The organism is Pseudodesulfovibrio sediminis (assembly GCF_020886695.1).
Lineage (GTDB): Bacteria > Desulfobacterota > Desulfovibrionia > Desulfovibrionales > Desulfovibrionaceae > Pseudodesulfovibrio > Pseudodesulfovibrio sediminis.
On sequence record NZ_AP024485.1, the window covers coordinates 653,378 to 1,114,750 of the forward strand.

Genomic DNA, 461,373 nt, shown 5'->3' on the forward strand with positions numbered 1-461,373 from the left:
ACATAGATGAGTGAAACAGCCTTTGAATGCCGCATGTGCGGGCATTGTTGTCACGGTAAAGGTGGGATTGTCATGACCGACAAAGACCAGAAACGCCTTGCTGAAACGCTTGGCATTACCGTTGCCGAGTTGATTGAAAAATACACAGAGGAACGTGGCGATAAACTACACCTCACTGTCGGCGAAGACCTGTACTGCATCTTCTTCAAAGACGGATGCAGCGTGCATCCGGGCCGTCCCGATATTTGCAGGGCATGGCCCTATTTCCGAGGCAACCTCATTGACGAAATGAGCTGGGAGATGATTCAGGAATACTGTCCCGGTGTGAACCCCAAGGCCGGGCACAAGGAATTCGTACGTCAGGGACGTGAGTATTTGCACAAGGAAGACCTTTTGCGCTATGATCCTGAAACTTCGCCAAATGCATTGATTTCAGAAGAATAAGAATACCAAGGCGCACCGAATGAATCTTCAGGAATGTCTCAAAACACTCGACCTCAAATCAGGAGCATCCCTGGATGAGGTCAAATCGGCATTCCGCAAGCTCGCCTTCAAATACCACCCGGACCTGAATTCCAGCCCGATCGCTGCCGTCAAATTCCGGGAAATCAATGAAGCCTATGTCACGGCAAAGGGATTGCTACCAAATGGAGCGCCCACATCCGAAAGATCAAAACCCCAGAACGAAGGACCGACTGCCAGCAAAGAGCAAGGCGCCAAAGCCTATGCCAGCCAGCAAAAGAAGTCCGCCCCGGGCAAGCCGCGACACACCAGATCGACCCGCGCCAAAAATCAGAAGTATTATTATAAGGAAGAAGAAGTTCTCAAGACTATTCTTGGCGACCCTTTTGCCAAAAAAGTCTTTGAAGACATATACAGCCAGATTCGAAAGGAAAAGCCTGATTACAAAGGGCCATTGGAGTTAAAAAAACGAAAACTCCAGCTTCACTGGGGCGAACGGACGCTCAACCTCGACTTCTCCAAAGGCCTAAGAGAATGGCTAAAGAGTCAGATGGACTATGAACAAACCGTTCATTTCCCAGCGAAACACCTTCTTCCCGGTCGAAAAATTCGGATTACTGTTGATCAGAAATTCACGAAAAAACCACGCACGATTGAAGTCACCCTGCCCCACGACTTCGTAGTAGGACGCCCGATTCGACTCAAAGGCCTCGGCAGAAAACTGGGTCCCATAGCTGGCGATCTCCTCCTCCGCATACTGAGCAAGTAACCTTCCTGCACGTTTTTTTCTCCCCTCCAGACTCCATTTTGCCAATTCCGGCAATTCAAAGATAAATTAAACATTATTAGCAAGATCAAAAAACCCTTGTTTTCCTCCGTTTTATTTACTAGTCGCTGTATAATAACGAGTACACAGTGGAGGGAACAATGCTCGCCATATTTGACTACAAAGCGGGAAACCAGACCAGCGTTCGCAGAGCGCTGACGCACTTGGGCATTCCCAATGAGATTACAAACGACCCGGAGATCCTGAACTCGGCTTCAGGTATCATATTCCCTGGAGTCGGAGCCGCAGGTCAGGCCATGGAAGAACTCCATTCCGGTGGCCTCGATGAAGTCATCAAGGGACTCATCTGGCAGAAAAAACCGGTACTTGGAATCTGTGTCGGTTGTCAGATCCTGCTTGATTACTCAGAGGAAAATGACACCAAGGCATTGGAAGTCATCCCGGGAGAATGCCGCCTGTTCAACCCCTCATGGATGGATTACGAAGACAACACGATTCGTGTCCCGCATATGGGCTGGAACCAGGTCGAAATGGTGAAAGAGTGTGAACTCTTTACCGGCATCGATCCTGATGCAGATTTTTATTTCGTACATAGTTACTTCCCGCATCCAGACAAGGAATTTATCATTGGCACGACCCGATACGGCATAGATTTCTGTTCCGTACATGGACGCCAGGGATTGTGGGCTGTCCAGTTTCACCCGGAAAAATCCGGTCGACCAGGCCTCCAGATGCTGAAAAACTTCTACAACTACTGCGAGGAGGCCGCCAATGCTGAGTAAGCGAGTCATCCCCTGCCTTGACGTCCGTAACGGTCGCCTGACCAAGGGCATCAAATTTGAAGGCAACGTGGACATTGGCGATCCTGTTGAAACAGCCAAGAAATACTACGAAGAAGGTGCCGATGAAATCGTTTTCTACGATATCACCGCTTCCCATGAAGCCCGAGGCATTTTTCTGGACGTGGTTGAAAAGGTCGCATCACAGATATTCATCCCCTTCTCTGTAGGAGGCGGCATCAACTCTGTTGATGACATGCGCGATGTACTCGTTGCCGGCGCGGAAAAAGTGTCTGTCAACTCCGGTGCGGTCAAGAACCCGGACATCATCAGCGAAGGGGCCGCTCGATTCGGCTCCCAATGCGTTGTACTCGGAATGGACGTCAAACGCGTTGATGTTTCAGAAGAAATTCCCTCCGGATTTGAAATCGTCATTCACGGCGGCCGCAAATACATGGGATTAGATGCTCTGGAATGGGCCAAAACCGGTGAAGCGCTTGGAGCCGGAGAAATCTGCCTCAACTCAATTGACGCGGATGGCGTCAAACAGGGATATGATCTGGAACTTACCCGCCTGATAGCCGAATCCGTAACCATACCGGTCATCGCATCCGGCGGAGCAGGCAATCCCCAGCACATGGTTGACGCTGTTACCGAGGGCAAAGCCACGGCCGCGCTTATCGCTTCCATTGTTCACTATGGAGAATACACCATCCCGGAACTCAAAGAATACATGGCCAAGAAAGGAGTGCAGACCCGCTCGGTCTGGTAATCACTTATACGACCAAGAAAAAAGCCGCCTTCCAAATGGAAGGCGGCTTTTTTCTTGGTATATACAATCAGATTTATTCGGCAGTGAAGGTACCGCTTTTCCCACCTGATTTGAAAACAAGACGACAGGAATCAATAACGATATCCTTCTGAACCGCCTTACACATATCATAAATGGTGGCAGCGGCAGTCTGGACACCTATCAGGGCCTCCATTTCCACGCCAGTCTTGTAGGTGGTGCGTACTTCGCATTCGATTTCAATGGTTGCCGTCTCTTCATGCACGGTAAACCGAATGTCGACATAACTTATCGGGAGAGGATGACACATGGGAATAAGATCGGCAGTCCTCTTGGCGGCCTGTATGCCGGCGATCTTGGCAGTCGTCAGCACATCGCCCTTGGGCAACGCGTTCTCCATGAGAAGCGCAAGAGTCGCAGGAGAAACCCGGACCAAACACCGCACAATGGCCGTGCGTTGGGAATCATTTTTGGCCGAGACATCCACCATGCGGGCGTTGCCATCATTATCCATATGAGAAAAACCGTTAGCCATGTCTATTCTCCCATCACCTTGTCTTTGGCTTTCTTGAAGAAATCTTTTGCCTTGTTGGTCAACTTGCCGGATTCAACCTCTTCAATCTCGGCAAACTCCCTCAGGAGCGCTTCCTGTCTTGAAGTCACGCGAGTCGGCGTCTTGACCTTGACCTCAATCAGGAGGTCGCCCTTATGGGTGGACCCAAGATGCGGCAGGCCCAATTCGCGAAGTCGAAAGACCTCGCCACTTTGCGTGCCGCTGGGAATATCCAGATTGACAGGCTCATCCAGAGTCGGCACTTCAAGGCGATGTCCGAGAGTGGCCTGGACCATGGAAATTTCACGACTGATGATCAGATTCTGACCATGCCGCTCAAAGATATCATCAGGCGCCACATGAATGACAACATACAGATCGCCTGGAGGCCCGCCGTTGATACCGGCTTCACCTTCGCCACGAAGACGCAGGCGGGAATTATTGTCCACACCGGCAGGAATACGAACGGACAAGTCCTTGTCCTTGATGACCGTACCGCGTCCAAGGCACTCGTCACAGGGGTCACTGATGATCTGCCCCGCACCATGACACCTGGGACACGGTACAGAGATACGGAAAAACCCCTGAGACTGCTGCATGGTTCCTGCGCCGCCGCACTGGGGGCAGGTTTCCTTGGATGACCCGGGGGCCGCCCCACTGCCATCACAGGACTCACAGGTCGTCTCAACCGGAATCTCAATATTGACCTCAGCGCCCTTGGCCGCCTCGCGGAAAGAGATTTCAAGGTTGTATCGAAGGTCAGAACCAGCCCGGGGACGGTTGGCCCCGCGTCCGGCACTGGAAAAACCAAAAACCTCACCAAAGATATCACTGAAAGCGCCGAAAATATCCTCGTTACTCGAAAAACCGGAAAAACCGTTGCCGTTCATGCCTTCATGGCCAAATCGATCATAGGTCTGCCGTTTCTCGTCATTACCGAGAATCTCATACGCCTCAGCGGCTTCCTTGAACTTTGATTCAGCTTCAGGGTCATCCTGATTGCGGTCGGGATGGAACTTGAAAGCCAACTTTCGATAAGCCGTCTTGATCTCACCCTGAGAGGCGCTCTTAGCGACGCCCAGGACTTCATAGTAATCGCGTTTGGACATGTGAATTATACTTAGGCTTTTTCAGGTGTGTCGTTCTCGAGATTGACTCCGGGGATAGGACCATCGGGGACAACTTTGCCTGCGGCAATTTCACGCAGAGAGTTGACGATTTCCTTGTTGTTGGACTCAACCAGAGGCTCGTATCCTTCGCGATACTGCTTCACGCGTTTGATGCCCATCTGGGTAATAAGAAAACGGTTACTCACTTGTGCCAGACAATCTTCTACAGTAATTCGTGCCATGGTATTCTCCTTCTTCTCATGGAAGCAAAGTTCTATTTATTGCCGTTACCTGTTGGAAACATGCCTTGCAGGTCTCTCAACAAACGGCTGGAAACAGGATAATACATCCCGTCACCGCTTTTCATCCAGCACTGCCCCGTGGGCAGATTCGGATCAACGTAAAAGTTCATCGCCTGTATCAATTTCCCGTCACTGTCCAAAAGCTGACATCGCATCACCTTAACGGCCGTATCGGACAGGTTGTTGAGAGGCAGAGCCTCAAATGTTAAATTAGTAAATCTCCAGAGTGACATGTCAATGCCGGGAATGTTCTTTTCTCCCCCGCGAACACGCCATCCTTCATCTTTTCTTACAATGATATAACGATGTTCTCCGTGATCGACAACAAAACTGGCTACTGAACCGATATCGAAATCAACCACAGTTCTGTTTTGTACATCAAACGCGCTCCGTACCAATTGGCTGACCGATTCGACATCAAGTAAGAACGGAATGGGCAGCCAGGATGATTTCCCCATATACATACTGGGGTCATCTTCTATAGTAAAGAACTCGACGACATCCGGCTCTTTCCTGCCTCTGCTCAACACCTTGATGGTCAAAGCCGAAATACTCTTTTCAACCGCAACCGGAGCCAGGATCATCTTGCTCGCACGAAGCAGGGCCAAGGTATGGATATACAGCTCTATCTCAGAGCCGGCTGCGTCCTTCCCCTTCAGGTAGCCAGGCAGACTGAAAATATATTTCTCACCCTGCTTCCGAACCAGCCAGCTCGATCCGAACGATTGGACAAGCTGTACTTGGGACACATCCTTCTCAACAAAATTAAACACCCTGGCATCAAAAAAATATGGCGCCGAAAAGGCAAACTGCCCAAGTACTGCCGGATCGAATTCATAGACAAAAGTCGGGTTTTCCGAATTCCATCCAAAAACCCTGCCCCCTACTCCCCGAGCAAAACGAATGGTCAGCGGCAGTTTGGTTTCATCAACAAACTGCAGGATGATCTTGAACTCAGCCTCATCCAGACCATATTTCGCCCCTTTTCCCGAAACGTAATCTCCAAAGACACGCAGGGGGGTCAACACCGACAGCCGGGAAAAATAATTGTCAATCTTCCCGCGCATGCCACGGGTTTTAACATTCCATGAGAGACCGGAAGCCAAAACCTCCCATCGCCTCTCGCCTTTTACTCTTTGTAATGTGTATGATCCATCCACGCCTTGCGCATGCATGGATGCGACACCATCAAGCGATCTTGAGAGCCACTCTGACACATCACTATTACGAGCCTCCCGTGAAACATACCAGTAGACGCCAACTGCCGAAGCGACAACCAGCAACAAGAGTATGATATACAGAGTCCGTTTCAATTCAGGTGCTCCCCAATATGGAAACCTGTGGTCAACACCGGCCATTCTGACCCGGCAAGAAAGCTTGTTAAAATGCCCTATGGCCTCTTGCAAGTCAAGAAAGAATACACTATCTGCCTGATCTGGTCTTGCATTTCATTTCAAAAAAAATGACGGGAGAAAACGAAATGGCCTCATGGGGCAAACTTACTTTTGCGCAAAAAAAATGCGTGTCCGCCACAGGCAAACTCATGCAGCAAACCGAAATGGTCTCCCCCGGTTCCCGTATCGGGATGGCCATATCCGGCGGCGTTGACAGTTTTCTCATGCTCAAGGTGCTCACCATCCGCCAGGCCATCATGCCCTTTCCTGTCGAATTAATGGTGTTGCATATCAATCCGGGCTTTGACGCGACTTCGCACGCACCGTTGGTTGACTGGTGCGCCGAAAACGGCCTCTCCGCCCACATAGAGCTCACGGATTTCGGCCCCCGCGCCCACACCGAGGAAAACCGCAAGAACTCCCCTTGTTTCTACTGCGCCATGCAACGGCGCAAACGACTCTTCGAACTATGCCGAGACTATGACCTGACGCACTTGGCATTCGGCCATAACGCCGACGACAACGTCGTGACGTTTTTCATGAATATCTTCCAAAACGGCCGCGTTGCGGGCCTTGGTGTCAATGAACCATTTTTTGACGGCAAACTTCAGGTCATCCGCCCGACCATGCTGTTGGATAAAAAAACCGTCATAACAGCATCGAAACAATGGGAATTGCCCATCTGGAAAAACATATGCCCTTCGAATGGAGAGACAAAACGCGATGAAATTCATGATTGGTTGAAGAGCATGTGGAAAAATGATAAACGTATAAAAAACAACGTGTTCAATGCAATAACTCGCCAACAGGTTGACTTGACAAGAAAAAAAGTCTAGACTAATAACACTCAAAGTTGCAGATTGTTTTCTGTATAATTTTTAATAACCAACTGGAAAGGCAATGCTTTTCAGAAATTATCATATAGTCGTATTCAAAGACAAACAGGGAACTTGCAAAAAATTCCAACTGAAAGGTTGGTTTATTGTTGCGCTTTTCTTCCTTACAGTCTCTATGGCCGCCGGCAATGTTGTTCTCTGGAAAAAATATGCGCAGCATGCCCGAGTCGAGCAAGGCCTTTCGATCGCAGAAAAGACTGTCCAGGAACAAAAAACCCAGCTTCTCTCCCTTTCCCAAAAAATTACCGCAATTCAAAAGAACCTCGGTCGTATTCGGGACTTTGATTCCAAACTCCGTGTCATGATCAATCTCGATCAGGACGGCAGTCAGGCATCGGCCCCCAAGGGTGGATCTACCAACGAGAATTTCTCAAAGGACTACCTCCCCTTGTATCGCCAGGAACTTCTGGCTCGCAAAATGCACGAGTTTCTTCGTCAGTTGAATATGGAAGCCCGGCTTGAGGAAGTACGTCAGCAGGAGATCATGCATACCCTGCGGAACAACAAAAGCATCCTTGAAGCCACCCCTTCCATCTGGCCTACTTCCGGTTGGGTAACATCTGGCTTCGCCTGGAGAACGTCTCCCTTCACCGGCAAAAGAGAATTCCACAAAGGCATTGATATTTCCGCACCGCGCGGCACGCCGATCTACGCTCCGGCCCGAGGCACTGTGACCTTTTCCGGTCGTGATGGTTCATACGGCTTATCCATCAGACTCAAACACAATGCCAGCCTGGCTACCCGTTTTGCGCATCTGCACCGCATTGCCATCAAATCCGGCCAGGTGGTCACCAGAGGCGAACTCATCGGTTATGTCGGCAATACTGGGCGAAGCACTGGCCCGCACCTTCATTACGAAGTTCGCTTGAATGGCGTTCCGGTCAACCCCAAACGGTATATACTTAACTAGCGGACCTGGTTACATGACTTTTTCAGGCCCTTTTGGAATGTGGAATTCCAAAAGGGCCTGTTTTTTGAGAGAAAGACGTAGAGAGTTGATTGGTTCAAGTTTTGCAACGAGATTTTAATGGACTTTTTTGGATTCAACCCGAGTAACATACTCAGCTTTTTTCTCACACTGTTCAGAATCAGTGTGGTCCTCTTCCTGATGCCTTTTTTCGGAGGAAAATCCATCCCGAATCTGGTCAAAGGCGCAGTCATGCTCGTGCTCTCAATGGCTCTTTGGCCAAAGCTCTCCTTTCCCGGTTCAATGATGCCGGTAGGGTGGGACATAGTCATCATGTTCATCGGCGAACTTCTGCTCGGCCTCATCCTTGGCATGCTCATCAACTTTCTGTTTGCTGCGGTACAACTTGGTGGCCAGATTGTCGGCTTCCAGATGGGCTTTTCCATGGTCAACGTTGTTGATCCTATCACCGGCACAAGCAACGCCGTCACGGCTCACTTCCTCTACATGTGCACCATGCTGACCTTTCTTGTTTTGAATGGGCATCTCTTTCTCATCAACGCCATGGCCATGAGTTTTGACTACATCCCTCCCGGAGGTCTTCTCCTGAGTCAAAATCTCGTTACCAATCTCCTTGATTTTTCCAATATCATGTTTGTACTGGCCATCAAGATTGCCGCTCCGATCATGGCTGCCCTCTTCCTGGTCGACCTTGCATTGGCCTTGATCTCCAGAGCAGCACCGCAAATGCATGTCCTGGTTCTCGGATTTCCAATCAAAATCACTGTTGGATTTTTCTTTCTCGGATTTATTTTTACCATCATGTCACAGTACGTCGGCGACTTTCTCACCACGTGGAACCATATGAATGAAAACATCCTGAAACTCGGTTCTCCCCTGAACTTCTAAGGTACCCTCATGATAGGCCAGGAAGATCCAAGTAAAACCGAAAAAGCCACTGGAAAACGACGCGATAAACAGCGAAATGATGGCAATGTCGCCAAGGGAGAAGAAATCTCCAAGGTGATGGTCCTGCTTGCGGGTGTCGTCTCACTCCGCATTTTCATCGGCTATTATTACGAACAGTTTTACGAAATCTATCATTGGACCTTCTCAGAAGCCATCAATCTGCAAGTTGACAAGAACATGGCCTATACCCTGTTTGTCTGGGGTTTGAAAAAAATGGCTATCCTGACGGTGCCTTTCATGTTGGTGATCGCCTTTGTAGCCTGGCTCACCGGTCGATTGCAGGTCGGCCCACTGTGGACGACAAAACCCCTCAAACCCAAATTCGACAAACTCACAAACATCATGGGCGGCTTGAAGAAGCTCATGCTCAGTCCGGATACCCTCATCAAGCTGGCAAAAAGCCTCCTTCAGGCATTGGCCGTGGGTATCGCGCCCTACATCGTCATCAAACAGGAAATGCCCAACCTGCTCCCCCTATTTCACGCCAATGTCCATGGCATCATCGCATTTCTTCTCTCTAGCGGATACAGAATGGCCTGTTATGCACTCGTGCCCATGATCATCATAGCCATCGTCGATCTGGTGTACCAACGCTGGAATTATGAAGAGCAGATCAAAATGACCAAGGACGAGGTCAAAGACGAGCGCAAGCAGGCCGAGGGTGACCCCAAGGTCAAACAGAAACAACGTGCAAAAATGATGGAAATGATGGCGTCCAGAATGTTTCAGGATATCCCCAAAGCTGATGTCGTCATCACCAACCCCACTCATTTTGCCATAGCCCTTCAATATGACGCCATGGTCGCACCAGCTCCACGAGTTCTTGCAAAAGGCGTTAACCGTCTCGCAGAACGAATCAAGGAAGTTGCACGAGAACACTCCATTCCCATTGAACAGAACGCCCCCTTGGCACAGGCTTTGTATAAACAAGTCGAGATCGGGGATACTATCCCGGAGGAACTGTTTCAAGCAGTGGCAGCGATTCTGGCAAAGCTGGAAAAATTCAAGAGTCGCTAGGGGTTTACGCAAAACTCAGCCCACCTCCAGGTCCCTATGAAAAACCGACCAAGAGGTGTCAAAAACATGGCTCAGTCTTCAAACAAATCACTGGTCCCTCAGATAGACTACTCCAAGTTTGCCAAATCCGGCGATATTCTTCTTGCCAGTGGTGTTGTGACGATTCTCTTTGTCATGCTCATTCCGCTGCCGACACCCTTCATCGATTTTATGCTTACAGTCTCCATTTCTTTGGGACTCGTCATTCTGGTCACGGCCATGTTCATGACCTCTCCTCTTGAGTTTTCCATCTTTCCCTCCCTTCTGCTGGTCACCACTCTGCTCCGCTTGGCGCTCAACGTAGCGACTACGCGAGCCATTCTCCTGCATGGAGATGAAGGTTCGTCAGCGGCGGGATCAGTCATTGAGAGTTTCGGTGAATTCGTTGTCGGCGGTAACTATGTCATCGGCATCGTCATCTTCATGATTCTGTTTATCTTGAACAAAACCGTTATCGTCTCAGGTACAACCCGTATCGCTGAGGTCGCCGCCCGCTTCACCCTTGATGCCATGCCCGGTAAGCAGATGGCTGTTGAAGCCGACCTCAATGCAGGCCTCATCGATGAAAAGGAAGCCAATGAAAAACGTGAATACATGCGCCGTGAAGCCGACTTCTATGGAGCCATGGACGGTGCAGGCAAGTTCGTATCCGGTGATGTCAAAGCCGGCCTCATGATCACCGGCATCAACCTGATCGGCGGGTTCCTGATCGGTATCATTCAAAAAGACATGCAATGGATGGATGCCGCTCAGACATACACCCTGCTGACCATTGGTGATGGTCTGGTCGCGACTATCCCCTCGCTGATCATCTCGACCTCTGCCGGTATCATCGTTTCCCGCGCAGCAGCCGAGGCCAAGATGGGCGAAGAATTCATCGGCCAGCTTTCTTTCCACCACCGCGCTCTGAAACTGGTATCCGTCATCCTTGTAATCTTCGGTATCGTGCCGGGAATGCCGACAATCCCCTTCCTGACACTGGCAGTTATCGTCTTCGGAGTGGGATACTTCTCTGCCAAACAACAGGAAGAACTCGGCCTGCATGAAGAAGAACACGAACAAAAAGATGTTGGTACCCTTGATACCCCGGAAGAGGTACAGGCCCTGCTCCCGCTTGATCAACTGGAACTGGAAGTCGGATACGGACTCATTCCTCTCGTGGACGAAGAACAAAGCGGAAACCTGCTTTCACGCATTCGCTCCATCCGTCGGCAGTTTGCTCTGGACATGGGCGTTGTGGTCCCATCACTGCACCTGCGCGACAACCTTCAATTGAAGCCCGGCGAATACCGTGTGCTTATCAAGGGCAACCCTGTTGCCAGTGCGGAACTGCTGATCGACCATTATCTGGCCATGGACCCCGGCGATGCCAAACACCGTATCCAAGGCGTCGAAACCGTGGAACCTGCGTTCAATCTGCCTGCTGTCTGGATCCCGGAAGCACAGAAGGAAGAAGCCATGCTTGCAGGCTATACCGTTGTCGATCCGTCTACGGTTATTGCCACCCACCTCACGGAAGTCTTCAGACACAACCTGCACGAATTCCTTGGCCGCCAGGAAACCCAGGAGCTGCTGGACAACCTGTCCAAGCGTGCCCCCAAGGCTGTGGAAAGCCTTGTCCCGGCAGTGCTCTCCATCGGCGGTGTCCAGAAAGTGCTCCAGGCTCTGGTGGAAGAAAACGTCTCCATCCGCGACCTGCTCACCATCGTGGAAACACTGGCCGATTACGGCGGGGCCACTCAGGACCCGGTCCAACTCACGGAATATGTCCGTGCCAAAATGGGCAGAACCATCGTCAAGCCCTATACCGGAGAAGAAGGCGTACTGCCTATTATCACCATGAGTCCCCAGATAGACGAGATACTTGGAAACGCCATGCGCCCTGCCGAACAAGGTGGCTACCTGGCCTTGGAACCGGGAGTGGCACAACGCCTTATCCAGGCTATCAACAAATCCACTGAGGACGCCATGGTGGCGGACGGACAACCCATACTTTTGGTGGCTCCCCAGCTTAGAGCTCAACTCGCACGACTGTTGACCCGATTCATCCCGACCCTGCCGGTCATTTCTCAAGCCGAAATTCCAGCAGATGTCAAAATTCAGTCAGCAGCAACTGTCGAAATTTAGGAACTGATTATGAGAATGAAGACGTTCAGGGCCGCAACCTCCACAGCGGCATTTGCAAAGGTCAAGGCGGAACTTGGTAATGACGCCGTGATCCTGTCAAACAAGACCATCACCGAGGACGGATGCAAAGGCTGCGAAATAGTAGCCGCAGTGGACAACCAGCCGGTTATGTCCGCACCGCCGAACACGAAGGAAAACGTGGTCGACGCCGCGCTCAAGGAGAGCGTTGGGTGGCAGCGTGAGTGGAGCCAGATCAAGGGACAGATCATGCAGCTCATGAAGCCGCAAATGGATATGGATCGCCTCTCGCCCAAGCAGAAAATCGCTCTGGAGTATCTGGAACGAGAAGATGTGGACGAAAAAGTGCTGACAAAGATTTATTGTGACCTGCGAGAAGATCCGAAAGGGTCCATAATGACCACACTGGATCCCATGGTCAAAGCAACGCCGTTCACTCCCCGGAACTGGCCAAACACCTTTCATGCCTTTGCAGGGCCCGGCGGCGCAGGCAAGACCTCCACGCTGGTACGTCTGGCTCTCAAAATTAAAAAGGAAAGCCCCAGAACGCGTATCTGTCTGGCCACGGCCGATGGCGGGCGAGGCAAGGGGCGCCTTGTCCTCAAGCACTACGCAGAGCTTTCCGGCCTGGCTTTCAGGGAAATTATCACCCGGGACGATGTCGCTTTACTGCAACAGGAAGCTTCGCAGTTTGATATGATCCTCATTGACCTTCCCGGCCTTTCCGGCAAGACCAACCTCACAGAGTGGACGCAGCTCTACGGGTTGCAAAACCTCCCCGAGCTTTCCATACACCTTGTCCTCAACCCGTATTATAGCACCGCTCAATTCGAGCGTTTTGTCGAGAAATATAAAAGTGAACAACTTGCAAGCGTTATCTGGACGAAACTCGACGAAACCTGTACATTCGGTTTACTATTGAACATGGCGTTCGCCAGCGGGCTGCCGATTTCCGCCCTTTCGTACGGTACCGGTTTGAAAAACAGCATTGCCACGGCCGCAGAGGATTCCATTTGGCGTCTTTTGTTCATGCGCACACTACCTAATGGCGACATTCAACCTTAAGGAGCAAGGCACACGCCATGAGTTCGAATTTACCTATGGTTCTCTCGGTAACCTCCGGCAAGGGCGGTGTTGGCAAGACCAACATGTCAGTCAACCTTGCGTACTCTCTCAGTGCCGCGGGCAAAAATGTCATCCTGCTCGACGCCGACCTCGGGTTGGCCAATGTGGACGTCATTCTTGGAGTGGCCCCGAAGCTCAATCTTTTCCATCTCTTCCATGAGAACATGACCATAGACAAGATCCTGTATGAAACGCCGTACGGATTCCGTATCCTGCCCGCCTCTTCAGGCGTCAGCGACATGGTCAGTCTTGACACAGGCCAGAAACTCGACCTTCTGGATGCCATGGATACTCTGGACGACAAAATCGACTACTTCATCGTGGATACGGGCGCAGGCATCAACGACAATGTCCTCTACTTCAATCTTGCCGTGCAGGAACGTCTCCTTGTCATCACTCCCGAACCCACGTCCCTGACAGACGCATATGCCCTCATCAAGGTACTCAAGCTACACCACGGCGTAGAACGCTTCCGTGTACTGGTGAACATGGTCAAGGACAAGAAGACAGCCAAAGACGTCTACATCAAACTCCTGAATGCCTGTGACCATTTTCTGGATGGCATTTCACTTGATCTTGTGGGCTTTATCCCCTTTGATCCCAACGTCCGCAACGCGGTGATTGCTCAAACACCGTTTTGTCATAAATTTCCCAAGACTCCGGCCAGTGTGGCCGTGCGTCAAACGGCTCAGATAATAAACACCTGGCAGGCGACAAACAATACCGATGGCAATATTAAGTTCTTCTGGAAAAAACTCCTCTTCCAAGAACGATCCGTGGCTTGATCTGGAAAAGGGCGTCAAAAAATGGGACGAGTTCTCACCCAGAGACAGGGAGAACATCGTCCGCTTCTACGCGCCCAAAATTCGGATTCTCGCTCTCAGACTCAAGGCAAAACTGCCGCAAAGTGTTGAACTCAACGAGCTCATCAGTGCAGGTAGTCTTGGTCTGCTTGACGCCTTGAGTAAGTTCAATCCGGAATTGCGCATCAAGTTTGACACGTACTCGGAAAACCGCATCAAGGGAGCCATGCTAGACGAGTTGCGCCGCATGGACTGGTTTTCGAGAGGGCTCAGGCAAAAAGTCAAAGTGCTCGAAGACGCCATGCGTCAAATTGAGCATGAAACAGGTCGTCCGGCCACTGCGGAGCAGCTGCAGCACCACACAGGCATGACCGAAAAAGAGGTGCAGAATGGACTTGAAGCACTTCATAATCAAGTGTGTCTGAGTCTTGATAGTTTTCAGGAAAATTTAATAGGTCAAAAAAACATGACTGATGATGAACCATTTCAGTCTGCGGCCTTTCAGGAGATTGTTGACAAAGTAGCCAATCTCATTGAAGAATTGACGCCAAGAGAAAAATTGGTCATATCTTTATATTATGGCGAGGAATTGAACATGAAGGAAACTGCCGAGGTTATGGACATAACCGAAGGTCGGGTTTCCCAACTGCATTCTCAAGCATTGATTAAATTGAGAAAAACGTTCCGAGACCGATATGAGAACGAATAGAACACAGAGAAGGAGATTTTAATGAGTTACGATAAAAACATGCGCGTTCTGGTTGTAGATGATTTCTCCACCATGCGTAAAATTATCAAGAATATTCTTCGTCAGATTGGCTTTACCAATATCGTTGAAGCCGATGATGGTTCCACCGCCTGGGAAGTCCTGAACAAAGACAACATCGACTTCATTGTCTCCGACTGGAACATGCCGACCATGTCCGGTATCGAGCTGCTCCGCAAGGTTCGCGGAAGCGAAGAATACGCAGATATTCCTTTCCTGATGGTTACCGCTGAAGCACAGCAGGAGAACATCATTGAAGCTGTCCAGGCCAAAGTGTCCAATTATATCGTCAAGCCGTTCACTCCCGAAACACTGGGCCAGAAGATCGACAAAATCTTCGCCTAACCGCCCACCAAAAGCCGGTAGGCGATAACAATGGTTTTGCTTGTCCCGGACGACGCAGAAGATGCAACCGAAAAGGCTGGATCCGAACAGCCCAAGGCCCAACTTGACGATTCAGAAGCAAGCAAAGCCACGCAAAAGGTCGATCTCGACCTTGACGATGCGCCATTTCTTGAGGACGAGGACGAAGAAGAAGAGATAGCCGAAGTAGAGGAGGAAACTCCTCTTCTAACGGAAAAAGAAGAGGACTCTAAACCAGGACTGGCCTCCCTCTTCAAGAACAAGCTCTTTCTTGGTAGCCTTGGGATCATTGTCCTCCTCCTCTTTGTCATCGTATTTTTGATTTTCGATGAACCTGAACCGCCACCTCCTCCGCCTATCCCTGTTGAAGAGACTGTAGCCGAAGAAGAAGCTCCTCCACTTGTGGAGGAGACACCGGAAATAATTATTCGGCTCGATCCGTTTCTCATCGAAAAGAAAGACAAACAGGGCAAAATTCGTTTTCTTGAAGTCCGTGTCCTCGTCTCAACAGAAGACGATGGGCTGTCCAGACAATTCAAACAGGAAACATACACGGTTCGTAATGCGCTGTTCTACTACCTCAAGAATAAGGATTTACAGTTTTTATCCGATAAAGAGAATAGTGAGAAACTCAAGAAGGAATTACTGGGAATCATAAACCAATATATGGGTTTTGGTCAGTTCGATACACTGATGTTCGAACAATATCTTGTGAGGTAAGCCATGAGTACGACTCCGCTGGATCTGCCGATCCTCATCGCGCAACTGCCGTATGTGCAGAAGATCGCCCATGCGGAAAAGGCCAAACCTGAAATCCAACGACAATTATTCAACCCCCTGCTCCGGGAAAACATTGAAAAACAGCAGGGCAAGGTCCAACAGGTCGAAAAAAAGACAGCAACGGACCCCATTCAACGCGATGGACACAGCGCAGAACAGCAACAGGCGTCTTCGGAAAGAAAGAAGAAAGAAACAGAGGATGAAGCTTCTTCTGATACAGGCTCTTCGAATCCCTCGCCCTGGGCTGGCAACATCGTCAACGTCAAGATTTAACCCAAAGCGCCCCCCAGAGGAACACTGAATGTCCAACCTCCTTATCATCCTCTTTACTGTCAGCGAAGTCGTCCTGCTCATCATCGTCATTCTTTTCTTTCTGCGTCTGCGGAAATCGGAAACGCTCCTGTCCGGTCTTCAGGCAAACCACGATGATTTTATCAAACGATTGCAGTTCAACACGCAACTGGAAAGTGAGCTCGTCGCTACTTTTGAACAGCGGCAACAGGAATTGGTTGCCCTGAACACTGAATTGGAGAAAAAGGAAGCCCATCTGCAAAAGCTGGTCGATCTCGCAAATGAATACTGTAAGTCGCCTCAATTCATGAGAGAAATTATCATAAAAGGCCACCGTGCAGGCAAGTCGCCAGTGCAATTGGCCAAATCCACAGGATTGAGCCTTGAAGAGATCGAACTCATAATCGATCAAGCTTAACGGAGCGTATTTCCATGCGTGTTAGCGGTTCTGGCAGCGGAGGAAATTCCTTTTTCGGAGGAAAGAATCGGTCTGATTCATTTCGCCAAAAGCATCGATGCGGCCAAAAAGTCAAAGGCATATTACTCAAGAATCTGTCGGATAACATGGCCTGGGTTGAAATCAACGGCGACAAGCTACTCGCCCAATTGGAAGTCTATCACCCCAGGGGAAGCAGGCTGACCTTTATCATCAAACAACTTGTCCCTGATATCATTCTCAAGGAACTGACCTTGGGCCAGACAACGGGATCAACGCCGCTCAATCTTGCCAGTGCATTTGATACTGCCCGTACTCTTTTTGAAAACGCTCTCAGACAAGAACTTCAATCAGCCAAAGCGGTTAGCCCACGTCTCTCTCAAGTCGATTTTTTCAAGCTCATTGCCAGCAACGCTCAACTCTGCGCATGTTATCTCGACGCGACAGGCTGCGCGCGCGCACTCTCAACTCCGCTAGAACAAAAAGGAAAGGGGCGAATTCTCTATCAACCGTGGTATGCTCCTTACAGCCGCCGCCAAGTCACGTTTGTCCACCAAAACAACGAGAAGTCGGCACTGAATACCAGTATCGTTGAGTTCGATCACACCCAGCTGGGCTTGGTCAGAGTGGAATTCATGTACGGAAACGGAAAGGTTGCTTACAAAATAAAAATGCAGCATCCTAAACACAGTACTGCCCTCTTACGATATCTTGCCGCACAAACCCACCTTGAATTGACGGACCAACCAGACAATCTGGGCATAATGAAACTGCCCAATTTCAGTCATGGTGGCATCATCACTGAAATGGTGTTCAAGGCATAAAAAAAGGCCCGCCAAATGGCGGGCCTTTTTTTATATATCGTAGAGAATTTCTATTAAGCTACTGCGGTGACAGGCTGTTCACCCTCGGACCCAAAGACTTCCTCACCAACTACGGGCTGAGGCAAGGTCTTTTCTTCGAGATACATCTCTCTATTCTCATCAAGATGACGCAGGAACTCATTATTCAAGGCATGCCCAGAAGCAAAGACCTCAAAATGGCCATGCAACGGAGAACCGAGAATCGCCATATCACCCACGAAATCGAGCAACTTGTGACGAACGAATTCATCCTTGAAACGCAACCCTTCAGCATTGAGAACGCCGTATTCATCCAGAACAACAGCATTATCCAATGAGCCTCCGAGGGCCAGGCCATTGGCATGCAGGTAATCAACTTCCTTGAGGAAGCCGAATGTGCGGGCCTTGGCAATGTCCCTGGCAAATGTCTCAGGCGTCACTTCCAGCGTCATTTGCTGACGACCAATGAGGGGATGCGCAAAATCGATAGTATAATCAATGCACAAACCATCAAACGGCTTTGCCTTGATATACTTGCCATCCTTTTCAAACTCAACGACCTTCTTTATGGCGATAACCTTGCGAGCCTTGTTCAGCTTGCGCACACCGGCCTGCTTGAGAAGGTAGACAAACGATGCGGCGGAACCGTCCATGATGGGCAGCTCACGACCGGATACTTCTATATGAATATTATCGATTCCCATGCCACTCACTGCGGCCAGGAGATGTTCTACAGTGGCAACGGCCTCGTGACCGTCCCCCAGCACCGTGGCCAGGCTGGTCGCAACGACCAGAGAGGGGGCAGGGGTCATGAAGATGGAACCGGTACCATTACGAAGGGAGAACAGGATTCCGGTATCCTCAGCGGCCGGACGAAGAACCAACTCCACCTGCTTACCGCTGTGTAGTCCGATTCCTGTGCAACGCACTGATTTATGTATAGTAGTCTGAGACATATTTCCTCCGATTGATATCTTAACATAGCAAGAACGGTGCCATTAGATACTTTTCGGATAACCACTTAAATTTATTTGTTTTTTACGACAAGACTTTGTCTAGAAAAATGTGGTTTTTTCGCAACTATTTGTATTTTTACAACAACATGAGGAACCGTGTGTTGCATTTATGAGATTAGACTTTTTGTGCAAAAACCACACGATCAAGGCCCGCAAGATCGGGAATGACCTTAACATCCTCGAATTGCGGGAAGTGCTGGGAGATGATTTTTTTTACGGCGTCACCCTGTTTATAGCCAATCTCCATGAAAAAATGCCCTCCTGGCCTCAGAGCATGAACGACCTCGGGTAACATTTGACGCACATGGTCAAGTCCTTCTGGACCACTCACCAATGCTCCAGTCGGCTCAAAAGCGGTGACCTCATGGCTTGCTTCTTCAAACTCGACTTGAGAGACGTAAGGCGGATTGGAAACGATGAAGTCGAAAGACTCTCCGGTAAACAAACGCTTCGTGAAATCCCCTTCCATACATTCAACCCGATCCTCAACACCGTGCATGCGCGCATTCTCTGAAGCAATTTTCAGAGCGTCCTGACAAATATCTACAGCAACGCAGCTGGCCTGGGGAAACAAATGAGAAATGGTGACAGCCAAAATACCGGACCCGGTACCGAGGTCAGCGAAATGCAGATCCTTATCTTTCGAGTGAAGCTGTTCAACTTCTTCAATAATGTGCTCGGTTTCCGGACGAGGAATCAAAACACCGGGGCCAACTTGAAAATCGAGCCCATAGAATTCCTTTTCTCCTAGAATATACGCAATCGGCTCCCCTGCCTCACGTCGCTTGAGAAGCAACTCTATCTCAGCCCTTTCGGTATCGGAAAACACCCTGTTCCGATCCACGACAAGGGCAAGTCGAGAACAGCCAAGGACATGGGCGGCCAGCAGCTCGGCACTTAAACGAGGCGAGTCAACACCGGCAAGACGAGCTTCGGATTCAACAAGATAATTCTGGACAGTAAAAGACATGCATGCCCCTCTGGGGGATTAATCGGCTTGGTGTTTCAGAGCTTCTGACTGAAAATGATTGATCAAGGCTTCCGTCAACTCGGTCAGGTCACCTTCCATGATCTGCGGCAACTTATGCAGCGTCAAATTGATACGATGATCAGACACACGCCCCTGGGGATAGTTGTATGTGCGAATACGTTCGGAGCGGTCGCCAGACCCGACCTGGCTGCGGCGGGTGGCATCTTCCTCGGCTTTGGCCTTCTCCTGCTCATGCTGAAGCAAGCGAGAGCGCAACACCTTCATGGCCTTGGCTTTGTTCTTGTGCTGGGATTTTTCATCCTGGCAGATAACAACAAGGCCGGTCGGATCATGCGTAATGCGGATGGCAGAGTCAGTCGTATTGACAGACTGACCGCCAGGGCCGGAAGCACGGAAAACATCGACACGAATATCTTCGTTACGGATATGGACATCCACTTCTTCGGCTTCAGCCATGATGGCGACAGTAACCGCAGACGTATGGATGCGTCCCTGGGACTCCGTGGCCGGCACACGCTGTACGCGGTGAGTACCGGATTCATATTTGAGGATACTGTAGACCTTGTCCCCGGAGATGGAAGCAATGACTTCCTTGAGTCCACCGGACCCCGTGGTATTGGAGCTGATCTCCTCAACGGTCCACTTGTTCACCTCTGCATAGCGGGTGTACATGCGATAAAGGTCTGCGGCAAAAAGAGCGGCTTCATCGCCACCGGTACCTGCACGGATTTCAAGAAGAATATTCTTATCATCCATCGGGTCTTTCGGCAGCAACAGGACTTTCAGTTTTTCTTCAAGCGCCGGCAACTGCGGTTCGAGTTCCGCAAGCTCGGCTTTGGCCATCTCCTGGATATCAGGATCGGAGTCATTCAACATCTCCTTGTTGTCCTGAATCTCCTGCGCGACCTGCTTATAGTTGTTCATGGCCGAAACCACGACCCCAAGATCGGCATGCGCCTTGGATACTTTCTTGTACCGTTCCTGGTCATTGAAAATATCGGGCTGGGCAAGCTCCTGTTCCAATTCCTTAAATTTTACTTCAATTTCTGCGAGCTTGCCGAACATATTAGCACTCCTCTGGGTTCACAGCGCACTTCAAAGCAGCAATGGCCACTTCAAGCTGGCTGTCGTCAGGTTCCTTGGTGGTCAGCATCTGCATCATCAACCCGGGCCAGCACATAAGCTTGCACAGGGAATTCTTGCTGTATTTGCCGGCGAATTTGATCATCTCATAGGCCACACAACTGACTGGCACCATAAGGATGAGTTTCATACCGACAATATAAAGATGCTTAACAATGAAATTTTCCGGTGTGAAGAACGTCAGGAGATACGGGACAAGCACGGCATACAGAAGAATGGAAACAACCAGCACGAACAACAAAAAAGCTGTACCGCAACGAGGATGCAAACGACTATAAAAACGCGTGGAATCGGGAGAAAGCTCCCTGCCCTCTTCCCAGGTCCAGATCACCTTGTGCTCTGCACCATGGTACTGAAAAACGCGACGGATATCCGGTATATATGAAATGGCCAGAATGTAGGACACGAAAACGAACATCTTGATGGCACCGTCCCAGGCATGGAAGCTCAATGAATCCACATCGCCGGCCCAGCCAAGATATTCCATACCCACAGACAGAAAATGCGGAAGGACAACGAACAATCCAAGAGCGGCTCCCAATGCCAAGACCATAGTCAGCAGCAAATGCCAGGAAGTCAGTTCGCCTCCATCTTCATCTCCGTCATCAGCGGCCTGCATTGCGGAAAAATTGAGCGCCTTGATTCCATTGACCATGGTCTCCATAAGAACGGGGAAACCGCGAAGGAAGGGTTTCTTGAGCAAGGGATGACGAACCATAGTGAACCAGGGCCGTATCTCGGTGACTATTTCACCATCAGGCTTTCGAATGGCTATGGCCAGTTTATCCTTGGCGCGCATCATAACACCTTCGATCACAGCCTGACCACCCACTGCCTGAGGCGCAGCCATCGTCAAAAGTCCTCGCAGATTCAAGAAGTTACCCTCCAGTGAAAGGATGAAGTATCATATCTGAGGCACGCGCTAACAAGGAGTGCCGCCAAGGAACAGAATTAAGGATTCCCCGGAGTTTGTAAAGGGTGCCACACAATAGAATATGCCTCCGAAGGGTAGAACCCAATCGAAGGCATATGCTCACGGCTTGACGCCGAAAAAAAGTAGCTACTTCTTGGCCAGGCTATTGAGATCTCCGTATTTTTTACGGAAGCGATCAATACGACCAGCGGTATCAACGAAACGCTGCTTGCCGGTGTAGAAGGGGTGGCAGTTGGAACAGATTTCAACTTCCAGCTCTTCACCCTTGGTGGTCAGAAGCTCGGACTCGTAGCCGCAATGGCAACGGATTTTTGCCTTGAAGGTCTTGGGATGAATATCGTTTTTCATGACTTTCTCCTGTCATTTTTTTGCGTGGAACTCGGTCTTATACGCACTGCATATAGGCTTGGCAAGTAAAAAATTCGAGTATTTCCATATGTGTTCGCCAGCTCACCACATCCACACATGCATTGCAATAAGAAAAGGCGGAAGCCGAAGCTTCCGCCCTTTTTTTAACAAGCTCTGTCGCGAACTAAACGCAACCGGTGGGCTTGGGCAGGCCAGCCATTTTACAGGCGCCTTTACCAGGTCCGGACGGGAACAGTTCGTAGATCTGCTTCAGCTTGAAGCCGGTGACTTTGGACAGAATACGGACCATCGGTGCGATGCCGTTCTTCTTGTAGTAGTCCTGCAGAAAGTCGATGACTTTCTGGTGATCTTCAGAAATGTCTTTGATGCCTTCAGAATCTTTGACGTAGTCAACCCAAAGCGGTGTCCAGTCTTCAAATTTCTGCAGGAAACCGTCTTCGTCAACCTCAAAAGAAGAGCCTTGAAATTCAACAACAGCCATTGTATCCTCCTAGTGGATGTTTTTCATGCTGTGGCTTCGAAAACTTCGAAGCAACCATATCCGTTTAAACAGCGATCCGCTGCTTAGATGCCAAAAAAAGAAACGGTCTAAAACCGTGGAGGGACATTACGTCCAGACCCCCGCCTTTGTCAAGCAGAAGGCGTATTTCGAATGAATAAATCTTGCAACTTTATATTATATATAACCAATTAAGATTCCATCAATTCTTCATAGTGCTTCTGGGCATAGTCCAGGCTGGGGTCCATATCCAATGCGGCTCGCAAATAGTCAAGCGCCTGTTCACGGTTGCCCATGAACTTGTGGCACAGCCCAAGATTGGCAAGATCATGCGGTGACCCACTATCGATATCAAGCGATGCGAGGAAATCTTCTGCGGCTTCCGCATACCTCTCGCCCTTGAAATGAGCCACTCCACGCAGATTATAAAACTCTTTGCACTCCTGATCAAGCGCAATGGCTCTGCCCAGTGGATCCAACGTATTTTCCCAATCCTCCACCTGTGAAAGCGCATATGCCTGATAAAAAGCTGACAACGCCCGTTCAGCGTTAGCCGGTTGTAACGGCTCGGCCTCTTCGAACTGACTTGCAGCATACAGGGGGTCTCCCATACGCAATGCAAGGAGTCCTCGGAAGAACGGCAGGAAATATCCACCGGGGTAGACTTCCTCCAACACATCGAGTCCTTCCAGCGCCTCATCAAAATCAGCGTCCTCTGCAAGCATCCGACCGACGAACAACCCGATAGACCTGTGTGCCGTCCGTTCACGGAAATCAAAACCGGGAACAAAATTATAGTTAGTGGTCACCATCAAATCCGGATGTCGGGTATCAACAGCGTACAGCGTATCACCCAAAGCCTTGAGACCGTTTGCCAGGGCCATCAATTCCTTTAGAATATTATCACTTTCTATAGTCGGCAGAGAATCCAATGAAACGACGTCCCCTTCCTTGAGCCATTTCGCCTGCTCCAACTCCAGGAATTTAGGCAGGCCGGAAGCCTCATATACCCTACTCGTTTCGAAATCGCCTGCGAGCTGGGCCACTTCTGTGATCGCCCGGATCGCAGCCTTTTCCGGTGTAGCGGCAGTACCGGCCGTAAAGACTATTTCACTCAGCACAGGAAAGGTTTTCGGATCCCAGGCAATGGCCGCAATTGTCGGCACCGGATAACCGAGAGTAAAATCCTTGAGAATGAGCTTGATGTTATTGCGCTCAAACTTCTCCACCAACTTTTGCAGCACAGGGCTATCCGAACTCGTCGGATCAATGGTTGGCGTCACTTGCCGGGTTCTGTCCACAACGGCGCACACGTGGCGTTCAACCAGCTCGCATGCCCCCTGAGAAATGGACTCCTCAAACGTGTTTCCTGCTGACGATCCATTGAACTCGTTGAGTTTCTTGAACCAATCAAGGGGAACGAACTCTTCTTCGCCGGTTGCGACATTCAGAGCAGGATGAAAACGCCACTGGATGAGATCCATGAGCCGGACAGCTTTTTTCTCGGAAATATCTTCTTCGACCGAGCGAATGACCTGACGTATATCCATGGTCCGGCCAGGCCATTGTGCCTGCGCATCGGTCCAGGTCATTTCAGTAAAGTTGGATTCATCACCCCAAAAGCTGAAATAGGAATAGCGCTCCACCAATTCCATGAGCGCAGAGGCTTCGGCCTGCTCCGGAGAAGCCCCCTTCCCCATCTGCTTTCTGGTTGGCATGATAGACCGAGCTTCAGGACCGCATTCGCTGACAAAGACGGGTATGCCCAGTCTGCCTGTGTCCACTCGATCAGTCTTTGCCAATACACCGGCACACTTCTCGGCCAGCAGACCCTTGACCCGCGTCACGGTTTCCACCGGGCTGCATGCCTTATCCTGATCAGTGGTAAATTGTTTCGGACAGTCTTTGAGTTCTATCACGACTGTTTCCTTTTCAGACGGAACAGATTGACGACATTCTCTTCACCAGTCTTCTCGTCTTTATAATTGGCAGCCGATTTCATCATCATGAATTTCTCACTGGCACGATCAAAAAATTTCCGGCCCTGACGCTTCTGATCCATGGCCAAAAGAATTTCGGCAGATGAGGTTTCGGCCAGATTCTCATCCATGAAATCTGCAACAGGTTCATATGCCGATTCTTCGTACAGGACTTCACAGCCGATAATGTAATCGAAACGACAATCCATCGAATCACAAGTAAAATCGGCTCGATGCAGAGCCACCTTGTCTTCCAGGCCGTTTTTCAACACATTTATTTTGCTGAACAGCAGAGCAAACGGCTCGATGTCACTCACGGCCACATCATAGCCAAGACTGGCCATGACCATCCCGTTAACCGCACAACCGGCCCCCACTTCAAGAATGGACGCTCCTTTGGCAAAAGGGAATCGGGTCAGGGTATATCCAAGAACGAGGCAGGAAGGCCAGACCTTGGCCCACAATGGCAACGTAATCTGCTTGCCCGATCTGCTCTTATCCATGAGTTTATCCAAATATTTCTGCATATGCTTGATCTGAAGCACTTCCAGAGACACGTCACCAACCGTGACCGTCTCAAAATCCACTTCACCGAACTCACGAACAGCTATGTCAATGAGCGCACCAATAGGCTGGTTCAGATCATGAACTGTATCCGCCACAATTCCCTCCGGTTATACACGCCCCGAACAGGGCTACTGATCTACGTTATTGATGGTTTCAAGCACCCAAAATGCATTGGGTACGGTATCGTCTCGGGAGAACTCCCAGACAGCACGAAGATGCTCCTGCTGTTGGCCTTCATCGCCAATTCGAAGCTGGGCATCATAAAAAACAGAGGCCATTGTACGACCTGTTTCCGACTTCATTTCCATGAGCCGTGCCGTGAGCAGCATCACTTCCGTGCGACCACGTACAGTCTGCGCCATGGCCTGGGCATAGATTTCATCAGAAATGAAGTCCCTGATAGACTTGAAATCATGCGCATCGGCAGCCTGCTGATAATGAGAAAAAAAGACTTTGGCCCCTTCCAGAAACTCGGCTTCGTCAAACCCGTCAACCTGATTCGAGACTGTCGGGGAAACAGGATCGGTCTGGACGGTGGGCTTGCTCTCCGGGTTCGAGCTGAGAAGCTCCCACGTCCTGCGGGCCGCCTCATCCTTGTCCGTGGGCCTGCCGGCAGGCTGCTGCGGCTCGTCCGGCTGATCGGTGTCATCCGATGGAGTCTGATCAGGTCGATTCCACTTGTTTGGCTTTGCCCCTCCTCCACCGGAACGACGGCGGAAGGATCGGACCAGAAAATAGGCAATGCAGCCGAGCAGGAGCACATTAAGGATGCTGCCGCTACGTGATCCCGTCGCTTCCTGAGCAAAAGCCGGAACAGCTGAAGTCAGGACAAACAACGAAACGACGAATGACACCTTGTGTTCGATCACGCGGCGCAAAATCATAAAAATGTATCTATGCATGTGTATATCGTAATGTAGAAACGCCTGGCAGGCAATCTATTCTATGAGCGCCAAATCGCGCAAAATGGCGTAGAGGCTGTCCACTTCGATGGGTTTAGGCAGATAGGCAGCGGCTCCGCCCTTGTAATACGCCTTTACCACGGTCTTGGGATCGTTCAATGCCGTAATCATGATGACCTTGGCCTCGTCAGAAGTCGAAATCCCCTTCTCCTGCTCGATAACCCTGATATCTTTCAATGCCTGATGACCATCCTTGTTCGGCATCATGATGTCCATGCAGACGAGGTCGTATGGTTTTCCTTCTTCAATTGCTTTGGTGAAGGACTCGACACATTCAACACCATCCACTGCGGCATCGCACTCTCCAAAGTCGGAAAGCAGCGCCAGAAGCAGTTTACGACTGGTGAATTCGTCTTCAACAATAAGTATGCGCATGATTTCTCCAAATCAGGTTCAAGCCCGCTACTACACCATCGATTGACGATGTACAATGGCTAACTTCCATGCCAACCGTCTAAAACAGTTTATAAATTATAGGCAATTATATTTCATAAATTCGTCCTAATGGCTTGCCACCCGGTCAATTGGGACGTAGGAAAGTGCCGTTGGCCCGTATGGGGCCGTAAGGAGACACTCATATGGAATTCTTGGATATATATCATTTCAGCACTCAAATGTTTGACTTTCTCAACAGCCCGGAATGGCGCGCCTGGCCATTCAATTCTGGGTACGGAGAGAAAATCCTGCCAGCCATCGCCCGACTTGTTTTTGTCTCGGCGATCATGGGAGTCATACTGCTTTTTCTTCGTCTGCTATTCGGTCCGGGAGGCCCGTTACGCGATAAGGAAATGGATGAAGAGGCTCGAATTGAAACAGAACAGGAGCGCGCAGAGGTTGAAGAGCTCTTTGCCAAGGGTGAAATTTCCGAACTCGATTACAAAGCCAGAATGAAGCACCTGAAGGACTGATCATGCACCTGGATCGCCATATTCAGACATTTACCGATTTCTCTACTGCTTATCTATCTGGTAATGCGGACAAAGATTACCATATCCAGCTCAAGATCGATCACACCATGCGGGTCCTCGACAACGCCAAGGCAATTATCAAAGGAGAGGGCCTCAACGGACGATCGGCACGCCTCTCGCTCCTGTCAGCCCTCTACCACGACATCGGCCGATTCCCGCAATTCAAACAATACGACACATTCAGAGACGCACACTCCGTCAACCACGGCAGGCTTGGTGTCCTGACACTGCGCACCATCCCCATTCCCGACTCCCTTGATTCAGCGGATCTCCGCATCCTCAAGGCTGCCGTAGGACTCCACAACGTCAAAGAGATCAATCCCAATTGCCCCGCCTTCTTGAAAAACGTGGTCAACGTGGTTCGCGACAGCGACAAACTCGACATCTATGACGTAGTGCTGGACCACCTGAGTATAACAACTGATCCCAAAAGGATCGTCATCCACAGTCTGGAAGAACACCCCACCAAGTATTCAGACACTGTTTTCAAGGCTGTTTTTGAAGGGCAGACCTGCGATTACTCGAACCTCTACTACAGCAATGATTTCATCCTTCTTCTCGTGGGCTGGCTGTTCAAACTCGCCTTTCCCACCACAATCAGCCTGCTCTCCGAGCGAGGATGCATAGATCGAATCTTTGCCCTACTCCCGAAAGATAAACGGATTCAATCACTTGAGCAAAAGGCACACACCTTTATTCGTTATAATATTTAGCGAACCACTTGATATACTTAATTTGAACCCGTAGTTTGATTTATAAGGGAGACACGATCAAACATGCCGGCACAGAGAAAAAACAGCAAAGCATTCGGGATATACAACAACATCCTCATCCTGACGAACATTGAGGTACACGCCAAACGCGACCTTGCCACAATCAAGTCCTTTGGTCCTAAACACGTTCAGATCTTCACCTCCGGAGCGGCGGCAATAGATTATATTGCCGACAACCAGGTGGACCTCATCTTCTGTGACTCTTCCCTGTCCGACATGAGCGGCATCAAGTTTGCCCAGATCATCAACATCAACATGAGCGGAAGGCCCATGCCCATCATCATGGTCACTCTGGAAAACAGAAAAGACCATGTGCTGGACTCCATTGCCGCCGGCTGTATAGGGTATATTCTTCGCCCATACTCGCTTGATACCTTCGAGAAATATCTCATCCTTGCCGACCAGCTGAACAGTTACCCCGAGATCGAGGAAATGGAACTCAGGGAAGCACAGGATATGGTTGAGCGCGGCGACTTCGATGACGCCATCGAAGCCTTTGAAGAGCTCATCTCCTATCAGGACGAAGCCCAGAAGTACTACGATATGGGCTGTCAGTTCATGGCTACGGGGAAATATGGCAAGGCCATTGTATCCTTCAAGAAAGCCGTCAAGATCAACGACCTCTTTGCCGAGGCGTACAAAGGTCTGGCCGAGGCTTACAAAGGTCGCGGCGACATGGAATCCTTCAAGAATTTTCTCAAGAAAGCAGCCAGCGTACACGCCCAGTTTGACCGGCTTGAAGAAACAAAGAATCTGTTTATCGAGATTCTCAAATACGAGTCAGATACGCCCAATCCGTTCAACACCCTGGGTGTCAATCTGCGTAAACAGGGAGACTACCCTGGTGCCATCCATGCCTACCGACAAGCGCTTGAACTGACTCCACAGGATGAGAATATCTATTTCAATATGGCCAAGGCTCTCTACTTCATGGGTAAAGTTGATGAAGCGTCAATCGAGGTGGTGGCTGCTCTGGAAATGAATCCCGGATTCCTGGAGGCCAGCAAACTCTACCAGCGTATTCACGGCAAGCCGTGGAAACCATCCAAGTCGGCCAAACCCAAGCCGCAGCAGGAAGGCACCAAGCAGTCCGCCAAGGATATTGGTCCATAGTGCATTCTGGGAGAACATGTGCATAGCGAAGCGACTATACGACTCGGCTCTTTCGCCCTCATGCTCGTTGTCATGGGCGTGACTGAAACCGTATGGCCTCGACGCCAACTGACAACGTCAAAACCCCGCCGATGGGTATCCAATCTCTCCATTTCCATTCTGTCCACGATCATCGCTCGACTTGCCCTCCCCCTCGTCCCAACGGGATTTGCACTCTACTGCACCCAACACGGTTACGGACTCTTCAACCTCTCATCCATCCCCCCTGTCGTGGCCATCATCACCAGCGTGATCTTCCTGGATATGGTCATTTACTGGCAACATGTCATTTTTCACAGGATTCCGCTCCTCTGGCGCGTACACCGCATGCACCATATCGACCTGGATATTGATGCCTCAACTGGCATCCGCTTTCATCCTATCGAAATATGCCTGTCGTTATGTCTCAAACTGGGGACCATCTTCATACTCGGTCCACCAATGCTGGCCGTTCTGATTTTTGAAGTGCTGCTCAATGGGTGCGCCCTCTTCAACCATGCCAATGTACGCATTCCCATTACAATCGATGCTGCCATGCGGCTCCTGATGGTCACACCGGACATGCACCGAGTACACCACTCCACCGACATGCGCGAAGCAAATATGAACTTCGGATTCAATTTCCCGTGGTGGGACCGCATATTCGGCACATACAAGGCGCAACCAGACAAGGGACACAACGGCATGACGATCGGGCTCAACATTTTTCGCACCCCCAGGTACGGGTCAATACTCAACCTGCTGCGCATTCCCTTCCTGTAGCACCCTTTACATTTGTTTCCGGGTGCTTATTTTTTGGTTTCCGACTCAACCATCTCTTCTCATGGAGGCACCCTATGCCCGATACCCTTTACGATGTAGCCATTCTCGGTTCCGGCCCCGGCGGTCTTCAAGCCGCCATCCACGCATCCCGCAAGAAAGCCAAAGTCCTCATGCTGGGTCGAATAGACAACAGCTCCCTCTTCTGGGCTCATGTCGAAAACTACTGCTGCCAAATAATGATCTCCGGGGAGGAAATCCTCAAGACTGGTCGCATGCAGGCCGAAAGTTTCGGCGCTGAATTCAGAGACGAAGACGTGTTGGCCATCGAACCTGACGGCAAACTTTTTTCAATCAAGCTCGAATCCGGTGACATGATCAAGGCCAAGGCCATCATTCTGGCGACAGGTTCCAGTCGCAACAAGCTCAAGGTGCCCGGCGAAAAAGACCTGCTTGGCAAGGGCGTGAGCTACTGTGTGGACTGTGATGCCGGCTTTTACCGCAACGAAGTCGTTGCCGTGGCAGGGTGCCGCAGTGCCGCAGCAGGCGGGGCCGTGGCATTGACCAATTTCGCTTCCGAAGTACACCTCTACTGCAAAGAACTGGACATCGCAAAAGGGTTGCGCGAACAGCTCGACACCACTGGCGTGATCGTACGTGAAGGCATTCAGATCACTGAAATAAAGGGGAAAAACGCCGTGGAATCCGTCTTGTTAGATGACGGTTCGACACAGTCTGTTGCCGGTGTATTCATTGAACTGGGAGCCAAGGGTGTCCTGGAGCTGACGGCCATGCTCGGGGTGCAGTTGGATGAAAACATGAAGTATATTGAAGCGGACAAGAAGCAACAAACGAACGTCACAGGCGTGTATGCGGCGGGCGACATCTGCGGTCCTCCGCTGCAAATGGCCAAAGCTGTGGGTGAAGGATGCGTGGCAGGCATTGAAGCCGCGACCTACGCAAAAAAACTTGAACTGGATTAAACGACTAATGAGTTACGAAACAGCACACCTGTGCTTCAACGAAACCGGATATGCGCTTGCGTGTATCCGGTTCGTCGTTGTTAAACCTAACTACGGCAAATCGCTCTCCATTCCTCAGGAAGGCCTTGACGACCGCACACCCCACGGAAAACGCCTCGCTTTCTTTATCAAAGGGATGAAACGTCAATTTGACTACTCTGCCGGGATCTTCGGGAAATTCAATCAAATCATCTCCGAACAAATGCATACGGGCGCAACTGGCTGACATATCTTCCACCACCCCCTGCACGACATGGCCTTCTCCTTCGATACTGGCTGGGAAACGACACACGCATCTCGGCTCGCTCCGTTCCTCAGCGTCAAAAACAGATTCCGGCCCAGCCAGCTCCAGTATGACACCCGATGAATGAATCGTATTCAAGATTTCTGAGGCGAACCCGAGCAACTGACCGTCATAGGCATAGCGAATCAGGGCTGGGGTATGTATCCCTATCCTCTCGACCGCCAACGGGGGCAGGGAAACGTATACCAACAGACGGCCATCCGACTTCACATCAGCAACAACACCAAGAAATCTGTCTTCAAAAGTAGACAGTTCCAACAGTATTTTATCGCCTGTCACCAAATCCATTAATATATCTCCTTGCTCTCCAAACAATTTCATAGCCTTCACGTCTATTATTATATACATTTCTCGGATGTTTAAGACAATGGGATTTATTTCCTGGATCGGCTGTCTGCTGGTCCTCGGCTATCAGGCAGGATCATGGGTTCTTTTCAAGGCCTGGCCTTCCATAACACTGCTTGATCTTCTGCAAATAGTGTTCGGGATCGACCTGCTGTCACTCATTCAACACTTTTCTTTGGAAGTAGCCTTTAAAGCTGCATATGTTTGCTTTACTACTGAACTCGTACTCTTCCTTTGGTGGCTGGGCGTGGTCATGTTTGCTCTCATGATAGCAACCCAGATTCTTTTCAAAAAATAAACTCTATCTGCCCCCCTGACAGCCACCCGTCAGTACCCAACTCAATATACGGTGGATTAACCGGCTGTTTTCAGATAAAAGTATTCATTACGCCATAAATTCAGAGGTAGATTCATTGCAAAAACGGTTTCTCTCCATCACCATTGTATCTGCGATTCTCTTTATCGTGGCCCTTGGCGGATATCTGATCCCCATCCATGCTGACGAGCCGCCCATGCGCATTTTGCTCAAGAACAAAGGCGGTAAAGTTATCCTGAATCATCAGGAGCATATCAACATTGTGGATGGGAAATGCGCCTCCTGCCATCACACCACCGGTGACGCCCAGAATCCTCCTGCCTGCAGCGGATGTCATGCGGCCCAATTCAATGCGGCTTTCGTCCTTGACCACCAGAAGACCATTGATAAAGCACACTGTGCTTCCTGCCACCACGCAAAAGCATCTATCGACAATTTTTCACACGATGACCATGCAGCCGAATATACAGACAACGAGTGCCAGACCTGCCACCATGATGAATCCATTGAGCCGGAACCGCAGGCGTGTGCCAATTGTCACTCAGACGGAAGCGATAACAAATTGAACCTGAGAGACGCGACGCACACACGCTGTGCAGATTCGGGGTGCCACGATGACTTCTACATAGGCGGCATCAACGGATGCGCCAACTGTCACACCCGTGAGACTGCCTCGGCTCCTGACGCCAGGCAGCAGGCTTGCTCCACTTGCCACACTGTCCCGGTGGAGGAACTATTGCCCACAACCATGATCGCCTTCCACGGCAAATGCATGGGATGTCACGAGCGTGAAGAAGTCGGACCGTTCGGAGAACAGGCCTGCTACCAATGTCACATGCAATAGGAAACGACAGAATATGACCATATCCAATTTCAGTCTGCATACCGGCGAAACCGGCCCCCTGATTCAGGCGTCAACACCAGACAGACTTCGCGTTCCCATATACGGCATGACTCCAATCCTGGCGGAAGGCGATCAAGTGCTTGCCGGGACCAGGATCGCCCTGTCCAACAACGAAGACAGGGGTGACATGCACGCCCCTTTGGCTGGAACCATCAAGGCAGTCTATCATGACTATATGCATATTGAGGTCACGGGCGAAGAACGGACAGAACCTCTCGTCCCCTGTTCCGAGTCCGGCAACGCCCTGCGAAAATGGCTCCGCGACATGGGCATCAACGTCGCACGCCTGAACCGGACACGAACACTCATCATCAATGGAGTCCCCCCTGAACCGGGAATATCCATATATGAACCACTTCTTCGCGATTATCGAAAAGTTCTTGAGATCGGGCTGGATACGATTCAACGCATAGTCGAACCAATAAGAATCTTCATGGTGGTTGCCGAAGGCAATCAGACCAACGCCTTTGCCAACTGTACGGTCAAGCATGTTGCACCGATATATCCAAAGGGTTTGGACCCTCTGGTCATCAAAACCGTCACCGGCCAAGAAGTCCTTCCCGGCATGCTGCCGAAAAATGGCACTATCCTGTCAGTAAAAGAGTTGTATTTCATTGGCCGTGTCATGGAATCAGGACGGCCTGTATCCGAAACGGTCATGACCCTTGGAACACAGAACCATCTGGTCAGGATCGGCACTCCAGTGGGATGGCTGACAAAGGAACTGGGAGTAAAGGTGCAGCCTGGTGACCGACTCGTTCTGGGAGGTGCCATGCGCGGGATGACTGCTGTCAATCTTGAACAAGGGGTGGACAAGCAAACCAACGGGCTTACGCTCTTCCGAAAGGAAGAAGGGCTCGAAACAACAGACAATTTCTGTCTTGGATGCGGCGAATGTGAACGGCATTGTCCTTCACGCCTCATGCCGGGGATGATCAGCCGGTGTGCCGAATTCAAACAATTCAAACGCGCCGAGCGCTTCCATATTCATTCATGCATCGAGTGCGGCCTCTGTGGCTATTGGTGCACGGCCCAACGCCCGCTCCTGCAGTATATCCGACTGGCAAAATACGAGCTGGCCCTACTGGCAGGGGCAGAACTACCGCCGGATGTACCGATCAATGAGCGTGACAAAAAAGGAGATGCACCATGTTAAGGCCTCTCCAGCCCTTACTGACCGTTGCTGTCCCACCTCATGTTCACTGTGGCCGGTCAATCAAACGATACATGCTTGAGACACTCATAGCCTTGTTGCCCGCCGTGGTCATGGCCGTCATCGTCTTCAAACTGGACGGCTTGCGCGTCATGGCCCTGTCCTGTTCAATTGCCGTTGCCACTGAAGCCGCCTGCAACAGACTCATGAACCGCGAACAAACCGTGGACGACTGGAGCGCACTCCTCACAGGATTGATCATTGCCTTCCTGCTCCCCGCATCCGCTCCATGGTGGCTGGTAACCATCGGCGCAGTCACCTCCATAAGTCTGGGCAAGATGATCTTCGGTGGTCTTGGCGGCAACCCGTTGTCCGCGCCACTGGTCGGCTGGGCAATCTGTCACATCTCCTGGCCCGCATTCATGGATACCAATGCTTCCATGATGATGTCCGGCCTTCCCGCGCCCTTACAACAAATCAAGTCCTTCGGTCTGGAATCCATTCAGCACCTTGACCCCATGTCCCTGCTCCTGGGCCAACAACTTGGCGGTCTGGGAGAGGTACACGTTCTCGCCCTGCTCGCCGGCGGCATATTCCTGCTCATACGGCACCATATCCGTTGGGAAATCCCTTTTGGATTCATAGCAGGACTGCTGGGAACAGCCACGATCTACTGGCTTATTGACCCTACTGCATACGCTCAACCTCTTTTCCATCTCATGGCTGGAGGAGCCGTGTTCGGAGCCTTCTTCCTGGCGACGGATGCAGCCTCTTCACCGGTAGGCCTCGTGCCCTCCCTGCTTTTTGGGTTGATAGGGGGCGCCATGGTCATCATCATCCGCGTATACGGCATCTACCCGGACGGTGTGCCCTTTGCCATTTTGCTAGCCAACCTGTTCACACCGCTCCTGGACCGCATCCGGCCCAAACCATTCGGTGGTCCATACTCGTTTTTTGACGAGGACACGGAGGAAGCGGCATGAGAGAAATGATCAAAATGATTCTGGTCCTGTCGCTCATCTGCGGCCTGTCCGGACTGACCCTGGCCACGGTCCGGGAAGCCACCAGCAAACGTATTGAAGAGCAGGTTCTTACCTACGTCCAAGGCCCGGCTCTTGATCAAATATTCAGCGACTACGAAAACAATCCCGTCAATGACCGCAAGGTCTTCGAGCTCCCCGAAGGGGCTGTCACTGTCTTTCCGTTCATGAAGGGAGGCAAACTCGAAGGCGTGGCCTTTGAAACCTTCGGCGTCGGCTATGGCGGCAAGGTCGGCATCATGGTCGGCTTCACGCTTGACGGGACCACCCTCCAGGGGATCGGCATCACCACCATGAAGGAAACCCCCGGCCTCGGAGCGCGCGCAACCGAGCCCGTCTTCCGAGACCAGTTCAAGGGGCTCGCCACCGACTCGATCGCTCTGGATAAACAGGGCGGCACCATCGCGGCCATATCCGGTGCGACCATTACCTCGACCGCAACGGTGACAGCCGTCAATGAAGCCATACAGATTTTCGATAGAATCAAGGACAAACTCCCCAACGCATGGGGTCCCTAGGATACCGTCATGAGCACATTGTGGAAAGAACTCTCAAAAGGTCTCTGGCAGGACCTGCCGCCGTTCAAACTGGTTCTCGGCCTGTGTCCGGTACTGGCTGTCACCAAAACAGCGTATAACGGTTTCGGCATGGGGTTGGCCGTCATTTTTGTCCTGGCCCTGTCCAACCTGTTGGTGTCCCTTCTGCGGAAGGTCATCCCGGCCAAGGTGCGCATCGCCTGCTTCATCGTGGTCGCTGCCTCTCTGGTGGTCTGCGTTGAACTACTCATGCAGGCCTATGCCTATCCGCTCTACCAGCAGCTCGGCATCTTCGTCCCGCTCATTGTGGTCAACTGCATCATCCTGGGCCGCGCCGAAGCCTTCGCCTCCAAGAACCCGATTCTTCTGGCCGTGGCCGATGGACTTGGCATGGGCATAGGCTACACTCTTTCCCTGACGTTTCTCGGCTCCATTCGTGAACTTTTCGGATACGGGACATGGTTCGGCATGCAGGTCATGGGCGACTGGTATGAGCCTTTCACCTTCATGGTGGAAGCACCCGGCGCTTTCGTCTGCCTGGGTGTCGTGTTGGCAGGCATGAATCTTCTGACCAACTGGCAGCGCAAATCAAAAGGACTGGAAGCGGTTGAAGGCCCTGTTCACGACTGCAAAACCTGCGGCATGTGCGCAACCAAACCGGGAGCATAATCATGAAGCGCATTTTCGTCATAGCATTCTTCATTCTCTCACTCCTTCTGATCTGGAGTCCGGCCAGAGCCGAGCCGCCCACCAAAGAAAGTATGATGGACATGATTGAACTTTCCGGTGCTCTGGAAATGATGCAACCGATGCTTGAACAACTGAGAGCAAGAGCCCAGACACAAATTAAACATCAAAACCCCAACATGCCTGAAAAAGCGCTCACCATCATAAATGAGGAGATGCAGGCAGGCGTCAAGATCATGGTCATGGAAATACTGGCCAAAATGGCGGACTACTATTCCAAGCACTTAACGCAAAATGAGGTCGATGAAATCATCACGATTTACAAGTCTCCGGCCTGGAAAAAATATGTCGCTGTCGGAAAACAATATTTGGCTGATGAATACGTTACACTCCTTCAGGTCGAGATACCCCGCATGACCAAGGAACTCCTCATGCGCGTATTTACCCGTCTGGAAAACAAAGGCCTGCTCAAGAACAACGAAAAGGGGGCATAATGGACTACTTCGTACTCATCATCGCCGCCATCTTTGTCAACAACATCGTATTGGCGCAGTATCTTGGCAACTGCCCATTCATCGGCACATCCAAAGAGTCCAGTGTCGCCATAGGCATGGGCCTGGCCGTTGTCTTCGTGGCCACAATGGCGGCATGCATCACCTGGTGTGTACAACAATTCATGCTGGCCCCCAATGATTTGGACTACCTTCAGACCATAGCCTTTATTCTGGTTATTGCCGCATTGGTCCAATTCGTGGAAATGTTCCTGAAAAAAGTCATCCCTCCGCTCTACAAATCTCTGGGCATCTTTCTACCGTTGATCACCACGAACTGTGCGGTTCTCGGTATCGCCATCATCTGCCAGCGAGAAGAATTTTCCTTCATCGAAACACTCGTCTTTTCCATGGCATCCGGTTTCGGTTTCATGCTCGCCCTTGTGGTACTGGCAAGTATACGAGAACGTCTAGATCTTGCACGAGTTCCCGTGTCCATGAAAGGCACCCCGCTCGGACTGATCATGGCCGGATTGATGTCCCTCGCATTCTTCGCATTCAAAGGCATGGCCTCCTAGGAGTATATGGATATGATCACAGCTTCCGTACTCGTCCTGTTCGGCATTGGCCTGACCGCAGCTGTTATCCTGGCTGTGGCTTCCAAGGTGCTCTATGTCTACGAAGATCCACGCATCGCCCAGGTGGAAAGCGTGCTCGCCGGAGCCAACTGCGGAGGCTGCGGCTTCCCCGGTTGCGCAGGAGCCGCCCAGGGCGTTGTCGATGGCAAGGCCGGAGCCACAGTCTGCGTTATCGGAGGGGATGAAGTCGCCAAGAATGTCGCTGCCATCATGGGCCTCGATTTCTCTTCCGTGGAGAAAAAAATCGCCTTTGTAGACTGCACCGGTGGCACCCGCGCTGAAGAAATCTATGAATATCAAGGCGTCAAGGATTGCCGCGCCCAACACATGCTGTACAGCGGCTCCAAGATGTGCCCTGAGGGATGTCTCGGATACGGCACCTGCGTGACAGCCTGTCAGTTTGGCGCCATTGCCATGGGGCCAGACGGTTACCCCGTAGTCGACCCGGAACTCTGCACCGCATGCGGTGGATGTGAACAGGTCTGTCCACGCGGCGTCATCACCATCTGGGGCATGACCGCACGGATCAAACATCTCAACGAGAACACGGACTGCCTGGCCCCGTGTCGGCAGCGCTGCCCCGGACAGATCAATATTCCCCGCTATATTGAACAGGTTTCACGCGGTGACTTCGCCGGTGCACTGGAAACCATTCGTGAACGCATTCCCATGCCCCTGTCCATCGGACGAGTCTGCCCTCACCCCTGTGAAGGCGTCTGCCGCCGCGGTCATGTCGACGAATCTGTCGGTATCAACATGATCAAACGGTTTGTAGCCGACTGGGAAATGAACTCCGGTCAACGTCTGCCCATCTCCTGCGCCCCGGAAAATGGCCGAAGAGTTGCCGTGGTCGGTGGTGGTCCGGCCGGACTTTCCTGCGCCTTCTTCCTGCGCAGACTGGGATACAGTCCGACCATCTTCGAGTCCATGCCCAAGCTCGGCGGCCAGCTCAGATACGGCATCCCTGAATACAGGTTGCCCAAGTCGGTACTCGACTGGGAGATCGAGGGCATCCTCGGACTGGGGGTTGATGTCGTCACGGAACAACTTTTCGGCAAAGACTTCACACTCGACTCTCTGGCAGAAGACGGCTTCGAGGCAGTCTTCCTCGGCATCGGAGCATGGATGAACATGACCCTCAGGATCGAAGGCGAAGATTCCATCGGCGTGGAAACCGGCACGGAATTCCTGACAAAGGTCGGTCTCGGAGTCGATACCGGCATAGGCAAAAGGGTCGTGGTCATCGGTGGAGGCAACACGGCCATTGATACGGCCCGCTCCAGCGTCAGACTCGGCGCACACGTCACCATGATGTACCGGCGCACCAGAGACGAGATGCCGGCGCACATAGAGGAAATAGAAGGAGCGGAAGAGGAAAGTGTCAAGTACCTGTATCTCGCCGCCCCCAACCGTATCATCGCGGATGAGTCCGGCCATGTAACACACGTCGAATACATCCAGATGCAACTGGGCGAACCCGATGACTCCGGCCGTCGCCGCCCTGTTCCCATTGAAGGTTCGGAATCGCTCATAGAGTGCGATACGGTCTATACTTCCATAGGCCAAAAACCCGAACTCTCATGTCTATATGATGAAAACGGCGCATGTACACTGGAAGAGACTCGATGGCGCACCCTGGGTGCCGACCCGGAGACCCTGCAAACAGCCATTCCCAATGTGTTCACAGGCGGCGACATGCACACCGGGCCGGCGCTGGTAATCACTGCGCTGGGTGAAGGTCGAAAAGCAGCCAGATCAATAGATCAATATCTGACTGAAGGCGTGCCCCATGTCTCCTCAAACATACAGCGCGAACTGATTCCGTACACCATGTTTACTGACGTCCCGGATGTCGGCTACAGGAAACGCTCCGCTCTACCACATCAAATAGAATGTGATGAACGGATGTGCACATTCAAGGAAATTGAAGGCCCGTTGAGCCTGGAAGAAGTCAAACATGAAACATGCAGATGCCTTCGTTGCGGCCTGACCTGCTATAATAGAGATATGGTGGAAGGGCAGGAATGTCAGGCAGAGGATTGTATCAAAAATCCCTAAAAAAGGGTTGCAAACTGAAAGTCTTGCATATATATTTTTGCTCCCTTGTGACAAAACTCGTACAAGGAACTGAAATGGGCGATTAACTCAGCTGGTCAGAGTGCCATCTTCACACGGTGGAAGTCGGCAGTTCAAATCTGCCATCGCCCACCATCGAAATTACAAAGAATACCAGGCATCCCAAATTTTTATAGGGCCTGGTATTCTTCTTTTTTACTCTTCATAGGCAACACGGAATTCACCTATTTTATGCCCTTTTTCACCCTGTTTTAATAAATTTGGCACACGAATTGGTACATGCAACCCGTGATAAAAAAAGAGTCATAGCTATCAAGCTACAATTTTTTATAATTTATGGTGCCGGGCGGGTGTTGTAAATAAAAATCGACGAACTGAAGGACTGTACGGAGCCAGTGGGGTATCCACCTACAAAGAACAGAACAGCCTGTTTATTCGAGCACAACTTTAATACGAACAAATCCATTCATCGCACGGAGCTTGTCCACGAATTCCTGTCCGCTCATATTATTTACCGAGTTGATATGTTGCTTGTTTTCGTGCAGGAAAGCGGCCAAAATTTCAGCGTCCACATCCAGCCCTCTTTCGAGCAGAGCACGTCCTGTCTCCACAGCCAGCGTGCTGAAAATTTTCATTGAAATGGTAATAGGAATGTCCGCGCCGTCCGCTTGGGCGTCATGGACCGAAATATCGCTACGGAACGATTTGAACGGATTGTCACGCCCCATTACAATACCAACAAGGCCGGGCATGGCGCTCCCCAAGGCCATCCTGTCCCCTTCTTTCAGAAACACGGAATCAATATCATCTACAGGGCTATTATTCAAAAATATGGTCCGAACACTTTCTTCGATGAATCCCTCTTCATATTGCAACACATGCAAAAAAAAATTTCGAACAGACATACCGGAATATCCTTGCAGTGCAAAGCCTTTCTGCAATACGTAGTACCAGGCAGATAATGCGTCCTTGTTCATGTGAATTGTCATACATTCGACTTTATTCATTTTTTTCTCCATACAGCTGTTTTAAAGGCTATCGGAACATTCGATTATTATGCCCGACTGAACATAATGTATTGTTTTTTTTGACAAAATTAATTTTATGGGTGTATAGAGAAGGTGTTTGACAGTTTCTTAACAGCGCGTCAAGGACACGCGCAGAAAACAACACTCACATAAGGATTTACCATGGCCCAGATTCTCAGAATCAATTGTCGTACCAAAGAGTACAGTTTCGAAGATGTCGGTCCCTACGTCAACCTTGGCGGTCGCGCGCTGACTTCTCGTCTCATCAACAAGGAAGTTCCGGCAGATTGTCACCCCCTTTCCGCCGAGAACAAACTGGTCTTCGCCACTGGTTTGCTGGGTGGTTCCACCGCTGCAAACTCCGGTCGAGTGTCTGTCGGCACAAAATCCCCGTTGACCGGCGGCATCAAGGAGTCCAACTCCGGTGGTCTGTTTGCTCACAAAATGCCCAAGATGGGTCTCATCGCCATCGTGCTTGAGGACAAACCCGCCGAAGACGCACCTTTTTCCACTCTGTTCATCACTGATGGTAAGGTTGAATTCCGCGATGCTTCTGACATCGTCGGACTGAACACCTACCCTGGTCACGACAAACTTCTGGCCGAATACGGCAACAAGCTGTGTGCCGCCATGATCGGACCCGCTGGTGAAACTGTCCGCAAGACTGCTACCATTCAGTTCACCGATCCTTACAAACGCCCTGCCCGCTCTGCCGGACGCGGTGGCACCGGTGCTGTCATGGGTTCCAAGAAGATCAAAGCCATCGTGCTTGATCCCGAATTTGCCAACAAGGTTTCCGCAGCAGACAACGACGCTTTCAAAGCCGCTCGCTCCACTTGGGTTGAAATCCTCAAGGGTCACCCCGTCACCGCTGAAGGTCTGCCTGCGTTCGGTACTTCCGTTCTGGTTAACGTCATCAACGAAGCCGGCGCAATGCCCACCAAGAACTTCCGTCTTGGCCAGTGCGACCACGCTGCTGATATCTCCGGTGAGAAAATCGCCGAACTCATTGAAGCTCGCGGTGGTAAGACCACTGAAGGTTGTCACGCCGGTTGCATCATCCAGTGCTCGCAGCAGTACAACGACGCTGACGGAAACTACGTCAGCTCCGGTTTCGAGTACGAAACCGTGTGGGCATTCGGTGCAAACGCATTGATTAAAGACATGGATGACATCGCTGCTCTGGACCGTCTGTGTGACGAAAAAGGCATGGATACCATTGAAATAGGTAACACCGTTGCCATTGCCATGGACGGCGGCATCATCCCCTGGGGTGATGGCAAAGCCGCTATTGAACTGCTTGAAAAAGTCGGCACCGGAGATCCCATGGGTATGATCATGGGTAACGGCGTAACCTTCGCTGGTGGCGCATTCGGCGTAGATCGCCTCCCGGTTGTCAAGAACCAGTCCATGCCTGCTTATGACCCCCGTGCGGTCAAGGGTGTCGGCGTTACTTACGCAACCACCGCCATGGGCGCTGACCACACCGCAGGCTACGGCGTAACCGCCAACGTCTTGGGTGTCGGCGGAACCGTCGATGGTCACAAGAAGGAAGGCAACATCGAGTTGTCCAAGAACCTTCAGGTTGCCACCGCTGCAATCGACTCCATGGGCTTCTGCCTGTTCGTTGCTTTCGCTGTCCTCGACTCCGAGAACGGCGTTCAGACCATGGCCGACCTGGTACAGTCCTACACCGGCAATGCCTTCTCCGTCGATGATCTGGTCGCCCTGGGCGCCGGAGCCATGAAAGACGAGCAGGAGTTCAACGAGCGTGCAGGTTTCACCAAGATGGATGACAAACTGCCCCGCTTCTTCGAAACCGACCTGCTGCCTCCTCATGACGTGGTATGGGACTTCGACGAAGACGAACTGCAGGGTGCCAAGGTTTAATTCCAGGCTTCCCGACAATTATAAGAGGCCGGGGACATGTTCCCGGCCTCTTTTTATTGACCTGTTACCGCCAAAGGATTAGGTTACCCCCTATGGGTATTGAAATTAAATGCTTTGCAACACTGACTAAGTATCTTCCTGAAAACAAGGATGATTACCCCATTGAAGAGGGGGAAACCATCAAGTCACTTGTTCAGAAGCTCGACATTCCTGAAAAGGATGTCACATTGATTTTCATCAACTCTCTGCGTTCCGAGATCGACAGTGAAATCGTTGACGGTGATCGTGTCGGCCTGTTTCCCCCGGTTGGTGGTGGCTAAAGAATGCCCTTGATTTCTGAAGCATTACTCAAATGCGCCAGACCTGTTTCTTTTCCCTGGGGGGAAGACGGATTAGCCGTATCTGATCAAGATATCGCTGCCATTGCCGCGGACTTTTCCATTCCAGGGCACAGCGTAGAAGCACAGGCACTCAAAAACGGAATCTATCCGGACCGCTACTCGCGGAATATGACCTCCATATCACCGAAGGATCAAATTCAGCTCCTTGAGTCAAAAGTGGCGCTCGTTGGCCTCGGCGGACTGGGCGGCACACTCCTTGAGGTGCTCCTCAGACTCGGAGTCGGCACTATTTATGCCGCTGATGGGGACACTTTTGAAGCGAGCAATCTTAACAGACAAATGCTGTCTACTCCCGCCAATCTGAATGTTCACAAGGCTGACGCCGCTCTTGAACGTGCGTCCCTTATCAACCCTTCCGTGACACTCAAAGCGCACAACGAATTTCTGGATCAAAGCACGCTTCCTGACTTTCTGGATGAATGCGATATCGCCATTGACGCACTGGGCGGTCTTAAAACTCGCCTTCATCTTCAACAGGCAGCAGCGTACGCGAAGATACCCCTTGTGACCGGAGCACTGGCCGGTTGGACCGGGTATGTTGGCGTTGTTCAGCCCGGCAATATCGGGCCGGCCGACATAATGGGACATGACAATGCGGCAGAAGAGGAACTCGGCTGCCCCTGTCCTGCTGTTACAGTTATCGCTTCACTCATGGCGACAGAGATAGTCAAAGTACTGACCCAAAATAGCAATACACTAGAGGGGAAAATGCTTCTTGTGGACCTTGCATCGTCGACATTCGAAACGATTGTTTTATAACAAAAGATAGTCCAACACACCACTTGCATTATGTTTTGATTGACTTAATAGTGATTTTTTTGCATATATTGTTCGAACTTCACATCACTCTTTCCGACCTCATCAACCGGAAATCAAGGCATGTAAATTATGACTAAAAATCAAGAAGCAGTCCTCAGACTACGTGTATGGATTGATCAGGAAGAAAAAACCTACATTGGCATCGGCAGCACCCTTCTGCTCCAACACATTGAAGAACTTGGCTCTTTGAGAAAAGCAGCTGAAGCCCTGGGCATGTCTTATCGACGTGCATGGGGTAAACTGAAAAGTGCTGAAGAGCGAATTGGGCGCCCTCTTGTGGAAAAAACCAAAGGAAAAGGACAACGATTTCATTTGTCCCCCTTTGGAAAAGAACTTATGGATAAATTTCTACACTTCTATCTAGATGTAGAAGATTATGCTACAAAGCGTGCATCGGAACTATTGGAAATGGATGTTAAAAAATCCGGCGAATTCTATAGAAACGATACACATTAACCCCGTGAGGTCGAACTTCAAGCACTCGACATACTCACACACCCTTTCGGAGGAACTATGAAACGACTGATCACCCTTTCCATCGCACTGCTCGTCGTCCTGAGCATGGTCTTGCCCGCTTCAGCCGGCAAAACACTCATGATGGCGACCACTACAAGCACTGCCAACACCGGCCTGCTGGATGAACTGATTGTCCCCCAATACATGAAAGACACTGGTGTCGAAATCAAGTTCCTTGCCGTTGGGACAGGTAAAGCCCTGAAAATGGCTGAGAATTGCGACGTCGATGTCGTTCTCGTCCATGCTCCTGGCGCTGAAAAGGCATACATGGACAAAGGCGTTCTCATTGACCGCGTTGAGCTCATGTACAACGACTTCGTCATCATCGGCCCCGAATCTGATCCTGCAGGTGTCAAAGGCATGAACGTTGCCGAAGCCCTGAAGGTCATCGCTGAGAAACAGGCTGTTTTCGCAAGCCGTGGCGACAACTCCGGCACCAACAAAAAGGAACTCTCCCTGTGGAAGGCCGCGGGCATGGCTGTCCCTGAAAAGGCCGCATGGTACATTCAGACCGGTCAGGGAATGCTCCCGACCATCAACATTGCCAACGAAAAAAACGGCTACACCATGACTGACCGTGGTACCTACATCAAATACGCTGATACCAATGGTGGCAATCCGCCCCTGAAGGTTCTGGTCGAAGGTGACAAGGTCCTCTTCAACCAGTACAGCGCTCTGGCAGTAAACACCAAGCTCTGCAAAGATGCCCAGTACGACCTGGCCAAGCAGTACATCTCCTGGATGGCATCTCCCGCTACCCAGAAGGCTATCGGCGACTTCAAGCTTCTCGGTAAAAAGCTCTTCATTCCCAACGCAAAATAAGCTGTTCTTGTTGACCTTCCGGGGGAAAGAGAAGATACTCTTCCCCCGGAATTAAAAGGACAACTATGGATTATTTACTACAAGGTTTTTTTCAAGGACTCGTACTACTTTTTACGGGAGATCCTGAAACGTATTCTGCTATCTGGGCAACAGTAGCAGCGTCATCACTTTCCATGACGGCATCCCTTGTGATCGGCATTCCTCTCGGATTTCTGCTCGGCTACAACAAATTCCCCGGCAAAAAGATCATCCGTACCATTGTGGACACTCTCTTGTCCTTCCCTACTGTGGTCATCGGTCTGCTGGTTTACGCATTTCTCACCCGACATGGGCCACTGGGCGGCACAGGCCTTCTTTTTTCCATCTCCGGCGTGGCCATCGGTCAGACCCTGCTCGGACTGCCCATCATCATTGCCATGACAGCCGCAGCGGTCGAAGCGCTGGACAAACGTCTGCCCATGACATTGATCACACTCGGGGCCAACCCTCGACAAATGATGTGGGCCAGTGTTCTCGAAGCCCGTTATTCCATCATGCTCGCTGCCATGGCCGCATATGGACGCATCGTGTCCGAAGTAGGCATTTCCATGCTGGTAGGCGGCAATTTCAAATGGCACACTCGCACCATTACCACAGCGATTGCCCTCGAAACGAGCAAAGGGGAATTTACTATGGGCATCGCCCTCGGCATCACCCTTCTGGCTGTTGCCCTGACCGTAAATATACTTGCCACCGGCCTGAAAAAGAAGGCCGTTCAATGACCACGCCTCTCATCAGCCTCAAAAATATCCGTCAACGCTACGCAAAGCGAACTGTTCTTTCCATCGATAGTCTGGAGATCATACAAGGACAGATCACTGGTCTTGCCGGTCCAAACGGTTCAGGAAAAACCACCCTTCTCCGCTTGCTCGCTTTTCTGGAGCAACCAGTAGAAGGCACCATCACCTTTCTGGGCAAGCCAACATCTATCAAACCGAACCATATTCATCGACAGGTGACGCTCCTTGTTCAGGAGCCATACCTGCTCAAACGGTCCGTCTTTGCAAATGTTGCCTACGGCTTGAAAGTCCGAGGCAAAAACGACATTCCGGCAAAAGTTTTCCGGGCGCTGGAAATCGTGGGCCTTGATCCCGAAGCCTTCAGCAAGCGGCTCTGGTATGAATTGTCCGGTGGTGAGGCACAACGTGTCGCCCTTGCCGCAAGACTGGTCCTCAAGCCCAAGCTGCTACTTCTGGATGAACCAACCGCCAGTCTGGATATCCAAAGCGCTGAACTGGTCAAGCAGGCTGCCTTGTGCGCCCGGGAAGAATATGGTGCTGCCCTTGTCATCGTCAGCCATGACAAGTCGTGGCTCACCTCAGTCAGTGATCACATCATCACCATGGAAAACGGCTCCATCGTCAGCACCGACTAATCTACGGAGAAACACTATGAAGGCAGTATCCATTGTCGGACCCAAGAACTCCGGCAAAACAACCCTTGGTCTCAAGCTCGCACAACATTTCAAGGATTCCGGCCTGACCGTTGCGGCCGCCAAATTCAGTCATCACGGTTTCGACTGGCAGGACACCGACACGACCGAATATGCCAAGACCTGCGATGTCGTGGCCGGGCTAGGACCGTCCGAAACATTTGTCCACTGGACACACAGTCGTTTTCTGCCCGATATCCTGCCGCTACTGACCGCAGACGTTCTCATCGTCGAAGGCGGCAAATCCCTGGGCTATCTGCCCCGTATCCTCTGCCTGCGCGGCGATCTGGAGGACGGCACGGACTGGCTCCAGCCCGACCTCGCCATTGCATCCTACGGAGACAAGTCGGTCGATGGAGTCCCGGTCCAAAATTCCATTGAGGAACTGGCGGCAACCGTACTGGAAAAGGGATTCTTCCTCCCCGGCATGGATTGCGAGACCTGTGGTCGTCCCGACTGCAAGACACTGGCAGCCGAAATCGTCGCCGGGAAGACAAGCACCAAAGCCTGTCTGGCCATGCATAACTCCATAGAGGTGGACATCAACGGAGCACCGCTTGGTATGAAGACGTTCGTGGAAGACATCATCTCGGCTTCCATCCGAGAGATGCTCCGCACGCTGAAGGGATACTCTCCCGGCAAGGCGACCATCAAGCTGGACGTATAACAGCCATGCGCATTGTTCTCTTTGAACCGGAAATTCCACCTAATACAGGCAACATCGCCAGATTATGCGCGGCAACGAAAACCCCGCTTCATCTCATCGAGCCTCTGGGTTTCTCCATATCCGACAAACACCTGAAACGAGCAGGGTTGGATTACTGGCCGCATGTGGACGTCTCCGTCCATCCCGATTTCGATGATTTTCTCATAACAGTGAATCCCAGCCGTCTGGTCATGGCCAGTTCCAAGGTTGAGACCGCATATCACAACTTCGAGTTTCAGCCCGACGATGCCATTGTCATGGGACCGGAGACGCGCGGGCTGACCACAGCTTTCATGGGAGACCACCCTCAGGTGCGCATTCCCATATGGGGAGAAGTCCGCAGTCTGAACCTATCTACCGCCACGGGAATACTGCTGTTTGAAGCCCTGCGTCAGACCGGGGGCATTGTGGAAGAATAATTCCGCATCTTGAAATTTTCCGCCCACGCCTGTAGACTCCTCCATACTCGAAAAAAAATCCTTTCACCATAGGGCTGACATACTACCATGAAACTTCTTGTTACCGGCGGCTGCGGCTTTATCGGCACCAACTTCATCCGTCTCATGCTCGCCAAGCATCCGGATTGGTCCATAGTCAACCTGGACAAGCTCACCTACGCTGGCAACCGCCTCAACCTCATGGATCTGGAAGAAAGTGAAGACCGGTACGAATTCGTACAGGGTGATATCTGTGAGCGCGAGAAGGTCATGGAAATACTGTCCGGCAAATCCATTGATGCCGTGGTCAACTTTGCCGCAGAGTCGCATGTGGATCGCTCCATCAACGACCCTTCGCCCTTTGTGATCACCAACGTTGGCGGCGCGCAGAACCTCATGGAATGCGCACGACAGGCAAAGATTGAACGCTTCGTTCATGTCTCCACCGATGAAGTATATGGCACACTTGGCGCAACAGGAAAATTCACCGAATCCACGCCCATGGCGCCCAATTCGCCCTACTCTGCAAGCAAGGCCGGAGCAGACATGATGGCCCGTGCCTATTTTGAGACCTACGGATTTCCCATCCTGGTCACCCGCTGCTCCAACAACTATGGTCCCTACCAGTTCCCGGAAAAACTCATCCCCCTCCTGTTTCTCAATGCCAAAGCGGATAAACAATTGCCCGTTTACGGTGACGGCATGAATGTCCGGGACTGGATTTATGTGGACGATCACTGTCTTGGTGTGGAACTGACTCTGACCAAAGGACGCGAAGGCCAGGCGTATAACTTTGGCGGCAATGCAGAAGAGCCGAATATCACTGTGGTCAAAACCCTGCTATCCCTCTTGGGCAAGCCGGAATCATTGATCACCTACGTTACCGATCGCCCCGGGCACGACAAACGGTATGCCATGGATTATTCTCTGGCCGCAGCCGAGCTGGGGTTCGCGCCAACACTGAATTTTGCGGACGGGCTCAAGAAAACCCTGGATTGGTACGAAGCCAATACCACCTGGCTTGAACAAGTTCAAAGCGGCGAATACCGTACATTCATGGACACATGGTACGAGGAGCGCGATTGATGAATATCGAAGGACAGACAGTCGTCATTCTTGGGGGCAAAACCGGCCTGCTAGGTCAAGCCCTGGTAAAGGCGTTCGCAGATGCCGGCGCACACCCGGTCCCTCTGTCCAGTGCGGACTGCGATATTCTTGATCCATTGGCAGTAGAAATACGACTCGACAAGGAAGATGCAGATATTCTGGTCAACGCGGCCGCCTACACTCAGGTGGATCTGGCCGAAGATGAGGAAGACAAAGCCTTCGCACTCAACGCTACAGCCCCGCCCCTGCTGGCTTCGCTGGCAGCGCGTCGAGCCATCCCTTTTATCCACTACAGCACGGATTTCGTGTTTAATGGGGAAAAACACACACCCTACACCGAATACGACGAAACCAGCGCATTTTCCGCGTATGGTATCAGCAAGGCGGACGGCGAACGCGGCTTGCTCAAGCTCGGCTATGACCGCACACTGATTGTTCGCATATCCTGGCTCTTCGGCCCCGGTCGAATCAATTTTGTGGAGAAAATCCTGTCTCTTTGTGATGATCGAAATCGCCTGACAGTGGTCAACGACCAGATAGGCTCCCCTTCATATGCACCAGACATCGCAATGAATACGGTCAAACTCATTGAGAAGGATGCGACCGGGATCTATCATCTTGCCAACACGGGAGAAACCTCCTGGCATGGTCTCGCCAACACGGCGGTAAGTCTTGCCGGAAAGGACTGCATCGTTGCCCCGGTTCCCACCAGCGAGTATCCCACCAAAGCAGTACGCCCGGCGTATTCCGTCCTTGATCTCTCGAAGTTCATACGAAAAACAGGCGTGACTCCCCGCACCTGGGAAGAGGCTCTCAAGGAATATGTGCTGATAGAACTCGGGTTGCAGCAGAAAAAATAGCTGATGCTCCACCCTTAAAGCATCAAATCACGAACTCTGGCATTGGCGTCGTTCAGACGCTCGGACAAGAGATTGATCAACAACCGGTTGATGGCCGTAACCAGCACCGGTGCACGCGCCTCAATGGCATCCAACTTGTCCAGAGTCATACGATACAACACGCATTTCTCGGCGGCACGAACGGTAGCTGAACGGGACGCCAACGTGTAGATACCCATTTCACCAAACACCGCACCAGGCCCGACTTTCTTGAGCCGCAGAATCTTGCCGCCCTCGACCTCTAGTTCAACATCGAGACGACCGGACTCAACAAAAAACATGGAGTTCGAGTCGTCACCCTGTCTGAAAACCGCTTCGCCGGTGTCCACCACTTCTCGTTTCAAGACCTTCATGAGGGCGGGAATATATTTGGGTTCAGGAAAAACAGGAGCCAGCAGTTCAGGCAATGTCTGCTTCTTCATCTCCAACATGCCTTCAGCATCAAGGACTCGATTTTCACACCACTCCAACGCATAATCCAGGTTGAAGAAAACCTTGAAGATTCCGTCTCCCTCTCCGACTTCACCGATCTCGCTGAGATGATCTTCGAGCTCAAGAGGCGCACTGGTGATGACGAGATCAAACCCGTACTCCGCAACCAGGTTGCGCAGTTTCTCAAAGCCGATCGCAGCCGCCGAAGCAATGCCGGTCACCAGCTTGAAATCGAGAACCAGATACTCCACGGGCAACTGATTCTTGTCGTCCAAACGTACACGAACGATCTTGAGCAAATGCTCCATGGAGCCGAGGAAAAGAAAACCCTGAAGGCGAAGGATATGGATATGATCGCCGAATTCCTTCAACGTCCGCTTCTGCGCCGAGGCACGGTCCACATTGCTGGTATGGTTGGCCCCGGAGAGTACATTACGGACAGCTCCCCCATGGCTGGCACGGGCCACAGAAACCATGAGCGCCAGGGCCACACCGAAACCGACGCCCTCAAGCAGGCCAAATCCCAGTGTCACAAGAAAGGTCATGCGGAGCATCCAGATTTCCGAACGACGGGTAAAGGCCGTGTTGGTTCGGAATATCCAGGAACGAATGATATCAAGCCCGGCGTAGATCAACAGTCCTTCGGGCACGAACCGGGGGATCAAAGGCAAGACCGCATCCGCATAAAATAACCCCGTGCCGCAAACGACACCGGTTATGATACCGGCAAGAGGGCCACGACCACCGGAAGCATAGCTCCCCAAGCTCCTGCCATGCGACAGGGCAACAGGCATGCCGCCGCACACACCGGAAAAAATATTGGTCAAACCAAGTGCACGGTACTCGACATTGAGATCGGTCTCACGACCACGAACGATCTCCAACCTCGTGGTGCGGAACATGACGGTCAGCACTGTCAACGCAGCGAGCGCCCCCATGTACAGGCCATTGGATTTGATAACACCCCACTGGATATTGTCCAAAGACACCCAGCCGGTTGAAAAGACTGCGAATGGATGCACCATGGCAGAACCGTCGACAAACGGTACCGGGGCTGCCAAAGCCCGCAGGGCGTCACTCCCTCCCCATATCCCGGCAGCATATCCTGCACAGGAAGCAACCAGAATAATGGCCAACATATAGAGCGAATTACGCACACGCCACATTGCAACAAAGAGAACCAGACCGAATACGAGACTCGGACCAATGGCTAGAATGGACGATTTGTCAGTAAAATGTCCTACAAATGAAGCCATCAGGGTATAACTGTTGCTCCAATCCAGGCCTATCTGATCAATCCAGTCAAAGGCGCCAAAAAGGACAAAAACGCCGACGCCACCGATAACGCCGCCAATAATTTGTAAAGGGATATAGCGAACGTATTCGCCGACTTTGAATTTGCCCAAAAGAAGAAGACACAGCCCCACGAAAAGAGCTGACAGTACTATGGCCGCCAAAACAGTCGGCAGGATGTACTCGAAGGTGTATTCTTCCACCATGCTGCGATGGATGCTGCCGACAAGCAGAAAAAGGACCGCTGTCAAAACGGTTTCAGGGGCAACCTGTGCAAAGGGAATCCGCGACTGAAAGGAAAAAGCGATGGAACCGACTACGACTCCAACCAGGGCCATGCCCAGGATATACGGCAGCAACTCGGCTGTTCCGGCTTGAGACGACGTGAGCAGCGACAAGGAGTATACAAAAAAGAGACCGAGAACGCCGGACACAATCCCGGCATACACATTGAGAGAAACCGATCCTTTGAAAAGACGCCATGTATCAGGGTCTTCTTCCTCAATGACCTCAGACTCTTCGGCGCCATCAAATTCGGCATCCCAGACCTGCGGAACGCTTTCGCCAGCCAGATCGCTGACATCAATTTCGCTCTCATCAACCTCTGGGAGCGTATCGACACTACTTATGGGGGCGCCGCAATTCGGACACTCTCCAACAGTTCCGGGCTCCAGCACATGTCCACACTCGCTACACAGGATATCCTCGGGACCGGTGAAGGCGACCGTCACATCCTCGTGGTCAAGATCGATGGATTGAATGGGCTCGCCTTCACCGCTGGACTCGGACAAAGGTACGCCCTCTTCTGCAATTTCGTCTTCTTCGAAATCAACGTCAAAGAGCGGCTCCTCTTCCTCGATAGCAGCAATAATTGTCACCCCATGGCCACAATCCGGACATTTGGCCCGCTTCCCCAACAGCTTATCAGGGACATCTCGTTCATACTCGCAAGAACCGCATTTGAAAATCGCCACAAACCACCACCAAAGTGATAAATATGCAAATGTGAACCTGACGGTAATACGGCCAGGATATTGTTTCAGACTTTTAAGTACATACGCCATACAACGAACGCACGCAAGCTACCGCGTATTTTTAGACTTGGAATTTTTTTATTTTTTTCCCACTCGAAGGTGTAAAGTTATTCACTTGTGTGACGATGAGATTGGTACGAGTGACGTGAATTGTGCACACGGATCGTGCCAATCAGCTCAACATGAAGAAACCCACGGAAGGGAAAGGCACATGCAGACACACACTGTGTCCATAATCGTTTCCGACTTGGAAACCCACCCCGGCCTGCCACGTATGTTGCAGTCCGTATCCAGACAGTCCATTGGACTGGAGGATATGGAGATTGTCATCATAGGCAATGGCAGCCACCCCTCTTCCGCACTCTCCACCTGGAAGGCCATTACCGGAATTGACGCAGTACGCCTGTTTACCGCAGATCAGAATGCCAATGTTGCAGTAGCTCGCAATGCGGCGGCTGAAACAACCGAAAGCGATCTGCTCCTTTTCCTGCGCCCGGACTATCGGCTGGACCCAAAGTACATGACAACCGCCTTTGCCGTCTTTGAAGACCACCCGAATACGGACTTGATGTACGCAGACTATATTCGGCTGGCCCCGAGAAATGACCGCAACGCCCGCCCCGGCATGATACAGCTCCCCTCATACAGGGATGAGCTGCTCCAGACACGCGGATTTCTCGGCCCGGCAGTCATCATGACCCACACGGCGTGGGAATCCACTCAGGGGTTCAGGGAACACTCCATGTATCAGGATTGGGATATGTGGGTACAGGCAGCCCTTGCCGGAAATGAATTTTATCATGTGAGCTACCCGCTGGCCTCATGTGAACACCGCAAGGTCAGTTTTCGGGAGCGTGCAGAAGACGGACGCAGCAAGGCTATGATCGTCATCAACAACCAGGGCTTCTTCCATATGCACACCGTGCGCTGGGCGTTGGCCTATCTTCGCGGAGAATCCTGGTCCGAAGCCTTCGGCTTCATGACCATCCCCGGCCCAATGGATGTGACCCGCATGCTGCATGACCACGCCATGAAGACCATGGGAACAGACATCATGGCCAAGAAGGCCATACACCAGTTCGACCAGACGGCTATCAACTCCGCATTCTAAAATAAAAGGGCCGCCCAACATGGACGGCCCTCTTCATTTCATAGTCAGAAGGCTTACAGCTCAATTCCGTACTCAATCAAATCCTGTTTGAGAAGCGCACGAATCCGTTTGGCAACAGGACCAGGCTTTACGTCATGGATCGGCTTGCCGTTATATCGAACCACTGAAATGGCATCGCCGGTCGTGCCGACAATGATAACTTCACGGGCCAGGAGTATCTCCTCCTCGCGTATCCCACGGAAGATGATCGAGATTTCGTTCTTGATCAGATCAATGGCTCGAAGCAGCGTTGTCCCCGGCAAGGCATTGGTGAATTCAGGAATGATCAACTTACCGGCTTCATTGACGATACAAACATTTTCCGTGGCCCCTTCGGCCAGGAATTCATGGTCGTCAAAACAAAACGGATAGTCATATCCTTTCTCTGCTGCCTCGCGTTTCATGAGCACATTGGGCAGATAGTCAATGGACTTGATCGACGCCAGATAGGCCTGCTTGGCCGGAATCGAGGTCTTGAAAGCGGTGACGCCTTTCTCGTACACGGATTCAGGCTTGGCGTGCATATCATATGTAACAATATACAACGAAGACTGTGGACATTCCTCAGTACCAAGACCAAACCCACCCGGACCACGACCGATCATCAGCCGAAGCATGCCTGTTTTCTGCCCACCAGCTCGGCAGACTTGAAGGCTCAATTCGCGAATCTCTTCCCACGAACACGGTGGCGTAAGAAAAATGGCCGCACAGGAACGCTGGATACGCTCAAGATGCTGATCGAATTGATACAGCCTGCCATCCACAAACTTCATGACATCAAAGACGCCATCGCCACGGTGCACCAGGTGGTCATCCCACGGCATGAGCATGACATTCGGATCTGTGCAGATCATGCCCACACTGTGATCGTAAAAGGCATGGACTTTCTCCATGCCCGGACGGTCTGCGGCCAGCAGGGCTTCCAGGTATCCCTTGGAATCGGTAATGTTAACCACGGGATATCCTTTTAGGGTACGCGAACCAGGTCGCGCTCAATCAATGTCTCTGCAATCTGTACGGTGTTCAGGGCAGCACCCTTGCGAATGTTGTCGGACACGATCCACATGTTGATACCATTCTCGATGGTCTCGTCCTCGCGGATACGACCAACATAGGTAGCGTCTTCCCCTGCACCGTTGATGGCCATGGGATACGCGCCCTTCTCCGGATAGTCCTCGACAATAACACCGGGGAACTTGGCCAGCAGGGAGCGAACATCGTCAGCGGAAAGTTTTTCTTCAGTCTCGATATTCACGGATTCGGAGTGACCATAGAAGACAGGCACACGAACACAGGTGGCGGTAACCTTGATGGTCGGATCACCCATGATCTTGACGGTCTCATTGACCATCTTCATCTCTTCCTTGGTGTATCCGTTGTCCATGAACACATCAATCTGCGGCAGGCAGTTGAAGGCAATCTGATGCGGATAGACATCAGCGACAACAGGCTGGCCGGACATGAGACGACGGACCTGATTTTCCAGCTCCTCGATGGCTTTCTGGCCAGTGCCGGAGACAGCCTGATATGTAGAAACAACCACACGCTTGATCCGGGCCTCGTCATGAATGGGCTTGAGGGCAACCATCATCTGGATGGTGGAACAGTTGGGGTTGGCGATGATGCCTTTGTGCCAGTCGAGATCCTGCGGATTCACTTCAGGCACTACCAGCGGGCAGTCGTCGTTCATACGCCATGCAGACGAGTTGTCGACAACCACACATCCGGCCTTGGCTGCAATGGGAGCAAATTTCTCGGAAGTCGCACCGCCAGCGGAAAAAAGGGCGAGATCAACGCCATCAAAGGAATCTTCAGTCAGCTCTACAACAGTCAGTTCCTGATCCTTGAACGGCACTTTCTTGCCTGCGCTACGATGAGAAGCCATGGGAATGATTTCACTGTAGGGAAAATCTCTCTGCTCCAGCACCTTCAACATTTCACGACCAACAGCACCGGTTGCGCCGCACACAGCCACTACGGGATTCTTACTCATGATACAAACCTCAAACTATATCTTTAAATTCTGTCCAATTTCGAGAACTGCCTTGGCACGATTGAGCGTGTACAGATGCACACCAGGGGCGCCGCCATCTATGAGCTGCTGCGATTGTTTGGTAGCGAAGTCGATGCCGAGCTCATAGACTGCATCGTCGCCGCCCTCCTCATGCGCCTTTTCCAAAGCACTCAGGAATTTGCCCGGAATGGCTGCGCCACACAGGCCGAGAATGAACTTGGCGGATTTGAGACTCATGATGGGCAGAATGCCAGGTATAACAGGCACATCAGACCCCATTTCCTTCAACCGCTCAACATAATCAAAATACAGCCTGTTATCAAAAAAGAGCTGTGTAACCAGGAACTGCGCCCCTTTCTGCACCTTCAAATGAACCATTTCCAGATCGGACTTGATGGAGGGAGATTCGAAATGGGGCTCTGGATACGCTGCTCCTCCCACACACAACTCTGGATAATGTTTACCGATATACTCAATTACATCGGTGGCGTGTTTGAATTCCTGCGAGTTGAAATCAAAATTTTCGACACCGCGAGGCGGGTCCCCGCGCAAGGCCAGAACATTTTTGATGTTCCCTTCACGCAAACTGTTCAAAAAGCCATCCAGCTTTTCTGCCGTCGCCCCCACACTGGTCAAATGGGTGATGGGCTCAATGCCGTGGTCCCGTTTCATACGGACGGCAATTTCCAGAGTATTGTCCTGGGTTCCGCCGCCGGCGCCATATGTAACGGACGCGAATAGAGGATCAAGAACCTTGACCTCCTCGACGACATCGAAAAAACCAGGCCAAGCCTCTTTTTCTTTTGGAGGGAAAAACTCAAGGGAAATAAAAGGAGATTTTCTCTCAATCAGATCGCAAACACGCAATGCAGTACTCCTTCGACAAATAAAAAAAGGTCACCCCTCACAAGGGGAAGAGGAGATATATACTCATTATTAAAGCAATCTTCAATGAAGAAGTGAGCGGATGCCCCGAAAGGACGGAAGAAATCTATATGTGCAACGCTTCCACAATGGCAATATCGGCAGGCAGGAACTCAAGTGTGGGGGGAGTCTTCGGGTCAACCCACGCGGTCCGTTGGTTCTCCAAGCTCTTCAATTCACCGGAATACTTGTGGATATGAAAAAAATGCAATCGAACATGATACTTGTCATATTCATGTTCAAGCTCACGCCAGAAGGTATATTCTGTGGGAGTAATATCCAGCTCTTCCTGGAATTCCCGCACCAATGCGGCTTCGCGAGGTTCGTTCGGCTCAATCTTGCCCCCAGGAAACTCCCACCAGCCAGCCATGGGGAAGCCTTCGGGACGCTGTGCAGCCAGGTACAGTCCATCCTGCCACACGATGCCTGCCACAACATTGATAGTCGCCTTCATCAGACTCCCTCCTGCCCTGCCGAAGCTTCTTCGATCTTCGATTCAAGCTCCGCCATCTGCTCCATAAGCGTGTCAGCCCAATCAGACGCCTCCTTGTAAGCCGTATTCAGCTTCAAGGCTTCTTCCGGTTTCTCATATGTTGCGGGATCGTTCATTTTTTCTTCAAGAACAGCCTGTTCTTCAAGTACTTTCTCAAGGTCGATCTCAAGCTTGTCATATTTCTTTTTGAGCGGCTTGAGTACACGATACAACCGGTTTCGTTCCTCGGCCTGGCGTCGCTTGTCGTCCTTGCTAAGCTTCCGTTTTTCTTTGACATCCTCTGACGAACAGGCTGCCTGTCCGGTACGGCACGCTTCTTCCTGTTTACTTTTGGCGTAATACTCCTCAAACCCACCCAGATACGGGGTAATCCCGGTATCATCGAGCGCCCAGATTTCTTCGGCCACCTCACCCAGCAAGTATCTGTCATGGGCGACAAACAACAGCGTACCGTCATAATCCTTGAGCGCCCGTATAAGCCCCTCACGAGTTTCAATGTCCAGATGGTTGGTGGGTTCGTCAAGAATGAGAAAGTTGGCCCGAGCCAAAAAGAGTGTAGCCAACAAAAGACGGCTCTTTTCGCCACCGGACAATCCTTTGACCTTGCGTTCAAAATAGGATTCACCAAGCAAAAAGAGACCGAGCACGCTCATGACCTGTTCTTCGGTCAGATTGGAATCGGAAAGACGACGGATTTCACCGATAACGGAATTATCCAGATTCAAAATTTCATGTTGGTGCTGACTGAAATAGCCGAGTTGCGTACCGGAACCGACTTTGACATGCCCTGCCGTGGGTTCCAAAGTGCCGGTAATCAATTTGAGCAATGTGGATTTACCAGCACCATTGGGGGCAACAACAGCCACTTTCTTGCCACGAAAAAGCTGAAAGTTCAGTGCTGGCCAAACGGACTTCTCACCATCATATTGAAACTCAAGGTCCACGGCCGATGCAGGAACCTTGTCACCTCTTTTGGGAGCAGGCAGTTTGAAGCTCAGGCTTTTCCCTCTATGCGATGCGGCCTGGGCTTCCTTGATCTGATTGAGTTCCTGTTCAAGTTTCTCGACTTTCTTGAGCTTGCTCTGAGCCTGCGCCGCCTTGCGCGCCTTTACCCTGAACTTGTTGATATATTTGTATTCGTTGTCAATTCTAGCAGACAATTTGTCTGCCTCTTTCTGGCGTTGACCACGATTCTCTTCATCCCAGATCAAAAATTCATCAAATGATCCCCTGCGCAAAATCGGTTTTCCGGCTCCGAGGAACAGAACATGCGTTCCCACGCGATTCAAAAAGATACGATCATGCACAACAAAGGCCAGAGTTCCACGAAAGTTGAGCAGGTACTCCTCCAGCCACTCTACCGCCTCAAGATCAAGGTGGTTGGTCGGTTCATCAAGCAGCAGGATATCAGCTCCCTGCAAAAGGACACGCCCGAGTTTGGCCCGTTCACGCCAGCCACCGGAAAGCTCACCTATCTGCTTGAAAAGATCGTCATCGCTGAAGCCGAGACCTGTCAAGATGGCCCGCGCCTTGTGGTCGGGGTTATAGCCGTAGAGCTCTTCGAACTCAGCCTGTCGATGGGACAGTTTCTCGATACGTGCGTTGTCATCCGCAGCCACGGCCTTTTCCCACTCCTCCCAGAACTCATTCCATGACGGCAGTGCGGACAACACCCATGACAAGAGCTGTTCATCCAACACCGTACCGGTCATTTCCTGTGCCACATACCCGATACGAGCGCCCTTGGAGAGTGTCATCTGCCCTTCGTCCGGCTCGATCTCTCCAGCCAATACTTTGAGCAGGGTACTTTTGCCGCATCCATTGGGTCCTGTGAGAGCAAGGCGCATACCCGGCGTCACTTCAAAAGCAACGTCGGCAAAAACAGCTTCTCCGCCGTAGGATTTTCCGAGACTCTGAACTGTGATTCTTGACATGGGTGTAGGGAATACAATCGGCAGTGCGTCTTGGCAACTGTTTTGACCGTTCACAAAGTTCAGGGTAGAGTCTCACCATGCAATCCTGGTTTGTTTACCTTCTTCGCTGCGCCGACAATACGCTCTATTGCGGCATCACAACCGACATGAACCGCCGCCTTCAACAACACAATGCCGGAACTGCCTCGAAATATACCCGAGCCAGACTTCCGGTAACCGTTGCCGCACATATTCCGGTCAAAGACAAGAGCACCGCACTCAAGCTGGAAATCAAGGTCAAAAAGCAGACCAGCATAAAAAAAATCGCCTATCTGACATCATTCACCCCTGTGTCCGACCCTGTGTAAAAGCCGGTGTCAGACCGCAGCCTACTTGCCAAACATACCGTATAAGGCTAATTTGTGACAATTGACGAAGTGTCAGCCCCATACTCTATAACCCGCTCAATTATGCTTGATTCAAACACGTTATATCTCCTTCTGGCCATGGCCGGTTTTGTCTGCATAGCAATTGTTATGGTGCACCATCACAACTGTTCTGACCTTATCAGGAGAAAGAAAAACGAAGTGAACAGTGTCGCGACACAACTCAAGTACAAAACTGAAGCGCTGGAAAGGGAATGCATCGACATTCAAATACAAATCGACGCAATTGATGATGAAATCAACGCACTGAAACCACAGATGTAATCATGATAGTCACTCTGATTATCCTCTTCATATTTCTCATTATATTTTTCTTACTGTTTCGCATGATTTCCGTGAACAAGACGACAAATCTGAACACCCTTTCTCAAGAGCATCAGAAAGTACAATCCAAATACGAGTTCATGGTCAAACATAAAAAAGAACTGATAAAAGAACTTGCTGAAAAAGAAAAGGCACTGACCAGCCTTCGCAACAACAGAGAAGGACTCAAAACCATCTCGGCGGATGACCTGGACTTAAACGAAGCGGATGAAAATGAAAAAGTAAGTCGTTACCTTATCTCGCAAGGCAAGATAACCATGGAGCAAAATGAAAAGGTGCTCAAAAAAATGGACGTGCTCAAACTCGACTATTTGGGTGTCTGCCTCGCACTGGGGCTGATTGACATCAAAACCGGCAAGCAGGCAATCAAGGCCAACAAGGTTCACTCACGATCAAAATAACAGACCGATATACCGACGCAAAAAAAGGCCGCATCTGCTTGATGCGGCCTTTTTCATGTAAACTGAATAAGGAACTCTACAGATTTCCGAGCACAGCATCCCCCATGGCGACACAGCCGATAACCTTGCCGCCTTCCTGAGCGATATCGCCGGTGCGGTAGCCCTGCTCCAGCGTCTTTGCCACGGCTTTCTCGATGCAGTCTGCGGCATCAGCCATATCAAAGGAGTGGCGCAGCATCATGGCGATGGAAAGGATCGTGGCCAACGGGTTGGCTTTATCCTGACCGGCAATGTCCGGTGCAGAGCCGTGGATGGGCTCGAACAGGCCGGGATTGGAATCGCCAACAGAAGCTGAAGGCAACATGCCGATGGACCCGGTGATGGCGGCGGCTTCATCAGAAAGGATGTCGCCAAACAGGTTTCCGGTAACCACGACATCAAACTGTGAAGGATCACGCACGAGCTGCATGGCCGCGTTATCCACGTACATGTGCTCCAGCTCCACATCCGGGTAATTCTTGTGTTCGTCGATGACGATCTCACGCCAGACACGGGAGACATCCAGCACGTTGGCCTTGTCCACGGAACAGACACGACCGGAACGCTTGCGGGCTGCCTCAAAGGCGATCCTGGCAATGCGACGGATTTCATGCTCGTAATAGGTCATGGTGTTGTAGCCGAAACGCTCGCCATCCTTCTCGCCGTCAAAACGGGGTTCACCGAAATAGATACCGCCGGTCAACTCACGGACAACCATGACGTCCAGCCCTCTGGCCACGATATCAGGGCGAAGGAAACAGGCATCTGCCAGCTCCTTGAACAACACTGCGGGGCGCAGGTTGGCAAAAAGGCCTAGCTCCTTGCGGATGCCGAGCAGCCCTTTCTCGGGGCGAATGGAAGGATCAATGGTATCCCACTTGGGGCCACCGACTGCGCCCAGCAACACGGCATCGGCATCCTTGCACTTGGCAACGGTCTCTGCAGGAAGAGGCACGCCTTCCGCGTCAATAGCACAGCCGCCGATCAGGGCTTCGGTGGTCTCGAAAGTACAATCGAACTTCTCACCAATGGCTTCCAATACACGCAGCCCCTGGGCTACGATCTCCTTGCCTATGCCGTCACCCGGCAATACACAAATTTTCATCTCTCTCTCCGGTTATATTCACTCGTTAGGCCAATTTAGTCTTGGCGTATTCAACTAATCCACCCACATTCAGGATTTCCTGCATGAAGGGAGGCACGGCTGCGGCCTGAACGGTCACACCTGTGGTCATATTCTTGATAACACCTGTAGTGGTGTCCACTTCGATTTCGTCAGTATCACTGAACTTGTCAATATCATCGCCTATTTCCAGCAACACAAGGCCCATGTTGAAGCCGTTGCGATAGAAAATGCGGGCAAAACTATGAGCCAGCACGACCGGAATTCCCGCACCCAGAATGGAAATGGGAGCGTGTTCACGGGAGGAGCCGCAACCGAAGTTCACGCCGCCGACCATGACGTCGTTCTCTTTCACGCGGCTGACCCATCCGGCTTCAAGCCCTTCCATACAGTTCTCGCCGAGCACCTTGGAATCGGTTGTGACCAGAAAACGGGCGGGGATGATGGCATCAGTATCGATATGGTCGCCCACTTTGTGAGCTGTTCCTTGAACTTTCATAATAATACCCTCCTAGATCTTGGCGGGGTTGATGATCTCACCGGCAATGGCGCTGGCAGCGGCCACGGCGGGATTGGACAGGAAAACCTCTGCATCAAGAGACCCCATGCGGCCCTTGAAATTGCGGTTGGTGGTCGCGATACAACGCTCGCCACCTGCCAGGATACCCATATGGCCGCCCAAACAGGGACCACAGGTCGGAGGACCGACAATACAGCCGGAGTCCATGAAGACTTCCATGAGCCCTTCGCTCATGCACGCCTTCCAGATAGCGGGCGTGGCAGGCAGGATGATGCAGCGCACCTTGGGATCGACCTTGCGGCCTTTCAGGATGGCTGCGGCCTCGCGCATGTCCTCGATACGGCCATTGGTACAGGAACCGATGACGGCCTGATGAATCTGCAAACCAGCGGTGTCGTCCACGGCCTTGACGTTGTCGGGCAGATGCGGACAGGCAACCTGCGGGGCCATGTCGGTGACATCGATATTCAGGACACGCTCGTACTCGGCATCAGCATCGGGTACCATGGCCTCACCACCGGCAAAACCGGCATTGGCAGCGTAGTCCAGAGTTTTCTGATCCACCGGGAACAAGCCGACCTTGCCGCCAGCCTCAATGGCCATGTTGGCAATGGTCATACGCCCTTCAATGGACATGTTGTCCACGACTTCACCGGAGTATTCCAGCGCCTTGTAAAGAGCACCGGAAACACCAAGCTGACCGATCTGGTTCAGCACAAAATCCTTTGCACCGACATACTGCTGCGGCGTACCGGTCAGGTTCACCTTGATGGTGGGCGGAACCTTGAACCAGGTTTCGCCCAGAGCCATGGCAGCACCGATATCGGTGGAACCCATGCCGGTAGCGAAAGCGCCCAGACCGCCATAGGTGCAGGTGTGGGAGTCTGCGCCCACAACGATGTCGCCAGGGCCAACAATGCCCTTCTCAGGCAGCAAGGCGTGCTCTACACCGACTTCGCCACATTCATAGTAATGGGTCACGCCCATTTTTTCGGCAAACTCACGCACGACTTTCACCTGCTCGGCGGAGTCGATATCCTTGTTGGGCGTAAAGTGATCACAGACAAGAGAAATCTTGTCCTGATCGAATACTTTTTTCGCACCCATGGCAGTAAAGGATTTGATCGCCAAGGGAGCCGTAATGTCATTGGCCAGGACCATGTCTACCTTGCACTGGACAATCTGCCCTGCACCGGAGACTTCCTGGTCCGTATGTTTCTGCAATATTTTTTCAGCTAAAGTCTGACCCATTTTCTATTTCTCCTCTTTGGCTTTTTCCAAACGGTTCAGGGCGTTTACCATGGCAAGCGCACTTGCCTTGACCACATCGCCATCATTGGCGCGGCCAACGGCTTTAACATTATCATGTTCTATACGGACAGCGACGCTGGCCAAGGCATCAGAGCCTTCGGTGACAGCGTTGACTGAATACACTTCAAGTTTGGGAGATATGCCCACCAATGAATAAATGGACTGAAAGGCGGCGTCAATGGAACCCTCACCAAATTTGCTGGTGCGCTTCACTTCCGCCTCACCTTCGGCACCGAATTCCATAACTGTTGCAGCATGGGGCGGCACATCGCCGGTTCCGGAAAAGACCGACATGTCCACCAAACGGAAACGATCGAGACGACGATACACATTCTCCAGAATCAAGGCTTCGACATCCTCGTCAAAGACCTGCTCCTTCTTGTCGGCCAAATCCTTGACCGCCTTGAAAAGAATCTGGATCTGCTCTTCATCCAGGGAGTATCCCAACTCCTCGGCTTTCTTCTTGACCGCGTGGGACCCGGAATGCTTGCCGATGACAATGTCATTGGACGTGCGACCTATGGAATCAGGGGTCATGATCTCATACGTCAGGCGGTTCTTGATGACTCCATCCTGATGAATGCCGGATTCATGGGCAAAGGCATTGGCACCCACAATGGCCTTGTTGGGCGGAATGGGCATGCCGATGATCTGGGAAAGACGACGGCAGGACGGGAAAATCTGTTCCGTCACGATACCGGTCTCAACATTATACAATTCCTTGCGGGTATTGAGCGCCATGACCAGATCTTCCAGGGCGGCATTACCTGCGCGTTCACCAATGCCGAGCACGGTGCACTCGACCTGACGAGCACCGGCCCTGACAGCGGCAAGCGTGTTGGCAACGGCTGAACCAAGGTCGTTATGGCAATGGACGGAGATGATGGCATCATCAATATTCTTCACGTTGTCCATAAGGTATTTGATGATGTCATAATACTCGAAAGGCTGTGTATATCCCACGGTATCCGGGATATTGACCACCTTGGCACCGGCCTCGATGGCAACTTCCGTCACCTTGACCAGGAAATCCCAATCGGAACGGGAAGCGTCTTCGGCAGAAAACTCCACGTTGTCGGTATACTGCTTGGCATGACGTACGGCCTTGTCGATCATGACAATGACTTCGTCCGCCGTTTTACCCAGCTTGTGCTTCATGTGAATTTCACTGGTAGCCAGAAAGGTATGAATACGAGGATTCTTTGCTTCCTTGACCGCCTCCCAGCAACGGTCGATATCGCCGACAACGGCGCGGCACAATCCTGCTACCTGAACGCTGTCCACAGCCTTGGCAATTGCCTGGACCGCTTCGAAGTCGCCCTGACTGGCAATGGGAAAACCCGCCTCGATAATATCGACGCCCAGTGTTTCAAGCTGCCGAGCCATGCGGATTTTTTCATCCAGGTTCATGGTTGCGCCAGGGGATTGTTCGCCATCACGCAAGGTCGTATCAAAGACATATACTCTATCTGCCATGGTATCCTCCAAGTAGTTCCTCCCTCACGGGGAGTTTGTTCATAAATGTTTGTGAATATGTATGCAACTGCCAAACACGCATGTCCAAAAAACGGAGCGTGGCAGTTGAAGGTCAGTACAGCGTACTAATATGGGATGAGTGAGAGCTAGCCTAGCTCTTCCTTGGAGCAGTCCCGTAGTAGTCGCTTGTTGCGGCGGGATAGCAGGAATAGGGTGTAGAGTGGGCCGGAAATGAGATAGCCCAGGAAGATCAGGAAACCGAGAACCTTGGGGCGGGATGCCACAAGAGAAAAGAGCAGAATCGCGGTCACCATCCAACTGAAGGGATGGGCCTTGAATGCACTGATTTCCTTGAAAGAGTAAAACCGTATGGTGCTGACCATGAAGAAGGACAACATATATACGAGCACCAATGCACCAACCGAAACAACGGAGTGCATATACTCCTGCGGAACGAATTCGCTGAAGAGGACCAAGGTGGCCATGGTGCAGGCTGCCGCAGGGATGGGCAAACCGACAAAGTGTTTCTTGTCACTGGTGGATGCCTGGACATTGAAACGGGCCAAACGGAGCGCGCCGCAGGCCATAAAGAGGAAGGCGGCCATGAGACCGAGCCTGCCGAAGTCGTTGAGAATCCACAAATACGACATGACAGCCGGGACAACGCCAAATGCGACCAGATCGGCCAGCGAGTCGAGTTGAACGCCAAATTCACTTGTCGTTCCGGTCATACGGGCTACTTTACCATCCAGACCATCGAACACACAGCTTGCGAGAATGCACAGGGCGCAGGAGGAGTAATCCCCCTGGATGGCCCAGGTCAGACCCAAAAAGCCGATGAACAAGCTGGTCGTGGTCAGCAGGTTCGGCAAAAGATAGACGCTTTTATGTCGCGGCAATTTCTTTTCGTTAGCCATGATAAGTAGTTACGTAAGAGTCCCTCAGTTTATGCCTTGCGTTTAACCGCCAAAGCTGTTTCGCCAGCAATGACCTTCTGGCCGACGCTGACAATGGGAGCATATCCATCAGGCATGTAAAGGTCAACTCTGGAACCAAACTTAATCAAACCGAACCGTTCGCCGCGCTTGAGTTTATCTGCGGGCTCTGCCCAGCAGACGATACGACGAGCAATGAGACCGGCAATCTGGACCATGGTAAAGCGTTGGTTGCCCTTGCCTGTAACCACAACGACGTTGCGCTCATTGTCCTCTGACGCCTTGTCAAAAGAAGCGTTGACAAACTTGCCGGGGATATAGCGAATAGTCTCGATCTTGCCGGATACGGGCATGCGATTCACATGCACATTAAAAACATTCATGAAAATGGCGATGACCTGACGCTCTTCTCCGGAAACCGGGTCCTTCTCACGAGCGATTTTGATAACCTTGCCGTCAGCAGGCGAGCTTACTGCCTCGGCATCTTCGGGGCCGACACGTTCAGGATCACGGAAAAAATGGCCGATAAAACACGTCAGCCCAAGGCCGATAAGCATTACGGGCCACCAGCCCATGATGGCAAAAAGCAGTGTGGTAAACGCAGATATGATAATATAGGGCAGCCCTTCCAGGGCGACGCCAGCAGACGGTTTCAACATGACGGCACATGCTCCTTTTGTCGTTTTTTCAGGTCTCTACCTTCAAGGCAGGCAAACCGCAAGTTTGTTTTTACAATATAAACGACCCAACGTATACCCGGCGCATGACATGGTTCTTCCTCTCCCTGGCCGCGGCCTTTTGCATGGCCTCCAACTCCGCGTGGTTAAAACGTTTTTTTTCCGATGTTTCACCATGGGAAATGTCTGTGATTCCTTTTTTCTATGCCATGCCTCTGTGCGGAGTCACCCTCTTTTTCATTGATATTCCTGAAATTAAGCCGGAATTCTATACTGCACTGATATGGGTGCTCCCTGTAACAGCGATAGGCTTCATACTCCATTTCCGAGCCATTCACATCTCGCCGCTTTCGTTGACGCTGCCCTTTCTGAGCTTCACTCCGGTCTTTGTTCTTTTCACGGGAGACCTGATTCTGCATGAATCACTCAGCGCTGCCGGTATCAGCGGCATGCTGCTTGTGGTCGTTGGCGGATATGTACTCAATCTGGACTCGACCCGATATGGATGGTTCGGTCCCATCAAGGCAATATTCAAGGAACCAGGGTCAGCTATCATGCTGCTGGTTTCCGCTCTCTACGGACTCTCCTCCGTAGGCGGCAAGGTCATGGTCATCAACTCCTCAGCCATGTTTGCCGCCATGTTCCTGTTCGGACTGTATGGCACCATCCTGCCCTTGATCCTTGTGGCCGTGGGCAAAGTGCAGTTCAAAAACATCATCCGCAAACCGTTGCTCGGCATGGGGTCTGGAATCATTGTATTCATTGAAATTGTCAGCCACAACCTGGCCATCTCAATGGTCGCGGCCGCCTACATGATTACTATCAAGCGGATGGCTGGCATTTTTTCGGTCATATACGGATGGGTACTCTTTCACGAACGCGGTATTCGCTACCGCCTTATGGGGACGGCCATCATGACTGTCGGCGCCGCCCTCATAGCGCTGTACGGATAAAAAAAACCCGGCAAAACCGGGCTTCAAACGTTGTATCCATTTCGATCTCACGTGAGATACTGATAAAAATCCCCACCCAGCTTGTGTATGGGAATCAATTTCCCCTCCAGAATAAGCCCCTGCGGAGTAAACTTTTCATGCATGAACTCCGCCGGAGGCTGAAATCCATTTTCCTTGGCCAGAATGACCGAGGAATTGATAGCCGCACTGTGCGCGATCAATCCTTCCGGGAAATATGCAGCGGTCAGGATATTACTCTCCACCGCTCGATTAAACATTTCATACTTGATGAAACAGTTCTCTGCCGTCAGAGAGCGTTGGATACCCGCCAGGACCTCGTTGGCGACATAACTGATAGGACGCCCCCGGAGCATGCCGTAGGCCCCCTCACGGTTCGGATCAGCCAACATGACGCTACCTGCCCCAAGGGAATGCACCAGGTCATGTGTACGCTCCCCGGATACGGGATCGGTCTGGTAGCCCAATGTCTGAATGTCGGTAAACCCGTTCCGTCTGGCCTGGATCTGCAATGCGAGAAGCATGAGCCCTGTCCCAGCGCCGATATCCACACCGACGTAGGGTCCGCCGCCGCAAATCGGGGCGTCGTGCTGCCCGATGACGCCCCGCATGATATGCGCGGCTCTTGACGCATCCGCCAAAACACGCAGCACGGAAGACCACTGCCGCAACCGGTTCATGATCTCAATGTCGTCACTCGGCTCATTCATGGACTGATGACGGGAAAACTGCTCATAGAGAGCGACAATCTCGCTGTAGGAGACCGGCTCGTTGTGGGCACCTTCATACACATAGGCATAGAAATATTTCACCGCCACATTGAGTAGCCGCGTATCGGATACCGCCTCGCCCGGATCGCATAAACGAGCAACATCTGCTGCCAGACTGTCCGTGGTATAAAACCCGGGCGCTATGCTCGGACTAACGGATTCAATGGCCGCGGTGAAGTTGCGCGCCTGCATCCCCACAGAAGCCAGTGCTGACCCTGTCGCCCCCATGAGGTCCTGATAGCCATCTTTGTGTCGGGTATGATTCTCTGTTTTATTCATAATTGGTTTGACGGGTTCAGAGTTGGGAAATTGTTGCCGTCGGGATCTCATGTGCAGGGACCATACCGGAGGGATCAAAAAGTCGATAAAAAAATCCACATTTTTGAAAAAAGCAAAAATATCGGGGGACAAAAGAAAAAGCCGGTCTCGAAAGACCGGCTGTACATTCTGGAGCGGGAAACGAGATTTGAACTCGCGACTTCAACCTTGGCAAGGTTGCACTCTACCACTGAGTTATTCCCGCTTGGGGAAAGCCGGCCCAGTTAAGGGCCGGCTGGTATGTCTGGAGCGGGAAACGAGATTTGAACTCGCGACTTCAACCTTGGCAAGGTTGCACTCTACCACTGAGTTATTCCCGCTAAATGGAGGCGACATCCGGATTTGAACCGGAGAATGGAGGTTTTGCAGACCTCTGCCTTACCACTTGGCTATGTCGCCACTTTGGAGCGGGAAACGAGATTTGAACTCGCGACTTCAACCTTGGCAAGGTTGCACTCTACCACTGAGTTATTCCCGCTCTGAAAAGCGAACAACTGTTTACCCAGAGGGCTCTGAGGTGTCAAGAGACTTTTTTCTTTTTTTTGGCTTTTCTGTCTGTCGAGAACTATTTGATTTTTTTCGACTAATGGAAAGACTTTACTTTTAGTCCCTTTTGAGTATACCAACGCGCTTTAATTCGTTAAAATTAGGATTAAGTTCCTAACTCCTCAACCGAAAGTACAAACTCATAGTAGGAGGTACATGATGGAATCAAAAGACCTTCAATACTTCAAGGAAACCTTGGACGGCTTGTTGAATGATATCCTCAAGAAGAGTGAGGAAACCATTGAAGACATGACGGAATCCGGCGTATCCTATGCGGATCCATCTGACCGAGCCACGGCCGAGTCCGATCGAGCCTTCACATTGCGTCTGCGTGATCGCGAACGCAAACTGATCAAGAAAATCCAAAAGGCCGTTGATCGCATCGAAGACGGAGAATTCGGCATCTGCCAGGAATGTGGTGATGATATTTCCATCCCCCGCCTGAAAGCCAGACCCATGACCACGCTTTGCATAAACTGCAAAAGCAAGCAGGAGGAAGACGAGGCAGTTCGCGGCGACTAGCCGTATGCTCGTCTTTACCAATTTGGCATGGAAGCCAATTTCTTTCGTTTCCTATGTGCTGAGCTGGGCAACATCCTGATCGGTCGGAGAATCGATAAGGTCTTTGGACCTGCCCCGGGAATCTGGGTTCTGAAAATCCAGAACACCGGCGAACAACTTTATCTGCTCTACAGACCCGCCAAATCGGCGGGTCTTTTGTTTACCTCCACCGTCAAACCGACCAATCCACAGACTGCATCAGCCATGACCATGTGGTTTCGCAAGCGCTTGAATGGACGACGTATTCTCGCCGCACATGTGGACTGGCCGACTCTGCGCCTGGCACTGAAGCTCACCCCCAGAGATGAGGACAAAGCTGGAAACTTTCTGGTCATCGACTGCCGCTCCGACATGCGTCTTGTCGATGAACTGGAGCCGGAATTCGGTGTGCAGCCGGAATGGCCCGCACTGGAAGACGCCATGGATGACCCCGATATCTGGCGTCAGTATCCGCATATTTCTCCCCCACTACGCAAAGCCCTGCAACGCCTCTCGGAAGCGGAAGCGCACTCCCTGTATTTTGCGGTGGCGACCGGTTCGGCCTGCACGTTTTATCTGCCCAAGATGAAAAACGGATGGGCACCTCCACAGGTCTGGTCATGCCATGAGATGGAAGAGACCTGTCCGTCAGCGCTGGAAGCGGCCAATATCCATGGAGAACGCACACTCTTCCCCCTCATGGAGATGGAAGAAGACAAACCGCAGAAAACCCTTCTCAAACGGGCCAGAAAGAAAATCAATCGCAACCTTGCCCGGTTGGATGAAGAAGAAGCCCGGCTCAAGTCTCTCCAGGCCGAACAGATCAAGGCGGAGGCATTGCAGGCGGAACTGTATCGTTTCAAGGACGCCAGAGAGCTTGAGAAAATAGAAGTCACCCACCCTGTCCATGGTCCCATGGTGGTCCCTCTCAACCCATTTCTCTCCCCCACAGAGAACATGGAAAAGTATTTCAAAATAGCAGCCAAGGCGCAACGGGGCTTTCCTCATATCAAACGCAGACGAAAAGAACTCCTCAGCCAGCTGAACCAACTGGAAGAGGGGACCTATGAAGTGCACCCGGCCATGGCGCAGTCTGCCGCGCCCACACAGGATGGCGCTCCGGCCCTTCCCAAACGCTACAGAGGGCTTGCGGTCTCCCTGTTCCGGTCAAGCGACGGGTTCACGATCATTCGCGGCAAGAACAAGAAAGCCAACCACGACATGTTGAGCAAGGCGTCCAGCCCGTTTGACTACTGGTTTCATGTGGATGACGGCCCCAGTTCACACGTTATCCTGAAGCGCGACCATCCCAATCAGACGGTCCCGGAAACCACCCTCATGGAGGCCGCAGCGCTGTGCGGCCTGAAAAGCTATCGCAAGGACGACGGCAGAGCAGACATAATGTACGCGCTGGTCAAGGACATCCGCAAGGTGAAGGGATTTGCCGTGGGACAAGTCGCTGTGGACAAGAAGCTGGGGACCTTACGGGTGGATCTGGATCCGTCACTGGAAGCAACGCTCTCCAAAGATGCTGCATGAGCTAGTGGAGCCACTGCGTTTCCTCTACAAAAACAAAGAGGCATGTCAGCCATGCCTCTTATTCCAAACCCAATCGCTCTCTCCCCAGATCAGACGATTCGGCTGAGATTTGTCGTACCAAGCATGTTCAACGCAAGCTCTTTTTCCGTGTCCATACGACTTGCGACAGCCCGCTGCACCCGTGCCGTGGATGAACTGAATTGCCCTTTTCTACTGTCGTACACGCCCTCAATAACCGAGGTGTTGAAATCGCCTTCCGACACGCTCTTTGCAAAACGATCGATTACACGTCCAACAATCTTAGCCGCGCCTGTCGGGCCGTGCTGGACCGAGGTGGACCAGAGCACTTCCTGTAACGCAGGCGGCGCATTGTTGAAATCAAGTCCGGTCTGCTGAAGAATCATGTTTCGAGCCGGTTCATATGTCTCCCCGGCAATAAAATCGTGCTGCATTTTCTCGAATTCGGCGGGATTCTCGGCAGCGAGGGCCTTCCATGCATTGGGCATGGCGCCTTGCGTAGACCCTGTGTTGCTTGCACCGGCAGAACGCAGACGTTCACCCCACTCAGGGGCCTTCTCATCGAGGAAGGTAAGGAATCGATCCATGGTACCGGGCTTGGAAGCAATCTGATACTTGCCATAGGACGTACCGCCAACGCGATCATACCCGACAGCCGCCACTCCTGCGTCACCGGATTCAAACTGCGCAGACAGATCTCCCGGCACATAAGGGGTGACCGCTGGAGACGCCTGTGCGGTCTCCTGTCCGCCAGATGCAGCCCTGCTACTCCGAGGGAAGCTCTGACGCTCCAGGCCGCCTTCAGTGCGCATAAGACGACTGATGGTGGCCAGCGCCTCGACCATACGGCTGTCATTGATCATGGATATGTCAAATGAATCAGAGGAACTCCCCTCCCCATATTCATCTGACCCTTCTCTGAAAAGTGATTGCGCCATGTTCATCTGAGCGTCAAACGCAGCCATCAACTGCTTGTTGCGCTCCGTATCCTGCGAAGAGTCAGTGGAACCGACTCCAGCTTGTACGGTTTTCAGAATGTCATTATCGCCAATGTTTCCAACAGACATGCAGTACTCCTGCGTCAAAGTTTTGGCCTCTGGAGAGGCCTCCGTACAGGAGGAAGCAAAGGGTGTGCCTATCGCGGCAACATGATATTTTTTCAGTAAAAAATCAGAGGATCAACTCAGGGTGTCAAAATACTCGGCACTTTTCATGTATTCCACCAGCCGTCTGTGGCCTGCGGGAAATGCATACTCTTCCAGGACCTCGGGGAGAACAAATCCGCCCTCCACAGCTTCATTGAACACCGGCTCCCTGTACGCCTGATCAAGCCGACACAGATAGCAATGCATGGTCACCCGGTACTTGGTGTACGTATAGGTGACAGTGGTAATCTTTTTTTCAGGCATGATGGAAAGTTCGACTTCTTCCATATATTCACGGGCCACAGCCTGTTGCGGCGTCTCGCCGGCTTCAATGCTCCCGCCCGGAAACTCCCATAGGCCGGGCCAGACATCATCGGGCTTGCGCTTCTGAATGAGAATTTTCCCATCGTGTACGAGAACGCCTGTGACCATGTTGATACGAATGGTTTTTTGGGGTGCCGGAAGAACGGGCCGCTGATGGACCGTATTCGCCATATACGCTTTGCAGTGCCCCTGAACGGGACACCGATCACACTTGGGTCGTTTGGAACAGATCAACGCTCCAAGCTCCATGATCGCCTGATTGAAATCTCCGGCCCTGTCAGGCGGAATCAGAGAACACACAACCTTTTCGACACGTCCTTTCCCGCTTTTGCCACGGACAGGCTCCTCCATATCAAGCACCCGGGAAAACACGCGCAGGACATTGGCGTCCACGGCTGGTTCAGGCAATCCATAGGCTATGCTCGAAATGGCTCCTGCAGTATATTCACCAACTCCGGGCAACGACTGAATAGTCTTGAATTCGGCAGGGAATACCCCACCATACTCCTGAATCACAGTTTCGGCTGCCTTGAGCATGTTTCGGGCACGGGAATAATACCCGAGTCCCTCCCACATCTTGAGCACATCCTCTTCTCGGGCGCGCGCCAAAGTGGAAATATCGGGAAACCGCTCCATCCATCGGGAATAATATCCGACGACGCGGTCCATCTGGGTCTGCTGAGCCATGATCTCGGAGACCCAGACAGCATATGGTTCGGGATTCTGACGCCAGGGCAGATCCCGACCATTGGCGTCATACCAGTCAAGCAAATCGTGAGTAAATGTAATTTCGTCCATGACGACTTCCGGGTTACCCCCCCTTGGCCTGGTTTGCAACAGCTTCAGCAGCCTTGGCCGCCGCTTCCTGATCGCCAAGATAGTAGTGGTCAATGGCGTTGAGGTCATCATCAAGCTCGTAAACCAGTGGAACTCCAGTGGGAATATTCAATGAAGTGATCGAGTCGTCATCCATTTTATCAAGGTACTTGACCAGCCCTCGCAAGGAATTTCCATGGGCGACAATCAGCACACGCTGCCCGCTCTGCACCTGGGGCGCGATTGTCTCGAACCAATAAGGCATGGTCCGATCAATGGTGATCTTTAGACTTTCAGCCCTCGGCAAATCCGTCTCTGAGAGCGTTGCATACCGCGGATCATTCCCCGGATACCGCTCGTCATCCATATCGAGTTCTGGCGGTGGCGTATCAAAACTGCGACGCCAGATGAAAACCTGCTCATCGCCATATTTCTGCGCGGTTTCAGCCTTGTTCAGCCCCTGAAGCGCACCATAATGACGTTCGTTGAGTCGCCAAGTGTTGCGCACCGGCAGCCACATGATATCCATCTCGTCCTGCACCAACCATAAGGTACGAATGGCCCGTTTCAACAGTGACGTGTGGGCGACATCAAAAGCAAACCCGCCATCCTTGAGAAGTTTGGCACCGGCTTTTGCTTCTTCGATACCCTGCTCGGTCAGATCCACATCCGTCCAACCGGTAAACCGGTTTGTCAGGTTCCATTCACTCTGCCCATGTCGGATCAATACAATTTTATGCACGAGACCTCCGTTCGAATCGGTTGTTCAGACTCGGAGCATACGCAAAGGAAAGACTTTTGGAAAGATGATGAGAAGAAAATCAGTATCGTTTCGGAGCGACCTGTCGTATCTCTTCATCCAATTGATCGAAGAGTTCTCGTTTTCGTTTGTCGAAAGAAAACGCACTTTTTACGGCGGAAAAAGCCACGGCAACAATGCTTATGATGATCACCAGCCCCTTGCAGATTTCCCAACGCTGACTTTCATCATTGATGAGATCAATAATGTAACTCCCCTGCACATCACGGGTAAAATAAATAAGCGAGGGCAATCCCACAAGCAGCAGCCCGAGGCCAATGAGTTCCAGCCAGATGAAATTGCGGCCCAACATAAGAATAAACAGGGTCGAATCCCGCACAATCCGCAAAGTGACAAGACGCCTTTGCAGGGAATCAATATGATCTTCAATTTCTTCGATAAAACGCAGTGATTTCCTGAAATTATCCGCTTCATTCAACCGCTGTGTCTTTATCCAGTTTATCTTCTCCACACAGAAGTTGAATTCCTTGTTGAACTCCAGCAACAACTTCGGAAACGGGAACCATGCGGCTTCCCTCTGCACCTGACGAACTCGATCCGAAAGATATTCCAGATTGGAATTGATACGCTTGATCCCGCGCTTGACCTCGTTATTCAGCGTTGCCTGGAACCTGTCACCCCCCCGAAGCAATTGATAATAGGCAACGAAATTACTGGTCGTGCCCAGTTGTCTCAGCCGATCGAGGTCTTCGTTTGCCGTCTCGAAATAACTATGATTCTCATCGAAGCGCTTGGTTATGTCCTCGGAAAGCTGATCGACCTTGACGCGCATGGCTTCAACGGCTTCTTCCGCCTGCGCCCAGTGCTCCCACAAGGCGTTCATGAGTTGCACCCGGCCCCGGTCAAGTTCCGGATCAATGAGAATCCGATTGAAAACATGCGGATCACGGCTGATGAGATTGGAAAAAAGATCCATGGCCTGACCGGAAAAGCCCATTTTCACCATGCAGACAGCCTGGCGATACACTGGTTCCTGCCACGATGCGTCCAAGGTATTCGCATGCTTGTAAGCGTTGATGGCATCCTTGAGGTTGCCTTCGATCTCCATCAAGCGGGCCTGAAGGTAGGCAAATATCGCCTGTTGAAGCGGGGTATAGCTCGTACGCTCTGCTTCCTGCCATTGGAAAAGAGCCTGATTGAAATCTTTCCTCTCCAGATAGTAGAATCCCCACAGCGAATGCGGCTGGTAACTTCTGGGATATTGCTGCTGCGCTTCCTTAATCAAGCCTTCAGCCTTTTCCAGGTTGCCACTCTCTATGGCTTTCAAGGCATCCCAAACATACTCCCCCTCTTCCGGGGCAAGCTGCTTCGCCGCATCGATCCACTCCTTGCTCCGACTCCTCCAGACAACTTTCATGGTCCTGAGTTGAGAGGGGGCATTGATCTCGAAAACAGCCTTGGTCATGACCGACTTGAGGTCGTTCTTGTCTTTCATCAATTCAAGAATGGCGCGGGAAAAATTATCGTCGTTCACATCCACGTCAATTTCCGCAAACCCATCCGAAAAATCATTGATGTTCGTCCCGGCGAGAGCGTTCCATATCTGCGGCTGGGGCATATCGAGCTTCTTTGTCGGACAATCCTTTGATTCATGGTTCTTCAAACCACAATAGAAGCACTCCTCGCCTTCCGCCTTCATAAGCGCATTGGGCAGAGCGACCTGCATTGTCCCATACCCAAAGCCCTCTTCGCCTTCCTTGAGGGCAAGGGTACACCAGGAATCCAGGGACATCTGATCCGTTCCATACCGGGCTTCATTCACACGAAACCACTCGGAAAGGAGAAAGCCATCCATAAAACGAACGTGGGGAAAATCAGGGGTCATCCTGTTCCAGTCCAGACCGACCTTTTTCGGCAGGTCAGTCGAAAACTGCAGGTTGTCCTGTGGAGCGGCAGCCATGACAATAGGCCAGTATTTCTTTTCCTCGTCTTCCTTGGACTGTTTGATCAGCGTCATTATTTCGGTGCAAAACGACAACAACAAACGGAAGTTATCCAGAGGGAAGAAAATGGCCCCTTCCTTGATATCCGAAATATATTTGAGCCCGAGTTTCTGTAACAGAAGCAGTATTTCGCCCGAAAAATCCCGCCACCCCAGAATGGCCTCCTTATCAGCCATCCGACCGAGCGGCTTGATAATGAAATACCATTTTCGCAGGGTCTCGTAGTCAAGCCCCTGATCAACGTTCAGGCGCAACCATTCCACGTTGGCAAGACCGTCGATACCCCCGATTTTCTCACTACTCAGGCCGGGAACCGACTGGATGTTCTCTTTCAACTTTGGATGAATGACAACTTCCAACTCATCAGGAGCGACCACATTCTGACGATCAAGTTCCACAGAAAGGGAAACGGAATATTCCAGATCATATCCCACAAGAAATGTGAGCGGCATGATCTGAAAGATGACCGACATGGGATTGAGCCTGCCCCAAACCTGAAGACGGGCCATGGCCCGGAAGACTTCAACGGTATTGCAGAACCACAAGGCCTGGTCTGTATCTTTGGCAACACATAACGCTCCATATTCCTGAAGCGTTTTCTCAACGGAATTATGAAGCGTCCCTTTCCAGGCCACCCATATACCATACCCCGAAGCAACCAGTTTCGACTGGCTGATCTCGGGGAGTCCATCTATGAGTTTGCCAATTGAAGGCACTCGTCAACCTCACATAGGTTCGAGTCATTATCAGGAAAAATCAGACAACTGCGCCACAGGCAGCCCGATTGCTTCTAACTCAATGTATTCAAGGGAACTTCTTTCCCTTCGCTCACCATGCAAAACAGGTTCCAAACCCGTTGCGCCTCATCACTTTTCCCTCTTTTTTCGCACCCTTGCATATAAATCTCAACCTTATTCTTCAACTCTGCCAGGGCCAGAGCAGACTGGGCTGCGTCAAGTTTCCGACTTTGCAGGATTTTTATCAATGCCCGTATACGATGCAGATCAGCGCACGGCACACATATAGACAATTGGTCCGGCCGCCCACCGTACTTGATAGTCAATTTCTCCCGCACCAATCCCACCGGATACTCCAGACATGCGCGCAACCACATATCATAATCCTCACAGGACGGCATGTTCTCATCAAAAGGACCTATGCTCTCCCATGCATTGCGCGTGAACATGGTACAGGACGGGCTGATGAGGCACATCTCCAGGGAGGCTTCAAAGAACCACCCTTCAGGTTTGGCATATTTGGCGGGTTGATTGACTCGTTTTCCGCCCCGGACCCATATCTCCTCGGTCTGACAGATCTGGTAGTCATGCTCACGCATATACTCCAGTTGTGTGGACAGTTTGTTCGGCATCCATTCGTCATCCGAATCAAGCAAGGCTATAACCTCGCCCTGACAGATACCGATACCCGTATTCCGGGCCCCGGAGACACCCTGGTTTTCCTGATGGATGTATCGAATACGAGGATCATCATATGCCCCCAAAACATCCGTGGTATTATCCGTGGATCCATCATCTATGATTATGCATTCCCATTTTTCATAGGTCTGGGCAAAAACCGCATCAAGCGCGGTTCCAATAAAATCAGCCCTGTTGTATGTGGGGAGTATGATGGATACGAGTCTGTTTTCCATGTGTGTAAGACCTTGCGTTCATCGCCTTGAACTGTCATGTTTGTCCAACAGGCGAAATATATGAAAATATTCCAAGTTATCAATGTCCGCTGGTTCAATGCGACTGCGTGGTACGCAATCACTTTGAGCCGTCTTCTAGCTGAGGCCGGCCACGAAGTCACGGTTTTGACCCAGGCTGGTACTGCGCCGGAAAAAGCTGCGCAGGAAGCAGGTCTCCGGACGGTTTCGGTCGATCTGAACACCACCAATCCGATCCGCTTCGCCAGTGCGACAAAGCATATCATACTACTCCTCAGGACGCACCGTCCTGACATTGTCAATTGTCACCGGGGTGAAGGGTTCTTTCTGTGGGGCGTACTCAAACTTTTCGGTTTCAACTTCCAACTCGTCAGGACTCGGGGAGACCAACGCCCGCCCCGTAGCGACGCCATCAACCGCTGGCTGCATGCCGGTGTAGCCGATGCCGTGGTAGTCACGAACCGCCGTATGGCAGACTATTTTCTGGAAAAAATGCGTACACCAGGCCATGGGCTCTGGCTCATTCACGGTGGCGTAGACACTGCCCGTTTCCATTTTGACCAGGCTGGCAGAAACCGGGTACGCAACGAATTCGGCTATGCTTCCGACGACATCGTTGTCGGTCTTCTTGGCCGTTTCGACCGTGTCAAAGGGCACGAGGAAACCATCAAGGCCGTGGCTTCCCTGCACAAAAAAGGCATGGAGAACATCCGTCTCTTTCTCATCGGCTTTGACACCGCTATGACCAGCTCGCAGATCGAAACGTTGATCGATGACGCCGGAATCAAGGACATCACCCGAATAAGCGGCAAACGCGACGATGTGAATGCGTGTATCAGCGCAGTTGATATCGGGGTGGTAGCCTCTCTATGGTCCGAGGCCATTGCCCGTTCAGCTCTGGAAATAATGGCCGTAGACCGCCCTCTGGTCTCCACCGACGTCGGCGTCATGCCCGACCTGGTCTGCCCGTCCGCAATGGTCGGCCCCGGAGATGTGAAAGCACTGGCAGACGCCATTGAGAGCATCGTCAACAGTGATGAACTGCGCAGCGAAATTCTGGAAGCTCAAAAACGGACCATGTCTCAACTGACCCTGGAGGAATTCCTCAAACGGTCACTGAATCTCTATCACAGTCTCATTGACGACAAGTAATCAGCCGCCAAACAATTCTTTTGTTTTCCTGATCTTGTCTGCCACGGAAAGAATGGTCATGGCATAGCTTTCCGAATGGTTGTAGCGATAGATGACCTTGAGCTGATCGGCTTCGGAGAGATCATTTTTCCACCCATGACTGGCCACGAAATTGGCCATGGAATGAAGCGCGTCCTGCGTATTGGACAGATCGACCTTGCCGTCCCCCGTACCATCCCTGCCATAATGTTCGGCACTGGTCGGCATGAATTGGCACTGCCCTATGGCTCCATAGATGGAGCTGGGAATGGAAAGCGGGTCCTTGTCAATGGCCAGTGCATACTTGATAAGCGCCTTGAGTTCCGCATATCCCCAGTCCCCCTTTTGCTCGGTTCGCCTGATCAACCACTTCCGCGTTTCGTCAGAAATATCCTTTCGCTTGATGGAGGACTCAATGAGCGAAAAATCCTTGGCCAGAGCCATGCTTGACAGAATGGTGAAGGCATTCTCCTCGCCGACATTCCTGCCAAGTCGGGTCTCAACCAGTAATATGGCCGTTAGCAACTCACCAGGAACACCGTATTTCTGTTCAATGACAACAAAATCGGCACGGTACTCCATATAAAACGAGTACGCTCCGGCAATGAGAATGGGGTTGAGATACCGACTGAGAACCTCAGGCTCGGCACTGGGACTCGACGTGGCCGCAGACAGCTTGGTATTGAGCAAAACGTCCATCTTTCGGGCCATCACTTCCGGGGAAAACGTCAAATCAGGATTGGAAAAAAGAGCGGTGACATAGTGCTCGTCCAAACCATCTTCGACCAGTCTGTTCACCAGAGGCTGCCATATCCAGGCATCGGCAGAAGCAGACCTTTCAGCTCCACATATAAAAAAGACGGCCAACGTGATGACGATGGCCGCGCTTTGTATACGACGAATTAGGGTACGATCAAATTCTATCCATGGGGACAAAACCCATTTCCTCCTCGAAGTCATCGTCCATATGGGACGCAAACTTCTTGAGATCATAGATGGCACCGCAAGAAGGACATCGTAGCGTGACCTCCTGACACCCTCGATGGGCAGTCAGATCAAGGCCACACTTCTCACATTCCATTCCCTGGGCTTGCCAGGAACGCTGTCGCTTGGAAAACATGCCCTACTTGGCCTCCTCCAAACCGAGGTTCTTCTCGCCCATGGCTACATAGAGAGCAGAAATGGCCGTTCCATAGTCAGCCAGGGCCAAGGAAAGCTGTGCTGCACTGGATGTCAGCCTTTCCTGCGCATTCAACACATCGGTGTTGGTTCCGACCTGTGCCTGATAGCGAGCCACGGCCATGCGGTATGCTTCTTCGGCAGCGGTCACAGACTTCTGGGCCACGGTGATACGATCAGCCGCTTCCTGAATATTCAAGAGAGAGCGCTTGACCTCGAACCCGGCATTGAGGCGGGTCTCTTCAAGTTGCGCCTCGACCTGCTTGACGGTCTCTTCGTACTTCTTGGCATCATAGTAATCCGCGCCCCACTGGAACATGGTCATGGATGCGTTTACACCGGCGCTCCAGTATTCAGAATATCTGTGCGAGTAATCGCCACCGCCGTCAATGCCCGGATCAGTACCGCGCTTGGTATAGCTCCAATCAGCATCAACCTGCGGATAAAAACTACTTTCCGCGATGGTGGCGTCCTTCTTGGCAATCTCCACGCTCTTGGCACCAATGACCAAATCAGGACGATTGACATACGCACGCGTCAGGCATTCGCGCAGACTCAAATTAAACGGAATATGTTCCAGTTTACCAACGTACTCCACATTGTTTTCCAACGGGATGTTCAACAACGTATTCAACTGCGCCTCTTGGGTAGAAACCGTGTTCTTGGCAGTGAGAAGCCCCTGCTGAGCAGTTGCAAGGTCAACCTCGGCATCCAGAACTTCGGCCTTGGGACGCAGTCCGACTTCATAAAAAGCGCTGATAACCTTGAGCTGAGACTCAAGTCGAGCGACAGAGTCCTCTGCACTCTTCACGTCCATGCGGGCCTTGAGCAGCGACATGAAGTTGGTCTGGACGCTTTCGATGAGATTGAGCTCAACGTTGGTCAGCGAAGCCATGGTAGACTCTTCGGTCAATTTTGCTTTCTGCCAGCTGGCGAGCAGATTGAATCCATGAAAAACCGGCTGCGTGACGTTCAAACTGGCCAACCAGTCATCATTTTTATGGCTCGTTGTCAGCTTACGATTATTATAAGTGTAACCATAAGAACCGCCCAATGCCGGACCGAAATCGCCCAGGGCTGCGCGGGCACCATGTCCGGCACCAGTCAGTTGGGCACGAATGGCCGTCATGCTGGGGTTGAGATCCAAAGCCCTTTGCACGCAACGGGCCAGATCAAACTGACCGGCAATGCCAGGCGAATCAGCTTCGCTATTCATGGCCGGATCAGCGTCCTGGGCATAGGCAAAACTTGACAAGACAAGCAACGCGACAAGGTTCAAGACTAACAATGTAAAGCGTTTACAGCTCATAGAAAATTCCTGATTAAGACATTCTAGGTTCAGTTGCACTAGCAACGATTAAGCATACTTTATATCAAGTCTAACAAAGAGTAGCAACCCCAAAAGACTACTTATTTGTGTAAAGACGCGCAGTCAGACGGATCCCCCTGCAGCTTCTCCATGGTGTGCCGAAGAGTCGGCAGCAATGGAGCGAGACACTCGGCAACAGCCTTTGGACTACCAGGCATATTCACGATGACGGCCTGTCCCAATGTACCGGCCACAGCGCGAGAAATAGCACCATGCGGCGTTTTTTCCAAACTGGCCGCAGTCATTGCCCGCTCGTACCCGGGGAGTCTTTTTTCAATGACGGCCAAGGTCGCCTCCGGCGTAATGTCACGTGGTGCGACACCGGTGCCGCCAGTTGTGAGGATGAGATCAAATCCCTGATTCAACGCCAGATCAACCATCAACCCTTTCAGTTGGGAAACTTCATCGGGAATGACGAACCCCTGCACATGATTCAACGGCAGTTTTTCACCGACCAGTTTTCCGACGAGCGGCCCGGATTCATCCTGACGTTTACCTGCGGCGCCCTTGTCGCTCAAGGTAATCCAGGCCACGGCCCAACCTTCCCGAAGCATGGCACACACGAACTCTCCTGCTTCGGCGTCCTGCTTTGCTTCCAGCAGCACCGATCGAGTAGAACGCGCCTCGCCACCACCAGGCAGCCATCCGATAGAACGGACTGCGAACTCGCATCCCTCCCCCTTCAAGGTCGTCCCCGCCCGCAAAGATGGAAGGAGGGACGATGTCGTCGCTCCCTTGCAGGGAAGATCTGGTCCATCCTGGTAAAGATACAGCCTCTCACCGGCTACAACCGGCGATGTCAGCGTGAGGGTCAGTGTGTCAGTCGTCATATCTTCTCCAATGGATTACGCAAGTAGAACAGACAGGATTCCAGCCACGAACACGCCTCCGAAGATGCCGGGGCCGCCAATGGAAACAACAGGAGCTCCAACAGCATTGCGGATGCGCTTAGTCATGAGGGGAATGATGTTACCACCCAGAATGGCTCCCATGGTGCCAGCCACATACGCCGCCACTGGCCGGACTGGTTCGGGCACGAAAAAATAAACACAAAGAAAAGTGATGATGGCAGGCATGACCAATGGAATGCGCAGCCCGGTGAACGGATCTGCCTTGGCCGTGGCATAACACCCCCCGGCCACCATGATCAGGACAAAACCAATCCAGAGGTAGACCCCTTCTGTCTGGTAAACCATGTGCTGACGGATCAGAAAGGTGATGCTCAACAGCAATGGTAACACGAATCCGCCAACATTGACGGCAAAGACCTGCTTCTTCAGTTCATTGGCAGGCTCCTCTTCGATCTGCACGGGGCGCCCTGCTTCATCCATGGTGTACTGCACTTTACGGGGACGGGGGATGACCACCAGCCGTTCACTGGTATGGAATGGGATGTTTACCATCCTGCCCACCAAAATGGCTATGAGCATCAATACCCCCTGAGCCGAGGTCAACCCCAGCTTGGAAAAAGCCTCGGCAACCATGGACACCGGAAGAAATATGAACAGAAAAAAGAGCGCGATCAAGAGCAGCAGGGCCGGCAAAAGACCGGCTGAAAATTGAAAGTAGGGATTTGTCATATTCACCTGTATTTCCGGCTCATCAAATGCCGGTTGCTTTTTCTTTTATCACAGTCTTATACTGCGTCAAAACCATGCAGTTGGGATGTATCCTAACTTGAAATCGAAGTAAATCACAGTACCCATGAGGCTCCCATGAAAGGCATAATACTCGCGGGTGGTTCCGGAACACGGCTCCACCCTTTGACCCGAGTGGTCAGCAAGCAGCTCCTGCCCGTGTACGACAAACCCATGATCTACTATCCGCTGTCAACACTCATGCTGGCTGGCATCCGCGATATCCTTATCATTTCCACTCCGCACGACCTGCCCAATTTCAAAAAACTCCTCGGCGATGGCTCCCAGCTCGGTCTGAATCTGACCTACCGGGAACAACCCGAACCCGAAGGGCTGGCACAGGCCTTCATCATCGGCGAAGATTTCATCGGTGACGACAATGTCTGCCTGGTCCTTGGCGACAACATCTACTACGGCCACAGCCTCGGTTCAATCCTCAAGCAGGCAGGGTCTCTCGAAAAAGGCGGCATCGTCTTCGCGTATCTGGTCAAAGACCCTGAACGCTACGGCGTTGTCGAGTTCGATGAAAACTACCGCGCGCTTTCCATTGAGGAAAAACCGGCAAAACCCAAGTCAAAATATGCCGTTACCGGACTGTATTTCTATGACAACGATGTCATAGAAATGGCTAAAAGTCTCAAACCATCCACCCGGGGAGAACTGGAGATCACCGACATCAACAAACTCTACCTCGAACGCGGTGACCTGGAAGTCCAGACACTGGGTCGCGGATACGCATGGCTCGACATGGGTACACATGAATCCCTGCACGGTGCGTCGAGCTTTGTCCAGGCTGTGCAAGATCGACAGGGGTATGTCATATCCAGTCCCGAAGAAATTGCCTATCGCATGGGCTTTATCGATCGAAAACAGCTCAAGAAGCTGGCCTGTGAAATGATCAACAATAATTACGGTCAGTACCTCCTTGAGGTCGTCCTTGAAGACCCTGAAGGCTCCTGCGCGACACTGTAATACCAGCGACGCCGCCCAGCCATTCACGCAAAAGCGGATGGAACACAAAGTTCCATCCGCTTTTGCGTTTCCAGGTACGCAGCAAAAACGAACCGGCCAATGCCAACAAAGAAAAGCCAAACGCCTACGCAAAGAAAAAACCGCTCCCCTGATCAAGGGAAACGGTTCAACTTCACGTTAACAAGCGTGACAGCCGTCACGTCAGATGTCTTAGTGATGATCCTCGCTCATGGCTTCTTTCACACGGATAACTCCGATGGTCAGAATCCAGGCAAGGTAAATGAAAATCAGAGAAACACCGACAAAGCCGGGGCCCGAGCTATGAGACATTCCAGAAAGCAGTTCACCAATCATACTATCCTCCTCCATCAACCCATTTTTTTTGCGTAAAAAGATGTATCTTCTTGCCTTGCAAAATGGATTATTGTCAACCCCAATCATGAAATATCACAGGATGTTTGCCCCTACATACGCTACACGTCTTGTCAGAATCCAATCTTTTCCTTAGTATTGGCACTGGTTTTTAACGGAAAACAGTGAACAATGGTGAAACATGGGACTCCTGGACTCAATCATACAGCTTTTTGCCAAATCCAAGCCTGCAGCCAATACCAAGGCTGGCAAAAAGGGAACAGCCAAAAAAGCCAGACAGAAAGACCTGTATATCGACAAGGAAGTCTGTCTGGAGGACAAAGCCACCTGCCGCAAAAATGCCAAGAAGGTCAAAGCCGATCCAATTGATGAGGCAGCTCTGGGATTCAGCATTTCCCTCAAGGGCGATGATGCTCAAACAAAAAAACGCTCCAGCATCAGAATTTCGGTCAAGGGGCTGGAGGTGTTTGTCCACAGACTCAAGAAGAGCTACCCTGTCACCAATATCAGTGCCTCAGGCCTTGGGTTCAAATTCGAGAAACCGCGTATAAAAAGCGGTGTAAAAATCAAGCTGGACATCGTTTTGGACGGCAAAAAGGAGGCTGTCGACGTTCCCTGCAAAGTTCACCGCCATGAAAAAGGAAATGTGGGCTGCCGTTTTCTCGAACTGCAACGCGCGCAGGAGGACGCCGTCTGCAAGCTTGTGCTTCTGGGCCAGAAACAGCAGGCCGCCAGAAGAGCGGCCCAAAAAGACAAAGACCTCAAACCGCAGAGCTAATTTTTTTTCTTCAACTCCTCAATGAATGCTTCCAGATCATTGGGCTCCCCTTGAACATGATCTTCGGGATAGAGCAAGGCGCTCATGAAAAAGACGCTCCCGATACGCAGGGCAGTGCTCGCGCTCATTGAAAACTGCTCCAGCTTCTGGGTGATTTCGTCGCCCAAACTCCCTTCGATCTTATCTGTCAGCTTCCAGGCCTTTTCGCCAAGGGCTGCCAGAATTTCGGCTTTTTCTTCCATCTTTATTTGAAATGCGACCTGCCCTTCGGTCTCCACGACAACCTCGGCCTCGGCCTCTATTCGCTTGACTTCTGCGCTTGTTTTTCCAAGAAATTCTATGAGTTCAAGCAATGTTTCATGTGCCATGACATTCTCCTATTTGATGGAATGTACCGCGTGTTGCCCATGAAAACAAGCAACCTGTTGCACTCTTGAGCACTCATGCATAAAGTAAATCGCTGGACAAGAAGTCCGTTAGATTTTACCTCAGTGTCCTGTCCGATTAATCGTCAATTCCTTTAGGAGCTACAGTTGAGTATTCTCTCCGCCAGCCTTGGGCTGACACGCTATCGCATAATTGAAGAAGTCCCCAAGGAACTGCTGCAACAGGTACCTGAAAAGTTGCATAAATTTTGTATGGTCGACATCGACGCCACCGCCGAGGAGCGCTCCTTCGGCTGGACCAACTTCGATGACATGCTGGATATGAACTGGACCCAGTCACCGCCCGAAAAAGGTGAGTTCTTCGCCTTCAAGCTCAGGCTCGACACCCGGCGCATTGCCCCGGCCGTGCTCAAGAAGCACTACACAGTCGCCCTGAACAAAGAGCTCGCTCAGAACAAGGAACAAGGCAAGGAATACGTGTCCCGCGATCGCAAACGCGAACTCAAGGAACAAGTGACCCTCAGGCTCCGCGCCCGTTCCCTGCCCATTCCCGCCGTATTCGACGTGATCTGGAACCCGTCAGAAAATCGTGTGTATCTGGACACGACCAATGCCAAGGTGCGCGCCCTGTTCGAAGACCACTTCGCCCTGACCTTCGACCTGCACCTGGAACCGCTGACTCCCTTCTTCATGGCCATGGATGTCCTTGGCGAAGAAGCTGCCCCCAGACTCGAAAACCTTGATCCCACCATCTTCGTGTAAGGAGCAGTCATGGATCTTTCACTCGTAGAACGCGAAAACACCATCCTTGGCCAGGATTTCCTCACATGGCTCTGGTACAAGACCGATAATGAGAACATTCTCTTTCAATTGAAAGACAAGCGCACTTTCACCCTGCACATGGAACAGAAACTCTCTGTTCAGGGAGGAGAAGGCGAAACCAAGTCCACGGCCACGGTGTCCAGTCCTGCCGGGGAATTGTCCGAGGCCAAGACAGGGCTTTCCCATGGAAAGAAAGTCCACAAGGCGCAACTGCTTTTCTCCATGGATCAGGACGACTGGCTTATCACGCTCAGCGCCGCTGACTTCAGCCTGTCAGGTCTCAAGACGCCGAAGATCAACACCAAGGATGACGAAGGCGACGACCCGGACGCCAAGTTTCTGGAGAAGATTTTTCTCATCGAACGCTGCCTGGAGATGCTCGACATCGTGTTCGGCCACTTCCTCGAACTCCGCATGAGCAAAGCCTGGGCCGAGGAATCCGCCAGCGTCAAACTCTGGATCAACGGATAGGTAAACATGGCTGCCGTACGCATCGCCTGTTTCGGAGACAGCCTCACGGAGGGATACGGACTTTCATCCGACGAAGCCCTGCCTGCGGTACTTGAACAGATGTTGCGCGATGACGGCGAGGATGCCAGGTGCCTCAACTTTGGCTGTTCGGGAGACACCTTTGCTGAAGGCCTGGCCCGTATTCAAACGGTTGTCGAGGCACACCCTGACGCGGTGATTCTGGAGTTCGGCACCAATGATTTCTTCACTGAAGAAAAAGTGGACCGGATCATGGAGGAGTTCGACCAGATGGTGAAAATCCTGCTGGCCAAAAACCTGCCCATCCTGCTGGTGGGCACGGCGGCCGTCCCGGAAATACCGAAGCAGTACAAGGCCAGGTTTGATCCGATATTCCGGCAAATCGCCGACAGATACGCCCTGCCGCTTTTCCCGAACATACTGGGTTGTTATATGGACGATCCGTCCCTGACACTGCTTGACGGACTGCACCCCAATGAACAGGGCGTTCGGACTGTTGCATCCGCCCTGCTCCCCCAGGTCAAAGACCTGATCAACGCTTTGAGGACATAATGCGCTACAAATTACAGATGATGGATACAGACTTCGGTGTCGGCATGTTCGCCGCTCTGCCGGACGTGAACCTGAGCTTCAACGAGATGATCGACCATCTCCGCAAGCACCCCTATGACGACTATATGCACGAATTCGTCCTTCAGGGATTCAAGGATTTTCGCACCCGCAAACTCCAGAAGCTCATCAAGGAAGTCATGAAGGACAAGGGCACATCCGACCCGGTTCTTACAGCCGTCATGTATGAAGCATGCATCTGCCACAAGCGCCAGAATCAGCTCCTGCACCTGTTCGACGGGCTCGATCCCATGACGCTGGTGGACTCCACTCCGACCATCCATATCCGTTCCCACAACATGGAGGACCAACCCGCGCATACCAAATGGATCGACCTGTTCGGCAAGAATATCTTCACTCTCGCCCCCCTTCCCCCACCTGAAGAAGGACCGGAGCCGATTTTCAGCGACACGGATTTGGCAATATCGGAACCGATCACTGCCGCCCACGCACTGGAGGCGCTCAAGGGACAGCTTCCTCCGCCGCTGCCACGCCGCCCGCTCAAAGAGACCACGGACTATGCACTTGATGTGTTGAACAAGGCCGACGCTTTTCTCGGGCCTGCCATGGAGCATAAGGCCTCTCTTTCGCCCATTGCCCGCCTGCGCCACTGGATGGTCAAAATCAGATGCAAGAACGGTTCTTTCAACAATGCGCTTGAAGGCATCCAGACATGTTATGGCCGGGGTCTGATCAAGGAGCGCGCCGATGCATCCTATTCCATGGAAATGGCTGAACGGTTCTCGTCCTATGCCAACGTGGGCACCAAGGGCATTCTCAAATACACACGGGAATACCCACTGATTTTCGCAGCATACGACGAGTTGGAACAAGCCGCAGTGAACCCCGCCGACATCCGACTCGAAGTCCCTTACGCAGGCCAGAAACTGCACTGGATGGAAGCACACACTCCGGACGGCAACGGCGGCATCAAGCCGATTCTCATGCCTGTCCAATTCGTCTTTCTCTTCTGCAATCTGGATGAACAATCCCTGTTCAGCGCACTCGGTTCCACCGGCCTCGCCTCCGGCAACACGCTGGCCGAAGCCAAGGTCGCGGCCCTCACTGAGGTCATCGAGAGAGACTCCGACGCCACCACGCTGTTCGATCCCGAGCGCTGCTTCAAAATCGAAACAGATGATCCCGAGATCAGCAAGCTGCTGGCCGGATACAAGGAAGACGGCATTGACGTCTGGTTCATGGACGTCACCACCGAGCTGGGCATCCCCTGCTACAAGTCCGTGGTGCTCGGCAAACATGGAGACGTAAACAAAGGCGGCGGTTGCGATCTGAGCGGCTCCTCGGCACTGGTCTCGGCCATGACGGAAACCGCCTACCCCTACCCCGGCCCCAAGAGCGGCCCGGCACCGGAAGGACTCCCCACCTGCAAACTCGAAGACCTGCCCGATTACTCGACCGGCAGCGCGGAAGGCGATCTGATGGTGCTGGAAAAAACGCTGATGGATAACGGGTACACGCCCAATTATGTTGACCTGACTCGCAAAGACCTGAACATCCCGGTAACTCGGGCAATAGTCCCCGGACTGGAGCTGATCTCCGATTTCGACCAATACTCCCGCGTCAGCCCTCGCCTCTTCAAAAACTATCTGGAGATGTTCAAGTAGCCAAAACAATTGACTCCTCGCCAAATTGCAGGATATTGAAAGCACCTCAAGCCTGGGTGGTGGAATTGGTAGACACCAGGGACTTAAAATCCCTTGGTCGCAAGGCCGTGCGGGTTCAAATCCCGCCCCAGGTACCAAGCATTAAAAGCAGTTAGGCCGGACTTCCGGCCTAACTGCTTTTTAGTTGGTCTAACCAGACCAGTTTGCAATCTGCTTGGGGTTCCTTCAGGTATGAAAAACCACCTTGCTGACTTCAGCCCGGAAACCGATTATGAGCGGAGAATTTCACGCATTCTGCTGAATTCCTCGGTAGTGATCTCACCGTTCGCATACTTGCGCTTCAGGATTTCGAGGGAATCTTCTCTGTCGCGCGTGCCATCTGGGCGGGAGAGTCTCTGGATAAGCTTGTAGGCCAGAAAAATCAGCAACCCGAAGATAAACAGATTGAAAAGAAAGCCGAATCCGCCCATGCCGCCTCCCGGGCCGAAGCCGGTCATGAATCCCCAATTGCAATTGAACATGGAGCCTCCAAGTGTGACAAAATTGCGGGAGAGAGAAAACTCCCTCCCGCGAATTCATTGCGTGGACCGTTTACCTGACCGGACAATTGTAGCCGTTACCGTAACCAGAGCCCATCATGCCGCCGCGCATCATTCCGGGTCCCATGCCTCGCCCCATACCGCGACCCATGCCGCGCCCCATGAAGCCTTGAGCCTTCAGCCCCAGAGCCTCTGCCTTGTCATTGATTGCGGCTTTGTTCTTGTCGATGTTTTCAGTCAAAGCGCGTACCCGCTTGGCATCCGGATTCTGACCGGCCATGATAGCCGCGACTTCTGCCCTGTCGGCGTTGACAGTGGCACGCAGGTCAGCGGTTGAATCCAGGAATTCCTGGTAAGCCTTATCATCAACCTGGCTTGAGTATCCCCTGACGCAACCGTTACCATTCCAGCCGTGCATTCCCCAAGCCATTGCGTTGGTGGAAACAAAAGCGAGAGCCGCAACTACTGCAAGAGCCATAAAAATCTTCTTCATGATGAAAACCTCCTGATGGTTTCTTTCGTGTTTGTACCCAGTATAAGGCAAGGGGCGTGCCAAAAAGAATTTCTGGCAATTAACACGTTGATATTAAAGTTTATTTTTAAATAATTGCCTAATCCTCCTTCTTTTGACACTTGCCAACACGGGGCTAAGTGGTTAATTTTTAATCAGTTGAAAATAATGAATCGTCTAAAAAATGATCACACCGACAAGGTGAAAAGACATGCAATTGAAAAACAGCTTTCTGCACAGTTCGGCATCCGTCTGGATGGTCATGGGAATGGCCGCCATCATGACCTTGTTGGTCGTGGCGCTCGCCGTGTTCAATTACAACCGCGAAGTGCGCGACATGGAAAAGGTTCTCGGCGAAAAAGGCACGGCACTCATCCGGTCCTTCGAGGCCGGGGCCAAGGTCGGCATGATGGGCGACTTGGGTTCAGAAGATCGACTTCAGGCGTTGATCGATGCCACTGCCGAACTTCCGGATATTCTCTATATAGTCCTTACTGACAACGACGGTATGATCCTCGCGCACAGCGACTCCACTCAAATAGGCAGCGTCTACCTCGACACAGACCGCATCAAAACGCTTGCCCCGGAAAGACAGGCGCGTTGGATGATCGAAAATGAAGACGGCGAAGCAGCTTCGTTCGTTGTGTACAAGGAATTCGTCTCCCTAGGGCCCCGCGGCTACGGAGTGATGCGCGGCATGATGGGTCGTCATATGAGGGGAATGCGGGGACACAACAGCACCCACACCCCGGGATGGGGCAGGATGCGGGGCACAACCTCCGGTGAGACCATTGAAAAACCGCTGATCTTCATCGGGCTTGATGTTGCTCCCTTTGTTGAAGCGCGCCAAACCGACATGAGGGTGCTGATACTGACCTCTGGAGTTCTTCTGCTTGTAGGTCTCGGCGGTATGGTCTCGCTCTTCTGGTTGCAGGCCTACCGAAGATCTCGACAGCAATTGAAGGATTCCCAGGCCTTTTCCGCTGAAATTGTTGCCAACCTCCCCATCGGACTGGTGGTGACCCGTTCCGACAATGCCATCACCCATATAAACGCTGACGCCTCTACCCTGCTCGGGATACAGGCGGAAGACGCCCTGAACCGCCCGGTGGACAAGGTGCTCCCCCCTGCTGTTATCGAACTGGCCTCAGGCCCCAACAGGGAAAACACTCCCGTGACCAGGGAGCTGCTGGTCCGGACTGAAAAAACGGAATTTCCGGCCAATGTCGGCGTGGCACCTGTACTTGCCGACAAAGGTGCCCCCCTCGGCACGATCTTCATCCTGAGCGACCTGACCGAAATCCACCGACTCCAGGCAGACGTGAAACAGCGAGAGAAAATGGCGGCCATCGGCAATCTGGCGGCAGGCATCGCCCACGAAGTCCGCAACCCGCTCAGCAGTATCAAGGGATATGCGACCTACTTTGCCGGACTCTTTGACGAAGGCAGTGAGAATCGCAAGGCCGCAACCGTGATGATCACCGAAACTGAACGCCTCAATCGAGTCATATCCGAACTTCTTGATTTCTCTCGGCCCTCTGATTTCAAATTCCGTGAGACGGATATGACAATGGTGATGGACACTGTGTCTCGGCTGTTACAGCAGGACGTGACAAGTCGGGGAATCGATCTCACCATTGAGGTCGAACCAGAGCTGCCCATGGCGAAACTGGATGCTGATCGCATGATCCAGGCACTACTCAACGCCGGCATCAACGGTGTTCAAGCCATGGACTCCGACGACAGATTATCATTGCGCGCGTATCGTTCCGACACCGGACTGAACATTGAAATTGCAGACACGGGACAGGGCATCCCCGAAGAGGATCTGTCCACCATCTTCGACCCGTATTTCACTACCAAAAGCCAGGGAACCGGCCTCGGACTGGCTGTGGTCCGCAAGATTGTCGAAGGACACGGCGGAAACGTCGAAGTCGAAAGCATCACTGGCAAGGGAACAACGTTCACCATTTCACTGCCGCAAGCATTTCAGGAAAACAAATGAAAACCACAATACTGATCGTCGACGACGACAAAGGCCATCTCTCCATGCTGACAACCGTCCTCCGGGGATGGGGGTATGAGACCGCTTCCGCCACGGACGGTTCTGAAGCAATTTCCGCAGTGAGGGAGCACCCCTACGACGCTGTTCTCATGGATGTTCGCATGGCGAATGTCAGCGGCATCGAAGCCCTGGAAGAGATCAAGATGTTCAATCCAGCTATTCCGGTGCTGATCATGACGGCATACTCCTCGGTAGATGCTGCCGTCGAAGCCATGAAACTCGGGGCCTACGACTACCTGACCAAGCCACTCAACTTCGACGAACTCAAGCTCACTCTGGAGCGCGCCCTTGAGTACAAGAGGCTCTCCGAAGAAAACCGCAACCTCAAGGCAGCCGTTTCTTCCGGTGAATCCCTCGCAGGCATCATAGGGACCAGCCCCGCCATGCGGGAGGTCACCGAAATGGTCAAGGTCGTCGCTCCCACCGAAGCCACGGTCCTGATTACCGGGGAATCCGGCACCGGCAAGGAACTCATAGCACGGGCCATTCACGGCAACAGCGACCGGCAGATGAAACAGCTGGTGACCATAAACTGTGCGGCGCTTTCTGAAACGCTCCTGGAATCCGAACTGTTCGGACATGAGAAGGGAGCCTTTACAGGCGCGGACAAACGACGCGATGGCCGGATCATGCAGGCAGACAAAGGAACGATCTTTCTCGACGAGATCGGTGAAATATCCATGTCCATGCAGGCCAAACTGCTCCGGGCCGTGCAGGAACGTGAAATACAGCGGGTGGGGAGCGATACGGTACAATCCGTTGACGTACGCATCCTCGCTGCGACCAACAAGGATCTCAAGGCCGAAGTTGAAGCGGGCCATTTTCGTGAAGACCTCTACTACCGCCTTCACGTCATGGTTGTGAAACTGCCCGCCCTCCGGGAGCGTCAGGACGATGTCCCATTGCTGGCCAGTGCCTTTCTTGAGCGCTTCGCAAAGAAGAACAGGAAAGACGTCAAGGGCTTTACGCCACTGGCCATGGACATGCTCATTCGCTACTCCTGGCCGGGCAATGTCCGCGAATTGGAAAACACCATCGAACGTGCCGTCATCCTGTCCATGGGCGAATACGTCACGGAAAAGGAACTGCCCGCATCGCTGATAGACAGCTATGATTCAGAAAGCGCGTGCGATGCCGACACAGAACAGCTCGGCAGCCAGCCGCTTGAGGATGTCCAAAAATCAGCCATTCTGGCAACCCTCGAAAAGACTGGATGGAACAAGAGCGAAGCGGCCAAGATACTCGACATCACCCGAACTACCCTCAACAACAAATTGAAGAAATACGGGATGTAAAATTATCCCGGAGAAAGACGCGAACCAGGTATGATTCAACACCTAACCATGGCCAACCCTGAGCATATTCACGGCCCTCAATGCCAAGAAGCTACCGCTGGACAGTACCACAGCCCTGACAAATAACTGTTGTCACCATACTCCCATGGAAGTAAAAAGGGCGTGAGGAATCGTAATTATGAGAAAAATGCTTGTCATTACTCGGGATGGGAGTCGGTCTGAAGATGTCAGCAACCTGCTGGATCAGGACGATGACATCCTGACTGTCACGACGCTGGAATCCTCGAATCCCAGCGAAGACCGGGAAGTGGATACGATTTTCGTCGATGTCGAATCTCTCCTTGGAAAAGGTCAATCCGTCCCCAAGGCGCTCAAAAAGCTCTGGAAGCATTATCCTTCGGCATCCATTGTTGTCATGGCCGACGAGGAACAGACCACGGTTGCAGTTAATGCGGTCAAGGCCGGCGCATTCGACTATCTCATTCACCCCATAGGCAGGGAAGAACTGGGCCTGGTCATGGCCAAAGTGCGTGAATCCGATGTCCTTCAATCTGAACTCGATTTTCTGCGGGGGCAGTTCTGGGACGAAAACTCACTGGACTTCATCGACACGCAAAGTCAGGCAATGCGCGATGTATTTGTCAAAATACGACAGGTGGCCGAGACCCGGACCACGACACTGCTCACCGGCGAGACCGGCACAGGCAAAAGTCTGATCGCAAAACTCCTTCACAGCCACAGCAACCGCAAAGACATGCCCTTCATCAGTGTCCACTGCGGCGCCATCCCTGACGGGCTGGTGGAGAGTGAACTCTTCGGTCATGAAAAAGGCGCATTCACCGGCGCCGTCCGCCGCAGGTTGGGGAAATTTGAACTGGCCCACGGCGGTACCATCTTTCTTGATGAAATCGGTACTGTCAGCCAGTCGGTGCAGGTCAAACTCCTCAATGTCATTCAGGAACGGATTATCCAGCGTGTCGGCGGCGAAAACGATATCGCCGTTGATGTCCGCATTATCGCCGCAACCAATGAAGACATGAAAGCCCTGTGCGACGAGGGCAAATTCAGACGGGATCTCTACTACAGGCTCAATGTCTTTCCTATCTGCATTCCTCCGTTGCGAGACAGGATTGAAGACATCCCCCGAATATCAGAAAGTTTCATCAAGCAGTTCAATGGACTGCTGAATACGGAAATCAAAGGCATACACCCCGAAGTACTCGACGCATTTCAGGACTATGAATGGCCGGGCAACGTGCGAGAACTGGAAAACATCATCGAACGGGCCTGTATTCTGGAATCCGGGGAAATACTCCGGCCAGACAGCTTTCCGCCCGACCTTCTCGACCCCCAGGGCGAGACCCTTACCTCCCCGGTAAAAACCAGCCTGCCGCTCAAACAAGCACGACAAATGACTATCGACAGATTCGAAAAACAATATCTGACCAGCCTGCTGGAACAATGCAATGGCGTTATCAAGGATTCGGCGGAACGAGCCGGGATCACATCGCGCCAACTCAACAAGCTCATGAACCGACACGGTCTGTGCAGAAAGGACTTTCGCCTCAAAAAATAGGAACGCACAACTCCTATTCACACCGCCAACAAGAACTAGCTGTTCTTATATGCTTTTATCCCTCAGATATTAATCACTTATTATACTCATCAACGCCTTCATTTCGCTTTTACAGAACTGCAACACCAGTTTTCCTCCCCTTTGGAGCGGGAATAACCGGAACTCACAGTTCTGACCCGAGCAACACGCCAAGCGTTTTTTTTCTTTAAATTACATATGGTTAATACAATGGCACATTCTCTGCTTTACTCTCACAGATTCTTTATGAGGCAGTGAAAAGCATGAAGCAACAATCAGAGAACATATCGTCACGCACGGAGACTATCAGGGGGGTCGTTGTCCCCGAGGATTGGGATAACCAGTTTCAGGTGAAAACCATACTCATTGCCTGCACAGGCGAACGGGAAATCCGGGTTGAGAATCTGGAGCGATTTCCGGCCCTGCTCTCCATGTCCCAACAGGAAGCGATTATCACCGGAACCATCCATAAATGCGGTTCGGTTGAATCTATTGTTGTCGAACATGTAACCGGACTTTGACCAAGAGCAGACACCACATGCATGTATCTTTCAGGATATTCGTCATAGCGGCTTTGCTGCTCTGCCTGGGTGCTTCGGTGGTTTATGCCGAGGAGCAGCCGCCCAACCCTGTCGAAGTCAAGGGATTGATTGTCACCACCAGAGAGGGGTTGACCATCAATGACGGCACTCGGGATTACCTCCTGCTGGGGGTGGACGATATCGGAATTGAAGGCCGAATTTGTATCATCTTCGGCAACCTGATGGAAACGGATAAACCGACAATAGACGTATATGAGGTTCATCTCGTATCCGACGATTTTCCAAAGGAAGACGATATAGGACTACGTAAGGAGTGGCATACCCTTACTCGGACAACGCAATTCCATCCTGAGCATGCTCGCCTGGCGTCCCCCTGCGATCAGGCAAGCTGGAATTACGTTTTCTTAACCTCCGAAAAGGGGAGGAACGATGTGATGCCTTTGAGCCGGTAGCACATCGTTCCATTCATCAACGACCTAAGAATGAGTGACAGGTACGTCATGGAATCAGCTGTATTGGAAAATGAAGTTATTGAAGGCGAAGTCTGCGAAGTTCGCATATCCGCAATGATCACCCCGGATGAAATCGACAGCCTTCTGGACATGGCAGGGACAACCGGCCTGCTCGGTTCCGATGAGCTGATCGCAGCCGAAGACATGGCCTGGGGCTGTGCCTATCAAGGCGAAGAGGCCGCATGCCGCTTCATTCAGGCGAGAATCAACACGCCCGACGGAGAAAAGCCCATCGGCTTTCTCTGTTTTGCAGAACTCCCGAACTGGGAGCGGAATTTTGAACTGTTCTGCATAGTCGTTGCACCGGATTACCAGCGGCTAGGCATAGGCTCTGCACTCATTGCGGAAATGGAGCGCATTGCCATGGAATGGGGAGGCAAACGCATTTTCCTTGAAACCGGAGAAGGCCGCCAATTTGAAAAGTCCCGGCTTTTCTATGAAGCAAACGGCTTTGCAGTGGAGTCTCATTTCTACAAACAGTTCATCCCCAAGGATGACGGCGTCATTTATTGTCGCACGCTTGAACCGGCTGAAGACAGTCAGAGTTACCAATAAAGGAGGATGAGATCATGGCCGTGGATGTATATGAAGACACTATTTTCGGACAGGTTATCCCTCTCGATTGGGATGATGAAGCTGTTACCGGACTCGCCCTGCTTGTGGACGGCGAAGAAGAATTCATTGTTGAACCCGACGAGATGGGCGAAGGGTTGCTCGAACTCATCGACCGGTGGGTGACAATCGAAGGGGTCATCCACGAATCAGACAGCGAGATCCGCATTCGCGTTCGCAATTATACGATGGATGACGAAATTGATTATGATCTGGATGACAACTGGTAGCCCCTGTGCTCACCGTCACGGCATATCCATATTCATGTGAGGGCATGAAATAAATGATACATCCCAATACTGAAATTCGCTTTGTTAATCCGACAATCGGCTTCGGCGTATTTGCCACCGCAGACATCCCCATGGGAACCATCGTTTATGTAAAGGATCAACTGGAAATTGAATTAACCGAAACAGCGTTCAATGAGCTGGATGAATACCATCAGGCCATCGCAGAGAAGTATTCATACACGGATGAAAAGGGAACACGCATCCTCAGTTGGGACAATGCCAAATACATGAACCACAGATGTGACTGCAATACCATCAGCACAGGTTACGGCTTCGAGATTGCCATTCGCCCCATTTGGAAAGGCCAAGAAGTGTGCGATGACTACGGCCTGTTTAATCTGGAAGAAGTCATCCCTATTGCCTGTGGCTGCACCGGATGCAGGGAATCCCTGCGGCCCGATGATCTGGATAACTATCACTCTGTCTGGGATGAAAAGATCATTCCCGCTCTCGATAATATAACCAACGTTCATCAACCGCTCATGAAGTATATGGATTCCAAATCCAAGAAGGACCTCAGGGCTTACCTGTGCGGCGAAGAGCCTTACAGATCAGTGCTGGCCTTGAAATACAGCAGGGACCTCCAAACAGGACTGCGCTGCACAACAAAAAGAACGACAGCCCCCCATCCAGGGTATAATGGGTAAGATTCCAAAACGATCGATGAAGACCATCGGGTGGCGGGAATACATCTCGTTACCCGATTTCTTTTTGCGCTCAGGCAATTGATGAACAAAGCCGGGACGCCCTTATCTCTGCCAGCACTCAACAACCGCACATAAACCGCAACCACCAAAACCTACGGAGCCTTTGACAAAAAATGAAATGCCCTGTTGTAACCATGATGAATATCAGCAAATCCTTTAATAATGAAATTGCCTTGAAGGATTTCACGCTCTCTGTTGAAGACGGGGAGTTCCTTACCCTACTCGGGCCATCCGGGTGTGGCAAAACAACTGTTCTACGCCTGATAGGTGGCTTTGAAGAATGCGACAACGGTGAAATCCACATTGACGGGCATCCTTCTATCGGTGTTCCTCCTGAAAATCGCGCAGTAAACACGGTCTTTCAAAGCTACACGCTTTTTCCACACATGGATGTATACGACAATATCGCGTTCGGTCTGCGCATTGCCGGAAAATCAAACACAGAGGTCGCTGACGCGGTTGAACAAGCACTTGAACTGGTGCGGATGCAGAACGCCAGACACAAGATGCCGAAGGAGCTCTCCGGCGGTCAGCAACAACGGATTGCCATTGCCCGCGCCATAGTCAACAAGCCCCGCGTCTTGTTACTCGACGAGCCGCTCTCAGCGCTGGACTACCGCCTGCGCAAACAAATGCAGAAGGAATTGAAGGAACTCCAGCGTACGCTGGGCATAACCTTTATTCTGGTCACCCATGATCAGGAAGAGGCATTCACCATGTCGGACCGCGTGGTGGTCATGGACCACGGCCGCATTGCACAGGTCGGCACCCCTCGGGCCATCTATGAAGAGCCTGCAAATCTTTATGTTGCTGGTTTCGTAGGGGAAATCAACATCCTCGACGGCGTTATCATAGGACGCAAGGAGTCCAACTACATAGCCGAGGTCGAGGGCGTGTCCGTGCTTGTCAAATCCACGCATAAATTCAACGATGGAGCCTCCATCCACCTGCTGTTGCGTCCCGAAGACTTTCGTGTGGAGGTCATGCGGGACCTGGAAGAATCACCGGTTTTGGCAGAAAAATTTGCCAAAGCCCTTCTCAAGGGCACCGTGGAGCGCACCTACTATAAGGGCGCGACCTATGATGTCGACATCACTCTGGATGACGGCAAACGTATATTGGTCACGGAATTCTTTGATGAAGACAGCGAATCCCTCTACTTCAACAAGGGAGACAAGGTCGCGGTCGGTTGGTTCGAAGGGTGGGAGGTTGTACTGCCACATGAAGGATAACCGCTTGTTCAAACGCTTTGTCATCGGAGGGACCGTCGGATGGATCATGCTGTTCGGCATTATCCCGACCCTCATGCTCACGGGCGCCAGCTTTCTTCAACGCGATCCTTCCGAGCTGATCAGGCCGGTCTTCAGCCTGGAAAGTTACGTTCGGCTTTTCGCTCCCGCCCTTGGCTCCATGATCTTCAAATCCCTTTTGATGGCGGCCATGGCCACTGTCTTGTGCCTGTTCATCGGCTATCCGTTTGCCTACATCGTTGCCCGCGCACAAAAACAGCGCGCCCGGTGGATGCTCCTGCTGGTCATGATCCCGTTCTGGACCAACACCCTTATCCGCACCTATGCCCTGATTGCCGTACTGAAAGCTGACGGCTTCCTGAATACGACACTCATGTTTTTCGGACTGATCAAGGCTCCCCTGGAAATCATGTACACGCAGACGGCCGTCTTTCTCGGACTCATATACACCCTGCTGCCGTTCATGATCCTTCCCCTGTACGCGGCCATAGAGAAACTCGACAACAGGATGCTGGAAGCCTCGCGCGATCTTGGGGCGAGCAGGAGCAAAACCTTCAGAAAAATCACCATTCCGCTGACCATGCCCGGCATTGTCTCCGGCTGCATGCTTGTGTTCCTGCCAGCACTCGGCATGTTCTACATCCCGGACATTCTAGGCGGAGCGCGGACCATGCTGCTGGGCAACTATATCCGCGATCAATTCCTAACATCACGGGATATCCCCATGGGCGCTGCCGCCAGCATTGCCATGACCATGATCATGGGACTCATGCTTGTCATCTACTACAGAAGCGTCCGTCATGCGGGAAGGAAGGTCAGACAATGAGACAGCTCATCAAGACGACTTACGCAGGCCTGGTTTACCTGTTCCTCTATCTGCCGCTCGTGGTCATGGCGGTCTACTCGTTCAACGCCTCGAAATACTCCCTGTCATGGAAAGGCTTCACCCTCAAATGGTACGGCAAACTCCTGACGAATACGACACTGATTGATGCTGCGATCCGGTCACTGACCATTGCCGTAATCTCGGCGACCATCGCCTGCATACTCGGCACGCTGGTGGCTTTCATGCTCCACCAGTATCGATTTCAGGGACGCAGAGCCATCTTTGGAAGTCTCTTCATCATGATGATGTCGCCGGACATCGTCATAGGCATTTCATTGCTGGTCCTCTTCCTCGCCACAGGCCTCACTCTGGGCTTCTGGACGCTGTTGATGGGGCACGTCACGCTCTGCGTGCCGTTCGTTGCCGCCACGGTGTATTCACGCTTCAAAGGATTTGACACGCACGTTATCGAAGCGGCCAAAGATCTGGGTGCAAGCGAATATCAGGTCTTTCATCAAATTGTTCTCCCCATGGCCATGCCGGGCCTCATCGCCGGCTGGCTGCTCAGTTTCACCCTGTCTCTTGATGATGTCATCATCAGTTTCTTCACGACAGGCCCGACCTATGAAGTCCTGCCTCTGCGAATCTATTCCATGGTTCGCCTTGGCATCAAACCCGACGTCAACGCGCTCAGCGTGGTCATGATCGTCATAACTGTAGCTGCCGTGCTCCTGTCTCGGCGATTGATAAAGGACAAGAAATGAAAAAAACACTCCTTGCCATAGCCCTGGTCATACTACTCGCTACTCCGGCCCTAGCCGGGAGTGGAGAACTATTCCTCTACATCTGGTCCGAATACATCCCGGACGAAGTGGTAGAGAACTTTACCAGGGAGACCGGCATCAAGGTCCACCTCTCCACATACGACAGCAATGAAGCCATGTACGCCAAGATCAAACTGGCCGGAAAGGGGTATGACCTGATCGTCCCCTCCTCCGACTACGTCGGCCTCATGAAAAACGAGAACCTGTTGTTGCCCCTGGACAAGGCAAAGCTCTCCAACTTTGCGAACCTTGCTCCCCAATTCATTAATCAACCCTTTGATCCCGAAAACACTTACTCATTGCCGTACATGTGGGGCTCCACATCCATCGCAGTGAACACAGGCACGCTCGGCACGACCGCCGTCAACAACATCGCAGACCTTTGGAAACCGGAAATGGACGGTAGACTCCTGCTCCCCAATGACCCGCGTGAAGCCTTTTCCCTGGCCCTTAAACTACTGGGGTACTCTCTCAATGAAACTGATCCCGCGCATCTTGAAGAGGCCTATCTGAAACTGAAGGAATTGATGCCGCGGGTACGCGTCTTTGATTCGGACTCCCCCAAACAGGCATTGCTGTCCGGTGAAGTTTCGGTCGGTGTGGTCTGGAACGGTGAAGCATACATTGCCAACGAGGAAAACCCCGACATCCAGTATGTATACCCACCCGAAGGCTTCAGCCTGTGGATGGACTCCCTGTGCATCCCCAAGGGGGCCCACAACATCGAAGAAGCACACACCTTCCTGAATTATCTGCTTCGCCCGGATGTGGCAGCCATCATCAGCTCAGAGATGGGGTACTCCACGCCCAACGCCAAGGCCCTGGAGCTGATCCCCGAGGACGTACGCGCAAACCCGATTGTCTACCCTGCTGACGCAGACATACAACGCGGAGAATTCCAGAACTATCTGGGTGATGCCACGAAGCTATACGATGAGTATTGGGTCAAACTGAAGACTGACAACTAAAGAGCGTTGATGCGCAGTACCGTTCTCAGACATCATAGACAACAAGGCCCACAGTGATACTCACTGTGGGCCTCTTTTCATGCGAAAGATGAAGCAAATTGCACTTTAATCCGACACCTTAGAAAGTTGGAAACGATCTACTCGTCATTTGCCTTGCAGCGAGGATACTTGAACAAAAACTCGGCAGCCTTTTCCATTTCAGCCCGACACTGCGGACGCATGGCTTCCAGACGTTGCTTGTTCAAGGATTCTCTGGCCTCTCGCTGTTGCTGTTTTTTTTCCATGACAGCACGCCTACCCAGCGTCTTGTTCCAGAGACTACGCAATTCTCGTTTAACTCGATACACAAGAGTCTTGCGCCCCTTCTGCTGCCGATAATGCAAGCCGTTGATCATGAAGGCCATACGGGCGTAGGTCTCGGCTTCTTCAACAGACAGAGCTTCGTATTTCAACAGGAGCTTGGCAGCTTGTTTGACAAACAACTCAAATGTTTCCCGGTACATTTCCTTGGTTGCAAAATCCCAATGAGTAAACCCATCTTTTCTCCTGCGTTTACGTGCAACAGCTACTGAAGGTACATCTTCATGCAGGGCAAAGAAAATGGGTAACCGTTTCAGCTTTCCCACCATTGGAGTCATAAAGTAAATCATGGACTCCAGATTGAGAGTCCTCGGCTCGTTGAGAATCTCCAGCGGAATACTCGTATACACTTCCTTCCAGGCATCAGTACGCCACACGCCCCAATACAGGCGGTGCTGGCTCGAGAAAAATTTCAACAGACGATTTGAAGGGGATTGCGAACCATAGTCCGGCGCAGTACTGCTCTCGATCTTGAAATAATAGCTGTCGCCGGAATAATACATGGACGACTGATACCCTTGAACAACACAGTACTCCGGATTTTCCTCCAGGAAAGCGACGCTCTCCTTGATGGCGGCAACCGGTATGAGCGTATCATCGGCACACATGACCATATACGGTGTTTTCAAATGCGTAACGCCGGGTTCCACCATGGACTGGGCAAAAGGCAGTCCGGTCTGGCAATAGACCAAGTTGGGATACGCCTCGATTTCAGGGAAAGGCTCTTCTGAATCATCGGTTACCAGAACCTGAAAGCCGGAATCAGCGTAGTAATCCAAAACGCGCTTCAAAAAGGCATGACGATTAAATGTCGGCACATAAATAGTAACTTTATCTTCGTACATATCTATTTCATCCATTCGAGCAATTGCCCCAGAGAATAGCTTTCAGGAGTCCCTATATCAATAAATTCACAGTCGCACTGAAAGGCGTTCAGGGAACCACTCTCCTTTTCAAGGACATCGGTCTCAAGAGAGGCCTGCTGTCCGGGAGACAGTGCGGAGAGAGCCTTGCGAGGAAAATAATACACACCGGCATTAATCCAGCCCGGCCCGCTCTGTCCTTTTTCACAAAACCGCCGGACAAGGCCGTTCTCGATCTGTAACGAGCCGTAGCGGGAAATATCAGGCACTTTCACAGCCAGCAACGTCGGCTCATCCGGGCTTTCCATCGCCCTGTCCACAAAAGGCCTGAGCGATGTATTGACAATGCTGTCACCGTTCATGACCAGCACCGGCCCCGCCGGAATCTGCTCAAGGGCATACCGAACAGCCCCGCCCGTGCCGAGAGGCTCTTCCTCCCGACAATACTCGATCGCCAAGCCTTCACACTCGCTGCCAAGGACATCAATGACCATATCGGCACCATAACCGATGCTGATACACGCCGAGGTAAACCCGGCCTGTGCAAGCTGACCGAGTAAATAGGTAATGAATGGCCTGCCCTGTACCTCGACCAGCACCTTGGGGGTCTGCCCCGTGACGGACCGAAGCCGGGTCCCGAGACCACCCGCCAGGATCAGCGCAGTAGGCCAATTATCGGGTATAGAACGTGACATGGGAGCCAAGATTCTCAAATTCGAACGGTACGCTGAGCAGTTCGCCCATGGCCTCGATGACTTTGACCTGATCCTCGGGCCGTACATACAGCATGAGGAATCCGCCGCCGCCTGCTCCGCACAATTTTCCGCCAAGAGCGCCGTTTGCCCGTGCCACGGCATACATGTCGTCCACAGTGGAGTTGGTGACTTTCGAACCAAGGCCACGCTTGAGCATCCAGGACTCATGCATGAGGCGGCCGAAATCATCCAGCCCGGACAGTTTGTCCACAGGGCAATCTGTCAGAATACGTGCGGCCTCATAGGCCATTTCACGCATAGTGGTTAGGCTCGGTTTATTCTTTTTGGCATTGTCTATCTGCTCACCAGCTATATTGGAAGCGAACCGGGAAATGCCCGTATAAAAGAGCAACAGATTGTTCTGTAAACAGGTCACGACCTGCTTATGCAAGGGCAGAATCTCCACCCAATATTCTCTCTGGGCATCGAATTCCACCAGATTGAGTCCACCGAATGCTGCCGCCACCTGATCCTGAGAACCGACGTTCTCGCCGATCATGTTCTGCTCCACATGAATCGCGGCTGAAGCAAGCTCCCGCTTGGAGCAGATCCTGCCGGAAAGCGCATTCAGAGCGTTCAACAACCCGACGGTAAATGCTGACGAAGAACCCACGCCGGACATGGCCGGGATGTCGCCACTATGATTGACTTCCAACCCCTGCTCGACATTGGCATACCGGAAGCATTCCCGTACGGAAGGATGGATGATTTCATCAATGGTATTGGGAAATTCCATTTTTGAATACCGAACGCAATGCTTATGCCCAAAAAACGGAGGGAGATGTCTGCACGTAATGTAACAATACTTATTGATGGTAGTGTTTAGAACGGTTCCGCCATGCTCATGATAATGAATGGGATAGTCTGTACCGCCACCAAAAAAAGAAATCCTATACGGAGTCCTGGTTACAACCATTGCCATGGATTTAGCTCCCCTCCGGCCAGTGACCGAGTTCATCGCGCATGGACAGCATCGGATTCTTGATAGGCCACCAAATGTTCAATTCGGGATCGTCAAAACGATAGGTAAACTGCCCTTTGGGGTTGTAGTAGGTATTCTGCTTGTAATGAAACATAGCGCGGTCGCTCAAAATAAGGTGGCCGTTGCCGTGCTTGGGCGGAATCAAAATCTGCTTGCGATTAGCCTCGGACAAGGTAAAAGACTGCCACTGACCGAAATTTGCAGAGTCGCGGTCACAGTTCGCCACCACGAGATAAAACTCGCCCATGAGGCAGGACACCAGCTTCCACGTTTCTGCATCACCATGAATGCCGCGAATGACGTTTTTCCGGGAAACGGAAATGTCATCCTGAATGAATTCGACAGTAATACCGTGCTCGGCATATAATTCCTTGTTGAAGGTCTCGACGTAGACACCGCGATGATCTTCAAAGGCGAAGGGAGTGATCTCCAATACGCCGTCCATTTTGGTTTTGTTCACCTTCAGTGACATTATGACTCCTTAAACATGATAGACGGTCAAATTATTGGGGCGACCACACGATAGTGGAAAGGGACTCGTTGAACAGGTTGCCAAAGCGTACCCGATCTGCCCTCTCTATGACAATACGGCCTTCATCCTCAAGCCTGCGCAGGGCAGTGAGAAAGGGGCCAAGATAGTTTCGTTTGTTGTGATACTGCAAACCAAGGTTGTCGAGCAAGTCATCCTCGTCATAGAACTCCTTGATCGGTTCAGCATGAACACACCGGGCAAACTTCTTTTCCAGAAGGAACTCCAGAAACGACTCGAAATCATCTCCCACCTGCTCCAGAGCGGTCAGGGTGAACATGACACTGTTTTCCGGCACATCGAGAGAATAATCCGGCTCAAAGAAATTGAACCGATGCCCGGTCAGGTTGATGGAATCCTGCTCCCCAAGCTTGTTGACGAGATCCACGGAGCTCTGTGCCCAATCAAGACCGAACAGCTGCTTGCCGGGACGCAATTCATTAAATCGCGTTAAATTCCAACCTGTTCCGCAGCCGAACTCAAAGACCGTGTCAAAATCAGACAAATACCGGGTCATGAACCATGTCCGATGCAGCTCGCATATATTATAAATCAGCTCCGGTGCAACAGACGCGACCAAGTCACCGTCCAGTCTGAAGACCGTCCGATTCTCCACGCGCGAAAAATAGCCCGGCGTCAGATTCTTGATATCCTGTTCCTCAGAGAATTTGGCGAGATTTTCACCCCAACCTTTCTCCCAATCCTGGGCTCGATGGCTACCGGAAGCGACCATCTCCCGTTTCAATCCTTTGAGAATGGAAACAATGGCTTCATCTCTCTCGGTCCCGGAAAGAGTCACGTAGTCAAAACAATGGGATTCGAGAACATCGTTGCACAATTCGGCTACAAGGCCCTCGTCATCAGCAAAGATACGAGCAGCAACTTCAGTAGTCAGCGTTTTATATGCCATTTCTTGACCTATCATCAGCTATAAATGCAACATCATTATTATCTTTGAGTCGATCGATAAACTTTTTAGTCAATAGGTAGTCATTGCCTGCATCTTGTTGAAACTGCTGCACAAAGGTTTGCGCTTCATCAATCATCCATTGCTTCCGGCCTGCGGCTAGTTCAACCACGCACTCTCTCAGCACTGCAACCTGAGGCCCACTGAACATCTGTGCCAATTCGATAGCAAAATCGTAATAATGATACAGGCAAGCAGCCACAAATAGGGCACTCAGCGATCGTTCAGACGGCTTATACTGTGGCCCGGTCTCTACCAAGGGATCCTTGAAGTAAAGGCCATCCACGAAGAGGAGACGCTCATTAGTCTCATGTGTTTTCCGATCAAGCTTCCGGTTGGAAATATAATGTGGCCACATGCCATACATCCTGAAACCCTTACTCTCAAGCAGAGCATTAATGTCAAACCAACCGTTTTGACCATCATACATGCCAGCCACAATCATTTCGCAAAAGACACAGACGGATTGAGATAAAGCTTCATCGGATGCCTTGAGAATGGAATAATCCACGCCCTGACAATCAATCTTGATTATATCTGGGGTAAAACCTTCTGCCTTTTCCAAGCAGCCATCAAGCGTAGCAGCCTCCATATTAATGGAATCGATGATCTCAAAGCCCGGTAGATTATAGCGATCGCAAAACCGCTTATTGGGAGTCAGCAGAGAACTATTCACACCGCTCTTGGTTACATTCAGCACCTTAGGGCCGTAGGAATCAGCCAGAATTGACTGGAATCCGATCATACGGGCAAAGCCTGCCTTTTCGCCAAGAGCGGTTATGTTTTTGAATTCAAGAGGATCCGGCTCGAAAAACATGACGTCGGTCAGCCCAGCCATAGCGTGAATTTCCTGAGGAAAGCCCCCTGCGGCACCGACATCAACAAAACCGAGGTGCGCCCCCTGAAGAAGAGCATGACACTCAGTTTCCGTAAAACGTGTTTCGAGAAGAGAACCCATCACCTATTAACGCTCCTCGTAAGCATTGTGTACGCCACAGGTGTTGACGCCCTGTGTCTTGAACCATTCCACGGTCTCTTTCACGCCATCTTCCAAAGAGGTCTTGGCAAAGATACCATAAGATTCCGCACGGGTAGTATCCATACAACGAAGCATATCCCCAGCGGGCTTATCGACATCCCATTTCAGTTCAAGGTCCGGGTTGACGCACTCCACAACGATCTCGACAAGATCCTTGATAGAACGAGCATTACCACTACCGAGATTGATAGGCTCTGCGGGATTCTTTTCAGCAACCTGAATCATCCCATCAGCTACATCACGGGCCAGAATAAAATCACGCTTGGGGGAACCGTCGCCCCAGACCATAAGCTCTCCGTCGGACTCTGTAGCCCGGCGAATGAGGGAGGGGACAACCATGGCATGCTCGCCATAAAAACAATCCCAGGGGCCATATACGTTGGTCGGACGGACAACGGTTAATTTTTCCCAGTCGTATTCCTTGCGATATCCTTCCATCTGCAACTCACCCATGCGCTTTGCCCAACCGCCGTACCAGTCATTGGGAGAGGGAAACCCTTCCCACACATCGTCCTCCTTGAGGACCTGGGCCGGAGGATACACACCAACGGAGCTTGTGAAAAGCATGCCTTCCACATCGCATTTACGGGCAGCTTCCATAAGGTTGATCTGAAGCAGCATATTGGTCACGAAATGACTGGCTGGCTTGTTCTTGGCAGTGGCCGGTGAAGCCTTGACACCAAGCAGGTTGAAGACCTGATCCATGCCCTTGCAGGCCTTGATGCAGTTGTCCTCACTAGTCATATCCACCTTCATGAATTCAGCCCCCTCGGGGCAACGGGACGAGTCATCCATGGAAGCAACACGAACTTCAGCACCCTGCTCCTGAAGCAATTGCACCAGGGGAATACCGATCATCCCAGTACCACCAGCGACCAAAACTTTCTTATTTTTAAAATATGTAGACATTATTTATCTCCCTGATTCTTATACCAATTAACGGTATCCGCCAGTCCTTCTTCAAGACTGATGGTAGGTTTGAAGCCAAGTTCCTCAAAGGCCTTAGTCGTATCGGCCATGCGGAAAGGCAAAGCAGTAGGTTTGGTTTCATCATATTCAACGGTAGCGTCTTCACGACCAGCAGCCTTAAGAATACCTTCGACGACCTCGCCGACTGTGGTTTCCTTGCCATAGGCAATATTCACTGGATCAGCACCCGGCAACTTCTCCATAGCGAGAAGACAACCACGTACAAAGTCCTTCACATGAAGAAAGTCGCGGACAACATCGGACTTACCCCAGACCACGTAAGGTTCTTCACCGGCAACAGCTCGGTTGATCAGCGCCGGAATGACGTGACAAGTCTTAGGGTTGAAATTATCACGAGGGCCATAAATGGCAACAGGGCGAATGATGGTCACATCCGTATCTGAATCACGCTGCATAAACTCACCAGCACGCTCCATGTAACGACGCATCCAGCCGTAGCCCAAATAGCCAGGATAGACATCTCCGGTCCAGAACTCTTCTTCCTTAACAGGATGATCCAACGCGGGATACCCGGTACTGCTTCCGAAAATCAGCACACGGCCGACTTTCTGCGCCCAGGCAGCATGCAAAGTCTTCAAGAACAGGGACATTCCCTTACTGATACCATGCATTAATTTCTCAGGTCCCATACCTGCAGCGCCGACAGGTCCGGCACAATGCAGTAAATAGTCTGCCCCTTCGCACACACGCATAGCATCTTCTTCATTCTCCAGATCGCAGGGAATGGTTTCAACTCTATCAGGTGCGATGCTCATAGGGCGTTCATGAACCGGAACAACGACTTTTGCGCCCAGCTCCAAAAGAGCCTCTACGAAATAGCCCCCAACAAATCCTGTGCCGCCAGTGACGACGACACGTTTATCTTTATAAAAATCTGACATTATTTCTCCTATCGAGTTAGGAAATTATTATTACGAACCTGCTTGCGCCAAAAGTCTAGAAGGTCCTGCATTGTCTGCTCAAAAGAAATAGTCGGTTCCCAACCTGTATGCTCACGGAACTTGGTAGTATCGGGCACCTGCAGATCGGCATCCAGGGCACGCAAGCGCGCCTGCTCGGTCTCAACCGTAATGGAGTCGCCACAGCTGGAAATGGAGACCAGATGCTTGAGCATGTCCCCTACGGAACAGGAAAAGGTCCCGCCGATATTGTAGTACTCACCAGGGACAGGATTCTTGGTCACCAACAGGAAATAGGCACGCACGGCGTCACGGACATCGGACCATGTGCGCAAGGAATCGAGATTGCCGGTTTTGACCACGGGCGGAATCATCTCGGCTTCGATCATGGCGATCTGCTTGGCAAAAGTGGACTCGGCAAACACATCGCCCCGTCGAGGCCCGGTGTGCGTAAACATGCGCGTAGTCATGACGGTCATATTATGGGCTTCGGCAAAATACCGGCCTACAAGGTCGGTACCGGCCTTGGAAATGGCATATGGCGAAGCCGGATGAAATTTACATTCCTCATTAATGGGTAAAAACTCTTTGGGAACACGCCCAAACACCTCGGAAGAAGCGCAGACATGGATGACCGGTTCGCACTCCTTGCACATCCGAACGGCTTCCAACAGGCGATGTGTGCCGAGAATATTGGTATCATACGTTTGAATGGGCGAATCAAAACTGGTTTTTGGATAGCTCTGAGCCGCCAGATGAAAGACATAATCGGGACGGACTTCATCAATCACATGGATAAGCGAGATGGCGTCGCACAAATCACCGTCATGGAAAAACACGCGATCCTTTCTATTCACACGATCCAAAAGATGGTTGACGTTATCCAGCGGACTACGCCAACGACACATTCCGTGAACGTCCCAATCCGTGTTTTCGAGCAGATAATCGGTCAAATGTGAACCGACCATGCCGGTAATACCAGTGATAAGTGCTTTCTTTGTCATACTTTATGCTGAGTCTTTTCGCCCTTGGAGGGAGTACGTTACTGATTGAAATACCCGTACGATATGGGCTGATTTTGCTGGAACTTAATACCGAGTAGAGATATTAATGTCAATGTATTTTATATAGCATAATATTCTTTAAAATCAATAGGTTAAGCATGAAACGACGCCCCTGAAACGGCTTCGATTAATTCACTATTTTATATACGAGTAAATGAATTGCACTCCTGATAAGCGGATGATAAAGGAATTCAGGCTTGTCAGCGGGTGGATATCCGCCCTCTGATATAATCGAACCATCGGATCGACAACAATGATTCGCCCTTTTTTTCTCAGGAGTCTTAGCTCATATGAAACTGCTCGTTGCAGGCGCAACAGGTGTCGCCGGTTCCGCATTCATGTCTCTCGTCCACGAGGCCATGCCAGACACTGTTGTCAGGGGAACATACCTGACAAATCCCCCCGAGGCTACCGGTCCGAACACGGAATACGTCAAGGCCGATCTCACCGATCGCGAAGGCTGTCTGATGGCGGCCCGGGGATGCGATGCCGCAGTCCTGCTGGCAGCGGTAACCGGTGGCGCCAAATCAACCATGGACGCGCCTTACAGACAGACCACCAACAACCTTGTGATGGATGCTCTCCTGCTGCAGGCTCTCTACGAACAAGGCGTGAAAAAGGTCATCTACGTGTCCACGGCCACCATCTATCAGGAATTCGATGGAGCCATCCATGAAGATGACCTTGATTTGAACCTCGACCCTCATGGCACCTATTTCGGCGTCGGATGGGCCAAGCGGTCTGCGGAAAAGCTCTGCCAGTTCTGGCGGGACGTCATGGGCATGGACATCAAGGTACTCCGCGCGGCCAATATTTACGGCCCACGCGCCGCCTTTGATCCGGATCGATCCAATTTCATCCCGGCCCTCATCCGAAAGGCCGTCGACAAGATGGACCCTTTCGAGGTATGGGGGTCCCCGCATGTGACGCGCGACGTCATCTACGCATCCGATTTTGCACGGGGCGTCCTGGCAGTCCTGAACGCGAAAACGGACGAACAGACTTTCAACATTGCCAGCGGTGAAACTGTCACCGTGGGCGAGGTTGTTGATTTTGCATTGAAAGCGGCCGGTCACAAACCGGGCGAAGTCAAATATATCGGCGATGCCCCGCAGACCATCCAGCACAGACGGCTTGATATCTCCAGAATTCAAGCAGAAACAGGATGGAAACCGTGCGTAACACCGGAGGAAGGCATCAGAAAAACCTCCGAGTGGTGGAACGCAAACAAGAAAACGTGGAAAAAATGAAAACAGAAAAACACGACGCTATCGTCCTTTCCAGCGACTCGGAAAAAGGTGCCCAGGGCCAGTTCACCGATCTGCTCAAGAACACACCTCTGCCTGATGATGAGCTGCTCGCCAACCTCGGCATCTACATGACATCCAAAAACATGTCCCGCATGCTGTTCTTTTACGAATTGTACAAGAGGCTGGTGGACACCCACGGTGTGATCATGGAATTCGGCGTACGTTGGGGCCAGACCATGTCCATGCTTTCCGCCCTGCGCGGTATTTTCGAGCCCTTCAACCGCCACCGCCGCATCATCGGTTTCGACACCTTTGACGGCTTTGTGGGTATGGATGAAAAAGATGGCGCCAACTGCAAATGCGTTGACGGCTCCTTTGGCGTTGCCGATTCCTACGAAACGTATCTGGATAAGGTACTGCACCTTCAGGAAGAGCTGAACCCCATCAATCACCTCAAGAAGTATGAACTCGTCAAGGGCGATGCCCGTGAGACCATTCCCGCATACTTCGACGAGCACCCCGAAGCACTGGTCTCCATGGCTATCTTCGATTTCGATATCTACAGCCCCACCAAGGCCGCACTGGAAGCAGTCATCCCCAGACTGTTCAAAGGCAGCATTCTTGTCTTTGACGAACTCTGCGACGACATCTTCCCGGGCGAGACCGTGGCTCTGATGGAAACCCTGGGCGTCAATGGCCTGCGTATCAAACGCATGCCCATGACCGCCAGAATCTCATATGCGGTGGTAGAATGAGTATCTACACAGACATCAGGAAAGACATCCTGAACATTGCTTTTGATAGCGGACACGGTCACATCCCCACATGTTTTTCCATCGTGGAGCTGATTCAGACCGTTTATGAAACCATGAAGAATGATCCCACCAATCCCGAGTGGGATGAACGGGACATATTCATATTGAGCAAGGGCCACGCCGCCCTGGTCCATTATGTGGTCCTGGCCCGTCGTGGCTACTTCGAGATGGAACCCGTGTGCGGCTTTGGCGGCTGCGAATCCACCTTCGGTTGCCACGGCGACCGCAACAAGACCCCCGGCGTCGAAGTGTCCACAGGTTCCCTGGGACACGGCATCGGCGTTGCTGTTGGCATAGCCATGGCCTTCAAGATTCAGAAGAGTGATCGCAAAGTCTACGTAATCGTGGGTGACGGCGAGTCCAACGAGGGCTCCGTATGGGAAGCACTCATGGTCGCCGCCGACCAGAACCTGACCAATCTGACAGTTATATATGATAACAACAATTCCCACGCCCGCGGATTGCAGATCACGAATCCAGGTGAAAAATTGTCTGCATTCGGCATGAATGTCATCGAGATCGACGGCCATGATACGGCTGCCATCAAGAATGCGCTCCTGGCCGACACGGACAAGCCCAAGGCCATCCTGGCAAACACCATCAAGGGAAAAGGGATCTCGGAAATGAGCGATAATCACTACCCGTGGCACCGCCGTTCCCCGAGTAAGGAAGAACTGGATCGCTTCATGGAGGAACTCGATGCGTAGTCAATTCAGAGACACCATCATGGACCTGGCCACAACGGACTCGTCCATCGCACTACTGTTCGGCGACGTGAGCGTCTACCTGTTCAGGGAATTCCAGGAACTCTACCCGGACCGTTTCTACAATGTCGGTATTTGTGAGAATACCATCATCAGCATGGCTGCCGGCATGGCATCCCAAGGCTTGACGCCTTTCGCGCATACCATCGCCCCATTCATAACAGAGCGGTGCCTTGAGCAGATCAAACTTGATCTGGCCTACAACAAATTCCCGGCCAATATCGTCACATGCGGAGCCAGCTTCGACTATGCCTGGGACGGCGCCACGCACCACTGCCTGACAGACCTCGCCATTCTGCGTCTGCTGCCCGGCATGGAAGTGGTCCAGCCCGGCTCACGGGCAGAACTCGATATTCTGCTCAGAGAGAGCTACAACAGCGGCAACCCCACATACTACCGTCTGTCAGATCGTCCCCACGAGGTGGAGACCGACGTGGCGTTCGGCAAGGGGTGTGTTGTCCGCGACTCCGGCGCAAAGACAACCGTTGTCACTGCTGGCCCCATCCTCGGAAACGTGGTCGAGGCCTGCAAGAACCTGTCGGTCAATATCCTCTACTTCCCGACCATCAAGCCCTTTGATTATGAATTGCTTGATAAATACAAAGACACCGAAATCATCGTTGTTCATGATGCATATGGACTGCACGAAGCGGTGAATGTCATGCCCGGTCTCAACACACGTTACCATGGTCTCAAAGATGCTTTCTGCGCCTGTTATGGCACCTTGGAAGATATCCGCGAGACTCTCGACCTCGGCGTGGAATCCATGCGTGCAGTCATTGCCAAGACTGTAAACAACTAAATAATTATATATTAAAAGGGCTTCAGGTATTTACCTGGAGCCCTTTTCTTGCAAACGAAGCGTTATCGCCTGAGAACAAGATGTCGGGTAATCGGTACGATCGCAGAACTATTTGTCTGCAACAACCTTTACTATACCGCCTCAACATCTTATTTGATGGACTTAAACCAATTGAATCAGCCCCACGGCTCTTTCCGAGGAGTTACTTTGGCTCGCCAAGTTACACTGCATAAATTCAGCAACTGGTATCTGTTAAAACGGAGCATCGGGTATTTTTCCAATTATAAGACACGAGTTGTACTGGCTATTCTAGCCATGCTCTCGTATGCCCCGATTCCGCCGGCTCTGGCATGGTTGAGCAAGTATATCATGGACGACGTCCTCATTGCCAAGGACACCTGGATGCTCAAACTGTGCATTGCAGGATTTGCCACACTCATAATGCTCAAATGCCTGCTGCTGCTGTCGCAAGTTTATGTACTCAATGCCACAGGCATACTTGTCCTGAGAGATCTACGTCATGACCTCTTCAAAAAGATCATCAGGCTGCCCATGCCGTATTTTGCCGACAGTGAAGTCGGCATGCTCATGAGTCGTATCATTTCCGATGTCATGGCCGTTCGCGTCTGCCTCCCAAGTTCAATCATGTTTGTCCGGCAGGTGTTCACCTTGTTCCTTTTGATCGGATCGGCGATCTATCTTGATCCCTATCTGGCTTTTTGGAGCCTGCTTGTCATGCCCGCAGCCATTTATCCTTTTGTCTACTTCGGACAAAAAATCAGGAAATATGGCCGAAAGATGCAGGCCGAAATTTCCGGAATCAACGTTGTATTGGAAGAAGATTTCTCCGGCATCAAAGTCATCAAGGCCTTTGCCAACGAAGTATTGGAAGACTTGCGCTTCAACAAGGAAAACAACAGCTACACACGTCTCCTCATACGAAGGACACTGTATAGTGAAGGTTCTTCACGGGTTATGGATGTCATTGCCGCCGTCGCTGGCGGAACAGTCATGTGGGTCGGCGGTAACCGCGTCATTGACGGAAGCATGTCTCCCGGCGATCTCACGGCTTTCTTCCTGTGTCTGCTCCAACTGTATGATCCGATTAAAAAACTCAACGCCGCCAACCAGCAGATTCAAAGCGGGCTGGCCGGAGCAGAGCGAGTCTTTGACATTCTCGACTCTCCCAACATCAATGTTGAAGAAGAAGGGACGACCGAGTTTGATGGTAAACTGAACGAACTGACATTCAATGATATTCACTTTACCTACCCCAACTGCACAGCCCCGGCCTTGGACGGCGTCTCTCTTTCCATCAAAACGGGCCAGCGAGTAGCTATTGTCGGCCCCAGTGGGTCCGGTAAAACAACATTGGTCAACCTCATTCCCCGGTTCTATGACATTGACGGTGGTTCCATCCAAATCAATGGGACTGACCTGAAGGACTACACCCTGGACAGCCTCCGTTTGAACCTCGGAATCGTCTCGCAGGACACCTTCCTCTTCAATGTCTCCATCGCCGACAACATTGCCTATTCACATGATGAGTACGACATGAATGCGGTCATGCGTGCTGCCGAAGCAGCCTATGCCCACAAGTTTATAGTCGATATGCCAGAAGGCTACGACACCGTCGTGGGAGAAGGCGGGGTCAAGATCTCGGGTGGCCAGAAGCAACGCCTGACCATTGCTCGCGCCATCATGAAGAACCCTACCCTGCTGATTCTGGACGAGGCCACCAGCGCGCTTGACACCGAGTCCGAACGGGTGGTGCAGAAGGCGCTCGACAATCTCATGGTAGGCCGTACCTCCATTGTCATCGCCCACCGTCTCTCGACAATCCTGTCGGCCGACCTTATCGTGGTCATGGAAAAAGGGAAAATAATTGCCAAGGGCAAGCACGAAGAGCTACTTGATTCATGTCCTTCCTACGAACGGTTGTACCAAATGCAGTTCGACAATCTCTGCGCGCCAGAAATACATGGATAACGAATGAAGCGAATCCTTGTCACCCTTCTGACTATTCTTCTCACAGCCACATCGGCCTTTGCGGATGTGGTTATTACTGTGAGCAAGGAATACTATGAAGTCGACGGCACGGATATCCATACTATTGTTTCCAATCTCAAGGAAAAATCCCCCCTCAAAGGGACGGGACGGACCTATACGGCAGAAACACGGACCAAAATTGAATACAAGTATCGGATAGAAAGAAAAGACAACATATGCAGGGTCCAAAGAATGACCATCTATCTGCATCTGACCTATTTTTATCCCAAGCTGAAACACAGCGTGGATTATAAAACACGAAACTGGTGGAAAACCATGTTCGGCAAATTGGAGAACCATGAACTGATTCATGGCGATATCTCCACGCGAAATGTGCATGAAATCGATGAGGCATTACGCGGGCTCAAGGCCAGGGATTGCAACGAACTCAAAGCCAAGGTGAAGGCCATATCCCAGCAGCATGTTGATAGGATGCGAAGACAACAGGTTGCCTACGACAAACTGACAGATCATGGCCTCAGGCAGGAATTGTACACAGGCCCACAACCAAGATATCAATAATAAAAAGGGCGGTGAGAATATTCTCACCGCCCTTTTTATTACATTTTTACAAGTCCTTATTCCATGGGTGCGGGATTTTTCATATCCCAGATACCACATGGACAGGAGTTTGCGCAGAACCCGCAGGCTATGCATTTGTCAGGATCAACGACACGTTCATAGCCACCATCAGGCAGCTCGTTGCGGCTGATAGCCGACTGAGGACAGACAGTGTCGCAGATGTAGCAGTCCCGGCACGAACCGCAGCTCGAACACTCGGCACCGCACTGATTCATGTCGCTGAACTCGATGACGCGAGGGTCAAAGTACTCCAGAGTCATGCGGGTATAGTCGATCATGTCACAGGTATCGGTCTGAGGACGACGATTATTGAAGAGGTCATCAATAACCTCAGCAGCACGACGACCATGACCAATGGCGTGCGTCAACAAACCGGGACGAACGATGTCACCGATGGCAAACACTCTGGAATCCGTGGTCTGATAGTCATCGTTGACGACAACGTGACCGCGATCCAGCGCAATAGTATCAGGCAGGAAATCAATATCAGGTTGATCGCCGATGGACATGATGACCGTATCAGCTTCCAGCAGTTCACCACTTTGCAGCATGACGCCATCCTCGGTGACTTCCTTGGTAAAGCAAGGCCACTTGAACCGGGCACCAACGGCCTCGGCCTCCTTGCGCTCCTTACCAAAGGATGCAGGCTCCTGAATATCAATGAGGGTGATATCCTCGGCACCAACTGAGGCGGCAACAGTTGCCACGTCACAACCGACGTTACCGGCACCGATGATGACGACCTTTTTGCCGGACTTCAGTTCACCCTTTTTGGCTCCCTTCAGGAACGTCAGCGCCGGAATGATACGTTCGTGACCAGGCACCGGGATCATGCGCGGCTTTTGCGCACCGATAGCCAGGACAACGTAATCGTATTCATCCCTGAGTTCCTCGAACTCCTTGGTTTTCAGCTCCTGTTGCAAATGAACATGGGGCAGAACCTTGGCAGCACGATCAATCTCGGCCTTGACGACTTCCTTGGGAACACGGGTGTTGGGGATAGCGGAAGCGATCTTGCCGCCCAGCGTTTCGGCCATGTCGTAAACGACGGCCTCGTGCCCTTTCATGCGAATCTGCCATGCGATAGAGATACCGCCAGGGCCACCGCCGATAACAGCTACACGCTTGCCCGAAAGCTCCGGCAATTCCGGAGCAGCGGACTTGTACCCTTCACGGCCAAGCTTGGTGATATCAACTGCGGCCATGCCCTGCTGAGTGCTGCGGGTACAGCCTTCCATGCACAGGTTGGGACAGAGGTAACCGCAGACCGTGGCCGGGAACGGCGTATACGCCAAGGCCAGATCAACAGCTTCGTCCACCAAACCGTCACGGACCAACTGCCAGCGTTTCTGCACCGGGATACCCGTGGGACAGCTGGACTGACAGGGAGCCATGTATTTCCTGTTTTCCCACACAGGCACTTTACGACGCAGATCGCCGTGTACCACCAGGGGAATGGGGGAACGGTCAAGATCGGTCAAATCACCGATCATACCGCCACGTCCCAACTCCGCATCCCAGACATTCGCCCGGAAATCAGTAATGGAACGGCGGACCTTGCCCTTCTTTTCAAAGGGGGTCTTGGCCCGAATGAGCTGCCACTCCTCACGCTTCGTAAGACGTTTGAGAAGGCGAACTCGTTTGATTTTCTTAAGATAACTTTCAAGATTCTCGGTCAGCCATGCCCAGGTTTCATCATCGATCGGCTCCAACGTGGAGTCGGCCTGGGAAAAACCGTCGATAGGACCGCGCACAAAGATGCGTCCGCCAACCATACCCACACAGGGGCGGTAGCCAAGAACGTTCTTCGGGTTCTGGGCTTCGTGTCCACAGACCACGGCAGTACCACCCGCCATGAACTCGGCGAAATAGTCACCCACCGATCCGAGCACCCAAAGTTCAGGCGGATCAAAACGGGGGTTGGTCTTGGTCATGGTCATACAGCGGGAACCTGTGTTGCCCGCGACAAAGACCTTGCCCTGCGCCATGGCGTTACAGGCACCGTTGGAGGCGTTGCCATGAACGATGATCTCTGCGCCGGCATTCAACCAGCCGACATCGTCAGAGATGCTGCCCATAACTTCAATTGTCGTTCCGGGAAATCCCTTGGAACCGATACGCTGTCCCGGCGATCCGGTGATGGTGACATGGATGGGTTCCTCTTTGGAAATCCACAATCTGCCACCGATACCATGCTGCCCCATGGCGTCCACTTCTATTTTGCGAACACCTTCCCGAACAGCACGTTGAATCCGCTCTTCGAGGATACGCGATTCAATGCGCACACCGTCGTCGTGACCGTCTATGCGTTGTACTCTCTTTGCCATTATATACTCCGTATACCTAAGCTTCGTTTGTTAAATCACGTACTTGATGTCGAGGCGATCGGCAGCGTCCTTGTCGCTGATACCGAGACCGTCAGACATACCAATGGGGAGAGACGTGGAACGTCCCAGCGGTGCGAACACCTTCCTCAATTCCGTGTCGAAGCTCAGGTAGAAGTCCACCACACGCTCGGCAACCTTTTCCGGGTCGAGACGGCGATACACTCTGGGGTCCTGAGAAGTAATGCCCTTGGGGCAGACGCCAATATTGCAGACGTTGCAACGATCCTTTTCACTGCCCAGACAACCGGCACCGGCCTGCATGACATACTTGCCTATCTGCACCATGCTCGCTCCGAGCATCATAAGCGCAGCGGCGTTGGCAGCCAGGTTGCCGTTCTTGCCGATACCACCGCCTGCAACAAGCGGAATCTCATTCTGCGCACCAGCAACACAGAGAGCCTTGTAACAATCGCGTAGATTGGAGGCTATGGGATGACCCATGTGATTCATGGACACATTATATGCAGCACCAGTACCACCGTCCTCACCGTCAATGGCAAGACCGGCTGCATAGGGATTGCGAACCAGATTGTTGAGCACCGCCAGAGATGTTGAAGATGCAGAGATCTTCGGATAGACCGGCACACGGAATCCCCAGGCCATGGACATGGACTGGATCATCTTGGCCACGGATTCTTCAATGGAATACTGTGTCTGGTGTGTAGGAGGACTAGGCAGGCTCACGCCTTTTGGTACACCGCGAATGGCCGCAATAAGCTTATTGACCTTGTACCACATGAGCAGACCGCCATCGCCGGGCTTGGCGCCCTGACCGTATTTAATCTCGATGGCGCAGGGATCTTCCTTCATTTCAGGAATGGCGTGGATGATTTCATCCCAACCGAAATAACCCGAAGCAATCTGCAAAATGACATATTTAAGGAAACGGGAACGCAACAGACGCGGAGGACAACCGCCCTCACCCGTACAGATACGCACCGGCATATTCATCTCTTCATTGAGATATGCAACCCCCATCTGGAGTCCTTCCCACATATTCGGAGAAAGTGCGCCAAAGGACATACCGCCGATAACCAGAGGATAAATCTCCCGAACCGGCGGTTTCCAGCCGTTCTCCTGAAAACATTTGATTTCATTTTCCGGAGAAAGCACACGACCGAGCAGGGTCCGCATCTCAAACTCGTGACGACCGGCATCCAGTGCAGGGTCGGTGAGCATGGAAATACGAATAAACTTGAGCTGATCCAACAAGGATTCGCTGCTGTTCCGTCGACCACCGCGAGTGCGGGACTGGCCACCACGGTTGTTCTGGAACTGCAACGTCGTGGAATCGGACTGACGCTGCGGTTCGATGGCATTGTTCGGACACACCATGTTGCACATGGAGCAGCCGATACAGGCATACGCAGGGTCTGTACGCTGAGTGATACCGTAATACGTGGAAAACTCGTTGACCGGTTTCGCACTGAGTCCCATGGACGTCTTGATTTCGCGCTTGCGGAAGACGCCGAGTTCAATGGCATTTACCGGACATACCGAAGTACATCGCCCACACTTGGTGCAGGCATTTATATCCCACTTGATCTGCCAGGGCAGATCCTTGCGGCTTAACGTTGAAGGGCTAATGGGTCTTTCTGAGAGCATTGGAGAACCTCCCGGCAGTCCGGTCCGACGATCGCCGTATCGAGATGCATAGGTTGAAAATCTTTACTTCTGTCACGATCCGGAATGGCAGCGTTGAGTCCGCAGATCTCCGAAGAGAATGCGTACATGCCGATTTCCGGGTTGCCACCGACCACACCGGGCCGTAACTTCTTGCGATCCTGAGCCATGAACATGGAACCGTCTTCAAGACAGCCAATGATACAGTTGGGACCGTCAATAATGAGCTTGCGGCAGGAACGTTTCAGATTCAGCAGCATCTCTCTATCCTGATGATCAGCCATCTCATCATCATTCATTGGAGTGATGATGTGCTTGTAGGCAGAAATGTCGAGGCCGAGCTTCTTCGTAGTATAATGGGCAATATGCGTGAAAACTTCGGAGTCGGATTGATACCCTTCGTATCCGGTGACGCCGCGAGACTGCAAATATTCCTTAATGGGAATAAACGCCGTGTTTTCACCATTGGTCATGGTGCCGACACCTTCAATAAAGAAGGGATGACAGGCGTACAGGTTGATGGCGTAGTTGGTGTTCTGCCTGCCCTGGGCCAAAATATGACGGGCATACAACTCTTCACGGCCAAGTTGCAGGTATTCACCAATAGCGAGAGGATCGCCGACTTCCTTGATCATGATGGTATCAGGCCAGAAGGAAAAAACCATTATCTGCCCGGATTCTTCGCCTTCTTTACGCAGGTCAAGGCGCATCTGAACGAGCCGTTGGTCAACCACAGCCTTGGGCAGATCATCCCACTCTTTTGGAATCTTGTAGGCAATGGATGCATACGTCCCGCGAACAGGCGTACCAACCGGCGGTTCGACCTCCGGCTTGAACATGGCAGAATAAATGGAACGGAAACCCTTGTCCGCCATATACTCGAAAACTCGTGCAAGTCCCGGTTCGGTAAAGATACCGGACAAAATGGGATAATCCTTGAATTCTTCCCAGGGGCCACCAAGACCACTCAGGTACAATCCCACGCCAGAGCCGTCGTGTCCCTCTTTCATCACATTGAGGGCATCGATGGCGAGCATGGGCGACACTGGGTCACGGCTTGTCAGTGCAAATAAACGACACATGGTCTCTCGTCACTCCACTGTTAATGTTATGCTCGGGGAAATATCGATTTTGAAAAAACAGGTGCCGGAAAAGCGATTCAACTCGAAATCTCCTCCCGGGTTCAGAGTCATTTGACACTTTTGCAACCAAAATCGTTAAATTTACGCCTGAAAAACGAAACTAACTTACCCTTGGCCCGGAAAGGGACACTAAACCAAAAGCAAAAAGCACGCAAGTCGCGATTTAATCAAATTTTTAACAAGAATGTGAAGGTAATTTTAAAAAAGCGGGTGCAAAATGGAAGAGAACCGGAAGTAAATGACTAATTAAGCCAAATCTGAGTTTACATTTACGGCACTCATATTCCACAAAAAGGTAGATTGATCAATTTTGGAAGATGTCGGTCCGGATGGCATCGCGGGCGGCGGCGGCCAGAAAATCGGCTGGAGAAGCCCCTTGATCACGGCAATATTTCTCTATTCGTTCAAGGAGATGAGCGTGCATGACAACCTCGAACTCCTCGAAGTCTGTTCCATCACCTTTCAATTTGATATTAATGGCTTTTTTGCCTTGATTCTCCGGCATCGCCAGCAGGCTTTTCTTGACTTTCGGAGTCGGCAATTCCTGCCCTTCTGCCACCATTTCCTCGACGAACATCGCCAACGCTTCGTGCGCCATATCTACAGCCTCATCCAGATCGACACCAAAGGTGACACACGCCGGAAAATCCGGAAATTCGACCATATATCCGTGCTTTTCCTGAACGAACAAAGCAACGTACTGCATATTTACTCCTTACCAACTACTTCAACTGAGACACGGTCGTCTCAAGTGCTTTTTTACTCACGAGCATGAAAACTTCGGAATCTTCCTGAAGATGACCGGCCAAAGTCTCCGCCTGGACGCCTGTTCCGCAAAACAAATCCATCCGCGTTCCCTGTATGGCTCCCCCCGTGTCCTGTGCCAGAACAAGAGACAGGAACGGGTCTGTTTCACCCGTTTCATAATTCATGAGAGCCGTCTTGAGCACTGACACACTGCCAAGCGGAATCATGCTCCTGTCCACGGCAACACTGACGCGGGGAATGAGAATTGAACCGATGGAACCATACGGACCGTCATCGGCCAACTTGAAGAAGACATAACTGGGGTTTTCGAAAAGCAGTTCCCGCGCAATATCCGGATTCGCCTCAAGGAAGGTGCGAATCCGCTGCATGGACATCTCTTCTTTAGGTATATAGCCCCGCTCGATGAGCAACTTGCCCAAGGAGACATAGCGATGGCCGTTCTTGCCGGCATATAATATATGTTTATAAGTGCCGTCCTGCAGGTCCAACCGGCCTGACCCCTGAATCTGCAAAAAGAACACATCTACCGGATCCTTTGCCCAGGCGATTTCCTTGCCCTTTCCTTCCAGCACTCTGCTGCCGTCAATAGCCCGTCGGTCATAATACGGTTCAATACCGTCCTTCCCTTCCTTATACACCAGGGTCTGCCCTTTCCAGCGAGGATGAAAGGCGCCAAGGTTTACCTGCTTCAAATCGTCGGGTTTTTCGTACAACGGATACTTGAACCCTTCATCAGGCGAGAGGGACGCTTCCAGCCACGGCTCATAGTATCCGGTCAACAATGTCCCGGGCGACACCTTGAGCCATTGGAAACGTTCGGCGACAAGCCGGGGATTTGCCTGCAACTCGCCCAGCATGCCGAGCAATTCTTCAACGGACTGCGTCACCTGTCCCCAGGTCAAGGCAAGACCGGGCTTACTGACACAGACAGCATCCTGAGGTCGGGTACGGAGATACCGGAGATTCTTCTCCAATCCCGGCGCCAGATCAGTCCATGACCCCAATCCCTGCAAACGCGTGGAAAGCGACCTGGCCAATGATTCGGCATCACCTTCATCCAGCGCGACAAAACCGGGCTTGTCATCAACGGGAAGCGGCTTGACCGGTTCCGGTCCACACCCTTGGAGAGAAAAAAAGACAATACACAGCAACAAAAAACAGAAATAACGAACCATTATTAACAAGCCTCATCAATATCATCAAAATCTTCAAGGTCTGCCGCATACTCTTCAATATAAATTTGCAGCATGACCATGACAAAACTCAGAATGAGCGGTCCATAAAAAACGCCCAACATGCCAAAGGTGTAAATGCCACCCAGAATTGCCAGGAAAATATAGAAGGTGGAAACGCGTGACGCCTCGCGCATGAAAATCGGGCGAAGCAACGTATCAATGCCGACCACGAAGAGGCCGCACCAGAGAGCCAGGAAAATAGCCATCTTCCAATCGCCGATCAAAACAAGGTAAATCACCGACGGCACCCAGACCAACCCAGTACCCACAACAGGCACCAGCGACGCCAGAGCCATCATGGCGCCCCAGAAAAAAGCGGGGATACCGACCACGGCCAACCCAATGCCACCGGCAAATCCCTGAAGAACGGCCACCAGCAGGCACCCCATGAGCACACCTCGGGCAACACGCTTGAGGGAATCAATGATGTAATCTTCCTGTCGGGCCCGCAAAGGCGAAAGGTGCTTAAGGTACGCGACCATTTTCGCACCATCGCGTAAAAAATAGAAAACAATGAAAACCATGAGCAGAAAGTGGAGAATCAGCTTTGCGCCGTTACGGACGACTTCAGAACCAAATGTCAGCATGGCCTGGGCAAACGTCTTGGAATACTGGACAATATTATTCTGAATATCGACCTCGTCAATGCGCAGGAACGGCAACTGTTCATGAAGAATGGCGATATATTTGTCCATCTGGTCTACGCTAATATACCCCTTGTACACGCCCTGCGTAACCCAGGCATTCACCGACACAAGAGACTCTACGCCCTGGCCTATGAGGGCCATGATCAGGAACGTCATGGGTATGAGCAGTGCAAAGACAATAATTCCCACTGTCATGAGGGAAGCCCATGTCCGCCGCCCTTTGCATACCTTCAGCGCCCATGTGAATACGGGCGTGAAAAGAACGGCCAACACAGTGGAAATAATCAGTGTGTGGATAAACGGCTCAACGATGGAAAAGCCCAGATACAGGGAAAAGAACAACAGCAGAATGAGAAACACCTTGTAGATTCCACCGTTTAGAATGGGTGTCGTTTCCTTGTTCTCGCTCATACGGTCAAATGCTCCCGGTGGTCTGTGAATGTGTACTAATCCTTCTGCAATGTTGATTGTATTATAGCGGCGATGGTGTCTATGTCCACCGGTTTTGACACATAGTCATCCATACCCACATGTATACAGCGTTGCTCATCACCCCACATGGCCCGGGCAGTCAGAGCCACGATAGGCACATCTGGATCAAGACATCCCGTTTCCGGTTTACGAATAAGGCGAGTCGCTTCAATACCGTTCATCTGCGGCATCTCCACATCCATGAGCACGATATCAAACCGCTTTTGTTTCAATGCATCCACGGCCTGCACACCATCTTCGGCCAGCACGACTTCGCATCCCATTTTTTCCAGCAATCGAACAATATACCGTTGATTGACAAGATCATCTTCCGCCACCAGCACATGCGCCCCCTTGAGCGGCGACTCGTTGCCCAGCACCTCAGATGATGGGGCCTGATCTTCGTACCGGCTGCGCTCAAAGGGCGCCGTAACGGAAAAGGTGCTTCCCTTGCCGACCTCGCTCGAACACTGAATGGCCCCGCCGAGAACGGTAATCAAGCGGCTGACTATAGCCAACCCGAGGCCCAGACCGCCAGTTGTATGGAGAAGAGGATCCTCGGCAAGGTTGAATGATTCGAAAATCTCGTCCAATTTCTCCTGCGGGATACCGATGCCGCTATCCTTGACAATGATCTGCACCATGACTTCATTTTCGCCAACCGAACCATTGCCGTCGACGGGCGAGATATCCACCATGACCTGCCCCGAAGGCGTGAACTTCACGGCATTGTTAATCAGATTGCCCAACAACTGCCGTAGCTTGGCCGAATCGCCACGAAGCCAGCCGGGAATCTCCGGCGCAATGGAATATTCCAGGGACAATCCCTTGGCCTTCGAAGCGCGGGAGAATTGCGACAACAGGCCGGAAACCATATCCTCCAGACGAAAATCCGTTTTTCTAAGATCAAGCGAACTGGATTCGAGCTTGGAATAGTCGATGATCTGATTGAGCACTGTCAAAAGCGCCATGGACGATTCCTTGATGAGTTGAACGTTCTCCCGATAGGGATCGCCCAGATCGGACATGAGCAAAAGCTCCGTCATGCCGAGCACACCGTTCATGGGGGTCCTGAGTTCATGGCTCACCGTGGCCAGGAAGGAAGTCTTGGCCCGACTGGCCGCTTCTGCCGCCCGCTTGGCTTTTTTCAACTCCCGTTCCATCTGATGCTTGTAAAGGCCGACCCCAATGGCTGATTTCAACTCATTGTGATCTACCGGCTTGACCAGATAGCCGAATGGACCGGAGACCTTGGCCCAGTGCAGACTTTCGTCGTCGATGGCGACAGTCACAAAAATGATGGGAATATCGAACCGACGAGAAATCTCGTTGGCAGCCTCGACACCATCCATGTCACCTTCGAGTTGAATGTCCATCAAAACAATATCCGGGCTCAATGAGTCCGCAAGCTCTATGGCCCCCTGCCCTGTGGTGGCATACCCGGCCACAGAGTACCCCACCCTCTCCAGGGCAAGTTGAATATCCAACCGGGCCACGCCATCATCTTCAACCAACAATATCCGCTCAATCGGCATAAAGCCTCTCTCAATCCTTTTCAGATTCAACCCAAGTGCAGCAAATCCACTTCCATGAGTATCACAACTCTCACACAACGCAATACTACATAATAGTATAAATCTACTCGTTTGAGGCTCTTTGAATCCACTAATTGTGGAAAACCTCCTTCCCCACCATAACCTCAGTAAACATTTGTTTGAAACGAGAAATTCACGAGCAAATGCCAAGAAATGAAAAAATCATGGACTTGCTCACAAGTTAATCAGAATCATTGGAAAACTTTCTTGAATTTTTAGGACAATAACGCTACTAAAGAATGTCGCTCTGTGAACGTCTTATTCACAGGACACAGATGTATAAGGACCCACCCCCAAAGACCGCCATTTACCCGGATGGCAGACATGGGAGCAGGACATACCAACAAACCAAGTTTCACTGGAGGAAAGGATGAAACGTCTTATCGCTCTCGCGGCTGTTCTCAGCACCCTGATTTTTCTTTTTGCATGCAGCCAGCAGCCCACGAATAAGGCTGAAGCTCCCAAGGAAGACATCAATGTCCGTCTTGAGCTGCAGAAAATGTCTACGCTTGAAAAAATTGTTCAGAGAGGGACTCTGCGCGTAGGTCTCGAAGCCGGCTACATGCCCTTCGAGATGACTGACAAGAAAGGCAACGTCGTTGGCTTCGACATCGACATGGTCACCGAAATGGCCAAAGCCATGGGCGTGAAGCTCGAAATCGTCAACACTGCCTGGGATGGCATCATTCCCGGCCTGCTGTCCGACAAATATGACCTCATCGCCTCCGGCATGACCGTCAATCAGGAGCGCAACCTGAAGGTCAACTTCGCCATTCCGTACATCGTTGTTGGTCAGACTGCACTGATCTCCAAAGAGTACGCTGACGAAATCACCTCCTGGAAGCAGCTCAACGATGCAAAATACGTCATTACTTCCAAGCTGGGCACCACTGGTGAACAGGCCGCCAAGCGCCTCTTCCCCAAAGCGCAGTACAAGTCCTTCGAGATGGAAGACCAGGCCATGCTGGAAACGCTGAACGGCAAGGCTGCAGCCACCGTTTACGACCTGCCCATGACCTCCATCTTCTATGCTCAGCGTGGCAAGGATGCCGGCATGAAACTGCTGAAAGATCCTTTCACCTACGAGCCTCTGGGTTGGGCCATCAACAAGGGTGACCCTGACTTCCTGAACTGGTTGAACAACTTCCTCACCCAGATCAAGAACGACGGCCGCTATGACCGCATCTACGACAAATGGTTCGGCTCCGACGCTTGGTACGCCGAAATCCAGTAAATTACGCATCTACTAACCGGGGGCCGCACTTAGCGGCCCCCGGTCTTTTCTCGCACTTCAATTCACAGAGCATTTGAATGACTGATACGGCTAAAGTTGCAATCCCCAAGGGATTCAACAAAGACTTGTTTTATAAAGTTCTTTTTGTTGTTCTGCTGGTTGGCACCTGCTTCAGTTTCTATTGGGCCACCACACAGACCAACTATATTTGGCGCTGGAACAGAATCCCTAAATATTTCTACTATGTTGAAACCGTTGAGGTCAAAGCTGAAGTAGAAGGCAAAGTGACTTCCATCACCCAGAAAGGTGCTGACTCTGTCGTTATTGTCAAAGGCGACGGGGAATCGGAATATTACACCATGCCCACTGCCGGCATCATAGTTTCAGAGGGTTCCGCCATATATATGGGAGATACGCTCGGCACCTACCAAGAAAAACAAATAGGTATGCTGCTCGAAGGTATTCTGATCACCATTGAAGTCAGTTTGATAGCCATTATACTGGGTATCTTGCTGGGATTATTCACTGGGCTTGCCAGAATATCGACCAACCCGTGCCTCAAGTGGACGGCCATCACCTATATTGAACTGATTCGAGGCACCCCGCTCCTCGTCCAGATCATGATCTGGTACTTCGTACTGGGCACGATCATCAACAGCATGCTGAACAAGATGGGGTTATTCCAGATACCCGAGCTCTGGTTCGGCATCGCCTCCCTGGCCATCTTTGCCGGTGCCTATGTGGCTGAAATCGTCCGCGCCGGCATCCAGTCCATCCACAAAGGGCAGATGGAGGCAGCAAGGTCACTTGGCATGACCAAAATCACGGCCATGTCCAAGATCATCCTGCCTCAGGCCTTCAAACGCATCCTGCCCCCATTGGCCGGACAGTTTATCAGCCTGATCAAGGACTCGTCCCTGCTCGGCGTCATTGCCATCCGCGAGTTGACCAAAGCAACACGTGAAGCAGTCACCACCAGCCTGATGCCATACGAACTCTGGTTCATGTGCGCACTTCTCTACCTGGTGCTGACATTCACTCTGTCCATGTTCGTCCAGTATCTCGAAAAACGGACAGCGGAGGCGTAAGACATGATCGACGTAAAAAACGTATACAAAACCTTCTATGTTCCCCACGAGATCCAGGCCCTGCACGATGTGTCCTATCACATCAACCCGGGCGACGTGGTGGTCGTTATCGGCCCGTCCGGTTCCGGCAAATCCACGTTCCTCAGGTGTCTCAACAGGTTGGAGCACGCGGACGCCGGTCATATCATGATCGACGGCGTGGATCTCCTCGACAAGAAGACCAATATCAACAAAGTCCGTATGGAAGTGGGTATGGTCTTTCAGTCCTTCAACCTCTTCCCGCACCTCACCGTGCTGGAAAACGTCACAGTGGGCCAGACCTCGGTCCGCAAACGTGGCAAAAAGGAATCCGTGGAGACCGCCATGACCCTGCTGAACAAGGTCGGCATCCACGCCAAGGCGGACAACTACCCTGCCCAGCTCTCGGGCGGACAGATGCAGCGTGTGGCCATTGCCCGCGCCCTGGCCATGAACCCCAAGGTCATGCTCTTTGACGAGCCGACCTCAGCGCTTGACCCGGAAATGGTCGGTGAGGTTCTCGACGTCATGAAAACGCTGGCCAAGGAAGGCATGACCATGGTGGTCGTCACCCACGAAATGGGCTTTGCCCGCGAAGTGGCCGACCATGTCGTCTTCATGGATGAAGGCAAGATTGTTGAAATAGGTACTCCCGAGCACTTCTTCACCAACCCGGAACACGAACGCACCAAGCTGTTCCTGAGCCAGATTCTGTAAGCTGCTCCCAAAAGTAAGAAAAAAGAGAAAAGGGTTGCGTTGCGAACGCAACCCTTTTCTCTTGCTCTGATTGCAAAGCACACTGAAAGAGCATACTGCAATACTCAACCAAAACACATAAACCGATCAAGATGTAGGAACACAATGTCCCAACCTCACTATCGCATTAATCTCAGATGGGTCAGACTCTTCACCTGGCCACTGCTTCTGCCCTTTGCCCTGCTTCTGGCTCTCTTCAATCTCCTTTCGCCGGTCCCCTTCAAGATATATACATTACGGGTCGATCGCATAGGTCATATGGGTGGCAACACTGAGCTTTTTTGCAGCTTGCGTGATCTTGGAGAGCTTCCCAAAGAATTTCGGTTTTTTGTTCACAGGGACAGGCCCTGCAACCCGGCGCTGCTTGAAATGTGGGGCCGCACCCTTCCGATCAAACAGATATTCCTCCCGCTCTTCGACATCTGCCATAAGCTTGGCGGACTCGGCGTTATCAGCCGTGACATTGAAAAAATGGGAACGCTTGATCTCAGAAATCTCATGAGCAAGACGAAGCAACACCTGCACTTCTCGGATACGGAACTAGCAGAAGCGCAACAACAGGCCGCAGCTCTCGGTTTGCAGAAAGATCGTCCATTCATACCGGTTCTTGGACGCGACTATCAATACCTGCTGGAACACAACCCCCACGAAGACAACACGCACTACGAATTTCGCAACACGGACATCAATACGTATATCCCGGCGCTTGAACATCTGGCTGAACGCTTTACAGTTGTCAGAGCCGGAAACATCGCCCAAACCCGGGTGGACAGCCAGAACAGACACATCATTGACTACCCCTTCACAGGCAAAGTCACCCCTCTCATGGACATATACCTGGCAGGCCAGTGTCACTTCTACATCACCTGCGGCACTGGTCCAGACACCCTTGCAGCCCAGTGTTTCAGAAGACCGACGCTGTGGGTCAACCTGATCCCCCCTTCCATGCTGACCAACTGGGGCAAGCACAATCTTTCCATCATCAAGCACTATTGGTCTGTTCCCGAAAACCGCTACCTCACCTTGTCCGAAATACTGGGCAATGACGTTCTGGCTATGTACAACGCGCATGAGATGATGGATCTCGGGGTCAAGGTCATCGACAATTCCCCTCAGGAAATCATGGATGCCGTGAAAGAGATGGAACAGCGGTTGGATGGCACTTGGCAGACGATAGACGAAGACGAAGCCCGGCAGACTCGATTCTGGGAGATATTCAAAGCCAAATACCCCGATCGCGACTATGTCGCCCATGTGGGCACACAATTTCTCCGAGACAATCCGCACTGGCTCGAATAACCGAAACGCCAGTGACACGTCGACGCAAAAGGCACGCATCGTTGACCGACATCGCGACGGCCGCTTGCTAAAACATATAAAAAAGACCCTGTCGGCCTCAGCCGACAGGGTCTTTTACTACTCAATCTTGTTTTATAAAAAACAAACTCTCTTAAATAAAACTCAAATGCATGGGTGGCTCGCCAGTGGGATCAGTAAGCTCATTACCCTGTTCTTTGATGCCGTACAGGTACTCATTCACCTTGTGCTGCAAGCAGAGCGAGCCACACATGGTCTTTGCGTCGAACTTATCTGAACTGATCAGGTCCATGACCTCCCAATACCTGTCGGATTGCCACATCTCCTTGAAAGGAGTCTCGGCGATATTGCCGATGTGAAACTTCTTGTACTTGGAGTTGAACAGCATGCCGCAGGGGGCGACAAGGCCTGAACCGGAGAACTGAATAATGAACGGGGGACCATAGCAACGACTGTAACAGCGAGTGCCACCGCTCATGATCTTGGACCATTTGGCCCTGACCATATAGGTGTCAGTGCTGAGCGCCTCAGCTTCCTTGAGCAAATCCGTCAGCTCTTCGTACTTGTCATACTGCACGCCCAAAGTATGATCTTCATCGTCTGAACAATGCTTGATAACCAGATAGTCCACGCCCAGGTCCAAACCAAGCTGACTCAGCGGCATGATCTGATCCTTGAACTCAGGCATAAGGACCATTTGCGTACCAATGGTCACATCAAGATTCTTTTCCTTCTTGATCTCCACGGCCTTGCGCATGGTCTCGCACACCTTGTGGAAACACTTTTCGGCACACCCGTGAATTTCTGCATACCGCTTCGGTTCGCCTGCAGAAATATTAAACCGCAAATACGTCAACCGAGGAAGAATGTCCTCCAACCTGTCATCCTGCAACAAATATCCATTAGTACCCAGAGCCATGCTCAAACCATTCTCATGACCGTGGATAATGGCATCATAAAGATGCGGGCTACAGGTGGACTCGCCATCGCTGACAAAGCTGACGCCCTTCACACCGATCTCGGCACAATCGTCGAGAAAACGGAAGATGACATCCTTTGTCATGTGCTGCTCATCATTCGCCTGCAACTGACCATAGCAATACGTGCATCTGTAGCTGCATTTGCGGGTCAACGCACAGTCGATGGTGATGGGAGCGATGCGTTCGCCGCGCTGCCACGCCTCAACACGATCCTTGTACCAGGCCAGTTTGTGGCCATCCAAAACGATCCGGTCGTTTTCACTCATTCTTTATTGTCCTTCGATTCTATGAAAGAGCAGCTTCAACAGCTGCGATTATATCGTCAACACCGGGATAATAGGCTTCTTCGAGCACCGGACTGTTAGGAGTCGGCAGATCCGGGAAAGACACTCTGTGCACAGGAGCCTGCAACAATGCAGGATCGGACTCTGCCAAGCGACAGACAATCTCCGCACCATATCCACCTGTCTTACAGGAAACATCGCAAATAACCAATCGACCGGTTTTTGATACGGACTCCATGATGGTCTTCATATCCAACGGAGCAATGGTTCGTGGGTCAACGACTTCGACCTCAATGCCTTTCTCCGCCAGAGTATCAGCGGCCTGAATGGCCTGTTGCACAGTTTGAGAGACAGCAACGATTGTGACATCGCTCCCTTTGCGTCGAACAATGGCTTCCCCCAGTGGCACAGCGTACATTTCTTCAGGTACCGGTCCCACACTGTCGTAGAGCCATCTATGCTCGAAAATAAGTACAGGATTGGGGTCCTGCATTGCGGACAGGAACAGTCCTTTGGCATCATATGGCGTTGAAGGCAACGCTATTTTCAAACCGGGAGTGGACAGAAACATGCTGTGGGTGCCCTGAGAATGCTGCGCAGCAGAGCCCCATCCACGACCGATAATCGAACGGACCACCAACGGAATGGAGGTCTGCCCACCGGACATGTAATGCCATTTGGCGGCATGGTTGGTGAGCTGATCCATACTCATGGGCAGAAAATCGGCACGCATATGAACAAGTACCGGCTTCATGCCAACTCCCGCAGCGGCAGAAACCACTCCGGTCAATCCGTTTTCAGCGATAGGCATATCCATAACCCGGTCGCCGAATGCCTCCTTGAGACCTTTGGTAGAACCAAAAACCCCACCGACATCATCAATGCCTTCACCAATGAGAAATACTTCAGGATCACTATCCAGCGCCTGTCTCTGCGCTTCATTGAGCGCCTCGACATAACTCAGACAGCGATGGCCGTCCTGCTCAAAACGAAGGGAATCATCCTTGCTGATACAAACTGCTGTCCAGGGCATCAGCATCCCCCTTTTCTATAGAGAAGTTCATACATTTGCTCCGTGGGAGGAAATTCGCTTTTGCGCGCCTCTTCCAGAGCGGCATCCAACATGGCATCCGTTTTTTGAACGAGTGCATCAAAGTCGGACGCAGACACGCCGTCCTCTTTCAATTTGGCAAGGTACCGTTTGAGCGGACATTCCTTCTTCCACTGCTCCAGCTCTTCGCGATCCCGCGCCCCTGTTTTCCAATCCTCTCCAGGACCGACATGTCCCTTCCAGCGATACGTCTTGGCCTCAATAAAAACAGGTCCGCCCCCCTGACGCAATTGCTTAACGGCCTTGTCTGCTGCCTCGTAAACGGCTTCGACATCATTGCCGTCTACACAATAGGACGTGATGCCATATCCCTTTGCCCGTTCGGACACATCGGGATTAGGCTGACGATTGAACAGCGGCGAAACCGTGGCATAGCCGTTATTCTCACAGACAAAAAGTACAGGCAGTTTCTTGAGCGCGGCAAAGTTCAGGCTTTCGTGAAACGTCCCCTCTTCGCTTGCACCGTCACCAAAAAAGACAACGGAAATACGATCATCACCACGAAGGCTGGACGCCAGGGCCGTGCCCACACCGTGAGGAATTCCACCGCCGACAATGGCTGAAGTTCCGATAATGCCGAGGTCGGGGAATGCCGGGTGCATGGATCCGCCCATCCCTTTGCAGCATCCGTCTACGCGGCCATAAAATTCGGCGTACAAGGCCTGCGGGTCAGCCCCTTTGGCAAGGCAGTGCGCATGGCTGCGATGGGTGGTTACCAAATAGTCTTCCTTACGCAAATGCGCACAGACACCAGTGGCAATGGCTTCCTGTCCAATGTACAGATGTACCGGGGTCTTCATGTCCTGACGGCCATAAACCTCGACAATTTTTTCCTCGAAACAGCGCAACAGGACCATGGTTTCCAGAAGGTCCCGGCGTGGAATTTCAGCAGTATTCACAGGTGCACCTAAATAAAATTGACGTGAGCCGGAGGATTGGCAAGTCCCCACAGGTACCGGTTGATTTCATCCATGCGGCAGTTAATCCGACACACGCTGGGGTCAAAGGATTCCAGGAACCACTTCATAGCCTTGGCGCGCTTTTCCCCTTCCCAGATTTCCTGAAAAGTCTGTTCATGGATATTGCCGTATTTGAAGCGGTCATCTTCAAGAAACATCGAACATCCCCAGATATTGCCCCCGGCATCCATGTACGACCAGAAAGGCAGACCGAGACAGCGCTCGTAAGGGCGATCTTTTTCCTGCCATTTCTTGATGGTATTGACGCGCAGGATGGGTTGGAAAGACTCTGTCCGCACAGCGTCCAGCTCCTCAGCCAAACCATCCACGTTGGTGTATTCCACGTCCTGATATTCGTCAGTATTGGATTTCGGATGCTGGGAGTACGGCTTGACGACCAGATAATCGAGACCGATATCACGGGCCATTTCGGCAAGACCGACGACTTCATCACGGGTCTCGGGCAGAAGAAGAATCTGCATACCAAGCGTGCAACTGTAGCCGTTCTTCTTGCGAATGGCCACGGCAGCCTCAAGGTTGCTCAGGACACGGCCAAAATGGGATGCCTTGGTACGATGCACCGCGGCATAGCTCTCGGGAGTTCCCGCATTGCAGCTCACCTTGATCCACGATGTCACATCGAGAATCTGCTCGCTGATCTTGGGAGTCATAAGCGTCGCGTTGGTGGTAAACGCCTGATCAAGGCCCACGCTTTTGGCATGCCGGGTGATCTCGACCATATCCTTGTGCAGAAACGGTTCTCCCTCTCCGGCGTACATGACACTCTTGAGGCCAAGCCCGGCCATCTCACCCAGCCGCGCCTTGAGAATCACGGTGTCCAGGTAGCGCTTCTGGTACTCCATGAAGTCCAGAGCACAGAATGTACACCGATGGTTACAGGTCCCGGAAGGACTGATTTCCATGTAGATGGGATAGGTATTCTCTCCCTTCAACCAGCGGGAAACACACTCGGGATGATAATGCAGTTTATGGCTGTCTATACCGTATGAATCGGCCATGTCTCAAATCCTATTGTAATATATATCAAACGTAAAATTAGTATCAGTTCAATACGGGGCGTAGCTACTCCATCACCCCAGGTAGTCCTTGTCCGGATGCGTCATTTTCAGCAAAGGAGCGGCATGAAATCCGACTTCTTTCAAAAAAGGTCTGTTGAACCGCAGAAAGTCCCAGCGGGCAGAGTTACCCGTCTTGGCTATCGCCACGTTCCAAATCAGTTTCTTTCTACTCATGACAAACCTTTTCCCTTCACATATGGATCAAATGACATCGAAACGTCATCGCAAGTCGTTGGTAATTATTCTTCATTTTAGGAAGCAAGATGTACTCTTGAAGGTGGGCATAACGGCACATCCCGCCCCGCGTTGCATCAATCACAAAAGAGATCAATGAGATGATGCAACACCACCCCATGCCCGGACTCTGCCATACCATAACTCTCGGCGGGCAGATAGAAATTAAGATCGCCCAGTCCGCGCATGGCGTTATCAGGCGACATGGCAGTCACAGTCACGGCGCGACCAGCCAGCTCCTGCGCTTTCCTGACGGCTGCCACGGCATTGGGGGAGTTGCCAGAAGAGCTGATGGCGATAAGCAATTCATCGGCGATCATCCGTTGACCCAACGGATAGGCGAATGTCTGTTCATACCCAAAATCGTTTCCGGTTGCCGTGATCAGGGAGCAATCGGTGAAGACTTCGGTCGGGACCTCGGCGTTCTTCGCCAGGTCGGTGGAAAAATGACTGGCCATGGAAGCGCTTGCTCCATTGCCCACGAAATAGACACGGCGCCGATCCTGCCGACATGCTTCAATCCACTTCACAAGCAGAGCATATCCGGCATCAGCATCAATGACAGCCCCTGATTTATCAGTAACAACCATGCCGGAAAGAACAGTCGACAACACCTGCAAGGACGAATTCCAACTCATATATGCGCCACCTGGGTTGTGTTCAATGCGGTCCACAGTTGAGGTACGGTCTCAGCATGTGGTGCCCGTACATAGAAACTTTCACCACCATCGTCAACGGTGCGCACCAGCATGGTTTTCCATGGCCGGAAATAGTAGTCCGAACACCCTTTGGGAGCCTCGGCGGAGATATCGTCCGGCAAATCCTTGAGATCACAGACTAGCGTACTGAATCGACGGATTTCCCGCCCTTCCTGTAGCGCCACATTACGGACCATGGCCAGCGCCTTGAGATACACCTCCGGCGCCATGATGGCACTGCCATAATTCATGACAACACCGTTCTCGATATTCTCAAGAATCTTCGTGTAGTAAAGAAAATCAGTATAGGACGCCTTGCCCCAGGCCGCGCCATCACAATTGGGATGCTCATGGACAATATCGGAACCGATGCCCACATGGACGGTATACGGGATGCCGAGTCTGTATGCCGCTGCAAACAGGCTGATGTCCCGGTGAGGGAACGCTCCTTCATGGATGGCTCTGCCCACGGCTTCGCCAACCCCCATGCCTTCCTGTGCGGCCTGACTGACGATCTCATTCAACTGACCGGTCTCTTGCCACAATCCGAACTGCCCTTCGCGAATATACAGGGCCACACTTTCGGTCGTTTCACCGATCAGAGCCAGCTCGTAATCATGAATGGAGCACGCCCCGTTACCTGCCAGGCAGGAAATGTAGCCTTTTTCCATCATATCGATGATAAAGCGCTGAACCCCGGAACGAATGACATGGGCACCCATCATGAGAATGACGGACGCCCCTGATTTCTTGGCATCCACAATCCTCTGCGCGACCTTTTGCAAACTCGGATGCACAGCCAGGGCTGGCTGCAAATCCTTGATTACAGACAGATTGAGATCGTGTTGACGCTGACTGAGGGGCAGCACCTTGAGTCGGGATGTATCGAATTTTTCAGGCATAATCTTATTTGAGCAAAGAAGTGACAAATTTCATGATGGCCTGCTTGGTGACAGACTTCTTGTTGCCCACAATCCCCACGGCGATGGCGCCGGCGATATTGCCAAGAAACGCCACGATTTCAGGCGAAACATTTCCAAGACTGGCCACAAGCGAAGCAACGGAAAAGAAGGCGTCACCCGAACCGATTTTATCAACGACCTTGTTGGCAAAGGCCGGGACAAGCACGCCTGTGCCATCGCTGTTCAGGACATAGGACCCCTTCTTGCCGCGAGTAACAGCAATCATGGAAGCGCCCAGACGAGATCGAACACTTTCAGTCAACGGGATCACGCCGGTACTCTTGTCACGGGTATCCAACCGGAGTTCCGGTTCGGCCAGGCTGATGAAATCACACCTGCCATACCCTGAGATCGTGTGAAAGCCTCTGTTGCCCGCATTGGCCTGCGTATTCACCGCCAGAAAATTCGATTGGGTCAAAGCCTCACGGCACTCGGCGCTGATGGCTCCATGGCCGAAGTCGGCCGCCACAACCAGATCGCACTCCTTGGCGGTCTGCATTACCGCTCCACGCAGATCCGTGTCGGTTTCCAGGTCCAGGCCCGAGTCATCCATATGATATATCTCGAACAGCTTGGTCATGGTGTACCCTTCGATATATCTCCGCTTGCGCAGAGTCGGGGCGTCTTTCTGATAGGCAAAATGCGGCGTCACATTGTCATTGAGATTCTCCCGGACAAAATCCTCCTGCGTATCCTGCTCACCCAGCACGGTGAACATATGCACCTCGCTCACCAGATTGGCCAAATGATTGGCAATGGCCAGCACGCCACCGGCGAACAGGTCTCCACCTGTGTGGTTGAAGGCCATGACAGGCTCTTTGGAAGAAGCGCCCAGCGGGGTGCAATACTGATAATCATCCAGAATGGTATCACCGATGACGGCCACTTTCAGAGAAGAGACCTTCTCCAGCACGGCCTCTACATCAGTGACGGAATACCGAGAGCGGAACATCTCAAGATATTCCTGCACATCATCAGTGAAGGAAGACATGAAACGGTTGATGAGATTGGTCGAGCTGAACACGATATCCTGCGTCAGCTTCAACTCCGCCCCGATTTCAGCGCATACGTCTGCTTCCAACTGCAACTTGCCTGTGGGGTCGGATTCGATACTCTTGAAGTCAGACCCTTTTACATAAACGTCCGGCCTGACAGCTCTGAGCAATTCTTCGGCAGTGGGCCACTCGTTGATCGCCACATAGTCCACTCCATCCTGCGAGGCGACACCTTCTGCGCGCAACACTTCACCGAATGCAGGCCGATTAGGCCCCTTGTCCACAAACCTATCCGGGGAGACCGTGACAATAAGCACATCACCCCAACTGGCTGCTTGGCGAAAATACCGGATATGTCCAATATGAAGCAGGTCGAAAACCCCGTGACAATGCACGACTTTCTTCCCTTCTGACTGTAACGTGGAAACAATCTCAGCGAGCTCTGAAATTGATTTGATCTTGTTTTCAATAGGCATAGGAAATCTCTATATCCTCACGGGTAGCTCGTCAACCATCACCCGATGAATTTGACGCTACTCTGCTACTATATTCTGTTGTGCCCCCGAAATCTTCGGTGACACTAAAAAAATCAAAGAATCTGATTTGGTACACTCTTCTTTTTGAGGCAATAACCGATAACCACTCCCAAAATCAGCAACGGTGCCGCCTGTTCACTGTACCGGGGGAGACCATGGGTAACCATGGCGTTAAAGCCGAACAGACCGAGAGGCGTCGCCAACAGTGTCGCCACAATCCATTGTTTGCCTACAAGCGCCTTGTACACGGCCAACATAAAGAGAAAGTAAACACCGATGTAAAAAAGGCTGAATGTCGGATTCATCATCCCCCGAAACGCGATGGGGATAGCTGTAAGCAGATGCCGAACGGGATGCGCTTTCATGGTCTCCAAAGCCCCCTGCATCAGCCGGGTATTCGTCTCGACAGGATTGAACACCTGCGACAGATCGTGCCGCTTTTTGATCATTTCCTGATACGCGCTACCCGGCTCCTGACGAAGCAATGTCACATAGTGTTTCTTGTCCACAAACTTCAATAGCCCCTTCTTCAGAACCGGAGAACGGGACCAATAGGCAAACGAGGAAAAATACGCACTCCACGGCATGAGATCATACTGCGCCCTGACCTCCAGCACAGCCCCGCCGCCAAGCGAAAGGAACTGACGGCCGAAGATCCGTTCGTTGCGCAGCTCCCACGGATGGAAAATCGCCACCCAGATCGCAGCCATCAGGACCACGCCAACGAGCATCTTGAGCACTTTCTCTCTCACAAGCACGACACACAGCAACACCGACGGAATAGTCACGCATCCGACCAATTTCCACTGGGGAAAGGTCAAGGTCATATACCCGAGCACCACGCCGCTGACCAACAGATGAAGCACGCTTTTCCGTTTCAACCCGAGATAGAGAAACAGGGTGAATAGTGTCATCAGAAATGCGCCAAAGACCTCGGCATACAGTCTGTTGACGTATCGCCCCAGAAATGAATGCATTCCCACAAACCAGAGCGAGAGATAGGCAGGTACCCGCCTCCCCGTTATATCCAGTATGAGCCACCCCACCATGAGCGCGGTAAACAGAAGCAGGCCTGCCTGTATGTATTTGAGATACACAAGGGCATGGGGTTCTTTTGAAACACCGGGCTCATAGTTAAAGACACATTCAAAATCATTTTTGTACAGGTCAGGAATCAACCGGATTCCCGCAGCAAGAAATGCGGGATATCCCGGGGCACGCCGTCCTGTCGGCTCAAACTCCTCCCGGATGGGACTACTGGAAACAACGCCGTTATGCACCAGATGATAGGCACTCCGAAGGTACCCGAGTTCATCTCCACCGCCCACCCCTCTGTGGTCAAGTTTGAACCCGTAGAACACGCACATGAAAATCAGAAAAAAGGCCACACAATACAGCGGCCTTGCTTCAATGATATGCCCTACCGAAGTCAGAAATCCACCGACACGATTACCGTACTTCATTATTGATCGGCGTCCGTATCGCTTGAGTTGGCTGCAAGGTCACCCTGTTTGCGTTGAATGAATTGGATTTGTTCAAGCAGTTTCCGGTTGGACCCGATCAGGTCGGCCACAAATGCGATGAGTCCGGTCTGCAGCCCCATGCCGAGCAGTACTCCGGATAGGATCACCGACTGAATGTGCCCATTCCCATCACCTGTAATGAAATAATACAGAAACCGGAGACCGATGAGCAGGCCGAGACTGAATATTATAGCTGCCATTGACATGAAAAACTGGAAGGGCTTGTAGATGGCAAAAATACGGACAATGGTGAAGATGGAGCGCTGGATATAGGCGGGAATGGAACTCACCAGCCTGGACGGACGCAAATCTTCATTGACCCGAACGGGAACCGAGGTGATGGCCATGTTCTTCTGCCCCGCCTGGATAATGGTCTCCAGCGTGTAGGTATAGCTGTTGAACACGTTCATGCGCATGGCGGCATCACGGCTTATGGCCCTGAACCCGCTGGGGGCATCGGGGATATCCGTATTGCTGGCGCAACGCACCACCCAGCTGCCAAGTTTTTGCAGCATCTTCTTGATCGGCGAAAAGTGCTCAATATCCGAAATAGGTCTGGCTCCGATTACATAATCGGCCTTTTTCTCGACAACGGGCTTGGTAATGATGGAGATATCATCGGCACAGTACTGGTTGTCTGCGTCAGTATTGACAATCACATCTGCCCCCAAGGCAATGCAAGCATTCAAACCGGTCAGAAAACCATGCGCCAATCCTCTATTGTGCAAATGGGAAACAACATGATCAACACCATTGGCTCTGGCGATCTCCACGGTGTTGTCAGTTGAGCCGTCGTCAATGATCAGCCACTCGACTGAATCAAATCCCTCCACTTCTCGCGGGAGAGCCTTCAGGGTGATGTCTATGGTTTCCGCCTCGTTGAGGCATGGTATCTGTATGATCAATTTCATGAAGAACTCGGTGTTGAATGTTGTTGGTTCCTTTCACGAACCCAAGGCAAAAAGGACGTGCCGAAAAACAGGACGTCACCTGCGGTTGTCATTATCCTGAAAAGCAAGGCTACAGCAAGCGCGTCACTCCTTTTCATAGTCAGGCCGAGCATGGCAATGATGATCGCCTCGCGCACACCGGCTCCGGCCGGCGCTCCGGGCGTGATCAGACCAAGGAACCAACTGACCGCATAGACGGCGACAACGGAAAACAGGCTCATGCCCGTGTCCAGCCCCGCCCCCAGAGAGATGAGATACAACAGGGAGCCCGTAACGAGAAAAAACAGTAAATCAAGCAGGCTGACCAGACCAAGCCCCGTGTAAAGCTGTCTGAAAGACTTGTCGATCAACGCTTCCACATTCCGCTTCCGTGCGAAGACCATGACCACAACAGGGACAGCGAGCAACAACAGGATACTGGCGACAAAATACACCCATGCAGGAATGGGCGTGGCTATGGGCAACTCCATCCAGAGACAGATCAGTGCGGCCACACAGACCAGGCAGACGACCTCCAGTACCGAGGATCCGGCAATGGCCACATGAGACAGCCCTTTGCTCTTGCCGACGACCTGACGTCCAACAACATGCCCGACGTTACCGGGCAGATACTTGGCTATGGAAGTCCTGGCGTAGATTCCATATGTGGATTTGAAAGAAGCGGCACCACCAAATACCCGTCTCAGCAGGAGGTGCCACGCCAGGGCAAGCAAGGCCAACGCGGCTGCATACACGCAACTGGCCAAGGCGAGCGTCGAGGCAACGCCATCCCGCACGAGCACACTCGAAAGCTCGGGGGCATACCGATATACCTGCACACCGACCAACCCGAGGCATGTGAGAACCAAGACGTATCCTGCGATACGAACCAGTTGGTGATATGAACTCTTTTTCTGCATCGCAACAACTTTGCCGGGACAGGCCATTGACCTATACAATTCAAGCATTATTCGGAACCTAGGGCAATACGCCCAACCGAGGACAAATACGATGCTAAAATCAATCTTGTCAATTGATGTGGACAAGACAAACTTGTGCCGTCCATGATAGGCGTGTATACATCCGCGCACCGCGCCACTCACGGCTCGGTATACTCATCCAAACGGATTACAATGAAAGATATTTCGACTATAGATCCCAAGAAAATACTGGTCTGCCAGCTCAAACAAATCGGTGACGTCCTATTGGCCACTCCTTCGATTCAGTTGCTGAAAGAACGCTTTCCCAATGCTGAGATCGATCTCCTCACGGAAAAGAAGTGTGTCCCGGTAATAGAGAACAACCCACACATCCACCATGTCTGGGCCATAGACAAGAAACAACTCAACAATCCGCTCAAAGCCCTGTGGTGGTACCGCAAGGTCGGTCGCTCGAACTACGATCTCATCGTGGATTTCCAGCGTTTGCCCAGATGCAGATATGTTATCATGTTTTCCAACGCATCGGTCAAACTGACCCAGACGACCAAGTGGTACAACAGGTTATTTTATACCCATTTTAGTGATGTCATATATGGCTATGCGGCCAAACTGAAAGCGAGCATCATGCGTCCGCTCGGCATCAACTGGAATGGCGAATTGCCCCAAATATACCTCGCAGACGAAGAAAAGAACTGGGCGGATTCGTTTATCGAATCACAGGGCATGCAGCCTGGGCAATTCGTGACCATAGACCCCAGCCACCGTCGCATCACTCGCAAATGGCCTGAGCGGCACTTCGCCGGACTCATCAAACTGCTTCGGGAAAAACACCCGAAACTCAAGTTTTTCATCCTCTATGGTCCCGGCGAGCTACCGGTTGCCGAGGAAGTCAAACGATTGGCTGGCGAGGGTGTCATCATATCCGACGACATGCTCTCCCTGCGCGAGATGGCGGCCGTCCAGGCACAGGCGGCTCTCCATGTCGGCAACTGCTCTGCCCCCAGGCATTTCTCCGTTGCCGTTGACACGCCTTCACTGGTCATCCATGGAGCCACAGGGTTCGGCTGGTGTCCTCCCTCGGAAAAACATTCAAGCGTGGACAAGAACCTCCCTTGCAGGTCCTGCAACAAGAACAGTTGTGAAACCATCGAATGTCTCGAAACCTTTGAACCCGAGGAATGCCTGGACGAGGCACTGCGCCTCCTCACTTTCAAAATGATCTAGGCCCCTTGTCCACCGCCTGTCCCGCCTTGCCTTCCGCAAGGACTGGATATATATGGTGGAGCATCATAATTCGCCATTTTCCCGGCCAACTTAACGGGAGCATCATGAATCTCACTGGTAAAAAAATATTGGTCACCGGCTCGGACGGTTTTATCGGATCCCACCTTGTCGATTATCTGGTCCGTCAGGGATACTCGGTCCGCGCCTTTGTGCTGTACAACTCCTTCAATTCCTGGGGCTGGTTGGATGAATCTCCAAAAGAAATCACCGACAACCTCGAAATCTTCGCAGGCGATGTGCGCGACCCCAATGGCGTCCGTGAGGCCATGAAGGGGTGCGATGTGGTGCTGCACCTGGCCGCACTCATCGCCATTCCCTATTCCTACCACTCACCGGACACCTACGTTGACACCAACGTCAAAGGCACGTTGAATATCGTGCAGGCAGCCAAGGACCTCGGCGTCGAGCGGGTCGTTGTCACCTCCACCAGTGAAGTATACGGTACTGCGCGGTTCGTCCCCATTACCGAGGATCATCCGTTGCAGGGACAATCCCCATACTCTGCCACCAAAATCGGTGCAGATCAGATCGCCATGAGTTTTTACAATGCTTTTGAGACTCCGGTCTCCATCATCCGTCCGTTCAATACGTATGGTCCACGCCAAAGCGCCCGCGCTGTCATCCCCACGGTCATCACGCAAATCGCCAACGGCAAACGGCAGATCAAGCTGGGCGCCCTCTCGCCCACCCGCGACTTCAACTATGTGGGCGACACTGTCCGCGGCTTTGAGGCAGTGGCAGCGTCCGACGCCTGTGTGGGACAGGTGGTCAATGTGGGCAGCGGTTTCGAAGTCTCCATTGGAGACACCGCGCAGGCCATTGCCGATGCCATGGGCGCGGAAATCGAAATCATCTGTGATCAGGAACGCATTCGCCCGGCCAAAAGTGAAGTGGAGCGCCTTTTCTGCGGCAACAAGAAAGTAAAGGAACTCTGCGGATGGGAACCTGAATTCGGCGGGCTGGACGGCTTCAAGCGCGGCCTGGCCCTGACAGCCGAATGGTTCGCGGATGAGGACAACCTCAAACGCTACAAAGCTGACATATACAACATCTAGGATAGACAGTGTTTGACGATATACTCACATTCATCAGGGAACTGTACCGGGAGCCCGAAGCATTCATCCCTCTGCATGCCCCGGTTTTTACCGGACGCGAAAAAGAATATCTCTGTGAATGCATAGACTCCACATTCGTTTCCAGCGTTGGCCAGTATGTAGGCCGAATGGAAGACATGATCACAGATTTCACAGGTGCCGCCAAGGCTGTGGCCGTGGTCAACGGCACCTGCGGACTGACTGCCGCCCTCCATCTTGCCGGAGTCGAGCCCGAGACGCTGGTCATCACCCAGGGACTGACCTTCGTGGCCACGGCAAACGCCATTTCGCACACCGGAGCACGGCCCGTCTTCATCGACTCCGATGCCGACACGCTGGGCATGAGCCCGGACGCACTCCGTACGTTCCTTGAAAATCACGATCCTGCCGATGGAAGGGTCTCCGCCTGTGTTCCGGTCCATATCGTGGGGCACAGTTGTCGTATCCGTGAAATCTGCGCTCTATGCGCCGAATACGGCATCCCTGTTGTGGAAGACGCCGCCGAAGGAATCGGCAGCTATTTCGAGGGACAACACCTCGGCACGTTCGGTCTGCTCGGCGTACTCAGCTTCAACGGCAACAAGACCATAACCACCGGGGGCGGGGGCATGATCATCACCAACGATGAAGAACTGGGAATAAGGACCCGCCACCTGACCGCCACGGCCAAGACCCCGCACCGATGGGAATTCAAACATGACGCCATCGGCTGGAACTACCGCATGCCCAACATCAACGCGGCCCTGGGATGTGCGCAGATGGAAAAACTGGATGATATCCTTGCCGACAAAAAAGCCGTGGCCCAGGCATATAGGGCGTTCTTTGCCGAGCATGCAGATATTACCTACATAGATGCACCCAAGGGATGCGACTCCAACTACTGGCTGAACACCGCCCTATTTGCTTCCAAGGAGCAACGCGATGCATTTCTGGCTGAAAGCAACGACAAGGACGTCATGACGCGTCCCATGTGGACGCTGATGTCGGACATGGACATCTATCAAAATGCCCTGTCCGATTCCCTTTCCACTGCCCGCGACATCACAGATCGGGCCATAAACCTGCCAAGCGGCCCCCGTCTGGAGTCCTGATCATGTCCGAAGCCCCCATTTTCATCATTGCCGAAGCTGGCGTGAACCATAACGGCGACATGAATCTCGCGCTCAAGCTCATTGATGCCGCGGCTGACGCCGGCGCGAACGCTGTCAAATTCCAATCCTTCAAGGCCAGTGAATTGACCACGGTTCATGCCCAGAAGGCTTCCTACCAAAAGGAAACCTCCGGCGCCGGAGAATCGCAACTCGCCATGCTTCAGAAGCTTGAGCTCAATGACGGGGACCACACCCTGCTCATCGGTCACTGCAAGAAAAAAAACATTCAATTTCTCTCCACGCCGTTTGACAAAAGCAGCCTGGATATGCTGCTCGACCTCGACGTCACCCCCATCAAGCTCCCATCGGGAGAAATCACCAACAAGCCTTACCTGCGCTATGTCGGTGCCAAGAAGAAACCGATCATTCTGTCCACGGGCATGACCACTTTATCCGAAGTCGGCAACGCCATTCAGGTACTTGTGGATGCTGGTACACCCCGCTCTCTGATCACCCTGCTCCATTGCAACACGCAGTACCCGACCCCCCTCGAAGACGCCAACCTGCGCGCCATGGACACGCTGGCGCGGTCCTTCCCGGCCTGTCAGGTGGGATACTCGGACCACACACCCGGCATCTCCTGTGCAGTGGCAGCAGCCACCATGGGGGCCAAGGTCATTGAAAAGCATTTCACTCTGGACAAAACCATGGAAGGGCCTGATCATGCGGCGTCGCTGGACCCGACGGAACTGACGGCAATGGTCGCAGGTGTTCGCGACATTGAAAAGGCCATGGGGGACGGCACCAAACAGCCCAGCCCCAGCGAAATGGAAAACATCAATGTGGCCCGCCGGTTCCTGGTGGCGGCTTCGACAATCGCCAAAGGCGAACCGTTCTCCGAAGACAATGTGGCAGCCAAGCGCACGGGCCAGGGCGGCATCTCTCCCATGATGTGGGACGCAGTCATTGGCACTCCGGCAGAACGCGACTTTCAAATCGGGGAGATCATCGAACTGTGAAAATAACTGTTTTCACCGGCACCCGTGCCGAATACGGTCTTTTGCTTCCGCTCCTGAAGCGGATTGACGCCGCCCCGGACACAGACCTCTCGATTCTGGTCTCCGGCTCGCATCTTTCCGAACGTCATGGACACACCATTGATGCCATTCTGGCCGATGGATTCACTGTCAGCGCCCAAGTCAAACTCCCGCTGGATGACGACTCCCGAACGGGCGTGGCCACGGCAATGGGCGAAGCCCTGAGCGGCTGCGCACAAGCGCTGGCCGACATTCAGCCTGACACGCTCGTCCTTCTGGGCGACCGCTATGAATGCTTAGCCTGTGCTACAGCTGCCGCCCTGCTGCATATCCCTGTTGCTCACATCCACGGCGGAGAAGTCACCGAAGGTGCGATCGACGACTATTTTCGTCACGCCATCACCAAAATGGCCCATCTTCATTTCACATCCTGCGAACCCTATCGGCGCAGGGTCATCCAATTGGGCGAAAACCCGAACACGGTTTTCAACGTAGGCGCGCTGGGGGTGGAGAACATCCTGACCATGCCGTTGATGGACAAGAGCGCGCTTGAGAGCGACCTCGACTTCACCATGGGCGACACCTGCCTGCTGACAACCTTCCATCCGGTTACCCTTGAAGGGGATGGACAGGCCAAACTAGAGGCATTTTTCACCGGCCTGGCAAACGCCATGACCGCAAATCCGACCATCACTACCATTGTCACCGGCGCCAACGCCGATCCGGGTGGTTCGGCCATTGACGCCCGTGCTGCACAGTTGGCTCAGGCGTTTCCTGAGCGGGTTCTGATAACACCATCTCTGGGGCTGGTGCGATACCTCTCTGCCATGAAACATTGTGCAGCGGTACTGGGCAACTCTTCATCAGGGATACTGGAAGCCCCGAGTTTCTCCGTTCCGACAATCAATGTGGGCACCCGACAACAAGGTAGGATTCAAGCCCGATCCATACTCAACTGTCCGACACAGGCCCATGCGATTGCAGAGACCATCCACAAGGCGCTCTCTCCGTCCTGCCGCGAAGTTGTCAAACAGGCTCGGAACCCGTATGAAAAAGCAGGGACAAGCGAACGCATTCTGACTGTAATGAAAACAACAAATGCGCTGAATATCGCAAAGTCCTTTTATGACATCAACCACCGTCTAGAAGACGACAAGGAATAGCACTCATGCAGGATTGGAAAAAAGCGGTCATCCCCCTCTCGGCTTCCATACGAGATGCAGTTGAGACCATCAACATTTCCTCTACCCAGATTGCCCTTGTCACCACGGAAGACGGACTTCTCATGGGCGTCATTACCGATGGCGATATCCGGCGCGGTCTGCTCGCCAGCAAACCTCTGGACTCTCCTGCCAGAGAGATCATGGAAACCAACTTCTTTTCCGCACGGGAAAGCGACGATCCTGCCACGCTGCTTGCGACCATGCGGGAGAAAGATTTCAGACAGGTACCCATTCTGGATGCCAACGGTCGACTGGTCGGACTCCGGACGCTTATTGACATGGTCGCTCCCCGAGTTCGGGACAACTGGGTGGTCCTCATGGCCGGCGGACTGGGTCAACGTCTGCGCCCATTGACCGAAGACTGCCCCAAGCCGCTCCTCACCGTTGGCGGCAAACCGCTCCTCAAGACAATTCTGGATCAGTTTGCCGAATACGGTTTCAAAAAATTCTATATTTCAGTCAATTACCGTGCTGAAATGGTAGAGGATTATTTCGGCGACGGCTCCAAACACGGCGTGGAAATCCGCTATCTCAAGGAAAAGGAAAAACTCGGCACCGCAGGTGCCGTCGGGCTCATCCCGGAAACACCCACCGAACCGCTCTTCGTCATGAACGGCGACCTGCTGACCCGTGTGGATTTTCCAGGCATGCTTGATTTCCATCATGACCAGAACACACGCGCCACCATGGCTGTCCGCAGCTTTGACATCCAGGTCCCCTATGGTGTGGTCAATGTGGAGAATCACAAGATCACCAAGCTTGAGGAAAAACCCACCCACAAGTTTTTCGTCAATGCCGGCATCTATGTTCTCGACCCGGATGTGGCCGCAAATATTCCGAAAAACCAATACCTCGACATGCCGACCCTGTTCAGCCAACTCATGGACAAAGGGGAAACTACCGCAGCCTTCCCAATTCATGAATACTGGATGGACATAGGCCGCAAACAGGATTTCGATCAGGCCAACTTCGACTATGACATGCATTTTCGCATAAAGGACGACGACCCGACATGCTAGCCCTGATAATCGGATACGGCTCCATTGGCGCACGTCATGCTCGCCTGCTGAACGAGATGGGGCACGAGATAGCCTGTGTCACTGGCAACCCGGATTGCCCATATACCGTATACAGTTCCATTGAGGATGCGCTGGCAGAGACCCAACCATGGTTGGCCATTGTGTCAACGGCCACGGTCAATCACTACGCCAATCTTCAGGCATTGCGACAGGCAGACTTCACCGGACGCATACTGGTGGAAAAGCCGCTGTTCCAGAATTCCTGCGAATGTGATGCGGTCGACACCGTCTGTGTTGCCTACAACCTGCGCTTTCACCCTCTGGCGACACGCACACGTGAACTCCTGACAGGACAGCGGATTCTCAATGCGCAATTCCATGTCGGTCAATATCTGCCTGACTGGCGCCCCGGCACAGACTACTCCACCAGCTACTCTGCCAGTTCGGCCCTGGGGGGCGGCGTCCTGCGCGACCTCTCACACGAGCTTGATCTTGCCCAGTTTCTGTTGGGCAAATGGAAACGGGTGACCGCAGTTGGCGGTAAATTCAGCGACCTGAATATTGATTCGGACGACCAGTTTTCCATCCTCATGGAAACCGCATCATGCCCGGCAACGTCCATTCACATGGATTATCTCAGCCGGACACCGCGCCGGGGATTCGACATCACCACACCGGACATGAGCCTGCGCGCTGACTTCATCAACAACATTCTGCTGGTAGACGGCTCCATCGAGGACCACCCCTCGGAACGGGACACGACCTATCGGAACCAACTCCAGGCCCTGGTGACAGACGCGCCTCACCTCTGTTCCTTTGAACAGGGGCTCGAAATCGTCCGCCTCATAGAAGCCATAGAAAAAAGCGCAACCTCCCAATGTTGGGTAGAGGCATAATGAAACGGTACGGATTCATCTTTGCACGGGGCGGCTCCAAGGGCGTCCCCGGAAAAAACATCAAGCCGCTCGGGGGCATCCCTCTTATCGGCCATGCCATCAACGCAGGAAAGGAAAGCGGGCTGCTGGACCGCATCATCGTCTCCACCGATGACAAGGACATTGCCCGCGTCGCCTCGAAACTTGGCGCGGAAGTGCCGTTCATGCGCCCTCCCGAACTGGCGCAGGACACCACTCCCGAATGGCTGGCATGGCGACATGCGGTCGAACAGATGGACGATTTCGATATCTTTGTTTCTCTGCCCTGCACCGCGCCCATGCGCACCAGTGAGGATGTCCGCACCTGTATCACGCTCTTTGAGGCAGGCGGCTGTGACATGGTGGTCACGGCCCGCGAGGCAGACCGACACCCTTCTTTCAACATGATCACCCTGGACGATAACGGGCTGGCATCAATTGCCATGCCTCCCACAGAGAACATCGCCCGACGTCAGGACGCCCCCGAGGTCTTTGACATGACCACAGTGGCCTATGTGACCACCCCCGACTATATCCGGCAGCACAATGGCGTTTTTGAAGGCAGAACCAAGGCAGCCATCATCCCTCCCGAGCGAGCCATAGACATTGACACGGAGCTGGATTTCGCCTTTGCCCAGTTCCTCATGGAGCGAAAGCAATGAAAAGCATCAAGGAACTCATGGATCTGACCGGACGTACCGCGCTGGTCACTGGCGGGGCCGGTCATATCGGCACGGCATTCTGTGAGGCTCTGGCAGAAGCCGGAGCACATATTGCGGTTCTCGACATTGATGAATCCAGAGTTCAGGAAAGTGCAGCGGTTCTTGCAGAGCGCTACGGGGTAAAAACCATGGGGCTGACAATGGATCTGGCTGACGAAGCCGCTGTTGTCGCTTCACCCGAACAGGTCGTGGACCAACTGGGCAGGCTCGATATCCTGGTCAACTGTGCGGCCTTTGTCGGCACATCCAAACTCACTGGTTGGGGCGTGCCTTTTGAAGAACAGAATGTCGACACATGGCGCGCCGCCCTTGAGACCAATCTGACCGCCCCCTTTGCCCTTGTTCAGGCAGCCACCCCTTATCTGCGGGAATCCGGGCACGGTTCGGTTATCAACATCGGTTCCACGTACGGGGTGGTCGGCCCGGACATGTCACTCTATGAAGGAACCGCCATGGGCAACCCGGCTGGCTATGGAGCCAGCAAGGGCGGCATAACCCAATTGACCCGCTATCTGGCTACAGTCCTGGCCCCGGACATCCGCGTGAACTGCATAAGCCCCGGCGGCATCGCTCGCGGACAACACGAAAAGTTCGTTGAGCGCTATGAAGCCCGCACCCCCCTCAACCGCATGGGAACCGAAGAGGACATGAAAGGTACCCTCCTGTACCTCGCCAGCGATCTATCCGCCTATGTTACCGGTCAGAATCTCATGGTTGACGGCGGCTGGACCGCTTGGTAAGCCTGTCCACCATGAATTTTCGCTTAATCCCACGCCTTGACATCAAAGGCCCGAATCTCGTTAAAGGCATTCATTTCGAAGGCTTACGCGTACTTGGAAAACCAGAGGACTTTGCCCAGCACTATTACGAAAACGGTGCGGACGAACTCTTTTTTCAGGATGCTGTTGCCAGTCTTTATGATCGAAACAGCCTGCACGAAATAATTCAAAGGACCTCCTCACAGATTTTCATTCCCCTGTGTGTCGGGGGAGGACTGCGCAGTGTGGATGATATCCGCGAAGTATTGCGTGCCGGAGCCGACAAGGTCGCGATCAATACCGAGGCCATCAAACGCCCCGAATTGATCAAGCAGGCCTCCATAGCATTCGGCTCCTCCACCATCGTGGTGTCCATTGAAGCCATCAAGCGTGACAACGGCAAGTGGGAAGCGCTCATAGAGTATGGTCGGGAGACGACCGGTGTAGACGCCCTTGAATGGGCCAAACAGGCGGCTGAACTGGGCGCCGGAGAACTCATGGTCACCAGTATCGACCAAGAAGGCACTGGCAAGGGGTTCGATCTCGAACTCACGCGGGCCATCTCCACCAGTGTGTCCATCCCGGTTATCGCCGGCGGTGGATGCGGCAAGCCCGAAGATGTGCCTCAGGTTATCACCGAAGGTAAGGCAGACGCCGTCTCAATGGCGACGACTCTGCACTACAAGGCCATTGAGACCCTGGCGGAAAAATCCAACTCCCATGAATATGAGTTGGAAGGAAACACCGAATTTCTCAAAACAGGCCGGGGATTCGCCAAGGTGACCCCCTGTTCCATCTACGACATTCAAAAAACCATGCGACAGCAAGGACTTCCCTGCAGAATGGAGGCGAACAGTGAATAATATCGACGTCGCCATCATCGACTACGGTCTGGGCAATCTCTTCTCCATCAAGCATGCCTGCGAGCATGTAGGGCTTTCTGTCCAAATTACGGATCAGTCCGACGCAATCCTGAGTGCACGGTCAGTCATCCTGCCAGGAGTAGGCGCTTTTGGCGATGCTATAGACTCCCTGAATAGACTCGACCTCGTCTCACCCATCAAGGATGTTGCCGCCAAAGGAACACCTCTGCTCGGCATCTGCCTGGGGCAACAGCTTCTTTTCACCGAGAGTGAAGAATTCGGCACCCACAAGGGACTGGATCTCATCTCCGGTCAAGTGCAGTACTTCCCGGTCCAGAAGATTGACGGACGCACCTACAAGGTCCCACAAGTAGGCTGGAACGCCATCACCCCCCCCAACAACAATCCCGAAACCTGGAAAGGGACGCTCCTTGAGGGTGTCACACCTGGCACAAACATGTATTTCGTCCACTCCTGCCACGTTGTTCCTGATGCGGACGATGCTGTCCTGACCAGGACGACCTACGGCAATGTTGACTTCTGTTCCGCCAGCCATAACAAGAATATCACAGCCTTCCAATTCCATCCCGAACGGAGCGGAACAGACGGGCTCATCGTATACACCAATTTTGCAAATCTCATTCGCTCTTCGGAGGCTTTATAAATGACCAAACCCAAAACCTTGTTCGGCCTGCCTGAAGAGGTCCGTTTCTGCCGTAAATGCGTCATGTCCAACCAGCGCCCCTCTTCCTATCCGGAATTCAAGCACACCAAGGACCGCATTACGCCGACCCTGCACATTGATGATGACGACGTCTGTGACGCATGCCGTTACAATGAGCAGAAGAAGGTCGATATCGACTGGAAAGCCCGCGAAGAAAAACTCATGCAGCTGTGTGACCAGCACCGCCGCAACGATGGAGCCTATGACTGCATCGTCCCCGGCAGTGGCGGCAAGGACAGCTGTCTGGCCGCGCACACGCTCAAGTACAAATACGGCATGAATCCGCTGACCGTGACCTGGCCGCCGATCATGTACACTGACTATGGTTACAAGAACTTCCGCAACTGGATCGAGGTCGGTGGGTTCGACAACATCACGTTCAACCAGAATGGTCGTGCCCACAAGCTCTTGACCAAGCTGGCCATAGAGAATCTGCTTCATCCGTTCCAGACCTTCATTTTGGGACAAAAGAATCTCGCGCCCAAGATCGCGCTTGAATACGATATTTCCCTTATTTTCTACGGAGAGCCGGAAGCCGAGTACGGCAATCCCATTGCCGAGACATCTTCATCACTGCGGGACAAGTCCTACTACAGCATGAAGAACATCGACGATCTCTACCTTGGCGGCGTTTCCATCAAGGAACTCATGGAAGTCCATGGCCTCAGACTCAACGAACTGGCCACCTACTTCCCTGCAGAGGCAGACCGTCTGGCCGCTTCCAACATCGAAGTTCACTACCTCGGCTACTATGTGCCGTGGACCCCTCAGGAAGCATACTACTACGCGGTTGAGAACACAGGCTTCAAGGCCCGCCCGTTCCGCACTCAAGGCACCTACTCCAAGTACAATTCCATCGACGACAAGATCGATGATCTGCACTACTACACCACCTACATCAAGTTCGGCATTGGTCGCACCACCTATGATGCCTCTCAGGAGATCAGGAATAAACACCTGACCCGTGAAGAAGGCGTGGCCCTGGTCCACAAGTATGACGGAGAATTCCCTGATGTCTATTTCAACGAAATCATGGATTATATCGGCATCACACCGGAACAGTTCCACGAATTATGTGACGCACACCGCTCTCCCCATCTGTGGGAAAAAGTGAACGGTGAGTGGAAGTTGAAACACGTGGTGGAGAATCTGTAACACCGGAGAGGCCATGCTCTGCGCCTTCCAGGTTGAAATCATCATCCGCGAGCTCGACGGCGTGCTCTATCAGGCCCTGCATCTGGCAGACAAGGGGTTGCCTTCGCTCGTGGGCGACCGCATGGTCAACGCCTATATTCGATCAACAACTGAACCGGTCATTCATTTTGACAGCGATCAGCATGAAGGGACGAATACTGATATCCTGAAACAGGGTGGTATTGTCTTGAATCTCAACTCTGAAGGACAGGGGTTCGTTGATGATCCACCGGAAATGCAACGCAATTTTGCCTCGGTCATAGACAGCGTCACCGGTATTTGCGTGTGGGGACAAAGACAGGCAGATATCCTGGCCTCGCTCATCCCGAAGGACAGAGTAAACGATCTGCATGTCACTGGTCATCCTGCCTTTGATCTATTGGCACCTGAGTTTACGCAATACTATCGCAATGAAGCTATCGTTGAAGCACACGGTGACGACTATATCCTGATCAACACCAGTTTCGGCATGTTCAATCATGAAATGGGATTTGACTACTACGTCAAAATGCTCAGCAAGATGGACGAATGGAAGGTGTACGGCACCCCGGAGCATCTGGAACAACTCAGGAAACGGTGTGGACACCAGGAACGCACAGCGTTGGCCATGATAGAGTTGGCCAATCAACTGGCCGAAGCCAATCCTGAGCGCCACATCATCATCAGACCGCACCCTGCCGAGAACGCTGATTACTACACGGATAAAACCACAGCGCATCAAAATATCATCGTGACCAAAAACGGTTCTGCGCGTGAATGGATCGCCTCTGCCGGGGCCGTCATCCATCACGACTGCACCACAGGCATGGAAGCCACACTCATGGGCAAGCTGGTGCTCCAGTATGAGCCATATGAAGGGATAGAAGGATCTGCCACGCTGATGGCGGGCATCGGACACAGGACAACCACCCCTGATGAAGCGTTAGCGCACATTCAAACAGGCAGCATGCCTGAAAAGACCATGCAGGAAATACATCGCAAGCTCGCCCCCTATCTGGAGAACATCACCCACAATGCTGCTGATTCCGTAGCTACACTTGCAGCCGGATACGCGACAAATTCCCACACATGGTTGCCGGATCCGCTCGGGTTCTGGGGCAACGCCAAATGCTGGCGGAAATATCTCAGTAAATTATTGCGGGCGAAACAACCCGGAAGAAATGGTCGTAAAGTACGGTACGCACTAAATAAATTTTCCCGATTGAGAAAAACGGAGGTGGAACGCAGGTTGGCTGGATTGCGAAAGGCACAACCGGATCTTCCTGAAGTCAGCGTCAAACAACTCTGTCTGAACACCTTTCTGATCGAACCTTTGTAGCGGGAATCTGCTACTGCTGATCCTTTTTATCGTCCTGCCTGTTCTTATACGTAATGGACGCCAGACAACCTGCCAGTCCGCCGAGGACAACGGCCTTGCCCGGAGGCATCATGTCAGTCAGGCTGAACAAGTAGCCGATGGCTGCCCCCATGATGATCCCCTTGGCCAGGACATCAATCCACTTCATCATTTTTTTGGCATCATCATCCATCATTCACTCCAGGCTCACTGTTGAAAATACACGACTGCGAACAGCACCCGCAACCGCCTGCGGGACGCAGCATATCACCATAAAATACACGTGAAGACAAGGAATACAGGACAGAATGGTTTCTTGACTCAAAACGAAATAGAGCGCACAATTGCCTTGACACTGATTATCAACATCACTATCAAGTGAATGTCCGACTTGAATTGTAGGGAACTTCTGGAGGGAACACCATGATTGATACCATCATCGTCGTAGCGATTATTACCATCGCCGCCCTCTTTGTTGCTCGTAGAATCATAAAGCAAATCCTTGCAAAAGAATCCGGCTGCAACTGCTCAGGCTGTGGACAATCAGGCTCATGCTCGAGTCAAAAAAGCCCTGATCAGCCTTCCGGTTGCGATTTGAAGTAAGCATTTTGTTTTATGATGCATAACACAGCATTAAGGGATACATAATGGCACAAGATATCTGCCTGCGTAAGGCTCGGGTCAACCAAAAACTCAAAATCAAAACAGTTGGAGCCGAGGGAGAGCTGGGACGCCGAATTCGCGACCTTGGTCTCATTCCCGGCACTGAATTTCAGGTCATAGGCAAGGCTCCACTGAATGACCCGGTTGCCCTGCGTCTCAGGGATTTCACTCTGACATTGCGCAATAGTGAAGCGGATTATATCACTGTTACCCCGTTGGAGGACTAAGCATGAGCCACTATACCATTGGTATCGCGGGGAATCCAAACTGCGGAAAAACGACTATGTTCAACGCCCTGACCGGTGCACGTCAGCATGTGGCCAACTGGCCAGGGGTCACGGTTGAAAAAAAAGTCGGCCACATAAAGACCAACACCAAATCCATTGAACTTGTTGATCTCCCCGGCACATACTCCTTGACCGCTTATACACAAGAAGAGTTGGTTGCCCGAAATTTCCTGGTGGATGAACGACCGCAAGTCGTTATCGACATCATGAACGCCGACGCACTGGAGCGGAACCTCTATCTGGCAGTACAGATCATGGAGCTGGGTGTTCCCCTGGTCCTTGGGCTGAACATGATGGATGAGGTGCGCAAATCCGGCAAGGAGATCAACTCCGAACGCCTCGCCCAACTCTCCGGCTGTGCCGTTGTGGAAACCATCGCCAGAAACGGTGAGGGAGCCGATGAGCTGCTCGCCGCCTCTCTCGATCTCGCCAAAGAGAAAAAGGGAGAATGGTCTCCGCTCAATATCTCCTACGGCCCTGACCTCGATCCGGTCCTTGATGAGATGGTCGCGCTCATTGAAGCGCAAAACTTCCTGACAGACAAAGTCCCTGCCCGCTGGACCGGAATCAAATACCTGGAACGCGACGAGGATGTGGTCATAAAAGGCCGCATGGTCAACACAGCCTTGTCGGACACCCTTGAGTCCATGTCCAAGGAAGTGAGCGAACACACCCAGAAGACCCTCAACGCACGGCCCGACGCACTCATCGCAGATCACCGTTACGGATATATCGCCAGCATAATTAAAAACGTCGTGTCCTATCCCGTGCTGGATGCGGACCGAATCTCCCGATCAGACAAGATGGACAGGGTCCTGACCCATCGCATCCTCGGCCCGCTCATCATGCTCGGTATTATCTATCTCATATACAAGATCACTTTCACCGTGGGCGAAATACCCATGGGCTGGCTGGAAGCACTCTTCGGCTGGATTGGCGACACTGCATACAACACGCTCCCTGATGGACACCTTCGCTCTCTGGTCGTTTCAGGCATCATTGACGGCGTTGGCGGCGTGCTCGGTTTCGTCCCGCTGATCATGTTCATGTTCCTGATGATCTCCGCACTGGAGGACTCCGGGTACATCGCACGCATGGCATACATGCTCGACCGCATTTTCAAGATATTCGGCCTGCACGGCACATCCGTTCTCCCGTTTATCGTATCCGGCGGCATTGCCGGTGGTTGCGCCGTTCCCGGTGTCATGGCCACCCGCACCCTGCGTTCGCCAAAGGAAAAACTGGCCACGCTGTTTGTCGCTCCATACATGACTTGCGGCGCAAAGGTGCCGGTCTTCCTCATGCTGACCGCGGCGTTCTTCCCCGCACACTCGGCCACCGTCATGCTGATGATCACACTGGCGGCCTGGGCCATGGCCCTCATGGTGGCCCGCGTCCTGCGCTCCACGGTCATCAAGGGAGCATCAACGCCTTTTGTCATGGAGTTGCCGCCCTACCGCATGCCGACGCTTCAGGGAGTGCTTATCCACACCTGGGAACGCACCTGGGAATACGCCAAGAAAGCGGGTACCATCATTCTCGGTATCTCAATCCTCATCTGGGCCATGATGACCTTCCCGCAACTGCCGGAAGAAAGACAGGCTTACTATGAAGCCCAACGCGCAACCACTCAGGTGGAAGAACAGCTTGCGGCTCTGGACAACACGGAAGCCGAAGAAGCCATTCGCCACACTGTGGCCGGTCGTATCGGCATGGCATTGGAACCCATCTCCAAACTGGCGGGATTCAACTGGCGCGTAAACATCGCCCTGACTGGTGGTGTGGCCGCCAAGGAAGTCATCGTCTCCACCCTGGGCACGGCATACTCCCTGGGTGAAGTGGACACCGAAGAATCACAACCTCTGGCAGACAGACTGGTGGCCGACTCCGGCTTTACAGCAGCCTCAGCCATTGCACTCATCGTGTTCACCATGCTCTATGCCCCCTGCTTCGTGACTGTTGTCACCATGGCCAGGGAATCAAGCTGGAGCTGGGCCGCATTCAGTGTCATCGGCTCCACAGGTCTGGCATTCGCCATGGCCGTACTCTCATATAATGTAGCCAAAGTATTCCTGTAACACTTTAGTATTCCATTCAAAAAGATCAAGGGAGTCCCTCTGGGACTCCCTTTTTTGTGGGGAATGAAAGACGCTCTTTTCTTTTAAATAAAGATACCCTATGGTCCTTCAAACTACGAATAAATATCATGAATAAAATCTACGATTTCACCAAGACACTCCTCATTGATGCCATCAAGGCATGCTACGAACTGTTCAAGGTCATGATACCGGTCATTATCGGGGTTAAAATTCTTCAGGAACTTGACCTTATTCAATACCTGGCCTGGCCGCTGAAACCGTTCATGGGCATGCTCGGACTTCCAGCAGAACTGGGGCTGGCCTGGGCATCGGCAATGGTCAACTCCATGTATGCCGGTCTCATAGTTTTCCTGTCCCTCATCCAGGATCTGAGCATCACCACAGAACAGGCAACCGTCTTCAGCGTCATCATATTGATTGGGCACGGTTTTCCTATCGAAGGCATCATTGCCCGAAAAGCCGGCGCACGGATGATCTTTCAGGTGCTCATTCGAGCTGTCGGAGCCTTTGTGCTCGGGTTCATATTGCATCAGATATACTCGACCACCGGGACATTGCAGGGGCCTGCTCTTATCGCTTTGCAGACAACCAGCCAGCCTGATCCGACACTGCTGCAATGGGCCACGGGCAAGGCCATGAACCTGCTCTCGATCTTCGGCATCGTCCTTGGCCTCATGCTTGTCATGCGCATTCTCCACGCCATCCGCGCAGTGGAGCTGATGAACATGATCCTGCAGCCGATACTCAAGATCATCGGCATCGGCCCCAAGGCCTCCGCCATTACCATCATCGGGCTGACGCTCGGATTGTCTTATGGCGGAGGACTGATTATTGCCGAAGCCAAATCAGGCAATGTCGGTCGCAAGGATATATTCTATTCCCTGACACTCATGGGGTTGTGCCACTCCCTGATTGAAGACACGCTGCTGGTCATGCTCATTGGTGCGCATTTGAGCGGTGTCTTCTGGGGGCGCTTCCTGTTCGGCCTTGTGGTTCTGACCATACTGGTTCAGTTGACCAAGCATATCCCGACATCCTTCAGCAACAGATTTCTCTGGGGCGACCCAAAACCATCTACGACATAAACGAGGAGACACATATGTCTGATATCACACTCATTCACACAGACAAGGCACCGGCAGCCGTCGGTCCCTATTCACAGGCGACCACGGCAAACGGCACACTTTACGTTTCCGGCCAGCTCGGCATCATCCCTGGCAAAAGCGAACTTGCTGACGGTTTCAAGGCGCAGACGAAACAGGCTCTGGAAAATCTGAAAGCAATACTTGAAGAAGCGGGATCTTCTCTGGAAAAAGTCCTGGCCGTGGATGTCTTTGTCATGGATATGGGGAAATTTGCCGATCTGAACGCCATCTACGCCGAATACTTCACAGACCACAAGCCTGCCCGAGCCGCCATTCAGGTAGCCGGTCTTCCTCTGGGCGGTCTGGTGGAGCTCAAATGCATAGCTCTTATCGACTAGTCGGAGACACGCTCAAAAAAAGGCGGGAAACAGTGCACTGTTTCCCGCCTTTTTTGCTACTAAGACCATCATAGATAATGGCTCAAAATCCGGTCGAACCAACCATTCTCCCGCAACAGCTTTATACGTGTGTTCACTTCCGACATGCGTTTTTCCCAAGCAGGAACATTGCTGAAAACGAACCGCAATTGAACAGTCGAAACCGGACGCTGCGCTTCATGAAAATTTGAACTCTCCCAATCAGGTGAAGTCCGAATCAGCCACCGGGCCTCGGCTTCATCAATAACCGCACAATCAACTCGGCCCGCCGTGAGCATCTTCAACAGCAAAGAAACCGAATTCGTATCGTAGCGAGTCATCTTTCCGGCATCAAAATACGGTTGTATCGCAGGATAGGAATAATTCTTGATACACCCGACTGTCAGTCCGTTCAGATCATCAAGAGTCTCAAACTCGACAGGTTTGTTCACAGAGGAATAGAGCCGGGTATTCAGCGCCATAACAGGCTCGCTCCACAACCCCTTATCCAATGAACCACACCACTCAGACGCCTCCAGGCGGGCATAAATCCGCTCACTGGTTCTCCGAAGAAGCTCCCTAGGAGCTGGATCCGGCTCTACTTCGACAGTGACATCAGGAGGAACCACAGCCTTGAGAAGATCAACTGCAACGCCCGCCTGACTTCCTCCGGCAGCCATCTCAAAAGGCGGCCATCCACGGGAAAAAAAGGCAAAGGTCACTGTCTCCCCATCCGCATAAAAAATGGAGGACGACAAAGTGAGCACAAAAGTGAGAAAAACAATTTTCAGTGTATGCAAAAAGACTCCAGGCAATGACTAAATATGAATCAATGACATTGAGTGCATACTTCTGCATGTAAAACAATATGTATATATTGTAAAACTCGCCTTATATTTCACAAACTCTGCTTGACATTGTCCACTCTGAACAGATAACCCGAATGCATGCATAACATCACCGCACGATTCTTTTTCTTTTTTAGCTATTATTTTAGAAACGCCTGCGGTCTTGGTGTGCACTAGTTATTATAAAGAGTCACAAAACCCCAAGAGGCCGCAGGTAGTATCTGCGGCCTCTTTTTTTGTAGGGTCGCACCGATCGGTCAAAACAAAGGAGAACAGCATGCATCTCGGTAAAGCAATTCGTATGGAAAGGATCATGAACCGTAACAACGGCCGAACCATCGTGGTCCCTCTGGATCACGGCGTAACCGTCGGCCCCATCTACGGCCTGATTGACCTTCGTGACACTGTCAACCAGGTGGCTGAGGGCGGCGCCAATGCCATGCTCATGCACAAAGGTATTCCCCGCTGTTCTCACCGCGCAGGCGGCAAGGATATCGGCCTGATCATTCACCTCTCCGCATCCACCTCTCTTTCTCCGTACCCCAACGCCAAAACCATGGTCGGTTCGGTTTCAGATGCCATCAAACTCGGGGCGGACGCTGTCTCCATCCACGTAAACCTGGGTGACGCCACCGAAACGCAAATGCTGTCCGACTTCGGTGCCCTCTGTTCGGAGGCATCTGAATGGGGCATGCCCGTACTCGCCATGGTCTACGCACGAGGCCCCAAAATCACGGATGAATACGCCCCGGAAGTCGTGGCCCACTGCGCCCGCGTCGGCGTGGAGCTCGGTGCCGACATCGTCAAGGTCAACTATACGGGAAGCCCCGAGAGCTTTGCCACCGTGGTCAACGGCTGTTGCGTCCCGGTAGTTATCGCTGGCGGTCCTCGCCTCGAAAGCGAACGCGATCTGGTACAGATGGTCTACGACTCCATCCAGGCTGGCGGTTCCGGTCTCTCTGTCGGCAGAAATATCTTCCAGCATCCCCACCCCGCAAAAATTGTGGCCGCACTGAACAAGGTTGTCCACGAGGACTGGGAAGTGGATGCCGCCATGGAATTGCTCTAGACTCCACAAACAACATCCCGGACCGGATTTCCTCCGAGTCCGGGATGCCTCCCGCATCGCTGACATGCAGACATGTGCATGAGTGTGCACTGACTTGAATTATAGATAAAATGTTTTTATGATTCATTGGCTTCATTGAAAAAAGAGCTATAGAATACGCTGTATGAAACACGTCTGCACCCTTTTACTTCTGACAACCATGCTGGGTTCATGTTCCAGATATGATGCCGTGCGGCTTGCCCGCGCAGCCGCTACCGGCAATCCTGCCTCCGCCGCCGAATCCCTGGCACGAGACAAGGCCATGGGCTATGCCACCAATCCGGCGGCGATCGGCACAGACCTCAAGCAGTTCAACAAGCTTGTCGCCGATTTCATCAAGGCGGTTACAGGGGCCTGGGGCAAAGACGACGCTCGAATTCCGCAACCCAAACAATACGTCAAATACACCCAGAATTATCTCTCGCGCGCCAGTGTGGACTTCGACACCGGTGTTATCACAGTAGAAACCATTGATCAGAAAGACCCAAACCAGAGCCTGAAAAACGCCATTGTCACCACGCTGCTGACGCCTGGCGACCCTCGGGCCGTGGATCTCTATTCCGCCAAGACCATCAAACTCGGCGACACACCATTCCTGATGGGCGAGGTCAAGGATCATGAGAACAAGGACATCCGCTGGGCGTGGCGCGCCGAACGCTTTGCTGACCATCTCTTGCAGACCGATCTCAAAACGCGCACCGTCAAAGACAAGACCGCGCATTACGTGACCTTCCCCATGATCAAGGACCACTTGAATGTACGCGCACAAAAATACAAAACCATGGTCACGGAAGCATCAACACGCTTCAACGTCAGCAGAAATCTCATCTATGCCATCATGAAAGTGGAATCCGACTTCAACCCGTTTGCCGTAAGCTCAGCCAAGGCAATAGGCCTGATGCAGGTCGTTCCATCCACGGCCGGGAGCGATGTATACCAGTATCTCAACGGCCACCAGGGCACGCCGTCCCCCAGCGCGCTCATGGCTCCAGGCACCAACGTTAAATACGGCAGCGCCTACCTCCACCTGCTCCAGACACGTTATTTGAAAGGCATACAGGACCCGGTCTCGCGGGAATACTGCGTCATAGCGGGATATAATGGCGGAGCTGGCACGGTATTGAACGCATTCAACAAGGACAAGACCCGCGCGGTATCCAAAATCAACTCCCTGCTTCCCGACTCCGTATACGACACATTGCGGTCAGATGTTCCCTATGAAGAGACACGTCGCTATCTTGGCAAGGTACTTGATGCCAAGAAGCAGTTCGTCAACTTTTAGCCATACGCCAATGTACACGCAGGACCCTATCGCCGCCTTGATCAACAGTGCCGTCGAATGGATGCATCCATTCATTCCCTGGCTCACGCCCGAGTTGTTCCGCCTGATCGGGGGAACACTCCTGGGACTGATTGCCTTGATCCTGTTGATCGTCGCTCTCAGGCTGCTCTTCCGCCCAACACCACGCAACACAGCATCCATCCGAACAAGCATCCCGCGCATCCTGCAAAAACGTGGCGTGGTGCTGGATGTCCTCGCCTCTCAAAAGGCCAACCGGATTTCGGTCAGATGTGTCATCACCTCGGCAAGCAGCACCAAAATAAAATGTGAAATCATTGATCACCTCGAAAACATACAGGCCGGAAAAGACGAAACCGTCACATGTATGTTCGCCCCATTCAAGACCCGTGAAGGCAAGGTCAATTCGTTTACCGCAAAACTGCTGGAATCCGAGCGTTCCGGTCGCAAGGCCGACCGACTGATCCTGTCCGGCCCTACAGGGTATGCCATGGCTCCTCGCCGTAAACATATTCGAAAAAGGGTTGCGGACCAGCAGTTCGTCAGGGTCAAACTCTGGATTGAAGACCTTGCTGTTTCAGATATCGCCTTTGAGGATGCAATACCGCAGATAGGAGTAAACTCGTTTTCCAAAGACGGGCCGGATCAGGGGGCCAATGGTGTGATCAATATCTCGGACAGAGGACTTGGGTTGAGCATTCTCAACAAGCTTATTCCCGAAATCTGCGCCGAGGACTCACCCGTGGTCATCAACCTTTTCATGTTCAACTTCAGAGAAAAAACCTTCAAACCCTATTGGTATGCGGGCACTGTCCGTTCCATGAAAGCGGGCCGTCCAGGATTCACCCGCATCGGCATCGAATTCGACGCCGTGGCCCACCCGGACCGGGAAACAGGGAAGCTGAGCTGGAACGCACTCTGATGCAAAACAAAAAAGCCCCGGCCATGTGGCAGGGGCTTTATGCATTCCATCCTTTCGAGATCAGCCCTTCTTGCTGACAAAACGCTCTTTGGCAAGACGGGGCATATTGCCCGCGCCGTAACTGTACCCAGCCATGCGCTGGTTCTGTTTCTTGAGACCGGTCAGATCTTTCTTGAGAGACAGGTGCAGCCTCTTCGCCACACCGGTTATCTCCGTGTGTAACGATTGCATGGCAGCAATCTTGTCAGCCAATTTCTCAAGATTGTCCCTGGGCAGGTCGCCAAGAGCTTCATCGAGAATTCGTTCCCGATCCTTGGCAAACTTTTCAGCCTCAAAGACATCGCCTTCGGTCAGGCAGGTCAATTCCTTTTGCCCAAGGGAAAGCGCTTCATCCAACATGGCAGAGCGAGCGGTCATGTCTACCTCTTGGTGATCCTGATGTCGTCGCGCAGATGCTTGATGACCTTTTTCCATTTTTCCACCGCCGGGAGAAATTCATATTCGAGCAGGTCGGCCAGGAGAATCCAGTCCTCGTTTTCAAGGACAGTTCCCATTTCAGTGAACATGGTGTTCATTTCTTCGGCATTATCCAGATATTCAGGATGATCTTTCAACGAATATTCATCACGCAGGATACCGATCATGTTCAGGAAATTACGGATGACATCAATGAGATCCTGATAGGTTTCCAGGGCCTCGGCATCATCAGCCTGACGGAAAAGCTCTGCCACACGTTTGCCGCCGACACTCATGATATTGACGACCTTGTACAGCTCAAGAGTGATCTCGACAGCCATATCCGAGGTCGCCATGGTGATGATCTCCACGGAGTCGACTTCGGCCATTTCAATATCTTCGGCCTGGTGCGGATAAATTTCGGTGAAAGGCTCCTCGTTGACCTTCACATCGGTCACGACACGATCATCCAAATGGCCTTCTTCGACCACTTTATTGAAAACCTGTTCCAGGTTCTCATAATTCTGGGAACCTATGTCATACTGTTTGCCGTCAATAATAAGCATTATGCTCTCCTCCTCGAAAGGGATGATAAAATTTGCCGATAAGGCAGTCTGCTGTGATTATTCAAGAACCATGCCTACTGAGCAAATTCGTTCCGCAAAGCAGCAAACAGGAGCCTGTACCGTTCGGACAGGAAAAGAAGCGAAGGCAGGTCATCACCGAATCGCTGCGTCTCAAAAACCCACAATAATGCAAGTATATTAAGATGTTGATTCGAGGAAAGGATGGTTTGCAGGCGTTGCCACGAGGCTAGGAACTTTGCCTTGGCCTGCGGCCTCGGGTTCTGCATGAGCAGAGTCCCCTGCTGGGAAATCAGGAACAACATATCATGAGCGCTCGTCAAAGTTTTGAATATGTCTTCACCCATTTGCGGACGAATTTTCCGCCCAAGCCCGGAGCCTTCATCAAGGGGAAGACCATCGAGGAACCGACTGAAATACTTCCGCTGTATGCTGATCCACAAGGCCCTGTCCGTCTGATCATGACCGGACAGGGATTCCAGATTCATGAAGCCGTCTCCGCCCGTCACGCTCTGCCACACCCGCGCGCCTGAAACAGGCTGCCGACGCTCTCCAGACAACAGGGTGGAGACCGAGGAGTACATGGCCTCCGGTGTCACCGCATGCCGACACTGTTCGTCATGGGGGCACTGTTTGCCGAATTCACAGGGGTGACAGGCCATATCCGGTTCCAAGCAGATGTTGCCCGCTCGATACGGACCAGTATCCCACGGCTGCGCGGTTGCCAGAAAGACCGCACACAGCGGCACACCCAAACCTGCGGCCAGGTGCATGGTTCCGGTATCATTGGTAATGAGGGCCTTGCATCGCTTGAGCACCCCAGCCAAAGCAGTGAGGGAGGTCCTCCCGATACAGTTGACGAACGGAAAATCCACGCTGTCGGCGAACCGGTCGCCCAGACCGACCTCGCCTTTGGTGCCAAGGAGCACGGGAGCAAGTCCATCCCGCTCCCAAAGGGTACGCGCCACAGCGGCAAAACTCGCCACGGGCCAGCGCCGACGCTCCTCGCTCGCTCCCATCTGCAGGGCGATGAAACCAGTGCCCTCAGACACATTCGCGAGCAGCGCGTCGGCCTCATTGAGACTCTCATCTGCCGGCGCTGCCAGCTTAAGCGAGTTCCCTTCGGTTCCACTGAGTCCCACTGCCCGCCGAAACAGATCACAAATGTTAAACGGACTGGCCCCACGATTGGCTCCAGCCATCTGTAAAAACGCAGCCCAGGAATTGCTGTCTGCATTGAACCCGAATTCATCCACCGTGAATCCCACGGTCTGGCCAGTCTCCGGCGTCAGTGCGTAGGCAAGCATCCGCGATGACACGGATGGCGTCAGGTTGACCGTCATATCCGGCTTGAACAAGGCAAAGACATCACTTTGCAACACTGAGACGTCTTTGACCGCCAACCTCCAATCCGAATCCAGACCGGCAAGCACTCCAGCCCCTGAAAAGGGGATAACGGCATCGATGCCATCGAGCAGGGTCGCGGCTGAAGCAAAATTCTTCAGGCACACCAGACCGACCCGATGCCCCTGACTCTTGAAACCGGAGATTACAGGTTGGGTTTGAATGACATCACCGAAACGGGTCAGATTGATAATGAGAACGTTCACGAACCGTATCCTTATAAGATAAGACCGTCGAAAATTCGGCGGATACTTGGTGCGATGCAAATTTGAAGCCGCATTACAGCCCTGCTCCGGCTTGGATCAGACGCACCAGCTTTTCCACGGCATGAATGGATTTCTTGAGCTGCTTCTGCTCTTCTGACGGCAAGGCCAGAGGCTTTATATAGTTATGAGGAGGAATACCGGCCTTGTCACAGGTCAAACCGATTTCCAACCGTTTGCGTTGGAGATATTCCCACGCCTCAAGCAGAAGCTGGCCGTGCGTGTCAGAAACATGCCCGGCCTGAATGAGTTGCCGGATGCGATCACAGGTATTGTGTTGGGGAAAATCATACTTGAGCGCAAGGATACGAACGCTATTGGTCAGATGCGCCAGCACACTCTTCTTTATATTGAGATAGCCATGCCACGGCCCTTCCCGCTCGGTAATGAACGAACCGTAAAATGTCAGGGGCAGTCTGTAATCCGTCAATTCCTGAATCAGCAGGGACACGGCTATGGGTTTTGTGCGCACATACTCCCACAGATGGTCCCGCATTTCCTGCACCGCAGCCTGAGAGCCGAACACCGCTGTAAAATCGAGAATCAAGCCTGATTGCCACGACCCCTTCTCCGCCGGATTGGAGAGCCAGCTCGTGAGCCGATGCATCCACGTCTCGAAATCCCCGCGCCACTCCTTATTACTGATCATGACCCCGCCCTCGCACAGGGCCAACCCGGCGCCGTCCAGAGCAATGACGATGGACTGGGTACACTCATCCAGTTCGTCTTCGTCAGGCGATATGTCCATAAGCAAGCCATTGTCCTGATCCGATCCCAGCACCTGCTCCGCACGCCCGCCGGAGCCGAACTCAAGAAATGAACACTGCCTGAGCCACGGGAACTCTTCCGCATGGGCCTCCAGCACGGCCATGATCACTTCACGGTTGAACCGGGTGAGACGTTTACAGATCACCTCGGCCGAAATGCCTTCATCAATCCAGTCCTGCACCAGATCCAGACGCGTCCTGCGGATGCCAACCAGCTTGCCCTCGCGAGCCATGGTCAACAGCTCTTCATCCAGGCAACAAGGCATGCCTGAATCGGCATAATCGCCATTTAGGGGCCATTTTTCGTCTGATTTCATGCTGAAATGGTGCTCCGTGACCAAAATTCCAACCGTTAACCGGGAAAATCACTCCGCTGGCCGAGTGCGCCAAACACGCCGAACACCCTGCCTATCAAGTTTGACCGTTTACCTGAAATGAAATGCGATACCCTATTTCATTACTGTAAAAGAAGTTCAACGGCAAATTCACTTATCAAGAAAGGGGAAAAACCATGGACCAAATCGAAAAGATCAGAAAACGACAACTTAGGTTCGCACTTGGCATTGGCGTTCCGTATTTCGCCTTTGTCATCAGCATCTTTATGGTCATCTATCTGGCTGGAGAAACTATTTCACAGATCAGCATCATGAATTTCCCGCTCCATTACTGGCTGGTCGCAGTCGCCATCTACCCCATCACCTGGGGGCTGTTCATCTGGTACGTGGGAAAGGCAAATGCCATTGAAGATGAAATCGCAACTGAGCTTGAAGGAGAATAAGCCATGGAACTCGGATACCAAATACCCATAGTGGCCTTGATCCTCATCGGTTGCATGCTCTCCTTCACCATCGTGACGACCTTCATGTTCCGCAGCCAGAAAACGTCTGCCGACTATTATCTGGCCGGACGCAAGGTCAACTCCTTCATCAACGCCTCGGCCATCTCCTCGGACTATCTGTCCGCGGCATCGTTCCTCGGCGTTGCCGGTGTCGCCTTCCTGTATGGTTTTGACGGCATCATTTACGCCCTTGGCTTCTTTACGGGATATATCGCCCTGCTCCTGTTCCTGGCCAGCCCGTTGCGCAAATTCGGCCGGTATACCGTGCCCGATTTCGTTTCCGAACGGTTTCACTCACGGAAAGCCCGCGTGCTCGGCGTTATCGGCGTCCTGTTCGTCTCGCTCTTCTACATGGCTCCGCAGATGCTTGGTGCGGGCAAGGTCATGGGCCTGCTGCTCGACCTCGAGTATGGCACGTCCATCGTCATCATCGCCTGCATCATCACCTTTTACGTCACTGTGGGCGGCATGAAGGCAACCACCGTCAACCAGCTGGTCCAGTTCTGGATTCTGTTCGGCGCCATGTTCCTGCTCGCCTTCATTCCTTTCATGGTCAAAGGGTATACCTACACCGACGTGGTCAACTTCATCGCCACGTTCAAGGGACCGGACCCGCAGACCGGCAAGATCTTTGATGGCGCTGCCTACACCAGCCCCGCCTACTGGCTGACCAACCTCAAGGATACCATCTCCCTGTTGCTGGCTCTCATGTTCGGCACGTCCGGCCTGCCCCACATTCTGGTGCGTTTCTACACCGCTCCTGACGGCAAGGCTGCACGCAAGACCGTTATCTACGTGCTCTTCCTCATCGGGTTTTTCTACATCCTGAGCCCGTATGTCGGCCACGTTGTCCGCTATGTCTACCTTCAGGGCCAGACCATGGGCGTCAGCCCGCACCTGATGACCTGGCTGGCCGAAAACGGCAAGAACCTGGCTGTGCCTGTCGCAGGCTCGCAGTTCGGCGGCCAGATTCTGCTCGGTATCGTTGTGGCCGGAGCCTTTGCGGCCATCCTGTCCACCGTGGCCGGTCTCATCATCACCTGCGCCGGAGCCATCGGGCATGACCTCGTGGTCAACGTCTTCAACCCGGACATGTCTGAACGCTCTCGCGTCAAGGTCGCCCGCGTGGCCTCCATCTGTGTCGGCCTGCTCGGTATTCCCCTTGGATTCTGGGCTGAAAACATGCAGATCGCCGTACTCGTCGGACTCGCCTTTGCCATTGCCGCCTCCACCTTCTTCCCCGTGCTCGTCATGGGTGTGTGGTGGCCCAAGATGACCAAGGGCGGTGCCATCGCCGGCCTCATCACCGGTATCGTCGGCTCCTTCTTCATGATCCTCGGCAAAGGGCTGCTGCCCACGTTCCTGCAGTTCAAGAACCCCGGTGGATTCGTAATGATCCTGACGTTCATCGCCATCTATATGGTCTCCAAAATGGAATACTCCTCCAGGGGTGAGGACGCCCTGCCTCCGGACACTCAAGAGGTAATGGCCATTCTCCACGGACCGGAAAAAGCCTAAAACATATCCGCTTGATCTACCCACTAAGGGCAGTCCGAACGGGCTGCCCTTTTTTGTAGAATAAAGGAGTGTGAAGAAAATCTAAAAAAAAACTTCATAATCGTTCAGACATTGGGTATCTTAAAACAACCGACTTAAAGAATGGTTTCAATGTGAACAAGAATTACCCGTCTTTCATGACTCATCTGAGGAGGGAGCAATGCAACAAACATTCATTACCACAGTCACTGGTGAAGACAGCCCTGAGCTACTAAAATCCTTGGCACAACGAACTCGAACGTTTGGCGGAGAATGGCTCTCAAGCAAAGTGATCAAAACCAGTGGCCGCTTTGCTGCCCTGATGAAAGTATCCATCCCGACCAGCAAAGAAGAAGAACTCATGTCGACTCTTCAAACGGATTACCCGGACTTGATGTTCTCAAATTCATCACTCTCCCCTCTGGACAAGGAAAACATCCAAACAGTCAGCCTCACCATTGACAGTACAGACCGCCCCGGACTGACCAAAGACATCTGCAAAATATTTGAGGACATGAACATTATCATCGACTCCATGGAAATACACCGATTCCCGGTGGTTCTCATCGGCAAAACGGTCTACAATGCCAAACTGGTCATATCAATGTCTATCAATATGAGAGAAGCCACGCTTGAAGCGATGTTCTCCGACCTCTCTGAGAATGTCCGAGTCACTCTCGACCAATAATATTCTCGTTTTCTCAAGCCACACAACGAAAAGGCCGAAGTGATTTTCCCACTCCGGCCTTTTTGTTTTCATTTTGTCTGCTTACTTAATAAGAGCTGGAATACCCGGGATCATACCAACAACCGCCATGGCCAATGTACTGATTATGAAACCAAGGCCGGGAATGACAAAACGGTCAACCAGATTCAAGCCAGCAGCGCGCTCCTTGTCTGCGATAAGACCATTGTTATCCAAAAACATCGTTAAGGCCCAACCGAATACTGGGTTGACGATAGCGGAAGCAAAAATGCATGCGCCCGCAGCTTTGGCATCCTTGGTATTGTGAACCATCTCCATACCTGCCTCAAGCAAGGGAAGATAAACCCCGACCAGAAGTGCGATACTCAAAACGGGCCGCCAGACCGCAATGTCCATGGGAAAGCCAGCTATAGCAACAACGATACTCAACACACCAGTCAGAATAGCTCCTCCAGGGATTGGTCGCTTGGCGATAGCTGCCGGAATCATATAGGTCCCCCAGGAAGAAGTAATACAACCACTTCCCACAATATTTGTAACGACCTGACGCAGAGAACAACCGATCATGGTGTCATCGACATCCATCAGAACATGTTTGGCCTTAGCTGGATAGTTCATCTCCTGGAAAATGCGATGGCCCAGAAAATCCGGAGACCACATGGCTACGGCCAGAATGGCAAAAGGCAATGCAGCAATAAAATGTGTCATACCAGGCAACCCAAGTTTCCACCCTGTAGTCTCACCCCACCAGTACATGGGATTAAAACTTGGCAAGCCGGGGCCGGTAGTAAATTCAAACGGTGCCCCCAAAGAAAGAGCAATCACCGCTGCAAACAGAGAACACAGGGGGATGGACAACCAGCGTTTGCCAATTCTTGCAAGATAGGCATACAGAAGGAAATTTCCGAAAAGGACAGCAAATCCAATATACCCGAGATTAAGGGATTCAGCCCACGCCCGAATGGCACCGACCTGACCAATTGTCCCAATAGCTCCAAGATAGACAAGTAGTCCTCCAGCTACACCCTGGCTTGTGACCTTGACCAAACGTGATCCACCTTTGCTCACACTCAAAATTATACCAAATACGGCGATCAGACCACCCAGAGCCAGCGGGTGTGAACCCGAAGCAGCCATGAGGGGAATCAGGGGAAGCATCGGACCATGGATACCCGCGAGATTAGCCCGAGGATTAAATATGCCGGAAAACAGAATGACGAAAAAGAGTGAAACGGCAATCATGTCAACACGAACATTTTCCACGATAAAAGCCATATCCAGACCATAGGCGCTTGCAAATGACTTTGTAATGGCCGTACACATGACTACCAGTCCGATAGTACCAGCAATGGCAGGAATAAGATCTTCCCATTCGAATCGAAAATCCCGACCGGGAAGATTCAAGCCCCACCGTTTGGGACGCATAATAGTCAATTCATGGTCAAGGTATTGATTGCGCCGGCTGAATTCTTTGGCAGGCTTGTGCAAATCTTGATATCGGTTATTTTTAGAGGCTTGCATAAAAGACATCCCTTTGATTAGCGAGAAATCAAATGTTCGCAACCACTCACAAACGGTGGATTGGACCTTCCCGAATCCAAAATAATGGGGATCTTATAATGATACCACTCTAAGATCCGACCTGAAATAAATAAGGCAAGTTCTTTTGAGCATGAGTGCCAAGCACTAAATGGCTGTGGAATCAAGCACGTAGACAGCTTCCGAGGAAATCTCGAAAACAGTAAACGCAACCCCAATGAGCGAAACAGATTACTCTTGGTTAATTTCCTGACATATATAACAGCCTTCTAACTCAACCACTTTGATCGGATTAATCTATGAACTTCAATGAGTCAAGCTCGCAGCAAAGTCAATTATTATGAAAAGAGTATACATCACAATTAAATACGCAAAGATAAACACTTAGAGTGTATTAACCATACACTATTATTTTAAACAAAACACATTATTATTACACACCCTCTTTCCATATATTCCAGGTCGACCATCAAGAGCCTTTTCCTCATGCCTTGACAGAGGATGTCGCTGGACCTACTTAAGAAGCCACCACAAACTTAAGGAGACAACTACATGAGTAATTACGATATTCGACTGGTCAAACTGGTCAGCGGCGAGATGATCGTCGGCAAGTACGATGAAGCCGGCAAAAAATACGACGACCCCGCAACCATTCAGGCAATGCCCACCCAGCAGGGAACCCAGATGGTCCTGCTGCCCTACGGCTACCCCTTTGATCAGGAAATGCACGGCGAAATTTCTTTTGACCACGTAATGTTCGAATACTCGAACTGCCCCGAAGAGCTGAAGACCAAATACATTGAGGCTCTGACCAACATCTCCATGTCCAGCGGCGGCCTCGACCTGTCCGGCGGTGGCGGCATGGGTAGCGGTGGCGGCCTGGATCTCGGCTAGTCGTCGCACGCATTAATTGATACGTCTGCGGGGTGGTTCTCACGAGCCGCCCCGTTTTTCATGGAGCAAAGCTGATAATGAAAGAACTACTTCCGATCCTCCCCCGTCCCTCCCGCTACCTCGGCAGCGAATGGGGGGCCACCTTCAAGGACCTCGACACTGTCACGGTCCGGTGTGCTCTGGCTTTTCCCGATATGTATGAAGTCGGCATGTCCTACCTGGGGCAGAAGATTCTTTCTCAGGCCATAAACGCACATCCGCAATTCTGGGCCGAGCGTGTCTATACTCCGTGCCAGGAGACAGCAGCGATACTGCGCGAGCACAAAGTTCTCCTTGCCACAATGGAGTCGGACACGCCGCTGATAGAGATGGACGTCATTGGCATCAGCCTGACCCATGAGCTCTGCTATACCAACATCCTGTATCTGCTGGACCTGGCAGGCATCCCCTTCCGAACCGAGGAGCGAAACGCGTCTCACCCGCTGATTATTGCCGGAGGCGGCGCGACCTTCAATGCCGAACCTGTGTCTCCCTTCTTTGATGCCATGGTTATCGGCGACGGCGAAGAGGCCATGCCCGCCATTCTCAGCTGTATCGAACAGGCCAAACAGGACGATATTTCCCGCGCACAACTCCTTGAAAGGTTGTCAGATATCCCGGGGATCTATATTCCTTCATTCTTTGAAGATCAGGGACCGGGCCAACCGCTGAAGCCCCTCAAGGAAGGATATGAATCCGTGGAAAAAGCCGTGGTTGACGACCTCAATTCCACCCCGTTCCCCACAGGGCAGACCATCCCCTTTGATGCCATCCATGACCGGCTGACCATGGAGATCGCCCGCGGCTGTACACGCGGCTGTCGTTTCTGTCAGGCAGGCATGATCTATCGCCCGGTGCGCGAACGCTCGCTCGAAGAGTTGGACCGTATCCTCTCAGATGGACTGGCTGAAACCGGATATGAGGAGACCTCAATGCTCTCCCTGTCCACCGGCGACTTTTCCGGGCTGGATACACTGTTCACCCGCAGCTTCGACAAATGCGCCTCCGAACAGATTTCCATTTCCCTGCCCTCCCTGCGCGTAGGCTCACTGTCCGCGCCCATCATGGAGCGGATTTCATCCATTCGCCGCACCGGCGCGACCCTGGCTCCGGAGGCAGGCAGCCAACGCATGCGCGACGTGATCAATAAGGGCGTGGACGAACAGGGGCTCATTGATCACGTCAAACTCCTCTTCGACAACGGCTGGCAGGGTGTGAAACTCTATTTCATGATCGGCCTGCCCACCGAGACAGACGAAGACCTCGACGCCATTGTCGATCTCTGTCTCAAGGTTCGAGATTCAGCCGGACGCCATATCAAGCGGTTACAGGTTTCGGCGGCGGTTTCACCGTTCGTGCCCAAACCCCAGACGCCGTTCCAATGGGAACCGCAAATTTCCTACGACGAGATTTACCGTCGGATCGGATACTTGCGTGACCAGTTCAGACGACACAAACGGATCAACATCAAATACCATGAGCCTGAGATGACCTCCTTGGAAGGCGTCTTCTCCCGTGGCGATCGCCGTCTGGCCGAAGTCATCGAACGGGCGTATGCCAAAGGCGCGCTCTTCTCCAGCTGGAAAGATCATCTTCGGCTGGAGCCATATAAGGAAGCCATGGACGAAGCCGGGCTTGATTGGGATGAGTACACCGGCCCCCGCGACCCGGAAGACCCGCTGCCCTGGGACCACATCTCAAGCGGCATAACCAAGGACTTTCTGCTCAAGGAACGCAACCGCGCCCTGTCGGAAAAAATCACCGAAGACTGCCGCTACGGTGCGTGTCGCAACTGCGGCGTGTGCGAATTCGACGGGCACACCTCCACGTTGACGGAACAAATCAGCGACAAGGATATCCAGCACAAACTCGTTTTCAAGAAACGGGATCAGGAAAATGAACAGCCGCCCTATACCATTGAGAAGCCGGATCTGACCGTCAAAGGGTCGCATTACCGGCTGTGGTATGAAAAGAACGGCCCTGCCGCATACCTGAGCCAGCTCGAACTCCAGGCTGTTTTCGAACGCGCCTTTCGCAGAGCCAAACTCCCCATGGCGTTTTCCGCCGGGTTCCACCCCATGCCACGCCTGTCATTTGGAAAAGCCCTGCCAGTGGGCGTGTCCAGCATGGCCGAATGGATCAATGTTTTCTTCCGCGAGGATTTTGAACCCAACGAGGTCGTCGAACGGCTGTCGCCCAACATGCCGCTGGGATTGAAACCACTCAAGGCCCAACGGCTTTCCATGGGCAAGAAGCAGCCCCAGTCCGTCGAAGAAGTCTTTGAACTTCATTTTGTGAAAGATGCAGCCAGACGCCTGACGCAATGGAAGGCATTCATGGACAATGACGAATTCATCATTGAAAAACGCACCAAGAAAAAAGGCATGAAACCATTCAACATCCGTCCAATTATCAAGGAAATGACCGAGACGGACAATGGGCTGACACTGGTTATGGACTGGCGGGAGAGTTACATGAGTCCGCTGACCCTCTGCCTGTCAGTCATGCAGAACGCCAGCCAACTTGATTTCACGCTGACAAAGACCGAACAGCGTTTCGATTAGATTCTCACAGGGGCCATACGGCCCCTTTTTTTGCCCTAGAAAAACCACCCGTCATCTTCGCCTCCGATGGTAACGGAGACGCGCTTGAAGACTTCCTCTTCGCCACCTGATATCGCTTGCATTTTGATGAGCACTTCACACTTTCCATCCATAAGGGCCGTAAACAGGTACCGTGCACGCATACCGTCATCTTCATACTCGATGAACCGCTCCATCCGAAGCAATGAAGGATCAAAAGATGCCCCGGTAAGCTTGTGCCCCTTTGCCAGTGGATTATTCATATCCAGGGCAAACATCTGGTCTGTTTCGGTCGAGATTTCCGATTCATATTCGTTATCAAGAGTCAGTATTTCACTGACGTTTAATCCGCCATCAACCGAAGAAGAACCGGAACATCCACAGATTGACAAAATAAAAAACAGAAAAAGTATGATATTGCCGTTAATTCTGAACATTATTACATTCTCCCGACTTGAGGTTCAAAGGCAAAACCCTATTGTTAAAACACGGTGAAAAGTGTATGGAGTAACAGATTTGTCAGCCTCTTGTATGCCGTGATTCAGGGTGTTTGCAACCCCCTGACAGACTGCTTGAAAATGACAGATTGTGTCCGCTGGACACAGGAGAGGTATGGAAACGTCATTATACGGCGTAATTAGTTAATTTTATGGAGGAACAACCTATGATGTCGACGATCAAATCCGCCGGCAAATTTTCTCTTTTCCTTCTCACTCTGATCGTTGCCGCCATGCTGTTGGCCGGTTGCGGAGAAGAGAAGAAAGAAGAAAAAGCCGCTGCCCCTGAAGCCCCTGCAAAAGTCACCTTGAAACTCGCCATGGACGCTGATCCGGTCTCCCTTGACCCCCATGTCCAGCTGTCCGGCGGCATGCTTCAGTACTCCCATATGGTATTTGATTCCTTGGTCCGTTATGACAAGGACATGAACTTCCAGCCCCGTCTGGCTGAAAAATGGGAACGTATTGATGACCTGACAATGCGCTTTCACCTGCGCAAAGGCGTCAAATTCCACTCCGGCAACCCCTTCACAGCTGCTGATGTTGTCTTCACCATCGACCGCCTGAAGAAATCCGATGACTACAAGGGCCTGTTCGAGCCCTTCGTCGGTGCCAAGGCCATTGATGACTACACCGTGGACCTGATCACCAAAAGCCCCTACGGCCTGGTGCTCAACATGGCCACCTATGTCTTCCCCATGGACAAGGCATTCTACTCCGGTACTGATGACAAGGGTAAGGCCAAGGATCTCATCATCAAGACCGACTACTCCTTTGCCAACGAGAACGAATCCGGCACCGGTCCCTTCATGGTCACTGCCCGCGAACAGGGCGTGAAGACTGTCTTCACCCGCTTTGCCGACTACTGGGAAAAAACCGGTAACATTGAGGAAATCGTCCTCTCCCCGATCAAGAACGACGCCACCCGTGTTGCAGCTCTGCTGTCCGGCGATGTCGACTTCATCATGCCCGTTCCTCCGCAGGATCTGGATCGCATCAAGACCACCGAAGGTCTGCAGTTGGTCACCATGTCCGGTTCCCGCATCATTACCTTCCAGCTCAACCAGAAGAGCAACCCCGCACTGGCCGACCCCAAGGTCCGCCTGGCCATGGCTTACGCTTACGACAACAACGGTGTCGTCGAAAAGATCATGAAGGGTTTTGCCACCGCCGCCGGTCAGATGTCCCCCAAGGGCTATGTCGGTTACAGCGAAAAGCTGGCTCCCCGTTACGATGTTGAAAAGGCCAAGGCTCTCATGGCCGAGTCCGGTTTCCCCAACGGTTTCGAGGCAACCATGATCGCCCCGAACAACCGCTACGTGAACGACGAAAAGATCTCCGAGGCCTTTGTCTCCATGATGTCCAAGATCGGCATCAAGATCTCCCTGAAGACCATGCCCAAGGCCCAGTACTGGGATGAGTTCGATGCTCAGGTCGCCGACATCCAGATGATCGGCTGGCATTCTGACACCGAAGACTCCGGCAACTTCTACGAATTCCTGTCCATGTGCCGCAATGCCGAAACCGGCTACGGCCAGTACAACTCCGGCAACTACTGTAACGCCAAGGTGGACGAGCTGACTCTGGCCGCTCAGGTCGAGACCGATCCTGCCAAGCGTGCAGCCCAGTGTCAGGAAGTTGAAACCATCCAATACGATGAAGCCGGATTCATTCCTCTGCATTGGCAGAACCTGTCTTGGGCATCCAAGACCGGCATGAACACCGAAGACATCGTGAACGTCATGAACTTCCCGTACTTTGGCGACCTGGTCATCAAGTAGCGTGACCCGCGACTTGCATTGATCGACAATGCGCATTAAAGGGGGAACCCCGGCCTCGGCCTGGGTTCCCCTTCCATCGCTTGGCGATCGTTGGTGCGCCACAAAATAATACCAATAAAATCAAACCCGGCTCACAATTTCGTGGTCGGACAACATAACCTATCAACCGAGAAACCATGTTTGCATTCAGTGTAAAAAGAATCCTGCAAGCCGTGATCGTCATGCTGATCATCAGTTTCATAGGATTCGCCATCAAACACAACTTTGGCGACCCGGTCCGCGATCTCGTGGGTCAACGGGTCACTCCGACCGAACGCGCGGAAATTCGCGAGAAACTCGGTCTAAACGACCCGTTCATGGTCCAATACGTGCGCTTTCTGGGCAACGCAGTCCACGGCAACCTCGGTCAGAGCTACTTCTTCAAGAAGCCTGCAACCGAGGTTATCATCAAAAAAGCTCCTGCCACGCTTGAGCTGGTCTTCTGTTCAGCGCTCATCATCATTTTGCTTTCGGTGCCCTGCGGCATTTATTCTGCGATCAAGCCCAAAAGCTGGTTTTCAAAATTCATCATGGGAAGCTCCATTGTCGGCGTATCCATGCCAGTCTTCCTGACAGCCATTCTCCTCATTTATATTTTCTCGGTCGAGCTCCACTGGCTTCCTTCCTACGGACGGGGAGAAACCGTTCGCCTGTTCGGCTGGTGGGACAGCGGATTGCTGACCCTGGACGGACTCAAGCACCTGATCATGCCTTCGATCGCGCTCTCTTCCATCATGCTCCCACTCTTCATCAGACTCATCCGCTCAGAGATGATGGAAGTTCTGGAAACCGAATACGTCAAATACGCCTGGGCCAAAGGCATCCAACCACGTCGTGTCTGGCTGGTCCATGCCTTCAAGAACACGCTGCTCCCGGTCATTACCGTAGGCGGCGTGCAGCTCGGTATCATGGTGGCCTTCACCATTCTCACCGAGACAGTGTTTCAATGGCAGGGCATGGGGTCCATGTTTATTGAGTCGGTAGAACGCTCCGACACCTCGCTCATGGTCGCCTATCTCGTTTTCGTCGGCATCGTGTTTGTTCTGGTGAACACCTTCGTGGATATCATCTACGGTCTCGTCAATCCCACGGTCCGCGTGGCAGGGAGGCAGTAACATGAGAACCCGCTGGCAACGATTCAAAGATTCATACATGCTCTACAGCTTCCTCCGGGACCCTGTGGCCGTGACCTGCTTCGCCATCCTGGCCGTACTGGTCTTTTCCGCATTTGCCGCGCCCATCATAGCGCCGCACGATCCGTACAACTCGACGACCATCGACATCATGAACGCCCAGGCCCCGCCGGTTTGGAGTGACAACGGCACCACCGAATTCCTGCTCGGCACGGATGCCCAGGGGCGCGACATGCTCTCCACCATGCTCTACGGCATGCGCGTGTCTCTTATCATCGGTGTAGGCGCGGTCTGTCTCCAGGCATTCCTCGGCATCGTCGTGGGACTGCTCTCGGGCTACATGCCGCGACTGGACAACATCCTCATGCGCATCGCTGACGTACAGCTCTCATTCTCAACATATATGGTCGCCATCTTTATCGGCGCCATCATACAGACCGCGTTCGGCGTGGCCGGATACGACAAGGTGGCCGTGCCATTGATCATCGTCATCATCGGTCTGGCCGAATGGCCGCAGTACGCCCGTACCGTTCGTGCCTCTGTTCTGGCCGAGCGCAAAAAGGAATACGTCGAAGCGGCTCGCGTCATCGGCCTGTCCAAGACGCGCATCATGTGGCGACACATCCTGCCCAACACGCTGTCGCCGGTTCTGGTCATCTCCACGGTGCAGGTGGCCAACGCCATCATGAGTGAGGCCGCCCTCTCCTTCCTGGGACTGGGCATGCCCGTGACCAAGCCGTCGCTCGGGTCGCTGATCACCGCCGGTTTCGAGTACATCTTCTCCGGCTCCTGGTGGATCACCATCTTCCCCGGCATCCTGCTCGTCACTCTGATCCTGGTCATCAACCTGCTTGGCGACTGGGTCCGTGATTTCCTCAACCCCAAACTCTACAAGGGGTAAGTCATGGAAAAACTTATCGACATAAAAAATCTGCGGGTGGACTTCGAGCTGCGTTCCGGTACTGTCCGGGCCGTGCGCGACGTCAGCCTGACCATCAATAAAGGCGAACGCCTCGGTATCGTGGGCGAATCCGGAGCCGGTAAATCCGTACTCGGCTTTTCGCTCATCAACCTCATCTCCAAGCCAGGAAAGATCACAGGCGGTGAAATCATCTTCGAGGGCAATGACATCTCCAAGTACAAATACGATGAGATGCGCAAGATCAGGGGTAACCATATCTCCATGATCTTCCAGGACCCCATGATGACGCTCAACCCGGTGCTGACCATCGGCACCCAGATGAAAGAGACCATCCTGGCCCACATGGATGTCACGGACAAAGAAGCCGAAGAAATCTGTCTGGACAAACTGCGCAAGGTCTACATTCCGTCCCCGAAGAAGCGCCTCAAGCAGTACCCGCACGAATTCTCGGGCGGCATGCGCCAGCGTATCGTTATCGCCATCTCGCTGCTGACCAGTCCCAAGCTGATCATCGCGGACGAACCGACAACCGCGCTTGACGTGACCATCCAGGCCGAGATCATGGACCTGCTGCTGGAGTTGTGCGAGACCGAAAACATGGGGCTTATCCTCATCACACACGATCTCGCCGTTGTTTCCGAAGTCACCCAACGCATTGCCGTGCTCTACGCAGGCAAGGTCGTGGAACTCGGCGCTGCGGACCAGATCATCTCCAACCCGCAACATCCGTATACGCAGGGGCTCATCGCTGCCCTGCCACAGATGGCGGGCGGAGCAAATCGGCTGAACCAGATTCCAGGCATGATGCCGTCGCTCAAGGAGATGCCCAAAGGATGTCCTTTCGAGCCGCGCTGCACGGAAAAGCTGAAAAAATGTATAACAGAGATTCCTGTTCTCACAGAACTTGAAAGCGGCACTCAGGTTGCCTGCTTCGCACGCGAAGGAGGCAAATAACCATGACTTCGACTGCTCTTCTCGAAATCCGGGATATCGATAAACACTTCGACATCTCCGGTTCCATCATCGACCAGATTAAATTCACTGGCGGAAAAATCAGCCGTAAAAAGACAGTGGTCAAGGCTGTGAACAACGTCACTCTGAATGTCCAGCCGGGTGAAACGCTAAGCGTTGTCGGCGAATCCGGCTGTGGAAAATCCACCCTGGCACGCACAGTCATGGGTCTTTACCGTCCCAACAAGGGCGAGATTCACTACAGAGGTGCCCGCATAGACAACCTCAGCTCCAACCAGATGCTGCCATATCGCACCAAAATGCAGATGGTTTTTCAGGACCCCTATGCGTCCCTGAATCCCCGCATGACGGTCAAACAGATACTTGAAGAACCGGTCCGTTTCCATAATCCGTCGCTTACCCGCGCCGAGATACAGGACACCGTGGCCGATGTCATGCTGCAGGTGGGTGTTGATCCGGTCTGGGCAACCAACTATCCACACGAGTTCTCCGGCGGCCAACGGCAGCGTATCTCCATTGCCCGCGCTCTGGTTCTGGACCCGGAATTCATCGCCGCAGACGAACCCATCGCGGCTCTCGACGTGTCCATTCAGGCGCAGATACTCAACCTGCTCATGGATGCACAGGAAAAACGCGGCCTGACATATCTGTTCATCTCCCACGACCTGAGCGTGGTCGAACACATTTCCACCCGTGTGGCGGTCATGTATCTCGGCTGTGTATGCGAGCTGGCCACCTCCAAAGAGCTATTCAACAATCCGCAGCACCCCTATACGCAGGCGTTGCTCTCGGCCATTCCCAAACTCGGCGGCTCTGCCGGTGGACACATGAAGCTCTCAGGCGATGTGCCCACCCCTATCAACCTGCCCACTGGCTGCGTCTTCCACGGACGTTGTCAATTCGCCAATGAACGCTGTACAAAGGAAATCCCGAAACAGCGCACATTGGAAACAGGCTCCATAGTGGCATGCCACGGGGTTGAAGAAGGCAGAATCTAGCACTTCTCAATTCGACACAACAACAAAAAAGCCGACCAAGTGGTCGGCTTTTTTTAATGCTGAATAAGCGGTGTCTAAATATCGACGCCGTATTTCTTGATGGCAGCCATGCCGCCGTGAATGTTGACCACATCCTTGATACCCTTTTCGTCGAGCATGATCTGTGCTTCGTAGGATCGTGCGCCGGTGTTACAGACAAGAACAACGGTCTTGTCTTCCGGGATTTCCTTGATACGATTGTAGATCTCGCCCTGAGGGATGTTGTGCCAGTATTCAGGATTCTTCTCCAGAAACGGCTCAGCGTCAGGCAATTCACGACAATCAACAAAGTAACACTGACCGGACTCGCGATTATCCCACAGCTCCTTGAAGCCATCGGGAGACACGCCTCGGTTGATATTGCGCAGGGCATTGTCGGCCAGATTCGCCAAAGCGTTCAGGATATCCATGGCCGCGGCAAACGGCGGAGAATAGGCCAGCTCCATATTGGAGATATCTTCAACGACCGGATCGGACTTGAGTGCAGCGGCAACCGCATTGATGCGGCCCACCATGGCGTCTCCTGAAGAGCCAAAGCCCTGAACGCCGAGCACACGCCGCGTCCCCTTCTCAACCACCATTTCAAGCGTCATCAGATCCTTGGTGGGATAGAAATGCGCACGATCAAGCTGAATGAGCAGGACCGAGATCGCATCAAAACCGGCAGCCTTGGCAGCCTCAAGAGTCAGTCCTGTTCCGGCAAGGGAGGTCTCGAACATCTTGACGACAAAGGAGCCGACCACGCCGTCGAACTTGGAGTCACCACCGGCAAGGTTGTTACCGATAATGCGCCCCTGGCGGTTGGCCATGGAACCGAGCGGCAGAAACGCGTCGCCCTTGGTGATGAGATTCTTGACGATACAGCAGTCACCGCCCGCGTAAATGTCCGGGTCATTGGTACGCATGAATTCGTCGACATATACGCCGCCGCGTTCATGTACTTTCAGACCGGCATCCTTGGCAATGTCGGACATGGGCACGACACCTGCGGAAACAATCACCGCATCGGCATCCAGCGTCCGTTTGCTGGTGATGACACGAGTGACCTTGCCGTCTTCACCTTCGATGGACTTGACGGTCTCGCCGAAATAAAAGTCCACGCCGTTCTCTTCCATGTGCTTCTGGCCCATGGTAGCCAACACCGGGCTGACCAGGCGAGGCATGATCTGATCCGCGATCTCTACGACAGAGGTTTCGACCCCCCACATGTCAGCGTAGGCTTCGGCCATTTCCAAGCCGATAAAGCCCGCGCCGATAATGACGGCCTTGCCGACGTCGCCCTTGGAGATGGACTCGCGGATGCGAATGGCATCGGCCGGGTTGCAGACATAGTTCACACCTTCCAGATCCTCACCGGGAAGACCGAGGTGGCGGGGAGAAGCCCCGGTCGCGATGACCAGCTTGTCATAGCTGATGGTTCCCTTCTCGCCGGTCTGGACGTTTTCGACTTCGACCAACTTCTTCTCGCGGTCAATACGAGTGGCTTTGGTCAGAATCTGAACATCAACACCCTTTACCTCTTTGAAGAACTTGGGATCACGGGTCATGTGAAATGTGGTCTGAGAGAGCTGCACAGCGTCAGACACATCGCCCGAGACGTAATACGGAATTCCGCAGCCGCCATAGGAAATGAGCGAGCTTTGATCAATCATGGTCACAGTGGACCCTGGCTCCAGCCGTTTGAATCGACAAGCGGCCTTGGGCCCGAGGGCCACGCCGCCGATGACAACGATGTGTTGAGACATTTATAAATCCTACATATCTTTATTTCTGCCCGTCCCTCACGGTCAGAAATGTTATTCCAAAAACGAATTGATGCTTTTGCCAAGTCGCTTGATGCCTTCTTCAATCCGGGCTTCATCAGAATTGGAGAAGTTGAGCCGGAGCGTATTTTCACCGGAATCATCAGTATAGAAGGGACGTCCGGGAACAAAGGCGACCTTGTCCTTGATGGCCAGATCAAAAAGATCCATGGACGAGAAACCCTCGGGCATGGTGGCCCACAGGAACATACCGCCTTCAGGCTTGGTAATGCTCACGGAATCAGGGAAATATGTATTGATCATCTCAACCATACATTCACGCTGACGGCCATAACGATCCTTGATCAGGGCAACATGGGATTCGATGTCATTGCTCTCCATATACCGGCGCATAATCGCCTGAGCCACTGTGGAGGTGTGCAGGTCGGATGCCTGTTTGGCAATGACCAGCTTATCGTAGATTTCCTTTTCGGCAACGACCCAACCGATACGGAAGCCGGGAGCTGCGATCTTGGAAAACGACCCGCAAAGAATACCGGGAGTCTTGCAGAAGGAATACACACTCGGCAGATCCTCGCCCAGAAAGCGAAGTTCTCCATATGGATCATCCTCTACAAACAAGACACCATAGCGATCGGTCAATTCGGCGACAGCCTTGCGCTTCTCAAGCGAGTAACTCACTCCCGAGGGGTTCTGGAAGTTCGGAACGGCATAGAAACACTTGGCTCCATCCTTGAATGCAGCCTCCAACTCTTCCAGGTTCGGACCATCGTCCTCCAGAGAGACAGTAACGAATTCCGGCTCAAAGATGGAAAAGGCCTGGATGGCACCAAGATAACCGGGCCGCTCAATGACGACCTTGTCACCTTTATCCAGAAAGACCTTGGCGCAAATATCCAGAATCTGCTGGGAACCGGTGGTCACCAGAATGGAATCCGGGTCAATGGTCAGCCCACGGCCTTCATAGCGCTTGGCAATGATGGCCCGCAATCCGGCATCCCCCTCTGTTGTCGAATACTGCAATGCAGAAGCGCCAATTTCAGCAAAAACTTCACGTGAAGCGATGTCCATGGCCTTGACTGGGAACAGTTCCGGGTTGGGCAACCCGCCTGCAAATGAAATGATTTCTGAATCGGCGGTGACTTTAAGAATCTCCCGGATAAATGAACGGTGCACCGTACCCATTCTCCGGGCAAATTTATTTGGCATTATATGCTCCTTTCAACGAGGAGAAATACTCTTAAAACAGCCGAGTTGCAAGGGAGATCAGTGGAAAGAGGTGCACCAAACCTCATTCCTTATACATCTTTTACCCCAAATAAAAAGAAGAGCCGACCCAGTGTCGGCCCTTCGGGGCAAGAAGAGGAGAATGCATGTCAATGTGTGAGTGAATAATGACAACTGAAAAAGCGTCATACTTGTTCAGACACATTCCATCACGCACAATAACAATAACAATTATTATTGCCATGTCAATAGATCAGGAGCGCATATCACCACCCAAAGGCGCAGTGAGAGAAAAAAATCCGGCACAACAATTGCTTGACAAGTGTTTGATTTCATTACTATTTTAACTGAAGAAAAAATCATGACACATATCAAACTATCTATTTCTTCCTTTATCGCTCTGTTATTACTCACAGTTTCTCCTTCCCACGCAGGAACATTCAAGATCATGACAGCACCCTATCCGCCCTATACCGTCAGCAATGGCCTGAAGGTAAAGGGATTATCTGTGACCGCGCTGGTCACTTTGATGGAAATGTGCGGTACACCGATTGATCAGAAGAAAATCAAACTGACCCCGTGGGCCTACGCCTATGAATGCGCGGCAAGAGAGCCAGGGCAAATCCTGCTCAATGCACAACGCGACTCGACAACGGAACGGTTGTATAAATGGGTTGGCCCTGTGTTGAACACACAGGTGGTTCTTATCGGTCGGAAAAAGGACAAGCTCTTCATCCCCACCAAGGCACACCTCAAGAATTACCGTATTGCCAGTGTGCGCTGGAGCCGCCCGGAAAAGACATTGCTCGCCGGTGGTATGCACCCTGAGGACCTGAAGCGCAGCGCGTCCCACGTTCAGGCATTGCGCCAGCTCGACCGGGGTGAAGTCGATCTGTTTGCCTACACGGCAAAAGGTGCCCCCTATCTCATGGCCGGTCTGGGCATGCAGGAAAAGGACTACATCATCTATTACACTTTTGAAGACGAGCCACTCTATTTTGCCTTCAGTAAAGATACGGACGACAAACTCATCCACCGCCTGAACATGACATTAAAAGAATTGAAGGCGACTGGACGAGACGGAACAAGTCAGTTCGAAAAGATATTAGGATCGCAAATACACTAAGTATCAAACAAATAAAAAAAGGGGCCTAATGGCCCCTTTTGATTATTCTTTATCCGGCGACCAGTTGGGGTCGCGATATTTATCAGGATTGTACAATCGCCAATCGGAACCGTCATCATACTTCTCATCCGCACCGGGATAAGGAGTATAAATCTTCTCGTCCTTCTTGTCTTCCTTGCAACATTCAATATTTTCAAAGTATGAATTTTCCATATCAAACCTCTGAGATTCTAAGCTATTAACCACATTGGACACAGTCCATATGGCAAGTGCTTACTGCACTCAGTTCCTGTCTGAACCAATTATTCTTCTGTGTCAAGCTTCGGTTTGACGTATAATTCACCACCATGACAATCATTGATTACCAGCAGTGGAAAGTCTTTGACGGTCATGGCGCGGATGGCTTCAGGCCCCAATTCTTCAAATGCGATCACTTCGGATTCAACGATGGAATTTGATAACAAGGCCCCTGCTCCGCCAGTGGCGCCAAAGTACACGCCTTTGTGGTCCTGCATGGCTGCTTTGACCTCATCGGAGCGCTTGCCCTTACCGATACTCGCCTTCATGCCGAGGGCGTGCAGTCGGGGCGCATAGGTATCCATGCGATAACTGGTGGTCGGCCCGGCAGAGCCGATGGGGCGGCCCGGAGGGGCCGGAGACGGCCCGACATAGTAAATGGCGGAACCTTCCAGTTCAAAGGGCAGCTCCTTGCCGGCATCCAACAACTCAAAAAGCTTCTTGTGGGCAGCATCGCGTGCAGAGTGAATGGTGCCTGTCAAAAACACGACGTCACCGGCATGCAACTGTTCCATGTCAGCATCAGTCAGGGGGGTATTCAATTTGAATTCAGCCATTACAGTACGACCTCCTCATGACGCTGGGAATGACACTGAACATTGACCGCCAGAGGCAGGCTTGCCAGGTGGCACGGCTCCACGGTCATTTTCACGCCAAGCACGGTTGTCTTGCCACCCAACCCCATGGGACCGATACCCATATCATTGATAGCATCTTCCAGTTCCTTCTCCATGGCGGCCACTGCCGGATCAGGATGTGTATCATCCAATTTGCGCAGCAGTGATTTCTTGGCGATCTTGGCCGCGTGTTCGAACGTGCCGCCGATGCCGATTCCGAGAATAGTGGGAGGACACGGATTCGGCCCCGCCTCTGCCACACGATTCAGGACAAACTTCTTGATGCCTTCCCAGCCCTGGGCCGGAGCAAGCATGGTGACACGAGACATGTTCTCAGCGCCGCCGCCCTTTGCCATGTAGGAGATCTTCAATTTGTCACCGGGGACCATGTCAAAATGCACTATGGCCGGAGTCCCGTCGCCGGTATTGGCCCGGGAGAAGGGATCACAAGCGGACTTGCGCAAAAAGCCTACATCATATCCCTTGCGAACACCCTCGTTAATCAGTTCACGCAGATTGCCGCCCACGACTTTACAGTCATCGCCCACTTCAACATAAAAGACAGCCAAACCACAATCCTGACACAATGGCAGCTTGGTCTCCTGAGACAGATCGGCATTCTCCAGCAACTGTCTCAACACTTCCTTGGCAGAAGGAGATGTCTCCTCGGCCATGGCTTGTTCAAATTTATTGCGCACGTCCTGAGGAAGCTCCGTGTTGGCCTTCATACACATGGTGGCCACAGCTTCCACGACATCCGCTGCCTGAATTTCTCTCATTTTTGTTGCCTCCGGCAGCTCAGGAACCTTTGGTGTAAGGAATTGAGCATCTCCAAATTTTTTTCGCGCCTTGGGCTAGGCCTGCCAGCGCGTGTTCATATTGCAATTTCCCGACAAGCACTCATTCAACGACCTGACCAACCGCCCCCTCCTGCCGTACAACAGCTACCCGCAATCGGGGAACAAAGGGGATGCGGTCCGGGGGAAGGGCCTCCTCCCCCCGGTCGCCTAAGGCATTGTCTACTTCTTGAATATTCTCTTTAAGGAAGTAATTCCCATTTTACGACGCAGGAACCCAAGTTGGTTCTGCAACGGCAAATGCTTGGGACAGACGTCTTCACAGGCGAGCAGGCCCATGCAGCCGAAGATTCCCATATCACTGCCAATAATCTCATAATAGTCATGTTCAGACCGCTGATCACGAGGGTCGATCAGGAAACGGGCCACACGATTCAGTGCGGCTGCGCCCATGAAATCCTCACGCAGACGGGCTGTTCCGCATGCCGAGATACAGCATCCACATTCTACACACCGCTCCAGTTCGTAGATTTCCACGGCCTGTTTGTTGTCCATGCGCTCTTCAAGCGCTGTCGGATCAAACTCCTTGTTCGTGTGAATCCAGGATTCTGTTTTGGTGTACATATCGCGGAACCAGGAACCGGTATCCACGGACAGGTCGCCCACCAGCTTGAAGACCGGCAGGGGTAAAAGCGTTATCTCGCCCGGCAGGTCCTTGGTTTTGGTATGGCACGCCAGACCAGGGCGGCCATTGATGACCATGCCGCAGGAGCCACAGATACCCGCACGGCAGCAGAAATCGAACTGCAAAGACGGATCGTGCTCTTCACGGATACGATTGAGCGCAATGAACAGGGTCATGGAGTCGGTTTCTTCCAGAACGAACTCCTGCATGTGCGGCTCGGACTGTGCATCCTCGGGGTTGTATCGGAATATATTGAATTTCAGTAATCTGGACATGCTCTATTCCTTCTTGTCGTCGGCGCTGATGATTTCGGAATGTCCGTATCCACGGTCTCCCGGAGGAATCTCCACGGCAACAGTGGCCGGTTCGTATTCGAGCGTCGGCAACGTGTCGCCTTCGTTCTTCCAGTAAGCCAGTGTGCGGCTAAGCCAATCGCGATCGTTGCGTGCGGTGAAGTCTTCACGGTTATGCGAACCACGGGACTCGGTGCGTTGCAGTGCGCCATAGGCGACCATCAAGGCCATCTTGACCTGACCTTCGAGCTTGAGCGCCGAAGCCAGCTCCGGATTCACGCCCCTGCCGTCGGACCGGAGCCCCACATTCTTGGCCCTGATCAAAGTATCCTGCAGGGAAGCGACACAGGTCTCCAACCCTTCCTGCGTACGGAAGATGTTGGCACCCTTGTGCAGTGCGTCCTGCATGGCCTTGCGGACCTTGTAGACATTCTCAGAACCGTTGGTGCAGTTGATGAGTGCGTCGATTCTTGCCTGCTGCTTCTTGACTTCGTCATTGATGAGCGAAGTCTTGAACTCGGTCTCGCAGCCCTGGAGGTATTCGGCGATCTTGCGACCGATGATACCACCGGCAACCACAGTCTCGGCCAGGGAGTTACCGCCAAGGCGGTTGAACCCGTGCATATCCCAACAAGCGGCCTCACCAGCGGAGAACAAACCTTTGAGCCCGTATGCCGCGCCATCCTTGTTGGTACGAATGCCACCCATGGAATAATGCTGGGTCGGACGGACCGGAATAAGCTGATGAATGGGGTTGATGCCCAGGAAGGAAGTACAGATCTCATACACTTCACGGAGCTTGCCGGTGATGTGTTCCTCACCGAGGTGGCGGATATCCAACCACAAATGCTCACCGTACGAAGATTTGACGCCGTGCCCCTCGCGCATGTGATAGGTCATCCAGCGGGAGACCACGTCTCGAGAAGCGAGCTCGGCCTTTTCCGGTTCGTACACATCCATGAACCGTTTTTCGTCTACATCGAGCAGCGTACCGCCGTCACCACGACAGCCCTCTGTCACGAGAATATCTGTCGGGACAATGCCTGTGGGATGAAACTGCACGGCTTCCATGTTGCCCATGGGCACCACGCCGGTATCGACGCACATGGTGTGCGCTCCACCGTCACAGATAACCGCATTGGTGGTGTTCGGGTAAATGCGTCCGAAACCACCGGCAGCGATCATGGTCGCCTTGGACAGATATATCAGCAGCTCGCCTGTGCGCAGACAGCGGGCGACCACGCCATAGCAGGTTTCGCCATCCTGAAGCAGCGCAATGGCTTCGGTTTTGTCGTGAACTTCGACACCCATCTGGGCGCAACGGTTGTCCATGGTACACATGACCGCATGGCCTGTACCATCCGAAGTATAGCAGGTACGCCATTTGGCTGTGCCGCCAAAGGAGCGGGCCATGATTAGCCCTTCCTTGTCTTCGGCTTCTATCTTTTCAAACTGCTTGCCGCCCTTGTAATAAATGGACTTGCCGGGAACGACACGGTTCCAGGGCACGCCCCAATGGGCAAGGCGGCGCATTTCTATGGGAGCGGCGTCTGCGAACAGACGGGCCACTTCCTGATCACAGCCCCAGTCAGAGCCTTTGACAGTGTCGGCAAAGTGAACATCAGGGCAATCGCCTTCTCCCATGACGGAGTTGCCGAGCGAGGCCTGCATGCCCCCCTGAGCAGCCGAGGAATGGGACCGGCGAGCCGGAACAAGGCTTAAACAGATGGCGGAGAATCCGGCGTCTGCCGCTTCAACAGCAGCGCGTTCGCCCGCCAGACCTGCGCCGACAACGAGAAAATCGGTGTAAATAGTCTGCATGGCTAATTCTCCGTTAGTTGATCGCCAGGAACAGGAACCGGGCCAGTGTGATGAGACCGATTGCAATGAACATCAGGGTCAACAGGTTCTCGCCCCGCTTGAACCTGTCACGATCCTTGGTTTTCACAAAGCCCCACTTCACGCCGATGCGATAAAATCCGATACCCACATGGAGTTCGGCCAGCGGCAGAAGGAAAAGATAAAAAACGGCCCAGAATCCACTCTGAATACGAGCGGCAGACTTGACGGCGGTAATGGGCAGGTCAGTCAGGACAACCCACATGTGGATGGATCCCATGACCAGAATGATCATGGCGGACACAGCCTGCACAACCCACAACCAGGTATCGCCGTGATGCAGCATGCGTGCGTGCTGCCAGATGGTCTTCTGACCATCCATACGGAAAGGTATCTTCCTGGCTGCGAGCACGAAGTGCGTTAGAAAAACGAGAAAAATGAGCGGGCCGCCCACTTGGGCCATGCCAGTAGCCTCAAAGAAATGCGCGATGGCATCCATTACTTTGGGGCTGATGACGACACTTGAAACCAGGAGCATGTGGCACCACATGAACAAAATCAGGCTGACGCCGGACAGCATCTGAAGCCAGTCCAATGCGCCATCCCACTTCCCGGATTTGCCAGCTGGTGCGTAACTGATGGACATTCAATCCCTCCATTTTGTAGAACACAAAAGACCCTAGACAATTGAGTAAACCTATGCCTGACAAAAGATTTTTGTCAACATCCTGACGAAATTCAAAACAGCTAATCTCCTTGTTTTTCAGCCGACAAAAGCCAAAAAAGGTTATTGATTGCACGGTCAAACAACATTTTTCTTTGATGGAAAATTTTTTTTGTTTTTTTGATAAAAACACTGCTGAAAACAACAATTGAAACCGTGAACGTATTTTTTTACATTTCCGAACGGATAACTGTTTTCATTTGCCCCCTGCTCGGTTAGTGTCTTTCCCTGCTTTGAAACATGACACGTTCATACCTTGCCTCCGCTCAAATCATACTTATCGTATAATGATGTACTTCTTTTTGTATGACGCGACTACACCGTTTGATACGGTCGACCAATATGGAGAAAACCCCCTATGTTCAGAAAACTCCTGTTGCTGGCAGGCGTCTTCATGCTCCTGACCAGCTGCCAAAAGACACTTATGAAAAAAAACGAATCAACTGATCTTGCTCCCCCTGTCGCCGCTAAATCTCTCTTTGCTGTTGAACAGCTCCCATCGTTGGACGGCCAGGAGAAAGGCAAAACCCATTTGGTCAAACTGAAAAACGGCCTCACGGTCCTGATCAAGGAAGATGACCGTTTTCCGCTGGTAAATGTTCGCCTGTATGTCCACGCGGGCAGCGCCTACGAGACCCCCCAAATCGCAGGGCTGAGCCATCTCCTTGAACATATGGTCTTCAAGGGCACGGACAAACGCGGCGTGGGCCAATCCGCCATGGATATTGAATCCGTTGGCGGCAGCCTCAATGCCGGTACCAGCTTTGACTACACTGTCTATTATGTGGAAGTCCCCGACGATCAGCTCTCCCTCGGTCTCGACGTGGTCACGGACATGGTCTTCAATCCCGCCATTGACCCCACTGAGCTTGAAAGCGAGAAAAAAGTGGTCATCGAGGAACTGCAACGGGGCGAAGACACCGCTACCAGCAAGGTCTTCAAGACCCTGCAGGGCATGATCTGGCCTGACACCACCTATGAATGGCCCATCATCGGCTTCAAGGATACGGTTCAGGGCATCAGCCGGGACGATATCAAGAATTACATCGCCTCCAACTATCAGCCGCAATCCATGCTGCTGGCCGTGGTCGGCAAGGTCGATCCCGACCAGGTGCTGGCTCAGGTCGAAAGCATGCTCGGCGATCTGGAAAACACCCGCCCCCTCACCCCTGTTGAAACAATCCCTGTTCCCGCTGTCGGCTCTGGCCCGCAGGTGGTCAAGCTCTCCGGCGAATGGAACAAGGTATACATGGGCGCGGCGTTCCCCATCCCTCATGGCGCATCCACTGAGGTCGTCGGGCTCGATCTGCTGGCGCAGATGATGGGTGGCGATGACACCTCACGCCTGTACCGCACCTTCAAATACGAAAAGGGGTTGGTGGACGATATCTCCATGTCCCTGCTGCCACTTGAACGCGGCGGCTTTTTGTACGTCTTTGCCACGCTGGATGAAGACAAGGTCGATGAGTTCTGGAAGGAACTGACAGCGGAAATGGCGTCATTCGATCCCATGGACTTCACTGACCGCGAAATCGACCGCGCCCGTCTCAATCTGGAAACATCGCTGTTCCTGTCCAAGGAGACCCTGTCCGGTTTGGCGAGCAAAGTCTCTTACCTGGAATTCTTTGAAGACGGTGAACAGTCCGAAGAGAACTACCTGTATCAGCTGCATCAGATAACCCGCTCGGAAATGAAGGAGCTGTACAACAAATACGTCCGCTCCGATCAGCTTTCCCTGGCCGTGCTCACGCCTGAAACATCCAAGCTTTCGGCTGACAACCTGATAGCCATCACCAAAGACCAGTGGCCGCTCAAAGAGGCCGTGGCCAAGGCAGCCGAAACAAAAACCGCGACTAAAACCACGGAAATAGCCCTGCCTGGCGGCAGCAAACTCGTGCTCCTGCCCGACGCCACCCTGCCGTACACTGCCATGAGCATGTATTGGACAGGTGGCGATGGCGAATTGACGCCCGACCAACAGGGGCTGGCTGCATTGACGGCCAAGACCCTGACCCGCGGCAATCTCAGGATGAATGCGACGGAAATGCAGGACTTCCTGTCCGATCATGCAGCCAGTATCGGTTCAACGGCCGGACGCAATGTCTTTGCCCTGGAGGCCAAGTTTCCCACACGATTCACCCACGAGGTTCTCCCGGTTCTGACAGACACGTTGACCTCTCCTGCCTTTGAGGAAACAGAGATCACGCGGGCCAAGCAGGATCAGATTTCGGCCATCAAACGACGTGAGGATCGTGCCCTTGGCCTGGCTTTCCGCCACCTCTTTCCCTACCTGTACAAGACCGGGCCATACGCCCTGTTGCATCAGGGAACCCCGGAAGGAGTGGAAGCATTCACAGCGTCAGACATCATCCGTTTCTGGAATCGTCAGTCCATGCAGTCCTTTACCCTGGCTGTTTGCGGTCAGTTCGATCAGGCGGCCATTGAAGCATTTGCCAAGAGAATTGCCGAAACCCTGACGGCTCCCGGACAACAGTACACATTCACCACCCCGGAATGGGGCAAGGAAATGGCAACGACAATGCACCTGCCAGGGCGCAACCAGTCGCACATCATCATGGCCTTTCCCGTACCGGGCAAGACGAACCTGAAGACGTCTGCCGAACTGGAAACGCTCAAGGCGTGCCTGTCCGGCCAAAGCGGGCTGCTCTTCCGCGACCTGCGAGACAAACAGGGACTGGCCTATACGGTGACCTCTCTACTCTGGCAGTCAAAGAACACCGGTTTCATTGCCCTGTATATCGGCACGAACCCCGAAAAGATCGATCAGTCCATGGACGGATTCAAAAAGGTTCTGGCTGACCTCGCCGCCACTCCGCTTCCCGAGGAGGAGCTGATCCGAGCACGTAACATCCTGATCGGAGACTACTATCAGGGCCACCAATCCCTGATCTCCCGCTCACGCGAGGCGGCCGTCCTCATGGCTCGCGGCTTTGACCGCGATCACGAGGAGAAGCTCATAGAGCAGGCCAAGGACGTGACTCCAAAGCAACTGCAGGAACTGGTTCAGCAATACATGTCGCCGGACAAGGCGTATGTGATGACCATCACTCCCTAAATAAACAAGGGGAAGCCGAGCTGTCGGCTTCCCCTTTTCCCGGTCTTTTTTTCAGAGAATAGCCCCTCCATCCGCTCGCAATGCTTGCCCCCGCTCCCTTGGTGCGGTACACAAAGTGGACATTATTGCAGTACGTTTTCACAGAAAGAGGATACACATGGCGCTTATTTTCGGTTCGCCCAAGAAGCAGGCTGACAAGGACGATATACGCAACGACCAACGGTTGAATCTGGCCAAGGACATGTATATGGCCGGCAAGATGAAGATCATGACCACCGAGACCGTTCCGGGGCGGGAGATTCAGTCCGCCTTCGGCCTCATCGTCTGCCGCAGCTACGTTTTTGACAACGCATTCTACGGACTCATGGCACAGGCCGTGGACGTCAATGCAGACGCCATCATCGGCTACCGCGAGACCGTGGCATTCCATCCCGAGGGCGACAAGTACTACTCCTGCTACGGGACTGCCGTCCGTATGAAAAAGGTCAAGTAAACCATGACCCAATCCACCTTCTCACACTATTTCCCACACGGACTGGCCATAACCTACGCCATCTTCTGGGCGATTCTGGCTGTCAATCCAGTTATGCGTGATGTCTGGTGGGCCGAGAACATTCCCCTCATGGGCGTGTTCGCTCTGCTGGTAGTGACCTACAAAAATTTCCGGTTTTCCAACCTCGCCTATGCGTTGATGTCCATCTGGCTGATACTGCACACCATTGGCGGGCACTACACCTTTGCCAATGTCCCGTTCGACTTCTTCACGGATCTGTTCGGCTTCGAGCGCAATCACTTCGACCGCCTGGGGCATTACTCCATCGGTTTTTATGCGTTCCCCATAGCAGAATACTTGACGCGCAAGAATCTGGCGCGACCGGTGATCGTCTACCTCTTCGGCCTGTTCGCCATCATGGCGTTGGCCGCTGGATATGAAATTATCGAATGGTGGTACGCCGTATTGGCCGGCGGCGAGGCCGGAATCGAATTCCTCGGCTCCCAGGGCGACATCTGGGACGCACAGACAGACATGCTCGCGGACACCCTCGGTGCAGTGACAACGCTGATACTCTTCTACTTTTTCGGCATCAAACCGAACGAGCAGTCCTAGTCCCGAACGCCCAAACGACGATCCAACAGAAGCAGATCCGCGATGGTCAACGCCATCATGGATTTCAACACCGGATTGATGCGCGGAATCGCGCTGATGTCGTGACGCCCACCGACCATGATGAAAGTAGGCTCACCCTTGGTGGTCACGGTCTGCTGTTCCTGCAAAATTGACGGAATGGGTTTGACGTAGGCCCGCGCAATGACATCCTGACCGGATGAAATACCGCCAAGAATACCGCCAGCATTATTGGACAGGAATCCGTTCTCATCGAGATTGTCATTATTAAGGGAACCACGTGACCGAGCCGCTTCACAGCCGGAGCCGATCTCGACTCCCTTGACCGCACCAACACACATGAGCGCCTGCGCGATACGCCCGTCGAACTTGCCGAACACAGGCTCACCAAGGCCAACAGGCAGGCCTGTGGCCCGAATCTCGACAACGCCACCAAGCGTGTCCTCTTCATCGCGGACCTCGGTGATATGCTTTTCCCACGCCGGGATAATATCCGGGTCAGGACTGAAATAGGGACGGTCCTGCGCGCCTTCGTAGTCTTTGATCTCCGCCTTGATACCGCCATATTCGACCGTGTACGCGTAAATGGAGATACCTTCCGTGCGCAGCAACTCCTGCGCGATGGCGCCACCGGCCACGCGGGATACGGTCTCGCGTCCAGAAGAACGACCGCCGCCGCGATAGTCGCGGAAGCCATACTTGGCGTTGTAGGTGAAATCTGCATGTCCGGGCCGGAATACATCCTTGATCTTGGAATAATCATGAGAACGCTGGTTGGTGTTCTCAATGTAAAAACCGATGGAAGTGCCGGTGGTCTTGCCTTCGAACACACCGGAAAGGATTTTAATCTGATCAGGCTCTTTGCGGGTGGTTGAAGCCAGACCGCCCTGACCGGGTTTACGTTTGTCCAACTCCAACTGGATCATGGACTCATCCAGCGGAATACCTGCCGGACACCCGTCCACAACCCCGCCCAGACCGGGACCATGAGACTCACCAAAGGTGGTCAGACGAAAGACGTTTCCAAAGGTATTACCGCTCATATCCACTCCCTAGAAATTTTCTATTTGCATCATGTCTTCGGCCTTGCCGAGCATGACCAACACATCACCCTGCTCCAAAGCCCTGTCTGCCTGGGGCACAAACCGGAACTCGGATTCACCTGAATGACGGAAAGCAATGACCTGAACATTGAAAGTATTGGTCAAATCAAGATCACGCAAGTTCTTTCCGGTCCACTTATCCACAACGATTTCGCGGGTGACCACGTTCTTGCCCAATCCGAAATATTCCTGAATGCCCGGGGCCACGAGGCGATGGGCCAATTGGAACGCGACAAACGCCTCGGGAAAGACGACAAACGGCACGCCGAGCTTGTACAGCACCCGCTCGTGTTCTTCACTGATCGCCTTGACCCAGATGTTCTTCACGCCCATGGCCTGCAGATTCAGGACAACCAGAATGGAGGCCTCCATGGAACTGCCGGTAGAGACAATGACCTTGTCCAGATCCTGAAATCCGGCTTGCGCCAGGGCTTTTTCATCGGTGGCATCCAGCTCGTATACCTGGGCCAGAAGATCCTGCGCGCGCCGAACGTTGTCCTCACGCCTGTCTACCCCAACAACATCACACCCAAGTTCAGTTAACGCCTTGGCAAAGGCGAACCCAAACTTGCCCAGCCCGATGACACCGACTTCCTTGCTTGCCAACATAATCTCTCTCCTTGAAATCTAGCCCAACGGCAGATTCGATTCAGGTACCCGGAACCGTGGTTCAGACTGCCAGCTTTGCAAGGCCGACAACAGCCATATTGGTCCAAGACGCCCCACGAACATGAGTGTGATGACCGTTATTTTTTCAAACGCATCCAGGGAAGCGGTCAACCCGGTTGAAAGCCCCACTGTAGCAAATGCGGACACGGTCTCGAAGAGATTTCCCAGTAGTTCTCCACGCGCCATAAGATAGGAGCTGTCTCCGCTCTCCAAGGCAGTCAGTACCATGGTGCCGATCCCTACCAGCAGGAATGTCATGGTAACCAGAGAAACGACCTTGTTCAGGGCTCCCTGACTCAAGGCGTACCTGCCGAGGCGCACCTGAGAATGTCCCCGGAACTGCGCCCAGAGAAAGCCGCACAGTGCGCGGAAGGTCGTGGTCTTGATACCACCGGCGCATGATCCGGGCGAGCCGCCAATAACCATGAGCAGCATCATGAACACCAGCGACACATTGGTCATGCCCCCGATATCCACGGTATTGAATCCCGCTGTCCGGCAGGTCACGGATTGGAACAGGGCCGTCCAGACGCGCTCCCACAGAGTGTCCGGGGCCATGCCACCAGCTCCCTCGGCAAAAAAGATGACCACCGCCCCAACAAGCACAAGAAACAGCGACGTCTTGATAACTATGGCAGAATGCCAACTCAGTCGGAGCCTCGGCTCCCCCTTGCGCTTCTTCCGCATACAGTAGCCACGAAGATACCCCGCACAATCATTGAGCACATAAAACCCGAGGCCACCCGCCGTGATAAGCACAATAAAGACCGTATTGATACCGCCATGCCCGGCCCAATGGGTCAGGCTGTCTGAATACAATGAAAATCCGGCATTACAAAAAGCGGACACGGAATGGAAAAAGGCGGAATACGGCGAGAACCCCACCGGGTCCATGAGCCACAGGGAAAATGCACCAACGCCTTCAAAGAGGAATGTCCAGAAAAGAACGCGCCCCAGAAAACGAGGCAGGCTGAACGAGGGGTCGCGAAGCAGACTCTGCCCGACGGCGATACGGTCATTCAATGAAACCCGCTTCCCCAGCAGATGAATGGCTAGGGTGGTAAAGGTCATGATGCCCAAGCCACCAAGCTGAATGAGCACCAGAATGACATCCAGGGCGAACGTGGAAAAATAGGTTCCGGTGTCCACCACGGCCAGTCCGGTGACACACATGGCGGATGTAGCCGTGAACAGTGCGTCGACAAAAGAAAGCGGACCACCAGGATGACTGACGTCAAGGTGCAGAATGATCGCGCCGAAAAGGATGGCTCCGCCAAAGAACCAAACCGGCAACCAATATGGTGAAAACAGTTTTGTGCGCATGAATACGTCAGTGTATATGCCTGTCTGAGGGGCCTGTCAAAAAGCGATCAGGACAGCCGGTCAACGGCTTGGACAGCAAGGGTCACAATCTCCGCGAGACTCGCACCTTCAAGAGCAGCATCCGCGCACCCTTCGTACAGATGCGCCCGCGCGTCCAGAATCTCTCTGACCTCATCCACCACGGATTTCCCCGTCAACGAAGGCCGCTGGGCTTCATTCGGATCATTCATGAGACGCCGTGCCAACTCCTCGGCTTCTGCCTTGAGGTACAGGGTCACCCCCGATGCGAGGACAGCTCTGTTTTCCTCGCGCAGTATTATCCCGCCACCACAGCCGATGACACGACCACCGGGAGTGGCCTCGCGAACCAGGGTCTCCACCTCGCGGTCACGGAAGGCCTCCCAGCCGTTCTGCTCGACATAATCGGCAATCTCCATACCCACGGCCTGAACCAGCGCGTGATCGGTATCAACGAAATCAACACCAAGCCGTTCAGCCAGCTTTCGGCCGACACTTGTCTTGCCACAGGCACGGGGACCAATGAGAAAAATATTCTTTGCTGCCATGACCGGGACCGTAGTGGAATTTTGCGCCATCTTCAATCGTTGCGTGGACATAATTCCACTTCAACCGCAACGAACAATCCATCCGTATACCATCATGTCTGATAGCAAACGGCGCACTGGGCGTTCATTTTTTACTTGCCAAACGAATAAGTAGTAACTATTATCAAGCCATGAAGACAGAAAAGAAGTGTACCCAAATGCGTGAAGTTGCCATTGAGCTGGGCGATTGCCGCTCATGCCAGGGCTGTATCGACCTGAACCCCGACGTCTTTGAATGGGATGAGGCTCTGGACATGCCTTTTGTCTGCCGGTCCAAGGTGACAGAAGAAGAAGTCCGGGACATCATGAATACCTGTCCGGAGGGGTGCATCGTCTTTGTGGATTGTTAAAGACCAACCGACTTTCAACCCAAAAGAGCCAGGCATATGCCTGGCTCTTTTGGGTTGAAAACACCTACTTCTTTGGCGGCATGGGCGGCAACGAACAGGACTCGCTGCAACAGGTGCCATAGATGAACCCGCAATAGGTATGGAATACCCGTGTCTGCTTTTCTCGTTGCTCATCGGACAATGGTTCAACCTTGGCCTTTGTGACCATTTTGAGAAGATCCGCATAATCGGGCACCGCGGCCATGGACCTGGCAAAAACATCGCCAGTCATGACATCCATGAGTGAGGCATCCATGGTGTCGGTGATCAACGCATACGGCACAGGGCCGCCTTTAATGAGCCTCCCCGCACACACGGTTTCACGCTCAAAGGTCCCCACATCCCCGGCACAAAACAGAATAATGAAGATCGGCTTGCCCTGCTCATCATAGAGTACGAAATCAATGGGCCGCTCGTAGTCCTCGCCATCCACGCAATAGGAAAGCGGCACCTTGGCCTTGAAGCGGTCCTTGGGATAGCCTTTCTCTTCCACCAACAACTTGACCAGGAGCTGACGAAACTCTTCAAAAGTCGTCTCGTCTATCTCTTCGCCACTGAGATAATCGCGGAGTGTTCCGCCCAAACTTGATTCATGCATACAATCACATCCTTATATCCACAAAATAACTCCCCTCCCCGCATGTTGCAAGGGAAGGGAGACAAGTTAATCTGAAAACAGGGTACGCCGCATCAATGACGAATCAAGCAGCCTGCCCCCTTCCCAAATCGGCATTGCGATTCATGGGACATACTTCAACCTGACACTTCTTACAGATTCGCAAGACAAGCCCCAGAAAACAGCCCCCGGAAAAAATCACATATAAAGACAATAGCCAAAGGCTGGAAACAAGCCAGTAAACCGGAATAGCCACTGTGCCGAACACAGCGCCAAAGAGAATGAGACGTTCCCAGCCATTCAACGGACCGGACCTTGCTGAGACAAACGTCTGCACAATTGGGGCTGGAGCAAACAGGCAATCATCGGCCTGGAAAAGATGGGGACAGCGCGAACAGACCGTGTATCGCATGAGCAGGTAATAACTGCCGACAGCATACCCAAGATACACCAGGGCAAGCACCAAGCTCGACAACCAGATGGCATACGCACCTATCAGCACCCCCAATATGAACGTCGTTCTGGCAAATAGCTTCTCTTTGAAACTGAATGTGCAGACATTGCTGCAACCGCTGTCCTTGGTCATAGTATTCATCTTTCACCTCCACGATCCGAACATCAGTAGCCACTATTTTCATAGTGATTACAAAGAGATATTCGACATTTCAGCTGTTCATAGATTCGCAACAAACCATAGCGTGTTCTATCCAGAAAAATCATATCAGGATTCATGGTGAAGTGACTTCTTTGCTTGAGCATGGCTCGCATTATCTCCTTGCCTTCACTGATGAACCCCGTCTCAACTCCAAAATCGAAATACTCCGATTCATACAATCGGCCAAGCCACTTACCAAAGGCGTAGGCACACTCGAATATTGCTTCCTCCACTTCGGGGCCAAGCTCTTTATCCACAACGTGCATATCGCGTAGCGCGGCAAAATACGCGGCCTTGTCGCCGCTTATGATGATCTGTGGGAGTCGACGATAGAGTTGAACAAATTCAGGAGTAAACCGTTTGACACAGCCATAATCCACCAACCCGATGGAAAGATCATCCCGGATAAGGTAATTTCCAGGATTGGGATCAGCATGAATGCACGTCAATTCATACAGACTTTTCAAAAAGATACGGTTGAGCCGCCGCGCCACCGTGTCCCGATCCTCCTGGGGAGGAGATGTCGCCAGCCAGTGATTCAAGGGTTGCCCCTCCATGAACGACATGCACAAAACCCGATCAGTACACAACCCTTCATACACCTGTGGTATACTGACATTTTCCAGTTCAAGATTATCACTGAAGAATTGCATGTTGCTTGCTTCAGCCAGATAATCGGTCTCTTCCATGAAACGATGCTCAATCTCCTTGATGGCTGGCTTCATCGCCTTGTAGTCGGCAAAAGGACGCAACACTCCCCGAAGAAGTCGAATATCATCATGAATGGTCTGTCGAATGGTCGGATACTGCACCTTTAGCGCAAGTGCTTTGCCCTCCAAATCTTCAGCTCGATGGACCTGCCCGAGACTGGCCGCAGCAAAAGCGGCAGAATCGAACGAGCGGAACACTTCTTCCGGGCGTGTCCCATACGCGTTGACAAGGAGCTTGTGCGCCATGGCTCTATTCATGGGCGGAACATCGGTGTAGGACTTCTCCAACTGAGCACAGATCTCGGGCGGAAAGATGTCCAACTCCAAACTGAGTAACTGGGCGATCTTCAATGCCGTTCCTTTAAGCCGACTTAATCCGGTGAACAAAACCTCCGCATTTTTCTCATGCATGTTTTTTTTGTTTTGCGTCCTGCCGGATTCCGATGCAAAGGGCTTGCTGGCCGCATACTTGAGATATGTACCGCCCATACGGGCAGCCATACCACTGTAGGCCAGACCACGCGCCATTCTTCCCTTGGGTGTTTCATCGTGCTGGGTCATAGCTCATAAACTCATCTTTGATTCGGGAAAAGGTATCCCGTTCATCCATGATCATCTCAATCCGACTCAATACATGCGATTTGAACAGAAAAGAGGCTAACCCCGTGACTTTGTCCAGCACGCCCGACTTGAGCATGGTGTAGCCCAGGTCGAGGCTTTTATCGATGAACACCGTGGTATTGGAGAACTGCTCGGATTCATCCTTGAGCCAATATAACGTTGTCGCGATGAAGAAATCCCAAATACATTGGTAAACCAGATCCTTGAACATAAAATCTGCCAACTCGCCTGAATCCGCTGCAGCCTGGAACTGCTCGCCGATGATATGAAGGAACCGGGCACGAATTGCACGGACACCTTTACCCCCTGGCACGGGACGGAAGAAGACCGAAGCAAAGGTTTCGGCCACAAATTCGCGATCCGCCAGATACCCTTCGAGAACAGTTTCAAATAACAGTTGCAGCTTTTCACGCAGATCGAACTGCTCGTAATCATCCACTTCCATCAAAGTCTGTAACGCACTGTTCAATGACTCTTCGTAATACCCGTAGATCAGCGCTTCCTTTGTGGGGAAATAATTGTAGATGGTCGCATCCCCGACCCCGGCCTTTCGAGCCACTGCCCGCATACTCATGGATTTGAATCCACTTTCAATCATCAAATCCACGGCGGCAGCCAGAATAGCTCGTCTATTTTCCGCTTTCTGCTTCGCATTGATTTTCACATCAGACCTCGACTGCTATTGATTAAATCCATCTTTTATGATTATTTTATATAGCAGTTACACATTGGAGTCAAGTAGGCACATGAAATCAAGTGTGTGTAAACAAAAAATGAAGCAAACTCCGGAGGTATCTATGACAACCCCTACTGTAATCAGGACAATTCCTTCATTGGCAAAACTAGAGAATGATGTGGACTACTTCCACGTCCACTCCGTAACGTCTCCACAGAATCTGCGTGAATTTGTTGCTGCCAGCCTCTCATACATGCCAGGCTGGATGCGTTTCCTCTATCACCTGCGCAAGTACTTCGTCCGCCTTCTGGGTACTCGACAGACGAAGGACCATGAAAAGACGGTATTGCGCCCGGAGGACCTCTCTTTTACGCTAGGAGACCTGGTGGCATTCTTCACAACTCAAGCGGCTGAAGAAAACAAATTCTGGCTCGGTGAGGCCCGCGACGACATGATCTCCGGACATATTGCCTTCGTATATGAGCCCGGATTAGACGGAATGAATCAGTTCCATCTGATTACAACAGCCACCTATCTCCATTGGACAGCACGCATATACTTCATTGTAATACGCCCCTTTCATCATCTGGTTGTCTACAGCATGGCCAGACACGCTCTCAGTCAGGACAAATAACGCCGTGCATAAAAGAACCGCCCGATTCAGCCTAAGCTGAACCGGGCGGTTCTGTTTATTTGATTGACCGACTACTAGTGTCCGCCGCCACTGACCGCGACCGCGATGCCGTAGAGCGACTTGCCAGCATTGATGGCGAAGTTGAACATGGGCGCGGGGATCATACCAATAGCAAGCACGGAGGCTGCGAGCATGGCAGCGCCTGCGGAGGCGAACCAGCTGGTATCGGGATCAGCGACCTTGCCGGGAGCCTTCTCTTCAGTGAAGGCATGACGGAACAAGCTCAGATAATAGTAGATGGCGATAGCCGAGTTGAGCACCAGCACGATGACCAGCCAGTTGTATCCGTGACCCCATGCAGAGGTGATCAGGAAGAACTTGCCCATGAAACCCATGGTCGGCGGCAGGCCGACAAGGGCAAAGGCACCGGCCGCCAGCGAAAAGGCGAGCACCGGGGCTTTCTTGTACAGGCCATTCAGATCTGTAAGCTTAAGGTTGCGACCATCGGAGGCAACGCGGCTCACTACCCAGAAGACCAGCAGGTTCATGACGAGGTACGCCAGGGCGTAGAATGCGGCGGCTGCCACACCCTCGTAGGTGCCACTGACCAAACCGACCATGATGTACCCGGCGTGTGCAACAGACGAGAAACCGAGCAAACGCTTGATATCTGTCTGAGCCAGAGCCGAGAGGTTACCAAAGGTCATGGAACATGCGCCGAGGACCGCCAGAAGTGTGGTGATCTCCAGACCGGGCTTGAGCAGCACGGCGATACGCACGAGCACGACAATAGCACCCATCTTGGGCATGGTAGCCACGAAGGCGGCAGTCTCATTGGATGCTCCCTGATACACGTCCGGACACCAGAAGTGGAACGGGAACAGGGCCAGCTTGAAGAACATGCCAGCCAGGAACAGAGACAGACCGACAACGGCCATGGGATTGTCAGCAAATGCCCACGACTTGGTCATAAGTTCGGAGATGTAGGTCGTATGCATGGTGGCCATGATGTAGGACAAGCCGTACAGGGCCAATGCGGTCGCCACAGCGCCAAACAGGATGTACTTGATGCCCGCTTCTGCCGCGCCCTTGGATTTGGCGCGCAGCGGAATAACGGCATACATTGCATAGGAAGCCAACTCCAGGGCTAGGTAGATGGTGATCAACTCCACGGAGGAAGCGAGCATCATCAGGCCGAGGGTGGAGAAGCCGAGCAACATGTAGTAGTCGGCCCGTTTACCTTCTTCAAGGGTCGACTGCTTGGACGCGTTGAGTACGGTCACATAGAAGCCGAACGCTATGGCGATCTTGAAGAACTGAGACATCATGTCAACTTTGTAGACATCCCAGAACATGGTTCCATGCAGGCCAAAGCCCGTGATGGAAACAAAGAACGCAGCGCATGCGCCAAAGGGCAGCCATTTCTCAACCGCGGGTTTCCACTCCCTGGTACCGAGCGACTGGACCATGAGGACCAGTACAAGGCCGAGGAAGAACAACTCCGGGACAAGTGCTGTGAGATTGAAGTTCACTGTCTGCCCCCTATTCTTTTCCTGCCACGACGCTCAAAACGTCGTTGGCAGCGGTTTGCATCGGTGAATCAGCTTCCACCTGAACCACTTTACGCTTGTCAAAGTCGTTCAGCAGCTTGTCGATGGAAGGATTGATGATCTTGTAGAATGGTGCCGGAGCCAACCCGATCCAGAACACGAACACGGCGGGAATGGTCAACATTATCCACTCGCGGGCGTTGAGATCGCGCCAGGTCTTGGCAGTACTGGGCTTGCCCCAGGCCATCTTCAAGGAAACGCGGAACATGTAGGCTGCGGCCAGAAGCGCACCGGGGATGCAGAGGAAACCGATCCAGGTGGAGTACTTGAATGCTCCCACCAGTACCAGCATTTCACCCACGAACCCGTTGGTTCCGGGGAAGCCGAAGGACGCCAGGGCCATCATGCCCCAGAAGAACATGAACGCAGGCAGATATTTGCCAAGGCCCATGTTGTCCTTGATGTCGCGGCTGTGGCTCCGTTCATAGACGGCACCGATCATCATAAAGAGTGCACCTGTGACGATACCGTGGTTCAGCATCTGGAAGAGCGCACCCTGCACACCCTGTTGGTTAAACAGGAATATACCCAAGGTTACAAAGCCCATATGGCCCACCGAAGAGTAGGCAACAAGCTTTTTGATATCAGTCTGTCCCAGAGCAATGGCTCCGCCATACAGGATGGATACGATGGAAATCGCGATCATCATGGGAGCGAAGTACTCACTGGCGGCCGGGGTCAGCGGCAGGCAGAAGCGCAGGAAACCATAGGTTCCCATCTTCAACAGGACGGCCGCCAGGATGACGGAACCAGCCGAAGGTGCTTGAACGTGTGCTGCGGGCAGCCAGGTGTGGAACGGGAACATGGGGACCTTGATGGCAAAGGCGAGCGCCATGGCCAGGAAAGCCCAGAACTGGAACCGGAAGGTGAAGTTCATTTCCATGAGTTCAGGAATAGAGAAGGTACCACCCGTGACTCTGAAGGCAACAATGGCCGCCAGGAGCAGAGTCGAGCCTGCAAGGGTGTACAGGAAGAACTTGAGCGATGCATATTTGCGATCGTCGCCACCCCAGACTGCGATAAGCAGGTACATGGGGATGAGCATGGCTTCCCAGAACACGTAGAACAGGACCAGGTCCAGAGCGCAGAAAACGCCGAGAACAGCAGAGGTCATGAACAGCAGACAGAAGTGGAATTCCTTCTCGCGCTTGCCGATGTAGGTCCACGAACACATGACGCACAGCGGCAGGACCGCAATGGTCAGGAGGACCATGAGTATGCTGATGCCATCAACGCCGAGGTAGTACTGGAGTCCCCATTGGTGGACCCAGTCCAGTTTCTCGACGAACTGGAATTCAGCGTTCATTTGAAAGCCGGTCAGCGGTATGGCCAGCAGACACTCGATGAGGGACACCGCCATGGTGTAATACCTCACCACCTGCGGCGCCCGCAGGAAAAAGAGTCCGCATGCCGCAACCAGCGGGAATGCAATCAATATTGTAAGTACCGGATATCCGAAGTCCAAAACGAGCTCTCCTTAGATTGTCCGGCTTAGCCGAAGTACCAAACCAGGGCGAAAATGCCCAAGCCGAGAACGGCTGCCCACGCCAGGTAATCCTGCAGATTGGCGGTCTGGGCCTTTGCCCCTACCCTGCCGATGTTCCTGACGGTGTAGGCAGAGCCATCCACCACTGTATCAATGCCCTTCTTGTCAAACCAGGAAGTGCGATCGCCCATACCAACAAGTGCACGCAGACCAACGGTCCGGTAAACCTCGGTCCAGATGTCATCCACCTTGGAGATCGGCCAGCACACTACGCGCATGGTGACTCGACCGATAAGGCGATACAGAATGTCGAAGTCCAGATTGAGCTTCGCGTGCGGGGTAATGATCTTGCGGGTAAAGTAGAAGGCCAGGCCGGAGAAACCGAGCAACAGGCCGGAGTTGATAACCTTGACGACAGTCCAGGGCACGAAAGCATGTTCCTCGACCGGCATAGGCAGGTAATGGTACAGCATTTCGGGATATACACCCTGTGCGATGCAGAGCAGAGCACAGATGGTCATGCCTACATACATATTCCAGGGGACAGGTTTGACCTCTCCCACATATTCTTTTTTGCCGCCCCAGAACGCGAAGTACGGGAGCTTGATACCGACGGAGATAAACGTACCGACGGCGGCTATTTCCATCCCGAGAGCCAGGAACGTGCGGTGATGCTCGGCAGCACCGGCGATGGTCATGGTTTTCGAGATAAAGCCGTTAAACAGGGGCATGCCGGAGATGGACAGGGCCGCGACCATATACAGGACCATGACCCAGGGCAGCTTGTAAGCAAGCCCGCCCAGCTTATCCAGTTTGACGGTGCCGACGGAATACAGAATTGCGCCGGTGCCCATGAACAGGAGGCCCTTATACAGGATATGGGCATACGCGTGGGCCACTGCGCCGTTGAGCGTCATGGCCGTACCGATGCCGATACCCGCCACCATGTATCCCACCTGGGAGACAATGTGGTAGGACAGAATCCTGCGAGCGTTGTTTTCCATACACGCGTACAGCACACCATAGACCGCCATGAACGTTCCGGCGATTGCCAGAACTTCCCATCCCGCAAAGCCGCGAGCCAGGACATAGACAGCCGTCTTGGTGGTGAAGGCACACATGTATACCGCACCGGCGATGGATGCTCTGGGATATGCATCGGGCAACCATGCGTGCAGGGGCACGACAGCGGCGTTGACGCAGAAACCGATCATGATCAACCAGTCGTAGAGATGTGCTTCAGCCGGATCAACACCGACAAAGGCGAAGTTTCCGGTTGCCTTGTACTTGAGCAGCAAACCTGCAAGCAGGAAGAGGCCGCCCACCGTGTGGTAAAGGAAGTACCGGAAACCGGCACCAACGGACTCTTCGGTTCGGGCCTGCCAGATCAGGAACGTGGAGCCGATGCTCATGAGTTCCCAAAACAGGAAGACCGTCAGCAGATCGTTTGCGAACACACAACCGAAACCACCGGCCACATACAGGGACCCGCAGACAAAATGTCCACGATCTTCCACATGCATGCCGTATATGGCACCGATGGTGGCGATGACTGCAAAGACCTGCCCGAAGACGATGGACAGTTTGTCCACGCGACTCACAAACAGAGCCTGATCGAGGTATTCAACCCCGAGATACTTGCCCGGTACCATCGTCATGATGGAATACAGCGCGACAAGCGGTGCTATAAGCGCCAGGGCGCCACGTATGCCTTTATTCGACCACAACCAGTTGGGGAGGAAAGGCACTACAAGTGCGAATGCAAGGAATGCAAGGGAGGGATGGATGAACATGCTAGTCTCCATAGTAGTCCTCCTTGCGTGCAATGAACGGCTGGACGATCTTCTTCATCAAGATGACCATGACCAGCCCCACGATAAGTCCGAAACCGGCAAAGAAACCGGGGTACTTATCGAGACCAAAGTGTGGATGATGCGTGACAAAAGGAACGTTGAGCACCAGCAGCAAAGCCAGCGTCACGAAGAATATGATTCTCCATACCTTCCAGTTCTCACTCCATTTGGCGAGTATCCCGCCTAAACCTTTTTGACTCATATAATCCCCCTAGAACTTGCCGAGAACTTTGACGAAGTTCAGGAATATCTGCGGATACAGACCCAAGAACACCGAGATTGTCGCTGTAATCAACAGCGGAATAACCATAGTCAGGGACGGCTCGTTGTATTGGCCAATATTCGCTTCTGGTTTGGGCGCCTTGAAAAAGGCACGATATGTGATGGGCACAAAATACCCTGCGTTGAGTGCTGTACTGAGTAACAGCGCGACAAGCAGGGGCCATTGATGCGAATCAAGCGTACCATTGATCAAGTACCATTTAGAAACGAAGCCACAGACCGGCGGCATGCCGATCATCGACAGGGAGGCGACTGCGAACGCACCAAAGGTGAGCGGCATCCTCCGTCCCAGGCCATCCATAAGGCTGATCTTTTTGAGGTGCGCGGCGACATAAATAGCACCGGCAGCCATAAAGAGCGTGATCTTGGAGAAGGCATGGTGAGCGATGTGAATGACACCACCCTGTACCGCCATATCCGACAGCATGGTCACACCGATAATGACATAGGAGAGCTGGGCCACTGTCGAGTAGGCCAGCCGCGCTTTGATGTCATCCTTGGTCAACGCGATGAATGAGGCCACGGTCAATGTGAACGCTGCGATATACGCGGTTCCGAGTCCCATGCTCAAATCACCGAGCCAGGTGCCGGGTGTTCCGACAAAGATCTGACTCATGGTCAGGAAGCCGGCGGTCTTGGTCCCGAAGGCCGAGAGCACCAGGCGACAGACACAGAAGACACCGGCCTTAACAACGGCCACCGCATGCAGCAAGGCCGAAACCGGTGTGGGCGCGACCATGGCTGAGGGAAGCCAGTTATGGAACGGCATGAGTGCTGCCTTACCGACACCGAAGATGAACAGCCAGTAGGTCAAGGTGACCAGTCTGGGATGTGCAGCTATGACGTTGGCGGAGAACATGCCGTGCTGGATGTCTGTCAGGTTGAAGTCAAGGTTACCGACCAACACGTAGGTCAGCACCATGGCAGGAAGGAGGAAGAGCTTGGAAGTACCCATCAAGTAGACAATGTACTTGCGAGCACCGATCTTGGCTTCCTCGTCCTCATGATGATAGACCAGCGGGTAGGTGAACACGGTGATCACTTCGTAGAAGAGATACATGGTGAACACGTTGGCGGACAGAGCCACGCCGATGGCACCAAAGATAGCCACCGCGAAACAGATGTAATACCGCGTCTGTGCGTGTTCATTCAACCCGCGCATGTAGCCGATGTTATAGCTGGTTACAAAGAACCAGAGGAACGGCGCGATCAGGGCGAACACCATGGAAAGCCCGTCGGCCGCGAATGCTATTGTTATTCCAGGCATGATCGTGGTGACGTGGAAGTACAGGACTTCCCCGTCCAGAACATGCGGGATCATAAAAGCCACCGAGACAAACGTCAGGAATGCGCCAATGAAGCTGACAGCTTCACGCCTGTTCTCATCCTTTCTTCCAAGGTAGATGAACAGAGGCACAAGCAGAGTGATCACCACCGGCAGAAGAATTTTACTATATATAGTTACGCCTTCCATAGCTATTCCTTCAAAGTAGTGATGTCACTGGTTTTGGCTGACTTGAAACGCTTGGCCACAACCACGATGATGGCCAGAACCAGCGTTGCCTCTGCAGCGGCAAGCCCCATGATGAACAGGGCGCCAAGCTGACCAAGTACTGCGCTGTAGTCCGTGAGCTGCGATGCAGCCACGATGGACAGACCAGCGCCGTTGAGCATCAGCTCAACCGAAATCAGCATGCCGACAAGGCTCCTGCGCTGTGTCAGCCCGAAGAGGCCCGCACACAGGAGGATCAATGCCACGATTTGATAAAGGGTCAGAGCACTCATTTATTTCTTCCCCCTCTTTTCCCAAGTCAGGAGCACTGCTCCGGACATGGCGACCATGAGGATGACCGAGATCAGCTCAAAGGGCAGGAAGTAGGAGCCAAGCAGCCCCTCGCCCAGTTGCTTGATGGTCACCTCAACAGGGACGGCGATGGACTCGACAGGTTTGGTCAGAACCAACCAGCCAAGCACGCCTGCGGGAGCGATGGTAGCCGCCAGCCCATAGACATATGTCTTCATGGGGGCCTTGCCGCCTTCATCACCGCCCTGTTCTGCCCGGGTCAGCATGACCGCGAAGAAGATCAGAACGGAAACCGCGCCAACATAAATGAGCAACTGCATGAATGCCATAAACGGCGAAGCAAGCAGCAAATACATCCCGGCCACGCCGACCAGGGTGGTGATAAGTCCCACCAGGGCGCGAACCAGGCTGCTGCTCGATACGGCGAGTATGGACCCGCCAAGAATGACGAGCGTGTACACGCAAAATGCTACTTTTGCCATGACTTCCATATTAAGCCTCCTTCTCTGCCGTGGCCGGTTTGGCCTCGGTTTTGGGAGCCGGTGCGGATAACTCCGTGGCCTGCTCCTTGAGCCGGGCGAGAAGATCGATATTCATCTCTTTCCGTGAAGTCGCGACCCAATACATATTATTGGAGAACTTCAGCGACTTGGGCGGACAGTTGTCTATGCAGTTTCCACACAGACTGCACAAGGTGTAGTCATAGGTGAACTTGGCCGGATTCTTGGGAGCCTTGGGCTTGACGACTTTCTCGCCAGCTTCCTTGGCTGCGGCCATGGCTGCTTCCTGTTCAGGCGTGGGCTTTGGAGCCTTCTGCTTGACCACTTTCAGACACTTGCTCGGACAATTGGTCACACACATCATGCATGAAATGCATTTGGGCGTGGCCGGATCCTTGGGCTTGCCGATCAGTTCGACATGCCCGCCATATGTTTCCAGATTCTCGTCGTCGATGACTTCGCGGGGATAATGGACGGTAATCAGGGGTTTGCAAAAATACTTACCCGTGATTTTCAGCCCGACCATCAGGCTCCAGCAGTCGAGAATCGGCTGTATAATATTTTCTCTGAATTTTCCCATATTTACACCTCTACAACTTCATGATCAGCGCAGTGGCCAACAGGTTGAATGTGGCCAACGGCAGCAACCATTTCCAGTTGATGTTCAACAACTGGTCAAAACGAACCCTGGGAAAGGTCCAACGAGCCCAGATCATGAAGAACAGCAGTGCGTAGGTCTTGAGAAGCATCCACCACCAACCGTCGGTATAACCACCGAAGGGATCATGGTAACCACCCAGATACAAGACGGAACAGACGGAGCACATTACAACCATGTATCCGTATTCAGCCATAAAGAAGAGACCGAAGCCCATGGAAGAATACTCAGTGTGGAAACCGGCAGTAAGCTCGGACTCGGCCTCAGCCAGGTCAAAGGGAGCACGGTTTGTTTCACCAAACATGGCTATAATGAAGATGATGAAGCCCAGCCATTGCGGCCAAATATTCCAGTTAAGGATTGAGCCGGCTTGCATGGCTGTAATTTCGGTCAAGCTAAGAGTGCCGGTCATAAAGGTAATGGCCAGTACGGTCAGCAACAGCGGAATCTCGTAAGCAACGGTCTGTGCAACAGCACGAGCCGCGCCGAGAACGCCCCATTTGTTGTTGGAGGCCCAACCTGCCAGGATGACGGCCAGCCCGTTGAAGCTGGAAAACGCCAGGATAAGCAGCAGACCGAGGTTTACGTCCATACCGATGACGGACGGACCGTACGGAATGGGCATGAAGAGTGCGAGCACCGGAATCATGGACAGGATAGGGGCAAGCCAATACAGGATTGCATCCGAGTTGTCCGGAGTCAGGAGCTGTTTACTCATGAGTTTCAAGCCGTCGATAAGCGGCTGAAGTGCGCCGTGAGGGCCGACCTCGAAAGGACCGGGCCTGCGCTGGATGTGGCCGGCGAACTTACGTTCACAATAGACCAACACCAAGGCGTTCAACCCGAGCCAGACCATGGACCCGATGACGGCGATAACCAAGTATATCAGTGTTTGTAAGAATATGCTCATTGGTTCACCCTACCTGTCGAGTTCCGGAATAATCAGGTCCAGGCTACCCAAGATAGCAACGGCATCGGCCAGAATGACGCCATTGGCGGATTCGGCAAACGCGTTCATGTTGGAGAAGCCGGGTGCACGCAGCTTGACACGATACGGAACCTTGGTTCCGTCCGAAACGGCGTACACGCCGATCTTGCCACGGCCGCCCTCGACATTGAAGTATGCTTCCCCTGCCGGCGGTTTCATGGACGGCTTGGGGGCCTTGTCGACGATGTGGCCACCTTCTGCGCTATCAAGCTGCTCAAGAGCCTGCTCGATGATCCGCAGGGATTGTTCCATTTCGGCTACGCGGACATGATAGCGTCCGGCCGAACAGGCAGAAGTCTGCGTCGGAATATCAAAGTCGAAACGATCGTAGACCGAATACGGCTCGTCTTTCCGCACATCATACGGAACGCCGGCACCACGAACGACAGGACCGGTGCAACCGTAGCGGCGACACATGTCCTGATCAATGATGCCGATGCCTTCGATGCGTCGACGCAGAATCAGGTTTTCAGTTACTAAGTCATGATACATGGGCAGTCTTTCACGGAAGTGCGGGATGAATGCTTTCATCAACTCGATACACTTGTCGTCAAAGTCCTGCTGCACACCACCGACGCGGAAATTGGAATAGGTCAACCTGGAAGCCGACGGCCTCTGCAGGATGTCCAGTATCATTTCACGATCGTCAAATGCGTACATAATGGGAGTAAACGCGCCGAGATCAAGGATATAGGCACCCCACCACAGGAGGTGGGAGGTCAGGCGGTTGAACTCGGTCATGATGACCCGCAGGTATTCTGCGCGTTCAGGTACCTCAATGCCCATAAGTTTTTCGACTGCGCCCACGTAGGCCCAGTTCCAGGCCATGGCGTGTCCGTAGTCTACGCGTCCCATGTTCGGGATGAAGCCACCCCAAGTTTGGGACTCGCCCATTTTCTCATGCATGCGGTGCAGGTAACCCAATACGGGTTCGGCACGGACGATGTATTCACCATCCACCTCGATCACGATTCGCAGTACGCCGTGTGTCGACGGGTGCTGCGGACCCATGTTGATGATCAAGGTTCCGTCCTGCTTCCCGGCCTCGAACTTCTGGGTGTAAAAATCACCCTTCATTTGTTCTAAATTTTGGTAAGCCGACATACACTCTCAGTCCGGTTTTATAGACCGACCGGTTGCCCCGGCCTACGCATCGGAGGCCTCCGGGGCCTCCGCTTCCGCAAACAATGCTTCTATTTCCTTATTACATGTGATCACTTCGCCAAGATCCAGAATATCCTTGATGGACTTGCGGACTTTGGCGGTTTTGATCAATGGATGCACATCCACATCCTCGGCAGCCATCAGAAGCGGCACGAGGTTGGGGTTGCCCTCAAAGGAAACGCCGTGGAAATCGCGGGTTTCCCGCTCATGCCACTCGGCTCCATCGAAAATAGGAGCTATGGATGGAACGACAGGGTTGTCTTTGCTGACAAGCACCCGGAGCGTGACACGCTCTTCGATAGTCCATCTATTAAAATGATAGATCACCAAAAAACCCTCTTCGACATCCAATGCGAGGACGTCTTCGAGGGAATATTCAGCTTTGTAAAGCTGCTCGGCAGCTTTGTAGACCTGATTCGGAGCCAGAAAAACAGACCATACGTGTCCTGTTTTGGCTTTATCCTGTTTTGCGACACATTGCGTCGCAACACCTTCAAGTACCTGCAACATTACTTACCCTCCACCTCGGCAGCAACAGGCCACCAACGTTTGCCGGTGATGAGACGCTGCAACTCGAAGAAGCCTTCAAGCAGACCTTCAGGTCTGGGCGGACAGCCAGGCACGTACACGTCAACGGGGATCAATGTATCCACGCCTTCGATAACGTTGTAGTTGTCCTTGATCTTGAAAGGCCCGCCGGAGATGGCACAGTTGCCCATTGCAATGACCCACTTGGGTCCGGGCATCTGTTCATACAGCCTGACAACGGCCGGTGCCATCTTTTTGGTCACGGTGCCTGCGACGATCATGACATCAGACTGACGCGGTGACGGCCGGAATACTTCCGCGCCGAAGCGAGCCATGTCGAACCTTGCCATACCGGTCGCCATCATTTCGATGGCACAGCATGCGAGGCCGAATGTCATGGGCCACAAGGACATGGACCGACAGACGTCGAAAATGTCCTGTGCCAGTTGAAGATTGACGATGGGCGGGTCCATGTGGTGCCCTCCAGCCGTCAAAATTTCCTGTTGCACTACTGAATCCTGCGCGGCCATGTAAACACCCCTTTCGCCCAAAAATAGATGACGGAAAGAATAAGAAAGAGCAGGAAGATAAAGACCTTCACGAACGGAACAACACCCTCTGCATCAGCATAGGCTGTTGAAACCGGAAACAAGTAAAGGACATCTACATCGAAGGCGAGGAAGATCAGAGCGTATACATAATAAGATACGCCCAACCTCGCCCAGGAGCTGCCATAGGGAACCATGCCGCACTCATACGGCATTCCAACATCCCCGCCCCGCGCTCTGGGAGCAAACAGCACTGCTAGGACCAAAGGCCCGACGGCAAACAGTAAGCCGGCGAGCAAAAACAAGATGATTGCAAAATGCAGCCAGTTGAAAACCATACCCCATCCTTTTGGCTAAAATTTGCTTGAAAACCCCGAAAAAAGAGCTTCTCCGAAGGTTATCGAGTTCCATGCCCGGAAAAAACGGCTAAGTCAAGCCTATCGTGATTTTTTTATCAAAGTACCCACCACATAAGTATGTAATATATTTAACTCTGCAAGCCCTCAATTCTAGACGGATATGGTTCGGAATAGCCTCTCAAAAAAATAGAGCTTAGAAGTATGGAATAGGCATTTCTCCTAAAAAAAGACGTTTCACATAGGTGAAACGCCTAAAAAAGCCTAAAATCATCGTGTAAAATGGTTCAACTTATCGAGGAATGCCACACTCCATATATGTGCCAAAATCCATCTTGCACTTTTTCTTCGCACCGTACATGGCCGCATCTGCCCTGCTGATAAGGGTGACCGGATCCTTGCCGTCATCTGGAAAAAAACTGATGCCGATGGTTGCGCCGACGATGACTTCCCGCCCATGGAGCATAAACGGCTCTGAAACGACATCAAGCAGCCCCTTGGTCACAGCGATCGCGCCTTCCTTGTCTTCAAGGCCGCACAGGATAATGCCAAACTCATCCCCCCCGATCCGAGCGAGGGTGTCGGATTCCCGGGTGCGCTGTTTTAATCGCTGAGCGACCATCCGCAACAATTCATCACCTACCTGGTGACCAAATGTATCATTGATATGCTTGAATTCATTGAGATCAACAAACAGCACTGCCACAAGGCTGTCGTACCGTTTGGCAACAGCCAGGTCATGCTCCAGTCGGTCAAAAAACTTATGCCGATTGAACACACCGGTCAGACTGTCGATTGTGGCAAGACGTTGCAACTCCAGTTCTCCGGTCTTGCGCTCTGTAATATCTTCGACAACGCCTTCTATAAAGGGCGCGCCATCATCCGGAGTGATCACATGAGAACTCTCTGAGCACCAGACAATCTCACCATCCTGCCGTTCAATACGAAATTCAAAACAGGAAACAGCCCCATCTTTAACAAGGGCGTCCTGATAACTCTGCCACTGGCTGTCATCCGTCATTATCGACAGCCGAAGGCCGGGTTTACCCACCACCTGATCGGCCGATTGAAAACCGAGAATATGGACCATGGCCGGATTGGCTTCAATGAACTCGCCATCCAGTGTGCACTGAAACAACCCTTCCACCGTTCTCTCGAAAATGGATCTGTACTTTTCTTCTGCACACCGTAGGGCTTTCTCTGTCCTCTCGTGCTCCTGAATTTCCTGTTGCAGTAGAACTCTGCGCTCATTCATTTCAAGAAAGGCTCTAACCTTACTGGTCAGTATGTTCACCTCAACCGGCCTGAACAGATAATCCACAGCCCCGGTTTCATATCCCTGCCTGACATTGTCGTCATCCTGATAAATGGCGGTGATAAATATAATAGGAATATGTCGACTGGACTCGGATTCCTTGATCTTGGTCGCGGTCTCGTATCCATTCATGCCGGGCATCTGAATATCCAACAAAATCAAAGCAAACTCATGAGACCGGACCAGATTCAGTGCCTCCAGTCCTCCTTCAGCCCGAACCACCTGGCACTCGATGTCCCTGAGCATGTGCTCGAGCAACGCCAGATTCGTCTTGGAATCATCAACTATGAGTACTTTTTGCACTGTCTTGTCCATACATCCGCCTATGCAGTTTCCCCGATCGCAACTGAAATCATGTTCAGTTGTACCACGCCCTCTGAGACGGACTCTGCTTTGATCACGAAATCAAACAAATCCAAATCCATGCACATTTCAAAATCGTTCTCGGGAGCGTCTGTCCGTGCATCGTCAAAAAACATCTCGGCACTATCCACCCCGGCCAAAAAGCTCTTTAACGTGTCAAAGCTGTTGGGATACTCTTCCAGGGCATTCTTGATGTACATGGCACACATCATATCTTCCTGTGCCCGCATGGTTCCGCCAGCCCCCATGGCCACCAGCGTCACCAGCTCCGGATCCTGCTGCCGAATATATTCCACAGTGGCCTGAGCGTTGACAAAAGAGCCGGTCAAGACCTGATCCGCATTGCACAGTGCCATCCCCTTGGTCCCCGCATTGGTGGAGTGAATCAAGGTTTCGCCCGTCAAATCAACGTCCTTCAACAACGTCGGTGAATTCTTGAGGTCAAACGCTTCAACCGGCACCCCTCTCTTTTCACCGATGACCAGCCCACTCTTGTCCGACGCCAATTCCTTGGCACGGTCGAGGGAGTCCACGGCATAGTAAGCTCCCACACCTTTGTCGAAAGCGTAACACGCCACAGTGCTGGAACGAAATACATCGATAATAACAGCCAATCCCTTGGCTCGTTCGGCCTGTGCCAGGCACTCCACTACGTTGACAATCATATACATATCCTTCGTTGTATATGGCTCTTACATATGGCCAGATACAGCGTCAACCATTTGAATGTTTTTTCCACGCATGCACAAAAACACCCACATGCATCAGAGACACCATTCCCAGAAAACCGAATCATGGCAAGCGTTTTACGTCCCCATTGACGATCTGGAATTATTATTGCAATTAAACGCCTCATGAAGAAAAAACGTGTACTCATCACCGGCGGTTCCGGCTTCCTGGGTTCGCACCTGTGCGAACGGCTCCTCTCCATGGGGCGGGAGGTCATCTGCGTGGACAACTTTTTCACAGGCAGCAAAAGGAATATCCTGCACCTGTTGGATGACCCCTACTTTGAAGTCATCCGCCACGATGTCACGTTCCCTTTATATATAGAAGTAGACGAAATCTACAACCTCGCCTGTCCCGCATCCCCCATTCATTACCAGCACGACCCGGTACAGACCACCAAAACCAGCGTACACGGCGCCATCAACATGCTCGGTCTGGCCAAGCGCGTGAAAGCCAAGATTTTCCAGGCCTCCACATCCGAGGTGTACGGAGACCCAGAGGTCCATCCGCAACCGGAAAGCTACTGGGGCAACGTCAACCCCAACGGCCTCAGAGCCTGTTATGATGAAGGCAAGCGATGTGCCGAAACCCTTTTCTTTGATTACAATCGTCAGCACGGCCTGAATATCAAGGTCGGACGCATCTTCAATACCTATGGGCCACGCATGGCCATGGACGATGGACGTGTGGTCTCGAATTTTGTTGTTCAGGCATTGAAGGGTGAAGACATCACCATCTACGGCACGGGAGAGCAAACGCGCAGTTTCTGCTATGTGGACGATCTGGTTGACGGCATCGTCCGCTTCATGGAAGACACTCCCGACGATTTTATCGGGCCGATGAACCTGGGCAACCCCGGCGAATTCACCATTCGGGAACTGGCCGAGACCGTCATCGAGCAGGTGGGCTCAACATCGAAAATAGCCTACAAGCCACTGCCCTCCGATGACCCACTGCAACGCAAACCGGATATCACCCTCGCCAAACGCACCATCGGCTGGGAACCACAAATCGACATCGTGACCGGGCTTGCCTCCACCATTGATTTTTTCAAGGGGTACCTCAAAGCATAAAAAAAGAGCCGGAGCTTTTGCTCCGGCTCTTTCATTTTTTCATAGTCATTACGGCTACTTGGAGACGGCTTCCTCGATCATCGCGATATACGGCTCAAGACCGGCCACAATATCGGCAGGCCACTCGAACGGTTCCGGCTTGTCTTCCTCGGCCACACGCTGCACCAAGGCTGCCATGGCCGGGACATCGGCAGGATCAGGAAACACCCATTTGGACGGCAGGAAATAGGCACTCCCGTTCAATGAACTGGAAAGCACCTTGCACCCGCAGGCCAAGGCTTCAAGAGCAGCGTTGGAGCAAGCATCATAGAATGTCGCGAGCACGAAGATGTCCACGGCACGGTAGAAATCAGCCATGTCATCCACCCTGCCAAGAAAGCGCACCCGCTTCTCCACACCCAACTCGCGTGCCTGACGCAGATACTTGTCCGGGTTCCGCCCCCCGGCAACGCCCAACACGTAGTTGTCCGGCAAGAGAGCCAGCATATCCACGAGATGACGTATGCCCTTCAAGGCGAAATTGGTGGCCGCCGTACCAATGACGATTTCATGCTCATCCACTTTGGCAGTTGCCCGCAACCGAATACGCTCCTGTTCGCCAATGGGCGAAAAACGTGTCAGATCAGGACGATTATATACAACATCAATATCGTCCTTGTTCAGATGCGGGTGCGCCTCCACCAGCCACTCTCTGACAAGATGGGACACTGCCACGATACGCGGCGTCCGCTTCAGGCGCATTCGGTCAAGGATATGGATAACCCAGTTGCCCGGTGAACAGCGACGGCGAAACATCTTGAAGGAACGGGCAAACCCCGCAGGCCAGGCGCGCTTGGACAATTCCCAGAACTTGGTGATTGGCCCACCGCCGATACGCAGGACATCCTGGTTGACGGTCTTGCCCATACCGAAAACCAGATCATAGTTCCCCTTCTTGCAGGCCTGATCGGCAGCATAGGCAAACCAGAGAATCTTGACCCAGCGAAAGGCGCCGAAACGTCCAAGGACAACCGGACGCACCCCTTCGGGCGGTTCGGTTTCGCAACGGGCGCAGATGAAATCCACTTCATGACCGCGTGCCGCCAATACTTCGCAGAGACGCCAGGCAAACGACTCGGCCCCGCCGTAGCGGCTCAGCCTCGGCATGGTCACTGCCAAACGTGCTTTTTTTATACTTTTTGCCATAGGGATACCGTCTTGTATGATTTTTATTGCTTTGACAAGCGGCAGTGTTGCCCTGCCTGCCAAAGCAGACTATAACTACGAGAAATTCAGGGAGAATACCATGTTTTTCGCAACTCCGGCCCTTGATCTCCAACTTTTCCTGCTCATCAATCAGCAGTGGAGGCTGGGCATCTTCGACACCATCATGCCTATCCTGTCATCCATGGGCGTGCTGGCTCTCTGTATGGGAGCGCTCTTTTGTCTTGCCATCTGGAAAGGCGGCAAGCGCCAGATCATCTTCTTCCTGATTCTTCTGACAGGCATGGCTCTCTCCGACTTCACCACCAAAACAATGAAGGCCCAGGTCTATCGGGTCAGGCCCCTCAATACTCTGGCGGGCACCCACTACGTTGAAAACGGTGCATGGCAGACCAGGCCGACCACCTTTGTCAGGACCAAGGAACGCGGCACATCATATCCTTCGGCTCACGCTTCCACAACCATGTGCCTCGCCGTACTGGCCATACTGCTCTGGCCCATGCTGAAACTCTGGCCGCTGATCCTGCCGATGCTGGTGGGATATTCGCGGGTCTACCTCGGCAAACATTATCCGACCGACGTACTTGCCGGTTGGCTCTGCGGCCTTGTGGTCGCCGGTGTTGTCTGGCTTGTATGGAAAGAAATTGAACGACGGTACCTGCCGCCGAAACGAACTTAATCGACCGGATTCTCTGCGGCCTTGAGTTCCTTCTTGTATCGGCCATAAATTCGCAGCCCCATCCACCCCGAAAGGACAAAGAGCATAATGGACATGCCCACAGACAGGGCAACGCCCATGGTGGACTCTCTATTCATGCCCGCACCAAAAAGGGCGAAGATGAAGTTCTGCGGAACATAGCCCAAGGTGGAACCGAGAATAAACGAACTCAGCGGAATGGAACTAACCCCGGCTGCAAGGTTGGTGATCAAATTGCTGCCAAGGGGAAAAAGCCGGATGGCGAGAGACGTATTGAACGGCTCATGCTGCAGAAAGCGATTGACCTTCTCCACCTTGCTACCAAGCTTGCGCTGCACCAGCTCACGTCCACCCATACGGGCATACAGGGCTGCCAGAGCACATCCCAAGCCGGAACCGACCGTGGACAGCACTGTTCCGCTGACGACTCCGAAGGCGAACCCTCCGAGAAAGCCCACGAGCTGACGCGGCAGCCCTATGGCGGTGAAAACAGCACTGACAGCCAGAAAAATGACCACCGACAACGGACCGGTTCCAAGCACTTGATCATTAAACCACTTGGTATCGGCCAGCATGGACCCCAGGCCAACGGCCCGGGTCAGATAGACGATCGCGCCCAACCCGATCAGCATGACCAACCCCTTTGCCAGGGACTTCAAGGACTTTATGTTGGTCTCGTTACGTTCTTTGGTCATTGCTTTTTCGTTGTAAGAGGAAGTAGAGAATCATCAAGCATACCTGCCCGACAAACAACACCGGATCACGTTGCACCACGGCATACGCCAGACCGGCCAGACAAGACACCGCCAACACGACCTGTGCCGGGCGCGCAACGGGTTGTACTCCTTTCCGTCTCATTCGTAAAATGAAGAATTGAACGAAAAAAGCCCCCTGAACAACAATCACGAGGGCCAGAAGCCACCAATAGGCAGGCAGTGTCATAAACCTACTTCTGTTCCTTGACGGAGTAACCGATGTGCCGCTTTATGAGCCACCCTACCCCGATAAGATCATAAATGCCTGCCATGGCCCTGTCCAAAGTACCGTACTTGGACACACCAGCTCCGCGCTCACGGTGATTGACCTTCACTTCCTTGATCCGCGCCCCATGGGTTTTCATGAGAATGGGGAAGTAGCGATGCATGTTTTTGAACCGTGGCAGCTTGAGCAGCAGATCCGTACGCATCACCTTCAGAGAGCACCCGGTATCGTGGACGCCGTCGTCCATGAGGCTGTCGCGAATTTTGTTGGCGATCCTGGAGGAAATACGCTTTATGAAAGTGTCCTTGCGCTTTGAACGCCACCCTATCACCATCTCGCACTCATCGCCGAAGACGGCCAGCATATCAGGAATGTCGGCAGGGTCGTTCTGCAGGTCCGCATCCATGGTCACCACGATGTCGGACTGAGCCGCGTCGAACCCGGCGCAAAAGGCTGCGGACTGTCCACGGTTCTCTGCAAAGGCCACATAACGGACTTCGTCATATTCCCCGGCCAGTGCGCGTATAATATCAAGACTCTTATCGGTACTGCAATCATCCACGAACACGGCTTCCCACGGTCGGCCCGTGGAATCCGCTGCGGCCCTGATCTCATTGAAGAGGGCTTCGAGGTTGTCCTGCTCATTAAAAACCGGCAGCACCACTGTGAATTTATCTGTATTGCTCATATGGATGATGATTTACGGAATTCGGCGGAGATTGTAAATGTATAGGTGCGTATTTCACCACAATCCAGACTCCCGACTCCTCCAATTGAAAACTTTTTCATCTTTTAGGAAAATAGATGTTGACAAAAACACCACCCCCACATAGAAACAGCTCTCACGTGTCGCGGGGTGGAGCAGTACGGTAGCTCGTCGGGCTCATAACCCGAAGGTCGCAGGTTCAAATCCTGTCCCCGCTACCAAAGAAAATCAACCGGTTACATCAACATGATGTAACCGGTTTTTTCATTTGTGCCAGTCCCTTCACCACAACATCCGCCCGCCCCTGCGAGCTGTGTAAGCTGACACGTAAGTTGAGAAAACGGGACACTCTCAATGAAGTATTGGGGAGCCTGTTTATTCCTTGGTGCTGAAAAGCACCAGAATACCCCGCCCCGAGATATTCCGTCATTTCGATAATCAGTTTTTTTTACCCCAACAGTATCTCTTCCAAAAGATAGTGGGACAAAAGACAATCCGATTGCCTCCTTTTCACAGGGCGCAGTTTACATTGTGATTGAAATTGACTTTCATTATCCATTGAACTAGACACACGAAGAAATGACTCCTACCTTCGGAGAAAAAGCATGGACACCAACACCCCATCCCAAAATCACGAGTATCTTGAATTTTCATCGGAGAGTGGCGCCTCAGGGTCAAAGGCCTTCCAAACATACACGCTCCGCGAGGGGTTGGCGCTGACTCTCGCCAAACCCACGGTGCACACCCCGCTCAAGGCGAACTTTGACATTGACGAAGCGCCCATTCAATTCGGGTTCACCTATTCCGGGAAAAACAGATGCACATACTCCAACGGAAGATTGCGTAACCAGACCCATGAAATGCAAGCCGGATCCAACGGCATCTTCTATCTGCCCAAGACATGCGGTACTCTGGAACGTGCGTGCGACAATAAGCCCTGCGCCATTGGCATCCTTGTTTCACCTGAATTTCTGCGCAATCACTTTACGGAAAGCATGGACCAGTTTCCCAAGGATTTTCAGAAAACCCTGGAAGGCAGCAGCAAAAATCCTCTGACCTGGTTCGGCGCCTGCACGCCGGTCAAGCACAGCTTGCTGGCCCAGATCATTAACTGCCCATATACCGGAGGCATTCGCAGGCTCTTTCTGGAAGGCCGTGCACTGGAGCTGCTGGCCCTCCAGCTCCACGACTACATGGAATTTGACACCCGCAAGAATCCCCGACTCCCAGTTTTGAGCCCTGCGGACGTGGAACGCATCCACTGCGCCCGAGACATTCTGGTCTCGGACCTGGAAAACCCGCCGAGTATACAGGCGCTGGCAGTGCAGGTGGGGATAAATGAAAAGAAACTCAAGACTGGATTTCGCCAAGTCTACAACACGTCGGTTTTTGGGTACTTCCGCGAACATCGGATGCAGAAGGCGCACGAACTTCTGCGACAGGGCAACCTCAATGTGACGGAAGCAGCTTTTTCCGTTGGCTACCAGAGCCTGAGTCATTTCAGCCAGGCCTTCAAAGAACGGTTCGGCATCCTGCCCAAAGAGTTCCTCACCAGCCAGCGCATTCTGATCACCCCCTGAAAAGAGTCCGTTTGGCGGCAACTTTCGCCCTGCCCGGAGTAGTCGTTCCGCTTACGGCTGTGTATTGATCTTAATTATCAATTTCAATGCACAGCCTTTTCAAGTGGGAGCAACATGAAGCTTTTCAAACTCGGCCTTCTCGTCTTCACGTATACCATGCTTATCGCATTACCGATCCAAGCCGCCGACAGCGAACCGGAACAGGACACCAACAAGGACCTGATCATGGAGGAGGTCACGGTCACCGCCTCCAAGCGTGAGGGAACACTCAAGGACTTCCCCGGCAACATCTCCGTCATGGACAATATCTTCATGGAAACACGCGGGGTGAATGATCTCGGCAACCTGATGCGGTATACGCCCAACATCTATATAAAAAACACCAGCTCGGGCAGCTCCATTGTCTGCCGTGGAATCTCGACAATCGACACCTCCCTGTTCAGCCCCATGGGCCTGTATGTCGACGACGTGCCCTACCCCATGGGATACATGACCAACCAAAACCTGTTCGATGTGGAGAGGGTCGAGGTTTTACGCGGTCCCCAGGCCACCCTCTATGGCCGCAACAGCGAATCAGGCGTCACCAATATCGTACTCAAGGAGCCGGACAACGAACAACACAACAAGGTGTTGCTGGAGACGGGCACCTATCGCACAGCCCGACTGGGCTTCGCCAGCAGCGGCCCCATCACAGAGGACCTTCTTTTCTACAGAATCGCCCTGCAGGGATACACCACCAATGGATACAACGAAAACATCCTTGATGGTGACGAGGATGTAACGGGAGAAAAGACGTTTGACGGGCGCGGCACACTGCGTTGGACACCCACAAGGGACTGGGACATTTTTCTGAATATAGACGGTGCAAACCGCGACAAGGGCATAAGCGCGCTGCGGTACACGGATGGCCCAAACGCCACTGATCGATACAAGGTGACCAGCAACGAAAACGACAAGGCCTATGAACATGAACTCGGCCAGTCCGCAAAGATCAAGCATAGCTGGTCGAACGTCGAGCTGCTCTCAATCACCAGTCATCGCACCTTTGACCGCGAACATCACCTTGACTCGGACAGGACCGCGACAGCCCTGGGATACTCCGATCTCGACACGGAGATGGATAGCTGGAACCAGGAGTTCCGCCTGATTTCCACGGACAAAAGCGCCCTGAGTTGGCTGCTGGGATTAAACGGCCGATACGAAGCCATAGACGCTGGCATCGACATGACACACGTCTTGCCGGCGCTGACCTCAACGCGCTCCGGCGACAGCGAAGACGTGGGTTACGCGGGCTTCGGACAGGCGACATATGAAATTGTCCAGGGCCTGCGACTCACCGGTGGCCTGCGTTTGGACGTGTCGCACAACAACGGAAAACAGACTTACACACCCAACACGGGTGCGGTCTCCTATACCAAGGATGTGGATGCCACAGAGTGGCTGCCCATGCTTTCCCTCGCCTATGACGTCAACCCCCATATAACGGCCTATTCAACTGTATCCAAAGGTTTTCTGGCGGGCGGATTCAACTTCTACTCGGCCACGGATGAAGACAGCTTCGCCTACGACGCCGAACATGTCACCAACTACGAGATGGGCATCAAGACCAACTGGCTGGACAACACACTGAGCTTCAACACAACGATCTTCTACATGGACATCACAGATAAACAGGTTCGCGAGGAGGTTCCAGGTGGCGCGACAGGGGTCTGGAAATTCACCAACGCCGCTGAGACCCACACCGCAGGTATCGAGCTTGATGGACGATACCGCCCCATTCCCGAACTGCAGTTCATTGCAGGCTTCGGCTATGCGGATTCAGTTGTGGACAACTGGGAAACAGAGGTGGGCGGAACGCCAGTGGACTACAGCGGCAACAAAGTGCCGTGGGCGCCGGAGTTCACCTACAATTTAGGCGTTGAATACACCCACAAAAGTGGCTTTTTCGCCAATGCCGACCTTCTGGGTACCGGCGAGCAGTATTTTGACGCAGCCAACGAACTGAAAGAAGACGGATACCAGACCATCAACCTGCGCACAGGCTACCAAACCGACAATATCGAACTTTCCGTATGGTGCAGCAACCTCTTTGACGAAGCCTATGCGGTCAAACAGGTCTCCACCGCAGCCGGATACACACTACAGGAAGACGGCGCTCCCAGAACATTTGGATTCACCATCAATTGGAGGTTCTAACCATGACAAAATTACCACACCACACCGCACACGCAGGCCTCACCCCCGGCCTGGTCTTTGAACTGATGGTCGGCCCCATCCGCATGGCAGTGCTGAAAACAGCGCTGGACCTGGAAGTGGCCGACATTCTGGCCCGGGAACATGATCCCAAGGCCATCGCCAACTCCTTGAACATAGAAACCGACGAGACCAATCTCATCTACTTTCTGGATGCCATGACCGCTCTGGGCTTTGCGGAAAAACAAGACACACAGTATGCCAACACCGCTTTTGCAGAATCCTATCTGCGCAGGAACAGCCCCACCTACCTCGGTGGGCTGGTCCGCAACCTCTCTCACATGCAGCACCACAACCTGGACCGCATCCCGGAACTCATTCGTCAGGGACCTCCGCAGGTGGAGCAGCAGGACAAACTGTACGGAGAGGAAAAATGGAAGAACTCGGTCCGCCACCTCGCCAGCTACCAAAAGGCGGATATGGCCCAACGGGTGGCCGATCTGGTCGCTTCAGTACCGGAATTCCCCACCATGCAGCGTATGCTGGATCTAGGCTGCGGGCCGGGCCTCATATGCATGACCGTGGTTTCGCAACATCCGTCCATGAGCGGTGTGCTGTGCGACCTGCCCTCGGTTATGGAAGTGGCTCGGGAAGAAATCGCGTCCGCCGGTCTGGAAGAAAGAATCAGCACCATTGACGGGGACTACAACAACGTGGACTTCGGCAAAGACTATGACCTGATATGGGCCAGTCACAGCCTGTACTATGCCAAAGATCTCGATGCCATGTTCGCCAACGTGTACAACGCCCTGTCTCCGAACGGCGTCTTCATGACCCTCCACGAGGGGCTCACCAGCGAACGCACCCAACCGGCTGATCTGGTGCTTTCCCGCCTTTCACTTGCCCTGGAGGGACAGGATGTATCCTTTGAACAAGGTGAAATAGCCGCCCACCTATCCGGTGCCGGATTCGCCTCCGTGACGACCGAAATCCTGACACTGCCTCTCGGGCCCATGGATCTGATCGTTGCCCGCAAACAAGGATAACCCATGCGCACACTCCTCCTGACCGCCCTGTTCCTGACCTTCACCTGCCCACCCCTCGTTAAGGCTGCCGGTCCTTTGACCGTTTCAGGGCCACCCAGTGCGGAGAGCATCCCCCTGATTGCCATGGCTCAACCCAACCGTCCCTGGGAACAGGACTTTGAGGTACGGTTCATCCCCTGGCACTCACCGGACATGCTCCGGGCCATGGTAGCGGGGGAACAGGTAGACGCTGCCATCATCACCACGGCATCGGCATCCACCCTGCACAACAGAGGCGTCAACTGCCGGATGGTCCTGCTGTATGACTCTCCGGTCTGGATCGTATCAACGACATCCGGGCCGGACACCCTGCAATCGCTGAAAGGGACCCTGCTCTTTCCCTTTGGCCCAGGGGAAATGCCAGAGCTCTTCTACAAAGCCGCAATGGTGAACACCCCCGGCGGCATCACCACCCGCTACACGGGCGGCGCCATAGAGGCGGTCAACCTCCTGCTGGCGGGCAGGGGCGACCATGCCATGCTCAATGAACCAATCGCCTCCATTGCCGTGGAACGCTCAAAGATCATGCACGCAAAAGGCGCCCCCCTGCTGATAAAGCGCGTGAACATGTGCAGGGTCTGGGAACGCACTTTCCCAGGCCATCATCTGGCCGCGAGTTGCATGAGCTTTTTCGGAGCAAAAGCCGACGATCCCGAGCTGATGCAGGCCTTTCGCAAAGCACATGAACAGGCATGTCTATGGGTAGAGGACAATCCGGGCAAGGCCCGTGATCTGGTGCAAAAGAAACTCCCGGCCCTGGACGCATACATGGAAGCGGGCATATACGACACCGTTGAAATACACACGCTCAATGGCCAGCAAGCACAAGAAGATGCGCTATTCTATCTGAAAAAAATCAGTGAAATCTCTCCTGCCGCTGTTGGCGGCACACTGCCGGGTGAAGCCATTTTCGAGGCAAAACAATGATCAGTCCGAACACCGGCAAACTGCCACCCTTTGCCTTCCATATTCTGGGGCTCACGCTTCTGGTCCTGGGCTGGGAACTGCTGGCCCGACATTATTCCGGGTTGGTCATAGCCGCACCGGAGGAAACACTGGCCGCACTGTTCCGGTTGTCCACAAACACGACGTTTCTGGCCCGGCATTTGGAACCCACGCTGGTACGCATCAGCCTGGGGTTGTTCTTCGGCGTAGGCTGCGGAGCCGTGCTGGGCATACTGGCCGGGTTCATGGAGCCAGTGCGACTGTTGCTCTCCCCTGCACGCTGGATTCTCACGAGTATTCCCGGTGTGATCGTCGTGGTGGTCTTCATGCTCTGGTTCGGCATGGGCACCACTATGGTGGTATGCATCACCGCCACCATGATCGCCCCCATCGTCTACGTGAACACGGCCGACGGCATGATGAGTGTGGACCGCAATCTTCTGGAGATGGCCAAGGTGTATCGCCTGCCCTTGAGTATGCGCCTGATGAGGATATACGCCATGGCGCTGGCCGGCCCGCTCCTGTCCGGGGTGGTCCTCGCGACCGGAAACGGAATCCGCCTGGTAGTGCTGGCGGAAATGCTCGGTGCCAACGAAGGCATAGGGCACGCACTGGCTATCTCGCGAAGCAACCTGCAGACCGATGAACTCTATGCTCTGACTCTGCTGGCCATGTTAGTCATCGGCAGCGTGGAGGTGCTTTTACTGCGCCCGGCCCGCAAGGCCGTGCAAAGGAGGCGGGCATGAGTGCCATCATCGAAATGAAAGGGGTCCACAAACGATTCGGCAAACGTCCGGTCATCTCCGGATTCAACCTGACCGTAAAACAGGGCGAAGTGATGGGGCTGCTCGGTCCCAGCGGCATCGGCAAGTCCACGGTCCTGCGCATGATCGCCGGATTGGAAAGGCCGGACTCAGGCAGCATACGAGTCGGCACCGCACACATCGGCTACGTATTTCAAGAAGCGAGACTTCTGCCTTGGGATACCGCTTTGAACAACGTTGTCCTTCCGCTCCGCGCACTCGGACAAACACGCTGGGAGGCCACGGATCGCGCCCGGCATTTCCTGAAACAAATGGAACTTTCCGAATTCGAAAAAGTCTACCCGCATCAACTCTCCGGGGGCATGCGTCAGCGGATTGCACTTGCCCGAGCCTTTGCCATCAGTCCGGACATTCTGCTGCTGGATGAACCGTTCACAGGGCTGGACAGAGGGCTCAAGGAAACCATGAAACAACTGCTGGAATCCGCCCTGCTGGATTCCAACACGGACGTCAATGGAACGGCGGTCATTCACGTAACCCACGACCCTTCCGAGCTTCTGGACCGGACCAACCGCATCGTTCATCTGGAGCAGCAAAGCAACGCACAATGCGTCGGGGCCTGCCTTACCAAGGCCATACAGCAAGGACAGCCTTCATGACACAAACCGAATCTTTCTGGCATATTCTCGAAGGATTTCGCGATACCACCATGGGCATACAGATTCTGCTTGTCCTAGGCATGCTTGTGGTCTCCCTGCTCGTTTTCACCAAACCCGGCAAGGTCGCAGACGCTTTCACCAAACTCTTTTTGGCCGCGGCCTTCCTCTGGAACTCTGTCGCCTGCTTCCTGATCGTCTGCGGCAAAAGCCCGATAGCCAAATTCCTCGGAGGCCCCCTGTACGCGGTCATCGGCTTCCTTTTCCTTGTCGATCTCTTCATCACCCGAAAAACACATTTCACCGTGCCGCATACCCTCGGGATGCAGCTGACTACAGGCTTTTTCATCCTGTTGGCCTTTCTCTTCCCGTTTCTGGGATACTTCACAGGACATCCCATGATCGCCCTCCCCGCATATCCCTGCCCCCTCGCGGGATTCACCCTGGCTCTGCTGGCTGCGTCCGCTCCCCGGGTTGATCGGGGGATATATATTCTGACCCTCATTTGGGCCTTTGTGAATATTCCCAAAAGTTTCGGCTACATGGACTGCTATGAAGAGACGACTTTGGTCCTCACCGGATTCTACGCCCTGGGCATGCTCAAGTACCACGACGCACAACAGGAAAAACAGATACGATAAACAGGAGGAGGCCATGTACAGAGAGTCCACATACGGGATGCTGTCTAATGAATCCAAACTGCTGACGCCCTCCGGAAAAAACGTACGAACCGCCCGCGCAAAGGCTCCCAGACTCAAATGCATCGACGCGGGCAGTGATTTCTGCCCCTGCCATCTTGCAGAAGCTGGCGAATGCCTTGTCTGCTCTGTGCTCAGAGGTGAATCCGAATGCAATTGCGACTGGACCGGCACCTGCATCCTGGCCCAAAACGGCTGGCTTCTCGGCCACGGACTTCGTCGCGAAAGTCATAAGGCGGCAATCCTGTCCAGAAAAGATGTGGGCCAGGGGACTGAGATTCTGCATATTCAGACTCCACCACGGCTGGCCTCCCAGCTCACCCGGCCTGGGAGTTTTGTCTTTGTCCGCGCCAAAACCGAAGGGTGCTTCGACATTCCGCTTACAGTGCTCAAATCCTTTCCCGCCCGACAGGAGATCGTTCTGGCCTACACCCAACTCGGGCCGAAAACCAAGGCACTGGCCACCTGCAAAGACACACTTTGGTTGCGCGGCCCCTATTGGAATGGGATTCAAGGCCACCAGTTGGTTGAAGACGTACGCAATGAGCGTGTAATACTGGTCCTTTCGGGAATGGCCCAGGTCTGCGGCCCGAACATAGCACGTACGCTGATCCGCAACGGCAACAGGGTCAGTGTCATCTACGGCACCAAGGAATACCCTTTCGTGCTCCCCTTTCTCCAAGAAGTGCCTGCGGCCTATTTCATCAACCTCACGTCACGCAGCGGCTGGCAGGAAATACAAAGCCTGCTCAAACAGCTTCGCCCCTATTGCGTGTTCAGCGGCGGCAACGACGAACAGCATGCGCTCCTGAAAAAAGCCATGAGCGGCCTGCGCCTGAAACCACGCATAGCGACCTCCAGAACCCATACGATGTGCTGCGGAGAAGGCGTCTGCGGAGCATGCGTGACCACGGCAAACGGGATACAGGTCCGCACCTGCAAGGCTCGACTCGACCCCGATGAATGGCAAGGCAAAGAGGACGCAAGGATATGAGCACAATAATCATCATAGGCGGCGGATGGGCCGGGTGCGCTGCAGCGCTGGCCGCACAGCAGGGAAAAACGAAACACATCATTCTGCTGGAGCGAACCGACCTGCTCCTGGGGTGCGGACTGGCCGGGGGCATAATGCGAAATAACGGTAGGTATACCGCTGCCGAAGAGCTTCGACTGCTTGGTGCCGGAGACCTCATAGAGGCTGCGGACCGCGCTGCCACTCATGTTGCGTTCAACTTTCCCGGACATAGCCATGCCAGCCTCTACTCGACCTCAATAATGGAACCGACCGTACGGGCGTTGCTGGAAAAGCGGAACATTGATGTGCGTTCTCTCTCCCGGGTTGTGGATGTCCGATCCTCGGAAGGAGCCATACAGGCGGTCCAATTGACGGACAAATCATGGCTGGAAGGCGACGTGTTCATTGAATGCACAGGCTCGGCGGGTCCCATGGGCAACTGCGTGCGTTTTGGCAACGGCTGCGCCATGTGCATGTTGCGCTGCCCGTCCTTTGGCCCCCGAGTCAGTATCACTGCCCGTATGGGCATTACGGACTGCATGGGCATGCGCCAGGACGGAGCGGTTGGATCCCTGAGCGGTTCCTGCGAAATACGCAAGGACTCGCTCGCCACCCCCCTACAACGCGCACTCAAAAAAGACGGCGTGTCCGTGACGCCTTTGCCCGAACAACTGGTCCACCGCAGCATGCTGAAAAAAAAGTCCTGCCGTCAGTACGCGCTGCCCGACTTTGCGAATAACATCGTGCTGTTGGACACGGGTGGGCAAGCCAAAATGATGACCCCGTATTTCCCCATAGACCAGTTACGGAAAGTGCCGGGTTTTGAAAATGCGCTTTACAGTCACGGGAGCAGCATGGCCAACTCGGTGCGTTTCCTGAGTCGGGCACCCAGAAACGATTCCATGCGGGTTACCGGTGCGAAGAATCTGTTCTGCGCCGGAGAAAAGTCCGGCTTCTTCGTTGGACATACCGAGGCCATGGCCACCGGCACCCTGGCCGGTCACAATGCCGCCGCCATGGCGGACGGAGGAATAGAGGTACAATTTCCCAAGGAACTCGCCTGCGGCGATATCATTGCAGCAGAGTCTGAAGGCCTTGAACAGGAAGACGGCTTGAGTCAACGCTACACTTTTTCCGGAGGCATCTACTTTGAACGAATGCAAAAACGTGGACTGTATGTAATGGACACGGCGGAACTCCGTACCCGGATCCGCCGGCTGGGACTAACAGGCTTCTTTGCCGCCACCCGAAACAATGCGGCAGCCTAAAACCATGGAGTTATTATGGAAAACAGACCCCACGTCGCCCGGTGCTTTTTCGGTTGCAACTCGGCAGAAGGTTTCCACTCCTTCTTCAACTTTCTACCGGACATGGACAACGCAAAAATGATCATCGTCAAGGGAGGGCCGGGCACCGGAAAATCCACCTTCATCAACCATATTGGTGAAGCCTTTGCCGAACAAGGCTACGAACTGGAATACCAGCACTGCTCACTGGACCCTGAGTCCTATGACGCGGTGACCATTCCGGAGATCCGCTCTGTTGTCGTCGCCGCCACCGGGCACCACGTTTTTGACCCACGCAATCCCGGGGCCGTTGACGAGATCCTCAACCTGGGCGAATACTGGGACCTCGACGGCATCCGTCAACACCGCGAAAAGATCATTGCCATCAACGCGACCTCGGAACGCAAATTCCACAAGGTATACCGCCAGCTCAAGGCAGCCCGCCTGCTGCTGGGCAACGCCGAGAGCGTCAGCGCAGCGGCTCTCAACCCCAGACAGCTGCATGCCATGGCGCGGAGCCTTTGCGACCTGCTCCCCCCGGCGAATACTGATATGCGATACGGAGCAGAACGCCATTGCTTCATCTCCTCAATAACCCCGCTGGGGGAGGTCCATCTGGCAGCCAGCCTGCTGCGCTCCGACACCCGGGTCGTCGGGCTTGCGGGTGAGCCGGGATCAGGGCGTTCCGAACTGCTGAAACAAGTGGGCAGACACGCTCAACTGCGTGGACTGGACGTGGAATATTATCACAAACCCATTGATCCCACGTTGCTCGAACATGTCCATATTCCAAACGCAAAGCTGCTGTTCACCGTACACCCCGAGCTTATGCCCGAAGGCAACCTGAGTGATGTCTACCCCTTGAGTGAATGCGCGGCCCCTTGGATCAAAGACGAGATTGACGAAATCTCCGAGGCCAAAAATCGGTATCAGGACATTCTGGATGATGCCGTGGTCAGCTTGAAAGATGCCAAAGACACCCATTCGGCTCTGGAGCAATACTACGTTCCGCACATGGACTTCACAGGCGTGGACCGCAGATGCGAAGCCGTGGTGGAAACGCTCAATCAACATTCGACCCTTTTTGCCTAAATGCCTTTTCACGGAGGATAATCATGCCCCAACAGACACATATCAAGAAACGTATTGCCGTATTCGAATCATGGTCCAAAACATACAACCAAAGCATCGTGGACCTGATGCTCGACAAATTCGGCGTGGAATACCGCGATGCCATCCTGGGCGTCGCCCGCAAGGCAGCCCCGCATCCCGAAGAGGAGGTGCTCGATATTGCCACGGGTACGGGAACAGTGGCTCTGGCCCTGGCCGAGGAAGCCAATGCCGAATGCCGCATCATGGGTATCGACATCACCCAGTCCATGTTGGACGCGGCCCGCAGGAACGTGGACGCCTCAGGCATGGGTGATATTTTCGACTTTCAGCAGGCGTCGGCTGAAGAATTGCCCTTTACAGACAGCTCCTATGATGTCGCCACCAGCTCCCTGGCTTTACACCATACCAACGTGCCCGCGGTGCTCAAGGAGTGCCATCGGGTGCTCAGGCCCGGTGGCCGGGTGGTCATTGCCGACGTAACGGCCAACAAGACTTGGCGTAGTCCCATTGGTGTTATCTACAGACTTATGGACCAGATTTACATGCTGGGAACCGAATCCAACGATCTCTTCTGCCAGTTCCATACAAGGGAAGAATGGATGGAAATTATGCGCAATGCGGGCTTCGCCAATATCGATCACCAGTATTATACGCCCAAACACAGCTGGAGCCGAGGTATCATCATCATTTCCGGCAACAAACCTTCAGCCTGACGTCCCCCCTCACCATAACCCAAAAAGACGGCCGCACAGCTTATGCGTTGTGCGGTCGCTTTATTGATAATGAAACTCACAATCGATTAAAAAAAGTCCCTCTCGGGATAGATCATATGCGCATGACCTGGCTAGATTGACTGACTATCAACAAAAGGGGACGCCCAGAGAGTCCTGAGGAGCATACATGTTTACCCGCTGTATATTTTTGCTTTTCATGCTGCTGACACTACCGGGAGCAGCGTCGGCCGCTTCTGCCAAAGCTGTGCAGAACAAGGCCGAACAAGCCATTGCCGTGGAGGCTTCCGCTCAGAAGCAATACCTGCAATGGACCGACCGCAAGGAAACCATGGCCGCTGAAATACGCGACATGAAAGCGACCGAGTCATGGCTGGAATTCCAAAACAGGAAATACGCCAACTATGTGAAGAAACAGGAAGAGGTCATTGCGGAACTCCAACGCCGCAAGGAAGAAGCCAAACGGATTAAAATGGAACTTGAACCGGAGCTGGAAACCGTGGTGGACCGACTCGAACGGTTCGTGGCCGCAGACCTGCCCTTCCTTGTCGAAGAACGCCGCCAGAGAATACAGTTTCTACGGGATTCGCTGAACGACTACCACCTTCTGCTGAGTGAAAAACTGCGCAGGGTTTTCGAAGCGCTCCTCGTGGAAACGGAATACGGGCGCAACATAGCCACCTCCACACAAGAGCTGACCATCAACGGACAGCAGACCGTGATAACGGTGTTTCGCCTGGGCCGGACCGCACTCTTCTATCAGACCGCAGACGGGGCGGAAGTCGGATATTGGGATCGAACCTCAAAAGACTGGGTTCTCCTGAATGAAGACTACTCGCACACGTTGCGCCAAGCCAGAGACATGGCCGAACGCAAGCGAGCGGTTGAGCTGCTCGATCTCCCCATAGGAGCCTACTAAATGAAATATCTGCCATGCACGCTTTTCTTTGTTGTCGCCCTTGCGGTCTGTCCTGCCACTGCACAGGATCAGGACTGGCAAGACGCCAGCAATGCCGTGAATACCCTGCTGGCTCAAGCCATACGGGACGCTGACAAGACCAGAGCCATCATTTCAACCGAAAAAAGGGATATCTCCGCAGAAAAAGCAACCCTGCAACACCGTATCGACAGCAAACAGAAACGGTTTGACCAACTCAAAACCCACTACGAAACTCTACTGGAGCAGGAAAAGGCGCTCAAGGAGGAACTCGCGGAAAAGGCCCAGGAAATCAAGACCATCGATGGAACCATTCGAACTTCAGCCAAACAGGCACGCGACTATTTCCACGAAAGCCTGACCACCCCGGAATATCCCGAAAGAAGCGTTGTTCTGGCAGAAGTGCTGCAACCAGACACCTTCCCGGGGCTTGATGGGATACGAAACCTACTGTCCCTGCATCTAGATGAAATGAACGCTTCCGGTGAAATCAGTAAACGCAACGGCTCGTTCATCGGCAGAGATGGCATGGACAAAACCGGAGAGTTGATTCGTATTGGGACCTTTACCGCCGCCTACCGCCTGCAGGACGGCACCCTGGGCTTTCTGCGTCCCACCAGTGACGGCAACAAGCTCATGGCCGTACAGGGAGAGCCCGGCTGGTCGCTCTCCGAGCTCATGGACGACTACTTTGACGGCAAGGCCGCGGTCTTTCCCGTGGATATTTCCAACGGTGCGGCATTCACGAGGCTTGCCCAGGAACAAAAAGGTCTCTGGGAATGGCTGCGCGCCGGCGGCCTTCTGGTCTGGCCCATCATTCTCGTCGGCATCGTGGCCATAGGGATCGTTATCGAGCGGTTCAACACCCTGCGTAAAATCAGGGGCAACTCGGACCGCAACATGCAGCACATACTCCAGATGGTAGCCAAAGGAGAATGGAAAAAATGCGGCAATTTCTGTAATGCCAAATCCCAGTTCCCGACCTGTCGTATCATTGGTCACACATTGAAATATATGGGGAATACCCGCGAGATCATAGAAAACGCCTTTCAGGAAGGGCTGCTCAAGGAGCTGCCTGTACTCGAACGCTTCCTGCCCACGCTCAACGTGCTTGCGGCCGTGGCCCCCCTGTTGGGCCTGCTCGGCACGGTGACCGGCATGATCAACACATTCCAGATCATCACCCTCTATGGCACCGGCGACCCGCGCATGATGTCCGGCGGTATTTCCGAGGCGCTGGTCACCACCCAGCTGGGCCTCGCCGTGGCCGTGCCCATCATGATCCTGCACCATATGCTTGAACGCCGCGTGGACAAGATTATCGGAGACATGGAGGAAAAGGGAACCGGCTTTGCCATAGCCCTCATGAAAAAGGGACAGAACAAAAAATGGGAGAATTTTGATGCAGCAGCTTAATCTCGTAGACCGCATGCTCGAACTCTTTCAGTCAGGTGGAGAACTCATGATCCCGCTCATGGGGCTTTCCCTCATCATATGGACCCTTGCGATCGTCAAGGGAATCCGGTTCCTGCGCGAACGGCACAAGGAAACTTCTCCGCAACAATGCATGGACATGTACCGCCACAAGGCCGGGGTAAACAAAGCCGAACCAGCGCATTGGCAATGGGACATTCTCTCTCGATACATTGACGAGCGATGCGAGGACCCGGAACTGAACAGGGAGATTCTCAAATCAATCCGAGCACCGCACGAATTCAACGCCATGTGCAGCATTGGGACCATCCTGATTCTCTCGGCCGTTGCCCCGCTTCTCGGCCTGCTCGGCACGGTCACCGGCATGATCACCACCTTTGACGTGATTTCGCAATTCGGCACAGGCAATGCCCGCGCGCTGGCCTCAGGCATTTCAAAGGCGCTGATAACCACGCAAAGCGGTCTTGTGGTCGCGGTCCCCGGCCTGATTCTGGGAGGATTGCTCTTTCGCAGAGGAGAAAAACTCAAGGCCCGCATGGAACTCTTCTGCATCGGTCTGCAGGAACTGACAGACAGTCTGACGCCAGGCAGGAAATAGGCGATGAAAAGCATACGGTACACACGCAGGGGCAGAACCCGCAGGAGCGAGATCAATATGACCCCGCTCATCGACATGGTTTTCATCCTGCTCATTTTCTTCATCGTCACCACGAGCTTCGTGCGTGAGTCCGGGGTGGACGTGCAGCGGCCCTCGGCCCAGAGCGCGGAAACGAGAGAGAAGGCCAACGTCATTCTCGGGCTCACGCACGAAGGCCGGATTTTCGTGGAAGGCAGACCGCTCGACATCAGATCCGTCCGGGCCTACATGGAGCGATTTCTTGCCGAAACACCCGACGGCTCAGTCATCATCGTGGCGGACAAACAGAGCATGACCGGCGCGGCTGTTCAGGTACTGGACCAGTGCCGTCTGGCAGGCGTCAAGGATATAAGCCTCGCGGCAAGGAAACAATAATGATCCTGCGTGCCAAAGACTCAGGTGATTTTGTGGCCGCCAGCCTGACTGCGGTCATGATTGCCGGACTCATCTACGTGGGGGTGCTCTTTCTGAACACCGCCGAGCAGCCCGAGAATGTAACCACGGTGGATGGGGCCATACGCATTGCCCAACCCCGCAAGGACACCCCCATCGAACCTCTAGAACAGAAAAGATTCGACAAGCCCAGCCCGCCAGAGGCATTGCCCAGGGTATTCACCTCCAAGGCCCGGCCCGATACGGTGAAGCCACTCGTGAGCCTCGCTATTCCGAACTTTAGCTCGAACATACACCCGAGCCTGAATGAAGGCCCTGCCATGCCCGCAGGAGACTTGGGCGGCATAGGGTTCAGCATGGACGAGGTGGATGAGATTCCCCGGGTCATACGTAAAGTGCCGCCCGAATATCCCTATGGAGCCAGACGCAACCAAATAGAGGGAGAGGTGGTAATCCGTATGCTGGTTACACGGAAAGGCACGCCCACCAACATCTCCATCAACTCGTCCACTCCGCCCGAAGTGTTTGACACGGCGGCCCTGAGCGCGGCGAAACGATGGAATTTCACTCCCGGTCACTACAAGGGACAGGCAGTGGATACCTGGGTTCTTATTCCCTTCAACTTCAAGCTGACACGATGAAATACCTGCGATCATTTGCCATGGCCTTGTCCCTGTGCCTCCTCTTTGCCACAGTGTGCGCCGCCAAAATTCCTCCTGAAGCCAGACAGGCGCTCTACAAAGCGCAGATGCTCATGGACGAACAACACTACGACGCGGCCGTGGCCATGCTCCGAACATATATGAAGTCAACAACGGAAGCCCTTCACGCGCAGGTATACGTAGTCCTCGGAGGCGCGTTGTACCAAAGCGGAAAGAAAAAAGCGGCTCTCGACGTGTTCGATCAAGGACGGCATGCGTACCCGAACAACGAATTTCTGTGTTTTAATACGGGCATCACCTTCTATGCACTACACCGGTTCACCGAGGCCGGAGAATACTTTGAAAAGACCTATGCGCTCCAGCAATCAGGCAAGCCAGAGCTGCTCTTTCAGGCGGGGTCAGCCTATTACCACGGCAAGGAATACCATAAGGCGGCGCGAGTACTGCAAAGGCTCCTGACCGCAGTTGAACGCCCCCGCAAGGAGTGGGTCCGCCTTGCCATACATGCTCTGATAGACAGCAGGCAATTCTCAACAGCCGCCCCCTTGCTCATGAGCTATCTGAACAGAAACCCCGAAGACGCGGAGTACTGGAAGCTGCTGGCAAGTCTGCATCTGGATCAAGAAGCATTCGTACAAGCAGGAGCCGCTCTGGAAATCAGCCTTCGGCTGGGAAAATCTTCTCCGCAGGAGCTGGAGCAATTGGCCTCCCTGTATGCCTACCAGCAGGCACCGCTTTTGGCAGCCACTGTCCTGGCCAGAGCATACGGCCCCTCACCCGATCAGGGGCAGGCGCTCAAGATTGCAGCCATGTATGCTGTCGGGGGCAGGACAACACAGGCGGTTGCCTATCTGGATCAATACGGCAAAAACGATTCAGCGCAGTTGGAAAAAGGGAAAGTCCTCTATCATGCTCGTAAATTCAAACAGGCTGAGACCGTTTTTCAGGCTTTGGCTGAACAGAAAGGCAATGCGGAAGCTCGCTTCTTCCTGGCCCTGTGCGCATGGGAGCGCAAGGACTGGAAACACGCCAGAAGTGAGCTGACTCGAATTGCGGGAGTCAGGAAATACCGAAGCCGGGCACAAGGCTATCTGGCGGTGCTCAAAGACCTGGAAACAGCCAGGATGGAAGCGGATAATTAAGCCTTGCTCAGCATTCAAGGGCACACTTCGCACACCCAGTTGACCCCACTCAACTTTCGGTACCATCCTTTTCATTGAGGACCGCACAGTTCAACGGGATACTGAAGGCAAAGACGCTCCCGCGATCCTCTCTCGGTTCATGCCAGAGTTTACCGCTATGGTGCTCAACTATCTCCTTGCAGATAGGAAGGCCCAGACCGGTTCCTTTGGGCTTGTCCGTGAGCGTGTTGCCCAGTTGCTTGAACTTGTCGAAGATGACGTCCACCTGGTCTTTCGGCACACCTATGCCGTCATCTATGACCCGAACAATGACGTTCAGCCCCTCTACGCGGACCTGACAAATGACGCTCCCGGACTCGGTGAATTTGGCGGCATTGGAAAGCAGGTTGATACAGACCTGTACAAGACGGTCCTGATCGCCCGAGATTGTCGGCAGATCGTCAGCGACATCCGATTCAAGCTCCAATCCCTTGGAATCAAAAAGCACTTTGGTCGAGGCGATACTCCGCTCAACCACACTTCTGACAGACACCGGCACAAAATCCCATTCAAAAAATCCGGCTTCGAGTTTGGCCAAATCAAGAACATTGTTGATAAGCTCTGCGAGCCTGTCGCCCTCGGAGATAATAACTTTTGAATTCTTTTCTATCCGATGCAACCGCTTGTATTCATTGGTCACAAGTGTATTTTCACTGTGAATCAAGTGGTCGACATTCTTGCGAATCAACTTGGTAAAACCGAGAATGGACGTCAGCGGTGTCCGCAGTTCATGGGAGACCATGGACAGAAAGTTTGATTTCATTGAACTGAGCTGTTCCGCTTTTTCCTTGGCCTCCTCCAGCGCCTCGTTTGCCCGTTTGCGCTCGGTGATATCAACTGAAATGCCTTCAACATACCGTTCTTCATCATTGCCGACGATCCAATAGCAGGACGTCTGTAAAACACGGGGCTTTCCGTCTGTATGTTTTACAAGGTACTCAAAATTTCGAACAATACCTTTTTCTTGCAGCAGTTTGACCAACTCTTTTCTGCGCTGTGGATCCACATACAATTCCTCGCCCACATTGGAGACCTTCTGGATCATCTCTTCAGAGGAACTGAAACCAAACAGCCCGGCAAAGGCCGGGTTGGCATGCACCAGCTCTCCTTCTGCAGTGGTGCGAAAAATCCCTTCGGTCGCGTTCTCGAAAAAGCTACGATAATTTTCTTCGGCCTGTCGCAGGTTCGTAATGAGCTTCTGCATGTCATCCGACATCTCATTGAACGTCTCAGCAAGTTCCCCCAATTCGTCACGAGATTGAATATCCAGTCGATAATCCAGTTGCCCATTTTGAAACGACCGAATTCCCTTGACCATATCCGTGATCTTCTTGGTCAGGGTTGACGCCATCCATATGGCAATCAGAATCACCAAAAACACCATGAAAGCCGTTGATACCGTGATTTCCTTCGTTGTCTTGGCAAGGGATTGATCAAGATTCTCGCGTGTTTCGATATTCTGCTCTTCCAGCGTTTTTTCAAAATCGGCAGCCATGGAAGAGATCTTTTTACCTGTTTCTGTGGCGGCCTTGTGGAACTCGTGAACATTGGCACCGATTGTCACAAATCCAAATCCCCGAGGTCCGTCGTATATCCCAGTATGATACGGTATGGCAGCAGCGGTGGTCAGCTTCCACAACCCACTCCAAAAAATCACGAACGATCCGGAACCGCCATTATGCGTCAAGGTGTGCCACCCCTCACACTGCGGCGCAAAATTGAGATACCGACAATCAAGCCCCAGATATCCGGCCTTTGTCAGCTTGGCCGAAGGCTTCTTTTTCAAGGACTGAGATTGAAATATCGGAGCGGTCTCCTCCCATTCCGCCATGGAAAGACCGCTGTTTACATACTCCTTGAATATACTGTCCTCCATCCACGGCACAGCCGGGCGCCCCGTTTCCGGGTCATACCCTGTAATGAAATAATCTCTGGGGTGTGAAATATTCCGATCCTTATAGTCCCACATGAAGGCATAGTTCCCGGAGCCTGCATCGGAAATGGAAGAATATCGCTCATCAGTAGGAACAATGTGATCAGTGAACTCCATGACATGGGTATGATCCAATGCCAGCGTAACCCACCCTACGATCGTATTTTTTCGCACCACGGGTGAGGCCCAACGGATCAACCCCTGAAACCTTTTTCCTACAGGATTCTCCTTACCGGCATAGGCCGCGTCTTCCGGCTTGAACGGTATACCTTTTTCCAGTGCTCTCTGCTCGGTGTACGAGCCGATAATCGGGCTTTTGAGATAGGGCCCTATGACTTCGGAAACGTAGATGTCCCCTTGAGACAGTTTTTTCAACTCAGGGTAATACCTTTCCGCCTTGCAATAGGTATTTGTCGGATCAACAACATTTTTCTTCTCGTCGGATAGAAGGCTGGAGGTCGTGATTTTGATCCGCTCATTACCTTCGAGGTCAATGAACGTCATCTCCAGATACAGCGGCTTGGCATGGCGAATACCGGGGCTCTCCGGCCGCCGGTAATGAAAATCCTTCGCATTATCGGCATTCTTGGCGACAACGGCGACAGAATCATCCCCCCCTGCATCTGCCGGATGCCACGCATCCCCGGCCTCATTCAGAACCCAGGGGCCATGATCCACGACATCCCGTTTCATCGAATCCAGAAAATTTCTGTAATTCTGGCTGCTAGGCTCCATGGTAGATGCTAACCGGATATCATCATCGCGTGAATAGAGAAACAATGCCACGGCCTGCGCTGTATCCGTGGTCAACCGTTCTATACCTTCACGGGACTTGAGATCGAGGGACCGAATGGAACTGTCCACAGCCAGATCACTCACATCACCTATAACGTTTTTCGTATCACCTGACAGTTTGGCGATTTTCTCCTGAACACTCTCACCCAAAACACTGATGCCGCTCCACGCCACCCAGGCAAGGGCGATGAGAGGCAATACCTTGATAAAGATAAATATGGTTATGAGTTTGAATCGTATACCCAAAGGGCGCTTGCGTTTCATGCTTTTCTCTAATGATTATAGAACATATTCCTGTAATGAACGAAGGTAGGGATACCCAAGGAGGAGTAAGACTCGCAAGATAAAAAATGCCTGAAACAATAGCATTAATAAATTATAACATGATTATTTATAGATAATATCTCTCACTTATTCCCTATAGTATTCGATGGAGAAAGGGACGGATGAGCGGCTGAACAAGAACCGAATCACCGATAACAGCCCAGCCTCATTGTCATGAAACGAACTCGGCTACCAACCGATAAACATATGTTCACACCTTCCTGTTTCCTGCTCTAAATCACCACAGCAAAGACAGTTGTATGGCCCTTGGACGAATGGTATAGGGCTGCTCAACACAACTTCGCGATGTACGCACAAAAGAGTAAAAGGATACGAACGAATGACACCGGCAATAAACAAGGCGAAACAGGCCAAAATCAATTTTTCCATACATGAGTACAACCATGATCCTTCGGCTGCATCCTATGGCGAGGAAGCGGCAGACAAGATGGGAACCGATCCGAACCAGGTGTTCAAAACTCTAGTGGTCGATGGTGGGAACAAGAAATTGATCGTCGCGATAGTACCTGTCTCCCGGCACCTCGACCTGAAGGCATTGGCCAAAGCGGTCGGCATAAAGAAACTGGCCATGGCCGATGCAAAAAACGTCGAACGGACAACAGGATATGTGTTGGGTGGAGTCAGCCCGCTTGGACAGAAAAAAGCACTCCAGACAGTCATTGCGGATTCAGCAGAAAATTTCCCGACTATTTATGTGAGTGCCGGACGGCGGGGACTGGAGATCGAACTCGCCCCCAAAGACCTTGCCATGTTGACACACGGCACATTTGCCTCCATCGAGAAAGCCTGACATCTCGTAGTATCGAATCGCCAGAGTACCGATTTACCCCCTGCTGTTTCAAAACAGTATGCAGCTGAGAGGCAGGTATACGCCCCCGCTCAGCTGCATTCTAAAGACCGGTCGTGATCAGAGAACAACTCGGTGTATGTTGTCTCCTGCGCGTTGCACTGTTCGATGGTACTTCTCGTCCGGTATACCGAACGCCATGACACAGACCAGCACATGGTCCTCTGGAATATGCAGTAATGCCCGAAGGTCGGGGGCAATGATATCCAACACAACCTTGGCTATACCATCCCAGACAGTGCCCAGACCGTGCGTATTGGCCAACAGCTCGAAATAGCTCATGGCAATATGACAGTCAGCCATGGGGGCCAATGAATCCTTGGGAGCAGAAGCCACCAGCAAATGGGGGGCATTGCGGAAAATCACATCCTCTCCGCTCTCGCACCCTTGCAGATATGTCCCGATCCGTTCAAGTCCTGCGGGAATGGTTCCTTCCCCCAACGCCTTGAGCCCGGCCTTGGTCGCCAGCTCACGAAGCGTGTCCATGGATTCAAGCGTATCCACCACGGTCAACCGTGTCGGACGCTTGTTCACGGCGGTCGGTGCATGAGCGGTCACTTCCAGCAGATGACGGATGAGCTCCTGGTCAACATTCTCCCGCTTGTACCGACGGATCGACCGCCGCCCCATGATCAGCGTTTCCATCTGCACCGGATCGGGGAAACCATCCTTGATAGGCAGACTATCAGCCGGGTCCACGCCAAAAACACTCAGCGCACCGGGCTTGCACACGGCCATACAATGCTGGCATCCAATGCACTGCTCCACTTTATCCTCGAGCACTGACGGAAAGCCATCGTCCAGCGCAATAATTCCGTTCAAGCACACCTTTGCACACTCGCCGCACTGACTACATTTGTCTGTATCTATTGTGAAATTCAACATGGTACCTTCCTGGCTTGTTGTTGTCCGAACCCGCAACGCGGAATCTGCATACTACAGCATGGAGTGAATAAGGGAAGTAGGCACCTTTTCGTGCACCAGTATCAGAAAGGTAAGCATCAATATATTTCAGGTGATTACAGCTGATTCAAAAAAACCGGGCCGGGTTGCCCGTCACATTTCGCAGGAAGTGTCGTCCCGAGGCCTCTTATCCACAGCGCTGCTGCTCCGCTTCTTTTCCCTGAAAGCAATGGTCATTGAAGTGCCGCTGGTCTCATCGGTTTTCATGGAAATATTGGCCCCGTGCGTTCGGGCAATAAGGGCCGAAATGTAAGTCCCCAGCCCTGTGCCGTTTTCCTTCCCATGGGTGACATACTTGTCGAAGAACCGCTGTCTGACTTCCGCTGGAACCACTGCAGGGTTGGAGATGACGGCAACCTTTCCCACGGTGTCGTGAAGTTGAATGGTCACCGTATCCCCGGAACCGGATGCTTCGATGGCGTTCTGTATGACGTTCCTGAACATGGTACGGATAAGCGGTTCTTCGCCGGTAATCAGGAACGATTCGTCACCGACCACGTTCTTTTCGTTGAGATACATCTCCAAAGTCACGTCGGAACTGTCCAGGAGCAGATTGAACTCCTCCTCCAGGGCACACACTATCTCGACCAGATCAATCGAGGTCGTGCTGAGCGCGTATATTTCCTTTTCCATCTTGAAAATATTCAACTGGTTTCGAATCATGTCGAGCATCCGATAGCCCGCCGCCCTGATTCTTTTGATGTGCTTCTCTTGTCGCGGTTTCAGTTCTCCCTCACTCAACAAAAGTTCCGGGTAGCCGATGACCACGCTGAGGCCGGATTTCAGGTCGTGCCGGTTGATACGTTCAACCTCTTCACGAATCATCTCGGCCTGGGTTCTTTTCTTGATTTCAGACAACAGCAGCCGGTTGTTGCTGAGCAATTCCATTTGTTTGCGCTGCAACTGAATGGTCCTCGACTGGACTTTTTCCTCCAAAATTTCACGATGACGACTCAGTTGGTTGTCCCTTTTTTCAATTTTCCCCAACATGGAGTTCAACTCGTCAACCAGAATACCAATCTCGTCATTACTTTTATAATCAACGCGGCGAGAGTAGTCCTTGCTCTGCGATATTTCATGCACGACTTCGGTCAATTGCTCCAACGGATCACCAAGCCTGTGCCTGAACAAACCAGCGATCTTGAAACTCACGATGATGACACAGAGAAAAATGATGATTCCCAGCATGAACTGCTTCTCCAACAGGTTCCATTGGCTTGCCAGTGAAACGGAAATGACAACCACGCTGTTAACGGATTCTGACGGAATCCGACTGACGACCGTCAATTCGGAGAGCCCGAAGGAGACCCCCTGCGCGTTCTGCGGACGACTCGGTGAGACACCATAGGCCGCCATGAGCGTATCATCGACAAACACGGCAGCCCCGGTAACACTCTGGACCAGCGAGAGCGTCTCCAGACTTTCCCTTGCGGCGTCGGCATCATCAAAGTCCACGGGGGCCACCAGAGAGGCTGCCATCAACTCTGCCTGGGCGCTCGCCCTATCGGCCACTCCCTGCCGATACATATACACCATGGGAAAGAGGTTCAGCAGAAAGCCCAGCGCCAGAGCCAGCAGCGTGGTTCCCAAAATCGCGGCAACAATCTTGCGACCAAGAGGGGTGACTTTTTGATCACTCATTGTCTCCACCCTTGTAAATCTGCGAGATTCTGAGCAACCGGGAGCTCACCGTGAGTCCCGCCTGCTCAGCGGCAGCAGGATTGATCTGCAGCTTGACCTTCCCGCCGACCATACGAAAATTAACGACCACTCCCTGCTTCAGGTTGGTGGGACTTTGACCTATTGTCAGGATAGGCAGCGTTGCCACACGCTCCATGATAGCGGCAGATTCCCTTGAGGGCGCACCGTTCACAACAAGAACATGGGGAGCTTCCACAGGCCATTGGACCAGCTTGAACCGTTGCCCGGAAGCATCTTCAGCAAAATAGGGACGAAGACATCGTGCATTTGTAGCGGCAATAATGATCGGTTCGTCGGGATGCGGCGCGGCCTTTGCGGGCCATTGAACATAGCGCACCAACCGTTGCACGAAAAGCGCCTGCAACTGCTCGACACTGGCCGTCAGCCCTTTGCCCCCCGCTATACCCGTTGCAGGCATCAAGAGAAAAGCTCCAAAAAACAGAGCGATGATCAGTGTTCGCAGCCGATGCATTAAAAATCCCATGTCACCCGAAAGTCGAGACTTGGTCCAATCCGCAATTCGGATCTATCTACAGTATCTACTAGGAGATTTCGACCAATCAACTCCAACAGAAGCGTATTCGAGGCCTGCCACGACGTATGGGCTTCAAGCGTCCAGTATCCCGGCCTCTTGTTATTGGTAGGACTATCGACATATCCGGCGCACACATCAAAGCCGACATCATCCAGAGGCTTTGTCATGGCCATGAGCTTGTATTCCAGCTCCACCCCTTTCTCAGGCATGGAATCTCCGACAAGATACTCCTCATCCCCGTCAATCTGTTGATAAACACCATAGATAGAAGGACGCAGCTCAAGCCAGCTATTGGCGCGCCAGTTGAATTGAGTTTCAAAACCGTAGGCTTTACCCTGCAATGAATTCGTCAAAGTGGCCGTATTGGTTGCGGTGTCAAAGTCCAGCATTGCCAATTGACTGTAGTCATTGACAAACAAGGAAAGATCGAGATCGAGATCTGGGGTAAATCTCCGTCGATACCCAGCCTCATAAGCGATCAGTTTTTCAGGCGTGAGATGATCCGGCGTAGTGATTGTATAGATGACGCCGCCCCTATCAATGGAGTAGCTGCCCCCTCTTTGCCAGCGATTCTCAACCCGTACGGCTCTGGACACCGCAACCCACATTTCGTCGTCTTCCCGCACATGCAACAGCCTGACAGTCGGTTGTACCTCAACGGGATACTCTCCAAACGAATCGAGTTTCATCCCCAAAACAAGAAAGAGATTGTCTTCAATCAGCGTGACTCTGTCCTGGCCAAACCCGTTCATGGTAAAAGAGTATCTCCGGCTCTGGTCCATGCTGGTCCCGGTCCCGCTCCTGATATCATCCCAGAAATATCTGGCTCCGACTCCCCACGTAAACCGATGGCGCCCCATCTGCTCAACAGCGTACTGCACTTCGACATCCGCTGTGTTGGTGCCGCCCGAAAGATCATCCACGGAGACGAGATCACGAGAAAACGATGTCCTGAAAGTTATCCCGGCATCCAGTCCTGTCGCCCTGTTCCAGACCAACTGACCATATCCGCCGTAGTCATGCCGTGTGTGTGGATCATAAATATGGAGTGACCCTCTGGCGCCATCCTCAATAACCGAAGAAGAATAGGCCCCCTGAAGGGAAAAGGAGTCCGTGTAGGCATTCATCCAATCCAATCGCAGCCCGGTCTGTTCATTGACCCAGTCCCGTGAACTTCGCGGATCACTGTTGCTGCCGTTCCAGTTGTCGGTTTTGTATGATCCCCCGACGTATGCGCTGTAATTTCCGAAATCACTGACTGAACCGCCATACCGGAGCAACTGCTCCACACCGGTCGTGCCAGCCGTGGTCACACTCTCCCCACCCTGCATCTCGGATGCAGACTTGGTGATGATGTTGATGACGCCGGTAAAGGAATCAGCGCCCCACAGGTGGGCCCATGCACCTTTCACGACCTCGATACGCTTGATCATGCTGACAGGGGTGGTATTTCCCCACACCACACTTGCAGTCGATGGTGAAGTGATCGGCCTGCCGTCGAGAAGAACCAGATGCTTGTTGCTCAACAACCCCGAAAAGCCACGGATGCCGACAACCCACTTGTCTGTATCCACCTGTTCAACGTGAACACCGGGGACCAGCTTGAGCACTTCAGGAATGGTGGTCGCACCGGACCGCATGATGTCCTCTTCCGTGAGAACAGTCACGGCCCCTGCCACCTGCGACATGGGCTCTGCCCTGCGGTTGGCAGTTACCACCTCGACTTCCATCAACTCCTCAAGGTCAAGAGCAGCCAACTCTTCATTTGAAGCTGCAGAAGCGACAGAACTCCAACAGAGTAAAACAAAAATGATAAGAAAAGAAACGCTTGCGCGGCAAGACAGACATCTTCTGCCCATCATGAAACAGACGCCCTCCCGGATGCAGCCAGGAGATATCCCCTGCCCCGGATTGTCTTGATACTGACTTGTTCACCCAGCTTCTTGCGCAGGTTGCTCATATGCACGTTGAGCACATAGTCGTCGAACTCCACCCCGCGCCCCAGCGCGCCTTCCATGAGAGCATTGCGCTCGACAACCGCCCCCATATTGATAGCGAGCTGCTCGATGAGATCATATTCGGTTGAAGTGAGATGCACTGGCTCATTGTCTACCTGCAGCACACGCGTGTTGCGATTGATGACAACATTCCCGAACTCGATATTCTTTTTCATGTGCATCTTGATGGACGGGCCTTCAGCGTGTCCTCCCTCATACCGCCTGAGCACAGCACGAATACGCGCCAGAAGCTCACGCAGGGGAAATGGCTTGGCAATATAGTCATCCGCTCCCATCTCCAGACCCACGACACGATCAATCTCCTCGCCACGCCCGGTCAACATGACCACAGGGACATTGGAGTTTGTCCTCAGTGCTGAAAGCACGTTGAACCCACTCATGTCGGGCAACATCACATCCAGAAGAATCAATTCGTACGATTTCTTCTCGGCAGCCTTGATGCCGACCTCACCTCTGTAAACGGAATCAAGGACAAACCCTTCACCCTGGAGGTAACTGGTTAACAACTCCCCAATTTCCGGATCATCATCAATGAGCAACAAATCATTCACACCGCTCTCCTTTTTATTTGATCATATAGGTTTAGAACCACCGCAGAAACGAGTTTTGTCTTAAATAATGTAAAGAACATTAAGAAACCTTAAAGCAAACTGTTACTACATAAATTCCTCATGCAACAACTCGTATAGGAAAAAAATTCCTCTATAAACGCTTTCATCATCTTCCTCCGTATAAATGAGCAAATAAAAATGAATTTTGTCCGCTGTGGGCAAAATCATCGCATGGATGCACCCACTTTCAAGGAGGAAAGTATGTCTCTCGTAATCAACAACAACGTCATGGCTAATTCAACGGCACGGAACCTGAACAACGCTTACAGCGCATTGGGTACCTCTACAGAACGTCTGTCGTCCGGCCTGCGGGTCAACAGCGCGGCTGACGATGCTGCCGGCCTGGCCGTCAGAGAGCTTATGCGCTCGGACGTCTCCACCCTCAACCAAGGGGTCAGGAATGCCAACGACGGCATCTCCATGATCCAAACCGCTGACGGCGCGCTTTCCGTCATCGATGAAAAGCTCATCCGCATGAAGGAACTGGCTGAGCAGGCTGCCACCGGTACGTACACTGACGGCCAGCGTCTGATCATCGATTCGGAGTACCAGGCCATGGCTTCGGAAATCACCCGAATCGCCTCTGCCACGGACTTCAACGGCATCTACCTGCTCAACGGCAACCTGTCCGGCGACGGCCTGACCGTCCATTTCGGCACAGGCAACGATGCAGCTGAAGACAAGTATGCCGTGACCATCGACAACTGCACCGCTTCTGCTCTCGGCGTCGGCCTGAACGCCGGAACCAGTGCTGCCGGCGCAACGGTTTCCACCCAGGAGCTCGCACAGAACGCCCTGGATGCACTCAACAACGCAATCACGTCCAAGGACACGGTCAGAGCCAACCTCGGCGCAATGCAGAACAGACTTTCGGCAACCATTTCCAACCTGGAAGTCCAGGCGGAAAACCTTCAGGCTGCCGAATCCCGTATCTCCGATGTGGATGTCGCAACTGAGATGACAGAGTATACCAAGCAGCAGATCATAACCCAATCTGCCGTGGCGATGCTTTCACAAGCCAACTCACTCCCGCAGATGGCTTTGTCGCTCATCGGCTAGTCCACTCCTTCTCTAACCAGAGGCCCGCCCGGAAACCCGTCCGTGCGGGCCTTTGTTCCTTATTGATCGTTCAAAACATCCATCAGGTTTCATTATTCTTTTTAACCACGGGGAAAAAATCTCCGACCAATCGAGCGGATCCTTGGGAACAAGCAAAAAAAATACCCACAACAAACTGTCTTCATAAAGTTTTATTTAGTTTTATTATAAAAATGGAAGTTATTTTTTATAATATAAACATAAAAACAATAATTATTTAAGACTAATACATAAATTGAAAGAGAAACTAAACGTTATACGGCATTTCAATTGCTCATTTTGAAGTCAGGAGGTTCAATATGAGTAGTACAACAATTCAATTAAATCGTTCATATGACAATTTATCATATGAAGTATTATTTAAAGAACACTCAAAGCTAATATTAAAGCTCATTTACAACTTCGTTAATGCGAAAAATATTCACATTAATAAAAGTGAAATAGACGACATATTTCAAGAAGTTGCATTAAAGCTCTTCAGGAATGACTACTTGTCTAAGTATAATAATGAGAAGAGTTCTTTTATTACTTGGTTGAACATCGTTTGTAGAACAACTTCAATTGATTACTACAGAAAGAAGATGAAGTGGATGGAATCAATTCTCACGGATCTTCCTTCGCTGGAAACAGAAGCAGGTGACGAGTCAGCTCTGTTCAGCCTCCCGGCAGACGTCCTGACCAAAAGACAGACCGAGGTCATCACGCTCTATTACAAGGAAGGGCTGGTCGCCTGTGAAATCGCGGCGGCTCTGGGGATTACGGCCAGGACAGTTCGCAGCATCAAGTTCCAGGCGCTGAACAGGCTTCGCAAATATTACGGAGCAGCCACGCCTCTCAACGAAGTCGGCACCGAAGAAGAAACGCGGAGGAAAGTGTCATGAGCATTGATACAACAAGTTACTACGACTCGTTGACCCTTGCCTCAAGCACCGACACTTCGGTGACTGTCACAACCGATACGGCAGCAGCTTCGCTCACGTCAGAAGACTTCATCACCCTGCTGTTGGCCGAACTGGAATACCAGGACCCGACTGATCCCGTGGACAACTCCGAAATGGTTGACCAGATGACCCAGTACTCCCAGCTCGAACAGATGACGGAAATGAATACAAAGATGGAGACCCTGAACGAAAGCATGACATCGATGTCCGCTATGAGCAGCCTCGATTACATCGGCAAGCAGGTTGAAGCTGATGGTAGCACGATCACTGTTTCAGGCGATGATATTTCCACTCTTTATCTTCTTCTCGAAGAAGATGCCGCATCGGCCACCTGCAACATTTATAACAGCAGCGGAACCCTCGTCGACACGCTGACTTTATCCGACCTTGAATCCGGATACACATCTCTTAGCTGGGATGGCACCGACTACAACGGCGAAACCGCATCCGATGGCTACTATTACGTCTCCGTCTCTGCCGAAGACAGTAATGGTGCTGACGTAGACGTCACGACCAAAACAACGGGTACCGTCATCGGCATCAACAACACCTCGGATGGCGTTTACCTGACCTTCGAAGATGGGCGTTCAGTCAACATTCTGGACGTAACCTTCGCCACCTCCTCATAAGCATTACTTAATCTCATTAATTACGAGGATATAGACATGAGTATCACAGGATCAATGTACACAGGCATTTCCGGTCTTCAAGCCCAAAGCCAGGCAACATCCGTTGTCAGTAACAACCTCGCCAACTCCACAACCACAGGTTACAAAAGTTCATCAATCCATTTTGAGGATGTCTTCTACAGCACCGTATATGCGGGAAACAGCGCCAACCAAGTTGGAAACGGTGTTTCCGTGGCATCCATTAATACGGACTACTCCCAGGGGGCATACGCATCCAGCAACTCAGTCACAGACGTGGCCATCAATGGAGACGGCTTTTATATTGTAGTGGACCCGGATACGGACAACACCTACTACACACGCGCTGGGAATTTCAACTTTGACACTAATGGTTATCTGGTCGACGCCCACGGCAACCGTGTTCAAGGCTGGGAAATGGATGACAACTCCATTTCCGGCACCCTGACCGACATTCAACTGGATAACTCCCAGTCTCCGCCACAGGCAACCAGTGAAGTCAAGCTGTCCCTGAACCTCGACTCCACGTCCACGGACAACTCGACATCCACGACAACCCCCTATTCAGCACTCTTCGGCACATACGACGGCACCGCCGATCCGGCCATGGATGACTCCCGCTATTCATACACCACTACTATTTCCGTCTATGATGAAAATGGTGGAGCGCACGATCTGACAGCCTATTTCGATCTGGTTTCTTCTGATGATGGAGATCTGGTCTGGGAATACGTGATCACCTGTGACAGCAGCGAAGACATGCGGGACTTTCAAGGCACTGACATAGACACCACCAGTGCGGCAGGTGCGCTCATGACCGGCACCATGACCTTCTCCTCATCCGGCGACCTGCAATCCATGACAGCCTTCACTCTGTCGGATACTCCGACAAACACCACAGACCCCATGGCTGCGGAAAACTGGGTTCTGGCCGACTTCGACACCAATGGCCTGCCTATTTTCAACGCCAACTTCACGGGGGCGGACGAAGACCAGGAAATCACCCTGAACTTCGGACTCTCAAACACCGATTCAACCACTGGGACCGGCTGGGACACGACAGGTGGTATCGACTCGATGGATGATTTGGATGCCACCACGACCACTGATGACTTGCCCTCCTTCAATGCCAGCAAACTCTCGACATCGACGACGACCAGTACGACTTCCAGTTCATCTACATACACCCTGAGCCAGGACGGATATGCCCCAGGAGTTCTCATCGACGTATCCATCAGCGAAAACGGTGTGCTCTCAGGCAGCTACACCAACGGCCAAACGCAAAAACTGTATACCTTTGGACTCGCGGACTTCGCCAACCTGCAGGGATTGAATGCAGAAGGAAGCAATCTCTACTCCGCAACCACAGAATCCGGCCAGGCACTTATCGGCACACCAGGCTCGGCAGGGTTTGGAACGCTAGCCTCCAATGTCCTTGAGCAGTCCAACGTAGACACTGCTACCGAACTGACCAACCTGATCATCATCCAGGCGGCTTACCAGGCCAACTCCAAGGTGGTCACCACTGCCGACACCCTGCTCCAGTCTGCCATCAGCATGAAGCGGTAAGCACGTAAACAGGTCAGGAGGATGAGCAGATGATAAATAATCTGTACAACATAGGGCTCACGTCACTGCAAAATGCCCAGGTATCCATCGACAACGCGTCGAACAATATCGCCAACGCGGATACCACGGGATACCAGAAGACCACGGCCATATATGAAACAAGTGATTCCATCACATTATACGGACTCTCGGTGGGAACCGGCGCGAGTGTGGTGGCTATCCAGACGGCCTTCGACCAATTCGTTGAAGCGCAGTACCTCGACGCCTTCGCCGACCTTGAACGGCAAACCGCCGCCTATGGCTACCTGTATCAGCTCGACTCGTTGTTCAACCAGACCGACAGCGGCCTGAGCACGACTCTGGATGACTTCCTGCTGGCCTGGAACGATCTGGCAACCGACCCGGATTCACTCTCCGCCCGGGAAGCGCAGCTGGGCGAAACGCAAACGCTCATCTACGGCCTCAACTCCACGGCGGAACAGCTTGAATCCACTGTGGACAGCATCAACGCGGAAATCAGCGACGAAGTCGATGCGGCGAACCAGCTCATCGAGGATATCGCCCAGGCCAACGTAGCGATTGTAGCGAACCCCGATGACCTTCAGGCCATATCCGACCGCGATCAGATGATCCGCGATCTCGATGCCCTTATCGGCGTCGACACAATCTACAAATCCAACGGAGAGGTCACGATTCTGACCGATGAGGGATACACCATGGTTGATGGAGCGCAGACACACTCTCTTGTTTACAGCGATCAGCAGGCTACCACCTCTTTACTGCGGGATTCCGACTACGATGGCAGCGTCCAGTTCTCCGGCACATCCAGTGAAGAACTGCTCATCGAATTCGTTTCGACAGGAACGGACGGCACCGCCCAGTTCAAGGTTTCCACGGACGGCGGGACCACATGGCTGGAAGATGAAGACGGCGACACCATGCTGTATACCGCCGGCGATGAAGACAGTCCGGTAGAAATCGAAGGCGTGGAGATATGGTTTGAAGATGGCACCACGGATCACACCGCTGGCGACCGATACACCATCATCCCCAAAAGCGGGCTGTACTGGGAATCCAGCGACGGTTCACTGAAAAACATCACGCCCATGACTGATGACAGCGGACAGGATGTCTCCGGCAGGACCTCCGGCGGCAGCCTGGCCGGACTGTTCACGGCCCGCGATGACACGGTCATCCCCACACTCGACGACCTGGACGACCTGGCCGAGGCCCTCATCTGGGAGGTCAACTCCGCCCATTCACAGGGAGCCGGACTGGAAGCCCACACCGGCGTGACCGGCAGCTACAGCGTGGACGATTCAAGCGCCATGCTCAGCAACAGCGGCCTGAACTACGCAGATGAAATCCAGGCCGGAGACCTGCAGTTGATCACCTATAATGATGACGACACGGTCTCGACTTCATCCATCATTTCCATCGACCCGGCCACCGACTCCCTCGACGATGTCGTGACGGCCATCAACACGGCGTTTGTCGGAGAGCTGACGGCCTCGGTCAACAGCGACGGGCAACTGGTTCTTGCCTCGGCCTCGGACATGACCTTCGAAATAGCCGGGGACTCCTCAAACCTTCTGGCGGCCCTCGGCACCAACACCTTCTTTGCGGGTACGGATGCTTCGAGCATCTCCCTTGACAGCTATGTGTCCACAGACACGTCCCACATCAACACCGGCGTTGTCGGTGATGACGGATTGGTCTCTTCGGGAAGCAACTCCATCGCCACGATGATGGCGGAACTTTCCAGCACGACCACCACAGTGGGAGGACTGGAGACCTCGCTGACCAGCGCACTGGCCACCATCGTCTCTGAAGTGGGGTCCGCAGTGTCCTCCACGGAACTCAAGCAGACCTATGCACAGACCTCGGCGGAATATCTCTACAATCAGCAGGCTTCGGCCAATGAAGTGAATGTTGATGAAGAGCTCATAGAACTGACCAAACAGCAACAGCAATACCAGGCGGCTGCGGAGATCATCTCCATCACCCAAACCATGATGGATACCATCCTGGACATGGTCTAACCGGCAAGGAGTCACCATGCGTATCAGCACGGCACAAATATATTCTCAGGCTCTCAATCAGATGAACTCATCCCTCAGCGATGTCTCTGAATTGACCATGATGAATGCCTCCCAAAAACGAATCAACCGCCCTTCTGACGACCCTTCCGGGATGGGAACGGTAATAGAGTTGACATCATACGATCAATCCTTGAGCGGATACGTCGAAAACTGCTCTGTGGTGAACGAAACACTCTCCCTGGCGGATGAAACTCTGATGTTGGCGAGTGAAAACATCACGGCGGCCGTGGAGTTGATGGAGCAGGCGTCCACGGAAACCTACACCGAGACGCAACTCCAGATGATGGCCCTTGAGCTGGACAGCTATCTGGACAGCCTGTTGGTGCTGGCCAACACCGAGATGGGGACCGATTCCATCTTCGCCGGAGACGACCTGAGCAGTGAAGCCTATGAAATGGGGCTGGGCATCACCCTGTCGAACGACTCACTGACCAATGCCGATTTCGCGTCCATGACCGGAGAGGTAGACTCCACGGTCAAGATTCAGTTCACCGAAAGCGGCGACATCGGGACGGACGAACTCGATTACCGCTACTCCACTGACAACGGAGAGACATGGACCACGGCAACACTGGCTTCGGGCGACACCACCATAGACGTGGGCACAGCCCAGATCGAATTCAACACCGGCACAACGGTGACCGCCGTCGATGACGAGGGCAACGGCACCGAGTTCTATCTGCGGGAGGCCGCCCATTATGTGGGGAGCGACACCAACATGTCCGTTGCCATATCCGAAAACACCAGCGTGGACATGAGCTCGGTCGGCAGCACTATTTTCGGCGGCGTGAACGATGCGACCAATACCCCGTACGCTGAACCAAACCTGTTCGAGACCATCAGCAATTGTATCGTCTACATGGAAATCGGCGACTACGACAGCGTGGGGGCCAGCCTGGACGACATACAGGCAGCGCACGACACGCTTGAGACAGGATCGGCCAATATCGGCGCACGGGAAAACAAGGTCACCTACACCCAGCAATCCCTGGGGGTCATCCGGGAAATCACGACCAACAGTATCAGCCAGGAAGAAGATGCCGATGCCGCCCAGCTCGTCGTGGAGCTGGAGCAGGCCAACTATGTGTATCAGGCAGTTCTGTCCACTTCAGCCGAGGTCATGCAGATGAGTCTGCTTAACTACATTTAGGGGGACATCATGGGATATGTTTCATCAGTTTCAAGTACGGTCATAGCCTATGAACCGATTACCACCTCCGGTGAAGTGACCTTTTCCGGACTTGGGAACGGCACGGACTTTGACGAAATCATCGATGCCACCATTTCAGCAGAAAGCTACAAGCTGGACGATTATGAAGACCAGAAAACAGAGACCGAGTATATTATCGATCTGCTGGAACAGTTGGATGAAGCGATCGACGACTTCAACGACAACCTGGACGACATTGATGAACCGGATGAATTCTACTCCATGGAAGGCACATGCAGCAGTGATGAAGTCGAGGTCGAAGTCACTGGTGAAGCAGACGTCGGCATCCACACCATCATCGTCGACCAGCTGGCCCAGACTGACATCTGGGTCAGTACGGATACAGGCTATGATTCCGAGGAAACGGTCATCACCAACTCGGCCACCACACTTGAGGTCTCCTTTCAAGGTGAGACCATCTCCATAGACGTGGCTGCCGGAACAACCCTGGAAGGACTGGTTTCCACCATCAACGGCAGCGTTGATGCGCGAGACAAGATCGAAGCCGATCTCATGTATGACGGCGACAGCTATTATTTCACCCTGAAGAGCACGGACTCCGGTGAAGACAACATATTGACCATCACCGACACCGGCACGTTGATCGACATGTCCACGACAAGTTTCACCAACACGCAGGTTGGACAGAACGCCAAGATCAAGGTGGACGGTTTCCCGGCAGACGCTGACGAATGGATCGAACGAGACAGCAACTCCATTGACGATGTCGTTGACGGCATCACCTTCGACCTGCTGGAAACCACAGACAGCGAAGGAGTTCGGGTCTCCGTGTCCTATGATACGGACGACATGTTCGACACCATCATCGATTTCGTTGACGAATTGAATCAGGTCATCCTCGATATTCAGGTTCTCACGGGCCGCGTCACGGAGGAGGAAGACTCGGATGAAGACGCCTACACGGTGGACAACTACGCTCTGGATATCGTCTACAACAACATTAAGGACATCCTCTCATCCGGCGCGCTCGGCTTCACCGCCTATGACGAAGACGAAGGTGGAGACTATTACAACGCCCTGTCCCAGATAGGGTTTTCCACGGACACGGATGAAGGGTCTGACACGTTCGGCCTGTTGCTTGTGGACGAAGATGACCTGGAAGATGCGCTGGATACCGACCCTGAAGCGGTCGCTGCATTGTTTGCTGAGCGGGCTGTTGGCGAGTCGGACAGCGAAAATTTTCAGGTCATATCCGTCATTGACGGTGTCACCAACGCTGGTGAACATACGGTTGAATACACCATGTCGGGCGGCGTGATCACTTCGGCCACCATCAATGGAGAAGAGGCGTATATCGAAGGACTGACCATCCTCGGCACAGATTCACAGTCCAAGGGGCTGTATATTTCCGTCTCCGATCAAGGCGATGGTGACTACTCCGGCGTCGCACGAGTCAAGCAGGGGAAGATCGGCGAACTCTCCGATGCGCTGGACAATATTACAGACGAAGATTCCGGCACCATGGTCATCCTCATTGATAATTATGAGGAAAGCCTGACCAGTCTGGATAATCAGATATATAATGAAGAGAAACGATTGGATGCATTGGAAACATCACTGACCAGAAGGTATGCCGCACTCGACGCCACCTTGAGTACCTACTCGAACACAAGTGACCTTCTCACCAGTCTGTTATCCCAACTGGGTTAACAGACTCTCAAAAAATGGCAGCCGACCACATGGCTGCCTTATTTATTTCCTTTGTCTTACTCGGCTTGTAGCGAGTAACCGTATACTGAATATCCGTAATATCCTCTTTCAGCACTTCACCAACTGTCGGCACATGCTGTTTACCGTTATTCCGCATTATCCGTCTCAACGTTTCCACGGGCATTTCCACCGGTAATATCATTCACGACCTCATAACAAAAAAACAAACAAGGGGCTGTGCCCACGGCACAGCCCGTACCATACCCCACAGAAACACTCAGGCAGTAAGATCCAACCCGCCAGTAACAGACTGGTTGATGTAGTCGGATCCGCCAATCATGGATTCCTGCATCTGACTATACCGTTCCGCTCCCTCTGACCGGGATTCGCCAGAATTCTCTCCGACCATATCCATCAGTTGCTGAAAACCTTCGGTATCCCCATTTTGTTGGATGCCCCCAAAGCTGCCAGCTTCCATTGCGGCCTTCACTATGCCTGAATTGGACTGCTTGTCCGCGTCGAGTTCATCCTGAGAAACGACACCGTCTTCGTTGGTGTCCAGGATATCAAACACTTCGCTGCTTTCCGAGCCTCCGCTGGCAGAGAACTCAGCCTTGCTCAAAGAACCATCCCCATCCGAATCTAGGGCATCCAGAAAACTGGATGTCGTATCTGATTCATCGGTTTCAGTAGACGATCCCCTTTGCAGAGCCTGCAAATTCATCAAACTTGTCATGGAATCAACAGAACTGATTTCCATACGTATCTCCTAGAGCATTCCATATTCGATTCCACGGCCCGACAACTGCCAATGCCATTGTCACCCCTCTCCCAGGGAGGCCGGTGGATGAAGTATGGAGTTCTATTGTAAATATCGTACAACCCCAACACTTTGTTACGAAAGATTCATCAAGAAATCGTAAGTAATATTAACGCCTCGACTCCCGGCGCAGGGCCTGATCCTCTACACTGAACACAAAAAAAGTCCGACCAGAGGCCGGACCGTATCTGTTTCAAATCATATACAATTACAGCGAATCCGGGAAGTCGATGACGTGCTGAATGAGGTCGTTTATGGGATCGATGGAGTCAACAAAAGAGACGGGGACGGAATCAACGCCGCCGGCAACGGAAGGACTGAACAAGGAAGGGATGTACGTTTCATGGCCGGCATCGTCTGATGCGGCGCTATCAACGGTGTACTCCGAAAAGAGCGCTTGGTAGGAGAGAATGTCGGAAGAAAGCTGACTGTGGCTCTCGGGCGTCGTAGCATCAAGCATGGAAGAACTATCAAGACCGCTCGCAGCAGGATGGTCATGCGAAGTAGGCAGAATACCATGATTTGCCTCGTCATACAGTAGCCCTGCTTCAACTTCGGCGTCAGGATCAACGGGATCTCCACCCGCGGTTTCAATACTCTGCTCGGTATCGCTGAAGGCAAAGAGATAAATATCTCCGGGAACATTCTCTCCGCCAAACAATTCAAACGGAGGAAGCGTTCCCTCTTGCCCCATGGTCAGATAATCCTTGATAACGATAGCACCGCCATTCTCACCGGTAAGAATCAGATCATTACCATCACAGGAAAACATGACTTCAGAAACATAAAAGTTGAGTTTGACCGGAATATCCGAGGACACGTGGTACTCTGTGATTTCATTGGCCTCGGGAAGGGACACCTGTATCACACTCTGGGAAGGAGTCGTATCAGCCACAAGAGCCTCCTGATAATTTAGAAAAAGTCTAGACTTTTCACAAAGATACAATTGAAAATCAATCTTTGAAAAATAATTACCACAGCGACCCTATACTGTCAAAAAAAATACAATATTCCCTAGGGTTAAACTGTGGAAAAAGTATATCCACAACCTAATAAAAGTTCAAAACACCAAAGTTGTTTTCCAAATCAACCCCAGGTTTCATACCCTTCTCCCGCTACTCACGGCCACCGGCAACAGAATGTCGAAAATCCGTCAGCTCGTATTAGATATGCAAAAAACATCCCAGCAACCAACGGCTTCATTTGCGCTCCCGCAACCAATCACACCTAACATATTGAAAAAACATACCATAAAGCACAAAAGACACTCCACAACTCCCGCTACAAGATTCCGCAGTCAAAGAAATAATAGGCAATAAACTCCACACCTTGACCGTATTAAAACAACAAAAAGGGCCGAGACAATAGACATTAATGCCTCTCCGTTACCGGGTTGACACTCTTGTGACCTGCTCGGATACACGTAAACACCGTCACCCCTGCCACCATGAGCAAAGGCCACAAAGAAGAGAACACCAGCAAGAGCACAAACCCTGAACATAGGAATGCGCAGGAGATTCTGAAAAAAATGGATGGGAACAAATACATGGCTGCCAGTATTGCGACCAGGGAATTAGCCAGAAAAAAGACGTTGGCAAAGGCAAGAAGCTGCTCCAACGTAATATACTGAAAATACAACAACACCATATTGATCAGATGCACGGAAAACAACGTGCCCAAGGCCGCGACAGGTGCGCCGGAAGCTGTCTTGTAAGCCAGGACGCCTGGCAGTTTACCGACACCCGCCAGCGTTGCTATCAATCGGGATATTCCCCCTATGATCATGATGAAAGTACACAGACACAAAACCACTGTAATCACCATTATGACCGCTTTGGACGCACTCCCCAAAAGAGGACGAACCACATCAGCCACTGAGACAGCCTCACCAGTATGTCCCCCACAATACAACGCCCAGGCTACAAGGAAATAGATGATACAGATGGCGGAAACGCCCAAGGCTGTGGCTTGGGGAACCGATCTTTTCGGGTCGCGTACCTCCATGGAATAATTACCGATGATCTCCCAGCCGATTATGGCCCAGAAAAGGACAAGCAGCGTCCGCCCCATAATTGACAGGTCCAACCTGGAATCCGGCCATGGCACCTCAGGGGAAAGCGCGATGGTGGTCACACTCCCGGCCAACAATACGACACCTATGCCGATACTCGCCAGCAAACTGACGGTTCCGATCACGGTAACCCTCCGCATGAGCAGTATGGCGCACACACAGAGAAGCCCACCCGAAATGAGTGGCAAGCTCTCGAATGGCCAGTTGAAGGTACGCGCAATCGTGTCCGCAGCGGTCATGAGAACAGCGACCGGTCCACACAAAACGGCACAGATTATATAATTGGACACCAACTGCCCCGCCCGGGGTCCGAACGCCTCACGAACAGCGATGGGAACCCCCTCACTACCGGGAAACGCCAGTGCAAGCTTGGCAAACACGCCGGCAAAGACAGCGCCCAGCGACAAGATGATTACCCACCCCATAATGGCCCACGTCCCCAGCTGCGCCTGTGCTATCGGAGGCAGCAGGACAATCCCCGACCCCAGAACCGCCCCCACAATCAATCCGCTGAGTTGCAGTGCCCCCATGGTATTTTTGCTCATGCTTTCTCCCTTTGTATGGTTGAAAAAAGGACGGTAACAAGACGACGCTTATTTGAAAAACTGAATATTTTGATTGTATTATTCAATTAATTTGATAAGAATCAGTACCAGAGACTGAAGGAGCTCGTATGGAAATCCGCAACTTCCTCACATTCAAGGCGATTGTCGAACACGGCAGCTTCACCAAGGCGGCCCAGGCCTTGAACTATGCCCAGTCATCCATCACTTCTCATGTACAGGCCATAGAAGAATATTACGGACAACCGGTGTTCGACCGTATGGGCAAACGCATCACCCTCAACGCGTTCGGCAAACTTGTCTACCAACAATCCCTGCCCCTGCTTTCAAGCTATGAAGATGTATGCAATCTCAAGCACGAATCAGGTGAGCCTTCGGGAACCCTGCGCATCGGCGCTCCGGAATCGACCATGATCTATCGACTTTCCCCAATTCTGCGACAGTACAAGGAAAAATATCCACAGGTCGAAATCGTCATGCACAATGCCACCTGTCCGGCCATGCGCGATCAGATTCGCAAAGGTGATCTGGATATGGCAATACTGCTGGACCGCGTGGTTGAGGAATCGGATCTGATTTTCGAGCCACTCTTTGTCGAACCCATGTCGATAATCCTGCCACGGGAATACCCGAGTGAAGAAATTGTTGATTCGCCGGACCATGCCGTGCTCTATACAGAGCACGGATGCAGCTACAGGGTGCTTTTCCAGGAGGTTCTGGAGCACAAGGGAATCAGCGCCGAGAACATCATTGAGACTTCCAGTGTGGAAGTCATAAAGCAATACGTCCTCTGCAATCTCGGCATCTCGTTTCTACCGACCATCGTCGTCAAAAAGGAAATTGAAAACGGAGAGATCCGTCATATCAAACAGGACTGCCTCCAACCGATCACAATACAGCTTGCCTACCACAAGGGGAAATGGCTCTCCCCGGCCATGGAGGCTTTCATGGAATTCACCAGAACCGAAGCCGCCGGTTGGTAGCGGCCTGCTCTGAGACTTCAAGGAATAGTATACTATCATGACGCATTTTTCAGACACGACCATTGGCGCGATCGAATTTGCCATCACTTGGGAATTGGATGACAGACACCATGAAGAGTGGTTTCTGGGCCGCAAGTTCAACCCGGTCAACGATGTATTCCCACGGGGCATGCGCGCAGCACTCGAAGGGAAAAAAGCGGGCGAATCCGTAACCATGACATACGAGCCCCGCATGTGCATCCCTCGATTCAAAGACAAGCTGGTGCAGACGATCCCTCTGGATCGACTTCGTCCCAAAACCCTGAGCGGACGCCCGATCATTCCTCAGGAAGGTCGCTTCTACCCGCAGGGACACATCAACGGACTATTGGACATCTACCCCGATACCCTGACCCCTTTTCGACTTCTTGAACTGGATGAAGACAGCGAAACATTCATTGCCGACCGCAACCACCCGCTGGCCAACATCCCGGTCACGATCACTGCCACCATCCAGTATGTGGAGGAGCGGGATACCGGCACCTATGGATCCCTCACCCACTGGCGCGAGACGACCTGCGACTGGGGACCGGGAATGCAGGCCATGCATGACGAGGAGCCAACGGAATTTTTCCATTCCGCCTTTTTCGACCAGTTGAATACGATCGATGCCCCATTCTCTCCGCCCCCCATGGACCAGACCGCCAGAGAAAATCTGGAAAAAATCCATGCCAGATTCCTCAAACCGGAAATGCGCATTCTCGACCTGTCCATGGACTCCGAACGACCGCAGGGCAAATACGATGCAGCCGTATGCACGTGCTCTCTTGAATACATGACTCGCCCGGTAGACATCCTGCGCTATGTGGTGCATTTCCTGAAGCCAGGCGCCCCTGTGCTCATAGGCTTCACCAACCACTATGACCCTGAACACGTCATTCAGGGCTGGATTGATCTGCATGAGTTCGAGCGCATGGGGCTGGCTCTGGAATACCTCCGGGTAGCCAAGCTTGATGAGCGGGCCGGGAGTGTCAGTATGCGCAATGACTGGCGTAAAAAGGACGACCCGAAATTCATGGACACCAAAGGCGTCAGCGACCCCGTCTATGTGGTGTACGGCCACAAGCCTGAATAAAGAAAGCCCCGGAGGATATACCCTCCGGGGCTTTTCATCAATTACGGGAGTGAGGCCTAATCATCCAGTTGGATGTCTTTGCCCTCCAACACACGGTTCATATTGCGCACAGCGCACATCTTGCCGCACATGGAGCAGGAGTCCTCATGCTCGGGCTTTGAAGACTCTCGGTATTCTGTGGGCTTGACCGGGTCCATGGCCAGATCGAACATGGCATTCCAGTCCAGGGCAGCACGAGCCTTGCTCATGTTGTCATCCCAGTCCGTGGCACCGGGATATCCCTTGGCGATATCGGCAGCGTGAGCGGCAATACGTGTGGCAACGATCCCTTCCTTCATGTCTTCCAAAGTAGGCAGACGCAGGTGCTCGGCCGGGGTGACATAGCAGAGGAAGTCCGCACCGGCAGCACCGGCAATGGCGCCACCAATGGCAGCGGTGATGTGATCGTAACCGGGAGCAACATCGGTGACCAGCGGGCCGAGGACATAGAACGGCGCACCGTGGCACAGCCGTTTTTCCATCATCATGTTGCCTGCGATCTCATTCATGGCCATATGGCCGGGGCCTTCGATCATGACCTGAACATTGCGCTCCCAGGCGCGCTTGGTCAGCTCGCCCAGCGTGATGAGTTCTTCCACCTGACAGGCGTCCGTGGCGTCGTGCAGACAACCGGGACGGCAGCCATCACCAAGGCTCAATGTGACATCGTACTCTTCGCAGATGTCGAGCAGACGATCAAAGTGCTCGTAAAACGGGTTCTCGGCGTTATTGATCTCCATCCAGGTAAACAAAAGGGAACCGCCGCGAGACACGATATTGGTCAACCGACCGCCCTGCTTGACCTTTTCCGCAGTATGTTTGTTCAATCCGCAGTGAATGGTCAGGAAATCCACACCGTCTTCAACGTGTTTTTGCACCACGTCGAAAAACTCGTCCACAGTGATATCCTGAAGGTTCTTGTCATAGAAACCAACGGCATCGTAGATGGGAACCGTACCGATCATGGCCGGGGACATTGCAACCAGAGCCTTACGGAATTCCTGGGTCTTGCCGTAGCAGGAGAGGTCCATGATGGCCTCGGCCTTCATGTCGAGGGCAGCCTGCACCTTGACCAGTTCCGGCTCAATCTCAGCACAATCCTTGGAAATGCCCAGGTTGACATTAATCTTGATGCGCATGCCTTCACCAACGGCTTCAGCGTCGAGGTTGGGATGATTCTTATTGGCCGGGATGATAACGGTTCCCTTGGCCATGCGCTCCATGAGGTCCTCGATACGGATGTTCTCCTTGCGGGCAACAGTTTCCATCTGCGGGGTGACAATGCCTTTGCGAGCTGCGTCCATCTGAGTTGTATATGATGCCATGATTACTCCTTCACTGCTTCGATTTGCTGACGAAGCGCGGTTATTTTTTTCTTGATATTTTTCTGACCGACGATTTCAGTGACCAGGGCCACGCAGGACGCGCCCCGTTTGATGACCTCGCCGATATTGTGTTCCTTGATGCCGCCGATGGCGACAAAGGGGATGTCTATGTACTTGACGACATACTCCAGATACTCAAAGCCGACAGGGTCGCAGACGTCGTCCTTTGTCTGTGTGGCAAAGATGGGACCGACTCCGATGTAGTCCGCACCGCGCTTGACCGCGTCATGCGCCTCCACAGGACTGTGCGTGGACAGCCCGATGGCCATCTTGTCGCCTACGAGCCTCCGCACGGCTTCAATGGGAATGTCCTTTTGCCCGACATGCACACCATCGGCCTCCACTATCATGGCCAGATCGATGTCGTCATTGACGATGAATGCGGCTCCTGCCTCGCGGGTCATCTCTCGAATCTTCAGGCATTCCTCATATTTCATGCCCATTTTCTTTTCTTTTTCCCTGTACTGGACAATCTTGACGCCCGCTTCGAGCATGTCCCGCACCACAGCGATATTCGGTCTGTCCAGTGAGAATTTCTCTCCGGTCAGACAGTAAATATCCGTATCCAGGATATTCCGGCGGGTGATTTCGCGTGTCATCAACGCCCTCCTTCCTTGTCAAACAATTGAAGAAAATATCCGAGCACCACATCTGCCTGCTTGGCAGCGGCAATGCCTACCTTCGGCGACATGGGTGGTGTATCGCCCGCACATGCTGTTTTTCCGTCACCGACGAGATAAAACGTATCCCGCACCTTCCGTGTAACAAGAGCGTCGGCTTCACCCACGCCGCCCATGCCGGAAGCAGCCACCACGAGCTTGCCCGTGGGTACCAGTTTCTCAACCAGCGCCTTCTTGGCCTCTGGAGCATCAAACGCCTCCACCACCACGGAACAGTGATCAAACAATGACGAGATATTGTCGGCAGTGACTTCCACATCATGCACGTCGCACTCGCAATCCGGATTCACGGCCATCATATTCGCTGCCAGTGCCTCCACTTTGCGCTGTCCGACCTGTTCGAGGGTGAATGCCTGCCGATTGAGATTGGACAACTCAACCCGGTCGAAATCGACCAGGACAAACCGCCTGAACCCCGACCGGACCAGATGCATGGCACAATTGGAACCAAGTCCTCCTGCACCGGCAATCCCAACAGTGATTCCCTGCAGGTATTCCAGACAGTCTTCGCCCAAGTAGACGGCTATGCCCTGTTCGGTCCGGTTCATACGCCCGTCGTTTCCATGTCAAAGATGGGTTCCCAATCCTTGAAAACAGGCTGGTAGCCACATTTGCGCAGGGCCGTGCTCATTTCTTCCACACTGCGATCATCACAGATTTCGAACTGCCCCACCTGATCATTGTGCTGCGTATGACCGCCAACGGCAGTCGTCACCCCGGCAGACATCTTGGTCACGCCAAGGGGCAGGATGTTCTCGCGGAACTCAGCAGATTCACGGGTAGAGACGGTAATACCCAAACGAGGCAGGAAGAGCCGTTGCGCAAGCATGATCTGAACCATGTCCCGATCCTCCACAATGGTGGAAGGCTGAAACTCTCCGGCATGCGGGCGCATACGCGGCAATGAAACCGCGATATCCACTTCAGGATACAAGTCCGTAAGGTATTTCAAATGAAGACCTGTCAGCAGCGCATCCTTGCGCCAGTCTCCCAGTCCAAGCAGAGCGCCGATGTTGACGACACGCATACCGGCTTTGCAGCCCCGTTCCGGGGCATCAATACGATAGCGGAAGTCTTTCTTCGGGCCTTTGGGATGGAGCTTGGCGTACAACGTCTCGTCATAGGTTTCCTGAAAAAGCGTCAGGCCATCCACACCGACATCGACCAACCGGGCATACTCATCCTCATCCATGGCAAAGACTTCGATGGAGACAGAGGGAAAGTGCTTTTGCAACACGGTCATGCATTCGACAAGATAATCAACCCCGGCCTTGGCCGGAGCTTCACCCGTGAGAATCAGCAGATGCTTGAGTCCGGTCGCACTGATGGCTTTGGCCTCGACCTCCAGTTCCTCCATGGTCAAACGGCTGCGCGGAATCTTGTTCTTTGCATTGAAGCCGCAATACACACAGTGGTTGGAGCAAAAGCTGGACAGGTACAACGGAGTAAAAAGGTGAATGGTGTGCCCGAAATTCTGGGCCGTAAGTCGACTTGCCTTCTGGGCCATTTCTTCCAGAAACGGAACGGCTGTAGGGCTTATGAGCGCCATATAGTCATTCGCATCAAGCGAAGTTTTGGCCAAGGCCCGACGAACGTCGTCCTCGGAGACGGCACTGAATTGTTCATCCAGTGCTGCGTCCATATACTTTTTGACTAAAGGATAGAAACTCACGCTACACTCCACCGAGGAAGCCGGTCAGGGGAGACGAGGCGTCCGCGTGTTTTTTGGTGGCACCAGGGCCGGAAAGATAGGCTTCGCGCCCGGCTTTCACCGCGCGTCCAAAAGCCCTGGCCATCATCGTGGGATCACTGGCCGTGGCAATTGCCGTATTGACCAGACAGGCATCCGCGCCCATTTCCATGGCTTCACACGCCTCGGAAGGCCGCCCTATACCAGCGTCAACAATAATGGGCAGCTCAATCTCTTCAATGAGAATACGGACCATTTCACGGGTTTTGAGACCACGATTGGTACCGATAGGTGCGCCCAGAGGCATCACGGCAGCGGCTCCGGCGTTGACCAGATCCTTGGCAACGTAGAGGTCGGCATTGATGTATGGCAGGACAACGAACCCTTCCTTGGCAAGAATCTCCGTTGCCTTGGCGGTTTCATATCCGTCAGGCAGAAGATACTTGTTGTCGGAAATCACTTCGATCTTGATCCAGTCACCACACCCCATGGCTCGCGCCAGGTGGGCGATACGGACGGCTTCATCAGCCGTACGCGCGCCAGAGGTGTTGGGAAGGAGCTGCATGTTCTTGGGGATGAAATCCATGACGTTTCCGGTGTCGGACTGCAGGTCAACGCGACGCAGAGCCACGGTAATAACCTCAGAACCGGACGCCTCGCATACGTCAGGAATAACAGAGTCGCAGCCGTATTTACCTGTACCGGTAAACAACCGACTGGTCAGCTTCAAGCCACCGATTTCAAACAGATCTTCGTTCATCATATCCTCTTATCCACCGCCCACGAAACGGAGGACCTCCAGATGGTCTCCCCTTTCGAGCTGCATTGCTCCGAACATGTCGCCCGGTACGATTTCCCCGTTTCGTTCCACCACCACGGTGCTCGGGGAGATCTCCTTGCTCTCGAGCAGATCGAGAATGGTCGCACCCTCGTCCAGCTCCATTTCACTTCCATTGACCACGATATTCATGGCTACTCCTTGAGGCCAAAAAAAAACGCTCACCCCAAATAGGGCAAGCGTGTTCTGATTATGTATAACCAGTTCAAGACAAGCTTCCCTACGGCAGAATTATCCGCATCAGGTTCAAAGGGTAGGACTACTTGTCCCTCTCAGCCTTAATAGAGGCTCCCCTAGCTGGAAAAACCCTATTCCACATTCATAGCCGTGTAAAGAAAATTTCTCAGACCTAAAGTTACATTGAAAATCAGCCGATAAAGCATCCGTGACAATACTATAACGGGAGACCGTCTCATGTTTTCGACACTATTTCAGGCAACCGGTTTCAAGCGTGCATTCGACCTCTTTGAAGAAGGAAAGCTTGATGAAGCCAAAGCGCTTCTCAAAAGCTTGCAGGAAGAATTTCTGGCGGTATGCGAAGAGAATGAGGCCTTGAAATCGCAGATTTCAGAAGTCGCTGAAGTTCTTGATCTTGCTGAAAAAATCCAATTTGACGGCCAAAAATACTGGCTGATTGATGATGGAGAACGCAAAGGTCCATTCTGCCAGGTGTGTTATGATCGGGACGGGCTCCTGGTACATCTGCACCAGCATGAAAACCATTGGGAATGCCAGAGTTGTCACGGCTTGTACATGATCCCGCGCTCCACAAAAGATACCCCTGAAAAAAAGCCGCAAATGCGGAGCACCCTGAAAAAGACGATCCCGCTTTTCCTTGAACAGGAACTGGGCTAGCTCCTTCAGAAAACACAAAAGCCCCTGCATGACAAGTCATGCAGGGGCTTTTGTGTTTTGGATATTACATGAAATCCGTTCCGAACAATGTTGCCTTTCGCACCCAGATTTCCAGAAAGTTATCATAGTCAAATTTGACCACACCGTAGGAAAGATCCTCCATGTCCATGCCGGGGAGATACACCAACACGGCGACATTCTTTGCGACTCTCCGGTTCTCTTTCCACAATGTAGACGCAAAGTCTTTGAGTGCCTTTTCATTTGGCAGTTTGGTCGTGGACAAGAACACCTTGAGGACAATCCAGGGTTCTCCCAGTTGCCGTGTCTCGGATTTCTCTACAATTCTATACTGATATCCATGAGCAGTCTTGTTTGGTGTGGGATCAGGCCGTTTCGCACCGGTAAAGGCCTTCCGATCAATCACAATGGTTTGCTGCTTGGCCGGAGCTTGTGCCACTGCTTGTGGTGCCGGTTTTGGCGCGACAGGCTCTCTTACAGGCTCCTGTTTCACCGGGGCCGGTTTGGGAACAACCGGAGCTACGGCCTTTGGCTCCGGAGTTGGTGGCGGAGTCACGGTTTTTGATACGACTACGGACGATTCTACCGGAACCACAGCCTGCCGGACCTCCGATTTGACCGGAGCGGTCGCTTCAACAACAGCCTTACTCCCCGTATCGATAATACTTTGCAGAGAGTACCCCATGGAACCGCTCTCGACGAGAACGGTGGAGTTCTCCTTGAAAACGGCATACCAACCGCTTCGCAGCAAACCGACCTTGACCCGATCCCCCTCTCGCAGCGTCGTAACCAGCGGCGAGCTTGAGGTGCGGCTCATGCGCACATTAATGGTTGATGTCAGTTCAACCAATTGAAAAGTCGGCGGAGCCGGTTTTTCCGGTTGTGCGGCCACTTCCTGCTCTTCAGGGGCTGGGGCCTTGCCCAGTCCGGCCTTGGCAAGCGAGGCTTCAGTAGCAGGATCCAGATACTTTGCGCTGCAATACCCCATACCGCCCATCTCAGATCGGATGGTAGCATCCATCGGAAAGACCCGCGTCCAGTCTCCATCGGGGAAATCCGCTTTGACATGCATCATGGTTTTGAGCTGCCCTACCTTCTTCCCTCTCCGGTTTGGTTTAGTCCTGATATTGACAGCCCGATTGGCGTACACCACTTCTCCCCACTCTTTGGGTTCATGCCGTGTACGCTTCTTCTTGAGGTATTTGACATTGGAATATCCCACAGCTGCAGCCTGCGTATTCCGGGTCTCATTCGGTTCGAAGACCGCAACCCAGCCTTCCTTGAGGTAGGCGATGCGTACCTTCTGTCCCGGATACAGGCTTCCTACCCAGCGAGCCTTGGCGGAGCGAGCGCTCCGCAGATTGAGAGGCCTATCCGCATACCGAATTTCACCAAAGGCGTATGCCGTGGAGGCAAACACCAGCAGGGTGAGGACAACGACGCTGCATATCTGAATCTTTCGCATTATTCCGCCGCCCTATATCATTGCATTAAGTTGACTGATAACCTGATCGGTAATGTCCATGGAACCATCCACATACCCGATAATCTCGGGGTCGGTGAGAATCATGGTGAACCCCATCTGCCTGGCAATACTCTTTAAAATGGAATCCGCCCGGCGCATGACGAACTTGATGAGTCGTCGTTCCTCGGCCTGGATTATGACATTACTGGATTTCACCAGTTTCTCGTAATTCTGTACGGCAAAGTGCAATGCCTGCTCCTTGACTTCCTGCTCCGCCAGAGAGAGCCGCTCATCCTTCACCTGCTCCTGCAACGCTTCCACTTCCGCCAATGCCGCCTGAACGCGACGGTCCTTTTCCTTGCCCAGCCTCGCCAGATCCTCCTGAGCCACGCGGCCCAGCTTGGATTCATTGATAATCCGTTGAGGATTGACAAACCCGACCTTGGACTGCTGGGCAAATGCCGACACCGACACCAACAGGAGAGTGCAGGAAAGAAAAAGAAAAACTTTCAATATTTTCATAAAGATGACTGCCTTGTTATACCGAGAGTTATGGCAATGTAGCTGACAAGGTCGTACCTTGTCGAGAGCGTTTACAATGTGGACAACGGGTCCAGATCAAGCACCAAACGCACCATGTTGGGGTTGGGATTGGCCCGAACAGCCTGGCTGAAGACCGTGCGCACTTTGGCCCAATCGTCAGCCTTGATCAGACAATTGAACCGCTTGCGCGCCCGCAGCACGGAAAGCGGTGCAGGGGCCGGCCCAAGCACGCTCATACCCATCTTCTTACCCTCATCGCGTAAAATCTGACCGATCAATCCGACGGCATCCTTTCCTTCATCATACTTGACCGGATAACTGAGGCGTACCAGCGCCATTTTTGAAAAAGGAGGATAATTGAACATCTGACGACGGCCAATTTCCCGCTTCTGGAACCCGCTGTAGTCTGCGGTCAGGATTTCACTCCATATGGGATGCGAAGGATTGCGCGTCTGGATAAGCACCCTGCCAGGGTTCTCACCGCGCCCGGCACGCCCCGCCACCTGTACCAACAACTGAAATGTCCGCTCCGTTGAACGGTAATCAGGCAGGTTCAATCCCAGATCGCCGTCGGCCACCACGACCAATGTCACACCGGGAAAATGGTGTCCCTTGGAAATCATCTGCGTGCCGACCAACACCTGCGCCTCGCCCCGACCAAACGCGCCAAGGATTTCCTCCAGCCGCTCCTGCCGCCTGGTGGCATCCCGATCCAGACGCAGAACAGTCGTCCCTTCAGGAAGGATTTTCTGCACGACTTCTTCCAGTCTTTCAGTGCCGCCGCCCATGGGCAGGAAATTTGCTCCCCCGCATTTCTTGCACGTCAGGGGGTAGGAATAGGAGAGACCGCAATAATGACAGACCAGCCGTTCACGCCCCTTGTGGTAGGTCATTCCCACTTCACAATCCGGACAGCGCACGGTTTCCGTGCAATCCAGACAATACATGATTGGCGCATACCCACGCCGGTTCAGCATGACGATGACCTGCTCTCCGGCTTCCACCGCCGCGGTAATCGCCTCTACCGTTGACCCTGCCAGGGGCTTGTCCGGATCCTTGAGGCTGGAAATATCCACCAGCTCAACTTCAGGCAAAACAGTGTCTCCCACCCGTTCCTTGATGGTGGACACAGTGATGAGTCCCTGGCTGGCCGCATTGAACGTCTTCACATCCGGCGTGGCCGAACCGAGCAGCAGCAACGCATGGCTCCGGGCCGTTCGGAACCAGGCCACTTCCTTGGCATGATAGGCCAGCCGCTCTTCCTGCTTGTAGGATTCATCATGTTCTTCGTCGAGGACGATCATGCCCAGGTCATGCACGGGCAAAAACAACGAAGAACGGGTACCGACAACCAACGCCGGTTCTGTCCCCCTGGCCAGAGCCTGGAACGTGGCCTGCCGCTTCTTCGGACTCTGATATCCATGATAAAAATATGTTTGTACGCCCGGAAAACGCGCGGCCACATTCCGATACAACTGGCAGGCCAGAGCCACCTCCGGCGCAAGGAGCATAACGGACTTGCCCACTTCCAGATACCGCTGCGCCATCTCCAGATAGAGCACGGTCTTGCCGCTGCCGGTCACTCCATGCACAAGGTGCGCCCCACCGCCGTTCTGCATGGCCGTGGTCATTTCATCAAGAGCGACCTGCTGTTCGTCCGTCAACGCGAAGGCACACTGCTCGGACTCGACGCACACGCTTTTGCCTTCATCCACACCGGCCATGCTGTCGGCGGTCAGCTCGCCAATACGGACTATGCCCGCTTCTTCGAGCTTGGCAGCCGTATCGGACACCCAATCACCCAAGGCGTATTTCAGGCCATACAGACTCTGCGGACCGTTTTCGAGCAGATGATTAAGCAAACGGAGCTGTCGCTTGGCATTGGGGCGCACGGCCCACGGCGGATCAGATTCAAGCGAAACAAACCGCTCCTCCGCCTCTTTCTTCGCATTGACGCGTACGCGCATGCGTCCGGCCAGCCACAGCTCCATGAGCGCTGCCTTGTCCTCGTCATCATATTTGACAAGAGCTGACGGACGAACGGACGCCGGGAGCTTCCGTGCTGACATATGCTTGTCCACTCGAAACGTCACTGCCGCGGTCCGCAAACCGCGAGGCAGAGCTATTTCAAGAATACGCCCCACATTGACCATCTGACGCGAAGCCAGATTCACGGCCATGTCCACATAGTCTTCAGACAAAATGACAGACCGCTCCAACGGCCAGATCATGGATTTGATTTCCACTCCCTCCGGCGCTGCCTCGGCAGGCCCGATAACCACGCCCGCCCTATGGGATTTGCCAAAGGGAATGATGACCCGCTGCCCCGGAGAGAGGTCGGGAAAATACGAAGGACGCTCATATGTCCACGCCTGATACGGAGGACTGACTAGCGTTACCTGCCAGAGATCGGCCATATGAACCTACTGGGTTACGGGAAAGCGGAACGTGTCCCGAAGAAAATCAAAGGGAGCCGGAGGTTGGACGCACACGGTATGCCCCAACGATGCACGATCGTACAGTTCCTCGCCGTCCGCCTGCTTGACCGTCTTCCATTTCACCAGACATTCAAGACGCAACTCTCCCACCGTAACCACCACCTTTTGGGGTACACGGTACCCGGCATAGGTGCGGTAGTCCATATAGGCAACCGAGGTCAGCCCGACCGGGGACGAATAGCGCACAAACACCGGCGCATGGTCCTCGTTATTGAGATACACGGCAGGCGCGAGGCTGTCATCTGGAGCGGCTCCGATCATGACGCACGGTTGATCGCTGTAAAACCCAAAAGTACGGACAGTCAGGTCCACCCCCCACCGCTGCCAGCTCTTGAGCGGATGCGGAGTCACCCACAGGAACATGGGGGACTGCGCAAAGCCCCCTTCAAGGCAGGAGGCAACCACATTGCCGCCGTTACCAACAGCCTCGACCGAATCTCCGGCCATCCACTGCTGCCGCCACTTTCCCTGATTGAACCAGAGATTGACGGAGACGCCCGGGTATTCCGGAAAGGTCACCTCCGCTTCCCATGAGGACAACGGGCCGTATGTCTTCTGTAAAATCGCTCCCAGCTCTTCGTCATCCGGCAAAAAAGCCAGAGCAGGAAGAGCTGAAAGAGCGAAGAAGGCAATGATCAGGAACGCAATCCGTTTCATATACATGCACTCACTTCGAGCAGGAGAGCAATTCCTGCAAACGCAAGACAAGATCATCTCTGAGCTCTTCATCCTGCAAGGCAAAGTAAATGTTGGCCGTCAGGTATTCCACCCAGTCACCAGCGTCAAAACGCTGACCACCGAGTCGTACGGCAATGAGTTTATCCTGGTCAGCCAAGCCCTGTAGCGCGTCGGTCAATTGAATTTCACCGCCGACGCCGGCCTTTTGACCCTCAAGAATATCAAATATTTCAGGAAGAAGAACATATCGACCGATAATAGCCAGATTGGAGGGAGCGTCTTCAATTGCCGGTTTCTCAACCAGGTTTGTTACCCGATAGGTGTCGTTATCCAGCTTTTCGCCCTTGATGACACCGTACTTGCTGACCTTGTCATCAGGCACTTCGATTACGCCGACAACAGCCTTGCCTGTGGCTTTGGCCGCGGCAATAAGTTCGCCGATACCGGTATCCTTGCCGAACATCAGGTCATCGCCAAGCATGACGGCAAAAGGTTCGCTCTTGCAGATCTCGGCAGCCGACAACACGGCATGCCCCAGACCAAGCTGTTCTTTCTGACGCACGCCGATCACATTGACCAGCGAGGCCACACGGCGCACTTCTTCAAGCATCTCAACCTTGCCTGCGCGGTCCAGCAGCTGTTCAAGCAAAAAGTTGCGGTCAAAGTGGTCTTCGATAATGGTCTTGTTCTGGTTGGTGATGAACACCACGTCTCGAAGTCCGGCTTCTATACCTTCTTCAACAATATACTGCACAATGGGCTTGCGAAAAATGGGCAACATCTCTTTGGGGACGTTCTTGGTGGCAGGCAAAGAACGTGTGCCCCAACCAGCTACAGGAATGACGACTTTCTTGATATCCATGTGTTCCTCCGATTGCTTCGGGGTTACTTCAAAAACTTTTCACAGGCCTCGACGATGTCACCGGCATAGAGTGCGACCTTATCACTGTCCGGGCCTTCGACCATGACTCGACAGACCGCCTCGGTACCGGAGTAACGAAGCAGGACGCGGCCCTTACCCTTGAGAGCTTCCTCGACCTTGCGAACAGCGACCTGAACTTCAGGGGCCTTCTCAAAGGGAATCTTCCGCTTCACATGCACGTTGAGCAGTACTTGCGGGAAGGGTTCGAGTAATCCAGCCAATGAAGAAAGAGGGCGATCCTTCTCTCGCATGAGTCGCAGCAGTTGGAGCGCAGCCAACAGTCCGTCTCCGGTCGTGGAATGCTCCATGAAAATGAGATGTCCCGACTGTTCACCACCAAGCATGGCTCCTTCCCTGCGCATGGCTTCCATGACATACCTGTCGCCAACAGCCGTCCTCAGCAGGGTTCCCCCCTTCTCCTTCATGAATATTTCCAACGCCATGTTGGACATGACCGTCGCCACCAGCATGTTCTTGGGCAGTTTGTCGGTCTCCATGAGCCTGAGCGCCGCAAGGGCCATGATCTGGTCACCATCCAGAATACGACCTTTTTCATCACACACGATGAGTCTGTCGGCGTCTCCGTCCAGAGCAATACCGATATCCGCACCATTCTCGACGACCGACTGCGAAATGACTTCGGGATACAGCGAGCCGCACTGCTGATTGATATTCAGGCCATTGGGTTTTACGCCGATCTTGATGACCTCGGCCCCCAACTCCTCCAACACGTCCGGGGCAACGCCATAAGCAGCTCCGTGCGCGCAATCCAGCACGACTTTCATGCCGTCCAGAGTGAGCTTCTGGGAAAAACTGTTTTTCAGGTACACGATATACCGTCCCCGCGCATCGGAGATGCGGTGGGTCCGCCCGATGTCCTCGGCTGCGGGGTAGTCCCACTGGGTAGTATCGTCCAGGACCAACTGACTGATCTCGTCCTCAACCTCGTCCGGCAACTTGAAACCGTTACGGTCAAAGAACTTGATGCCGTTATCCATGAACGGATTGTGGGAAGCGGAGATGACGACGCCGAGATCGGCGCGCATGTTGCGAGTCAGAAAGGAAATGGCCGGAGTGGGCATGGGACCGACCAGGAAAACGTCCATGCCGTTGGCGCACAACCCGGAGGTCAACGCCGTCTCAAACATATAGCCCGACAGACGGGTGTCCTTGCCTATGACAACACGACGATGGCGACTGCCATCACGAAAATACTGGCCAGCGGCCAAGCCAAGCCGAAGAGCTATCTCCGGCGTCATGGGGAATATATTGCCCTGACCGCGCAGGCCGTCAGTGCCAAAAAGCCTTTGATTCATGGATTGCTCCGAATACGCCGTCTAACGCGGCTATTTTTTCTTCAGGGTAGTTGTCACGGTTTCGGGATTCTTCTTTTCCACGCGACAGCCTTCAGGCAGGGTAACATCATAATCCAAATTGAATTCACCTGCGGCCATTTCGCTACCGAAAATCAGAGTAGCGGCAATTTCCTTGCGATACTCATTGTCTCGGAACAGGAAAATCGGACCTTCCACCAACAAGCGTACATATTTCTGGGACACAGTGGCCTTATATCCTCTCGGCGCATGTATCTCCAGGGGGACCTTGACCCATATCTGATGCAGTTTCGGTCCAAAAAAAGCTTCCACACGCACTTGGCCGGGGGACGCTTCGATCTCCTCAGGCAGTTCCAGACCGACATCTTCGGCCCAGGAAGCTGGAACGGCTTCCAAAAAATCTTCCGACATGACCACGCGGGTTTTGGTTATCTTGCGCAATAAAGTCTCCGGCCCGCGAATAACCACCAAATCCGGTGCCGCCGCGATTTCACGCAGCTCATAATCCGGATTCATGTCGCCTGACCAGACAGCTTCCACCGCAATCTTCTTGGATATGCGCCGGTCAACCGTCAACTTCAGGCGATTGGGCTTAACCTCGATGATTTCATAAGTTGATGATAGCGGGATGCGGGAGGTATCGATCTCCACAATCCGCTCACCTATCTTGAGATGACTGACATCCAATTTGTAGACCAGGTTCTGCGAGGAAAGATTGCCAACCAACCCCTTGGGACCGCGCAAGCGAACCTGAATCTTGTCCACCAGCCCATCGCCGATAATCAGTCCTTCAGGCGGATTGGTCATGACAACCGGCATGTCCACCCAGGTCTCCACAACTTCTCGCCCTGTCACGAGGAACCAAGTGAATACAGCCAGCGCAATCGACAGAATTATGGTTTGCCACTTTTTCATATTACCGTCCCAAAGCATTCTTGAGTACGCGGATCAGACGGACTTCATCCAGACTGGTGGTCAGCCTGCCGTTCATGGCGACTGAAACTTCGCCCCGCTCTTCGGAGACGACAATGGTGATGGCATCGGATCCCTCGGAGATACCCAATGCCGCCCTGTGCCGAGTGCCGTACATGGGTTGTCCTCTGAGTTTGTTGGACAGCGGCAGGATGCAGGCAGCCGCCACAATGCGATCACGGCGGATGATAACAGCCCCGTCATGCAGGGGGGTATCGGTCACGAAAATTGTTTCGATGAGTTCGGTGTTGACCTTTGCGTCCAGCTCGATGCCACGTTCAACGATGTCGCCAAGCGGCATGTTCTTCTCTATGACGAGTATGGCACCGGTCAACGTTTCCGACATGGTCATGACAGCCCGGGTCAACTGCTCAAGGGTGTCGTCCCGTACCTGGGATTTGGTCCAGAATTTTTTGGTGCCAACCGATGCCAATGCTTTTCGAATATCGGTCTTGAACAGAATGACAATCACCAGAAATATGGACGTCAGGAACTCGCCCAGCAAAGCGTTCAGGGTGTAGAGGTTGAACTTCTCCGCCACATAATAGACCACAAGCAACACCACGAGACCGTAAAGAACAGCCGCTGCGCGGGTGCCACGAACCAGGATAATGAGATTGTAATAGATGAAGGCCACGAGCCCGATATCGAGCAAGACCCTCCAGGTGACCTGTATACCGAAAAGTTCAAACATATCTATGCCTACGCTAAATTGCGAGCTATGGTCAATGTTTGCATGGATAGCGCAACTTCATGCACACGATGAATGGGGACACCCTTGGCTGCCATGAGCGCGGTAGCTGCCTGGGTAGCATTTTGCCTTTCTCCCACCTCAAGTCCGAGAAGCCCCTGCCAGAGCGACTTGTTGGACAACCCCATATAGACAAGGGCACCAAGGTCAAAAAATCGGTCTATTTCTTTTAAAATTATCAGATTATGTTCCAGGGTCTTGCCGAACCCAATGCCTGGATCAAGTACAATCCTGTCCAGAGGAAGGCCTGCTTTGTCAAGCAGTTCAATCTTATCCTCAAAGAACCGCTTGATCTCATCGACCACATCCGCATACCTGGGCGCATCCTGCATGTCCTCTGGTTTTCCAAGAGAGTGCATGAGCACGTAACCGGGCTTGTATTGACTGATGACGTCCAGCAGTTCGGGCTCGAAACTGAACGCAGAGACATCGTTGAGAATATCCGCGCCAGCATCCAGAGCCTGGGCTGCGACCTTGGCCTTGGAGGTGTCAACGGATATAACGGCAGCGGTCTCGGCTTCGGCCAACGCCTTGATGACCGGCACCACCCTGTCCAGTTCCTGAGCCTCGCTCACCGGGGCGGCGTAGGGCCTTGTGGACTCACCCCCGACATCAAGGATCGCCGCCCCTTGTTCAGCCAGCTCCAGGCCATGGGCGACAGCGGTGCTCATGTCAGGGTGCGCCCCGCCATCATAGAAGGAATCCGGGGTAACATTCACCACTCCGGCAATGAAAAAGGGAGCAGGCCCTAAGACCTTGCCCCCTTTCAATATCCATTTTACGTCGTTCATCGTGTTTACAACGTCACTTACTGAATCTTGTCTTCTCCGCCGTCCCCGTCATTATCGGAGTCGTCGTCTTCGAGGATAAAATCATCCTCTTTGCCATCGGATTCGCTTTTGGGCTTGTATCCGGGGCCGGAGCCATCAACAGCTTTGCCATCGGCAGTGTATCCTTTGGGCGCCCCACCAGAGGTGTTGCCCGTAGACCCGCCGTTTCCATTTTCCATGGGCGGCAATTCCTTGCCTTCCATGAGCAGATCAATATCAGCGCCGGTGATGGTTTCACGGTCGAGCAACGCCAGGGCAATGGCCGCCAAAGCCTCCATGTTGTCTTTGAGCAACGCAGTGGCCTTCTGATACGCATCATCCACGAATCGACGAACTTCGTTGTCGATGAGTTTGGCAGTCTCTTCGCCATAGCTCTTGTCGTGAATGAGTTCCTTGCCCAAAAAGACCTGTTCCTGGTTGTCACCAAAACTCATGGGACCGAGCTTTTCAGACATACCCCACATGCAGACCATGTTGTGCGCGGTCTTGGTGGCGCGCTCGATATCGTTGCTCGCCCCTGTGGTCAACTGATCCAGAACCAATTCTTCAGCCACACGGCCCCCCATGAGGACAGCCATGTTGTTGAGGAGGAACTGCTTGGAATAATTGTGCCTGTCTTCACCGGGAAGCTGCATGGTCACACCCAGAGCGCGACCGCGCGGAATGATGGAGACCTTGTGCACGGGGTCGGTACCGGGCAACAGCTTGGCGACCAGAGCATGACCGGCCTCATGGTAGGCCGTCGTTTTCTTTTCATCATCGGAAAGGATCATGGAACGACGTTCACGACCGCCCATCATGACCTTGTCCTTGGCCTCTTCGAAGTCGGACATGTCCACATGGTCCTTGCCAAGCTTGGCAGCGGCCAGAGCAGCCTCGTTCACGAGGTTCTCCAGATCGGCTCCCGAAAATCCGGGAGTACCGCGGGCAATGACTTCCAGATCGACTTCGGGAGACAGCGGCGTTTTGCGGGAGTGCACCTTGAGAATGCGCTCACGACCACGCAGATCAGGATTCGGAACCACGACCTGACGGTCAAAACGACCGGGCCTGAGCAGCGCCGGATCGAGAACGTCAGGACGGTTGGTGGCCGCAACAAGGATAACACCTTCGTTGGACTCGAAGCCATCCATCTCGACCAGCAACTGGTTCAACGTCTGTTCGCGCTCGTCATGCCCGCCGCCGAGGCCAGCACCACGTTGACGACCGACGGCGTCGATTTCATCAATAAAAATAAGACAGGGAGCGTTTTTCTTACCCTGGGCAAAAAGATCGCGCACACGGGAAGCGCCAACACCGACGAACATCTCCACGAAATCCGAACCGGAAATGGAGAAGAACGGGACATTGGCTTCACCGGCCACGGCGCGTGCCAGCAGGGTTTTACCGGTTCCGGGACCACCCACCAGCAGAACACCCTTGGGGATGCGCCCACCCAGACGGGTGAACTTGCGGGGTTCCCGCAGGAAATCAACGACCTCGGAAAGCTCTTCCTTAGCTTCGTCGACACCGGCCACATCTTCAAACGTGACCTTGGCGGTTTCTTCGCTTATGAGCCGTGCCTTTGAACGGCCAAAGCTCATGGCTCCGCGTCCACCGCTGCCTCCGCCCTGCATCTGACGCATGAAGAATATCCAGACGCCGATGAGCAGAAGCATGGGGAACCAGGAGAGGAGCATGGTCAGATACCAGGGGGATTCCTCGGGCGGCTCCGCATTGACCTGCACCCCCTTCTGAATGAGGGTATCGATCATCTTCGGATCATCCGGGGCATACGTCTGGAACGATTCACCGGAACTCTTCACACCGGAGATTTTCGGCCCCTGTATTTTGACTTCCGCGACGTCTCCTCGATCCACCATGGACAGGAACTCGCTATAGGAAGGCATGTCCTTGGGAACCGGAGGCTGGTTAAAAAGGTTGAACAGGACGACCATCAAGACGAAGATGATTGCCCAGATAACAAGATTTTTCATATGGTTGTTCAAAGGAGAGTCCTCCGTAATATCGTATACAATGTCCCGAACTCGGGCACCAAATCGCTTTCAATGTGATATCAGGTTCTAAAGTAATGCAGCCTCATGAAAAATCAAGTGATTCAAACAAAAAATAAATCTTTCGCAAAGAATTGCACTAAACGGCAGCAAGCCACTCCTTCAACCGAACAATCTGCACATTCACGGAATCGGGGCCTGTCCCGCCCGGAGATGTGCGCCGCTCAATGGCAGCGGTGTAATCCAGAACGTCGAAAACATCCTCTTCGATGTCCTCGGAAAATTGCTTGAATTCAGCAATATCCATGTCTTCCAAGCCGATGCCCTTGGCTTCGGCGTGGGCCACGGCTGCACCGGTTATGTGGTGCGCTTCACGGAACGGCATGCCCTTGGCTGCCAGATAATCTGCCAACTCGGTAGCGTTCAGGAAGCCCTTCTTCACGGTAGCGGCCATCTTCTCCGGCACATATTCGATCTGCCTGAGCATATCGGCCATGATGCCGAGGGAAGCGGACACGGTCTTGTCTGCATCAAAGAACGGTTCTTTATCTTCCTGCATATCCCGATTGTACGTCATGGGTAAACCCTTGATGAGCACAAGGAGGCTCATGAGGGAACCAACCACGCGCCCGGTCTTGCCGCGCATAAGTTCGCAGGCGTCAGGGTTCTTTTTCTGGGGCATGATGGAAGAACCGGTCGCATACTGGTCCGGCAACTTCACATACCCAAAATTCGGATTGGCCCAGATGATGATCTCTTCGCAGATACGGGAAAGGTGCGCCATGACCAAGGAACCGGCGAACACGGACTCAAGGACGAAATCCCGATCGGAGACAGCGTCCATGGAGTTGGCAAAAATGGCCTCGTAACCAAGATCGTCAGCAACGGCCTGCGGATTCACCGGATGGGTGGTCCCTGCCAGAGCGGCCGCACCAAGCGGCATGACGCGTACACGCTTCAAGGCGTCGGTTACCCGTTCGTGATCCCGCTTGAACATCTGCGCGTACGCCAACAGATGATGCGCGAGGCTGACAGGCTGGGCAGGCTGGAAATGGGTGCAACCGGGAAGCATGGTACCCCGATGCTCCTCTGCACGAGCGACAAGCACGTCAATAAGAGCCGTAAGGGACGCCTGCCAAGCGACCAAGCGAGTGCCCACATGCAGTCGAAAATCCAGTGCGACCTGATCGTTACGGGAACGCGCAGTGTGCAGTTTGCCGCCAAGGGGGCCGATAATCTCGGTGAGTCGGGACTCGATGTTCATGTGAACATCTTCCATCTCGGTCTTCCAGGTAAAATCACCGGCTTCGATTTCTGCCTTGACCGTTTCGAGTCCATCACAAATGGTCGTGGCCTCGCCTTCGGTCAGAAACCCCTGCTTGGCCAACACGCGGGCGTGCGCCTGCGAGCCGCGAATGTCCTCGGCATAGAGCTGCCAGTCAAACGACACGGATTCGGAATATGCTTCCATGGAAGCGGCGGTTCCTTGTGCGAACCGCCCGCCCCACATTTTTTTTTCTGCCATAATCTACTCGCAGGAATCTTCAGATTCTTTTCCGCCCCATTTGGACTGCTGCATGCGACCCTTGAGCCTGAGGCCAACCAGTTTGATGAAGCCCTCAGCGTCAGCCTGATCGTAGACGTAATCTTCCTCAAATGTAGCCAACTCAGGATTGTACAGAGAGAACGGAGACTTACGTCCCAGAGGTACACAATTACCCTTGTAGAGCTTAACACGCACGGTACCGGTCACTTTTTCCTGAGATTTGTCGATCATGGCCTGCAACGCTTCGCGCTCGGGAGAGAACCAGTATCCGTAGTACACCATTTCGGCGTATTTCGGAATAAGGCCGTCCCTGAGGTGCATCATCTCACGATCCATGCACAGCCCTTCCAGATCACGGTGGGCAGCGGCCAGGATGGTACCGCCCGGAGTTTCGTACACGCCACGGGACTTCATGCCCACGAAACGGTTCTCGACCATGTCGATGCGGCCGATGCCATGTTTGCCACCAAGCTCGTTGAGCTTGGCAAGCAGGGCTGCCGGAGAATACTTCACGCTGTTGATGGCGATGGGATCACCGGCTTCGAAATCAATGGTGATCTCTTCAGGCTCATCCGGACACATCTCGGGCGGCGTGATATTGCGATAGCAGTCTGGGCCGGGTGCATTCCACGGATCTTCCAGCTCACCACCTTCAAAAGAGGTGTGCAGCAGGTTGGCGTCAATGGACCACGGTTTTTTACGGGAAACCGGGATGGGAATCTCATTTTCCTTGGCGAAATTGATAAGATCGGTCCTGGACTTCAGCTCCCATTCGCGCCAGGGGGCAATGGTTTTGAGTCGCGGATTGAGGGCCATGGTGGCCAGCTCGAAACGAACCTGATCGTTGCCCTTGCCGGTGGCGCCATGCGACACGGCCTGAGCACCTTCCATCTCGGCGATTTCAACCATCCTCTTGGAGATCAGAGGACGGGCAATGGCTGTGCCGAGCAGGTAACGACCTTCATACAGTGCGTTGGCCCGAAACATGGGGAAGACGTAATCACGCACGAATTCCTCGCGCATGTCTTCGACATAGGCCTTGACGGCACCGGTAGCCAACGCCTTCTCCTCAATGCCGTCCATTTCTTCACCCTGACCAAGATCAGCGGTCATGCAGACGACTTCACAATTGTAGTTATTCTTGATCCACTTGAGGATGATGGAAGTGTCCAACCCACCGGAATAGGCGAGTACGACTTTATCTATTTTATTCATTGTATATTCCTTCGTATAAAAACGTAATTATGTATAAATCCATTCAAGAATGGCTTTTTGCATATGCAGTCTGTTTTCAGCCTGATCCCAGACAATGGAAGCCGGGGATTCGAACACGGCCTCGGACACTTCCTCGCCGCGATGGGCTGGCAGGCAGTGCATGAATTTGGCGTCAGCAGCGGCTTTGGCCATGAGCGCGCCGTTCACTTCATATCCGGCAAACGCCTTTTCGCGTTTTTTCTGCTCTTCTTCCTGGCCCATGGAGGCCCACACATCGGTGTGGACATAATCGGCACCGGAAACAGCCTCGGAGGGATCATCGCTCAAGGAGATAACCGCACCCAGACCTCGCGCCTTGGCCAGGATCTCCTCATCAGGCTCGTATCCATTTGGACAGGCCAAAGAGAGCTGGTAGCCAAAGGTAACAGCGCCGTTGATGAAAGAGTGCGCCATGTTGTTGCCGTCACCGACCCAGGCCACTTTTATGTCTTCCAGCTTGGGCGTGCGCTCGTACATGGTCAGCATATCGGCCATGATCTGGCAGGGATGGTACTCATCGGTCAGAGCATTAACCACGGGAATGTCACCGTATTCGACCAGGGTTTCGAGATTCTCCTGGCCGAAGGTTCGCACTATGAGACCATCCGCGTATCGGGAAAGAACCCGAGCGGCATCCTTGAGCGGCTCGCTGCGGCCCAGTTGAGAATCCTTGGAGGCGATGAAAACAGGATCACCGCCGAGGTGACGGACACCCACCTCAAAGGACACGCGGGTCCTGGTGGAAGCCTTGTCGAAAATCATGAGCAAAGTCTTGCCGGCAAGCAGATCAGTCCGGACATTGTCGTCCTTCATCTCCTTGGCCCGCAAAAGGACCTGTTTCGCCTCATCCTTGGGGATATCCAAAATGGTCAAAAAGTGTTTGGGCATCGTGTGTTTACTCCATATCGATTGCCAAAATGAAAACAAAGAGATGGAGTTTGGCCCATATTAATATGAATGTAAAGCGATTTAGAATGCGAAAAAACGCCCCATTCGCCTGCGGCACAGTGGGAATCAGCCCGCATTTATGGATCGATTTGCTCCAGGTAGAGCCGTCCTCCGAATTTGAGGCGATTGATGACCAGAGACTTGATAGGATCACCATTATCATCGAAACGGATGGTACCGGTCACCCCCATGAATCCCGACGTAGTCGCCAGGCCGTCACGAATAGCCGCCGGAGTGGTGCCTTCGGCCCGCTCAATCGCATCCTTGATCAACATGACACTGTCGTAAGCCAATGCAATAGTATCCTGCGACACCGTACCGACTTCAGCCTCATACCTGCGGACAAAATCCTTTGACTGCTTCGAGTTGACCCAGCGGCTCCAATGCCCAGAATAGTACACGTCTTCAGCCTTGTCGCCGATGTATTCAAACAACTTGATCCCGATACCATCACCGCTGATGCGCGCGCTCCTGATGCCATATCGCGCAGCCGCCCCAAAGAAAGCGGCGACATCCGCATAGCCTCCGGGAACGAAAAGGACATCAGGCGCGTGTTCGGAGACCGCCTGCAGCATGTCATCGACCCTGTAATCATCCTGGGTATACTCGCCCTTCCAGACAATCCGGCCTCCGCCGGCCTCAAAAGCCTTGGTAAAGGTCTCAGCCAACCCCGTACTATAGGTTCGACTGGTGTCCTCCAGCACAACGGCGGTCACACTGTTCAAGCGCGTCAAGGCAAAATGGGCCAACCCCTGCCCCTGAAACGAATCGGTAAAACAGGCACGAAAGATATAATTACCCACCTGGGTAACTGCCGGATTGGTAGAGGAATGGGAAACCATGGGCACTCCGGCTTTCTGCAGAACCCTGGCCATGGCCAGGGAGTGAGAGCTCCAGTTGCAGCCCACTACGGCAACGGCTCCGTCGGCCAGGGCCTGACGAGCCGCCCCCGCACTTCCTTCAGCAGTGCTGAGGTTGTCATATTCGAGAAGTTCAACAGGACGACCGAGGATGCCCCCCTCGTCGTTTATGGTCTTCACGGCGAACCGTGCACCGGAAAAGGAAATCTTGTTCGAGGTACCGGCTTTGCCTGTCTTGCCGGTGATCATGCCTATCTTGATGGATTGGGCAGCCAGAGTCGGAGCCGCCATGAACGCAACCAGACAAAAGGCCATAAACAACATCAACCCGGCTGGTACCAGTGTTTCACTCGCGGTCCGTATGGAAAGTACTCTCATTCTGATCAAGCGCTCCTTCTCACAGAGAACAACCCTATACAAACCAGAGTGTGTTTGCATAGAAGATCAATACTTAATGCTCTTTAAGCCATTCATAAAACTGGCTTAAACTGAGCTGACGACTGGCAGGCCCGCTGCGAACATAGAATTCCTCTTTCTTCCCATCCTTCAAAATTGCCGGAACAGGAGCAGGAATACAATGCACTCTGAGCACGGGAATACCGCCCACCTCAATGATTGCGGAATTGATATATCGCGAGAATTCCGCTCCGATGCTTTGATTGACCAGATTATTGAAGTGCAACAAAGCATGATCCGTCGAATCGAGTTGATCCTCGGCAAAACCGGTGATTTCGCCGTTATCAGCGACCCCTATCAGCAGTGTGCCCCCGTCGGAATTAAGAAATGCGGCCACAGTCTTGAGACTGGCGTGCTCGATTTCACGACCATTTTTCCCGGACTTCAGGTTGAACCTGAGGGTCTGCTTGAACTCCAACTGATCGTTTTCCCCCCCCTGAACAAGCGCGAGAAGCTCAACGCCTGTCGACACCATGTGTCGTCTTCGACCAATGGCCTCAATGCGAGTTCTGTTCTTGTGGAGGAAGAACAAGGCGATAGCCCCCAACAGAATCAATCCGGTTGAAAAAAACTGCAGGAAAGTATCACTGGTCAAACTGGAGACAATGTTTCTGCGCGGCACTGCCACACCAAGTGACATGGTGTCTCCAAACACCGTGAGCGGCAAAGCATATGCCCACCAGACTTCCCCCTCAGCCGTATAGGAGAACGGTCTCTCTGCTCCACCAGCGGCCAACTGGGAGACAGCTCCCTGAATAACAGGATCTTCCAGCTTCTCAGGCTCAAGGGCCTGACTGACCTGATCTCTTTTGACACGTCCCGTATCCGATCCGGTAACCGGAAGCGCCTGCCCATTATTCCAATAGAGAAAAATTCGTTCAGCCCCGCCACGTTCGGCCCCGGCCAACTGTGAGAGCAGTGCGTCAATGGGGAAAAGGACCGAAAGCATCAACCGATCACCCGCTTCTGACTCCACCAACGAAGAAGCGGTTATCCAGGTCTCGCTGGAATCATAAAATTTGTTGGAACTGCGCCAATTGATCTGTTCCGGCTTGAGGTGAACAAATTCGTCGGCCAGGAAATGGTCCACTTTATCCCAGTCGTACTCCCACCCTTTGTATTTATCGTCGCGGGTTCCATCTTTCCTGTACAATGTCCATGAATTGGTGGGAGAATCACCACGTTTTGGAATCATTTCGGCCACACTGCCGGCCCGACGAGTAAACATATACCGCAGTCCATGCTCATCGCTGACCATGACCGCAGAGACCATGGGATGCTTGTCGAGTATCGACTGGAATTCCTTATGCAAATCCGCAGGTTCCAGGGAGGGAATAACCCCGTTGCCAATCTCCGAATTGGAATTTGTAACGGCATTGAGCAACACGGTCACCGCCCCGGAAATGCCACGGGCCGAGTTCTCTACCGCCACGACCGCTGCATCAGTGCGTATTTCACGAACTCCCCAATACCCCAGTGCAACAATGGCGGCCACAGTGAAGATCACGCCATAAAAAAGTATACTGTATAATTTTGTTCCACGAATGGCTTTTATTCCGGACATGCCTACACCCCTATCCCGCTATCTGAGAATTCAAGAAGCGCCCTGTCAACCGCCTGATCATTCAACTCGAACATTTCTTCGCTGTGATCAAACCCTGCCAGATGAAGAATACCGTGAGCGAGCAGACGGGCCAGATGCTCCAGAGGATGCTGGCCGTACAGATCGGTTTCGCGTCCCAGGGCGTCTACGGACAGGGCCAGCTCGCCGAGAAACAACGAATCCTCATCAGAAGCATTGAGCGGGGAATCTGCCTCATGCGCGGGAAAACTGAGAATATTGGTCGGCCCCACACATCCGAGATACTCCTGATTGAGCCGGGCGATCTCCTGATCATCAACCAGCGTCAAAGAAAACGTGCGTCCTTCCAGGTCCAGCGCTTCAAGCAGCACTGCCGACAGCGCCCGCAACTCACTTCCGGACAGGGCAAACCTCGGGTCCAGCCGGGTTTCGCGAAGTATGGTCACCTGCTCGTTCATGCCTATCCCTTGTCCGCCTCATATTTGTCATAGGCGCGGACAATACGTCCCACAAGCGGATGACGAATGACGTCCTGCTCATCAAAAACAATGCAGGACACGCCTTTGACGTTTTCAAGAATACGGCGCGCGTGCAGCAACCCGGACTTGGCATGGGAAGGCAGATCAATCTGGGTGACATCTCCGGTGATGACCGCTTTGGACCCGAAGCCAAGACGAGTCAGAAACATCTTCATCTGTTCCGGCGTAGTGTTCTGGGCCTCATCAAGGATGATAAACGCATCATTCAGTGTCCGTCCGCGCATGAAAGCCAGAGGCGCGATCTCAATGATCCCCGACTCCTGATAATCCTCTACTTTGGAGAAATCGAGCATATCGTGCAGGGCGTCGTACAACGGACGCAGGTACGGATTAATTTTTTCAGCCAGATCCCCTGGCAGGAAGCCAAGCTTCTCCCCCGCCTCCACAGCCGGTCGTGTCAGGACGATACGTTTAACCTCACGCCGGGCCAACGCCCCAACAGCCATGGCCACGGCCAGATAGGTCTTGCCCGTACCAGCCGGTCCAATGCCGAAGGTCATGTCGGAATCACGGATGGCATCCAGATATTCACGTTGATTCAATGACTTTGGAGAAACCGTCCTCTTGCCCGAGGTCGCATACACGTCGCCTTTGAAGACCTCTCCCACATCGGCGGACGGCTGACGCTCCAGCACCCGGCAGGCGAAATCAACGTCCTGCGGATAGATGGACTTGCCCTTCTTGATCATGGCGTACAGCTGAGTCAGTACCTGTGAAGCAAGGTCGCATTTGCCTTCATCGCCATCGTCACACTGTATGGCTACCGAGTTGCCCCGGCTGTTGATGTGAACGCCAAGACGCTCCCCCAGCAGTTTAAGGTGCTGATTGTGCGGACCGAAAAGCTGGCTGGCCATATGGCCATCGTCAAATTCAAGTTTGAAGGCAGACAGTTTGGATTCCTCCGATTAGACTTTCTTACGCAAAAACATCCACGAGCACGCCTTTCTTTCCAGCAGATTGGCGATTTCATACAGCGCCGCACCCATAATGGACATGCCCAGTATTCCCGAGAACATGGTCAGATAATCCATGGCGCCCCAAGCGTCCATAATCATATATCCCAGCCCCCGGGTGGTGGCAAAGGATTCCACAAAGAAAAGAACGGCCACAGACACCCCCGTGCCCAGTCGCAACGCCGTGAATCCATGGGGTAATGCCGCGGGCAGCAAAACTTCGAGAAGGATATCCATCCGGGTGCCGCCGAGAGACAAAACGGAATCATAATACTTCGGATGGATGGAACGGACGCCATCGCGCGTGGTAACCAGAATCTGGTAACCGAGAATGAGTCCAATCATGGCGATCTTGGAGACATCGCCCATACCGAGCAGGAGCAGGAAAACCGGCAGCAGCACTATCTTGGGGATAGGATATGTCAGGAAAATAAACGGTGCCAGAACCGCATCCACGCGCTTCATGCTGCCCATGAGCAACCCAAGCGGAAATGCGGTACACCATGCCAGGACCATGGCCATGACAGCCCGATATCCGCTCACGAAAAAATGCTCCCAGAAAAGCGGCGTCCCCATGGCCGAGACAAAGGCGGATACGGCGTCTTCCGGGTGCGGCAGAATAACTCCGCCAAGCGCCAGGGCCGCGAGCTTCCACAAAAGGCCGATTGCGAGAATGACCAAACCATATCTGAGGCAGGGTTTCCAAAGCATTACCATTGAGCCTCCACCGTGCGCCGCAGTTCCTTCAAAAGCGAGAAGGCTTCTTCGGTCTCGAGGATGCACGAATCTCCAAAGCCGGGATTGTCAAAAAGCGCAACCGGACGGGCCGGACGGTCGGACATGACCATGATCCGTTTGCCCAGGACCACCGCCTCCTCAAGGGAGTGCGTGACGAGCACATACGGAACCTTTTTCTGCTTCCAGAGATCGAGCAAGGCATGTTGCAAGCGCTCTCGCGTCAGGGCATCAAGCGAAGAAAACGGCTCGTCCAGCAACATGAGCCGAGGTCTGGTGACAAAGGCCCGGGCAATGGCCACCCGCTGTTGTTCTCCACCACTCAGGGTTGCGGGATAATCAGCATCACGCCCAACGATCCCCACTTCGGCCAACTGAGCCCGCGCCCTCTCCAGCCGTTCACGCTTGCCTACACCTTGAATTTTAAGCCCCAAGGCCACGTTGTCAACGACACTACGCCACGGCAACAGGCCATAATCCTGCAAAATGATGGAGATATCCGACTGGGGTTGCATGATCAGCTCTCCATCGAGCAAGACCTCCCCCCTGTCCGGCAACGTCAGCCCGCTCAACATATAGAGCAGGGTCGTCTTGCCGCAGCCGGACGGACCGACAACAGCCAGCGTCTCCTGGCTATCCAAAGAGAACGAAACATCCTGAATGACGGTCTGGCCGTCAAAGGACTTGATCAGAGTATCTGCTGTCAGCATGAACTACGGTTTGATAGGAGAAAGCGCTGTCTCATTGGAGATCTTTTTCTTCAATAATCCCTTGGCCATCATCCATTCCTGCACGTCATCCAGCTCGGCTGCCGTGGGGAGCTTGGGCATGGGGAAGGGGTAAATGGGAAACTTGGAAACCAGCGGCGGTGGAATACGACAGGTCTCTGCCATGAGACTGCGGTACGCTTCCGGGTTTTCGGCCAGACGTTGAACCGCTTCCTTGTAGGCAGCAACGAATTGCGTATATCCCTTGCCCCCGTCTTCATAATATTTGGCATTCAGGAAAAGCACAGTGAGGGGCATATCGAGATTTTCTGCCGTGGTCAGGATGCCGCCGCCCTTGAGACGGGTCAGGGTCAACAACGGTTCAGGCAGTAACGCGCTGTCAATCTGATCAGTCATGAGCATCTGCATGCGGATAGGCACTTTCTTGATTTCAACCGGTACGAAATGGCCGCGATTGACTTTCAGATGATCTTCCATCTTATCGGCCAGATACTCCATGATGGTGGACTTGGACAGACCGAGCTTGCGCCCTTTCATGTCACCCAGGTCACGATCTTTGCAGGCCGGTGAAAGCGCGATGCCGAACATGGGATAGCCCGGCGTGGTGCGCCAGGAAGTCAAGGCAATACGCATGGGCACGCCCTGGTTGATAAGCATATAGGTCGCGATCAGATCACCGAACGCTCCGTCAAGCTGGCCGGTCTGTATGGCTGTATCGCGTTCAAGGGCGGACATGAACTTAACCAACTCCACATTGAGACCATGCTTCTCAAAAAGCCCATCTCTGGAGGCGACGTGCAACGGCAACGAATCAATGACCGGCAGAACACCGAATCGAATGGTCATATTCTCAGCGTGTACAGGCAGGCTGAACACGAGGAGACAAAGAGCTGTAAGTACAATTTTTTTCATTCTGTTTCCCCTTCATTTTGCTGGAATTCATCTAGCACGGGAGCAAAGGAAAGAAAAGGCAGTGCAATCGTTGATTGCACTGCCTTGAGATCGAAAAATACTGCTTGAGACGTTGCCCTGTGAAGACTGTACAGGCTACTCCACACCCAACATCAATGCCCTATGAGCCTTCAATTCTTTGGGCAAAATGCTCCCTCAAAAAGTTCTTGATCGAATCGGGACTCGCACTGACTTCAGCAGGCAAATCTTCATAGTTGTACGCATAAATGGTACGAACCAGAACATTGAAACTACTCTTCCGGACAACAGAGTAAACGACATATCCAGGACCGGAGTTGGCATAGCCCTTTTCAACAAGGAATTGTTTAAAAGGATCATACACTTGGGACGCCTCTTTATACCAAAACGCTCCAAAATTTTCCTTACATCTTTGTCCGGCCAACACGATTTCTTCTCCATCAGGTGGAGCCCACCCGCCATCTCTCAAGATATGACGTAAAAAAATACAGATTTCAACCGGTACATTTCCTGACTTTTTTTGTAAGAAACATTTCGACTGAAGTACTCACTTTATGAGATTTATCAAACAGCATCCCCGACTGGCCTACATACGACGCATTTTCAGAAAATTCCGGCGACCCCACATAGTGAAAATCATCAGTAAGCGAAAACATCGTGTCCATTGCAGTCGGAGAAACATCTGTCGCGGTCTGCTTCCCATTGCAACCAACAAGAACAAAAAACATGAATATACATGCAACAATCAAAACATTCTTCACGGTACGACCCACTATCTAAACATTAAAAAAGACAATACATCGTATTAGACAGGCGAATAAAAGAAAATAGATTTTTAAAGAGTTCTTTATGCTTATTCATGATCATGGTCATGTGTATTGATAAAACTTTTTGCAACCAACCCAAGAACAATAACAGCACCGACAACACCTACCCAATGAGGCAGGATTTCGTCCACGTCAGACACCACCGCACGAATATCAAGGCCAAGCGATTCGTAAAGTCGATCTACCAGCCATGCGAGCGCCAGTGAACAAATAATGATGGACAGAACATAGAGTCCGGCTGCATGTTTTCCCAAGGTCTTGAGCATAACAGTGATAGTCGCTCCATTGGTCGCGGGCCCGGCCAACAGAAAGACCAGTGCTGCACCTGGAGACAATCCCTTGAGCAGCAGAGACGCCGCGATCGGCGTGGAAGCCGTGGCGCAGACATAGAGCGGGAGAGCCACGATCAGCATGACCAGATAGGAAAGAAACCCTGTCCCCACATAGGTATCAAGCGTATTGGCTGGAACAACGGCAGAAATAATGCCGGCTATGAGGACGCCAAGAAGCAGCCAACGGCCGATATCCGCTATCATTTCGTCAAAGGCATACTCCATTCCAACCTTGAATCGATCCCATGCGCCCGCGCCTTGAGAAACACCACAGGAAGAACCGGAGCAGCCGCACCCGCTCCCTCCGCAACCACCTTCCGGCGTTACGAGGCTCTTCAAAGGCAACGGCGCATCTTCTTTGTCAGGAAAGACATTGATCAGAATCCCTGCGAAAATGGCGGTGACAGAAGCGGCAACCGGGCGGATGACCGTCATGATCGGGTCGATGAGCGCATAGGTCACGGCCATGGAGTCCACGCCGGTTTCAGGAGTGGAAATCATGAACGCGGTGGTTGCCCCCTTGCTTGCTCCCTGCCGACGCAAGCCAAGCGCCGTGGGAAGTACGCCACAGGAGCACAATGGCAACGGAACGCCAATGACGGCCGCCTTGAACACAGACCAGACAGATCGTTTGCCCAGGTGTTTGGCCATGAAAGAATCCGGCACATATCCCTTGAGCAGCCCTGCGACAAAAAAACCGAACAGGACGTATGGAGACGCCTCCACAAGCACATTCCACGACTCAACGACTATATTCACCATAATATCAAACATTTATCTCACTCTCCACAAAACAAATACATGAGTAGTTATTCATAAATAATACAAAAAAAAAGAGGGAGGGGGTAGCCCTCTACCCCTCTTCCCTGACGTGATCCAATCCCTGAGAGACCAGGTTGCGAACATGGTCATCATCAAGAGCATAGTATACGTTCTTTCCTTCCTTGCGATAACGCACCAGCTTGGCTGCCCGCAGCAATCTCAGTTGATGAGAAATGGCTGATTGCGACATCTCCAGGACATCGGCCAACGCACAGACGCACAACTCCCCAATGGAAAGCGCGTACAGGATGCGAACACGGGTGTAATCGCCCAAGGCCTTGAAAAGTTCGGCCAGAAAAAGAAAGTCACGTTCAGAGAGCATTCCCTTCTTCGCCGCTTCCACATTTGCCACATGCTGCTCTGTATCGCTACACGCCATATTAGACATACCACCTCACATGAGTATCTATTCATTTGTAACTACATTACAAAGGAATCAATAAGCTGTCAAGTATTAAGGGGATTCGGGAAATAATATTATCATTGTGATATCATTCACAAAAACACTCAATAAATCAACCAAGATCTCTGAAAAAGGCGGTCTTTGAACAAGGCTCAACCCAGACCGAGTTGCTCCAAAGTCAACTGTTTCCGACCGGAATAGTCAAGTATTCCAGCTATAATCTCAGCATGTTCCAATCCGGCTGAGCGAACCTCGGCCACCAGTCCGGCAATTTTCTTTTCCTGTTCCAGATAGCTGAAAACAACCTCGCGCACGGTGCGCAATGCCACGAGCTTGTCTGCCCACCCCATGCCCTCCTGATAGAGCATCTTGGCAGAGACAAATGCCGCCAGCAAAGCCAGCTGGTGTCCCCTCGGGATATCGCTGATGATGCGATCCCGGTATTTCTCCGCAAAAACCGCCGGGCAGTATGCCAACAGCACCTCCGACAGCTCCGGGTCCGACGCAACGGTCTCGACCGAGGAATCCAGGACGCTGACAACCAGGTCGGCCAGACTGTTGATGGATGCCGAAAGTGCATATGAGAGTTCGGTGATGGTCTTAGTCCCTCCCGCCAGCTTATACTCTCGCATGAGCACCCGGGCTTCGGATCGCGCCCTGCTCCGGAGGATATCCAGAAGCTGCACGACATATTCATCCTTGATGGCGAGAAACTCCTCCTCATTCAGGATGAGACCGGCCAGAATTTCATATGAAGAACAGATGACACCGGTTTTATTGGCCGATGGACCGGGAACGACCAGAACGCCCGCCTTCTCAAGCTCTGCCCTGGCTTCTTTTGAGATGAATATATTCGCGCCTTCCACGAGCCCTCTTGAGGAAGGCGTTCCATCTTTTTGCAGGTACTCTTTCCAATTGGACATGTTGATGGTGTCCGGCCTGCCACCCGATGGAATAAACAGGTCGGCTACGGCTGTGTTGTGGAGCGTATTGCGGATATGGGTTCCATCCGGGTCGTCTGTCGAAACAACCAGCGCCCCCTCGCCTTTCAGTTTGGACTTATCAAAGTGGGCTGTTTTGAAATTGCCATCCATGAGCCGGACAAGCTCCTGATGGTCCATGCCATCAGGGTCGAAGACAGCGCCATGACCATCTGTCATGGCCACGATCCTGGCATTGTCTCCGTACTCGCGAATGAGAATGCGCATGACATTGGAGGCGACATCACCCGCCGGTCCTCCCGTTATCTTGACGGTAAAGGATTGGTCATGCGGATTGATCCCAAGCGTACGGAGCAACTCCTCGGCAAAGACAATGACGCCCTCGCTGGTCACGCCGTACTTCTTGTGCGCGATACCGGCTCCGGGCTTGGAACTCATGAACGCACTGGGCCACTTGTATCCACGCTTCTCAGCCCGATCCGCAATCCATTGGATATGATCAGGTGTAATGTTCTCATCCGGGCCAAGGAAGATGATTTCTTCACGATCAAGATAGTCGACAATACCGGGTTGGACAAAACCATCTGTCCCCTTTGGGACAACCAGCAGATCAAGGAAGGAGTCGACCATGGATTTGACGGCCAGATCAATATCGCCATCCGGGCCGAGCAGGATAACGGCTTTGGAGCCGCCCTCCGGGATATCCTTGTTCTTGAACTGCTGTGCGCTGGCCAGCTTGGTCACTTCATCGAACAGCCGATTGGACTCCATCTCGAATCCCTCCTGGCTCCAGGTACGCACGACCCGGACGCCGCCGCGCGCCGTATCCCTGTACCGAACCTGGAAGGCGAAACAATAGGGACCATGAAAGCAATAAATGCCGAAGGGGCGCTCTGCCCGGGGCATGGGCGCCAGGATGATCGGATCCAGCCGGAAGCTGAGCCCCAGTTTATGCTCCAAATAATAATTCGTCCGCAACGTGTAGCGAAAAAACTTGTAGATATACGTCATGATGTCGCGATGAATACCATTACTGACATTACGAATGGCATTGCGAACCAACCTGCGCCGCTCACTCATGACCGCCTCGCGGTCCCCTTCGAAGTACGGATTGAAGCGGACATCAAAATAGTCGAAAAGCAGATGGGTGACATCTCTATGCTTGAGAATGGCGTACACGATCCTGCTGGAAGTATAGGCATGCAAATCCTTTTTAATAAGGAACTGGTGAGCAAACTCCCCTGCCGCCTGCATGAGCATGACCTGCTCAAGTTCCCAGCCATCTTCATATGCCAGGGCTTCCAGCCCGTGAGGCGCAAACCACTTGGTCATTTCCAACTGCCGCTTTATACGCAGCCATTGTTCGCCCGTTTCTTCCAGATTGATACGTTTGGTATCAAGGTAAAAACTCATGACCCCGATGGACTTCTTTTCTCCACGCTCAAATTCGTCGGAATATGCTCGATCAACAGGGATGTTCTCTCTGGCAAAGACATTGACCACGCGCAAGAGGAGACCCTTTCGCGAAGGATTGACCATGGCGATGCTGACCCGGTCAAACCCGTCGTGGACATCCTTTTCAAGCAGGACCTGCACTCGTTCCTGATTTTCAACACAGCCGCAGGTCTTGAAGTGACGCACGACACGTCCCGGCTCGAACTTCTCCATATAATCTTCACTGACACTGCCAAGGAACTGCTCGAACTCTCCCATCTCGCCGGTGTCCACATCCATCTTTCCCGAGCGAACCATATCCAATACATCGGTAATGGACCGATCTTTGACCGAGCAGAGCGGCTGCGGGCCAAAGACAAAAGTATCAAGCCGCAAGGTGTCGTCGCGGCTGGAATAGATACGTGCTATCTGGATATCCTTGTCTTTGTACTCCTTGAGCACCCAAGCAAGGGTGTTCATGTCACCACCGGGAGTGATATGGGTCACCTGCGTTCCACAGGGACTATGCAGGGCCATGGTCTGCTTTTCCTCACGAACCAGCCCCGAAAGCAGGGCCATGACGTGTTTGATCTGTTCTTCCTCACCGTGCGTGCGGAAGTAGTACTCAGGCATATCGCTGTAAAACCAGGGGATCAGCTCCTTTGCGGAGAGTTGCAATCTGGCAACAACTTTTTCTTGAATATCAACAGGATTGACCATGACTTCATCGTTCATCATTCATCTCCCTAAAATATAACGAACATTTTGAACTATTCTGGTTGTGCATGTGCTTTGCGATCGAGTCAATCATATAACATAAAAAACAGCATCGCCCCAAAGCGTTATAAATATCTCACTTATTAATCTAATGCCGTGGACATATACCCTCTGGCGAGCTATATTGCATTCCGTAAGCATCTACCTTATTGGCATGAACCGGAGTTGGGAGATTATCCATGAGCAAAAGTGCAATCGATACTGGCATCCTGCTGGAAACAGGTACCAATGAACTTGAGATCCTCGAGTTCTATATCAATGAGATCCGCAAAGAAGGCGAAGAGCCCGTACCAAATCTGTTTGGTATCAACGTCGCCAAAGTCATGCAGGTCATAGAAACCCCGAATCTTGAGCCGCCGGAATCCGCTCCACATCCTTCCTTCATGGGAACCATTCCTTTACGCGATCTAATCCTGCCGGTCCTGGATCTCTCGGTCTGGCTTGATCTGGACATGCCCAAAACGGAACGCGATATCGTTATCGTCACTGAATTTTCAAAATCCGTCACAGGCTTCCTCGTATCTGGAGTGACGGAGATTCATCGTGTGGGCTGGGGAGAGGTCATTCCACCTTCCAACATCATTTCCAGTAATACGGACGCCATTGTCGGCCTCATCGACAAGGGAGACTACTTTGTCCAATTGCTCGATCTGGAAACGATCCTGACGCAATTTGAACCTGATGATGATCGGGAAGTGACCCGCTCCGACAAAAGATACAATGTGCTGGTGGCTGACGACTCCGCAACCATCCGCGCCATGGTCAAAGAAAATCTTATCGAATCCAATTTCAATCCCATCATCACCAACAATGGCGACGAAGCCATGCGGACCATTTTTGGATTGAAGGAAAAAGCCGAAGAAGAAGGCAAGGACATCACCGAGTATGTCAACATCGTGATATCCGACATCGAAATGCCGCTTATGGACGGCTTCAGTCTGACCAAACACATTAAAGATGATCCGGTCTTGCAAAAGTTGCCTGTTATACTATACTCATCCATCATTACGAAAGAGTTGAAGCACAAGGGCGACTCCGTAGGGGCAAACATACAAATCTCCAAGCCTGATCTGCACACAATCCCCCAAATTGCAATTGATCTTATAGAAGGTGGTGCCGGTTGATACAACGCGGCGATGAAGTACTCGAAATATTCATTGAAGAAACAGCCGACCGGCTCGACTCAATCGAGTCGGGCCTTTTGACTTTGGAAAAACGGACAGCGGATGGCACTGAAACAATCAACTCCATCTTTCGCGATGCCCACTCAGTCAAAGCGGGCTCCAACCTGCTCAAGCTGACACACATAGAAGAACTCTCCCACAAGCTGGAAAATGTTCTGGAGATGATTCGGCGCGACAAGTTGCCCGCAAGCGAACTCGTCATCACCGCGTGTCTCGAATCCATCGATAAATTGCGAGAGCTTATCGAGAACATCGAAAACAGCGAATCCATCTCGATTCGCTTGCACAAATACATGCTCCAAATTGCGGTGGACAAGACACTGGCCGAACAATAAATGCTTCATTCAAAAAAAAAAGAGCCGCGCCTTTTCAAGGCGCGGCTCTTTTTTTGTGTTGAATCAAACCTTAATTCTTCATGGCGTCCAACAAAATCTGCGCCTCGTTCATTTGGGAGAATGAGGTATTCTTGAAGACTTCACTTTCGATGGCCTGAAGAAATTCTTCATAATTCATGACCGTGAAATCCATCATGATCCCCTTGACCTTGAAATACATCTCCAGGAAAGCCATCAGCGGTTCATCCGTCAGATGTTTAACCATCTCCTGCCCACTGGCCAAAGAGGTGAACGGTTTATTCATGCCGCCAAGATAAAACATGTCCAAGCCTGATTCTCCATCAGTGACCACGCCCAGCAGATTGAACGTGTGGAGTTTGGAGACAAACTCCTCGGTCATGTTGGGAAATTCCATGATGTCCTTCTTGGGAAACATTCCGGCAAAAACCATCTGACCATCCTCTTCCGCCATGGTGTGCCTAAAAACGTGTTCGTCGCGATTTTTGCGAGCCGCTTTCACGGTCTCATACACATCACAGGCAAAGGCGAGCTTCAATTCTTGCAGTACTTTATCGTCCATTATCCTCTCCGGGATTAAATAATACCATGTAAAGGGCCACCCTTGGCACCAAGGGCGTCCACCTGTTTCTCAACCTCCGGATCAGGCTCCAGCGGAGGCGCGTGATATGTCTTGAGCCGAGCGTCGATAATGACGGACGTCTTCGCTCCCCAATGCTTGGCATTGGAAAACGCCCCAACACCGTACATGTCGGTGGCCGGATCAGAACGAGTGAAGGTCACCCACAGGAAATTATCCCAGTCACGGGCCGTGAATCGGGCGTCATCCGCCACCACAATCATCGGGAACTTTTCAAGCCCTTTGACTGTCTCCAGCGTGACACCCAATCGTTCGAGGGCGGCATCCTGCTGATCACGTTTCATGCGGTGCTTGTTTCCTTTCACTACCAATATGCCGGGGGCGAACACACGCGCATCACGAAACCCGCGCGGCAACTTCAACCCTGTAGGCACGGAAGTTCCCAACTCGCGTTTCACACTGCCGGCCGCCGCGAAAATCAGTTTGGACCCCTGATTGAGGCTGATACCGGAATAATCCAACGTATCAATGGTCGTTCGGGTAATGAAGTGAAGATCTCGTGTCAAATCGGCACGTTCCAGCATATGTTTGAAAAAGCCTGGAATATCATGACAGGAAGCTGCGCCCATATCTTCCTTTGCAGCAATGAACACATATTTCGACAGCGAGGTCTGTGTGTTGCCCAGCAGGCCCATGGCATTGGTCAGCAATTCCTGGGGCTGGCGATCCTTGGCATACGGGACGTACCGCTCACTCCCCACGGCCAGGAGCAGCGGATGCACCCCGGCTGCGTCCACCGCATGCACCTCGTGAACACCCGAGAACACAGACGGCACCAGATCGGCAGTCAGCTCATGAATGAACTCCCCGAACATGGTGTCTTCCTGAGGCGGGCGGCCCACCGTGGTGAACGGCCAGATGGCATCATCACGATGATAAACATGATCAACCTTGAGAACGGGAAAATCGTGGGCAAGGCTGTAATACCCGAGATGATCACCAAACGGTCCTTCGGGTTTTTCATGCGCTGAAAGCGTACCGCAAATGCAAAAATCAGCCTGAGCAGGGATGGGCAGTCCGCTCTCTCTCTGCACCATGGGTATACGATGTCCGGCCATGGCCCCAGCAAAAAACAACTCCGCCAACCCCTCAGGCAGCGGCATGACAGCGGCCATGGTCATGGCAGGCGGTCCACCGACAAAGACATTCACCTTCAGCGGCTCGCCCTTCTTGATGGCGCGGGCATGGTGATGCCCAATACCGCGATGGATTTGATAATGAAGACCGACTTCCTCATCGACAACATAGTCATTGCCGGAAAGCTGGACACGGTACATCCCCATGTTGGACCCGGAAACTCCAGGATTGAACGGGTCCTCCGTGTACACCTGTGGCAGGGTCACATACCCTCCGCCGTCCATCGGCCAGGAGACCAACTGGGGCAATCTGGATATCTTGGTCTCATTCTTCATGACCGGGCCATCGGAGACCTTTTTGGGCATTGTATGAAAAGCGGTTTTGGGCGCACCAAAGTACTTCCATGGACGCTTGAGCGCCTCCATGGGGCTAAGTTTGAGCTTCATCAATCGCTCCACCATCTTCACGGTGTCACGAAAAATAAAATGCATCCGCTCTCGTGTGCCATAGATATTGGCGGCCATGGGAAACCGGCATCCTCTTACATTGTTGAAGAGTAATGCCGGACCTCCGGCTTGAAAGACCCGGCGCTGAATAGCGCCGATCTCTATTCGCGCATCAACAGCCTTGTCGATGCGCACCAGTTCTCCTCTGGCCTCAAGTGCGTTCAGGCACTCAGTCGTATTCCTGTATCCCATTGTGATTCCCTTCTAGCTTGTGGCGTGACAATCTAGACGGATTAATCGGAAAAGTTAAGCGAAATTCAGTAAGCTTCGGAAACCAATGGCACACATGTCTCCTGCTATTGGGCAACCCGTGTGGGCTGCCAGACGCAATCGAATTCATGAGAGTTGATGGACTTGAAGAATGGATTCACATCCACCTCCAGCGGTTTCATCCTGCGCGATGCGAGGTTGCGACATGTATTGCAAAATTCAAGTGGGAAATTACAGACAAGACAATACGGTCTGTAATCATCACAAGTTGCAGAATTCCAGGGACGTTTGTGCCCAAGTATGCATTTCTTTTGATGAAACACACACTCTAGACAATCATTTGACATTGTTAACATTTCACGCATTTGCCACCTCCAAACAGGGCATAGTCTCAGTTTCAGAACTGAGCACACCAGACTTTTTTTTTGTATTATAATCTGGTTTTTTTCCGCACCTCCTCCTGTCTGCCCAAACAGCAGATGATTTGCGCCTGTTTTCGATAAAACAGGCGAGAATTACCATTTTCTTCTCCTTGCCATTTGACATGGTTCTGCTAACTTTTCGTGAAACAATGGATTTTCCGGAGGAACGTTATGCCACTCATGAACTGGGATGAGACCATGTCAGTCAAATCCACCGAACTGGATGCTCAACATCAGGAGCTCATCTCCCTTATCAATGATTCATACGAAGCCATTCAACGACATGATGAGCATAAGCTTCTGACACTGATCGAAAAGATGCGCGCCTATGCCAAGCACCATTTCGAGACTGAAGAACAGTATATGGAGCGATACGGTTATCCGGATTTGGAAAAGCACAAACGCCTGCACGCCAAATTCAATCGGGACGTAGACGAATTCCAAAAGAATCTGTTCAAGAAGACCAACCTTTCGCAGGTCTTCATTTTCCTGAGCCGCTGGCTGACCAACCACATCATGGAAGTCGACAAAGACTACGCACAGTGTCTGCCCGCTGAGGACACAGAAAAAAAGTGAATATGTGAGAGAGACTAAGGAAGAATATAAAAAGCCCTGCGCGAGGCAGGGCTTTTTATGGTGGGCTATGCAAGATTCGAACTTGCGACTTCTTGCTCCGGAGGCAAGCACTCTATCCAACTGAGCTAATAGCCCACGAGAAGGAAGTAGCTATACTTCACTATCTTCTTTGTCAAGGCTACAACAAATCTATTGAAATAAGAATCACAAAGACGCATGCCTCCATTTGCGGGGGATTCCACTTGCAAAAAAGTCTAAAAAAAGTCTATATACCATTCAATCAACTCGGATAGGGAAAGTATGAAAACAAGACGGATCATCTTGGCTGTCAGCGGGGCCAGCGGCAGTGTGTATGCCCATTCCCTGGTCAAAGCCCTCACCAATCGTGATGACGTGGAACTGCATGTCATCATCTCTCAGGCCGCCAGCAAGGTGCTGACCCTGGAGACAGATCTTTCCACAGAAGACCTGACGCGCGGGGCATCCGCATCCTATGAGCCTGACGACATCGCAGCGCCACCGGCAAGCGGATCATGGAGACATGACGGCATGATTATCTGTCCCTGTTCCATGGCGACCCTGTCCGCCGTTGCCACCGGATTCGGCCATACGCTGATCCACAGGGCCGCGGACGTTGCCCTGAAAGAGCGCAATCCGCTCATACTCGTCCCGCGCGAAACCCCCTACTCCGCCATCCATCTGCAAAACATGCTCACGGTCACTCAGGCCGGAGCTGTAGTTATACCGGCAAGCCCGGGCTTTTATCATCGCCCTGCAACCATCGAGGATCTGGCCGATCAACTGGCCGGAAAGATTCTTGATCAACTGGACATCCCCCACACCTTGTTCCATAGGTGGGGCGAATAGGAGGATTTCATGGAGATCACCTGGTTCGGTCACTCAAATTTCAGGCTCAAAGTAGCCAATGCGACCATGCTCATCGATCCTTTTTTTGTGGGCAATCCAACCTCGCCCACGACATATCAGGAAATCGAAGAGTGCAATCTTATTCTGGTCACCCACGACCACACAGACCACATCGGTCAGACATTGGAACTGGCTATCAAGCATGACGCCGAAGTGGTCGCCATCTTCGACGTCATTCAGGAACTAATTCACCTTGGCCTGCCTCAACATCTGGGCGTGGGAATGAACATCGGCGGCACGGTCAGCCGTCAGGGGGTGGACATCAAGATGGTTCAGGCCATGCACTCCACCGTCAATGGCGCCCCCGCAGGATTCATCATCACCGATCCCAACGGATACTGCATCTACAACTCGGGTGACACCGGGCTGTTCGGAGACATGGAACTGTTCGGACAATTTCACGACATTGATATCGCCATACTCCCCATCGGCGGCCACTTCACCATGGACGCCCAACAGGCAGCATACGCATGCAAACTCCTGGGATGCAAAAAAGTCATCCCGCAGCACTGGGGAACATTCGGTGTCTTGGCCAAAAGCACGGACTCTATGGCCGAACAGTTATCGCTGTTGGCACCGGACACGGAAATGGTAGAGCTGGAAATCGGTACGCCGGTGAAATTCTAAGCAGTCCGTGACGCCTTCAGCGCCTGCAATGCGTCGAAAATCTTTGCCGCCCGTTTCGCGCCGAGGGTCGGAAGGGCATTGATGGCCTGTTGATCGGCCTCGAGCATGACGTCCAGCGACTCAAAAGCGTCCCACAAGATACGGGCTGTTTTCGGCCCGATACCCGGGAGTGCGGTCAACTCGCTACTCAGCACCGCCTTCTTCCGCGCCCTTCGCTGACGGCCCAGCACAAACCGATGAGCCGTATCGCGCACCTTCTGCAGGAACAACAGCTCGGCACTCCCCGGTTTGACCGGCATGGGATTCTTCCGCCCCGGCCTGAAGATGAAATCTCCCAACTCTCCAGCCCGTCTGGACTCACCCTTGGCAATGGCCGCCAGCTCCCAACATCCGTCATCAAGGCATTCGGACAGGGCGTTTTCCACGGCAGACAATTGACCGCGCCCGCCATCAATAAGCACAAGATCAGGCCAAGGAGGCCCGGACTCCATGCGTCTCCTGGCCCAGGCAGCCAACGCAGCATAGTCATCACTGGTGTCCTCAAGCTCCGGAAAGGAGTACAAACGGGAAGCCTCCTTGTTTCGCCGCCCCTCTTCAAAGACAACCTGTCCCACACGCATGTTCGTGCCCCCCAGATGCGAGGCATCCACACATTCGATACGGGCTGGTTCCTCACGCAGCCGAAGGACTCGTTGCAACCGGGTCGTAATGGTATCCTTACGCTCCCGAGCCTGTCCGGCCACACTTTTGGCCAGACCAAGCAGCTTCTTTTCACGCGTATTTTGCGGTGAAGCGATCCGCACACTCTGTCCACCTCTATCAACAAGGACTTCAGTCAGCAGCGATTCCTCCGGTTCAAACGGAACAATGATCAATGAAGGAATGAAGCGTCCGGGGCCATAAAACTGAACGATAAAACTCTCCACAACTTCAACGCCCTCGTCCAACGTCAGGCCGGGCCAAAAAAACTGCTTTTCATCCAAAAGGCGGCCCTGGCGTATGAATAGCAGACCCAGACCAAGCCCCTGCTCGTTTTCGGCAAGGCCGATGACATCCCGATCCCGATTGTCATGAATGACCGCGACCTGCCCTTCAACGGTCTTTTGTACCGCCCGTATCTGATCCCGAAACTCTGCGGCCTGTTCAAAGGCCATCTCATTGGATGCCGCCTTCATCTTTCGACGCAGCGATTCGACCAATTCCCCGCTCCTGCCGGACAACAGCATTTCCACCCGATGAACCATATCATTATATAAGGTGGAATCCACATCCTTAACGCAAGGTGCCCAGCACTGATGAATATCATGGTACAAACAAGGGCGTACCCGATTTTTGAAGGTTGAATCCGTGCACTTGCGCAGAGGGAATACCTTACCCAGCAGCTTCCACACTGTCCGGGCCGCAGCCGCAGAGGTAAACGGCCCGAAATAGACAGACCCGTCACGGGCCGCTTTGCGCGTTATGTATAGTCGAGGGTATTCGGCCTGCTTGTCCAGTTTGAAGAGCACATACTGTTTATCGTCCTTGAGCACGATGTTGTATCGAGGCCGATGCTTTTTAATCAGCCCGGACTCCAACAGGAGGGCTTCTTTTTCTGTCGAGGTCAACAGGATGTCGATCTGCCGGATATGGCTGACCAGGGCCACGGTCTTGGGGGTGTGCCCAGCACTTCGCTGAAAATAGGAAGACAACCGCTTGCGCAGACTCTTCGCCTTGCCCACATAGAGGATATGCCCCTGTCCATTCTTCATCAAATAGACACCGGGAGACTCTGGATAACTGGAGGCCAAAAATTTGAACTTTTCACTCATGACAGTGTTGTATTTTCCCTACACGAATTTTGCTAAAGTCGACTATACTGGATTTTATTGAACAAATCACCTTTCTTAGATACACTCCTAAACACTTGTAAACATGAACTTTAATACCACTAAGACGATCTTGAAAGTACAATTTTTTGCACAGTATAAAAATTTTAACTTTTTTACTTTTTTTGCTCTCAACCCCTTGTCAAAGCCCGCAAGCTACGATACATCAGGGGCAGTTAAGGCGCTTACTTGGTCTTTAATTGCAAAGAAAGGAAGAATTATTATGAAACGTTTGACTCTGCTTGCAGTCGCCCTGGTCATGGTACTGGGTATGGCTGTATCCGCGTCCGCCGCTCCCGAGGTCACCATCTCGGGTAACGTGCTGGTTAACGCCATCTGGAAATCCAACTGGGATTTCACCAAGAACTCCTCTAACAAAGCCATGGAAATCCGCCAGCGTGCAGATCTCTACTTCACCGCCACTGCCAACGAGAACCTGAAAGCCGTCATCGGCCTGCGTTCCGTGAAAGGCACCTGGGGTCAAGGCGAATACGACAACGACACCGCTGGTTCCGGTACTAACTCTACCCTCAGCTTCCGTGACGTTTACATCGACTACAACTGGCCCGGAACTGAAGTCAACATCAAGACCGGTCTGTACAATGTCGCTCTGCCCACCGCTGTTGGCGGTGGCTCCCAGATCATGGCTGGCCGCGTTGGCGCCATGATGGTGTCCGCTCCCCTGACCGAGAACGTCTCTGTCCTGGGTGGTTACGCTCGCGTGACCGACAATGACACCGAGGCTCTCACTCAGGCTAGCAACGACATGGACTACCTGGATGCTTACATCCTGGCTCTGCCTGTCAGCCTGGAAGGTGTTTCCTTCTCCCCCTACGTTGCCTACGGTAACGGTGGCCAGAACTACAACGGTGGTACCGGCGACGAAATCAATGCATACTGGATTGGTTCCGACTTCACCATGAACATGTTTGATCCCTTCGTTCTGAAGGCTGACCTTGCTTATGGTAACATGGACGCTGAGACCGATGCTAGCGAAGCTAACGGTTGGTGGTTCGACGTTGCTCTGGACTACACCGGTTTTGATTTCGCTACCATGTCCGCCTACTTCGTCTACACCTCCGGTTCCGACGACGACACCAGCGATGGTGCTGAAGCTATGCCTGTTATCCAGTCTGACTGGGCTGTTGGCTCCTTCTTCTTCGGCGGTGGTGGTATCACCTCTGATGACATCAACGGTGGCGACACCCAACTGGGTTACTGGATCCTCGGCTTCTCTGCCACTGACATCCAGTCCTTCGCTGAAGGTCTGACTCACGACTTCCATGTCCTGTACGCTAAGGGTACCAACGACGACGCTCTTGCTGACAACACTATCACCCTCGGCGCTGGCCTGACCGACAAGGACTCCCTGTGGGAAGTTGACTTCAACACCATGTACCAGATCTACGACGAACTGACTCTGTACACCCAGATTGGTTACATCAACGCCGACTACGACGATGATACCTGGGCTGCAGACCTTCAGGACGACGCCTGGAAGTTCGCTACTGGTATGGTCTACCAGTTCTAAGACTACTTAGAACTAAGCTGAAAAGCTTATAAGCCAAGTAACGCCAGAGGGCCGGGGAGTGCAAACCCCGGCCCTCTTTTTTGTTTGATTTCAGCCCTCTGTAATCACGTTTTTTTGCTAGGCATACCACCAATTCTGCATCCATGTACGCGCTCGACTTTTGCTCGGCGGTCGGCTATATACCATCCCCTTAACGCACAACATTTTTTAGAGGTCGTCATGCCCTGCAGAGAACTGACATATACAGACAACAAAGACTGGATCGCCATCGAAGAATGGCTTGAACAACGCAAAGACCCTGATACCAATGTGGATTCATTGGTTCGAAATATTCTTGCCGACGTAAAAACCAGAGGTGACGAAGCCTTGGTGGAGTACACCCGCAAATTCGACTGCGACAGCCTTGAGGTCGAATCCCTGCGCGTCCCCGCCGCGCTTATTCAGGCCGCACTCGCAGACATCCCGAAAGCAGATGTCGCCATCCTGGAAGAATCCATTGACCGCGTCAGGACTTTTCACCTGAATCAAAAGGAAAAATCCTGGTGGACCACAGCCGAAGACGGCACGGTTCTCGGCCAGATGGTACGCCCTGTCGACCGTGTTGGCCTGTATGTTCCCGGCGGTCAGGGCGGCGAAACACCCCTTATTTCCAGCCTGATCATGAACGCTATTCCGGCACAGGTGGCAGGCGTTGAGTCCATTGCCGTGACCTCGCCTCCGCGACAGGATGGTACGCTGAACCCATATATTCTGGCCACAGCCGCTCTGCTCGAACTGGACGAAATCTATCTTTCCGGTTCAGCCTGGGCCATTGCCGCCCTGGCCTTTGGCACACAGTCCATCGCCCCATGCGATGTCCTTGCCGGTCCGGGTAATATCTTCGTGGCCACGGCAAAAGCGCAGCTCATCGGACAAGTGGGAATCGACATGGTGGCAGGCCCCAGCGAAATCGTCATCCTGGCTGATGATTCCGCCACTCCTGCCTGGCTGGCAGCCGACATGCTCTCCCAGGCAGAGCACGACCCCATTGCCGCATCCATTCTGGTCACCCCGGAAAAAGCCTTGGCCGAAGCGGTCAGAAAAGAACTTGTCAGCCAGTGCAAGGCTCTGCCACGCAACGAGATCGCAGCCAAATCACTGAAAGACTGGGGAGCCATCATCACTGTTCCCAATATGGAAGCCGGCGCAGAGCTGGTCAACCAACTGGCTGCCGAACACCTTGAACTCGCACTGGCAGACCCGTGGACCATGCTCGGTTCCATTCGCCATGCCGGAGCCATCTTCATGGGGCACAACTCCCCTGAACCGGTGGGAGATTACTTTGCAGGTCCCAACCACGTCCTGCCGACCCTGCGCACAGTCCGCTTTTCTTCAGCGTTATCCGTTCAGAATTTCTGTAAAAAGTCCAGTGTTATTGCGACCAGCTCAGCCTATGTTGCCGAGCATGGCGACAAGATAGCGCGCCTCGCGCGACTGGAAGGACTCGAAGCCCACGCACGTAGCGTTGAAACACGCATCAAATAATACCTTATACTAAAGGGAGACTTGTTCATGGCCGTTCTTGAAACCAACATCACCGAATATCCGCTCATCTCCAAGGGCAAGGTTCGTGACATCTACGAGATCGACGACAACACCTTGCTGCTGGTGACCACGGACCGCCTTTCCGCATTTGATGTGGTCATGTCCGATCCCATTGCTGACAAAGGGAAGGTTCTCAACCAGATCACCCTGTTCTGGATGGACATGATGAAAGACCTGGTTCCCAACCACATCATCGCCACCAATGTGGATGACTACCCAGAGCCGCTGCATAAATATAAAGAGGAGTTGCAGGATCGTTCCGTACTGGCAAAAAAGGCCACTCCGCTTCCCATCGAATGCATCGTCCGCGGCTTCATTACCGGTTCCGGCTGGGCCGACTACCAGAAAACCGGTGAAGTCTGTGGGCACAAGCTGCCCCCGAACCTGCGGGAATCCGAGATGCTTGAAAAAGCCATCTTCACCCCGTCCACCAAAGCGGATCTGGGCGACCACGATGAAAACATCACCCTGGAAGCCGCTGCCGAACTGATTGGCGACGAGATGATGCGCAAGGTGGAAAAACTGGCGCTGGACATCTACACCCGAGCCCGCGACTATGCCAAACAAAGAGGCATTCTCATCGCAGATACCAAATTCGAGTTCGGCACCATTGACGGCGATTTGATTTTCATCGACGAAGCCCTGACCCCTGATTCCTCCCGCTTCTGGCCGGAAGAAGGATACGAACCAGGCAAGTCACAACCCAGTTTCGACAAGCAGTACTTCCGCGACTGGCTGGTGGAGATCGGCTTCAACAAGCAACCTCCGGCACCGGCCATTCCCGCTGATATCGCCGAACAGACTCGTGCCAAATACCTTGAAGCGTACAAGCTGTTGACCGGCGAAGACCTCAAAATCTAGGAGGCGTACATGCAGGAATGGTTACAACTCGCAGGGCTTATCGCCCTTGGCCTCATTGCTGGACGATTCCTGCGAAGCAAGTTCGGCGGTGGAAATTGAGGTCCGGGCAATGACAAATGTGGCTGGACGCCGCCTGATAAAAATGATGATAATAAATAGATAGACCAAGAGGGAAGCCGTCCGACTTGACAGGCGCGGCAAATGAAACTAATAAACCCCCTCTTGCCTTGCTCTCTTCCGCGTGGAAGAGGGCCTATGACCAAAAGGAGTTCAAAAATGGCAAACAATTACGAGACGCTCGTCCTTCTCTCCCCGGAGTTGGCTGAGGAAGACAGGAAAGGTATCCTGACTTCTCTCACCGACATCGTGGACCGCGAAGGCGGCTCAATGGTTGAGACCGATGACTGGGGCATGCGCCAGCTGGCCTACCCTGTCGAGAAGCAGACCCGTGGATACTACGTACGCCTTGTGTACGACGCTCCTGGCGCTCTGGTTGCAGAACTGGAACGCAATATCCGCATCACAGACGGCATCTTCAAGTTCATGACCGTCAAACTGGCTGCCTAGGAGGTCTTACCATGGCATTTCAGAAAAGATTTACCCCGAGGAAGAAGTTCTGCCGCTTCTGTGCGGACAAGGAACTGCCCCTGGATTACAAGCGCCCCGATATCCTTCGTGATTTCGTGACCGAACGCGGCAAGATCATTGCCCGTCGCATCACCGGCACCTGTGCTAAGCACCAGCGCCGCCTGACCAACGAAATTAAACGCGCCCGTCAGATGGCTCTCCTGTTCTACACCACCGTTCACAGCACTGATGTGAAAAAGCGTAGCTCCATGTAAGGGGGGAGAACCACATGAAACTTATCCTTCGCGCTGACGTCGACGCTCTTGGTCGACTCGGAGATATCGTCACAGTCAAGCCCGGCTACGGTCGCAACTACCTGATTCCTCAGGGACTTGCCAAGCCGGCTACCAAAGCAAACCTCAAGGCTTTCGAACTCGAACGCCGCAAACTGCAGGAACAGGCAGATTCTCTGCGCGCTCAGGCCGAAGGCTTGGCAGCAAAGATTGCCGCCACTCCTGTCGACATCGAAGTCCGCGTTGGTGAAGGCGACAAGCTGTACGGCTCTGTTACCAGCATCAACATTGGCGATGCCATGGAAGCTGCCGGTGTCAACATCGATCGCCGCAAGATCATCCTGTCCGATCCCATTCGCTCCCTGGGCGAATACGACATTGAGATCCGCCTGCACCCCGACGTGCGCGGCGAGCTGAAGCTCACCGTCTCCCGTCATGGTGGCCCGATCGTCGAAGACATTGAAGAACCTGTTGAAGAAAAGGCCGAGGCCGTCGAGGAATCCGTAGAGAATGCCGCAGACGCCGAAACCGAAGAGGCATAGATCAGCCCAGTACGATCACAATCCGGAAGAGGCCCTGGACAGGGCCTCTTCCGATCTCGTACGCAAAGTCCCCCCTCACTCTTACGAGGCTGAACAGTCCGTCCTAGGCGGCGTGTTCCAGTCCGACTCCCTCTTCCACCAACTGGTGGACGTCATTTCCGCAGATGATTTCTATTCTCCGGTTCATCGTGACATCTTTGCCGCCTTTACCCAGCTCTACGACGCACACAAGCCCACTGATATCGTTACCGTAGCCCACCAGTTGGAGCAGAACGGTACCCTTGAGACCGTCGGTGGCCCGGCCTATCTGTCCGAACTTTCCGACTCGGTCGTCAGTGCGTCAAACGCCCTGCACCATGCACAGATCGTTCGCGACAAGTGCATTCTGCGCAAGCTCATCGATATTTCCAGCGGCATCATCAACAACTGTTTCTCCGCCCGCGACGTGGACGAGGTACTGGACGAATCCGAAAAGGAAATCTTCCAGATCGCCCAGAGCAAGGAAATGCGGGGCATGATGCCCAGCGGCCAGCTCATTAAGCGAGTCTTTGAAGAGCTGGAAGCCAAGTTCAACAACAAGTCGGCCATCACCGGCATCGCCACGCACTATCACGACTTCGACCACATGACTGCCGGATTGCAGAAGTCGGACCTGATCATCATAGCGGGTCGCCCCTCCATGGGTAAGACCGCATTCGCTCTGAACGTGGCCCTTCGTGCCGCGGTACGCAGTGAATGCCCCACTGCTGTATTTTCGCTGGAAATGAGCATGGAACAACTCATGACCCGCCTGCTTGCTGTGCAAGGTAAAGTGCCTCTCTCCAATCTGCGAACCGGATTTCTTGAAGCACAGGACTGGCTTGATTTACAGGAAGCGGCTGACATCATTACCGATGCACCGATTTTTATTGATGACACCCCAGCGCTCTCTACCCTGGAACTGCAGGCCCGCTGCCGACGCCTCAAGGCTGAACATGACCTTGGGCTCATCGTGGTGGACTACCTCCAGCTCATGCGCTCCAGCGCTCGCCCCGATTCACGAGAACAGGAAATTTCCGACATTTCACGGCACCTCAAAGCGCTGGCCAAGGAACTCAACGTCCCGGTCATCGCGCTGTCTCAGCTCAACCGCAAGGTCGAAGAACGGACCGACAAGCATCCCATGATGTCTGACCTCCGTGAATCAGGAGCTATCGAGCAGGATGCTGATATCATTATTTTTCTCTACCGCGATGCCGCGTATAATAAGAGTGAGGACAACCCGCTCAAGAATCATGCGGAGATCATCATCGGCAAGCAACGTAACGGCCCCACAGGTAAATGCGAGCTGTTTTTCAAGAAAGAATATACCCTGTTCGAGAACATGGACGCCACAGTGTATCCGTCCGAGATTCCCGAAGGATTCCACCAGGATTCCGAATAACCACTAGCACCAAAGAATCGCCATGTATTTCGATCCCGTAGAGGCCATGGACCGTGCCGCTCTTGAAGAACTTCAAGTGGAGCGCTTGAAAAAGACCATCGACAACGCCAGGAACTCACCGTTTTACAGTGAACAACTGGCAGGATTCGATACCGCGGACATCAAGACCGCATCAGATATTGCCAAGCTGCCGTTTACCACCAAGGACGATCTGCGCAATCAGTACCCGCATGGCCTGCTGACCCGCTCCCTTGATGAATTTGTCCGGCTGCACGCATCCTCCGGCACAACGGGAACTCCGGTTGCCGTGTTCTATACCCAGCAAGACCTGAATACCTGGGCAGACCTCATGGCCCGCTGCATGTACGCCTGTGGCTGTCGCGAGTCCGATACGATGCAGAATATGTCCGGGTATGGACTGTTCACTGGAGGCCTCGGCATCCACTACGGGTCAGAACGTCTCGGCATGCTGACTATCCCGGCCGGTGCAGGCAATACCAAGCGCCAGATCAAACTCATCCGCGATCACAATGTTTCCGTTCTGCACATCATCCCCTCCTTTGCCCTCTACTTTGCGCAGAAGGTACAGGAAGCCGGATATGAAATCGAAGATATGCCGTGGCGTATCGCGCTCATTGGTGCGGAACCGCACACCGAAGAAGCACGGGCCAAGATCGAAGAAATGATGCACATCAAGGCCTACAACTCATACGGTCTGTCCGAAATGAACGGACCGGGCGTGGCGTTCGAGTGTTTGCAACAAAACGGCATGCATGTGTGGGAAGATGCCTATATTGCCGAGATCATCAATCCGAAAACCGGAGAGCATGTTGCAGAAGGCGAAATCGGCGAACTGGTCATGACTACGCTCACGCGTGAAGGCATGCCCATCATTCGCTACCGCACCCGCGACCTGACCCGATTCATTCCGGGAGACTGTGCATGCGGCCGAACCCATCGCCGCATTGACCGCATTGCCGGACGTGCAGACGACATGATGATTCTCAAGGGCGTGAATATATACCCCATGCAGATCGAACAATGCCTCATGTCCATGCCCGAAGTCGGCCAGAACTATCTCATTGAGCTGGTTCGCGAAGGTGTCTCCGACCAAATGAAGGTCAAGGTCGAGGTCAAGGACGAATTCTTTGTGGAGGATATGCGCGCGTTGCAAGGCCTGCAGAAAAAGATTGCCAAGAATCTGTGTTCTGAGATCCTGCTCACCCCGCATGTCGAGCTGTGCCAATCCGACTCCATTCCCAAAGCAGAAGGCAAAGCTGTTCGCGTCATTGATCGACGCAACGAGGAGTAACCGACCATGGAATACGTCTGGGCATCACTTCTCATACTCGGACTCTTTTTGTCACAGGTGCTCCAGCTCTTCAGCATGCCCGCCAACTGGGGTGCGCTGGCACTGGTCACCCTGTGGAAGGTTCTCTACCCCGAATCCATGGCGTGGTCTTTTGTCATCACCATGGCCGTCATAGCCGCGGTGGCGGAAGGACTGGAGTTCTTCCTCCAGGCCCACTATGCAGGCCGATACGGCGCGAGTACCCTCGGCAACATCGGCGGCATTGTCGGCGCCATTGCCGGAGCCATATTCGGCATGCCCTTCTTTCTCGGACTGGGTGCGCTCATCGGCGCTCTGGCCGGAGCCTATCTGGGTTGTCTGGTCGTCGAACTGACCAGAAAGACCCGTGAACAGGCCTTCACGGCAGCCAAGGGAGCGTTCTTCGGAAAGGCTCTGGGCTTCACGGTCAAGACATCCATTGGCGCGTTCATCGTTATCCTCTCCATCCCAAAAATCTGGCCGTAGGCGAGGCGGACTCAAAGCCCGCCCCGCACTCTTCTAGTCCATCAGGCCCTTTTCCGTAAGGAATTCGACCACCCTGCCGCTCTGCGCAGAGGCCATAGTCCCTCCCAGGGATACGGCCACGGTACACGCTTCCAGTATCTCCTCGACCGTGGCCCCCAACTCCAGCGCCATCTCAATCTGATAGAGAATGCATCCCCGGCAGCCGCTCACCAAAGCACCAACCAACGCCATCAGCCGCTTGTGTTTACCGCTGATCACACCATCCTTGTAAACTTCCATGGAATACGCGTCCTGAAGGGCGGTGACCTCCGGCATAACCCGCTTGAAAGTTACCCAGTTCCGTATGATGCTCTCTTTCAATTCACTCTGACTTTCGATCATTTTCGACTCCTTGTTCGTGTTTCCACCAACGTGCCTTGGAAACAGACATTCGACAAACGAATTGATTTTATTTATCGTATAAAAATGATTGATGAGTCGTCGTTCATACAACTCCCACCGGACCTCCTGCGGACGTTTGTGGCTGCCATGGATACCGGCAGTTTCACGACTGCGGCCAAGTTGGTGCACCGCACTCAATCAGCGGTCAGCATGCAAATGAAAAAGCTGGAGAATGATCTGGGGCAACAACTATTCCGGCGTGAAGGAAGAGGAGTCGTACCGACGCCCGAGGGCGACATGCTCTATCACTATGCACAACGCCTCCTCGCCCTGCATGAGGAAACCCTGGTCGCCCTCTGCAAACCGAGACTGCACGGCGTGGTCCGCTTCGGCACCCCCGAAGCCTACGCCACACGCTACCTTCCCAGCGCATTGCAACGCTTTGCCGCCGTCCACCCTTCCGTACAGGTTAATGTGTATTGTGATGATTCACCTCAGCTAAAAGAACAATTCCGCGCCAAAGAGTTGGATATCATCCTGACAACGGAAGAAAATGCCAACCAGATAGACACCAAGCCACTCCCCCTGGCCTGGCTGATGGCTGAACGCGGCGCGCCCGTGGAGCAACGCCCGCTGCCGCTGGCCCTGTATCATGCCGGCTGCCTGTTTCGCCGTAACGGACTGACCGCCCTTGAACAGGCGGGAATTCCCTATCGCATCGCATACAGCAGCCCCAGCCTTGCGGGGGTACTGGCTGCCATCCAGGCAGGATTGGCTGTGGGGCCGGTCTCCATAAACACATACATGCAGGGCTGCCGACTCGCTTTGCCTCAAGACGGGCTGCCCCCCATCGCCCCTGTTGGCATGCGCTTAAAAATCACCCAAAAGCCCCACTCCGAAGTGCTGGACTCCTTTGCCGGATTTCTGAGTCAGGAATTGGGCATGAAGGCATCGTGACCCGCTGAGTTACAACGATTCAAAGAACTGCGGCAATCGAGAAGCGGCCAGTGCATATCCGTGTTTGATGAGTGGTCCTGCTCTGTCAAAATCCATCAGACTGCACAGATTGATAGGAATATCGAGTACACAGTCCGGGGGATAGGCTGCGATCTTCTGACGGGCAATGGCCCCCTGCATGGCGTCAAAGGACTTGTAGACAATGGTATACGCTCTGAAATCATGTCGTTTCATGGTAATTTTGTCCGTCATGGTGCCGATAAATTCGGTGATGGCTTTGGACACGAGTGAACCATTGTCCGCCCCGCCATTTTTCTTTTCCGAGGGAATCTCCCCTCCTTTGACCGACGGTGCGCACAGGTTGACGGCAATGGTGCAGTCTGTCTGATCACCAAAGGTCGGTGCAATGGGAACAGGATTCAGAATACCACCGTCAATGATGTCCTCACCGTTGACGACCACAGGCTTGAACAACAAAGGCAGGGCAATGGAAGCCTTGATGGCATCGAAAAGCGGTCCTTTCCGAATCCAGACCTCCTTACGCCGGGAGATATTTGCCGCAACCGCCGTAAAGCTGATGGGCAGGTTCTCAATCCGTTCCTCGCCCACCAGATTGCGCAGGGTGTTGATGATCCGGTCGCCCTTGATAAGCCCATCCATTCCGAGAGAGACATCCAGCAAGGCGAGCATATCCCGTTTGGTAATGCCGCGAACCCAGTCCTCGTATTCATCGAGTTTGCCGATGGCATGAATCCCGCCTACCAGCGCGCCCATGGAACAGCCCGAAATGGATTTGATCTCGTACCCGTTTTCCTCCAACCAACGGATGACACCTATGTGAGCAAGCCCACGGGCACCGCCGCTGCCCATGACGAGCGATATGCTTTTCCCTTTCTTCATATATTTCTTAATCCTCCGTGGCTCCGAACAGACTGACAGACAAAAACCCTACAATCCCGTTTTCTGCAAGCCCAGCATGCACTTTTGACTTGCCATACTCTACCTTTTAAGCGAATCTTTTGGCCTTTCCGGGCCGACGCTGAATTACATAACCTTTTCCCATCGGGTGAGACAATGACTGCCGATCTTTTTCCTTCTTATCGTGGACACATGGAATACTTCTGCCTTGGTTGCGGCAAGCGATTCCCTACTGACGAGTTGTACTACACCTGCCCGGACTGCGGCGGGGTCTTTCTGCTCGACAACCTCCTGTTCGATGAGTTGAAAAAAACATCCGGCGAGCAGTGGAGACAAATTTTCGACGAACGGGCAGCTTCCAAGAAGACCGCCCTGCGCGGAATCTTCCGTTTTTACGAGCTCATGGCTCCTGTGCTTGAGGAAGAGGACATCGTCTATCTAGGAGAAGGCAACACGCCTGTCATCGAATCCAGTCCGGTCCTCAACGAGGCCACCGGCCTGACCACAGCCTACAAGAATGACGGGCAGAATCCGTCCGCTTCCTTCAAGGATCGCGGTATGGCCTGCGGCTTCTCCTACCTGCGCTCCCTCATCCGCCAGCACGGATGGGACCAGATTCTCACTGTCTGCGCATCCACGGGTGACACCTCGGCCGCAGCGGCTCTCTACGCTTCCTATGTGGGCGGCGCAATCAAGTCCGTGGTCATTCTGCCTCACGGCAAGGTCACACCGGCGCAACTCGCCCAACCTCTCGGCTCCGGCGCGGTCGTGCTGGAAGTCCCCGGTGTCTTCGACGACTGCATGAAGGTCGTGGAACACCTGGCCGACAACTACCGCGTGGCCCTACTCAACTCCAAAAACGCCTGGCGCATCCTCGGCCAGGAGTCCTATGCGTTTGAGTGCGCGCAGTGGTACGACTGGGACCTCAAGGGCAAATGTATTTTCGTCCCCATCGGCAACGCGGGCAACATCACTGCCATCATGGCCGGATTCCTCAAGCTGCACGCGCTGGGCATCATCACGGACCTGCCTCGCATCTTCGGCGTCCAGTCCCATCACGCTGATCCTGTCTACCGCTATTACGCTGCAGACGATCCCAAGGAACGCCAGTACGCACCGGTAACCGTCAGCGCTTCCGTGGCCCAGGCAGCCATGATCGGCAACCCGGTCTCCTTCCCGCGCGTCAAACATTTCGCCGAAAAATTCGAAGCCATCGGCGGCAAGGACTCTTTCCAGGTAATCCAGGTCACCGAACAGCAAATCATGGACTCCATGATTCAGGCCAACATGAACGGGCACATCGCCTGCACTCAGGGCGGAGAGTCCTTTGCCGGGGCCAAACGGGCACTGGAACTGGGACTGGTAACCAATGAAGAGCTCTGCATCCTCGATTCCACAGCCCACCAGCTCAAGTTCGTGGACTTCCAGACCATGTATTTCGAGAACACCTTCCCGCCCGAATTCGAAGTCAGTCCGAACATGGACCTCGCCAACAAGCCGGAACTGGTCATCTCTCCCGAGGAAAAGGACAAACTGTCCGAGGCAGACTATACGCGTACCACGGCTGACAAGGTTGTCGCCAAACTCGGTCTGGAAAAGAAGTAGCTGGAGTTTCCTGTGGCCAAAAAACAACGCGCGGATCAGTTGTTGGCCGCCGCCGGGCTGGTTGACAGCAGAGAGAAAGCCAAACGATTGATCATGGCAGGCAAGGTCCACTACATGGATCGAGGCCAGAAAACGCCCGTGAACAAACCGGGGCAGCAGTTTTTCCCTGACACCGAATTCGTGGTCCCTGACGACAACCGGTTCGTGTCACGGGGCGCGTACAAGATACTCACGGCCATCGACGAATTTTCCATTGATTTCAATGGCAAAATAGCACTGGATGCCGGAGCGTCCACAGGCGGTTTCACAGACTGCATGCTCCAGCATGGCGCCACACGGGTCTATGCCGTGGATGTGGGGTATGGGCAGCTCCATGAAAAGTTGCGGCAGGACGACAGGGTCATCAACCTTGAGCGAACCAACGTTCGTCACGCCGAACCCGATCTCATCCCGGAACCTGTGGACGTTATCGTGGCCGATGTGTCCTTTATTTCACTGACCAAAATTCTGCCCGCCTGCATGCAGTTCCTGCGTGACAAAGGCGAGTTGGTGGTGCTCATCAAGCCGCAGTTCGAGGTCGGCCCGGGGCAAACGGACAAAGGGGTTGTCCGTGATGAAGCCCTGCGCCAGGAGACCGTAGACATGGTCACCGAATTCTGTCGTACGGAACTCGGTCTGACCATCAAAGGCGTAGTTCCCTCCAAGATTCTCGGCCCCAAGGGCAATCAGGAATACATGGCCTACATGAAGAAATCGCCATGATTCAGGGCTTGCTATACGCACTCATTTCCGCCGCGTCGTTCGGGTCGATGGCGATTCTGGTCAAGCTCGGTTACGAGGCTGGCATGACCGGAGCGGTGATGATGCAGTATCGCTTCAGCTATGCAGTGGCCATTCTGTTTGTATTTCTGCTGTTCAAAGACCGCTCCCTGCTTCGAATCTCCCTCCCGGCACTGGGCAAGTGCGCTTTGCTCGGGTTGGTCGTCTACTGGACCCAGACCACCTGTTTCGTCAAGGCACTGGCGACAATCCCGGCATCGACCACCTCATTGGTGCTTTACGGACACCCCATGGTCGTCACCCTGCTCTCGGCCGTGTTGCTCAAAATGCGGTTGAATCAGGCAGTGCTGACGTCCCTGGTGCTGGTAATGGTCGGCTGCTGTCTGGTTTTTTATGATGCTTTTTTACGTGCTGTAGACAGCACCGGATTGCTCTACGCATTCGGCGCCATGGTGGTTTTTTCCCTCTACCTGCTACTGGTTCAGGTACTCCTGAAGGGCATGCGCCCGTTGACAGCCACCTTCTATGTCATGGTGTTCACCGCAGTGGCCTTTACTCTCTCCGGTGACATAACCGCCTGGCTGTACACTACCGAAGATCAGGTCATCATCAGTCTGGCACTGGGGTTGATTCCCGGCGTCATAGCGGTAACCTGTCTCTATATGGCAATCGAAAAAATAGGCAGTGCATATACCTGTATCTTCTCGTCTGTCGAACCGGTAATCACGCTCGCGGCTGCCGCGCTGTTTCTGAATGAACAGATTGTCATGCTCCAGATGGGGGGCGCACTGCTGATTATTGCAGGCATCATCCTGCCCAATCTCCGTGCAGCGAAAAAGACAGACTAATACCCTACTTCGATGAAGACATTGCAGCTGTCTCAGCACCCTCTTCGGACTCAAAAAAGACATTCATGCCTTCCGGCAATCGTATCTCCCCGCTAAAGAGAATCCCGAGTTCTTTTTCCTGGTCCTGAATCTGACGGGTCTTGACCGTACCTTTGAACTCATACTGCCTGGTCCCTTCCATGGTCGAAAAGAAACCCATGACAGGAGCGTCATCCTCGATTTTCGGAGAAGTGGTAGCCTCAAAGACAAACCGGCAACCACGGGTACTCATATCAACAATAAATCCTTGTATAGTGTCATCGCCCACCATGAGAGAAGCGGGAAAACGACACTCCACCCGCCCTTCGTTGCGGAGGTTATACTCACTGAACTCGTGGGGGTAGGAAAGAAAAACAAGCGATACAGGCGACGCCTGATACTGAAGGACATCCGCTCCAAAACCATAGATGGTGCCGTCGTTCAGGAATCTGAACTGATGGAACAGACCTTCTGCCAGGCGATTTCTGATACCCGGCACCATAGGCACCTTCAACAGAATGAATTCATCCCTGGACATCCCGACGTAACGACAATTCATCCGCTCCCTGTTGGAAAACTCCATTATCATGGGGGTGCCAGGCTTGATATTCATACGAACTCCTGATTATTGATCCCGCTTATTCATGAACTTGCCAAGCACCTTGAGATGGGCTTTCTCTTCACGCGCAAGCGTTTTCAAAACGACCCGCGACTCTTCGTCCTCTGCCCTGACAGCACACCGCAGATAATAATCCAATGCTTGTGCTTCTATCATGGAAGCCAGTTGCAACACGCCTTGATCATTATCAAAAGCATCAGGATACCGATCGAGGAACGCACTGATCGCCATTCCCCCTTCAATGGCAAGTCCTCTGGATTCAAGGGCTGCGTTCTCGAATGTATCCCGATCAACTTCCGAACCGAGGATTTTGGTATACAGAGCGAACAACGTGTCCTTGTGACGATCCTCAAAACCAGCCAACTCCATGAACAACTCTATGCGCTCAAGCGACTCGGCCATATCTGCCCGTTCAAGATAGAATTGTTGGAGATTGGCCTCCATGGCGTAGGCCTTGAGCAGGACTTCCTCAGAGGTCTCCTTGCCCGTAAATCCAATGAGATCCAACTCCATGGGACCAAACGAGATCAGCCCATTCCAGCTCATGATGCCGCCGACCATATTCGTGATATGGGGAAACCCATCACCTTCAAGGAGGTTCGATGCGGCCATACTGCGCCCGCCTGACGCACAGTAGACGATCACCTGCTTGTCCCGTTCCACCTCATGCAGACGATCCGGCAGCTCGACAAGGGGAATGAGCGTGGCGCCGGGGATATGATCACCCTCGTACTCCCACTTCTGCCTGACATCCAAAAGAGTAAATGATTCAGGATTATTATCATCCAAAAAAGCACGAACCTGATCCGCAGTCTGCATCTGTATCTGTGGCATTGATTCCTCTATTGCGTAGGAGAAAAGGACAGACTCATTCAGAGCCTTTTCCAATCAAGTACAAGCAGAGTAAAATAAGACGCAAGACCGCGTCAATACAGACGTGAATACTAGAGGATAAAGAGAAGAATAATGACGGTCAGAAAAACCAGAGAAGAAATCGTGTCCTGCACGGTCCACACGAAATCCGATTCCCACGCCGAAGGCTCATCCAATCGCCTTCCGGCCACGGCCAGAGTCTGATTCCATGTCTTTTGTCCCAGATTGCGAATAACGGCTTGCGGAACCGTGCGGAAACGGCCCATGAATCCCAGGTCGGGACAACGTCGTTTGGCCACTTCACGAACTTCAGCCATGGTTGCAAGGCAGGTAGGCAGAAAATGAATCATGAGCGCCAAGGCCAAAGCCAGCCGCCAGGCGCGTTCCTTGCCGACCAGAGGACGAATGGCCCAGGCCACGGCCAACCCCAGTGCCCGTGGAGAGGTGGACAAAGACAAAGACAGTCCGAGAGCGAGCAAGGCGACAAGTCGAGCACCCAATTCAAGCGCATCCCTGACCACAAACTCGACCGGCACACCGGTCAAACCGTCCAGCACAATCTTCATCAGCACCCAGAACATGACAAAAAGAGTCAGGCTGTTCAGCATCTTCAACCCAAGAGGACGGGCAAGCGACAGTCGCCATGCGAGAGCAAGCAGCAACAGACAGCACACCAGCACACCAAGGACATGGATTTTCCACAAGCAGGGTCCTAGAACCAGCGCCGTCACCATTTTCAAGCGGGGGTCCAGACTACGGGCATAGGCGGCCAGAGAAAACATTATTCTGCCGTATCCCATGAAACAATGGTCCCGGTGGTCAGCCAGGATGAAGGAGGCCTGACACCATGCGCTCGCACCTGATCGAGGATATTTACAGGCGGTCCGGACAACACGAGTTTGCCCCCATCCAACACTGTGAGGTCGTCCACGAGATCAACAAAACTCTCCAGATCATGGGAAGAAATAACCTGCGTCAATCCGGCCTTTGCATTCTCACGAATAATTGCACGCATTTCGCGGACACCGGCATAATCAAGCCCACTGAACGGCTCGTCCAAAAGGAGAATTCGAGGATTGTCGAGTAACGCTGCGGCCAGACAGAGTTTCCGCTTCATCCCCCAGGACAACGTCTGTACCGGCGTCTCCCATGCTTTGAGCAGGTTGAACCGTTCCGCCATCACCCGTGCAGCCTGAATGGCTTCCTCGGTACGTTTGCGGCCCAACAGGAGGTCTTCTTCCACCGTGCCGCCAAGGATCTGCAGATCAGCGTCCTGCATGACCAGCCGACACACCCATCGTATGGATTTCTCCTGGCCGGGATTCTTCCTATCAGCCACGACCAGTGTCCCTTCAGTGGGGGAATACAGTCCGGCAATAAGCCCCAACAGGGTGGATTTACCGCTTCCATTGGCGCCGACAAGCCCCTGGGTCACTCCCTTGGAAACAGACATCGTAATACAGGACAAGGCATCACAACCAGCGGCATATGAAAATGAAAGTGCGTTCAATTTGATCATTATTTTCCTCGCGTAAAAACACTCTCTCATAGAGATTGGGCTGTCAACTTCGGACATAAAAAAGGCCCCTGCCGTTAGGCAGGGGCCGGATAATCAGGAAGCGTGCTTTTCTAGAAAGTGAAACCAGCGTTCACACCACCGACGTAGGTTGTACCGCCGGTAAAGTCGGCGTTGGCCACAGCGCCTGCGGGGGATGTCTCAACATTCACGCCATAACGATCTCTGACCATAATATACATGAACGACGTATCGACAAACCATTGCTCTCCATGGAATCCCAGACCGGTGGAAAACATAAGGCGGTCATTGGACGGCAGAAGAACAGAGGCATGCTCTTGGCGAATGGGAGTCTGATCCCAGACAACGCCGGCACGCAGATCAAGCCAATCCAGAGCGGCGTATTCAGCGCCAGCCTGCAGACGCCAGGTGTTCTTGTAATAGAATTTGGACTTGCTGTTGATAGTCCCTTCATAGTCAAGGGTCTTCAATGAATCCCAGCGAGTGTGAACTACATCGAACTCGAAAGTCCAGTCCTCAGTAGGCTGGAAACCAAGGCCGAGAGTGATACTGGCTGGCAGGTCAGCATACACGTCTATATCGCCATTGGCGCCACCAGTCACATTACCATTACCATGGAAACTCAACGGCAGTCTTGCAGAAAGCCCAGCGCTCAGTTCATCTGTAAACTGGTACTTGGCCCCCAGGTTTCCACTGAATGCGTATCCCTCTGCATCAATTTTGAATCCGGCACCACGAATAAACTCATGCTCAAAGTCACCAAGCACGAGTTCAACGCCACCACCCACAGACAATTCATCGGTCAACTGAAATGCGACGCTCGGGTTAATGGAAGTCGTCGTCAACTTCACCTTCTGGGCTTCCCAGCCGGCCATGAAGTCGTCATTGTATTCGATGCCAAGACCAAAACGAGTGAACATACCGATACCAAACCATGCGACATCATTTAATTGATGCGTGAAATAGGCATGCGGGACCATGAACGTATTGGATTTCAAGGACTCGGTTTCACCATTGATGGTGATGTCGGTTCTTGGCGCAATAAACACGGCACCGGCCATGGCCTGGCTTCCTTCGAGATCGGTCATGAGTGCCGGGTTGGTGGCGATCACTGAGGGATCAAGCGCAATGGCATACCCAACGGTACCCATACCAACACTTTTATTACTCCACTCATAAAGAGAAAATCCGCCTGCCTGAACCGTCGTTACTGACGTCAACAGACAAACGAATAGACTGAAAATAAACACGATGGATGCACGTTTCATCCTTCCCCCTTAGGCTGCTGTCAACACCATCGACAGCGGTCTTACAATGTAACGGCACCCTCCCAGATATGACGGAAGCAGTCCGTCCCGATAACATTGATGTTATTTTTTGCACAAGCAGGAATTCCATACCTAACGGGGGAAAAAATATCAAACACAAAAACAATATCAAACACTTGTTTTAATTTGCTTTCATCCTCTTGAGAAAGCGTCCGCAGAATCCAACTGACCCTGCCTTCAAACGGCACAATTCTGGCATCACTCGAAGAGTCGCAATGCACGGGGAAAGAACTTCCCATAAGGAGAACCCATGAACGACATCATACCGAGACTGGATATCAAGGAAAAGAGTTTCCACGGCACTCTGGTCGTCGGCGGGTTGACCGGAATTGTCGAGGGCAGTGTACGGAACGGATTTACGCTGCACACAGCGTTTCCCGGCATGATGCTGACCCTGCTGGCAGCATTCCTCGGAGGATTCACCGGCTTTTTCATCAAAGACCTTGTCCGTACCTCTCGGGGAATGAAGCCCTACCGAGGGGTGAACAATGACGGATGGATGATGGGGGCTTTTCTTGGAGCGCTGATAGGAACCCTGCTCCAGGTGATGATCAGCCCGGATGGAGCCAACCTGATCATTGGCTCCATCATGGGGGCTTACATAGGCGCAACCTTCGGGGCTTTCCCGGATGAATTCGTTACGCCCATCCTGCTGCGCATGGCCAACAGTTCAAGCGGGACTGTGGCCGAGCGCAAACAGTTAGACTGATCTTATCTCATTTCCACCCAGATAACGGCACCGAGTTCAAGCTCACGGCCCTTATAGGGTTTTTCAGCAGTATTCAGACCGGCAAATCCCCACCAGCCTTTCCAGGGGCAGACAAAGGTGAAAACACCCTGTCCGTCAGCGATGACTTCCTGAGTGACCATACGGTCCGTGGGAGCCGAACGCTTCTTGTCTTTATTGTAGTATTCCACTTCCACCCGAGTATAGGGAGCGGGCTTGCCATTGAGCAGCACGATTCCCTGAAACACGTTACCTGCATAGTTACCAAAAGGACGTGTAAGCGGAACGATTTCTGTTTCCAGTCCCACGGGCGTGTTCCACTCCTCGCCTTCCCCATATGCATCGATCACGACTTTGGTGATATGACGAATGTAGTTGTTCTCGGCATCTTCCTTGTAGGGAACCGGATTGAAAACAAAGCCGTACAGTCCAGGCCGTTTGGGGGTGTATGATGTACTCCAAGCCTGATTGCCCATGACTTTGGTTGCCTGCAGGGTACCGAGCAAATCCTCGCGCTTGTCATTATCAATGACTACAAAGAAGGCTTCGGGCTTTTCAAGTGTCATCCCCACCATTTCGAATGGATGAGAAAAAGACAGGACCATGTCCACGCTCTTCTTCTCTTGTGTAACCATATCCGTATCAGGAATAATCATTCCGAAATGGGCAAAAGCAGCAGAGACCATCAACAAGACAAACAAGCCCGTTAACAAGCATTTTTTCATTTTTGATTCCCCTTGCGAGTTTGAGAACATACTTCTAAATCATTGATACATAGTTGATGCATATCAATATCAAAACAGTAACACACGTCAAGTTGATTTTATAATTTCATGTGCAGGCAAGCAAAAAAAAAGACGCGCCATAGCGCGTCTTTAAAGAGCATAGTATCTTCTGGCTAGGACTCGATGGCGCCACCACAGCTCGATCCGGCTCCGGCTGTACACCCAAAGCAGTGAGGACCGGTGACCACGTACCTGTGTACCATCTTCTCCATATCAAATTCATCCAGTTTTCCCGGAGCTGCCTGCTCGGTGGGTAAACGCAACGCCTGATTGAAATCGCAATCATACAGTTGACCATCCCAACCGATATTCACCTGATGCCGACACATCAGGCCCTCGACAGTTGCCGGATTGAAGGATTGCACCAGCAGGTCCATGTATTCATCAGCCTGCCCAAGCTCCTGCAGCTCTTCCATATACCGGCCAATGGGAAGATTGGTAATGGTCAGCAGACGATTGAAGACAATCGAATACCGTTCCAACATCTCTTTTTTATAGGCCTGCTCCAGACACTCCTGACCTGGCGGCAGACTTGGCCCTCCCGGATTGAAGACCAGATCGAGCGTCAACCCGTCACGAGTCCCATATCCCAATTCATTGAGCTTCTTGAGCATCTTGATACTGCTGCTGAAACAACCGTCACCACGCATTTTAGTCACATTTTCTTCCAAATAACAGGGCATGGAAGCCACAAGGCCTATGGCATTATCGGCAAAGAACTGTGGAAAATCCGTCAGACCGGGTTCTTCCATGGCAGACAGATTCGTCCTGACCTGTACCATCTGCCCCGACTGCTTGAGTTTGAAAATGAAGTCCTTGAGATTCGGGTTGAGCTCCGGCGCGCCCCCGGTGATGTCCACCATCTGCGGGTTGATTGAATCGGCAAGAGCCACAATGCGATCCATGGTCTCGGCTGACATGATTTCTTCCCGAAATGGAGAACACTCCAGATGGCAGTGCACACAGGACTGATTGCATTTAAGCCCGACATTAACCTGCAGAATGCCAAGGTCCGCTGCCTTCAGCTTGCCACCGATCTTCGTATCAAATGTATTCATGAAACTTCCTCGTTATGGTAACGTATGAGCAAACCGAATAGCCTCATATGCGCACAGACGCAATATTCATACTCCAAAAGTTACATTCAACTTTTTCACTTGATTGTACTGAAGAGTTGACGAACCATGATCAACGATGTAGGAGAACCATTCCCGTAAGGAGGGAAGCCGGATGGCGGTTGCGCTGTGAACCCCGTCAGGTCCGAAAGGAAGCAGCGGTAATAGTTGCTGCCGGGTGTCCGGTTTCCACTCAAAGGCGCGTTCAAAATTGAACGCGCCTTTTCTATTAAACACCTTGTGGTTGCCCTGTTCAGCGGGCTGGATGTCAGCCGAGCGCTTTCTCCACATCTTCCAACACGGCCAGAGCTTTCTTGAAATCATACTCGGCAATCAGCTTGAGCATGTGTTCAAGCTCAGTATGCACGGAATCGGGCCAAACGAGTTCCTTCACCTTTTCAGCTCCGGCGCGACAGTCAACCGGCGCCCCCTGAGACAAGGGATCCTTGAGGGCTTCTATAACATGGTGCAAATCAGCAAGATCCGATACCTGCCCCTGCCGGAGAACTCTTTCACCCCGACTGGCCTCCTTGAGCACAGAGATGCTCTCAATGACAATGTCCAGTTCACGAGTGAACCGCTCCAGAGCGGACTCGATTTCGTCCTCAGCCTGCTCATCCAGCACGTTTTCGAGATGCCCTGCCGCTTCGAACAATTCCATGGCTCCCAACATACCAGAGGTGCCCTTGACCGAATGGGCCAGCCCTATACCGTCTTCCGTTCGTCCCTCGGCCAGTGCTTTCGCGATATCATCTGCAGCTTCGGCGTATTTTTCATCCAACAACAAAAGAAGATTCTTATATAACTTCTCGTTTCCACGAGCTCTGCGCAGCCCCAACTCAACATCGATACCCTGCATGCTGTCAATGGAGCCGCTGCTGCTTCCCGAATTGCTCTCTTCCTTCTCTTGCGGCTGAACAGAGACCCGATGCGGCTTGATCCACTGCAACAGGACTGCAAAGAGATCATCAGGATCGAAAGGCTTGGCAATATGACCGTTCATACCGTTGGCCTTGCTCTTTTCAACATCTTCCACCATGGCATGCGCTGTCATGGCAATGATGGGCAAATTGTTAAATCGGCTTTGTTTCCTGATCAGCGAAGCGGCCCTGTGGCCGTCCATAACCGGCATCTGGATATCCATCAGCACCAGATCAACGTCATTCTCGTCCAGATAATCCAGGGCTTCCTGCCCGTTCTCGACCTCCGCGACATTCACCCCCACTGAAGCAAGAATTTCCTGCACCACCTGCCTGTTGATGGCGTTGTCTTCCACCAACAGCACTTGCGCCCCATTCAGGGTACTGGTGTTTGCATCCAGATGCTGCCTTTCGCCCTTGGTAACCAGCCCCTTGCCAAGCGTTTCCACCACAAGATTGAACAAAAACGATTGATTGACCGGTTTGAATAAAAGTCCCTTGAATCCCAAATCGGTCGTCTTCTTGACCAACGTCGCGTTGCCATAGGCAGAGACCATGAACATGGGAGGTTTGACCTTGATGTTGGCGTCGGAGAGGATCGTGCTCGCTGTCTGCAAACCATCCATACCGGGCATACGCCAATCAATGATCAGCAATTTATAGGCGCTCTCCACTGGCATGGTGCGCAGGAGTTCGAGGGCTTCCCTACCGGATGTTGCCAGATCGACCTTCAACCCCATGTGTTCAAGCATGCCTTTCAGGATAATCCGCGAAGTCGAATTATCATCCACCACAAGCACGGACAGACCGCGTAAATCTTCCGGCAACTGTGCATGCGGGTCCTGCTCGTAATGAATGGGGAACGTCACCTCAAACCAGAACAGGCTCCCTTTGCCAAATTCACTCTCTGCGCCAATCTCACCACCCATGAGCGAGACCAGTTGATTACAGAGATTCAGACCGAGACCGGTCCCGCCATACTTGCGCGTCGTGGAGGCGTCCGCTTGAGTAAATGGCTGAAAGAGATCACCGATCTTATCGGACTGGATGCCGATCCCCTCGTCCTTGACAGCAAACCGCAACTTCACGTCCTTGTCGGTCTTCTCGACAATATGAATTGATACGACAACGGAGCCGCTCTCGGTAAATTTTACGGCATTGTTGCACAGGTTGATCAGAATCTGCGAAAGCCGCATGGAGTCACCAACAACGGCGGGTGGCACATTGTCGGCGACATTAATGAGAAACTCGAGTTTCTTCTCATTGGCTCTGGGAGAAACGATCGTTGCCAGCTGCTCCAGCACCTGATCAAGCTTGAAGCCGACCGCTTCGACACTCAACATACCGGCTTCAATCTTGGACATATCCAGAATATCGTTGATGATGCCAAGCAGGGAACGCGCCGAGATATCAATCTTCTCCAGATAATCCTGCTGCGCCACTGTCAGTTCCGTCATTTTGGCCAGATGCGTCATGCCGATGATTGCATTCATCGGGGTGCGGATTTCATGACTCATATTGGCCAGAAACTCGCTCTTGGCCTTGGTCGCCTGTTCAGCCGCTTCCTTGGCTTCAATAATCTCTTTCTCAGTCTGCTTCCGAATATGAATTTCCGAGGTAAGCAGGCGATTCATCTTGTTCAACTCATCCGTGCGCTCAATGACCCGCTGCTCCATCACATCATAGGCCAACTTGAGTTCTGCCTGGGCGGTGCGCAGGTCGGAAATATTCGTAATCATTCCAAAAGACCCCAGATACTCGCCGTTCTCGGACAGCATGGGACTTGAGGAAACAATGGCCCACAGCACACTGGAGTCCTTACGCACCATCTTTCGTTCATATTGGGAGGCATATCCTGCGCGCCGTTTCTCCATCTCTTTTTCATGCTCTTCCAAATCGTCGGGATGCATCAGGCTCGACACCGGTTTGCCAATGATTTCTTCCTTGGTATACCCGAACATGTCAGCCAGAATCTGGTTGGCCATAGAGATATTCATATCGGCATCAAGAACGATGACACCTTCGATACTGGTCTCAAAGAGTCGACGATACTGTTCTTCGCTTTGCTTGAGCTCTTTTTCGCGCAATTGAACCTGTTCCGCCATCTCGTTGAACTTGGACAAAATCTGTTCGATTTCCAGCATATTTTCAACATCGTTCTGTTCAGAATACTTCCCGGCTGAAATATCCTCAATGCGCTCAATAAGCCTGCCAAAAGGTATGAGCAGATTTCGTCGTAAAATGGACTTGGTGAAAACACCGAGAACAACCACGAGAGAAAGCAAGGCGATAAAACTGATGGTTGTCGTGTGAAATACTTTTTCCTTGAAAACAGTCGGATTAAAGCCCAATCGAACAAGACCGACCTCGATATTCTCATAGCGGACTTCCCGCTCTTTGACGAGCGTCTCTCCTTCAAAGATGTTGCCATACCGAAAGATCGTGTTCCCTCGATGGTCTGAAACGTTGATATACGACACGATGTCAATCGTCGTGTATGTTTCACACAGGCTGACGACTGACTCCTCCTCCATATGCCAGAGGTACGACTCAAGAGAATTGGACAAATGCGATAGGGCTTCGTTGGACCGCTGCTCGAACTGCGATTCAAGTCTTTGATATAACAGAAGGGAAACAATGAATGAAATCGTAATCGAAGAAAGGATGACGACAGCTATCAAGCTGAACGTCACATGCCGTACAAGAGATCGTTTCCTTCTCGATTTGCCTGAAAATACCATTATTAAAAAAACCTTTATTCAGTGTTTTCAATTCACAGAACATTTGTACAACAGGCCATCAACGTACCGTATAAATAACACAATCATACCTGACAACTTACAGTAACTGTACCCAAACCGCTCCCCTCGGTCGACTATTATTTCACTTTATAACACACCTCGGTTCAGGAGGAGGAATCCATAGGCCCTGCTCTGCCCTATGAGTTGCAAAACACACACAGTTCTATTCAACAACTTCAACAGCTCCGTAAAAATCGCCGCATCTACATCTGTATTTACTCTATCTATGCAGTTGATAACTATTGTCTATGGATCAGCTTAATCTGTTTATCACGCAGCTTGAAGCAGCTGCCCGGATTTCCCCATTGAACCTCGTCCCGGAGAATTCCATGTTCGTCTTTTCTTCAGATGATAAACGATGTCTGCCCCTTTCGCCCCCCGCTGTCTGCTCTCCACGCTGACCAACTCGGGCACCATCTCGGCCAGGGGGAGGGGGCGCCGGTTCCTATGCCATTTATACCAGTAGCAACTCCACGGTTAACCTGTTGACCGGCACCCTGCGCTGGATGTTCTAGGGGCAGACTGTCGAAAGACAACGATCTGCGGCAAATGCAGTATCAGAATAACGACCTCTTCTGGGTCCCCCAAAAAGGGACTCAAACCCCATTACGCAAAAAAGAAGGCTTACGTGAAATTCACGTAAGCCTTTATTTATCGTGGCGGAGAGGAGAGGATTCGAACCTCCGAACGAGTTACCCCGTTACACGCTTTCCAGGCGTGCTCCTTAAGCCGGACTCGGACACCTCTCCGCGTTTGCGAAGGCAGTAACTACCTAATATGGTGTGCCTTGGCAAGGAAAAAGTTGCGACTTTTTCATAAAGGAAGCTGAAGACTTCCGCGAAACTCTTCCAGACTGGTCGCACCGATTGATTTCAGCAGGGATTCCATCTCCTTTGCCAGACCAAAAGCGAAGTCAGGACGCAGGAAATTGGCAGTCCCCACCTGCACGGCATGGGCGCCCACCAGAATGAACTCCAGGGCGTCTTCAGCAGAGGCAATGCCCCCCATGCCCACCACCGGGATATCCACAGCCTGCACGGCCTGATACACGCAACGAAGCGCCACGGGCTTAATAGCCGGGCCGGACAGTCCGGCGATGACGTTGGCAATGCGAGGCGCCCGTTTACGGACATCCACGGCCATGCCTGAGAGCGTATTGATGAGCGACAGGGAGTCGGCGCCACCTTCGGCCGCGGCCTTGGCGCAGACGGCGATGTCTGTCACGTTGGGCGACAGTTTGACCATGACATGCTTGCCCGGCGCTTTTTTCTTCACGGCTTCGGTGACCCTGGTAATCTGCGCCGGGTCCTGTCCAAAGGCGATACCGCCCTCTTTGACATTGGGACACGACACATTGACTTCAAGGGCAGCGATACCGTCTTCGTCGGCCAGCACAGCAGCCAACTCACCGAATTCCTCGGCGTCACACGCGTACAAATTGGCAAGCACAGCCACGTCCCTGTTCTTGAGGGCGGGCAAGGCCTTGGTGACAAAGTCCTCCACCCCGGGATTCTGGATGCCGATGGCATTGAGCATGCCACACGGGGTCTCGGCGATACGGGGCATGGGGTTGCCCTCTCGCGGCTTTAAAGAGATGCCTTTGGCCACGAGTCCGCCGAGCTGCTCAAGATCGCCGTAGGGCGCAAATTCCAACCCGAAACCAAAGGTCCCGGATGCGGTCATGACCGGATTCTTCAACTCCAGGCCATTCAATGAAACGTTCATATCCATCAGTTACGCTCCCTACAATTCCACTTTGTCTGTCCAGAACACCGGGCCGCGCGTACACACCTGCACATGATGCCCTTCACCATCTTTGGTCACACAGCCGAGACACGCTCCCACACCGCAGGCCATACGGTTTTCCAGAGACACCTGCGCCCGCGCACCGAACTCATTGGCAAATGTCTGCACTGTCTTCATGAACGGCGTAGGACCGCAGCACAGTATCAGCCCGTCCTGCTCGGCGTACTCACGAATGAGATCCTTGAGCGTAGCGATGATGGCCTTCAGGTCTTCCGGTTTCCGGTCAATCATTGATTGCCCGTCGACCTTGCCACAGAGGGCTTCATAGGGGTAACATTCCAGCGGTAAACGATGAGCCAGGAAAAGTTTGAGGTTTTCGGGTGCGGAATGTTGCTCGACATAACCGCAAAAAGGTGCGATGCCGATGCCCCCGGCAAGCAGCAGGGTCGGCGTATCCGGCTCTACGGCGAGATTATTGCCGAGCGGCCCCCACACAGTGACCTCGTCACCAGGGACAAGCTTGGCGATACGACTTGTGCCACGGCCCACACTCTGGATAAACAGGGTCAGGGATGTGCCATCCGCAGAACAGATGGAAAAGGGGCGGCCCCAGAGCATATCCAACTCCCAATTGGTGGGGCGGATCATGACAAACTGGCCGGGCTTCCACCCATCCCAGTCCGGGTACTCCAACTTCAGCTCGAAAAAATCACCAGCCGAATTTGATTGACCGACCGGGGAAACTTCCAATACCTTGACAATACGACAATTCCTCAAGGACATATAGACACCTTATGAGTAAAAAACACATTCCTGAAATCATGGCTCCTGCTGGAGACAAACAATCCTATCTGGCGGCAGTGGCCGCCGGCGCGGATGCTGTCTATCTGGGACTGAAACATTTTTCAGCGCGCATGCAGGCCAAGAACTTCTCTATCAGTGAGCTTGCACAACTGGCAAGCCTGGGACGGGACCATGGTACCAAGACCTACGTCGCCATGAACACGCTGGTCAAACCAAAGGACCCTGAATCCGCAGGCCGCCTTATTGACCGTTTGCAGAAAACCGTCAAGCCCTACGCCCTCATCGTGCAGGACCTGGCAATGCTCACCCTGGCAAAACAGGCTGGATTTCAAGGAGAGCTTCACCTCTCCACCCTGGCCAACGTAAGCCACCCCGCCGGACTGGCCCTGGCCAAGAAGCTCGGCGCCAGCCGTGTGGTTGTTCCCCGCGAGCTGAATCTCGATGAGGTCAAGCTCATGGCCGAAGCATGCCCCAAGGATCTCGACCTCGAAATTTTCGTGCATGGCGCACTCTGCCACTGCGTGTCCGGTCGCTGCTACTGGTCCAGCTATCTGGGCGGCAAGTCGGGCCTGCGCGGTCGCTGCGTTCAGCCCTGCCGCCGTCTGTACACCCAGCAGAAGCAACGCCCTGAGCGATTGTTCTCCTGTAACGATCTCTCCCTGGACGTGCTCACAAAACCCCTGCTCTCCATGCCAAAAGTCGCGGCCTGGAAAATCGAAGGTCGAAAAAAAGGCCCTCATTACGTCTTCTACACGGTCAAGGCCTACCAGATTCTCCGCGACAATCCACAGGACCCCAAAGCCAAGAAAGTTGCCGTGGACCTGCTGGAGCAGGCCCTTGGTCGTCCGACAAGTCACTCCACATTTCTGCCGCAACGCGCTTTCCAGCCCATTCCGAAGGATGGAGAGACCAGCTCCGGCAGACTTGTTGGCGAGATCAAACTCGACCAGAGAAAACGGTTTTTCCAACCCCGTGAACCGCTTCATCCCGGCGATCTGATCCGCGTCGGATACGAAGATCAACCTGGTCACTGCACTTTTCCCATTCGTCGCAGGGTGCCCAAACGTGGCCGGATGGATATTCCCCTTTTCAAGGGACAATCCGGGCCGCCCCTGCCCTCCGGCACAAAGGTCTTTCTGGTTGATCGTCGAGAACCGGAGCTGTCCAAACTTATCAAAGGGTTGAACAGCGAGTTGGACATGTTCCCGGCACCCGAAGCCAAAGAGTCGCACTTTACTCCGACATGGCCCAAAGCGGCTCCGCGCAAGAAAACGCAGCGGTCCGAGTCCATTACCCTGTTCCGTCAGCCTCCCAAAGGCCGTATTTTCGACCGCTCCGCCTTCTGGCTGGAAAAAGCCACGATCAGCAAGGTGCCGAGCAACGCCGTTGTGCGCTCACAGTGGTGGCTGCCGCCTGTCATCTGGCCTGATGAGGACAAGAAGTACCGTTCACTGATCAAGGAAGCGGTCAAGAAAGGGGCCAGAGAGTTTGTCATAAACGCCCCCTGGCAAGCCGCCTATTTCGAGGACCGCAAAAGCTCCACGCTGGTCGCCGGCCCATTTTGCAATGCCGCGAACCGTCTGGCGCTTGGTGTGCTCAGGGATCTCGGATGCTCTTCCGCGATCATCAGCCCGGAGCTTCCCTATGAGGACATCTACGAACTGGCGCAGAATCCGCCCCTTCAGCTTGCGTTCATCGTCAAGGGGTTGTGGCCCTTCGGCATTGCCCGATTCCAGTCCGAAGCCGTACGGTTTGATCAGCCCATAAAGAGTCCCATGCACGAAGTCGCCTTTGTCAGACAGCATGGTCAGAACAACTGGATTTATCCGGGGTGGGAGCTGGACCTGACCAAGGAATACAAGAAACTTGAACGGTTGGGCATCAAGACATTCATCACCATACGAGAGCCATGGCCCAAAGATGTGCCCCGCCCGAAGCGGACCAGTGACTTCAACTGGAATCTCCAACTGCTATAAAGAAGAAAGAGCCGGATACATGTATCCGGCTCTGTTATTTCAGTCAGCACCCAGTCTCTAGAACGTCCCGGAGTTCCACCCGAACATATTCCGTTGAATATCCTGGAACGCGATATATACGCGTTCGCCCGGAATACCGAATATCTCTTGCATGAATGAACAAATGCCTTGGGAAAGCTCCGTAGTGCGATCCTCTGGCAACCCGATTGAATTGAGAGAGACAAAGGCTGCCGGGTCGGCAGTCCCGCCGAAAAGCAGGGCTTTATCAGGCTCCATAATGGCCAACACGTATTGTTCGGGCTTTCCCAGCAAACGAACGGCCAGTGCAGACAACTTCCTGCTTGCCCCTTCCACATCATCAACACTGATATTGGTCTCAACCTTGATGAACGGCATGGCGACTCCTAGAGATGAATGGTGCCGGTCATGTAGCTCACGGCCTTGCCGGCTATCTTGACACGGTCACCGAGATGTTCACACAGAAGCAGACCGCCTCTGGCAGAGGCCTGATACGAGCTGATTTGTGTCTTGTTCAGACGGTTGGCCCAATACGGAACCAGTATAGTCTGCGCCGAGCCGGTAACCGGGTCTTCCGGAATATTCATTTCCGGCACAAACACCCGCGAAACACAATCGTAATCCAGACCGGGAGCCGTGGCTATGAGGCACATACCGTCCAACTTGGAAACAAGCCGGGAGTCAGGCGTCAGAGCCCGAATGTCTTCCTCGGTATCAAACACGGCCATCATGTCACGCTGTCCCATATACAATTCGGCAGGACGCGCCCCAAGGGCAGTGGCAACCCGTTCCGTCACCTGAATCTCATTGTAGGTCCAAGCCGGGAAATCCATGGAGTACAAGCCGTTTTCACGATCAACGAACAACCGGCCGGACTTGGTTTCAAAAACCACCACAGGGTCGGTATAATCCAGGTACTCGTACAGCACATGCGCACTGGCCAGAGTAGCGTGGCCACACAGATCGACCTCTGCTTCGGGTGTAAACCAGCGCAGTTCGAAATATTCGCCCTTGCGCACAAAGAACGCGGTCTCGGAAAGATTGTTCTCCATGGCGATATGTTGCAGCAAATCTTCGGACAACCACTCATAAAGCGGAACAACCGCCGCAGGATTGCCACTGAAGACATCTTCCGCAAAGGCATCCACCTGATACATTTCAAGTTCCATGCGTCACCTCGAAGCTAGAAAGTTTGCTTGAACAGGTCATCATCCGATGCTGGAACATCTCCGCCGCCGATCTGAGGCGCCATCTCCGTAGGCTCCGTGCCCACCTTGAAGGGCAGGAAATACTCCGTGGTCGACGAGGGGGAAGCGAGCTTGCCGGTACTCCCGTCAACTTGGACCATAACAATACCTGGAGGCTGGGGGAAGTCCTGATACGGAAAATCTTCCTCCACCTGCTTGCGGTAGCTCACCCAGATGGGGCTGGCGGCACGGGAGCCTGTCTCCCACTTGCCCATGGGGGTCAACTCGTCAAAGCCGACATAGACACCCGTGAGCAGGTACGGAGAGTAGCCCATATACCATGCATCCTGTTCATTATTGGTTGTGCCGGTCTTGCCTGCCACCGGACGGCCCAAAACGCGGGCGCGCCAACCGGTGCCGTGCTGCACAACCTGCTTCATGAGGCTGGCGATAATAAATGCGGTCTGCGGACTGATGGCGTCCACCACTTCCGGCTTGGAAGTATACAACTCGTCGCCCCATGCGGACTTGACGGACAGCACGGTGCGCGGCTTGATATATGAACCACCACGGGCAAACGTGGTGTACGCTTCTGACAGATTCATCAGCGAAACGACCGCAGACCCGAGAGACACGGAGAGGTCGTGAGGGAAATCAGTCTCTAGCCCCATGGCCTTGGCGCGGTCAATGATCGCCCGGATGCCGATCTTCTGGGCTATCCGGATGGTACAGAGGTTCTTGGACTTGACCAGTGCGGTCCGCAGCAGCGTCGGCCCGTCAAACGTGCCTTCAAAGTTTTCCGGTCGCCACAGTTTGCCTTCTGCGTCATTGGCATAGACAATGGGGGCATCGAGCACCATGGACGCAGCAGTAAAACCGTTGTCAATGGCCGTTGAGTACACAATGGGCTTGAAAGCGGAACCGGGCTGCCGTTTGGCCTGGGTTGCCCGGTTGAATTGGCTTGTTTCAAAGCTGTATCCACCCACCAGCGCAACCACTTCACCGGTATCCGGCTTGATGGAAACCATGGCTCCCTGCACCTTGGGCAGACGTTCCAGATCAAGAATCCAGTTGCCGTCTTCCTTTTTCGGCGCCTTGTTCACTGTCACCCAGACCACATCGCCCTTTTTCAGGACTTTGCGGGCATCGGTCGGGTCCTGCACATCTTCATGGCTTTTCTTGTGATTGGGTTTGCGCACCCACCACATGTTTTCCACAGGAATCACGCCGTGAAATATGCCGAAACGGACCACGGCCTTTTTCTTGTCCACCGTGGAGACCCAAGCCTTCATGGGGATGGATTTATCCATGATGTTTTCCGTATCCTGCGGCCCTTCTACCAAAACAGCAGGAACGTCTGACGGCGGAATGTTGGCGACAGGCCCTTCCCAGCCACGTCTCAGAGCGGAATTGATCAGCCCACGGCGCACAGCCTTTTCAGCCGCCACCTGATGTTTCATGTTGCAGGAAGTGGTTACGGTCATACCACCGTTATAGGTCGCCTCTTCACCATACTCGTTGATGAGCCAGCGACGCACTTCTTCAAGATAATACGCGCCGTCTTTCCAGGAGGGATCAGGCATGGATTTCAGTTCGATCTCCTCAGCCATGGCCTCCTGATACTGCTCCTGCGTAATCCACTTAAGCGCCAACATCTGGCCGAGGACATACTCCTGACGCTGGCGGGCAAATTGGTAGTTACGATACGGATTATAGCGAGTCGGCGCCTGGGGCAACCCTGCAAGCATGGCTGCTTCAGCAATCGTCAGGTCTTTGGAATTTTTGGCAAAATATGTTCTAGCTGCGGCTTCGACACCATAGGAGTGTGCCCCAAGGAATATCTGATTGAGATAGATGGTCAGGATCTCTTCCTTGGTCAGATATTTCTCCAACCTGAAGGCGAGAATCGCTTCCTTCAGCTTGCGCTGGTAGCTTTTTTCCGAAGTCAGCAGCAACCGCTTGATGATCTGCTGGGTAATGGTGGACCCGCCCTGCTTGGTGCGACCGGCCACAAGGTTGGCCTTGAACGCACGCACAATAGCTGTGATGTCCACACCGTCATGCTGATAGAAGGACGCATCTTCCGATGCAAGGAACGCCTTGGGAATCCAGGGACTCATCTGATCCAGCGTGACGAGGAATCGTTTTTCCTTGTAGAAATATCCGAGGACCTGATCGTCCTGCGCATACACAGTGGTTACCAACGGCGGGTTGTAGTCAGTGATATTCTTGAATCCGGGCAGATCGCTGGAAGCCCAATGGTATATCCAAAAAGCTCCGCCAATACCGGACAGCATGCAAATGAGAAAAATGACACCAAGAATCTTCAATATTTTCATTACTTCACCATTAAAAGCTTTTTGTCACTTTCAGCTCACCCTTTCGGGGTGGTAACCCCCATACCAGACGAAGCCGTCCGTACAGGTCTTTCACCGCGGCTCTGTTCGTATCAAGGCTGTGGAGCATTCTCGTCAAGGTCTGCCCTTCCCGCCGCGCAAGGCATCCGGGCGCATCAAAATGAATGACCAGAGTGTCCACCATCCAAAACGGAAACAGACGGCAATAATAGGGGCGCAATTCCTGTGGAATTTCGCACCCCAGCGGGCCAAGGAATCGACATGCCCCCATGGAATCCACGGCCAGCCTGAAATGTTCTTTCCCTTCCGGGAAAAGTTTGGCGACTATCGCTTCCTCACCGGGAAACAACCGACACACATTGTCTATAAACGCCTTGGAGTTAGGCGATACCACAAAACCACCAGTATAGGGAACATGGTCCTGGATACGCTCTTTCTCTACCTTTGAGAGCGGAAAACAAAATTCTTCCTGCCCCGTGGCGATACGACAACAGGTTGGCCCAAGCAGCGAGCAGCGTCTGCAAACGTCGGAGTCATTGGTTTGTGTCTGAGACACCATGCGCTCCTGCCGGTTTATCCGGCAACCCCGCTATGGCCATTGGAAAACTTCAGTGCCCCTTTACCGAGCAGGTCATGCAGGTGGACCATACCGGCCAGGGTGTCGTCGTCGCGGACCACGGGCAACACGGTGATCTCGTTGCGCTCCATGACATCGAGCACATGGGCGGAGGATTCTCCGGCATTCGCCCGGCGCGGAGCTGTGGTCATGACTTCGGCAATCGACTTTTGGCTGTCCAAGTGTCCTGCGCAGACAAGGCGGCGCACATCGCCATCGGAAAAAACGCCCTTGAGGATATTGTCCACGTCCACGATGGCAACAAGCCCGAGCCCGCCGGAATTGAGAACGGACAACGCCTCTTGCATGGAAACGTTCTCTGCTACCACGGGCAGATTGTCGGTATGCATGAGCTGGTCCACACAGGAGGCCAACCGTTGCCCCAACGAGCCACCGGGATGAAATTTCCTGAAGTCGTCCTGACTGAAGGACTTCCACTCCATAAGGCACACGGCCAGAGCGTCACCCATGGCAAGCTGAGCCGTGGTCGAGGAAGTGGGAGCAAGCCCCATGGGACACGCCTCTTTGGGCACGGCCACCTTGATGGTGATATCCGCGGCTTCAGCCATAGCTGAAGCGCGATTGGAGGTCATGGCGATGACCGTACACCCTAAAGACTTGAACGTGGGAATGATGGCGTTGACTTCATCCGTGCCGCCGGAATTGGACAGGGCGAGGATCACATCCTCGGCCCGCAGCATACCCATGTCGCCATGCGCCCCCTCCACAGGATGGAGAAAGAAGGACGGTGTCCCGGTACTGGCCAGTGTCGCGGCAATCTTGCGCCCCACCAATCCGGATTTGCCCACGCCGGAGATGACCACCCGGCCCGAACATTCGGCCATGGCGGTCAAAGCGGCAACAAAGGCATCATCCAGCTGTCCCTTGACCGCTGCCAAGCCTTCGATTTCGATATCGAAGACATCGCGAGCCAGGTTCAGCCAATCGGTTCTACCGGACGTACATTCCATATACACACTCGTGAATTAACAGAATTCTTTAATAATTCCGGGGGTCGCTTCAAGACAATCCTTGCCCATTCGGTCGGACAGCGGAATCGGATAATGCCCGTCAAAACAAGCGAGACACCAGGAATCAATGTCGGTCACAGAATCCAACAGACCTGGAATGGAGATGAAATGCAGGGATTCAATGCCAAGGAAACGGGCGATATCCTCCGGCTTGTGGTTGGCCGCGATCAGTTCACCCTTGGAAGAAAAATCAATGCCGTAAAAGCAGGGGTGCTTGATGGCCGGACAAGAGACCCGCAGATGAATCTCTCGGGCACCCAGCTCACGCAATTTCTTGACACGGGCACGAATGGTGGTACCGCGCACAATGGAATCTTCCACGATAATGATACGCTTGCCCTGAATCATGGACTTGACCGGGTTGAGCTTTACGCGAACCGAGAAGTCACGCATGTCCTGCGAGGGCTGAATAAATGTCCGGCCCACATAGTGGTTGCGGATCATGGCGAGCTCCAGCGGCAGACCGGACTCCTGAGAATACCCGACTGCGGCATAGTTGCCGGAATCCGGGAACGGCATGACAAAGTCCGCATCCACCGGAGCTTCCTTGGCAAGCATGGCGCCCATGGCCTTGCGACGTTCGTACACAACGTCACCGAACACATTGGAGTCGGGACGGGCGAAGTAGATAAGCTCGAAGATACACTGACGTTTGGGCTGCGGCTCGCAGTAATGCATGGAATCCATCTTGCCATCCTGAATGATGACCATTTCACCAGGATTGAGCGGACGCAGATACTCGGCCTCGATGAGGTCAAAAGCACAGGTCTCGGAGGCGAAAACGTAACTGTCGCCAACCCGCCCGAGGGCCAGGGGACGAACGCCATTGGGGTCCTTGAGGGCGATGAGCTTGTCATTGGCGAGAATGAGCATGGAGAAGGCGCCACGGATACGCTTGCACGCCTCTGCAATAGCCTCTTCGATGGTATCGGTCTTGTGCAGGTACTTGATGATCAGATGCGCAATGACTTCCGTATCCATGGTGGTCTGGAAAATGGAACCATTTTCTTCGAGTTCGGCTCGAAGCTCATAGGTATTGACGAGATTGCCGTTGTGGGCCAGAGCCAACCGGAGGTCTCCGTGTCGCACGAGGAACGGCTGGGCATTACGAATCAGGGATGCACCGGTGGTTGAATACCGGATGTGTCCCATGGCGATGCCACCTTTAAGTTCCTTACCGAGGTGGCGTTCGTTGAACACATCGGCCACAAGGCCCATCCCTCTCTGTTCGCGAATCTTATCGCCATCCCAGGTGACGATACCGGCAGACTCCTGCCCACGATGCTGTTGGGCATACAACCCAAAGTACGTCATCCTGGCAGCTTCTTTGTTGCCGTATATACCGAACAGTCCGCAATACTCTTTTTTCATGACTCTCTCTCGTAAGTCTCTTATTCGCCGTAGTATTTCTGGAGGCTCTGAACGTTGAGCCCCGTTTCCTTCATTTCATGGATTGCCTGGACGACAGCCCGGGCACCCGACACCGTGGTGGTGTACGGGACATTATACAACAGCGTATTCTGACGGATCATCCTGGCATCTCCGACTGTTTTCTTGCCGGAGGGAGTATTGATGACCAAATCGAAATCACCATTCTTGATATGGTCGACAACATGCGGACGCTGGCCCTCATGCACCTTGAAAACCTTCTGCACATTAATGCCTTTCTCTGCGAGGAAGTCGGCCGTGCCGCCAGTGGCCGCGACCTTGAAGCCCATGGCCTCAAAATCTTTGGCAACCAACACCAGCTTGGACTTATCCCAGTCATTGACCGAGATGAAGACCGTGCCCTCTTCAGGCAGTTTCTGCCCTGCTGCCAACTGCGACTTCATGTAGGCAAGCCCGAAGCTGGGGTCGATGCCCATGACTTCGCCGGTGGACCGCATTTCGGGTCCGAGCAGAACGTCAACGTTGGGGAACTTGCTGAACGGGAACACGGATTCCTTAACGGAAATGTGTCCTTTCTTCCGACCACTCCATGGCTTCAGGTCTTTCAGCTTCTCCCCAAGCATCACGCGGGTGGCGAGCTTGGCCAGCGGAACACCGGTTGCCTTGGACACGAACGGAACGGTCCGGGAAGCACGGGGGTTGACCTCGATGATGTAGACCTCGCCGTCCTTGATGGCGAACTGCACGTTCATCAGACCGACAACGCCAAGCTCCTTGGCCATGGCTATGGTCTGCCGCTCGATCTCGCGCACCAGCTCTGCACTCAGGGAGTATGGAGGCAGCACTGAAGCGGAGTCGCCGGAATGGATACCCGCTTCCTCGATGTGTTCCATGACGCCGCCGATGTAGACGTCCTCGCCATCGGAAAGCGCGTCCACATCGACCTCGGTGGCATACTCCAGGAATTTGTCAATGAGGGTCGGATGTTCCGGGGAAACCCGGGCAGAGGAGCGGAAGTATTCTTCAAACTCATCCATGGAATAAACGATATCCATGCCTCGACCGCCCAGCACGTAGGACGGACGAAGAACCAGCGGGAAACCGAGGGACTCGGCAACTTCCTTGGCCTCGACCATGGACATGGCCGTACCGTTGGCAGGCTGCTTGAGGTGCAGCTTGTTGAGGAACTGCTTGAACCGCTCGCGATCTTCGGCACGGTCGATGGCATCGGGAGAAGTACCAATAAGCGGTACCCCCGCCTTCATAAGCCGCAAGGCAAGATTGAGCGGAGTCTGACCACCGAACTGGACGATGACGCCATCCGGTTGCTCAAATTCGACGATATTCATGACATCCTCAAAGGTCAGCGGCTCAAAGTAGAGCTTGTCCGAAGTGTCGTAGTCAGTGGAGACCGTTTCCGGGTTGGAGTTGACCATGATGGACTGCACGCCCATCTCTTTCAATGTGAAAGAGGAGTGACAGCAGCAGTAGTCGAACTCGATGCCCTGACCGATACGGTTGGGGCCGCCACCGAGAATAATGATCTTCTTTATTTCGTCGCGGAAGTTCTCCTGCCCTGTTTCATAGGTGGAGTAATAATACGGGGTATACGCTTCGAACTCTGCGGCACAGGTATCGACCAGATAGTAGGTCGGAATGATGTCGAGTTCCTTGCGCAGGGTGCGAACATCATCTTCGCTGACCTTCCACATGGCCGCAAGCTGGGGATCGGAATACCCGTATTCCTTGGCCTTGCGCAGCATGTCCTCCATGCCCTCGGCCTCTTTGGAAACGCCCTCGTTCTTGCCAAAGGCAATAAGTTCATTTTCCATTTTGAGGATGTCCACGAACTGGCGCAGGAACCACGGATCGATCTTGGTAGCCTCAAACACTTCCTCTTCGGTCATGCCGCAACGAAGAGCGTTGCGCAGAGCAAAAATCCGTTCGGAGTTGGGCTTTCTGAGAAGACGCAAAATATCATTCTTATCGACATCGCAGGTATCGAACCGCTTGCCCAGGCCGATGTGCCCGGTCTCAAGGGAACGCAACCCTTTCTGCAGGGCTTCCTTGAAGGTACGACCGATAGCCATGGTTTCACCCACGGACTTCATGGCCGTTGTCAGATAATCGTCAGTGCCTGGGAACTTCTCAAAGGTGAACCGGGGAATCTTGATGACACAGTAGTCGATGGCCGGTTCAAAGGAGGCCATGGTCTCGCGGGTGATGTCATTGGGAATCTCGTCAAGCGTATAACCGACAGCCAACTTGGCAGCGATTTTGGCAATGGGGAAACCCGTGGCCTTGGAAGCCAGGGCCGAAGAACGGGACACACGGGGGTTCATCTCAATGATGATCAGCTCGCCGTCCTCGGGATTGATGGCAAACTGGACGTTGGACCCACCGGTCTCGACGCCGATCTCGCGCATGACGGCAAGAGAGGCATCGCGCAACATCTGGTATTCGTCATCAGTGAGGGTTTGCGCCGGGGCCACGGTAATGGAGTCACCGGTGTGCACGCCCATGGGGTCCAGGTTCTCGATGGAACAGATAATGACGCAGTTGTCTTTCTTGTCGCGCATGACCTCAAGCTCATACTCCTTCCAGCCGAGGATGGAGCGCTCAAGCATGATCTCGGACTTCATGGACAGGGCCAGACCGTTGGAACAGATATCTTCCAGCTCTTCCATGTTGTAGGCGACACCGCCACCGGAACCACCCAGCGTATAGGCGGGGCGGACAATGATGGGGAAGGGAATTTTTTCGCCCCACGCACGCACGTCATCCATGTTTCGGCAGATGCCACTCTCGGGCATGCCGAGGCCGATGTTCTCCATGGCCTCACGAAATTCTTCACGGGACTCGGCCTTGTTGATGACCGGAATATCCGCGCCGATGAGCTCGACGTTGAACTTCTCCAGCACGCCCATTTCAGCCAATCCCAGGGCTGTATTCAGACCGGTTTGTCCCCCCAAAGTCGGCAAAAGAGCGTCGGGACGCTCTTTTTCGATAATTCGGGCAACTGATTCAGGCTCGATGGGTTCAATATAGGTGGCGTCCGCCAACTCCGGGTCAGTCATGATGGACGCCGGGTTGGAGTTGACCAGAACCACCTCGTACCCTTCTTCTTTCAGCGCTTTCAACGCCTGGGTGCCGGAGTAATCGAATTCACAAGCCTGGCCGATGACAATGGGGCCGGACCCGATCAACATAATTTTTTTGATATCTGTGCGTTTAGGCATTATGCTCAAAGGAGTTGAAGTTACACCGTTTTTTCATGAGAAAAGAAGCATCCGTTCTTCTCGCCAGACAGGACAACGGCGCCACCCGTCGGACAAGCTCATTTTTATACAGCTATAGCCCTTGGAAAGCAATGGTTTTGTATTGCACCGAAGTGGCGCCCAAGGCTGATCCTGCAGGACCGACCACGACTGATCCGGCTCACTATAGCCTGTCACCAGTACAACCCATTGATACAACCAATCCCATACTGCCCCCTCACAAACCAATTGCGACAAAAAGACCTTGAATCGGATAATTGACACAATCCGGCATTGACACCGGCGAAGTTGATACTTATTATCAGTCTCACCAAACATTGAGGGAATTACGTGACAGAAAAGCCTTTGACTGAGTACCCTTCGGGGACAATTGTTCGTATTGTGGGAATTAACGGAGGCAGACAAGCCAGATCGCGCATGCTCGCCATGGGCATGACGCCTGGGTGCCCCGTTGAAATACTCACCGGCGGAACTGGCGGGTGTCGGGTGCGTGTCCGAGGTTCCGATGTGGTCCTTTGTTGTGGATTGGCCGGAAAGATACTCGCCGTTGAAAACAACTCTGAAGAGGGACCGCACTGCACATGCTGCCCTCCTCCGCAGGTAACGAGAACCTGATTCGCATACGCAATGAAAAGAACCGCTGAAAGGCGGTTTTTTTCATGCCCCATGAATTATACTTGTCCAAAGAAGTCACGGGATGCTATCCAACAGGATACGACCCCCGGAGGCGCAACTATGTCTGAAACAATTCGCATTGGAGTGAGTGCCTGCCTGGCCGGAGAGAAGGTCCGCTATGACAGGTCACACCATCACGATAGATACCTCACTAAAATTCTTGCTAAATACGTTGAATTTATTCCGCTTTGCCCAGAGATCGCCTGCGGCATGGGCATCCCGCGTGAAAAGCTCAGACAAGTTGAGTGCGCTGATACGATACGACTCATCGGCTACGAATCCGGCGATGACCTGACAGAGACCATGACACAATGGGCGGACCGCGTCCTGCCCGGACTGGATGACGAAGAACTCTGCGGTTTTGTCGTCAAGCCGGAATCCCCATCCTGTGGCGTGAAGCGTGCCAAAATTTATTCCACAACAGGCGCGCCCCCCAAACGAGGCATGGGCTTTTTCACCACAATGCTGACCCAACATGCTCCGCTACTGCCCATTGTGAACTCCGAACAGCTCCACAATCCGCTTCTGCGGGAAAACTTCATACGTCGAATTTTTGTCCTGAAACGGTGGCGTGAACTGACGGCCCTGGGAAAGGATATCGGCAAGCTCGTCGATTTCCACACACGGCACAAGATGCTGATCCGCGCTCACGACCTCAAAGGGTACCGCGAGCTTGGCAAGCTGCTTGGGCAATCGAGCCAGTCCAATGTGAAGGAAATATTTGATCAATATGCCACTTTGCTCTTCAACTCACTGAAATTGCAGGCGACCCAAAAAAAGAACAGCGATGTGCTGCAACACGCCATGGGCTATTTCAAGAAAAACATCGATGCCAAAGACAAGCAGGAAGTGCTCGACATGATAACCGCCTATCGCACAGGCAAAATCCCTCTGCTCATGCCGGTCACCCTGCTCAACCACTTTGCCAGAAAGTATCAGAAGCCCTATCTGATACAGCAATATTTTCTAAATCCGTCACCAGCGGAACTGCAACTGCTCAATCAGGTCTAGTCAACCAGACCGGCGGGTTCCAACTCCAGGCGCACGCCTTTAAGGTCGCCGCCGCTCTCAAGCCACGACTTCAGCAATGCCCGGTTGCGAAAAACGACCGGATGAGGGCAACCATAACCGGCCTGCGCCAATAATCCGGCAGCCTGTTCAGGATAATGCTTGGCCGCCGACAAGCAGGCAAGCAGGTTGAGGCACAGCTCATTCATGGGGAATCCCAGAGTCATGGCCTTGCCCAGCGGCAACATGACATTATCCAGCCGGCGCGCCTTGAAATAGGACACGGCCAGATCGAATTGCGCCGAGTGCAACCCAGGCAAACGCTCAGCAATTTCCTCGCGTTCGGCCACAGTGTAGGAAATTTTTTCAGCAACATACGGTGTACCGTCAACATTGCGCAGACGAAAATCAAAACCATATCTTCGGGCCCAGAACAGCCCTTCCACGGCTTCTTCAGGCGGCAGCATCATGTCAAGGTGTTGGCAACCGGCCAGACGCATGGCCCGCAGCAATGCATCAGTCGGCACGGTATTCAGTTTGGCGCTCCAGAGTACATTGATATCCCGGATACGCATACCCTCGCACATCGCTATAGCTTTGGCATAATCAGAAAAAGCCGATGGATCAACAAACGCGAGGGCATTCAGCCTGTGTTCGCTAACCGCTTCCGCAACCGCATCCAAGGAGTAATCCCCATCAAATCGGAGAATACCTTGTGCAAAAGGCTCTTCATTTGCGATCAAAACTTCATGCTCAATGACATTCTTATCGATATACATATTTCCCCCAAACCGCCTGTTTTTTGACATCAAGAACGGTTCAGAAGAAAGAGATGCAAAGATTTTGCCAAAAAAAAGAGGCCCCCGATATGGAGACCTCTTGTGCTTGCTTATTTCAGGTCCGTCTAGCTGACTTTGCTTCCAGCTGGAACATCGCCAGAAGGGGTCAACAACTGCATCCCCTCCTCCGTCTTCACTGCCAGGATCATTCCCTGAGAGAGCTGCTTCCTGAGTTTGCGAGGCTTGAGGTTTGCAACCACAACCACCTGTTTCCCAATGAGATCCTCAGGAGAAAAGAAATCGGCGATCCCGGCAACAACCTGACGCAGTTCTGTGTCGCCGGTATCCACACGAACCAGAAGAAGGCGATCGGCATCGGGATGCTTGTCCACTTCCTTGACCGTCCCCACTCGCAGATCAAGCTTCTGAAAATCTTCGAACTCGATGGCACCGGCTGCACCGGCATCTTCCTTCTTGTCCTGTTTTTTCTGCTTTTTCTGTTTCTTGGGCTTTTGCTCAGCCTCTTCCTTGGGCATTTCCACACGAGGGAAGAGATTTGAACTTTTGGCCACGGTCTCGCCGGATTCGAGCAGTCCCCAGACGTCCACTTCCTTGGGCAGGTTCACCTTTTGGGCATCAAATCCCATGCTGAGCTGGTCGAGCATCTTCTCGGCGGCTTCAGGCATGACCGGCCACAAATGGACCGCGATCTTGCGCATGTTCTCCAGCAGCACATAAATGACTGTGGAGAGACGACCCATGTTTTCTTCCTTGTACAAGGTCCAGGGCGCGGTCTCATCAATATACTTATTCAGGCCACGCACCAACTCCCACAGCCCTTCGAGCGCACGGGAGAATTTCCAGTCCTTGTAGAAGTCCTGAAAGGACTGCATGGCGTCCTGACCAAGTTTCTTGATCTCGGCATCGACAATATCTTCCACATCAGGCCGGGGAATGACGCCGCCGAAATATTTGTGTGTCATGGCAAGAGTTCTGCTGAACAGATTGCCGAGGTCGTTGGCGAGGTCAGCATTGAGACGGCCGATAAGCGCCTTCTCGGAAAAGCTGGAATCCTGGCCAAAGGACATTTCACGCAACAGGAAATACCTGAAGGCATCCAGTCCATAGGCATCTTTCATGGCCAACGGCTCAACCACGTTACCGATGGATTTGGACATCTTGGTGTCCTCCACCAACCAGTAGCCATGCACATTGAGATGCTGGTATGGCTCAATCCCTGCGGCCTTGAGCATGGTCGGCCAGAAAATGGCGTGGGGTTTCAGAATATCCTTGGCGACCAAGTGGTTTGCCTGGGGCCAGAATCTCTGGAATTTTTCACCCTCAGGATAACCCAGTGCGGCCACATAGTTGATAAGCGCATCAAACCAGACATAGGTGACATACTCGGAGTCGAACGGCAGCTCGATTCCCCATGTCAGACGGGACTTGGGACGGGAGATGCACAGGTCTTCCAGCTCACCGGATTCCAGCAGGCTGACGACCTCGTTCTTGTACCGCTCAGGACGAATGAAATCAGGGTTTTTCTTGATATGATCAAGGAGCCAATCCCTGTACTTGGACATCTTGAAGAAGTAGTTCTTTTCGGCGATGTATTCCGGAGTGGTCAGGTGATCCGGGCACTTCCCATCTACCAGCTCTTTCTCGGTGTAGAATCGTTCGCACCCGAAACAATAGTGACCGCCATATTCTCCGAAGTAGATATCCCCGGAATCATAAACCTTCTGCAAAATCTGCTGTACAACATCAATGTGACGCTGTTCAGTCGTACGAATAAAGTCATTATTGGAAATGTTCATGCCCGGCCAGAGATCCTGGAAGAGTTTGCTGATGGTATCAACATACTCCTTGGGGGTCTGCCCGTTGGCTTCTGCCGCCTGAACGATCTTGTCGCCATGCTCGTCAGTACCGGTCAGAAAATAACTCTCCATGCCCATAAGCGTCTGAAACCGGGCCATGGAGTCGGCCACGGTGGTCGTGTATGCGTGCCCCAGATGCGGCTTGGCATTCACATAATAAATGGGCGTGGTGATATAAAAACGTTCCAAAGCATTTACTCCTTGTCGTGACGGACCAAACGCCCGTCTGTCGAACAGCTATTTCTTGGAAGGCCTGCGTCTGCGCCTTCTGGGCCTGCGCCCTCGTTTGGTTTTTTCCTCGCCAGTGTCCGCGGAAGCGCCAGTCGCCTTGCGCTCCTGCTCCTCCGGGGAGGGCGATTGGCCGGGACGTCCCCCCTTGGCGGGACGCTCCTTCCTTTGAGGTTTATCATTTGTTTTTGATCGATCCGATTTGCCGGAACGCTCTTTCTTGGGACGTCCCCTGCGCTCGGGCTTATCGCCACCGCGCTTGTCGGAGCGTTCGGGTTTACCGGCCCGCTTAGGGGAATCGGACTGCGATTGTGACGGGGAAGAGACTTTCTCTTCGCTTTGTCTTGTGTCCTTGGGTTTGTCAGAACGTTTCCCATCCCGACGGCCACGGCCACTCCTGATCTTGGCTTCCGCCATGACCTCTTCGCTGGGCGGCTTGTTAACTATTTCCTCCCATTCGTCAATGGAAACTTCTCGTTCTTCGTACTTCTCAGTAAGCAACGACAAGGATTTCTTGAAGAAATTCGTACGGAGCACTTTCACCGAACCCAAGGAAGTCGTATACTTTTTCCCGACCTTGGGACACATGCGATGAAACTCCTCATATCCCTTTTGCTCAAAGCTCAAGCAACACAGAAGTCGGCCACAAATACCTGAAATCTTGGTTGGATTAAGAAAAAGATTCTGTTCCTTGGCCATTTTGATCGTGACAGGAACGAATTTACGCATGAACCGGCGACAGCAACATATTTGCCCACAGTTACCGATGGCACCGAGCATCTGGGTCTCATGGCGCACCCCTATCTGACGAAGCTCGATGCGTGTACGGTATTCCCGCACAAGATCCTTGATCAATTCACGAAAATCAATTCGTCCGGGCGCCGTAAAATAAAAAACCATCTTGGAGCGGTCAAAGAACACTTCCACATCCACCAGCTTCATCCCGAGCTTGTGCGTGGATATGCACTTGCGGCAATACTTGAACGCGTCCTTGGAGAGCGCCTCGCTCTCGGCCACGGACTCCAGGTCCTTTTCATTCGCCAACCTGTAGATGGGTTTGTAGCCCTCGCCGTCCACTTCGTCTTCTTCCTTGGGCGCCTGGCGGATAAGAATCACCTTGCCAAGCCCCATGCCCTGATCGGTCTTGACTATGACGCTCTGCCCCTCGCGCACGACGAATGGCCCGGAAACGAAGTAGTACACTTGTCCGTAATCGTTGAATTTAACACCAAGTATCTGGCTCATTAATGTGTGTCCTGTATATATATGCTCCGCTCGTGGCGGAAGAAAAAATAACAACCAAAGAGTATCAATGTATTAGAAAACGCCGAGGACTTCAAATCAGCAACAAAAAGAGAAAACCGGACGCCGTTTTTCATGCACGGCACCCGGCTTTTCATTTAACATAGCGAAATAATTGTATCTAGACCAATCCCAGGCTCTTGATTTCATCCATGAGCTTATCTTCATCAATGGGTTTGACCAGATAGGATGTAGCTCCACCGAGAAAAAACGCATCATGCGTTTCCTTTTCATCGGCAAGCATGGTTGTGACAACGATCTTGGCCTCATCCGGCTGGGAAATTCCATGCTCCTTTTCAAGGGAGCGAATTTCACGCAACGCCTGTTGCCCGTCCAGGCCAGGCATCAACAAATCCAGACAAATCAGATCGTATGGCTCATGATCAGCGAGCCCTCGCCTGAAGGCTTCAATCGCTTCTTCCCCGTCAACCGCTATATCACAGCGGGCCACTTGACGAAGAATTTCATGAATCATATTCCTGCTATAAAAATCGTCATCAACGATAAGAGCTTTCATGCACACCTCTCCTGATATGATCCTCCCCCAGATCGAATGTGAATACATCTCATTTAACAAAACAAATTGCAACTCTTTCAGATCATATTCACTTCAAGCACATCACCTCAGCCAACTAAAATCATCACTCCCTCACGAGCCATTTCAAAGTCTGGACCAGCATCCTGCCACTCCTGCTGCAATCGCGCATAAATTGCATCAACCTCATCATCGGTCCGGCTGATGTCGTGATGCGTCAGGTACGTCATGCCCACCTCGGCCTCTCTGGCCAACTGCAACGTCTGACTGAATGTGGAGTGCCCCCACCCCTTCTTCTGCACATACTCTTCATCGGTATACTGCGCGTCCGCTATCAACACATCCGCGCCCCGGATGAAATCGACAATCTCCTTGCTGCGATCCCGAACAACGGTCTCGTAATCTGCGTAGCTCTCCTCACCAGGTGAATAGATGTTGGAGAACGGTTCGTGATCTCCGGTATAAAAAAGCGTCTTCCCGTCACACTCCACCCTGAACCCGAAATTCATGGCCGGATGGTTCATGAGCAGCGTCGAGACCCTGGCAAACCCCAGATCCACGGTCTGGCCAACCGACAGCGTCTCATAGGATATCTCTGCCTGCAGTTCGGCAACACCCACGGGAAAATGAGGATATTCCATCTGTTTGGCGAGCACGGTTTCTATGCCGTTCAAGGTCAGCGGATCTGGTGGACCGTAAATGATCAGCTCATTGCCGGAGACAAACATGGGGACAAAAAATGGGACTCCCTGTATGTGATCCCAATGGGTATGGGAGACGAAAAGATGGCATTTGACCGACATTTGTTGCGCCAGCTCCACGCCCAGTGAACGGATGCCGGTTCCGGCATCGAGAATAATGATGTCACCGTTATCTGACCGGATTTCGATACAGGTGGTATTACCGCCATATTTGACAGTATCAGGACCAGGCGCGGCAAGAGACCCTCGGGTGCCACGAAATTGAAACCGCATTACTCGGCCTCTCCGAGCTTGATGAAAACCCGAGCACGATCCACCTCCTCATCCAGTGAGGAAAGGCTGGCGATCATACCATCAATGTCCATGGAAAAACGGTCCTGCACCGACTGCGGCAAGGGAGCTATCTCAAAGTCTCCGGCCACACCGAAGGACAGTTTTTTTACAATCTGATTGGCGGAAAACAGACAGTCCAGCAGCTGCGAAGAATGACCGACTCCCACCGAATGATGGTAGGCGATGGCGTCATGCAGATTGATCGGGAGATTCCATTTCTCGGCCAGTAGCGCTCCGATGTCCGCATGGGTGGCTCCGAGCACTTCCAACTCGCATTCATGCAGGGCCACGCCGGGTTTTGACGCCATGGCCGAAGCGGCCTCATATTCATCCGGCATATACAGGGCAAACACGATCTTGCCGATATCATGCAGCAGTCCGGCCGCAAAATAATCCGTTGAATCATCACGGGACACACCGAGCTTGAGACCAAGCATTTGAGTGGTCGTGGCCGTGGCCAGAGAATGGAGCCAGAACCCGCCCATATCCATACGATCCGCGGTCGATTTGGGAATAGCGCCGACAGCGGCCAACCCCAGGGCCACGTTTTTGAGCGTGTTCAAACCAAGATAGACCGAGGCGTGATTGATGGAGGTTATGTCACGCGACAAACCGAAATAGGCGGAGTTCACCAGTCGCAGAATCTTCAAAGTAAACACCGGATCTTTCTTGATAACCTCAACAAGATCCTTTTGCGAACAACTTATATCACCTGCGAGTTTCAAAACCTGATGCACGCTCTTTGGAAAAGCGGGCATTTGCTCAACTGCCTTCATGAGCTTTGTATTGATATCTTTCATTGGTCTCACATTCTGATTACGCATCATGGTTCGGCTCACGCCGCCAACACGCGAGACTTTTTATGGAAAAATCCAATCGCAAATTACGTGTAAACCTATCTCAGGAAAAAGGATGTGGCAAGCTGCAACTCGGAAAAAGCGGTTCGTACACGGACCGCCTCTCCCCTCCTCCACACACAGACAATCTGACCGGACGTTGACGTGATAAACAGTGGAGAGCCGACTCCGTCCACGACCTGTTGATGCGGGAATCCGTAGCGATTGAGATACCCGTTGGAGGCCAACGCGACCCGTGGCGAAACCGCGTCATACAAGCGTGGATCAAAACTGGATTTGCTGCCGTGATGAGGCAAAATCAACACCTCGGAACGCAAATTTCCCTGGTACGCGCGCATCGCCTTCAGCCCTTCCTTTTCCACATCTCCCGGCAAGAGCGCCAACCCTCGACCGTCCCGAACAAGCCGCATGACCAGTGAACGTTCATTGGCATGCCTGCTGCTGAAATTCGAGTGAGGATGAACCACTGAGAAGACCGTACTCTCATCCAGCCGCACACGCTCTCCGGCCACCAGCGATTCCGGCACAATCCCCTTTGAATCCAAGGCTATACGCATACGCTTGCCTGTTCGACCGCGCGGAAGCATTCCGTTGGTATACAGAGCACCGACATCAAACCGCGCAAGGATGAACGGCAACCCATGGCTATGGTCCACATCCGGATGCGTCATGAACACGCCTTCCAGCCGAGGAGCACGCCCCTGTGTCAAACTCGGGGCGACAACGGCCTCGCCTAGATCAAATGTCTTTGACCCGCCTCCGCCATCCACCAGCCACCGCCGCCCACCCGGAGTGGAAACCACCAGAGATTGCCCAAGGCCGACATCCAGCATGGTCAGACGGACTTCATCCCGGCTATCATCGACCATGACAAATAGATGTGGTCCGACCAATAGAACAAACCCCAACGCGGCCACGCCCATGGACGCGGTGCGCTTTCTGCCCAACGCCACAAGCAATGCGACCAGCAACAAACCAAAGCCGAGCATTTCCGGCCACAGGGGCCTGAGCACAGCAAAAACAGGGGTCATGCCGGTTGCGGCAAAGCCATGCAACAGGGACAGCAACCAGTCCATGACCGTACTGGCCCACTTGAACAGTACCGACGCAAGGGGGAGCGTCCACGCAAAGGAAGACAACAGCATCCCGGCCAGACCAAGAGGCATGACAACAAACCCCAATACCGGCAACCACAACAGATTGAGTACGATATTGGGACTCAGTGTCCCGAAATACCAGGAAATCAATGGCAGGAGGGCGATATTGGCGCACACACTGACAGAGAGCAGTCCACCGGCCCACCAAAGAAAACGACGCAGAGCTGAACCACTTGGAGTAAACAGGAAGCGAACATATGGGAAAAGCACGCCAATACCCGCCACAGCCACCGCCGACATCTGCAAACTGAGATCAAATACGGACAGTGGAGACACGAAAAGAATGACAAGAAGCGCAAAGAACAGCCCGTCCATCAACACTCTTCCACGCCCGTTCAAGACCAGATATCCCCAAAAGCAATACATGGTGGCCGCGCGTATGAGCGAGGCGGACGGCTGCCCCAGCCACGTATACCCAAGCACAAGCGGTGCGGCCAGCAGTACCGCCAGCTTGGGCCTCGGCACGCGCAACAGCAAAGGGGGATACAACCAGCCCAGCACAAAGGCAAAAGCAACGCCCATGGCCGCCACAAACCCCACATGCAAACCGGACAAGGCCAGGGTATGCGCCAATCCGGCATGCCTGGTAGCGTCCATGGTTTCCGATGTCAGCCGGGACCGGTCTCCTGTGACCAACGCCAGGACCATGGCCCCACCCTGCGTATCAGAGACCATTGCAGCCACCTTCTGTCGCAGGCCGGACTTCAACTCCCACAACGCCTTTTCAGGGCGCGTCCCCCATTGCGGTTGCGCCTTGCCGACCGGCCACGCCCTCCAAAAAACACCCTGCCGCTGCCAATACCAGCCATAATCCCAGCTCCCGGGGTTACCGAAACCGTGTACTGGCACAACGCGAAGTCTGGCCGTGATAGTCTGACCGGGAGCAGGTCTGTACTTCGGAAATCGTTGGGACCACATCATCTTGCCGGGCAACACGGTTTTTACACCGTCGACCTCACACCGGACATCGCTAAGCACCAGCCGCAGCCGGTTGTCGGGGAGGGGCTCGACACGATCGACCACGCCATGCGCCACAGCGGGAGTGCGCTGTGCAACCCATGACGGAGCATCCGCAGACAGTTCCGGTGTCCGTTGAGACGCATACCCAAAACCAAATGCCACACAACAAATGAGCGCGAGCACGGGCAATCGGCACGCACGCTCACGCAACGTCCTCTCCGCCAGACACAGGCCAACCAGACCGACCAGAGCCGGAATGGCAAAACGGACACCCAACAGACCGATGACAAAGGCTAAAGTATAGCTCTGCCAGGGCAGGAGTCCGGGAGTACTCGGGGAGTGGGTCCAACAGGTATCTTTCACGTCTGTCCAATTAGCAGGAACCGCAGGAGTAATCCAGAGGTCAACAAAAAACGGCCGATATCACGAAGATACCGACCGCTGAACAGACATGATTGTCAGAGATTAGACACTGACCCGTTTTATACGCGCTCCCACACCGGAAAGCTTGGCCTCGATATTATCGTAGCCACGATCCAGATGATAGATGCGTTCGATGGTGGTGGTTCCGGACGCGGCCAGACCGGCCAGAACCAGTGAAGCACTGGCGCGCAGGTCCGACGCCATGACCGGCGCTCCCCTGAATTGATCCACGCCGTGAACCATTGCCGTACGGCCTTTCAAACGGATATCCGCGCCAAGCCGTACCAATTCCAACACATGCATGAACCGGTTTTCAAAGATCTTTTCCTCGATAATGCCTGTCCCCTGTCCAAGGCACATCAACGCCATGAGCTGAGCCTGCATGTCCGTAGGGAAACCGGGGTGGGGCAATGTGGTCACATCCACATTCTTAAGCAGCCCGTTGGCCCGGCGAACCAGGACATACCCGTCTTCCTCCTGCATCCAGACACCCATTTCGCGCAATTTGTAGCTGACCGCATCCAGATCACTGAACGGACAGTCGAGCACTTCCAGTTCGCCGCCGGTGATGGCCGCTGCCACCATGTATGTCCCGGCTTCGATGCGGTCTGGCATGACACGGTACTCCCCCCCGGACAGGGAAGAAACGCCCTGCACCGTAATAATGCTGGTGCCTTGACCTGTGATCTTGGCGCCGCAGGCATTGAGGAAATTGGCCAGATCAACCACTTCAGGTTCACGGGCCGCATTCTCGATGGTCGATTGGCCCTCGGCCAGACAGGCGGCCATGAGGATGTTCTCGGTACCGCCCACCGTGGGGAAATCCAAAGAAATATGCGCACCTTTGAGGCCGCCCTTGCACGATCCTTCAATATACCCTTCGGTTATCTCGAACGTGGCCCCCATACGCTCGAATCCGCGCAGATGAAGATCAACAGGACGAGCGCCGATGGCGCATCCACCGGGCAAGGCAACCTTGGCCTCACCGAGACGGGCCAGAAGCGGCCCAAGACAGAGCACGGACGCGCGCATGGTCTTGACCAGATCATAGGGAGCCTCGGGCTTGAGGCCTGTGCACAGGCTGGTTACCTCGTTTCCTTCAAAAGACGTTTCACAACCCAGTATATTCAGAAGTTTCAGAGAAGTGCGAATATCCGCCAAACGAGGAACATTACTCAAATTCACCTGCCCCTCGGCCAGCAAACAGGCCATGAGGATAGGCAGAGCCGCGTTTTTGGCTCCTGAAACCTGAATACTTCCCTGCAGCGGAACGCCACCTTCAATGATAAGTTTATCCATGTGTTACCTTTTTTTTGATTCTTTTGCTTGACCGGACGAGAAAGCTTAGCTAAACAATGCCCCTCACGCGGTGGGTGTAGCTCAGTTGGTAGAGCACTTGGTTGTGGCCCAAGTGGCCGTGGGTTCAAATCCCATCACTCACCCCAAGTGAACGTAACAGGACGGAATTTCGATTCCGTCCTTTTCTTTTGCCTAAGTGAAAAATCATCCTACTCAGCCTGCCCGTTTAACAACGCGCGCAGCTTCGCCGCACCTTCGGGTTGGACGTGGTCATCATAGAGAATGGCTCGCGGTCCACCTCCGACCACTCCGGTGAAGGCTTCATTGAGGCCGGTTCTGTTGGAATATCCGCCGCTGTCGACAGCCATCCCCGCATACAGCCCGGAGCGTTCGCCCACAAAGTAGACTTCGCCGGCTTCGTAAAATTCGGGACTCTGGTTCCCCTCGTAATCGGTGGAAAGAAAAACCACTCGTGCCTGTCCCTGAAGGGTAGCCCCCGTGCGCATGAGGTAGCGGACATCCGCTTCGTGCATATACAGCAGGATGCCGGTGGTTTTTGTCGCGCCAGCCTGCACACCGAGACCGACAGTACTTTTGACCATGAAAGCCGGACCGTTCCACCCCTCCGCAGTCTTGGACAGGAGAAGCGCGTTGCCTCCGCCAATGGAAAGGATCAGGCTCACGTCCCCCACGTCCGGGAGGATCAAGACACCTTGAGCGCGATCAAGCAGGTCCCGCAGAACACCATCAGGATCATTCTCCAGGGATTTTTCAACGAGCCGGGTAGCCTGATCTACAATTGCCTGTGCGGACGCATTGTCCTGACTCGCACCCGACGAGGTCTTCCCGGCACAACCGGCAAGCATGCACAGGGCCACCACAACCACCAGTAAAGTATGCAGACGTGTATCCATATGTTTGGCCTAAAGGGAGTGTGAACCTGTGTCAAGACCGTTTGCGCAGGTGACGGACGTCTCCCACCCGGACCGTGAGTTTCTCCTTGTCGAAGTACTCCAGTATGGGAATGAGATATTTGCGTGAAAGTCCGGTCAATTCCTTGAAATTCGGAGCCGACATTTCCTGATTGTCGGCAAAGAACGCAACAACTTTTGCCTGAAGCTCGGCCAGGACTGTGGTGTGATAATAGAGATCGTCCTTGATCCGTTTGATTTCGCCCTGATCCTGCAGCAGCTTGAGCACCCCGGACGCCTGTTTGAAATCCATGCCCAGCGGTTCGAGCACATTTTTCAGATTGGGTGGCGTACTGCCGCCCGCGACATATGCCGTGAGGATGGCGTCACGCACCTTGGTCTGATCCGAAGCAAGGGACACCTTGTGTCCTTTGAGTTTGACCATCTCCTGATCAGCCACGATGTCACCCTTCTTGATCAACCGTTCCACAACAAAATGAAACAGTTTGACGGGCAGCTCGCGCCCCCACGAAGACGCCATTTCACCGCGCTGCACTCCCGGCTTCATGGAATCCTTTTTGTGGAACGCAGCCAGGTATTCCAGGAGGTCATCAGACAATCTCTGTACCAGCTCGCCACCCGCATACCGACGTTCTTCCTTGTCAAACAGTACAGCTTTCTGCTGCCCACCGAGCAAACCGAGGGTCTTCTCCAATCCCTTGGACTCCAGATTGGTCATGGTCAGCAACTGGGCAAAGGTCAACCCGTTCTTACCGGCCAACTCCAACTGAGCGGCGGCCACGGCTTCCGGGGTGTCGTCTGCCAGCAGTTTGACCTGCTCCACAGTGTCGGAGAACCGCTTCACTTCATGTCCGATGGGGCAAAGTATCCGTCCACCGGCAAAAGCCCGCAGAGGAGAAAAGGAACGCAGAATAATACGATCTCCATACACTCCGGCCAGAGGCTCGGCAAACCGGGCCTGACATACAGCGGTTTCCCCAGGCTTGAGCTCGTCTCGATCCAAAAGATACATACGCGCCAGAACAACACGCGCACCATGATGAAAATGGATTTCACGCCGATGCTTGAGCGGCAGATGCGATGATTTGAGTACCGTGAGTTCGATATCCCAGACCCTTGAGGGAAAAAGCAAATCAGGTCGGGCCACCACGTCGCCCCGTTTGATGTCGTCCACTTCAAGCCCATGCAGGTTGATAGCGGTCCTCCGCCCTGCCTGCGCAGTCTCAACGGTCTCCCCATGGGACTGCAGTCCGCGCACCTTGGAATTCACCCCGCCCGGATAGAGGACCACATCGTCCCCCACGGAAATGGAACCGGAGATCATTGTCCCGGTCACCACAGTGCCATGCCCTTTCATGGTGAATACGCGGTCAACAGGCAGCCGGAAGAGGTCGGACCGCCGTTTGGGTTTGAACTCGGCCAAAAGGCCGCGGAGCGCATCCTTGAGCGCGTCGAGTCCGTCACCGGTGTGGGCCGAAACAGGGATGATCGGCGCGTCACTCAGGAAGGTCGGTTCAAGGTAGGCGGTCACTTCCTCCTGTACCATCTCCAGCCATTCCTCATCCACCATATCGGTCTTGGTCAACGCCACCACCCCGGTGGTCACGCCGAGCAATTGACAAATCTCCAGATGCTCACGGGTTTGCGGCATGATCCCTTCGTCAGCGGCTATAACCAACGTGACAAAGTCGACACCAGCTGCGCCGGCCACCATGTTCTTGACGAATTTCTCGTGACCGGGAACATCCACGATGCCAAGTCGGTTGCCCTCGCCAAGGTCAAGAAAAGCAAAGCCGAGTTCAATGGTAATACCACGTTTTTTCTCTTCGGAAAGGCGGTCGCAATCAATACCGGTCAGCGCTTTGATGAGTGTGGTTTTTCCGTGATCGATATGTCCGGCTGTTCCCATGATAACGGGCATGATGTATATATCCTCGCAGTATGATTTGCCTATTTATTCTGGTGAGTGAGTCATGGTATGTAAAAACGCGGTTAACCACAACAATACACCACTCCATCCCGGTTTGACCACCTAAAAACCTTTCCGCCAAAGACCGCTTTGAGACACCGCAAAAGCGCTTCATGCCCGATTAAAACCATTGACCTAAAACACTATTATGTTAAGGACTATAAAGTACAATTAAATTCTGGAGGGGGATGTATCTATGAGAGTTTTGAGCAAAATTTCGACGACCATGTTCATGGCTGTATTGCTCGTCTGCCTTATGCAACTCGCAGCATTTGCGGCAGCGGAAAAAACGGAACAGGAATTCGCCAACGCCATTGGTGAAGTCGTCTACATGATGGGGACGGTTATCGCCGAACAGCCGGACGGCACGAAGCGCACACTGGACCTGAACAAACAGGTCATCCCCGGTGATGTCATCGTCACCGGCAAAAAAAGCAACGTGGAAATCGTCCTGAAGGATGACTCTGTCTTTGCCCAGGGACCAAGTTCCCGCACATCCATGGACGAATACGTTTTCAACGATGACCCGAATGCGGGTAAAATGCTTTTCAAAATGGGAGTCGGCACCTTCAGATATGTGACCGGCAAGATTGTCCAGCAGAATCCTGACGGGTTTGCTCTTGATACTCCCACCACCACCATTGGCATACGAGGCACCCAGGTCTTTGCCGTCATCACTCCCGACAAGGAAGAAATCGGCAACACCCAGCTAACCCCCGGACACACAATGAGCGTGGGCAACCAGACGATCACCAATGAAAAACACTCCGTTACGGTTGACCCGAAGACCGGTGAAATATCTGCGCCGACTCCGACCTCGCAGGACACCATCAATACACTCGTCAAGAACACGCCGCTCACCTCCAATGGAGAAACCGGCGCTGTGGGTGAATCACCGGAAGACCTTGACCGTAAGGTTTCCGCTTTCCAGAGTCAGATCGACAGGACAAAGGAAGGCCTTGCAGGCGTTGAAGGAAGACCGGATTACAACTCCCTGCACACACTCACCCTGCAGGAGATAGGAGAAAAGACCGCTGAAAGCGAACGTAACAGCGGCACGACAGACTCTGCCCTTGGCGGTGGTGGAGGCGATGGTGGCGGCGGCGGCGGCGGACACTAATCCGTCACTCGACTGAAATCGCCAATTCAACAAAAACACAAGGACGAGAAACATGAAAATACGTTTCATCAAATACGCTGTACTCCTGTCCATCGTGGCCATTGTTTCCACCGGCTGCGTATTGAGCCAGATGGCTGAACGTCAAGGCAACAAGGCCTATCTGCAAAGCGACTACAAGACCGCTTTGGCAAAATATACAGAAGCGGCCCAGGACGGTAACGCCAACGCCCAATATCATCTGGCCGTCATGTACGCTGAAGGCCAGGGAACGGAAAAAGATCTGTCCAGAGCAGCAGGATTGCTTGAACAGGCCACTGCTCAGGGGCACTCCGATGCACAGCTCATGCTGGGACTTTTCAATATCTACGGTGACGGCGTCCCTGCCAACCCCGCAAAAGGCGCAGAGCTGATCAAAGAGTCTGCCGTCAACGGCAACGATGTTGGCATGTATTACCTCGGCAATCTCTATGCAGCCGGTCTGGGCGTCCAGAAGGACATCCCCACCGCCCTGCACTGGATGCAACAGGCCAAGGAAGCAGGCTTCCCGGTCAAGGAAGAGCTCCTGACTCAGGAAGGCCTCACCGCCCTGTACGCAAACTAGACAAAGACCTGAATAACGAAAAAGGCCGGAAGGGATACTCCTTCCGGCCTTTTTTACATACTGATGTGTTCTCTATCGCTTCAGGAATTCCCTGAACGCCAGGGTGCAGGCATAGATATCGGCCTTGCTCGACAGCTCGAACGGCGAATGCATGGAAAGCACCGGCACACCAACGTCAATGACATCCATGCCATAGACGGCCAGGAATTTGGCCACGGTGCCGCCACCGCCAATATCGACCTTGCCCAGCTCCGACATGTGCCACGGGATACCGGCGTCATCAAGGATACGCCGCAGCCACCCTATGTAATCGGGGTGAGCATCGTTGGCCCCCACCTTGCCGCGATGGCCGGTGAATTTGTTGAAACACGGACCATAGCCCAGCCGTGCGGCGTTGAGCGGTTCGTACACATCCTTGTGATCCGGGTCCATGGCCGCGGACACGTCGGCAGACAGCACCGAACCGTTCATGAAGATGGAAGACAGCCGTGCGCCGGGTTCCCAGGCCTCGGCCATTTCTTCCATGCAATACTCAAAGAAATAGGATTTCGCGCCCGTGGCACCGTCTGAGCCGATTTCTTCCTTGTCCCAGAACAGCACGATCTGCGCATATTCCGGTTCCTTTTCAGCCAAGAATGCTTCCAGCCCGCAAAACACGCTGGAGCGATCGTCCTGCCCATAACCGCCAATGATGGATTCATCAAATCCGACATACCGGGCAGGACCGGCCGGAACAGCCTGCATCTCTGCGCTGAAGAAATCGGATTCATCAATGCCGTACCGCTTATGCAGTATTTCCAAGACCTTGCGCTTGACCGGCTCCTTGAATTTCTCGTCATCTTTCTTGCCCAATGCCACTGGAGACTGGCCGAGGACCAAATTCAATTTCTCTGCCTCAAAGGCATCCTCAACTTTTTTGACCACTTCCTTGTACGCCAGATGCGGCAGCAGATCAGTGATGGTAAAGACAGGGTCCTTGGGATTCTCACCGATGCAGACAGTAATCTCTTCGCCGGATTTCTTGACCACAGTGCCATGCAGGGCCAGCGGAATGGTCAGCCACTGATACTTGCGGATACCACCGTAGTAATGCGTTTTGCCAAGGGCAATATCCGTGTCTTCGTAAAGCGGGCGCTGTTTGAGATCCAAACGAGGACAATCGGCGTGCGCCCCGATGAGTCGAAAGCCTTCACTCAGCGGACGTTTGCCTTTGCGTGCCAGAAAGCAGGTCTTGTTGCGGTTGAAGCGATATGCCAGTGGTGCCTTGAGGTCATCCACAAAGCCGGCCTTCTCGACCTTGTCACGGACATAATCCATGACCAGTCGTTCGGTCTTGCACTGACTCAGGAAAGAGACATATGCGTCTGCCATGGCGTCCATGGCCTTTCTGTCCTTCTTGGAAGCATACACTTCCCATGCGGACTTGGGTTCATATTCGAGCTGCAATTTCTTGCTCATGAAACTCTCCTTTATGAGGTCAATCTGTCTACCGCCTGCCGGAGGGCAGAAGCAGCGAGCTTGAGTTCTGAAGCGGTCAATGTGCGGGGATCAAGAAGAAACAAGTCGTCCTCGATACGAGCCACCAGCGGCGGGTCCGTATCCAGCAGCGCATTCTTCAGATCGCCCACCGAAATATTCTGTACACCCACGGTCACCATGGTCCCAGGCAAATCGTACTCAGGGAACGCGCCACCGCCCACGCGGGACATGCCTTTCTTCATGCTCACCGTAGCCCTATCGCCCAGTTGGTCGCGAATGGCGTCCACCAATCTGCGCGCCTTGCTCTTGAGCGCGTCCTGTGAGGCGGTGATCATCTTCAGTGTCGGGACCGTCCGCCGCGCCTCTTCCATATCGAGATACAGACGCAACGTCGCTTCCAAAGCGGCCAGCGTCATCTTGTCGATACGCATGGCGCGGTTGATCGGATTTTTCTTGATACGGTCGATATATCGTTTACGGCCGACAATGATGCCTGCCTGCGGTCCACCGAGCACCTTGTCACCGGAAAAGGAGACCACGTCCGCTCCCTGGGCAACGGTCTGCTGCACCGTGGGTTCACCCAGCAACCCCGCTCCCTCCAGAGAGTACAGCGTCCCACTGCCCAGATCCTCAATGACCGGTAGATTGTATTTGTCGCCCAGTGCGCGCATTTCAGGCTGGCTCACTTCCTTGGTAAATCCCACCACACGGAAATTCGAGGTATGCACCCGCATGAGCGCACCCGTTTCATCATTGATCGCGTTCTCGTAGTCATGAACATGCGCCCGATTGGTGGCCCCCACTTCATGCAGGACCGCGCCGGACTTGGTCATGACATCGGGTATGCGGAATGATCCGCCGATCTCCACCAGCTGACCGCGAGATACGATCACTTCCCTTCCCTTGGCGAGCGTCTCCAGCATGATGAACACGGCAGCGGCATTGTTGTTGACCACCAACGCAGCTTCGGCACCGGTAATGTCACACAGAATTTTCTCAACATGAGAATACCGGCTCCCACGCTGGCCTGTAGACAGATCAAATTCACAATTGGAATAATGGCCGCACGCCTCGGCCACAGCCTGAATGGCCGGTTTCGCCAGCAGGGAACGCCCGAGATTGGTATGAATGACAACACCTGTGCCGTTGAGGACCCGCCTGAAGTGCGGACGGGCTTTGGCCCGAACATACGCTTTCAATCGCGGCAAAAGCGCATCCAGCGACAACTGTTCGACTGCAGTAAGGACCTCGCCGCGAATCTCCTCGCGACAGACATCAAGGAACTCGTTGACAAGATCCTTGACCAGAGGACGGGGCAGACTCTTGAACTCCGTAACAGCGCACAGTCCGGCCAAAACCTGATCCATGGACGGCAAATGCCTGAATAATTGGCTCATGCTAATTCCAGTGTTAGACTGTAAGAAAGTGTGGATGCAGGGTATAGAACTCCGCCAGCAAATACAAGGACCCACAAACGAGTGTCGTACCGTCACAGTTCGCACACTGGATTAATGCCGACTCCATGTCTTTCGACACCGAAACGCGCCCACCAAGCAGGTCGGCCAATTCAGCCGCATCACGAGCACGCTCGCTTTCCATACCCGGAACGATAATGGGGCCACTGGTCAAATTCCTGACCAAGGGCAGCATGGAGTCAACATCCTTGTCAGCAAGACAGGCAAAAATCACACATCCCGGCTTGAGATCATCGGCATCAAGGGCGGCCTTGAGAGCAATCAGGGCGTGTTTATTATGTGCGCCATCCAAAAGAATGTCCTGACCATTGATGGTCACGGACTGATACCGCCCGGGCACAAAGGCTGTCTCCAGACCGAACCTCTCCTTTGCCGATTCGCTCGGAATTTCCTGATCGGCAGCGAACCAACGCCACCCGGCCAAGGCAAGATGCGCGTTCATACTCTGATGCATGCCCCTGAGACCAAGATTCACTTGTCGCACAGGTTCAGCCACATCCACAGCATAGACCAGTCGGGCACCAGCGCTTTTGGCGCAGTCTTCCAACAGCACCATCACCTCGCCCTCCTGAGGACCGGTCAAGGCAAAGCCGCCAGTATGCATGGCACCGGCCTTGTCGCGAGCGATGTCCATCAATGTCGGACCAAGAATTTTCTCATGGTCCATTCCGATAGGGGTATACAGGGTCAGGCCGGGCTTAAAGACATTGGTGGCGTCATACGCACCGCCAAGCCCCGCTTCCATGATGGCCAAGTCCACATTCTCCTGTTGGAATGCGACCATGGCCAGACATGTTTGAAATTCAAAATAGGTAAGCGCGTCACCGCCTGGCGAGGAGAGAACCTCATTGGCCAGATCGACCCAGGCTTCGCGGGAGAACTGTCTCCGGTTCACCTGAACACGTTCTCGGGACGAAAGAAAATGGGGAGAGGTGAACATGCCCACTTTGAGACCGTGTGCACGCCCGATCGACCCTAAAAAGGCCGAAGTGGAACCTTTACCGTTGGTGCCGACAACATGAATAATCGGAATCTTCACCGGCCCGCGTGCGGCCCAGAACTGCTCCATTCGAGTCAGGCTCAGGTCCATATGAAACAGACCAAGCTCATCCATATACCGTGTCAGCTGAGAGTAATTTTCAATTTTCTTCACAGGAGCATACTAACAGGAAAGCGTTCGGGAAGAAACACCCCTCAACCATCAAATCCATTCCGACGGGAAGTGACGCCAGACGGGACTCATCGCGCTAAAGAGACCAGCACTTTTGTCAGGAGATGACCATCCAGATCAGGAGCACTGTCTTCTGAAACAAGTCGGCTGTCCAACACTTCAAGCCCGAGCTCACGGAGTTTGTCGACATCAACACCGCCATCATATTCGCCTTTTTCCAGATCCAGAAGCACACCATCAAGCACCCGACCGCCTTCCGGGGCACCGCTTGCCCGTAAGTGCTCCAGCAATATCACGGTCCTGTCAGCGACGCTCAAGCCTTCTGCTTCCGGATCGTGCCCCGTGCTTGGTACAAAGACCTTGAAACAGGGATTCTCCGCTATGGCCTGCCCCACACCTTCCGGCAGCAGATTGGCCACGACACTGGAATAGAAGCTGCCGGGAGGATAACAGATCAGATCAGCTGCTGCGATACGATCACGGCTTCCTTTTTGTATGGGATGATGAACAGGAGCCTCAACGTCAAGTGAGCGCGTCAGCCACAGCTGTTTTATGGGCGAAGACAACGGCGCGGCTTCCTTGCCGGTCATCAGATGTTGTCCAACGACGATAGAACCATCCCCCAGCCGGGCAGCCAGATGCAGATCCAGATCAACAACAGGAAACACCTTTCCACGCACACGGGCCAACTCGGAGAAGGTCTCGATGACCTGCTCCATCTCCCTGTCACTCGCCAGATAGCCTGCGGTGAGGATGAGATTGCCCACGCTCGCCCCTGCCAGATTGAAATCATCAGGCATGTAACGCATGAACGCCGTCATGTATTGACGAACGATATCATTCATGATGCCGGGAATGACATGAATCAAAAAGTGACTGCCATTCTCCATACGCTCCAGCTCTCTGCGCAGCTCTTTTTGTGACGAGCGCTTGGAAAGCCTGTGCGTGAACAGCGCGTATACGCCATTATTACCATGCACGGATTGATCAGCCAGGGCCATGAGACGATTCCGGATATCCCCGACCGCGGGCATGGAAAAAGCACGCCTCAGGACTGCCGAACTCCCCCCTGAATCAAAAGGGGTAATCAGATGAATGGAGTTATGCGTATAATGAATAAGCTGCCGAGAGGTTTCCCGCAACGCAGACCCACCGCTGAAGAAAAGAATGGCAGGTCCCTTTGCCGGGTTCTGCCTGCATCGCTCCAACCGAATCTGGTCAGGCATATGAATTTTCCGTGTTACAGACTCGTCCATATACTACACCCCGTGGCTACGGTTCAGTGAACAGCCTCAGGCAAATTTGGCATGGCACCGGCCCTTTTCATGGACCAACACATCTATAGTCGTATGCATCTGCGCCATATCCCCGGCGTCATAGGCCGCCTTGAATGCCTCACACGCCTTGATATATGTCTCATAAAACTCGTCTCCATACCCTGTATAGGAAACCATGAGTTCCGAATCCTGCAAAAAGGAATCTACAGCTTCCTTTGGAGGCGTCTCTCCATCATGAATCATTTTGACCAGCATGCGAAAGCTCGACTTCATGTGCTGCTTGAGGTCCTTGTAGCGCGGCTTGAGGGGTGCCCCGGGCTCTCCTTCATCAGCAAAGGGCGATGCACATTCCTGCTCGGTCTTGAACTTCATCTTGAGTCTGACCTGCCCGTATTCGGCAACACCGCTGACCTTGAACTTCTTAAAATCGTCCACGCAGGCCAACTCGTCAGTGCCCCCCTTCTCAAGGGCGTCAGCCAGTTCGCGAAAAAAGGCAGGGAGGTCTTTCTGTTCAACCTGCTTATATAACTTGGTTCCGTTTCCCATCAATTATCTCCATAAGAATATTGTTCATCCTTAGAAGAACAATTTTCCTGACAGGATGCAAGCGGAGAATGGACTCACATAGCCATTATAATGTTATACCAGACCGGGATAGTCAGAAAAGACAAGGGAATACCTATTCCAAGCATGCTGGTGGCCAAAGAGGGGCGCGCTCCATAGGTCATGGCGATAATACCACCGGTAACCATGGGGCCCATTGTGGACTCGAAGACTGTCACCCGGGCGATGATGTCCGTCTGGCCCAACACCCATATATATAGAATAGCTATAATGGCAGGCGCGATAACCATCTTGTACGTCAGCCCCAGTGTCAACTCGCGCAGGTTGCCCCGGATGGCGCTGAGCTGCAACGTCACGCCCACAGACAGCAGAGCCAGCGGACTCAGCGTTGCTCCCAGACGAGACAACGTACTGGAGAACCAGTCCGGATACGGAATCGGCTGCAAGGCAAATCCGAGCACAATGGCAATAAGCGGTGGGAAGAGAAGAATTTTTTTGGCCAGCGCGGCCCTTTCAATCTTCTGACCGGAGATATTGGCCGCCAGAATAATGCCGGGGATAGCCAGCACCATGAAAGAACCTGCCGTATCGCACAGCATCCCCACGCCCAGATATTCAGGACCAAAGAACGCCTCGATCATCGGCAACCCCACAAAGGAGGTATTGCCCAGCCCCCCGGTCAACGCCAGACAGACCAGGGTCTGCTTGTCCAGTCCCATCAATTTTCCGGCGAATGCAAAAAAAAGATAGCCCACACCGAACACGATCCAGGCCATGGCTGCGGGCAAAACCAACTCCGGCCCCAAGGGAAGAGAATGTGCGTAGAGCAGCGCCAGGGCCGGAAGCGACATGTTTATGATGACCGCATTGAGTGCGGCAGCCCCTTTTGTGTCGACGACACCGCAAACCCGCAAGACAATGCCCAAGAAAAAGCAGATGCCCAACAGCAAAAAATTCTCCATCACTCCTCCCATTTGTGCCGGAAAGAGTAGTGAGTTTTGGGGGGTAATTCAAGCAGATCGACATGCAATGCCATGATTCACCCATCAATTCCAAACTTTTTAAAAAAAACGCTTGCAAACGTCCTTGCCCCTCTATATAAATCTGTCTCCCTGAACGTGCCGAAGTGGTGGAATTGGTAGACACGCATGGTTCAGGACCATGTGGGGGTTTCTCCGTGGAAGTTCGAATCTTCTCTTCGGCACCAGTAAAGAACAAGGGTTGTAGCTCAATGGCTACAACCCTTTTTCTTTGGTAAACCGCGACCGTAGACTTGTTTTTCTTTCCCGACCACACTCGCCCAGCAGTACAAAAAAACGGTATATTCAGGAACCTTTCTAAAAGACTCTCCTGAAAAACGCCCTTCCATCCCCTTTTCGTCCAGAACTCCGAGTCGATCGTTGACTTTAAACAACAAGCAATATTAGTCAGTTTTGTTCGAGACGCAAACCTGCGCCCGGATTGGATGCCGGGCAGACGAATAGGTGCCACTGGTCTTCTTCATTCCAGGCAGACATCGACTGCATGCACTGTCCCAAAAAGTTCATGACAACAAGTCACAATAATTCGGGCGAAACCCCATATTGTCGCGTGCACTTTTCTTCAAAAAAAAGCCGCTTTCACAAGCGGCTTTTTTCATTCAATTCTATAACCTCGGCCTATTCGACCACGGTTTCACTTACCCGTTCATCCTGTGACATGGAAGCCAGCTTTTCGACCGTGGACACATCAAGCCCGAGTCCTTCGGCAACCCGTGTTCCATACTCTTTGTCAGCCAGATAAAAGAGCGCGCACTGCCGCAGTTGTATGGGCGCAGGCACACTTCCCATGCTCCCGACAATGTTGTTGATCAGATGCGTGCGATCCTGATCGGTCATAACGGTGCGATACAGATTACCGGGTTGCACGAAATCATTGTTCGGATGCCCGTACTCGTGCCGTCCTCCGGTTCCTTCAAGAGGGATCTCAGGCTCGACAGACACACCGTCCGGGCTTGGCCCGTCAAAACTGTTCGGCCAGTAGTTCGGGCCACCGCCGCCGTTGCCATCCACGCGCATTGCTCCATCGCGCTGATAGCTGTTTTCCGGCGCATTCTTGGGCTGATTGACCGGAATGAGATGATAGTTCGGCCCAAGACGGTGCAGATGCGTATCGTGGTAGGAGAACAGCCGCCCCTGCAGCATCTTGTCAGGAGACACGCCTATACCTGGAACCAGATTGCTCGGATTGAAGGCCGCCTGCTCGACTTCAGCAAAGTAGTTTTCAGGATTCTTGTTCAGCACAAGCTTACCCACTGTGATGGGTGGGACTTCCTTGTGCGGCCAGACCTTGGTGATGTCAAAGATATCCCAACCAAAATCCGTGGCCTGTTCCGGGCTGAGAATCTGCATTTCGAGCGTCCATGAGGGATACTCGCCAGCTTCGATGGCGTCATAAAGATCGCGGGTTGCATGGTCCGGGTCCTTGCCACACATGTCTGCCGCTTCCGGCCCAGAGAAATTCCTGATGCCCTGATCTGTTTTAAAATGGTACTGCACCCAGTAATATTCATTCTTCTCATTATACCACTTGTAGGTATGGCTCGAATATCCGTTCATGTGACGATAATTTGCCGGAGTGCCGCGATCGGAAAAGAGAATGGTCACCTGATGCAAGGATTCGGGGGTGAGCGACCAGAAATCCCAGGCCATTGTCGGGCTCTTGAGATTGGTGGCAGGGTCACGTTTCTGCGTATGAATGAAATCGGGGAACTTGAGGGGATCACGGATAAAGAAGACCGGAGTATTGTTGCCGGTCATGTCATAGTTGCCCTCTTCCGTATAAAACTTGATGGCAAACCCTCTGGGGTCGCGCTCGGCATCCGCGCTGCCCTTTTCTCCACCCACGGTGGAAAAACGAGCAAACACGTCTGTCTTCTTGCCCACTTCCGACAAAAAGGCGGCCCGTGTGTACTGCGTAACATCAGCGGTGACCTCGAAATACCCGTAAGCACCGGCTCCCTTGGCGTGAACCACACGTTCAGGAATACGTTCCCTATCAAAGTGGGCCAATTTTTCGAGTAAATGCACATCCTGCATCAATGCAGGCCCACGGGGACCGGCAGTAGCGGTGTTCAGATCGTTTCCGACAGGACAACCAAACGCACTCGTCAGTGTTTTCTTATCATTAGACATAGATACTCTCCTTCAAGGGTATACTCGTTATCTTGACTGCACATCCCGGAGTCTCGAAAATAAACAAATTAGGTTCGAAATTAACACAGAACACCGTTTTTTCCTAGCAGAGTACACATAAAGATAGCTTCATTGACACAAAAAACACATTTAGCCTGTGATTATATTCAGTTACCTACACCCTCGACAGCCCTCTTCCACACAATGCCGTTGAAACCAACCATACCCTGGCAAAAAAAAAGGCCCTTCGGAAAAATCCGAAGGGCCTTTGACTGATAAAGAGAGGTTTTATTGGACGGCTTTACGAGCAGCGTCCAACCAACCGTTCCACGTATCCTGATTCTTCGTAATCCATTCGTCTACATGCTTGGCAATGTCCTTGTCGGACTTCTCGCCTTCGTTCATGCGGGTGTTCTGTTCACTCACATCTGCCAGCGGCAATGTGAAGTTCTCCAGGAACGTTGCAGCAGCGGGATTTGCAGCCAGGAATTTCTTGTTGGCTACGACAGCGATGTCGTACACCACGAAACCGGGACGCAGGGGATCGGAAACAGCACCTTCGATGCCGGAGACCTCGCCTGTTTCATCGCCTTCGGCGGGCACGTTGATCCACATCACATCCTTGCCGGGCTTGAGTTTGTACACGGTCCAGTTAGGCGTCCAGGTGTAAAAGAACACCGGCTTGCCGGACTTGTATGCACCCAGAGCAGAAGCCATGCCAGCTTCATAGGCAGCCTTGCTGGGCTTGATGTAGTCGCTCAGATTGTACATCTTCATATGACTGGAGATGACTTTCTCACAGCCCCAACCAGCGGGACAAGCAGTCAGATCGGCCTTGCCGTCGCCGTTCTGGTCAAAGGCCTTGACCACTTCAGGACGTTTGAAGTCATCAAGAGACTTGATACCGAATTTTTCCACTTCCTTTTTGGAGACCAGATACCCCTGCATACCGCCAGCCTTGATGATCGGGGAAAGAATGGTGGCCTTCTTATCAAAGTTCTTGGGCAGCTGAGGGTTGTGCAGAGGGAAGTTGCCGTTGCACCAGTAGTCGATGTCACCCATAACGATGGCGTTATATGCGATGGGGTTTGTCAGATCCTTGGGCTTTTTCACTTCATACCCCAGTTCTTCCAGACCGCGACGGGCCAGAGCTTCCTGAAAAAATCCGGTGTTCCAGGTGGCACGTGCAGGTTTCAGCGTTACGCCCTCACCCGGTTTCATTTCCATAGCCATTGCAGTGGACGCGATCAGCACCGCGCAGATGGCGGCGAGCGTCAGTTTCAAGAATTTCATTGAACCTCCTCAGATTCTATTTTCATTTATTTTGTTGAGCCATTGCTTGCGTTACCCTGTCCAGCATGATTGCCATGAGCACAATACCCAGCCCACCGACAACAGCGCGTCCGATATCCAGAGTGTTCAGCCCCAGGATAACCGGAGAACCAAGACCACCGGCACCGATAAGGGCCGCGATAACGACCATGGACAAGGCCATCATGATGGTTTGGTTCAACCCGGCCAGAATGGTTGGCAAGGCCAGCGGTATCTGCACCTTGATGAGCACCTGCCACCGGGTTGCCCCAAAGGCCTGTGCGGCTTCCACCAGCTCCGGGTGCACACCGCGAATACCAAGACTGGTCAGCCGGATCAGAGGCGGCAGCGCAAAAATGATGGTTGCCAGAACACCGGCCACATTACCCACGGAAAAGAGCATGACGATAGGCACCAGATACACAAAAGCCGGCGTGGTCTGCATGGCGTCAAGTATGGGCCTGAGTATCATCTCGAACTTGTTGCTCCGCCCGGACATGATGCCCAGAGGGATGCCAACGACAGCGCAGAAGAAAACCGATGCGAGCACCATGGCCAGGGTTATCATGGTGTCTTCCCACAAACCAAGGAAGCCGATCACCACCATGGATGCCAGCGAAAACAGCGCCAGCCGTTTGCCGGAAAACCGCCATGCAACGAGGCAGACCACCCCGATAATAATGGCGGGATGCAAGGCATTCAGCCCTGTCTCAAGACCGTTGAGCGTCTGTTCCACAGGCCACTTCAAGGTTTGAAAGACATCCCGGTAATCATTCACGAGCCACTCGACAAATGTGGAAACCCACTGATCCAATGGAATAATATAGTTATCAAACATTATTGGTCACCTCCGGCATCGGCTTCGATTTCGGTTTTGTGCAGCGTCCTGAGAAAACGGTTCTTGGACACAACACCCTTGTAGACGCCATCTGCGTCCACAACCGGGACCGGCCAGCGACTGGAAGCCACCATGGGCAGGATATCCTGCATGGACTCATCGAAATTGACAGGATCGGCTTCATCAATAAACGCCTGGCTGAGCGGCTTGTCGGGGAGGCCTTCCTCCAGGGCATTCTGAATGCCTTCAGATGAAATCACCCCCAACAACCGACGTTTGCCGTCAAGAACATAGCCATGCTCCCGTGCACTGCCACTGAGAATCTCATGAGCAGTACGCAGGCTGCCTTCCTTGGTCATTATCAATGTAGGATGCGTGTCGCGCACGATATCCCCTGCGGAAATAACATTGGTCGGATCGACTCCGCGAAAGAACGCCCGCACATAATCACTGGCCGGATTTTGCAGAATTTCATCCGGCGTCCCCACCTGCACCACATTTCCGCCTTCCATTATGGCGATACGATCACCAATACGCAGGGCTTCATCCAAGTCATGGGAGATAAAAACAATGGTCCGCTGATGCTCTTCCTGCAAATGCAGAAGTTCATCCTGCATTTCCGTACGGATAAGTGGGTCCAATGCGGAAAACGCCTCGTCCATCAGCAGGATCTCCGGGTCGACCGCCAGCCCGCGAGCCAGACCGACTCGTTGCTGCATACCGCCGGAAAGCTGTTTGGGGAATTGATCTTCCCACCCGTTAAGGCCGACCTGCGCCAAGGCTTCGCGCGCTCGTTCATGACGCTTGGCCTTGCCTACACCGGCCAGTTCCAGGCCAAACGACGCATTATCCAGCACCGTCTGGTGCGGCATCAGGGCGAAAGACTGAAAGACCATGCTCATATTGCGCAACCGAAAATCGACGAGTTCCTTATTGCTCATGGCTGTTATATCGTGACCATCGACAATAACGCGACCTGCTGTCGGCTCGATAAGCCTGTTCAGCATACGCACAATAGTGGACTTGCCCGAACCTGACAGCCCCATAATGACAAATATTTCGCCGGTTTCGATGGTAAAAGAAGCGTTGTTTACTCCGACAGTCATGCCGGTTTTTTCAAGGACAGTCAGTTTGTCCTGTCCTTCCTGGAGCATCCTCAACGCTTTTTGAGGTTTGTCTCCAAAGATTTTGTATAAATTTTCGACGCGGATAGTACCCATGATTTCTCCGATAAATGTAACAACAGACCCCCTTCATTCAGAACGAAGGAGCTGGCAAAAACAAAGAAATGGAAAACTATCTATGGCAAGGGAACGCGATCGCGTAGCCCGGAAGGAGTGGTCACTCTGGGTTGACCATGTATGGGTGAATTAGCAGACCTGATTAAGCATTCTGTAGGTAAAAACATAACAGTCATCGCATTTTGGCCATCGGATATTGATCTGTTTATCTCGCACGAAAAAATGGCGAAATCCAGAACTGTATGGCAGCAGCCTACCACGAAAAAAGCCGCGACCCCATACACCCGAATCTTAGCGAATCAAAAAAACCCCTTGTTTTCATTACGCATTAATTCCAACAGAAACAGTACAAGAACTTCGGCTTCATGTCAAAAAGCATATATCCACATTCAGGTATTGTCACAGATTGTTTGCACGACCAACACAAAATGCCCCTCATTGACTGATTCCCTGAAAACCCCGGCAAACACAATCCACCTGTTCGCCTTGTATCGTCTCAAGGCAAAAGAAGACTTCTGCCATGTTCCATCAGACTGCACAGCAAAGAGGGCGGCAAACAGCAAAAACAGATCAATATCACCGAACAATCCACAGGAAAAACTCCCTTACCTCCATCGCTATTCACGTAAAACGGCCAGAACAGCCCTTTTCCAAACGCAACACTCAAAAAAACATTTACCACCAACAACCTAGAATAATAAATATTTTATCAAAAAAACCATCGGAACAAAATAAGAAGGTACCTTTTTATATTGACAACACAAAACCCCGCTCTATATATTGCAGGAAAGGAAGGTACCTTCAGACAATAACACACTAACAAAAAGGAACAGGTAATAATTATGTTAAACAAGAACACAGGACGCAGACACACCAGAGGACTGGGCAGAAATGAAACCGAATGCGGACGCCATGGACGTGGTGGATGCAACACTAACGGACGCGGACGTGGTCGCGGTCAGGGACAAGCCCTGAGCGGCCGAAATGAAGAACAACGTTCCGGTCGAGGCCGTGAACTCGGTGGCTGCATCACAAACGGCCGTGGACTCGGTCATGGTCAAAGACAAGGCCAGAGCGCCCGGAATGAAGAGCAGCGCTTCGGTCGGGGCCATGGACACGGTGGCCGTGGAAATGGCGGCAATCGACACGATGGACATGGAGGCGGACGCGGGGGTAGACATGGTCACCAGGGAGTGGAAGCACGCGGCAGGATGTGCAGGCGCAGCCCGACATCTCAGGCACCGACCGGCACAGAGACGCCGGTCGCAAACACCTCCCTGAGCACGGCCCCGGCCTTTTGCCCCCTGTGCGACAACAGGTGCCCGTCCACAGATCCCGGTTGCGGCAAGGGTGTTGCCTACCTCCACCGGATGTACGCCAAATAAAGGATAAACAATGACTGAAACCAACAAGAATGATCGTATTGATCCTGTGGAACTGGCCGGCCTTTTCCGCCGGGCCAGCAGAACGATGGCCCGCCTCTATCATCGCCGGGACAGTGCCCACCACGCCCAGGATCACGTTCTGTCCATTATCAAGGAGCGCGGCCCCATCAATCAGGGGGTACTGCTCGAGATACTGGATGTCCGCTCCTCTTCATTGAGTGAGATCATTCGGAAGTTGGAACGCAACGGACTGGTAACCCGTAACAGGGATGAACGCGACAGACGCAGTTTCGTCGTCTCCGCCACGGAAAAAGCAGGAGCCTTGAATACGGACCTCGACAATATGCGGGAAAGTGCTGACAGGCTTTTTACCTGCCTCAATGCGGAAGAACAGACCCAACTGCACGCGATACTGGAGAAAATCATCCAGTCCCTGGCCGATGATCCGCTCTCCCAGCCCGGAGGCAGATGCTGCAACCAGAATCGCCGCAGCCAGAGAAAAGGCAAAGGCGGCGGCATGGGCGGAAGAGGTTTTGGAAGAGGCGGCGGACGCGGCAGAAAATAAGAAGGATGCAGAGAACAGACTGGATGAAACACGTCTGCAACCGTGCGGCATTCAAGCTGCTATCCGCAACCACACCCACCCTGTCCCAAACAAGCGAAGGGGAGCGTTCCCGCTCCCCCTCTTTTATACAATATCAATGGCTACAGCCCAAACCATCTGATCTGATCAATTGACCGAACAGACTACTGGTCCATTACCCAATTTCCCGCAAGAACGGTCCGATAATCCGAGCCGTCATGGGCCACGTCATTATTTTGCTCATATTGCTTGTGTAGCCAATCAGATGACAGAGAGCCCTGCTCAACAGCCAGGACAGTATCACCGAGAAATACAGCCTCATCCAGATCATGCGTCACATGCAGGATAGGGATATTCAGGTCACTTTTCAAATCCTTGAGACGGCTGCGCAGGTTCCGTCGATTCGCGACATCAAGCGCTGAAAAAGGTTCGTCGAGCAAGAGCAACACAGGCTCACGGGCTATGGCCTGACAAAAAGCCGCCCGTTGCCGTTCACCACCAGAAATAGAGGCGGGTTTGCTCGATGCAAGATGCCGAATACCAAACATCTCCATAAGCTCATCAACCCTGTCCGGGTTTGGCGCGGCAAACGCCACATTCTTGCGAATGCTGAGATGAGGAAACAGCGTGTAATCCTGAAACACGAGACTCAACCCACGCTTACGGGCCGGAACAAAGATGCGGGCAGCAGCATCGGCCCAAACGTTTTTGCCGAAAGTGATACATCCCGTATCCGGCTTTTCCAGCCCGGCCAACAACCTGACCAGCGTGGTTTTTCCTGCACCGGACGGCCCGACAATGGCTGTCAGCGTACCGGGAGCGCACGAAAATTCCAGTTCAAGATCAAAGTGCTTCAACCGTTTTGTTACATCTACACGGAGCATTAGGACCGCCTTGCATTGATCTTGTTGATTATCATGAGAACCGCGAAACAGATTGGCACCAACGCCATGGACATTTTGAAAGCATCATCAAACCGAAGCGCTTCAACGGCTTCGAATATGGCGATGGAGGCAACCTGTGTCTGGCCGGGAATACTCCCGCCCACCATGAGAATGACGCCGAATTCGCCCAGACTGTGCGCGAATACGAGAATGGAAGCGGCTGCCAGACCACCAAGGCAGTTCGGCAGCACGATCCGAAAAAAGGATTCCAGAGGCGACAAGCCGAGAATGGCCGCGCTTTCGAGCAGCCTTGGATCCAGTTTTTCCAGCGAGGCGCGAAGCGGTTGTACCGCAAAGGGCAGATTGAAAATCAACGATGCGAACAAGATGCCCGCGAAGCTGAAAACCAACCTGCCCCCTGTCAGGTCTTCCCACAATCCCCCTGCTACCCCTCGTGGCCCCATGACCACGAGCAGCCCGAATCCCAAAACCGTCGGAGGCATGACCATCGGCAATGTAATGACAGCGTCAAGGAAGCTCTTCCCCTTGAATCTTCCGAATGCCAACAGACTTGCCAATGGAGAGGCAAGGATGGGAATGAGCAGCATGGTCCAAAAGGCCAATTTTGCCGAGAGGAGCAGAGGAGTCCAGTCCATAGCTTATTTATACCCGTATTTCAGCTTGAGAGCCTGGACTTCAGGAGTGGAAAGAAACTCGACGAAACGGGCTGCGCCTTCAGGATTGGGTGCGGACTTGAGTATGCACGCAGCCTGAATGACCGGAGGAGCCTGATCGACGACAACAAAGCATCCTTTCTTGCCTTCTTCCGTAAACACGGAGGAATATGCGCACAGCCCTGCATCAGCAGCACCGGTGGAGGCAAACTGGAAGACCTGAGAAATGGACTGACCGAACACGAGCTTGGACTGGGCCTTGTCCCAAATACCAGCGGCCTTCATGGCGTTCATGGCAGAGGTGCCGTAAGGTGCGGTTTCCGTATTGGCGATGGCGACCTTCTTGGCGGACGGATTCATCACGCCCGCTTTCCAATCTTCGGCGCACAGGGCCTTGTCGCGAGACCAGAGGACGACCTGTCCCTTGGCATACACGAACGGCTTCTGAGACAGTCCGTCGGCGAACAGCTTGTCAGGACGCTTCTGATCCGCTGCCAGGAAGACATCGAACGGAGCATCGCTGATGATCTGTCCGTAGAGCTTGCCGGTAGAGGCATATGTTGCCTGAACGGTAAGTCCTGTGGCCTTTTCAAAGGCGGGAATGATCTCTTTCATTACCGGGGTGAAGTTTGCGGCCTGAGCAATGAACAGGTCCGCAGCAAACGCCCCTGCAGGCAGCATCAGGGCCAAAACGAGAATAAATGCACAAATCCGTTTCATACCATCTCCTGAAATTAAATTTTCCAACCGTAATAATTTCCAATGCAATTGCTTTTCATATATGAATACATCGACATTTCATTCAAGTGTGTCACGCAAATTCCTAAAACCGTGACAAAAGAAAAACGCAAGGGGACAAAGAATTTCTCCCCTTCTCAGCTCCACAATAAAAACCGACGAGTCCCCCTGTCGCACAACCGCTCAGGAGCATCACCAGACAGCCCGCTTCCAAATAATGTCCGAAAAGTGAAAAAAGTTCTCGCCAACCGCTTGGATTTTATATAGAGAACGTCTTCCTGAACGTGCCGAAGTGGTGGAATTGGTAGACACGCATGGTTCAGGACCATGTGGGGGTTTCTCCGTGGAAGTTCGAATCTTCTCTTCGGCACCAGAATGAAACAAGGGTTGTGGCTAAGTAGCTACAACCCTTTTTCTTTTGTAAACGGCAAGTTACGTGGATTTCCTCTTTTTGGCATGATTCGCCCCAGCAGGGTCAAAGCCGCCGGAATCGCCTGTCGCAAATGTCCGCCTAGGGCGCGAAGATGCGCCGCGCAACGACCGATACGGGACAACCCCATGTCCATTTCCCACGGAAGGATAATTCTGGAATCCATTTACCGTGCGTTCTCTGACAAGAACTTTTGATAAGCGGCTTGTAAACACATAGTGACTCATCCAATCATAGAGGTATGAGGAGCCAGCATGAAATCATGGCATATTATTACGATGCACAGGTTTGCAATCTCCCGTGTTTACCGTTAATTAGTTCGCTCCAGTCACCATTTAGCCCCCCTCGCCATGAAAGGATACTTTATAACCGGCACCGATACAGGTGTCGGCAAAACATATGTCACAGCAGGACTTCTGCGGACTCTTGCTGATGCTGGACACAACGCACTGGCGATCAAACCAGTGCAGACCGGGTGCGTGGAAAAAGACGGAGAGCTGATCGCAGAAGATGTGGCAGAATACGCCCGCCTCAATGCATCGCATTTTCCAAACGGCTACCCCGACACATGTTGTCGAAAGTTCATTCCGGCCTGCTCTCCCCATCTGGCCGCAGAAAAAGCCGGTGACTATCTGGATCTCGATCAGTTGACTCGAGAAATACGCACCAAGGGGAAAAACCACGACCTCATTATTGTAGAGGGTGCGGGTGGCGTTGCTGTTCCTCTTACAGACACGCACACCATCCTCGACCTCATGCACCGTCTTTTCCTGCCGGTTATCATCGTGGCTGACAACAAGCTCGGCATGATCAACCACACACTGATGACCATTGAAACCGTGCGCAATCGTGGCCTGAATGTGGCAGGAGTGGTTGTGGTCAACACAAGTCCTCCCAGCGAAAACGACGCGGCGCTACGAACCGACAACGTCACGACCATCGCACATCACGGGGACGTTACAATTCTGGCCAACATTCCGTTCTTCGCAGATCAGAAAGAACGCGACGAACAACTCATCAGCCTTTTGACCAAGGCCCTCAACAAGTTATCCGCTGTTCCTGCATCAACGGGCGATGATTTGGCATTCGACCAAAACCATTTGTGGCATCCATACACTTCAGCCACAAATCCGTTAACGGCGGTCAAAGTTCGATCTGCCCGTGGAACGCGTATCGTTCTTGATGACGGCACAGAACTCATTGACGGCATGGCCTCGTGGTGGTGCGCCATTCATGGATACGGTCATCCAGAACTTGAAAGGGCCATGCACAGCCAGATCGGGCGCATGAGTCATGTCATGTTCGGGGGACTGACCCACGACCCTGCGGTGGAACTCGGCCGTAGACTGGTGAAAATGACACCACAGGGTCTCGATCACGTGTTTTTGGCAGACTCTGGCTCCGTGAGCGTCGAGGTCGCCATCAAGATGGCTATGCAATACATGCAAGCAAGCGGTCAGCCGTCCAGGACCCGATTGCTTACCGTGCGAGGTGGATATCATGGTGATACATGCGGGGCCATGTCCGTATGCGATCCCGATGGCGGGATGCACCATTTATTTGCCGACCTGCTCCCCAAACAACTTTTCGCTCCCCGCCCACAATGTCGTTTTAACGAGCCATTCGACCCCGATTCCCTAAAAGAGATCACGCATATGCTCGAAAGGCACAGCCATGAAGTGGCAGCTATCATCATCGAGCCGATCGTGCAGGGGGCTGGCGGCATGTATTTCTATCACCCTGAGTATCTGCGCGAACTACGTAACCTAGCAGATACCCACAACATTTTGCTTATCCTTGATGAAATAGCCACAGGATTCGGACGTACTGGCAAACTGTTTGCCTGCGACTGGGCGAACATTGTGCCGGACATTATGTGCGTTGGAAAAGCATTGTCAGGCGGCACCATGACTCTTGCTGCGACGCTTGCCACCAATACTGTGGCACGCACTATTTCTGCTGACGGGGGCGTTCTCATGCATGGCCCTACTTTCATGGGAAATCCTTTGGCGTGCGCCGTTTCCAATGCCAGCCTCGACTTGCTTGAGCGCTCAGACTGGCAAGGGCAGGTAAGCGCCATTGAAGTGTGGCTGGATGAAGCGTTTTCATCAATCCGCGACTTGCCCGGCGTTGCAGATGTACGCACCCTGGGAGCCATTGGCGTTGTAGAGATGACAGCTCCGGTGAATGTCCCGCGTTTGCAAGAATTCTTTATTGAAAACGGGGTATGGCTGCGGCCGTTTGGCAAGCTGATATATGTGATGCCCCCCTATATTATTTCCCGAGAAGAAATAGCGCGTATTGGCACTGTTGTGGTCCAAGCCATCAATCAAAACCTACACAAATGAGAACACCATGACACTCCTTGCACTATACTGCCTCCTCTTCATCGCCATTGGCGTTTATGAATTCATTAAACGCAAAGACTTTGAGGAGTTCGCAGTTGCCGGACGCCGATATGGCGGAACAGTCATCAGCGTTTCCATTGTCGCTTCCTGCGTGGGCGCTTCGGCGACCATCGGCATGACAGGATTGGCCTATTCCACTGGCACCCCCGCTTTCTGGTGGCTTGGCTCAGGGGCAGTAGGCCTGCTGATACTCGGTGTTGTTTTTGCCAACAAAGTTCGCAGCAGCAATGTGTATACCCTGCCTGACATGGCTGAAAAATTCATCTCTCCGGCAGCCCGTCGAATCATGGCTCTCGTCATTATCCCGGCTTGGGCTTCAATCCTTGCCGCCCAGTACATAGCTGCAGCAAAGGTCACCGTCTCCCTTTCGGGCATGGAGTACCAGACAGCACTCATTGCCAGCGCCGTGTTCATCTCCGGCTATACGGCACTGGGTGGTCAACACTCGATCCTCAAAAGTGATGTCGTGCAGTTCGTCATGGTTGCTATCGGGCTGTTGCTTGCCCTGTACTTCACCGGAAACGCTTCATCGGTCAATTTATCCGACCTTCCACTCCAGTTTACGAATGACACCTTCCCGCTCTCAAAATGGAGCTACTTCATGCTCATCGTCGGTGGCAGTTACGTGATCTGCCCCATGCTGTTCGGTCGCCTCTTTTCCGCCCGAAACGAAATACAGGCAAAACGCGGCGCGCTTATGGCTGCTGTTGGCATTGCTCTTTCTGCCGTTGTCATCGTCTGCATTGGCCTTTATGCCCGTGGAGTTGCCCCTATCGGGACGAATGCCGATTCAATCCTGACACAAGTAGTTCCCTCGATCATGCCGGGATGGGCCGGAACCATCCTCCTCTTCGCCCTGCTATCAACCATCATTTCATCGGCAGACTCTTGCCTCATTACTGCCGCCACAGTTCTTGAACATGACCTCATAGGTGGCAAGAACCTGGTCCGCTGCCGCTTACTTATGGCAGCCATTGGCCTCGGTGCCCTTGTCATTGCCAACTCAGGTGGCTCCATTCTTTCATTACTGCTTGCAGCAAATGATATATACGTTTGCGGCATTGTCGCTCCCATGGGAGTAGCAATCCTTGCTCACGGCAAGCGATTCATCAACACCCGAGTCATGTTAACCGCCATCATTCTTGGCGGGGTCTGCGGCCTCCTTGCAGCCACGACTGAACAAAAAATGTACAGCTATATCGGCGTTGCCACCTCTCTCGTTCTTTCCCTTATGGCTCTTGTCAAAGAACGCAACCAATGCGACCCAAACGCCCTCAATCACGTATAGCCATGCTCCCATGAACACGTAAGAGGGATTGCCCCTACCCCCTCTTCATTTTCCTAGAATTCTATACCGCGCAATGGCGGAAAGGCCATGAGAGGGGGATCAGAGAGACAACTGCGTGTGCAGCCGCTCGACGATATCTGCGGCGTGGTCATCATTCTCAGTAGTAATGAGTTCTTCCAGCAGCGCAGGAGAAACCTGCGTTGCATCGTAATGCATAGATAAGGTGCGCGAAAAAAGATTCAGCTTGGATTCGGTAACAGCGGCCGGCATTTCTGGTGGAGACTGGGCCAGCTTGAGTGCCTGCGGGTCCTTCATAAGCGCGAGAGCGAACTTGACGGTAATCATCCCTGGCGAGCTGTGTTTGATGGAAAGATATTTTCTCAGTGAAGCTATTGTCGCAAAATCCATTCGATTTCCCCATATTTCGCGGTCACGAAAGAAGAAGCCGATACGATCAGGTCACCCCCTCTTCATGAGCCGATTAGTATACAAATCCAGGCACGAGTAACGGCCCGGCGGGAACTGTGTCATTCAGTCAGCCAAGAGTCAAAACATATCACACCGCGCAACCATCTGCCGTGGCATTTGCGCCAAAGATCCATCCCATACAAGCCGTGTATGAAGTGCTTTCTATCCATGAAAAAGGCCGTTCACATTTTTAAAAGTTTAGCTTGCACTTGAAAATGAAATTCACTATCAAATAGACCAGTAGCAATCATCAACCCACGGAGCCATTATGAAAACGCGAACATCCATCAACAGCAAGTCCGACCCCACTTCATTTTTAAAACGAGGTTTCAAATCAATGTTCTGCAACTATGGAATCCAACCAGCAGCAGAGCCGCCTTTGGACACAAATAAAAAAAGCCACAAAGCGCTCTCTGAGCAAGGGGCTGCGGACTAACCGCCTTCCCTTCCGAGAACACGTCAAGGATCACCCACTTCGATGGCCAGGGCAACACTGTGTTGCGACGTGTATACCCGCTTCCGCCAAGCCTGCCCTGGCCTGCTTCCCGGCCTTCATCGTGAATAGACAACAGCGCACCTGCACATCGCAAGCATCCGAAAACATGCTTCGGACAATTCCACCGCAGCTGTGTTTGTTTCATATTCAAAACAACCGAAGGCTGACGAATGGCACCCGCATGTAGCGGAGCATACGCTCAACCACGCTCTTCGGTTTTCCCGCCACAATGTCCCATCAATTCAGGAAACACATTCAATCCGCAGGAATGACGCATATAGATGGGAATGTCTGTATCACGGACGACATTGAACACATCCTGTCGTGCCTTATGCGTTGTCTTATCCGTAACAAGGACAATGAAATCAGCACCTAAAATGGTATCAGAAAAATTCTCCACATCTCCCGAAAGGATATGCAGCTGTACCCCACTCTCTCTGGCTTCATAGACCGAAAACAACGCCTCCCAATCCACATTACCTATCAACGCTGCGCACATGGCATGACTCCATTTTGTTGAAATTGAAAATCGTTTTCATTTATTATTCCGCTCTTTTTCGTTTGTCAACAGTTGCAGCTCACACCCAGTCGCAAAATAAAAACCTGTTGACCACGGCGTAAACCGTGTGTAGTTGTCACTAATTGAAAATGAATCTCACCTTCATTATCAAGAATTTCGATTTACTTTAAAGAGGAGTGACAATGTCCAAAACACTACCGCTAGCCGAGATGAGTCAGGGAACCATATACCAGGTGCTCGGGTTTGAATCCGAGACATCCGTGTATGCGCAAAAACTGCATAAAATGGGCTTTGTGAAGGGGACACCGGTTTCGCTGGCACCGGTGGCAATGAAAGATCCTATCGTAGTCCAAATACGTGGGAGTCGCGTTGCCCTCAGAAAAACAGAGGCCAAACACGTGCTCGTGGAGGGAGCGTAACATGCATAAAATTGAAAGAATCGCCATTGCCGGTGTTCCCAACAGCGGCAAAACCACCCTGTTCAACGCCCTGACCGGCGCCCGGCAGAGAGTCGGGAACTGGCCCGGCGTCACTGTTGAAAAAATCGAAGGCAGCTTCCCCCTGGGAGGAACGGATGTCGAACTGGTTGATCTCCCGGGCACCTACAACCTGAGTCCTGACACGGAAGACCAAAAAGTCGCCGAGCGGGTCATTCGGGACGGAGAATATGACCTGACGCTCAATGTGCTCGACGCCACCAATCTTTCTCGCAACCTCTATCTGACACTCGACCTGATGGAGCGCACCAACCAGATCATCATCCTCCTCAACATGGTTGATGTGGCTGAAAATGAAGGGATTGACGTCGATGTCGACAAACTCGCCAAACAACTGGGCCACCCTGTTGTTCCTGTCGTCGCCGTTAACAAGGAGTCCGTTGCAAAAGCCGTAAAACAGATAGAAGCCCTGCTTGAAGACGTCCCGCCTCACGACTCGCATGTTACTCGCGGAGAGGTCCTGGACACGGTCGCCAAATATGCGCACATTGACATACTGTACAACACCGTTGTCAGCGAGAATAAAAACCGCGAAGAGAATCTCACCAACAAAGTCGACAACATCGTGCTCAACCGTTTCGCGGCCATCCCGATATTTCTCGTCTCCATGTTTCTCACGTTCTGGTTCGCCATCGGCCTCGGCTCTGTCTTCATCGACTTCTTCGACATCCTCGGCGGCCTGTTATTTGTCGAGATTCCAGGCGCACTTCTGAATGCGATCCACGCCCCGGAATGGCTGAATGTCATAATATCAGGCGGGTTTGGCGCGGGCATTCAAACAGTCGCCACGTTCGTCCCTGTCGTCTTCTTCATGTTCCTGGCCCTGGCCATCCTCGAAGACCTCGGCTACATGGCCCGTGTCGGCGTCATGGCTGACCGTTTCATGCGCAAGATCGGCTTGCCCGGCTCGGCCTTCATTCCCATGGTTGTCGGATTCGGTTGTACTGTCCCGGCTGTCATGGCGACACGCACGCTGCCCACGAAACGCGACCGTTTCATGACCATATTCATGGCACCCTTCATGTCGTGCGGAGCGCGACTGCCCGTCTACGCGCTCTTTTGCGTTGCGCTGTTCGGTTCCAACTCCGGTTTGGCCGTCTTCCTGATCTATCTTTCCGGCTTGATCATGGCGATCCTTACCGGTCTCATGCTCAAAAACACGCTGTTCAAAGGCACCCCCTCGCACTTTGTCATGGACCTTCCCCTGTACCACACCCCGCGCATCGGCGCTGTCTTCAAGAGCGCATGGTTGCGACTGAGACACTTCATCCGACGTGCTGGTACCATTGTCGTCATGGCGGTGTTTGTCTTGAGCATGCTCAACTCCATCGGCATCAATGACGGTGAGATGTCGTTCGGCAACGAAGACTCGCAGACCTCCATTCTCGCATACATGGGTCAAGGCATTGCCCCGGTCTTCGAGCCCATGGGCATCAAGGAAGAAAACTGGCCCGCATCGGTGGCCCTGTTCACCGGCCTGTTTGCCAAGGAAGCCATCGTAGGCACCGTCAACTCCCTCTACTCTTCTCTGGACATGCAGGATGAAGCCGCCGCAGACGGAACGGAAGAAGAGGAAGGCGGACTGGACATCGGCGGCTCCGTCACCGAAGCCTTCACCTCTGTTGGCGATGGGCTTGTCGGCGTGGTCAGCTCCTTTGATATCCTCGGCATCAGCCTGATTTCCCAGGACAGTGAGACGATCACGGAAGAGATCGGCGCGAGCACCTCGGTCTATACGCACATTGCGGCCAACTTCACGGTCTATTCGGCCTTTGCCTACCTGCTCTTTGTCCTGATGTACTTCCCCTGCCTGGCGGTGGTCGGTGCTGCCCGACAAGAGATGGGCGGCTTCTATGCCTCTGTGATGACCCTGTACAGCACAGTCATGGCCTGGGCCGTCGCAACCCTGTTCTTCCAGATAACGGAAGGCCACAACTTCATATACATAGGGCTGTCCATTGCGATCCTGATCTCCATATACTTTGTGCTCAAGGTACTCGGTGAAAAGGACGCATCGACCCTGCGCGTCGGTGCCGCAGCCAAACAAACTCGGTAGAACACCTTGGAGACATTGTCTCCTCACCATTGCCGGTCCCCTGCCTCCATTGGAGTCAGGGGGCCTTTTTTATCGGCAAATCACAATTCCCCCGGCCCTGCCTCCAGGATATCGACAATGTGCGACAATCCCAGTGTCAATTCCTGCCTCGTTTCAACTGCCGTGAGGCACAATCGAATGGCGGGGGCGACGTCCGGGCTTCCCACTGCAAACTGTTCGGCACAGTTGATATTGACTCCCCTGCTCCGGGCGTGTGCCTCGAACGCATATCCTGTCCACGCCTCCGGGAGCTGGTACCAGAGGTAAAACCCCTTTCCGGGGAGCCTGTCTTCAAGAAAAGGCAGCATCGCCCACGCCATATGGTTTCGGTGCGTCGCCTCAGCGATTTTATCCTCGATAACCTGTTCGACAACGCCCCCGACGATGGCATTGCATATAACGGCCATATTCAATGCCGGAGCCATCCAGATGGTATTGTAGACGGCATTGGCCATGTGCTCTCGAAGCGTTGCCGAGCACACCACGAAAGCCACTCGCAGTCCGGCATGGAGGATCTTTGAGAAACTGCTGATAAAAACACTCTGTTCGGGAACAAACGACGACATGGCCGGTTGCATCGTACTCGCGAGAAAATAATAGGGATCGTCTTCAATCAGCAGCAAACGATGCTCTTCAATAATACGCAGCAACGCCTGCCGACGTTTGACGCTCATGGTCGTTCCGGTGGGATTATGAAAGGCAGGCATGAGATACAGACCTTTGATCAAGTGGCTTTTACACGCCGCACGGAGACGCTCCGGCCGCATGCCGTCCTCGTCCATTTCTATGGGCGCCAGTCGAATGTTCATCATGGCAGCCAGATTCTTCAAACCGGAATAGGTGATGCAGTCGACGGCTATAGTGTCTCCGGGCTTGAAACACGCCATCAACGTGCACGTCAACGCGTGTTGCGCCCCTGCCGTGGCGACCACCCGTTCACTCCCGACATCAAACCCGAACTGCGCCACCCACTGTGCGCCGATTGCCAGATGATCAGGCAGTCCGGCCGGCTCGCTATAGCACCTGAACCCGGATAAATCCTGCTTTGAGGAGACGCTTGAGAGGCCTTCTTCCAGCGTCGGTTCCAGATGATTCAGGGAAAACACCACTCCCATCTCGATCTCACCGGCCTTGAACATGGCGGACTTTGGCTGCTCCAGGGTTTTGGTGACACCTGCGGAAACAAATGTCCCGCGCCCTACCACACCCTTGACCAACCCCCGCCGCTCCGCCTCGCGATAGGCCCGTGAAACCGTGGTCAGGTTGACGGAGAGCATTTCAGCCAGCTCTCTTTGCGGTGGAAGCTTCTCTCCCGGCAGCACAGTGCCACTGCGAATCCCTGTTTCCAGATCATCGGCAATGACAATATACTTGGCCTTGTGTGAATCACCTATGTACGGACACCACATTGCACCCTCGGATAAATATTGTTTGTCAAACAATAAAACTTTTGAATCAATACATTCGTTACAGTACAAATTAAAGTCACTACTGTTTCAAACACCATGAATCCGATAAAAGCAAGGAGCTTGCGATGTCTTATTCCCCTCCCCTGAGTTCTGGGTTTACCTTGGGCAAAAACCGGAGCCGGTACCTCTCCCCGCAATCCGGCATGTGTTCCTTCTGCACCGAAGAATGCGGCGGGACCTGTGAACTGGCTCAGGCAGCGATACTGGGGTCGCAAACAGTCTACCCGACAACAACAGGGAATAATCAGATCGCATCGGAAAAGGATTACCCCATAGATTTCTCGCACTTCAATATAAATGGCCGTGTATTCGGCGCGCAAGGGATTGATGCTACGCCAGAAGACGCCACCATTTACAACGTCAATCTCGAACGCACCTATGGCACGCTCAATCCCGTGACCATGGCCTTGCCCCTCACGCTGCCTGCCTTGATCAAGCTCAACTGGCAGGACTATTTCTCCGGTGCAGCCATGGCCGGAGTCACCTGCGTTATCGGTGAACATGCCAGAAACAGTGATCCGAATCTGAAGATGGAAAACGGCATCGCGACCGAAAGCCCCCTGCTTGAACAGGCCCTCGACTGTTTTCGCCGATACGACAGGGGATATGGACAGATCGTTGTGCAATGCAACATCGAGGACATTCAGCTGGGAATCCCCCGACTGGTCATCAGCAAATACGGGGCTGAAGCCATTGAAATCAAATTCGGTCAGGCAGCCAAAGGCACCCAGCCTGTCATTCGGATCAAGGATCTGGAAACCGCCCTCAAGCAGAAAGCCCTCGGTAACATCGTGCACCCCGACCCGAGCGACCCGGAGATTCAGGAGGCGTATGACAAGGGTGTATGTCCCAATTTCGCTTCGTACAGCAGGCTGCCCATGTGGACGGAAGAGTCCCTTGCCAACTACATCGCAGACCTGCGGGAGTGGGGAGCCAAGAACATCTACTTCAAGATGGCAGGATACGATCTGGCCGACATTGAACGTGTGATAAAAATAGCCTGTGACCTGCAGGTGGACATGATCACATTCGATGGAGCCGGCGGCGGCTCCGGGTACAGCCCCTCCAAAATGATGAACGAATGGTCATTGCCCACAGTCTGTCTTGAAGATGCCGTGGTGCGCATCTGTAAACGGTTGAAATCCGCAGGGGCAACCGTTCCGGCCATTGTCATGACCGGCGGATTCGCCAGCGAGGATCATGTCTTCAAGGGGTTGGCCTATGGCGACGGCCACATAACCGGAATCGGATTATGTCGCGCAACCATGGCTGCCGCCATGACCGCCAAGAACATCGGGGACGCCATCAAGGACGGCAACATACCGGAGAAATTTGCACGATACGGCTCTACCGTCGAGGAGCTGTTTGCCGATCTACCAGACTTGCGGGCCTTGTATGGCCGTGAAGCGAACACGTTCCCAACCGGTGCCATCGGGGTGTTTTCCTACCTCAACAAAATCGCGTTTGGCCTGCGCCATTTTGCCGCGCTCAACAGGAAATTCAACATCGATTTATTTGATAAAACAGACCTCATTCCCCTGACCACAGAGTCAAGGGCGCTCATGAACAACACCTGGTTCACGTCACCAGTGAAATAACTGATTGCCCGGCAATCCAGCCCTGAACAATCAGACTGTTCATACACGTTATCAGAAGGGAGGAGCGATTCGCTCCTCCCTTTCTGTTAACGCAAAACAAGCCGATGCGCACGGTTACCGAAGCATCACCGATGTCGCATGTTGTGACAACATTCACACAGAGAAATATGGACACAGGCTGGTCAAGACGAAATCATTGGAGTATGTTGATTACTTGTCGACCGACCGCGTCTTGCGGCCAGCCAATAGACACCAATATACACCAAAACTCTTATCCGAGAGGTCGCCATGGCAATCATAACAATTTCACGAGGATCATATAGCAGAGGAAAAATCATCGCTGAAAAAGCCGCTGCCAAGCTGGGCTATCAATGTCTTTCAAGGGACATCCTTCTGGCCACTTCAAAAGAATTCAATATCCCAGAGGTCAAGCTTGTCCGGGCATTGCACGACGCCCCGTCCGTGCTTGAACGGTTCTCGCACGGCAAGGAGCGCTACCTCTGCCATCTGCGGAAATCCCTGTTGCAATACGCGGTACAGGGAAACATGGTCTATCACGGCCTTGCCGGTCAGTATTTCCTCAAAGGCATCCCCCACGTCTTCAAGCTGCGCATTATCGCGGACATGGATGACCGGGTGAAGGAAGAAATGCATCGGGAAAACATCAGCGAAGAAGAAGCCCGAAACATTCTGGTAAAGGACGACAACGAACGCCGCAAATGGGGTATGCAGGTATATGGCATCGATACCTGGGACAGCAGATTATATGACATGGTGCTGCATGTTGGCATCCTCTCCATTGACGATGCCGTGGATATCATCTGTCACGCTGTCGAAAAGCAGGCCTTCCACGAAGAACCGAAATCCCAAAAGGCCGTCGAGTGCATGTATCTGGCCGCACAGGTTCAGAGCGCCCTCATCCACATACTCCCTTCAGTCATGGTGGAAGCCGAGGACGGCGTGGTAAGCGTGATCGTTCCCAATGGGCATACCGTGCTGACCGACAAGGCAACCCGTCAGATCACGGAAATCGTCACCAGGATCAAGGGCGTCAAAAACGTCCACCTGCTCTCGCCAAAACCGGTAAAGGACATGATCAACCCATTCCACAACATTCAATAACCCCCACTCCGGGGAATGACGTGAAACGATCAAGACCTACTGTTCGAGCCCGGATGGATCGAGTATGTGGATTACAGCGCCATCCACCTCTATGAGACCGTCCTGGCTCATTTTTTTCAACGCCCGAGAAAGGGCCTCCGGGGTTGCGCCGACGATTTTGGACAACTCTCTGTAGGAAAAATTCATGGCCACCTTGCCGTCTTTCTCCCTGTTCAACAGGTAGGCCGCCAACCGCGATGGCAACGATTTGAGCGACAGGGAGTCGATCATATCCATGGCCTCCTTGAGACGCCGGGACATAACCCGCATCATGTTGATCAGAATGGTCGGGTCTTCCTGCACCATCTGCTCAAACCCCACCGGACTGATTGCCAGAACATGGCTGTCCTCCAGAGCGCCGAGATTGGCTGGCAGGATGCCATCCGAGAAGACCGAACAGAGACAAAAAGGCTCCCCTGGCCCAAACACGAAGATGGTCTGTTCCTTGCCGTCTTCCGAAATCTTGAACAGCTTCACCCTGCCGTACAAGAGTATATGCATCCCCTGCGCGTATTTATCCTCGCTGAAAAACACGGCATTCTTCGGGATGACTGTCACGACAGCGTGCTCCACGACCTTTTTAAGCTGCTCTTTCTTGAGCTTTGAAAAGAGCGGAAAATCACTGACAACGTTCAATATTTCAGACTTTTCCATTGTATTTTCCCAAAGATGTCACCCTGGTTGATCAAGATCAATGCGCCCAATCCGCCTTGTTTATACCGTACATGTAAAGAACAGGCAGGAGGTTCCCATGAGTACCGTTACAATCAATTGTCCGTATTGTTCAGGAGAACAAACCGTCAGCACTCACAGCAATTTCGCCCCGTTTTACGTGAATTGCCCGGAATGTGCCAGACGCTTTATTGCCGAACCGACCCAGCTTGGCATCACGATTTTCCGAGATGGCGAAGCCCCCTGCTGCTCCGACCCCGATTGCAGGGACATCGAAATGGGCGACTCCGGACAGGATTGATCGCCATCACAAAAGGAGTATATACCATGTGGAGATTCTTACAGAAAACAACGAAAAATCTGACCATTGCCATTCCCGTCATGATGGCCGCCGGGTTTGCCTACGGCATGTCGGCCGATGCCTCGTGGATCAAGGGATTGATTGTCCCGTTCACCTTTCTCATGGTGTACCCGATGATGGTGACCCTGAAGGTCAAAAAGGTCTTTGAGGGGGGTGATGGAAAGGCGCAGGTTCTAACACAGCTCATCAATTTCGGCATCATCCCGTTTCTGGCCTTTGGCTTCGGCAGCTTTTTCTTCGCGGACAGGCCCTACATGGCCCTCGGCCTGCTGCTGGCCGGACTGGTACCCACCAGCGGCATGACGATCTCATGGACCGGCTTCGCCAAAGGAAACATGTCCGCCGCGGTCAAGATGACGGTCATAGGCCTCATCTGCGGTTCACTGGCGACCCCGTTTTTTGTCAAGGCACTCATGGGGACCACCATTGAGATCAACCTCATGGCCGTGCTCAAGCAGATACTCTACATCGTCTTTCTGCCCATGACATTGGGCTATGCAACACAGCGCTATCTTGTTGGCAGATATGGACAAAAAATGTTTCAAACCGCCATCGGACCGAAGTTTCCCCTGCTGTCCACTCTCGGCGTTCTGGGGATAGTCTTCGTGGCTCTGGCTCTCAAGGCAAAGACCATCGCCGCTGCTCCGGAAGTGCTTATCAACATCCTCGTTCCGCTCATCATACTGTATGGCGTGAACTTCACCCTGAGCACCATGGTCGGTCGCTGTTTCCTGCAACGGGATAACGCCATCGCGCTGGTCTACGGCTCTGTCATGCGCAACCTCTCCATTGCACTGGCCATCGCCATCAACGCATTCGGCCCTCAGGGATCGGACGCCGCCCTTGTCATTGCAATGGCCTACATCATCCAGGTCCAGTCCGCAGCCTGGTACGTCAAATTCACGGATACGCTCTTCGGCCTGCCGGATGAACTGAAATCTGCGACCCTTGTGGACGGCAAGGCCTGATCTCAAAGAGGCAGGCCCTCCATAAGACGCACAACAGCAATCCATCACCTCCGCCATCGGGATAAAGTCACCAGAGCCGACACTCCCCTTGGCGGAGGGGATACGCACGACGCGTCAACATGGTTACCTGTTATGCGTACCGGAAAACGCACTGACCACGACAGCCACTGTCAACGCTCCCACCAGACTCACCCCCACGAAACACGCCGTATACTGCCAGCCGAAATAGACTGCCAGCACGGGCAGAAGAATGGGTTTGACCGAACGACAGCCGATGAAGTTGGCCAGATGAAATGGAGAGGCCCCCTTTTCCCTGATAGACTGCAATAACGGGAACCAAGCATAAATAGGTCCCATGGAAAGGATGCCTGCCAAAGATGAGAGCAGGACTCCCTTGACCCCCAAACTCCGTCCGAGAAGGCGCGTTATGACCACGGGCGACAGGAAGCGATTGAGCGCCACCATAATAAACAGCACCAGACAGATGGGCAGGGCGAGTTGACGAAAAATGGAACCACTGATCAACAAGGCAGCTTCAGTCTTTTCCGGTGAGAACAGAAAGGCCAGCCCATACAGGCAGGCCACGATCAGCGGGAAAATGGACGCCTTGAGTACAGGTTTCACATAGGCATGAATTGCTGTAGCTGTCCCCCGAGTCATGCCAGCCACCCTATCAACAGGGCCATGACAAAGGACATCAGGACAACCATGACGAAACTGGCGACATTACGTACCAGCGTAAAACGAAATCCAAGGGCCGCAGACTCCGCAGGCAGTATGATGACACCAATATTAACCCATGCCAGCATCAGGGCCGTGACGCCGGCCACTCCGACCCCGGTATGCAGCAGATTCTTGCCGATAATATAACTGTTCACCGGGCTGCCTGCCATGACACTGCCCAGACTCGTTCCCAGAAATGAATCATAAAGCGGCGACCCCGAGAACAGCGAAAGCAGGGTCTCGTCGGACACAAATCCCCGGAACAATCCCAACAATAAAACCACGCCGACCATCCGGGGGACCATATTCAGAAACTGCTTGAGCCCCTTGCCGATAGCCTCCACCCACTCCCCTGCGGGCTCTCCGTCCGAAACAGCAGTCGTCCCCTTCAAGCGGGACTGCATAAACTCGCTCACGGCGTCCCTGACAACCCCGGAGACATCTGTCATGACCTTGATCCCCTGTCTCCTCATGGCCTTGATGATGTGCGGCGAGGCATAGCCGACCAGAATGGCCCGCGCGCCCCGGTCCACGACAAGCGATATGACCTGCACTCCCGCCCCGGGCGCGGATGAGGGAGGCGGCCCGTCCAAAACCTCGAAGGACATATCGTCGGTTTCGACAATGAGCAGATACGCGGCGGTCCCCAACCGACGCCCCACCTTACTGTCCAGATTCGGTTCGGAGCACGGAACGGCAATTTTCATCAAGACCTCTCAGGCATAGGTACATTCTCCGCCTAATCATACAGGAAAAAGCTGCGATTAAACAACCCCCTACATATAAAGAGACATCGACCACACCCTGCTCTCGCGAAAGGCACTTATTGCAAAGGGCTACCAAGAACTAACCGGACCCGCGTCCGGCGGCAGAAGATAAAGGCGTGCATTTTACGGCGTCCAACAGTATTGTGAGTCCGCTGTGCACGAACGCGTTCCGCTCGTTCACAGCCTGAACAGATTTTTCACCGCACAATCGCTGACCCATAAAGGCTGCTCAATGGACCGCTTCAAAGTATATATCACCAGACAGATTCCGCAGGAGGGCATCGACCTCCTGAGCCGAGTGGCAGATGTTGACGTCAACCCGGAAGACGCACCTCTCCCGCACGCAACCCTGCTTGAAAAAGCGGCTCTCTATGACGGCATCATCGGACTGCTCACAGACAGGATCGATGCGGAATTTATGGATGCGGCCACGCAACTCAAAGGGTATGCCAACTACGCCGTAGGCTTCGACAATATTGACGTGGCAGCAGCCACCAGACGAAACCTGCCGGTCTCCAACACGCCGGGCGTACTCACGGACGCCACGGCAGAATGCGCATGGGCGCTCATCTTCGCCGTGTCCCGCAGAGTCGTGGAATCGGATGCCGTCATGCGCTCCGGCTCGTGGTCAGGCTGGGGACCGCTCCAGTTCATCGGCGGCGACATCAGCGGCAAGACCCTCGGCATTGTTGGTGCAGGCCGTATCGGCACGGCCACGGCGCTCATGAGCAGAGGGTTTGGCATGAAGGTCCTGTACACAAGCTCGTCCGGCAGAAGGAACGACATACTGGACTCGCAACTGGGAGCCAGCCTCGTCCCCTTCGACACGCTGCTGCAAGAAGCCGATTTCATCTCCATCCATGCCCCGCTGACGGAGCAGACACGGCACATGTTCAATGCCGAAGCCTTCGCACAAATGAAGCAAACCGCCTATGTGATCAACACGGCGCGCGGGCCGGTCATCAAGGAGGACGACCTTGTCGCAGCCCTGCAAACAGGGCAAATCGCGGGCGCGGGATTGGACGTCTTTGAAAACGAACCGAACATGGCACCGGGACTGGCGAGTCTTGACAGTGTCGTCGTCCTGCCGCACATCGGTTCAGCAACGAAATCATCCAGAACGAACATGGCGACTCTTGCCGCGAGCAACCTCATTGCCATGCTCCAAGGTCGGCAGCCAGAGACCTGCCTCAACCCTGAACTCTACGACAGTTAGGCCACATGACACAATACAGCGCCAAAAAGCAGGACCTCCTGCGTATCATCGACAGTGCCATTCATGCCGTTTCCCCTGAAATCGCCATGCAGAACACGCTCAAGCGTACCGGCGACATCCTTACGGTGGAAGGAACCGAATACGATCTCACCTCCTATGAACGTATAATCGTGGTCGGCGCGGGTAAAGCCTCTGCCTCCATGGCCAAAAAGCTGGAAGAGCTCCTCGGGGATCTGCTACACGGCGGCATCGTGGCCACCAAATACGGGCACGGCCTGGAACTCAAGAAAACCTGGGTCATGGAAGCCGGGCACCCTGTTCCCGACATGGCGGGCCAACGTGCGTCCAAGGACATCCTCGGCATTGCCAAAGGCCTTACGGAGAACGACCTGGTCTTCTGCCTGCTGTCCGGCGGAGCCAGCGCCATTGTACCCGCCCCCAGAGAACCTGTGACCCTACAGGACAAACAAGCGACCACGAGAGCGTTGCTTGAATGCGGCGCGACGATTAATGAAATCAACGCCATACGCAAGAATCTTTCCCTCTTCAAAGGCGGACATCTGGCCAAGGCCCTCGAACCGGCGACCGTAATCACGCTGATCATATCCGATGTGATAGGCGACTACCTCGACGTCATCGGCTCAGGACCGACAGCACCGGACGAATCCACCTTTCTGGATTGTCAGGCCATCCTCGACAAATATGCCCTGTGCAGCGGTATTCCCGAGGCGGTCACCACGATCATTGCCGCAGGCTGTGCCGGGGAAGCGCCGGAGACATGCAAAGCCGGAGACAAATGTTTTGAACGTGTACAAAACGTTATCATCGCAGGCAACGCAATGGCATTGACCGGCGCGGCAAAAACCGCACAGGAGCTGGGGTACACGCCCATACTTGTGGATGCGGCCATACAGGGTGAAGCACGCGATGTCGCGAAAAAGCTGGTGGAAAAGGCCATAGCGACCTGCGGAGAACACAGTGAGGATACGCGCATCTGCCTTCTCTACGGAGGCGAAACCACTGTGACCATCAAAGGCAACGGCAAGGGTGGTCGCAATCAGGAGCTGGCACTGGCCGCTGGCATTAAGCTGCTCGGAGCGGAATGCCGTGAGCGGATCGCCCTGGCCTGTGTTGGAACAGATGGCACGGACGGTCCCACAGACGCCGCCGGCGGGTTGATCTTCCCGGACACGGTCACCGAACGGGGTGAACGTGCCGCGCGTGAACACCTAGCCAATAATGACGCTTACCATTTCCTCTCAAATGTCGGGACCATCCTCAAAACCGGCCCGACCCGTACCAACGTCATGGATATCGCCATCGTACTGGTTGGTCCCAACGAACCAAAAATGACAGCCTCTTCACTTCAGCACCATGCTCACGATGCGATCAGATAGCCCCCGGATTGCAAGACGAGACTGCCATTGAAGCAAATTACGCAGTTTTTTCAACACATTGAAGACAATAGAAGCGACAGACACCGCGTTGACAGCCCCCCTGAATTCACTTAAACCCGTGCGTACGTAAAAACATCGACTCAACAAACCGGAACATCAGTCTCTTATCGCCCATGAAGTCAGCCACCGCCTTGCTCAAAAAAACAGCGATCTTTCTGATCAGCTTCCTCTTCTTCATCGAGATCGGCTGCTGGTTCTACATCCTTTATTTCAATCAGAATATCCCCCTGCCCACCTACCGATTCGTCGATGCAAACGTCAAATTCTGGGCCAACCTCGACACCCACTTCGGGACATGGCACCAGCCCAACTCCTCTTTCCTGCACAACAAGTCCTGTTTTGTCGTGGAATACCACGCCAACAGCCTCGGCATGCGCGACCCGGAACGGACCAAACGGTCTGACAAGCCCCGCGCCGTTGTCCTGGGCGATTCCTTTGTGGAAGGATGGGGAAACGAGATAGGCGACCGACTCACGGACCACATTGAACTCGATCTGAACAAGGAAATGCTCAACTTCGGCACCGCTGGAACATTCGGCACCGTTCAGGAGTGGCTCCAATACAAATACGTGGCCAAAACATTTGATCACGATGTGGTCATGATCGGCATCCTGCCGCACAATGATTTCAAGGATAATGATTACGCCCGTGTCGGCGGCAAGGCTAAGCAGCGCAGGCCATACCTTGTCGGCAAATACCCCGACCTCAAGCTGATATACACACAGGATGAGTTGTATACCCGGCCCAAACGATCGCAAAAGCTGAAGAGCTTCGACTTCACCCTGAGGGAATGCTCCAGCTTCTATCGCGTCATGCGCTACCTCGGCTCCTATCGGATCAGGAACTATGAACTACAACCCCGCTGGGTGGCGGATTTCAACGACAGTCCCGGACGCAACCACTCTGCCTATCACCAGTTCAGGCCGCAGGACTGGGACATCATACAATACAGCCTGGAGCAGCTCGTTGCCGAGGCAAGCGGGAAACCGGTAGTGGTCTTTTCCATCGCCACCCAAGCCGATTTCGACGAGTATGATGGGACCAAAACGCCTTTGACCCAAAAATTTGAAGCATTGTCCAAAAAGCTGGGCTTCATCTACTGCGACATGCTGGAAGAAATGACTGCGAAAAAATACTCTGCCGAAGATATCTTCTTCGTCTGCGATGACCACTGGAGTCCCGTGGGCAACAAAATAGCGGCGGATATCCTTGAGCCATATGTAGTCAAGGCGTTCGAACAGGCGGCAAAGAAGTAATCATGCTGTTCAACTCCATACAATATCTCTTCGTCTTCCTGCCCATTGTCGTTTTTGGGTTCTATATTGTCAGGCTCTTCGGCAGCAGCAAGCTCATCAACATATTCATGGCCCTGGCTTCACTGGTCTTCTATGGCTCATGGGCACCCAAATACCTGTCGCTCATCGGCTTTTCCATCTGTGCGAACTTCATCCTGGGACGACTGGTCGCCACATCGAACAAGCGCAGATTCTACCTCATGGTCGGGTTCGTCACCAACCTCGGACTGCTTGCCTACTTCAAATACTCGCAATTCGTGCTTGATAACGTCATGCACATTTTCGGCGCAAGCGCCCCGGCCCTGAACATAATCCTACCCATCGGCATCAGCTTCTACACCTTCCAACAGATTTCCTTTCTGGTGGATGCCTATCGGGATCGGGAGATGAATTACAGCTTCACGGACTATATGCTGTTCGTGACCTTCTTCCCTCAGCTCATCGCCGGTCCCATTGTCTACCATAGAGAAATGATGCCCCAGTTCAAGGAACTGCCGAAACGAAAAATCAACTGGTCCGGAATCCATGCGGGCCTGTTTCTCATCGCCATCGGGCTGATCAAGAAAATCATCATCGCCGACAAGCTCGGCCTCTGGGTGGGTGACGGGTATGACGACGTAGCCGCCCTGAGCGTGTGGGGAGCCTGGAAAACAAGCCTGGCCTACACCTTTCAGCTCTACTACGACTTCTCGGGCTACATGGACATCGCCCTCGGCTCGGCCCGACTGTTTGACATCAAGCTGCCTTGGAACTTCAATTCTCCCTATCTATCGCTCAACATTCAGGAATTCTGGCAGCGATGGCACATCACCCTGGGCCGCTTTCTGCGTAATTATGTGTATTTCCCGCTGGGCGGCAACCGAGGCGGACTCATACCGACCTGCGTCAATCTTTTCCTGACGTTCCTCATCGGCGGCATCTGGCATGGCGCAGGCTGGACTTTCGTGGCCTGGGGAGCCATGCACGGAGCCGGGATGGTCGTCCACCGCTGGGTGCAACACAGAACATTTCACCTCCCAAAACCCGTAGCCTGGTTGTTCACATTCCTGTTCGTGAACACGGCCTGGGTCTACTTCCGCGCACCGGATTTCGGCACAGCCAATGCCCTGCTGCTGCGTATGACCCAGTTCAGCACAGAGTCATGGGGAGCCGTATCTTCCCTCTTATCCGGCAGCATCGACTTCTCCGGTTATCTGCTGGTCATCATCCTCTTTACATTGCAGGATCATTTCTTCCGCAACTCACACGAGTGGGCAAACAAGTGCCGCCCTTCCCCTGTATACGGTGCCTTCTATACTGCCGTCTTCGGTACGGTGGCGTTGATCCTCATGTCAGCAAACCTGCCAAGTGAATTTCTCTATTTCCAATTCTAACCCCGGTAAAACCGTATTGGACCAAAACGGCCAGGTGATATCAAAAAGATTGATTCATATGGCAAACCACATGTTTTTCTGATAAAAAAAGATTCCGCATTTATTATACTTTTAAAAAAATGCCGATATTGCTACCCAGTTGAGAAATGGAATAAACGAATGAGGATGTCATGTTTAAAAACATCAGCTTGAAGTGGAAAGTGTTATCTCTGGCTCTGCTTGGACCAATCGTTGTTGGTCTGCTCCTGGCTGGACAGCACATTTATCAGATCAAATCCACAGGCGAAGAGCACATCATCAGCCAAAGCCGGGCCGTCGTGCTTATGGCTGAAGCTGTCCGCGAAGAAATGGCCAAGAAGCTTGAAATGGGAATCATCACTCCTTTCGAGCAACTCAAGAGCAAGGAAAAACTGCTTGAAGCCGTTCCCGTCATCACCGCCATCAACATGGCGCGCCGGAAAGCCCAAGAGCTGAACTACGAATTTCGTGTTCCCAAGATAATGCCACGCAATCCGGCAAACACACCTACGCCGCTTGAGCTGGAAGTTCTGAAAGAACTCAAGGCAAAGAACATCGATGAAAAAGTCATCGTTGCCGATCATCAGATCCATTTCTTCCGCGCCATTCGCCTGACCGAGGAATGCCTGTATTGCCACGGTGACCCCAAAGGCAGCAAGGACCCCACCGGCGGCACACTCGAAGGCTGGAAAGCTGGTGAAATCCACGGCGCATTCGAAATAGTCTCCTCTCTTGAAGCGGCAAAGGCCAAGATCCTCAAGGCCGAGTTGATCGCCGCTGGTGAAACCATCCTGATCCTGCTTGCCATCACCGCTTTTGTCTGGATTCTGGTCAAGGTGAACATTGTCACACCTTTGGACAACATCAGGAATTATGCCCAGACTGTTGCCGATGGCGATCTGGACGCGACCCCCAAGGGCAGCTTTGTTGCCGAGCTTGCGACGGTCAAAAACGCCATTTCGACCATGGTTGAAAATCTCAAGAACAAAATGTTCGAAGCCTCGGAGCAAAAACACCAAGCCGAAGAAGCCAGGGGCACTGCGGAAGCCGCAATGAACGAAGCCAAGGAACAGGAGGTCAAGGCTTCCCACCTGCTGACAAAGATGCAGCGAGTGGCCGGAGAGGCCGCACTCATTGCCGAGCAGGTCACCTCTGCCGCAGACGAGCTTTCGTCCCAGGCCGATCAGGTCAGTCAGGGTGCCGATGTCCAACGCGACCGCACCACCCAGACAGCTACGGCCATGGAAGAAATGAACGCCACGGTCCTTGAGGTTGCCAGAAACTCCGCAAGCTCTGCCGAATCCGCCTCCAATGCCCGTTCTCAGGCGCAGGAGGGCGCCACAGTGGTCAAGGATGCCATCTCGGCCATCCGCAAGGTGCATGACCTCACAGACACTCTGAAGGGGTCCATGAATCAGCTGGGCAAACAGACCACGGACATCGGTCAGATCATGAACGTCATTGAAGATATCGCCGACCAGACCAACCTCCTTGCGCTCAACGCGGCCATTGAAGCTGCCCGAGCCGGTGAGGCCGGACGAGGCTTCGCGGTTGTTGCAGACGAAGTCCGCAAGCTGGCTGAAAAGACCATGGACGCCACCAAGGAAGTCGGTGACGCCATCAAGGTCATCCAGAGCGGAGCCGCCGACAACATCCAGTCCGTGGACAACGCTGCCAGTGCGGTGGAAGAAGCCACGGATCTGGCCAACAAGTCCGAAGAATCCCTTGATGCCATCGTGGCCTACGCGGACGACACCTCCGGTCAGGTGCAATCCATTGCCACCGCAGCCGAAGAACAATCCGCTGCTTCCGAAGAGATCAACCGGGCTGTCGACGACATCAACCTGATTGCTTCCGAGACAGCGGAAGGAATGAACCAGTCGGCCGAAGCCATCAACGAACTGGCCCGTCTGTCCAATGAACTGCGCCAGCTTATAGATGAGATGAACGAATAGCGCAGATCACACACAATAAAACAAGCGGAGGTCCGAGCATTCGGGCCTCCGCTTTTTTCTTGGAGGTCACAAGAACGCTTGTCTTTGCAATGTTGTTTCATTATGATTCATCGTGAAACTGATTGAACCATCGACACAGACAGGCCATGCCCCTACTCGACTCACCATATCTCCTGCAAGCCATGACCGGCCAGGACACCCTCGCTCCCCTGCTGGATGCCCTGCCGCTGGGCATTGCTCTCATGGACCCGAGCGGTAAACTCCTGGGAGTCAACAAGACCTATGAGTCACTGACCGGTGTGGATGGAGAGCAGGTCATCGGCCTGGACTGCCTGCATGCCCTGCGCTGTGATTATTGCATGAAGAACTGCCCGGTGCGCGTGGGATGGAAAGAATACCGCACCAGAAGCGTTGAAGCGAACATCATCAATCGCTCACGAGAAAAATTCATCATCAAGCTCACCATCTCTCCACTGCTCGACGCTTCCGGCACGTTGAAGGGCATTGTCGAAACCCTCACCCCTGTCGGCGGGCATGCTTTTGATAAAGTCGCGAGCACCGTCTTCGGCCTTGGTGAGATGGTTGGCAGAAGCCCGCAGGTTCGCAAGATTTTTTCCAGAACGCCATCCATTGCGCAAACAGACTCCCCTGTTCTTGTCACCGGTGAGACCGGCACAGGCAAGGACATGCTGGCAGAAGAGATTCATAACGAATCAGACCGTGACGGCCCGTTCGTCAAGGTCAACAGCGGAGCCCTGCCAAACGAACTGCTGGAATCAGAGCTCTTCGGGCATGAAAAAAACGCCTTTCCTGGTGCCGACATGGCCAAGCCGGGACGGCTGCGCATGGCCCACGGCGGAACCCTGTTCATAGCCGAAGTAGGTGACCTGCCCATGTCCACGCAGACCAAGCTGCTCTCCTACATGGACGCGCATATGGTCTACCCGTTGGGGTCTGCAAAAGGGGTGCGGACCGATGTCCGCATCATGGCCGCCAGTCATAGGGATCTCGAAGAGATGGTCCGCAACAAGCTGTTTCGCCAGGATCTCCTCTATCGTCTCAATGTCATCCGGCTCCACCTGCCCCCATTGCGCGAACGAGGCGAAGACATCCTCCTGCTTCAGGACCACTTTCTCAAGATGTTCCAGGCCCGGTTTGGTAAACGCGTGGACAGGTTCTCAAAAAACGTGGACAAACTGCTGCGCTCCTATCCTTTCCCGGGGAATATCCGCGAACTCAAGAACCTTATCGAATACGCGGTCAACTTCTGTGACACCCAGGTCATCCGTATGCGCCACCTTCCCGGCTACATGCTGCGCAGCCCTGCCTCCTCAGCCAATCAGCCTCCCCAAAATGCACCGGAGCGCAAACAGGAAGCCGTCCGTAGCGGCCCGCCTGAACGATGGGAGGACGTCCAGCGCAAGATGATCCTGGATGCGCTGGTCAAAACCGGCGGGAAAAAACAACTCGCCGCCGAACATCTGGGCTGGGGGCGAAGCACTCTGTGGCGCAAGATGAAACACTTCGGCATTGAATAACGAGACGCCTATGGAAAAGATCCTCATTCCCATTCTGGACAACAATATTGCACCGCGTTTTGACCTCTCCGCCGATGTGCTTATTGTCTCAATCTCACTTGAAACAAGCACCACGGGCAAGATCAAAGAAAAAGTCATGCTTTTGGACAACCCCTCAGCGGAATCCATGTATCGTCTGATCATGTCTGAAAATATCCAAACCATAATCTGTGCGGGAATCGAAAAGGAAATCTATGATTTCCTTAAGAGAAAAGGCTTTGGAATCATTGATAATATATGCGGTCCAGTCGATGCCGTCATCGACGCATATATCATAGGAAACATCGATTCAAATCAGAGCTTTTATTAGCCATCTTTATCTACGACCCGTTGCACATTGAAACAATACCAACTGTTCATTTTGTTTCATAGTGTTTCACTTTGTCTTTGAGCTATTTTTCACAACATACGCTTGACGCATAGATGCAATTACTATCTATAATTACAGGGTTCCTCTCACGCAATAGAGGTCAACACCGTATAATCGTGATATGGTAGACCGTATTTGTGTGTAAGGTATTGAGTTCTATACATGGGGAAGACCTGAGCCCTTGCAGTGAGAATAGCCCCACTGCAAGGGTGCCAATAATTGGGGAGGAAGAACCAAATGAAAGTAAAAAACTTGATGACACCGGTGAGCGATTATCAAACGCTTCCCATGGATGCCCGTTTAAGTGATGTCGCCACAGTGCTTAAAGAAAGCAAACATCGTGACATCATCATCGTGGATGAAAACGGCGCATTCGCAGGCGTTGTAACCATGTCTGGCATCATCATGGCCCTGGAGCCGAATTACAGAAAGTTGAACCAACGCGACATGGACTCCGACATATTATCCAACAGATTTGTGGCGGATCAATTCAAAGAATTCAATCTGTGGACCGACAGCCTCGCCACGTTGTGCGATAAAGGCCAGAATATCCCAGTTGTGGAAGCAATGATAGTTCCCGACGAAGACCATTACATCAATATTGAAGAAAAGCTTGAGCACGGTGTGCACATGTATATCATCGGCACTCCCCAGCCCCTGGTGGTCCGTGACAACGGAACAATCGTGGGCATTTTGCGAATGGCCGATGTTTTCGATGAACTCGTGAGTCGTATGGCAGCCTGCGCTTCCAACTAGGCTTTTTTTTAGGAGATAATAATGGAAACTGCACATACTGTTGAACCCGCATTTGACTGGAAACGCCTTGTGTTCATGCTCCTGGGCGTGGCTTTATTCGGCATAGTCTATTTCTCGCCGGCCTGGCCGGATGCCATTGACCCCATGGGTGAACATTTCCCTCTCAACATGGAAGCCAAGGGCGCAATCGCCGTCTTCCTGTTGGCTGGTACATGGTGGGTGTTTGAAGTCGTGCCCATCGGCATCACTTCTCTGATGATCGGCATACTCCAGGTCATGTTCCTGATCCGACCTGCGAAGGTGGCTTTCAAGGACTTCATGGACCCGTCCGTCCTCTTTATCTTCGCGTCCATCATGATCGGACTTGTTTTCACAAAGACCGGACTCACGAAACGACTCGCCTACAAGATGCTCGACGTCGTCGGCGAACGGACCTCTATGATTTATCTGGGTGTATTCGTGGTTACCGCGGCACTCACTCATATCATGGCCCACACCGCTGTTGCCGCGACCATCTACCCGCTGCTGCTCGCCATTTACGCTCTGTACGGCGAAGGCAACAAGCCCACAAAGTTTGGTAAAGGATTGTTCATCGGCATGGCTTATGTGGCTGGAGCAGGCTCCATCGTCACCCTGCTCGGAGCAGCTCGAGGCGCTGTTGCACTCGGATTTTATAAAGAAATCGTCAATGTTGATGTCGGTTTTTTCGAGTTGAGTTACTATATGTTCCCCATTGGTTGGGCCATGGTTTTTCTCCTTTGGGGGTTCTTCATGGTCGTGTGCAAGCCTGAAAAGGACCGCATCCCCGGCCTGAGAGAAAAGGCCCGTGAACTTAACGCAAAAATGGGTGGACTGACCAGAGACGAAATCCTTGCAGCCGTAATTGTGGGTGGTGTCATTATCATCATGTCCGCACGCGCTTTCGTCCCTGCGCTCAAAGCCGTAGATAAGACCGCCATCATCCTGTGTTCCTCGGTTCTCTTCTTTGTCTGCAAGATCCTTGATCTCAAAGACCTTGAAGATATCCCCTGGAACATCATTCTGCTGTTTGCAGGCGCCATGTCCATCGGCTTCTGTCTGTGGGAAACAGGCGCAGCCAAATGGATGGCCGTCAACTGGCTGGTCATGTTCCAGGATGCGAACTGGTTCATCTTTGTCATGTCCATCGCCTTCTTTGTAATGATGATGACCAACTTCATCATGAACGTTGCGGCTATCGCCATATCACTACCGGTAGCGCTCGTCATCGCTCCCTATCTCGGCGTGGCTCCCGAGGTCATTCTCTACGCATCTCTGGTGGTTGCCGGTATGCCCTTCCTGCTCCTTGTTGGCGCGGCTCCCAACGCCATCGCCTACGACTCCGGGCAGTTTACCACTGGCGAGTTCTTTGGCTGGGGTATCCCGGCCTCCGTCCTGCTTATGGCTGTGGTCGGTCTTGCCGTCCTCGTCATCTGGCCAATCATGGGCATGCCCATAACCTTGCCGGCAGGCGGCTAATCTCCCAATAGCGCCAAAAACAAGATGGCTGACGCGTGAAAGCCCGGCAGCCGTTTCATATAGCAACCACTAACAAAAATATACTATCATGGAAAAACTCGAAGCTCTCTTTGATCACATCGCGTCCCGAGTCAACGTGAACTTAAGCCCAATGGGTGTTGACGTTCGTTCCCTGCTCAAAAACGCCATCCCGCGTGAACGCCATTTGCTCTATTATGCATTCTATGCATTGACCGAGGACCATCCCATCAGCTTTCAATTTTCCAACTCCAACCTGGCCGGAACCTACCTTCTGGGTAAAACCCTGGTAGACCGCTCCGTACTCTACAAAGCGAATATTCGTGGGGATGAACTCAAGCGCAAAGGCGATATCGTAGAATTCAACGGCGTCAAAACAATGCTTTTCTACGACGAGGTCATCCGCATCATCAACTCTTTCCTGGTCAAGACACTGGTCCACAACCACTCCAAAAACCCGGAGGTGCCCGAGGTCTTCCGCATTCTGAATACCGTTGCCATGCACTACTCCAACATTCATGGCACCACGACAGAAGGCGTATATCTCGGAGCATTTTCTACTGCTGACCTGTCTGTCATGCACAACTGTATCATTGGCGATTTCGCATATGTCCAAGCTGGCGACCTTTCCCGTGTAACCATTGAACCGGGCAGAGTCTGGGTCAAAGCAAACGGTCTGTTTGAATTCAACTACATCTACCCCAAGGGCGTTGTAGAAAAATATGTCAAGCTGGACGACAATGGACAGCTCTCCGGCGTATTCATTGATTACGTCGATGAATTCAAGGAAGACTTCATTCCGATTTATTCAACAGCCACCCCGGAATTGGATATTGAAGTCCCTGAATCCTCCTATGTTTCCCCATACGCGGTCATCAAGGGGGATTGTGAAATCGGTGAAAACACACTCATCGTACAACGCGCTCATGTGGAGAACTCCGTTATCGGCCGTGGTGCCAATGCGCAGGAAAACTGCTACATTAAAAATTCCATATATGAAGGAAACAATGTCACCGCCCATGGAGGCAAAGTCATTTGGACACACAACGGCAAAAACGTGTTCGTGGGTTTCAACTCCTTTGTTCACGGCACCAAGGAGAATCAGATAACTATCGGTCGAGATTCCATCATCATGCCACATACTATAATTGACGCAGAAGAACCTATCAAGATACCAGTAAATTCTATAGTCTGGGGCTATGTGACCAAGCAAGAAGACCTGGAAACACAAAGCATGAGCCTTTGCGACTTTGCCAAATCCACAGGGTTTACTCTGGGCAACGCCACATTCACTGGCGACGGCAAGGCTTTTGTTGAGGCATTCAGGCATCGTATCAGCCACATCCGCGAGGAAAACGGATCTGATTACGATGGAACGGATGAAACCCGCGGCCACGCCCAGAAGACTCAGGACGCATGCTTCAACATCCTCCAGCCTTTCCAGTCTGGCCCGGAAGCAGGCATGTATCCGACAATGACCATCGGTGACTAGGTCTGACCATTTACTGTTTTACTGTATCTACATCGACTCCAGGAGAGAGCAAATATGGCCCAAACATTGACACAGGCCTTTGGTAAAAACTTTCTCGGCAACGCGCCGAACTGGTACAAAATGTCCATTCTTGGATTTCTTGTACTCAACCCCATCCTGATGTTCACCGTCGGCCCCTTTATTGCGGGCTGGGTGCTCATCGGCGAGTTCATCTTCACACTGGCAATGGCACTCAAATGCTATCCGTTGCCCGCAGGAGGGCTACTTGCCATCGAGGCGGTCCTACTTGGCCTGACGACCCCGCACACGGTCTACCATGAAGCGGCAAACAACTTCCCGGTCATCCTGTTGTTGATCTTCATGGTTGCAGGCATCTACTTCATGAAGGATTTTCTGCAGTTCACCTTCACCCGCATCCTGACCAAGGTGCACTCCAAAATCGCTATCTCCCTGATGTTCAGCTTTGCAGGCGCATTTCTGTCTGCATTCCTTGACGCATTGACCGTCACAGCAGTCATTATCGCGGTAGCTTACGGGTTTTACAACGTCTACCACCGCTACGCCTCGGGCATGACCATGAGTGGAGACCACGATCTCAGCTCCGACCACACAGTAAAGGAAACAGCGCGACAGGAACTGCAGGAGTTCCGGGCTTTCCTGCGCAACCTCATGATGCACGGCGCTGTCGGCACCGCGCTGGGTGGCGTCTGTACCATCGTGGGCGAACCCCAGAACCTGCTCATCGGTCATGAAATGGGCTGGCACTTTATTCCATTTTTCCTCAACGTTGCCCCTGTCTCCATGCCCGTGCTTGCCACCGGTCTGCTGACCTGCATCGTTGTCGAAAAGTTTCATCTTTTTGGTTATGGCGCGCTCATGCCCGGCAACATCCGCTCGCATCTGCTGGAAACCGCCATCAAAGAAGAAGAAAAACGCGGAATGACCGGCAAGGCCAAGCTCGTTATCCAGGCTCTTATCGGTATATGGCTGATTATTTCCCTCGCATTGCATCTGGCAGAAGTCGGTATCATCGGCCTATCCGTTATTGTACTGCTTACGGCCTTCAACGGCTTCATCGACGAACACCAACTCGGCCCCGCGTTTGAAGAGGCGCTCCCCTTCACCGCACTGCTCGTCGTCTTCTTCGCCATTGTCGGCGTCATTCACGACCAGCACCTGTTCAAGCCGGTCATGGACTATGTCCTGGCACTGCATGGACACACCCAGCTCGCCGCTTACTATATTGCAAACGGTGTACTCTCAATGATCTCGGATAACGTCTTCGTGGCAACCGTGTATATCTCGGAAACCAAGATGCACTTTACCCACCTGCTCGGGACTTTCCCCGGAGTCGCTGATGGCGCAGCCCTCATGGAACGCCTCACCGATCCTGTCATCGCCCGTGCGGACACCATTGCGACCCTGCCCGCAGATATTCAGGACAAGGTCACAGCAACCATGATCCACTTTGACAAGCTGGCTGTCGCCATCAACACGGGTACCAACATCCCGTCCGTGGCAACTCCCAACGGTCAGGCGGCCTTCCTGTTCCTGCTGACCTCGGCCCTTGCCCCGGTCATCAGGCTCTCCTATGGTCGCATGGTGGTGTTGGCCCTGCCCTACACCATCACCATGTCGCTGGTGGGACTCGCCGCCACCTATTACTTCATGTAATACAAGCCGGTACAAGATAATCAGGAAGCCCCCTCGCATATGCGAGGGGGCTTCTTTCATGAAAAGAGACAAAAAAAATCACGATTCGAATATCAAATCCTTCTGCCCATCCTGAAACACACCGTTTGTCCCGTCAAAAGGCGCTGAGACACCGTCAGAGTGTAGTACGCGACACATCAAACTGCTCATTTTTTGCACACCAATATACAATAATTGAACACTGGTAAAAAACGGCGCCCCTTTTCAGGGACGCCGTTCGTGTAGATCTCATATACAAGGGGCCGTTTGTGCAGCACCCTTTCTCCAGCCTAAAAGGAAAGACAGACTCAGGCGTCCAACTTCGGAGAACTGTCCAGATGTTCCTTGCACAACCAGACAATAGCCTGCTTCTCTATATCAAAATGAGGGCTGACCCCATGAACGGTACCGCATACAGCGCACATGAATTCATATTCACAATGCGGATGGCACTCCATGGTATTCAGCATCTGATTGAAACGACTGATGATAGGGAACAGGGGATGATCCGCGTGCCTTCTCCTGTCCTTACTATTCAATTTGCCATTATCGTTCACCTTGACCGTGATCATTCGAGAACGGTTGATATACCCTTCCTTCTTGTTCATCACGACTTTTGTCGGTTCTTCCCAACGACAAATAATTCGTTTTCGTTCTTGATCAAAGCGCATTGACATAGCTTCCTCCCGGGTACGGCAATATCCCCATAATTACCGCAGTCTTTTGGATTCATTCAGCCTATTGAGTTATTTAAAACAGCTCCTGCTATTTCACCAGGTCTTCTCATTAGACAGCGTAATCCAGAACCTTACGACTGGACGCAACGGTCTTCACAAAGGCCACACATGCCTGATGTTCAGGGTGGTCCTGGTAAAAATTCAGCGCATCGACATCATCATGATCGGAACACAAAACAATATGGCATTCAGGGTCGGAGGCAACGATATTGTAGCTCACTTCAAGATGCTTGAGGCCTTCAATACGGCCATTCAAGGCTTCCAGTATTTCTTTCATTTTGGCTGCGTTATCTTTTGCAGAGACACCGTCAACTTCTTCCTTCAAAGTCCACATCACAATATGACGAATCATTGATCATCCCTTTATTGTTAGTAATTATAAAAACATATGAAAAATACTTGTGCAAAGAACACATCTCTGCGTACTTAATAATAAGCATACTTTTATTATTTGTCACCTGTTGGTGGTCGAAATATGTTCCACTATGGACATATTATAAATGGTTTAAACTCGACCTGTCCGGTTTTTCGGACTGCAACTCTCCGTTACCAAGCGATATGTTGATTGAAGCAAGAGGCATGCCGCCAAATCAAGTGTTGCCGGGTCAAGGAGCATCTTTTGCAAGAGAACGTGTATCAATCTCATTGATGAATACTGAACATACAATCGAGAACTCTATGCGCAACACAAAATATATACTGATAATTCTGACTATTATCTGCCTGCTGCCAGCGCTGGCAAAAGCGGAAAAGCCCAAAAAAAACGTGCTCTACCTGAATTCCTATCACCAGGGCTACCGATGGTCGGACTCCATCCTCGAAGGCATACGATCCGTATTGGATACCAGCGAATTCAAGATCGACCTTCAAATAGAGTACATGGATGCCAAGAAATACAACTACGTGGACGTTACCGGCATGCTGGTACGGCTATACAAAGAGAAATTCATTCATGAAAAGTTTGATGTCATTCTTGTTTCAGACAACGACGCCTTCACATTCGCCAGCCAGTACAGAGACCAACTTTTCCCCGATGTTCCCCTTGTCTTCTGCGGCGTGAACGATCTGGAAAAAAGAGAATTGAAACAAGGGAATGTAACCGGTATCGTCGAAGTATTCGACCTCTTGCAAACACTGGATGTCGCCCTCAACATGTATCCGGACAAAAAACGCATGGTTGTTGTGGGTGATTCATCGACAGCCGGTGCCGCCATCAAGCGACAGGTGGAGGCGATCATGCCGTTCTTCGCGGACAAACTGAAGGCCCAATACTGGACCGACATGTCGCTCCTTACGGTTCTGGACAAGGTCGAATCCCTTCCAGAAGACACCTTTCTCTTCTTTATTCCATATTATCAAGTCCTTGATGGACGTTTCTTCACGGCTGAAGAAGTGGTTCAGGCCATTTATGAAAGGACCAATGTCCCCATCTACACCGCATGGGATTTTCTGCTGGGCCATGGAGCCGTGGGTGGCCGTCTGCTCTCCGGCTACCAACACGGCAGGCAGGCGGCCGAGCTGGTTCTGAAAATTCTGAAGGGAGCGAAACCGGATGATATCCCCGTGGTCATGAAGCCTACAGGTGATTACCTCTTTGACTACAAGGTCATGCAACGCCTTGGCCTGGATGAAGACCTGCTCCCGGAAAACAGCCGTATCATCAACGCCCCCAAGGCATTCTACGAATTACCCAAAGAGCTCTTCTGGACTATCATCATCAGTTTTGCCCTGCTCTTTCTGGTCATGGTTTTCCTGTTGTTGGCCATGAGTGAACGACGCAAGGTCGAGCGCAAGATCAAGGATCAGCTCGCCTTTCAGGAAACGCTCATGGACACGGTCCCGCAGCTTGTCTCATGGAAGGACGCCAACGGACGCTATCTCGGCACCAACCGCGCCTTTGCCGAATTTTTCGGCTTCCAACACAGCGACGACGTGGTCAAAAAATCCTCCGGTGAGGTCATGCGCGATCCAGACTATGTAAAATGGTCAATAGACGCAGACCAGGCAGTGCTCCACGCACGCAACGCCTTCCGCAAGGTACGGCGCAAACTCATGAATGCCAGAGGAGAACCGGCCTGGATCGAGATCAACAAGGTGCCCATTTCAGATCAGGCCGGGAACGTTGTGGGCGTGCTGAGTACAGCTGAAAACATCACCAAGGAACGCAACCTTGAGAAACAGCTTCTCCAATCGCAAAAGATGGAAGCCATTGGCACACTTGCTGGAGGTATAGCTCATGATTTCAACAATATATTAACATCCATCATCAACTCGACAGAACTGGCTGTTAGTGATGTAGAGCCCAATTCCGTCACCAGTAAAGACCTCAGGCGGGTACTCAAGGCTGCGCGTCGTGGAGGACGTGTGGTCAAGCAGATCCTGGCTTTCAGCCGCCCTTCCACAGAAGGGTTCCGCCCCACAGATATGGGCAGCGTCATCTCGGAGGTCCTCGGCCTCATGGAATCGTCCATGCCCGGCAACATCGCGGTCAAATCAAGCATTGCCGACACCCTGTCTCCGGTCTTTGCCGATCCCACGCAAATCCATCAGGTGGCCATGAACCTGTGCACCAACGCATTCCACGCCCTACGGAGCACAGGCGGCACCATCGAGGTGCGTGTGGATCAATTCGAGCTGACCGGCTCGGATGCTGACATGCTCGGCCTCCCGGAAGGAGAGTATGTCCGTATGGTGATTGAAGATAATGGCCCTGGAATTCCTCCTGAAATCATTGACAAAATATTTGATCCATTCTTTTCCACCAAAGACAAGACAGAAGGAACCGGCCTCGGACTGGCCGTTGTTCACGGCATAATCCACGGCCATAAAGGCGGTCTGCAGGTCTCCCCCCGACCGGGCGGAGGAACAACCTTTGCCATCTATCTGCCCAAAGGAGATGAGGCGCATCAGGATCAACCGCACTCGGACGGCATACGCTCTGCCACGGGCGTCCGCATCCTCTTTGTCGAAGATGACGAAGACCAACTGCACACAACGCCGAGGCTCCTCGAAACCATGGGGTGCATCGTCACGGCCACGGCTGAACCGGGCGAGGCCGCCATATTGGTCGAAAACAAACCTCACAACTTTGATCTGGTCATTACGGACTATGACATGCCCGGTGTCAGCGGCACGCAACTGGCCTCACGTTTGGCCAGAATAGACGAAGATCTGCCCATTATCCTTGTTTCCGGGCGTGAAGATGCCGCAACTGCCGCAATAGGGTTGCCGAACATCCGTCGCGTGATTATCAAACCATATGACAAGAACAATTTGTCAGATGCCATCAACTCCGTGTTGAACAAAGAATAAAGGGGCAGGATGTGGCTCGGATATTAATCATCGACGACGACCATGAGGTCTGTGAGACCATGGAGAGCCTGATCACCAGGCTCACACACCAATGTGACACAGCGCACACTCTGGACGCCGGACTCAGGCTGGCCCGGAAGACAGACTATGACGTCATCTTTCTGGACGTTCGGCTTCCCGATGGCAACGGTCTGGAAATACTCCCCAAAATCATGGCCATGAGTGCCCCGCCCGAGGTCATAATCCTCACGGGCAAGGGAGACCCGGACGGCGCCGAGCTTGCTATCAAGGGCGGTGTCTGGGACTACCTGCTCAAGCCGTCCTCCGTGCGCGAGATATCCCTGACCCTGGGACGCGCCCTCAAATATCACGATGAAAAAGCAGGCCAGAACCGGCAGGGAACCCTTGATCTCTCAGGCGTGGTCGGCGAAAGCCCTTCCATCAAGGCAAGCTTCAACCTGCTGGCCCAGGCCGCCCGGTCGGATTCGAATGTCCTCATCACAGGACAGACCGGCACAGGCAAGGAACTATTTGCCTCTACAATCCATGAAAATTCAAAAAGAAAAGCAAACAATTTCGTCGTGGTAGACTGCGCCGGTCTGACGGAATCCCTGCTGGAATCCACGCTGTACGGCCACCGCAAGGGGGCGTTTACCGGTGCCCAGACCGATCGTATCGGACTGGTCAAGCTGGCTGACGGCGGGACGCTCTTTTTGGATGAGGTAGGCGAAATGCCCCTCTCCATGCAAAAGGCGTTTCTCCGCGTTCTGCAGGAACGCACATACCGCCCCGTGGGCGACACGCGCGAACAGACATCCAATTTCAGACTGGTGGCAGCGACCAATCGGGACCTGGATGAAATGGTGACCAAGGGTGAGTTCCGGCAGGACCTTCTCTACAGGATAAAAACCATGCATATCCACCTGCCCCCGCTCATGCAACGCCCCGAAGATATCCGCGCCCTCTGCATCTTCCGCGTCCAACAGCTTTGCAAACAGTACGGCATGGAGCCCAAAACCTTTGGCTCGGACTTTCATCCAGCACTCGCCAGTTACACCTGGCCTGGCAATGTTCGGGAACTCTTCAATATCCTGGAACGAGCTGTGGTTTCCGCCAGCAATGAAAAAACGCTCTACGCCATGCACCTGCCGCGTGAACTGCGCATTCAGATTGCCAAGGCACAGATCGAACGCATGACCGGTTCCGACGTCGCCTCAGAAACAGGCGAGACGCAGGACGATGCCCCGGCCAGAAAGATCGGACTGGATATCTTCGAGGATATCTTTGACCAGAAACTACCAACATTGCGGGATTTCAAGGGAATGGCAGAAAAAGTCTACCTTGGCGAACTGATACGTCAGTGTGACGGCGACCTGCCCAGGATTCTCAAGGCATCAAAACTATCACGTTCGCATTTCTACAGTCTGCTCAAGAAATACGGGCTCTCACTCTAAGCAAAAACCACTTTGGAGAAGCATGCAAACCTATTGCCATATGTGCCGGGAATTGGACGAGACAGATGTCGATCGCGTGTATCATGACACCATGTACGGATTCCCCATTGACGATGACAACGAACTCTTCGGACGCCTGATTCTGGAAATAAACCAGGCGGGCTTGAGCTGGACCACGATTCTCAACAAGCAGGAAAATTTTCGGAAAGCCTATGACCAGTTCGATATTGCGACCATCAGTCAATATGGAGAACAGGAACGAGCACGACTCCTGAGCAATGCGGGCATCATCCGCAACAAGCTGAAAGTCAACGCGGCTATCCACAATGCGCAAACAGTTGTAACCATTCAAAAAAAATACGGATCTTTCAAGACCTGGCTGGATGAGCACCATCCGCTGACCAAAGAGGAGTGGACCAGACTTTTCAAGAAACGGTTCAAATTCGTCGGGGGCGAAATCATTGGCGAATTTCTGATCAGTTCCGGCTACCTGCCCGGAGCCCATATCGAATCCTGCCCGATTTATACCAAGATACTGAAGACGAACCCGGCATGGCTCACAACAAAATAGGCTCTCTATTCATTCCCCTGTCGGGCGTTGTACACAACATTCTGTGAAGCCGCGAATTCCTCGTAGACGGCAACGGCTTCATCCCGCAATACATCTTCTTTCAACTCAATGCCGCGCCGTTCCAATTCCTCACGCCATAGGGGCACTATCGGCCCTTCGTCAAATCCGGTTATTTCCTCAAGCTCCGGCCCTGCCCCGGCAATGGTCAAACCTCGAACACCTGACCAGAGTACAGCACCGAAACACATGGCGCATGGCCGCCAGTTAACCACCAATTCATGGGCCGGGAGCCCTTTGGCGCCAAGATCGTATGTACCCAACATTTTCTGAGCCAATGACAGGGCCATGATTTCTGCATGGGCAGAGGAGCACCCATACTCCATTACCCGATTCACACCGATGACCACCAGCTTTCCCGTCTCTCGCTCAAACACCCCGGCAGCAAACGGACCGCCGGAATTATTGATGAAATTACGGCGGGCAAACGAAAGAACGGCAGCCATCCTTTCTTCCTTGCTCGGCATGAAAGCAGGCAGTTCGCCCAAGGCGTCAGCAGCCCACTCCGGCATGGCTAGGGTAAAAGACAGGTCAGATAAAGTGAATGTCGTGTTCATTATGTTCGAATACGCCCGACCAAAGGACTTGGCAAGCGAACATCGATAAAGTCGCAGATTACAGTCGAGATACAAACAATATATTTTCAGACTTTTTTGACTCAAAACCACCTGTTATTATAGAATAAAAAGCCAAGTCTGAAAAATCAGACAGCCCATTTGGGCCGTAAAAAGCGGCTCGGACGGACAACCCACTGTAATCATGAAGGTTAGTCAACAAAACACCCCTGATAACGTCCTTTTTTTCAGACTCCCTCCGATTCCGCGATTTCTTCCGCATACGGACAACACCCCGCAAGTACACGGCCCACCCCTCTTTTCCGCTTCCACCGCCATGTTGGCACGAATGTTGAGTATGGATTGAAGCAACACAGAGAAACCGATCCCGCATCAAGCGAATAATCGAAACAATTAGTGAAGAAGAGGAGAATTACACAATGTCCAAGATGAAAACGATGGATGGCAACACCGCCGCCGCCTGGGTGGCCTACGCCATGAGCGAAACCGCCGCCATCTACCCCATCACTCCTTCGTCCACCATGGGCGAAATCGCCGACGAGTGGGCCGCACAGGGCCGCAAGAATATTTTCGGCCAGACTGTTGAAGTTCGCCAGCTCCAGAGTGAAGCCGGTGCCGCCGGTGCTGTCCACGGCTCATTGGCCGGAGGTTCACTGACCACCACCTTCACCGCTTCCCAGGGCCTCCTGCTGATGATCCCCAACATGTATAAGATCGCGGGCGAGCTGCTCCCCTCCGTCTTCCATGTTTCGGCCCGCGCTCTCGCAGCCCACGCACTGTCCATCTTCGGTGACCATCAGGACGTCATGGCCTGTCGCCAGACCGGTTACGCCATGCTGGCCGCCGCATCTGTCCAGGAAGTCATGGACCTCTCACTGGTCGCACACCTGTCCACTGTTGAAGCGAGCGTCCCGTTCGTATCCTTCTTTGACGGGTTCCGCACCTCTCATGAAATCCAGAAGATCGAAGTCATTGACTATGACGACATGAAGCCGCTGCTCAACATGGACAAGGTCGCCGAATTCCGTGCCCGCTCCATGAACCCGGAACACCCGGACGTTCGCGGCACCGCCCAGAACCCGGACATCTACTTCCAGGGTCGCGAAGCTTCCAACTCCTACTACGACGTCATTCCCGAGATCGTGGAAGAATACATGAACAAGGTCTCCGCCCTCACCGGCCGTGACTACAAGCCCTTCGACTACGTTGGTGCTCCTGATGCGGACCGCGTCATCATCGCCATGGGTTCCTCCTGCGAAGCCATCGAGGAAGTCGTCAACCACCTGAACGCAGAAGGCGAAAAAGTCGGCCTCATCAAGGTCCGCCTGTATCGTCCTTTTTCTGCCAAGCATTTCCTGGCCGTGCTGCCCGAGACCGCCAAGGTCGTGGCAGTGCTCGACCGCACCAAAGAGCCCGGCGCTCTGGGCGACCCCCTGTATCAGGACGTCTGTACCGTTCTGTTTGAAAAGGGTGACGGCCCCATCGTTACCGCTGGTCGCTACGGCCTCGGTTCCAAGGAATTCACCCCTGCGATGGTCAAAGCCATTTACCATAACCTGGCGGAGTCCAGCCCCCAAGCCCGCTTCACAGTGGGTATCGAGGACGACGTCACCAAGACCTCCCTTGCCACAACCGAGGCCCTGGACACCACTCCAAAAGGCACAGTGCAGTGCAAGTTCTGGGGTCTCGGTTCGGACGGCACTGTGGGCGCAAACAAACAGGCCATCAAAATCATCGGCGACAACACCGACATGTACGCACAGGGATACTTTGCCTACGACTCCAAGAAGTCCGGCGGCATCACCATCTCCCACCTGCGCTTCGGTGACGAACCGATCCAGTCCACCTATCTCGTGACCGCAGCCGATTACATTGCCTGCCACAACCCGAGCTACGTGCACCTCTACGATGTCCTCGACGGCATCAAGGAAGGCGGAACCTTCGTCCTGAACACAGCCTGGACCGCCGAAGAAATGGACGCGCAGCTGCCCGCAGCCATGCGCCGCACCATTGCCCGGAAGAACCTCAAGTTCTACACCGTGGACGCGGTCAAGATCGCTGGTGAAGTCGGCCTCGGCGGACGCATCAACATGATCATGCAGACCGCCTTCTTCAAGCTGGCCGACGTCATTCCTTTTGAGGAAGCCGTTTCTCTGCTCAAGGCCGGTATCAAGGCCGCCTACGGCAAGAAGGGCGACAAGATCGTCAATATGAACAACGCCGCAGTGGACAACGCCATCGATGCCATCATCGAGGTTCCGGTTCCCGCTGCATGGGCAGACCTCACCGACGACGCTGTCACCGCTGACAACGCCCCCGACTACGTGAAGAACGTCATGCGTCCGGTCCTGGCCCAGAAGGGTGACGACCTGCCCGTGTCCGCCTTCTCCGTGGACGGCACCATGCCCCTTTCCACCGCACGGTACGAAAAGCGCGGCGTGGCCATCAAGGTCCCCGAATGGATCGCTGACAACTGCATCCAGTGTAACCAGTGTGCCTATGTCTGCCCCCACTCCGCTCTGCGTCCGGTTCTCGCAACCGACGACGAGATGAAGAACGCCCCTGCCACCTTCGGTACCATCGAAGCCAAGGGCAAGGACGTAAAAGGAATGGCGTACCGCATGCAGGTTGCAGCACAGGACTGCCTCGGTTGCGGTAACTGCGCTGACATCTGCCCTGCCAAGGAAAAAGCGCTGGTCATGGAACCCATTGCCACGCAGCTGGACGCAGAAGTTCCCAACTGGGACTTTGCCGAAACCGTTTCCTTCAAGGATGCCTTTAAGCGCGATTCCGTCAAGGGCTCCCAGTTCCGCCAGTCTCTCATGGAATTCTCCGGTGCCTGCGCCGGTTGTGGCGAGACCCCGTACGTCAAGGTGCTGACCCAGCTCTTCGGCGAACGCATGATCATCGCCAACGCCACCGGCTGCTCCTCCATCTGGGGCGCAAGCGCACCGTCCACTCCGTACTGCACCAACAGCGACGGCCACGGCCCTGCATGGGGCAACTCCCTGTTCGAAGACGCAGCCGAATTCGGCTTCGGCATCGAGATGGGTGTCAACAACCGCCGCGACACGCTGGTGCGCAAATGCGAAGCCGCTGTTGCAGACGCAACCGGCGACGTGAAAACCGCCCTTGAAGGCTGGCTCGCCGCCAAGGACGCCCCCGAGGCTTCCGCTGAAGCAGGTGCTGTCCTCAAGGCCGCGCTGGAAGGCTCCTCTGACGAAGCCCTCAAGGCCATCGCAGCCGACGCCGACCTGTTCACCAAGAAGTCCGTCTGGGTCTTCGGTGGTGACGGCTGGGCCTACGACATCGGTTTCGGCGGCGTGGACCACGTCATCGCATCCGGCAAGGATATCAACATCCTGGTCATGGATACCGAAGTTTACTCCAACACCGGTGGTCAGTCCTCCAAGGCCACTCCGCTCGGCTCCATCGCCAAGTTCGCCGCTGCCGGTAAAGGCACCGGCAAAAAAGACCTTGGTCGCATGGCAATGACTTATGGCTACGTCTACGTTGCCTCCGTCGCCATGGGCGCTGACAAGCAACAGACCATGAAGGCATTCAAGGAAGCCGAGGCTTACCCCGGACCGTCTCTGGTCATCTGCTACGCACCTTGCATCAACCAGGGCATCAAGAAGGGCATGGGCAAGACCCAGCTCGAACAGAAGCTGGCCGTGGACTCCGGTTACTGGCCGCTCTACCGCTACAACCCGGCACTCACCGACGAAGGCAAGAATCCCTTCCAGCTTGAGTCCAAGGCTCCTGACGGAACCCTGCAGGAATTCATGTCCGGTGAAAACCGGTACGCCATGCTGGAGCGCTTCCACCCGGAACTCTCCAAGGCATTCCGTGAACAGATCGAGAAAGATTACGCCGACCGTTACCAGATTCTCACGCACCTTGCTGAAGCCGACTTCAGCAAGCCCGAGCCTGAAGAAGCCGAGGTATGCGGCGTATCCGCTGAAAATCCGGGTTCTGGGGAACCCTGTGACGACGGCAGATAACAGGTAGGAATTTGCGCGAAGGCGGGCCGTTGCGGAGGCCTCTGTCTGGCCCGCCTCGCGCATTGTATTCAACCCTGTGAGGGGCACACTCCCTCACACCAATGGAGGTATGTTTTAATGTCTATTGAAGTGCTTGCTCTTGTCGCGCTGCTGCCCATTCTGGTTGCGCTCGTTCTCATGGTCGGTATGCGCTGGCCAGCCACCAAAGCCATGCCCCTGGCATGGCTCACCGCCGCTGCTGGTGCCGTCGCCGTATGGGGCCTTCCCGTACAATACGTCGCAGCCTTGACCCTTCAGGGTTTCGTGACCGCCATCGGCATCCTGATCATCGTATTCGGTGCCATTCTCATTCTTCGCACACTGCAGCAGTCCGGCGGTATGGAGACCATCCAGTACGGCATGCAGAACATCACCCCTGACCGTCGCATCCAGGCCATTATCATCGGCTACATGTTTGCAGCGTTTCTGGAAGGCGCAGCCGGCTTCGGTACCCCCGCAGCACTTGCCGCACCGCTTCTGCTGACCCTTGGCTTCCCGCCGCTGGCCGCAGCGATCATCTGCCTTGTTTTCAACTCCTTCCCCGTCACCTTCGGCGCAGTCGGAACCCCGGTTGTTCTGGGCCTCAAGTATCTGGCCCCCGGTGTCAACGACGCTGTTTCCGCAGGAACCGCCGGTATCAATTTCACCAACATGGGTGATTTCAACATGCTGGTCGGCCAGTGGGCCACCATCATGCACCTCGGCATGATCTTCATTCTGCCCATCTTCATGCTGGGCTTCATCACCCGTTTCTTCGGCCCTGAACGCAGCTGGAAGCCCGGCCTGGCCGCATGGAAGTTCTGCATCTTCGCAGCTATCTCCTTTGTCGTTCCCTACCTGTTCTTTGCCTGGAATGTCGGCCCTGAATTCCCATCCCTGATCGGTGGTCTCATCGGCCTCGGCATCATCATCACCGGCGCCAAGATGGGCTTCTGCATGCCCAAGACCGCCTGGAACTTCGGTGACCCTGCCAAGTGGGATCCCGAATGGACCGGTTCCGTTTCAGTCGGCTCCACCGAATTCAAGGCCCACATGAGCCAGTTCAAGGCCTGGTTGCCTTACATTCTCATCGGCCTGATCCTGGTCGTCACCCGTATCCCGGAACTCGGCCTCAAGGGCATGCTCGCTGGTCAGGCTCTCAAGTTCAGCAGCATCCTCGGCTTCAAGAGCGTCAACGCTTCCATCGCCTACCTCTATCTGCCCGGTACCATCCCGTTCACCCTGGTCGCCCTGCTGACCGTGCTCATCCACGGCATGCCCGGCAACAAGGTCAAGACCGCATGGACCCAGGCCATCGTGACCATGAAGAACCCCACCATCGCCCTGTTCGCAGCGGTCGCTCTGGTGTCCATCTTCCGTGGTTCCGGCATCGCCGATGTCGCGCTGAACCCGAACTCCTACCCCTCCATGCCGCTGGCCATGGCAAAAGCTGTCGCAGCCATCACCGGTAACGCATGGCCCATGTTCGCCTCCTACGTCGGTGGATTGGGTGCTTTCATCACCGGCTCCAACACGGTCTCCGACCTGTTGTTCGCGGAATTCCAGTGGGGAGTTGCCACGCAGCTCGAACTGCCTCGCCAGATCATCGTGGCCGCACAGGCTGTCGGTGGCGGCATGGGCAACATGATCTGTATCCACAACATCGTCGCAGTCTGCGCCGTTGTCGGCCTGTCCGGCATGGAAGGCCAGATCCTGAAGCGCACCGTATGGCCCTTCCTGCTGTACGGTCTGGTTGTCGGCATCGTCGCCAGCCTGATGAGCTTCGTGTTCCTGCCCGGCTTGTTCTAATGTAAATCAAGGGGAAGCGAACGCGTTTGTTCGCTTCCCCTTGCATGAATTTCACTAAATGTTAGCTTAGCAATATAATTCTCAAATAAAAGCCCGGACAACCGGTCAGGGCATTACAATATGTTCTAGGAGTCGATCATGACCAAAGATGCCATTGTCAAAGAATTCGAAGCCATCGTCGGTGGCGAAAATGTTATGACCAGCGAGACTGACCGTCACGCATACTCATACGATGCAGCCGTGCTTGACTCCGTCATGCCCGCGCTGGTCGTGCGCCCCGAAACAAGTGAAGCTCTTGGAGCTGCCACCAAATTATGCAACGACAATGGTCTGCCCCTGACTGTCCGCGGTGCAGGAACCAATCTTTCCGGTGGGACCATCCCCCACCCCGGCGGTGTTGTCGTTCTAACGAACGGCCTGAACCGCATTCTCGAAATCAATGAAGAAGACATGTACGCCGTGGTCGAACCGGGCGTCGTCACCGCGCAGTTTGCAGCAGAAGTTGCCAAACGCGGCCTCTTCTATCCCCCGGATCCGGGTTCCCAGACTGTCTCCACCCTTGGCGGCAACGTTGCCGAAAACGCCGGAGGCCTGCGCGGTCTCAAATATGGCGTCACCAAGGACTATGTCATGGGCATGGAATTCTGGGACGTTAACGGCCAACTCGTCAAGACCGGCTCCCGTACTGTCAAATGCGTCACCGGCTATAATCTGGCCGGACTCATGGTCGCCTCCGAAGGCACTCTGAGCGTCTTCGACAAAATCACTCTGAAGCTCATCCCTCCGGCACAGGCTGCCAAATCCATGATGGCGATCTTCCCCTCCATGAAGGCTGCATCCGAGACCGTTGCCGCCATCATCGCCAACAAGATCGTGCCTGCGACCCTGGAAATGATGGACAACTTCACCATCCGCACTGTCGAAAACTTCCGTGGAGCCGGACTGCCTGTCGAAGCGGCCGCCCTGCTGCTGATTGAAGTGGACGGCCACCCGGCTCAGGTTGAAGACGAAGCCGCCATGGTCGAAAAGATCTGCAAGGCCAACGGAGCCACCGAGCTGAAGGTCGCCAAAGACGCCGCCGAACGCGACGCTGTCTGGCAGGCCCGTCGCGACGCACTGCCCGCACTGGCAAAGCTCAAGCCCACCTGTGTCCTTGAAGACGCCACCGTGCCCCGTTCCAAGATTCCGGCCATGATTGAGGCTCTGGAAGATATCTCCAAGAAGCTCGACCTGACCATCGGTACCTTCGGTCACGCTGGTGATGGCAACCTCCACCCCACCATCCTCACTGACAAGCGCGACAAGCAGGAATGGGAACGTGTGGAAAAAGGCATCGATATGATCTTTGAAAAGGCGCTCGCCATGGGCGGCACACTCTCCGGCGAACACGGCATCGGCCTGGCGAAATCCAAATATCTGGAGCAGGAAACCACCCGCGCCACTTTGGAATACGCTCACCGCATGAAGTCCGTTCTTGATCCCAAGGGCATCCTGAACCCCGGCAAGATCATCGGTTTCAGGAAATAGGGGTATACAATGGCTGATATCAACAAACTCGCCCAAATGTTCAAGGAGCTGGATGACCAGCTTGTCGGCTGCATGCGCTGCGGCATGTGTCAGGCAGTGTGTCCTGTTTTCGCACAGAGTGGTCGCGAAACAGACGTGACACGCGGCAAACTGGCCCTGCTTGACGGTCTGGCTTCCGAGATGCTCACCGACCCTGAAGGGGTCAATGAAAAGCTCAACCGCTGTCTGCTCTGCGGCACATGCCAGTCCAACTGTCCTTCCGGCGTATCCGTCATGGACATCTTTCTGAAGGCCCGCGCCATCATGACCGGCTATTTCGGATTGTCACCGGTCAAGAAGGCCATTTTCCGTGGCATGCTCAAGAACCCCAAGTTGTTCAACATGTTAACCGATATGGGCTCCCTGTTCCAGGGACTGTTCACCAAGAAGGTGGACGACATGCTCGGTTCGTCCTGTGCGCGTTTCAACGCGCCAGTCATCGGCGACCGTCATTTCAACACCCTGTCCAGCAAGCCCCTGCACAAGACATTCCCCGAGATGGACTCCGCCCCCGGTAAATCCGGACTCAAGGTTGCCTTCTACGTGGGCTGTGTCATCGACAAGATATTCCCTCATGTGGGTGAAGCCATCCTCGATGTCCTCAAGTACCACGGCGTGGGCGTGTATATGCCTAAAGGTCAGGCATGCTGCGGTATTCCTGCGCTTTCGAGTGGCGACACAGAGACCTTCGACACGCTGGTCGATCTCAACATGGAACGGTTCAAAGACGGTGAATTCGACTATCTGGTCACCGGCTGTGCCACCTGCACTTCCACTATCAAGGAATTGTGGCCCAGGATGTACACCGGCAACCCGGCTTTGAAGGGAGACATCAATGTCCTGGAACAAAAAACCATGGACATCAGTCAATTCCTTGTAGATATATTGAAGATTACGCCTCAGGAAATTACAGGAGGCAAGTCGGTAACATACCATGATCCTTGCCATTTGAAGAATTCTCTTGGTGTAACAGCCCAACCACGAACGGTGATCAAGGCCGCTGGTTGTGATTTCAAGGAAATGGCTGAAGCAGGCACATGCTGTGGCTGCGGAGGCAGCTTCAATATTGCCCACTACGATATGTCCAAGAAAATTGGTGGTCGCAAAGCAGACAATATCATGGCTTCCGGTGCACAGATTGCTGCAACCAGCTGTCCGGCATGTATGTTGCAAATTACAGACATGCTCTCTCAGAAAGAGGCGAGCATGGAATGCAAACATGTCATAGAACTCTACGCAGATACCCTGCGTGGGAAATAAGGACCAACAAGGAACCTATCAATGTCTAAGAACCTGTATGTGAGTGCGACAGAGGAACGCAGCGGAAAGTCCGCTGTCATTCTGGGTGTCATGCAGATGCTCCTGCGTGAAATCAACAATGTCGCCATCTTTCGGCCCATAATCAATGATCCTGGCGAAGGGAACAAGGATCACGACATCTCCCTGATGATCGATCATTTCAAACTCTCCATCCCTTATCGCGATACATATGCATACACGCTCAAGGAAACCCGTGAACTGATCAACTCCGGTCAGTATGCGCTGGTCCTCGAGAACATCCTGAACAAGTACAAGGCGCTTGAAGAAGAGTATGACTTCGTGCTCTGTGAAGGCACTGACTTCAAGGGCAAGGACCCTGCATTCGAGTTTGATCTCAACGCGGACATTGCAGCCAACATCGGTTCTCCGATGTTGGTTGTCACCTCCGGACGAGACAAGACTCCGGATGAAGTGGTGAACATCACCCAGACCACGCTGGACACTCTGGTCGAAAAAGGCGTGGAGCCATTGGCCTGTCTGGTCAACCGCGCCCCCGACGGCATGACCGATGAACTGGTCAGCCATATCGAATACAAGGATGCTCCAGGCCACATGCCGGTGTATGTCATTCCTGAAAACGAAGCCCTCGGGAAACCGACCATCGCCGATGTGAAGCGGTGGCTTGATGCTGATGTTCTCTATGGTCACTCCGGCCTCCAGTCCCTCGTGGACAACTATGTCATCGCGGCCATGCAGATCGGCAACTTTCTCGATTATATAGAACCCGGCAGTCTGATCATCACCCCAGGTGACCGTTCTGACATCATTTTGTCGAGTCTCGCGACAAGATTGTCCTCTTCCTATCCTGACATTGCAGGCATCGTGCTGACCGGCGGACTTGAAGTGTCCACCAATGTCCACAAGCTCATCGAAGGATGGACCGGCGTGCCCGTACCCGTACTGGCCGTCAAGGGTCACACCTACCACAACGTGCAGGAACTCAACCGTCTTTACGGCCGCATCGAAGCTGACGACTATCAGCGTATCGCAACCGCTCTGGGTGGATTCACCCAGCATGTGAACGTTGATGAACTGCGCGACCGCCTGATCGAGCAGCGCTCCGTTCGGGTCACACCGAAGATGTTCGAGTTCTCCCTGTTCGACAAGGCTTCCCGCAACAAACAGCGTATCGTCCTGCCTGAAGGCACTGGCGAACGGATATTGCGTGCCACGGATATCCTGCTTCGTCGCGGTGTAGCTGACATCATCCTCCTTGGACGTGAGGATGAAATCCGCAACAATGCATCGAAATTCGGCGTGGATATCTCCGAAGTGCAGATTATTGATCCCGCCGAGTCCGAATTACTGGACTCCTTTGCCGAGGAATACCTTGAGCTCAGGAAACACAAGGGTATGATCGCTGAAATGGCCTGGGACCGCATGTCAGACACCACCTACTTCGGTACCATGATGGTATACAAGGGCTTTGCCGATGGCATGGTCTCCGGTTCCGTGACCACCACGGCCCAGACCATCCGCCCCGCTTTTGAATTCGTGAAAACGAAACCGGGAAGCTCCATTGTTTCCTCTGTTTTCCTCATGTGCCTGAAAGACCGTGTGCTGGTGTACGGTGACTGTGCCGTCAACACCAATCCCAATGCCCAGCAGTTGGCCGAAATCGCCATCTCCGCCGCCGAAACTGCCAAGATCTTTGGCGTGGAACCCAGAGTAGCCATGCTCAGCTACTCCACCGGTAAATCCGGCAAGGGTGAAGACGTGCAAAAGGTCACTGAAGCGACAGAACTGGCCCAGCAATACATCAAGGAACGTGGACTGGACTTCCCCATCGAAGGCCCGCTCCAGTATGACGCCGCTGTCGACCCGGATGTCGCCAAGGTAAAAATGCCCGATTCCGACGTGGCTGGTAAGGCGACCGTTTTCATCTTCCCGGACCTGAACACCGGCAACAACACCTACAAGGCGGTTCAACGTGCAGCTAACGCCGTGGCTATCGGTCCTGTCCTTCAGGGCTTGAACAAGCCGGTCAACGACCTCTCCCGAGGCTGCACCGTGCCTGACATCGTCAACACCGTCGCCATCACCGCGATCCAAGCACAAGCAGAAAAAGGCAAATAAATGAAAATACTTGTAATCAACTCTGGCAGCTCGTCCATCAAGTACCAGCTCCTTGACATGGACACCGAGTCCGTCATGGTCACCGGTCTGGTGGAACGTATCGGCGAGGCTCAGGGAAGCCTGGTCAACAAGACCTTCCCCGGCACCGACAAACAAACGGTCACCGAGCTGGATCAGCCAATCCCCAACCACAGCGAAGGACTGCGCCTGTCCATCGAACTTATCTGCGGCGGCGACAACGCAGTCTGCTCCATCAAGGACATTGATGCAGTGGGCCACCGTGTCGTGGCCGGTGGCGAAAAATTCTGCGCCCCGGTCATGGTCAAGGATGACATGTGGCCGGACCTGAAAGAAACGGAACGACTGGCCCCCCTGCACAACCCTGCCAACCTCGGCGGCGCCAAGGATGCCATGGAACTGTTCCCGGATGTTCCTCACGTCCTGGTCTTCGACACCGCCTTTCATTCAACCATTCCGCCTCACGCCTTCATGTATGCACTGCCATACGAATGCTACGAGAAGGATAACATCCGCCGGTACGGCGCTCATGGCACCTCCCACAAATTCGTGGCAGGAGAATGCGCCCGTTTGATCGGCAAGCCTGCGGAAGAGACCAACATAATCACCATCCATTTGGGCAATGGCGCTTCCATGGCCGCAGTGGAGAACGGAAAATGCGTGGACACCTCCATGGGCCTGACGCCTCTGGAAGGTCTGGTCATGGGAACCCGTTCCGGTGATATCGATCCTGCCGTACACAACTATCTGGCTGTGAACCGCGGCATGAGCATCGCGGACATTGACACCATGCTGAACAAGGAATCCGGACTCAAGGGTTTGTGCGGCATGAACGACATGCGTGATATCCATGCAGCCATTGAAAAAGGTGACAAACACGCCGAACTGGCCCTTGGTGTACAGACCTACCGTAACAGGAAGTATGTATCCTCTTACATGGGTGTACTTGGCCGTGTGGACGCCATCGTGTTCACTGCCGGCATCGGCGAGAACGATGCCATAGTCAGACAGAAGTCCCTGGAAGGACTTGAAAACTTCGGCGTCAAAATCGACGAGGAAGTCAACAATCAACGAGCGAAAGCCCCCCTCAAGATCTCTGCCGATGACAGTCTGGTGGAAATCTGGGTTATCCCGACCAATGAAGAACTCGCCATTGCCAGGGAAACAAAAAGTATAGTGGAATAAGACCAAGTTGCGGTCCAATTTAATGTAGGAGGTAGGCACTATGTCTTCCAAGGATTCCTTGTGCCAAAAATTCACGGAAAAGGCAGAACTGGTCTCGGCGTTCGTGACCACGATCAAGACCGAGGACGAAGCCCTCGATTACACCATTAACCTCTGTGACAAGAAGCAGGCATGCCAGCTTTTGGTCAGCGGATGCGAAGAAGGTCTGTCCGACAAGGCCGGAGAATTGTGCGAGACCAAGCAAACCAAGGTCATCGCCGCTCCCGGTCTTAAAAAGACCCTGTATAAGGAGCTTGCTGCAAAAAGCGAGAAAGCCGGATTCAACTGTATCGATTCCGGCATGCGCGATCTCCTCGCCGGCATAGACATCGGCTTCACCTATGCCGAATACGGCATTGCCGACACAGGGACTCTGATGCTCGACTGTCCCGGCGAGGAGCTTCGTCTGTCCACTATGATCAGTGAATTCCACGTCTGCGTGTTGCCCACGTCCAAGATCAAGGCAAACACCTATGAAGTGGAAAAGATGATGCTTACCCGCATGAAAAAGACCCCTGATTACATGGCCTATATCACCGGCGCCAGCCGTACCGCGGACATTGAGCGCGTTCTCGCCCTGGGTGTGCACGGACCTCTTGAACTCCATATCCTGCTGCTGGAGGACGACTAAAATGCAAAAAGCCCATGATCTCAAAGAATACCGTGACGAACTGCGCGAATCCCTGGATAACGACTTCCTGCGCACCACGCTCGACAATTTCGCCATTGCCTATCGGGCCGGAAGAGCCAATGCCTTCAAGGACATGGATGTCCGTTCTCTGATCAACGACATCGCTGAATCCAAGGATATTGCCGGAAAAAACGCCGACAAACTGTTCCGTGATTTCAAACGTAACGCTGAAGCCGCCGGCATCCATGTGCACTTTGCCAAGGATGGAGCCGAAGCCAACGCCATCATTGCCAAGATCGCCAAGGACACCGGTTGCAAAAAAATCGTCAAATCCAAATCAATGACTGCCGAGGAAACTCTCCTCAATCATGATCTGGAAGATGAAGGATTGGAAGTAACCGAGACCGATCTCGGTGAATGGATTATCCAGCTGCGCCACGAGGGCCCGTCCCACATGGTCATGCCGGCTATCCACCTCTCCCGCTATCAGGTAGGTGAACTCTTTACCGAAGTCACCGGCAAGGAACAGGACGCCGAAATCGAAAAGCTGGTCAAGGTCGCCCGACGCGAACTGCGCCAGAAATATATCGAAGCCGACATGGGCATCACGGGCGCCAACTTTGCCGTGGCAGAAACCGGCGGCATCGGCCTGGTCACCAACGAGGGCAACGCCCGTCTGGTGTCCACCCTGCCCCGCGTGCATGTTGCCCTCATGGGACTCGACAAACTCCTGCCCTCCCTGCATGACGCTCTGCGCATCCTGAAGGCGCTGCCCCGCAACGCCACAGGTCAGCAGATCACCTCCTATGTAACCTGGATTACCGGTGCCAACGAGTGTCTCTCTGCCGAAGACGGCAAAAAGGAAATTCACTACGTCATGCTGGACAACGGTCGTTCCGAACTGGTCAACGATCCGCTCTTTTCCCAGGTCAACCGGTGTGTGCGCTGTGGCGCGTGTGCCAACGTCTGCCCGGTCTACCGACTGGTGGGCGGTCACAAGATGGGCCACATTTACATTGGTGCCATCGGCCTGATCCTGACCTACTTCTTCCACGGCAAGGACAAGGCCAAGAACCTGGTCCAGAACTGCATCAACTGCGAAGCATGCAAGGATGTTTGCGCCGGCGGTATTGATCTGCCACGGCTTATCAAGGACATCCACGCTCGCATTCAGGATGAGGACGGCCACCCGCTGCCGAGCATGCTCCTGGGCAAGGTGCTCAAGAACCGCAAGCTCTTCCACACCCTGCTTCGTGCTGCAAAATGGGGCCAGAAGCCAGTGGCCGAAAAGGATGGATTCATCCGTCACCTGCCCATGATCTTCTCCAAGGAGCACAGTTTCCGTGCCCTGCCAACCATTGCCGAAAAGCCGTTCCGCGACTGGTGGAAGGAAAACAAGATCAAGGTCAAGAATCCCAAGCACCGCGTGGCCCTGTTCTCCGGTTGCGTACAGGACTTTGTCTACCCCGAACAGATGCAGGCTGCCGTTGAACTCTTCCAGAACAACGAAGTCTCCATGACCTACCCAATGGAACAGTCCTGTTGCGGCCTGCCTGTCCAGATGATGGGAGAGATGAAAGCGTCCAAAGATGTAGCCATCCAGAACCTGCGCGCCTTCGAGACTGATGCCTACGACTACATCATCACATTGTGCGCTTCCTGTGCCGCTCATCTCAAGCACAACTATCCCAAGTTGGTGGCGGACAATCCCAGACTGAAAGCCAAGGCTGAGGAATTCGCATCCAAGGTCATTGATTACTCTTCCTTCGTGAATGACGTACTCAAGGTGGAGGCCTCCGCTTTTACCAAGACCGGTGAAAAGGCCACATACCATGCCCCCTGCCACCTGTGCCGCGGCCTGGATGTCCACGAAGCCCCACGCGAGCTGATCGAAAAGGGCGGCCTGGAATATGTGGAATGCACTGAAGAAGAAGTCTGCTGCGGATTCGGCGGCACCTTCTCCATGAAGTTCCCCGAGCTGTCGGCCGAGCTGCTGAACAAGAAGCTCAACAACGTCGAAGCCACCGGTGCGGATACGCTGCTTACCGACTGCCCCGGCTGCATCATGCAGTTGCGCGGCGGCCTCAAGGCCCGTGATTCCCACGTGAAGGTGAAGCATGTCTCCGAGGTACTGGCAAAGAATAAAAAATAGCACCAATAGAATTTGAGGCTCTCTTAAGGTTAGGACCGCAATCCACAGAAGCACCATACCCCGCTTCCTCCGTATGATACGGCCTCAAAAGCTCCCTGTTCACATCGTGAGCAGGGAGCTGTTTCATCTTCTCATCTTTTTTGCACGTAGCGGGCATTGCCCCATATGAGGACCATCATGTCTCAACGCACACTGAAAACCCCCACTCTGATTCTCAACTATTTTTTTGGAGCACTGACTCTGATAACGGGGGCAATCTGTGTGCTCGCGTTCATTCTTGGTATGGATCACTGGCTCATCTCCACTGCCTGCCTGGGCACTCTCCTGGCCTGCTCTCTGCTCGGTTTCGGCATGATCTTCAGGCTGAACCGCTCATTTGTTCATCCCATTCGAGCCGTATCAAGCTACACGGAGCACCTGCTCAAAGAGGAATACGCAAAAGCCAACGCCGACTTGCTGAAGACCACAGCCCCCGGCTTGGGAGACGCGATAGGCGAACTCGGCGCCCGATACAAAAAAAGTCATGGATTCTCTCAGTCCATACTTAACGGATTGCCCATTCCATGCTGCATCGTAGACACCGATGAAAAGGTCACCTTTCTCAACAGGGAATGTCTCGAAATGATTGGCTCGAACGAAGATCCGCAGTCGTATTATGGGAAGAACCTTTCCCAAATATTCTACAAGGATAATCGCAAGGCCCTTATCAGGACGTGCATGGAAAGCAATGAGCGCATCATGAATAGGGAAGCAATTTTCAAACACGAAAACGGCAGTGACATCAATGTACTCGCCAACCTGTTTCCCCTTTCAGATGTCGATGGCGTCATCATAGGCGGCTGCTGTCTGTACCTGGACACCACCCAACTCAAGCAACACGAAAATGAAATACTCGTGCAAAATGAACGGATCGCCCTGGCCGCACAAAAAGCTACTGACATTTCAAAGGAAATGGCTACGGCGGCAGTCCAACTCTCCGCAGTGGTATCCACCGCCAAGACAGGCACCCGCGAACAGTCCGAACGAAGCAGCGAAATAGCCACCGCAATGCAGGAAATGACAGCGACAGTCCTTGAGGTCGCCCACCATGCCCGCGATGCGGCCGAAGACGCCAACAACGCGCGAGGCCGGGCAGAGGAAGGCGCCTCCATTGTAACCGGGGTTATTACCTCCATCCATGATGTCGCAGGCCACGCCCACAAGCTCAAGGAGTCCATGGAAGAACTGGATGATCGCGCAGAAAACATCGGCAAGGTCCTCAGTGTCATTGAGGACATCGCGGACCAGACCAACCTTCTGGCTCTCAACGCCGCCATTGAAGCGGCTCGTGCCGGAGAGGCCGGGCGCGGGTTTGCGGTTGTTGCAGATGAAGTACGAAAACTGGCTGAAAAGACCATGCAGGCGACCAGTGAGGTACACACGGCCATCCTGGGCATACAGGAAGGGGCTCGGCAAAATGTGAAAGCCACTGAAATAGCGGTAAGCTCAGTGGGAGAAAGTACTGAAATGGCAACGCATTCCGGGGAAGCTCTCAATGCGATCGTGTCTGTGGCCGAATCCACGGCTGAACGAGTGCATGCCATCGCCACTGCGGCAGAGCAGCAATCTTCGGCCAGTGAACAGATCAACGCCGCGACCATGGATGTCAGCCGGGTCTGCGGTGAAACCGACAGGTTGATGCGGGACGCAGCCGAAGCCATCGGCAATCTGGCACAGCTTGCTGACTCCTTGAGCATGGTCATCCAAAACATGGAGTAGGTGCACGCACCTGAACCGGCGGTTCGCTTCAATACCAAGCCGACGAAATCAGCGCGTAAAAAAGCCCTCCCCGTTACCAGGGAGGGCTATTTTTTCAACAATATATAGCTGATACTTACTTCACAGCGTCCTTGAGGACCTTGCCGGGCTTGAACTGGGCAACTTTGGTGGCCGGAATCTTGATCTCGGCACCAGTACGAGGGTTGCGACCAGTGCGGGCCTTGCGTTCGCTCACGCTAAAAGTACCGAAACCTGTCAAGGTCAACTTGTTGCCGGCGGCCAGCTCGTCCTGAATGATGTCGAGGATGGCGTTCATGGATGCCTCAGCCTGGGCCTTGGAGGTACCGTTCTTGTCAGCAATTTTCGCTACGAGTTCAGCTTTTGTCATAAATAAAACTCCTAATACTAGTTTATTGATACTGTTCTTTTATGAACCGCAGTTCATTTCGATGGGTTATACACGGTTGAATGCGATATGGGAAGCCAAAAAGCGCCGTCCTGTACGACTTTTTTCATGATTCACCCCTCTACAAAACTGTCAACTGACGATATAGCATGTGGGAAAATCGTCCTTGAGGCGTTCAAGAACCTGCTCGGCCTTGTCGCGGCTCTTGAAGCTGCCTGCCTGAACAATATGCAGCCGCTGTCCGTTTCTGTTTTCAATGGTGATTCTGGCATCGCTATACCCCACGGAGAGCAATTGTTTATACACTCTCTCTGCATTGCCTCGAACAGCAAACGCCCCTACCCTGACGTGAAAGACTTTGCCCGTAATCTGCACCCGCTTCACCGCTGTTTGCGACTGCGGATAGGACCCAAGGGCAGAGATTCGAACTTTGGCCACACCCGTGTCAACCGTGCCAAGGGCTTTTGCCGCTCCGTACGACAGATCAATGATCCGCCCTCGAACGAACGGCCCCCGGTCATTGATGACAAGGACTACGCTCTTGTTGTTCTCCAGGTTGGTCACACGCACCTTGGTGCCCAGCGGCAGGGTTTTATGCGCCGCCGACACCCCGTACATATTATAGATGTATCCATTAGCTGTCTTCTTGCCGTGGAAATCCTTGCCATACCAGGACGCCATTCCCACTTCGTCATACCCGCGAGCCGTTTGGAGGGGGTAGTATGTCCTGCCCAGGACCGTATAGGGCCTGGTTTTGGCATCATAACTGGGGGGTGTTGAGGGAGACGACGTGCCCGGAGGAGTCGAATGAATGCGGGATGTACAGCCAGCAAAAGCTATAACCACTAACAAGCCCATGAAAAAAACGGCGCGACGCATGATTCCTCCGACCATCAAATCCTTGGTAGACAACGATTCTCTCGAATTTTTCTAGAAAAATAGTAGTTGAAGTTTTCTGAAAAGGCAACGGTGAGTAACTATCAGAAAAACAAGGGATATTGACTAGAACTCGATATTCGTTCTACATAGAATGTCAAATTCCAGTTAAAGTAGGTAGCGAACATGCAACTCAAACAATCCAACTTGATAATTCCATCCATGGTGATGGTGTTTGCCTGCCTGCTGCTGCCCTTCTTTGCGCACGCTGACCCCACGGACAAAACTATCGTACTGGCTTTACCCTCCGGGGGATGGCCCCCCTACATCATCATGGGCACGAAAAAAGCCCCTGCCAGCGGCATTATGCCCGATGTGCTGTGCGAGGTGTGCAGACTTCATGGGTATAATCTCAAACTGGAATACTACCCGGAAAAACGATGCCTGATGCTCCTGTCAGAAGGCAGGATCGACGCCTATATCAAATCACGAAAGTGGGTCAAGGACGCTTCACTCTACCTATGGACCGACCCCGTACTCCAGTCCACGGATGTCCTTGTATGCCGTAAGGACCACCACATCCAATTTTCAAAAGAAGAGGATCTTGCCGGCCTGAATATCGGTGTTGTCCACGGGTATTTCTATCCGACACTGCACGCATTGTTTGCCCGAAATGTCATCCACAAGCACCAATCAACCAATACACACAACCTCCTGCACATGCTTGAATACAAACATGTGGACGCGATAGTGACCAACCGCAAGGTGGCCGAATGGATTCTTCAGAATGATCAGAAACTCGACAGCACGCAGTTCACCTTCAGCCAACACGCGCTCGACACAGCCCCCTACTCCTTCACTTTTACCAAGAAACGAAAATGGCTCGCATTTGTCCGGCTGTTCAACACCGAACTGCAGGCGATGCGTACAGATGGACGTCTCCAAGCCTTTTTCGACCGATACCGATAACCTTTTATGATCGATTGATATACCGTGGCTTGATCATGTTCTCAGGCCTGAGAATATCATCCAGCTCCTCCTGGCTCAGATACCCTTTCTCCAATACGATCGCATAAACAGACCCCCCAGTTTTCATGGCCTCCTTGGCTATTTCGGTGGATTTCTCATAACCAAGAAACGGATTGAGAGCCGTGACAAGACCAATGGAGTGCTCCACCATTTCCCGGCACCGATCACGATTGGCCGTGATGCCTGAGACACAGCTGTCCGCCAGAGTAAGACAGGCGCGGCGCAGCATGTTCATGGATTGGAACAGGGAATAGCCGATGACCGGTTCCATGACATTGAGCTCCAATTGTCCGGCCTCGCTGGCCATGGTGATGGTCATGTCATTGCCGACCACCGCAAAGGCCACCTGATTGACGACCTCGGGGATCACGGGATTCACCTTGCCCGGCATGATCGTTGACCCCGGCTGCATGGGCGGAAGATTGATCTCGTTCACCCCGCAACGGGGACCGCTGGAAAGCAGACGCAAATCATTGCAGATCTTTGACAGCTTAACAGCCACACGTTTCAATACGCCTGAAAGCTGCACATACACGCCGGTATCCTGCGTTGCCTCAACCAGATCCGGCGATGAGACCAGTTGCAATGTCGTTGATTCCACCAGCTTTTCCGTTACCGTTCTGGTGTAATCGGGGTGGGCATTGAGCCCGGTGCCGATGGCCGTGGCTCCCATGTTGATCTCATGGACCAGGCTTTGTGCTTCATCAAGCCGTTGGACATCCTCTCCGATCATGACCCCCCAGGCCGAGAACTCCTGTCCCAAAGTCATGGGCACGGCGTCCTGCAACTGGGTACGGCCCATCTTGATCACATCCGCGAATTCGGTTCCTTTGGCTGCAAAGGCTTTTTTCAGATACCGCATGGCGTCCATCAACTCTCTGATCTCCAGAATCAAGGCGATCTTCAGCGCCGAAGGATAGACGTCATTGGTGGATTGGGACATGTTCACGTCATTGAGCGGGTGGAGCTTGTCATATTCGCCTTTCTGATATCCCATCAACTCAAGCGCACGGTTGCAGATGACCTCGTTGGCGTTCATGTTCGTGGAGGTACCCGCGCCTCCCTGCATGACATCCACCACGAACTGGTCGTGCAGTTTCCCGGACAGAAGCTCCTCACAGGCACGAGAAATGGCCCGGCTCTTGTCTTCATCCAGCAGTCCCAACGACGAATTGGCATCCGAAGCCGCCAGCTTGACGTACGCCAACGCGTTAATGAGCCTTGGGTAATGCGACAACTGAATCCCTGAAATATGGAAATTATCCATTGCCCGTTTGGTCTGGACCCCATAATACGCATCGACCGGTACTTGGACCTCGCCCAGACTGTCATGCTCAATTCTGTATTTAACCATGTAGATTTTTCCTCGTATAGTTATATTTCGTGGGAACCTACCCTAAAAAACCGCCAATTTGAATGACATTCGGGTTACGAGGTCAAACTCTCCTTGCCAGCGGGCATCAATTCGGGTACTTCCGGGCGTCCATTACATATTTACGGAGACACAATGAGCAATACAATTACAAATGAATCCCTTCGCAACATCGCTATCATCGCCCACGTTGACCATGGCAAGACCACACTGGTTGACGCCATGTTCAAACAGTCGGGCCTCTTCCGCGAAGGCCAAGACGTTGACGATCGCATCATGGATTCCCAGGATCTTGAACGCGAACGCGGCATCACCATTTCCGCCAAGAACTGTTCGGTCAACTGGAAGGACGTGAAGATCAACATCATCGACACGCCCGGTCACGCCGACTTCGGTGGCGAAGTCGAACGTTCCCTGTCCATGGCTGACGGCGCCATCCTGCTCGTCGATGCCTCTGAAGGCCCGCTGCCCCAGACCCGTTTCGTACTGAAAAAAGCGCTGGAGCAGGGACTTTCCCTGATGGTCGTCATCAACAAGGTCGATCGTCAGGATGCCCGCCCGGACGAAGTGCTTGACGAAATCTACGACCTCTTCATCGATCTCGACGCCAACGAAGAACAACTCGATTTTCCGCTGCTGTACGCCATCGGCCGTGACGGCATCGCCATGGAGACCGCCGAGGAACGCGGCGAGAACCTGCATATCCTCCTCGACATGGTCGTGGACAAGGTGCCCGGCCCGTCCTATGGAGAGGATGAACCTTTCCAGATGCTGGTTTCCGATCTTTCCTACTCCGACTATCTGGGCCGTCTGGCAATCGGCAAGGTCCACCACGGCACTGCACAGTCCAATGACCAGCTCATCTGCATCGCTGATGAAAACAAGGTCGTGCCGCTCAAGGTCACCAAACTTCAGACCTACGACGGCCTGAAAGTCGTGCCCACCGAGACCTGCTCCCCTGGTGATATCGTCGTTATCGCCGGTATTGAGGACGTCAAGATCGGCGACACCATCTGCACCAAGGAATCTCCCAAGGCCCTGCCCCGCATCACGGTCGACGAACCCACCGTGGCCATGCGTTTCGGCATCAACACCTCGCCCCTGGCCGGCCGGGAAGGCAAACACGTCCAGACCAACAAGATTCGTGAACGCCTCCACAAGGAGACATTGCTCAACGTCGCCATTCAAGTGGAAGACACCGAGAACCGTGACGCATTTCTGGTCAAGGGACGCGGCGAATTCCAGATGGCCATTCTCGTGGAGCAGATGCGCCGCGAAGGTTTCGAGCTGTCTGTGGGCCGCCCGGAGGTCATCTTCAAGTATGAGGACGGCAAACGACTGGAGCCTATCGAACATCTGTTCGTGGACTGCGACGAAGATTTCATGGGCATCGTCACCGAAAAAATCCAGACCCGCAAAGGCCGCATGACCAACATGGTCAACAACGGCACAGGGCGCGTTCGTCTCGAATTCTCCGTGCCATCCCGCTCCCTCATCGGATACCGCGACGAGTTCCTGACCGACACCAAGGGTACCGGCCTCATGAACTCCTACCTTGAAGGGTACGGCGAATATCGCGGCGAGTTCGCTTCTCGCTACACCGGTTCTCTGGTCGCTGACCGTTCCGGCAAGGGTGTCGCCTACGGCCTGTTCAACCTGGAACCCCGTGGCCGCATCTTCATCGTCCCCGGCGACCCGATTTACGAAGGCATGATCATCGGTGAACACAACCGTGACAACGACATCAACGTCAACGGTTCCAAAGAGAAAAAGCTGACCAACATGCGCGCAAGCGGCAAGGACGAAGCGGTCATCCTGACCCCGGTCAAGCCCATGACTCTGGAATACGCCCTGAACTTCATCAAGGATGACGAACAGGTTGAAGTCACTCCCGAATCCATCCGGTTGCGCAAAATCGAGCTGTCCGCTCTGGTTCGCCATCGTGAAGAAGGGAAAAAGAAGAAATCCAAAGAACAATAATCCGATTCAAACACAGAACAGGATGTACAAGGGCTGCGAGTATCGCAGCCCTTTTTTTTGGGCATCACTATGGTGAATAATTTCAGACTAACAAACTGTAGATTTATAAAAATATTGACACTTTTAACGCATGGCTCATAACGTACAGACAATTTACTATTGTCTAATCACACTAACTTACATGGAGTTCAATATGGCCTTTCGCATCTCCACCTGTGTTGCAGCCATGCTCATAGTTCTGGCACTGACCTTTGCTGCCGGGAATGTTCAAGCTGAACCTTCCGGAAAGCTGACTATTTTTCACGCTGGTAGCCTGTCAGTTCCCTTTGCAGCCATCGAAAAAAACTTTGAAAAAATGTACCCGAAAGTGGACGTCCAGCGCGAATCCGGCGGTTCCACCAAGATGGCCCGCATGATCTCGGAAGTCGGCAAGCCCGCCGACATCATGGCATCTGCCGACTATGTGGTCATCGACAAGAATCTCATTCCGGAATTCGCCTCCTGGAACATCCGTTTCGCCTCCAACCAGATGGTGCTGTGCTACACCGACAAGTCCAAGTTCGCCGACACGATCACCAGCGACAACTGGACCGACATCCTGACCACCAAAGGCGTTGTCTGGGGACACTCCGATCCCAACCTGGACCCCTGCGGCTACCGCTCCCTGATGGTCTTGCAACTGGCGGAAAAATTCTACGAAAAGCCCGGCCTCTATGATGCCTTCATCGCCAACCGCCCTGAAAAGAACGTCCGTCCCAAGTCTGTCGAACTGATCTCCATGCTCCAGTCCGGCCACATGGACTACGCCTGGGAATACCTCTCCGTCGCTGTCCAGCACGATCTGAAATTCGTGACGCTGGACAAGCACCTGAACCTCGGCGACTACACCATGACCCCCTACTACAAGTCCGCCGTGGTCAAGGTTAGCGGCAAGAAGCCCGGCACCTTCATTGAACGCGTGGGCAAGTCCATTACATATGGTATCACCAAGATCGACAACGCTCCCAACTCGGAAGCCGCCGACGCCTTTCTCGCATACCTGTTTGCGCCTGACGGCGGCCTCAAGATCCTGAAGGATATGGGGCAGCCTCCGTTCGTTCCGGTTCGCACCAACGAGGACGGCATGGCCAAGCTCCCGGAGACCATCAAACCGCTGGTCACTGTAGCTGAATAACTGATGAATAACCCGTTCTCTCACCGGGGGGAGTCCTCATTGATGCGGACTCTCCCCGGTCGTTTTTTTCAGGCCTGGATGATTGCTTCGGCAGCTCTTGTCCTGTTGTTCATAGCCCTTCCCATGGGTTCCACCATGGCTGCTCCCACCTGGGATATACTATGGGAAACCCTGGGCGACGCCAAAGTGCTCAGCTCCATCTGGCTGTCCATGTCCACGTCAGCCATGGCCGCGGGCATCGCGATCATCTTCGGCACGCCGCTGGCCTATCTGCTCGCGCGCAATGAATTTTTCGGCAAGAAGATCGTTGAAAGCCTCATCGACCTACCCATCATGATCCCGCACCCGGTGGTCGGCATCGCCATCCTGACGCTGACCAGTCCCCACTTCTGGTTTGGACAGGTCCTCCAATCCATGGGCATCGAGATCATGGGAACCCGGGTCGGCATCGTCGCCGTACTGCTCTTCGTGGGACTGCCCTTTTATATCAACGCGGCGAAATCCGGTATTGAGTCCATCCCGCGCCGACTGGAAAACGTATCCCGCTCTCTGGGTGCCGGAGCGGCCCCCACTTTTTTCCGTATCACGCTGCCGTTATGCTGGCGCTATATGCTGGTCGGCGTGATCATGTGCATGGCCCGGGCCATCTCCGAATTCGGCGCGATCATCATTGTGGCCTATAATCCCATGGTCGCCCCGGTGCTCATGTACCAACGATTCACGGCCTATGGCCTGAAATACTCGCAACCCGTGGCCTTCATTCTCATACTGGTCAGCATGATATTCTTCCTGCTGCTGCGCACCCTCTCACTGCCTGGAGAGAAAGAGCGATGATCAGACTGACCAATCTCTGCATGAATCTGCCGGGCTTTACGCTGGACAATATCACCATTTCCATCCGCCCCGGTGAGTTTTTCGCTCTCATGGGTTCCACCGGATCCGGCAAGACTCTTGTTCTGGAAACAGTGGCCGGATTGACAGAGCTGGACTCAGGCACCGTGCACATCGGAGGACGGGATGTGACCACCCTTTCCCCGGAAGCGCGCAAAGTGAGCCTCGTCTATCAGGACCACGCCCTGTTCCCTCACCTGACCGTGCTGAACAACGTCATGTACGGACAACGCTACCACGGCATCCCCAAAAATGAAGGCCTGAATGAGGCCCGCATGCTACTGGACACCCTTGGTCTGGCCCATCTGGAAGGGCGCAAGCCTGGCCGTCTGAGCGGCGGAGAGAAGCAACGCACCGCACTGGCCCGTGCGCTGGCCTGCCGCCCGGATGTCGTCCTGCTGGACGAACCGCTCTCGTCTCTGGACCCGCAGTTCAGAGGAGAACTGCGACGGACCCTCAAGGATGTTCATGAAAACTCCAACGCCACGTTCCTGATGGTGACGCATGATTTTACCGATGCCATGATCCTGGCAGACAGAGCGGCAGTCATCAAAGACGGCTCCCTGCATCAGCAGGATTCCGTCGCCAATATTTTCCGCCGCCCCGCCACCCCGTTCGTGGCCTCTTTCGTGGGCATGACCAACGTGTTTCCGGCCAGTTATTCAGCCGATACGAACACTTTTGCAGGGCACACGATCACCGGATTGCCAAACCTGCCGGGTTGGAGAAAAGGCTTTGTCGCCCTTCGCCCGGAAGACGCAGTTGTAGGCAGCCGGGACGACTTCCCCAAAGAGTGGCATGTATTGAACGGGACCGTGGAACGTATGGAACGAGAAGGGTTTACCTGGACCGCCACAGTGCAATGCGGAGACGAGCTGCTGACCGCTGTCGTGGACCGTCACATGGTACTCAATCGGGGAATCGCCACTGGCGTAGAAGTCGTGGTGGGCTTTGCCGGAGAACACCTCCACCACATGCCCGAGCAAGAAAACTAGTCAGAGCAATCACCCCCGGTTCTGCACTCCCACATACAGCATCAGACCGAGCATGGTCAGGCAGATACCGGCCCACCCCATGAACCCGGGCATGACATGCCCCAAAAGTATCGCCTCACCGGCAAGCGAAAAGACCACCTCCATGGACTGCGTGCAGTCTGCGGCGGCCAGTTCTGCCGTACTTTTGGCTCTGTGACGGGCATAGAGAAACAGTGACGTCGCAATCACGCCTGAGCTGACGGCGACGAGCCCTGTCTGCACGACCTGCCCCATGGACGGTAGAGGCGGGGATATGAACACAATAAGCACAGCCCACAATGGCAACGAGCCGAGGGTCAACAGAAGAACCCGACACAGGGCGTCATCCATGGCCGGATGATCAATGGCAGGCACCCGCGCGTGCTCGCCTTTTTTGGCTTCCCACACGAGCTGATTTCCAAAGGGATAGGCAAAGGAGGCAACCAGCACGGGCAACGCTCCCCACAACACTTCGGACAAACCGGAAGATGACGCCTGCTCCATGTTGACCAGCACCACTCCCACGAAAATGACAACTGTCAGAGCCAGGGCCTTGAGCGGGACCTTGCGTCCGAACCCGAGCAATACCAACGGGGTTGCCAGAATGGTGGTCTGCCAGGTCGCGGCAACCACCCAGCCGGGGGCAAAGACCGAGCTGAAGGTAATGAGCGCATAGAACACGCCGAACCCGATACTCCCGGCCACTGTCCAGAACAACCAGTGTTTGCGAAACAGTCTGAGCGCATCAAGCCCGAGCCGCGCCTTGCCAGTCACGGTCAGCCACACGGCGAGTATGGCAATCATCCAGAAATATCTGAGGCTGGCCGACCAGACCCAGTGCCCTCCCTCAAGGGACATGGCCCTGTTAAGGACAAATGTGGAACTGAAAAAGAGTGCGGCAAGAACGCCGACAAGGATTATACGAAACACAAAACAGCCTTACACGAGGACATAGATAAGCGCGCCTCCAAGGATGACACCGAAAAGAATAAGCTCTGGAAGAATGTTCAATTCACCCTTTTCAAAACCGATTTCCTTCTCCAGACGGTAATAACGCCAACCGGCAAAAAGCAGGAGCAACGGACCGCAGATAAAAGCGAATTTGCCCAGCACGCCGAGATCATTGAGCAGCACCGCGTCCACGGTCTTATTGTTGGATGCCAGAAAAACATCCACCTTTTCCAGCAAAAACCCAAACGTCATGAAGGAGAGCGCGGTACGGCACCACGCCAGAAAGGTGCGCCTGTTGGCAAGCCGTGTCCGATTCCTGGCAAGGGCGTTGTTCTCCTCGGCCAGCGTTGTCCGAACCTTGGCAAGTTCATTGCTCTTTTGGGCGTATCCCACGGACTCTTTGTCGCTCATGAAAACCTCCGTGGCAGGATATAACAACTTTTCAAACGAATGTCGCGTGTTGCACGGTTGACTTTCATGGATGAAACAGTAACTTTCAAGCGTATGGTTGCACCACCAACAACCCCTTTATCACTATGAGATTACCGTTTGTCAGCCAAGCAACAAGGGACTATTACCAGGCCTGCAAAGAGCATGGCTTATCCGTGTTCAACTTCATCCATGGCTATATCTACGGTCGTTGGTGCTATCACTATATCGGTCTTACCGGCGACAAGAATCCATGGTGGGGCTTTCTCTGGACGCCGTTGATCTTCATCATCAATAAGCACAGCCCGTTCTTCTCGGACGAACACAGTAAAACCGGTGACCCCAACCAGCACAAACACACCTGGGGCGACACCTACCACGGCAAACCCCTGCCGCTCGAAGAAGCTACCAAACTGGTCATGATCAACCGTCCCGTGAACACGGAACTGCCGGAACAGGTTTTGCCCTATACCCTCGCGCGCAAGATCGTACTGGAGAATGAAAACACCATCATTCTTCTGGACTGCCCGTGCAGGAGCGGCATGGAAAACCCGTGTACGCCTCTGGATGTCTGCCTTATCATCGGCGATCCTTTTGCTTCATTCATGCACCACCATCACCCAGACAAAACACGCCGGATCACGGCAGAGGAAGCCCTCCGCATCATCAGGGCCGAACAAGCCCGAGGACATGTGTCGCATGCCTTTTTCAAGGATATCGCCCTTGGACGGTTCTACGCCATTTGCAATTGCTGCTCCTGTTGCTGTCGAGCTATGACAGCACAGCAAAACGGGCTGAACATGCTCTGCACATCCGGCTATCTGGCCGAAGTGGATGCAGAAAAGTGTGTCGCTTGCGGCGTCTGTGCCGAGAAATGCCAGTTCAAGGCCATCGGATTCAAGAACCGCACCGCTTTTATAAGGGAAGAACGATGCATGGGCTGTGGTGTATGCGAACAGACCTGTTCCAAGGACGCCCTGTCGCTCAGACTGGCACCGGAAAAAGGCGAGCCGCTACTGGTGGACAATCTCAAATAACAACAGATTATTAGACATAAAAAAAGCCCGGATCAAACATCTTGATCCGGGTCTTTCAATTGGATGAATTGACTCTTATCCAAGAACTATCTCCAAGGGAATGACGTGCAATTCCCGCGAAAGCTCCTGCGTGTTGCCGAGTCGCCAGGTAGCCGAACCGCTCCCGACTTCCTTGGCCACGGCATCGACGAGACCGTTGACGTTAATGATGGGGTGCCTGGAAAAAACCTGCGGCAATCCATAGGTCAGATTGCATGCCAGACACTTGCCCGGCCGTTGGGTCAACCTGATCTCGAAGTTCAGTGTCGAACCTGTGTTACCGGCATACCCAAGGGCAATGTCATAGCTTCCTTCTTCCGCGTCACCGAACAGCGCTTCAAAAAAGGCATCTGTCCGATCCGCAGGAAATAATGTCAGCAATCTGTCGTCAGTAAAGATGTCGCCATATGCGCTCATACTCGATCCTCAAATGATATTGTGAAAATGATCCGCCACAAGGGTGCAGTATATATTAAAAAAGAGGCTAAACAGCAAGCCTGAGCACCAATCTTCTATTTATACACCATGAACAACGCCACGCCCGACGCAAAAAACACCAGGCACGGCGCAACCACTTTGCGCCATGTCCGCATGAGATCGCACTTGAAGTACTCGCAGGTCAAAATGAAACAGATATGGATGGGCGAGATCATAACCCCGGTAAATCCGGCAAATGTAGCCAGCACGAGATACGGGATGGTCTGATCCTGCATGCCCAGTGAATTGAGCACACCGAGCAGCAACGGGAACGTCGCCCCCACAAAGGCCACATTGATGCCCGCCACCAGACCGACCAAAAACGGCAGGAACGCGGCTGAAGCAAACAGGGCAGCCTCCCCACCGGCGGCCTGCGCCATTTCCTCCACGACACCGGCCCCCTGCATGATGTCCTTGAACACGAAGATGGACACGATGACGAAAATCATGGACCACAACGACTTCTTCATCAGCACATCTTTCAGAAACGGCAGCCCAAGCTGGGTGTTCTGCACCATGACACAGACCACGGCCAGGAACAGGGCCGTCACCACGCCTAACTCGAACGGAATGGTCGGGGCAAAAGACGCAATGCCTGTCTCCAGACCAACAGCACCGACAATCGCCGTCAGCAGAGGCAGCCCTTCCCTGAGCGCCGCGAGCTTCGAACGGCCGACAGGCAGGTTGGGGATACTCAGATCATCAGCATTGAGCACGCCCGGCCTGAGATAGAAGAACCAGCCGGTCAGCAACATGACGGGCATCCCCGGCCAGGTGTAGGAGATAAGATCAATGATTTGGATATCGGCCAGGGCCAATGTCAGAATAATCCCCGGATACAGCGGCCAGACAAGCTCCCAGATGTGCCGGAACCAATAGTTGATCACGGCCCGATCCGAGTTGCGGATACGCATCTCCTCGGACACGGTCTTGACCATGGGAGCCGAAAAAACGGCACCGCCCGGCATGGGCAGGAGACCGATAAGAGCCGGGAAAAAGATGAGCCGAAGGCGGGGGCTGGTCAGAAAGCCTGACAGAGCTTCCATCAGTCGCTTGGACTGCCCCGACCGCTCCATGGCATCGGACAGCACAAGAATCAGCCCGACTATAGCGATGAGAAAATGAAATTTTTCCTGAGTCAGTGCAATGGCCGAAACTTTGAGTATGGGCAGAGGAGCCATGCCGAACAGCACCCCCATGACCATGCCGCCGATGAGAATGGAGGACCCCAATCCAATCTTGAAACGCATGCCGGCCAGCATAAGTACAAACGCAAAAAGGACTTTGGCAAAGGGGGCTAAAGCGGTGAGAATCGATTCCACGGGAAATTCCTTGAGTCTGATATATCTTGCCTGAATAACTCCCCTACGCCCTTTACCTTTGAAAGGAAACGGGAAAAACAGGCCTGAAACCGAATGCGCCCTTTCCTGTGTTATCCCTCTTGCCCAAGTGCTGACATTGCGATACAAAACAAAGCTGTATCAAGAATCAGGGGGAACAAACAGACCATGACGCCCAAACAAATTCGTGCGCACATTTTCAACGTCATCATCGCCAAAGTTGAAGAACAGGATGAGACAAAACGACAGGAAGCTCTGAACGAGTTCATGTCCGTCACCGGCACTTCCGGTAACGCGACCGACCAGGTCGCCGCCCTTATCCCGCCCCTCATGCATGAGCTGTATGAAAAGTGGATAACCATGTTCATCGACAGACTGCTTGAGACTGTCCCGGCCAAGAATATCGAACTGCTGTGCGACAACAGCGCCGACAATGATGCGGCTCTGGTACTGGCCTACATCATGTTCCTGGAATCCGCCCGCATGGAGAAGCAGATCGACGACGACCTGAAGCAGCACGGCATGAAGGTGACCGGAGACAACGATCTGGGAGACCTGGCTGCCAGCTACCTCCGCACCCAGATGGCCAAAATCGCCGCACAAACCAACGACGACGAACCCAAAGGCAACGCATAGAGACATATTTCCTCGCACAAAAAAGCCCCACTCATTTCCGGAGTGGGGCTTTTTTGTGCGGGTCGCTTAACCGACGGTATCACCAGATTCGGTGATGGCGGCCTCAACCGCTTCGGCAATGGTCTGCGGGGAGTCGCCCACACCTTCCTCTATGAGTCCGATCTGTAAATTCAATTCACGTTGAACGGGAATGGCCAGTGGGTTGAAATACTGCTTCCACAACGCCAGGGCTTTTTCCGGTTTTTCCAGCCGGACCATCGTCAGTCCCAGATACAGGAATGCGTCCTTGTACGTCCGGTCGATCCGCAGGGCGCGCTCAAACTCCAACTTGGCCTGAATGTATTTTCCGACCTTGTAGGAACAGACGCCAAGACGATAGCGCACATCCGCGTCATTCTGGTCCGATTGCAGACACTCCTTGTACTTGAGGCGGGCCTCTTCCCACGCTCCGTCCACATACAAGGCATTGGCCGTCTTGATGGTCGCCACACATTCGGCAGTGGCAGCCACCGGCTGATCAAGACTTTCCTTCTTGTAACGGCGCACCGCTCCAAACAAAAAATTCCGTCGTGATTTATCTATCTTCTTTTCGGCCATATTCCCTCCGGGGACACAGAATACCGATTTCGCCTGTGGGGTCAAGGAAGGCAATCAGTTGCCTTTTCAATCGGTTCGTGGAATCTTTCCCCACATGAATACACTCTCTGGCTGGACCGGTTCTGTCCTGCACCTGGACCTGACGGAAAAAAGCGTGGAAACACGTCATCCCGACCTTTCCGTGTACACGAAGTACATGGGTGGCAAGGGATTGACCGGGTATTACCTGCGTCCCCACGCCACCAAAGAATATACGGATCCCGATCTGCCGGTGATCATTGCCACAGGTCCGCTGACAGGTACCGCCGCCCCCACATCCGGGCGTGGCACCATCATGTCCCGCTCGCCGCTTACCGGCGCCATCTGCGACACCTCGGTCGGAGGGCGACTTGCCACCCAGCTCAAACAGGCCGGATATGACGCGATAGTCATCACGGGCATGAGCGACACCCCCTGCGGCATAGAGATACTGGATGGCGACGCACGCATCGTACCAACGCAGCTCGGCGGCACCACCACGGACACACTCTTCGACCAGCTTACGCCTTCGCTCCCTAACGACGCATCCATTGCCTGCATCGGCCCGGCAGGCGAAAACGGTTCGCCAATGGCGGCCATCATGGTGGATCGCCATCACGCCGCCGGTCGCGGGGGACTGGGAATGATCTGGGGTGCCAAAAATCTCAAATACCTGTCCGTCCATGGCACCGGCACTGTCAGCGTGCATGACGAGGACGCGCTCACGGAAGCCCGCGAGGAAATCCTCCGGCTCACGGCAGCCTCGCCCGTTCTCATGGGGCAACACGGTTTTTCCTGCTGGGGCACAGGCTCCCTCTTCGACCTCATGGATTCACGCCGGATGATGCCCACGGACAACTTCGCCCGAACCAGGTTTGAACACGCGGCCGAGCTGAACGCAGCGGCCTACAAAAAACGATTTTCCCCAACCAGTCACGGCTGCATGGGCTGTCATATCCGCTGCAAAAAAACCGCGCAGGATGGCCGAAACATGCCGGAATTCGAAACCATGTCCCACTTCACCGCACTCATAGGGAACACGAACATGGCCCTGGTTCTGACCGCCAATGACACCTGCGGTAAACTCGGACTTGATCCTGTCTCTGCCGGGGCCACCCTGGCCTGCCGCCGAGAAATTACCGGCGAGGACTACACCGCGGAATCCCTGCTGGCAGCCCTCCACGAAATGGCCGAAGGCGGCGATCTCGGACAGGGTTCCCACACCTTTGCCGCACTCTGCGAGCGACCGGAAGCATCCATGTCTGTCAAGGGACTGGAGTTGCCTGCCTACGACCCACGCGGTGCCTATGGAATGGCATTGGCCTACGCCACCAGCACACGCGGAGGCTGCCAACTGCGCGCTTACCCGGTGAGCCATGAAATCCTGCGAAAACCAGTGGCGACCGATCGCTTCTCCTTCAGCGGGAAAGCCCGGATCATCAAGATCGCCGAAGACATGAACGCGGTGGTAGATTCCCTGTCAGCATGCAAATTCATCTTTCTGGCCGCCAGCCTGGAGGAATACGCCAAAGCGTACACAGCGGTTACCGGCGTGGCCGTTTCCGGTCACACGTTGCTCGAAATCGGCGAACGCATCTATTACAATGAACGGATCATGAACGCGGCCAACGGATTTGATGCTGCGGATGACGATCTGCCCGAACGCTTCTTTACCGAGGCAGGGACTTCCGGCGGCGGCATCACGATTGCGCCAATAGATCGGGATGATTTTCTTACGGCCCGCCAGACGTATTATCGAGTCCGGGGATTGGACCAAAACGGCATCCCCACTCCTGAAAAAATTGAAAAGCTGGGGTTGAATCGATGAAAAGGCTCTGTGACAAATACGCCGGAAAACTGGTCATACAGGGACTGGCCGCCCCCAACGCGCCACTCATCGGCGGCCTGGATGCCGAGCTGGTGTGGAACCGTGAAGACCCACGCACCACTGAATTGGCCAAGGTTTTCGATGCGCTCCCCATCAACTCACTGGTGTTCTCACGACCGGCCGAGCCATACGCGACCATCGTTGATTTCCTGGCCGCGCGCCACCCCGAAACCATCCGCCCCAAAGACACGGAAACACGCACGTTTCTGCATGACATCCCCATATTCGAAAACTTTTCCGCAGACTCCATCATTGCAGGACTGCGTAAACGCAAATCCGTCATCATTCCGGGACACGGCATCGCCTCATTCGGCACCGTCAGCCCGGAGCAGGGATTTGTATTCTACTCTTCCACCATCTTTTCCTGCTTCGTGCTCTTCTTTTCGGAATACCTGACCAAGGCTCGACACGGTGCATTGGACAAGGAGTATCGCCGCGTCTTCAAGGACGTCGTTGCTCAGCTGCCTGCCCCGCGCACCGAGCTCCCTGCCTTGCCAAAAGGACCGTACACTGATGAAGACACGGTTCTCGCAGCCATGGCCGAAGCCGGACGACAGGTGGTCGGGTACGGGCTTGTCGATTCGTTTTTCGGCAATATTTCCTACAAACTGGGACAGGTCATTTATATTTCCCAAACCGGCAGCTCCCTTGACGAGCTTGAAGGATGTATCGACCCTTGCCCCATGGATGGCAGCGCCACCACCGGGCTGACGGCGTCCTCCGAGCTGACCGCCCACGAAGACGTGTACCGTCAGTCAGAGGAAGCGATCTGCATACTGCACGGCCACCCGAAGTTTTCGGTCGTCATGTCCATGGATTGTCCTCGCGCCGAATGCGATAACCGTGGACAATGTCACATCAAATGCACTGAATGCCGTACAGTGGAAGGCATCCCCATCGTTCCCGGCGAGGTGGGAACCGGACCTACCGGACTGTGCAACACCCTGCCGCCGGCCATGGCCTCATCGGGTGCGGCAATCGTCCATGGTCACGGTTTGTTCACGCTAGGCCACACGGACTTCAATGATTCATTCCGCCGTCTGCTCGACATAGAGAACCGGTGTCGGGAATGTTATTTCGAAACAGTGGGAGCATACGAGTAAGCCATGCATACTTCATCCGCCAATCCACTGATGAACAAGCCGGTCCTGACCTTCCTTGGACTTACTTTCGCCGTCACCTGGGGAATTGAAATCGCCCTGATTGCCGGCGGCATGGATTTTACCCCGCAGGCGGAATTCACCACCGCCTCCTTCTGGCTGCTGGCGTTCATGTGGATTCCGGGGCTTGTCTCCATCCTTGTCTGTCGCTTCATGGAAGGCGTCAGGTTCACCACGATGCGTGCGGCTCTTTCCATCAGGATCGGCACCTCCATCAAACCCTACCTGCTGACCATCCTGCTTATCCCGCTGCTGTTCGGCGTCATCTATTTGCTGACCCTCGCAGCGGGGCTGACAACCTATGACGCACAGCTGGCAACCGCGCCGGGAGAGTATGGTGCCGAACTTACTCCCGACACACTCCTCCATATATTTCTCCCTGTTTCCATTGTTCTCGGCCCGTTCATCAATCTCTTTTTCGGGCTGGGCGAAGAAATCGGCTGGCGTGGATTCCTGCTGCCGCGCCTTATGCCCATGGGCAAGACCAAAGCCTATACAATGATGGGGATCATCTGGGGCCTGTGGCACGCCCCGCTCATCTATGCGGGGTTCAATTATCCGGGCTTCCCTGTCAGCGGCATCATTATGATGTGCGTGATCTCGGTGGCGTTCGGTATTTTCATGAATGAACTCACCCTGCACTATGGCTCTTCCGTGCTTCCGGCCTTCATTCATGGAGCGTTCAATGCACAGGGGCAGGGTATCTGGATGTGGCTCTTTCCGATCACACACCCTCTGCTCGGCGGGCCGTTCGGCCTTGTGGGCGCACTCTGCTGGACATGCCTTAGCCTGACGACAATCTGGATACTTGCCCGTTTCAAGCACAAAACCCCCTAAGACACCGGCGCTGCCAATCCCTGAATATTGCCATAAAAAAACCGCCATTCGGCGGGAAATATTGGCAACATCGCCTTGCGGAAAAAACAGGCGCTTATCACCGCTTCGATTCCTTTGGTGTACCCGACAAAAAGAAGCCCCCGCGAGCGGGGGCTTGTTAAAAAAACGTCTGTAAGGAGGTTGCCGAATTACGGGCCTCTACCAAAGGATCATTGTTTGGTTGTCAGTTGCCTGATAAACGCGTCCGATTCAACGAATCTGAAGGTTTGTAGGGCGTTGCCTGATTAACATTCCTTTGACTTGATTCAACCATACGCTATTTGCGCATGATTGCAAGAGACTTATTCGGATTTACAGTTTCTCAAAATACTCTTTCTCTGCGCCGCACTGGGGACAGGTCCAATCATCAGGCAGGTCCTCGAACTTGGTGCCAACGGCAATATTGTTCTCAGCGTCGCCTTCTGCCGGGTCATACACATACCCACACGGGCATTCCCATTTATCCATTATGATTACCTCCATGGTGTTAATGTCTGGGTACAGAATAGCAAAACAGCCAATGGTTGCAAGAACTATTTGATAATCATTCCCACTTACCCGAGCAGTGAATGTTGATCCTCATCCATGCGCAGCTTCAAATGCTGATACGCTTTGGCCGTGGCCACCCTTCCACGAGGGGTCCGCTTCAGGAATCCGCATTGAATAAGATACGGCTCATAAATATCTTCAATCGTTCGCACTTCTTCGGCACAGGCAGCGGCGATAGTCTTGAGTCCCACCGGCCCGCCATTGAAGTTCTCCACCATGAGGGAAAGGATCTTGCGATCCATGTTGTCCAATCCGTACTGGTCCACTTCCAGCCGTTCCAGAGAGGATTCAGCAAGTTCCTGAGTGATGCGACCATCTCCATGAACCAAAGCATAATCACGCACACGACGCAGCAGCCTGTTAGCGATACGCGGTGTGCCACGCGCCCTGCTGCCGATGGCAAGGGCTCCTCCGGCATCGATCTCGACTTCAAGAATCCGGGCCGATCGCTCGACGATCTGTCCCAATTCCGGGGGCGTATAAAATTCAATACGGAAAATGCAGCCAAAACGATCTCGCAGGGGTGAGGTAAGCAGCCCCAAACGCGTGGTGGCACCGACCAATGTGAACGGCTCAAGATCGAGCTTCACCGTGCGTGCGCCCGGACCGGACCCGATGACCAGATCAATCTGAAAATCCTCCATGGCAGGATAAAGGACTTCCTCAACCGTGGCCGGCATGCGATGGATCTCGTCGATGAACAGGATGTCGCCCCGTTCAAGGTTGGTCAGAATGGCGGCCAGATCACCGCTCCGCTCCATGACCGGACCGGATGTGGACACCATGTTTACCCCAAGCTCACTGGCCATGATCCGGGCCAGCGTGGTCTTCCCCAGACCGGGGTTGCCATAAAAAAGTGTATGATCAAGCGACTTTTCGCGCTCTTTGGCCGCTCTGATAAAGACATCAAGATTGGCGCGCAGGTCTTCCTGACCGATAAACTCGGACAGTGACCGTGGTCGGACATTTTCTTCAGGGAGAGTGCATTTGCTCATGAACGTGCCGAGTTGATTTTCTTGAGCACTACGCGGATGGCACCGGCAGCGTCGAGGTCTGGTTCTTCATCAAAGACATCGATGATCATGGGTCGAATTTCGTCCTCAGAGTACCCCAGGCTCTTGAGTCCTGCAAGCGTATCCAGATACTCGCCCTGCGGTCCCTGAACAGCAGCCTGAGACGTCGATGTGGTCTTCACGGCCTTGAGCTTGTCGACCTTGTCCTTGAGATTCCACAAAATCTGCTTGGCGGACTTGGGGCCAATGCCCGGCACTGTCGAAAGCATGGTCACATCTTCACGGAAGGCTATCTCGCGCAGATGATCCGCATCAAACATGGACAGAATCGCCATGGCTTTTTTCGGCCCCAGCTTGTCGATGGAAATAAGCGTCCGGAACAAATCCAGATCGTCAGGGGTCAGAAACCCGTACAGATCAATGGCCTTCTCCGCCACCTGGGTGTGCACGAACAGTTTGACGTCATCCCCCTTGCCGGGCAGCCTGGCTATGACCGAAGTCGGCGCAGCCACTTCATAGCCCACTCCACCAGGGGTCAGGAGCACCAGCCCCTTTTCGTCAGCGGACAACAACGTCCCTTGCAGATATGCGATCATGAAAATCCCTCCGTTGCAGGGTTGTACCGCATCGACGTTTGTAATTCAAAGAGAATACACTCACCTTCAAACTAGGCAGAAAAGTGGAAAACTGCTATGGTGTCCAAAAGGAGAGCTCCAATGAAAAAAATACTGTATACACTTCTCGCTGTCGCATTCCTCACACTGGCTATCCCATTTTCTGCCACAGCCCAGGATCCTGCACCGGCTCCCTCTACTACAGACGCCTTGATTGACCTGGTAGGTCAGGCTGTCGTGGACGAAGTGACCACAGCCAATGAAGACGTTCAAAAAACCAAAGACGTCCTGGATATAGTTCTCAAATCGGGCACAAAGGAAGAACAGGATGAAGCCCGGAGAGAAGTCGAAACGGCCAAAGGCAGATACGCCGAGGCAGTCGGCAAAATGGACATGGCCCACGTCAACGCTATTGCCGAGGAATGTGACAAATCCCCTGCTGAAATTCAGGCAATGCGCAATTCCGGCATGGGTTGGGGAAGAATCGCCAAGGAATGCGGCGTCCACCCTTCAGTCAGCGGTAAGGGTAAAGGGAAAGACAAGGGCAAGAAAAAAGATAAAGGCAACAAAGACAAGGGCAAGAAGAAAAAGAAATAGCCTGATCAAGCATAAACAAAGGCCTCCCCCGACACCACGGGGGAGGCCTTTTTCGTGGCTGAAAATCACATCCCGGTCAGCTTGCGCATGCGCCGTTCATTCAAATGACAGATAGCGATAGCCAGGGCATCGGAGGCGTCCTCCGGCCAGTCCGGTTTCTTCACCCCGAGACAATGAGCGACCATGAAGGCCACCTGAGACTTGGGTGCATTGCCCACACCGACCAGATTCTTTTTCACTTTCGTGGGTTCATACTCGCCCATGGGGATGCCATTGGTGGCGCAGGCCGCCATACAAGCACCCCTCGCCTGCCCGAGTTTCAGGGCTGACGAGGGGTTCTTGGATACAAACACATTTTCGATGGCAGCTTCTGCAGGAGCGTGCTGCTGGATCAAATCCTGGAGACGATCAAAAATGACACCCAGACGGGTCGACATATCCTTTTTCACCGGAGTGCGAATAGTGCCGGTCTCAATGAGTTCGGCCTGGCCCGAAATCTCTCGGACAATGCCATAGCCTGTCACCCGTGTTCCGGGGTCGAGGCCGAGAACGATCAGGCCTTTTTCGCTCATGCTATTCTTCGTCGAACATGCCGTCCGGGAAGTCGGCGTTCATGTAGACGTTCTGTACGTCGTCATTGTCATCAAGCGTGTCATACAGATTCATGACTTTCTTGCCGGTCGCTTCATCTACGGGCACCAGATTTTCGGGAACCTGATTGAATTCTGCGGACACAAATTCCATCTCGGCGTCTGTAAAGGCCTGCTGTACGGCCATGAAATCATTGGGCTCGGTATACACGGTGAAAGTCTCGCCATCATCAACAATGTCATCAGCACCGGCCTCGAGCCCCACTTCCATGAGATCGTCTTCGGTGTATTTTTCCTTTTCAAAAACAATGACGCCCTTGTTGTTGAACATGTAGGAAACCGCGCCGGTTTCAGCCATGTTGCCATTGCACTTGGTAAAAGCGTGACGGATTTCTGCAACAATGCGGTTCTTGTTGTCAGAAGCGACTTCGACCAACATGGCAACGCCACCGGGGCCGTATCCTTCATAGGTGATCTCGAAAATATCGCCACCGGCCAGCTCACCGGTCCCCTTCTTGATGGCGTTCTCAATCTTGTCTTTGGGCAGGTTCACGGCCTTGGCCTTCTGAATGGCCAGACGCAACGTGGAATTATCCTCAGGGTTACCGCCACCAGCCTTGGCAGCCAGGATGATATCTTTGGCAGCTTTGGTGAAAAATTTTGCGCGCTTGGCGTCCTGGCGTCCCTTGCGGTGCTGAATATTTGCCCATTTACTATGTCCGGCCATGTTTCCTCCTGGCTATCTCGATAAAACTCAAGTTCGTTTGTTGGTCTATCTGTTTACCCATCATTGCCCTTAAAGCCAAGCGCGACGATAAAGATTTCCTTACTTTCGGCGCGGGAGCTATGGGGCTTGAAATTCTTGATCTTGCCAAAATACGGACGAATCAGGTTGCGATAGTCGCTGATCTCGCCGCCTTCAAATATCTTGACCGCAAAGTTGCCGCCCTTCTTCAGATATTTGAGTGCCACTTCAAAGGCTCGCTCGCAGAGTTCCAGGGAATTGGCCTGGTCCGCGAACTTGACTCCGGTGGTCTTGGGGGCCATGTCGCTGATAATCACGTCAAAGGGCACAAGCGGTTCCATGGCCTCCAGCAGCTCCGGTGAATCCGAAAAGACATCGGCCTGCAAAAAGGTTATGTTATCCGGGAAGGTATGACGAGTGGTCTGAATATCCACACCGAGTACACGCCCGCTTTTGCCGACTTTTTCTCCGGCAAATTGGGTCCAGGAACCGGGTGCTGCGCCGAGATCAAGCACGGTCTGTCCCTTGGCAAAGATATGGAACCGTTTGTCCATTTCCTTGAGCTTGTAGACCGAGCGCGCGGCGTAGTTTTCCTTTTTGGCCCGTTTGAAGTATTTATCCTGATATTGTTTCATGGCAACGCTCCTTAGGCGTGGAGCGATTCGTAGCCGAATACGCCGAAAAAGCCAAGCAAAGAGCCATGCCCAGACCCAATCATGTGTCGATTATAGATGAAATCGGCATGAAAAAAACCATGCCCGCCACCCCGGAGCAATTCGAATGGCGCGTCAACAAAACCCTGGACGACGCACCAGTGGTCTTTCTCGGGCTCGGCCCAGAGCCGGATAAAGTGCCGGAATGGTTTGATCTCCCCAACGATGAAATTATTTTTTTCCTCGAAAGTCAGGCCTTCATCGATCAGGTGAAAGACTGGGAACCCCGGCTGCCGGAAAATTTTCAACGCATCACTCCAGAAGAATTCACCCGCGACTCCGCTGCCAACGCGCATGTGGTTCGCTACCTGCCGGTACAGCGCGCCTTTCCCACGGACTTCGGGCCGCTCACTGCCCGCATCACGCTGGGCGACAAGGAGTTGCCCCGCCTGAACAAAACAGTATGGATTCCCACGTCCGACACAGATCTGTTGGGGCGGGAGCTGGCTCAGGCGTTCAGGGATGCGGGCTACTCGGTCACCATGATCGACCATGTACAGCTCGGCAAACATCCCGGCAACACCCTGCCTGAAATCTTGCAGGAAGGCGTTCCCGACCTCTTCCTCTCCGTCAATTTCAAGGGCCTCGACCATTTCGGGCTGGGATACACCATCCTCAAAGAGGCCGGTGCCGAGGTCGCCATCTGGCTGGTGGACAACCCGTTCAACCTGCTCACCTCCGTCAAGGCCCTCTACTGGAAAAACGCCCGTCTCTTTGTCACGGACCACACCTTCATCGGCCCGCTCATCAACACCGGGGCCAAATGGGTGACCCATCTCCCGCTGGGCACATCCCGAGAACTGTTCGAAACCGGCGGGGAGTTGCCGCAACACGGCCACGGCCTTGAAGACAGGCTCGTGTTCGTGGGCCGGTCGGCGTTCCCGGACAAAGACAAATTCTTTGCAGGCCTCACCGTACCGGCAGATCAAATGACAACAATCAAAAACCATCCCCATGAAAAGCGATACGATTTTCATTGGTGGACAGAGCAACTCAAGACGCTCCCCCCGTGGCCCGGCAACGCCATCCGACAAATCGGCGCAGGAGCGGAATGGGCAGGCAAGCATTGGAAAAAGGTGTGCCTCGAATCGGCTGGCCCCATTGTTATTTTCGGAGACACAGGCTGGCAGGCGCTCGACAACGACCGCGCCGAGGTGCGCGGCCCGGTGGACTATTATGACCACCTGCCCGCCATCTACCGATCCGCATCGGTCACCCTGAACGCCACGGGCATGCAGCTTCCGGCAGGCCTCACCCAGCGCCACTTCGACGTCTGGTGTGCAGGCGGATTCCTGATCACGGACGCCAACCCCGGCCTCCAGATCTTCCCAGACGAGCTGGTCGACCCCATCCGCTACACCAAACCAGACGAGATACGAGACCTCTTCCTGCAGTACCGTCAGGAAACAGAAACCAAGCAAGAGCTCCGCGCCGCATGGAGAGAGTGCATCCTGCAGGATCACACCTACGCCAACCGCGTGGAAACAATCCTCACAGCTCTCAGCCTATAAGGCTTGTAACCACAGAAAAAACGGAGTAAGTAACTCCATCATCCTGGGGACGTAACTCAGTTGGGAGAGTGCTACCTTCGCAAGGTAGAAGTCGAGAGTTCAAATCTCTTCGTCTCCACCAAGAAAATCAAAGACTTAGTCGAATAGGCTAAGTCTTTTTTGTGCTTTATGGGTCAGTTTTTCACGTTTTGACCCACAACACAAATTTAAACGCCACTTACTCCGGTATCTCCGGCCAATCCACTACCCCTGGGAACCCTCCCTGCTGGTGCACGTCGCGCAATTCGGCGCGATACTCAAACCACACCAGCCTATCAACCTCATCAATTGGACAATCTGCAAGTTGCGTCCAGTCAGATTCGGCCAACAGCCAGTCACGTTTAGCCCGCACCTGCGCGGCTTCATGTTCCGCTATGGCATTCACGATAAAATCAGCTGAAGACGCATGCTTCACAGGCGGCGTGACGCCAGTGATATACGCGTATAAATGGTACCATCTGGTATGAAACAAACTGGTAACCATTGCCAAAGCCCACTTCACTCCTCTCAAAACACCTTGTCTATTACAGGCAGTCCGGCTATCAGGTGGCTTCAACACTGAACAGGAATTGAAATGGGGCCGACTGAACTTATTGTCATTGCCATTGCCCTGGCCATGGACGCTTTTGCTGTTTCCATTGCCAGTGGCGTGACGCTCAAATGTGTGAGCCGCCGACAGACGTTTCGTCTGGCGTGGCACTTCGGGTTGTTTCAGGCGCTCATGCCGATCCTCGGGTGGTACATGGGCAGCACTGTCAGTCAATACATTGAAGCCTATGATCACTGGATCGCCTTTGTGCTGCTCGGCTATATCGGCGGCAACATGATTCGGGAATCCTTTCAGGAAGAGGAGGCAGAGGTCTGCGATCCGACCAGAGGGAAAACGCTGATCATACTCTCCATCGCTACCAGCATCGACGCCCTTGCCGTGGGGCTCAGTCTGGCCATGCTGGGCATCTCGGTCTGGTGGCCCGCCTTTATCATCGGTGTTGTGGCCGCGCTCTTCACCGTTGTCGGCCTCCAACTCGGCAAGACCGCCGCCAAAGCCGAACGCATCGGCAAATTCTCCGAACTGGCGGGCGGTATCGTCCTTATTGCCATTGGTATCAAAATTCTCTGGGAGCATGGCGCGCTGCCGTTCTAACCTCCCCTTTGCGCTCCAAAAATCCGGTGAGCGATTTTACTTCACCCCCCTTTTTGCGTAAGGGTTGCCAAAAGTACTACGCGCATGACAGAGCGCGTCAGCCCCATACTTCTACTCAAGGCAAGCGCATCACCATGACAAATAAGGTTCCATTTTTTTCCGTTATAGTACCCACCTGTGATCGCCCTCGCGACCTGACGAAAGCGTTGTCGAGCTTGCAGCAACAAACGTTCACGGATTTTGAAGTCGTGCTCATCAACGACGGCAAACAGGATATAACCGACTGTGTCAGTGAATCAGGACTGGCCGAGGCCGGAATTGCCATGAATCTGCTCACCGGCCCGACCAAGACTGGCCCGGCGGCTGCAAGGAATCGCGGGCTGGCTGAAGCGCGCGGTCAAGTCATCGCCTATCTCGATGACGATGATCTGTATTCCCCCGACCATCTCGCCGTCCACGCGAAGGCCTATGAGAACGCCCCCCATATTCAGGCCGTCTACTCTGATGCCGAGCGCACCATTGTCACCGAAGATCGGGATCACAATATTTCAGAGGAAACGGAAGTGGTCTTTTCCCGGGAGTATTCGGCTGACGACCTCCTGGCCGGCAACTACATCCCCACGCTGTGCATGAGTCACCGCAGGGAATGTCTGGAAAAAACGGGAGGATTCGAAGAATCCCTCTCTCTGCTGGCAGAATGGGATTTGTTTATCAGACTCGCCATGCACACGGATTTAGTTCATATCGCCGAAACCACCGGCAGATATTTCGAGCAGGGAACAGGATCAAGTGTGCAGGAGTACTATGCGCACGAAATACTGGATACCATTGTCGCCATTTACATGAGGAACAATGAATGCCTTGAAGCCGACCCTGAAAGAAAGGACCGAATCTGGGGCAAACGGTTGCGCCATATGGGGCAGGTCATGACCGCAACAGGCGCCGGTCTCGACAACGCGGGTCCCATTGAGGAGGCCTATCCGCTGTTCATCAGGGCCTCGGAAACAGAGTATCGGGGAGAAAACTTCCTGGCTCTGGCGCGTATCCATCAGGCCCTTGGCCGTGTCGCCGACGCCATGGAGACCGTGGCTCGCGCTCGCGGTGTCCAGTCAGGCCAGCACTAGGGCCGCTTTACAACAAGCACTGCAACCCGCCCATGCACCACAGGCAGTGGCCGCAGGGGATGGTCACACCCAGGCAGTCATATTCAAAATCGTAGACCGTGCCGGTGATATCGTCACAGGGAACAAAGGGACAGTTGGAGCAGTAGGGATACTCGTATTTCAACGCTTCTTCACGGAATCCGGCATACGGTTCCGAGCGCCAGATCTCGCCCAAATCCTGTTCCCGAATATTGCCGAACTTCCACGGCTTGATGATTTTCTTTCCGCCATCCAACTGACAGGAGTACTGGTGCCACAGAAACTGACACGGGCTGACATCGCCCTCGCTGGTCACGAACGCCACGCTGTCTTCCATGAACCCGCACCGTCGTTCATCCTGCGCCATGAGCGGCGGCATGCGCATTTCGATTCCCAGCTCCGAAGCCAGATGTTCGGCCTTGGCGCAGATCTGTCGCACCGCTTCGTTGGCACCGGATAATTCCCGCTTATCCCATTCCAGCAGATGCCCCAGATGCACCCAGGAGCCATCTTTCAACGCCGTTGCCCGAAATTCCCTGACCAGTTCGCTCAACCGTTTCTGCTTCGGCGTCTTGATGAATTTCCACGCCAGCCCCTCCTGGTCATGCATGTCCAGCCCCTCTGCCTGCGCTTTTGCCTGCCATTCATCAAACAGGGCGGTCACTGACGGTGGATTCGGGTTGAAAAGCGATTGGGCATGCAAAGACTCGTCATGAACCAAGACGTGTGAGACAATAACGAAATCACACTCCTGCTCTCCGGCCCAGCGAACCACATCCGGCAACTGCGCGACCGTGTCGGCCATCAACACGAACTCGACCCCCAACTTGAGAGCCCGTCCATGAGTCCTGCCCGCAACCTTGAGCTGATCAAAGGTCCGCACCAACCTGTCAACATGGACCTCGCCGTGCAGCTCACCGCTTTCCGTGGTGCATGGTTTGAGTGAATCCACGGAAATGCAAAAGGTGTCCACACCGGACCGGATCAATGAATCGGCCCGTTCTTCGGTCATGAGCAATCCGTTTGTCTGAAAACCGATCCACCCGTTTTCAGGCATGACCTGCCTGGCAAACGCCGCCATATCGGCCAACTCCGGGTTGAGCAAAGGCTCCCCGATACCGGACAGAACCAGGGCTTCACACTTTTCAAGGGCCGGTTTCAACCGCTTGAAGGTCGCCAGATCAAGATCCAATTCAGGGATCTCACTATCGGGCGCGAACTTGAAACACATGGAACAACGCATATTGCATCGGGTGGTCACTTCCACCTGCAACCGCGCCGGGAAGGGCTGGGACGAACGAGTAGAACACTTGGTCATTGAATTTTTCTCACGGATTAGTGGGAGCGAAGGCTCTTCAGTAAAATAAAGATCGATTTGAGTCGAGTAAAGTGTGCTCCATAAAAATGGCCGGGCCCCACACAGTGCAGGTAACCCGGCCCAAACCCTATCAGACTGCTTGCAACCGCCCTCAATTATTCACCGATGGCACTCCTGATAAATTCATCCAGGGTCTCTCCATCAGACTCACCAATCAGGCGGTCAATCTCTTTGCCCTGCTCAAAAAGCAGAAAAGTGGGAGTCCCATTGACAGCGAAACGATCCATGGCCGTGGGGAGATAATCGACATCAAACAGAAAGCACCGCACCCGATCGCCATTGGATTTTTCCACCTGAGCCAAAACCTTACGCTGTTCGGCAAACCGCTCATTACGCTTGAGGAAGGCCACCACAAACGGTTCACTGCCGCTTTGAAGCTCAATGTCAAAAGCCTGTGGTTCCAAGGTTTTTACCATACAACGCTCTCCAGAATCATCACAACCCGTACGCATACATTATCACCACCATATGCACACCGTACCAACTGAAAAACGACATTGCATCAAATCAATGTGTTATATCCGTTATAAATACAGAGCTGAAAAGAAGGAAAACCGCAACTCAGCCGTCGAGGCCCCAGGCTTTGAGCTTGCGATAGAGCGTTGCGCGATGGATACCCACCATTCTCGCGGCACGGGCTTTGTTGCCGCCGCACTGTTGCAGCGCAGTCAGAATGGCACCCTTGGTCGGTTTGGGGGTGGCCGGCGGAGCCTGAATGAACGACGGAGAGAAAAACTCCGGCTGACTCTGTATGGGAGGACTCTGCATCTGGGTAACCAGGTCTTTTCTGAGATGTTCCATGGAAATGATCTTCCCCGGAGATAATATGCAGGCGTGCTCCAAGGTATGACGCAGTTCGCGTACATTGCCCGGCCACGGATAGGACATGAACAGGTCCA

At 53.1% G+C, this 461,373-nt stretch carries 442 protein-coding genes, 13 tRNA genes, 1 other RNA gene and 1 riboswitch (2 of these 457 only partly in view); of the genes, 225 read left to right on the forward strand and 231 right to left on the reverse strand.

The features are described 5' to 3' along the window. The 5 genes from SRBAKS_RS03235 to hisF (SRBAKS_RS03255) form a co-directional block, all read left to right on the forward strand. Positions 1-10 carry the end of a CoA-binding protein gene (locus SRBAKS_RS03235; RefSeq protein ID WP_229593609.1) on the forward strand. It extends 410 nt beyond the left edge of the window, so the window shows 10 of its 420 coding nt (coding positions 411-420); its start codon lies beyond the left edge, outside the window; it ends in the stop codon at positions 8-10. Continuing rightward, positions 7-444 (forward strand): YkgJ family cysteine cluster protein, encoded by a 438-nt coding sequence (locus SRBAKS_RS03240; RefSeq protein ID WP_229593611.1) that lies wholly within the window; start codon positions 7-9, stop codon positions 442-444. Before SRBAKS_RS03235 ends, SRBAKS_RS03240 begins: the two co-directional genes overlap by 4 nt. Positions 445-463: 19 nt before the next feature. After that, positions 464-1,231 (forward strand): DnaJ domain-containing protein, encoded by a 768-nt coding sequence (locus tag SRBAKS_RS03245; protein ID WP_229593613.1) that lies wholly within the window; start codon positions 464-466, stop codon positions 1,229-1,231. Between the two features lie 158 nt (positions 1,232-1,389). After that, positions 1,390-2,031 (forward strand): imidazole glycerol phosphate synthase subunit HisH, encoded by a 642-nt coding sequence (gene hisH, locus SRBAKS_RS03250; RefSeq protein WP_229593615.1) that lies wholly within the window; start codon positions 1,390-1,392, stop codon positions 2,029-2,031. Beyond that, on the forward strand, positions 2,021-2,800 hold the full coding sequence (gene hisF, locus SRBAKS_RS03255; RefSeq protein ID WP_229593617.1) for an imidazole glycerol phosphate synthase subunit HisF: 780 nt from the start codon (positions 2,021-2,023) through the stop codon (positions 2,798-2,800). Before hisH (SRBAKS_RS03250) ends, hisF (SRBAKS_RS03255) begins: the two co-directional genes overlap by 11 nt. 73 nt (positions 2,801-2,873) lie before the next feature. Here hisF (SRBAKS_RS03255) and moaC read toward each other — a convergent pair whose 3' ends face one another. From moaC to SRBAKS_RS03275, 4 genes are read right to left on the reverse strand one after another with little or no spacing between them, the layout of a single operon-like run. Further along, positions 2,874-3,353 (reverse strand): cyclic pyranopterin monophosphate synthase MoaC, encoded by a 480-nt coding sequence (gene moaC / locus SRBAKS_RS03260; protein ID WP_229593619.1) that lies wholly within the window; start codon positions 3,351-3,353, stop codon positions 2,874-2,876. 2 nt (positions 3,354-3,355) lie between these two features. Then, positions 3,356-4,480: a molecular chaperone DnaJ gene (dnaJ, locus tag SRBAKS_RS03265; protein WP_229593621.1), complete on the reverse strand. Its 1,125-nt coding sequence runs from the start codon at positions 4,478-4,480 to the stop codon at positions 3,356-3,358. Between the two features lie 11 nt (positions 4,481-4,491). Beyond that, positions 4,492-4,722: a DNA-directed RNA polymerase subunit omega gene (gene rpoZ, locus SRBAKS_RS03270; protein ID WP_229593623.1), complete on the reverse strand. Its 231-nt coding sequence runs from the start codon at positions 4,720-4,722 to the stop codon at positions 4,492-4,494. A 32-nt stretch (positions 4,723-4,754) separates the two neighbouring features. Then, a complete protein-coding gene (locus SRBAKS_RS03275; protein ID WP_229593625.1) occupies positions 4,755-6,095 on the reverse strand; it encodes a DUF4340 domain-containing protein in 1,341 nt (446 codons plus the stop codon). 167 nt (positions 6,096-6,262) lie between these two features. On the opposite strand from SRBAKS_RS03275, the gene SRBAKS_RS03280 reads away from it, so the two are divergent. The 13 genes from SRBAKS_RS03280 to SRBAKS_RS03340 all read left to right on the forward strand — a co-directional run bounded on the left by SRBAKS_RS03280 (position 6,263) and on the right by SRBAKS_RS03340 (position 17,537). After that, complete coding sequence (locus SRBAKS_RS03280) at positions 6,263-7,012, forward strand: tRNA lysidine(34) synthetase (RefSeq protein WP_229593627.1); 750 nt, start codon at positions 6,263-6,265, stop codon at positions 7,010-7,012. Between the two features lie 64 nt (positions 7,013-7,076). After that, positions 7,077-7,982: a M23 family metallopeptidase gene (locus SRBAKS_RS03285; protein ID WP_229593629.1), complete on the forward strand. Its 906-nt coding sequence runs from the start codon at positions 7,077-7,079 to the stop codon at positions 7,980-7,982. Positions 7,983-8,099: 117 nt separating this feature from the next. Further along, positions 8,100-8,888 (forward strand): flagellar biosynthetic protein FliR, encoded by a 789-nt coding sequence (fliR, locus tag SRBAKS_RS03290; RefSeq protein WP_229593631.1) that lies wholly within the window; start codon positions 8,100-8,102, stop codon positions 8,886-8,888. 9 nt (positions 8,889-8,897) lie between these two features. After that, on the forward strand, positions 8,898-9,965 hold the full coding sequence (gene flhB, locus SRBAKS_RS03295) for a flagellar biosynthesis protein FlhB (protein WP_229593633.1): 1,068 nt from the start codon (positions 8,898-8,900) through the stop codon (positions 9,963-9,965). A 66-nt stretch (positions 9,966-10,031) separates the two neighbouring features. Next, entirely contained in the window at positions 10,032-12,131 is a 2,100-nt protein-coding gene (flhA, locus tag SRBAKS_RS03300; protein ID WP_229593635.1) for a flagellar biosynthesis protein FlhA, read from the forward strand. Positions 12,132-12,140: 9 nt separating this feature from the next. Continuing rightward, the gene (locus SRBAKS_RS03305) at positions 12,141-13,214 is read left to right on the forward strand and encodes a flagellar biosynthesis protein FlhF (protein WP_229593637.1); all 1,074 of its coding nucleotides are present in this window, start codon (positions 12,141-12,143) and stop codon (positions 13,212-13,214) included. Between the two features lie 17 nt (positions 13,215-13,231). Continuing rightward, positions 13,232-14,059: a MinD/ParA family protein gene (locus tag SRBAKS_RS03310; RefSeq protein ID WP_229593639.1), complete on the forward strand. Its 828-nt coding sequence runs from the start codon at positions 13,232-13,234 to the stop codon at positions 14,057-14,059. Then, on the forward strand, positions 14,001-14,786 hold the full coding sequence (locus SRBAKS_RS03315) for a FliA/WhiG family RNA polymerase sigma factor (protein ID WP_229593641.1): 786 nt from the start codon (positions 14,001-14,003) through the stop codon (positions 14,784-14,786). Before SRBAKS_RS03310 ends, SRBAKS_RS03315 begins: the two co-directional genes overlap by 59 nt. Before the next feature lie 21 nt (positions 14,787-14,807). Beyond that, on the forward strand, positions 14,808-15,188 hold the full coding sequence (locus SRBAKS_RS03320) for a chemotaxis response regulator CheY (protein WP_229593643.1): 381 nt from the start codon (positions 14,808-14,810) through the stop codon (positions 15,186-15,188). Positions 15,189-15,218: 30 nt separating this feature from the next. Then, on the forward strand, positions 15,219-15,926 hold the full coding sequence (locus SRBAKS_RS03325; protein ID WP_229593645.1) for a flagellar basal body-associated FliL family protein: 708 nt from the start codon (positions 15,219-15,221) through the stop codon (positions 15,924-15,926). A gap of 3 nt (positions 15,927-15,929) precedes the next feature. Continuing rightward, positions 15,930-16,259, forward strand: a complete 330-nt coding sequence (locus SRBAKS_RS03330; RefSeq protein ID WP_229593647.1) for a hypothetical protein — start codon at positions 15,930-15,932, stop codon at positions 16,257-16,259. Positions 16,260-16,287: 28 nt separating this feature from the next. After that, entirely contained in the window at positions 16,288-16,695 is a 408-nt protein-coding gene (locus SRBAKS_RS03335; RefSeq protein ID WP_229593649.1) for a hypothetical protein, read from the forward strand. A gap of 14 nt (positions 16,696-16,709) precedes the next feature. Next, complete coding sequence (locus SRBAKS_RS03340) at positions 16,710-17,537, forward strand: hypothetical protein (RefSeq protein ID WP_229593651.1); 828 nt, start codon at positions 16,710-16,712, stop codon at positions 17,535-17,537. 53 nt (positions 17,538-17,590) lie between these two features. Here the strand turns inward: SRBAKS_RS03340 and lpxC are convergent, their stop codons facing one another. From lpxC to SRBAKS_RS03390, 10 genes are all read right to left on the reverse strand, one after another. Beyond that, positions 17,591-18,511: a UDP-3-O-acyl-N-acetylglucosamine deacetylase gene (gene lpxC / locus SRBAKS_RS03345; protein ID WP_229593653.1), complete on the reverse strand. Its 921-nt coding sequence runs from the start codon at positions 18,509-18,511 to the stop codon at positions 17,591-17,593. Positions 18,512-18,686: 175 nt separating this feature from the next. Beyond that, entirely contained in the window at positions 18,687-19,541 is an 855-nt protein-coding gene (gene prmC / locus SRBAKS_RS03350; RefSeq protein WP_229593655.1) for a peptide chain release factor N(5)-glutamine methyltransferase, read from the reverse strand. 18 nt (positions 19,542-19,559) lie between these two features. Continuing rightward, a complete protein-coding gene (gene prfA, locus SRBAKS_RS03355) occupies positions 19,560-20,627 on the reverse strand; it encodes a peptide chain release factor 1 (protein WP_229593657.1) in 1,068 nt (355 codons plus the stop codon). A 1-nt stretch (position 20,628) separates the two neighbouring features. Continuing rightward, entirely contained in the window at positions 20,629-21,555 is a 927-nt protein-coding gene (locus SRBAKS_RS03360) for a DUF1385 domain-containing protein (protein ID WP_229593659.1), read from the reverse strand. A 210-nt stretch (positions 21,556-21,765) separates the two neighbouring features. Continuing rightward, complete coding sequence (gene rpmE, locus SRBAKS_RS03365; RefSeq protein WP_229593661.1) at positions 21,766-21,987, reverse strand: 50S ribosomal protein L31; 222 nt, start codon at positions 21,985-21,987, stop codon at positions 21,766-21,768. Between the two features lie 184 nt (positions 21,988-22,171). Continuing rightward, complete coding sequence (locus tag SRBAKS_RS03370; RefSeq protein WP_229593663.1) at positions 22,172-22,489, reverse strand: TusE/DsrC/DsvC family sulfur relay protein; 318 nt, start codon at positions 22,487-22,489, stop codon at positions 22,172-22,174. Positions 22,490-22,698: 209 nt separating this feature from the next. Then, positions 22,699-24,426 carry a YcaO-like family protein gene (locus SRBAKS_RS03375; protein ID WP_229593665.1) on the reverse strand — a complete coding sequence of 576 codons (1,728 nt, stop codon included), beginning with the start codon at positions 24,424-24,426 and terminating at the stop codon, positions 22,699-22,701. Further along, positions 24,423-25,148: a class I SAM-dependent methyltransferase gene (locus SRBAKS_RS03380; protein WP_229593667.1), complete on the reverse strand. Its 726-nt coding sequence runs from the start codon at positions 25,146-25,148 to the stop codon at positions 24,423-24,425. The genes SRBAKS_RS03375 and SRBAKS_RS03380 overlap by 4 nt, the downstream gene beginning before the upstream one ends. Before the next feature lie 33 nt (positions 25,149-25,181). Continuing rightward, entirely contained in the window at positions 25,182-25,955 is a 774-nt protein-coding gene (locus tag SRBAKS_RS03385; RefSeq protein WP_229593670.1) for a Tim44 domain-containing protein, read from the reverse strand. Between the two features lie 36 nt (positions 25,956-25,991). Beyond that, positions 25,992-26,390: a response regulator gene (locus SRBAKS_RS03390; RefSeq protein ID WP_229593672.1), complete on the reverse strand. Its 399-nt coding sequence runs from the start codon at positions 26,388-26,390 to the stop codon at positions 25,992-25,994. A gap of 203 nt (positions 26,391-26,593) precedes the next feature. On the opposite strand from SRBAKS_RS03390, the gene SRBAKS_RS03395 reads away from it, so the two are divergent. From SRBAKS_RS03395 to SRBAKS_RS03415, 5 genes are all read left to right on the forward strand, one after another. Beyond that, positions 26,594-26,923: an SHOCT domain-containing protein gene (locus SRBAKS_RS03395; RefSeq protein WP_229593674.1), complete on the forward strand. Its 330-nt coding sequence runs from the start codon at positions 26,594-26,596 to the stop codon at positions 26,921-26,923. Positions 26,924-26,925: 2 nt separating this feature from the next. Further along, entirely contained in the window at positions 26,926-27,696 is a 771-nt protein-coding gene (locus SRBAKS_RS03400) for an HD domain-containing protein (protein ID WP_229593676.1), read from the forward strand. 63 nt (positions 27,697-27,759) lie between these two features. Then, positions 27,760-28,869 carry a tetratricopeptide repeat protein gene (locus tag SRBAKS_RS03405; protein ID WP_229593678.1) on the forward strand — a complete coding sequence of 370 codons (1,110 nt, stop codon included), beginning with the start codon at positions 27,760-27,762 and terminating at the stop codon, positions 28,867-28,869. A gap of 18 nt (positions 28,870-28,887) precedes the next feature. Beyond that, positions 28,888-29,670: a sterol desaturase family protein gene (locus tag SRBAKS_RS03410; RefSeq protein WP_229593680.1), complete on the forward strand. Its 783-nt coding sequence runs from the start codon at positions 28,888-28,890 to the stop codon at positions 29,668-29,670. A 74-nt stretch (positions 29,671-29,744) separates the two neighbouring features. Next, positions 29,745-30,650 (forward strand): NAD(P)/FAD-dependent oxidoreductase, encoded by a 906-nt coding sequence (locus tag SRBAKS_RS03415; RefSeq protein ID WP_229593682.1) that lies wholly within the window; start codon positions 29,745-29,747, stop codon positions 30,648-30,650. 4 nt (positions 30,651-30,654) lie between these two features. Here the strand turns inward: SRBAKS_RS03415 and SRBAKS_RS03420 are convergent, their stop codons facing one another. Further along, a complete protein-coding gene (locus SRBAKS_RS03420; protein WP_229593684.1) occupies positions 30,655-31,281 on the reverse strand; it encodes a PilZ domain-containing protein in 627 nt (208 codons plus the stop codon). A gap of 79 nt (positions 31,282-31,360) precedes the next feature. Here SRBAKS_RS03420 and SRBAKS_RS03425 point away from each other — a divergent pair, with 79 nt between their 5' ends. The 10 genes from SRBAKS_RS03425 to SRBAKS_RS03470 all read left to right on the forward strand — a co-directional run bounded on the left by SRBAKS_RS03425 (position 31,361) and on the right by SRBAKS_RS03470 (position 39,314). After that, positions 31,361-31,636: a potassium:proton antiporter gene (locus SRBAKS_RS03425; RefSeq protein ID WP_229593686.1), complete on the forward strand. Its 276-nt coding sequence runs from the start codon at positions 31,361-31,363 to the stop codon at positions 31,634-31,636. 115 nt (positions 31,637-31,751) lie between these two features. Then, positions 31,752-32,498, forward strand: coding sequence for a cytochrome c3 family protein (locus SRBAKS_RS03430; RefSeq protein ID WP_229593687.1), 747 nt, complete (start codon positions 31,752-31,754; stop codon positions 32,496-32,498). A gap of 13 nt (positions 32,499-32,511) precedes the next feature. Beyond that, entirely contained in the window at positions 32,512-33,714 is a 1,203-nt protein-coding gene (locus SRBAKS_RS03435; protein ID WP_229593688.1) for an electron transporter RnfC, read from the forward strand. After that, positions 33,708-34,694, forward strand: a complete 987-nt coding sequence (locus tag SRBAKS_RS03440; RefSeq protein WP_229593690.1) for an RnfABCDGE type electron transport complex subunit D — start codon at positions 33,708-33,710, stop codon at positions 34,692-34,694. Before SRBAKS_RS03435 ends, SRBAKS_RS03440 begins: the two co-directional genes overlap by 7 nt. Beyond that, entirely contained in the window at positions 34,691-35,269 is a 579-nt protein-coding gene (gene rnfG / locus SRBAKS_RS03445; RefSeq protein ID WP_229593692.1) for an RnfABCDGE type electron transport complex subunit G, read from the forward strand. The genes SRBAKS_RS03440 and rnfG overlap by 4 nt, the downstream gene beginning before the upstream one ends. Before the next feature lie 9 nt (positions 35,270-35,278). After that, positions 35,279-35,956, forward strand: coding sequence for an electron transport complex subunit RsxE (gene rsxE, locus SRBAKS_RS03450; RefSeq protein WP_229593694.1), 678 nt, complete (start codon positions 35,279-35,281; stop codon positions 35,954-35,956). A gap of 2 nt (positions 35,957-35,958) precedes the next feature. Beyond that, positions 35,959-36,468 carry a DUF2059 domain-containing protein gene (locus SRBAKS_RS03455; RefSeq protein ID WP_229593696.1) on the forward strand — a complete coding sequence of 170 codons (510 nt, stop codon included), beginning with the start codon at positions 35,959-35,961 and terminating at the stop codon, positions 36,466-36,468. Then, on the forward strand, positions 36,468-37,043 hold the full coding sequence (locus tag SRBAKS_RS03460; RefSeq protein WP_229593698.1) for an electron transport complex protein RnfA: 576 nt from the start codon (positions 36,468-36,470) through the stop codon (positions 37,041-37,043). The genes SRBAKS_RS03455 and SRBAKS_RS03460 overlap by 1 nt, the downstream gene beginning before the upstream one ends. Before the next feature lie 12 nt (positions 37,044-37,055). Then, positions 37,056-39,161 carry an FAD-dependent oxidoreductase gene (locus SRBAKS_RS03465; protein ID WP_229593700.1) on the forward strand — a complete coding sequence of 702 codons (2,106 nt, stop codon included), beginning with the start codon at positions 37,056-37,058 and terminating at the stop codon, positions 39,159-39,161. 76 nt (positions 39,162-39,237) lie between these two features. Beyond that, a tRNA-Val gene (locus SRBAKS_RS03470) sits at positions 39,238-39,314 on the forward strand. 296 nt (positions 39,315-39,610) lie between these two features. Here SRBAKS_RS03470 and SRBAKS_RS03475 read toward each other — a convergent pair. Then, on the reverse strand, positions 39,611-40,156 hold the full coding sequence (locus SRBAKS_RS03475; protein ID WP_229593702.1) for a hypothetical protein: 546 nt from the start codon (positions 40,154-40,156) through the stop codon (positions 39,611-39,613). A gap of 213 nt (positions 40,157-40,369) precedes the next feature. Between SRBAKS_RS03475 and SRBAKS_RS03480 the strand changes: the two genes are divergently transcribed. The 11 genes from SRBAKS_RS03480 to rfbD all read left to right on the forward strand — a co-directional run bounded on the left by SRBAKS_RS03480 (position 40,370) and on the right by rfbD (position 49,236). Next, complete coding sequence (locus SRBAKS_RS03480; protein ID WP_229593704.1) at positions 40,370-42,097, forward strand: aldehyde ferredoxin oxidoreductase family protein; 1,728 nt, start codon at positions 40,370-40,372, stop codon at positions 42,095-42,097. 92 nt (positions 42,098-42,189) lie between these two features. After that, complete coding sequence (locus SRBAKS_RS03485) at positions 42,190-42,417, forward strand: MoaD/ThiS family protein (protein WP_229593706.1); 228 nt, start codon at positions 42,190-42,192, stop codon at positions 42,415-42,417. Between the two features lie 3 nt (positions 42,418-42,420). Continuing rightward, positions 42,421-43,257: a HesA/MoeB/ThiF family protein gene (locus tag SRBAKS_RS03490; protein WP_229593708.1), complete on the forward strand. Its 837-nt coding sequence runs from the start codon at positions 42,421-42,423 to the stop codon at positions 43,255-43,257. 129 nt (positions 43,258-43,386) lie between these two features. After that, on the forward strand, positions 43,387-43,773 hold the full coding sequence (locus SRBAKS_RS03495; RefSeq protein ID WP_229593710.1) for a winged helix-turn-helix domain-containing protein: 387 nt from the start codon (positions 43,387-43,389) through the stop codon (positions 43,771-43,773). A gap of 57 nt (positions 43,774-43,830) precedes the next feature. Further along, positions 43,831-44,655 carry an ABC transporter substrate-binding protein gene (locus SRBAKS_RS03500; protein ID WP_229593712.1) on the forward strand — a complete coding sequence of 275 codons (825 nt, stop codon included), beginning with the start codon at positions 43,831-43,833 and terminating at the stop codon, positions 44,653-44,655. A 65-nt stretch (positions 44,656-44,720) separates the two neighbouring features. Continuing rightward, on the forward strand, positions 44,721-45,416 hold the full coding sequence (locus SRBAKS_RS03505) for an ABC transporter permease (RefSeq protein WP_229593714.1): 696 nt from the start codon (positions 44,721-44,723) through the stop codon (positions 45,414-45,416). After that, on the forward strand, positions 45,413-46,069 hold the full coding sequence (locus SRBAKS_RS03510) for an ABC transporter ATP-binding protein (protein ID WP_229593716.1): 657 nt from the start codon (positions 45,413-45,415) through the stop codon (positions 46,067-46,069). Before SRBAKS_RS03505 ends, SRBAKS_RS03510 begins: the two co-directional genes overlap by 4 nt. A gap of 16 nt (positions 46,070-46,085) precedes the next feature. Then, on the forward strand, positions 46,086-46,793 hold the full coding sequence (locus SRBAKS_RS03515) for a molybdopterin-guanine dinucleotide biosynthesis protein MobB (RefSeq protein ID WP_229593718.1): 708 nt from the start codon (positions 46,086-46,088) through the stop codon (positions 46,791-46,793). A 5-nt stretch (positions 46,794-46,798) separates the two neighbouring features. Next, on the forward strand, positions 46,799-47,251 hold the full coding sequence (locus SRBAKS_RS03520) for a tRNA (cytidine(34)-2'-O)-methyltransferase (protein WP_229593720.1): 453 nt from the start codon (positions 46,799-46,801) through the stop codon (positions 47,249-47,251). An 87-nt stretch (positions 47,252-47,338) separates the two neighbouring features. After that, a complete protein-coding gene (gene rfbB / locus SRBAKS_RS03525; RefSeq protein WP_229593722.1) occupies positions 47,339-48,355 on the forward strand; it encodes a dTDP-glucose 4,6-dehydratase in 1,017 nt (338 codons plus the stop codon). Continuing rightward, positions 48,355-49,236: a dTDP-4-dehydrorhamnose reductase gene (gene rfbD, locus SRBAKS_RS03530; RefSeq protein ID WP_229593724.1), complete on the forward strand. Its 882-nt coding sequence runs from the start codon at positions 48,355-48,357 to the stop codon at positions 49,234-49,236. Before rfbB ends, rfbD begins: the two co-directional genes overlap by 1 nt. Before the next feature lie 14 nt (positions 49,237-49,250). Here rfbD and SRBAKS_RS03535 read toward each other — a convergent pair whose 3' ends face one another. Continuing rightward, positions 49,251-51,974 carry a SulP family inorganic anion transporter gene (locus tag SRBAKS_RS03535; RefSeq protein ID WP_229593726.1) on the reverse strand — a complete coding sequence of 908 codons (2,724 nt, stop codon included), beginning with the start codon at positions 51,972-51,974 and terminating at the stop codon, positions 49,251-49,253. A 271-nt stretch (positions 51,975-52,245) separates the two neighbouring features. Here SRBAKS_RS03535 and SRBAKS_RS03540 point away from each other — a divergent pair, with 271 nt between their 5' ends. Then, complete coding sequence (locus tag SRBAKS_RS03540) at positions 52,246-53,145, forward strand: glycosyltransferase (RefSeq protein WP_229593728.1); 900 nt, start codon at positions 52,246-52,248, stop codon at positions 53,143-53,145. Positions 53,146-53,198: 53 nt separating this feature from the next. On the opposite strand, the gene SRBAKS_RS03545 is transcribed toward SRBAKS_RS03540, so the two are convergent. The 5 genes from SRBAKS_RS03545 to SRBAKS_RS03565 all read right to left on the reverse strand — a co-directional run bounded on the left by SRBAKS_RS03545 (position 53,199) and on the right by SRBAKS_RS03565 (position 58,549). Then, positions 53,199-54,140 carry an aminotransferase class IV gene (locus tag SRBAKS_RS03545; protein ID WP_229593730.1) on the reverse strand — a complete coding sequence of 314 codons (942 nt, stop codon included), beginning with the start codon at positions 54,138-54,140 and terminating at the stop codon, positions 53,199-53,201. A gap of 11 nt (positions 54,141-54,151) precedes the next feature. Then, on the reverse strand, positions 54,152-55,177 hold the full coding sequence (locus SRBAKS_RS03550; RefSeq protein ID WP_229593732.1) for an aspartate-semialdehyde dehydrogenase: 1,026 nt from the start codon (positions 55,175-55,177) through the stop codon (positions 54,152-54,154). Between the two features lie 15 nt (positions 55,178-55,192). After that, the gene (locus SRBAKS_RS03555; protein WP_229593734.1) at positions 55,193-56,065 is read right to left on the reverse strand and encodes a methylenetetrahydrofolate reductase; all 873 of its coding nucleotides are present in this window, start codon (positions 56,063-56,065) and stop codon (positions 55,193-55,195) included. A 124-nt stretch (positions 56,066-56,189) separates the two neighbouring features. After that, positions 56,190-56,576 (reverse strand): (deoxy)nucleoside triphosphate pyrophosphohydrolase, encoded by a 387-nt coding sequence (locus tag SRBAKS_RS03560; protein WP_229593736.1) that lies wholly within the window; start codon positions 56,574-56,576, stop codon positions 56,190-56,192. Then, on the reverse strand, positions 56,576-58,549 hold the full coding sequence (locus SRBAKS_RS03565) for an ABC-F family ATP-binding cassette domain-containing protein (protein WP_229593738.1): 1,974 nt from the start codon (positions 58,547-58,549) through the stop codon (positions 56,576-56,578). The genes SRBAKS_RS03560 and SRBAKS_RS03565 overlap by 1 nt, the downstream gene beginning before the upstream one ends. Positions 58,550-58,626: 77 nt before the next feature. Between SRBAKS_RS03565 and SRBAKS_RS03570 the strand changes: the two genes are divergently transcribed. From SRBAKS_RS03570 to SRBAKS_RS03580, 3 genes are all read left to right on the forward strand, one after another. After that, positions 58,627-58,896, forward strand: coding sequence for a GIY-YIG nuclease family protein (locus tag SRBAKS_RS03570; protein WP_229593740.1), 270 nt, complete (start codon positions 58,627-58,629; stop codon positions 58,894-58,896). A 54-nt stretch (positions 58,897-58,950) separates the two neighbouring features. Then, positions 58,951-59,238, forward strand: coding sequence for a hypothetical protein (locus SRBAKS_RS03575; protein ID WP_229593742.1), 288 nt, complete (start codon positions 58,951-58,953; stop codon positions 59,236-59,238). Between the two features lie 71 nt (positions 59,239-59,309). After that, positions 59,310-59,699, forward strand: coding sequence for a hypothetical protein (locus SRBAKS_RS03580; protein ID WP_229593744.1), 390 nt, complete (start codon positions 59,310-59,312; stop codon positions 59,697-59,699). 76 nt (positions 59,700-59,775) lie between these two features. On the opposite strand, the gene leuB is transcribed toward SRBAKS_RS03580, so the two are convergent. From leuB to SRBAKS_RS03610, 6 genes are all read right to left on the reverse strand, one after another. After that, positions 59,776-60,843, reverse strand: coding sequence for a 3-isopropylmalate dehydrogenase (gene leuB / locus SRBAKS_RS03585; protein WP_229593746.1), 1,068 nt, complete (start codon positions 60,841-60,843; stop codon positions 59,776-59,778). A 25-nt stretch (positions 60,844-60,868) separates the two neighbouring features. Beyond that, a complete protein-coding gene (locus SRBAKS_RS03590) occupies positions 60,869-61,360 on the reverse strand; it encodes a 3-isopropylmalate dehydratase small subunit (protein ID WP_229593748.1) in 492 nt (163 codons plus the stop codon). 12 nt (positions 61,361-61,372) lie between these two features. Next, positions 61,373-62,632 carry a 3-isopropylmalate dehydratase large subunit gene (gene leuC, locus SRBAKS_RS03595; RefSeq protein ID WP_229593750.1) on the reverse strand — a complete coding sequence of 420 codons (1,260 nt, stop codon included), beginning with the start codon at positions 62,630-62,632 and terminating at the stop codon, positions 61,373-61,375. A 3-nt stretch (positions 62,633-62,635) separates the two neighbouring features. Then, positions 62,636-64,168, reverse strand: coding sequence for a 2-isopropylmalate synthase (locus SRBAKS_RS03600; RefSeq protein WP_229593752.1), 1,533 nt, complete (start codon positions 64,166-64,168; stop codon positions 62,636-62,638). A gap of 146 nt (positions 64,169-64,314) precedes the next feature. Next, the gene (gene pssA, locus SRBAKS_RS03605; protein ID WP_229593754.1) at positions 64,315-65,085 is read right to left on the reverse strand and encodes a CDP-diacylglycerol--serine O-phosphatidyltransferase; all 771 of its coding nucleotides are present in this window, start codon (positions 65,083-65,085) and stop codon (positions 64,315-64,317) included. Between the two features lie 29 nt (positions 65,086-65,114). After that, the gene (locus tag SRBAKS_RS03610) at positions 65,115-65,762 is read right to left on the reverse strand and encodes a phosphatidylserine decarboxylase family protein (RefSeq protein ID WP_229593756.1); all 648 of its coding nucleotides are present in this window, start codon (positions 65,760-65,762) and stop codon (positions 65,115-65,117) included. A gap of 104 nt (positions 65,763-65,866) precedes the next feature. Between SRBAKS_RS03610 and SRBAKS_RS03615 the strand changes: the two genes are divergently transcribed. Next, complete coding sequence (locus SRBAKS_RS03615; protein ID WP_283816516.1) at positions 65,867-66,733, forward strand: DMT family transporter; 867 nt, start codon at positions 65,867-65,869, stop codon at positions 66,731-66,733. 47 nt (positions 66,734-66,780) lie between these two features. Here the strand turns inward: SRBAKS_RS03615 and SRBAKS_RS03620 are convergent, their stop codons facing one another. From SRBAKS_RS03620 to SRBAKS_RS03640, 5 genes are all read right to left on the reverse strand, one after another. Beyond that, complete coding sequence (locus SRBAKS_RS03620; RefSeq protein WP_229593758.1) at positions 66,781-67,800, reverse strand: hypothetical protein; 1,020 nt, start codon at positions 67,798-67,800, stop codon at positions 66,781-66,783. A gap of 169 nt (positions 67,801-67,969) precedes the next feature. Further along, a tRNA-Gly gene (locus SRBAKS_RS03625) sits at positions 67,970-68,044 on the reverse strand. A 40-nt stretch (positions 68,045-68,084) separates the two neighbouring features. Then, positions 68,085-68,159, reverse strand: a tRNA-Gly gene (locus SRBAKS_RS03630). A gap of 4 nt (positions 68,160-68,163) precedes the next feature. Further along, positions 68,164-68,238, reverse strand: a tRNA-Cys gene (locus tag SRBAKS_RS03635). Between the two features lie 4 nt (positions 68,239-68,242). After that, positions 68,243-68,317: transfer RNA gene (locus tag SRBAKS_RS03640), tRNA-Gly, on the reverse strand. Between the two features lie 227 nt (positions 68,318-68,544). Between SRBAKS_RS03640 and dksA the strand changes: the two genes are divergently transcribed. Together dksA and SRBAKS_RS03650 are read left to right on the forward strand one after the other, a co-directional pair. Continuing rightward, positions 68,545-68,907 carry an RNA polymerase-binding protein DksA gene (gene dksA / locus SRBAKS_RS03645; protein ID WP_229596900.1) on the forward strand — a complete coding sequence of 121 codons (363 nt, stop codon included), beginning with the start codon at positions 68,545-68,547 and terminating at the stop codon, positions 68,905-68,907. A 27-nt stretch (positions 68,908-68,934) separates the two neighbouring features. After that, positions 68,935-70,464: an NFACT RNA binding domain-containing protein gene (locus SRBAKS_RS03650; protein WP_229593760.1), complete on the forward strand. Its 1,530-nt coding sequence runs from the start codon at positions 68,935-68,937 to the stop codon at positions 70,462-70,464. Between the two features lie 89 nt (positions 70,465-70,553). Here the strand turns inward: SRBAKS_RS03650 and SRBAKS_RS03655 are convergent, their stop codons facing one another. The 5 genes from SRBAKS_RS03655 to SRBAKS_RS03675 form a co-directional block, all read right to left on the reverse strand. Then, positions 70,554-71,549: a VgrG-related protein gene (locus tag SRBAKS_RS03655; RefSeq protein ID WP_229593762.1), complete on the reverse strand. Its 996-nt coding sequence runs from the start codon at positions 71,547-71,549 to the stop codon at positions 70,554-70,556. A 111-nt stretch (positions 71,550-71,660) separates the two neighbouring features. Beyond that, on the reverse strand, positions 71,661-72,749 hold the full coding sequence (gene mutY / locus SRBAKS_RS03660) for an A/G-specific adenine glycosylase (RefSeq protein WP_229593764.1): 1,089 nt from the start codon (positions 72,747-72,749) through the stop codon (positions 71,661-71,663). A 13-nt stretch (positions 72,750-72,762) separates the two neighbouring features. Continuing rightward, complete coding sequence (gene gpmA / locus SRBAKS_RS03665) at positions 72,763-73,509, reverse strand: 2,3-diphosphoglycerate-dependent phosphoglycerate mutase (RefSeq protein ID WP_229593766.1); 747 nt, start codon at positions 73,507-73,509, stop codon at positions 72,763-72,765. A gap of 79 nt (positions 73,510-73,588) precedes the next feature. Further along, a complete protein-coding gene (locus SRBAKS_RS17830) occupies positions 73,589-76,246 on the reverse strand; it encodes a tetratricopeptide repeat protein (protein WP_283816517.1) in 2,658 nt (885 codons plus the stop codon). Between the two features lie 74 nt (positions 76,247-76,320). After that, entirely contained in the window at positions 76,321-77,181 is an 861-nt protein-coding gene (locus tag SRBAKS_RS03675) for a glycosyltransferase family 2 protein (RefSeq protein ID WP_229593768.1), read from the reverse strand. 60 nt (positions 77,182-77,241) lie between these two features. Between SRBAKS_RS03675 and SRBAKS_RS03680 the strand changes: the two genes are divergently transcribed. Next, positions 77,242-78,351, forward strand: a complete 1,110-nt coding sequence (locus tag SRBAKS_RS03680) for a glycosyltransferase family 4 protein (RefSeq protein ID WP_229593770.1) — start codon at positions 77,242-77,244, stop codon at positions 78,349-78,351. On the opposite strand, the gene SRBAKS_RS03685 is transcribed toward SRBAKS_RS03680, so the two are convergent. The 5 genes from SRBAKS_RS03685 to SRBAKS_RS03705 form a co-directional block, all read right to left on the reverse strand. Continuing rightward, on the reverse strand, positions 78,352-79,167 hold the full coding sequence (locus SRBAKS_RS03685) for a lytic murein transglycosylase (RefSeq protein ID WP_229593772.1): 816 nt from the start codon (positions 79,165-79,167) through the stop codon (positions 78,352-78,354). A gap of 115 nt (positions 79,168-79,282) precedes the next feature. Continuing rightward, positions 79,283-79,489, reverse strand: a complete 207-nt coding sequence (locus tag SRBAKS_RS03690) for a dual CXXC motif small (seleno)protein (RefSeq protein WP_229593774.1) — start codon at positions 79,487-79,489, stop codon at positions 79,283-79,285. Positions 79,490-79,492: 3 nt separating this feature from the next. After that, complete coding sequence (locus tag SRBAKS_RS03695; protein WP_229593776.1) at positions 79,493-80,857, reverse strand: TolC family protein; 1,365 nt, start codon at positions 80,855-80,857, stop codon at positions 79,493-79,495. Positions 80,858-80,958: 101 nt separating this feature from the next. Further along, positions 80,959-81,747 carry a MogA/MoaB family molybdenum cofactor biosynthesis protein gene (locus tag SRBAKS_RS03700; protein WP_229593779.1) on the reverse strand — a complete coding sequence of 263 codons (789 nt, stop codon included), beginning with the start codon at positions 81,745-81,747 and terminating at the stop codon, positions 80,959-80,961. A 15-nt stretch (positions 81,748-81,762) separates the two neighbouring features. Then, complete coding sequence (locus SRBAKS_RS03705; protein ID WP_229593781.1) at positions 81,763-82,497, reverse strand: DUF1614 domain-containing protein; 735 nt, start codon at positions 82,495-82,497, stop codon at positions 81,763-81,765. A 135-nt stretch (positions 82,498-82,632) separates the two neighbouring features. Here SRBAKS_RS03705 and rfbA point away from each other — a divergent pair, with 135 nt between their 5' ends. Continuing rightward, the gene (gene rfbA / locus SRBAKS_RS03710) at positions 82,633-83,526 is read left to right on the forward strand and encodes a glucose-1-phosphate thymidylyltransferase RfbA (RefSeq protein WP_229593783.1); all 894 of its coding nucleotides are present in this window, start codon (positions 82,633-82,635) and stop codon (positions 83,524-83,526) included. A 210-nt stretch (positions 83,527-83,736) separates the two neighbouring features. On the opposite strand, the gene SRBAKS_RS03715 is transcribed toward rfbA, so the two are convergent. Next, positions 83,737-83,880 (reverse strand): hypothetical protein, encoded by a 144-nt coding sequence (locus tag SRBAKS_RS03715; RefSeq protein ID WP_229593785.1) that lies wholly within the window; start codon positions 83,878-83,880, stop codon positions 83,737-83,739. A gap of 199 nt (positions 83,881-84,079) precedes the next feature. Between SRBAKS_RS03715 and SRBAKS_RS03720 the strand changes: the two genes are divergently transcribed. Next, positions 84,080-84,676, forward strand: a complete 597-nt coding sequence (locus SRBAKS_RS03720) for a PilZ domain-containing protein (protein ID WP_229593787.1) — start codon at positions 84,080-84,082, stop codon at positions 84,674-84,676. Here the strand turns inward: SRBAKS_RS03720 and SRBAKS_RS03725 are convergent. Further along, positions 84,673-85,044, reverse strand: coding sequence for a hypothetical protein (locus SRBAKS_RS03725; protein WP_229593789.1), 372 nt, complete (start codon positions 85,042-85,044; stop codon positions 84,673-84,675). The genes SRBAKS_RS03720 and SRBAKS_RS03725 overlap by 4 nt on opposite strands. Positions 85,045-85,209: 165 nt before the next feature. Between SRBAKS_RS03725 and rdgC the strand changes: the two genes are divergently transcribed. The 5 genes from rdgC to SRBAKS_RS03750 all read left to right on the forward strand — a co-directional run bounded on the left by rdgC (position 85,210) and on the right by SRBAKS_RS03750 (position 88,744). Further along, positions 85,210-85,824 carry a recombination-associated protein RdgC gene (gene rdgC / locus SRBAKS_RS03730; protein ID WP_229593791.1) on the forward strand — a complete coding sequence of 205 codons (615 nt, stop codon included), beginning with the start codon at positions 85,210-85,212 and terminating at the stop codon, positions 85,822-85,824. A gap of 9 nt (positions 85,825-85,833) precedes the next feature. Beyond that, on the forward strand, positions 85,834-86,355 hold the full coding sequence (locus tag SRBAKS_RS03735; protein ID WP_229593793.1) for a hypothetical protein: 522 nt from the start codon (positions 85,834-85,836) through the stop codon (positions 86,353-86,355). 6 nt (positions 86,356-86,361) lie between these two features. Beyond that, a complete protein-coding gene (locus SRBAKS_RS03740; RefSeq protein ID WP_229593795.1) occupies positions 86,362-86,925 on the forward strand; it encodes a GDSL-type esterase/lipase family protein in 564 nt (187 codons plus the stop codon). After that, positions 86,925-88,607, forward strand: coding sequence for a YcaO-like family protein (locus SRBAKS_RS03745; protein ID WP_229593797.1), 1,683 nt, complete (start codon positions 86,925-86,927; stop codon positions 88,605-88,607). Before SRBAKS_RS03740 ends, SRBAKS_RS03745 begins: the two co-directional genes overlap by 1 nt. 50 nt (positions 88,608-88,657) lie before the next feature. Next, positions 88,658-88,744 (forward strand) — tRNA-Leu (locus tag SRBAKS_RS03750). Between the two features lie 132 nt (positions 88,745-88,876). Here SRBAKS_RS03750 and SRBAKS_RS03755 read toward each other — a convergent pair. Together SRBAKS_RS03755 and SRBAKS_RS03760 are read right to left on the reverse strand one after the other, a co-directional pair. Next, positions 88,877-89,128, reverse strand: coding sequence for an SHOCT domain-containing protein (locus SRBAKS_RS03755; protein ID WP_229593799.1), 252 nt, complete (start codon positions 89,126-89,128; stop codon positions 88,877-88,879). 70 nt (positions 89,129-89,198) lie between these two features. Further along, on the reverse strand, positions 89,199-89,639 hold the full coding sequence (locus SRBAKS_RS03760; RefSeq protein WP_229593801.1) for a zinc resistance protein: 441 nt from the start codon (positions 89,637-89,639) through the stop codon (positions 89,199-89,201). 229 nt (positions 89,640-89,868) lie between these two features. Between SRBAKS_RS03760 and SRBAKS_RS03765 the strand changes: the two genes are divergently transcribed. The 12 genes from SRBAKS_RS03765 (at position 89,869) to SRBAKS_RS03820 (ending at position 101,142) form a co-directional block, all read left to right on the forward strand. Then, positions 89,869-91,662 (forward strand): ATP-binding protein, encoded by a 1,794-nt coding sequence (locus SRBAKS_RS03765; RefSeq protein WP_229593803.1) that lies wholly within the window; start codon positions 89,869-89,871, stop codon positions 91,660-91,662. Continuing rightward, on the forward strand, positions 91,659-93,017 hold the full coding sequence (locus tag SRBAKS_RS03770; RefSeq protein ID WP_229593805.1) for a sigma-54-dependent transcriptional regulator: 1,359 nt from the start codon (positions 91,659-91,661) through the stop codon (positions 93,015-93,017). Before SRBAKS_RS03765 ends, SRBAKS_RS03770 begins: the two co-directional genes overlap by 4 nt. 178 nt (positions 93,018-93,195) lie before the next feature. After that, the gene (locus SRBAKS_RS03775) at positions 93,196-94,593 is read left to right on the forward strand and encodes a sigma-54-dependent transcriptional regulator (protein ID WP_229593807.1); all 1,398 of its coding nucleotides are present in this window, start codon (positions 93,196-93,198) and stop codon (positions 94,591-94,593) included. Positions 94,594-94,874: 281 nt separating this feature from the next. Beyond that, positions 94,875-95,132, forward strand: coding sequence for a hypothetical protein (locus tag SRBAKS_RS03780; RefSeq protein WP_229593809.1), 258 nt, complete (start codon positions 94,875-94,877; stop codon positions 95,130-95,132). A 17-nt stretch (positions 95,133-95,149) separates the two neighbouring features. Further along, the gene (locus SRBAKS_RS03785; protein WP_229593811.1) at positions 95,150-95,605 is read left to right on the forward strand and encodes a hypothetical protein; all 456 of its coding nucleotides are present in this window, start codon (positions 95,150-95,152) and stop codon (positions 95,603-95,605) included. Between the two features lie 48 nt (positions 95,606-95,653). Further along, a complete protein-coding gene (locus SRBAKS_RS03790) occupies positions 95,654-96,220 on the forward strand; it encodes a GNAT family N-acetyltransferase (RefSeq protein ID WP_229593813.1) in 567 nt (188 codons plus the stop codon). Between the two features lie 14 nt (positions 96,221-96,234). Beyond that, positions 96,235-96,507, forward strand: a complete 273-nt coding sequence (locus tag SRBAKS_RS03795; RefSeq protein ID WP_229593815.1) for a hypothetical protein — start codon at positions 96,235-96,237, stop codon at positions 96,505-96,507. A gap of 53 nt (positions 96,508-96,560) precedes the next feature. Next, positions 96,561-97,214 carry an SET domain-containing protein gene (locus tag SRBAKS_RS03800; RefSeq protein WP_229593817.1) on the forward strand — a complete coding sequence of 218 codons (654 nt, stop codon included), beginning with the start codon at positions 96,561-96,563 and terminating at the stop codon, positions 97,212-97,214. A 173-nt stretch (positions 97,215-97,387) separates the two neighbouring features. Further along, on the forward strand, positions 97,388-98,506 hold the full coding sequence (potA, locus tag SRBAKS_RS03805; RefSeq protein WP_229593819.1) for a spermidine/putrescine ABC transporter ATP-binding protein PotA: 1,119 nt from the start codon (positions 97,388-97,390) through the stop codon (positions 98,504-98,506). Next, positions 98,496-99,350 (forward strand): spermidine/putrescine ABC transporter permease PotB, encoded by an 855-nt coding sequence (gene potB, locus SRBAKS_RS03810; RefSeq protein ID WP_229593821.1) that lies wholly within the window; start codon positions 98,496-98,498, stop codon positions 99,348-99,350. Before potA ends, potB begins: the two co-directional genes overlap by 11 nt. After that, positions 99,347-100,114, forward strand: coding sequence for a spermidine/putrescine ABC transporter permease PotC (gene potC / locus SRBAKS_RS03815; RefSeq protein ID WP_229593823.1), 768 nt, complete (start codon positions 99,347-99,349; stop codon positions 100,112-100,114). Before potB ends, potC begins: the two co-directional genes overlap by 4 nt. Then, positions 100,111-101,142 (forward strand): extracellular solute-binding protein, encoded by a 1,032-nt coding sequence (locus tag SRBAKS_RS03820; RefSeq protein ID WP_229593825.1) that lies wholly within the window; start codon positions 100,111-100,113, stop codon positions 101,140-101,142. The genes potC and SRBAKS_RS03820 overlap by 4 nt, the downstream gene beginning before the upstream one ends. A gap of 137 nt (positions 101,143-101,279) precedes the next feature. On the opposite strand, the gene SRBAKS_RS03825 is transcribed toward SRBAKS_RS03820, so the two are convergent. The 9 genes from SRBAKS_RS03825 to SRBAKS_RS03865 form a co-directional block, all read right to left on the reverse strand. After that, positions 101,280-102,347, reverse strand: a complete 1,068-nt coding sequence (locus SRBAKS_RS03825) for a TIGR00180 family glycosyltransferase (RefSeq protein WP_229593827.1) — start codon at positions 102,345-102,347, stop codon at positions 101,280-101,282. A gap of 2 nt (positions 102,348-102,349) precedes the next feature. Next, positions 102,350-103,060: a nucleotidyltransferase family protein gene (locus tag SRBAKS_RS03830; RefSeq protein WP_229593829.1), complete on the reverse strand. Its 711-nt coding sequence runs from the start codon at positions 103,058-103,060 to the stop codon at positions 102,350-102,352. Next, the gene (locus SRBAKS_RS03835; RefSeq protein ID WP_229593831.1) at positions 103,038-103,856 is read right to left on the reverse strand and encodes a GHMP family kinase ATP-binding protein; all 819 of its coding nucleotides are present in this window, start codon (positions 103,854-103,856) and stop codon (positions 103,038-103,040) included. Before SRBAKS_RS03835 ends, SRBAKS_RS03830 begins: the two co-directional genes overlap by 23 nt. Before the next feature lie 190 nt (positions 103,857-104,046). Further along, on the reverse strand, positions 104,047-104,574 hold the full coding sequence (locus SRBAKS_RS03840) for a dTDP-4-dehydrorhamnose 3,5-epimerase family protein (protein WP_229593833.1): 528 nt from the start codon (positions 104,572-104,574) through the stop codon (positions 104,047-104,049). A 31-nt stretch (positions 104,575-104,605) separates the two neighbouring features. After that, complete coding sequence (locus tag SRBAKS_RS03845) at positions 104,606-105,541, reverse strand: class I SAM-dependent methyltransferase (RefSeq protein ID WP_229593835.1); 936 nt, start codon at positions 105,539-105,541, stop codon at positions 104,606-104,608. Continuing rightward, positions 105,531-106,556, reverse strand: coding sequence for an FkbM family methyltransferase (locus tag SRBAKS_RS03850; RefSeq protein ID WP_229596902.1), 1,026 nt, complete (start codon positions 106,554-106,556; stop codon positions 105,531-105,533). The genes SRBAKS_RS03845 and SRBAKS_RS03850 overlap by 11 nt, the downstream gene beginning before the upstream one ends. 6 nt (positions 106,557-106,562) lie before the next feature. Beyond that, on the reverse strand, positions 106,563-107,546 hold the full coding sequence (locus SRBAKS_RS03855; RefSeq protein ID WP_229593837.1) for an NAD-dependent epimerase/dehydratase family protein: 984 nt from the start codon (positions 107,544-107,546) through the stop codon (positions 106,563-106,565). Then, entirely contained in the window at positions 107,546-108,508 is a 963-nt protein-coding gene (locus SRBAKS_RS03860) for an NAD-dependent epimerase/dehydratase family protein (RefSeq protein ID WP_229593839.1), read from the reverse strand. Before SRBAKS_RS03860 ends, SRBAKS_RS03855 begins: the two co-directional genes overlap by 1 nt. Positions 108,509-108,516: 8 nt before the next feature. Next, positions 108,517-109,530 (reverse strand): GDP-mannose 4,6-dehydratase, encoded by a 1,014-nt coding sequence (locus SRBAKS_RS03865; protein WP_229593841.1) that lies wholly within the window; start codon positions 109,528-109,530, stop codon positions 108,517-108,519. A gap of 350 nt (positions 109,531-109,880) precedes the next feature. On the opposite strand from SRBAKS_RS03865, the gene SRBAKS_RS03870 reads away from it, so the two are divergent. The 6 genes from SRBAKS_RS03870 (at position 109,881) to SRBAKS_RS03895 (ending at position 115,792) form a co-directional block, all read left to right on the forward strand. Then, on the forward strand, positions 109,881-110,840 hold the full coding sequence (locus SRBAKS_RS03870) for an NAD-dependent epimerase/dehydratase family protein (RefSeq protein WP_229593843.1): 960 nt from the start codon (positions 109,881-109,883) through the stop codon (positions 110,838-110,840). Next, positions 110,837-111,595, forward strand: a complete 759-nt coding sequence (locus tag SRBAKS_RS03875) for a class I SAM-dependent methyltransferase (RefSeq protein WP_229593845.1) — start codon at positions 110,837-110,839, stop codon at positions 111,593-111,595. Before SRBAKS_RS03870 ends, SRBAKS_RS03875 begins: the two co-directional genes overlap by 4 nt. Beyond that, positions 111,592-112,362 carry a transketolase gene (locus SRBAKS_RS03880; RefSeq protein ID WP_229593847.1) on the forward strand — a complete coding sequence of 257 codons (771 nt, stop codon included), beginning with the start codon at positions 111,592-111,594 and terminating at the stop codon, positions 112,360-112,362. The genes SRBAKS_RS03875 and SRBAKS_RS03880 overlap by 4 nt, the downstream gene beginning before the upstream one ends. Beyond that, positions 112,355-113,221 carry a transketolase family protein gene (locus tag SRBAKS_RS03885; protein ID WP_229593849.1) on the forward strand — a complete coding sequence of 289 codons (867 nt, stop codon included), beginning with the start codon at positions 112,355-112,357 and terminating at the stop codon, positions 113,219-113,221. The genes SRBAKS_RS03880 and SRBAKS_RS03885 overlap by 8 nt, the downstream gene beginning before the upstream one ends. A gap of 207 nt (positions 113,222-113,428) precedes the next feature. Then, a complete protein-coding gene (locus SRBAKS_RS03890; RefSeq protein WP_229593851.1) occupies positions 113,429-115,210 on the forward strand; it encodes an ABC transporter ATP-binding protein in 1,782 nt (593 codons plus the stop codon). Between the two features lie 3 nt (positions 115,211-115,213). Further along, a complete protein-coding gene (locus SRBAKS_RS03895) occupies positions 115,214-115,792 on the forward strand; it encodes a DUF922 domain-containing protein (protein ID WP_229593853.1) in 579 nt (192 codons plus the stop codon). A gap of 56 nt (positions 115,793-115,848) precedes the next feature. Here the strand turns inward: SRBAKS_RS03895 and SRBAKS_RS03900 are convergent, their stop codons facing one another. From SRBAKS_RS03900 to SRBAKS_RS03930, 7 genes are all read right to left on the reverse strand, one after another. Then, positions 115,849-118,179 carry an FAD-dependent oxidoreductase gene (locus tag SRBAKS_RS03900; protein WP_229593855.1) on the reverse strand — a complete coding sequence of 777 codons (2,331 nt, stop codon included), beginning with the start codon at positions 118,177-118,179 and terminating at the stop codon, positions 115,849-115,851. 30 nt (positions 118,180-118,209) lie between these two features. Further along, entirely contained in the window at positions 118,210-119,844 is a 1,635-nt protein-coding gene (locus tag SRBAKS_RS03905) for a glutamate synthase-related protein (protein ID WP_229593857.1), read from the reverse strand. Beyond that, positions 119,808-120,944 (reverse strand): class II glutamine amidotransferase domain-containing protein, encoded by a 1,137-nt coding sequence (locus tag SRBAKS_RS03910; RefSeq protein WP_229593859.1) that lies wholly within the window; start codon positions 120,942-120,944, stop codon positions 119,808-119,810. The genes SRBAKS_RS03905 and SRBAKS_RS03910 overlap by 37 nt, the downstream gene beginning before the upstream one ends. Positions 120,945-121,308: 364 nt before the next feature. Continuing rightward, complete coding sequence (locus SRBAKS_RS03915; RefSeq protein ID WP_283816519.1) at positions 121,309-121,710, reverse strand: type II toxin-antitoxin system HicB family antitoxin; 402 nt, start codon at positions 121,708-121,710, stop codon at positions 121,309-121,311. Between the two features lie 16 nt (positions 121,711-121,726). Beyond that, positions 121,727-122,947: a murein transglycosylase A gene (gene mltA / locus SRBAKS_RS03920; protein WP_229593863.1), complete on the reverse strand. Its 1,221-nt coding sequence runs from the start codon at positions 122,945-122,947 to the stop codon at positions 121,727-121,729. Between the two features lie 2 nt (positions 122,948-122,949). Then, complete coding sequence (locus SRBAKS_RS03925) at positions 122,950-124,065, reverse strand: AI-2E family transporter (RefSeq protein WP_229593865.1); 1,116 nt, start codon at positions 124,063-124,065, stop codon at positions 122,950-122,952. A 35-nt stretch (positions 124,066-124,100) separates the two neighbouring features. Then, complete coding sequence (locus SRBAKS_RS03930; RefSeq protein WP_229593867.1) at positions 124,101-125,660, reverse strand: hybrid sensor histidine kinase/response regulator; 1,560 nt, start codon at positions 125,658-125,660, stop codon at positions 124,101-124,103. Positions 125,661-126,090: 430 nt separating this feature from the next. On the opposite strand from SRBAKS_RS03930, the gene SRBAKS_RS03935 reads away from it, so the two are divergent. The 4 genes from SRBAKS_RS03935 to SRBAKS_RS03950 all read left to right on the forward strand — a co-directional run bounded on the left by SRBAKS_RS03935 (position 126,091) and on the right by SRBAKS_RS03950 (position 130,115). Beyond that, on the forward strand, positions 126,091-126,954 hold the full coding sequence (locus SRBAKS_RS03935) for a transporter substrate-binding domain-containing protein (RefSeq protein WP_229593869.1): 864 nt from the start codon (positions 126,091-126,093) through the stop codon (positions 126,952-126,954). 77 nt (positions 126,955-127,031) lie between these two features. Beyond that, complete coding sequence (locus tag SRBAKS_RS03940; RefSeq protein ID WP_229593871.1) at positions 127,032-128,042, forward strand: amino acid ABC transporter permease; 1,011 nt, start codon at positions 127,032-127,034, stop codon at positions 128,040-128,042. Between the two features lie 3 nt (positions 128,043-128,045). Beyond that, complete coding sequence (locus SRBAKS_RS03945) at positions 128,046-128,777, forward strand: amino acid ABC transporter ATP-binding protein (RefSeq protein ID WP_229593873.1); 732 nt, start codon at positions 128,046-128,048, stop codon at positions 128,775-128,777. 144 nt (positions 128,778-128,921) lie between these two features. Continuing rightward, positions 128,922-130,115 (forward strand): TIGR04372 family glycosyltransferase, encoded by a 1,194-nt coding sequence (locus SRBAKS_RS03950; protein WP_229593875.1) that lies wholly within the window; start codon positions 128,922-128,924, stop codon positions 130,113-130,115. 151 nt (positions 130,116-130,266) lie between these two features. On the opposite strand, the gene SRBAKS_RS03955 is transcribed toward SRBAKS_RS03950, so the two are convergent. From SRBAKS_RS03955 to SRBAKS_RS04005, 11 genes are all read right to left on the reverse strand, one after another. Continuing rightward, a complete protein-coding gene (locus SRBAKS_RS03955; RefSeq protein WP_229593877.1) occupies positions 130,267-131,379 on the reverse strand; it encodes a radical SAM protein in 1,113 nt (370 codons plus the stop codon). A 19-nt stretch (positions 131,380-131,398) separates the two neighbouring features. Beyond that, entirely contained in the window at positions 131,399-132,430 is a 1,032-nt protein-coding gene (locus tag SRBAKS_RS03960) for an alpha-ketoacid dehydrogenase subunit beta (RefSeq protein WP_229593879.1), read from the reverse strand. Then, entirely contained in the window at positions 132,430-133,407 is a 978-nt protein-coding gene (locus SRBAKS_RS03965) for a thiamine pyrophosphate-dependent dehydrogenase E1 component subunit alpha (RefSeq protein WP_229593881.1), read from the reverse strand. The genes SRBAKS_RS03960 and SRBAKS_RS03965 overlap by 1 nt, the downstream gene beginning before the upstream one ends. An 8-nt stretch (positions 133,408-133,415) precedes the next feature. Continuing rightward, positions 133,416-134,486: a radical SAM protein gene (locus SRBAKS_RS03970; protein WP_229593883.1), complete on the reverse strand. Its 1,071-nt coding sequence runs from the start codon at positions 134,484-134,486 to the stop codon at positions 133,416-133,418. Positions 134,487-134,558: 72 nt separating this feature from the next. Then, positions 134,559-134,720 (reverse strand): hypothetical protein, encoded by a 162-nt coding sequence (locus tag SRBAKS_RS03975; protein ID WP_229593885.1) that lies wholly within the window; start codon positions 134,718-134,720, stop codon positions 134,559-134,561. 137 nt (positions 134,721-134,857) lie between these two features. After that, on the reverse strand, positions 134,858-135,418 hold the full coding sequence (locus SRBAKS_RS03980) for an SIS domain-containing protein (protein WP_229593887.1): 561 nt from the start codon (positions 135,416-135,418) through the stop codon (positions 134,858-134,860). Continuing rightward, a complete protein-coding gene (locus SRBAKS_RS03985; RefSeq protein ID WP_229593889.1) occupies positions 135,415-136,380 on the reverse strand; it encodes a GSU2086 family protein in 966 nt (321 codons plus the stop codon). Before SRBAKS_RS03985 ends, SRBAKS_RS03980 begins: the two co-directional genes overlap by 4 nt. A 4-nt stretch (positions 136,381-136,384) precedes the next feature. Further along, a complete protein-coding gene (locus SRBAKS_RS03990; RefSeq protein WP_229593891.1) occupies positions 136,385-137,911 on the reverse strand; it encodes a PfkB family carbohydrate kinase in 1,527 nt (508 codons plus the stop codon). Between the two features lie 113 nt (positions 137,912-138,024). Then, complete coding sequence (locus SRBAKS_RS03995) at positions 138,025-139,434, reverse strand: hypothetical protein (protein WP_229593893.1); 1,410 nt, start codon at positions 139,432-139,434, stop codon at positions 138,025-138,027. Further along, positions 139,434-140,405 (reverse strand): glycosyltransferase family 2 protein, encoded by a 972-nt coding sequence (locus tag SRBAKS_RS04000; RefSeq protein WP_229593895.1) that lies wholly within the window; start codon positions 140,403-140,405, stop codon positions 139,434-139,436. Before SRBAKS_RS04000 ends, SRBAKS_RS03995 begins: the two co-directional genes overlap by 1 nt. Continuing rightward, positions 140,402-141,292 carry a lysylphosphatidylglycerol synthase domain-containing protein gene (locus tag SRBAKS_RS04005; RefSeq protein WP_229593897.1) on the reverse strand — a complete coding sequence of 297 codons (891 nt, stop codon included), beginning with the start codon at positions 141,290-141,292 and terminating at the stop codon, positions 140,402-140,404. Before SRBAKS_RS04005 ends, SRBAKS_RS04000 begins: the two co-directional genes overlap by 4 nt. A gap of 264 nt (positions 141,293-141,556) precedes the next feature. Between SRBAKS_RS04005 and SRBAKS_RS04010 the strand changes: the two genes are divergently transcribed. From SRBAKS_RS04010 to SRBAKS_RS04070, 13 genes are all read left to right on the forward strand, one after another. After that, entirely contained in the window at positions 141,557-142,588 is a 1,032-nt protein-coding gene (locus SRBAKS_RS04010; protein ID WP_229593899.1) for a glycosyltransferase family 9 protein, read from the forward strand. 104 nt (positions 142,589-142,692) lie between these two features. Beyond that, on the forward strand, positions 142,693-143,703 hold the full coding sequence (locus SRBAKS_RS04015; protein WP_229593901.1) for an NAD-dependent 4,6-dehydratase LegB: 1,011 nt from the start codon (positions 142,693-142,695) through the stop codon (positions 143,701-143,703). An 8-nt stretch (positions 143,704-143,711) separates the two neighbouring features. Continuing rightward, positions 143,712-144,833: a LegC family aminotransferase gene (locus SRBAKS_RS04020; protein ID WP_229593903.1), complete on the forward strand. Its 1,122-nt coding sequence runs from the start codon at positions 143,712-143,714 to the stop codon at positions 144,831-144,833. 2 nt (positions 144,834-144,835) lie between these two features. Next, complete coding sequence (neuB, locus tag SRBAKS_RS04025; RefSeq protein WP_229593905.1) at positions 144,836-145,852, forward strand: N-acetylneuraminate synthase; 1,017 nt, start codon at positions 144,836-144,838, stop codon at positions 145,850-145,852. Continuing rightward, positions 145,849-147,033, forward strand: coding sequence for a UDP-N-acetylglucosamine 2-epimerase (gene neuC, locus SRBAKS_RS04030; protein ID WP_229593907.1), 1,185 nt, complete (start codon positions 145,849-145,851; stop codon positions 147,031-147,033). Before neuB ends, neuC begins: the two co-directional genes overlap by 4 nt. Before the next feature lie 5 nt (positions 147,034-147,038). Beyond that, the gene (locus SRBAKS_RS04035; RefSeq protein WP_229593909.1) at positions 147,039-148,112 is read left to right on the forward strand and encodes a nucleotidyltransferase family protein; all 1,074 of its coding nucleotides are present in this window, start codon (positions 147,039-147,041) and stop codon (positions 148,110-148,112) included. After that, positions 148,106-149,008 (forward strand): Gfo/Idh/MocA family protein, encoded by a 903-nt coding sequence (locus tag SRBAKS_RS04040; RefSeq protein WP_229593911.1) that lies wholly within the window; start codon positions 148,106-148,108, stop codon positions 149,006-149,008. Before SRBAKS_RS04035 ends, SRBAKS_RS04040 begins: the two co-directional genes overlap by 7 nt. After that, entirely contained in the window at positions 149,008-149,688 is a 681-nt protein-coding gene (locus SRBAKS_RS04045; RefSeq protein WP_229593913.1) for an acylneuraminate cytidylyltransferase family protein, read from the forward strand. The genes SRBAKS_RS04040 and SRBAKS_RS04045 overlap by 1 nt, the downstream gene beginning before the upstream one ends. Beyond that, a complete protein-coding gene (locus tag SRBAKS_RS04050; protein ID WP_229593915.1) occupies positions 149,685-150,488 on the forward strand; it encodes an SDR family oxidoreductase in 804 nt (267 codons plus the stop codon). Before SRBAKS_RS04045 ends, SRBAKS_RS04050 begins: the two co-directional genes overlap by 4 nt. A gap of 11 nt (positions 150,489-150,499) precedes the next feature. Continuing rightward, positions 150,500-151,369, forward strand: coding sequence for an imidazole glycerol phosphate synthase subunit HisF (hisF, locus tag SRBAKS_RS04055; protein ID WP_229593917.1), 870 nt, complete (start codon positions 150,500-150,502; stop codon positions 151,367-151,369). After that, positions 151,362-152,033 (forward strand): imidazole glycerol phosphate synthase subunit HisH, encoded by a 672-nt coding sequence (hisH, locus tag SRBAKS_RS04060; RefSeq protein ID WP_229593919.1) that lies wholly within the window; start codon positions 151,362-151,364, stop codon positions 152,031-152,033. The genes hisF (SRBAKS_RS04055) and hisH (SRBAKS_RS04060) overlap by 8 nt, the downstream gene beginning before the upstream one ends. Beyond that, positions 152,034-153,248: an N-acetyl sugar amidotransferase gene (locus SRBAKS_RS04065; RefSeq protein WP_229593921.1), complete on the forward strand. Its 1,215-nt coding sequence runs from the start codon at positions 152,034-152,036 to the stop codon at positions 153,246-153,248. A 13-nt stretch (positions 153,249-153,261) separates the two neighbouring features. Next, on the forward strand, positions 153,262-154,605 hold the full coding sequence (locus SRBAKS_RS04070) for a surface carbohydrate biosynthesis protein (RefSeq protein ID WP_229593923.1): 1,344 nt from the start codon (positions 153,262-153,264) through the stop codon (positions 154,603-154,605). A 10-nt stretch (positions 154,606-154,615) separates the two neighbouring features. Here the strand turns inward: SRBAKS_RS04070 and SRBAKS_RS04075 are convergent, their stop codons facing one another. Continuing rightward, positions 154,616-154,819 carry a hypothetical protein gene (locus SRBAKS_RS04075; protein ID WP_229593925.1) on the reverse strand — a complete coding sequence of 68 codons (204 nt, stop codon included), beginning with the start codon at positions 154,817-154,819 and terminating at the stop codon, positions 154,616-154,618. A 227-nt stretch (positions 154,820-155,046) separates the two neighbouring features. On the opposite strand from SRBAKS_RS04075, the gene SRBAKS_RS04080 reads away from it, so the two are divergent. From SRBAKS_RS04080 to SRBAKS_RS04100, 5 genes are all read left to right on the forward strand, one after another. Further along, positions 155,047-155,226, forward strand: coding sequence for a FeoB-associated Cys-rich membrane protein (locus SRBAKS_RS04080; RefSeq protein WP_229593927.1), 180 nt, complete (start codon positions 155,047-155,049; stop codon positions 155,224-155,226). 44 nt (positions 155,227-155,270) lie between these two features. Next, positions 155,271-155,513, forward strand: a complete 243-nt coding sequence (locus SRBAKS_RS04085; protein ID WP_229593929.1) for a FeoA family protein — start codon at positions 155,271-155,273, stop codon at positions 155,511-155,513. 2 nt (positions 155,514-155,515) lie between these two features. Beyond that, positions 155,516-157,651, forward strand: a complete 2,136-nt coding sequence (feoB, locus tag SRBAKS_RS04090) for a ferrous iron transport protein B (protein ID WP_229593931.1) — start codon at positions 155,516-155,518, stop codon at positions 157,649-157,651. 128 nt (positions 157,652-157,779) lie between these two features. After that, complete coding sequence (locus tag SRBAKS_RS04095) at positions 157,780-158,757, forward strand: hypothetical protein (RefSeq protein WP_229593933.1); 978 nt, start codon at positions 157,780-157,782, stop codon at positions 158,755-158,757. Positions 158,758-158,771: 14 nt separating this feature from the next. After that, entirely contained in the window at positions 158,772-159,155 is a 384-nt protein-coding gene (locus SRBAKS_RS04100; RefSeq protein ID WP_229593935.1) for a Rid family detoxifying hydrolase, read from the forward strand. 68 nt (positions 159,156-159,223) lie between these two features. Here the strand turns inward: SRBAKS_RS04100 and SRBAKS_RS04105 are convergent, their stop codons facing one another. Beyond that, complete coding sequence (locus tag SRBAKS_RS04105) at positions 159,224-159,895, reverse strand: substrate-binding periplasmic protein (RefSeq protein ID WP_229593937.1); 672 nt, start codon at positions 159,893-159,895, stop codon at positions 159,224-159,226. Positions 159,896-160,298: 403 nt separating this feature from the next. On the opposite strand from SRBAKS_RS04105, the gene SRBAKS_RS04110 reads away from it, so the two are divergent. The 3 genes from SRBAKS_RS04110 to SRBAKS_RS04120 all read left to right on the forward strand — a co-directional run bounded on the left by SRBAKS_RS04110 (position 160,299) and on the right by SRBAKS_RS04120 (position 163,351). Then, positions 160,299-161,090 carry a 2-amino-3,7-dideoxy-D-threo-hept-6-ulosonate synthase gene (locus SRBAKS_RS04110; protein ID WP_229593939.1) on the forward strand — a complete coding sequence of 264 codons (792 nt, stop codon included), beginning with the start codon at positions 160,299-160,301 and terminating at the stop codon, positions 161,088-161,090. A 199-nt stretch (positions 161,091-161,289) separates the two neighbouring features. Next, positions 161,290-162,411 carry a membrane-bound lytic murein transglycosylase MltC gene (gene mltC / locus SRBAKS_RS04115; protein WP_229593941.1) on the forward strand — a complete coding sequence of 374 codons (1,122 nt, stop codon included), beginning with the start codon at positions 161,290-161,292 and terminating at the stop codon, positions 162,409-162,411. 10 nt (positions 162,412-162,421) lie between these two features. Continuing rightward, on the forward strand, positions 162,422-163,351 hold the full coding sequence (locus tag SRBAKS_RS04120; RefSeq protein WP_229593943.1) for a hypothetical protein: 930 nt from the start codon (positions 162,422-162,424) through the stop codon (positions 163,349-163,351). 60 nt (positions 163,352-163,411) lie between these two features. Here the strand turns inward: SRBAKS_RS04120 and SRBAKS_RS04125 are convergent, their stop codons facing one another. The 4 genes from SRBAKS_RS04125 to SRBAKS_RS04140 all read right to left on the reverse strand — a co-directional run bounded on the left by SRBAKS_RS04125 (position 163,412) and on the right by SRBAKS_RS04140 (position 167,142). Further along, positions 163,412-163,768 carry a hypothetical protein gene (locus tag SRBAKS_RS04125; protein WP_229593945.1) on the reverse strand — a complete coding sequence of 119 codons (357 nt, stop codon included), beginning with the start codon at positions 163,766-163,768 and terminating at the stop codon, positions 163,412-163,414. 2 nt (positions 163,769-163,770) lie between these two features. After that, complete coding sequence (locus tag SRBAKS_RS04130) at positions 163,771-164,373, reverse strand: DUF8043 domain-containing protein (RefSeq protein WP_229593947.1); 603 nt, start codon at positions 164,371-164,373, stop codon at positions 163,771-163,773. 74 nt (positions 164,374-164,447) lie between these two features. Further along, positions 164,448-166,001: a glycosyltransferase family 9 protein gene (locus tag SRBAKS_RS04135; protein ID WP_229593949.1), complete on the reverse strand. Its 1,554-nt coding sequence runs from the start codon at positions 165,999-166,001 to the stop codon at positions 164,448-164,450. Positions 166,002-166,074: 73 nt separating this feature from the next. Beyond that, complete coding sequence (locus tag SRBAKS_RS04140; protein ID WP_229593951.1) at positions 166,075-167,142, reverse strand: putative nucleotidyltransferase substrate binding domain-containing protein; 1,068 nt, start codon at positions 167,140-167,142, stop codon at positions 166,075-166,077. Positions 167,143-167,336: 194 nt separating this feature from the next. On the opposite strand from SRBAKS_RS04140, the gene SRBAKS_RS04145 reads away from it, so the two are divergent. The 3 genes from SRBAKS_RS04145 to SRBAKS_RS04155 all read left to right on the forward strand — a co-directional run bounded on the left by SRBAKS_RS04145 (position 167,337) and on the right by SRBAKS_RS04155 (position 169,887). Then, positions 167,337-167,603 carry a DUF4212 domain-containing protein gene (locus SRBAKS_RS04145; protein WP_229593953.1) on the forward strand — a complete coding sequence of 89 codons (267 nt, stop codon included), beginning with the start codon at positions 167,337-167,339 and terminating at the stop codon, positions 167,601-167,603. 3 nt (positions 167,604-167,606) lie between these two features. Next, positions 167,607-169,181, forward strand: coding sequence for a sodium/solute symporter (locus tag SRBAKS_RS04150; protein ID WP_229593955.1), 1,575 nt, complete (start codon positions 167,607-167,609; stop codon positions 169,179-169,181). A 199-nt stretch (positions 169,182-169,380) separates the two neighbouring features. Continuing rightward, positions 169,381-169,887: an ACT domain-containing protein gene (locus tag SRBAKS_RS04155; RefSeq protein WP_229593957.1), complete on the forward strand. Its 507-nt coding sequence runs from the start codon at positions 169,381-169,383 to the stop codon at positions 169,885-169,887. Positions 169,888-169,968: 81 nt separating this feature from the next. Here SRBAKS_RS04155 and SRBAKS_RS04160 read toward each other — a convergent pair whose 3' ends face one another. Then, positions 169,969-171,468: a DUF3360 family protein gene (locus SRBAKS_RS04160; RefSeq protein WP_229593959.1), complete on the reverse strand. Its 1,500-nt coding sequence runs from the start codon at positions 171,466-171,468 to the stop codon at positions 169,969-169,971. Between the two features lie 528 nt (positions 171,469-171,996). Between SRBAKS_RS04160 and SRBAKS_RS04165 the strand changes: the two genes are divergently transcribed. Then, positions 171,997-172,338: a hypothetical protein gene (locus SRBAKS_RS04165; RefSeq protein ID WP_229593961.1), complete on the forward strand. Its 342-nt coding sequence runs from the start codon at positions 171,997-171,999 to the stop codon at positions 172,336-172,338. 77 nt (positions 172,339-172,415) lie between these two features. After that, complete coding sequence (locus SRBAKS_RS04170; protein ID WP_229593963.1) at positions 172,416-174,941, forward strand: TIGR03960 family B12-binding radical SAM protein; 2,526 nt, start codon at positions 172,416-172,418, stop codon at positions 174,939-174,941. A 35-nt stretch (positions 174,942-174,976) separates the two neighbouring features. Here the strand turns inward: SRBAKS_RS04170 and SRBAKS_RS04175 are convergent, their stop codons facing one another. Next, positions 174,977-175,396: a hypothetical protein gene (locus SRBAKS_RS04175; RefSeq protein WP_229593965.1), complete on the reverse strand. Its 420-nt coding sequence runs from the start codon at positions 175,394-175,396 to the stop codon at positions 174,977-174,979. Positions 175,397-175,623: 227 nt separating this feature from the next. On the opposite strand from SRBAKS_RS04175, the gene SRBAKS_RS04180 reads away from it, so the two are divergent. The 5 genes from SRBAKS_RS04180 (at position 175,624) to SRBAKS_RS04200 (ending at position 181,301) form a co-directional block, all read left to right on the forward strand. Further along, complete coding sequence (locus SRBAKS_RS04180) at positions 175,624-177,237, forward strand: ABC transporter substrate-binding protein (protein WP_229593967.1); 1,614 nt, start codon at positions 175,624-175,626, stop codon at positions 177,235-177,237. A gap of 176 nt (positions 177,238-177,413) precedes the next feature. Further along, on the forward strand, positions 177,414-178,391 hold the full coding sequence (locus tag SRBAKS_RS04185; RefSeq protein ID WP_229593969.1) for an ABC transporter permease: 978 nt from the start codon (positions 177,414-177,416) through the stop codon (positions 178,389-178,391). 1 nt (position 178,392) lies between these two features. Next, positions 178,393-179,310 carry an ABC transporter permease gene (locus tag SRBAKS_RS04190; protein WP_229593971.1) on the forward strand — a complete coding sequence of 306 codons (918 nt, stop codon included), beginning with the start codon at positions 178,393-178,395 and terminating at the stop codon, positions 179,308-179,310. A gap of 3 nt (positions 179,311-179,313) precedes the next feature. Beyond that, positions 179,314-180,285: an ABC transporter ATP-binding protein gene (locus SRBAKS_RS04195; RefSeq protein ID WP_229593973.1), complete on the forward strand. Its 972-nt coding sequence runs from the start codon at positions 179,314-179,316 to the stop codon at positions 180,283-180,285. Positions 180,286-180,287: 2 nt separating this feature from the next. After that, positions 180,288-181,301 (forward strand): ABC transporter ATP-binding protein, encoded by a 1,014-nt coding sequence (locus SRBAKS_RS04200; RefSeq protein ID WP_229593975.1) that lies wholly within the window; start codon positions 180,288-180,290, stop codon positions 181,299-181,301. A 74-nt stretch (positions 181,302-181,375) separates the two neighbouring features. Here the strand turns inward: SRBAKS_RS04200 and SRBAKS_RS04205 are convergent, their stop codons facing one another. Together SRBAKS_RS04205 and SRBAKS_RS04210 are read right to left on the reverse strand one after the other, a co-directional pair. Then, positions 181,376-183,085 (reverse strand): FAD-dependent oxidoreductase, encoded by a 1,710-nt coding sequence (locus SRBAKS_RS04205; RefSeq protein WP_229593977.1) that lies wholly within the window; start codon positions 183,083-183,085, stop codon positions 181,376-181,378. A 51-nt stretch (positions 183,086-183,136) separates the two neighbouring features. Beyond that, positions 183,137-184,312 carry an aminotransferase-like domain-containing protein gene (locus SRBAKS_RS04210; protein WP_229593979.1) on the reverse strand — a complete coding sequence of 392 codons (1,176 nt, stop codon included), beginning with the start codon at positions 184,310-184,312 and terminating at the stop codon, positions 183,137-183,139. Between the two features lie 466 nt (positions 184,313-184,778). Here SRBAKS_RS04210 and SRBAKS_RS04215 point away from each other — a divergent pair, with 466 nt between their 5' ends. Further along, positions 184,779-185,456, forward strand: a complete 678-nt coding sequence (locus tag SRBAKS_RS04215) for a substrate-binding periplasmic protein (protein ID WP_229593981.1) — start codon at positions 184,779-184,781, stop codon at positions 185,454-185,456. A gap of 42 nt (positions 185,457-185,498) precedes the next feature. On the opposite strand, the gene SRBAKS_RS04220 is transcribed toward SRBAKS_RS04215, so the two are convergent. From SRBAKS_RS04220 to SRBAKS_RS04245, 6 genes are all read right to left on the reverse strand, one after another. Next, complete coding sequence (locus tag SRBAKS_RS04220; RefSeq protein ID WP_229593983.1) at positions 185,499-185,669, reverse strand: hypothetical protein; 171 nt, start codon at positions 185,667-185,669, stop codon at positions 185,499-185,501. Positions 185,670-185,758: 89 nt separating this feature from the next. Then, the gene (locus tag SRBAKS_RS04225) at positions 185,759-186,310 is read right to left on the reverse strand and encodes a Fe-S-containing hydro-lyase (RefSeq protein ID WP_229593985.1); all 552 of its coding nucleotides are present in this window, start codon (positions 186,308-186,310) and stop codon (positions 185,759-185,761) included. Then, positions 186,310-187,149: a fumarate hydratase gene (locus SRBAKS_RS04230; protein ID WP_229593987.1), complete on the reverse strand. Its 840-nt coding sequence runs from the start codon at positions 187,147-187,149 to the stop codon at positions 186,310-186,312. The genes SRBAKS_RS04225 and SRBAKS_RS04230 overlap by 1 nt, the downstream gene beginning before the upstream one ends. A gap of 240 nt (positions 187,150-187,389) precedes the next feature. After that, positions 187,390-188,127, reverse strand: a complete 738-nt coding sequence (locus tag SRBAKS_RS04235) for a fumarate reductase iron-sulfur subunit (protein WP_229593989.1) — start codon at positions 188,125-188,127, stop codon at positions 187,390-187,392. Positions 188,128-188,130: 3 nt separating this feature from the next. Next, the gene (locus SRBAKS_RS04240) at positions 188,131-189,966 is read right to left on the reverse strand and encodes a fumarate reductase flavoprotein subunit (RefSeq protein WP_229593991.1); all 1,836 of its coding nucleotides are present in this window, start codon (positions 189,964-189,966) and stop codon (positions 188,131-188,133) included. A 13-nt stretch (positions 189,967-189,979) separates the two neighbouring features. After that, positions 189,980-190,630: a succinate dehydrogenase/fumarate reductase transmembrane subunit gene (locus tag SRBAKS_RS04245; RefSeq protein WP_229593993.1), complete on the reverse strand. Its 651-nt coding sequence runs from the start codon at positions 190,628-190,630 to the stop codon at positions 189,980-189,982. Positions 190,631-191,066: 436 nt separating this feature from the next. Here SRBAKS_RS04245 and SRBAKS_RS04250 point away from each other — a divergent pair, with 436 nt between their 5' ends. The 3 genes from SRBAKS_RS04250 to SRBAKS_RS04260 all read left to right on the forward strand — a co-directional run bounded on the left by SRBAKS_RS04250 (position 191,067) and on the right by SRBAKS_RS04260 (position 194,892). After that, complete coding sequence (locus tag SRBAKS_RS04250) at positions 191,067-193,784, forward strand: M16 family metallopeptidase (RefSeq protein ID WP_229593995.1); 2,718 nt, start codon at positions 191,067-191,069, stop codon at positions 193,782-193,784. 157 nt (positions 193,785-193,941) lie between these two features. Continuing rightward, positions 193,942-194,277, forward strand: coding sequence for a hypothetical protein (locus SRBAKS_RS04255; RefSeq protein WP_229593997.1), 336 nt, complete (start codon positions 193,942-193,944; stop codon positions 194,275-194,277). Between the two features lie 3 nt (positions 194,278-194,280). Then, positions 194,281-194,892, forward strand: a complete 612-nt coding sequence (locus SRBAKS_RS04260) for a DUF2238 domain-containing protein (protein WP_229593999.1) — start codon at positions 194,281-194,283, stop codon at positions 194,890-194,892. On the opposite strand, the gene aroC is transcribed toward SRBAKS_RS04260, so the two are convergent. The 4 genes from aroC to aroL are packed head-to-tail and all read right to left on the reverse strand — an operon-like array spanning position 194,889 to position 198,622. After that, positions 194,889-195,953, reverse strand: a complete 1,065-nt coding sequence (gene aroC, locus SRBAKS_RS04265; RefSeq protein ID WP_229594001.1) for a chorismate synthase — start codon at positions 195,951-195,953, stop codon at positions 194,889-194,891. The genes SRBAKS_RS04260 and aroC overlap by 4 nt on opposite strands. 9 nt (positions 195,954-195,962) lie before the next feature. After that, positions 195,963-196,622, reverse strand: a complete 660-nt coding sequence (locus SRBAKS_RS04270) for a potassium channel family protein (protein WP_229594003.1) — start codon at positions 196,620-196,622, stop codon at positions 195,963-195,965. A gap of 18 nt (positions 196,623-196,640) precedes the next feature. Then, positions 196,641-198,005, reverse strand: a complete 1,365-nt coding sequence (locus SRBAKS_RS04275; protein WP_229594005.1) for a TrkH family potassium uptake protein — start codon at positions 198,003-198,005, stop codon at positions 196,641-196,643. 47 nt (positions 198,006-198,052) lie between these two features. Continuing rightward, on the reverse strand, positions 198,053-198,622 hold the full coding sequence (aroL, locus tag SRBAKS_RS04280; RefSeq protein ID WP_229594007.1) for a shikimate kinase AroL: 570 nt from the start codon (positions 198,620-198,622) through the stop codon (positions 198,053-198,055). 146 nt (positions 198,623-198,768) lie between these two features. Here aroL and SRBAKS_RS04285 point away from each other — a divergent pair, with 146 nt between their 5' ends. Next, positions 198,769-198,960 (forward strand): 4Fe-4S domain-containing protein, encoded by a 192-nt coding sequence (locus tag SRBAKS_RS04285; protein WP_229594009.1) that lies wholly within the window; start codon positions 198,769-198,771, stop codon positions 198,958-198,960. 64 nt (positions 198,961-199,024) lie between these two features. Here the strand turns inward: SRBAKS_RS04285 and SRBAKS_RS04290 are convergent, their stop codons facing one another. The 4 genes from SRBAKS_RS04290 to SRBAKS_RS04305 form a co-directional block, all read right to left on the reverse strand. Beyond that, complete coding sequence (locus SRBAKS_RS04290; protein ID WP_229594011.1) at positions 199,025-199,597, reverse strand: type I restriction enzyme HsdR N-terminal domain-containing protein; 573 nt, start codon at positions 199,595-199,597, stop codon at positions 199,025-199,027. Between the two features lie 103 nt (positions 199,598-199,700). Continuing rightward, positions 199,701-200,210 (reverse strand): hypothetical protein, encoded by a 510-nt coding sequence (locus SRBAKS_RS04295; RefSeq protein WP_229594013.1) that lies wholly within the window; start codon positions 200,208-200,210, stop codon positions 199,701-199,703. 23 nt (positions 200,211-200,233) lie between these two features. Next, positions 200,234-201,541, reverse strand: coding sequence for an ABC1 kinase family protein (locus SRBAKS_RS04300; protein ID WP_229594015.1), 1,308 nt, complete (start codon positions 201,539-201,541; stop codon positions 200,234-200,236). Continuing rightward, positions 201,525-202,265 carry a TetR/AcrR family transcriptional regulator gene (locus SRBAKS_RS04305; RefSeq protein WP_229594017.1) on the reverse strand — a complete coding sequence of 247 codons (741 nt, stop codon included), beginning with the start codon at positions 202,263-202,265 and terminating at the stop codon, positions 201,525-201,527. The genes SRBAKS_RS04300 and SRBAKS_RS04305 overlap by 17 nt, the downstream gene beginning before the upstream one ends. A 133-nt stretch (positions 202,266-202,398) precedes the next feature. Here SRBAKS_RS04305 and SRBAKS_RS04310 point away from each other — a divergent pair, with 133 nt between their 5' ends. Next, positions 202,399-202,911 (forward strand): DUF2867 domain-containing protein, encoded by a 513-nt coding sequence (locus SRBAKS_RS04310; protein WP_229594019.1) that lies wholly within the window; start codon positions 202,399-202,401, stop codon positions 202,909-202,911. 74 nt (positions 202,912-202,985) lie between these two features. On the opposite strand, the gene SRBAKS_RS04315 is transcribed toward SRBAKS_RS04310, so the two are convergent. The 15 genes from SRBAKS_RS04315 to SRBAKS_RS04385 form a co-directional block, all read right to left on the reverse strand. Then, positions 202,986-204,443 carry an NADH-quinone oxidoreductase subunit N gene (locus tag SRBAKS_RS04315; protein ID WP_283816521.1) on the reverse strand — a complete coding sequence of 486 codons (1,458 nt, stop codon included), beginning with the start codon at positions 204,441-204,443 and terminating at the stop codon, positions 202,986-202,988. 10 nt (positions 204,444-204,453) lie between these two features. Then, entirely contained in the window at positions 204,454-205,986 is a 1,533-nt protein-coding gene (locus tag SRBAKS_RS04320) for a complex I subunit 4 family protein (protein ID WP_229594021.1), read from the reverse strand. A gap of 26 nt (positions 205,987-206,012) precedes the next feature. Beyond that, positions 206,013-207,812, reverse strand: coding sequence for a Na(+)/H(+) antiporter subunit D (locus SRBAKS_RS04325; protein ID WP_229594023.1), 1,800 nt, complete (start codon positions 207,810-207,812; stop codon positions 206,013-206,015). Then, complete coding sequence (locus SRBAKS_RS04330; RefSeq protein WP_229594025.1) at positions 207,802-208,062, reverse strand: hypothetical protein; 261 nt, start codon at positions 208,060-208,062, stop codon at positions 207,802-207,804. Before SRBAKS_RS04330 ends, SRBAKS_RS04325 begins: the two co-directional genes overlap by 11 nt. A gap of 9 nt (positions 208,063-208,071) precedes the next feature. Further along, the gene (locus tag SRBAKS_RS04335) at positions 208,072-209,616 is read right to left on the reverse strand and encodes a monovalent cation/H+ antiporter subunit D family protein (RefSeq protein ID WP_229594027.1); all 1,545 of its coding nucleotides are present in this window, start codon (positions 209,614-209,616) and stop codon (positions 208,072-208,074) included. Between the two features lie 2 nt (positions 209,617-209,618). Continuing rightward, a complete protein-coding gene (nuoK, locus tag SRBAKS_RS04340; RefSeq protein WP_229594029.1) occupies positions 209,619-209,927 on the reverse strand; it encodes an NADH-quinone oxidoreductase subunit NuoK in 309 nt (102 codons plus the stop codon). After that, positions 209,928-210,437 (reverse strand): NADH-quinone oxidoreductase subunit J family protein, encoded by a 510-nt coding sequence (locus SRBAKS_RS04345; RefSeq protein WP_229594031.1) that lies wholly within the window; start codon positions 210,435-210,437, stop codon positions 209,928-209,930. Between the two features lies 1 nt (position 210,438). Beyond that, positions 210,439-211,026: a 4Fe-4S dicluster domain-containing protein gene (locus SRBAKS_RS04350; RefSeq protein WP_229594033.1), complete on the reverse strand. Its 588-nt coding sequence runs from the start codon at positions 211,024-211,026 to the stop codon at positions 210,439-210,441. A gap of 10 nt (positions 211,027-211,036) precedes the next feature. Further along, positions 211,037-212,014, reverse strand: a complete 978-nt coding sequence (gene nuoH, locus SRBAKS_RS04355) for an NADH-quinone oxidoreductase subunit NuoH (protein WP_229594035.1) — start codon at positions 212,012-212,014, stop codon at positions 211,037-211,039. Between the two features lie 9 nt (positions 212,015-212,023). Next, on the reverse strand, positions 212,024-213,196 hold the full coding sequence (locus SRBAKS_RS04360; RefSeq protein ID WP_229594038.1) for an NADH-quinone oxidoreductase subunit D: 1,173 nt from the start codon (positions 213,194-213,196) through the stop codon (positions 212,024-212,026). 42 nt (positions 213,197-213,238) lie between these two features. Continuing rightward, positions 213,239-213,766 (reverse strand): NADH-quinone oxidoreductase subunit C, encoded by a 528-nt coding sequence (locus SRBAKS_RS04365; protein WP_229594040.1) that lies wholly within the window; start codon positions 213,764-213,766, stop codon positions 213,239-213,241. After that, positions 213,766-214,314, reverse strand: a complete 549-nt coding sequence (locus tag SRBAKS_RS04370; protein ID WP_283816525.1) for an NADH-quinone oxidoreductase subunit B — start codon at positions 214,312-214,314, stop codon at positions 213,766-213,768. Before SRBAKS_RS04370 ends, SRBAKS_RS04365 begins: the two co-directional genes overlap by 1 nt. Then, positions 214,293-214,670 carry an NADH-quinone oxidoreductase subunit A gene (locus tag SRBAKS_RS04375; RefSeq protein ID WP_229594042.1) on the reverse strand — a complete coding sequence of 126 codons (378 nt, stop codon included), beginning with the start codon at positions 214,668-214,670 and terminating at the stop codon, positions 214,293-214,295. The genes SRBAKS_RS04370 and SRBAKS_RS04375 overlap by 22 nt, the downstream gene beginning before the upstream one ends. Before the next feature lie 310 nt (positions 214,671-214,980). Further along, a complete protein-coding gene (locus tag SRBAKS_RS04380; RefSeq protein ID WP_229594044.1) occupies positions 214,981-216,318 on the reverse strand; it encodes a diguanylate cyclase domain-containing protein in 1,338 nt (445 codons plus the stop codon). An 8-nt stretch (positions 216,319-216,326) separates the two neighbouring features. Next, entirely contained in the window at positions 216,327-217,031 is a 705-nt protein-coding gene (locus SRBAKS_RS04385) for a 2-phosphosulfolactate phosphatase (RefSeq protein WP_229594046.1), read from the reverse strand. 189 nt (positions 217,032-217,220) lie between these two features. On the opposite strand from SRBAKS_RS04385, the gene SRBAKS_RS04390 reads away from it, so the two are divergent. Then, positions 217,221-218,168, forward strand: a complete 948-nt coding sequence (locus SRBAKS_RS04390) for a UDP-glucuronic acid decarboxylase family protein (protein WP_229594048.1) — start codon at positions 217,221-217,223, stop codon at positions 218,166-218,168. Positions 218,169-218,222: 54 nt separating this feature from the next. Here the strand turns inward: SRBAKS_RS04390 and SRBAKS_RS04395 are convergent, their stop codons facing one another. Continuing rightward, positions 218,223-219,353, reverse strand: a complete 1,131-nt coding sequence (locus SRBAKS_RS04395; RefSeq protein WP_229594050.1) for a glycosyltransferase family 4 protein — start codon at positions 219,351-219,353, stop codon at positions 218,223-218,225. Between the two features lie 100 nt (positions 219,354-219,453). Between SRBAKS_RS04395 and SRBAKS_RS04400 the strand changes: the two genes are divergently transcribed. Then, a complete protein-coding gene (locus SRBAKS_RS04400) occupies positions 219,454-220,050 on the forward strand; it encodes a phosphatase PAP2 family protein (RefSeq protein ID WP_229594052.1) in 597 nt (198 codons plus the stop codon). Here SRBAKS_RS04400 and SRBAKS_RS04405 read toward each other — a convergent pair. Genes SRBAKS_RS04405 through SRBAKS_RS04415 form a run of 3 tightly spaced genes read right to left on the reverse strand, consistent with a single transcriptional unit; the run spans position 220,047 to position 221,737 of the window. Continuing rightward, complete coding sequence (locus SRBAKS_RS04405) at positions 220,047-220,763, reverse strand: TVP38/TMEM64 family protein (RefSeq protein ID WP_229594054.1); 717 nt, start codon at positions 220,761-220,763, stop codon at positions 220,047-220,049. The genes SRBAKS_RS04400 and SRBAKS_RS04405 overlap by 4 nt on opposite strands. Further along, the gene (locus SRBAKS_RS04410; protein ID WP_229594056.1) at positions 220,747-221,010 is read right to left on the reverse strand and encodes a lipid A biosynthesis domain-containing protein; all 264 of its coding nucleotides are present in this window, start codon (positions 221,008-221,010) and stop codon (positions 220,747-220,749) included. Before SRBAKS_RS04410 ends, SRBAKS_RS04405 begins: the two co-directional genes overlap by 17 nt. 4 nt (positions 221,011-221,014) lie before the next feature. Further along, positions 221,015-221,737: a glycosyltransferase family 2 protein gene (locus SRBAKS_RS04415; protein ID WP_229594058.1), complete on the reverse strand. Its 723-nt coding sequence runs from the start codon at positions 221,735-221,737 to the stop codon at positions 221,015-221,017. A 162-nt stretch (positions 221,738-221,899) separates the two neighbouring features. On the opposite strand from SRBAKS_RS04415, the gene SRBAKS_RS04420 reads away from it, so the two are divergent. The 18 genes from SRBAKS_RS04420 to SRBAKS_RS04505 all read left to right on the forward strand — a co-directional run bounded on the left by SRBAKS_RS04420 (position 221,900) and on the right by SRBAKS_RS04505 (position 239,026). After that, positions 221,900-221,976, forward strand: a tRNA-Met gene (locus SRBAKS_RS04420). 384 nt (positions 221,977-222,360) lie between these two features. Further along, positions 222,361-223,335, forward strand: coding sequence for a helix-turn-helix transcriptional regulator (locus tag SRBAKS_RS04425; RefSeq protein WP_229594060.1), 975 nt, complete (start codon positions 222,361-222,363; stop codon positions 223,333-223,335). 114 nt (positions 223,336-223,449) lie between these two features. Continuing rightward, positions 223,450-225,531 carry a TonB-dependent receptor gene (locus SRBAKS_RS04430; protein ID WP_229594062.1) on the forward strand — a complete coding sequence of 694 codons (2,082 nt, stop codon included), beginning with the start codon at positions 223,450-223,452 and terminating at the stop codon, positions 225,529-225,531. A 2-nt stretch (positions 225,532-225,533) separates the two neighbouring features. Next, on the forward strand, positions 225,534-226,574 hold the full coding sequence (locus SRBAKS_RS04435) for a methyltransferase (RefSeq protein WP_229594064.1): 1,041 nt from the start codon (positions 225,534-225,536) through the stop codon (positions 226,572-226,574). Between the two features lie 3 nt (positions 226,575-226,577). After that, positions 226,578-227,540 (forward strand): ABC transporter substrate-binding protein, encoded by a 963-nt coding sequence (locus SRBAKS_RS04440; protein WP_229594066.1) that lies wholly within the window; start codon positions 226,578-226,580, stop codon positions 227,538-227,540. Continuing rightward, a complete protein-coding gene (locus SRBAKS_RS04445; RefSeq protein ID WP_229594068.1) occupies positions 227,537-228,304 on the forward strand; it encodes an ABC transporter permease in 768 nt (255 codons plus the stop codon). Before SRBAKS_RS04440 ends, SRBAKS_RS04445 begins: the two co-directional genes overlap by 4 nt. Further along, the gene (locus SRBAKS_RS04450; RefSeq protein ID WP_229594070.1) at positions 228,301-228,981 is read left to right on the forward strand and encodes an ABC transporter ATP-binding protein; all 681 of its coding nucleotides are present in this window, start codon (positions 228,301-228,303) and stop codon (positions 228,979-228,981) included. The genes SRBAKS_RS04445 and SRBAKS_RS04450 overlap by 4 nt, the downstream gene beginning before the upstream one ends. Then, positions 228,978-229,619 (forward strand): DUF6064 family protein, encoded by a 642-nt coding sequence (locus SRBAKS_RS04455; RefSeq protein WP_229594072.1) that lies wholly within the window; start codon positions 228,978-228,980, stop codon positions 229,617-229,619. The genes SRBAKS_RS04450 and SRBAKS_RS04455 overlap by 4 nt, the downstream gene beginning before the upstream one ends. Before the next feature lie 13 nt (positions 229,620-229,632). After that, positions 229,633-230,670 carry a sulfide/dihydroorotate dehydrogenase-like FAD/NAD-binding protein gene (locus SRBAKS_RS04460; protein WP_229594074.1) on the forward strand — a complete coding sequence of 346 codons (1,038 nt, stop codon included), beginning with the start codon at positions 229,633-229,635 and terminating at the stop codon, positions 230,668-230,670. Continuing rightward, the gene (locus SRBAKS_RS04465) at positions 230,667-231,959 is read left to right on the forward strand and encodes an FAD-dependent oxidoreductase (protein WP_229594076.1); all 1,293 of its coding nucleotides are present in this window, start codon (positions 230,667-230,669) and stop codon (positions 231,957-231,959) included. Before SRBAKS_RS04460 ends, SRBAKS_RS04465 begins: the two co-directional genes overlap by 4 nt. A gap of 15 nt (positions 231,960-231,974) precedes the next feature. After that, positions 231,975-233,069 carry a hypothetical protein gene (locus SRBAKS_RS04470; RefSeq protein ID WP_229594078.1) on the forward strand — a complete coding sequence of 365 codons (1,095 nt, stop codon included), beginning with the start codon at positions 231,975-231,977 and terminating at the stop codon, positions 233,067-233,069. Between the two features lie 23 nt (positions 233,070-233,092). Continuing rightward, positions 233,093-233,803 carry a class I SAM-dependent methyltransferase gene (locus SRBAKS_RS04475; RefSeq protein ID WP_229594080.1) on the forward strand — a complete coding sequence of 237 codons (711 nt, stop codon included), beginning with the start codon at positions 233,093-233,095 and terminating at the stop codon, positions 233,801-233,803. A 187-nt stretch (positions 233,804-233,990) separates the two neighbouring features. After that, positions 233,991-234,740, forward strand: coding sequence for a DUF3450 domain-containing protein (locus tag SRBAKS_RS04480; protein WP_229594082.1), 750 nt, complete (start codon positions 233,991-233,993; stop codon positions 234,738-234,740). Then, positions 234,741-236,174 carry a MotA/TolQ/ExbB proton channel family protein gene (locus SRBAKS_RS04485; RefSeq protein ID WP_229594084.1) on the forward strand — a complete coding sequence of 478 codons (1,434 nt, stop codon included), beginning with the start codon at positions 234,741-234,743 and terminating at the stop codon, positions 236,172-236,174. Continuing rightward, entirely contained in the window at positions 236,161-236,790 is a 630-nt protein-coding gene (locus SRBAKS_RS04490; protein ID WP_229594086.1) for a MotA/TolQ/ExbB proton channel family protein, read from the forward strand. Before SRBAKS_RS04485 ends, SRBAKS_RS04490 begins: the two co-directional genes overlap by 14 nt. 3 nt (positions 236,791-236,793) lie before the next feature. Then, complete coding sequence (locus SRBAKS_RS04495) at positions 236,794-237,204, forward strand: ExbD/TolR family protein (RefSeq protein WP_229594088.1); 411 nt, start codon at positions 236,794-236,796, stop codon at positions 237,202-237,204. After that, entirely contained in the window at positions 237,204-237,863 is a 660-nt protein-coding gene (locus SRBAKS_RS04500; protein ID WP_229594090.1) for an energy transducer TonB, read from the forward strand. Before SRBAKS_RS04495 ends, SRBAKS_RS04500 begins: the two co-directional genes overlap by 1 nt. Further along, on the forward strand, positions 237,860-239,026 hold the full coding sequence (locus SRBAKS_RS04505) for a tetratricopeptide repeat protein (RefSeq protein ID WP_229594092.1): 1,167 nt from the start codon (positions 237,860-237,862) through the stop codon (positions 239,024-239,026). The genes SRBAKS_RS04500 and SRBAKS_RS04505 overlap by 4 nt, the downstream gene beginning before the upstream one ends. Before the next feature lie 49 nt (positions 239,027-239,075). Here SRBAKS_RS04505 and SRBAKS_RS04510 read toward each other — a convergent pair whose 3' ends face one another. Then, entirely contained in the window at positions 239,076-242,057 is a 2,982-nt protein-coding gene (locus tag SRBAKS_RS04510) for an ATP-binding protein (RefSeq protein ID WP_229594094.1), read from the reverse strand. Positions 242,058-242,457: 400 nt separating this feature from the next. Here SRBAKS_RS04510 and ybaK point away from each other — a divergent pair, with 400 nt between their 5' ends. After that, the gene (ybaK, locus tag SRBAKS_RS04515) at positions 242,458-242,928 is read left to right on the forward strand and encodes a Cys-tRNA(Pro) deacylase (RefSeq protein WP_229594096.1); all 471 of its coding nucleotides are present in this window, start codon (positions 242,458-242,460) and stop codon (positions 242,926-242,928) included. 117 nt (positions 242,929-243,045) lie between these two features. On the opposite strand, the gene SRBAKS_RS04520 is transcribed toward ybaK, so the two are convergent. The 5 genes from SRBAKS_RS04520 to SRBAKS_RS04540 form a co-directional block, all read right to left on the reverse strand. Next, positions 243,046-243,870: a nitroreductase family protein gene (locus SRBAKS_RS04520; protein ID WP_229594098.1), complete on the reverse strand. Its 825-nt coding sequence runs from the start codon at positions 243,868-243,870 to the stop codon at positions 243,046-243,048. A 171-nt stretch (positions 243,871-244,041) separates the two neighbouring features. Then, the gene (locus SRBAKS_RS04525) at positions 244,042-245,589 is read right to left on the reverse strand and encodes an ATP-binding protein (protein WP_229594100.1); all 1,548 of its coding nucleotides are present in this window, start codon (positions 245,587-245,589) and stop codon (positions 244,042-244,044) included. After that, positions 245,582-246,121, reverse strand: coding sequence for a YfiR family protein (locus SRBAKS_RS04530; RefSeq protein WP_229594102.1), 540 nt, complete (start codon positions 246,119-246,121; stop codon positions 245,582-245,584). Before SRBAKS_RS04530 ends, SRBAKS_RS04525 begins: the two co-directional genes overlap by 8 nt. After that, positions 246,121-247,914, reverse strand: coding sequence for a TonB-dependent receptor plug domain-containing protein (locus SRBAKS_RS04535; RefSeq protein ID WP_229594104.1), 1,794 nt, complete (start codon positions 247,912-247,914; stop codon positions 246,121-246,123). The genes SRBAKS_RS04530 and SRBAKS_RS04535 overlap by 1 nt, the downstream gene beginning before the upstream one ends. A 128-nt stretch (positions 247,915-248,042) precedes the next feature. Next, positions 248,043-248,753, reverse strand: coding sequence for a response regulator transcription factor (locus tag SRBAKS_RS04540; RefSeq protein ID WP_229594106.1), 711 nt, complete (start codon positions 248,751-248,753; stop codon positions 248,043-248,045). Positions 248,754-249,014: 261 nt separating this feature from the next. Here SRBAKS_RS04540 and SRBAKS_RS04545 point away from each other — a divergent pair, with 261 nt between their 5' ends. The 7 genes from SRBAKS_RS04545 (at position 249,015) to fliD (ending at position 258,051) form a co-directional block, all read left to right on the forward strand. Beyond that, a complete protein-coding gene (locus SRBAKS_RS04545) occupies positions 249,015-249,872 on the forward strand; it encodes a flagellin N-terminal helical domain-containing protein (protein WP_229594108.1) in 858 nt (285 codons plus the stop codon). 338 nt (positions 249,873-250,210) lie between these two features. Continuing rightward, positions 250,211-250,792 (forward strand): RNA polymerase sigma factor, encoded by a 582-nt coding sequence (locus SRBAKS_RS04550; RefSeq protein WP_229594110.1) that lies wholly within the window; start codon positions 250,211-250,213, stop codon positions 250,790-250,792. Continuing rightward, positions 250,789-251,481 carry a flagellar hook assembly protein FlgD gene (locus tag SRBAKS_RS04555; RefSeq protein WP_229594112.1) on the forward strand — a complete coding sequence of 231 codons (693 nt, stop codon included), beginning with the start codon at positions 250,789-250,791 and terminating at the stop codon, positions 251,479-251,481. The genes SRBAKS_RS04550 and SRBAKS_RS04555 overlap by 4 nt, the downstream gene beginning before the upstream one ends. Positions 251,482-251,517: 36 nt before the next feature. After that, positions 251,518-253,068 carry a flagellar hook protein FlgE gene (locus tag SRBAKS_RS04560; protein ID WP_229594114.1) on the forward strand — a complete coding sequence of 517 codons (1,551 nt, stop codon included), beginning with the start codon at positions 251,518-251,520 and terminating at the stop codon, positions 253,066-253,068. A 29-nt stretch (positions 253,069-253,097) separates the two neighbouring features. Beyond that, positions 253,098-255,110: a flagellar hook-associated protein FlgK gene (locus SRBAKS_RS04565; RefSeq protein WP_229594116.1), complete on the forward strand. Its 2,013-nt coding sequence runs from the start codon at positions 253,098-253,100 to the stop codon at positions 255,108-255,110. A gap of 16 nt (positions 255,111-255,126) precedes the next feature. After that, positions 255,127-256,320: a flagellar hook-associated protein FlgL gene (gene flgL / locus SRBAKS_RS04570; protein WP_229594118.1), complete on the forward strand. Its 1,194-nt coding sequence runs from the start codon at positions 255,127-255,129 to the stop codon at positions 256,318-256,320. A 9-nt stretch (positions 256,321-256,329) separates the two neighbouring features. Further along, positions 256,330-258,051, forward strand: coding sequence for a flagellar filament capping protein FliD (gene fliD / locus SRBAKS_RS04575; RefSeq protein WP_229594120.1), 1,722 nt, complete (start codon positions 256,330-256,332; stop codon positions 258,049-258,051). 277 nt (positions 258,052-258,328) lie between these two features. Here the strand turns inward: fliD and SRBAKS_RS04580 are convergent, their stop codons facing one another. The 3 genes from SRBAKS_RS04580 to SRBAKS_RS04590 all read right to left on the reverse strand — a co-directional run bounded on the left by SRBAKS_RS04580 (position 258,329) and on the right by SRBAKS_RS04590 (position 261,487). Next, positions 258,329-258,811, reverse strand: a complete 483-nt coding sequence (locus SRBAKS_RS04580) for an EF-hand domain-containing protein (RefSeq protein ID WP_229594122.1) — start codon at positions 258,809-258,811, stop codon at positions 258,329-258,331. A 268-nt stretch (positions 258,812-259,079) separates the two neighbouring features. Beyond that, entirely contained in the window at positions 259,080-259,766 is a 687-nt protein-coding gene (locus SRBAKS_RS04585) for a hypothetical protein (RefSeq protein ID WP_229594124.1), read from the reverse strand. A 476-nt stretch (positions 259,767-260,242) separates the two neighbouring features. Then, positions 260,243-261,487: an APC family permease gene (locus SRBAKS_RS04590; RefSeq protein WP_229594126.1), complete on the reverse strand. Its 1,245-nt coding sequence runs from the start codon at positions 261,485-261,487 to the stop codon at positions 260,243-260,245. Between the two features lie 128 nt (positions 261,488-261,615). On the opposite strand from SRBAKS_RS04590, the gene SRBAKS_RS04595 reads away from it, so the two are divergent. Continuing rightward, positions 261,616-262,488 (forward strand): LysR family transcriptional regulator, encoded by an 873-nt coding sequence (locus SRBAKS_RS04595; RefSeq protein ID WP_229594128.1) that lies wholly within the window; start codon positions 261,616-261,618, stop codon positions 262,486-262,488. 37 nt (positions 262,489-262,525) lie between these two features. After that, positions 262,526-263,602 (forward strand): class I SAM-dependent methyltransferase, encoded by a 1,077-nt coding sequence (locus SRBAKS_RS04600; protein ID WP_229594130.1) that lies wholly within the window; start codon positions 262,526-262,528, stop codon positions 263,600-263,602. Between the two features lie 56 nt (positions 263,603-263,658). On the opposite strand, the gene thiC is transcribed toward SRBAKS_RS04600, so the two are convergent. The 6 genes from thiC to thiS are packed head-to-tail and all read right to left on the reverse strand — an operon-like array spanning position 263,659 to position 268,366. Beyond that, on the reverse strand, positions 263,659-264,966 hold the full coding sequence (thiC, locus tag SRBAKS_RS04605; RefSeq protein WP_229594132.1) for a phosphomethylpyrimidine synthase ThiC: 1,308 nt from the start codon (positions 264,964-264,966) through the stop codon (positions 263,659-263,661). Positions 264,967-264,968: 2 nt separating this feature from the next. Beyond that, positions 264,969-265,625, reverse strand: a complete 657-nt coding sequence (gene thiE, locus SRBAKS_RS04610; protein ID WP_229594134.1) for a thiamine phosphate synthase — start codon at positions 265,623-265,625, stop codon at positions 264,969-264,971. After that, a complete protein-coding gene (gene thiF / locus SRBAKS_RS04615; RefSeq protein WP_229594136.1) occupies positions 265,625-266,254 on the reverse strand; it encodes a sulfur carrier protein ThiS adenylyltransferase ThiF in 630 nt (209 codons plus the stop codon). Before thiF ends, thiE begins: the two co-directional genes overlap by 1 nt. Further along, complete coding sequence (gene thiH, locus SRBAKS_RS04620; RefSeq protein WP_229594138.1) at positions 266,251-267,378, reverse strand: 2-iminoacetate synthase ThiH; 1,128 nt, start codon at positions 267,376-267,378, stop codon at positions 266,251-266,253. The genes thiF and thiH overlap by 4 nt, the downstream gene beginning before the upstream one ends. A 1-nt stretch (position 267,379) precedes the next feature. Continuing rightward, the gene (locus SRBAKS_RS04625; protein ID WP_229596908.1) at positions 267,380-268,156 is read right to left on the reverse strand and encodes a thiazole synthase; all 777 of its coding nucleotides are present in this window, start codon (positions 268,154-268,156) and stop codon (positions 267,380-267,382) included. A 9-nt stretch (positions 268,157-268,165) separates the two neighbouring features. Continuing rightward, the gene (gene thiS, locus SRBAKS_RS04630; protein WP_229594140.1) at positions 268,166-268,366 is read right to left on the reverse strand and encodes a sulfur carrier protein ThiS; all 201 of its coding nucleotides are present in this window, start codon (positions 268,364-268,366) and stop codon (positions 268,166-268,168) included. Positions 268,367-268,434: 68 nt separating this feature from the next. Further along, positions 268,435-268,539, reverse strand: a riboswitch (TPP riboswitch). A 109-nt stretch (positions 268,540-268,648) separates the two neighbouring features. Here thiS and SRBAKS_RS04635 point away from each other — a divergent pair. Then, positions 268,649-269,089, forward strand: a complete 441-nt coding sequence (locus SRBAKS_RS04635) for a hypothetical protein (RefSeq protein ID WP_229594142.1) — start codon at positions 268,649-268,651, stop codon at positions 269,087-269,089. 64 nt (positions 269,090-269,153) lie between these two features. Here SRBAKS_RS04635 and SRBAKS_RS04640 read toward each other — a convergent pair whose 3' ends face one another. From SRBAKS_RS04640 to SRBAKS_RS04755, 24 genes are all read right to left on the reverse strand, one after another. Beyond that, complete coding sequence (locus tag SRBAKS_RS04640) at positions 269,154-270,572, reverse strand: SH3 domain-containing protein (protein ID WP_229594144.1); 1,419 nt, start codon at positions 270,570-270,572, stop codon at positions 269,154-269,156. A gap of 12 nt (positions 270,573-270,584) precedes the next feature. Next, positions 270,585-271,094 carry an OmpH/Skp family outer membrane protein gene (locus SRBAKS_RS04645; RefSeq protein ID WP_229594146.1) on the reverse strand — a complete coding sequence of 170 codons (510 nt, stop codon included), beginning with the start codon at positions 271,092-271,094 and terminating at the stop codon, positions 270,585-270,587. A 71-nt stretch (positions 271,095-271,165) separates the two neighbouring features. Continuing rightward, complete coding sequence (gene priA / locus SRBAKS_RS04650) at positions 271,166-273,532, reverse strand: replication restart helicase PriA (RefSeq protein WP_229594148.1); 2,367 nt, start codon at positions 273,530-273,532, stop codon at positions 271,166-271,168. 6 nt (positions 273,533-273,538) lie between these two features. After that, a complete protein-coding gene (locus SRBAKS_RS04655; protein ID WP_229594150.1) occupies positions 273,539-274,270 on the reverse strand; it encodes a hypothetical protein in 732 nt (243 codons plus the stop codon). 10 nt (positions 274,271-274,280) lie between these two features. Next, entirely contained in the window at positions 274,281-275,153 is an 873-nt protein-coding gene (gene galU / locus SRBAKS_RS04660; RefSeq protein ID WP_229594152.1) for a UTP--glucose-1-phosphate uridylyltransferase GalU, read from the reverse strand. A gap of 23 nt (positions 275,154-275,176) precedes the next feature. Continuing rightward, complete coding sequence (gene glmM, locus SRBAKS_RS04665) at positions 275,177-276,529, reverse strand: phosphoglucosamine mutase (protein WP_229594154.1); 1,353 nt, start codon at positions 276,527-276,529, stop codon at positions 275,177-275,179. Between the two features lie 30 nt (positions 276,530-276,559). Beyond that, positions 276,560-277,462: a CdaR family protein gene (locus tag SRBAKS_RS04670; RefSeq protein WP_229594156.1), complete on the reverse strand. Its 903-nt coding sequence runs from the start codon at positions 277,460-277,462 to the stop codon at positions 276,560-276,562. 1 nt (position 277,463) lies between these two features. Continuing rightward, positions 277,464-278,213: a diadenylate cyclase CdaA gene (cdaA, locus tag SRBAKS_RS04675; RefSeq protein ID WP_229594158.1), complete on the reverse strand. Its 750-nt coding sequence runs from the start codon at positions 278,211-278,213 to the stop codon at positions 277,464-277,466. Positions 278,214-278,221: 8 nt separating this feature from the next. Further along, positions 278,222-279,061, reverse strand: a complete 840-nt coding sequence (gene folP, locus SRBAKS_RS04680; RefSeq protein ID WP_229594160.1) for a dihydropteroate synthase — start codon at positions 279,059-279,061, stop codon at positions 278,222-278,224. 17 nt (positions 279,062-279,078) lie between these two features. After that, positions 279,079-281,088, reverse strand: coding sequence for an ATP-dependent zinc metalloprotease FtsH (ftsH, locus tag SRBAKS_RS04685; protein ID WP_283816526.1), 2,010 nt, complete (start codon positions 281,086-281,088; stop codon positions 279,079-279,081). Between the two features lie 145 nt (positions 281,089-281,233). After that, entirely contained in the window at positions 281,234-282,619 is a 1,386-nt protein-coding gene (gene argH / locus SRBAKS_RS04690) for an argininosuccinate lyase (protein ID WP_229594162.1), read from the reverse strand. Positions 282,620-282,622: 3 nt separating this feature from the next. Continuing rightward, positions 282,623-283,855: an argininosuccinate synthase gene (locus SRBAKS_RS04695; RefSeq protein ID WP_229594164.1), complete on the reverse strand. Its 1,233-nt coding sequence runs from the start codon at positions 283,853-283,855 to the stop codon at positions 282,623-282,625. A 27-nt stretch (positions 283,856-283,882) separates the two neighbouring features. Further along, positions 283,883-284,782, reverse strand: coding sequence for an ornithine carbamoyltransferase (argF, locus tag SRBAKS_RS04700; RefSeq protein WP_229594166.1), 900 nt, complete (start codon positions 284,780-284,782; stop codon positions 283,883-283,885). A 137-nt stretch (positions 284,783-284,919) separates the two neighbouring features. Next, a complete protein-coding gene (locus tag SRBAKS_RS04705) occupies positions 284,920-286,080 on the reverse strand; it encodes an ABC transporter substrate-binding protein (RefSeq protein ID WP_229594168.1) in 1,161 nt (386 codons plus the stop codon). Positions 286,081-286,153: 73 nt separating this feature from the next. Continuing rightward, the gene (locus SRBAKS_RS04710) at positions 286,154-287,722 is read right to left on the reverse strand and encodes an AlbA family DNA-binding domain-containing protein (RefSeq protein WP_229594170.1); all 1,569 of its coding nucleotides are present in this window, start codon (positions 287,720-287,722) and stop codon (positions 286,154-286,156) included. A 2-nt stretch (positions 287,723-287,724) separates the two neighbouring features. Next, positions 287,725-288,198, reverse strand: coding sequence for an rRNA maturation RNase YbeY (gene ybeY / locus SRBAKS_RS04715; RefSeq protein WP_229594172.1), 474 nt, complete (start codon positions 288,196-288,198; stop codon positions 287,725-287,727). A 2-nt stretch (positions 288,199-288,200) separates the two neighbouring features. Then, complete coding sequence (locus SRBAKS_RS04720) at positions 288,201-289,133, reverse strand: PhoH family protein (protein ID WP_229594174.1); 933 nt, start codon at positions 289,131-289,133, stop codon at positions 288,201-288,203. Between the two features lie 51 nt (positions 289,134-289,184). Next, positions 289,185-289,943 carry an ABC transporter permease gene (locus SRBAKS_RS04725; protein ID WP_430708954.1) on the reverse strand — a complete coding sequence of 253 codons (759 nt, stop codon included), beginning with the start codon at positions 289,941-289,943 and terminating at the stop codon, positions 289,185-289,187. Next, positions 289,943-290,677 (reverse strand): ABC transporter ATP-binding protein, encoded by a 735-nt coding sequence (locus SRBAKS_RS04730; protein ID WP_229594178.1) that lies wholly within the window; start codon positions 290,675-290,677, stop codon positions 289,943-289,945. The genes SRBAKS_RS04725 and SRBAKS_RS04730 overlap by 1 nt, the downstream gene beginning before the upstream one ends. 3 nt (positions 290,678-290,680) lie before the next feature. After that, the gene (locus SRBAKS_RS04735; RefSeq protein WP_229594180.1) at positions 290,681-291,607 is read right to left on the reverse strand and encodes an ABC transporter substrate-binding protein; all 927 of its coding nucleotides are present in this window, start codon (positions 291,605-291,607) and stop codon (positions 290,681-290,683) included. A 160-nt stretch (positions 291,608-291,767) separates the two neighbouring features. Beyond that, entirely contained in the window at positions 291,768-292,052 is a 285-nt protein-coding gene (locus SRBAKS_RS04740; protein ID WP_229594182.1) for a hypothetical protein, read from the reverse strand. 426 nt (positions 292,053-292,478) lie between these two features. Beyond that, the gene (locus SRBAKS_RS04745) at positions 292,479-293,558 is read right to left on the reverse strand and encodes an SO_0444 family Cu/Zn efflux transporter (protein WP_229594184.1); all 1,080 of its coding nucleotides are present in this window, start codon (positions 293,556-293,558) and stop codon (positions 292,479-292,481) included. A gap of 79 nt (positions 293,559-293,637) precedes the next feature. Next, a complete protein-coding gene (locus SRBAKS_RS04750; protein WP_229594186.1) occupies positions 293,638-293,994 on the reverse strand; it encodes an ArsR/SmtB family transcription factor in 357 nt (118 codons plus the stop codon). Between the two features lie 167 nt (positions 293,995-294,161). After that, a complete protein-coding gene (locus tag SRBAKS_RS04755; protein ID WP_229594188.1) occupies positions 294,162-297,122 on the reverse strand; it encodes an NAD-glutamate dehydrogenase domain-containing protein in 2,961 nt (986 codons plus the stop codon). Positions 297,123-297,340: 218 nt separating this feature from the next. Here SRBAKS_RS04755 and SRBAKS_RS04760 point away from each other — a divergent pair, with 218 nt between their 5' ends. Then, a complete protein-coding gene (locus tag SRBAKS_RS04760; protein WP_229594190.1) occupies positions 297,341-298,285 on the forward strand; it encodes a chemotaxis protein in 945 nt (314 codons plus the stop codon). Continuing rightward, positions 298,282-298,680, forward strand: coding sequence for an Hpt domain-containing protein (locus SRBAKS_RS04765; protein WP_347339450.1), 399 nt, complete (start codon positions 298,282-298,284; stop codon positions 298,678-298,680). Before SRBAKS_RS04760 ends, SRBAKS_RS04765 begins: the two co-directional genes overlap by 4 nt. Before the next feature lie 70 nt (positions 298,681-298,750). On the opposite strand, the gene SRBAKS_RS04770 is transcribed toward SRBAKS_RS04765, so the two are convergent. Next, positions 298,751-299,260 (reverse strand): hypothetical protein, encoded by a 510-nt coding sequence (locus SRBAKS_RS04770; RefSeq protein WP_229594192.1) that lies wholly within the window; start codon positions 299,258-299,260, stop codon positions 298,751-298,753. A 14-nt stretch (positions 299,261-299,274) separates the two neighbouring features. Then, entirely contained in the window at positions 299,275-301,113 is a 1,839-nt protein-coding gene (locus tag SRBAKS_RS04775; RefSeq protein ID WP_229594194.1) for a UbiD family decarboxylase, read from the reverse strand. 611 nt (positions 301,114-301,724) lie between these two features. Here SRBAKS_RS04775 and SRBAKS_RS04780 point away from each other — a divergent pair. After that, positions 301,725-302,129: a bacteriohemerythrin gene (locus tag SRBAKS_RS04780; RefSeq protein WP_229594196.1), complete on the forward strand. Its 405-nt coding sequence runs from the start codon at positions 301,725-301,727 to the stop codon at positions 302,127-302,129. Between the two features lie 58 nt (positions 302,130-302,187). On the opposite strand, the gene SRBAKS_RS04785 is transcribed toward SRBAKS_RS04780, so the two are convergent. Next, positions 302,188-302,264: transfer RNA gene (locus SRBAKS_RS04785), tRNA-Arg, on the reverse strand. Between the two features lie 165 nt (positions 302,265-302,429). Here SRBAKS_RS04785 and SRBAKS_RS04790 point away from each other — a divergent pair. Together SRBAKS_RS04790 and SRBAKS_RS04795 are read left to right on the forward strand one after the other, a co-directional pair. After that, positions 302,430-302,996 carry a UbiX family flavin prenyltransferase gene (locus SRBAKS_RS04790; protein WP_229594198.1) on the forward strand — a complete coding sequence of 189 codons (567 nt, stop codon included), beginning with the start codon at positions 302,430-302,432 and terminating at the stop codon, positions 302,994-302,996. Positions 302,997-303,005: 9 nt separating this feature from the next. Continuing rightward, a complete protein-coding gene (locus SRBAKS_RS04795; protein WP_229594200.1) occupies positions 303,006-303,683 on the forward strand; it encodes a metal-dependent hydrolase in 678 nt (225 codons plus the stop codon). Here SRBAKS_RS04795 and uvrC read toward each other — a convergent pair. Beyond that, on the reverse strand, positions 303,680-305,494 hold the full coding sequence (gene uvrC / locus SRBAKS_RS04800; protein ID WP_229594201.1) for an excinuclease ABC subunit UvrC: 1,815 nt from the start codon (positions 305,492-305,494) through the stop codon (positions 303,680-303,682). The genes SRBAKS_RS04795 and uvrC overlap by 4 nt on opposite strands. Before the next feature lie 280 nt (positions 305,495-305,774). Between uvrC and SRBAKS_RS04805 the strand changes: the two genes are divergently transcribed. From SRBAKS_RS04805 to SRBAKS_RS04845, 9 genes are all read left to right on the forward strand, one after another. After that, entirely contained in the window at positions 305,775-307,082 is a 1,308-nt protein-coding gene (locus SRBAKS_RS04805; RefSeq protein ID WP_229594202.1) for an outer membrane homotrimeric porin, read from the forward strand. A gap of 219 nt (positions 307,083-307,301) precedes the next feature. Next, positions 307,302-308,606, forward strand: coding sequence for a histidinol dehydrogenase (gene hisD, locus SRBAKS_RS04810; RefSeq protein WP_229594204.1), 1,305 nt, complete (start codon positions 307,302-307,304; stop codon positions 308,604-308,606). A 27-nt stretch (positions 308,607-308,633) separates the two neighbouring features. Continuing rightward, the gene (locus tag SRBAKS_RS04815) at positions 308,634-309,527 is read left to right on the forward strand and encodes a phosphoribosylaminoimidazolesuccinocarboxamide synthase (RefSeq protein WP_229594206.1); all 894 of its coding nucleotides are present in this window, start codon (positions 308,634-308,636) and stop codon (positions 309,525-309,527) included. Positions 309,528-309,803: 276 nt separating this feature from the next. Continuing rightward, positions 309,804-310,094, forward strand: a complete 291-nt coding sequence (gene rpsF, locus SRBAKS_RS04820) for a 30S ribosomal protein S6 (protein WP_229594208.1) — start codon at positions 309,804-309,806, stop codon at positions 310,092-310,094. Between the two features lie 11 nt (positions 310,095-310,105). Further along, positions 310,106-310,369, forward strand: a complete 264-nt coding sequence (gene rpsR / locus SRBAKS_RS04825) for a 30S ribosomal protein S18 (protein ID WP_229594210.1) — start codon at positions 310,106-310,108, stop codon at positions 310,367-310,369. Between the two features lie 14 nt (positions 310,370-310,383). Next, complete coding sequence (gene rplI, locus SRBAKS_RS04830; protein WP_229594212.1) at positions 310,384-310,929, forward strand: 50S ribosomal protein L9; 546 nt, start codon at positions 310,384-310,386, stop codon at positions 310,927-310,929. Further along, positions 310,898-312,352: a replicative DNA helicase gene (dnaB, locus tag SRBAKS_RS04835; protein ID WP_229594214.1), complete on the forward strand. Its 1,455-nt coding sequence runs from the start codon at positions 310,898-310,900 to the stop codon at positions 312,350-312,352. The genes rplI and dnaB overlap by 32 nt, the downstream gene beginning before the upstream one ends. 22 nt (positions 312,353-312,374) lie before the next feature. Then, positions 312,375-313,664, forward strand: coding sequence for a phenylacetate--CoA ligase family protein (locus SRBAKS_RS04840; protein ID WP_229594216.1), 1,290 nt, complete (start codon positions 312,375-312,377; stop codon positions 313,662-313,664). A gap of 6 nt (positions 313,665-313,670) precedes the next feature. Continuing rightward, positions 313,671-314,168: a DUF456 domain-containing protein gene (locus SRBAKS_RS04845; protein WP_229594218.1), complete on the forward strand. Its 498-nt coding sequence runs from the start codon at positions 313,671-313,673 to the stop codon at positions 314,166-314,168. A gap of 33 nt (positions 314,169-314,201) precedes the next feature. Here the strand turns inward: SRBAKS_RS04845 and SRBAKS_RS04850 are convergent, their stop codons facing one another. Then, on the reverse strand, positions 314,202-314,549 hold the full coding sequence (locus tag SRBAKS_RS04850) for a carboxymuconolactone decarboxylase family protein (protein ID WP_229594220.1): 348 nt from the start codon (positions 314,547-314,549) through the stop codon (positions 314,202-314,204). Between the two features lie 84 nt (positions 314,550-314,633). Between SRBAKS_RS04850 and SRBAKS_RS04855 the strand changes: the two genes are divergently transcribed. Continuing rightward, the gene (locus SRBAKS_RS04855; RefSeq protein ID WP_229594222.1) at positions 314,634-315,506 is read left to right on the forward strand and encodes a LysR family transcriptional regulator; all 873 of its coding nucleotides are present in this window, start codon (positions 314,634-314,636) and stop codon (positions 315,504-315,506) included. 9 nt (positions 315,507-315,515) lie between these two features. On the opposite strand, the gene SRBAKS_RS04860 is transcribed toward SRBAKS_RS04855, so the two are convergent. Beyond that, positions 315,516-316,406, reverse strand: a complete 891-nt coding sequence (locus SRBAKS_RS04860; RefSeq protein WP_229594224.1) for a patatin-like phospholipase family protein — start codon at positions 316,404-316,406, stop codon at positions 315,516-315,518. 174 nt (positions 316,407-316,580) lie between these two features. On the opposite strand from SRBAKS_RS04860, the gene thrC reads away from it, so the two are divergent. Genes thrC through SRBAKS_RS04875 form a run of 3 tightly spaced genes read left to right on the forward strand, consistent with a single transcriptional unit; the run spans position 316,581 to position 319,657 of the window. Next, the gene (gene thrC, locus SRBAKS_RS04865) at positions 316,581-318,029 is read left to right on the forward strand and encodes a threonine synthase (RefSeq protein ID WP_229594226.1); all 1,449 of its coding nucleotides are present in this window, start codon (positions 316,581-316,583) and stop codon (positions 318,027-318,029) included. A 12-nt stretch (positions 318,030-318,041) separates the two neighbouring features. Further along, complete coding sequence (locus SRBAKS_RS04870) at positions 318,042-318,791, forward strand: TlyA family RNA methyltransferase (protein ID WP_229594228.1); 750 nt, start codon at positions 318,042-318,044, stop codon at positions 318,789-318,791. Then, on the forward strand, positions 318,788-319,657 hold the full coding sequence (locus SRBAKS_RS04875) for a DMT family transporter (protein WP_229594230.1): 870 nt from the start codon (positions 318,788-318,790) through the stop codon (positions 319,655-319,657). Before SRBAKS_RS04870 ends, SRBAKS_RS04875 begins: the two co-directional genes overlap by 4 nt. Before the next feature lie 4 nt (positions 319,658-319,661). On the opposite strand, the gene SRBAKS_RS04880 is transcribed toward SRBAKS_RS04875, so the two are convergent. From SRBAKS_RS04880 to SRBAKS_RS04900, 5 genes are all read right to left on the reverse strand, one after another. Beyond that, positions 319,662-320,288, reverse strand: coding sequence for a flagellar brake protein (locus SRBAKS_RS04880; protein WP_229594232.1), 627 nt, complete (start codon positions 320,286-320,288; stop codon positions 319,662-319,664). Between the two features lie 12 nt (positions 320,289-320,300). Continuing rightward, positions 320,301-321,128 carry a rhodanese-like domain-containing protein gene (locus SRBAKS_RS04885; RefSeq protein WP_229594234.1) on the reverse strand — a complete coding sequence of 276 codons (828 nt, stop codon included), beginning with the start codon at positions 321,126-321,128 and terminating at the stop codon, positions 320,301-320,303. A 110-nt stretch (positions 321,129-321,238) separates the two neighbouring features. Further along, complete coding sequence (locus SRBAKS_RS04890) at positions 321,239-321,967, reverse strand: CbiQ family ECF transporter T component (protein ID WP_229594236.1); 729 nt, start codon at positions 321,965-321,967, stop codon at positions 321,239-321,241. Next, complete coding sequence (locus tag SRBAKS_RS04895; RefSeq protein WP_229594238.1) at positions 321,949-322,686, reverse strand: energy-coupling factor ABC transporter ATP-binding protein; 738 nt, start codon at positions 322,684-322,686, stop codon at positions 321,949-321,951. The genes SRBAKS_RS04890 and SRBAKS_RS04895 overlap by 19 nt, the downstream gene beginning before the upstream one ends. Positions 322,687-322,796: 110 nt before the next feature. Further along, positions 322,797-323,972 carry an OmpP1/FadL family transporter gene (locus SRBAKS_RS04900; RefSeq protein WP_283816527.1) on the reverse strand — a complete coding sequence of 392 codons (1,176 nt, stop codon included), beginning with the start codon at positions 323,970-323,972 and terminating at the stop codon, positions 322,797-322,799. 310 nt (positions 323,973-324,282) lie between these two features. Here SRBAKS_RS04900 and SRBAKS_RS04905 point away from each other — a divergent pair, with 310 nt between their 5' ends. After that, on the forward strand, positions 324,283-324,741 hold the full coding sequence (locus SRBAKS_RS04905; RefSeq protein WP_229594242.1) for a hypothetical protein: 459 nt from the start codon (positions 324,283-324,285) through the stop codon (positions 324,739-324,741). Between the two features lie 2 nt (positions 324,742-324,743). On the opposite strand, the gene SRBAKS_RS04910 is transcribed toward SRBAKS_RS04905, so the two are convergent. Continuing rightward, entirely contained in the window at positions 324,744-325,484 is a 741-nt protein-coding gene (locus SRBAKS_RS04910) for a DUF4198 domain-containing protein (RefSeq protein ID WP_229594244.1), read from the reverse strand. Between the two features lie 173 nt (positions 325,485-325,657). Continuing rightward, complete coding sequence (arsS, locus tag SRBAKS_RS04915; RefSeq protein WP_229594246.1) at positions 325,658-326,602, reverse strand: arsenosugar biosynthesis radical SAM (seleno)protein ArsS; 945 nt, start codon at positions 326,600-326,602, stop codon at positions 325,658-325,660. A 160-nt stretch (positions 326,603-326,762) separates the two neighbouring features. On the opposite strand from arsS, the gene ffs reads away from it, so the two are divergent. Beyond that, positions 326,763-326,856, forward strand: an RNA gene (ffs, locus tag SRBAKS_RS04920) — signal recognition particle sRNA small type. Between the two features lie 71 nt (positions 326,857-326,927). Here ffs and SRBAKS_RS04925 read toward each other — a convergent pair. From SRBAKS_RS04925 to SRBAKS_RS04940, 4 genes are all read right to left on the reverse strand, one after another. Beyond that, a complete protein-coding gene (locus SRBAKS_RS04925) occupies positions 326,928-330,146 on the reverse strand; it encodes a response regulator (RefSeq protein ID WP_229594248.1) in 3,219 nt (1,072 codons plus the stop codon). Between the two features lie 891 nt (positions 330,147-331,037). Beyond that, positions 331,038-331,129 (reverse strand) — tRNA-Ser (locus tag SRBAKS_RS04930). Between the two features lie 64 nt (positions 331,130-331,193). After that, entirely contained in the window at positions 331,194-332,111 is a 918-nt protein-coding gene (locus tag SRBAKS_RS04935; protein ID WP_229594250.1) for a dihydroorotate dehydrogenase, read from the reverse strand. A 12-nt stretch (positions 332,112-332,123) separates the two neighbouring features. Then, positions 332,124-332,909: an iron-sulfur cluster-binding protein gene (locus SRBAKS_RS04940; RefSeq protein WP_229594252.1), complete on the reverse strand. Its 786-nt coding sequence runs from the start codon at positions 332,907-332,909 to the stop codon at positions 332,124-332,126. An 11-nt stretch (positions 332,910-332,920) separates the two neighbouring features. On the opposite strand from SRBAKS_RS04940, the gene SRBAKS_RS04945 reads away from it, so the two are divergent. Next, positions 332,921-334,906: a peptidase U32 family protein gene (locus tag SRBAKS_RS04945; RefSeq protein WP_229594254.1), complete on the forward strand. Its 1,986-nt coding sequence runs from the start codon at positions 332,921-332,923 to the stop codon at positions 334,904-334,906. Positions 334,907-334,963: 57 nt separating this feature from the next. Here the strand turns inward: SRBAKS_RS04945 and SRBAKS_RS04950 are convergent, their stop codons facing one another. From SRBAKS_RS04950 to carB, 7 genes are read right to left on the reverse strand one after another with little or no spacing between them, the layout of a single operon-like run. Continuing rightward, on the reverse strand, positions 334,964-335,302 hold the full coding sequence (locus tag SRBAKS_RS04950) for a phenylpyruvate tautomerase MIF-related protein (protein ID WP_229594256.1): 339 nt from the start codon (positions 335,300-335,302) through the stop codon (positions 334,964-334,966). Positions 335,303-335,310: 8 nt separating this feature from the next. Then, entirely contained in the window at positions 335,311-336,093 is a 783-nt protein-coding gene (locus SRBAKS_RS04955; RefSeq protein ID WP_229594258.1) for a PhzF family phenazine biosynthesis protein, read from the reverse strand. Between the two features lie 14 nt (positions 336,094-336,107). After that, positions 336,108-338,450 carry a penicillin-binding protein 1A gene (locus tag SRBAKS_RS04960; protein WP_229594260.1) on the reverse strand — a complete coding sequence of 781 codons (2,343 nt, stop codon included), beginning with the start codon at positions 338,448-338,450 and terminating at the stop codon, positions 336,108-336,110. A gap of 10 nt (positions 338,451-338,460) precedes the next feature. Then, positions 338,461-339,024, reverse strand: coding sequence for a YkgJ family cysteine cluster protein (locus SRBAKS_RS04965; RefSeq protein WP_229594262.1), 564 nt, complete (start codon positions 339,022-339,024; stop codon positions 338,461-338,463). Positions 339,025-339,041: 17 nt separating this feature from the next. Beyond that, the gene (locus SRBAKS_RS04970) at positions 339,042-340,055 is read right to left on the reverse strand and encodes a KpsF/GutQ family sugar-phosphate isomerase (protein WP_229594264.1); all 1,014 of its coding nucleotides are present in this window, start codon (positions 340,053-340,055) and stop codon (positions 339,042-339,044) included. Between the two features lie 15 nt (positions 340,056-340,070). Beyond that, positions 340,071-341,486 (reverse strand): amidophosphoribosyltransferase, encoded by a 1,416-nt coding sequence (purF, locus tag SRBAKS_RS04975; RefSeq protein WP_229594266.1) that lies wholly within the window; start codon positions 341,484-341,486, stop codon positions 340,071-340,073. 20 nt (positions 341,487-341,506) lie between these two features. Continuing rightward, on the reverse strand, positions 341,507-344,743 hold the full coding sequence (carB, locus tag SRBAKS_RS04980) for a carbamoyl-phosphate synthase large subunit (RefSeq protein ID WP_229594268.1): 3,237 nt from the start codon (positions 344,741-344,743) through the stop codon (positions 341,507-341,509). Between the two features lie 369 nt (positions 344,744-345,112). On the opposite strand from carB, the gene SRBAKS_RS04985 reads away from it, so the two are divergent. Next, positions 345,113-345,397, forward strand: a complete 285-nt coding sequence (locus SRBAKS_RS04985) for a FeoA family protein (protein WP_283816528.1) — start codon at positions 345,113-345,115, stop codon at positions 345,395-345,397. Positions 345,398-345,517: 120 nt separating this feature from the next. Continuing rightward, positions 345,518-346,468, forward strand: a complete 951-nt coding sequence (locus SRBAKS_RS04990) for a YbgA family protein (protein ID WP_229594273.1) — start codon at positions 345,518-345,520, stop codon at positions 346,466-346,468. Here SRBAKS_RS04990 and SRBAKS_RS04995 read toward each other — a convergent pair. The 8 genes from SRBAKS_RS04995 to murA form a co-directional block, all read right to left on the reverse strand. Beyond that, positions 346,465-347,244, reverse strand: a complete 780-nt coding sequence (locus tag SRBAKS_RS04995; RefSeq protein WP_229594275.1) for a hypothetical protein — start codon at positions 347,242-347,244, stop codon at positions 346,465-346,467. The genes SRBAKS_RS04990 and SRBAKS_RS04995 overlap by 4 nt on opposite strands. Before the next feature lie 125 nt (positions 347,245-347,369). Beyond that, positions 347,370-349,310, reverse strand: a complete 1,941-nt coding sequence (gene metG / locus SRBAKS_RS05000) for a methionine--tRNA ligase (protein WP_229594278.1) — start codon at positions 349,308-349,310, stop codon at positions 347,370-347,372. A 48-nt stretch (positions 349,311-349,358) separates the two neighbouring features. Next, positions 349,359-350,594, reverse strand: coding sequence for a PSP1 domain-containing protein (locus SRBAKS_RS05005; RefSeq protein WP_229594280.1), 1,236 nt, complete (start codon positions 350,592-350,594; stop codon positions 349,359-349,361). A gap of 178 nt (positions 350,595-350,772) precedes the next feature. Next, the gene (locus tag SRBAKS_RS05010) at positions 350,773-351,168 is read right to left on the reverse strand and encodes a response regulator (RefSeq protein ID WP_229594282.1); all 396 of its coding nucleotides are present in this window, start codon (positions 351,166-351,168) and stop codon (positions 350,773-350,775) included. A gap of 107 nt (positions 351,169-351,275) precedes the next feature. Then, positions 351,276-352,160 carry an MBL fold metallo-hydrolase gene (locus SRBAKS_RS05015; protein WP_229594284.1) on the reverse strand — a complete coding sequence of 295 codons (885 nt, stop codon included), beginning with the start codon at positions 352,158-352,160 and terminating at the stop codon, positions 351,276-351,278. Next, the gene (locus SRBAKS_RS05020; protein ID WP_229594286.1) at positions 352,160-353,020 is read right to left on the reverse strand and encodes an HDOD domain-containing protein; all 861 of its coding nucleotides are present in this window, start codon (positions 353,018-353,020) and stop codon (positions 352,160-352,162) included. The genes SRBAKS_RS05015 and SRBAKS_RS05020 overlap by 1 nt, the downstream gene beginning before the upstream one ends. A 95-nt stretch (positions 353,021-353,115) precedes the next feature. Next, the gene (locus SRBAKS_RS05025; protein ID WP_229594288.1) at positions 353,116-355,557 is read right to left on the reverse strand and encodes a DNA internalization-related competence protein ComEC/Rec2; all 2,442 of its coding nucleotides are present in this window, start codon (positions 355,555-355,557) and stop codon (positions 353,116-353,118) included. 102 nt (positions 355,558-355,659) lie between these two features. Continuing rightward, the gene (gene murA / locus SRBAKS_RS05030) at positions 355,660-356,916 is read right to left on the reverse strand and encodes a UDP-N-acetylglucosamine 1-carboxyvinyltransferase (RefSeq protein ID WP_229594290.1); all 1,257 of its coding nucleotides are present in this window, start codon (positions 356,914-356,916) and stop codon (positions 355,660-355,662) included. Between the two features lie 70 nt (positions 356,917-356,986). On the opposite strand from murA, the gene SRBAKS_RS05035 reads away from it, so the two are divergent. Beyond that, positions 356,987-357,062, forward strand: a tRNA-His gene (locus tag SRBAKS_RS05035). A gap of 63 nt (positions 357,063-357,125) precedes the next feature. Here the strand turns inward: SRBAKS_RS05035 and SRBAKS_RS05040 are convergent. Then, on the reverse strand, positions 357,126-357,830 hold the full coding sequence (locus SRBAKS_RS05040; protein WP_229594292.1) for a lipid-binding SYLF domain-containing protein: 705 nt from the start codon (positions 357,828-357,830) through the stop codon (positions 357,126-357,128). Between the two features lie 31 nt (positions 357,831-357,861). After that, positions 357,862-359,769, reverse strand: coding sequence for a selenocysteine-specific translation elongation factor (gene selB / locus SRBAKS_RS05045; RefSeq protein WP_229594294.1), 1,908 nt, complete (start codon positions 359,767-359,769; stop codon positions 357,862-357,864). 253 nt (positions 359,770-360,022) lie between these two features. Between selB and SRBAKS_RS05050 the strand changes: the two genes are divergently transcribed. Beyond that, a complete protein-coding gene (locus tag SRBAKS_RS05050) occupies positions 360,023-360,937 on the forward strand; it encodes a FecR family protein (protein ID WP_229594296.1) in 915 nt (304 codons plus the stop codon). Between the two features lie 52 nt (positions 360,938-360,989). Further along, positions 360,990-361,538 carry a tetratricopeptide repeat protein gene (locus SRBAKS_RS05055; protein ID WP_229594298.1) on the forward strand — a complete coding sequence of 183 codons (549 nt, stop codon included), beginning with the start codon at positions 360,990-360,992 and terminating at the stop codon, positions 361,536-361,538. Positions 361,539-361,610: 72 nt separating this feature from the next. On the opposite strand, the gene SRBAKS_RS05060 is transcribed toward SRBAKS_RS05055, so the two are convergent. The 6 genes from SRBAKS_RS05060 to SRBAKS_RS05085 form a co-directional block, all read right to left on the reverse strand. Beyond that, positions 361,611-362,996 carry an aminopeptidase gene (locus tag SRBAKS_RS05060; RefSeq protein WP_229594300.1) on the reverse strand — a complete coding sequence of 462 codons (1,386 nt, stop codon included), beginning with the start codon at positions 362,994-362,996 and terminating at the stop codon, positions 361,611-361,613. Between the two features lie 11 nt (positions 362,997-363,007). Continuing rightward, entirely contained in the window at positions 363,008-364,414 is a 1,407-nt protein-coding gene (gene selA / locus SRBAKS_RS05065) for an L-seryl-tRNA(Sec) selenium transferase (protein WP_229594302.1), read from the reverse strand. Between the two features lie 13 nt (positions 364,415-364,427). Next, on the reverse strand, positions 364,428-365,645 hold the full coding sequence (locus SRBAKS_RS05070) for a bifunctional folylpolyglutamate synthase/dihydrofolate synthase (RefSeq protein WP_229594304.1): 1,218 nt from the start codon (positions 365,643-365,645) through the stop codon (positions 364,428-364,430). 86 nt (positions 365,646-365,731) lie between these two features. Then, positions 365,732-366,889, reverse strand: a complete 1,158-nt coding sequence (locus SRBAKS_RS05075; RefSeq protein ID WP_229594306.1) for a GAK system CofD-like protein — start codon at positions 366,887-366,889, stop codon at positions 365,732-365,734. A 66-nt stretch (positions 366,890-366,955) separates the two neighbouring features. Continuing rightward, positions 366,956-367,486 carry a GAK system XXXCH domain-containing protein gene (locus SRBAKS_RS05080; protein WP_229594308.1) on the reverse strand — a complete coding sequence of 177 codons (531 nt, stop codon included), beginning with the start codon at positions 367,484-367,486 and terminating at the stop codon, positions 366,956-366,958. A gap of 74 nt (positions 367,487-367,560) precedes the next feature. Continuing rightward, positions 367,561-368,466 carry an AEC family transporter gene (locus tag SRBAKS_RS05085; protein ID WP_229594310.1) on the reverse strand — a complete coding sequence of 302 codons (906 nt, stop codon included), beginning with the start codon at positions 368,464-368,466 and terminating at the stop codon, positions 367,561-367,563. Between the two features lie 158 nt (positions 368,467-368,624). On the opposite strand from SRBAKS_RS05085, the gene SRBAKS_RS05090 reads away from it, so the two are divergent. Continuing rightward, positions 368,625-368,711, forward strand: a tRNA-Leu gene (locus SRBAKS_RS05090). Between the two features lie 451 nt (positions 368,712-369,162). Here the strand turns inward: SRBAKS_RS05090 and SRBAKS_RS05095 are convergent. From SRBAKS_RS05095 to proV, 4 genes are all read right to left on the reverse strand, one after another. Then, positions 369,163-370,677, reverse strand: coding sequence for a catalase (locus tag SRBAKS_RS05095; protein ID WP_229594312.1), 1,515 nt, complete (start codon positions 370,675-370,677; stop codon positions 369,163-369,165). A gap of 288 nt (positions 370,678-370,965) precedes the next feature. Then, on the reverse strand, positions 370,966-371,970 hold the full coding sequence (proX, locus tag SRBAKS_RS05100) for a glycine betaine/L-proline ABC transporter substrate-binding protein ProX (protein ID WP_229594314.1): 1,005 nt from the start codon (positions 371,968-371,970) through the stop codon (positions 370,966-370,968). A 22-nt stretch (positions 371,971-371,992) separates the two neighbouring features. Then, the gene (locus SRBAKS_RS05105) at positions 371,993-372,826 is read right to left on the reverse strand and encodes an ABC transporter permease (protein WP_229594316.1); all 834 of its coding nucleotides are present in this window, start codon (positions 372,824-372,826) and stop codon (positions 371,993-371,995) included. Next, positions 372,826-374,046 carry a glycine betaine/L-proline ABC transporter ATP-binding protein ProV gene (gene proV / locus SRBAKS_RS05110; protein WP_249778709.1) on the reverse strand — a complete coding sequence of 407 codons (1,221 nt, stop codon included), beginning with the start codon at positions 374,044-374,046 and terminating at the stop codon, positions 372,826-372,828. Before proV ends, SRBAKS_RS05105 begins: the two co-directional genes overlap by 1 nt. 141 nt (positions 374,047-374,187) lie before the next feature. Between proV and SRBAKS_RS05115 the strand changes: the two genes are divergently transcribed. Beyond that, positions 374,188-374,760: a hypothetical protein gene (locus tag SRBAKS_RS05115; RefSeq protein ID WP_229594318.1), complete on the forward strand. Its 573-nt coding sequence runs from the start codon at positions 374,188-374,190 to the stop codon at positions 374,758-374,760. 152 nt (positions 374,761-374,912) lie between these two features. Here the strand turns inward: SRBAKS_RS05115 and SRBAKS_RS05120 are convergent, their stop codons facing one another. Next, on the reverse strand, positions 374,913-375,248 hold the full coding sequence (locus SRBAKS_RS05120) for a hypothetical protein (RefSeq protein ID WP_229594320.1): 336 nt from the start codon (positions 375,246-375,248) through the stop codon (positions 374,913-374,915). A gap of 214 nt (positions 375,249-375,462) precedes the next feature. Between SRBAKS_RS05120 and SRBAKS_RS05125 the strand changes: the two genes are divergently transcribed. After that, positions 375,463-376,017, forward strand: coding sequence for a MarR family winged helix-turn-helix transcriptional regulator (locus SRBAKS_RS05125; protein WP_229594322.1), 555 nt, complete (start codon positions 375,463-375,465; stop codon positions 376,015-376,017). A 182-nt stretch (positions 376,018-376,199) separates the two neighbouring features. On the opposite strand, the gene SRBAKS_RS05130 is transcribed toward SRBAKS_RS05125, so the two are convergent. From SRBAKS_RS05130 to modA, 3 genes are read right to left on the reverse strand one after another with little or no spacing between them, the layout of a single operon-like run. Beyond that, positions 376,200-376,919, reverse strand: coding sequence for an ATP-binding cassette domain-containing protein (locus SRBAKS_RS05130; RefSeq protein WP_229594324.1), 720 nt, complete (start codon positions 376,917-376,919; stop codon positions 376,200-376,202). Next, complete coding sequence (modB, locus tag SRBAKS_RS05135) at positions 376,919-377,575, reverse strand: molybdate ABC transporter permease subunit (protein WP_229594326.1); 657 nt, start codon at positions 377,573-377,575, stop codon at positions 376,919-376,921. Before modB ends, SRBAKS_RS05130 begins: the two co-directional genes overlap by 1 nt. 3 nt (positions 377,576-377,578) lie before the next feature. Further along, complete coding sequence (modA, locus tag SRBAKS_RS05140; RefSeq protein ID WP_229594328.1) at positions 377,579-378,313, reverse strand: molybdate ABC transporter substrate-binding protein; 735 nt, start codon at positions 378,311-378,313, stop codon at positions 377,579-377,581. Positions 378,314-378,617: 304 nt separating this feature from the next. Here modA and SRBAKS_RS05145 point away from each other — a divergent pair. From SRBAKS_RS05145 to SRBAKS_RS05155, 3 genes are all read left to right on the forward strand, one after another. Continuing rightward, positions 378,618-378,704, forward strand: a tRNA-Leu gene (locus SRBAKS_RS05145). A 407-nt stretch (positions 378,705-379,111) separates the two neighbouring features. Then, the gene (gene bioA / locus SRBAKS_RS05150; RefSeq protein ID WP_229594330.1) at positions 379,112-381,109 is read left to right on the forward strand and encodes an adenosylmethionine--8-amino-7-oxononanoate transaminase; all 1,998 of its coding nucleotides are present in this window, start codon (positions 379,112-379,114) and stop codon (positions 381,107-381,109) included. Between the two features lie 7 nt (positions 381,110-381,116). Then, positions 381,117-382,457: a sodium:solute symporter family protein gene (locus SRBAKS_RS05155; RefSeq protein WP_229594332.1), complete on the forward strand. Its 1,341-nt coding sequence runs from the start codon at positions 381,117-381,119 to the stop codon at positions 382,455-382,457. Positions 382,458-382,556: 99 nt separating this feature from the next. On the opposite strand, the gene SRBAKS_RS05160 is transcribed toward SRBAKS_RS05155, so the two are convergent. Both SRBAKS_RS05160 and SRBAKS_RS05165 read right to left on the reverse strand, forming a co-directional pair. Then, positions 382,557-382,865: a hypothetical protein gene (locus SRBAKS_RS05160; RefSeq protein WP_229594334.1), complete on the reverse strand. Its 309-nt coding sequence runs from the start codon at positions 382,863-382,865 to the stop codon at positions 382,557-382,559. Positions 382,866-383,620: 755 nt separating this feature from the next. Next, positions 383,621-383,920 carry a DUF2325 domain-containing protein gene (locus SRBAKS_RS05165; protein ID WP_229594336.1) on the reverse strand — a complete coding sequence of 100 codons (300 nt, stop codon included), beginning with the start codon at positions 383,918-383,920 and terminating at the stop codon, positions 383,621-383,623. 203 nt (positions 383,921-384,123) lie between these two features. Between SRBAKS_RS05165 and SRBAKS_RS05170 the strand changes: the two genes are divergently transcribed. Next, positions 384,124-384,360, forward strand: coding sequence for a FeoA family protein (locus SRBAKS_RS05170; protein ID WP_229594338.1), 237 nt, complete (start codon positions 384,124-384,126; stop codon positions 384,358-384,360). Position 384,361: 1 nt separating this feature from the next. Then, on the forward strand, positions 384,362-386,494 hold the full coding sequence (gene feoB, locus SRBAKS_RS05175) for a ferrous iron transport protein B (protein ID WP_229594340.1): 2,133 nt from the start codon (positions 384,362-384,364) through the stop codon (positions 386,492-386,494). Between the two features lie 80 nt (positions 386,495-386,574). On the opposite strand, the gene SRBAKS_RS05180 is transcribed toward feoB (SRBAKS_RS05175), so the two are convergent. Then, positions 386,575-387,942 (reverse strand): aminotransferase-like domain-containing protein, encoded by a 1,368-nt coding sequence (locus SRBAKS_RS05180; protein WP_229594342.1) that lies wholly within the window; start codon positions 387,940-387,942, stop codon positions 386,575-386,577. A 125-nt stretch (positions 387,943-388,067) separates the two neighbouring features. Here SRBAKS_RS05180 and SRBAKS_RS05185 point away from each other — a divergent pair, with 125 nt between their 5' ends. After that, positions 388,068-389,600 carry a glutamate synthase-related protein gene (locus SRBAKS_RS05185; RefSeq protein ID WP_229594344.1) on the forward strand — a complete coding sequence of 511 codons (1,533 nt, stop codon included), beginning with the start codon at positions 388,068-388,070 and terminating at the stop codon, positions 389,598-389,600. 288 nt (positions 389,601-389,888) lie between these two features. Continuing rightward, positions 389,889-390,722: a cytidylate kinase-like family protein gene (locus tag SRBAKS_RS05190; protein WP_229594346.1), complete on the forward strand. Its 834-nt coding sequence runs from the start codon at positions 389,889-389,891 to the stop codon at positions 390,720-390,722. Between the two features lie 36 nt (positions 390,723-390,758). Here the strand turns inward: SRBAKS_RS05190 and SRBAKS_RS05195 are convergent, their stop codons facing one another. Beyond that, entirely contained in the window at positions 390,759-391,415 is a 657-nt protein-coding gene (locus SRBAKS_RS05195) for a Crp/Fnr family transcriptional regulator (protein WP_229594348.1), read from the reverse strand. A 97-nt stretch (positions 391,416-391,512) separates the two neighbouring features. On the opposite strand from SRBAKS_RS05195, the gene SRBAKS_RS05200 reads away from it, so the two are divergent. Beyond that, the gene (locus tag SRBAKS_RS05200; protein ID WP_229594350.1) at positions 391,513-391,734 is read left to right on the forward strand and encodes a hypothetical protein; all 222 of its coding nucleotides are present in this window, start codon (positions 391,513-391,515) and stop codon (positions 391,732-391,734) included. Positions 391,735-391,760: 26 nt separating this feature from the next. Continuing rightward, the gene (locus tag SRBAKS_RS05205) at positions 391,761-392,762 is read left to right on the forward strand and encodes an arsenic resistance protein (RefSeq protein ID WP_229594352.1); all 1,002 of its coding nucleotides are present in this window, start codon (positions 391,761-391,763) and stop codon (positions 392,760-392,762) included. A gap of 123 nt (positions 392,763-392,885) precedes the next feature. Here the strand turns inward: SRBAKS_RS05205 and SRBAKS_RS05210 are convergent, their stop codons facing one another. Beyond that, the gene (locus SRBAKS_RS05210) at positions 392,886-393,422 is read right to left on the reverse strand and encodes a hypothetical protein (protein ID WP_229594354.1); all 537 of its coding nucleotides are present in this window, start codon (positions 393,420-393,422) and stop codon (positions 392,886-392,888) included. Further along, positions 393,419-394,192: a NifB/NifX family molybdenum-iron cluster-binding protein gene (locus SRBAKS_RS05215; RefSeq protein ID WP_229594356.1), complete on the reverse strand. Its 774-nt coding sequence runs from the start codon at positions 394,190-394,192 to the stop codon at positions 393,419-393,421. The genes SRBAKS_RS05210 and SRBAKS_RS05215 overlap by 4 nt, the downstream gene beginning before the upstream one ends. A 292-nt stretch (positions 394,193-394,484) precedes the next feature. Between SRBAKS_RS05215 and SRBAKS_RS05220 the strand changes: the two genes are divergently transcribed. The 11 genes from SRBAKS_RS05220 to nhaB all read left to right on the forward strand — a co-directional run bounded on the left by SRBAKS_RS05220 (position 394,485) and on the right by nhaB (position 408,950). After that, on the forward strand, positions 394,485-395,468 hold the full coding sequence (locus SRBAKS_RS05220) for a 2-hydroxyacid dehydrogenase (RefSeq protein ID WP_229594358.1): 984 nt from the start codon (positions 394,485-394,487) through the stop codon (positions 395,466-395,468). Between the two features lie 5 nt (positions 395,469-395,473). Continuing rightward, entirely contained in the window at positions 395,474-396,865 is a 1,392-nt protein-coding gene (locus SRBAKS_RS05225; protein WP_229594360.1) for a glycerate kinase type-2 family protein, read from the forward strand. Positions 396,866-397,038: 173 nt separating this feature from the next. Then, positions 397,039-398,181: an SGNH/GDSL hydrolase family protein gene (locus SRBAKS_RS05230; protein WP_229594362.1), complete on the forward strand. Its 1,143-nt coding sequence runs from the start codon at positions 397,039-397,041 to the stop codon at positions 398,179-398,181. 2 nt (positions 398,182-398,183) lie between these two features. Beyond that, a complete protein-coding gene (locus SRBAKS_RS05235) occupies positions 398,184-399,593 on the forward strand; it encodes an MBOAT family O-acyltransferase (RefSeq protein WP_229594364.1) in 1,410 nt (469 codons plus the stop codon). A 170-nt stretch (positions 399,594-399,763) separates the two neighbouring features. After that, the gene (locus tag SRBAKS_RS05240; RefSeq protein WP_229594374.1) at positions 399,764-401,566 is read left to right on the forward strand and encodes a methyl-accepting chemotaxis protein; all 1,803 of its coding nucleotides are present in this window, start codon (positions 399,764-399,766) and stop codon (positions 401,564-401,566) included. 146 nt (positions 401,567-401,712) lie between these two features. Continuing rightward, on the forward strand, positions 401,713-403,104 hold the full coding sequence (locus tag SRBAKS_RS05245) for a sigma-54 interaction domain-containing protein (protein ID WP_229594388.1): 1,392 nt from the start codon (positions 401,713-401,715) through the stop codon (positions 403,102-403,104). A 10-nt stretch (positions 403,105-403,114) separates the two neighbouring features. Next, entirely contained in the window at positions 403,115-403,453 is a 339-nt protein-coding gene (locus SRBAKS_RS05250) for a dinitrogenase iron-molybdenum cofactor biosynthesis protein (RefSeq protein ID WP_229594390.1), read from the forward strand. A gap of 297 nt (positions 403,454-403,750) precedes the next feature. Beyond that, positions 403,751-404,269: a CBS domain-containing protein gene (locus SRBAKS_RS05255; RefSeq protein WP_229594411.1), complete on the forward strand. Its 519-nt coding sequence runs from the start codon at positions 403,751-403,753 to the stop codon at positions 404,267-404,269. 21 nt (positions 404,270-404,290) lie between these two features. Continuing rightward, positions 404,291-405,766 carry an SLC13 family permease gene (locus SRBAKS_RS05260; protein WP_229594430.1) on the forward strand — a complete coding sequence of 492 codons (1,476 nt, stop codon included), beginning with the start codon at positions 404,291-404,293 and terminating at the stop codon, positions 405,764-405,766. 88 nt (positions 405,767-405,854) lie between these two features. Next, positions 405,855-407,276, forward strand: a complete 1,422-nt coding sequence (locus SRBAKS_RS05265; RefSeq protein ID WP_229594432.1) for a transferase — start codon at positions 405,855-405,857, stop codon at positions 407,274-407,276. Positions 407,277-407,330: 54 nt separating this feature from the next. Next, positions 407,331-408,950, forward strand: a complete 1,620-nt coding sequence (gene nhaB, locus SRBAKS_RS05270) for a sodium/proton antiporter NhaB (protein ID WP_229594434.1) — start codon at positions 407,331-407,333, stop codon at positions 408,948-408,950. A 326-nt stretch (positions 408,951-409,276) separates the two neighbouring features. On the opposite strand, the gene SRBAKS_RS05275 is transcribed toward nhaB, so the two are convergent. Both SRBAKS_RS05275 and SRBAKS_RS05280 read right to left on the reverse strand, forming a co-directional pair. Beyond that, positions 409,277-409,639: a hypothetical protein gene (locus tag SRBAKS_RS05275; RefSeq protein ID WP_229594445.1), complete on the reverse strand. Its 363-nt coding sequence runs from the start codon at positions 409,637-409,639 to the stop codon at positions 409,277-409,279. 115 nt (positions 409,640-409,754) lie between these two features. Beyond that, positions 409,755-410,057: a Dabb family protein gene (locus SRBAKS_RS05280; RefSeq protein ID WP_229594447.1), complete on the reverse strand. Its 303-nt coding sequence runs from the start codon at positions 410,055-410,057 to the stop codon at positions 409,755-409,757. A 326-nt stretch (positions 410,058-410,383) separates the two neighbouring features. Here SRBAKS_RS05280 and SRBAKS_RS05285 point away from each other — a divergent pair, with 326 nt between their 5' ends. The 3 genes from SRBAKS_RS05285 to SRBAKS_RS05295 are packed head-to-tail and all read left to right on the forward strand — an operon-like array spanning position 410,384 to position 415,042. Then, positions 410,384-413,017, forward strand: coding sequence for a hybrid sensor histidine kinase/response regulator (locus SRBAKS_RS05285; RefSeq protein WP_229594449.1), 2,634 nt, complete (start codon positions 410,384-410,386; stop codon positions 413,015-413,017). 11 nt (positions 413,018-413,028) lie between these two features. Beyond that, the gene (locus tag SRBAKS_RS05290) at positions 413,029-414,471 is read left to right on the forward strand and encodes a sigma-54-dependent transcriptional regulator (RefSeq protein ID WP_229594451.1); all 1,443 of its coding nucleotides are present in this window, start codon (positions 413,029-413,031) and stop codon (positions 414,469-414,471) included. Between the two features lie 22 nt (positions 414,472-414,493). Then, positions 414,494-415,042 carry a DNA-3-methyladenine glycosylase I gene (locus SRBAKS_RS05295; protein WP_229594453.1) on the forward strand — a complete coding sequence of 183 codons (549 nt, stop codon included), beginning with the start codon at positions 414,494-414,496 and terminating at the stop codon, positions 415,040-415,042. A gap of 5 nt (positions 415,043-415,047) precedes the next feature. On the opposite strand, the gene SRBAKS_RS05300 is transcribed toward SRBAKS_RS05295, so the two are convergent. Next, entirely contained in the window at positions 415,048-415,656 is a 609-nt protein-coding gene (locus SRBAKS_RS05300; RefSeq protein WP_229594463.1) for a nucleoside deaminase, read from the reverse strand. Between the two features lie 437 nt (positions 415,657-416,093). Here SRBAKS_RS05300 and nifJ point away from each other — a divergent pair, with 437 nt between their 5' ends. The 9 genes from nifJ to SRBAKS_RS05345 all read left to right on the forward strand — a co-directional run bounded on the left by nifJ (position 416,094) and on the right by SRBAKS_RS05345 (position 432,250). Next, positions 416,094-419,678 (forward strand): pyruvate:ferredoxin (flavodoxin) oxidoreductase, encoded by a 3,585-nt coding sequence (nifJ, locus tag SRBAKS_RS05305; RefSeq protein WP_229594465.1) that lies wholly within the window; start codon positions 416,094-416,096, stop codon positions 419,676-419,678. 117 nt (positions 419,679-419,795) lie between these two features. After that, positions 419,796-421,505, forward strand: a complete 1,710-nt coding sequence (locus tag SRBAKS_RS05310) for an L-lactate permease (RefSeq protein WP_229594467.1) — start codon at positions 419,796-419,798, stop codon at positions 421,503-421,505. Between the two features lie 138 nt (positions 421,506-421,643). Beyond that, positions 421,644-423,032: an FAD-binding oxidoreductase gene (locus tag SRBAKS_RS05315; protein ID WP_229594469.1), complete on the forward strand. Its 1,389-nt coding sequence runs from the start codon at positions 421,644-421,646 to the stop codon at positions 423,030-423,032. 9 nt (positions 423,033-423,041) lie between these two features. Beyond that, a complete protein-coding gene (locus SRBAKS_RS05320; RefSeq protein ID WP_229594479.1) occupies positions 423,042-424,331 on the forward strand; it encodes a (Fe-S)-binding protein in 1,290 nt (429 codons plus the stop codon). Between the two features lie 21 nt (positions 424,332-424,352). Beyond that, entirely contained in the window at positions 424,353-426,467 is a 2,115-nt protein-coding gene (pta, locus tag SRBAKS_RS05325) for a phosphate acetyltransferase (RefSeq protein ID WP_229594481.1), read from the forward strand. Next, positions 426,468-427,670, forward strand: a complete 1,203-nt coding sequence (locus SRBAKS_RS05330; RefSeq protein ID WP_229594483.1) for an acetate/propionate family kinase — start codon at positions 426,468-426,470, stop codon at positions 427,668-427,670. It begins immediately after the preceding gene. Positions 427,671-427,710: 40 nt separating this feature from the next. Then, complete coding sequence (locus tag SRBAKS_RS05335) at positions 427,711-428,340, forward strand: LutC/YkgG family protein (protein WP_229594485.1); 630 nt, start codon at positions 427,711-427,713, stop codon at positions 428,338-428,340. A gap of 1 nt (position 428,341) precedes the next feature. Continuing rightward, positions 428,342-430,492 (forward strand): L-lactate dehydrogenase (quinone) large subunit LdhH, encoded by a 2,151-nt coding sequence (ldhH, locus tag SRBAKS_RS05340; protein ID WP_229594487.1) that lies wholly within the window; start codon positions 428,342-428,344, stop codon positions 430,490-430,492. A gap of 177 nt (positions 430,493-430,669) precedes the next feature. Next, positions 430,670-432,250: a methyl-accepting chemotaxis protein gene (locus SRBAKS_RS05345; RefSeq protein ID WP_229594489.1), complete on the forward strand. Its 1,581-nt coding sequence runs from the start codon at positions 430,670-430,672 to the stop codon at positions 432,248-432,250. Positions 432,251-432,365: 115 nt separating this feature from the next. On the opposite strand, the gene SRBAKS_RS05350 is transcribed toward SRBAKS_RS05345, so the two are convergent. Both SRBAKS_RS05350 and SRBAKS_RS05355 read right to left on the reverse strand, forming a co-directional pair. Continuing rightward, a complete protein-coding gene (locus tag SRBAKS_RS05350; protein ID WP_229594491.1) occupies positions 432,366-432,638 on the reverse strand; it encodes an HU family DNA-binding protein in 273 nt (90 codons plus the stop codon). A gap of 150 nt (positions 432,639-432,788) precedes the next feature. Then, complete coding sequence (locus SRBAKS_RS05355; RefSeq protein ID WP_229594493.1) at positions 432,789-433,535, reverse strand: septal ring lytic transglycosylase RlpA family protein; 747 nt, start codon at positions 433,533-433,535, stop codon at positions 432,789-432,791. A gap of 183 nt (positions 433,536-433,718) precedes the next feature. On the opposite strand from SRBAKS_RS05355, the gene SRBAKS_RS05360 reads away from it, so the two are divergent. Then, positions 433,719-434,501, forward strand: coding sequence for a substrate-binding periplasmic protein (locus SRBAKS_RS05360; RefSeq protein WP_229594504.1), 783 nt, complete (start codon positions 433,719-433,721; stop codon positions 434,499-434,501). Positions 434,502-434,505: 4 nt separating this feature from the next. Here SRBAKS_RS05360 and aspA read toward each other — a convergent pair whose 3' ends face one another. Next, on the reverse strand, positions 434,506-435,915 hold the full coding sequence (gene aspA, locus SRBAKS_RS05365; protein WP_229594506.1) for an aspartate ammonia-lyase: 1,410 nt from the start codon (positions 435,913-435,915) through the stop codon (positions 434,506-434,508). Positions 435,916-436,068: 153 nt separating this feature from the next. Between aspA and typA the strand changes: the two genes are divergently transcribed. The 4 genes from typA (at position 436,069) to SRBAKS_RS05385 (ending at position 440,973) form a co-directional block, all read left to right on the forward strand. Next, positions 436,069-437,913, forward strand: coding sequence for a translational GTPase TypA (gene typA / locus SRBAKS_RS05370; RefSeq protein WP_229594508.1), 1,845 nt, complete (start codon positions 436,069-436,071; stop codon positions 437,911-437,913). Positions 437,914-438,106: 193 nt separating this feature from the next. Next, on the forward strand, positions 438,107-439,087 hold the full coding sequence (gene wtpA / locus SRBAKS_RS05375; RefSeq protein WP_229594511.1) for a tungstate ABC transporter substrate-binding protein WtpA: 981 nt from the start codon (positions 438,107-438,109) through the stop codon (positions 439,085-439,087). A 42-nt stretch (positions 439,088-439,129) separates the two neighbouring features. Beyond that, positions 439,130-439,921: an ABC transporter permease gene (locus SRBAKS_RS05380; RefSeq protein ID WP_229594513.1), complete on the forward strand. Its 792-nt coding sequence runs from the start codon at positions 439,130-439,132 to the stop codon at positions 439,919-439,921. After that, positions 439,918-440,973, forward strand: a complete 1,056-nt coding sequence (locus SRBAKS_RS05385; RefSeq protein ID WP_229594515.1) for an ABC transporter ATP-binding protein — start codon at positions 439,918-439,920, stop codon at positions 440,971-440,973. Before SRBAKS_RS05380 ends, SRBAKS_RS05385 begins: the two co-directional genes overlap by 4 nt. Positions 440,974-440,982: 9 nt before the next feature. On the opposite strand, the gene SRBAKS_RS05390 is transcribed toward SRBAKS_RS05385, so the two are convergent. Together SRBAKS_RS05390 and SRBAKS_RS05395 are read right to left on the reverse strand one after the other, a co-directional pair. After that, positions 440,983-441,921: a DMT family transporter gene (locus tag SRBAKS_RS05390; protein ID WP_229594517.1), complete on the reverse strand. Its 939-nt coding sequence runs from the start codon at positions 441,919-441,921 to the stop codon at positions 440,983-440,985. A gap of 9 nt (positions 441,922-441,930) precedes the next feature. Continuing rightward, entirely contained in the window at positions 441,931-442,353 is a 423-nt protein-coding gene (locus SRBAKS_RS05395; RefSeq protein ID WP_229594519.1) for a YidH family protein, read from the reverse strand. Positions 442,354-442,547: 194 nt separating this feature from the next. On the opposite strand from SRBAKS_RS05395, the gene SRBAKS_RS05400 reads away from it, so the two are divergent. Beyond that, the gene (locus SRBAKS_RS05400) at positions 442,548-443,408 is read left to right on the forward strand and encodes a 4Fe-4S binding protein (RefSeq protein WP_347339452.1); all 861 of its coding nucleotides are present in this window, start codon (positions 442,548-442,550) and stop codon (positions 443,406-443,408) included. A gap of 75 nt (positions 443,409-443,483) precedes the next feature. On the opposite strand, the gene SRBAKS_RS05405 is transcribed toward SRBAKS_RS05400, so the two are convergent. Then, positions 443,484-443,864, reverse strand: coding sequence for a pancreas/duodenum homeobox protein 1 (locus SRBAKS_RS05405; RefSeq protein ID WP_229594523.1), 381 nt, complete (start codon positions 443,862-443,864; stop codon positions 443,484-443,486). Positions 443,865-443,959: 95 nt separating this feature from the next. After that, positions 443,960-445,246 carry a DUF401 family protein gene (locus SRBAKS_RS05410; protein WP_229594525.1) on the reverse strand — a complete coding sequence of 429 codons (1,287 nt, stop codon included), beginning with the start codon at positions 445,244-445,246 and terminating at the stop codon, positions 443,960-443,962. Between the two features lie 186 nt (positions 445,247-445,432). On the opposite strand from SRBAKS_RS05410, the gene SRBAKS_RS05415 reads away from it, so the two are divergent. Further along, the gene (locus SRBAKS_RS05415; RefSeq protein WP_229594527.1) at positions 445,433-445,900 is read left to right on the forward strand and encodes a hypothetical protein; all 468 of its coding nucleotides are present in this window, start codon (positions 445,433-445,435) and stop codon (positions 445,898-445,900) included. 66 nt (positions 445,901-445,966) lie between these two features. On the opposite strand, the gene SRBAKS_RS05420 is transcribed toward SRBAKS_RS05415, so the two are convergent. Further along, the gene (locus SRBAKS_RS05420; RefSeq protein WP_229594529.1) at positions 445,967-446,497 is read right to left on the reverse strand and encodes a tetratricopeptide repeat protein; all 531 of its coding nucleotides are present in this window, start codon (positions 446,495-446,497) and stop codon (positions 445,967-445,969) included. Positions 446,498-446,591: 94 nt separating this feature from the next. Here SRBAKS_RS05420 and SRBAKS_RS05425 point away from each other — a divergent pair, with 94 nt between their 5' ends. From SRBAKS_RS05425 to SRBAKS_RS05435, 3 genes are read left to right on the forward strand one after another with little or no spacing between them, the layout of a single operon-like run. Beyond that, positions 446,592-448,343, forward strand: coding sequence for an aldehyde ferredoxin oxidoreductase family protein (locus tag SRBAKS_RS05425; RefSeq protein ID WP_229594531.1), 1,752 nt, complete (start codon positions 446,592-446,594; stop codon positions 448,341-448,343). Next, positions 448,340-449,506, forward strand: coding sequence for a class II aldolase/adducin family protein (locus SRBAKS_RS05430; RefSeq protein WP_229594533.1), 1,167 nt, complete (start codon positions 448,340-448,342; stop codon positions 449,504-449,506). Before SRBAKS_RS05425 ends, SRBAKS_RS05430 begins: the two co-directional genes overlap by 4 nt. A 3-nt stretch (positions 449,507-449,509) precedes the next feature. Beyond that, the gene (locus tag SRBAKS_RS05435) at positions 449,510-450,400 is read left to right on the forward strand and encodes a CPBP family intramembrane glutamic endopeptidase (protein ID WP_229594535.1); all 891 of its coding nucleotides are present in this window, start codon (positions 449,510-449,512) and stop codon (positions 450,398-450,400) included. A gap of 351 nt (positions 450,401-450,751) precedes the next feature. On the opposite strand, the gene SRBAKS_RS05440 is transcribed toward SRBAKS_RS05435, so the two are convergent. From SRBAKS_RS05440 to ruvA, 3 genes are all read right to left on the reverse strand, one after another. Then, positions 450,752-450,907 (reverse strand): rubredoxin, encoded by a 156-nt coding sequence (locus tag SRBAKS_RS05440; RefSeq protein WP_229594537.1) that lies wholly within the window; start codon positions 450,905-450,907, stop codon positions 450,752-450,754. Between the two features lie 86 nt (positions 450,908-450,993). Next, positions 450,994-451,983, reverse strand: coding sequence for a Holliday junction branch migration DNA helicase RuvB (gene ruvB, locus SRBAKS_RS05445; protein ID WP_229594539.1), 990 nt, complete (start codon positions 451,981-451,983; stop codon positions 450,994-450,996). Beyond that, positions 451,980-452,597, reverse strand: a complete 618-nt coding sequence (ruvA, locus tag SRBAKS_RS05450; protein ID WP_229594541.1) for a Holliday junction branch migration protein RuvA — start codon at positions 452,595-452,597, stop codon at positions 451,980-451,982. The genes ruvB and ruvA overlap by 4 nt, the downstream gene beginning before the upstream one ends. Positions 452,598-452,717: 120 nt before the next feature. Between ruvA and SRBAKS_RS05455 the strand changes: the two genes are divergently transcribed. Further along, positions 452,718-453,212: a hypothetical protein gene (locus SRBAKS_RS05455; protein ID WP_229594551.1), complete on the forward strand. Its 495-nt coding sequence runs from the start codon at positions 452,718-452,720 to the stop codon at positions 453,210-453,212. A gap of 65 nt (positions 453,213-453,277) precedes the next feature. On the opposite strand, the gene ruvC is transcribed toward SRBAKS_RS05455, so the two are convergent. The 3 genes from ruvC to SRBAKS_RS05470 are packed head-to-tail and all read right to left on the reverse strand — an operon-like array spanning position 453,278 to position 455,182. Continuing rightward, positions 453,278-453,784 (reverse strand): crossover junction endodeoxyribonuclease RuvC, encoded by a 507-nt coding sequence (gene ruvC, locus SRBAKS_RS05460; protein ID WP_229594554.1) that lies wholly within the window; start codon positions 453,782-453,784, stop codon positions 453,278-453,280. Position 453,785: 1 nt separating this feature from the next. Beyond that, complete coding sequence (locus SRBAKS_RS05465; protein WP_229594556.1) at positions 453,786-454,529, reverse strand: YebC/PmpR family DNA-binding transcriptional regulator; 744 nt, start codon at positions 454,527-454,529, stop codon at positions 453,786-453,788. A gap of 53 nt (positions 454,530-454,582) precedes the next feature. Next, positions 454,583-455,182: an RlmE family RNA methyltransferase gene (locus SRBAKS_RS05470; RefSeq protein WP_229594558.1), complete on the reverse strand. Its 600-nt coding sequence runs from the start codon at positions 455,180-455,182 to the stop codon at positions 454,583-454,585. A gap of 65 nt (positions 455,183-455,247) precedes the next feature. On the opposite strand from SRBAKS_RS05470, the gene SRBAKS_RS05475 reads away from it, so the two are divergent. Both SRBAKS_RS05475 and SRBAKS_RS05480 read left to right on the forward strand, forming a co-directional pair. Then, positions 455,248-456,771, forward strand: coding sequence for a glycosyltransferase family protein (locus SRBAKS_RS05475; RefSeq protein WP_229594560.1), 1,524 nt, complete (start codon positions 455,248-455,250; stop codon positions 456,769-456,771). A gap of 45 nt (positions 456,772-456,816) precedes the next feature. Beyond that, a tRNA-Ala gene (locus SRBAKS_RS05480) sits at positions 456,817-456,892 on the forward strand. Between the two features lie 96 nt (positions 456,893-456,988). Here SRBAKS_RS05480 and SRBAKS_RS05485 read toward each other — a convergent pair. Next, complete coding sequence (locus tag SRBAKS_RS05485; protein WP_229596916.1) at positions 456,989-457,294, reverse strand: tail fiber assembly protein; 306 nt, start codon at positions 457,292-457,294, stop codon at positions 456,989-456,991. 90 nt (positions 457,295-457,384) lie between these two features. Between SRBAKS_RS05485 and SRBAKS_RS05490 the strand changes: the two genes are divergently transcribed. Together SRBAKS_RS05490 and SRBAKS_RS05495 are read left to right on the forward strand one after the other, a co-directional pair. Next, positions 457,385-457,954: a manganese efflux pump MntP gene (locus SRBAKS_RS05490; protein ID WP_229594562.1), complete on the forward strand. Its 570-nt coding sequence runs from the start codon at positions 457,385-457,387 to the stop codon at positions 457,952-457,954. A gap of 134 nt (positions 457,955-458,088) precedes the next feature. Beyond that, on the forward strand, positions 458,089-459,078 hold the full coding sequence (locus tag SRBAKS_RS05495) for a glycosyltransferase family A protein (protein ID WP_229594571.1): 990 nt from the start codon (positions 458,089-458,091) through the stop codon (positions 459,076-459,078). A gap of 7 nt (positions 459,079-459,085) precedes the next feature. Here the strand turns inward: SRBAKS_RS05495 and SRBAKS_RS05500 are convergent, their stop codons facing one another. From SRBAKS_RS05500 to SRBAKS_RS05510, 3 genes are all read right to left on the reverse strand, one after another. Beyond that, positions 459,086-460,414, reverse strand: a complete 1,329-nt coding sequence (locus SRBAKS_RS05500; protein WP_229594573.1) for a radical SAM/SPASM family putative metalloenzyme maturase — start codon at positions 460,412-460,414, stop codon at positions 459,086-459,088. A 155-nt stretch (positions 460,415-460,569) separates the two neighbouring features. Next, complete coding sequence (locus tag SRBAKS_RS05505; protein ID WP_229594575.1) at positions 460,570-460,890, reverse strand: thioredoxin family protein; 321 nt, start codon at positions 460,888-460,890, stop codon at positions 460,570-460,572. 145 nt (positions 460,891-461,035) lie between these two features. Beyond that, positions 461,036-461,373: the 3' portion of a sigma 54-interacting transcriptional regulator gene (locus SRBAKS_RS05510; RefSeq protein WP_229594577.1), read on the reverse strand. Its footprint extends 2,524 nt past the window's final position; 338 of the gene's 2,862 nt are visible here — the last part of the coding sequence; its start codon lies off the right edge, out of view — the gene reads right to left on this strand; the stop codon is at positions 461,036-461,038.

Bases quoted from the DNA above. Each gene is read 5' to 3' on its own strand.
- SRBAKS_RS03940 (WP_229593871.1), top strand. From the start codon at position 127,032: ATGACTGATACGGCTAAAGTTGCAATCCCCAAGGGATTCAACAAAGAC.
- SRBAKS_RS05060 (WP_229594300.1), bottom strand. From the start codon at position 362,996: ATGAGCAAGAAATTGCAGCTCGAATATGAACCCAAGTCCGCATGGGAA.
- SRBAKS_RS04725 (WP_430708954.1), bottom strand. From the start codon at position 289,943: ATGCTTTGGAAACCCTGCCTCAGATATGGTTTGGTCATTCTCGCAATC.
- SRBAKS_RS04555 (WP_229594112.1), top strand. From the start codon at position 250,789: ATGAGCATTGATACAACAAGTTACTACGACTCGTTGACCCTTGCCTCA.
- SRBAKS_RS03395 (WP_229593674.1), top strand. From the start codon at position 26,594: ATGGAATTCTTGGATATATATCATTTCAGCACTCAAATGTTTGACTTT.
- SRBAKS_RS04260 (WP_229593999.1), top strand. From the start codon at position 194,281: ATGACCCAATCCACCTTCTCACACTATTTCCCACACGGACTGGCCATA.
- SRBAKS_RS03905 (WP_229593857.1), bottom strand. From the start codon at position 119,844: ATGCTCTCAGAAAGACCCATTAGCCCTTCAACGTTAAGCCGCAAGGAT.
- SRBAKS_RS04710 (WP_229594170.1), bottom strand. From the start codon at position 287,722: ATGTCCGGAATAAAAGCCATTCGTGGAACAAAATTATACAGTATACTT.
- SRBAKS_RS03950 (WP_229593875.1), top strand. From the start codon at position 128,922: ATGTCCCAACCTCACTATCGCATTAATCTCAGATGGGTCAGACTCTTC.
- cdaA (WP_229594158.1), bottom strand. From the start codon at position 278,213: ATGTTTGAACTTTTCGGTATACAGGTCACCTGGAGGGTCTTGCTCGAT.
- SRBAKS_RS05265 (WP_229594432.1), top strand. From the start codon at position 405,855: ATGGAAAAACTCGAAGCTCTCTTTGATCACATCGCGTCCCGAGTCAAC.
- SRBAKS_RS04840 (WP_229594216.1), top strand. From the start codon at position 312,375: ATGTATTTCGATCCCGTAGAGGCCATGGACCGTGCCGCTCTTGAAGAA.
- SRBAKS_RS05180 (WP_229594342.1), bottom strand. From the start codon at position 387,942: ATGTGGTGTCCGTACATAGGTGATTCACACAAGGCCAAGTATATTGTC.
- SRBAKS_RS03335 (WP_229593649.1), top strand. From the start codon at position 16,288: ATGTCCAACCTCCTTATCATCCTCTTTACTGTCAGCGAAGTCGTCCTG.
- SRBAKS_RS04525 (WP_229594100.1), bottom strand. From the start codon at position 245,589: ATGAGTGATCAAAAAGTCACCCCTCTTGGTCGCAAGATTGTTGCCGCG.
- SRBAKS_RS04520 (WP_229594098.1), bottom strand. From the start codon at position 243,870: ATGTTGAATTTCACAATAGATACAGACAAATGTAGTCAGTGCGGCGAG.
- SRBAKS_RS03900 (WP_229593855.1), bottom strand. From the start codon at position 118,179: ATGGCAAAGAGAGTACAACGCATAGACGGTCACGACGACGGTGTGCGC.
- thiS (WP_229594140.1), bottom strand. From the start codon at position 268,366: ATGAATATCGTGGTCAATGGAAGTGAAATGGAGCTGGACGAGGGTGCG.
- SRBAKS_RS03435 (WP_229593688.1), top strand. From the start codon at position 32,512: ATGACCATATCCAATTTCAGTCTGCATACCGGCGAAACCGGCCCCCTG.
- SRBAKS_RS04505 (WP_229594092.1), top strand. From the start codon at position 237,860: ATGAAATACCTGCGATCATTTGCCATGGCCTTGTCCCTGTGCCTCCTC.
- SRBAKS_RS03870 (WP_229593843.1), top strand. From the start codon at position 109,881: ATGAAACTGCTCGTTGCAGGCGCAACAGGTGTCGCCGGTTCCGCATTC.
- rpmE (WP_229593661.1), bottom strand. From the start codon at position 21,987: ATGAAAAACGATATTCATCCCAAGACCTTCAAGGCAAAAATCCGTTGC.
- SRBAKS_RS03790 (WP_229593813.1), top strand. From the start codon at position 95,654: ATGGAATCAGCTGTATTGGAAAATGAAGTTATTGAAGGCGAAGTCTGC.
- SRBAKS_RS04130 (WP_229593947.1), bottom strand. From the start codon at position 164,373: ATGCTTATTATTGACGGCAAACAGTATGACATAGGTTCCCAGAATTAT.
- SRBAKS_RS03675 (WP_229593768.1), bottom strand. From the start codon at position 77,181: ATGGAAAACAGACTCGTATCCATCATACTCCCCACATACAACAGGGCT.
- SRBAKS_RS04140 (WP_229593951.1), bottom strand. From the start codon at position 167,142: ATGAAATCAGACGAAAAATGGCCCCTAAATGGCGATTATGCCGATTCA.
- SRBAKS_RS04955 (WP_229594258.1), bottom strand. From the start codon at position 336,093: ATGGAACTTGAAATGTATCAGGTGGATGCCTTTGCGGAAGATGTCTTC.
- aroL (WP_229594007.1), bottom strand. From the start codon at position 198,622: ATGTCCACGCAACGATTGAAGATGGCGCAAAATTCCACTACGGTCCCG.
- feoB (WP_229593931.1), top strand. From the start codon at position 155,516: ATGAGCCACTATACCATTGGTATCGCGGGGAATCCAAACTGCGGAAAA.
- SRBAKS_RS04495 (WP_229594088.1), top strand. From the start codon at position 236,794: ATGAAAAGCATACGGTACACACGCAGGGGCAGAACCCGCAGGAGCGAG.
- SRBAKS_RS04165 (WP_229593961.1), top strand. From the start codon at position 171,997: ATGAGTAATTACGATATTCGACTGGTCAAACTGGTCAGCGGCGAGATG.
- SRBAKS_RS04440 (WP_229594066.1), top strand. From the start codon at position 226,578: ATGCGCACACTCCTCCTGACCGCCCTGTTCCTGACCTTCACCTGCCCA.
- SRBAKS_RS05240 (WP_229594374.1), top strand. From the start codon at position 399,764: ATGTTTAAAAACATCAGCTTGAAGTGGAAAGTGTTATCTCTGGCTCTG.
- rpsR (WP_229594210.1), top strand. From the start codon at position 310,106: ATGGCATTTCAGAAAAGATTTACCCCGAGGAAGAAGTTCTGCCGCTTC.
- SRBAKS_RS04295 (WP_229594013.1), bottom strand. From the start codon at position 200,210: ATGAATACTATGACCAAGGACAGCGGTTGCAGCAATGTCTGCACATTC.
- SRBAKS_RS03385 (WP_229593670.1), bottom strand. From the start codon at position 25,955: ATGCATAGATACATTTTTATGATTTTGCGCCGCGTGATCGAACACAAG.
- SRBAKS_RS04960 (WP_229594260.1), bottom strand. From the start codon at position 338,450: ATGAAAATATTGAAGATTCTTGGTGTCATTTTTCTCATTTGCATGCTG.
- SRBAKS_RS05495 (WP_229594571.1), top strand. From the start codon at position 458,089: ATGACAAATAAGGTTCCATTTTTTTCCGTTATAGTACCCACCTGTGAT.
- SRBAKS_RS03280 (WP_229593627.1), top strand. From the start codon at position 6,263: ATGGCCTCATGGGGCAAACTTACTTTTGCGCAAAAAAAATGCGTGTCC.
- lpxC (WP_229593653.1), bottom strand. From the start codon at position 18,511: ATGTCTCAGACTACTATACATAAATCAGTGCGTTGCACAGGAATCGGA.
- ruvB (WP_229594539.1), bottom strand. From the start codon at position 451,983: ATGAGCAAATGCACTCTCCCTGAAGAAAATGTCCGACCACGGTCACTG.
- SRBAKS_RS03325 (WP_229593645.1), top strand. From the start codon at position 15,219: ATGGTTTTGCTTGTCCCGGACGACGCAGAAGATGCAACCGAAAAGGCT.
- SRBAKS_RS03690 (WP_229593774.1), bottom strand. From the start codon at position 79,489: ATGTTTTCCAAGCGACAGCGTTCCTGGCAAGCCCAGGGAATGGAATGT.
- SRBAKS_RS03885 (WP_229593849.1), top strand. From the start codon at position 112,355: ATGCGTAGTCAATTCAGAGACACCATCATGGACCTGGCCACAACGGAC.
- SRBAKS_RS03850 (WP_229596902.1), bottom strand. From the start codon at position 106,556: ATGGGTTCTCTTCTCGAAACACGTTTTACGGAAACTGAGTGTCATGCT.
- purF (WP_229594266.1), bottom strand. From the start codon at position 341,486: ATGAAAAAAGAGTATTGCGGACTGTTCGGTATATACGGCAACAAAGAA.
- SRBAKS_RS03455 (WP_229593696.1), top strand. From the start codon at position 35,959: ATGAAGCGCATTTTCGTCATAGCATTCTTCATTCTCTCACTCCTTCTG.
- SRBAKS_RS03370 (WP_229593663.1), bottom strand. From the start codon at position 22,489: ATGGCTGTTGTTGAATTTCAAGGCTCTTCTTTTGAGGTTGACGAAGAC.
- SRBAKS_RS04215 (WP_229593981.1), top strand. From the start codon at position 184,779: ATGACAGCACCCTATCCGCCCTATACCGTCAGCAATGGCCTGAAGGTA.
- SRBAKS_RS04410 (WP_229594056.1), bottom strand. From the start codon at position 221,010: ATGACACTGCCTGCCTATTGGTGGCTTCTGGCCCTCGTGATTGTTGTT.
- SRBAKS_RS04635 (WP_229594142.1), top strand. From the start codon at position 268,649: ATGTTTTCGACACTATTTCAGGCAACCGGTTTCAAGCGTGCATTCGAC.
- SRBAKS_RS05470 (WP_229594558.1), bottom strand. From the start codon at position 455,182: ATGAAACAATATCAGGATAAATACTTCAAACGGGCCAAAAAGGAAAAC.
- SRBAKS_RS03830 (WP_229593829.1), bottom strand. From the start codon at position 103,060: ATGTCACGTTCTATACCCGATAATTGGCCTACTGCGCTGATCCTGGCG.
- SRBAKS_RS03245 (WP_229593613.1), top strand. From the start codon at position 464: ATGAATCTTCAGGAATGTCTCAAAACACTCGACCTCAAATCAGGAGCA.
- mltA (WP_229593863.1), bottom strand. From the start codon at position 122,947: ATGGTTCGTTATTTCTGTTTTTTGTTGCTGTGTATTGTCTTTTTTTCT.
- SRBAKS_RS04545 (WP_229594108.1), top strand. From the start codon at position 249,015: ATGTCTCTCGTAATCAACAACAACGTCATGGCTAATTCAACGGCACGG.
- potC (WP_229593823.1), top strand. From the start codon at position 99,347: ATGAGACAGCTCATCAAGACGACTTACGCAGGCCTGGTTTACCTGTTC.
- SRBAKS_RS05080 (WP_229594308.1), bottom strand. From the start codon at position 367,486: ATGGGAAACGGAACCAAGTTATATAAGCAGGTTGAACAGAAAGACCTC.
- SRBAKS_RS04895 (WP_229594238.1), bottom strand. From the start codon at position 322,686: ATGATCAAATTGAACGCACTTTCATTTTCATATGCCGCTGGTTGTGAT.
- SRBAKS_RS03960 (WP_229593879.1), bottom strand. From the start codon at position 132,430: ATGCCCTGGACAGCAGTTTGTATCAGCAAGGATGATTCCCTTCGTTTT.
- folP (WP_229594160.1), bottom strand. From the start codon at position 279,061: ATGAACGACGTAAAATGGATATTGAAAGGGGGCAAGGTCTTAGGGCCT.
- SRBAKS_RS04380 (WP_229594044.1), bottom strand. From the start codon at position 216,318: ATGGACAAGACAGTGCAAAAAGTACTCATAGTTGATGATTCCAAGACG.
- SRBAKS_RS03360 (WP_229593659.1), bottom strand. From the start codon at position 21,555: ATGGCTGCGCCTCAGGCAGTGGGTGGTCAGGCTGTGATCGAAGGTGTT.
- nuoH (WP_229594035.1), bottom strand. From the start codon at position 212,014: ATGAGCATATTCTTACAAACACTGATATACTTGGTTATCGCCGTCATC.
- SRBAKS_RS05165 (WP_229594336.1), bottom strand. From the start codon at position 383,920: ATGTGCGCAGCGTTGATAGGTAATGTGGATTGGGAGGCGTTGTTTTCG.
- SRBAKS_RS05280 (WP_229594447.1), bottom strand. From the start codon at position 410,057: ATGATTCGTCATATTGTGATGTGGACTTTGAAGGAAGAAGTTGACGGT.
- SRBAKS_RS05385 (WP_229594515.1), top strand. From the start codon at position 439,918: ATGATCAGACTGACCAATCTCTGCATGAATCTGCCGGGCTTTACGCTG.
- SRBAKS_RS04730 (WP_229594178.1), bottom strand. From the start codon at position 290,677: ATGCTGACAGCAGATACTCTGATCAAGTCCTTTGACGGCCAGACCGTC.
- SRBAKS_RS03985 (WP_229593889.1), bottom strand. From the start codon at position 136,380: ATGCCTGAAAAATTCGATACATCCCGACTCAAGGTGCTGCCCCTCAGT.
- nuoK (WP_229594029.1), bottom strand. From the start codon at position 209,927: ATGAGTGCTCTGACCCTTTATCAAATCGTGGCATTGATCCTCCTGTGT.
- selA (WP_229594302.1), bottom strand. From the start codon at position 364,414: ATGAGCCAATTATTCAGGCATTTGCCGTCCATGGATCAGGTTTTGGCC.
- SRBAKS_RS03755 (WP_229593799.1), bottom strand. From the start codon at position 89,128: ATGTTCAATTGCAATTGGGGATTCATGACCGGCTTCGGCCCGGGAGGC.
- SRBAKS_RS04795 (WP_229594200.1), top strand. From the start codon at position 303,006: ATGGAGATCACCTGGTTCGGTCACTCAAATTTCAGGCTCAAAGTAGCC.
- SRBAKS_RS04035 (WP_229593909.1), top strand. From the start codon at position 147,039: ATGCAGGATTGGAAAAAAGCGGTCATCCCCCTCTCGGCTTCCATACGA.
- SRBAKS_RS04365 (WP_229594040.1), bottom strand. From the start codon at position 213,766: ATGTTGCAGGTACTTGAAGGTGTTGCGACGCAATGTGTCGCAAAACAG.
- SRBAKS_RS05490 (WP_229594562.1), top strand. From the start codon at position 457,385: ATGGGGCCGACTGAACTTATTGTCATTGCCATTGCCCTGGCCATGGAC.
- uvrC (WP_229594201.1), bottom strand. From the start codon at position 305,494: ATGAGTGAAAAGTTCAAATTTTTGGCCTCCAGTTATCCAGAGTCTCCC.
- argH (WP_229594162.1), bottom strand. From the start codon at position 282,619: ATGGCAGAAAAAAAAATGTGGGGCGGGCGGTTCGCACAAGGAACCGCC.
- SRBAKS_RS05330 (WP_229594483.1), top strand. From the start codon at position 426,468: ATGAAAATACTTGTAATCAACTCTGGCAGCTCGTCCATCAAGTACCAG.
- SRBAKS_RS04720 (WP_229594174.1), bottom strand. From the start codon at position 289,133: ATGGCCAGCCAGCTTTTCGGTCCGCACAATCAGCACCTTAAACTGCTG.
- SRBAKS_RS04905 (WP_229594242.1), top strand. From the start codon at position 324,283: ATGAACGACATCATACCGAGACTGGATATCAAGGAAAAGAGTTTCCAC.
- feoB (WP_229594340.1), top strand. From the start codon at position 384,362: ATGCATAAAATTGAAAGAATCGCCATTGCCGGTGTTCCCAACAGCGGC.
- SRBAKS_RS03340 (WP_229593651.1), top strand. From the start codon at position 16,710: ATGCGTGTTAGCGGTTCTGGCAGCGGAGGAAATTCCTTTTTCGGAGGA.
- SRBAKS_RS04240 (WP_229593991.1), bottom strand. From the start codon at position 189,966: ATGCAGACTATTTACACCGATTTTCTCGTTGTCGGCGCAGGTCTGGCG.
- flhB (WP_229593633.1), top strand. From the start codon at position 8,898: ATGATAGGCCAGGAAGATCCAAGTAAAACCGAAAAAGCCACTGGAAAA.
- SRBAKS_RS04170 (WP_229593963.1), top strand. From the start codon at position 172,416: ATGAAAGAACTACTTCCGATCCTCCCCCGTCCCTCCCGCTACCTCGGC.
- SRBAKS_RS04950 (WP_229594256.1), bottom strand. From the start codon at position 335,302: ATGCCGTTCATCAAGGTTGAGACCAATATCAGTGTTGATGATGTGGAA.
- SRBAKS_RS03935 (WP_229593869.1), top strand. From the start codon at position 126,091: ATGAAACGTCTTATCGCTCTCGCGGCTGTTCTCAGCACCCTGATTTTT.
- SRBAKS_RS05190 (WP_229594346.1), top strand. From the start codon at position 389,889: ATGGCAATCATAACAATTTCACGAGGATCATATAGCAGAGGAAAAATC.
- SRBAKS_RS05315 (WP_229594469.1), top strand. From the start codon at position 421,644: ATGACCAAAGATGCCATTGTCAAAGAATTCGAAGCCATCGTCGGTGGC.
- SRBAKS_RS03925 (WP_229593865.1), bottom strand. From the start codon at position 124,065: ATGAGCGAGAACAAGGAAACGACACCCATTCTAAACGGTGGAATCTAC.
- SRBAKS_RS04595 (WP_229594128.1), top strand. From the start codon at position 261,616: ATGGAAATCCGCAACTTCCTCACATTCAAGGCGATTGTCGAACACGGC.
- SRBAKS_RS04275 (WP_229594005.1), bottom strand. From the start codon at position 198,005: ATGCGCACAAAACTGTTTTCACCATATTGGTTGCCGGTTTGGTTCTTT.
- SRBAKS_RS04065 (WP_229593921.1), top strand. From the start codon at position 152,034: ATGACCAAACCCAAAACCTTGTTCGGCCTGCCTGAAGAGGTCCGTTTC.
- SRBAKS_RS04370 (WP_283816525.1), bottom strand. From the start codon at position 214,314: ATGGCCGCGCAGGATTCAGTAGTGCAACAGGAAATTTTGACGGCTGGA.
- SRBAKS_RS03955 (WP_229593877.1), bottom strand. From the start codon at position 131,379: ATGAGTGAAAACGACCGGATCGTTTTGGATGGCCACAAACTGGCCTGG.
- SRBAKS_RS03415 (WP_229593682.1), top strand. From the start codon at position 29,745: ATGCCCGATACCCTTTACGATGTAGCCATTCTCGGTTCCGGCCCCGGC.
- SRBAKS_RS04125 (WP_229593945.1), bottom strand. From the start codon at position 163,768: ATGACCGCTCGCTCTGCCATGTTGGATGAAGCGCTTTCCCTTGGGCAA.
- prmC (WP_229593655.1), bottom strand. From the start codon at position 19,541: ATGTCTTTTACTGTCCAGAATTATCTTGTTGAATCCGAAGCTCGTCTT.
- SRBAKS_RS05095 (WP_229594312.1), bottom strand. From the start codon at position 370,677: ATGTCTAATGATAAGAAAACACTGACGAGTGCGTTTGGTTGTCCTGTC.
- SRBAKS_RS04000 (WP_229593895.1), bottom strand. From the start codon at position 140,405: ATGAAATTGATCATACAGATACCATGCCTCAACGAGGCGGAAACCATA.
- SRBAKS_RS04075 (WP_229593925.1), bottom strand. From the start codon at position 154,819: ATGATGGATGATGATGCCAAAAAAATGATGAAGTGGATTGATGTCCTG.
- wtpA (WP_229594511.1), top strand. From the start codon at position 438,107: ATGGCCTTTCGCATCTCCACCTGTGTTGCAGCCATGCTCATAGTTCTG.
- SRBAKS_RS04255 (WP_229593997.1), top strand. From the start codon at position 193,942: ATGGCGCTTATTTTCGGTTCGCCCAAGAAGCAGGCTGACAAGGACGAT.
- flgL (WP_229594118.1), top strand. From the start codon at position 255,127: ATGCGTATCAGCACGGCACAAATATATTCTCAGGCTCTCAATCAGATG.
- SRBAKS_RS04285 (WP_229594009.1), top strand. From the start codon at position 198,769: ATGCGTGAAGTTGCCATTGAGCTGGGCGATTGCCGCTCATGCCAGGGC.
- SRBAKS_RS03490 (WP_229593708.1), top strand. From the start codon at position 42,421: ATGCCCTTGATTTCTGAAGCATTACTCAAATGCGCCAGACCTGTTTCT.
- SRBAKS_RS05350 (WP_229594491.1), bottom strand. From the start codon at position 432,638: ATGACAAAAGCTGAACTCGTAGCGAAAATTGCTGACAAGAACGGTACC.
- SRBAKS_RS04310 (WP_229594019.1), top strand. From the start codon at position 202,399: ATGACAACCCCTACTGTAATCAGGACAATTCCTTCATTGGCAAAACTA.
- SRBAKS_RS05465 (WP_229594556.1), bottom strand. From the start codon at position 454,529: ATGGCCGGACATAGTAAATGGGCAAATATTCAGCACCGCAAGGGACGC.
- ruvA (WP_229594541.1), bottom strand. From the start codon at position 452,597: ATGATCGCATATCTGCAAGGGACGTTGTTGTCCGCTGACGAAAAGGGG.
- SRBAKS_RS03390 (WP_229593672.1), bottom strand. From the start codon at position 26,390: ATGCGCATACTTATTGTTGAAGACGAATTCACCAGTCGTAAACTGCTT.
- galU (WP_229594152.1), bottom strand. From the start codon at position 275,153: ATGGATATCAAGAAAGTCGTCATTCCTGTAGCTGGTTGGGGCACACGT.
- SRBAKS_RS03425 (WP_229593686.1), top strand. From the start codon at position 31,361: ATGGGATTTATTTCCTGGATCGGCTGTCTGCTGGTCCTCGGCTATCAG.
- rpsF (WP_229594208.1), top strand. From the start codon at position 309,804: ATGGCAAACAATTACGAGACGCTCGTCCTTCTCTCCCCGGAGTTGGCT.
- SRBAKS_RS04670 (WP_229594156.1), bottom strand. From the start codon at position 277,462: ATGAAAAAGTGGCAAACCATAATTCTGTCGATTGCGCTGGCTGTATTC.
- SRBAKS_RS05275 (WP_229594445.1), bottom strand. From the start codon at position 409,639: ATGCGCTTTGATCAAGAACGAAAACGAATTATTTGTCGTTGGGAAGAA.
- thiC (WP_229594132.1), bottom strand. From the start codon at position 264,966: ATGGCATCATATACAACTCAGATGGACGCAGCTCGCAAAGGCATTGTC.
- SRBAKS_RS04395 (WP_229594050.1), bottom strand. From the start codon at position 219,353: ATGGCAAAAAGTATAAAAAAAGCACGTTTGGCAGTGACCATGCCGAGG.
- SRBAKS_RS04460 (WP_229594074.1), top strand. From the start codon at position 229,633: ATGTACAGAGAGTCCACATACGGGATGCTGTCTAATGAATCCAAACTG.
- SRBAKS_RS05200 (WP_229594350.1), top strand. From the start codon at position 391,513: ATGAGTACCGTTACAATCAATTGTCCGTATTGTTCAGGAGAACAAACC.
- SRBAKS_RS04500 (WP_229594090.1), top strand. From the start codon at position 237,204: ATGATCCTGCGTGCCAAAGACTCAGGTGATTTTGTGGCCGCCAGCCTG.
- SRBAKS_RS04195 (WP_229593973.1), top strand. From the start codon at position 179,314: ATGGAAAAACTTATCGACATAAAAAATCTGCGGGTGGACTTCGAGCTG.
- SRBAKS_RS05500 (WP_229594573.1), bottom strand. From the start codon at position 460,414: ATGACCAAGTGTTCTACTCGTTCGTCCCAGCCCTTCCCGGCGCGGTTG.
- ybaK (WP_229594096.1), top strand. From the start codon at position 242,458: ATGACACCGGCAATAAACAAGGCGAAACAGGCCAAAATCAATTTTTCC.
- SRBAKS_RS04185 (WP_229593969.1), top strand. From the start codon at position 177,414: ATGTTTGCATTCAGTGTAAAAAGAATCCTGCAAGCCGTGATCGTCATG.
- fliD (WP_229594120.1), top strand. From the start codon at position 256,330: ATGGGATATGTTTCATCAGTTTCAAGTACGGTCATAGCCTATGAACCG.
- SRBAKS_RS03460 (WP_229593698.1), top strand. From the start codon at position 36,468: ATGGACTACTTCGTACTCATCATCGCCGCCATCTTTGTCAACAACATC.
- SRBAKS_RS05505 (WP_229594575.1), bottom strand. From the start codon at position 460,890: ATGGTAAAAACCTTGGAACCACAGGCTTTTGACATTGAGCTTCAAAGC.
- SRBAKS_RS04405 (WP_229594054.1), bottom strand. From the start codon at position 220,763: ATGACCAAAGAACGTAACGAGACCAACATAAAGTCCTTGAAGTCCCTG.
- SRBAKS_RS03680 (WP_229593770.1), top strand. From the start codon at position 77,242: ATGAAAATATTCCAAGTTATCAATGTCCGCTGGTTCAATGCGACTGCG.
- SRBAKS_RS04100 (WP_229593935.1), top strand. From the start codon at position 158,772: ATGTCTGATATCACACTCATTCACACAGACAAGGCACCGGCAGCCGTC.
- SRBAKS_RS03735 (WP_229593793.1), top strand. From the start codon at position 85,834: ATGGATCTTTCACTCGTAGAACGCGAAAACACCATCCTTGGCCAGGAT.
- ruvC (WP_229594554.1), bottom strand. From the start codon at position 453,784: ATGAGCGAAAAAGGCCTGATCGTTCTCGGCCTCGACCCCGGAACACGG.
- fliR (WP_229593631.1), top strand. From the start codon at position 8,100: ATGGACTTTTTTGGATTCAACCCGAGTAACATACTCAGCTTTTTTCTC.
- SRBAKS_RS03705 (WP_229593781.1), bottom strand. From the start codon at position 82,497: ATGACAAATCCCTACTTTCAATTTTCAGCCGGTCTTTTGCCGGCCCTG.
- SRBAKS_RS03320 (WP_229593643.1), top strand. From the start codon at position 14,808: ATGAGTTACGATAAAAACATGCGCGTTCTGGTTGTAGATGATTTCTCC.
- mltC (WP_229593941.1), top strand. From the start codon at position 161,290: ATGCTGGGTTCATGTTCCAGATATGATGCCGTGCGGCTTGCCCGCGCA.
- SRBAKS_RS04885 (WP_229594234.1), bottom strand. From the start codon at position 321,128: ATGCCACAGATACAGATGCAGACTGCGGATCAGGTTCGTGCTTTTTTG.
- SRBAKS_RS04475 (WP_229594080.1), top strand. From the start codon at position 233,093: ATGCCCCAACAGACACATATCAAGAAACGTATTGCCGTATTCGAATCA.
- SRBAKS_RS05250 (WP_229594390.1), top strand. From the start codon at position 403,115: ATGGAAAAGATCCTCATTCCCATTCTGGACAACAATATTGCACCGCGT.
- SRBAKS_RS04225 (WP_229593985.1), bottom strand. From the start codon at position 186,310: ATGGCTGAATTCAAATTGAATACCCCCCTGACTGATGCTGACATGGAA.
- SRBAKS_RS04755 (WP_229594188.1), bottom strand. From the start codon at position 297,122: ATGATGAACGATGAAGTCATGGTCAATCCTGTTGATATTCAAGAAAAA.
- carB (WP_229594268.1), bottom strand. From the start codon at position 344,743: ATGCCTAAACGCACAGATATCAAAAAAATTATGTTGATCGGGTCCGGC.
- SRBAKS_RS05420 (WP_229594529.1), bottom strand. From the start codon at position 446,497: ATGGCCGAAAAGAAGATAGATAAATCACGACGGAATTTTTTGTTTGGA.
- SRBAKS_RS04230 (WP_229593987.1), bottom strand. From the start codon at position 187,149: ATGAGAGAAATTCAGGCAGCGGATGTCGTGGAAGCTGTGGCCACCATG.
- SRBAKS_RS03570 (WP_229593740.1), top strand. From the start codon at position 58,627: ATGCAATCCTGGTTTGTTTACCTTCTTCGCTGCGCCGACAATACGCTC.
- SRBAKS_RS03995 (WP_229593893.1), bottom strand. From the start codon at position 139,434: ATGAAGTACGGTAATCGTGTCGGTGGATTTCTGACTTCGGTAGGGCAT.
- SRBAKS_RS04560 (WP_229594114.1), top strand. From the start codon at position 251,518: ATGAGTATCACAGGATCAATGTACACAGGCATTTCCGGTCTTCAAGCC.
- SRBAKS_RS04790 (WP_229594198.1), top strand. From the start codon at position 302,430: ATGAAAACAAGACGGATCATCTTGGCTGTCAGCGGGGCCAGCGGCAGT.
- rfbB (WP_229593722.1), top strand. From the start codon at position 47,339: ATGAAACTTCTTGTTACCGGCGGCTGCGGCTTTATCGGCACCAACTTC.
- SRBAKS_RS04470 (WP_229594078.1), top strand. From the start codon at position 231,975: ATGGAAAACAGACCCCACGTCGCCCGGTGCTTTTTCGGTTGCAACTCG.
- SRBAKS_RS05355 (WP_229594493.1), bottom strand. From the start codon at position 433,535: ATGCGTCGCGCCGTTTTTTTCATGGGCTTGTTAGTGGTTATAGCTTTT.
- SRBAKS_RS04510 (WP_229594094.1), bottom strand. From the start codon at position 242,057: ATGAAACGCAAGCGCCCTTTGGGTATACGATTCAAACTCATAACCATA.
- SRBAKS_RS05205 (WP_229594352.1), top strand. From the start codon at position 391,761: ATGTGGAGATTCTTACAGAAAACAACGAAAAATCTGACCATTGCCATT.
- SRBAKS_RS04205 (WP_229593977.1), bottom strand. From the start codon at position 183,085: ATGTCTCAACACATCGTTGTCATCGGCGGCGTGGCCCTCGGGCCCAAG.
- SRBAKS_RS04875 (WP_229594230.1), top strand. From the start codon at position 318,788: ATGATTCAGGGCTTGCTATACGCACTCATTTCCGCCGCGTCGTTCGGG.
- SRBAKS_RS03330 (WP_229593647.1), top strand. From the start codon at position 15,930: ATGAGTACGACTCCGCTGGATCTGCCGATCCTCATCGCGCAACTGCCG.
- SRBAKS_RS03310 (WP_229593639.1), top strand. From the start codon at position 13,232: ATGAGTTCGAATTTACCTATGGTTCTCTCGGTAACCTCCGGCAAGGGC.
- SRBAKS_RS04180 (WP_229593967.1), top strand. From the start codon at position 175,624: ATGATGTCGACGATCAAATCCGCCGGCAAATTTTCTCTTTTCCTTCTC.
- SRBAKS_RS03775 (WP_229593807.1), top strand. From the start codon at position 93,196: ATGAGAAAAATGCTTGTCATTACTCGGGATGGGAGTCGGTCTGAAGAT.
- SRBAKS_RS04200 (WP_229593975.1), top strand. From the start codon at position 180,288: ATGACTTCGACTGCTCTTCTCGAAATCCGGGATATCGATAAACACTTC.
- SRBAKS_RS03795 (WP_229593815.1), top strand. From the start codon at position 96,235: ATGGCCGTGGATGTATATGAAGACACTATTTTCGGACAGGTTATCCCT.
- SRBAKS_RS04590 (WP_229594126.1), bottom strand. From the start codon at position 261,487: ATGAGCAAAAATACCATGGGGGCACTGCAACTCAGCGGATTGATTGTG.
- SRBAKS_RS03400 (WP_229593676.1), top strand. From the start codon at position 26,926: ATGCACCTGGATCGCCATATTCAGACATTTACCGATTTCTCTACTGCT.
- SRBAKS_RS03725 (WP_229593789.1), bottom strand. From the start codon at position 85,044: ATGGCACATGAAACATTGCTTGAACTCATAGAATTTCTTGGAAAAACA.
- SRBAKS_RS04270 (WP_229594003.1), bottom strand. From the start codon at position 196,622: ATGTTGGCAAGCAAGGAAGTCGGTGTCATCGGGCTGGGCAAGTTTGGG.
- argF (WP_229594166.1), bottom strand. From the start codon at position 284,782: ATGCCCAAACACTTTTTGACCATTTTGGATATCCCCAAGGATGAGGCG.
- SRBAKS_RS04085 (WP_229593929.1), top strand. From the start codon at position 155,271: ATGGCACAAGATATCTGCCTGCGTAAGGCTCGGGTCAACCAAAAACTC.
- SRBAKS_RS04600 (WP_229594130.1), top strand. From the start codon at position 262,526: ATGACGCATTTTTCAGACACGACCATTGGCGCGATCGAATTTGCCATC.
- SRBAKS_RS04775 (WP_229594194.1), bottom strand. From the start codon at position 301,113: ATGGGATACAGGAATACGACTGAGTGCCTGAACGCACTTGAGGCCAGA.
- potA (WP_229593819.1), top strand. From the start codon at position 97,388: ATGAAATGCCCTGTTGTAACCATGATGAATATCAGCAAATCCTTTAAT.
- rfbD (WP_229593724.1), top strand. From the start codon at position 48,355: ATGAATATCGAAGGACAGACAGTCGTCATTCTTGGGGGCAAAACCGGC.
- SRBAKS_RS05310 (WP_229594467.1), top strand. From the start codon at position 419,796: ATGTCTATTGAAGTGCTTGCTCTTGTCGCGCTGCTGCCCATTCTGGTT.
- nhaB (WP_229594434.1), top strand. From the start codon at position 407,331: ATGGCCCAAACATTGACACAGGCCTTTGGTAAAAACTTTCTCGGCAAC.
- SRBAKS_RS03720 (WP_229593787.1), top strand. From the start codon at position 84,080: ATGGGACTCCTGGACTCAATCATACAGCTTTTTGCCAAATCCAAGCCT.
- proV (WP_249778709.1), bottom strand. From the start codon at position 374,046: ATGGGTACTATCCGCGTCGAAAATTTATACAAAATCTTTGGAGACAAA.
- rfbA (WP_229593783.1), top strand. From the start codon at position 82,633: ATGAAAGGCATAATACTCGCGGGTGGTTCCGGAACACGGCTCCACCCT.
- SRBAKS_RS04770 (WP_229594192.1), bottom strand. From the start codon at position 299,260: ATGGACGATAAAGTACTGCAAGAATTGAAGCTCGCCTTTGCCTGTGAT.
- SRBAKS_RS03405 (WP_229593678.1), top strand. From the start codon at position 27,760: ATGCCGGCACAGAGAAAAAACAGCAAAGCATTCGGGATATACAACAAC.
- SRBAKS_RS03945 (WP_229593873.1), top strand. From the start codon at position 128,046: ATGATCGACGTAAAAAACGTATACAAAACCTTCTATGTTCCCCACGAG.
- SRBAKS_RS05430 (WP_229594533.1), top strand. From the start codon at position 448,340: ATGAAAAGGCTCTGTGACAAATACGCCGGAAAACTGGTCATACAGGGA.
- SRBAKS_RS03285 (WP_229593629.1), top strand. From the start codon at position 7,077: ATGCTTTTCAGAAATTATCATATAGTCGTATTCAAAGACAAACAGGGA.
- SRBAKS_RS03500 (WP_229593712.1), top strand. From the start codon at position 43,831: ATGAAACGACTGATCACCCTTTCCATCGCACTGCTCGTCGTCCTGAGC.
- SRBAKS_RS04375 (WP_229594042.1), bottom strand. From the start codon at position 214,670: ATGGTTTTCAACTGGCTGCATTTTGCAATCATCTTGTTTTTGCTCGCC.
- SRBAKS_RS03540 (WP_229593728.1), top strand. From the start codon at position 52,246: ATGCAGACACACACTGTGTCCATAATCGTTTCCGACTTGGAAACCCAC.
- glmM (WP_229594154.1), bottom strand. From the start codon at position 276,529: ATGAATCAAAGGCTTTTTGGCACTGACGGCCTGCGCGGTCAGGGCAAT.
- SRBAKS_RS03765 (WP_229593803.1), top strand. From the start codon at position 89,869: ATGCAATTGAAAAACAGCTTTCTGCACAGTTCGGCATCCGTCTGGATG.
- SRBAKS_RS03800 (WP_229593817.1), top strand. From the start codon at position 96,561: ATGATACATCCCAATACTGAAATTCGCTTTGTTAATCCGACAATCGGC.
- SRBAKS_RS03990 (WP_229593891.1), bottom strand. From the start codon at position 137,911: ATGCCTATTGAAAACAAGATCAAATCAATTTCAGAGCTCGCTGAGATT.
- SRBAKS_RS04220 (WP_229593983.1), bottom strand. From the start codon at position 185,669: ATGGAAAATTCATACTTTGAAAATATTGAATGTTGCAAGGAAGACAAG.
- SRBAKS_RS04435 (WP_229594064.1), top strand. From the start codon at position 225,534: ATGACAAAATTACCACACCACACCGCACACGCAGGCCTCACCCCCGGC.
- SRBAKS_RS05155 (WP_229594332.1), top strand. From the start codon at position 381,117: ATGACACTCCTTGCACTATACTGCCTCCTCTTCATCGCCATTGGCGTT.
- SRBAKS_RS05455 (WP_229594551.1), top strand. From the start codon at position 452,718: ATGAAAAAAATACTGTATACACTTCTCGCTGTCGCATTCCTCACACTG.
- SRBAKS_RS04565 (WP_229594116.1), top strand. From the start codon at position 253,098: ATGATAAATAATCTGTACAACATAGGGCTCACGTCACTGCAAAATGCC.
- SRBAKS_RS04735 (WP_229594180.1), bottom strand. From the start codon at position 291,607: ATGAAAAAAATTGTACTTACAGCTCTTTGTCTCCTCGTGTTCAGCCTG.
- SRBAKS_RS03970 (WP_229593883.1), bottom strand. From the start codon at position 134,486: ATGGCCGATTCATACGGTATAGACAGCCATAAACTGCATTATCATCCC.
- SRBAKS_RS03620 (WP_229593758.1), bottom strand. From the start codon at position 67,800: ATGAATAAAACAGAGAATCATACCCGACACAAAGATGGCTATCAGGAC.
- SRBAKS_RS04910 (WP_229594244.1), bottom strand. From the start codon at position 325,484: ATGAAAAAATGCTTGTTAACGGGCTTGTTTGTCTTGTTGATGGTCTCT.
- moaC (WP_229593619.1), bottom strand. From the start codon at position 3,353: ATGGCTAACGGTTTTTCTCATATGGATAATGATGGCAACGCCCGCATG.
- SRBAKS_RS05295 (WP_229594453.1), top strand. From the start codon at position 414,494: ATGCAAACCTATTGCCATATGTGCCGGGAATTGGACGAGACAGATGTC.
- SRBAKS_RS03845 (WP_229593835.1), bottom strand. From the start codon at position 105,541: ATGGCATATAAAACGCTGACTACTGAAGTTGCTGCTCGTATCTTTGCT.
- SRBAKS_RS04455 (WP_229594072.1), top strand. From the start codon at position 228,978: ATGACACAAACCGAATCTTTCTGGCATATTCTCGAAGGATTTCGCGAT.
- SRBAKS_RS04760 (WP_229594190.1), top strand. From the start codon at position 297,341: ATGAGCAAAAGTGCAATCGATACTGGCATCCTGCTGGAAACAGGTACC.
- SRBAKS_RS05380 (WP_229594513.1), top strand. From the start codon at position 439,130: ATGCGGACTCTCCCCGGTCGTTTTTTTCAGGCCTGGATGATTGCTTCG.
- SRBAKS_RS04880 (WP_229594232.1), bottom strand. From the start codon at position 320,288: ATGAATATCAAGCCTGGCACCCCCATGATAATGGAGTTTTCCAACAGG.
- SRBAKS_RS03465 (WP_229593700.1), top strand. From the start codon at position 37,056: ATGATCACAGCTTCCGTACTCGTCCTGTTCGGCATTGGCCTGACCGCA.
- SRBAKS_RS04350 (WP_229594033.1), bottom strand. From the start codon at position 211,026: ATGGGAAAATTCAGAGAAAATATTATACAGCCGATTCTCGACTGCTGG.
- SRBAKS_RS03895 (WP_229593853.1), top strand. From the start codon at position 115,214: ATGAAGCGAATCCTTGTCACCCTTCTGACTATTCTTCTCACAGCCACA.
- flhA (WP_229593635.1), top strand. From the start codon at position 10,032: ATGGCTCAGTCTTCAAACAAATCACTGGTCCCTCAGATAGACTACTCC.
- SRBAKS_RS04850 (WP_229594220.1), bottom strand. From the start codon at position 314,549: ATGATCGAAAGTCAGAGTGAATTGAAAGAGAGCATCATACGGAACTGG.
- SRBAKS_RS04015 (WP_229593901.1), top strand. From the start codon at position 142,693: ATGAATCTCACTGGTAAAAAAATATTGGTCACCGGCTCGGACGGTTTT.
- SRBAKS_RS04120 (WP_229593943.1), top strand. From the start codon at position 162,422: ATGTACACGCAGGACCCTATCGCCGCCTTGATCAACAGTGCCGTCGAA.
- SRBAKS_RS05405 (WP_229594523.1), bottom strand. From the start codon at position 443,864: ATGAGCGCATATGGCGACATCTTTACTGACGACAGATTGCTGACATTA.
- SRBAKS_RS04550 (WP_229594110.1), top strand. From the start codon at position 250,211: ATGAGTAGTACAACAATTCAATTAAATCGTTCATATGACAATTTATCA.
- mutY (WP_229593764.1), bottom strand. From the start codon at position 72,749: ATGGACGAAATTACATTTACTCACGATTTGCTTGACTGGTATGACGCC.
- typA (WP_229594508.1), top strand. From the start codon at position 436,069: ATGAGCAATACAATTACAAATGAATCCCTTCGCAACATCGCTATCATC.
- SRBAKS_RS03600 (WP_229593752.1), bottom strand. From the start codon at position 64,168: ATGGCAGATAGAGTATATGTCTTTGATACGACCTTGCGTGATGGCGAA.
- SRBAKS_RS04040 (WP_229593911.1), top strand. From the start codon at position 148,106: ATGCTAGCCCTGATAATCGGATACGGCTCCATTGGCGCACGTCATGCT.
- SRBAKS_RS03785 (WP_229593811.1), top strand. From the start codon at position 95,150: ATGCATGTATCTTTCAGGATATTCGTCATAGCGGCTTTGCTGCTCTGC.
- dnaJ (WP_229593621.1), bottom strand. From the start codon at position 4,480: ATGTCCAAACGCGATTACTATGAAGTCCTGGGCGTCGCTAAGAGCGCC.
- SRBAKS_RS04445 (WP_229594068.1), top strand. From the start codon at position 227,537: ATGATCAGTCCGAACACCGGCAAACTGCCACCCTTTGCCTTCCATATT.
- SRBAKS_RS05395 (WP_229594519.1), bottom strand. From the start codon at position 442,353: ATGAGCGACAAAGAGTCCGTGGGATACGCCCAAAAGAGCAATGAACTT.
- SRBAKS_RS04845 (WP_229594218.1), top strand. From the start codon at position 313,671: ATGGAATACGTCTGGGCATCACTTCTCATACTCGGACTCTTTTTGTCA.
- SRBAKS_RS05220 (WP_229594358.1), top strand. From the start codon at position 394,485: ATGGACCGCTTCAAAGTATATATCACCAGACAGATTCCGCAGGAGGGC.
- SRBAKS_RS03740 (WP_229593795.1), top strand. From the start codon at position 86,362: ATGGCTGCCGTACGCATCGCCTGTTTCGGAGACAGCCTCACGGAGGGA.
- SRBAKS_RS04335 (WP_229594027.1), bottom strand. From the start codon at position 209,616: ATGGAAGGCGTAACTATATATAGTAAAATTCTTCTGCCGGTGGTGATC.
- thiE (WP_229594134.1), bottom strand. From the start codon at position 265,625: ATGACACGCGAAATCACCCGCCGGAATATCCTGGATACGGATATTTAC.
- SRBAKS_RS05245 (WP_229594388.1), top strand. From the start codon at position 401,713: ATGCCCCTACTCGACTCACCATATCTCCTGCAAGCCATGACCGGCCAG.
- SRBAKS_RS03715 (WP_229593785.1), bottom strand. From the start codon at position 83,880: ATGATTGGTGAACTGCTTTCTGGAATGTCTCATAGCTCGGGCCCCGGC.
- SRBAKS_RS04150 (WP_229593955.1), top strand. From the start codon at position 167,607: ATGGAACTCGGATACCAAATACCCATAGTGGCCTTGATCCTCATCGGT.
- SRBAKS_RS04110 (WP_229593939.1), top strand. From the start codon at position 160,299: ATGCATCTCGGTAAAGCAATTCGTATGGAAAGGATCATGAACCGTAAC.
- dksA (WP_229596900.1), top strand. From the start codon at position 68,545: ATGGAATCAAAAGACCTTCAATACTTCAAGGAAACCTTGGACGGCTTG.
- SRBAKS_RS04625 (WP_229596908.1), bottom strand. From the start codon at position 268,156: ATGAACGAAGATCTGTTTGAAATCGGTGGCTTGAAGCTGACCAGTCGG.
- nifJ (WP_229594465.1), top strand. From the start codon at position 416,094: ATGTCCAAGATGAAAACGATGGATGGCAACACCGCCGCCGCCTGGGTG.
- SRBAKS_RS03975 (WP_229593885.1), bottom strand. From the start codon at position 134,720: ATGAGTAGAAAGAAACTGATTTGGAACGTGGCGATAGCCAAGACGGGT.
- SRBAKS_RS03485 (WP_229593706.1), top strand. From the start codon at position 42,190: ATGGGTATTGAAATTAAATGCTTTGCAACACTGACTAAGTATCTTCCT.
- SRBAKS_RS03515 (WP_229593718.1), top strand. From the start codon at position 46,086: ATGAAGGCAGTATCCATTGTCGGACCCAAGAACTCCGGCAAAACAACC.
- SRBAKS_RS03930 (WP_229593867.1), bottom strand. From the start codon at position 125,660: ATGCCGATTGAGCGGATATTGTTGGTTGAAGATGATGGCGTGGCCCGG.
- SRBAKS_RS03760 (WP_229593801.1), bottom strand. From the start codon at position 89,639: ATGAAGAAGATTTTTATGGCTCTTGCAGTAGTTGCGGCTCTCGCTTTT.
- SRBAKS_RS03550 (WP_229593732.1), bottom strand. From the start codon at position 55,177: ATGAGTAAGAATCCCGTAGTGGCTGTGTGCGGCGCAACCGGTGCTGTT.
- SRBAKS_RS05300 (WP_229594463.1), bottom strand. From the start codon at position 415,656: ATGAACACGACATTCACTTTATCTGACCTGTCTTTTACCCTAGCCATG.
- SRBAKS_RS03875 (WP_229593845.1), top strand. From the start codon at position 110,837: ATGAAAACAGAAAAACACGACGCTATCGTCCTTTCCAGCGACTCGGAA.
- SRBAKS_RS05055 (WP_229594298.1), top strand. From the start codon at position 360,990: ATGAAAATACGTTTCATCAAATACGCTGTACTCCTGTCCATCGTGGCC.
- ldhH (WP_229594487.1), top strand. From the start codon at position 428,342: ATGCAAAAAGCCCATGATCTCAAAGAATACCGTGACGAACTGCGCGAA.
- SRBAKS_RS05335 (WP_229594485.1), top strand. From the start codon at position 427,711: ATGTCTTCCAAGGATTCCTTGTGCCAAAAATTCACGGAAAAGGCAGAA.
- SRBAKS_RS03880 (WP_229593847.1), top strand. From the start codon at position 111,592: ATGAGTATCTACACAGACATCAGGAAAGACATCCTGAACATTGCTTTT.
- SRBAKS_RS05120 (WP_229594320.1), bottom strand. From the start codon at position 375,248: ATGTCTACCCCCGCGTCCGCCTCCATGTCCATCGTGTCGATTGCCGCC.
- SRBAKS_RS05425 (WP_229594531.1), top strand. From the start codon at position 446,592: ATGAATACACTCTCTGGCTGGACCGGTTCTGTCCTGCACCTGGACCTG.
- SRBAKS_RS04050 (WP_229593915.1), top strand. From the start codon at position 149,685: ATGAAAAGCATCAAGGAACTCATGGATCTGACCGGACGTACCGCGCTG.
- SRBAKS_RS05115 (WP_229594318.1), top strand. From the start codon at position 374,188: ATGGGTGAATTAGCAGACCTGATTAAGCATTCTGTAGGTAAAAACATA.
- SRBAKS_RS04390 (WP_229594048.1), top strand. From the start codon at position 217,221: ATGAAGAAAAAACGTGTACTCATCACCGGCGGTTCCGGCTTCCTGGGT.
- prfA (WP_229593657.1), bottom strand. From the start codon at position 20,627: ATGTTCGGCAAGCTCGCAGAAATTGAAGTAAAATTTAAGGAATTGGAA.
- rsxE (WP_229593694.1), top strand. From the start codon at position 35,279: ATGAGCACATTGTGGAAAGAACTCTCAAAAGGTCTCTGGCAGGACCTG.
- SRBAKS_RS03480 (WP_229593704.1), top strand. From the start codon at position 40,370: ATGGCCCAGATTCTCAGAATCAATTGTCGTACCAAAGAGTACAGTTTC.
- modA (WP_229594328.1), bottom strand. From the start codon at position 378,313: ATGAAACGGATTTGTGCATTTATTCTCGTTTTGGCCCTGATGCTGCCT.
- SRBAKS_RS04855 (WP_229594222.1), top strand. From the start codon at position 314,634: ATGATTGATGAGTCGTCGTTCATACAACTCCCACCGGACCTCCTGCGG.
- SRBAKS_RS05230 (WP_229594362.1), top strand. From the start codon at position 397,039: ATGAAGTCAGCCACCGCCTTGCTCAAAAAAACAGCGATCTTTCTGATC.
- SRBAKS_RS03825 (WP_229593827.1), bottom strand. From the start codon at position 102,347: ATGTACGAAGATAAAGTTACTATTTATGTGCCGACATTTAATCGTCAT.
- SRBAKS_RS05475 (WP_229594560.1), top strand. From the start codon at position 455,248: ATGCCCAGACCCAATCATGTGTCGATTATAGATGAAATCGGCATGAAA.
- ybeY (WP_229594172.1), bottom strand. From the start codon at position 288,198: ATGAACGAGCAGGTGACCATACTTCGCGAAACCCGGCTGGACCCGAGG.
- SRBAKS_RS04095 (WP_229593933.1), top strand. From the start codon at position 157,780: ATGAATAAAATCTACGATTTCACCAAGACACTCCTCATTGATGCCATC.
- SRBAKS_RS04745 (WP_229594184.1), bottom strand. From the start codon at position 293,558: ATGTTTGATATTATGGTGAATATAGTCGTTGAGTCGTGGAATGTGCTT.
- SRBAKS_RS04995 (WP_229594275.1), bottom strand. From the start codon at position 347,244: ATGTATATCGATAAGAATGTCATTGAGCATGAAGTTTTGATCGCAAAT.
- aspA (WP_229594506.1), bottom strand. From the start codon at position 435,915: ATGGTTAAATACAGAATTGAGCATGACAGTCTGGGCGAGGTCCAAGTA.
- SRBAKS_RS03770 (WP_229593805.1), top strand. From the start codon at position 91,659: ATGAAAACCACAATACTGATCGTCGACGACGACAAAGGCCATCTCTCC.
- SRBAKS_RS04935 (WP_229594250.1), bottom strand. From the start codon at position 332,111: ATGGATATGAACGTTTCATTGAATGGCCTGGAGTTGAAGAATCCGGTC.
- SRBAKS_RS03820 (WP_229593825.1), top strand. From the start codon at position 100,111: ATGAAAAAAACACTCCTTGCCATAGCCCTGGTCATACTACTCGCTACT.
- SRBAKS_RS05255 (WP_229594411.1), top strand. From the start codon at position 403,751: ATGAAAGTAAAAAACTTGATGACACCGGTGAGCGATTATCAAACGCTT.
- hisF (WP_229593917.1), top strand. From the start codon at position 150,500: ATGAATTTTCGCTTAATCCCACGCCTTGACATCAAAGGCCCGAATCTC.
- potB (WP_229593821.1), top strand. From the start codon at position 98,496: ATGAAGGATAACCGCTTGTTCAAACGCTTTGTCATCGGAGGGACCGTC.
- SRBAKS_RS03440 (WP_229593690.1), top strand. From the start codon at position 33,708: ATGTTAAGGCCTCTCCAGCCCTTACTGACCGTTGCTGTCCCACCTCAT.
- SRBAKS_RS04250 (WP_229593995.1), top strand. From the start codon at position 191,067: ATGTTCAGAAAACTCCTGTTGCTGGCAGGCGTCTTCATGCTCCTGACC.
- thrC (WP_229594226.1), top strand. From the start codon at position 316,581: ATGACTGCCGATCTTTTTCCTTCTTATCGTGGACACATGGAATACTTC.
- SRBAKS_RS04155 (WP_229593957.1), top strand. From the start codon at position 169,381: ATGCAACAAACATTCATTACCACAGTCACTGGTGAAGACAGCCCTGAG.
- SRBAKS_RS04145 (WP_229593953.1), top strand. From the start codon at position 167,337: ATGGACCAAATCGAAAAGATCAGAAAACGACAACTTAGGTTCGCACTT.
- SRBAKS_RS05360 (WP_229594504.1), top strand. From the start codon at position 433,719: ATGCAACTCAAACAATCCAACTTGATAATTCCATCCATGGTGATGGTG.
- SRBAKS_RS04695 (WP_229594164.1), bottom strand. From the start codon at position 283,855: ATGAATAAAATAGATAAAGTCGTACTCGCCTATTCCGGTGGGTTGGAC.
- SRBAKS_RS05085 (WP_229594310.1), bottom strand. From the start codon at position 368,466: ATGGAGAATTTTTTGCTGTTGGGCATCTGCTTTTTCTTGGGCATTGTC.
- neuB (WP_229593905.1), top strand. From the start codon at position 144,836: ATGTCCGAAGCCCCCATTTTCATCATTGCCGAAGCTGGCGTGAACCAT.
- leuC (WP_229593750.1), bottom strand. From the start codon at position 62,632: ATGGGTCAGACTTTAGCTGAAAAAATATTGCAGAAACATACGGACCAG.
- SRBAKS_RS04045 (WP_229593913.1), top strand. From the start codon at position 149,008: ATGAAACGGTACGGATTCATCTTTGCACGGGGCGGCTCCAAGGGCGTC.
- SRBAKS_RS04945 (WP_229594254.1), top strand. From the start codon at position 332,921: ATGAGTAAAAAACACATTCCTGAAATCATGGCTCCTGCTGGAGACAAA.
- SRBAKS_RS05170 (WP_229594338.1), top strand. From the start codon at position 384,124: ATGTCCAAAACACTACCGCTAGCCGAGATGAGTCAGGGAACCATATAC.
- SRBAKS_RS03590 (WP_229593748.1), bottom strand. From the start codon at position 61,360: ATGAAAGTTCAAGGAACAGCTCACAAAGTGGGCGACCATATCGATACT.
- SRBAKS_RS05075 (WP_229594306.1), bottom strand. From the start codon at position 366,889: ATGCCTGACCAGATTCGGTTGGAGCGATGCAGGCAGAACCCGGCAAAG.
- SRBAKS_RS05215 (WP_229594356.1), bottom strand. From the start codon at position 394,192: ATGAAAATTGCCGTTCCGTGCTCCGAACCGAATCTGGACAGTAAGGTG.
- SRBAKS_RS04345 (WP_229594031.1), bottom strand. From the start codon at position 210,437: ATGGAAGTCATGGCAAAAGTAGCATTTTGCGTGTACACGCTCGTCATT.
- SRBAKS_RS04330 (WP_229594025.1), bottom strand. From the start codon at position 208,062: ATGAGTCAAAAAGGTTTAGGCGGGATACTCGCCAAATGGAGTGAGAAC.
- SRBAKS_RS03745 (WP_229593797.1), top strand. From the start codon at position 86,925: ATGCGCTACAAATTACAGATGATGGATACAGACTTCGGTGTCGGCATG.
- SRBAKS_RS03520 (WP_229593720.1), top strand. From the start codon at position 46,799: ATGCGCATTGTTCTCTTTGAACCGGAAATTCCACCTAATACAGGCAAC.
- SRBAKS_RS04940 (WP_229594252.1), bottom strand. From the start codon at position 332,909: ATGTCCTTGAGGAATTGTCGTATTGTCAAGGTATTGGAAGTTTCCCCG.
- SRBAKS_RS04210 (WP_229593979.1), bottom strand. From the start codon at position 184,312: ATGCCAAATAAATTTGCCCGGAGAATGGGTACGGTGCACCGTTCATTT.
- SRBAKS_RS04235 (WP_229593989.1), bottom strand. From the start codon at position 188,127: ATGTCCAGATTACTGAAATTCAATATATTCCGATACAACCCCGAGGAT.
- SRBAKS_RS05040 (WP_229594292.1), bottom strand. From the start codon at position 357,830: ATGGATACACGTCTGCATACTTTACTGGTGGTTGTGGTGGCCCTGTGC.
- SRBAKS_RS04480 (WP_229594082.1), top strand. From the start codon at position 233,991: ATGTTTACCCGCTGTATATTTTTGCTTTTCATGCTGCTGACACTACCG.
- SRBAKS_RS05435 (WP_229594535.1), top strand. From the start codon at position 449,510: ATGCATACTTCATCCGCCAATCCACTGATGAACAAGCCGGTCCTGACC.
- priA (WP_229594148.1), bottom strand. From the start codon at position 273,532: ATGGCCGATCTCTGGCAGGTAACGCTAGTCAGTCCTCCGTATCAGGCG.
- selB (WP_229594294.1), bottom strand. From the start codon at position 359,769: ATGCCCGTTATCATGGGAACAGCCGGACATATCGATCACGGAAAAACC.
- SRBAKS_RS03615 (WP_283816516.1), top strand. From the start codon at position 65,867: ATGACATGGTTCTTCCTCTCCCTGGCCGCGGCCTTTTGCATGGCCTCC.
- SRBAKS_RS05005 (WP_229594280.1), bottom strand. From the start codon at position 350,594: ATGAGCCAGATACTTGGTGTTAAATTCAACGATTACGGACAAGTGTAC.
- modB (WP_229594326.1), bottom strand. From the start codon at position 377,575: ATGGACTGGACTCCTCTGCTCCTCTCGGCAAAATTGGCCTTTTGGACC.
- SRBAKS_RS05125 (WP_229594322.1), top strand. From the start codon at position 375,463: ATGACTGAAACCAACAAGAATGATCGTATTGATCCTGTGGAACTGGCC.
- SRBAKS_RS04080 (WP_229593927.1), top strand. From the start codon at position 155,047: ATGATTGATACCATCATCGTCGTAGCGATTATTACCATCGCCGCCCTC.
- SRBAKS_RS03835 (WP_229593831.1), bottom strand. From the start codon at position 103,856: ATGGAATTTCCCAATACCATTGATGAAATCATCCATCCTTCCGTACGG.
- SRBAKS_RS04425 (WP_229594060.1), top strand. From the start codon at position 222,361: ATGGACACCAACACCCCATCCCAAAATCACGAGTATCTTGAATTTTCA.
- SRBAKS_RS04450 (WP_229594070.1), top strand. From the start codon at position 228,301: ATGAGTGCCATCATCGAAATGAAAGGGGTCCACAAACGATTCGGCAAA.
- SRBAKS_RS04780 (WP_229594196.1), top strand. From the start codon at position 301,725: ATGCCACTCATGAACTGGGATGAGACCATGTCAGTCAAATCCACCGAA.
- SRBAKS_RS03780 (WP_229593809.1), top strand. From the start codon at position 94,875: ATGAAGCAACAATCAGAGAACATATCGTCACGCACGGAGACTATCAGG.
- SRBAKS_RS03305 (WP_229593637.1), top strand. From the start codon at position 12,141: ATGAGAATGAAGACGTTCAGGGCCGCAACCTCCACAGCGGCATTTGCA.
- SRBAKS_RS03565 (WP_229593738.1), bottom strand. From the start codon at position 58,549: ATGTCAAGAATCACAGTTCAGAGTCTCGGAAAATCCTACGGCGGAGAA.
- SRBAKS_RS05210 (WP_229594354.1), bottom strand. From the start codon at position 393,422: ATGACTCGGGGGACAGCTACAGCAATTCATGCCTATGTGAAACCTGTA.
- SRBAKS_RS03700 (WP_229593779.1), bottom strand. From the start codon at position 81,747: ATGACGACTGACACACTGACCCTCACGCTGACATCGCCGGTTGTAGCC.
- SRBAKS_RS04815 (WP_229594206.1), top strand. From the start codon at position 308,634: ATGGCCGTTCTTGAAACCAACATCACCGAATATCCGCTCATCTCCAAG.
- SRBAKS_RS04465 (WP_229594076.1), top strand. From the start codon at position 230,667: ATGAGCACAATAATCATCATAGGCGGCGGATGGGCCGGGTGCGCTGCA.
- SRBAKS_RS05285 (WP_229594449.1), top strand. From the start codon at position 410,384: ATGCGCAACACAAAATATATACTGATAATTCTGACTATTATCTGCCTG.
- SRBAKS_RS05020 (WP_229594286.1), bottom strand. From the start codon at position 353,020: ATGAAAGATATCAATACAAAGCTCATGAAGGCAGTTGAGCAAATGCCC.
- SRBAKS_RS05010 (WP_229594282.1), bottom strand. From the start codon at position 351,168: ATGAAAGCTCTTATCGTTGATGACGATTTTTATAGCAGGAATATGATT.
- SRBAKS_RS03860 (WP_229593839.1), bottom strand. From the start codon at position 108,508: ATGTCAGATTTTTATAAAGATAAACGTGTCGTCGTCACTGGCGGCACA.
- SRBAKS_RS05345 (WP_229594489.1), top strand. From the start codon at position 430,670: ATGTCTCAACGCACACTGAAAACCCCCACTCTGATTCTCAACTATTTT.
- SRBAKS_RS05185 (WP_229594344.1), top strand. From the start codon at position 388,068: ATGTCTTATTCCCCTCCCCTGAGTTCTGGGTTTACCTTGGGCAAAAAC.
- SRBAKS_RS04705 (WP_229594168.1), bottom strand. From the start codon at position 286,080: ATGAGAGTACTTTCCATACGGACCGCGAGTGAAACACTGGTACCAGCC.
- SRBAKS_RS03505 (WP_229593714.1), top strand. From the start codon at position 44,721: ATGGATTATTTACTACAAGGTTTTTTTCAAGGACTCGTACTACTTTTT.
- SRBAKS_RS04640 (WP_229594144.1), bottom strand. From the start codon at position 270,572: ATGCGAAAGATTCAGATATGCAGCGTCGTTGTCCTCACCCTGCTGGTG.
- SRBAKS_RS03915 (WP_283816519.1), bottom strand. From the start codon at position 121,710: ATGCAGTACGTTGCTTTGTTCGTTCAGGAAAAGCACGGATATATGGTC.
- SRBAKS_RS04535 (WP_229594104.1), bottom strand. From the start codon at position 247,914: ATGGAAGTCGAGGTGGTAACTGCCAACCGCAGGGCAGAGCCCATGTCG.
- SRBAKS_RS04750 (WP_229594186.1), bottom strand. From the start codon at position 293,994: ATGTCTAATATGGCGTGTAGCGATACAGAGCAGCATGTGGCAAATGTG.
- SRBAKS_RS03420 (WP_229593684.1), bottom strand. From the start codon at position 31,281: ATGGATTTGGTGACAGGCGATAAAATACTGTTGGAACTGTCTACTTTT.
- SRBAKS_RS04970 (WP_229594264.1), bottom strand. From the start codon at position 340,055: ATGGAATGTACGTCCGGTAGAACCGATTGGCTGAACCTGGCTCGCGAT.
- SRBAKS_RS04530 (WP_229594102.1), bottom strand. From the start codon at position 246,121: ATGCATCGGCTGCGAACACTGATCATCGCTCTGTTTTTTGGAGCTTTT.
- SRBAKS_RS04245 (WP_229593993.1), bottom strand. From the start codon at position 190,630: ATGTCCATCAGTTACGCACCAGCTGGCAAATCCGGGAAGTGGGATGGC.
- SRBAKS_RS04645 (WP_229594146.1), bottom strand. From the start codon at position 271,094: ATGAAAATATTGAAAGTTTTTCTTTTTCTTTCCTGCACTCTCCTGTTG.
- SRBAKS_RS05235 (WP_229594364.1), top strand. From the start codon at position 398,184: ATGCTGTTCAACTCCATACAATATCTCTTCGTCTTCCTGCCCATTGTC.
- SRBAKS_RS05260 (WP_229594430.1), top strand. From the start codon at position 404,291: ATGGAAACTGCACATACTGTTGAACCCGCATTTGACTGGAAACGCCTT.
- SRBAKS_RS04290 (WP_229594011.1), bottom strand. From the start codon at position 199,597: ATGCATGAATCAAGTTTGGGCGGAACACTCCGCGATTATCTCAGTGGC.
- SRBAKS_RS03865 (WP_229593841.1), bottom strand. From the start codon at position 109,530: ATGACAAAGAAAGCACTTATCACTGGTATTACCGGCATGGTCGGTTCA.
- SRBAKS_RS03910 (WP_229593859.1), bottom strand. From the start codon at position 120,944: ATGTGTCGTTTATTTGCACTGACAAGCCGTGACCCAGTGTCGCCCATG.
- SRBAKS_RS05015 (WP_229594284.1), bottom strand. From the start codon at position 352,160: ATGCGGTTTCAATTTCGTGGCACCCGAGGGTCTCTTGCCGCGCCTGGT.
- SRBAKS_RS04580 (WP_229594122.1), bottom strand. From the start codon at position 258,811: ATGGAAATCAGTTCTGTTGATTCCATGACAAGTTTGATGAATTTGCAG.
- proX (WP_229594314.1), bottom strand. From the start codon at position 371,970: ATGAAATTCTTGAAACTGACGCTCGCCGCCATCTGCGCGGTGCTGATC.
- SRBAKS_RS04860 (WP_229594224.1), bottom strand. From the start codon at position 316,406: ATGAAGAAAGGGAAAAGCATATCGCTCGTCATGGGCAGCGGCGGTGCC.
- SRBAKS_RS04070 (WP_229593923.1), top strand. From the start codon at position 153,262: ATGCTCTGCGCCTTCCAGGTTGAAATCATCATCCGCGAGCTCGACGGC.
- SRBAKS_RS04890 (WP_229594236.1), bottom strand. From the start codon at position 321,967: ATGGGATACGGCAGAATAATGTTTTCTCTGGCCGCCTATGCCCGTAGT.
- SRBAKS_RS03475 (WP_229593702.1), bottom strand. From the start codon at position 40,156: ATGAACAAGGACGCATTATCTGCCTGGTACTACGTATTGCAGAAAGGC.
- SRBAKS_RS04400 (WP_229594052.1), top strand. From the start codon at position 219,454: ATGTTTTTCGCAACTCCGGCCCTTGATCTCCAACTTTTCCTGCTCATC.
- rnfG (WP_229593692.1), top strand. From the start codon at position 34,691: ATGAGAGAAATGATCAAAATGATTCTGGTCCTGTCGCTCATCTGCGGC.
- SRBAKS_RS04300 (WP_229594015.1), bottom strand. From the start codon at position 201,541: ATGACCCAGCACGATGAAACACCCAAGGGAAGAATGGCGCGTGGTCTG.
- rplI (WP_229594212.1), top strand. From the start codon at position 310,384: ATGAAACTTATCCTTCGCGCTGACGTCGACGCTCTTGGTCGACTCGGA.
- SRBAKS_RS04430 (WP_229594062.1), top strand. From the start codon at position 223,450: ATGAAGCTTTTCAAACTCGGCCTTCTCGTCTTCACGTATACCATGCTT.
- SRBAKS_RS03240 (WP_229593611.1), top strand. From the start codon at position 7: ATGAGTGAAACAGCCTTTGAATGCCGCATGTGCGGGCATTGTTGTCAC.
- SRBAKS_RS04900 (WP_283816527.1), bottom strand. From the start codon at position 323,972: ATGAAACGTGCATCCATCGTGTTTATTTTCAGTCTATTCGTTTGTCTG.
- hisD (WP_229594204.1), top strand. From the start codon at position 307,302: ATGCCCTGCAGAGAACTGACATATACAGACAACAAAGACTGGATCGCC.
- SRBAKS_RS03655 (WP_229593762.1), bottom strand. From the start codon at position 71,549: ATGTCTGTTGGAAACATTGGCGATAATGACATTCTGAAAACCGTACAA.
- SRBAKS_RS04325 (WP_229594023.1), bottom strand. From the start codon at position 207,812: ATGGAGACTAGCATGTTCATCCATCCCTCCCTTGCATTCCTTGCATTC.
- pta (WP_229594481.1), top strand. From the start codon at position 424,353: ATGTCTAAGAACCTGTATGTGAGTGCGACAGAGGAACGCAGCGGAAAG.
- bioA (WP_229594330.1), top strand. From the start codon at position 379,112: ATGAAAGGATACTTTATAACCGGCACCGATACAGGTGTCGGCAAAACA.
- dnaB (WP_229594214.1), top strand. From the start codon at position 310,898: ATGCCGCAGACGCCGAAACCGAAGAGGCATAGATCAGCCCAGTACGAT.
- SRBAKS_RS04175 (WP_229593965.1), bottom strand. From the start codon at position 175,396: ATGTTCAGAATTAACGGCAATATCATACTTTTTCTGTTTTTTATTTTG.
- SRBAKS_RS03610 (WP_229593756.1), bottom strand. From the start codon at position 65,762: ATGTTGAAACCGTCTGCTGGCGTCGCCCTGGAAGGGCTGCCCTATATT.
- SRBAKS_RS03980 (WP_229593887.1), bottom strand. From the start codon at position 135,418: ATGAGTTGGAATTCGTCCTTGCAGGTGTTGTCGACTGTTCTTTCCGGC.
- hisH (WP_229593615.1), top strand. From the start codon at position 1,390: ATGCTCGCCATATTTGACTACAAAGCGGGAAACCAGACCAGCGTTCGC.
- SRBAKS_RS05485 (WP_229596916.1), bottom strand. From the start codon at position 457,294: ATGGTTACCAGTTTGTTTCATACCAGATGGTACCATTTATACGCGTAT.
- SRBAKS_RS05195 (WP_229594348.1), bottom strand. From the start codon at position 391,415: ATGGAAAAGTCTGAAATATTGAACGTTGTCAGTGATTTTCCGCTCTTT.
- SRBAKS_RS05160 (WP_229594334.1), bottom strand. From the start codon at position 382,865: ATGGATTTTGCGACAATAGCTTCACTGAGAAAATATCTTTCCATCAAA.
- SRBAKS_RS04485 (WP_229594084.1), top strand. From the start codon at position 234,741: ATGAAATATCTGCCATGCACGCTTTTCTTTGTTGTCGCCCTTGCGGTC.
- SRBAKS_RS04360 (WP_229594038.1), bottom strand. From the start codon at position 213,196: ATGTCGGCTTACCAAAATTTAGAACAAATGAAGGGTGATTTTTACACC.
- SRBAKS_RS04990 (WP_229594273.1), top strand. From the start codon at position 345,518: ATGTCTGAAACAATTCGCATTGGAGTGAGTGCCTGCCTGGCCGGAGAG.
- SRBAKS_RS04805 (WP_229594202.1), top strand. From the start codon at position 305,775: ATGAAACGTTTGACTCTGCTTGCAGTCGCCCTGGTCATGGTACTGGGT.
- aroC (WP_229594001.1), bottom strand. From the start codon at position 195,953: ATGAGCGGTAATACCTTTGGAAACGTCTTTCGTCTGACCACCTTTGGT.
- SRBAKS_RS03560 (WP_229593736.1), bottom strand. From the start codon at position 56,576: ATGAAGGCGACTATCAATGTTGTGGCAGGCATCGTGTGGCAGGATGGA.
- thiF (WP_229594136.1), bottom strand. From the start codon at position 266,254: ATGAACCGGACCGAACAGGGCATAGCCGTCTACTTGGGCGAAGACTGT.
- rpoZ (WP_229593623.1), bottom strand. From the start codon at position 4,722: ATGGCACGAATTACTGTAGAAGATTGTCTGGCACAAGTGAGTAACCGT.
- hisF (WP_229593617.1), top strand. From the start codon at position 2,021: ATGCTGAGTAAGCGAGTCATCCCCTGCCTTGACGTCCGTAACGGTCGC.
- SRBAKS_RS04010 (WP_229593899.1), top strand. From the start codon at position 141,557: ATGAAAGATATTTCGACTATAGATCCCAAGAAAATACTGGTCTGCCAG.
- SRBAKS_RS05440 (WP_229594537.1), bottom strand. From the start codon at position 450,907: ATGGATAAATGGGAATGCCCGTGTGGGTATGTGTATGACCCGGCAGAA.
- SRBAKS_RS03840 (WP_229593833.1), bottom strand. From the start codon at position 104,574: ATGTCACTGAAGGTGAACAAAACCAAAATGGACGGCGTATTGGAGATC.
- SRBAKS_RS03650 (WP_229593760.1), top strand. From the start codon at position 68,935: ATGGAAGCCAATTTCTTTCGTTTCCTATGTGCTGAGCTGGGCAACATC.
- SRBAKS_RS04190 (WP_229593971.1), top strand. From the start codon at position 178,393: ATGAGAACCCGCTGGCAACGATTCAAAGATTCATACATGCTCTACAGC.
- SRBAKS_RS04385 (WP_229594046.1), bottom strand. From the start codon at position 217,031: ATGATTGTCAACGTAGTGGAGTGCCTGGCACAGGCCGAACGAGCCAAG.
- pssA (WP_229593754.1), bottom strand. From the start codon at position 65,085: ATGGCTAACGAAAAGAAATTGCCGCGACATAAAAGCGTCTATCTTTTG.
- SRBAKS_RS03855 (WP_229593837.1), bottom strand. From the start codon at position 107,546: ATGTCTACATATTTTAAAAATAAGAAAGTTTTGGTCGCTGGTGGTACT.
- SRBAKS_RS05105 (WP_229594316.1), bottom strand. From the start codon at position 372,826: ATGTTTGATAACTATATTATTCCATTGGATCAGTGGGTTTCCACATTT.
- SRBAKS_RS05415 (WP_229594527.1), top strand. From the start codon at position 445,433: ATGACGCCCAAACAAATTCGTGCGCACATTTTCAACGTCATCATCGCC.
- SRBAKS_RS03695 (WP_229593776.1), bottom strand. From the start codon at position 80,857: ATGAGCTGTAAACGCTTTACATTGTTAGTCTTGAACCTTGTCGCGTTG.
- arsS (WP_229594246.1), bottom strand. From the start codon at position 326,602: ATGAATACATTTGATACGAAGATCGGTGGCAAGCTGAAGGCAGCGGAC.
- SRBAKS_RS05225 (WP_229594360.1), top strand. From the start codon at position 395,474: ATGACACAATACAGCGCCAAAAAGCAGGACCTCCTGCGTATCATCGAC.
- SRBAKS_RS03495 (WP_229593710.1), top strand. From the start codon at position 43,387: ATGACTAAAAATCAAGAAGCAGTCCTCAGACTACGTGTATGGATTGAT.
- leuB (WP_229593746.1), bottom strand. From the start codon at position 60,843: ATGAAAATTTGTGTATTGCCGGGTGACGGCATAGGCAAGGAGATCGTA.
- SRBAKS_RS04655 (WP_229594150.1), bottom strand. From the start codon at position 274,270: ATGAAACGGATTGCGTTCCTGATCATTGCCTTCTTCGCTCTTTCAGCT.
- SRBAKS_RS03315 (WP_229593641.1), top strand. From the start codon at position 14,001: ATGGCAATATTAAGTTCTTCTGGAAAAAACTCCTCTTCCAAGAACGAT.
- SRBAKS_RS04490 (WP_229594086.1), top strand. From the start codon at position 236,161: ATGCAGCAGCTTAATCTCGTAGACCGCATGCTCGAACTCTTTCAGTCA.
- murA (WP_229594290.1), bottom strand. From the start codon at position 356,916: ATGGATAAACTTATCATTGAAGGTGGCGTTCCGCTGCAGGGAAGTATT.
- SRBAKS_RS04415 (WP_229594058.1), bottom strand. From the start codon at position 221,737: ATGAGCAATACAGATAAATTCACAGTGGTGCTGCCGGTTTTTAATGAG.
- SRBAKS_RS03510 (WP_229593716.1), top strand. From the start codon at position 45,413: ATGACCACGCCTCTCATCAGCCTCAAAAATATCCGTCAACGCTACGCA.
- SRBAKS_RS05320 (WP_229594479.1), top strand. From the start codon at position 423,042: ATGGCTGATATCAACAAACTCGCCCAAATGTTCAAGGAGCTGGATGAC.
- SRBAKS_RS05130 (WP_229594324.1), bottom strand. From the start codon at position 376,919: ATGCTCCGTGTAGATGTAACAAAACGGTTGAAGCACTTTGATCTTGAA.